The organism is Microbacterium sp. CFBP 13617, assembly GCF_014839445.1.
Taxonomy (GTDB): Bacteria; Actinomycetota; Actinomycetes; order Actinomycetales; family Microbacteriaceae; genus Microbacterium.
On sequence record NZ_JACYNW010000003.1, the window covers coordinates 392,001 to 730,211 of the forward strand.

General features: G+C 71.0%; 299 protein-coding genes, 1 tRNA gene, 1 pseudogene and 2 riboswitches (1 of these 303 cut by a window edge). Of the genes and pseudogenes, 141 read left to right on the forward strand and 160 right to left on the reverse strand.

The window, feature by feature from the left end; genetic code table 11:
* Nucleotides 1–1,221 carry the 3' portion of a bifunctional o-acetylhomoserine/o-acetylserine sulfhydrylase gene (locus tag IFU40_RS10390; RefSeq protein WP_055936764.1) on the forward strand. 102 nt of this gene lie to the left of the window's left edge, so 1,221 of the gene's 1,323 nt are visible here — the last part of the coding sequence; its start codon lies off the left edge, out of view; the stop codon is at nt 1,219–1,221.
* A 254-nt stretch (nt 1,222–1,475) separates the two neighbouring features.
* Here the strand turns inward: IFU40_RS10390 and IFU40_RS10395 are convergent, their stop codons facing one another.
* Both IFU40_RS10395 and IFU40_RS10400 read right to left on the reverse strand, forming a co-directional pair.
* The gene (locus IFU40_RS10395; protein WP_070408330.1) at nt 1,476–2,174 is read right to left on the reverse strand and encodes an SDR family NAD(P)-dependent oxidoreductase; all 699 of its coding nucleotides are present in this window, start codon (nt 2,172–2,174) and stop codon (nt 1,476–1,478) included.
* Nucleotides 2,175–2,226: 52 nt separating this feature from the next.
* The gene (locus IFU40_RS10400) at nt 2,227–2,625 is read right to left on the reverse strand and encodes a DUF4259 domain-containing protein (RefSeq protein ID WP_191926269.1); all 399 of its coding nucleotides are present in this window, start codon (nt 2,623–2,625) and stop codon (nt 2,227–2,229) included.
* A gap of 79 nt (nt 2,626–2,704) precedes the next feature.
* On the opposite strand from IFU40_RS10400, the gene metX reads away from it, so the two are divergent.
* A complete protein-coding gene (metX, locus tag IFU40_RS10405) occupies nt 2,705–3,910 on the forward strand; it encodes a homoserine O-acetyltransferase MetX (RefSeq protein ID WP_191926270.1) in 1,206 nt (401 codons plus the stop codon).
* A 277-nt stretch (nt 3,911–4,187) separates the two neighbouring features.
* Here the strand turns inward: metX and IFU40_RS10410 are convergent, their stop codons facing one another.
* Entirely contained in the window at nt 4,188–5,435 is a 1,248-nt protein-coding gene (locus IFU40_RS10410) for an MFS transporter (protein WP_055936752.1), read from the reverse strand.
* A 252-nt stretch (nt 5,436–5,687) separates the two neighbouring features.
* On the opposite strand from IFU40_RS10410, the gene IFU40_RS10415 reads away from it, so the two are divergent.
* Entirely contained in the window at nt 5,688–6,146 is a 459-nt protein-coding gene (locus tag IFU40_RS10415; protein WP_206754874.1) for a hypothetical protein, read from the forward strand.
* 67 nt (nt 6,147–6,213) lie between these two features.
* On the opposite strand, the gene IFU40_RS10420 is transcribed toward IFU40_RS10415, so the two are convergent.
* From IFU40_RS10420 to IFU40_RS10430, 3 genes are all read right to left on the reverse strand, one after another.
* Nucleotides 6,214–6,540, reverse strand: a complete 327-nt coding sequence (locus IFU40_RS10420; RefSeq protein ID WP_055936747.1) for a thiamine-binding protein — start codon at nt 6,538–6,540, stop codon at nt 6,214–6,216.
* Between the two features lie 188 nt (nt 6,541–6,728).
* Nucleotides 6,729–8,036 carry a glycosyltransferase family 87 protein gene (locus tag IFU40_RS10425; protein WP_055936744.1) on the reverse strand — a complete coding sequence of 436 codons (1,308 nt, stop codon included), beginning with the start codon at nt 8,034–8,036 and terminating at the stop codon, nt 6,729–6,731.
* Nucleotides 8,037–8,121: 85 nt separating this feature from the next.
* On the reverse strand, nt 8,122–8,979 hold the full coding sequence (locus tag IFU40_RS10430) for an ADP-dependent NAD(P)H-hydrate dehydratase (RefSeq protein WP_191926272.1): 858 nt from the start codon (nt 8,977–8,979) through the stop codon (nt 8,122–8,124).
* Nucleotides 8,980–9,008: 29 nt separating this feature from the next.
* Between IFU40_RS10430 and IFU40_RS10435 the strand changes: the two genes are divergently transcribed.
* On the forward strand, nt 9,009–10,067 hold the full coding sequence (locus IFU40_RS10435; RefSeq protein ID WP_191926273.1) for an NADH:flavin oxidoreductase/NADH oxidase: 1,059 nt from the start codon (nt 9,009–9,011) through the stop codon (nt 10,065–10,067).
* A gap of 122 nt (nt 10,068–10,189) precedes the next feature.
* Here the strand turns inward: IFU40_RS10435 and IFU40_RS10440 are convergent, their stop codons facing one another.
* Together IFU40_RS10440 and IFU40_RS10445 are read right to left on the reverse strand one after the other, a co-directional pair.
* On the reverse strand, nt 10,190–11,245 hold the full coding sequence (locus tag IFU40_RS10440; protein WP_055936734.1) for a hemolysin family protein: 1,056 nt from the start codon (nt 11,243–11,245) through the stop codon (nt 10,190–10,192).
* Nucleotides 11,242–12,585 (reverse strand): hemolysin family protein, encoded by a 1,344-nt coding sequence (locus tag IFU40_RS10445; RefSeq protein WP_191926274.1) that lies wholly within the window; start codon nt 12,583–12,585, stop codon nt 11,242–11,244. The genes IFU40_RS10440 and IFU40_RS10445 overlap by 4 nt, the downstream gene beginning before the upstream one ends.
* 162 nt (nt 12,586–12,747) lie before the next feature.
* On the opposite strand from IFU40_RS10445, the gene IFU40_RS10450 reads away from it, so the two are divergent.
* On the forward strand, nt 12,748–13,785 hold the full coding sequence (locus tag IFU40_RS10450) for a glycoside hydrolase family 76 protein (protein WP_191926275.1): 1,038 nt from the start codon (nt 12,748–12,750) through the stop codon (nt 13,783–13,785).
* Here the strand turns inward: IFU40_RS10450 and guaB1 are convergent.
* Entirely contained in the window at nt 13,775–15,229 is a 1,455-nt protein-coding gene (guaB1, locus tag IFU40_RS10455; RefSeq protein ID WP_191926276.1) for a GMP reductase, read from the reverse strand. The genes IFU40_RS10450 and guaB1 overlap by 11 nt on opposite strands.
* Nucleotides 15,230–15,368: 139 nt before the next feature.
* Between guaB1 and IFU40_RS10460 the strand changes: the two genes are divergently transcribed.
* Nucleotides 15,369–19,034 carry a multifunctional oxoglutarate decarboxylase/oxoglutarate dehydrogenase thiamine pyrophosphate-binding subunit/dihydrolipoyllysine-residue succinyltransferase subunit gene (locus tag IFU40_RS10460; protein WP_191926277.1) on the forward strand — a complete coding sequence of 1,222 codons (3,666 nt, stop codon included), beginning with the start codon at nt 15,369–15,371 and terminating at the stop codon, nt 19,032–19,034.
* A gap of 91 nt (nt 19,035–19,125) precedes the next feature.
* On the opposite strand, the gene IFU40_RS10465 is transcribed toward IFU40_RS10460, so the two are convergent.
* From IFU40_RS10465 to IFU40_RS10485, 5 genes are read right to left on the reverse strand one after another with little or no spacing between them, the layout of a single operon-like run.
* Nucleotides 19,126–20,427: an alpha/beta hydrolase gene (locus IFU40_RS10465; protein ID WP_191926278.1), complete on the reverse strand. Its 1,302-nt coding sequence runs from the start codon at nt 20,425–20,427 to the stop codon at nt 19,126–19,128.
* A complete protein-coding gene (locus IFU40_RS10470) occupies nt 20,424–22,946 on the reverse strand; it encodes a bifunctional lysylphosphatidylglycerol flippase/synthetase MprF (RefSeq protein ID WP_191926279.1) in 2,523 nt (840 codons plus the stop codon). Before IFU40_RS10470 ends, IFU40_RS10465 begins: the two co-directional genes overlap by 4 nt.
* A gap of 38 nt (nt 22,947–22,984) precedes the next feature.
* Nucleotides 22,985–24,292, reverse strand: a complete 1,308-nt coding sequence (locus IFU40_RS10475) for a GNAT family N-acetyltransferase (RefSeq protein ID WP_191926280.1) — start codon at nt 24,290–24,292, stop codon at nt 22,985–22,987.
* A 53-nt stretch (nt 24,293–24,345) separates the two neighbouring features.
* Nucleotides 24,346–24,588 (reverse strand): zf-HC2 domain-containing protein, encoded by a 243-nt coding sequence (locus tag IFU40_RS10480; protein ID WP_055834618.1) that lies wholly within the window; start codon nt 24,586–24,588, stop codon nt 24,346–24,348.
* The gene (locus tag IFU40_RS10485; protein ID WP_235560549.1) at nt 24,585–25,190 is read right to left on the reverse strand and encodes a sigma-70 family RNA polymerase sigma factor; all 606 of its coding nucleotides are present in this window, start codon (nt 25,188–25,190) and stop codon (nt 24,585–24,587) included. Before IFU40_RS10485 ends, IFU40_RS10480 begins: the two co-directional genes overlap by 4 nt.
* Nucleotides 25,191–25,302: 112 nt before the next feature.
* On the opposite strand from IFU40_RS10485, the gene aroA reads away from it, so the two are divergent.
* From aroA to bcp, 3 genes are read left to right on the forward strand one after another with little or no spacing between them, the layout of a single operon-like run.
* Complete coding sequence (gene aroA, locus IFU40_RS10490; protein ID WP_070408346.1) at nt 25,303–26,652, forward strand: 3-phosphoshikimate 1-carboxyvinyltransferase; 1,350 nt, start codon at nt 25,303–25,305, stop codon at nt 26,650–26,652.
* A gap of 3 nt (nt 26,653–26,655) precedes the next feature.
* Entirely contained in the window at nt 26,656–27,714 is a 1,059-nt protein-coding gene (gene rsgA / locus IFU40_RS10495; protein WP_191926281.1) for a ribosome small subunit-dependent GTPase A, read from the forward strand.
* Nucleotides 27,711–28,184, forward strand: coding sequence for a thioredoxin-dependent thiol peroxidase (bcp, locus tag IFU40_RS10500; protein WP_055936710.1), 474 nt, complete (start codon nt 27,711–27,713; stop codon nt 28,182–28,184). The genes rsgA and bcp overlap by 4 nt, the downstream gene beginning before the upstream one ends.
* A 69-nt stretch (nt 28,185–28,253) precedes the next feature.
* Here the strand turns inward: bcp and IFU40_RS10505 are convergent, their stop codons facing one another.
* Complete coding sequence (locus IFU40_RS10505) at nt 28,254–28,637, reverse strand: histidine kinase (RefSeq protein ID WP_191926282.1); 384 nt, start codon at nt 28,635–28,637, stop codon at nt 28,254–28,256.
* 211 nt (nt 28,638–28,848) lie between these two features.
* Between IFU40_RS10505 and IFU40_RS10510 the strand changes: the two genes are divergently transcribed.
* Entirely contained in the window at nt 28,849–29,097 is a 249-nt protein-coding gene (locus tag IFU40_RS10510) for a WhiB family transcriptional regulator (RefSeq protein WP_013583608.1), read from the forward strand.
* Between the two features lie 80 nt (nt 29,098–29,177).
* On the opposite strand, the gene IFU40_RS10515 is transcribed toward IFU40_RS10510, so the two are convergent.
* The gene (locus IFU40_RS10515) at nt 29,178–30,674 is read right to left on the reverse strand and encodes a sensor histidine kinase (protein WP_055834603.1); all 1,497 of its coding nucleotides are present in this window, start codon (nt 30,672–30,674) and stop codon (nt 29,178–29,180) included.
* A gap of 247 nt (nt 30,675–30,921) precedes the next feature.
* Between IFU40_RS10515 and IFU40_RS10520 the strand changes: the two genes are divergently transcribed.
* The 3 genes from IFU40_RS10520 (at nt 30,922) to rhuM (ending at nt 32,912) form a co-directional block, all read left to right on the forward strand.
* Nucleotides 30,922–31,203, forward strand: a complete 282-nt coding sequence (locus IFU40_RS10520; protein ID WP_055834600.1) for a helix-turn-helix domain-containing protein — start codon at nt 30,922–30,924, stop codon at nt 31,201–31,203.
* A 151-nt stretch (nt 31,204–31,354) separates the two neighbouring features.
* A complete protein-coding gene (locus IFU40_RS10525; protein WP_055834597.1) occupies nt 31,355–31,786 on the forward strand; it encodes an Rv3235 family protein in 432 nt (143 codons plus the stop codon).
* A 169-nt stretch (nt 31,787–31,955) separates the two neighbouring features.
* The gene (gene rhuM, locus IFU40_RS10530; RefSeq protein ID WP_070408352.1) at nt 31,956–32,912 is read left to right on the forward strand and encodes a RhuM family protein; all 957 of its coding nucleotides are present in this window, start codon (nt 31,956–31,958) and stop codon (nt 32,910–32,912) included.
* Between the two features lie 67 nt (nt 32,913–32,979).
* Here rhuM and IFU40_RS10535 read toward each other — a convergent pair whose 3' ends face one another.
* Nucleotides 32,980–34,206 carry a pyridoxal phosphate-dependent aminotransferase gene (locus tag IFU40_RS10535; RefSeq protein ID WP_055834591.1) on the reverse strand — a complete coding sequence of 409 codons (1,227 nt, stop codon included), beginning with the start codon at nt 34,204–34,206 and terminating at the stop codon, nt 32,980–32,982.
* A gap of 121 nt (nt 34,207–34,327) precedes the next feature.
* Complete coding sequence (secA, locus tag IFU40_RS10540; protein WP_070408354.1) at nt 34,328–37,126, reverse strand: preprotein translocase subunit SecA; 2,799 nt, start codon at nt 37,124–37,126, stop codon at nt 34,328–34,330.
* A 184-nt stretch (nt 37,127–37,310) separates the two neighbouring features.
* Between secA and IFU40_RS10545 the strand changes: the two genes are divergently transcribed.
* Both IFU40_RS10545 and IFU40_RS10550 read left to right on the forward strand, forming a co-directional pair.
* Entirely contained in the window at nt 37,311–38,621 is a 1,311-nt protein-coding gene (locus IFU40_RS10545) for a hypothetical protein (RefSeq protein ID WP_055834586.1), read from the forward strand.
* A gap of 309 nt (nt 38,622–38,930) precedes the next feature.
* A complete protein-coding gene (locus tag IFU40_RS10550) occupies nt 38,931–41,846 on the forward strand; it encodes an RCC1 domain-containing protein (protein ID WP_191926283.1) in 2,916 nt (971 codons plus the stop codon).
* Nucleotides 41,847–41,914: 68 nt separating this feature from the next.
* Here the strand turns inward: IFU40_RS10550 and hpf are convergent, their stop codons facing one another.
* From hpf to mtrA, 5 genes are all read right to left on the reverse strand, one after another.
* The gene (hpf, locus tag IFU40_RS10555) at nt 41,915–42,577 is read right to left on the reverse strand and encodes a ribosome hibernation-promoting factor, HPF/YfiA family (protein WP_055834583.1); all 663 of its coding nucleotides are present in this window, start codon (nt 42,575–42,577) and stop codon (nt 41,915–41,917) included.
* Nucleotides 42,578–42,670: 93 nt separating this feature from the next.
* On the reverse strand, nt 42,671–43,348 hold the full coding sequence (locus tag IFU40_RS10560; protein WP_191926284.1) for a ComF family protein: 678 nt from the start codon (nt 43,346–43,348) through the stop codon (nt 42,671–42,673).
* 100 nt (nt 43,349–43,448) lie between these two features.
* Nucleotides 43,449–45,107, reverse strand: a complete 1,659-nt coding sequence (locus IFU40_RS10565) for an LpqB family beta-propeller domain-containing protein (RefSeq protein ID WP_191926285.1) — start codon at nt 45,105–45,107, stop codon at nt 43,449–43,451.
* Complete coding sequence (mtrB, locus tag IFU40_RS10570; protein WP_191926286.1) at nt 45,104–46,789, reverse strand: MtrAB system histidine kinase MtrB; 1,686 nt, start codon at nt 46,787–46,789, stop codon at nt 45,104–45,106. The genes IFU40_RS10565 and mtrB overlap by 4 nt, the downstream gene beginning before the upstream one ends.
* Before the next feature lie 7 nt (nt 46,790–46,796).
* Complete coding sequence (mtrA, locus tag IFU40_RS10575) at nt 46,797–47,477, reverse strand: MtrAB system response regulator MtrA (protein ID WP_055834573.1); 681 nt, start codon at nt 47,475–47,477, stop codon at nt 46,797–46,799.
* 161 nt (nt 47,478–47,638) lie between these two features.
* Here mtrA and IFU40_RS10580 point away from each other — a divergent pair, with 161 nt between their 5' ends.
* The 8 genes from IFU40_RS10580 (at nt 47,639) to IFU40_RS10615 (ending at nt 57,975) form a co-directional block, all read left to right on the forward strand.
* A complete protein-coding gene (locus tag IFU40_RS10580) occupies nt 47,639–48,994 on the forward strand; it encodes a glycerophosphoryl diester phosphodiesterase membrane domain-containing protein (RefSeq protein ID WP_191926287.1) in 1,356 nt (451 codons plus the stop codon).
* Complete coding sequence (locus tag IFU40_RS10585) at nt 48,991–49,680, forward strand: DUF4129 domain-containing protein (protein ID WP_156784810.1); 690 nt, start codon at nt 48,991–48,993, stop codon at nt 49,678–49,680. Before IFU40_RS10580 ends, IFU40_RS10585 begins: the two co-directional genes overlap by 4 nt.
* Nucleotides 49,677–50,870: a DUF4350 domain-containing protein gene (locus IFU40_RS10590; RefSeq protein ID WP_191926288.1), complete on the forward strand. Its 1,194-nt coding sequence runs from the start codon at nt 49,677–49,679 to the stop codon at nt 50,868–50,870. Before IFU40_RS10585 ends, IFU40_RS10590 begins: the two co-directional genes overlap by 4 nt.
* Nucleotides 50,867–51,877 carry an AAA family ATPase gene (locus IFU40_RS10595; RefSeq protein WP_191926289.1) on the forward strand — a complete coding sequence of 337 codons (1,011 nt, stop codon included), beginning with the start codon at nt 50,867–50,869 and terminating at the stop codon, nt 51,875–51,877. The genes IFU40_RS10590 and IFU40_RS10595 overlap by 4 nt, the downstream gene beginning before the upstream one ends.
* A complete protein-coding gene (locus IFU40_RS10600) occupies nt 51,877–53,178 on the forward strand; it encodes a DUF58 domain-containing protein (RefSeq protein WP_191926290.1) in 1,302 nt (433 codons plus the stop codon). Before IFU40_RS10595 ends, IFU40_RS10600 begins: the two co-directional genes overlap by 1 nt.
* Nucleotides 53,179–53,303: 125 nt before the next feature.
* Nucleotides 53,304–54,326, forward strand: a complete 1,023-nt coding sequence (locus IFU40_RS10605) for a 3-oxoacyl-ACP synthase III (protein WP_055936675.1) — start codon at nt 53,304–53,306, stop codon at nt 54,324–54,326.
* A complete protein-coding gene (locus IFU40_RS10610; RefSeq protein ID WP_191926291.1) occupies nt 54,323–57,019 on the forward strand; it encodes an alpha/beta fold hydrolase in 2,697 nt (898 codons plus the stop codon). The genes IFU40_RS10605 and IFU40_RS10610 overlap by 4 nt, the downstream gene beginning before the upstream one ends.
* Nucleotides 57,016–57,975: an NAD-dependent epimerase/dehydratase family protein gene (locus tag IFU40_RS10615; RefSeq protein ID WP_191926292.1), complete on the forward strand. Its 960-nt coding sequence runs from the start codon at nt 57,016–57,018 to the stop codon at nt 57,973–57,975. The genes IFU40_RS10610 and IFU40_RS10615 overlap by 4 nt, the downstream gene beginning before the upstream one ends.
* A gap of 565 nt (nt 57,976–58,540) precedes the next feature.
* Here the strand turns inward: IFU40_RS10615 and katG are convergent.
* The 3 genes from katG to IFU40_RS10630 all read right to left on the reverse strand — a co-directional run bounded on the left by katG (nt 58,541) and on the right by IFU40_RS10630 (nt 62,326).
* Nucleotides 58,541–60,799 carry a catalase/peroxidase HPI gene (gene katG / locus IFU40_RS10620; protein WP_156784811.1) on the reverse strand — a complete coding sequence of 753 codons (2,259 nt, stop codon included), beginning with the start codon at nt 60,797–60,799 and terminating at the stop codon, nt 58,541–58,543.
* Complete coding sequence (locus tag IFU40_RS10625; protein WP_055834549.1) at nt 60,796–61,257, reverse strand: Fur family transcriptional regulator; 462 nt, start codon at nt 61,255–61,257, stop codon at nt 60,796–60,798. Before IFU40_RS10625 ends, katG begins: the two co-directional genes overlap by 4 nt.
* Before the next feature lie 73 nt (nt 61,258–61,330).
* Nucleotides 61,331–62,326 (reverse strand): stage II sporulation protein M, encoded by a 996-nt coding sequence (locus IFU40_RS10630; RefSeq protein WP_055834546.1) that lies wholly within the window; start codon nt 62,324–62,326, stop codon nt 61,331–61,333.
* Between the two features lie 16 nt (nt 62,327–62,342).
* Here IFU40_RS10630 and IFU40_RS10635 point away from each other — a divergent pair, with 16 nt between their 5' ends.
* Complete coding sequence (locus IFU40_RS10635) at nt 62,343–63,173, forward strand: RDD family protein (RefSeq protein ID WP_055834543.1); 831 nt, start codon at nt 62,343–62,345, stop codon at nt 63,171–63,173.
* Nucleotides 63,174–63,183: 10 nt separating this feature from the next.
* Here IFU40_RS10635 and IFU40_RS10640 read toward each other — a convergent pair whose 3' ends face one another.
* Nucleotides 63,184–63,390, reverse strand: a complete 207-nt coding sequence (locus IFU40_RS10640) for a DUF3499 family protein (protein ID WP_055834540.1) — start codon at nt 63,388–63,390, stop codon at nt 63,184–63,186.
* A gap of 301 nt (nt 63,391–63,691) precedes the next feature.
* On the opposite strand from IFU40_RS10640, the gene IFU40_RS10645 reads away from it, so the two are divergent.
* On the forward strand, nt 63,692–64,126 hold the full coding sequence (locus tag IFU40_RS10645; protein WP_191926293.1) for a hypothetical protein: 435 nt from the start codon (nt 63,692–63,694) through the stop codon (nt 64,124–64,126).
* Nucleotides 64,127–64,169: 43 nt separating this feature from the next.
* On the opposite strand, the gene IFU40_RS10650 is transcribed toward IFU40_RS10645, so the two are convergent.
* From IFU40_RS10650 to manA, 4 genes are all read right to left on the reverse strand, one after another.
* Nucleotides 64,170–65,561 (reverse strand): DUF5719 family protein, encoded by a 1,392-nt coding sequence (locus IFU40_RS10650; RefSeq protein ID WP_191926294.1) that lies wholly within the window; start codon nt 65,559–65,561, stop codon nt 64,170–64,172.
* A complete protein-coding gene (locus tag IFU40_RS10655) occupies nt 65,558–68,401 on the reverse strand; it encodes a glycosyltransferase (protein ID WP_191926295.1) in 2,844 nt (947 codons plus the stop codon). The genes IFU40_RS10650 and IFU40_RS10655 overlap by 4 nt, the downstream gene beginning before the upstream one ends.
* A gap of 93 nt (nt 68,402–68,494) precedes the next feature.
* The gene (locus tag IFU40_RS10660; RefSeq protein WP_083285701.1) at nt 68,495–68,818 is read right to left on the reverse strand and encodes a WhiB family transcriptional regulator; all 324 of its coding nucleotides are present in this window, start codon (nt 68,816–68,818) and stop codon (nt 68,495–68,497) included.
* Nucleotides 68,819–68,963: 145 nt separating this feature from the next.
* Nucleotides 68,964–70,124 (reverse strand): mannose-6-phosphate isomerase, class I, encoded by a 1,161-nt coding sequence (gene manA, locus IFU40_RS10665; RefSeq protein WP_191926296.1) that lies wholly within the window; start codon nt 70,122–70,124, stop codon nt 68,964–68,966.
* A gap of 62 nt (nt 70,125–70,186) precedes the next feature.
* Here manA and IFU40_RS10670 point away from each other — a divergent pair, with 62 nt between their 5' ends.
* Genes IFU40_RS10670 through IFU40_RS10685 form a run of 4 tightly spaced genes read left to right on the forward strand, consistent with a single transcriptional unit; the run spans nt 70,187 to nt 75,918 of the window.
* Nucleotides 70,187–71,587 carry an O-antigen ligase family protein gene (locus IFU40_RS10670; RefSeq protein ID WP_191926297.1) on the forward strand — a complete coding sequence of 467 codons (1,401 nt, stop codon included), beginning with the start codon at nt 70,187–70,189 and terminating at the stop codon, nt 71,585–71,587.
* On the forward strand, nt 71,584–72,984 hold the full coding sequence (locus IFU40_RS10675) for an O-antigen ligase family protein (RefSeq protein WP_191926298.1): 1,401 nt from the start codon (nt 71,584–71,586) through the stop codon (nt 72,982–72,984). Before IFU40_RS10670 ends, IFU40_RS10675 begins: the two co-directional genes overlap by 4 nt.
* A gap of 58 nt (nt 72,985–73,042) precedes the next feature.
* A complete protein-coding gene (locus IFU40_RS10680) occupies nt 73,043–74,956 on the forward strand; it encodes a glycosyltransferase (protein ID WP_191926299.1) in 1,914 nt (637 codons plus the stop codon).
* Nucleotides 74,953–75,918 carry a glycosyltransferase family 2 protein gene (locus tag IFU40_RS10685; protein ID WP_055936635.1) on the forward strand — a complete coding sequence of 322 codons (966 nt, stop codon included), beginning with the start codon at nt 74,953–74,955 and terminating at the stop codon, nt 75,916–75,918. Before IFU40_RS10680 ends, IFU40_RS10685 begins: the two co-directional genes overlap by 4 nt.
* Here the strand turns inward: IFU40_RS10685 and IFU40_RS10690 are convergent.
* The 4 genes from IFU40_RS10690 to glf are packed head-to-tail and all read right to left on the reverse strand — an operon-like array spanning nt 75,903 to nt 80,649.
* The gene (locus IFU40_RS10690; RefSeq protein ID WP_055834515.1) at nt 75,903–76,643 is read right to left on the reverse strand and encodes an ABC transporter ATP-binding protein; all 741 of its coding nucleotides are present in this window, start codon (nt 76,641–76,643) and stop codon (nt 75,903–75,905) included. The two genes, IFU40_RS10685 and IFU40_RS10690, sit on opposite strands and share 16 nt — an antisense overlap.
* Nucleotides 76,643–77,434, reverse strand: a complete 792-nt coding sequence (locus IFU40_RS10695; protein ID WP_055834512.1) for an ABC transporter permease — start codon at nt 77,432–77,434, stop codon at nt 76,643–76,645. The genes IFU40_RS10690 and IFU40_RS10695 overlap by 1 nt, the downstream gene beginning before the upstream one ends.
* A 22-nt stretch (nt 77,435–77,456) precedes the next feature.
* Nucleotides 77,457–79,505, reverse strand: coding sequence for an SGNH hydrolase domain-containing protein (locus IFU40_RS10700; protein WP_191926300.1), 2,049 nt, complete (start codon nt 79,503–79,505; stop codon nt 77,457–77,459).
* A 7-nt stretch (nt 79,506–79,512) separates the two neighbouring features.
* Nucleotides 79,513–80,649 (reverse strand): UDP-galactopyranose mutase, encoded by a 1,137-nt coding sequence (gene glf / locus IFU40_RS10705; RefSeq protein WP_055834508.1) that lies wholly within the window; start codon nt 80,647–80,649, stop codon nt 79,513–79,515.
* A 149-nt stretch (nt 80,650–80,798) separates the two neighbouring features.
* On the opposite strand from glf, the gene IFU40_RS10710 reads away from it, so the two are divergent.
* Genes IFU40_RS10710 through IFU40_RS10730 form a run of 5 tightly spaced genes read left to right on the forward strand, consistent with a single transcriptional unit; the run spans nt 80,799 to nt 87,471 of the window.
* Nucleotides 80,799–82,724 (forward strand): DUF6541 family protein, encoded by a 1,926-nt coding sequence (locus tag IFU40_RS10710; RefSeq protein ID WP_191926301.1) that lies wholly within the window; start codon nt 80,799–80,801, stop codon nt 82,722–82,724.
* Nucleotide 82,725: 1 nt separating this feature from the next.
* On the forward strand, nt 82,726–83,922 hold the full coding sequence (locus IFU40_RS17200; protein ID WP_070408375.1) for a glycosyltransferase family 4 protein: 1,197 nt from the start codon (nt 82,726–82,728) through the stop codon (nt 83,920–83,922).
* On the forward strand, nt 83,919–85,115 hold the full coding sequence (locus tag IFU40_RS10720) for a glycosyltransferase family 2 protein (RefSeq protein WP_082516491.1): 1,197 nt from the start codon (nt 83,919–83,921) through the stop codon (nt 85,113–85,115). The genes IFU40_RS17200 and IFU40_RS10720 overlap by 4 nt, the downstream gene beginning before the upstream one ends.
* On the forward strand, nt 85,115–86,242 hold the full coding sequence (locus tag IFU40_RS10725) for a glycosyltransferase family 4 protein (RefSeq protein WP_191926302.1): 1,128 nt from the start codon (nt 85,115–85,117) through the stop codon (nt 86,240–86,242). Before IFU40_RS10720 ends, IFU40_RS10725 begins: the two co-directional genes overlap by 1 nt.
* Nucleotides 86,239–87,471, forward strand: coding sequence for a lipopolysaccharide biosynthesis protein (locus tag IFU40_RS10730; protein ID WP_191926303.1), 1,233 nt, complete (start codon nt 86,239–86,241; stop codon nt 87,469–87,471). The genes IFU40_RS10725 and IFU40_RS10730 overlap by 4 nt, the downstream gene beginning before the upstream one ends.
* A 36-nt stretch (nt 87,472–87,507) precedes the next feature.
* Here the strand turns inward: IFU40_RS10730 and IFU40_RS10735 are convergent, their stop codons facing one another.
* A complete protein-coding gene (locus IFU40_RS10735; protein WP_191926304.1) occupies nt 87,508–88,515 on the reverse strand; it encodes a glycosyltransferase in 1,008 nt (335 codons plus the stop codon).
* A 130-nt stretch (nt 88,516–88,645) separates the two neighbouring features.
* On the opposite strand from IFU40_RS10735, the gene IFU40_RS10740 reads away from it, so the two are divergent.
* Nucleotides 88,646–89,608, forward strand: a complete 963-nt coding sequence (locus IFU40_RS10740) for a glycosyltransferase family 2 protein (RefSeq protein WP_191926305.1) — start codon at nt 88,646–88,648, stop codon at nt 89,606–89,608.
* A gap of 42 nt (nt 89,609–89,650) precedes the next feature.
* Nucleotides 89,651–91,939 carry a glycosyltransferase gene (locus IFU40_RS10745; protein ID WP_191926306.1) on the forward strand — a complete coding sequence of 763 codons (2,289 nt, stop codon included), beginning with the start codon at nt 89,651–89,653 and terminating at the stop codon, nt 91,937–91,939.
* A gap of 25 nt (nt 91,940–91,964) precedes the next feature.
* Here the strand turns inward: IFU40_RS10745 and IFU40_RS10750 are convergent, their stop codons facing one another.
* The 5 genes from IFU40_RS10750 to rfbA form a co-directional block, all read right to left on the reverse strand.
* Nucleotides 91,965–93,173, reverse strand: coding sequence for an ABC transporter ATP-binding protein (locus tag IFU40_RS10750; protein ID WP_070409845.1), 1,209 nt, complete (start codon nt 93,171–93,173; stop codon nt 91,965–91,967).
* A 5-nt stretch (nt 93,174–93,178) separates the two neighbouring features.
* Nucleotides 93,179–94,099: an ABC transporter permease gene (locus IFU40_RS10755; RefSeq protein ID WP_191926307.1), complete on the reverse strand. Its 921-nt coding sequence runs from the start codon at nt 94,097–94,099 to the stop codon at nt 93,179–93,181.
* A 42-nt stretch (nt 94,100–94,141) separates the two neighbouring features.
* On the reverse strand, nt 94,142–96,073 hold the full coding sequence (locus tag IFU40_RS10760; protein WP_191926308.1) for a rhamnan synthesis F family protein: 1,932 nt from the start codon (nt 96,071–96,073) through the stop codon (nt 94,142–94,144).
* Nucleotides 96,070–97,947, reverse strand: coding sequence for a rhamnan synthesis F family protein (locus IFU40_RS10765; protein ID WP_191926309.1), 1,878 nt, complete (start codon nt 97,945–97,947; stop codon nt 96,070–96,072). Before IFU40_RS10765 ends, IFU40_RS10760 begins: the two co-directional genes overlap by 4 nt.
* A 70-nt stretch (nt 97,948–98,017) precedes the next feature.
* A complete protein-coding gene (rfbA, locus tag IFU40_RS10770) occupies nt 98,018–98,893 on the reverse strand; it encodes a glucose-1-phosphate thymidylyltransferase RfbA (RefSeq protein WP_191926310.1) in 876 nt (291 codons plus the stop codon).
* Nucleotides 98,894–98,975: 82 nt separating this feature from the next.
* Between rfbA and rfbB the strand changes: the two genes are divergently transcribed.
* From rfbB to IFU40_RS10785, 3 genes are read left to right on the forward strand one after another with little or no spacing between them, the layout of a single operon-like run.
* The gene (gene rfbB, locus IFU40_RS10775) at nt 98,976–99,974 is read left to right on the forward strand and encodes a dTDP-glucose 4,6-dehydratase (RefSeq protein WP_191926311.1); all 999 of its coding nucleotides are present in this window, start codon (nt 98,976–98,978) and stop codon (nt 99,972–99,974) included.
* A gap of 5 nt (nt 99,975–99,979) precedes the next feature.
* Nucleotides 99,980–101,401, forward strand: a complete 1,422-nt coding sequence (locus IFU40_RS10780; RefSeq protein ID WP_191926452.1) for a sugar nucleotide-binding protein — start codon at nt 99,980–99,982, stop codon at nt 101,399–101,401.
* Nucleotides 101,398–101,856 carry a GtrA family protein gene (locus tag IFU40_RS10785; RefSeq protein WP_055834468.1) on the forward strand — a complete coding sequence of 153 codons (459 nt, stop codon included), beginning with the start codon at nt 101,398–101,400 and terminating at the stop codon, nt 101,854–101,856. Before IFU40_RS10780 ends, IFU40_RS10785 begins: the two co-directional genes overlap by 4 nt.
* Nucleotides 101,857–101,880: 24 nt before the next feature.
* On the opposite strand, the gene IFU40_RS10790 is transcribed toward IFU40_RS10785, so the two are convergent.
* Complete coding sequence (locus tag IFU40_RS10790; RefSeq protein ID WP_055834466.1) at nt 101,881–102,294, reverse strand: DUF2304 domain-containing protein; 414 nt, start codon at nt 102,292–102,294, stop codon at nt 101,881–101,883.
* Nucleotides 102,291–103,028, reverse strand: coding sequence for a glycosyltransferase family 2 protein (locus tag IFU40_RS10795; protein WP_055834463.1), 738 nt, complete (start codon nt 103,026–103,028; stop codon nt 102,291–102,293). Before IFU40_RS10795 ends, IFU40_RS10790 begins: the two co-directional genes overlap by 4 nt.
* Before the next feature lie 130 nt (nt 103,029–103,158).
* Here IFU40_RS10795 and IFU40_RS10800 point away from each other — a divergent pair, with 130 nt between their 5' ends.
* A complete protein-coding gene (locus IFU40_RS10800; protein ID WP_191926312.1) occupies nt 103,159–104,679 on the forward strand; it encodes a DUF2142 domain-containing protein in 1,521 nt (506 codons plus the stop codon).
* Nucleotides 104,680–104,816: 137 nt separating this feature from the next.
* Here the strand turns inward: IFU40_RS10800 and IFU40_RS10805 are convergent, their stop codons facing one another.
* The 9 genes from IFU40_RS10805 to IFU40_RS10845 form a co-directional block, all read right to left on the reverse strand.
* Entirely contained in the window at nt 104,817–107,534 is a 2,718-nt protein-coding gene (locus IFU40_RS10805) for a hypothetical protein (RefSeq protein ID WP_342343512.1), read from the reverse strand.
* Complete coding sequence (locus tag IFU40_RS10810) at nt 107,531–108,061, reverse strand: hypothetical protein (protein WP_055834456.1); 531 nt, start codon at nt 108,059–108,061, stop codon at nt 107,531–107,533. Before IFU40_RS10810 ends, IFU40_RS10805 begins: the two co-directional genes overlap by 4 nt.
* A 62-nt stretch (nt 108,062–108,123) precedes the next feature.
* Entirely contained in the window at nt 108,124–109,053 is a 930-nt protein-coding gene (locus IFU40_RS10815) for a glycosyltransferase family A protein (protein ID WP_191926313.1), read from the reverse strand.
* Between the two features lie 42 nt (nt 109,054–109,095).
* The gene (locus tag IFU40_RS10820) at nt 109,096–110,199 is read right to left on the reverse strand and encodes a glycosyltransferase (RefSeq protein ID WP_191926314.1); all 1,104 of its coding nucleotides are present in this window, start codon (nt 110,197–110,199) and stop codon (nt 109,096–109,098) included.
* The gene (locus tag IFU40_RS10825; RefSeq protein WP_191926315.1) at nt 110,196–111,662 is read right to left on the reverse strand and encodes an LCP family glycopolymer transferase; all 1,467 of its coding nucleotides are present in this window, start codon (nt 111,660–111,662) and stop codon (nt 110,196–110,198) included. Before IFU40_RS10825 ends, IFU40_RS10820 begins: the two co-directional genes overlap by 4 nt.
* On the reverse strand, nt 111,659–112,126 hold the full coding sequence (gene purE / locus IFU40_RS10830) for a 5-(carboxyamino)imidazole ribonucleotide mutase (protein ID WP_055835907.1): 468 nt from the start codon (nt 112,124–112,126) through the stop codon (nt 111,659–111,661). The genes IFU40_RS10825 and purE overlap by 4 nt, the downstream gene beginning before the upstream one ends.
* A gap of 104 nt (nt 112,127–112,230) precedes the next feature.
* Complete coding sequence (locus IFU40_RS10835) at nt 112,231–113,364, reverse strand: 5-(carboxyamino)imidazole ribonucleotide synthase (protein WP_055834445.1); 1,134 nt, start codon at nt 113,362–113,364, stop codon at nt 112,231–112,233.
* Nucleotides 113,365–113,451: 87 nt separating this feature from the next.
* A complete protein-coding gene (locus IFU40_RS10840) occupies nt 113,452–114,006 on the reverse strand; it encodes a PH domain-containing protein (protein WP_191926316.1) in 555 nt (184 codons plus the stop codon).
* Between the two features lie 116 nt (nt 114,007–114,122).
* A complete protein-coding gene (locus tag IFU40_RS10845) occupies nt 114,123–114,905 on the reverse strand; it encodes a biotin--[acetyl-CoA-carboxylase] ligase (protein ID WP_191926317.1) in 783 nt (260 codons plus the stop codon).
* Between the two features lie 159 nt (nt 114,906–115,064).
* Between IFU40_RS10845 and IFU40_RS10850 the strand changes: the two genes are divergently transcribed.
* Both IFU40_RS10850 and IFU40_RS16625 read left to right on the forward strand, forming a co-directional pair.
* A complete protein-coding gene (locus tag IFU40_RS10850) occupies nt 115,065–116,654 on the forward strand; it encodes an acyl-CoA carboxylase subunit beta (protein ID WP_191926318.1) in 1,590 nt (529 codons plus the stop codon).
* Complete coding sequence (locus IFU40_RS16625; RefSeq protein WP_055834433.1) at nt 116,651–116,899, forward strand: acyl-CoA carboxylase epsilon subunit; 249 nt, start codon at nt 116,651–116,653, stop codon at nt 116,897–116,899. Before IFU40_RS10850 ends, IFU40_RS16625 begins: the two co-directional genes overlap by 4 nt.
* Before the next feature lie 241 nt (nt 116,900–117,140).
* On the opposite strand, the gene IFU40_RS10860 is transcribed toward IFU40_RS16625, so the two are convergent.
* The 4 genes from IFU40_RS10860 to IFU40_RS10875 form a co-directional block, all read right to left on the reverse strand.
* Nucleotides 117,141–118,175: a hypothetical protein gene (locus IFU40_RS10860; RefSeq protein WP_082509295.1), complete on the reverse strand. Its 1,035-nt coding sequence runs from the start codon at nt 118,173–118,175 to the stop codon at nt 117,141–117,143.
* Nucleotides 118,172–119,428, reverse strand: a complete 1,257-nt coding sequence (locus tag IFU40_RS10865; protein WP_191926319.1) for a sensor histidine kinase — start codon at nt 119,426–119,428, stop codon at nt 118,172–118,174. Before IFU40_RS10865 ends, IFU40_RS10860 begins: the two co-directional genes overlap by 4 nt.
* Nucleotides 119,421–120,089: a response regulator transcription factor gene (locus IFU40_RS10870; RefSeq protein ID WP_055834424.1), complete on the reverse strand. Its 669-nt coding sequence runs from the start codon at nt 120,087–120,089 to the stop codon at nt 119,421–119,423. The genes IFU40_RS10865 and IFU40_RS10870 overlap by 8 nt, the downstream gene beginning before the upstream one ends.
* 61 nt (nt 120,090–120,150) lie before the next feature.
* On the reverse strand, nt 120,151–121,404 hold the full coding sequence (locus IFU40_RS10875; protein ID WP_191926320.1) for a class I SAM-dependent RNA methyltransferase: 1,254 nt from the start codon (nt 121,402–121,404) through the stop codon (nt 120,151–120,153).
* Between the two features lie 153 nt (nt 121,405–121,557).
* Here IFU40_RS10875 and IFU40_RS10880 point away from each other — a divergent pair, with 153 nt between their 5' ends.
* Nucleotides 121,558–122,205 (forward strand): Maf family protein, encoded by a 648-nt coding sequence (locus IFU40_RS10880; RefSeq protein WP_191926321.1) that lies wholly within the window; start codon nt 121,558–121,560, stop codon nt 122,203–122,205.
* A gap of 77 nt (nt 122,206–122,282) precedes the next feature.
* Nucleotides 122,283–124,049, forward strand: a complete 1,767-nt coding sequence (locus IFU40_RS10885; protein ID WP_191926322.1) for an ATP-binding protein — start codon at nt 122,283–122,285, stop codon at nt 124,047–124,049.
* Nucleotides 124,050–124,338: 289 nt separating this feature from the next.
* Here the strand turns inward: IFU40_RS10885 and IFU40_RS10890 are convergent, their stop codons facing one another.
* On the reverse strand, nt 124,339–125,799 hold the full coding sequence (locus IFU40_RS10890; RefSeq protein ID WP_055834414.1) for an NAD(P)H-quinone dehydrogenase: 1,461 nt from the start codon (nt 125,797–125,799) through the stop codon (nt 124,339–124,341).
* A 90-nt stretch (nt 125,800–125,889) separates the two neighbouring features.
* Here IFU40_RS10890 and IFU40_RS10895 point away from each other — a divergent pair, with 90 nt between their 5' ends.
* The 3 genes from IFU40_RS10895 to IFU40_RS10905 all read left to right on the forward strand — a co-directional run bounded on the left by IFU40_RS10895 (nt 125,890) and on the right by IFU40_RS10905 (nt 129,627).
* A complete protein-coding gene (locus IFU40_RS10895) occupies nt 125,890–126,723 on the forward strand; it encodes a purine-nucleoside phosphorylase (RefSeq protein ID WP_191926323.1) in 834 nt (277 codons plus the stop codon).
* Nucleotides 126,720–128,426, forward strand: a complete 1,707-nt coding sequence (locus tag IFU40_RS10900; protein WP_191926324.1) for a phospho-sugar mutase — start codon at nt 126,720–126,722, stop codon at nt 128,424–128,426. Before IFU40_RS10895 ends, IFU40_RS10900 begins: the two co-directional genes overlap by 4 nt.
* Before the next feature lie 211 nt (nt 128,427–128,637).
* Nucleotides 128,638–129,627 (forward strand): hypothetical protein, encoded by a 990-nt coding sequence (locus IFU40_RS10905; protein WP_191926325.1) that lies wholly within the window; start codon nt 128,638–128,640, stop codon nt 129,625–129,627.
* 135 nt (nt 129,628–129,762) lie between these two features.
* Here the strand turns inward: IFU40_RS10905 and IFU40_RS10910 are convergent, their stop codons facing one another.
* On the reverse strand, nt 129,763–131,691 hold the full coding sequence (locus tag IFU40_RS10910; RefSeq protein WP_191926326.1) for a PRD domain-containing protein: 1,929 nt from the start codon (nt 131,689–131,691) through the stop codon (nt 129,763–129,765).
* Between the two features lie 167 nt (nt 131,692–131,858).
* On the opposite strand from IFU40_RS10910, the gene IFU40_RS10915 reads away from it, so the two are divergent.
* The 8 genes from IFU40_RS10915 to IFU40_RS10950 all read left to right on the forward strand — a co-directional run bounded on the left by IFU40_RS10915 (nt 131,859) and on the right by IFU40_RS10950 (nt 139,608).
* Entirely contained in the window at nt 131,859–132,185 is a 327-nt protein-coding gene (locus IFU40_RS10915; RefSeq protein WP_055834402.1) for a PTS sugar transporter subunit IIB, read from the forward strand.
* Nucleotides 132,186–132,205: 20 nt separating this feature from the next.
* Complete coding sequence (locus tag IFU40_RS10920; RefSeq protein ID WP_055834397.1) at nt 132,206–132,481, forward strand: HPr family phosphocarrier protein; 276 nt, start codon at nt 132,206–132,208, stop codon at nt 132,479–132,481.
* Between the two features lie 13 nt (nt 132,482–132,494).
* Nucleotides 132,495–134,192 carry a phosphoenolpyruvate--protein phosphotransferase gene (gene ptsP / locus IFU40_RS10925; RefSeq protein WP_191926327.1) on the forward strand — a complete coding sequence of 566 codons (1,698 nt, stop codon included), beginning with the start codon at nt 132,495–132,497 and terminating at the stop codon, nt 134,190–134,192.
* 100 nt (nt 134,193–134,292) lie between these two features.
* A complete protein-coding gene (locus IFU40_RS10930; RefSeq protein WP_070408399.1) occupies nt 134,293–135,951 on the forward strand; it encodes a PTS mannitol transporter subunit IICB in 1,659 nt (552 codons plus the stop codon).
* A 103-nt stretch (nt 135,952–136,054) separates the two neighbouring features.
* Nucleotides 136,055–136,495: a PTS sugar transporter subunit IIA gene (locus tag IFU40_RS10935; RefSeq protein WP_055834388.1), complete on the forward strand. Its 441-nt coding sequence runs from the start codon at nt 136,055–136,057 to the stop codon at nt 136,493–136,495.
* Nucleotides 136,492–137,643 carry a mannitol-1-phosphate 5-dehydrogenase gene (locus IFU40_RS10940; protein ID WP_191926328.1) on the forward strand — a complete coding sequence of 384 codons (1,152 nt, stop codon included), beginning with the start codon at nt 136,492–136,494 and terminating at the stop codon, nt 137,641–137,643. The genes IFU40_RS10935 and IFU40_RS10940 overlap by 4 nt, the downstream gene beginning before the upstream one ends.
* A 42-nt stretch (nt 137,644–137,685) precedes the next feature.
* Nucleotides 137,686–138,468 (forward strand): alpha/beta hydrolase, encoded by a 783-nt coding sequence (locus IFU40_RS10945; RefSeq protein WP_191926329.1) that lies wholly within the window; start codon nt 137,686–137,688, stop codon nt 138,466–138,468.
* A gap of 291 nt (nt 138,469–138,759) precedes the next feature.
* On the forward strand, nt 138,760–139,608 hold the full coding sequence (locus tag IFU40_RS10950; RefSeq protein ID WP_342343513.1) for an endonuclease domain-containing protein: 849 nt from the start codon (nt 138,760–138,762) through the stop codon (nt 139,606–139,608).
* Nucleotides 139,609–139,933: 325 nt separating this feature from the next.
* On the opposite strand, the gene IFU40_RS10955 is transcribed toward IFU40_RS10950, so the two are convergent.
* The 8 genes from IFU40_RS10955 to IFU40_RS10990 all read right to left on the reverse strand — a co-directional run bounded on the left by IFU40_RS10955 (nt 139,934) and on the right by IFU40_RS10990 (nt 149,547).
* Nucleotides 139,934–141,040, reverse strand: a complete 1,107-nt coding sequence (locus IFU40_RS10955) for an adenosine deaminase (RefSeq protein ID WP_055834376.1) — start codon at nt 141,038–141,040, stop codon at nt 139,934–139,936.
* A gap of 26 nt (nt 141,041–141,066) precedes the next feature.
* Nucleotides 141,067–142,359 carry a thymidine phosphorylase gene (locus IFU40_RS10960; RefSeq protein ID WP_070408405.1) on the reverse strand — a complete coding sequence of 431 codons (1,293 nt, stop codon included), beginning with the start codon at nt 142,357–142,359 and terminating at the stop codon, nt 141,067–141,069.
* A complete protein-coding gene (locus tag IFU40_RS10965; protein ID WP_055834370.1) occupies nt 142,356–142,757 on the reverse strand; it encodes a cytidine deaminase in 402 nt (133 codons plus the stop codon). The genes IFU40_RS10960 and IFU40_RS10965 overlap by 4 nt, the downstream gene beginning before the upstream one ends.
* A gap of 42 nt (nt 142,758–142,799) precedes the next feature.
* On the reverse strand, nt 142,800–144,098 hold the full coding sequence (locus tag IFU40_RS10970; RefSeq protein ID WP_083285708.1) for an ABC transporter permease: 1,299 nt from the start codon (nt 144,096–144,098) through the stop codon (nt 142,800–142,802).
* A complete protein-coding gene (locus IFU40_RS10975; protein ID WP_191926330.1) occupies nt 144,095–145,459 on the reverse strand; it encodes an ABC transporter permease in 1,365 nt (454 codons plus the stop codon). Before IFU40_RS10975 ends, IFU40_RS10970 begins: the two co-directional genes overlap by 4 nt.
* Nucleotides 145,456–146,976, reverse strand: coding sequence for an ABC transporter ATP-binding protein (locus tag IFU40_RS10980; RefSeq protein ID WP_191926331.1), 1,521 nt, complete (start codon nt 146,974–146,976; stop codon nt 145,456–145,458). Before IFU40_RS10980 ends, IFU40_RS10975 begins: the two co-directional genes overlap by 4 nt.
* Nucleotides 146,977–147,127: 151 nt before the next feature.
* Nucleotides 147,128–148,195, reverse strand: coding sequence for a BMP family lipoprotein (locus IFU40_RS10985; RefSeq protein ID WP_055835885.1), 1,068 nt, complete (start codon nt 148,193–148,195; stop codon nt 147,128–147,130).
* Between the two features lie 233 nt (nt 148,196–148,428).
* Nucleotides 148,429–149,547, reverse strand: coding sequence for a mannose-1-phosphate guanylyltransferase (locus IFU40_RS10990; protein ID WP_055834364.1), 1,119 nt, complete (start codon nt 149,545–149,547; stop codon nt 148,429–148,431).
* 243 nt (nt 149,548–149,790) lie between these two features.
* On the opposite strand from IFU40_RS10990, the gene sdhC reads away from it, so the two are divergent.
* The 15 genes from sdhC to IFU40_RS11065 all read left to right on the forward strand — a co-directional run bounded on the left by sdhC (nt 149,791) and on the right by IFU40_RS11065 (nt 167,230).
* Nucleotides 149,791–150,225, forward strand: coding sequence for a succinate dehydrogenase, cytochrome b556 subunit (gene sdhC, locus IFU40_RS10995; RefSeq protein ID WP_082509292.1), 435 nt, complete (start codon nt 149,791–149,793; stop codon nt 150,223–150,225).
* Nucleotides 150,225–150,683 (forward strand): succinate dehydrogenase hydrophobic membrane anchor subunit, encoded by a 459-nt coding sequence (locus IFU40_RS11000; RefSeq protein ID WP_055834361.1) that lies wholly within the window; start codon nt 150,225–150,227, stop codon nt 150,681–150,683. The genes sdhC and IFU40_RS11000 overlap by 1 nt, the downstream gene beginning before the upstream one ends.
* A gap of 46 nt (nt 150,684–150,729) precedes the next feature.
* Nucleotides 150,730–152,559: a succinate dehydrogenase flavoprotein subunit gene (gene sdhA, locus IFU40_RS11005; protein ID WP_055834358.1), complete on the forward strand. Its 1,830-nt coding sequence runs from the start codon at nt 150,730–150,732 to the stop codon at nt 152,557–152,559.
* A gap of 1 nt (nt 152,560) precedes the next feature.
* On the forward strand, nt 152,561–153,346 hold the full coding sequence (locus tag IFU40_RS11010; RefSeq protein ID WP_055834355.1) for a succinate dehydrogenase iron-sulfur subunit: 786 nt from the start codon (nt 152,561–152,563) through the stop codon (nt 153,344–153,346).
* A 155-nt stretch (nt 153,347–153,501) separates the two neighbouring features.
* The gene (locus IFU40_RS11015; RefSeq protein ID WP_191926332.1) at nt 153,502–154,701 is read left to right on the forward strand and encodes a YhjD/YihY/BrkB family envelope integrity protein; all 1,200 of its coding nucleotides are present in this window, start codon (nt 153,502–153,504) and stop codon (nt 154,699–154,701) included.
* 80 nt (nt 154,702–154,781) lie between these two features.
* Nucleotides 154,782–155,630 carry an exodeoxyribonuclease III gene (locus IFU40_RS11020; RefSeq protein WP_191926333.1) on the forward strand — a complete coding sequence of 283 codons (849 nt, stop codon included), beginning with the start codon at nt 154,782–154,784 and terminating at the stop codon, nt 155,628–155,630.
* A gap of 138 nt (nt 155,631–155,768) precedes the next feature.
* A complete protein-coding gene (gene trpS, locus IFU40_RS11025) occupies nt 155,769–156,773 on the forward strand; it encodes a tryptophan--tRNA ligase (protein ID WP_082516487.1) in 1,005 nt (334 codons plus the stop codon).
* Between the two features lie 73 nt (nt 156,774–156,846).
* Entirely contained in the window at nt 156,847–158,625 is a 1,779-nt protein-coding gene (locus IFU40_RS11030) for a S8 family serine peptidase (protein ID WP_191926334.1), read from the forward strand.
* An 80-nt stretch (nt 158,626–158,705) separates the two neighbouring features.
* Entirely contained in the window at nt 158,706–159,569 is an 864-nt protein-coding gene (locus IFU40_RS11035) for an Fpg/Nei family DNA glycosylase (RefSeq protein ID WP_070408407.1), read from the forward strand.
* 85 nt (nt 159,570–159,654) lie between these two features.
* Nucleotides 159,655–159,803, forward strand: a riboswitch (FMN riboswitch).
* Nucleotides 159,804–159,859: 56 nt separating this feature from the next.
* Nucleotides 159,860–160,891 (forward strand): bifunctional diaminohydroxyphosphoribosylaminopyrimidine deaminase/5-amino-6-(5-phosphoribosylamino)uracil reductase RibD, encoded by a 1,032-nt coding sequence (ribD, locus tag IFU40_RS11040; protein WP_191926335.1) that lies wholly within the window; start codon nt 159,860–159,862, stop codon nt 160,889–160,891.
* Nucleotides 160,891–161,547 (forward strand): riboflavin synthase, encoded by a 657-nt coding sequence (locus IFU40_RS11045; protein ID WP_191926336.1) that lies wholly within the window; start codon nt 160,891–160,893, stop codon nt 161,545–161,547. The genes ribD and IFU40_RS11045 overlap by 1 nt, the downstream gene beginning before the upstream one ends.
* Nucleotides 161,544–162,812, forward strand: coding sequence for a bifunctional 3,4-dihydroxy-2-butanone-4-phosphate synthase/GTP cyclohydrolase II (locus IFU40_RS11050; protein ID WP_055834333.1), 1,269 nt, complete (start codon nt 161,544–161,546; stop codon nt 162,810–162,812). The genes IFU40_RS11045 and IFU40_RS11050 overlap by 4 nt, the downstream gene beginning before the upstream one ends.
* Nucleotides 162,812–163,285, forward strand: coding sequence for a 6,7-dimethyl-8-ribityllumazine synthase (gene ribH / locus IFU40_RS11055; protein ID WP_055834329.1), 474 nt, complete (start codon nt 162,812–162,814; stop codon nt 163,283–163,285). Before IFU40_RS11050 ends, ribH begins: the two co-directional genes overlap by 1 nt.
* A 341-nt stretch (nt 163,286–163,626) precedes the next feature.
* The gene (locus IFU40_RS11060) at nt 163,627–165,078 is read left to right on the forward strand and encodes an MFS transporter (RefSeq protein ID WP_070408410.1); all 1,452 of its coding nucleotides are present in this window, start codon (nt 163,627–163,629) and stop codon (nt 165,076–165,078) included.
* A 271-nt stretch (nt 165,079–165,349) separates the two neighbouring features.
* Nucleotides 165,350–167,230, forward strand: coding sequence for an ABC transporter ATP-binding protein (locus IFU40_RS11065; protein ID WP_191926337.1), 1,881 nt, complete (start codon nt 165,350–165,352; stop codon nt 167,228–167,230).
* A 199-nt stretch (nt 167,231–167,429) separates the two neighbouring features.
* On the opposite strand, the gene IFU40_RS11070 is transcribed toward IFU40_RS11065, so the two are convergent.
* Nucleotides 167,430–169,313, reverse strand: coding sequence for a phosphoenolpyruvate carboxykinase (GTP) (locus IFU40_RS11070; protein WP_191926338.1), 1,884 nt, complete (start codon nt 169,311–169,313; stop codon nt 167,430–167,432).
* A gap of 117 nt (nt 169,314–169,430) precedes the next feature.
* Here IFU40_RS11070 and IFU40_RS11075 point away from each other — a divergent pair, with 117 nt between their 5' ends.
* Nucleotides 169,431–170,870: a helix-turn-helix transcriptional regulator gene (locus IFU40_RS11075; protein ID WP_191915874.1), complete on the forward strand. Its 1,440-nt coding sequence runs from the start codon at nt 169,431–169,433 to the stop codon at nt 170,868–170,870.
* A gap of 173 nt (nt 170,871–171,043) precedes the next feature.
* Here the strand turns inward: IFU40_RS11075 and IFU40_RS11080 are convergent, their stop codons facing one another.
* On the reverse strand, nt 171,044–172,060 hold the full coding sequence (locus IFU40_RS11080) for a carbon-nitrogen hydrolase family protein (RefSeq protein WP_191926339.1): 1,017 nt from the start codon (nt 172,058–172,060) through the stop codon (nt 171,044–171,046).
* Between the two features lie 213 nt (nt 172,061–172,273).
* Here IFU40_RS11080 and IFU40_RS11085 point away from each other — a divergent pair, with 213 nt between their 5' ends.
* Nucleotides 172,274–173,197, forward strand: a complete 924-nt coding sequence (locus tag IFU40_RS11085; RefSeq protein WP_191926340.1) for a helix-turn-helix domain-containing protein — start codon at nt 172,274–172,276, stop codon at nt 173,195–173,197.
* Nucleotides 173,198–173,403: 206 nt separating this feature from the next.
* On the opposite strand, the gene IFU40_RS11090 is transcribed toward IFU40_RS11085, so the two are convergent.
* Entirely contained in the window at nt 173,404–174,876 is a 1,473-nt protein-coding gene (locus IFU40_RS11090) for an NAD-dependent succinate-semialdehyde dehydrogenase (protein WP_070408418.1), read from the reverse strand.
* A gap of 350 nt (nt 174,877–175,226) precedes the next feature.
* Nucleotides 175,227–177,086, reverse strand: coding sequence for an FAD-dependent monooxygenase (locus IFU40_RS11095; protein ID WP_191926341.1), 1,860 nt, complete (start codon nt 177,084–177,086; stop codon nt 175,227–175,229).
* A 117-nt stretch (nt 177,087–177,203) separates the two neighbouring features.
* Between IFU40_RS11095 and IFU40_RS11100 the strand changes: the two genes are divergently transcribed.
* The 4 genes from IFU40_RS11100 to IFU40_RS11115 all read left to right on the forward strand — a co-directional run bounded on the left by IFU40_RS11100 (nt 177,204) and on the right by IFU40_RS11115 (nt 182,012).
* Entirely contained in the window at nt 177,204–177,908 is a 705-nt protein-coding gene (locus tag IFU40_RS11100) for an IclR family transcriptional regulator (protein WP_191926342.1), read from the forward strand.
* Between the two features lie 248 nt (nt 177,909–178,156).
* Nucleotides 178,157–180,142, forward strand: coding sequence for a primary-amine oxidase (locus tag IFU40_RS11105; protein WP_191926455.1), 1,986 nt, complete (start codon nt 178,157–178,159; stop codon nt 180,140–180,142).
* 203 nt (nt 180,143–180,345) lie between these two features.
* Nucleotides 180,346–180,939 (forward strand): TetR/AcrR family transcriptional regulator, encoded by a 594-nt coding sequence (locus tag IFU40_RS17205; protein WP_070408421.1) that lies wholly within the window; start codon nt 180,346–180,348, stop codon nt 180,937–180,939.
* Nucleotides 180,940–181,055: 116 nt separating this feature from the next.
* A complete protein-coding gene (locus IFU40_RS11115) occupies nt 181,056–182,012 on the forward strand; it encodes an AraC-like ligand-binding domain-containing protein (RefSeq protein WP_070408422.1) in 957 nt (318 codons plus the stop codon).
* A 65-nt stretch (nt 182,013–182,077) separates the two neighbouring features.
* On the opposite strand, the gene IFU40_RS11120 is transcribed toward IFU40_RS11115, so the two are convergent.
* Both IFU40_RS11120 and IFU40_RS11125 read right to left on the reverse strand, forming a co-directional pair.
* Entirely contained in the window at nt 182,078–182,881 is an 804-nt protein-coding gene (locus IFU40_RS11120; protein ID WP_191926343.1) for an SDR family NAD(P)-dependent oxidoreductase, read from the reverse strand.
* 49 nt (nt 182,882–182,930) lie between these two features.
* Nucleotides 182,931–183,662, reverse strand: coding sequence for an SDR family NAD(P)-dependent oxidoreductase (locus IFU40_RS11125; protein WP_191926344.1), 732 nt, complete (start codon nt 183,660–183,662; stop codon nt 182,931–182,933).
* A 157-nt stretch (nt 183,663–183,819) separates the two neighbouring features.
* On the opposite strand from IFU40_RS11125, the gene IFU40_RS11130 reads away from it, so the two are divergent.
* Together IFU40_RS11130 and IFU40_RS11135 are read left to right on the forward strand one after the other, a co-directional pair.
* A complete protein-coding gene (locus IFU40_RS11130) occupies nt 183,820–185,301 on the forward strand; it encodes an APC family permease (protein ID WP_191926345.1) in 1,482 nt (493 codons plus the stop codon).
* A gap of 187 nt (nt 185,302–185,488) precedes the next feature.
* Nucleotides 185,489–186,304 (forward strand): molybdenum cofactor biosynthesis F family protein, encoded by an 816-nt coding sequence (locus IFU40_RS11135; protein WP_191926346.1) that lies wholly within the window; start codon nt 185,489–185,491, stop codon nt 186,302–186,304.
* A gap of 348 nt (nt 186,305–186,652) precedes the next feature.
* Here IFU40_RS11135 and IFU40_RS11140 read toward each other — a convergent pair whose 3' ends face one another.
* From IFU40_RS11140 to IFU40_RS11160, 5 genes are all read right to left on the reverse strand, one after another.
* The gene (locus tag IFU40_RS11140) at nt 186,653–187,657 is read right to left on the reverse strand and encodes an ABC transporter permease (RefSeq protein WP_070408427.1); all 1,005 of its coding nucleotides are present in this window, start codon (nt 187,655–187,657) and stop codon (nt 186,653–186,655) included.
* Nucleotides 187,654–189,180 carry a sugar ABC transporter ATP-binding protein gene (locus tag IFU40_RS11145; RefSeq protein WP_191926347.1) on the reverse strand — a complete coding sequence of 509 codons (1,527 nt, stop codon included), beginning with the start codon at nt 189,178–189,180 and terminating at the stop codon, nt 187,654–187,656. The genes IFU40_RS11140 and IFU40_RS11145 overlap by 4 nt, the downstream gene beginning before the upstream one ends.
* Nucleotides 189,181–189,239: 59 nt before the next feature.
* Nucleotides 189,240–190,244, reverse strand: a complete 1,005-nt coding sequence (locus tag IFU40_RS11150) for a sugar ABC transporter substrate-binding protein (protein WP_070408428.1) — start codon at nt 190,242–190,244, stop codon at nt 189,240–189,242.
* 109 nt (nt 190,245–190,353) lie between these two features.
* The gene (locus tag IFU40_RS11155; RefSeq protein ID WP_191926348.1) at nt 190,354–192,003 is read right to left on the reverse strand and encodes an amidohydrolase; all 1,650 of its coding nucleotides are present in this window, start codon (nt 192,001–192,003) and stop codon (nt 190,354–190,356) included.
* Between the two features lie 206 nt (nt 192,004–192,209).
* Nucleotides 192,210–193,685 carry an aldehyde dehydrogenase family protein gene (locus IFU40_RS11160; RefSeq protein WP_249404166.1) on the reverse strand — a complete coding sequence of 492 codons (1,476 nt, stop codon included), beginning with the start codon at nt 193,683–193,685 and terminating at the stop codon, nt 192,210–192,212.
* Between the two features lie 366 nt (nt 193,686–194,051).
* Between IFU40_RS11160 and IFU40_RS11165 the strand changes: the two genes are divergently transcribed.
* The 5 genes from IFU40_RS11165 (at nt 194,052) to IFU40_RS11185 (ending at nt 198,758) form a co-directional block, all read left to right on the forward strand.
* Nucleotides 194,052–195,704 (forward strand): thiamine pyrophosphate-binding protein, encoded by a 1,653-nt coding sequence (locus tag IFU40_RS11165; RefSeq protein ID WP_191926349.1) that lies wholly within the window; start codon nt 194,052–194,054, stop codon nt 195,702–195,704.
* On the forward strand, nt 195,701–197,134 hold the full coding sequence (locus tag IFU40_RS11170) for an FAD-binding oxidoreductase (protein ID WP_342343514.1): 1,434 nt from the start codon (nt 195,701–195,703) through the stop codon (nt 197,132–197,134). Before IFU40_RS11165 ends, IFU40_RS11170 begins: the two co-directional genes overlap by 4 nt.
* Nucleotides 197,135–197,212: 78 nt before the next feature.
* A complete protein-coding gene (locus tag IFU40_RS11175) occupies nt 197,213–197,446 on the forward strand; it encodes a hypothetical protein (RefSeq protein ID WP_191926350.1) in 234 nt (77 codons plus the stop codon).
* A 32-nt stretch (nt 197,447–197,478) separates the two neighbouring features.
* Nucleotides 197,479–198,027 (forward strand): hypothetical protein, encoded by a 549-nt coding sequence (locus IFU40_RS11180; RefSeq protein WP_191926351.1) that lies wholly within the window; start codon nt 197,479–197,481, stop codon nt 198,025–198,027.
* A 344-nt stretch (nt 198,028–198,371) separates the two neighbouring features.
* Nucleotides 198,372–198,758 carry a hypothetical protein gene (locus IFU40_RS11185; protein ID WP_191926352.1) on the forward strand — a complete coding sequence of 129 codons (387 nt, stop codon included), beginning with the start codon at nt 198,372–198,374 and terminating at the stop codon, nt 198,756–198,758.
* Nucleotides 198,759–198,853: 95 nt separating this feature from the next.
* Here IFU40_RS11185 and IFU40_RS11190 read toward each other — a convergent pair whose 3' ends face one another.
* Complete coding sequence (locus IFU40_RS11190) at nt 198,854–200,236, reverse strand: MFS transporter (RefSeq protein WP_191926353.1); 1,383 nt, start codon at nt 200,234–200,236, stop codon at nt 198,854–198,856.
* A gap of 118 nt (nt 200,237–200,354) precedes the next feature.
* Between IFU40_RS11190 and IFU40_RS11195 the strand changes: the two genes are divergently transcribed.
* The 6 genes from IFU40_RS11195 to IFU40_RS11220 all read left to right on the forward strand — a co-directional run bounded on the left by IFU40_RS11195 (nt 200,355) and on the right by IFU40_RS11220 (nt 207,008).
* Nucleotides 200,355–201,818, forward strand: coding sequence for a fumarylacetoacetate hydrolase family protein (locus tag IFU40_RS11195; RefSeq protein ID WP_191926354.1), 1,464 nt, complete (start codon nt 200,355–200,357; stop codon nt 201,816–201,818).
* The gene (locus tag IFU40_RS11200) at nt 201,815–202,507 is read left to right on the forward strand and encodes a GntR family transcriptional regulator (RefSeq protein ID WP_055936458.1); all 693 of its coding nucleotides are present in this window, start codon (nt 201,815–201,817) and stop codon (nt 202,505–202,507) included. Before IFU40_RS11195 ends, IFU40_RS11200 begins: the two co-directional genes overlap by 4 nt.
* 44 nt (nt 202,508–202,551) lie before the next feature.
* Entirely contained in the window at nt 202,552–204,048 is a 1,497-nt protein-coding gene (hpaE, locus tag IFU40_RS11205; RefSeq protein ID WP_191926355.1) for a 5-carboxymethyl-2-hydroxymuconate semialdehyde dehydrogenase, read from the forward strand.
* A 47-nt stretch (nt 204,049–204,095) separates the two neighbouring features.
* On the forward strand, nt 204,096–205,256 hold the full coding sequence (gene hpaD / locus IFU40_RS11210; protein WP_191926356.1) for a 3,4-dihydroxyphenylacetate 2,3-dioxygenase: 1,161 nt from the start codon (nt 204,096–204,098) through the stop codon (nt 205,254–205,256).
* A 181-nt stretch (nt 205,257–205,437) separates the two neighbouring features.
* Nucleotides 205,438–206,223, forward strand: coding sequence for a fumarylacetoacetate hydrolase family protein (locus IFU40_RS11215; RefSeq protein ID WP_191926357.1), 786 nt, complete (start codon nt 205,438–205,440; stop codon nt 206,221–206,223).
* Nucleotides 206,208–207,008: an aldolase/citrate lyase family protein gene (locus IFU40_RS11220; RefSeq protein ID WP_191926358.1), complete on the forward strand. Its 801-nt coding sequence runs from the start codon at nt 206,208–206,210 to the stop codon at nt 207,006–207,008. Before IFU40_RS11215 ends, IFU40_RS11220 begins: the two co-directional genes overlap by 16 nt.
* On the opposite strand, the gene IFU40_RS11225 is transcribed toward IFU40_RS11220, so the two are convergent.
* The gene (locus IFU40_RS11225; protein ID WP_055936443.1) at nt 207,002–207,841 is read right to left on the reverse strand and encodes a helix-turn-helix transcriptional regulator; all 840 of its coding nucleotides are present in this window, start codon (nt 207,839–207,841) and stop codon (nt 207,002–207,004) included. The genes IFU40_RS11220 and IFU40_RS11225 overlap by 7 nt on opposite strands.
* A 101-nt stretch (nt 207,842–207,942) precedes the next feature.
* Here IFU40_RS11225 and hxlB point away from each other — a divergent pair, with 101 nt between their 5' ends.
* Nucleotides 207,943–208,518 carry a 6-phospho-3-hexuloisomerase gene (hxlB, locus tag IFU40_RS11230; protein ID WP_191926359.1) on the forward strand — a complete coding sequence of 192 codons (576 nt, stop codon included), beginning with the start codon at nt 207,943–207,945 and terminating at the stop codon, nt 208,516–208,518.
* A 37-nt stretch (nt 208,519–208,555) separates the two neighbouring features.
* Complete coding sequence (gene hxlA / locus IFU40_RS11235; RefSeq protein WP_055834260.1) at nt 208,556–209,179, forward strand: 3-hexulose-6-phosphate synthase; 624 nt, start codon at nt 208,556–208,558, stop codon at nt 209,177–209,179.
* 67 nt (nt 209,180–209,246) lie between these two features.
* Here hxlA and IFU40_RS11240 read toward each other — a convergent pair whose 3' ends face one another.
* The 3 genes from IFU40_RS11240 to glyA all read right to left on the reverse strand — a co-directional run bounded on the left by IFU40_RS11240 (nt 209,247) and on the right by glyA (nt 212,263).
* The gene (locus IFU40_RS11240) at nt 209,247–209,735 is read right to left on the reverse strand and encodes a cytochrome C5 (protein ID WP_156458725.1); all 489 of its coding nucleotides are present in this window, start codon (nt 209,733–209,735) and stop codon (nt 209,247–209,249) included.
* 90 nt (nt 209,736–209,825) lie between these two features.
* Nucleotides 209,826–210,710 (reverse strand): bifunctional methylenetetrahydrofolate dehydrogenase/methenyltetrahydrofolate cyclohydrolase, encoded by an 885-nt coding sequence (locus tag IFU40_RS11245; protein ID WP_191926458.1) that lies wholly within the window; start codon nt 210,708–210,710, stop codon nt 209,826–209,828.
* 278 nt (nt 210,711–210,988) lie between these two features.
* On the reverse strand, nt 210,989–212,263 hold the full coding sequence (gene glyA / locus IFU40_RS11250) for a serine hydroxymethyltransferase (protein ID WP_070408444.1): 1,275 nt from the start codon (nt 212,261–212,263) through the stop codon (nt 210,989–210,991).
* A gap of 59 nt (nt 212,264–212,322) precedes the next feature.
* Nucleotides 212,323–212,408, reverse strand: a riboswitch (ZMP/ZTP riboswitch).
* A gap of 126 nt (nt 212,409–212,534) precedes the next feature.
* Between glyA and IFU40_RS11255 the strand changes: the two genes are divergently transcribed.
* The 3 genes from IFU40_RS11255 to IFU40_RS17060 all read left to right on the forward strand — a co-directional run bounded on the left by IFU40_RS11255 (nt 212,535) and on the right by IFU40_RS17060 (nt 215,789).
* The gene (locus tag IFU40_RS11255) at nt 212,535–212,921 is read left to right on the forward strand and encodes a YrdB family protein (protein WP_235560528.1); all 387 of its coding nucleotides are present in this window, start codon (nt 212,535–212,537) and stop codon (nt 212,919–212,921) included.
* Entirely contained in the window at nt 212,918–214,282 is a 1,365-nt protein-coding gene (locus tag IFU40_RS11260) for an FAD-binding oxidoreductase (RefSeq protein WP_191926360.1), read from the forward strand. The genes IFU40_RS11255 and IFU40_RS11260 overlap by 4 nt, the downstream gene beginning before the upstream one ends.
* 106 nt (nt 214,283–214,388) lie before the next feature.
* The gene (locus IFU40_RS17060) at nt 214,389–215,789 is read left to right on the forward strand and encodes a L,D-transpeptidase family protein (protein WP_191926361.1); all 1,401 of its coding nucleotides are present in this window, start codon (nt 214,389–214,391) and stop codon (nt 215,787–215,789) included.
* Between the two features lie 271 nt (nt 215,790–216,060).
* On the opposite strand, the gene IFU40_RS11270 is transcribed toward IFU40_RS17060, so the two are convergent.
* The 5 genes from IFU40_RS11270 to IFU40_RS11290 all read right to left on the reverse strand — a co-directional run bounded on the left by IFU40_RS11270 (nt 216,061) and on the right by IFU40_RS11290 (nt 220,824).
* Nucleotides 216,061–218,280 carry an NADP-dependent isocitrate dehydrogenase gene (locus tag IFU40_RS11270; protein WP_191926362.1) on the reverse strand — a complete coding sequence of 740 codons (2,220 nt, stop codon included), beginning with the start codon at nt 218,278–218,280 and terminating at the stop codon, nt 216,061–216,063.
* Nucleotides 218,281–218,400: 120 nt separating this feature from the next.
* Nucleotides 218,401–218,907: a hypothetical protein gene (locus tag IFU40_RS11275; RefSeq protein WP_191926363.1), complete on the reverse strand. Its 507-nt coding sequence runs from the start codon at nt 218,905–218,907 to the stop codon at nt 218,401–218,403.
* On the reverse strand, nt 218,907–219,194 hold the full coding sequence (locus IFU40_RS11280) for a WXG100 family type VII secretion target (RefSeq protein WP_191926364.1): 288 nt from the start codon (nt 219,192–219,194) through the stop codon (nt 218,907–218,909). Before IFU40_RS11280 ends, IFU40_RS11275 begins: the two co-directional genes overlap by 1 nt.
* Nucleotides 219,191–219,619 (reverse strand): hypothetical protein, encoded by a 429-nt coding sequence (locus IFU40_RS11285; protein ID WP_191926365.1) that lies wholly within the window; start codon nt 219,617–219,619, stop codon nt 219,191–219,193. Before IFU40_RS11285 ends, IFU40_RS11280 begins: the two co-directional genes overlap by 4 nt.
* Nucleotides 219,616–220,824 (reverse strand): hypothetical protein, encoded by a 1,209-nt coding sequence (locus tag IFU40_RS11290; RefSeq protein WP_191926366.1) that lies wholly within the window; start codon nt 220,822–220,824, stop codon nt 219,616–219,618. The genes IFU40_RS11285 and IFU40_RS11290 overlap by 4 nt, the downstream gene beginning before the upstream one ends.
* A 104-nt stretch (nt 220,825–220,928) precedes the next feature.
* Here IFU40_RS11290 and IFU40_RS11295 point away from each other — a divergent pair, with 104 nt between their 5' ends.
* Nucleotides 220,929–221,381, forward strand: a complete 453-nt coding sequence (locus tag IFU40_RS11295) for a GNAT family N-acetyltransferase (RefSeq protein ID WP_070408451.1) — start codon at nt 220,929–220,931, stop codon at nt 221,379–221,381.
* 100 nt (nt 221,382–221,481) lie between these two features.
* Here the strand turns inward: IFU40_RS11295 and IFU40_RS11300 are convergent, their stop codons facing one another.
* The 4 genes from IFU40_RS11300 to IFU40_RS11315 all read right to left on the reverse strand — a co-directional run bounded on the left by IFU40_RS11300 (nt 221,482) and on the right by IFU40_RS11315 (nt 227,573).
* Nucleotides 221,482–223,299 carry an ABC transporter ATP-binding protein gene (locus IFU40_RS11300; protein ID WP_055834224.1) on the reverse strand — a complete coding sequence of 606 codons (1,818 nt, stop codon included), beginning with the start codon at nt 223,297–223,299 and terminating at the stop codon, nt 221,482–221,484.
* Nucleotides 223,296–225,161 carry an ABC transporter ATP-binding protein gene (locus IFU40_RS11305; protein WP_191926367.1) on the reverse strand — a complete coding sequence of 622 codons (1,866 nt, stop codon included), beginning with the start codon at nt 225,159–225,161 and terminating at the stop codon, nt 223,296–223,298. The genes IFU40_RS11300 and IFU40_RS11305 overlap by 4 nt, the downstream gene beginning before the upstream one ends.
* 298 nt (nt 225,162–225,459) lie before the next feature.
* The gene (locus IFU40_RS11310) at nt 225,460–225,957 is read right to left on the reverse strand and encodes a methylated-DNA--[protein]-cysteine S-methyltransferase (RefSeq protein WP_191926368.1); all 498 of its coding nucleotides are present in this window, start codon (nt 225,955–225,957) and stop codon (nt 225,460–225,462) included.
* On the reverse strand, nt 225,954–227,573 hold the full coding sequence (locus tag IFU40_RS11315) for an AlkA N-terminal domain-containing protein (RefSeq protein ID WP_191926369.1): 1,620 nt from the start codon (nt 227,571–227,573) through the stop codon (nt 225,954–225,956). The genes IFU40_RS11310 and IFU40_RS11315 overlap by 4 nt, the downstream gene beginning before the upstream one ends.
* A gap of 255 nt (nt 227,574–227,828) precedes the next feature.
* On the opposite strand from IFU40_RS11315, the gene IFU40_RS11320 reads away from it, so the two are divergent.
* Both IFU40_RS11320 and IFU40_RS11325 read left to right on the forward strand, forming a co-directional pair.
* On the forward strand, nt 227,829–229,256 hold the full coding sequence (locus IFU40_RS11320; RefSeq protein WP_191926370.1) for a dihydrolipoyl dehydrogenase family protein: 1,428 nt from the start codon (nt 227,829–227,831) through the stop codon (nt 229,254–229,256).
* Between the two features lie 132 nt (nt 229,257–229,388).
* Nucleotides 229,389–229,904: a DUF1697 domain-containing protein gene (locus tag IFU40_RS11325; protein ID WP_191926371.1), complete on the forward strand. Its 516-nt coding sequence runs from the start codon at nt 229,389–229,391 to the stop codon at nt 229,902–229,904.
* 472 nt (nt 229,905–230,376) lie between these two features.
* Here IFU40_RS11325 and purH read toward each other — a convergent pair whose 3' ends face one another.
* The 9 genes from purH to IFU40_RS11370 form a co-directional block, all read right to left on the reverse strand.
* Complete coding sequence (gene purH, locus IFU40_RS11330; protein WP_055834207.1) at nt 230,377–231,987, reverse strand: bifunctional phosphoribosylaminoimidazolecarboxamide formyltransferase/IMP cyclohydrolase; 1,611 nt, start codon at nt 231,985–231,987, stop codon at nt 230,377–230,379.
* Between the two features lie 65 nt (nt 231,988–232,052).
* Nucleotides 232,053–232,652: a phosphoribosylglycinamide formyltransferase gene (gene purN, locus IFU40_RS11335; protein WP_191926372.1), complete on the reverse strand. Its 600-nt coding sequence runs from the start codon at nt 232,650–232,652 to the stop codon at nt 232,053–232,055.
* Between the two features lie 80 nt (nt 232,653–232,732).
* A complete protein-coding gene (locus IFU40_RS11340; RefSeq protein WP_191926373.1) occupies nt 232,733–234,232 on the reverse strand; it encodes a cell division protein PerM in 1,500 nt (499 codons plus the stop codon).
* 188 nt (nt 234,233–234,420) lie between these two features.
* Nucleotides 234,421–235,125 (reverse strand): sirohydrochlorin chelatase, encoded by a 705-nt coding sequence (locus IFU40_RS11345; protein WP_191926374.1) that lies wholly within the window; start codon nt 235,123–235,125, stop codon nt 234,421–234,423.
* Nucleotides 235,122–236,261 (reverse strand): uroporphyrinogen-III synthase, encoded by a 1,140-nt coding sequence (locus IFU40_RS11350; protein ID WP_055834194.1) that lies wholly within the window; start codon nt 236,259–236,261, stop codon nt 235,122–235,124. Before IFU40_RS11350 ends, IFU40_RS11345 begins: the two co-directional genes overlap by 4 nt.
* Nucleotides 236,258–237,502, reverse strand: coding sequence for a uroporphyrinogen-III C-methyltransferase (cobA, locus tag IFU40_RS11355; protein WP_191926375.1), 1,245 nt, complete (start codon nt 237,500–237,502; stop codon nt 236,258–236,260). Before cobA ends, IFU40_RS11350 begins: the two co-directional genes overlap by 4 nt.
* Nucleotides 237,499–237,969, reverse strand: coding sequence for a nitrite reductase small subunit NirD (nirD, locus tag IFU40_RS11360; RefSeq protein WP_191926376.1), 471 nt, complete (start codon nt 237,967–237,969; stop codon nt 237,499–237,501). The genes cobA and nirD overlap by 4 nt, the downstream gene beginning before the upstream one ends.
* Nucleotides 237,966–240,545: a nitrite reductase large subunit NirB gene (nirB, locus tag IFU40_RS11365; RefSeq protein ID WP_191926377.1), complete on the reverse strand. Its 2,580-nt coding sequence runs from the start codon at nt 240,543–240,545 to the stop codon at nt 237,966–237,968. Before nirB ends, nirD begins: the two co-directional genes overlap by 4 nt.
* A 435-nt stretch (nt 240,546–240,980) precedes the next feature.
* Nucleotides 240,981–241,418, reverse strand: coding sequence for a nitroreductase family deazaflavin-dependent oxidoreductase (locus tag IFU40_RS11370; RefSeq protein WP_055834185.1), 438 nt, complete (start codon nt 241,416–241,418; stop codon nt 240,981–240,983).
* Between the two features lie 66 nt (nt 241,419–241,484).
* Here IFU40_RS11370 and IFU40_RS11375 point away from each other — a divergent pair, with 66 nt between their 5' ends.
* On the forward strand, nt 241,485–242,936 hold the full coding sequence (locus tag IFU40_RS11375) for an NCS2 family permease (RefSeq protein ID WP_191926378.1): 1,452 nt from the start codon (nt 241,485–241,487) through the stop codon (nt 242,934–242,936).
* A 248-nt stretch (nt 242,937–243,184) separates the two neighbouring features.
* Here IFU40_RS11375 and sucD read toward each other — a convergent pair whose 3' ends face one another.
* The 6 genes from sucD to IFU40_RS11405 all read right to left on the reverse strand — a co-directional run bounded on the left by sucD (nt 243,185) and on the right by IFU40_RS11405 (nt 247,769).
* Nucleotides 243,185–244,087, reverse strand: coding sequence for a succinate--CoA ligase subunit alpha (gene sucD / locus IFU40_RS11380; RefSeq protein ID WP_055834180.1), 903 nt, complete (start codon nt 244,085–244,087; stop codon nt 243,185–243,187).
* A gap of 20 nt (nt 244,088–244,107) precedes the next feature.
* Nucleotides 244,108–245,271 (reverse strand): ADP-forming succinate--CoA ligase subunit beta, encoded by a 1,164-nt coding sequence (gene sucC, locus IFU40_RS11385; protein WP_191926379.1) that lies wholly within the window; start codon nt 245,269–245,271, stop codon nt 244,108–244,110.
* Nucleotides 245,272–245,428: 157 nt separating this feature from the next.
* Nucleotides 245,429–245,623, reverse strand: coding sequence for a hypothetical protein (locus IFU40_RS11390; protein WP_055834174.1), 195 nt, complete (start codon nt 245,621–245,623; stop codon nt 245,429–245,431).
* Nucleotides 245,624–245,712: 89 nt separating this feature from the next.
* Entirely contained in the window at nt 245,713–246,315 is a 603-nt protein-coding gene (locus tag IFU40_RS11395; RefSeq protein ID WP_055936389.1) for a response regulator transcription factor, read from the reverse strand.
* Nucleotides 246,312–247,487 (reverse strand): histidine kinase, encoded by a 1,176-nt coding sequence (locus IFU40_RS17210; RefSeq protein ID WP_191926380.1) that lies wholly within the window; start codon nt 247,485–247,487, stop codon nt 246,312–246,314. Before IFU40_RS17210 ends, IFU40_RS11395 begins: the two co-directional genes overlap by 4 nt.
* A 66-nt stretch (nt 247,488–247,553) precedes the next feature.
* Nucleotides 247,554–247,769 (reverse strand): hypothetical protein, encoded by a 216-nt coding sequence (locus IFU40_RS11405; protein ID WP_191926381.1) that lies wholly within the window; start codon nt 247,767–247,769, stop codon nt 247,554–247,556.
* A 220-nt stretch (nt 247,770–247,989) separates the two neighbouring features.
* On the opposite strand from IFU40_RS11405, the gene IFU40_RS11410 reads away from it, so the two are divergent.
* The 6 genes from IFU40_RS11410 to IFU40_RS11435 all read left to right on the forward strand — a co-directional run bounded on the left by IFU40_RS11410 (nt 247,990) and on the right by IFU40_RS11435 (nt 253,902).
* Nucleotides 247,990–248,490: a hypothetical protein gene (locus tag IFU40_RS11410; protein WP_055834165.1), complete on the forward strand. Its 501-nt coding sequence runs from the start codon at nt 247,990–247,992 to the stop codon at nt 248,488–248,490.
* Nucleotides 248,491–248,658: 168 nt separating this feature from the next.
* Entirely contained in the window at nt 248,659–249,705 is a 1,047-nt protein-coding gene (locus IFU40_RS11415) for a phosphodiester glycosidase family protein (RefSeq protein ID WP_191926382.1), read from the forward strand.
* Between the two features lie 9 nt (nt 249,706–249,714).
* Complete coding sequence (locus IFU40_RS11420) at nt 249,715–250,872, forward strand: bifunctional glycosyltransferase family 2/GtrA family protein (RefSeq protein ID WP_342343515.1); 1,158 nt, start codon at nt 249,715–249,717, stop codon at nt 250,870–250,872.
* Entirely contained in the window at nt 250,869–251,519 is a 651-nt protein-coding gene (locus tag IFU40_RS11425; RefSeq protein WP_191926383.1) for a DUF4956 domain-containing protein, read from the forward strand. Before IFU40_RS11420 ends, IFU40_RS11425 begins: the two co-directional genes overlap by 4 nt.
* A complete protein-coding gene (locus IFU40_RS11430) occupies nt 251,516–252,337 on the forward strand; it encodes a polyphosphate polymerase domain-containing protein (RefSeq protein WP_342343516.1) in 822 nt (273 codons plus the stop codon). Before IFU40_RS11425 ends, IFU40_RS11430 begins: the two co-directional genes overlap by 4 nt.
* Nucleotides 252,325–253,902 (forward strand): carbohydrate-binding domain-containing protein, encoded by a 1,578-nt coding sequence (locus IFU40_RS11435; RefSeq protein WP_194717002.1) that lies wholly within the window; start codon nt 252,325–252,327, stop codon nt 253,900–253,902. The genes IFU40_RS11430 and IFU40_RS11435 overlap by 13 nt, the downstream gene beginning before the upstream one ends.
* A 164-nt stretch (nt 253,903–254,066) precedes the next feature.
* On the opposite strand, the gene IFU40_RS11440 is transcribed toward IFU40_RS11435, so the two are convergent.
* Nucleotides 254,067–254,660 (reverse strand): DUF305 domain-containing protein, encoded by a 594-nt coding sequence (locus IFU40_RS11440; RefSeq protein WP_191926384.1) that lies wholly within the window; start codon nt 254,658–254,660, stop codon nt 254,067–254,069.
* Nucleotides 254,661–254,743: 83 nt separating this feature from the next.
* Nucleotides 254,744–255,223, reverse strand: coding sequence for a DUF6153 family protein (locus IFU40_RS11445; RefSeq protein WP_191926385.1), 480 nt, complete (start codon nt 255,221–255,223; stop codon nt 254,744–254,746).
* Nucleotides 255,224–255,462: 239 nt separating this feature from the next.
* Between IFU40_RS11445 and IFU40_RS16840 the strand changes: the two genes are divergently transcribed.
* Nucleotides 255,463–255,672, forward strand: a complete 210-nt coding sequence (locus IFU40_RS16840) for a DUF1653 domain-containing protein (protein WP_191926386.1) — start codon at nt 255,463–255,465, stop codon at nt 255,670–255,672.
* Nucleotides 255,673–255,739: 67 nt separating this feature from the next.
* Here IFU40_RS16840 and IFU40_RS11455 read toward each other — a convergent pair whose 3' ends face one another.
* Together IFU40_RS11455 and IFU40_RS17215 are read right to left on the reverse strand one after the other, a co-directional pair.
* Nucleotides 255,740–256,219 (reverse strand): hypothetical protein, encoded by a 480-nt coding sequence (locus tag IFU40_RS11455; RefSeq protein ID WP_191926387.1) that lies wholly within the window; start codon nt 256,217–256,219, stop codon nt 255,740–255,742.
* Nucleotides 256,220–256,326: 107 nt separating this feature from the next.
* Nucleotides 256,327–256,869, reverse strand: a complete 543-nt coding sequence (locus IFU40_RS17215; RefSeq protein WP_191915826.1) for a sigma factor-like helix-turn-helix DNA-binding protein — start codon at nt 256,867–256,869, stop codon at nt 256,327–256,329.
* A 370-nt stretch (nt 256,870–257,239) separates the two neighbouring features.
* On the opposite strand from IFU40_RS17215, the gene IFU40_RS11465 reads away from it, so the two are divergent.
* Nucleotides 257,240–257,641 carry an aldehyde dehydrogenase gene (locus tag IFU40_RS11465; RefSeq protein WP_244630664.1) on the forward strand — a complete coding sequence of 134 codons (402 nt, stop codon included), beginning with the start codon at nt 257,240–257,242 and terminating at the stop codon, nt 257,639–257,641.
* A gap of 146 nt (nt 257,642–257,787) precedes the next feature.
* Here the strand turns inward: IFU40_RS11465 and IFU40_RS11470 are convergent, their stop codons facing one another.
* A complete protein-coding gene (locus IFU40_RS11470; RefSeq protein ID WP_191926388.1) occupies nt 257,788–258,045 on the reverse strand; it encodes a nuclease in 258 nt (85 codons plus the stop codon).
* 474 nt (nt 258,046–258,519) lie between these two features.
* Here IFU40_RS11470 and IFU40_RS11475 point away from each other — a divergent pair, with 474 nt between their 5' ends.
* Nucleotides 258,520–258,825: a hypothetical protein gene (locus tag IFU40_RS11475; RefSeq protein WP_191926389.1), complete on the forward strand. Its 306-nt coding sequence runs from the start codon at nt 258,520–258,522 to the stop codon at nt 258,823–258,825.
* A 54-nt stretch (nt 258,826–258,879) separates the two neighbouring features.
* Here the strand turns inward: IFU40_RS11475 and IFU40_RS11480 are convergent, their stop codons facing one another.
* Nucleotides 258,880–259,524, reverse strand: coding sequence for a hypothetical protein (locus IFU40_RS11480; protein ID WP_191926390.1), 645 nt, complete (start codon nt 259,522–259,524; stop codon nt 258,880–258,882).
* A 103-nt stretch (nt 259,525–259,627) separates the two neighbouring features.
* Nucleotides 259,628–259,759, reverse strand: coding sequence for a hypothetical protein (locus IFU40_RS17075; RefSeq protein WP_274605352.1), 132 nt, complete (start codon nt 259,757–259,759; stop codon nt 259,628–259,630).
* A gap of 379 nt (nt 259,760–260,138) precedes the next feature.
* Here IFU40_RS17075 and IFU40_RS11485 point away from each other — a divergent pair, with 379 nt between their 5' ends.
* Nucleotides 260,139–260,927, forward strand: a complete 789-nt coding sequence (locus IFU40_RS11485; protein ID WP_191926391.1) for a GAF domain-containing protein — start codon at nt 260,139–260,141, stop codon at nt 260,925–260,927.
* A 45-nt stretch (nt 260,928–260,972) separates the two neighbouring features.
* Nucleotides 260,973–261,125 carry a hypothetical protein gene (locus tag IFU40_RS11490; protein WP_191926392.1) on the forward strand — a complete coding sequence of 51 codons (153 nt, stop codon included), beginning with the start codon at nt 260,973–260,975 and terminating at the stop codon, nt 261,123–261,125.
* Nucleotides 261,126–261,279: 154 nt separating this feature from the next.
* Here the strand turns inward: IFU40_RS11490 and IFU40_RS11495 are convergent, their stop codons facing one another.
* Both IFU40_RS11495 and IFU40_RS11500 read right to left on the reverse strand, forming a co-directional pair.
* A complete protein-coding gene (locus tag IFU40_RS11495; protein WP_191926393.1) occupies nt 261,280–261,750 on the reverse strand; it encodes a hypothetical protein in 471 nt (156 codons plus the stop codon).
* A gap of 108 nt (nt 261,751–261,858) precedes the next feature.
* Nucleotides 261,859–262,869: a hypothetical protein gene (locus IFU40_RS11500; RefSeq protein ID WP_191926394.1), complete on the reverse strand. Its 1,011-nt coding sequence runs from the start codon at nt 262,867–262,869 to the stop codon at nt 261,859–261,861.
* Between the two features lie 512 nt (nt 262,870–263,381).
* Between IFU40_RS11500 and IFU40_RS11505 the strand changes: the two genes are divergently transcribed.
* The 4 genes from IFU40_RS11505 to IFU40_RS11520 all read left to right on the forward strand — a co-directional run bounded on the left by IFU40_RS11505 (nt 263,382) and on the right by IFU40_RS11520 (nt 269,275).
* Nucleotides 263,382–264,776: an MFS transporter gene (locus tag IFU40_RS11505; protein WP_191926395.1), complete on the forward strand. Its 1,395-nt coding sequence runs from the start codon at nt 263,382–263,384 to the stop codon at nt 264,774–264,776.
* A 6-nt stretch (nt 264,777–264,782) separates the two neighbouring features.
* Nucleotides 264,783–266,969 (forward strand): molybdopterin oxidoreductase family protein, encoded by a 2,187-nt coding sequence (locus IFU40_RS11510; RefSeq protein ID WP_249404167.1) that lies wholly within the window; start codon nt 264,783–264,785, stop codon nt 266,967–266,969.
* Nucleotides 266,962–268,533, forward strand: a complete 1,572-nt coding sequence (locus tag IFU40_RS11515) for an FAD-dependent oxidoreductase (RefSeq protein WP_191926396.1) — start codon at nt 266,962–266,964, stop codon at nt 268,531–268,533. Before IFU40_RS11510 ends, IFU40_RS11515 begins: the two co-directional genes overlap by 8 nt.
* 109 nt (nt 268,534–268,642) lie before the next feature.
* Complete coding sequence (locus tag IFU40_RS11520) at nt 268,643–269,275, forward strand: LysE family translocator (RefSeq protein WP_191926397.1); 633 nt, start codon at nt 268,643–268,645, stop codon at nt 269,273–269,275.
* Nucleotides 269,276–269,356: 81 nt separating this feature from the next.
* On the opposite strand, the gene IFU40_RS11525 is transcribed toward IFU40_RS11520, so the two are convergent.
* On the reverse strand, nt 269,357–270,844 hold the full coding sequence (locus IFU40_RS11525) for an FAD-dependent oxidoreductase (RefSeq protein ID WP_191926398.1): 1,488 nt from the start codon (nt 270,842–270,844) through the stop codon (nt 269,357–269,359).
* Nucleotides 270,845–271,088: 244 nt separating this feature from the next.
* Here IFU40_RS11525 and IFU40_RS11530 point away from each other — a divergent pair, with 244 nt between their 5' ends.
* The 5 genes from IFU40_RS11530 to IFU40_RS11550 all read left to right on the forward strand — a co-directional run bounded on the left by IFU40_RS11530 (nt 271,089) and on the right by IFU40_RS11550 (nt 277,404).
* Nucleotides 271,089–272,921 carry a S8 family serine peptidase gene (locus IFU40_RS11530; RefSeq protein ID WP_191926399.1) on the forward strand — a complete coding sequence of 611 codons (1,833 nt, stop codon included), beginning with the start codon at nt 271,089–271,091 and terminating at the stop codon, nt 272,919–272,921.
* 25 nt (nt 272,922–272,946) lie between these two features.
* A complete protein-coding gene (locus IFU40_RS11535) occupies nt 272,947–273,615 on the forward strand; it encodes a TetR/AcrR family transcriptional regulator (protein ID WP_055936279.1) in 669 nt (222 codons plus the stop codon).
* Nucleotides 273,616–273,751: 136 nt separating this feature from the next.
* Nucleotides 273,752–274,999 carry an acyl-CoA dehydrogenase family protein gene (locus IFU40_RS11540; RefSeq protein ID WP_191926400.1) on the forward strand — a complete coding sequence of 416 codons (1,248 nt, stop codon included), beginning with the start codon at nt 273,752–273,754 and terminating at the stop codon, nt 274,997–274,999.
* A 179-nt stretch (nt 275,000–275,178) separates the two neighbouring features.
* On the forward strand, nt 275,179–276,357 hold the full coding sequence (locus IFU40_RS11545) for an AI-2E family transporter (protein ID WP_191926401.1): 1,179 nt from the start codon (nt 275,179–275,181) through the stop codon (nt 276,355–276,357).
* 3 nt (nt 276,358–276,360) lie between these two features.
* A complete protein-coding gene (locus IFU40_RS11550; RefSeq protein ID WP_191926402.1) occupies nt 276,361–277,404 on the forward strand; it encodes an ATP-dependent DNA ligase in 1,044 nt (347 codons plus the stop codon).
* A 26-nt stretch (nt 277,405–277,430) separates the two neighbouring features.
* Here IFU40_RS11550 and IFU40_RS17220 read toward each other — a convergent pair whose 3' ends face one another.
* Together IFU40_RS17220 and IFU40_RS11560 are read right to left on the reverse strand one after the other, a co-directional pair.
* A complete protein-coding gene (locus IFU40_RS17220) occupies nt 277,431–279,260 on the reverse strand; it encodes a S8 family serine peptidase (RefSeq protein WP_191926403.1) in 1,830 nt (609 codons plus the stop codon).
* 193 nt (nt 279,261–279,453) lie between these two features.
* Nucleotides 279,454–279,894 carry a DUF732 domain-containing protein gene (locus IFU40_RS11560; RefSeq protein WP_191926404.1) on the reverse strand — a complete coding sequence of 147 codons (441 nt, stop codon included), beginning with the start codon at nt 279,892–279,894 and terminating at the stop codon, nt 279,454–279,456.
* A gap of 98 nt (nt 279,895–279,992) precedes the next feature.
* Here IFU40_RS11560 and IFU40_RS11565 point away from each other — a divergent pair, with 98 nt between their 5' ends.
* A complete protein-coding gene (locus tag IFU40_RS11565; protein ID WP_191926405.1) occupies nt 279,993–280,358 on the forward strand; it encodes a bleomycin resistance protein in 366 nt (121 codons plus the stop codon).
* A gap of 267 nt (nt 280,359–280,625) precedes the next feature.
* On the opposite strand, the gene IFU40_RS11570 is transcribed toward IFU40_RS11565, so the two are convergent.
* Complete coding sequence (locus IFU40_RS11570) at nt 280,626–281,264, reverse strand: hypothetical protein (protein WP_191926406.1); 639 nt, start codon at nt 281,262–281,264, stop codon at nt 280,626–280,628.
* Nucleotides 281,265–281,370: 106 nt separating this feature from the next.
* Between IFU40_RS11570 and IFU40_RS11575 the strand changes: the two genes are divergently transcribed.
* The gene (locus IFU40_RS11575) at nt 281,371–283,623 is read left to right on the forward strand and encodes a S8 family serine peptidase (protein WP_191926407.1); all 2,253 of its coding nucleotides are present in this window, start codon (nt 281,371–281,373) and stop codon (nt 283,621–283,623) included.
* 24 nt (nt 283,624–283,647) lie between these two features.
* On the opposite strand, the gene ligD (IFU40_RS11580) is transcribed toward IFU40_RS11575, so the two are convergent.
* On the reverse strand, nt 283,648–284,679 hold the full coding sequence (ligD, locus tag IFU40_RS11580) for a non-homologous end-joining DNA ligase (RefSeq protein WP_191926408.1): 1,032 nt from the start codon (nt 284,677–284,679) through the stop codon (nt 283,648–283,650).
* 175 nt (nt 284,680–284,854) lie between these two features.
* Here ligD (IFU40_RS11580) and IFU40_RS11585 point away from each other — a divergent pair, with 175 nt between their 5' ends.
* Complete coding sequence (locus tag IFU40_RS11585) at nt 284,855–285,481, forward strand: DUF1684 domain-containing protein (RefSeq protein WP_191926409.1); 627 nt, start codon at nt 284,855–284,857, stop codon at nt 285,479–285,481.
* A gap of 173 nt (nt 285,482–285,654) precedes the next feature.
* On the opposite strand, the gene IFU40_RS11590 is transcribed toward IFU40_RS11585, so the two are convergent.
* The 3 genes from IFU40_RS11590 to IFU40_RS11600 all read right to left on the reverse strand — a co-directional run bounded on the left by IFU40_RS11590 (nt 285,655) and on the right by IFU40_RS11600 (nt 289,881).
* Nucleotides 285,655–286,755 carry an SseB family protein gene (locus IFU40_RS11590; RefSeq protein WP_191926410.1) on the reverse strand — a complete coding sequence of 367 codons (1,101 nt, stop codon included), beginning with the start codon at nt 286,753–286,755 and terminating at the stop codon, nt 285,655–285,657.
* 107 nt (nt 286,756–286,862) lie between these two features.
* Nucleotides 286,863–289,307, reverse strand: coding sequence for an ATP-dependent helicase (locus tag IFU40_RS11595; protein WP_055834088.1), 2,445 nt, complete (start codon nt 289,305–289,307; stop codon nt 286,863–286,865).
* A 97-nt stretch (nt 289,308–289,404) separates the two neighbouring features.
* Complete coding sequence (locus tag IFU40_RS11600) at nt 289,405–289,881, reverse strand: general stress protein (RefSeq protein ID WP_070408497.1); 477 nt, start codon at nt 289,879–289,881, stop codon at nt 289,405–289,407.
* Nucleotides 289,882–290,024: 143 nt separating this feature from the next.
* Here IFU40_RS11600 and IFU40_RS11605 point away from each other — a divergent pair, with 143 nt between their 5' ends.
* Nucleotides 290,025–290,420, forward strand: a complete 396-nt coding sequence (locus IFU40_RS11605) for a YccF domain-containing protein (RefSeq protein ID WP_055936254.1) — start codon at nt 290,025–290,027, stop codon at nt 290,418–290,420.
* A gap of 42 nt (nt 290,421–290,462) precedes the next feature.
* On the opposite strand, the gene IFU40_RS11610 is transcribed toward IFU40_RS11605, so the two are convergent.
* Both IFU40_RS11610 and IFU40_RS11615 read right to left on the reverse strand, forming a co-directional pair.
* Nucleotides 290,463–291,401 (reverse strand): hypothetical protein, encoded by a 939-nt coding sequence (locus IFU40_RS11610; protein ID WP_191926411.1) that lies wholly within the window; start codon nt 291,399–291,401, stop codon nt 290,463–290,465.
* 105 nt (nt 291,402–291,506) lie between these two features.
* Nucleotides 291,507–291,875 carry a VOC family protein gene (locus IFU40_RS11615; protein WP_191926412.1) on the reverse strand — a complete coding sequence of 123 codons (369 nt, stop codon included), beginning with the start codon at nt 291,873–291,875 and terminating at the stop codon, nt 291,507–291,509.
* Nucleotides 291,876–291,929: 54 nt separating this feature from the next.
* Here IFU40_RS11615 and IFU40_RS11620 point away from each other — a divergent pair, with 54 nt between their 5' ends.
* The 6 genes from IFU40_RS11620 to IFU40_RS11645 all read left to right on the forward strand — a co-directional run bounded on the left by IFU40_RS11620 (nt 291,930) and on the right by IFU40_RS11645 (nt 295,432).
* On the forward strand, nt 291,930–292,367 hold the full coding sequence (locus IFU40_RS11620; protein ID WP_191926413.1) for a MarR family winged helix-turn-helix transcriptional regulator: 438 nt from the start codon (nt 291,930–291,932) through the stop codon (nt 292,365–292,367).
* 29 nt (nt 292,368–292,396) lie between these two features.
* Nucleotides 292,397–293,311, forward strand: a complete 915-nt coding sequence (locus IFU40_RS11625) for a DMT family transporter (protein ID WP_191926414.1) — start codon at nt 292,397–292,399, stop codon at nt 293,309–293,311.
* A complete protein-coding gene (locus IFU40_RS11630) occupies nt 293,292–294,020 on the forward strand; it encodes a GntR family transcriptional regulator (RefSeq protein ID WP_191926415.1) in 729 nt (242 codons plus the stop codon). The genes IFU40_RS11625 and IFU40_RS11630 overlap by 20 nt, the downstream gene beginning before the upstream one ends.
* A 92-nt stretch (nt 294,021–294,112) precedes the next feature.
* Nucleotides 294,113–294,185: transfer RNA gene (locus IFU40_RS11635), tRNA-Met, on the forward strand.
* Nucleotides 294,186–294,254: 69 nt separating this feature from the next.
* Nucleotides 294,255–295,157 carry an HNH endonuclease gene (locus IFU40_RS16850; RefSeq protein WP_191926416.1) on the forward strand — a complete coding sequence of 301 codons (903 nt, stop codon included), beginning with the start codon at nt 294,255–294,257 and terminating at the stop codon, nt 295,155–295,157.
* 50 nt (nt 295,158–295,207) lie between these two features.
* Nucleotides 295,208–295,432, forward strand: coding sequence for an RNA-binding S4 domain-containing protein (locus IFU40_RS11645; protein ID WP_055834045.1), 225 nt, complete (start codon nt 295,208–295,210; stop codon nt 295,430–295,432).
* A 105-nt stretch (nt 295,433–295,537) separates the two neighbouring features.
* On the opposite strand, the gene IFU40_RS16855 is transcribed toward IFU40_RS11645, so the two are convergent.
* The 4 genes from IFU40_RS16855 to ykgO all read right to left on the reverse strand — a co-directional run bounded on the left by IFU40_RS16855 (nt 295,538) and on the right by ykgO (nt 296,555).
* Nucleotides 295,538–295,834, reverse strand: coding sequence for a hypothetical protein (locus IFU40_RS16855; protein WP_191926417.1), 297 nt, complete (start codon nt 295,832–295,834; stop codon nt 295,538–295,540).
* The gene (locus IFU40_RS11655) at nt 295,831–296,139 is read right to left on the reverse strand and encodes a metalloregulator ArsR/SmtB family transcription factor (protein ID WP_191926418.1); all 309 of its coding nucleotides are present in this window, start codon (nt 296,137–296,139) and stop codon (nt 295,831–295,833) included. Before IFU40_RS11655 ends, IFU40_RS16855 begins: the two co-directional genes overlap by 4 nt.
* Before the next feature lie 84 nt (nt 296,140–296,223).
* The gene (locus tag IFU40_RS11660; protein ID WP_191926419.1) at nt 296,224–296,412 is read right to left on the reverse strand and encodes a hypothetical protein; all 189 of its coding nucleotides are present in this window, start codon (nt 296,410–296,412) and stop codon (nt 296,224–296,226) included.
* 20 nt (nt 296,413–296,432) lie between these two features.
* Nucleotides 296,433–296,555 (reverse strand): type B 50S ribosomal protein L36, encoded by a 123-nt coding sequence (gene ykgO / locus IFU40_RS11665; RefSeq protein ID WP_055834032.1) that lies wholly within the window; start codon nt 296,553–296,555, stop codon nt 296,433–296,435.
* Nucleotides 296,556–296,635: 80 nt separating this feature from the next.
* Here ykgO and IFU40_RS11670 point away from each other — a divergent pair, with 80 nt between their 5' ends.
* Nucleotides 296,636–297,631: a GTP-binding protein gene (locus IFU40_RS11670; protein WP_191926420.1), complete on the forward strand. Its 996-nt coding sequence runs from the start codon at nt 296,636–296,638 to the stop codon at nt 297,629–297,631.
* Nucleotides 297,632–297,685: 54 nt separating this feature from the next.
* Nucleotides 297,686–297,892: a hypothetical protein gene (locus IFU40_RS11675; protein ID WP_191926464.1), complete on the forward strand. Its 207-nt coding sequence runs from the start codon at nt 297,686–297,688 to the stop codon at nt 297,890–297,892.
* A gap of 113 nt (nt 297,893–298,005) precedes the next feature.
* On the opposite strand, the gene IFU40_RS11680 is transcribed toward IFU40_RS11675, so the two are convergent.
* The 4 genes from IFU40_RS11680 to IFU40_RS11695 form a co-directional block, all read right to left on the reverse strand.
* Complete coding sequence (locus IFU40_RS11680) at nt 298,006–299,091, reverse strand: ABC transporter permease (protein WP_070408506.1); 1,086 nt, start codon at nt 299,089–299,091, stop codon at nt 298,006–298,008.
* The gene (locus IFU40_RS11685) at nt 299,088–300,113 is read right to left on the reverse strand and encodes an ABC transporter ATP-binding protein (protein WP_191926421.1); all 1,026 of its coding nucleotides are present in this window, start codon (nt 300,111–300,113) and stop codon (nt 299,088–299,090) included. Before IFU40_RS11685 ends, IFU40_RS11680 begins: the two co-directional genes overlap by 4 nt.
* A 61-nt stretch (nt 300,114–300,174) precedes the next feature.
* Nucleotides 300,175–301,104 carry an NAD(P)/FAD-dependent oxidoreductase gene (locus IFU40_RS11690; protein WP_191926422.1) on the reverse strand — a complete coding sequence of 310 codons (930 nt, stop codon included), beginning with the start codon at nt 301,102–301,104 and terminating at the stop codon, nt 300,175–300,177.
* Nucleotides 301,105–301,342: 238 nt separating this feature from the next.
* Nucleotides 301,343–302,323 (reverse strand): glycerophosphodiester phosphodiesterase family protein, encoded by a 981-nt coding sequence (locus tag IFU40_RS11695; protein WP_191926423.1) that lies wholly within the window; start codon nt 302,321–302,323, stop codon nt 301,343–301,345.
* Nucleotides 302,324–302,465: 142 nt separating this feature from the next.
* On the opposite strand from IFU40_RS11695, the gene IFU40_RS11700 reads away from it, so the two are divergent.
* Nucleotides 302,466–303,335 (forward strand): Bax inhibitor-1/YccA family protein, encoded by an 870-nt coding sequence (locus IFU40_RS11700; protein ID WP_055834018.1) that lies wholly within the window; start codon nt 302,466–302,468, stop codon nt 303,333–303,335.
* Nucleotides 303,336–303,525: 190 nt separating this feature from the next.
* Nucleotides 303,526–304,755, forward strand: a complete 1,230-nt coding sequence (gene ligD / locus IFU40_RS11705; RefSeq protein WP_191926424.1) for a non-homologous end-joining DNA ligase — start codon at nt 303,526–303,528, stop codon at nt 304,753–304,755.
* On the opposite strand, the gene IFU40_RS11710 is transcribed toward ligD (IFU40_RS11705), so the two are convergent.
* Nucleotides 304,722–305,279 carry a TetR/AcrR family transcriptional regulator gene (locus IFU40_RS11710; RefSeq protein WP_191926425.1) on the reverse strand — a complete coding sequence of 186 codons (558 nt, stop codon included), beginning with the start codon at nt 305,277–305,279 and terminating at the stop codon, nt 304,722–304,724. The two genes, ligD (IFU40_RS11705) and IFU40_RS11710, sit on opposite strands and share 34 nt — an antisense overlap.
* Nucleotides 305,280–305,347: 68 nt before the next feature.
* Here IFU40_RS11710 and IFU40_RS11715 point away from each other — a divergent pair, with 68 nt between their 5' ends.
* Entirely contained in the window at nt 305,348–306,061 is a 714-nt protein-coding gene (locus IFU40_RS11715) for an MBL fold metallo-hydrolase (protein WP_191926426.1), read from the forward strand.
* A 97-nt stretch (nt 306,062–306,158) separates the two neighbouring features.
* Here IFU40_RS11715 and IFU40_RS11720 read toward each other — a convergent pair whose 3' ends face one another.
* The 7 genes from IFU40_RS11720 to guaB form a co-directional block, all read right to left on the reverse strand.
* A complete protein-coding gene (locus IFU40_RS11720) occupies nt 306,159–307,526 on the reverse strand; it encodes a glycosyltransferase (protein ID WP_191926427.1) in 1,368 nt (455 codons plus the stop codon).
* A gap of 70 nt (nt 307,527–307,596) precedes the next feature.
* Nucleotides 307,597–309,177 (reverse strand): glutamine-hydrolyzing GMP synthase, encoded by a 1,581-nt coding sequence (guaA, locus tag IFU40_RS11725; RefSeq protein WP_191926428.1) that lies wholly within the window; start codon nt 309,175–309,177, stop codon nt 307,597–307,599.
* Nucleotides 309,174–309,695: a DUF3817 domain-containing protein gene (locus IFU40_RS11730; RefSeq protein WP_055834000.1), complete on the reverse strand. Its 522-nt coding sequence runs from the start codon at nt 309,693–309,695 to the stop codon at nt 309,174–309,176. Before IFU40_RS11730 ends, guaA begins: the two co-directional genes overlap by 4 nt.
* Before the next feature lie 10 nt (nt 309,696–309,705).
* On the reverse strand, nt 309,706–310,575 hold the full coding sequence (locus tag IFU40_RS11735) for an SURF1 family protein (RefSeq protein WP_070408514.1): 870 nt from the start codon (nt 310,573–310,575) through the stop codon (nt 309,706–309,708).
* A gap of 12 nt (nt 310,576–310,587) precedes the next feature.
* The gene (locus tag IFU40_RS11740) at nt 310,588–311,703 is read right to left on the reverse strand and encodes a GuaB3 family IMP dehydrogenase-related protein (RefSeq protein WP_055833994.1); all 1,116 of its coding nucleotides are present in this window, start codon (nt 311,701–311,703) and stop codon (nt 310,588–310,590) included.
* A 15-nt stretch (nt 311,704–311,718) separates the two neighbouring features.
* On the reverse strand, nt 311,719–312,399 hold the full coding sequence (locus tag IFU40_RS11745) for a TMEM175 family protein (RefSeq protein ID WP_191926429.1): 681 nt from the start codon (nt 312,397–312,399) through the stop codon (nt 311,719–311,721).
* Between the two features lie 74 nt (nt 312,400–312,473).
* On the reverse strand, nt 312,474–313,976 hold the full coding sequence (gene guaB / locus IFU40_RS11750) for an IMP dehydrogenase (protein ID WP_055833991.1): 1,503 nt from the start codon (nt 313,974–313,976) through the stop codon (nt 312,474–312,476).
* A gap of 300 nt (nt 313,977–314,276) precedes the next feature.
* Between guaB and IFU40_RS11755 the strand changes: the two genes are divergently transcribed.
* From IFU40_RS11755 to IFU40_RS11775, 5 genes are read left to right on the forward strand one after another with little or no spacing between them, the layout of a single operon-like run.
* The gene (locus IFU40_RS11755; protein WP_070408515.1) at nt 314,277–315,575 is read left to right on the forward strand and encodes a branched-chain amino acid ABC transporter permease; all 1,299 of its coding nucleotides are present in this window, start codon (nt 314,277–314,279) and stop codon (nt 315,573–315,575) included.
* 11 nt (nt 315,576–315,586) lie between these two features.
* Nucleotides 315,587–316,567, forward strand: a complete 981-nt coding sequence (locus tag IFU40_RS11760) for a branched-chain amino acid ABC transporter permease (protein WP_055833985.1) — start codon at nt 315,587–315,589, stop codon at nt 316,565–316,567.
* Nucleotides 316,560–317,492: an ABC transporter ATP-binding protein gene (locus IFU40_RS11765; protein WP_055833982.1), complete on the forward strand. Its 933-nt coding sequence runs from the start codon at nt 316,560–316,562 to the stop codon at nt 317,490–317,492. Before IFU40_RS11760 ends, IFU40_RS11765 begins: the two co-directional genes overlap by 8 nt.
* On the forward strand, nt 317,492–318,274 hold the full coding sequence (locus IFU40_RS11770) for an ABC transporter ATP-binding protein (RefSeq protein ID WP_055833979.1): 783 nt from the start codon (nt 317,492–317,494) through the stop codon (nt 318,272–318,274). The genes IFU40_RS11765 and IFU40_RS11770 overlap by 1 nt, the downstream gene beginning before the upstream one ends.
* Before the next feature lie 38 nt (nt 318,275–318,312).
* Nucleotides 318,313–319,116 (forward strand): hypothetical protein, encoded by an 804-nt coding sequence (locus IFU40_RS11775; protein ID WP_191926430.1) that lies wholly within the window; start codon nt 318,313–318,315, stop codon nt 319,114–319,116.
* A 168-nt stretch (nt 319,117–319,284) separates the two neighbouring features.
* On the opposite strand, the gene IFU40_RS11780 is transcribed toward IFU40_RS11775, so the two are convergent.
* The 3 genes from IFU40_RS11780 to groES form a co-directional block, all read right to left on the reverse strand.
* Nucleotides 319,285–320,568, reverse strand: coding sequence for an ABC transporter substrate-binding protein (locus IFU40_RS11780; protein ID WP_070408517.1), 1,284 nt, complete (start codon nt 320,566–320,568; stop codon nt 319,285–319,287).
* A 205-nt stretch (nt 320,569–320,773) separates the two neighbouring features.
* Nucleotides 320,774–321,715: an EamA family transporter RarD gene (gene rarD, locus IFU40_RS11785; RefSeq protein WP_191926431.1), complete on the reverse strand. Its 942-nt coding sequence runs from the start codon at nt 321,713–321,715 to the stop codon at nt 320,774–320,776.
* 138 nt (nt 321,716–321,853) lie between these two features.
* Nucleotides 321,854–322,150, reverse strand: coding sequence for a co-chaperone GroES (groES, locus tag IFU40_RS11790; RefSeq protein ID WP_039394204.1), 297 nt, complete (start codon nt 322,148–322,150; stop codon nt 321,854–321,856).
* A gap of 129 nt (nt 322,151–322,279) precedes the next feature.
* Between groES and IFU40_RS11795 the strand changes: the two genes are divergently transcribed.
* Complete coding sequence (locus IFU40_RS11795) at nt 322,280–323,467, forward strand: THUMP-like domain-containing protein (RefSeq protein WP_191926432.1); 1,188 nt, start codon at nt 322,280–322,282, stop codon at nt 323,465–323,467.
* Nucleotides 323,468–323,476: 9 nt separating this feature from the next.
* On the opposite strand, the gene IFU40_RS11800 is transcribed toward IFU40_RS11795, so the two are convergent.
* From IFU40_RS11800 to tsaB, 4 genes are read right to left on the reverse strand one after another with little or no spacing between them, the layout of a single operon-like run.
* Nucleotides 323,477–323,923, reverse strand: coding sequence for a hypothetical protein (locus tag IFU40_RS11800; protein ID WP_191926433.1), 447 nt, complete (start codon nt 323,921–323,923; stop codon nt 323,477–323,479).
* Nucleotides 323,920–325,020 carry a tRNA (adenosine(37)-N6)-threonylcarbamoyltransferase complex transferase subunit TsaD gene (gene tsaD, locus IFU40_RS11805; protein WP_191926434.1) on the reverse strand — a complete coding sequence of 367 codons (1,101 nt, stop codon included), beginning with the start codon at nt 325,018–325,020 and terminating at the stop codon, nt 323,920–323,922. The genes IFU40_RS11800 and tsaD overlap by 4 nt, the downstream gene beginning before the upstream one ends.
* Complete coding sequence (rimI, locus tag IFU40_RS11810) at nt 325,020–325,613, reverse strand: ribosomal protein S18-alanine N-acetyltransferase (RefSeq protein WP_070408521.1); 594 nt, start codon at nt 325,611–325,613, stop codon at nt 325,020–325,022. The genes tsaD and rimI overlap by 1 nt, the downstream gene beginning before the upstream one ends.
* Nucleotides 325,613–326,245 (reverse strand): tRNA (adenosine(37)-N6)-threonylcarbamoyltransferase complex dimerization subunit type 1 TsaB, encoded by a 633-nt coding sequence (gene tsaB / locus IFU40_RS11815; protein WP_191926435.1) that lies wholly within the window; start codon nt 326,243–326,245, stop codon nt 325,613–325,615. The genes rimI and tsaB overlap by 1 nt, the downstream gene beginning before the upstream one ends.
* Before the next feature lie 65 nt (nt 326,246–326,310).
* Here tsaB and IFU40_RS11820 point away from each other — a divergent pair, with 65 nt between their 5' ends.
* Nucleotides 326,311–327,231 (forward strand): alpha/beta fold hydrolase, encoded by a 921-nt coding sequence (locus IFU40_RS11820; protein WP_191926436.1) that lies wholly within the window; start codon nt 326,311–326,313, stop codon nt 327,229–327,231.
* 36 nt (nt 327,232–327,267) lie between these two features.
* Here IFU40_RS11820 and IFU40_RS11825 read toward each other — a convergent pair whose 3' ends face one another.
* The 12 genes and pseudogenes from IFU40_RS11825 to IFU40_RS11880 all read right to left on the reverse strand — a co-directional run bounded on the left by IFU40_RS11825 (nt 327,268) and on the right by IFU40_RS11880 (nt 337,289).
* Nucleotides 327,268–328,188: a sensor histidine kinase gene (locus IFU40_RS11825; RefSeq protein ID WP_342343517.1), complete on the reverse strand. Its 921-nt coding sequence runs from the start codon at nt 328,186–328,188 to the stop codon at nt 327,268–327,270.
* Complete coding sequence (locus IFU40_RS11830; RefSeq protein WP_055833950.1) at nt 328,185–328,904, reverse strand: response regulator transcription factor; 720 nt, start codon at nt 328,902–328,904, stop codon at nt 328,185–328,187. Before IFU40_RS11830 ends, IFU40_RS11825 begins: the two co-directional genes overlap by 4 nt.
* Nucleotides 328,901–329,179: a DUF4190 domain-containing protein gene (locus IFU40_RS11835; protein WP_055833947.1), complete on the reverse strand. Its 279-nt coding sequence runs from the start codon at nt 329,177–329,179 to the stop codon at nt 328,901–328,903. Before IFU40_RS11835 ends, IFU40_RS11830 begins: the two co-directional genes overlap by 4 nt.
* Nucleotides 329,176–329,706 (reverse strand): DUF3060 domain-containing protein, encoded by a 531-nt coding sequence (locus IFU40_RS11840; protein ID WP_191926437.1) that lies wholly within the window; start codon nt 329,704–329,706, stop codon nt 329,176–329,178. Before IFU40_RS11840 ends, IFU40_RS11835 begins: the two co-directional genes overlap by 4 nt.
* A gap of 2 nt (nt 329,707–329,708) precedes the next feature.
* Nucleotides 329,709–330,941, reverse strand: coding sequence for an OmpA family protein (locus IFU40_RS11845; protein ID WP_191926438.1), 1,233 nt, complete (start codon nt 330,939–330,941; stop codon nt 329,709–329,711).
* A gap of 80 nt (nt 330,942–331,021) precedes the next feature.
* Nucleotides 331,022–331,525 (reverse strand): tRNA (adenosine(37)-N6)-threonylcarbamoyltransferase complex ATPase subunit type 1 TsaE, encoded by a 504-nt coding sequence (tsaE, locus tag IFU40_RS11850; protein ID WP_342343518.1) that lies wholly within the window; start codon nt 331,523–331,525, stop codon nt 331,022–331,024.
* Nucleotides 331,522–332,643: an alanine racemase gene (alr, locus tag IFU40_RS11855; protein ID WP_191926439.1), complete on the reverse strand. Its 1,122-nt coding sequence runs from the start codon at nt 332,641–332,643 to the stop codon at nt 331,522–331,524. Before alr ends, tsaE begins: the two co-directional genes overlap by 4 nt.
* A gap of 128 nt (nt 332,644–332,771) precedes the next feature.
* Nucleotides 332,772–333,119 (reverse strand): annotated as a pseudogene (locus tag IFU40_RS11860) (holo-ACP synthase); the annotation flags it as partial.
* Nucleotides 333,120–333,358: 239 nt separating this feature from the next.
* Nucleotides 333,359–335,209: a glutamine--fructose-6-phosphate transaminase (isomerizing) gene (glmS, locus tag IFU40_RS11865; protein ID WP_055833929.1), complete on the reverse strand. Its 1,851-nt coding sequence runs from the start codon at nt 335,207–335,209 to the stop codon at nt 333,359–333,361.
* Between the two features lie 10 nt (nt 335,210–335,219).
* Nucleotides 335,220–336,233: an HTTM domain-containing protein gene (locus IFU40_RS11870; RefSeq protein WP_191926440.1), complete on the reverse strand. Its 1,014-nt coding sequence runs from the start codon at nt 336,231–336,233 to the stop codon at nt 335,220–335,222.
* A gap of 5 nt (nt 336,234–336,238) precedes the next feature.
* Nucleotides 336,239–337,051, reverse strand: a complete 813-nt coding sequence (locus IFU40_RS11875; RefSeq protein WP_191926441.1) for a DUF5819 family protein — start codon at nt 337,049–337,051, stop codon at nt 336,239–336,241.
* Nucleotides 337,044–337,289, reverse strand: coding sequence for an LPXTG cell wall anchor domain-containing protein (locus IFU40_RS11880; protein ID WP_191926442.1), 246 nt, complete (start codon nt 337,287–337,289; stop codon nt 337,044–337,046). The genes IFU40_RS11875 and IFU40_RS11880 overlap by 8 nt, the downstream gene beginning before the upstream one ends.
* Before the next feature lie 9 nt (nt 337,290–337,298).
* Between IFU40_RS11880 and IFU40_RS11885 the strand changes: the two genes are divergently transcribed.
* Nucleotides 337,299–338,211, forward strand: a 913-nt coding sequence (locus tag IFU40_RS11885; protein WP_191926443.1) for a hypothetical protein, incomplete at its 3' end; no start/stop codon positions are given.

Consider the following 338,211-nt stretch of genomic DNA (forward strand, 5'->3'; position numbering starts at 1 on the left):
ACCTCGTACGTGTTCGACAACGCCGACCACGCCGCGAACCTGTTCTCGCTGGCCGAGTTCGGCAACATCTACACGCGCATCCAGAACCCCACGCAAGACGTCGTCGAGCAGCGCGTCGCGGGGCTCGAGGGCGGCACGGGCGCTCTGCTCGTCGCCAGCGGCCAGGCGGCCGAGACCATCGCCGTGCTCAACATCGCGCAGGCCGGCGACCACATCGTGTCGTCGAGCTCGATCTACGGCGGCACCTACAACCTCTTCAAGTACACCCTCGCGAAGCTCGGCATCGAGACGACGTTCGTCGAGAACCAGGACGACCCCGCCGCCTGGCGTGCCGCCGTGCGTCCCAACACCAAGCTCTTCTTCGCCGAGACCATCGGAAACCCGAAGATCAACGTGCTCGACATCCGCACGGTCGCCGATGTCGCGCACGAGGCCGGCGTGCCGCTCATCGTCGACAACACGATCGCGACGCCCTACCTCATCCGTCCCTTCGAGCACGGCGCCGACATCATCGTGCACTCCGCGACCAAGTTCCTCGGCGGGCACGGCACCACGATCGGCGGCGTCATCGTCGACGGCGGCACCTTCCCCTGGTCGGAGCACTCCGACCGGTTCCCCGGCCTGACCACGCCCGATCCGTCGTACCACGGCGCCGTCTACACGCAGGCGGTCGGCGACGGTCTCGCGTACATCATCAAGGCGCGCGTGCAGCTGCTTCGCGACCTGGGTGCCTCCATCGCGCCGCAGAGCGCCTGGCAGCTCATCCAGGGCATCGAGACCCTGTCGCTGCGCATCGAGCGTCACGTGCAGAACGCTCAAGAGATCGCGGAGTGGCTCGAGTCGCACCCCGATGTCGCGACCGTGAACTACTCGGGCCTGCCCACCTCGCCCTGGTACGCCGCCGCCAACAACTACGCCCCCAAGGGCGTGGGTGCCGTGCTCTCGTTCGAGCTCAAGGGCGGTGTCGAGGCAGGTCGCGAATTCGTCAACTCGCTCAGCCTGTTCAGCCACCTCGCCAACATCGGCGATGTGCGCTCGCTCGTCATCCACCCGGCATCCACCACGCACTCCCAGCTCACGCCCGAGCAGCAGCTCACCGCCGGTGTCACGCCGGGCCTCGTGCGCCTGTCGGTGGGTCTCGAGAACATCGCCGACCTCAAGGCCGACCTCGACCAGGCCCTCGCCGCCGCGCGGCGACTGTCCGAGGCCTCGCGCGTCTGACCCCCTCTCACGAAACGCCCCGACCCGGACACCCGGGTCGGGGCGTTTCGCGGCGTCGAGGGACGTGTCGTCTTCGTGTCCGGCGCGTCGCGTCGCGCAGCGCGCGGGCAGCTCGGCGTCGCGCGGCGCGCGCAGCGCGGCGTCGGGTGACGAGCGGAGGACCAGGGATGCCAGGAGGACCCACGCCGCATGGCGACCCTCCCCCGTCCCTGACGCTCCGCTGATCACACGCCGCGCACCGCGCGACGCCCGCGTCAGACCTTCTGGCGCGGCCGCAGGCTCCCGAGGCCCCCGTCGACCCCGATGATCTGGCCCGTCATCCACGCGTTCTCGGGCGAGAGCAGGAACTCCACCGCGCGAGCCACGTCCTCGGGCTCGCCCAGGCGTCCGAGGGGGTGCATGGCCTCCGACACCTTCCGAGACATGTCGGTCGACGTGAGCTTCGCGGTCAGCCGAGTCTGAACCAGGCCCGGCGCGACGGCGTTCACCCGCAGCCCGTGCGATGCGTAGCTGGCGGCGGCCGACAGCGTCAGCCCGATGACTCCGGCCTTCGCGGCGGCGATGCCGTCGTGGTTCGGCAGTCCCGCCAGGGCCGCGGCCGAAGACACCAGCACCACCGAGCCACCGTCGCGCATGTGCGTCCCGGCTGCGCGCACGGCGGCGAACGACGTGGTCAGAGAGGCGGCGATGAGGCCGTCGTACTGCTCGCGCGAGGTCAGGTGCGCGGGCTTGAGCAGCATCGAGCCCGCGAACACCGCGATGCCGTCGAGCTCACCCACCTCGCCGACCACGCGGTCGACGGCGTCGAAGTCCGTGGCATCCAGAACGAAGTCGGGCTCGATGACCGAGGAATCCCGCGCCGTCGTGACAACGCGATGACCGGCGTCGCGCAGTCGGGTCGCGGTCGCCCCGCCGATGTCGCTCGAGGCCGCAATGAGAAGGAAGGTCGCCATGCGGCGATTCTGACGAGCCCTCCGCGCCGGAAGCGGGGGCTGGACAAGGAGGTCAGACGGTGGTCAGCGCTACGCGCAGGCGTTCGTTCTCGGCGTGCCAGTCGGGGTCGTCCTCCCAGAGCTCGGCCAGTTCACCGTCGTCAGAGGTCGCGTGGACGACCGCGGCGTCGGCCAACGACACCAACTCGGCGGACGGCGCCGACGCGCGCGCCACGAACGCCGTGACCGCGTCGGAGAAGGCCCGGCCGGGCACCCGCCCCAGCCCCCGCGCGACGACCTCGGCGGCTGCGATCGCCACCGTGGCGGCGTCGGAGTCGAGCTGCGAGCCCTCGGTATCGGCGGCGACGCGCAGTGCGTCGCGCACGACGTTCCAGTCGGTCTGCCCTTCGAGCTCGTACGCCCAGTCGGCGGCGGTGTCGTTCCCGAACGGTTCTGCGCTCCATGCACCCATGCGCCGAATCGTACGCGCGGTCTCCGACATCGACGTAACAGTCCGGTCGGGCCGCCGGCGACCGACGAGAATGGATGCCATGGACTGGCAGATCTCCGAAGACACGGTGCCCTCGGCCCCGGTGACGGAGGCCGATGCCCGATCGCTGCTCGGACGCCCCCCGGCGACCGGCGCGTGGCGCGACGGCGACCCCGCGGGGGACCGCCGATTCGCCTCGTTCGGCGCGTTCGCGACCGAGACCGGGCAGTCGCTGCCCCACGTGCGTCTCGCGTACGAGACGTGGGGACAGCTCTCCCCCGCCCGCGACAACGCCGTGCTGATCCTCCACGCGCTCACCGGCGACAGCCATGTGCGCGGTGCCGCCGGTCCGGGACACCCCACCGCCGGGTGGTGGAGCGACCTCGTGGGCCCCGGTGCGGCCATCGACACCGACCGCTGGTTCGTGGTCGCCCCCAACATGCTGGGCGGATGCCAGGGCTCGACGGGACCGGCGAGCATCGCCCCCGACGGCTACGAGTGGGCTTCGCGCTTCCCGTACCTCACGATCCGCGACCAGGTCGAGGCTCAGGCCCTGCTCGCCGACGAGCTCGGCGTCGAGCGGTGGTTCGCCGTGGTCGGCGGGTCGATGGGCGGAATGCACGCGATCGAGTGGGCCGTCGGCCACCCCGACCGCGTCGCCCGCGCCGCGATCCTCTCGGCCCCGCCGATCACGACCGCCGACCAGATCGCCCTGAACTCGGTGCAGCTCGACACCGTGCGCATCGACCCCCGCTTCGCCGGCGGCGAGTATTACGACGCCGGCGACGGCGACGGCCCGCACCGCGGACTCGCTCTCGCTCGGCGCATGGCACTGCTGAACTACCGCAGCCCGACCGAGCTCAACCAGCGATTCCAACGTTCATGGCAGTCGGGGGTGAGCCCGCTGGGCCGCGGCGGACGCTTCGCCGTCGAGTCGTACCTCGATTTCCACGGCAACAAGTTCACCCGCCGTTTCGACGCGAACAGCTACCTCACCCTCGTCGAGGCCATGAACTCGCACGACGTCGGCCGCGACCGCGACGGCGTCGAAGACGCCCTGGCACGCGTCACGGCGACGACCCTGGTGCTCGGCATCGACAGCGACCGCCTGTTCCCCATCGACGGGCAGCACCGCATCGCCCGCGGCATCCCGAACACGCTCGACGGAGACGACGCCGTCGTGCTCTCGAGCGACTTCGGCCACGACGGCTTCCTCATCGAGACCGCCGCCGTCGCCCTGCACCTGCGTCGTCTCTTCGCGACCTGACGATTCCGGATGCCGGGCACCGCGGCATCCGTTTCCTCCGGCCCCTCGTCGGTCGGGGACGAGGTCGCGCGTTTCGTGGTCTGGCCGCGCCGCCGCCGCGGCGAGCCGGCACCTGGACGCATACCCGAGCGGCGCGCCGTCGCCGCGACCGCCCGCACACACCGTCGAGTGTCCAGGACACTCCGCATCCCCGGACCCCAAGGCGGCGTGTCCGGGACACTCGCGCCAACGTTCAGCGCCGCGTCAGCCGCCGGCCCGTGGTCGACACGACGCGCGCTCAGCGCTGCGTCGGGATCGAACCGGTGATCGCGGTCTGCGCGGCTTCGGCCGCCGGCACCCGATGTTCGGGGTGGCGTCCGCTGCGGTCCTCGACGCGGTACGACACCACGGCGACGACCAGTCCGCCCAGGGCGAGCAACGCTCCGACCCACGCCGGGGCGACGAGTCCGAGGCCCGCGGCGATGGCGAGGCCGCCGAGGAAGGCGCCGAGGCTGTTGCCGATGTTGAGCGCCGAGTGGTTCAACGCCGCGGCGATGGACTGGTTGTCCTCGGCGACGTCCATGAGTCGCGTCTGGATCGCCGGGCTCAGGGCGGCACCGCAGAACGCCACCAGGAACGCGAACAGCACCAGCGCCACGATCCACCCGGCCGTGAGAGCCAGGCCCACCGATGCCGCACCGAGGGCGATGAGCCCGACGTACAACCAGAACCGCAGGTCTTTGTCGGCGAGCGCGCCGCCGACGATGTTGCCGATCGTCATGCCGATCCCCACGAGCACGAGTACGAGCGAGACGGCCCACTCAGGCTGGCCCGCGACATCGGTGATCATGGGCGCGATGTAGCTGTACATCGCAAAGAATCCGCCGAACCCGACGGCGCCGATGCCGAGGGCGAACCAGACCTGTCCGATGCGGAACACACGCAGTTCGTCACGCAATCGACGACCGGGCGAACCGGGGTGCTTCGGTACGAAGAGGGCGATGCAGATCGTAGCCAGCAGGAAGATCCCGGTCACCACGGCGAACGCCGCGCGCCAGCCGACCTGCTGGCCGAGCAGGGTGCCCAGCGGCACACCGACGACGTTGGCGATCGTGAGCCCGGTGAGTACGAACGCCACGCCCTTGGCGCGATTGCCCGGGCCGAGCGCATCGGCGGCCACCAGGGCGCCGATGCCGAAGTAGGCGCCGTGCGGAAGTCCGGCGAGGAATCGGGATGCCGCGACGAGCTCGAACGTGGGGGCGATGACGGTCAACAGGGTGAAGAACGCCAGCGCGGCGGCGAGCACGATCATCACGCGATGGCGCGGGAACCGTGCCACGGAGCCGGCGATCGTCGGCGCTCCGACGACGACGCCGAGGGCGTAGAGCGAGATGAGCCAGCCGGCCTGGGCGATGGCGTCGTCGGGCGAGGCCGCCCACGCGCCGGGGACGAGCTCGCGGGCGATGTTGGGCAGCAGGCCCATCACCACGAACTCGGTCATGCCGATGCCGAAGCTGCCGATGGCGAGAGAAAGGAGCGCCCGCATCGCCGCACCTCTCGAGGAAGTCGAAGAGGTCACCTTGCGATGGTAGTCCGCGCGGCCGCGAGCGTCGAATCGTTTCGAGGGCCGGCTGCGGCGGGTGAGGTCGGCGTCACGGTCGACCGTGCACCCCGCGGACCGCTCCTCCCCACCCGCACCGCGGGTGAACTTCTCCCGATCTCCGCGGTCGAGCGGTTCCACCCCCACGGAATGCTGACAGTCTGGATCCCCTCAGCGCGGATTGAAGGGATGCCGGACGTGACGGAACCGCAAGTATGGGTGCTCATCGGAACCTTCGCCGCGACTGTTCTGGGCGGCATGACGTTCAGCACGAACCTCATCATGGGGTCGCTCACGAAGGTGATCACGGCGAACACTGACCGGATCGAGGCACGCCTCGACGCCGTTCGCTACGAGACGGTGGCCGAGATCCACGTCACGAGGACCCGGGTCGACAGCGTCGAAGCCGGTCTGACCGCCAAGATCGACACCGTCGAGACCGGTCTCACCGCCAAGATCGACACCGTCGAAGCCGGTCTCACCGCCAAGATCGACACCGTCGAAGCCGGCCTGAGCGCCAAGATCGACACCGTCGAAGCCGGCCTGAGCGCCAAGATCGACAGCGTCGAGAGCAGCCTGCGCGGAGACCTCGCCCGCATCGACGCCGACGTCACCGCCATCACCAGGCGCATCTGGAACGACCCGCCCGCCGGGTGAACCCGCCGCAGCTGCACCCCTTCGCGCAACCGTCGACCGCTGTCCCGTCACGGCTCAGCCGATCGGCTCAGTCGACGTGACGCTCCAGCGCGTCCTCGAGTCGCTCGATCTTGCCGTCGATCTCGCCCGTGCGTCCGGGGCGGATGTCGGCTTTCAGCACCAGCGACACCCGCGATCCGTAGGGCAGCACGGCATCCGTCGCCCGTTTGACGACGTCGAACACCTCGTCCCACTCCCCCTCGACCTCGGTGAACATCGAGGTCGTGCGATGCGGCAGACCCGAGGCGCGCACGACGGCGACGGCTGCGGCGACGGCGTCGTGCACCGACGCGTCGGGGTTCTCCGAGGCGACGGTTCCGACACCCGAGGGAGCGACAGAGAAGGCGATGAGCATGATTCGAGACTAGGCCGCGGGCGGCCTCGGCGGAACGGGCCGCGTCGCCACCGCGCCGCACAGCGCTGCGCAGCGACGCGCCGCACCGCGAAGTGAAGCGCTGCGTGTCTCCGTCGGACGACGCCGCGTGCACTCCGGTCGCGGCGCACCGTCTCGCGGCAGCACCGCGCCCAGACGCGAACCCCGGGTCAGCCGCGCGGAGCGATCCGCGTTCGCGCCGGACGCCGCCCGGTCACGATCTCGTGCAGCCCGGCGGGAGGACGGACGCGGTCGATCGGCGCACGGACGACGCGCACGACGGCCCACACCAGCAGCACGAGGGCGAGCAGGTTCCGCGTTTCGAGCACGAAGACGGGGAACGGGTTCGGGTGCGTCGCCATGAGCCCGTCGTACAGCAGCGGGTACATCCACTGCGTGAGCGCCGCGATCACGAGCGTCATGCCCGCGAATCCGTACCAGCGACGGCGATCGATCATCAGCCCCAGCACGACGGGGGCGAAGAGCCACACGTAGTACTGCGGCGAGCCGACCTTGTTCAGCGCGATGAAGGCGGTGACGAGAGCGAGCGAGAGCGGCGGGAAGAGGCTCACGAAGGTCGCCCCGCGCCGCAGCTTCACGATGCCGACGATGGCGATCCCGACCATGACGAGCAGCATGATGGGCGTCATCGCGGCGATGAGGGGGTCGGCGCCGGGTCCCGTCACCTGGAAGGTGAGCACGCCGCCGTCGTAGTACACCTCGGAGCCGGGAACGTAGAAGGCGGCGAGGAACATGTACAACCCGCCGACGGGGGCCTCCATCTGGATGCCGCGGGTGGTCTGGTCGCCGACGAAGCCGAAGACGTAGGGCGCACCGCCCAGGGCGACGACCGCGATGACGGTGGTCACCGACACCGCAACGGCACCCCAGATGAGGGCCAGGCGACGGCGGGCGGCGATGAGACCGGCGGCCAGGATCGCCGCGGGCCACACCTTCATCCACACGGCGATCGACAGCAGCAGGGAGGCCACGAACGGGCGGCGCAGCAGCCAGATGCTGCCGAGGATCGCGAACGGCACCGTGATGCCGTCGATGCGGTACAGGCCGACCGGCCCGATGAGCAGGATGGCCGCGAGCCAGAACCAGGCGGCGATCACACGACCGCGCGAGCGCCCTTTGCCCACGAGCACGACGAAGGCGACCAGGTTGGCGAGCGCGACGGTGATGACCCAGGCGGGCGTGTACCCGACGGCCCAGGCGAACAGCCAGGCGAACGTCATGGGCAGGAACGCGAGCTGCGGATAGATCCACTTCTCAGTGATGCCCGGCCAGGCCCACGCGTCGGAGCGCGTGCACGAGGTGACGTCGATGCCGCCGAACAGCGCGCAGCGCGACCAGGGTTCGTACACCAGGTACACATCGCCCATCGGCTCGTTGGGCTGCTGATAGCCCAGGATGCCGACGACGACGTGTACGGCGACGAACGCGATCAACAAGGGAACGACACGCCTCACCACCGCATCATCCTAAGCGGGCGCCCCTGAGCGTCCCGGACGCGTGGCTCCGGCTCCCCCGCCGTCGCGCGGGTCGCGACGACAACCGTTACCCGATCGAGTCCGCCTGCAGCCCGGCCACGACCGAGGGCAGCTCCCCGGCGATGTCGAGCGCGGTGATCGGCCCGCCGAGGCCGCCGTAGGCCTGTGATGCCCGTGTGCCGGCCGTTCCGTGCAGCCACGCGGCGGTGGCCGCGCACGCGGCGAGGTGGTCGAGCGAGGTGCGATCGGCGGCGACCGACCCGGCGGTGACGGCGCCGAGCACGCCGGCGAGCACGTCGCCGGTACCGGCGGTGGCGAGCCACGGCGTGCCCGTCGTCACGCGGCGGGTCCATCCGCCCGCGGCGGCGACGATCGTGACGGCGCCCTTCAGCAGGACCACCGCGCCGATGGCCTCGGCGGTCTCGCGCGCGGCCGCCTCGCGGGCGTCGTCGTCTCGCGGATCGGCCGCTCCGAGGCCCAGGCTCTCGCGCAGTCGGTCGAGCTCTCGCGCGTGCGGCGTCACGATGACCTGTGCCGTGGCCCCGGCGACCAGGTCCAGGGCTCCCGCGTCGACGACGACCGGAACGTCGGCGCGCAGGATGCCGCGCAGCGCCGCGGTCTCGGCGGCGTCGCGCTCCGCGGCATCCGTTCCCGACCCCATCACCCACGCCTGCACCCGCCCATCGGCGGTGACCGTCTCGGGGCGACGCTGCAGCACGAGGTTCTGCGCGCGCTCGGGTCCGAGGTAGCGGACCATGCCCGTTCCGGTGCGCCACGCGGCCTCGACTCCCAGCATCGCCGCGCCCGGATAGCGGGTGGACCCCGTACGCATCCCCACGACCCCGCGGGAATACTTGTCGTCGTGGGCCGTTGGCCACCGCAGTGTGCGACCGGCATCGCGCCCGGTCCAGTCCTTCGCCGTCATGGCGTCACCCTAAAGCGCAAAGGTCTTCCATGAGTGCCCTCTTCACACCCCTGTCCATCCGCGGTATCGAGATGCGCAACCGGCTCTGGGTCTCGCCGATGTGCCAGTACAGCGCGGTCGACGGCGTGCCGAACGACTGGCACCACGTGCACCTCGCCCAGTTCGCCGCGGGCGGCGCCGGCCTCGTGATCGCCGAGGCCACGGCGGTGTCGCCCGAAGGCCGCATCTCGCCCGAAGACGCCGGCATCTGGACCGACGCGCAGGCCGAGGCCTGGGCCCCCATCGTCGCGGCGATCCGCGCGCGGGGCGCCGTCGCGGGCGTGCAGCTGGGCCACGCCGGCCGCAAGGCGTCGACCACCTCCCCGCTCACCGGCGGCCGCGGCACCGTCGCGCCCGAGGCCGGCGGCTGGACCACGCTCGCCCCCTCGGCGCTCGCGTACGACACGTTCGCCGAGCCCGTCGCCCTCGATGCCGCGGGCATCGAGAAGGTCGTCGAGGACTTCGCGGATGCCGCCCGCCGGGCCGTCGCGGCCGGGTTCGAGGTCGTCGAGCTGCACGCGGCCCACGGCTACCTGCTGCACCAGTTCCTGTCACCGCTCACGAACCACCGCGACGACGAGTACGGCGGCTCGTTCGAGAACCGGGTGCGCCTGCTCGTGCGCGTGACCGAGGCCGTGCGCGCGGCCATCCCCGACGTCGTCCTGTTCGTGCGCTTCTCGGCGACGGACGCCGCCGACGGCGGCTGGAGCGTCGCCGACACCGTCGCCGCCGCACGGCTGGTGGGTGCGGTCGGCGCCGACCTGATCGACGTTTCCAGCGGCGGCCTCGTGCCGCAGCAGCGCATCGTGACAGGCCCCGGCTACCAGGTCGAGTACGCCGCGACCGTGCGCCGCGAGACGGGACTGCGGGTCGCCGCCGTCGGCATGATCGACGACCCCTCCCTGGCCGAGAACATCGTCGCCGACGACCGGGCCGACGCCGTGCTGTCGGGCCGCGAGTGGCTCCGCGACCCGCACTACGGCCTGCGCGCCGCCGCCGCGCTCGGCGCTGACTCCCCCGCGCCGGCCCAGTACACCCGCGCGTACTGAGCCGCGCCGCGACGTCCTGACCCGGGTCCCGCCCGACGGCGGATCGGCGAGCACTCACCCCCGCGAATGAGAACACCGGATGCCACGACCCCTCGGGGCCGTGGCATCCGGTGTGTCAGGCCTCAGACGAAGCGACGGCGCTCGGTGGCGTCCTGCACCTCGCCGACGAGCTCCTCGATGATGTCCTCGAGGAACAGCACGGCCTTCACGTCGCCGCTCTCGTCGCGCACCTGCGCCAGGTGGCGACCCGAGCGGCGCATGAGCGCCAGGGCGTCTTCGAGATCGGTCGTCTCGAGCACCGACACCATCTGATGGATGCGCTTGGCGGGGATTGGACGCGCCATGTCGGCGGCCGTCCCGTCGGCCGCGCGCAGGACGTCCTTGAGGTGGACGTACCCGGTGGGGTTGCCGGTGTCATCGACGATCACGTACCGCGAATATCCGTGCTGCGCGACGGCACGCTCGATCTCGCCCGGAGTGGTCCGGGCGGGGAGCGTCACGAGGTCGCTCATGGGAACGGCGACGTCGGCGGCGGTCTTCTCGGTGAACTCCACCACCGCGCTGACGGTTCCCGACGCGTCGTCGAGCATGCCCTCTCGCCGTGACTGGCTCACGATCGTCGCGACCTCGTCGAGGGTGAAGGTCGAGGCGGCCTCGTCCTTCGGCTCGACGCGGAACAGGCGCAGCACGTGGTTCGCCGTCCAGTTGAGGGCGACGATGATCGGGTAGAACGCCTTCGACACGGCCACCAGGGGCGGCGCGAGCATGAGCACCGCGCGGTCGGGCAGCGAGAACGCCAGGTTCTTCGGAACCATCTCGCCGAACACGACGTGCAGGTACGACACGATCAGCAGCGCCACGATGAACGCCACCACGTCGACGGCCGCCTCGGGCAGACCGGTGAGGCCGAGGGGCCCCGCCAGCAGGTGGTGGATGGCGGGCTCGGACACGTTCAGGATCAGCAGCGAGCAGATCGTGATGCCGAGTTGGCACGTGGCCAACATGAGCGTGGCGTGCTCCATCGCGTACAGCGCGGTCTTCGCCGCCCGCGAGCCGCGGTCGGCGTGGGGTTCGATCTGCGATCGCCGCGCCGAGATCACCGCGAACTCCGCGCCGACGAAGAAGGCGTTGGCCACGAGCAGCACGACCAGCCAGGCGATTCCCGCCCAATCGTTCATCGCTGATCACCGCCCTTCGCCGCGCGCACGAGGTCGCCGACGTTCTGCTCCACCGGCTTCGGGGTGAACTGCACGCGGTCGACGCGACGGCCGTCCATGCGGTGCACGCTCAGGACCCCTTCGTCGGTCTCGACGGTGTCGCCCACCGCGGGGATCCGCTCGAGCTCGGCCATGATGAAGCCGCCCACGGTGTCGTAGACCTCTCCTTCGGGCACGCGCACGCCCGCGCGGTCGAGGGCTTCATCGGGTCGCAGGTCTCCGGGGAACATCACGGATGCCGCGGAGCGCACCACCCCGGCGCGGGAGCGGTCGTGCTCGTCGAGCACCTCGCCCACGATCTCTTCGACGAGGTCTTCGAGGGTGACCACGCCCGCGGTCCCGCCGTACTCGTCGACGACGATCGCCATCTGGTAGCCGCGCGAACGCAGCTCCGAGACGAGGGTGTCGAGGTGCACCGTCTCGGGGACGCGCAGCGGCTCCGTCGACAGCGCGGCCACGGGCACGTCGCCGCGCCTGTCGCGCGGCACGCCGATCGCGGCCTTGAGATGCACGACGCCGATGATGTCGTCCATCGACTCGCCGTATACGGGGAAGCGGCTGTGCCCGGTGCGCCGGGCCAACTGCACGACGTCGTCGGCGGGGTCGCCGGCGGCGAGCGCGTGCACGCTGGGACGCGGGGTCATCACGTCGGCGGCGCTGAGGCGGGCGAAGGTGAGGCTGCGATCGAGCAGCGAGGCGGTGTCCTTCTCGAGCATGCCGGCGCTGGCCGAGCGCTTGACGAGGCTCGAGAGCTCCTCGGCCGAACGGGCGCCCGAGAGCTCCTCTTTCGGCTCGACGCCGATGGAGCGGAGCACCCCGTTGGCGCTGCCGTTGAGCACGAGGATGGCGGGCTTGAACACGGCGGTGAACGCGATCTGGAAGGGCAGGACGAGCTTGGCCGTCTGCCGCGGGATCGCGAGGGCGAAGTTCTTGGGAACGAGCTCGCCCAGGATCATCGACAGCACGGTGGCGAAACCGACGCCGATGATCGCGGCGAGGGTGACGATGACCGCCTCGGGCAGTCCCCACGCCTGGAAGACCGGCCGCAGCAGGTTCGAGATGGCCGGTTCCATCGTGTAACCGGTGAGGAGCGTCGTCAGGGTGATGCCGAGCTGGGCGCTCGACAGGTGCGTCGATGTGATTCGCAGCGCATCGATCGTGAGCGAGAGCCGCGTCTCGCCCGCCTCGCGGCGGGCTTCGAGGTCGGCGCGGTCGAGGTTCACCAGGGCGAATTCACTGGCGACGAAGAGTCCCGTTCCGACGGTGAGGATGAGCCCCACGCCGAGCATGACGTAATCCATCAGGCATCACCTCCGCTCGACCGGGGGTCGGTGTCGAAGGGGCGGCGTCGGGGCCTGGGTCTACAACTGGGAGGGTCGTCCATCGTGCGCACGATTCTATTGCAGCCCCGGGCCCCTGGCATCCGGATTCTGCGCATCCCGGCACCTGGGGAGGATGGGTGCATGGATGCCGAGACCACGGCCGGCGAGCGCGCCGCCACCGCTGAACGTCAGGTGACGGACCGCTTCGTGCACCGCTACGGCCCGGTGGCCTGGGCGAGGGCGGCACTGCCCGGCGCCACCGGCGAGCGCACGTGGCATTACTGGTGGCACGCGCACGTGCTGCACGTGCTCGGCGACGCCGAGCGCAACCGGCCCGACGCGCGCCGTCGGCGGATGATGCGGCGCCTCGCCCGGGGGGTGACCCTGCGCACGATCGGCCGGTGGACGACCCCGTACTACGACGACATCGCCTGGATGGGCCTGGCGCTCGCGCGCACGCACCTGAACGCCCGCGCCCTGCGCCGCATCTCGCGGGTGCTGCACCGGGCGATCGATCCGCGCGTGGGCGCACTGCCCTGGTGCGTCGGCAGTGACCTCTTCAACGCTCCGGCGAACGCGCCCGGCGCCATGGTGCTCGCTCTGACCGGCCACCGGGCCGAGGCCGTCGCACTCGACGCGTGGATGGCATCCACCCTGGATCAGTCCGACACGGGCCTCGTCCGCGACGGCGTCGAGCACGGCGTCGTGCGGAGCGAACTGTGGACGTACAACCAGGGCGCGGCCCTGGGGCTCGCCCTGCTGCTGGGCGAGCGGGCCCTGGCCGACGACGCGCACCCGGCGTGGGCGCACGTGGAGCGTGCCCGGGCTCTCGTCGCCGCGGTCGAACGGTGGTGCGCCGCCGACGACGGACTGTTCCCCGCGGCGGGCGGGGGCGACGGCGGCCTGTTCGCCGGGATCCTGGCGCGTTATCTCGCCGAGGCGGCGATGGATCTCGCCGAGAGCGGCGACGCCGAGGGCGATGCCCTCTCGCGCACCGCGCGGCGCCTCGTCCAGCGCAACGCCGACGCGCTCTGGGACGCACGCCGCGGCGGGTTGTTCCCGGCCGATCCCCGCCGCCCCGCGCGCGCAGAGGGCGACGACCTCGATCTGTCGGTGCAGGTCGGGGCGTGGATCACGCTCGAGGCCGCGGCCGACCTCGAGCGGGTGTTCACCAGCTGACCGGAAGCGCCTTGCCCTCGTCGTACCCGGCCGCCGACTGCAGGCCCACACGAGCGCGCTCGTGGAACTCGGCGACGGTGGCGGCGCCGGCGTAGGTGAACGAGGAGCGCACGCCCGACGTGATCATGTCGAGCAGGTCCTCCAGGCCGGGGCGCTGCGGGTCGAGGTAGATGCGCGACGACGAGATGCCCTCGGCGAAGAGCTCCTTGCGGGCCCGCTCGAACGGGTCGAGTGCCCCGAAGCGCCCGTGCACGGCCTTGGTCGAGGCCATGCCCCACGACTCCTTGTACGTGCGGCCGTCGGCGTCGGCACGCAGGCGCCCGGGCGACTCGATCGTGCCGGCGAACCACGAACCGACCATGACCGATGCCGCACCCGCCGCCAGCGCCAGGGCGACGTCGCGCGGATATCGCACTCCGCCGTCGGCCCAGACGTGCGCCCCGACGCTGCGCGCGGCCTCCGCCGTCTCGAGCACGGCCGAGAACTGCGGCCGCCCCACGGCGGTCATCATGCGGGTCGTGCACATCGCCCCCGGCCCCACCCCGACCTTGAGAATCGTCGCACCCGCGTCGGTGAGGTCGCGCACGCCCTCGGCGGTGACGACGTTGCCGGCGGCGATCGGGATGCCGAGATCCAGCGCGGCGACCTCGCGCAGCGCCCGGAGCATCTGCGCCTGGTGACCGTGGGCGGTGTCGACGACGAGGACGTCGACGCCGGCGTCGGCGAGGGCGCGCGCCTTGCCGGCGACGTCACCGTTGACCCCCACCGCGGCCGCGACGATCAGGCGTCCCTCGGCGTCGACCGCCGGGCGGTACACCGAGTCGCGCACGGCGCTCCGCGCCGACAGCGTGCCCACCACGCGGTCCGCGTCGACGACGGCGACGATGTCGGCCTCCCCCACCAGCGCGAAGACGGCACGGGGATCCCCCAGCTGATCGACCGAGACCACCGGGGCATCGCCCCGCGCGATGTCGCCGAGCGTGGCATCCGGGAGCGCCGTCGCGAGGCGCGTGGCCGGAACGATCCCGCGGAAGGCCGAGAGGGCGACGACCCCGTCGTCGCGGGTCTCGGCGACGACGATGCCGCGCCCGGGCACCGGCGGGAGCACCAGACGCGCGTCGGCGACCGTCGCGGTCGGGGGCAGCACGAGCGGGGCGTCCCAGGCCGTCGGCTGCGCCTTGACCCAGGCGACGGCGTCGAGCAGGTCGGGCAGCGCGAGGTCCTGCGGGAGCACGCCGAGGCCGCCGCGACGCGCCAGGGTCGCCGCGAGTCGGGTTCCCGTGACGGAGTTCATGTTCGCCGACACGAGCGGAACGGTGGCACCGCTCCCGTCGCCGGGTGCCAGGTCCACGTCGAGGCGGCTGCGCACCTCGGAATGACGCGGGACCAGGAACACGTCCGAGTAGGTCAGATCGACATCGGGTTGAGCGCCGGAGAACTCCATGGCATCCACCTCACCACATCAAGGGAACGTAAAGACCCGCAGACCGCCCAGGAACCTCGGCTAGGCTTGACGACGCGCCGGACGGTGACGTTCGCGCGTATCCACAGGAATCTTCATCGAGGAAAGCAGGCGATCGACTGTGTCGAGCCAGGTGGCGGGCGTCGGTACTTCGAGCGAGGGCGAGTTCGGCGCGAACGAGTGGCTCGTAGACGAACTCTACGAGCAGTTCAAAGTCGACAAGCACTCCGTAGACAAGGCCTGGTGGCCGATCCTGGAGGCGTACCACCCGGTCGTCGACGGGTCCGCCGCGGCAGCGCCGCCCTCGGAGCCCAAGCCGGTCACCGCGCCGATCCCGGTGGTCGGTCAGGCCCCCGTCGCGCGCACCACCGCCAAGCCCGCGAAGCCGCAGCCGATCCCGGCGCAGGCCCCCGCCTCGACGCCCGCGGCCGCAGCCCCGAGCACCGAAGAGGACCGCGTCACCGTCCTCAAGGGGATGCCGAAGGCCCTGGCCTCCAACATGGACGACTCGCTCACGGTCCCCACCGCGACCAGCGTCCGCACCGTGCCCGCGAAGCTGATGATCGACAACCGCATCGTCATCAACAACCACATGTCGCGCACGCGCGGCGGCAAGATCAGCTTCACGCACCTCATCGGCTGGGCCCTCATCCAGGCGCTCAAAGAGTTCCCGAGCCAGAACGTCTACTACGCCGAGATCGACGGCAAGCCCTCGGTGGTGGCCCCCGCGCACATCAACCTGGGCATCGCGATCGACATGCCCAAGCCCGACGGCACCCGCGCGCTGCTGGTGCCCAGCATCAAGCGCGCCGACACCCTCAGCTTCAGCGAATTCCTCGACGCGTACGAAGACCTGGTGCGTCGCGCACGCGGCAACAAGCTCACGCCCGGCGATTTCCAGGGCACGACGCTGTCGCTGACGAACCCCGGCGGCATCGGCACCGTGCACTCGGTCCCCCGTCTCATGCGCGGTCAGGGCGCCATCATCGGCGCGGGTGCGCTGGACTACCCCGCCGAGTTCCAGGGCGCGAGCGACAAGACGCTCAACGAGCTGGCGATCGGCAAGACCATCACGCTCACCAGCACCTACGACCACCGGGTCATCCAGGGCGCGGGGTCGGGCGAGTTCCTCAAGAAAGTGCACGAGCTGCTCATCGGGCAGCGCGGCTTCTACGACGACATCTTCGCGGCGCTGCGCATCCCCTACGCGCCCATCCACTGGGCGGCCGACATCAGCGTCGACCTCTCGGAGCGCATCGACAAGAGCGCCCGCGTGCAGGAGCTCATCAACTCGTACCGCGTGCGCGGCCACCTCATGGCCGACATCGACCCGCTCGAATACGTGCAGCGCACCCACCCCGACCTCGAGATCGAGTCGCACGGTCTGACCTTCTGGGACCTCGACCGCGAGTTCGTCACCGGCGGTCTGGGCACGAAGCGCGTCGCCAAGCTCCGCGACATCCTCGGCGTGCTCCGCGACTCGTACTGCCGCACCATGGGTGTCGAGTACATGCACATCCAGGACCCGATCCAGCGTCAGTGGTTCCAGAGCAACATCGAGGTCAAGTACACCAAGCCCGGGCACGACGAGCAGCTGCGCATCCTGTCGAAGCTCAACCAGGCCGAGGCGTTCGAGACGTTCCTGCAGACCAAGTACGTCGGCCAGAAGCGCTTCAGCCTCGAGGGCGGCGAGTCGCTCATCCCGCTGCTCGACCAGATCCTCCAGGGCGCGGCGTCCAAGGGCCTCGACGGAGCCGCGATCGGCATGGCCCACCGCGGTCGCCTGAACGTGCTCACCAACATCGGTGGCAAGACGTACGGCCAGGTCTTCCGCGAGTTCGAGGGTGCGGTCGCCACCGGCAGCAAGCGCGGCTCGGGCGACGTGAAGTACCACCTCGGCACCGAGGGCACCTTCGTCGGCGACGAGGGCGATGAGCTCCCCGTCTACCTGGCGGCCAACCCCTCGCACCTCGAGACCGTCGACGGCGTGCTCGAGGGCATCGTCCGCGCCAAGCAGGACCGCAAGCCCATCGGCACGTTCTCGTGGCTGCCCATCCTCGTTCACGGCGACGCCGCGTTCGCGGGTCAGGGCGTCGTCGTCGAGACGCTGCAGATGTCGCAGCTGCGCGGATACCGCACCGGCGGCACGATCCACGTCGTGGTGAACAACCAGGTCGGCTTCACCACCACCCCCACCGACGCGCGCACCTCCGTGTACGCCACCGATGTGGCCAAGACCATCCAGGCCCCCGTGCTGCACGTGAACGGCGACGACCCCGAGGCCGTCGTCCGCGCGGCCGAGCTGGCGTTCCTGTACCGCGAAGAGTTCCACCGCGACATCATCATCGACCTGGTCTGCTACCGCCGACGCGGCCACAACGAGGGCGACGACCCCTCGATGACGCAGCCGCTGATGACCAACCTCATCGAGGCCAAGCGCTCGGTGCGCCGTCTGTACACGGAGTCGCTCGTCGGTCGCGGCGACATCACCGAAGACGAGTACGAGCAGGCCAAGCAGGACTTCCAGAACCGTCTCGAAGTCGCGTTCGCCGACACCCACGAAGCCGAGACCGGTACGACCCCCGTCGTCACGGCCGACGCGGTCGACGACGTGCCCACGGGCGCGCCCGAGACCACGGGCGTCTCGCGCGAGGTCGTGCAGCACATCGGCGACGCGTTCGTGAACAAGCCCGACGGCTTCACCGTGCACAACAAGCTGCAGCAGCTGCTCGACAAGCGTCTCGACATGAGCCGCAACGGCAACATCGACTGGGCCTTCGGCGAGCTCCTCGCCTTCGGCTCGGTGCTGATGGAGGGCACCCCGGTGCGCCTGGCCGGTCAGGACTCGCGCCGCGGCACGTTCGTCCAGCGCCACTCGGTGCTGCACGACCGCGACAACGGTCAGGAATGGCTGCCGCTGGCGAACCTCAGCGAGAACCAGGGACGTTTCTGGGTCTACGACTCGCTGCTGAGCGAATACGCGGCCATGGCGTTCGAGTACGGCTACTCGGTCGAGCGCGCCGACTCCCTGGTGCTGTGGGAGGCGCAGTTCGGCGACTTCGCCAACGGGGCGCAGTCGGTCATCGACGAGTTCATCTCGTCGGCCGATCAGAAGTGGGCTCAGCAGTCGAGTGTCGTGCTGCTGCTCCCCCACGGCTACGAGGGCCAGGGACCCGACCACTCGTCGGCCCGCATCGAGCGCTACCTGCAGATGTGCGCGCAGGACAATATGATCGTCGCGCGCCCGTCGACGCCGGCCTCGTATTTCCACCTGCTGCGCCGCCAGGCGTACCAGCGTCCGCGTCGTCCGCTCATCGTCTTCACCCCGAAGGCCATGCTGCGTCTACGCGGAGCCACGAGCCCGGTCGAGGACTTCCTCGAGGGTCGCTTCGAGCCGGTGCTCGACGACAACCGCGGTATCGACCGCGGCGCCGTCACGCGCGTGCTGCTGCACGCCGGAAAGATCCACTGGGATCTGCGCGCCGAGCTCGACAAGAACCCGAACCCGAACATCGCCCTCGTGCGCCTGGAGCAGTACTACCCGGCGCCGATCGAAGAGCTGACCCGCGTGCTCGATCAGTACCCGAACGCCGAACTGGTGTGGGTTCAGGACGAGCCCGAGAACCAGGGCGCGTGGCCGTTCATCGCGCTCGAGATCGCCGACCAGCTCGGTGGCCGCTCGATCCGCAACATCTCGCGTGCCTCCGCGGCGTCGACCGCGACCGGCTCGCCCAAGGTGCACGCCAACGAGCACGCCGCCATCATGGCGGAGGCGCTCGCGCGCTGATCCGTACGTTGAGGGGCCCGGTCGATATCGTCGACCGGGCCCTTTCGCGTGGGCGGATTCCTCGCGACAGGATGCCGAGACCGCCGACGCGTCAGGATGCCGGCGGCGCCAGCCCGAGGGCCGGAGCCAGCGCGGGGATGGCGAACTCGAGGCTCGCGTCGAGCGCCTCGCCGGTGTGGCCCGCGCCCTCGACGATGTGCGTCAGCACGGTGAACCCGGCGGCCTGCGCGGCCTCGGAGTTGGCCTGCTGTCCCGGACCGTACGTGGTGTCGGCGCTTCCCCACGTGAAGATCGCCAGGTGGCCGGTGTAGGTCCCCGCGGGGGCGTCCGCCATGATCACCGACGGCTTGTTGGCCTGGAACGCTCCCGCGTCGCCGTTGTACGTGTCGGCCACGGTCTCGGCGACGTGCTCGGATCCGGGGAACTCATTGCCCATGACGTCGAGCATCTGCCCCCACACGTCCGGGTACTTCGAGCCGTACATCGCGGCGCACGAGCCACCGTTCGAGAAGCCCCCGATGGTCCAGTACCGGTGGTCCTTCACGACGTTGAGGTTCTTCTCGGCCCACTGCGGCACGAGCTGATTGATGTAGGTCGACACGGCGCCGTACTTCGCGGAGTCGACGCACGCGGGATCACGGTCGGGAGCCCCCAGCTGGTCGACGACGACGGCGATCGGGGCGAGGCCCCTGTTCTTCGCCGCGAAAGCATCGAGCGCTTTGGCCAGCGCCGTCGGATCCGGTGAACCGGGCTGCCCCATCATGAAGACGAGCAGCGGGAGGGCCGGCGGGTTCGCGACCTGTGCTGCGGGCGGAAGGTACAGCGAGGCGTCTCGCGCCGCGAACTGCCCGGTGGGGATCTTCGCGTTCCCCGACAGAGCACTCAGCGCCCCCTGCGTCGGCATCCCCGCGGGGGGTTCCCAGGTCTCGTAGAGCGTCGCCGGATCCCCGGCGACGGCCGCCTGCGCGGGAAGAGACGCGGGATCGAGCGCCTGCACGCCGAGGATGGCGGCGAGGTTGTGCGTCACCCCGTAGGCGGTGTTGACGCCGAGCGCGGCGGCCAGGAGAGCCGCCACCACCGTCAACGAACCGGCGACCCGACGCCCCCACGGGCGGCGGCAGATGCCCACGACGCCCACCGCGGCCGCAGCGACGCCGCTCGCCGCCCAGACGGCGGCCCCGGCGGGCAGCGGACCCTGGAAGAGGTTCATGGCCTCGAGGATGTGGGCGACGATGTACATCACCACCCCCGCGGCGACGCCGATGACGAGCGTGCGGACCACGCGGCGCGGAGTCCACGACACCACGGCGAGCGCACCCACCCCGGCGACGATCGCGCACACGACCAGCAGCGGACTGTCGATCAGCTCGAAAGACAGCAGGAAACGGTTCATCGGCGGCCCTCCCACGCACTCCTCGCCAGAGCGACCATCTCATGACGGGAGGCGTCGGGAAGATAGGCGCGTCCGACGGCGGCCCCGATCGCGGGGAGCTGGAGCGGGTCGCGGTACGCCAGGGCGAGCGGACGGTACCGGGGGCGGAACTTGCCCTTGAAACGGAACAGCGAGGCGAAGCCGTACGCCGGCTCGAGCACCTCCGCCAGCCAGCGCAGCAATGCCCGCAGCGGGGCGGGGTCGCCGTCGACCGGCTCCGCCGGGTCGTCGGCGAGCGGAGCGCCCGAAAGGCTGAGCACCGTGGCACCCTCCTCCTGCAGCTGCAACGCGGCCTTCGCGATGAGGAACTCCATCATGCCGTTGGGTCCGTCGGTGCGACGGCGCATGAAGTCGAGGGTCCATCCGGTGATCTCACCGTCGGTCCAGCTCGGCATCCAGCTCGTCACCGCTTCGACACGGTCGTCGGGGCCGACAGCGAGGAGCAGGCGCACCTCGCGGTCGCGCAGCTCGTCGAGGGAGCCGAGCGTGAAACCCATCTCGGGCAGCGCGCGGTCGGCCACCCACTCCTCATCGATCGCGACGACCTGCGACGCCTGACCCACTGTCAGCTCGTGCCACCGCGTCCACACCGCGGTGTAGCCCTCGCGTTCGGCGCGGGTGAGCGGCTGGCGCACTTTCTGCCAGGTCTTGCCGGCGAAGGTCAGACCCGCGAGGTCCATGACCGTCTCGACTCCGACGGGCACGTGCCGCCACCCGAGGCTCACGAGGTCGTCGAGGGTGTCGCCGTGCACGCTGTAGAAGGCGGGGATCCAGCCGTGCTCGAGGCAGTAGTCGGTGAACCCGCGCAGCGCCTCGACCCGGCGCCCCGCGGGGGCCAGAGGATCGGCGACGGCCAGGGCGACGTCACCGGTCAGCCGGTACGCGACGGCGCACTCTCGGTCGTCCGAGTACCAGTGGCGGTTGCCCTCCCACGTGCCGAGGAAGCCGAGGGTGTCGCTCCCGCGCCGCAGCAGCTCGCGGTAGTGCGCGTGTCCCCCCGCGACGGGACGGCGGGCACGACGGTAGAGCCAGAGGATCGCGGCGACGACGACGGCCCAGAACAGCACCCCGATCCACTGGTAGACGAACAGCGCCGGACCCGGGTGCGGGAAGGCAGACGAGCCGCCGGGGTGGGTGAACGACGGCGGCAGGAAGCGCCGCAGGGTGAGGCCGAGCATCTCGGGAAGCGACAGGTCGCGGTTGAACGAGCGGCGGTTGAGCGACTCCACGACGAAGAACGTCGTCCCGCAGGCGACGAACGCGACGGCGACGACAGCGGCGACCACTGCGGCGGCCTTGCGCGTGGCGCGCACCGAGAAGCGCGCGCGGGTGACGACGAGAGCCGCCGCCAGAACGAGCGGGATGACGATGGTCGCGATCGCCCAGAGCACGTATTCGGCGCCGCTGCCGTCGACCCACGGGTCGATCTGCAGGCGGCCGTCGAGCAGCGAGATCACCGGCAGAACGGCGGATGCCACGAGCACCAGCATCGCGAGGACCCACGCCGCCCGCCGCCCTCGGCGCAAGCCCCACGCCGCGATCAGAAGGAGCACGAGGGGCACGATCGCCAGCAGAGCGGGGCCCGCGCCCCGGGTCATGAGGAGGGCGATCTGTTCGTCGCACACCGCCTCGGCGACCCGGCCGCATCGGCTGAGCATTGCATCGTCGTACTGGGTGTAGGCCTCGACGACGAGCGAGAGGGGTCCGCGACCACCGCCGCTGACGAGGGCCACGAGAGGGCCGCTGCCCACGACCGCGACGAGCATCGCGAACAGCGTGCGGGTCTCGCGTGTCGAGCTGCGATGCCACGAGCGGCGCTCTCGTCCCCGCGCGAGCACGGCGCCGACGCCGAGGCCGATGACCGCGGCGGTCAGGCGGTACCACGAGTCGGCGTCGCCCGCGTAGAGCGCGAACAACGCCAGCAGGGCGAAGCCCACCAGCCGCAGCCGTCGACGCCAGAGCGTCGGGGCGAAGGCGGATGCCGCCATGACCACCCCGGCGATGGGGGTCGTGGGATCGAGCACGGGAACCTCGGCGGCGACCACCGGACGCAGATCGGTCACCGTCCACGCCGCCGCGTGCAGGCCGATCCCGACCACGAGACCGCTCAGTCCCAGCACGACCAGCAGCAGACCGGCCCGGCGCGAGCCCAGCAGGCGCTCGGCGTACGCCAGCACCGTCAGCGCGAGCAGCACCGACGACACGGCGTCGATCGTCGAGTCGGGCACCACCAGCGCGGTGACCAGGGTCCACCACCGTCCGTTGGCGAAGGTGGCGAGCGGACCCGCCCCCCAGACGAGGGCGTCCTCGCCCCAGAGCGACCCGGTCGCGGCCGCGGTGGCGAGCACGGCCACCACCACGCAGAGCGACACGGAGTGGTCTCGCACGTACCGGCGGGACACCGCGCCGAGGGTGCGCAGCCGCGCGCGGAGGCGCGACGGCGCCCGCTCAGCGGACAGGGGTGGGGAGGGTTCGGACATCGCCCCGGATTTTACGGGGAAAGGCTATGGACGAGGGGTCAGTACCAGATGTCGAGGAGCGGGGTCGCTTCGGGGGTCAAAGCACCGTCGAGGGCGGCGAGGGCTTCTGCGTCGCCGAGCACCGTTCCCGCGGCCGCCAGCTCGGTCGCGCGCACGCCACCCAGGAGCAACGACGAGAGGGCCCCCACACTCAGCTCGATGTCGGGGGCGTCGTCGCCGGCCGGGGCGACCGTCGCTTCTCCGGACTCATCGATGCGCACGGCCCACGAACCGTCGGCGAAACCGAGCGGGTCGTGCACGGCGAGCACGAGATCGAGCGTTCCGGCGTAGCGGCGCGAGGTCAGCGCGCCGGCGACGTCGAGGATGCGGAGCCAATGATGGTCGGTGAGGGTGGCGGTGACAGCCCGACGATCGGACACCATCCACTGCACCGGAGGCACGACCGCCTGCAGCGATGCCGTCACGCGCGCGACGAGGTCGTGCTCGATCGCGTAACGCCAGAGCGCCGCGTACGCCTCGTCACCGTCTGCGAAGAGGGCGCGGATGCTGAGTTCGTGCGCCGTGTAGTCGTCGCCCGGATCCTCGCCGATCGTGTAGACCAGGATGCCGCGTTCCACGTCGTCGAGATCGCGATACGCGACCGCCCGCACCTTCTTGCCGTCTTTCGCATCGGGGGTGAGTCCCGCCATCCCCCGCCAGCGGCCCTCCCACCCGGCGACGGATCCGGGCCGACGCGTACGGATGCGCTCGTGCACCGCAGCCAACCGCTCGGGGAGGCTCTCGCGCGGGACGAAGTCGAGACGGCCGGGGGCCACGGGGCCGGTCCATCGCGCCCGCCGGGTGTCGACGACGACGTCGCTCGCCCAGGCGGCGGGCGAGAAGCCCCAGCGCCCGTAGATGGTCGCCTCGGTGACGGTGAGCCCCGCGATCGCGTACCCGGCCGACACCGCGGTGCGCAGCTCGCCGGTCAGCATGGCGCGCGCGATGCCGCGCCGGCGGTGGGTCGGCGCGACGGTGACGGCGCTGATCGAGTACAGCGGCGCGATGCGCCCCGGAGACACGGTCAACTCAGCCGGCCAGGAGTCCACCGTCGCCACCGGCGAGGCGGGCTCTGAGCCGGCGGGGTCGAACACGCCGACCAGTCGACGCGAACGCAGCGCGCGACGGGCGCTCTCGACCTCGTCGTCCGACGGCTCCTCACCGAGGAAACCGCGCGAGACCGATCTCAGGAAGTCGACGAACCCCGACCCGTCGGGGTCGACCACCGCGTAGTCGAAGCCGGAGTCGGACAGGGTCGCCGAGGACTCGGCATCCGCGGGAAGAGGGAGCGTGTCGATGATCGCCATGCCCCCAGCCTACGGACGGCCTCCGACACGCGCCGAGCCGGGGCCCGGAACGGTCAGTGCGTCGCCTGGATCGCCCGCAGGCGCGAGAGCACCTGGTCGCGCAGTTCGTCGGGCGCGGTCTCTTTGCACGCACGCGCGACCACGTCGGTCAGCGTGCGGGCCACGAGGGCCTCGTCCTGGCATCCCGGGCAACTCTCGAGGTGCTCGCGGATGTCTTTGTGCTGGGTCTTGCAGACCTCGTTGCGCAGGTACTCTTCGAGGTCGCGTCGTGCTTGGTCGCAGCCGCAGTCGCTCATTTCGTCTCTCCCGTGGCGGTCTGGATGCCGCGCTCTCTGGCGTAGTCCGACAGCAGGTCGCGCAGCAGCCGCCGGCCGCGGTGCAGACGGCTCATGACCGTGCCGATCGGAGTTTTCATGATGTCGGCGATCTCCTGGTAGGCGAAGCCCTCGACGTCGGCGAGGTACACCGCCATCCGGAAATCCTCGGGGATCGACTGCAACGCGTCCTTGACCACGGATGCCGGCATGTGGTCGATCGCTTCGGCTTCCGCCGAACGGGAACTGCTCGCGGTGGTCGACTCGGCACCGCCGAGCTGCCAGTCCTCCAGATCGTCGATGGCGCTCTGGTAGGGCTCGCGCTGCTTCTTGCGGTACGTGTTGATGTACGTGTTCGTCAGGATGCGGTAGAGCCACGCCTTCAGGTTCGTGCCCTGCGTGAACGACGCCCACGAGCCGAAGGCCTTCACGAAGGTCTCCTGCACGAGATCGGCCGCATCGGCGGGATTGCGCGTCATGCGCATCGCCGCCGCGTAGAGCTGATCCATGAAGGGCAGCGCCTGCTCTTCGAACTGTTCGCGAGGCTCCACGTGGAGTGGGCTCGCGTTCGCCGTGTCGTCCATTGCGCGCCAGTCTACGTCGGGCATCGCGAGGGTCACCGGAGTGGCCCCTGCCCTGCTCTCGCGCTCGAGAAGTGCGGTCACGTGTCGTCCCCTTTCACTAGGCTAGGAACCGATGACTCCCCTCGGGTATTCCCCTTCAACCGCCACTCCCCGCGGTGCGTGGAACGCGCCCACCGCCACCGATCCCGTGGATGCCACGGTCACGGTGCCCGGGTCGAAGTCCCTCACCAACCGCGAACTCGTGCTCGCCGCCATCGCCGACGGCCCGGGCACCCTGCACGCGCCCCTGCACTCCGACGACTCCGCGCGCATGATCGATGCGCTGCGGGCCCTCGGAGTCGGCATCGACGAGGTCGAGACCGACTCCCCGTTCGGGCCCGACCTGCTCATCACCCCGCCCGCGTCGTTCACGGGCGACTCGACCGTCGACTGCGGCCAAGCCGGAACCGTCATGCGGTTCGTCGCCCCCCTCGCGGGCCTCGCCCGCGGCGACGTGCACGTCACGGCGCACGAGAGCGCGCTGCACCGCCCCATGGGCGCGATGATCCGCGCCCTGCGCGAGGTGGGCGTCGACATCGACGACGGCGGGCACTGGGCGCTGCCGTTCTCGGTCCGCGGCCACGGCCACGTGCGCGGCGGCGAGGTCGAGATCGACGCGAGCCAGTCCAGCCAGTTCGTCTCGGGCCTGCTGCTGGCCGCCCCGCGCTTCGACGTCGGGCTGCACCTGCGTCACGTGGGCTCGCGGCTGCCCAGCATCCCGCACATCGACATGACGGTCGAGGCCCTCGCCCACCGGGGGATCCACGTCGAGCGCCCGGCGCCCGGCGAGTGGATCGTGCCCGCCGGACCCGTCCGCGCGAAAGACGTCGCGATCGAGCCCGACCTCTCCAACGCCGCACCGTTCCTCGCCGCCGCGATGGTCACCGGGGGCTCGGTCACCGTCACGGGCTGGCCTTTGCACAGCACCCAGCCGGGGGCCCTGCTGGGCGACATCCTCGCCGAGATGGGCGCGCGCGTCAGCCGCCGGGCGGGAGCGCTCACCGTCGCCGCGGGCGAGGGCATCAGCGGGGTCGAGCTCGACCTCTCGGCCGCGGGCGAGCTCGCGCCGACCCTCTTCGGTCTCGCGGCCTTCGCCGACGGTCCCACCACGCTGCACGGCATCGGGCACATCCGCGGTCACGAGACCGACCGCATCGCGGCGCTGGTCGGCAACCTGCGTTCGCTCGGGGGCGAGGCCCACGAGCTCGAAGACGGCATCCGCATCGTGCCGCAGACTTTGCGCGGCGGCGAGTGGAAGGCCCACCACGACCACCGCCTCGCGACGACCGGCGCGTTGCTCGGACTGCGCGTCGCCGGCGTGCAGGTCGACGACATCGGCACGACCGCCAAGACCCTCCCCCAGTTCGCCGCGCTCTGGCGCGCAATGCTCGATCCGGACGGATCGACGGATGCCGTGGGCTGACGCGTGAGCTGGCTCGACGACAGCGACGACGACGACCTGGAGTACGACGAGTCGTCGATCCGAACGCGCCCGAACCCGAAGGCCAACCGGCCGCGCACCAAGCGTCGACCCGCGCACGCCGACGCGCAGATCGCCCGGGTGCTCGGCGTCGACCGCGGCCGCTACACCGTGTTGATCGACGAAGACGGGCCCGACGAACGACGCGTGCTCGCCACGCGGGCGCGCGAGCTGCGCAAGCAGCCCATCGTCAACGGCGACCGGGCCCGCGTCGTCGGCGACCAGTCGGGTGACGAGGGCACCCTCGGGCGCATCATCGGTCTCGAGGAGCGCACGTCTCTGTTGCGCCGCAGTGCCGACGACACCGATCAGGTGGAGCGGGTGATCGTCGCCAACGCCGACCAGATGCTGATCGTCGTGGCCGCCGCCGACCCCGAGCCCCGCGAGCGCCTCGTCGACCGCTATCTCGTCGCGGCCCTCGACGCCGGCATCCGTCCCCTGCTCGTCGTCACCAAGACCGACCTCGCCGACCCCACCGAGTTCCTGTCGCACTTCGATGGCATCGACCTGCGCGTGTTCACGAGCGCGCAGGGGGCGATGCCCCTCGACGCCATCGGCGAAGCCATCGCGGGGCACTCCACCGTCTTCGTCGGACACTCCGGCGTCGGCAAGTCCACCCTCGTCAACGCGCTGACAGGTTCGGAGCGAGCCATCGGTCACGTCAACGTGGTCACCGGACGCGGGCGGCACACCTCGTCGTCGGCGGTGTCGCTGCGCTATCGCGGTCCCGCGGGGTCGGGGTGGGTCATCGACACCCCGGGCGTCCGCTCCTTCGGCCTCGGCCACGTCAACCCCGCGCACGTGCTGGGGGCCTTCACCGACCTCGCCGAAGTCGCCGAGGAGTGCCCGCGCGGCTGCACGCACCTTCCCGACGCGCCCGACTGCGCGATCGCCGATGCCGTGGCATCCGGTCGCCTGGGTCCCGGGGCTGCGGCGCGCCTCGACTCCCTGCATCGCCTGCTGACCACGTTCCAGGCCATCGAGCGTTCTAGGCTGGAGGGGTGACGAACCTCGCGAAGGGCGACACTGCGCCCGATTTCACCCTGCTTGATCAAGACGAGCACCCCGTCTCGCTGAGCGACTTCCGTGGCCGCCGCGTGATCTTGTACTTCTACCCCGCGGCCCAGACTCCCGGCTGCACGACGCAGGCCTGCGATTTCCGCGACAGCCTCGCATCGCTTCAGGGCGCCGGATACACCGTGCTCGGCCTCTCGCGCGACCTGCCCGAGAAGCTGCGGGCGTTCCGCGACAGCGACGGGCTGACCTTCCCGCTGCTGAGCGACGCCGACCACGCGGTGCACGAGGCCTACGGCGCGTGGGGCGAGAAGCAGAACTACGGCAAGACCGTCACCGGTGTGCTGCGCTCGACCTTCGTGATCGACGAAGAGGGCACCATCGCCGAGGCGCTCTACAACGTCAAGGCCACCGGGCACGTCGCACGTCTGCGCAAGACCCTCGGTCTCGCCGCCGCCTGACCCGCGCTGCCACGACCCCGTCCCGCTCCGGCGGCGGCGGGGTCTTCGCGTGGGTGCCGGGCGGAGCGCTCAGGACTCGTCGTCGCGCCGGCGCGGCGCCGAGGCCCGCACCGCGAGCACCAGCAGAACCAGGCCGACGACCCCGGGGACCGCGATGAGCAGGGCGATGCCCGGCGCCGCCCACTCCCCCGTGATCGCACCGATCGCGACCGACAGGATCAGCAGCTGGGTGACGATTCCGCCCGAGCGCCCGGCCGACACGTCGCGCGCGGTGGCGACGGCGAAGGCGCCGACGATGGCCGCGCCGATGACGGTGAGCACGATGAGCGCGAAGGAGCTGACGATCGAGTCGGTGTCACCCCCGAGCAACGCCACGATCTGCCAGCCGGCGAGGGCCAGGATGCCGACGGCCTCGAGAGCCAGAAGAGCGGCGGCCGTGAGACGAACAGGCATCGAACAGGCCCTCCCGACGGCGCAGCGGCGCCGTTACGTTCCGGAAACCTACCGGTTACCTCTTGATCAGGCGGAAACGCTATGGGAGCATGGAACAAGCCGTGTGCTCCCACAGCGAAGTGGGGCGAGCAATCGCTCGCGTTCCCACCAGGGTACCGGACCCGAATCTCGGTGCCGAATCGATCATTTTTCTGTTACAAGGAGCACCCCTATGGATTGGCGCGACAAAGCAGCCTGCCTGACCGTCGACCCCGAATTGTTCTTCCCGGTCGGCAACACCGGCCCCGCGGTCGACCAGATCGAGAAGGCCAAGTCGGTCTGCGCGCGCTGCACCGTCACCGAGGTCTGCCTGCAGTACGCCCTCGAGTCCGGTCAGGACTCGGGCGTGTGGGGTGGCCTCAGCGAAGACGAGCGTCGCGCCCTCAAGCGCCGCGCCGCGCGCGCCCGCCGCGCCTCCTGACGTCTTCACCGAGAAGGCCCATCCCTCTGGGGTGGGCCTTCTCGGCGTTCCGGTCCGCCCCGCGCGCCCTCGGCCTGCGCTCAGACCGACGAGCCACCGATGTAGCGCAGCGGGATCTCGATGGTCACCTCGGTGCCACTGCCCATGAGCGTGTGCCAGTCGATCGTGCCGCCGAGCTCTCCCTGGATGAGGGTGCGCACGATCTGCGTGCCGAGGCCGCGACCCACCTGGCCCTCGGGAAGCCCCACTCCGGTGTCGCGGACCTTCACCTCGAGCATCTCGTCGCCGCGCTCGGCGGCGATCTCGACGTCGCCCTCCTGCCCTGCGAGCCCGTGCTCGACGGCGTTGGTCACGAGTTCGGTGAGAGCGAGGGCGAGCGGCGTGGCGAACTGGCTCGGCAGCGTGCCGAACTTGCCGGTGCTGCGGGTGCGCGCGCGGGTGTTGGGCGCCGCCGCGACCTCGGCCACGAGCTTCAGCACCCGCGCGAAGACGTCGTCGAAGTCGACGTTCTGCGCCAGTCCCTCCGAGAGCGTGTCGTGCACGACGGCGATCGCCGAGACGCGACGCATCGCCTGGCTGAGGGCGTCCCGGGCCTCGTCGGAGTGGGTTCGACGAGCCTGGATGCGAAGAAGCGAGGCGACCGTCTGCAGGTTGTTCTTGACGCGATGGTGGATCTCGCGGATCGTGGCGTCCTTGGTGATGAGCTCCTGCTCCTGGTGGCGGATCTCGGTGACGTCGCGGCTGAGCACGATCGCGCCGATGCGCGTGCCGCGGTCGCGCAGCGGGATGGTGCGCAGCGACACCTGCACGCCGCGAGCTTCCATGTCGGCCCGCCACGGAGCCCGGCCGCTCACGACGACGGGGAGCGACTCGTCGACGTCTTGGCGCTTGGCGGGGAGGATGCGCGCGGTCACCTCGGCGAGGGACTCGCCCTCGAGCTCGTCGTCGAAGCCCATGCGGTTGAACGCCGACAGCGCGTTGGGGCTCGCGAAGGTCGTGATGCCGTCGACGTCGAGGCGGATGAGGCCGTCCGAGGCGCGGGGCGCTCCACGCCGCGGAGCGGTGGGGGCGGTCAGGTCGGGGAACTCGGCGGACGAGATCATTCCGAAGAGGTCGTCGGCGCAGTCGTTGAAGGTGATCTGCTGGCGGGAGGGGGTGCGCGTCTCGCCCAGGTTGGTGTGGCGCGTCAGCACGCCGACGGTGGTCACGGCGTGACCCTCGCGCGAGAGCTCGCGCACGATCGGCACGGCGCGGACGCGGGTGGGTGTCTCTTCGAACCAGTCGGGCGAGGCCGAATCCACGATGCGCCCGCTCTGGAACGCCTCGCGCACCTGCGTGCGCCACTGGGGACGTACGCGATCGCCGACGATGTCGCGGTAGAACAGCGTCGCCGCTCCCCCGGGACGCGTGTGCGCGACGGCGACGAACGAGTCGTCGGGGGTGGGTACCCAGATCACGATGTCGGCGAAGGCCAGGTCGGCGAGCAACTGTCCATCGCCGGCGAGGCGGTGCAGCCACTCCACATCGGCTTCGCTCGAGCGGCCCTGGGCGTAGACGAGTTCACTGAGTGTCGACACCCCTCCAGACTAGAGGGCTCGTCCGGCGGGACTCGCGGGGTCTTCACCGCGCCGGCGCGGGAACCCCGGGCGTGGGTGAACTCGAAGGTGAACTTCGCCAGGCCGTCTCCTTCGGGCGGGCGAAGCGACAGACCATCACCGACGCGCGGAAACGCCCGCACATCGCTGCACGGGTTACGCCGCACCTCTCGTTCGCGTCTCACGGGTGATTCTCGTGTGCCCACCGAAATGGGGACATACTGACCGGATGACGGACGCGTCCTCACCCCGCGAGCGATTCGTCCCGGCAGACCAGGTCGCTCGGACGCTGGGCTTAGGCGTCGCCGACGTCATCGCGCTCGCCCGCGAGGGGCAGCTGCGCGGCGTCGAGATCGGGGAACCGCCACGATGGCGGATCGCCCTCGACAGCGTCGACGCCTACCTCGACGAACGGAGCGAGACGGCTCGCCGGGCGGCTCTCTGGCGGCAGTCGCAGGCGGCGAGTTTCCCCGAACTGTGGGGACGCGGAGACATCCGCCACGACGACTGAACCCGCTCCGGATCCACTCCCCCTCCCCACCTCACCCTTCTCGCGTTTCGTCCACAGAGTCGACGAATGCCTCGGCGGGTGTTCCCCCGCTGGCTTACTCTCGGCCTCATCCCCCCGCTCGTTGGCGCCATTCATGACGACGGAGGGAAGCATGACGCTGCCGCTCACACGCTCGACCACGACCGGGGGCACCGCCGCCCGCCACGACGACTTCTTCAGCCCGCAGAAGACGTCGGCGGACGCCCTTCCCCCGCCCGAGACGTTCATCCGCAACATCGTGCGGGGCGTGCTCGAGGTGCTGGCCGGTGTTCGCGAGGTGGAACAACTCGCGCGCTGGCTGTCGGAGGAGGTCTACCGGTCCCTGTCGGTGCGAGCGAACCTCGCGGCCCGCGCCCGCAGCGCGCGGCGCGTAGCCGCCCTGCGCGATGTGCACGAGATCCGCAACGTCCATCTCTCGCAGCCCGCCGACGGGGTCGTCGAGGCCACCGTCACCGCGGCCGCCCGCGCTCGCACGCGCGCCATCGCCCTGCGCCTCGAGGGCCTCGACGGGCGATGGCGTGTGACGGCGTTGGCGCTGCTGTGACGAAGGTCGATGTTCCCCAGAGGTGCCCCGACATGGGCGCAATGTTCACGCCCATCACTCTTCCGCCGTGGGCACCGTCATCCCGGCGTCGGAACCATACGCTGCACTCTCGACGCATCGGGGAGATCTCAGGCCGAGATGATGACCTGCAAGGTCGCGAGCACACCGCATGACGGACGCGCAGCCGTCCGGCGAAGTGATCCTGTACCACCGTGAGGATGGTGCTCCGACCCTCCACGTCCGATTCGACGCGGAGACCGTCTGGTTGAGCCAGCAGCAGATCGCGGAACTTTTACAGACGTCACGTACGAACGTCGTCGAACACATCCAGCACGTCTACGACGAGGGTGAACTCGACGAGGCGGCAACCTGTCGGAAATTCCGACAGGTTCGCGTTGAGGGCCCACGCCGCGTAGCGCGCGAGCTTCCCTTCTACAATCTCGACGCCATCCTCTCCGTCGGCTACCGCGTGAAGAGCGCCACGGCCACGCAGTTCCGGATCTGGGCCACCCGACAGTTACGCGAATACCTGGTTCGCGGATACGTCGTCAACGAGCAGCGCCTCGAACAACTCGACGCGATCGTCCACATCCTGCACCGCTCAACGGATGAACTCCTGTCCGGAGTCGCTGACGTCCTCCAGAGCTACCTCCCCGGACTCACACTCCTCCGCGACTACGACGACGGAAAGATTGACGCCCAATCGTCCGTCATGCCCGCGTGGGAACTGACCCTCGATGACGCACACCACGTAGTCACGCAACTCCGCAAGGAGTTCCCCGCCGACACGCTACTCGGACGAGAACGCGGCGACAGACTCACCGGAATCATCGCAACGCTCTACCAGAGCTTCGACGGCCACGACCTCTACCCGACCGTCGAGGAAAAGGCAGCCAATCTGCTCTACCTCGTCGTGAAAGATCATCCGCTCGTGGACGGCAACAAACGCACCGCCGCTGCCCTGTTCGTCACCTTCCTCGCCAGGAACGGCATCCTGAACAAAGCGGGCGGCACAAGGCGGATATCAAACAATGCTCTGGCGGCGACCGCCCTACTCGTTGCAATGAGCGACCCGAAGGAAAAAGACGTCATGATCGCACTCGTGACGAGAATGATCACGGAGTAGTCGACGGCGAAGGCCGAGACCAGAATCTACGTAGAAACGTGCAGGAAACTTCCGCGCCCGGCCTCGATCACGGCCGCCAGGACGACAGGAAGTTCCCCAACCGCTCGATCGCATCCGAGATCACACGGGCCTCCGGCAGCGTGACGATGCGCACGTGGTCGGTGGCCGGCCAGTTGAAGCCCGACCCCTGCACCAGCAGCACGTGCTCGGCGATGAGGAAGTCGTGCACGAACTTGCCGTCGTCGGGGATCTCGTACACCTCGGGGTCGAACCGCGGGAAGGCGTACAGCGCCCCGCGGGGCAGCACGCACGAGACACCCGGGATCGCTTCGAGGCCCTGCCAGGCGGCATCCCTCTGCTCGTGCAGACGACCGCTCGGGGCGATGAGCGCGTCGATCGACTGTACGCCCGACAGCGCCGCCTGCACCGCGAACTGCGCCGGCACGTTGGGGCACAGACGCGTGGATGCCAGCAGGTTGATGCCCTGCAGGAAGCCCTGCGCGTGGTCCATCGGCCCGGTGATCGCCAACCACCCCGAGCGGTAGCCCGCGACGCGGTAGGTCTTCGACAGGCCGTTGAAGGTCAGGCACAGCAGGTCGGGTGCGACCGTGGCCATGGGGATGTGCACCGCATCGTCGAACAGGATGCGGTCGTAGATCTCGTCGGCAAGGAGCAGCAGCGAGTGCTCCCGGGCGATGTCGGCGATCCCCTCGAGCACCTCGCGCGAGTAGACCGCGCCCGTGGGGTTGTTGGGGTTGATGATGACGATCGCCTTGGTGCGGGGGGTCACCTTCGCACGGATGTCGTCGAGGTCGGGCTGCCATTCGCGCTGCTCGTCGCACAGGTAATGCACCGGGGTGCCGCCGCCGAGGCTCGTCATCGCCGTCCACAGCGGGTAGTCGGGCGCGGGGATGAGCACCTCGTCACCCTCGTCGAGCAGCGCCTGCATCGTCATGGTGATGAGTTCGGACACCCCGTTGCCGAGGTACACGTGGTCGGGGTCGAGGTGGGGGAACCCGGGCTCCTCCTCGTATCGCGAGACCACCGCGCGCCGCGCCGACAGGATGCCGCGGCTGTCGCTGTAGCCGTGCGCGTTGGGGATCGACTGGATCATGTCGCGCACGATCTGGTGCGGAGCCTCGAAACCGAACGTGGCGGGGTTGCCCGTGTTGAGCTTGAGGATCGAGTGCCCCTCGGCCTCGAGTCGGTCGGCCTCGACGAGGGCCTCGCCGCGGATCTCGTAGAGGACATCCTTCAGCTTCGAGGACTGGTCGAGGGGGCGTAGCGGGCTCATCGGTTCAGGATATCCCCGCCGGTATCCAGCCAATCGACACCCGGTGGACCGCTCCTGCACCTCTTTGGTGAAACGACGGATGCCGCGCCCCGACGTGGGGGCGCGCCATCCGGGGTCGTTCTTACTTCTTCTTTCCGGCGGCGCGGCGGTCGGCGCGGTTCCCGGATGCCGGCTCCTCGCCGTCGGTCCGCTGCCCGAACGCCCCGCGGGCCGCGGCCGGAGCCGTCTCGGTCGCGGGAGCGGCGGCCTGTCCGGACTGACGCAGGCGGTTGGTGGCTGCCTGCTGCACCTGTCCGCGGTCGTTGCGCACCTCGACCTCGCCCGCATCGTTCGCCGCGGAGTACTCGAGGCGCTGCGTCTCGACGGGGCTGACGGTGAGTCCCTTGGCCTCGACCTCGGCGTTGTCGCCCTCGACCTTCTTCACCTCGACTTCGAGGTTGTAGAGGTATCCGACCGACTCCTCCTTGATCTGCCCCATCATCGACTGGAACATCTGGTAGCCCTCGCGCTGGTACTCGATCAGCGGGTCGCGCTGAGCCATGGCACGCAGGCCGATGCCGTCTTTGAGGTAGTCCATCTCGTAGAGGTGCTCGCGCCAGCGGCGGTCGAGCACCTGCAGCACGACACGGCGCTCGAGCTCACGGATAGCCTGCTCACCGAGGCTCTTCTCGCGGTTCTCGTAGGCGATGCGGGCGTCGGAGATGATCTCGCGCTTGAGCCCCTCGGGGGTGATGCGCCCCTTGTTCCCGCCGGCCTCGGCCACGACCTCGTCGATCGACACGCTCACCGGGTACATGGTCTTCAGCTCGGTCCACAGGGCGTCGAAGTCCCACGACTCGGTGTGCCCCGAGCCGGTGTGGTCGTCGATCACCGCGGTGATGGCGTCTTCGATGAAGTGCTGCACGCGGTCGGCGATGTCGTCGCCCTGGAGCATGTGACGGCGGTCGGCGTAGATGGCCTCGCGCTGACGGTTGAGCACGTCGTCGTACTTGAGGACGTTCTTGCGCATCTCGGCGTTGCGCGCCTCGACCTGCGACTGCGCGCTCTTGATCGCGCGCGACACCAGCCCCGACTCGATGGCGACGTCGTCGGGGAAGTTGGTGCGCGCGAGGATCGCCTCGGCCGCACCCGACTGGAACAGCCGCATGAGGTCGTCGGTCAGCGACAGGTAGAAGCGGCTCTCGCCGGGGTCGCCCTGTCGACCCGAACGACCGCGCAGCTGGTTGTCGATGCGGCGCGACTCGTGACGCTCGGTGCCCAGCACGTAGAGCCCGCCGGCCTCGACGACCTTGGCGGCCTCTTCGGCGACGGTGTCGCGCGTGCCCTTGTAGACCGAGTCCCACTCCGACTCGTAGGCCTCGGGCGTCTCGACGGGGTCGAGGTTCTTCGCCTTCATCTCTTGCACGGCGAGGAACTCGGCGTTGCCGCCGAGCATGATGTCGGTCCCACGGCCGGCCATGTTGGTGGCGACCGTCACGGCCCCCAGGCGACCGGCGCGGGCGACGATCTCGGCCTCTCGCGCGTGGTTCTTGGCGTTGAGCACCTCGTGGCGCACGCCCTTCTTCGCCAGCAGGCGCGAAAGGTATTCGCTCTTCTCGACGCTGGTGGTGCCGACGAGGACCGGCTGGCCCTTCTCGTGGCGCTCGACGATGTCTTCGACGACCTGCGCGAACTTCGCCGTCTCGTTCTTGTAGACGAGGTCGGACTGGTCCTTGCGCACCATCGGACGGTTCGTGGGGATGGGCACGACACCGAGTTTGTAGGTCGACATGAACTCGGCGGCCTCGGTCTCGGCGGTACCGGTCATGCCCGCGAGCTTGTCGTACAGGCGGAAGTAGTTCTGCAGCGTGACGGTGGCGAGGGTCTGGTTCTCGGCCTTGACGGGCACGGCCTCTTTGGCCTCGATCGCCTGATGGATGCCCTCGTTGTAGCGGCGCCCGACGAGGATGCGACCGGTGTGCTCGTCGACGATCATCACCTCGTCGTTCATGACGACGTAGTCGGTGTCGCGCTTGAACAGCGCCATCGCCTTGATGGAGTTGTTGAGGAACGAGATCAGGGGCGTGTTCGCCGACTCGTACAGGTTGTCGATGCCGAGGTAGTCCTCGACCTTCTCGATACCGGGCTCGAGCACGCCGATCGTGCGCTTCTTCTCGTCGACCTCGTAGTCGACGCCGGCCTCGAGGGTGCGGGCGAGCTTCGCGAACTCGGCGAACCAGCGGTTGGCCTCGCCGGATGCCGGACCCGAGATGATCAGCGGGGTGCGCGCCTCGTCGATGAGGATCGAGTCGACCTCGTCGACGATCGCGTAGAAGTGACCGCGCTGCACGAGGTCTTCTTTGCGCCACGCCATGTTGTCGCGCAGGTAGTCGAATCCGAACTCGTTGTTCGTTCCGTAGCTGATGTCGGCCTCGTACTGCTCCCGACGCACCTCGGGGGTCTGTCCGGCCACGACCGTTCCGGTCGTCATGCCGAGAGCGCGGTAGACGCGGCCCATGAGCTCGGACTGGTAGCTCGCGAGGAAGTCGTTGACGGTGATGACGTGCACACCCTCGCCGGCGATGGCGTTGAGGTAGGCGGGGAGGGCCGCCGTCAGCGTCTTGCCCTCACCGGTCTTCATCTCGGCGATGTTGCCCAGGTGAAGGGCTGCGCCGCCCATGACCTGCACGTCGTAGGGACGCTGACCCAGCGTGCGCTTGGCCGCCTCGCGCACGGCGGCGAAGGCCTCGGGCATGAGCTGATCGAGCGTCTCGCCGGCCTTGTAGCGGGCGCGCAGCTCGACGGTCTCGTTGCGCAGCTCGTCGTCGGTGAGCTGCTCGTAGTCCTCCTCGAGCGCGCCGGTCGCTTTGACCACGCCCTGCAGACGGCGGAGGATGCGCCCCTCACCGGCGCGCAGCAGTTTCTCGAGCGGATTGGCCACGAAGCATCTCCATCTGTCGGGTGCGGCGCCCGCGTGGGCACCGGCCTGCGAACAGGCATACATCGCCCATGTTATCCGTGTTACCCGTTCGTGACCTGCGAGGCGGCCGCAATCCGAAAGTCGGCACTCGCGCCCAAAGCGAACACTCGGCGACGGCGCGCACCCCGCGGCCTAGGATCGACGCATGGCCGGTTTCTGGGGCAAGAGGAAGCGCGAAGAGCAAGACGCAGCGGACGCCGATCTCGCCCGCCGGGCGGAGCTCGCGATCGTCGCCGCCGATGAGCGCGTGCGCCTCACCTCCGACGAGCTGGACTTCGCCCGCGCCGAGCTCGGCGACAAGGCCACCGAAGATCTCGCGGCCGCCCTCGAGTCGGTGCGCACGCACCTCGCCGAGGCGTTCCGGCTGCACCAGCTGAACCACGACGAGATCCCCGACACCAAAGACGAGCTGCGCACGCGCAACGCGCGCATCATCCAGCTGTCGCAGTGGGCCGAAGACCTGCTCGAGGAGCGCACGCAGGTTCTCCAGCCCAAGATCGACGCCGTGCGCCGCGCACCCGAGACGATCGCTCGCGTACGCGCCGACCGCGACCGCCTCGCCGAGCGCGTCCCGAACGCCCGCGAGGTCGTCGAGCGGCTGTCGCGCCGTTACAGCGACTCCGCCCTGCAGCAGATCGGCGGAAATCCCGAAGAGATCGAGCAGCTGCTCGACTTCGCCGTGCACACCGCCGCGGTCTCGGAGCGTCGCCGCGAGGCCGGGCAGCGCGAGCAGGCTTCGGTCGCCCTCGAAGCCGCCACCGAATCGGCACGGCGCGCGGAGTCTCTGCTCGACGCGGTCGACATGTTCGAGATCGAAGCGCTCCGCGCGGAGTCCACCCTCGCCGCCGTCGTCGAGGACTCGCGCGGCGACCTCGCCGAAGCCCGTCGCGGCGCCCAGACCCCCGCCGTCACGCAGGCGATGGCCGACCTTGAACGTGCTCTGGCCGCACTACCGGCATCCGGAGCCCGCACCGACCCGTTCGCCGCGCTGTCGTCCCTGCGGCAGGCCAACGCCGCTCTCGACCACGCGCGCGAGCGCGCCTCACGTCCCGTCCCCTCTCAGGAACAGGTCGAGCATGCGATCGACGACGCCGACCGTCAGCTCGCCGTCGCCCGCGGCCTGATCACCGGCCACCGCGGGTGGATCGGAGCCGACGCGCGGACGCGCTTCGTCGAGGCCGAGCGGTTGCGCGCGGGACTCCCCCTGGGGCCCGTCGCCGAAGACGATCGCGAGACGGTGTTGGCCACCGCCCGCCGGGCCGGGTCGCTCGCGTCGGAATCGCTGCAGATCGCCCAGCGCGACATCGAGCAGTCCCGACCCAGTGAATGGGACGGCAGCGGGCGCGGCGGCGGTTACGGCCGCGGCGGCGGCGGAATGGGCGGCGGCAACATGGTCGGTGGCATGCTGGGCGGTCTCGTCATCGGCTCGCTGCTCGGCGACATCTTCGACGGCTGAGCGCGGCCGGATCCGCTTCGTGCGGCGGATGACGCAGCTGCCCCGCTGCGGGGTGCGGCTGTGCGAACCCGCGGGCGCCTCTGCGCGACAGCAGTTCCTCCCGAGATCACCCGCCGGGTGATCCCCGGCATGGCACGGTGGCGCCGCGCTCCCCCGCGACCGCTGACGTTCTGCCGGATCAAGGCGACTTCACCCGGTACCGGGATGATGTGCGGCATCCGATCTCGACGGGCGGCGACGTGAAGGGTGAAAATTCGACTCATCAGGGTCGCCCCGAACGAACCACCTTCCCGAGTGGAGCGCGCCAGCATGAACATCACCCCCTCAGATTCCGTCGCCCCCGTCACGGCGTCCGGACCGTCCCGCCGTGTACTCCTCGGTGGAGCGGCCTGGAGCGTTCCCGCGATCGTCGTGATGACCACTGCTCCCGCCTACGCGGCCGGTAGCGAGCTCGGCACGCTGGGCGTCACGACGCCGAACATGCAGGTGGTCGCCGCGGGCACGACCGCCGTCACCGCGCTCCTCCGCGACACCGCAAACCAGCCCCTCGCAGGAAGGGCCGTGACGTTCACCGGGCCGGCCGGCTCCAGCTTCTCGCCGGCCACCGCCACGACCAACGGTTCCGGCATCGCCACCACAACCCTCACCACCACCGACACCTGGGCCACGCCCGGCAGCTCCCTGACGCTCACCGCGACCAGCACCGGTATCACGGGCACAGCCACCCTCAGCGTGCTCGGTGCCAACGCCTACGCCACCGGCAACAACGCCAATTCCGCCCTCGGCACCGGCTCCTCGGCCACTGCGATCTCGACGCCCGCCCAGCTGTCGCTCGTCTTCCCCTCCCCGGTGAAGAGCCTCACCGGCGCGCCCGGCTTCTCCCTGGCCCTGCTCGAGGACGGCACCGTCTGGAGCATCGGAGACAACTCTCTCGGACAACTCGGCGACGGCACCACCACCACACGAACCACGTGGGCGAAGATTCCCAGCCTGTCGGGAGTCACACAGATCGCCGTCGCCGGGTCGAGGAGTGGGTACGCTCTGCTGTCCACCGGCCAGGTGCGCGCGTGGGGCTCCAACGTCAACGGCGAGCTCGGCAACGGCACCACCACGAACAGCACCACACCCGTCGCCGTCAGCACGCTGACCGACGCCACCCAGATCGCCGCAGGGACCTCGACCGCCTACGCGATGGTCGCCGGTGGACAGGTGCGCGCCTGGGGCCTCAACGATCAAGGCCAGCTCGGCAACGGCACCACCACGAACAGCACCACACCCGTCACCGTCCAGAACATCACCGGCGCCACCCAGATCGCCGCGGGCGCGTTCAGCGGATTCGCTCTCGTCGGCGGAACGGTCCGGGCATGGGGCTCCAACGCCGTCGGGACGCTCGGCAACGGGACGAACACGAGCAGCAGCATCCCGGTGACGGTGCAGAACATCACTGGCGCCACCCAGATCGCCGCAGGACTCTCCACCGGCTACGCGCTCGTCGGCGGACAGGTCCGCGCCTGGGGAAACAGCGGCAACGGGGCGCTCGGCAACGGCACGGGCAGCAGCACCAACACCCCTGTCACCGTCTGCCAACTCACCGGCACCAACCAGCTCGACCCACTCACCGGTATCACCCAGATCGACGCCGGCAACTTCAGCGGGTACGCCGTCAACAACACCGGCACCGTGTACGCCTGGGGAAACAACGCCCAGGGAGAACTGGGCATCGGCAGCACCCCCAGCACCACCAACACCGCCGTCACGGTCCCCGGCATCGGCGGCACCCCCACGATCGGCAAAGCCCGCATCAAAGGAGGAGCCAGGATGTTCTTCCTCCGCACCGGTAGCGACACCCTCAGCGTCACGACATCGAACATGCAGGTCGTCGCCGCGGGTACGACCGTCGTCACCGCGGTGCTTCGCGACAGCGCGAACCAGCCTCTCGTCGGAAAGGCCGTGACGTTCACGGGGCCGGCCGGCTCCAGCTTCTCGCCCGCCACCGCCACGACCAACGGTTCCGGCATCGCCATCACAACCCTCACCACCACCGACACCTGGGCCACACCCGGCAGCTCCTTGCAGCTCACCGCGGCCAGCACCGGCGTCACCGGCACGGCCACCCTCACGGTGCTGGGCGCCAACGCCTACGCCACCGGCAACAACGACAATTCCTCCCTCGGCACCGGCTCCTCGGCCACGACGATCTCGACACCCGCCCAGCTGTCGCTCGTCTTCCCCTCCCCCGTGAAGAGCCTCACCGCCGCGTCCGGCTTCTCTTTGGCCCTGCTCCATGACGGCACCGTCTGGAGCATCGGAGACAACTCCCTCGGACAACTCGGCGACGGCACGACCACCACCCGAACCACGTGGGCGAAGATTCCCAGCCTGTCGGGGGTCACACAGATCGCCGCCACCGCGTCGAGGAGCGGGTACGCCCTGCTATCCAACGGCCAGGTGCGCGCCTGGGGGTCCAACGTCAATGGCGAGCTCGGCAACGGCACCACCACGAACAGCACCACACCCGTCACCGTCAGCACCCTGACCGACGCCACTCAGATCGCCGCAGGCAGCGGGAGCGCCTACGCGATCGTCGCCGGCGGGCAGATGCGCGCCTGGGGCCTCAACGATCGAAACCAGCTCGGCAACGGCTCCTCCACGAACAGCACCACACCCGTCGCCGTCCAGAACATCACCGGCGCGACCCAGATCGCCGCGGGCTCGTTCAGCGGATTCGCCCTCGTCGGTGGCGGAGCGATTCGGGCATGGGGCTCCAACGCCGTCGGGGCGCTCGGCAACGGAACGAACACGAGCAGCTCCGTCCCCGTGACTGTGCAGAACATCACCGGCGCCACCCAGATCGCCGCAGGACTCTCCACCGGCTACGCGCTCGTCGGCGGACAGGTCCGCGCCTGGGGATACAACGCCAACGGAGGGCTCGGCAACGGGACGAACACGGACAGCAACACCCCCGTCACCGTCTACCAACGCACCGGCATCAACCAACTCGACCCACTCACCGGCATCACCCAGATCGACGCCGGTTACTTCAGCGGGTACGCCGTCAACAACACCGGCACCGTCTACGCCTGGGGAAACAACCCCCAGGGAGAACTGGGCATCGGCAACACCACCAACACCAACACCGCCGTCACGGTCCAAGGCCTCGGCGGCACCCCCACGATCGGCCAAGCCCGCAACAGGGGAGGCGCCAAGATGTTCTTCATCCGCTGATCCCCGGCAGATCGCATGACGGAGCCCCTGTCCTTCCGGACAGGGGCTCCGTCATGCGGCAGGGTGCGTCAGGACGCGATCTGCTCCGCCGGTGGGGCCTGCGCGGCGAGCGCGATCACGCCGTAGTCCCAGCCCTTGCGGCGGTAGACGACGCTGGGGTGGTCGGTGCGGGCGTCGATGAAGAGGAAGAAGTCGTGGCCGACGAGCTCCATGCGGTCTACGGCGTCCTCGACCGTCATCCACTCGGCGCCGAACTCCTTCTGGCGGATGACGACGGGCGAGTACTCCGCCTCGTCGACATCGGAATCCTGGACCGGCACCTCACCGGTGGCGACGGCGCGCAGCACCTCGACGGAAGCGGGCTCGACGTCGATGCCCGCCAGTTCGCCGGTGCCTTTCTCGAAGCGTGCCCCGCGGGGGTGGTTTCGGGCGTCGACGCGCTTGTCTTTCGCGCGCCGCACCTGCTCGGAGATCTTGTCGACCGCGAGGTCGAGAGCGGCGAACTTATCGGCATCGGTGGCCTCGGCTCGGACCACCGGGCCCTTGCCGTCGAGGGTCAGCTCGACGGTGTCGTCTTCCATGCGCCCGTTGCGGTACGAGCGGTGGGTGACCTTGACTTCGAGAGTCTGAGCGCGGGGCGCCAGGTGCTCGATGCGACTGACCTTCTCTTCAACCACGGTGCGGAAACGATCGGTGATACCGACTCCCACTCCGACGATGTTGGTGTCCATCAGTGACCTCCTTGTTCCGGGTTCCGCCCGGTCTAAGGGCGGAACATCCGTCGCCTTCAGTCATCCCCACGCTAGTCCGACGCCACCGCCCTGTCACGTAGCAATCACCTGCGATTCACCTTCTGATGCGCTGCGACGCGGCGTGTACGCGAGCGCGACGGCCCTCACCTCGGCGGCTTCCGCCGCTCGGAGGGCCCGCGTCGCCTCGAGCAGCGTGGCCCCGGTCGTCACCACGTCGTCGACGACGACCACCCTGCGCCCGACGACGGACCGCGCGGCGAAGGCTCCCCCGACGTTCTGCTGTCGGGCGATGCGATCCAGGCCGCGCTGATCGGCCGGCGTGCGCCGCACCCGCAGCACGCGCTCCGGATGAAACCCCGCCCGACGCACCAGCAGCTCGACCGGTCGATAGCCGCGGCGCCGGAAGGCCGCAGCCGACGAGGGCACCGGGACGACGAGGGCGCCGGAGACCGCCGCCGCACGCAAGACATCGGCGAGAGCGGGGGCGAGATCTCGGGCGAGGGAGGTGCGACCTTCTTCTTTGAGGGCGCGCAGGACCCGCGCCGGCACCCCCGAGAACTCGAGCGCGCACAGCACGGGCACCCCCGGCGCCACCTCGCGCGGGACGGGGACCGCGGCCAGAGCCCGGCGGCATCCGGAGCACAGGGACTCATCGAGCGCGCCGCAGCCGGCGCACGCCAGCGGAAGCCAGAAGGTCAGGGCATCGCAGAGGGCCGATGAGATCGTGTCGACGAGCGCAGGACGAGACATGCGGGCCATCGTTCCGGACGCCCCCGCTCGGGCGCAGGGCGAAATGCCCCAACCGTGGACGGATGCCGCACCGACCGGGCTGGGGAGAAGCCGCGCCCGCTCAGGACGTGGTGCCCTGCTGCGCCGCCAGCACCCGGATGTTGGAGGCCACCAGGGTCCACGAGCTTCCGCGCCGACTGTAGAGGCGCCCCTGGTCGTCGAGCACGCGGACGCTCGTGCTTCCCGCGGCGAGCGTGCGCGCCCCCTCGGGCGCCTGCGCCTCGGTGCCGCGCCCGCCCACGCTGAGCTCGCTCAAGCGGCTGACACCGTCGACCGACGAGAGGACGCCGATGGTGGTGTCGTCGAGCCATGCGATATCGAACGCCCCCTGCTGCGAGAACGACAGCACGTGCGGCGGGCCGAGGTCGATCTCGCCCGCCGAGCGCAGGATGCCGGCGACCCACACCTCGCGCGCACCCGACACGGTGACGATGGCCGCCACCCTCGTGCCGTCACGGGAGATCTGCATCGCGGTGATCTCGGAGGCATCGGGCCACGCATTGCCGACGTCGCGGGGAACCCCCTCGGGCGTGATGACGTGCAGCTGCGCGGGGGCCGCACTCGGCACGCTCCAGATCGCTCCCTCGGCGTCGATCGTGGGGGCGATGAGGCCCGGGCGGTCGTCGAGCAGGAACGTCCGACCGTCGGCGAGAGCGCTCGCCACCGTTCCCTGCTGCGTGCGCACCGCCGCCAGGCTGCGGTCGGCTTCGAGTTCCACCATCGTCGGCGCCAGGGACTCGATCGCGTCGGACAGACCCGGGATCGACTCGACCTGGTCGCCCGAGAGGGCACCGAACACACCGAGCGAGGTGAGCACCGCCGGCGAGGGATCGATGCGCGTCACACGCACGGCGACCTCGGAGGCGGTGACCGGGGTGCCCTCCACCGTCATCTGCACCTCGCTGATGCCGGCCGACGAGAGGCTGCGCGCCAGTTGGGTCTGCATGCGGTCGAGGGTCGTGCGGTCCAGGCTCAGAGCCGCCCGCGGCAGTTGCACCTGGGCGACTCCCCCCGACGACAGCGTCACCGAGCGCCCCACGAGCGACAGCTCTTCGGGGAAGGCGTTGCGCACGGCGCCCGACAGCCACGAGCTCGGCTGACCGTCGACCAGGGCGGTCGCGACGCGGCTGGCCACCAGCGCACGGGGGAACCATCGCACGTCGGGGACGATGAAGCTCCACGTCGGGTCGAAGTACGCGATGGATGCCGACTGGTAGACCGTCGGGAACACTTCCTCATACAGCACGACCCCGTCGGGGGCGGAGGTGATGCGCCACTGACCGTCGACCTGCGCGAGGGCGAAGGACAGGGTCTGGGCGCTGCCCGTGGCGGCCGGGGCGTAGGCGCCGTCGGCATCCACCCCCGCCACCGTCGACAGCGACACCGTCACCACCGAGCCGTCGGCGGAGGGCGCGGCGCGGCGGGCGGCGAGCGTGTCGATCGTCACGCGGGCGCGGGGGTCCCACGTGGCACCGGGCGACAGGAACAGCTTCGCGGTCGCCCAGTCGTCGGCCGGCCCCGAGCCCGCGCGCAGGAACCCCTCGACGATCTCGGCCGGCGACGCGTCGTCCTGCGGACCGTCGGGCACGAACGCGAACGCCTGCGCGTCGTCGCTCTGCGGGCCGCGGCCGGGGTTGACGTACCCGGTGGTCGGCAATCCGGTGCACGCCGTCAGGGCGAGCACGAGAGCGAGGCTGACGAGGGCCAGGGCGCGTCTCACGGCATCCTCCCGAAGCTCGAGCGGTTGAGCGAGATGGGCTGGGTGAGCCCCAGCGCCTCGAGGGCCCCGCCCTGCTCGTCGTCGGGGACGAGGGGCAGGGGCGAGGCGCCGACGGGTCGTCCGTCTCGGGGCAGGGTGAGCACGAAGTTGGATCCGCGGCCCGGTTCCGACCACACCGCCAGGGTGCCGCCGTGCAGCCGCGCGTCGCCCAGGGCGATCGACAGGCCCAGACCCGTGCCGCCGATCGTGCGCACCCGCGACGGGTCGGCCCGCCAGAACCGGTCGAACACGCGCTCGACGTCGTCGGCCTTCATACCCAGACCGAAGTCGCGCACGCCGAGCGCCACCGCGTCGCGGTTGCTGTCGACCGAGACGACGATCGGCCGCCCCTCGCCGTGCTCGATGGCGTTGCCGAGCAGGTTGCGCACCACGCGCCGCACGCGGCGGGCGTCCATGTCGACGGGGGTGTACCCGCCGGGTGCGACCAGGCGCACGTCGGAGCCGTGCCCTTCGGCGAGCTGCTCCATCGAGAGGATCACGTCTTCGGCGAGGTGGGCGAGGCTCGTCGCCTCGAGCTCGAGCTGCACGGAGCCGGCGTCGTACCGGCTGATCTCGAGCAGGTCGGTGAGCAGCACCTCGAAGCGCTGCACCTGCGCGTGCAGCAGCTCGGCCGCGCGCCCCGTCACCGGATCGAACTCCTCGCGCTGGTCGTTGATGATGTCGGCGGCGAGGCGGATCGTCGTCAGCGGCGTGCGCAGCTCGTGCGAGACGTCGGACACGAAGCGCTGCTGCACGAGCGAGAGGTCGGCCAGCTCCTTGATCTGCGACTCGATGCTGTCGGCCATGGCGTTGAACGACCGGTTCAGCGTCGCCAGCTCGTCTTCGCCGCGCACGGGAAGACGCACGCCCAGATCGCCCGCCGCGAGCTTCGCGCTGGTCTCGGCGGCATCCGCGATGGGCGTGGTGATCGAGCGCAGCACGAACCACGCGATCGAACCGATGAGCACCACCAGGATCAGACCCACCACCCACAGCAGCACCTGGACGAACGCGAGGGTCTGCGAGGCGCTGATGAGGTCGTACCCCATGTACAGCTCGTAGGAATCGACCCCGTCTTCGGCCGGGAAGCGCAGTTGATGACCGACCAGGATGCCGGGAACGTCACGGCCCCCGTCGGAAGGCAACGCCACCGACTGCCACCACTGCAGATCGGGACTCGACTGCACCTGTTTGCGCAGCGCGTCGGAGACGAGGCCCGACTCGAACGCGGGCGAGATGAACGGCTGCGGCGCCAGGGGCGAGGGCGGACCGATGCGGTACAGCGCGATCAGATCGCTCGAGGACTGCTGCGACAGCCGCGTCGCGATGCCGTTCATGAGCGTCTGCGCCGCGGCCGGATCGGTCGAGTCGACGGCCGCGTCGAGCGTGGCCTGCGCCGACGCGGTCGCGCGCTGGGCCTCGAGGAGCACCTGGTCCTTGCGGGCGGTGAACAGCTCGTTCTGGATGACGAGGGCCATCGCCACGCACGTGACGAGGATGGTCACGGCGGTGAGGGCCACCGTGATGAGGATCGTGCGGAAGCGCAGGGAGCGTCGCCACAGCGTCGCCAGGCGATCGCGGACCGCCCGCCAATCGCGCCAGCTGCTGACCCGCGGCGGGAGCGTCCGCACCGCGTCCGTCATCGCGCGCTCAGGCCACCGCGCCGGCGCGGTAGCCCACGCCGCGCACGGTGGTGACGATCCGCGGGTTGTCGGGGTCGGCCTCGATCTTGGCGCGCAGACGCTGCACGTGCACGTTCACCAGACGGGTGTCGGCCTTGTAGTGGTAGCCCCACACCTGCTCGAGCAGCATCTCGCGCGAGAACACCTGCTGCGGCTTCTCGGCCAGGGCGACGAGCAGTTCGAACTCGAGCGGCGTCAGCGCGATCGGGCTGTCGCCACGGCGCACCTCGTGCGCGGCGACGTCGACGACGAGGTCGCCGATGCGCAGCGTCTCGTCGACCGGAGCCTGGGACGGCCGCAGACGCGTGCGGATGCGAGCCACCAGCTCCTTCGGGTTGAACGGCTTCATGATGTAGTCGTCGGCGCCCGACTCGAGGCCCTTCACCAGGTCGGCGGTGTCGGTGCGCGCGGTGAGCATGATGATCGGCACGCCGGACTCGGCGCGCACGCGCGTGCAGATCTCGATGCCGTCGACCCCCGGCAGCATGAGGTCGAGCAAAATGAGGTCGGGTCGCTCGGTGCGCCACGCGTCGACGGCCTGGGCGCCGTCGGCGCAGAAGACCGTGTCGAATCCTTCGGTGCGCAGCACGATGCCGATCATCTCGGCCAGCGCGGTGTCGTCGTCGACCACCAGGATCCGTGAAGTCATTCGGGGGTACGTCTTCCGTCTCGAACCCGTGCGGCACGGGCACAACGCCCGGGGTGAGGGCGCGTTCCTCCGAGAGTAGTCGACGAGGGTGAGATGAGGCCGAGCGTGTCGGGGGTGTGTGACACGATGAAGACACTGCCGTGCAACGAGGAGGCGTCACCGTGACCGCGTATCCGAACTGGACCCCGGCCTCTCGACCCGGCATAGTGCCGCTGCACCCGTACGGCTTCGGCACGATCCTCGGCCGCTCGTTCGTCGCCCTACGGCACAACCCGAAGGTGCTGCTCGGCTTCGCGCTCGTCGTGCAGGCCGTCGCCTACATCGTGCTGGCCGCCGCGGTGGGCGCCATCGCCGTCGCCAGCTTCTCGCGCCTCGACACCGTTGCCTACGGCGGTGACGACTGGGGCGCGATCTTCGCCGGATCCACCGTCATCACGGGCGCCGCCGCCCTCGTGCTGAGCCTGCTGGTCGGGGCGCTCAGCGTGGTGGTGCAGGGCGTCGTCGTCTCCGAGGTCGCTCACGCGGTCGTGGCCGAGAAGCCGACCCTGAAGGCCGTCTGGGCCCGCGTGCGCCCGGTGATCTGGCGGCTCATCGGCTACAGCGCCCTGGTGGTTCTCGCCAGCCTGGTGGTCGTCGGCGTGCTCGCGGGCATCGTGACGCTGCTCGTGATCTCGGTGCTGTGGCTCGGCATCCTCGTCGGCGTGTTGTTCGTACTCGGGCTGATCCCGCTGTACGCCTGGCTGACGACGAAACTCTTCCTCGTGCCCTCGGCGATCATCCTCGAAGGCGCCGGAATCCGCGCGGGGATCGCCCGCTCGTGGCGGCTCACCCGCCGGCGGTTCTGGTCGACGTTCGGCGTGATCGTGATCATCTCGTTCGGCTTCAGCGTGCTCGCCCAGCTCATCTCGGTGCCCTTCAGCCTCATCGCGGGGATCGTTCCGGGCATCCTCGCCCCCACCGGCACCGACGAGGTCGGGGCGGTCGTGGGAATGATCGTGGTGCAGGTGATCGGCCAGTTCGGCATCCTGCTCGTGCAGTGCATCGCGCTGGTCGTGCAGTCGACCTCGGCCGCGCTGGTCTACGTCGACGCCCGCATGCGGGTCGAGGGTCTCGACCACGATCTGCACACCTACGTCGAGGCACGCGATGCCGGGGCCACCGACCTCGCCGATCCGTACCTCGTCGGCGTCGGTCGCGTCGTCGAGCGGCCCGCCCCCGCGCCCGTCGGGGCGGCACCGCCCTACGCCGGCTACGGCGCCCCGGCTGGATACGGCGCTCAGGCCGCGTACGGCGCCCCCGCCGGATACGGTGCCCCGGCGCCGTACGGTGCTCCCCCGGTCCCCGCTCCCGCCTCGGACGCACCCGCGCCCGGGTCGGCCACGCCCGCCGATCGGTCCGCCGACGAGGCGGTCTCGGGTCCGGCGACTCCCCCGCCGCCCGCCCCGCCAGGCCCCGACGCGGCCCCGCCCGCGGCACCCACCTCGTGGGCCGCGCCCGGGTCGCCGACCGATCGATGACGGCCGCCGCTCTCGCGACCGCCGCCGCCGCGGTGTTCCCGCTCCTCCCCGATCCCGACCAGGCGCGGGAGTGGGCGGAGCGCGAGCTCGAAGACCCGTCGTACCAGGCGTCCGAGCCGACCTTCATCGACCGCGTGGCGCAGGCCGTCGCCTCGTTCATCGGCGACCTGCTGCGGCCGTCGGGCAACGCCGACTGGGGGCCCTCGGCCCTCATCGTGCTGGCCGTGCTCTTGGCCGTCGGCATCATCGTCGCTCTGCTCATCTGGGGGCGCCCGCGCCGTCTCGTGCGCGCGCAGCCGGCGGCGCGCGCGCTCTTCGACGACGACGACGGGCGATCGGCCGACGAACTGCGGCGCGAGGCCGATGAAGCCGCCGCCCGCGGGGCATGGGACGCAGCGATCGTGCTGCGCTTCCGCGCCGTCGCGCGGGGTCTGTCGGAGCGCGGCCTCGTGGACCCGCCGCCGGGGGCGACGGCGCGCGCCTTCGGCCGTGCCGCGGGGGTCGCCCTGCCCGCACTCGCCGCCGCGATGGACACCGCCGCCGCGAGCTTCGACGACGTGCGCTATCTGCGCCGCCCCGGAACCGCGGACGGGTATCGCGCGATCGCCGATCTCGACGAGGCCGCCGTCCGAGCCCGCGCCGTCACCGACAGCGCCGTCACCGACCGCGCGGCGGCCCCTTCATGAGCGCCCCCTCGGGTGTCGCCAGCCCCGCATCGGCCTCGCGCTCCGCACACCCCCGCCGACGCGCCGCCCTGGGGTGGATCGCGCTGGTGGTGGCCCTGCTGCTCGTCGCGCTCGTCGGCGGCTCCCTCGTGTACGGCGGCTACCAGCAGCGCGCGGTGCTCGACCCCGAGTCGGCCGGCCCCGACGGCACCCGAGCGGTGGTGCGCATCCTCGAGCAGCAGGGCGTCCGCGTCACCGTCGCCCGCGACCGTCAGGCCGCCGAACGCGCGCTCGGCGGAGGCGACGCCACGCTCGTGCTGCGCGACGCCCCGATGCTCTCCGACGACGCACTGAGCGACCTCGCGGAACGGGCACGGCACACCGTGCTCGTCGAACCGCGCTCGCGGGCGCTGGGCGTGCTGCTGAACGGCTCGGCGCTGGGCGGTTTCGCCGACGACGCGACGACGGGTCCGGCGTGCGACGTGCCCGCGGCACGGGGCGCCGGAGACGCCCGCGTGGGCGAACTGCTCGTGCCGGGCGACGGCGTGCAGGGCTGCTACCCCGTCGGCGACGAATACGCCCTGCTGACCGACGAGCAGGGCGGACGCACGGTGACCGCCCTCGACGGCCTGTCGGTGCTCACCAACTCCACCCTCACGGCCGACGGCAACGCCGCGTTGGCGATCGGCGTCCTCGGACAGACCGACGCTCTCGTCTGGTACGTGCCCTCCCCCTCCGACGCCGACCAGGGCACCACCGCCCCCACCCTCGCCGACCTGACACCCCCCTGGGTGACACCGGCGATCCTGCTGCTGCTCGCCTCCGCGCTCACCGCCGCCGTCTGGCGGGGCCGTCGGTTCGGCCCGCTCGTCACCGAGCGCCTCCCCGTCACGGTGCGGGCGAACGAGACCACCGAGGGCCGCGCGCGACTGTATGCCGCCTCGGCCGACGCGGGGCACGCGCTCGACGAGCTGCGGCGCGCGAGCCGCGCCCGGCTCGGTCGGCTGCTGGGCCTCGCGGCGCGCACCTCCCCCGTCGACACCTCCGATGCCGTCGCCGAACGCCTGGGCGCCGACCGAGGCATGGTCCGCGGCATCCTCGTCGACGACTCACCCCGTACCGACCGTGACCTCGTCGCGGCCGCCGACCGACTCCGCGATCTCGAGGCGAGCGTGCGCGCCGCCGTCCGAACCGAAGGGACCACCCGATGACCGACAGCCCCGAGAACTCCGCAGCTCCCCACACCACGACCGCGAGCGCCGACGACCACGCGGCCCTCCGCGAGGCCATGCACCAGGTGCGCCTCGAAGTCGGCAAGGCCGTCGTCGGCCAGGACGGCACCGTGACAGGGCTGCTGATCGCCCTGCTCTCGCGGGGACACGTGCTGCTCGAGGGCGTTCCGGGCGTCGCCAAGACGCTGCTGGTGCGCTCCTTCAGCCGCGCGCTCGGTCTCGACACCCGCCGCGTGCAGTTCACCCCCGATCTCATGCCCGGAGATGTGACGGGTTCGCTGGTCTACGACGCGCGGGCCGGGGAGTTCGAGTTCCGCGCGGGCCCGGTGTTCACGCACGTGCTGCTCGCCGACGAGATCAACCGCACGCCCCCCAAGACGCAGGCGGCACTGCTCGAGGCCATGGAAGAACGCCAGGTGTCGTCCGATGGGGTGAGCCGTGCGCTTCCCGACCCGTTCCTCGTCGCCGCCACGCAGAACCCCGTCGAGCACGAGGGCACCTACACCCTGCCCGAGGCCCAGCTCGACCGCTTCCTGCTGAAGCTCGTCGTCGACCTGCCGGGCCGCGACGCCGAGGTCGACGTGCTCCGCCGGCACGCGGGAGGATTCGACCCTCGGCACCTCGACGAGGCCGGGGTGACGCCGGCGGTCACCGCGTCGCAGATCCTGGCGGCACAGCGCGCCGCGGCATCCGTGGCCGTCGACGACGACCTGCTCGGCTACGTGGTCGACCTCGCGCGCGCCACGCGTCAGAGCCCGTCGGTGCTGCTGGGCGTGAGCCCGCGCGCCAGCACGGGTCTGCTCGCCGCCGCGAAGGCGTGGGCCTGGCTCGGCGGTTACCCGGCGATCACGCCCGACCACGTGCAGACCATGCTCGTGCCCGTCTGGCGTCACCGCATCCGCCTGCGGCCCGAGGCCGAGATCGAGGGCGTCTCGGTCGACGCGATCCTCACGTCGGTCCTGCAGCAGACGCGCGTCCCCATCTGATGTTCGTTTCCGGCCGTCTCGCCCTGCTCGTCGCCCTCGGCGTCGGGCCCCTCGTGCTGCTCAGCACCGCGGGGGCTCCGGCGTGGGCGGTCGCGAGCGGATGGGTGGCTCTGTGCGTCGTGCTCGCGGCGATCGACATCGCCCTCGCCGCCGACCCGCGCCGGGTGGAGATCACTCGCACGCTGCCGGAGCGGGCGCTGCGCGACGAGCCGGTGACCGGCGAACTGCGGGTGCGCAACCTCGGTACCCGCCTGCTGCGCGCTGTCGTGCGCGACGCGTGGCAGCCGACGGCCGGGGCGCCCGACGAGCGGCAGCGTTTCACCGTGCCGCCCGGCGAGCGACGGGGAGCTGCGCTGTCGTTGCTCCCGCGGCGCCGGGGCGAGTTGCGCAGCGCCTTCGTCACCGTGCGCGCCGCGGGTCCCCTGGGGCTCGCCGGCCGACAGGCGGTGGTCGACGCCCCCGGGCGTCTGCGCGTCCTGCCCCCGTTCACTTCCCGGCGACACCTCCCCTCGCGACTCGCCCGCCTGCGCGAGCTCGACGGCAACACCTCGCTGCAGGTGCGCGGGCAGGGCACCGAGTTCGACAGCCTGCGCGAGTACGTGCGGGGCGACGACGTGCGCTCGATCGACTGGCGGGCGACGGCGCGCGCCGGAACGACCATGCTGCGCACCTGGCGTCCCGAGCGCGATCGGCACGTCGTCATCGTCATCGACACCGGACGCACGGCCGCCGCCCGCGTGGGTGACGGCGTGCGGCTGGATGCCGCGATGGAGGCCGCTCTGCTGCTGTCAGTGCTCGCGACGCGCGCCGGTGACCACGTGCACCTCCTCATGTTCGACCGCGTGACCCGCGCGCGCGTCACCCGCACCGATGGCGCGCAGCTGCTGCCCGCGCTGGTCGAGGCGATGGCGCCCGTCGACCCGCAACTCATCGACACCGACTGGGACGCCGCCTTCGCGCAGGTGCGGGGCCTCTCGGTGCGCCCCGCGCTGGTCGTGCTGCTGACGGCCGCCGACGACCCCGAAGCCGCACGCGCGTTCCTCGCGTCGCTCCCGGCGGTCGCGGCGCGATCGCGGCTGCTGGTGGCGACGGCGACCGACGGCCCGGGCGACGCCCCGGCCCACCGCGACGCCGCCGACGTGTACGCCGCCGCCGCGATCGAGCGCGCGCGGCATGACGCCGACCGGGTGCGGGCGGCCGTGGTCCGCGCCGGGGGCGACGCCGTCTCGGCGTCGGCCGACGATCTGCCGCCGCTCGTCGCCGACCGCTACCTCGCGCTGAAGGCGGCCGGGCGGCTGTAGCACACCCAGCCCCCATGCAGCCGGAGACATACGACGCGGCTTATCCTGGGGGGTACCCTTCGAGCCGTCGGCGCGTCCCCTCCGCGCCCGGCTGCGCCGTCTACGCACAGGATGCGGGAGAACTCTTGCCAGGAAACGCCACGACACGCTTCGACGATGTGGCCCTCGTATCGGTGGCGAGCGTTCTGCCCGGCCGGGTCACGACGTCGGACGACATCGAGGATCGGCTCGCTCCCGCGTTGCACCGGCTGAAGTTGAAGCCCGGTCTGCTCCGTCGCGTGGCCGGCGTCAACGAGCGTCGCAACTGGGCCGCGGGCGAGTCCTCCGACGAGGCGACCATCGCCGCGGGCAAGCAGGCACTGGCCGAGGCGGGCGTGGATCCGAGCGAGATCGGCCTGATCATCAACACCTCCGTCACCCGCAAGCACTTGGAGCCCTCGGTCGCCGTCCGCCTGCATCACGGCCTCGGTCTGCCCAGCTCCGCCATCAACTTCGACGTGGCCAACGCGTGCCTCGGCTTCATCAACGGTATGAGCCTCGCCGCGGGCATGATCCAGTCGGGCCAGGTGCGCTACGCGCTCATCGTCAACGGCGAGGACGCCGACGAGATCCAGGTCAACACGATCAACCGGCTCGTGCGCGAAGACCTCGATCGCGACGCGTTCATGCAGGAGTTCGCGTCGCTGACCCTCGGCTCCGGCGCGGCCGCCGCCGTGCTCGGACGCGCGAGCGACCATCCCGAGGGCCACCGCCTGGTCGGCGGCGTCACCCGCGCCGCGACCGAGTTCTACGACCTCTGCGTCGGCAGCGTCGACGGCATGTTCACCGACGCCAAAGCCCTGCTCAAGGGCGGACTCGACCTCGTCGTCTCGGCGTGGAAAGAAGCCAAGGGCGAGTTCTCGTGGACGGGGATGGACCGGTACATCACGCACCAGGTCTCGTCCGTGCACACCTCCGCGATCGTCCGCGCAGCGAAGCTCGACCGCACCCGCGTGCCCGTCACGTACCCCCACCTGGGCAACGTCGGTCCGGCATCCATCCCGATCACCCTCGCCGACGAGCAGCACACGCTCCGCCGGGGTGATCGCGTCCTGCTGATGGGGGTGGGCTCCGGGCTGAACACCGGCATGCTGGAGCTGGCCTGGTGAGGGTCACCGCCCCCGCCGCCACGCTTCCTCCGGCGGGACTGCCCGGGCTCGATCCGTCGCTCTCTCGACTGGTCGAGGTGCCCGGCGCCGCCGCCGACGCGGGGCGTACGCGCACCTGGCACGTGCTCGACACCGGCCCCGCCCTCGCGGAACGCGGCATCGAGCCCCGCGGCAACATCGTCGCCGTGCACGGCAACCCGACGTGGTCGTACCTCTGGCGTGCCCTGGTGAACGCCTCGCTCCACCGCGCCGAGACCGGGGCGACCCCGTGGCGCGTCGTCGCCGTCGACCAGCTCGAGATGGGCTTCTCGGAGCGCACGACACTCCGCCGCACGCTCGCGCAGCGCATCGCCGACCTCGACGCCCTTGTGACGGCGCTCGACCTCGCCGGTCCGGTCGTCACCATCGGCCACGACTGGGGCGGACCCGTCTCGCTCGGCTGGGCCGTCGAGCACCGCGATCGCCTCGCGGCCGTCATCGCGCTGAACACCGCCGTGCATCACCCCGACGGTGCCCCCCTGCCCTTCGCCCTGCGGGTGGCGACGGCGCGCGGAATGCTCGCCGCGGGCACCACCGGCACCACGGCGTTCCTCGACACCACCCTCGCGCTGGCCGATCTCGACCCGGCCGTGCGGGCGGCGTTCCGTTCCCCGTACGCCACCGTGGCCCGTCGCCGCGGCATCGGCGGGTTCGTGGCCGACATCCCGGCCACCGCGACCGACGAGAGCACTCCGGCGCTCCGTCGGATGTCGACGGGGCTCCGCGACCTCGACGTCCCCGCGCTCTTCCTGCGCGGACCGAAGGACCCCGTGTTCGGCGAAGGGCACCTCGACGACCTCACCGAGCGGATGCCGCACGCCGACGTGCACCGTTTCGAAGGCGCCGGGCACCTCATCGCCGAGGAGCGCCCCTACGCCGACGTCGTGCTCGACTGGCTCGACGAGAAGGTCGTCGCTCTCCCCGGCGCGACCCCCGCCGACGCGGCCCCCGCCGAGACCCGTGCGGGCCGCGCCAAGGCGGCACGCGCGCAGGAGCAGCTCGACGACGCGAGCGACACCGCCCCCGCCGGTCGACTGTGGGACGCCCTCGTCGCCCGCCGCGACGACGACGACACCGCCGTGATCGACATGAGCACCGCGCGCGACGGGGCGCCGCTGCGCGTGAGCTGGCGGCAGCTGTCGACCCGCGTCGACGAGCTCGCCGCCGGTCTCGACGCCTTCGGCGTGCGCGCGGGCGATCGCGTCTCGCTCCTGGTGCCACCCGGACCCACCCTGACCGCGGCGCTGTATGCGTGCCTGCGCATCGGCGCCGTCGTGGTCGTGGCTGACCGGGGTCTCGGCATCCGGGGTCTGTCGCGTGCCGTGCGCGGCGCCGTTCCCGACGTCGTCATCGGCGAGGTCGCCGGTCTCGCCGCCGCCCGCGCGCTCGGATGGCCGGGGCGCCGGGTGTCGGCCGCCTCTCTGCCGTCGGTGACCTCGCGCGCTCTCGGCGTCGAGGCGAGCCTGTCGGACCTCGCGCGCGCCGGCCGCGGACGCGCGCTGCCCGCCGCCCCCGACGCCGATGCCCTGGCGGCGATCCTGTTCACCTCGGGGTCCACGGGACCGGCGAAGGGCGTCGTGTACACGCACGCGCAACTCACCGCCCTGCGCGACACCCTGGCCGCGCACTTCGGCGTCACGGCCGACACCGGTCTGGTGACGGGCTTCGCGCCGTTCGCGCTGCTGGGCCCGGCGCTCGGTACGCGTTCGGCGACCCCCGACATGGATGTCTCGGCGCCGCGCACCCTCACCGCCACGGCGGTGGCCGCAGCCGTCCGCGCCTCCGACGCCCGCATCGTGTTCCTCTCGCCCGCCGCGGTGCACAACGTCGTCGCCACCTCGGATGCCCTCGACGCCGACGACCGCGCCGCCCTCGCCCGCGTCGACACCTTCCTCTCGACGGGTGCCCCCGTGGGCATCGACCTGCTGCGCCGTGCGCAGGAGCTCATGCCCCGGGCGACCGCGCATACCCCGTACGGCATGACCGAGTGCCTGCTCGTCGCCGATGTGACCCTGCCCGAGATCGAGCGCGCGGCAGTGACGGGCGACCGCGGCGTCTGCGTCGGCCGCCCCCTCGGCACGGGCCAGGTGCGCATCTCGGCGATCGGCCACGACGGCCGCGCCACGAGAGAGCCGTCGACCGACGCCGGAGTGACGGGCGAGGTCGTCATCTCGGCCCCGCACCTCAAGCGTGGGTACTTCCGCCTCTACCTCACCGACCGCGAGGCCCGCCGCGGGGTCGCCGACCGCTGGCACCGCACGGGCGACGTGGGTCACCTCGACGCCGACGGACGCCTGTGGATCGAGGGGCGACTCCCCCACGTCATCACGACCGCCGAGGGTCCCGTCACCCCGGTCGGCATCGAGCAGGATGCCGAGACCGTGCCCGCCGTCGAACGCGCGGCCGCGGTCGGGGTCGGCCCCGTCGGTCGACAGGTCGTCGTGGCCGTGGTCGAGGCCGGAGCGCGGCGCCCGGGGCTGGCGACGCCGGAACTGACCGAGGCCGTCCGCGCCTCCACGGCGCAGTCGCTGGCCGCGGTGCTGGTGGTGCCGGCGCTGCCCACCGACATCCGCCACAACTCCAAGATCGACCGCTCGCGCCTCGCCGCGTGGGCCGAGCGTCTGCTCGCCGGCGCGAAGCCGACGGCGCCGTGAGGGTCCTCGCCACCGGCGCGTCCGGCTTTCTCGGCGGCGCCGTCGTGCGTGCCCTGCACGATGCCGGTCATCAGGTGCGCACGCTCCAGCGGCGCCCCTCGCGCGTCGACGGCGCCGAGGATCGTCTCGGTTCCGTGACGGATCCGGATGCCGTGGCATCCGCCCTCGAGGGTGTCGACGGCGTGGTGCATCTGGCCGCGAAGGTGTCGCTGGCAGGAGACCCCGCGCAGTTCCGGGCCGTCAACGTCGAGGGCACGCGGACGCTCCTCGACGCCGCGTCGGCCGCCGGTGTCCGGCGCATCGTGCACGTGTCGTCGCCGTCGGTCGCACACGCCGGTCACGCCCTGGCCGGCGTCGGGGCCGAGCCCGCCGACCCCGAAGCCGCGCACGGCGAGTACGCCCGCACCAAGGCCGAGGCCGAGCTGATCGCCCTCTCGCGCGCGGGCGGCGACACCGCCCTGGTCGCGATCCGCCCGCACCTCGTGTGGGGGCCGGGCGACACCCAGCTGATCGCCCGCGTGATCGACCGCGCCCGCCGGGGTCGACTCCCGTTGCTCAACGGGGGAACCGCGCTCATCGATTCCACGTACGTCGACAATGCGGCATCCGGGATCGTCGCCGCGTTGGACCGTGTCGACGAGGTGAGCGGTCGCGCGTACGTGCTGACCAACGGCGAGCCGCGCCCGGTCGGCGACCTGCTCGCCGGGATCTGCCGCGCTTCGGGCGTCGAACCGCCGCGGTTCAGCGTGCCGGCGGGGCTGGCTCGCGCGGCCGGCGCCCTCGTCGAGCGCGTGTGGGCCGTGCGCCCGGGTGAGGACGAACCCCCCATGACGCGCTTCCTCGCCGAGCAACTGTCGACCGCGCACTGGTTCGACCAGACCGAGATCCGCCGCGACCTGCGCTGGACGCCCGCGGTCTCTCTCGACGAGGGTCTGCGCCGCCTGTCGCTCGCCTGAGCCCGGCCCCCTCTCCCGCACGCCCCTCGTGCGCCTCCCCCGCACGGCGGTCGCCCCTGCCCTGCATGTCCCACTTCGTGCAGCCCCAGTGCCGCAAACCCGCACAAAGTGGGACATCCCCCCGGCAGACACCGTCGCCACCTCGCGCATGTCCCACTTCGTGCAGCAACAGAGCCGCAAACCTGCACGAAGTGGGACATCCCCCGGCAGACACCGCCTCACGCGCCGCCTCTGCACGTCAGTCGCCCGCACCCTGCGTGTCCCAGTTCGTGCAGCCCCCGCACCGCAAACCCGCACAAACTGGGACATCCCCCCGGCAGACGCCGCCGCCGCCTCCGGCATGTCCCAGTTCGTGCAGCAACAGAGCCACAAACCTGCACGAAGTGGGACATCCCCCCGGCAGAGACGACGGTGACGACAGACGGCAGCGCGGGCGGCGGCGAGAAACCGGCGGACGCAGCAGCGCCGCGCGCACGACGGAAGGCCCGCCCCCGCGAGGGGACGGGCCTTCCGGATGCCGCGGGTACCGAGCCGCAGCGCGCCCCGCCGCAGCGGGGACGGGTGGTCAGACCAGGTCGAAGCGGTCGAGCTCGGTGACCTTCTGCCAGGCGGCGACGAAGTCGCGCACGAACTTCTGCTTCGCGTCGTCCGAGGCGTAGACCTCGGCGAGCGCGCGCAGCTCGGAGTTCGACGAGAACACCAGGTCGACGCGGGTGCCGATCCCGACCGTCTCGCCCGAGCCGTCCTTCGTGCCCTGGAACGCGTGCTTGCCGCTGTCGAGCGGCTTCCACGTCGTGCCGAGGTCGAGCAGGTTCGCGAACACGTCGTTCGTCAGCGCACCGGGGGTGTCCGTGAAGACGCCCCAGTCGGAGCCGTCCCAGTTCGCGCCGATGGCCCGGAGGCCTCCGACCAGCACGGTCATCTCGGGCGCGGTGAGCGTCAACAGGTTGGCCTTGTCGAGCAGCAGGAACTCCGCGGGCAGCCGCGCGTCGCGCGAGGCGTAGTTGCGGAAGCCGTCGGCGACCGGCTCGAGCCAGCGGAACGACTCGATCTCGGTCTGCTCCTGCGTCGCGTCGGTGCGGCCCGGGGTGAAGGGCACCTCGACCTCGACACCGCCCGCGCGAGCGGCCTGCTCGACACCGGCGTTACCGGCGAGCACGAGCAGGTCGGCGATCGAGACCTTCTTGCCGTCCGCCGCCTGCGCGTCGAAGTCGGCCTTGATGTTCTCGAGCACCGAGAGCACGGATGCCAGCTGCTCGGGGTTGTTGACCGTCCAGCTCTTCTGCGGCTCGAGGCGGATGCGCGCGCCGTTCACGCCACCGCGCTTGTCACTGCCGCGGAAGGTGGAGGCGGCGGCCCAGGTCGTGGTGACCAGCTGCGGCACCGTCAGGCCGCTGTCGAGGATCCGCTGCTTCAGCGCCGCCGCGTCGGCGGCGTCGATGAGCGCGTGGTCGACGGCGGGCACGGGGTCCTGCCAGACGAGCACCTCGGCGGGGACCTCGGAGCCGAGGTAACGCTCGCGCGGGCCCATGTCGCGGTGGGTCAGCTTGAACCAGGCGCGGGCGAAGGCGTCCTGGAAGGCGGCCGGGTCCTCGGCGAAGCGGCGCGAGATCTTCTCGTACGCCGGGTCGACGCGCAGCGCCAGGTCGCTCGTGAGCATGCGCGGCTCGCGGCGTCCGTCGGAGTGCGCCTCGGGCACCATGTCGGCGCCGCCACCGTTCTTCGGACGCCACTGGTGGGCGCCCGCCGGGCTCTGGAAGAGCTCCCACTCGTACGCGAAGAGGATGTGGAAGAACTCGTTGTCCCACCGGGTCGGGTGGTAGGTCCAGGTGACTTCGAGACCACTGGTGATGGTGTCGTCGCCCTTGCCCGTGCCGTGGCTGTTCTTCCAGCCGAGACCCTGGTCGTTGATGTCGGCGGCCTCGGGGTTCACGCCCACGTGCGAGTCGCTCGCGGCACCGTGCGTCTTGCCGAAGGTGTGACCACCGGCGATGAGGGCGACGGTCTCTTCGTCGTTCATAGCCATGCGGCCGAACGTCTCGCGGATGTCGTGGGCCGACAGCTGCGGGTCGGGGTTGCCGTTGGGGCCCTCGGGGTTGACGTAGATGAGGCCCATCTGCACGGCCGCGAGCGGGCGCTCCAGCTCGCGATTGCCCGTGTAGCGCTCGTCACCGAGCCACGTGGTCTCGGGGCCCCAGTACACGTCGTCGTCGGGCTCCCACACGTCGGTGCGGCCGCCGGCGAAACCGAAGGTCGGGAACCCCATGTCCTCGAGCGCGACGTTGCCGGCGAGGATCATGAGGTCGGCCCACGAGATCGACTGGCCGTACTTCTTCTTGATGGGCCAGAGCAGGCGGCGAGCCTTGTCGAGGTTGACGTTGTCGGGCCAGCTGTTCAGCGGCGCGAAGCGCTGCATGCCCGCGCCCGAGCCGCCACGACCGTCGGTCACGCGGTAGGTGCCGGCGCTGTGCCACGCCATGCGGATCATGAGGGGGCCGTAGTGCCCGAAGTCGGCCGGCCACCAGTCCTGCGAGGTCGTCATGACCTGCTGGATGTCGCTCTTGACGGCGGCGAGGTCGAGCGCCTCGAACGCGGCGCGGTAGTCGAAGTCCGTGCCGAGCGGGTCGCGCAGCGCGTTGTTCTTCGCGAGGATCTTCACGTTCAGCGACTCGGGCCACCACACGCGGTTGGCGGAGCCCTGGGTCGGATGGGGCAGGGCGCCGGCGGGCTCGCTGTCGGCGGGGGCTTCGCCCACGGGCAGTCGGTTGTCGTCGGGGGCGGCTCCATCGTGGAAGACGGGGCACCCGTTCAGAGCGTCGCTCATCGGGATCCTCTCGGTTTTTCGGCTTCGGACTTCGCTCGACAATCGGAGCACACGCCCCAGAACGTCACCTCGGCGGTTTCGATGAGAAAGCCGCTCTGCTCCGGCATGTGCAGACAGGGAGCCGCGCCGACGACGCAGTCCACGTCGTCGATGCGTCCGCACCCGGTGCACACCACGTGGTGGTGGTTGTCGCCCACGCGCAGTTCGAAGGTGCCGGCGTGGCCGGCGGGTTCGATGCGGCGGGCGAGTCCCGCGTCGGCGAAGTCGCCGAGCGCGTTGTACACGGACTGTTTGCTGGTTCCGGGGAGGGTGCCCCGGATCCCGTCGAACACCGCGTCGGCGGTGGCGTGCGGCCGGGCGCGGAGCGCCTCGAGCACGGCGACGCGTGTCGCCGTCACCCGCAGACCCGCGCCGCGGATGAGGGCATCCGCGGTGGCGTCCGGCTGACTGTCGAGCATGCCTCCACCCTAGCTATTTTTGAGTGAATCAAAAATGACACGCCGGGGAACGGTCGGGAACGACCGGATGCCGTCAGCCGGCGGTGAGGGTCGGAGTCCCCGCCTCGTACTCGGTGAGATCGCCCGTCTCGCCCGCGGCCGCAGCCCTCCGGCCCACCCACAGCATGTAGAACAGGAACACGCCCAGCGCGAGCGCGCCGATGGCGATCTTGATGGGCCACGGCCAGTCGCGGGGCGTGACGAAGCCCTCGACCAGACCCGACAGCGCCAGGGCGAACACGAGCCCCACCGCCACCGTGGCCAGCGATCGTCCGGCCGCCGCCAGAGCCGCGGCGCGCGTGCGTCGGCCGGGGGCGACCCAGGCCCAGAAGATCTGCAGACCCGCCGCTCCCGCGACGAAGATCGCGGTGAGCTCCAACAGGCCGTGCGGGAGGATGAACTGGAAGAACACGTCGGCGCGGTCGAAGGCGATCATGATCGCGGCCGACTGCCCCACGCCCACGGCGTTCTGCATGATCACCATCGCCGGCCAGAAGCCGGTCACCCCGAACAGCACGCACTGCGCCGCGATCCACGCGTTGTTGGTCCAGACCGTACCGGCGAAGATCGCGTTGGGATTCTCGCGGTAGTAGTCGACGAAGCGCTCGTCGGCGTAGTTCTGCAGCTCGCTCTGCGAGCCGAGCGCGGCCACCGCGGCGGGGTCGTTCGAGATCCAGAGGGCGACGAGGGTGGCGACGGCGACGAAGAACACCGTCACCGCCAGCGTCATCCACCGCACCCGGTACAGCGCCGCGGGCAGCTGCTGCAGGAAGAAGCGCGGGAACTGCTTCAGCACGTTCTCGCGCACGCCCGTCAGGCGCAGACGCGTGCGGGCGAGCAGCAGCGAGACGTAGTCGCCCTGCGGCGTGCGTCCGGCCGAGGTCTTGATGTCGGCCAGGTCGGCCGATGCCGCGCGGTAGCGCGTGACGAGCTCGTCGACCTCGGGGCCGCTCAACCGGCGCCGACGGCCGAGATCGTCGAGGCGGGACCACTCGTCTCGTCGGGCGGCCGTGAGGGCGTCGAGGTCCATGTGGTCAACTGTACGCATGGCATCGTCGTCGACCCCCGGACCTTCGGTCGCACTCGTGCACACGGGTGCGGACGAGACCCTCACCGGCGAGGCCGTCGCCCTCGACGTCCAACCCCTCGGGTTCTTCTTGCGGGCGGTCGGCTGCCTCATCGACATGGTGGTGGGCTTCGCGCTCCTGCTCGGTGGCGGCCTGCTGATCGCGACCATGGTCGTGGGAGCGACGCTGCCCGAGAGCGCGGTCGGGATCGCCGTGGTCACCCTGCTCGTCGTCGTCATGGTCGCGCTGCCCACGACGGTGGAGACCCTGTCGCGCGGACGCAGCCTCGGCCGCCTCGTGGTCGGTGGGCGCATCGTCCGCACCGACGGCGGCGCCGCGGGGTTCCGTCAGGCGTTCATCCGCTCCCTCGTCGGCGTGCTGGAGCTGTGGTTCACCCTCGGGGCGATCGCGGCGGTGGTGGGGATGTTCACGCCCCGCTCCCAGCGCCTGGGCGATCTGCTCGCGGGCACCTCGAGCGAGCGCACGCGCACGCGTCCTCTGCCGCCGCCGGCCCCCGGCATCCCTCCGGGACTCGAATCGTGGGCCGCGATCGCCGATGTCTCGCGCCTGCCCGACCGACTGGCGGCGCGCATGTCGACCTTCGTGCGCGGGGCCGACGCGCTCGACCCGGCCTCGCGCGCGCGGGTCGCCGCCGCGCTGGCCGAGGCGGTCCGCCCGTTCGTGTCGCCCCTGCCCCCGACCGACCCCGAGACGCTCGTGCGGGCCGTGTCGACGGTGCGGCGCGACCGGGAGTACCGGGCGCTGCTGCTCGAGAATCAGCGCGCCGCCGCACTCACCGAGCGGGTCTGACGCGGCGGGCTCAGGCGCGCAGCGTCTCGTGCCGCACGACGACCCACCCCTGCGGAACAGACAGGCGATCGGCGTGGATCGCGCACAGATCGTGCGCGTGGGGGTCTCCGACGGGACCGAGGGGGCCGAGGGCCGCCATCTGGTCGCCGTAGTCGTAGGTGAGGGTGCTCATCGCCTCGCGGGCGCACGCCACCTTCGAACAGAGTCTGTCGCGCATCGCGGGTCAGCCTACAGAGCCGGCGCCTGGCGACCGCCGCGCCGCGCCGTCGCCCCCGGATGCCGCGCCCGACAGCGGCGGTACAGCCGCACCATCGCGCCCTCTGCGCCGGGCCCGCATCGCCCCCACACGCATAAACGCTCATCCTGCGTATAAACGCGACGGCGGCGTGTTTATGCGCAGGATCCGCGTTTATGCGTCGACTTCATGCGTCGAAACGAACGGTGGCGGTGCCCGCGGATCATGCAGACGGTACCGACGGACCTGCCGACGTCGCGCACCGCAACCATAGGATGAACGCATGGTGCGTCGACGATCCCGCGAAGCCCGGCCGGTCGTCCGTCCGTCGCGGCACGGTCGCCACGGGCGCGAGAACCGCAGTCCCGTCGTACGTCCGCCGCTGCCGCCGGTCGACACGCGCGTCGAGCGCTTCGACGTCGCCGTGGGGGCCGCCGCGGAGTTCCTACGCTCGGCCTGGACCGAGCTGCGCGACGTGTCGTTCGAGATCGGCATCATGCCGCCGGCCGCGACCGATGGCATCCCCCGGTGGACGGTGCTGCGCGAAGAGAAACGCATCATCCTCTACCGCGTGCCCATTGAGCGCCTCGGGCATCCGCATCACGACGACGACCTGCACCGCCGCATGGTGATCGAGGGCGCCGTCTTCCGCGCTGCGGCCGAGTTCCTCGACCGTGACCCGTGGGACCTCGGCCCCGAGCGCTTCCGCTTCTTCTGATCGACGCGCGCACGCCGAACGAGCACGACGTCGCGGCGACGCGTCAGGGCAGGATCGTCAGCGCCGAGGCGGCGGCATCCGCCGGCCACAGCGGGTACGACGCGAGCGCGCCCGCTCCCGAGTAGGTCACCGCGGCGTGCACCGCGGCGCTCGTCTCGAGACGATAGGCACCCGCCGCCGCGGGGACCGCGACGCTCGTTCCCGCGGCGACCGTCGCCACGATCGGCGCTCCCCCGTCGGTCGGGGCGAGGGTCACCGTGACGTCTTGGGCTTCGGCGGTCAGCACGACCGCGGCGCCCACGCCGGGAGCCACGGCGATGGTGCTCGCCGAGATGAAGCGCGGTGCCGGGGAGTACCAGGCGAAGTCGGCACCCTCGCCGAATCCCGTGGTCGACCACGTCGCGCCCACGACCGGAGCCGAGGCGTCGACCTCGACGGTGTACGCGCCGGCGGCCAGACCCGACAGGTCGAGCGAGGTGGGTTTGCCGACGCTCAGCGGGACCTGACTCGGAGCGGGGGCGGCGACCGCGGCGTCCAGCGGCGACAGGGTCACCGTGGCGGTGGCGTCGGCGCCGGGCGACAGCAGACGCAGCACGGTGCCGGCCTGCCCCTGACCGGTGGTGAGCACCTCGACGCCCGGGATCACCAGCCGCGTGTCGGCCTGCGCGATCGGGGCGACCTGGTCGCTCCCGCCGGGCAGCAGCACGCGGGTCAGGGCGGACTGCAGCGACGCGTGCACCGGAGCGCCCGAGGCGACCACGCGCACGACCGGGCTCTCTTCGCCCAGCAGGAGCCCCGCCAGGGGCACCACGCGGCGACCGGCGGGGGGCACGACGAGGTTGCGCCCGCCGGGAGGCGTCGACACGCCCTGCGCTCCGTAGACCGACAGCTGCACCGTCGCGGGAACCTCGCCGGGGTTGGCGAGCACGACCAGGTCGTTCGCGCCGGTGGTCGTCGCGCCTCCGACCAGCCACGACTCCGCGAGGGGGGCGCGGCACGCGGATGCCGCGAACCCGGTCAGATCGTCCGACACGGCGGTCGCCGACCCCGCGGCGGCCAGAGGGGTCTGGGTCTCGTCGAGCGGTGCCGCGCGGAGGGCCTCGGCGTCGCCTGACGCGTCGGCCGTGGCGCCGGTGAGCGTGGTGACCGCCGCGGCACTGTCGGCGGGTCCGCTGACGACCTGCTGGGCGGCGGCGGCGCTGAGGTTGCCGGCGGCGTCGGCGCTGCGCCCCAGGGCGAGCAGGGGGCCGTCGCACGCGAGCGCGGTGTCGGAGGGAGCGGGCGTCGCCTCCACACGCACGGGAGTGGCCGTGTACTCGGGCCAGGGGGCGGCGATGCCGACCACGGTTCCCACCACCGCCGCCGTGGCGACGGCGGCGCCGGCCACGACGCGGGCGCTGGTGGCCGCCACGCGGGCCAAGCGACGGTTGCTCATCGGGATCCTCCCGGTGTCGGGCCGACGATGCGCGGCGTGCGGCGCGCGACGCGGCGCGACGCGGCGGTGGGAACGGCGAGCAGCAGGGCGACCAGCAGCACGCCGATCGATCCGAACGTCACCAGCCGTTGCAGGGCGACCTGGTGGGCGTCCATCTCGGCGCGCGGCTGCAGCGGGGCGTTGACGCGCCAGAGATCCCCCCGGGAGGTCGCCCCGACCGGGTCGAGCAGATCGCGCTGGTCGAGCGAGGTGGCAGCCCCCAGGCGCGCCCCGCGGATAACGTCGTCCTCCCCCGCGGGGGCGGATTCCAGCAGCACGAAGCCGATGCCGCGCGCGGCCAGGCGCGAGACGACGTCGTCGGCCGAGGGCGACACGAGATCCGCCGCGAGGGCGGCGAGCTCGACGTCGCCCGGACCGGGGGTCGTGCGCGTGGACTGCACGGTGCTCTGCCCCGACAGCGTCGCGCTTCCGCCCCAGACGACGTCGACCCGCAGCCCGTCGGCGCGCGGGTCGAGCACGATCGTCCCGACGTCGGTGGACCCGCGCCCCTCGGCGGCGACGAAGGCCGGCAGGGTCGAGACGGGACCGTTGGTGACGACCGAGCGCCCGGAGTCGCCGTTGCCCGTCTGCGCCGTCAGGGCGGGAGCGACGGCGACGAGCAGGGCGGCGAGCACCACGAGGGCGCCGATCGGGCGCAGCGCCGAGACGCGCGGCACGATGCCGGCGTCGAGAGCGACGACCGCCGCACCGACCACCCCCACCCACGCCAGGCTCAGGCCGGCGCCGGGCCAGAGCGGCACCGCGACGGCGTGATCGAACGAGACGGCCACGCCGACGGCGGCGAAGGCGGTGGCCAGCCCGGCGGCGGTGACGACGATGAGAGCGGAGCCGGTGACCCACCGCGGGGTGAGCACCGACAGCACGGCGAGGACCGCCAAGGGGGCCACGAGAAGACCCACCCACCAGACGGGACCGCCGGTGAGCGACGCCCACCCGCCGGGGTCGGAGGTGGGGAAGCCGACGGCCAGGAGCGCCCGCCCGAGGGGATCGGACGGGACCTCGGCGCCGGCGTAGGGCACGCCGGGGTCGGCGAGCAGGCCCCAGACATTGCCCGTGCGCACCTGCGTCCACACCAGCGGCGCGAACACGACGATCGAGGGCACCAGCAGCCAGACCACGCGCGCCACGCCGCGACCGGCGACGAGGGCCACGACGACCAGGGCCGCCGACCAGAGCACGACCACGGCCGGAGCGAGCGAGGGGGCGCACGCGAGCACGCCCACCAGCAGAACGGATGCCGCCCCGGCGGGCGCCCACGAACGGTGGGCGACGCTCGCGGCGTAGAACAGCCACGGCAGCAGCAGGTGCAGCAGCACCCCGGCCGGGCGACCCTCGACGAGCGAGGCGAGGAACGTCGGGGCGAGCGCCCACGCGAGGGCGGCCGTGATGCGCAGCAGCGACGACTCGGTCACGCGCGTGGCGGCGAACCACGCGCCGAGCACGGCGAGCGGCAGGGCCAGCACCCACAGCACCACGAAGGCCCGCGAGGGGTCGCCGGGCGACAGGGTGCCGATCAGCGCGACGAGGGCCGAGAACGGATCGGCGGGGCCCACGGCATCCAGGCCCAGGGGGCGCGCTCCCCAGGCGGCGTCCTGCCAGAGCTGGGCGATGTTGGCCCGCAGCGGCACGAGGGCGCCCCCGCCGAGCACGGGCCAGGCGAGGAGGGGGGCGAACAGCGCCGCCGACACCGCGAGGGCGCCGAGGACCGTCCACGCGCCCCCGCCGACGAAGAAGCGCAGCTCCGAGCGCACGGGGGCGTCGGGGTCGGCCCCGTCGCCCTCCCATCGCAGCCGCATCTCTGCCCGGGAGACCCGCAGGGGGGCGATGCGCGACCACCCCACCGTGCGGACGGCGCGGATGCGGCGGCGGGCGCGGGCGACCGCGGCCACCCGGGCCATGACCAGCAGGGTCGCGCCCCACTCGGGAAGGACCCGGTAGGGCATCTTCGTCACGAGGTGCAGCACTGTGCGCCAGAGCGCCAACGGCAGGAACGACAACCAGTGCAGGGGCACCGCGGGCGCCGGCGCGTAGGCGAGACGACGGTGCAACTGCGCGGTGCGCGTGGCGAAGGCGCGTCGTCGGGCCCGTCGACGGCCGCGGGCCATCGCCGCGACACCGTCACCGGCGACCGCGACGCGGGCCGCGGGCACGACCGAGACGAGGGTGCCGGCGAGGCGGGCGCGCACGCCCAGGTCGAGCCCCTCGTCGGCGCCGCCCAGGGCGGGATCCAGGCCCCCGAGCGAGGTCCACGCGTCGCGTCGGACGAGCACACCGCGCACGTCAGTGCCGAGCACGTCGGCGTCGCCGTCGTGCTGGCCCTGGTCGAGCTCGCCCGCGGCGAGCTCGACGGTGCTGCCGTAGTGGTTCATGCTGACGCCGAGCGACAGGATCATGTCGCGCTCGTCCCACGCCACGAGCTTGGGGGCGGCGACCACGAGCGAGGGCGACAGCTCGAGGGCACCGGCCAGTCGCACGAGGGCGTCGGGGTCGGGCGCGGTGTCCTGCGCGAGCAGCCACACCGTGTCACCGGTGAGGCGCGGGGTCGCGAGTGCGGTCGCTGCGGCGAAGGAGGTTCCCGCGGGGGCGGTGATCACGCCCTCGGCGCCCGAGGTGGCGGCGAGCTGGGTCAGTGCCGGATCGGCGCCGCACAGCACGATGGTGAGGGCGTCGACGGGGCGCGTCTGCGCGGCGAGCGCGGCGAGCGTCCGCTGCAGATGGTTCGCGGCGGGAGTGCGTCCTTCGGGGCGGACGACGAGGATGGCGTGTACACGAGCGGGCATGACGCGGATCAGCCTAAGCGCGGTCCTGCGCGATGACGCACGCCGCGCCGTCGGCGACAGGATCGCTCGGTTACGGGTGAAGCGGGCCGGAGATCAGGCGCGGCGCTTGAGTTTGCGGCGCTCGCGCTCGCTGAGACCGCCCCAGATGCCGAAGCGCTCGTCGTTCTGCAGCGCGTATTCGAGGCACTCGGACTTCACGTCGCACGAGGTGCAGATGCGCTTGGCGTCGCGCGTCGAGCCGCCCTTCTCGGGGAAGAACGCCTCGGGGTCGGTCTGCGAGCACAGCGCATCGGTCTGCCACGAGAGGGTGTTCTCTTCGGTGGAGTCGATGTCGCGACGGACTCCGGGAACACCGAGATCGACCGGATCGACGAACCAGTTGTCCGGGACACCGGACCGGTACTGCGATGTCGCCATATCGTCCTCCGCCTGGTTCGAACCCGTGACGCGCGGTGCCGCGCATAAGTAATTACACCCGTGTCATTCCATTTGGTCAAGTCGCGGATCGTAAACCCTCAAGGCAGAGATGAACCTTCACGACGCGCCACGGCGTGTCGGGTCGTCAGGCGCCGGGCATCGCGACGAAGACCTCGCCGCCGCCGTCGGTCGAGACCGGCGACTCGTCGGGCGTGATGAGCGCCGCCTGACCCGCCGTCAGGGTCACCGTGCCGCCGGCGGCGCCGGTGAGCACCGTCTCACCCGAGATACCCAGGGCGATCGCCACCCCGCGCAGCTCCAGCGCCGCCGCGGCGCCGGGCACGAGGTGTCCGAGGGCGAAGTCCGCGATCCCCGGGGCGAACACCTCGACACCGTCCGCGACGGTCGGGGACAGGAACGGCGGCTCGGCGGGACGGAAGTCGACGAGCGAGAGCAGCTCCGCGACGTCGATGTGCTTGGGGGTCAGCCCTCCGCGCAGCACGTTGTCGCTGGCGGCCATGATCTCCACGCCGAGACCCGCGACGTACGCGTGCAGCACGCCGGCGGGCACGAAGATCGCCTCGCCGCGGCGCAGTTCGACGAGGTTCATCAGCAGCGCCACCACGATGCCCGGGTCGGCCGGGTACGCCGAGTGGAGCGAGCCCGCCAACGCCAGCTCGGCGGCGAACTCGTCGGAGTGGGCCGAGGCCGCGGCGTCGACGATCTCGGCGATCTCCGCCGCATCGGCGTCTCCCAGCAGCCAGCCGATCGTCGAGCGCAGGGCCGCGCTCGCATCGTCGGCGGCCAGGCGCTCGCGCAGCGCCGTCACCGCGGGCGCGTCGCCGAGGGCGGCGACCAGGGCCCGGGTGCGCGCGATGTCGCGCAGGCCCGCCAGAGCGGTGAACGTGTCGCTGAGGGCGACGATGACCTCGGGCTTGTGGTTGTCGTCCTTGTAGTTGCGCGACCCCGCGTCGCGGGGAACACCGGCGGCCTCTTCGCGGGCGAAGCCCTCGACGGCCTGATCCTTCGAGGGGTGCACCTGGATCGACAGGGGCGCGCCGGCGGCGAGCAGCTTGAGCAGGTACGGGAGTTTCGCCGGGACACCGTGCGCCGCGGCCTCGGCCGGGAGCCAGGCGTCGAGCGTGCGGTCGGAGCCGTCGTGCACCTCGGCGGGCGAGCCGGGGTGGTCGCCGAACCACACCTCGGCCTCGGGGGCGCCGGTGGGCTCGCGGCCCTCGAGGTCGGCGATGAGCGTCGGGCTGCCCCAGGCGTAGTCGCGGGGCGTGTTCGAGATCGCAACAAGCACGGGCGTCAGCCTAGTGGCAGCACCCCGCGCCCCCGGATGCCGACCGGTACCCTGAACACACCATGGCGATGTACACGAATCACCCCGTGTCGGCGCTGCCGACGGCACCGCCGCGCGAGACGACCGGGCACCTGCTGCTGCGCGCCTGGTGCGTGCTCGTGCTCGTGCTCGCCCTGGGTGGCGTGGGGCTCGTCAACGCGGTCGGCCCGCTCATCGCCGCGATCGTCGTCGCCTGCTCCGCCGTGGTCTCGGCGATCGTGTGGATCGTGGTGCGTCCCCCGGTGGCGGTGCGCCGCCTGCCCTGGCTCGCCTTCGGATACGTCGCCTGGGCGGCGGCCTCGATCTCGTGGAGCGCATGGCCCGCGGCATCCGTGCTCACGTGGCTGCTGCTGGCCATCACGACCTTCCAGGCGCTCTTCATCGGCGCCGTGCTCACCTGGCGCGACGTCGTGCGCGCGGTCGCGTCGGCCGCCAAATGGATCGTGGGCCTGTCGCTGCTGTTCGAGGTCGTGGTCTCGGTGTTCGTGCGCGGCCCGCTGCTGCCCGGCTTCGTCGTCCCCTCGGAACGGGTCGATCCGATCGTCTACTGGTCGCGCGACAACCTCTTCGACGGCGGCCGCATCCAGGGCGTGTTCGGCAACGCCAACCTGCTGGCCGCGGTCATGCTCGTCGCCCTCATCGTCTTCGCGGTGCGCCTCGCCGCCGGAGCCCCCCGCCGCACGCTGCTCATCGGCTGGATGGCGGTCGCCGCCTTCCTCTTCGTCCGCGCCGGGTCGGCGACGGCCTTCATCGCGGCGGCCTTCGTCGCCCTCGTGCTCGGCACGGTGCTGGTGATGCGCACCGCCCGCCGCCCCGGCGAGCGCACGCGGTGGTACCTGCTGTACGCCGCCGTCGGGCTCGGCGCGGGGGCCGCGCTGTGGTTCGGCCGCGACGCCCTGTTCGGGCTTCTCGGCCGCGGCGCAGACCTCACGGGCCGCGAGGGCATCTGGGCCGACGTCGTGGCGCGCGCCGACCAGCACCCGATCATCGGGTGGGGCTTCTCGACGCCCTGGATCGCCTCGGAACCGCTCATCGACGGCTGGATCGTCGACCACGGGCAGACCGTCGTGCAGGCGCACAGCATGTGGTTCGACGCGTATCTGCAGCTGGGGGGAATCGGCGTCCTGCTGCTCGCGCTGGTGTACCTCGCGTACGTCTGGCGCTCGTGGTTCTTCGCCGTCGATCGACCGCGGTGGGACCTGCGCGCCGATCGCCCGCACTCGCCCCTCACACTGCTCCCGACCCTGATCGGAGCACTGCTGGTCGTGCTCGGCCTGACCGAATCCGGGCCGCTGCTGCTGTGGGGATGGATGTTCGTCGTGCTCTTCGGCGCGAAGATCAAGCAGACTCCGCTCGTGGGGGTCGGCCCCAGCGAGCAGAGCCTGTCGATCGAACGCGGCGAGCTGCAGAGACCCGCGCCGTGACCTCGGCGCCGGCCGCGCCGCTCCCCCTGCTCGCCTCCCCGGCCCTGGCCCGCGCCTTCACCCTCGCGGTGTTCGCCGCCGCCTTCGGCGGCTTCGCGATCGCGGCGGTCGCCGGGTCGGTGACGCTCGCGACGGTGTTCGCGGGGCTCTGCGCCCTCGGCGGCGCGATCCTGTGGGCTCGGCGCGACGAGATCGACCTCGTGCGCCTGGCCCCCACGACGCTCGTGCTGCTCGTGGCCTGGGCGGGGGCGAGCGTGTTCTGGAGCACGGCCCCCGCCGAGGCGCTCGGCGGATGGCTCTCCTTCGCCGCACTGGCGTTCCTCGCGGTGGTCATCGGGCTCGTGCGCGACGCGGTGCAGACGGTGCGGGCGCTCGGCGACGTGCTGCGGTGGCTGCTGGGCCTGTCGCTCGCGCTCGAGGTGCTCAGCGGCATCCTGCTGGATCTTCCGATCCCCTTCCTGCAGATCCAGGGGGCGATCGCCGACCTGGGCCCCGTGCAGGGCGTGTTCGGAACGCGCAACGCCCTCGGTTTCGTCACGGTCGTGGCCCTGATCACCTTCCTCGTGGAGTGGCGCACCCGCTCGGTCGGGACCGGGGTCGCGATCGGCTCGGTGCTGCTCGGCGGCGTGCTCGCGGCGCTCAGCGGCTCGCCCACCGTCATCGTCGTCGCCGCCGTGACCGGGCTGGCCGCGGGCGCCCTGTGGGCCGTGCGACGCGTTCCTGCCGCTCGCCGTCGCTCGGCGCAGACGCTGCTGGGCGCGATCGTCGTCGTCGCGACGGGGGCGGTCTTCGCGCTGCGCGCTCCCCTCGTCGCCGCGCTCGGCGCGAGCGCCGATCTCTCGCTCCGCACCGATCTGTGGGTGCGCGTGCTCGACGTGGCCGAGCTGCGTCCGGTGCAGGGGTTCGGCTGGTTCGGGGCGTGGGTACCCGGCATCGTGCCGTTCGACCTGATCACCCTGGCGCTCGGCGCGTGGCATGCCTCCGCGCTCAGCGCCTTCCTCGACGTGCTGCTGCAGCTCGGGTGGGTGGGGCTGCTGCTCTTCGGTGCGCTCGGCGGCCTCGGCCTGGCCCGCGGGTGGCTCGTCGCGGGCTCCCGCCGCGCGGTCGTGCACGCCTGGGCCCCGTTGACGCTGGTCGCGCTGCTCACCGTCTCGGTGTTCGAGAGCTTCACGCTGACGGGGGCCGGGTGGCTGCTGCTCGCGCTGTGCGCGGTGCGGGCGGGGCAGTCCCGCTCGTGGCGCGAGCAGCTCGACCAGCGCATGGCCGCCGCCGCACCGCCGGGCGCTGCGGCCGGCGAGAACCCCGCGGCGGGCCCGCGCACCCCCCGCACCGACGACCCCGGCGACGGGACCGACGGCGACGCCGACGCTCAGGACGGCCCGCGACGCGCCGGGTAGACTTCCCGCTGGCTGGCTGGCCGCCCGCGGCCGCGGCCCCTGAACGAAAGACCTCTTCGTGACGTACACCCTGCAGAACGCCGTGCTTCCGCTCGATCGCGACCCCGACCTTCTCCCGCTGTACGTCGACCCCGAGACCTGGTCGACGATCGACGAAGAGCCCGTGCGCGTCACGAACGTCGCCCAGCTCAGCAACATCCTCGACCGCCACCGCGCCCGCATCGTCGCGGGGCGCCGCGTGTCGTTCGGCACGTACTTCAACGCCTTCCCCGCCTCGTACTGGCAGCACTGGACGGCCGTCCGCCAGGTGCGCCTGACCGTTCACACCTCGGGCAACGCCACGATCCTGGTGTACCGCTCGAACGGCAGCGGCACGAAGCAGCGCATCGAGACCCGCGAGGTGAAGGGCGACGAGGTCGCGACCTCGTTCGACCTCGTGCTCGACCAGTACAGCGACGGCGGGTGGATCTGGTTCGACGTCGCCGCCGATCGCGCGGACGCGATGTTCGAGGGCGCCGAGTGGACCACCGAGCAGGAGCCGGCGCGCGGCGGCAAGGCCAGCATCGGCGTCACGACCTACAACAAGCCCGACTACTGCGTCGAGACGCTCCAGGCCCTCGCCGACGCCCCCGACGTGCTCGACGTCGTCGACCGCGTGTTCATCATCGACCAGGGCACTGACCTCGTCGAGGATCAGGACGCCTACCCCGCGGTGGCGGAACGCCTGGGTGAGACCTTGCAGGTGCTGCGTCAGCCCAACCTCGGCGGGTCGGGCGGGTTCGCCCGGGCGATGGTCGAGACCCTCGCCCGCTCGGGCAGCGACTTCGTGCAGCTGCTCGACGACGACGTGCGCATCGAGCCGGAATCCATCCGCCGCTCGGTGGTGTTCGGCCGCTACGCCTCGGTTCCCACGATCGTCGGAGCCCACATGTTCGATCTGCTCGACCGCCCGAAGCTGCACGCGTGGGCCGAGGTCGTCGACGACGCCCCCTTCATGTGGCGGGCGCTCTACCAGGAGCGCCTCCCCCACGACTTCAGCGTCGCCAACCTGCGCCAGAGCCCCATGCTGCACATGCGCCTCGACGCCGACTACAACGGCTGGTGGATGTGCCTCATCCCCACGAGCATCCTGCGCGACATCGGCCTGTCGCTGCCGGCGTTCATCAAGTGGGACGACGCCGAGTTCTGCGTGCGGGCTCGGGATGCCGGGTACCCGACCGTGTCGATGCCGGGTGTGGCGTTGTGGCACGTGTCGTGGATCGGCAAAGACGATTCCATCGACTGGCAGGCGTACTTCCATGCCCGCAACCGCATCGTCGCGGCCCTGCTGCACTCCCGCTCACCGCTGGGCGGAACCCTCATCCGCCACAGTCGACGTGTCGATCTGAAGCACCTCCTGATGATGCAGTACTACCCGGTGGAACTCCGGCACCGGGCACTGCGCGACATCCTGTCGGGCCCCGAGCACATGCGCGCGGGCCTGGCCACCGCCATGCCCGACGCGCGCGCCGTCGCCCGGAAGCACCCCGAGACCGTCGTTCACAAGGACTCGGGCGTTCCGCTGCGGGCCCGTCGCGGCCGGCAGGTGTTCAAGCGTCTGAAGAAGCACGAGTTCGACAGCCCGCGCGGCCTCGCCCTGCGCACCTTCACCGTGCGCACCCTGCTCTCGCACTGGTTCCACACCCCCGATCCGGCCAACGTCGACCAGCCCGAGGTCGAGTTCGGCAAGAACGACGCGCACTGGTGGCGCATCCCGACGTACGACAGCGCGCTCGTGAGCGCCGCCGACGGCTCGGGCAAGAACATCTACACCCGCGATCGCGCCCAGTTCCGCCGCATGCTCGTCGACAGCGTGCGCCTGCACCGACGCCTGCAGCGCGAGTGGCCCCGCCTGTCCGCCCAGTACCGCCGGGCTCTTCCCGACCTCGTCTCCGAGGCCCAGTGGCGCGCGACCTTCGAGGAGCGCTCGTGAACGCGTTCGACCCGGCCACGGCGACGATCGTCGTCGTCACCTACAACCGCACGCACCTGCTGACGCGCCTGCTCGAGAGCATCACGCAGATGGAGCCGGCGCCCGGCCACCTCGTCGTCATCGACAACGCCTCCACCGACGACACGACCGCCGTCGTCGAATCGTTCCGGGACCGCCTCCCCACCGAGCTGGTGTACCGGCGACTCGACACGAACACGGGCGGCTCCGGCGGCTTCAGCGAGGGCATGCGCGTCGCGTACGAGCTCGGATCCGAGTGGATCTGGCTCATGGACGACGACGTCGAGGTCGTCTCCGACGGTCTCGCCCGCATGGGCCGATGGGCACCGCGATTCCGCAGCATCCAGGGGCGGCGCTACGACTACGACGGCAGCGAGTTCTACTGGCAGTACCGCGTCGCCGAGTCGATGGCGATCCCCATCCCCTTCGCCCCCGCCGGCTTCGACGAGTCCGGCTTCAAGCCGATGAACTCGGGCTGTTTCGAGGGGATGTTCATCCACCGCGACATCGTGGCGAAGATCGGCCTGCCCGATCCCCGCTTCTTCATCTACTGGGACGACCAGCTCTACGGGTGGCTCGCCTCGCGTCAGACGCCCTCGGTGATCGTGAACGAGTTCGTGCTGCGCCGCACCCGCGAGATCAAGCAGTGGGACATGGGCATCCGCCACATGAACGCCTCCAGCGACGCGTACCGGTACTACATCATGCGCAACCGCGCGTATCTGCAGAAGTACTACCGCCAGCTCGGCGTCTACCGGGCCCTGCCGTTCAGCGCGGGGACCACCCTGACCTTCGTGAAGGAACTGATCCGCCTCGTGGTGGTGGAGCGCAAGCTCCGCGGCACGAGCCACCTGTTCCGCGGCCTCCGCGACGGGCGCCGCATCACCCGCGACGCGTCGTGGAAGCCGATGCCTCCCCTGGAGCCCGCTCAGCCCGTCGCGTAGTCGGCGTTGTACCGGTCGAGCACCTCGGCGATCGGGGCGTCGAGCTTCAGCTCGCCGCCGTCGAGGTAGAGCCCCCGCGTGCAGAACCGGCGCAGGTCCTTCTCGTTGTGGCTGACGAAGAACAGGGTGCGCCCCTCGGCGAGCAACTCGTCGATGCGGCGATAGCACTTCTCGCGGAACGACCGGTCGCCGACGGCGAGCACCTCGTCGACCAGCAGGATCGGCTCGTCGAGCTGCGAGACCACCGAGAACGCCAGGCGCACCTTCATCCCGTTCGACAGGTGCTTGTACGGGGTGTCGACGAAGTCGCCGATCTCGGCGAAAGCGATCATGTCGTCGAAGCGTCGGGAGACCTCGGCCCGTGGCATCCCGTGCAACCCGGCGGTCAACCGCACGTTCTCGCGCACGGTGAGGTCGCCGACGAAGCCCCCGGTGATCTCGATGAGCGGCGCGACCCCGCCGTCGACGGACACTCCTCCCTCGTCGGGGAGAAGGACGCCCGCGACGAGTTTGAGCAGCGTCGACTTGCCCTGGCCGTTGCGGCCGACCACGCCGATCGACTCCCCCGGCTGCACCCGGAACGACACGTCGCGCAGCGCCCAGAACTCGTCGGGCCGCGAACGGCGCGCGGTGCCGCCGAAGATGTCCTTGAGGCTGCGGCCACCCCGGCGGTTGCGGCGGAAGCGCACCCCCAACCCGTGGACGTCGATCGCGGGACCGGCCATCACAGCTCCTTCAACACCGGACGCTCGAGCCGCGGAAAGACCACCAGGCCAAGACCCAGGATGCCGAGGCTCACCGCCGCACCCACCACGACCGTGAGGGTGTCCCACTGGTCGGGGAAGAACCCGACGCGGTAGAGCGTGAAGATCCCCGCGAGCGGGTTGAACGCCGCGATGTCCGCGAAGACGCCGGGGAGGTTGCCGACGCCGTAGATGATGGGCGACGCGTAGAACAGGGCGCGCAGCACCAGACGAGTGGTGCGTTCGAGGTCGCCGAACATGACGCACAGCGGGGCGACGATCAGACCGAGCCCCACCAGGAGCGTCGTCTGCAGCAGCACGGCGAGCGGGAAGGCCAGCAGCGCCCACGAAACCTGCGCCCCGCCGAAGACCGCGAACAGCACGAGCACCGGGAGCGAGAAGAGGAACTCCACGCCCTTGCTCACAACGATGCGGTTCACCCAGATCCACCGCGGGATCGAGGTCGAGCGCACCAGGCGGGAGTCCTTCTTGAACGCCTTCGTGAAATCGGTCACGGCGGAGTTGAACCACACCCACGGCAACAGGGCCGTGATGAGGAAGACGATGTAGGGCTCCTCCCCCACCGAGCGGTGGAAGACCTGGGTGAAGACGAACCAGTAGATGCCACTCATCACGAGGGGATCCAGCACCGACCACAGGTATCCCAACGCGCTGGTCGAGTAGCGCACGCGCAGATCGCGCGCCGACAGCAGCCACAGCGAGTGGAGGGAGCGCCGCGCCGATCCGGGGGCGCCGACGGCGGCGGGGGTCACGGGGAAATCCTACGCGGGGCGTTCATCCGAGCCTGGCCGGGAGCTGCTCGGCCAGCGACGGGCCGAGCGATCGGGCGTACATGCGGGTCAGGTGGTTGTCGTCGCGGTACACCGCGACGTTGCCGATGACGCCGACGCAGAGGTCGTCGGGGCAGATCCACGGGGTGAGATCGACCAGGCTCAGCCCCGGTCGATCGAGGTCGTCGGCCGGGTTGCGGTCGGCGAGGGACGCCGAGCGGGGAACCGCGCACTCGAGCGGGTCGGCGGACTCGTTCACGCAGCCGAACATGTCGAAGGCGAACCGCGGGTTGTCACGGATGCCGAGAACCTCGATCCCGGCATCGCCCATGCGGTCGAGGAACCCCTCGATGCCGGCCCGCACCATCTCGTCGTCGTCGCCGGCGTCGGAGCGCGTGACCACCGTCATCACGGCGTCGGGCGCGATCCGCTCGACGTGCGCGATGGCGGCCTCGCGCCAGTCGTCGCAGGTCGGATCGAGCCCCGGCTCGTCGAGGCCCATCGAACATCCGCCCTTCACCAGCGACACCACTCCCCAGTGCTGCGCGTCGGCGACCGGCAGCAGCGCGGCCGTGATCTGCTGGGCGTGCGAGTCGCCGATGACGGCGACGGTCCGCGACGCGCGGGAGGTGCCCGCGGTCTCGAAGCACGTCCCCTCGAGGATCTGCTCGGTGACGAGCCGGTACGACGAGCACACCTGCTCGAGCTGGGTCCACTCGTCGTCGAGCAGGGTGGGAAGCGGCAGCAGCATCGCGTCGGCGGGCGTCCGGGGCAGGGTCGGGTCACGGAGCACGGCCGCGCCGGGGTTGGCGACCTCCGCGCGCACCGCGATCACGCGCTGCTCGCTCCACGATGCGATCTGCCAGCTCGCCACCGGCACCGCGACCACGGTGGTGGCCACCGCCAGCACGGCGATCGGAACGAGCGCCGAGGGATCGGAACGCCGCCACGCCCGGACCGGGCGGTCGACGGCCCAGGTGAGCGCGCGCGCCAGCAGCAGCGACAGCACGATGATGCCCGCACCACCGACCAGCCCGACATCGACGCGGTCGTTCACGACGAGGAAGGTCACCAGGATCGGCCAGTGCACGAGGTAGAGGGCATACGCGTCGCGTCCCACCGCCCGCAGCGGTCGGGATGCCAGCAGCCGCCCGGGCCCGAGGTCGCGTTCCCCGTCGGTGTCCGAGCCCGAGATCACGATCGCGGCGGCGCAGAGCACCGGCCAGAGCGCGAGGAAGCCCGGGAAACCGCCGCGGACATCGAGCACCATGCCGAGCACGAGCAGGCCCGCCAGCCCCGTCCACCCCACGACGGCGCGCGCCACCCGGCCCAGGCGCACGTGCGGCAGCACGAGCACGAGCAGGGAGCCCGCCGCGAACTCCCAGAGCCGAGCGCCGGTGTCGAAGTAGGCCGCCTCCTGCGCGGCCGCGGTGCGGATGACCGAGTAGACGAACGAGACGAGGAACACCGCGCCGAAGACCACCCCGACGACGCGGTCGGGCGACAGCCCCCGGCGGCGGACGAGCACCTGGCACAGCGCCAACAGTGCGACCCACAGCAGGAACGCCTGCCCCTGCACCGACAGCGACCAGAAGTGCTGCAGCGGGCTCGGGACCTCGGTGCGGGCGTAGTAGTCCACGGCATCCGCCGCGAGCACCCGGTTCTGCACGTAGGCGAGCGAGGCCCACGTCTGCTCCCACACCATGCGCCACGCGGTGGGCGGGTACAGCGTCCACACCAGCGCGACCACGCCGACGAGGGTCACCGCGGCGGCCGGCAGGAGCCGGCGGAAGGTTCCCAGCAGGTGGCGGATCGGGCGCACGGGGTGATCCCCGGCCATCCGCCGGACGAAACCGCGGGTGAGAAAGAACGCCGAGAGCATGAGGAAGACGTCGACGCCGCCCGAGACCCGTCCGAACCACACGTGGTACGAGACGACCAGCAGGATGGCCACGGCCCGCAGCCCGTCGATGTCGGGCCGATACGCCCAGCGCCCCTCGTCCGCCCGTCCGGCGCGTGCCGGGCGGGTGCGCGACCCGAGGGTCAGAGGCACGGCGACGTCACGCGAGCTGGTTGTTCCACATCGTCAGCGCCGAGCCGATCGCCATGTGCATGTCGAGGTACTGGTAGGTGCCCAGTCGTCCGCCGAAGTGCACGTCGCGCTCGCCCTTGGTCAGCTCGCGGTACGCGAGGAGTCCGGTGCGGTCGTCGGCCGTGTTGACCGGGTAGTACGGCTCGTCGGCGCGCGTGGCGAAGCGGGAGTACTCCCGCACGATGACGGTCTTGTCGGTCGGGTAGGTGTCGGCGCGCTCGGGGTGGAAGTGCTTGAACTCGTGGATGCGCGTGTACGGGGTGTCGGCGTCGGCGTAGTTCATGACGCTGGTGCCCTGGAAGTCGCCGATCGGCAGCACCTCCTGCTCGAAGTCGAGCGTGCGCCACGACAGCTCGCCCTCGGCGTAGTCGAAGTACCGGTCGACCGGGCCGGTGTAGACCACGGGCACCTGGCCGACGGTGGCCTTCTTGTTCAGCGGCTGCGACTCGTCGAAGTAGTCGGTCGACAGCTTCACGTCGATGTTCGGGTGATCGGCCATGCGCTCCAACCACGCGGTGTAGCCGTCGACCGGCAGACCCTCCCACGTGTCGTTGAAGTAGCGGTTGTCGTAGGTGTAGCGCACCGGGAGGCGCGAGATGACCTCGGCCGGCAGGTCTTTGGGGTCGGTCTGCCACTGCTTCGCGGTGTAGTCGCGGATGAACGCCTCGTACAGGGGGCGGCCGATCAGCGCGATCCCGCGCTCCTCGAGGTTCGTGGCGTCCTTGGCCTCGAACTCACCGGCGAGCTCGTGCACGAGCGCCCGCGCCTGATCGGGCGTGTACGCGGCCTGGAAGAACTGGTTGATCGTGCCGAGGTTGATCGGCAGCGGGAACACGACGCCCTTGTGGGTCGTGTACACGCGGTGCACGTAGTCGGTGAACCGCGTGAAGCGGTTGACGTACTCCCACACCGTCGGGTTCGACGTGTGGAAGAGGTGGGCACCGTAGCGGTGCACCTCGATGCCCGTCTCGGGCTCGTTCTCGGAGTAGGCGTTGCCGCCGATGTGGTGGCGGCGGTCGATGACCGTCACCTTGCGACCTGCGGCGGCCGCGCGCTCGGCGATGGTCAGGCCGTAGAAACCCGAGCCGACGATGAGAAGATCCATGCGGAGAAGCGTCTTTCGTGTCGACGGATGCGCGGAGACGGTGCCGCGACCCGTCCAGTCTAAACGGCGGCCTCGCCGACGCCTTCAGGGGCGGGTCAGGGACCGTCCGTTAGCATGACTGACTGTCATCCAGCGAGAAATGGGAGTGCATGAGCGATTCCTGGTCGGTGATCGTGATGCCCGTCATCGTCTCGATCCTCGCTCTCACCGTCCCCGGAATCGTCGTCCTCGCGGCCGGGTGGGGCGTGCGTCGCCTGCGCATCCTGGCTCTGGCCCCGGTCGTGTCGATCGCGATCCTGGCAGTCTCCGCCACCGTGGCGCCCTTCGTGGGTCTGGGGTGGTCGCCGCTGCCGGTGGTGATCCTCACGGTCGTCGCCGCCGCCGCCGCCTTCGGCCTGGGCCGCTGGGTCGGCCCCGAACGCGACGACCGCACCCCTCCGTCCACCGCGGTGTGGGGCGTGGTGGCGCTCGGCATCGCGGCCGTCGTGATCGCGCTGCAGCTCGCCGTCGTCTTCGGCGGGCCGGCGCACATCTCGCAGACCTTCGACGCGATCGTCCACCTCAACACCGTCGCCTTCGCCATCGACACCGACAACGCCTCGGCCTTCCACATCGGCGCGACATCCGACATCGGGTTCTACCCGAACGGCTGGCACACCGTCGCCGCCCTCGCGGCCAACGTCACGGGAGTCTCGGTCCCCCTCGCCGTCAACGCGGCCAACATCGCGCTGTCGGCCGTGGCCTGGCCGCTGTCGGTCGTCGCGCTCAGCACGGCCCTGCTGTCGGAGCGCACCGCGGTCGTGGTGAGCTCCGCGGCGCTGTCGACCGGATTCGGCGCCTTCCCGATCCTGCTGATGTTCTTCGGCGTGCTCTACCCCAACGCCATGGGCTACGCGGTGCTGCCCGGCGGCGTCGCCGTCGTGGTGCACCTGCTGCGCAGCCGCGGCCTGCCCGCCCGCGCCCGCGCCACCGTGCTGCTGCTCGTCGCCTCGGCGGGGGTCGGGTTGTCGCATCCGAACGCGTTCCTCGGCATGGTCGCCCTCGGCGCGGCGATCGTCGTCGTCGAGCTGCTGACCACGGCGATCTCGTTCCCCACCCGCCGCCGGTGGATGGCGACGGCGGCGATGCTGCTCGGACTGCTGCTCGTGCTCGCGGTGCTGTGGCGGGTCATGCGCACCAACGCCGAGATGTCGCGATGGCTGCCGTGGCAGACCACCGCGCAGGCCCTCGGCGAGGCACTGCTCTTGTCCCCCCACGGCTACACCGTCACCGTGACGATCTCGCTCCTGCTGCTCGTCGGCGTGGTCGCGATCGTCCGGCGCCCGCGCCGCCTGGTGATCGCCGGCCCCCTGGTGGTCGCCACCGTGCTGTTCGTGCTGGTGTCGGGCACCGCCGCGGGCAATCCGGTGCGCGAGCTGCTCACCAACCCCTGGTACAACGACTCCTTCCGCTTGGCCGCACTGCTCCCCGCCGCGGGGATCCCCGTCGCGGTGCTCGGCGCGATCACGCTGGTCGACCTCGCGGCGCGATCGCTCCAGCGCGCCCGCGCGGCACGCGGCCTGCGCGTGGCCATCGCCGCGGTCGCTGCCGTCGTCGTCTTCTCGGTCGGGGTGAGCCCCAACATCGTCCGCGCGGTGCAGGACGCCCGCGGCGCCTACGCGCTCGACGCGGGTTCGCCCCTGCTCACGGCCGATGAAGAGGCCCTGCTCGAGCGCCTGCCCGAGACCACCCCCGCCGACGCCGTCATCGCGGGCAGCCCCTGGACCGGCACGTCGCTCGCCTACGCGATCGGCGAGCGCGAGGTGCTGCGCAAGCACGTCTTCGGCGCGTTCGGGCCCGACGAGGAGCTCATCAACAACGCCCTGCGCGACATCGACAGCGACCCCCGGGTGTGCGAGGCGGTCGATCGCCTCGGCGTCGACTACGTCCTCGACTTCGGTGCGCAGAACGTGTGGAACAACCCCGGCGTCGGACTCGACCGCCAGGGACTGTACGGCCTCACCCCGTCGGAGCACCTCGTGCTCGTCGACCAGCAGGGGCCCGCCGCACGCCTGTTCCGCATCGAGGGCTGCTGAGGTGCCCCGCTCCTCGACGGTCGCCGTCGCCTACGACTGCCTCTTCCCGTACTCCACGGGCGGGGGCGAGCGGCAGTACCGCGCCTTCGCCGACGAGCTGGGGCGGCGGGGCCTCGAGGTCGACTACCTCACCGCCGTGCAGTGGGAGGGCGCGACCCCCGTCGAGGAGCGCTTCCGCATCCGTCCCGTCACCGGCCGCCTGTCGCTGTACTCCGCCGACGGCGTGCGCCGCATCCCGGCGGCCCTGCGCTACGCCGCCGCACTCTTCCGCGCCCTCGTGCGTCGGCGCCGGCGCTACGCCGCCGTCATCGTGAGCGGACTGCCGATCTTCAACGTCTTCGCCGCGCGCCTGGCGCTGCTCGGCTCCGGCACGCGCCTGGTGGTCGACTACCTCGAGGTGTGGCACCGCCGCCAGTGGGTCGAGTACTCCGGCGCCGTCACCGGCACGATCGCGTGGGTGCTGCAGCGCGCGGCGATCGCGATCACGCCCCTCGCGACCTGTCACTCGCAGCTCAGCGCCACGCGCCTCCGGCGCGAAGGGCTCCGCCGCCCGCCCGTGGTGAGCCCGGGCCTCATCGACGGCGCCGTCGACGTGGCGGCCCCCTCCCCCGCGACCACGCCGCCCTACGTGCTGTACGTCGGTCGTCACATCCCCGACAAGCGCGTCGAGGCCCTGCCCGCCGCCGTCGCCGCCGCCCGCGCGGGAATCCCCGACCTGCGCCTGGTCGTGCTGGGCACCGGACCCAGCTCCGACGCCGTCCGCGCCGAGGTGCACCGCGTCGGGGGCGACGAGTGGACCGACTTCCCCGGCTTCGTCTCGGATGCCGAGCTCGACACGCTCCTGCACGGCGCTCTGTGCCTCGCGAACCCGTCGCGTCGCGAGGGGTACGGGCTCGTCGTCGTCGAGGCCAACGCCCACGGCACGCCCGTCGTGCTCGTGGCCGACGAGGGAAACGCCGCCACCGAACTCATCGACGACGGCGTCAACGGCATCGTCGCCCCCTCCATCCGACCCGACGACCTCGCCCGGGCGATCCGGGCCGTCGCCGACGGGGGTGACGACCTGCGCCGCACCTCGCGCGCCTGGTACGACACCGCCGTGGGCACCCGCACCATCCGCCGCACCGTGGAAGGGATCCTCTCGGCACTGCCGCTGCCGACCCCCGCCGCGGTGAAGACGAAAGAAGACACCCCGTGACCACTCCCGACTCGACGGACGTCGAGCTGACGATCCTCATGCCGTGCCTCAACGAGGCCGAGACGCTGGAGGTCTGCATCCGCAAGGCGCAGGGCTTCCTCGCCCGCAGCGGCATCCGGGGCGAGGTGCTGATCTCCGACAACGGCAGCACCGACGGCTCGCAGGCCCTCGCCGAGCGCCTGGGCGCCCGCGTCTCGCACGCGCCGCGGCGCGGCTACGGTGCGGCCCTCATCAACGGTATCGAGACCGCGCGCGGGCAGTACGTCATCATGGCCGACGCCGACGACAGCTACGACTTCGAGAACCTCGAGCCGTTCGTCGAGCGCCTGCGCGCCGGAGCCGACCTCGTGATGGGCAACCGGTTCCTCGGCGGCATCGCCCCGGGCGCCATGCCGCCGCTGCACAAGTACCTCGGCAACCCGGTCCTGTCGTTCATCGGGCAGCTGTTCTTCCGACCGGGCATCCGCGACTTCCACTGCGGCCTGCGCGGCTTCAACCGCGCGCGCATCCGCGAGCTCGACCTGCAGACCACGGGGATGGAGTTCGCCTCCGAGATGGTCGTGCGCGCGTCGCTCGCGCGGTACCGCATCGAAGAGGTACCCACCACGCTGAAGAAGGACGGGCGTTCGCGTCCTCCCCACCTGCGCAGCTGGCACGACGGCTGGCGCCACTTGCGGTTCCTGCTGCTGTTCGCCCCGCGCTGGCTCTTCGTCTACCCGGGCCTGGTGGCGTTCTTCCTGGGTGCCATCACCGTCGGCGTCCTGTCGTTCGGCGGCATCGAGATCGCCGGGGTCGGGTTCGACGTGACGACCATGGTCTACGCGAGCGCGCTGTGCGTGACGGGGTTCCAATCGCTGCTGTTCTTCTGGCTGACCAAGCTCTACGCCACGCAAGAGGGCTTCCTCCCCACCAGTGAGCGGTATCGGCGGATCGTGGCGAGGTGGTCCGCCGAGCGCGGGCTCCTCATCGGCGTCGGCCTGTTCCTGCTCGGCATCGTGATCGCCATCGTGCAGGTCTCGCTGTGGGGCAGCCTCGACTTCGGCACCCAGAACGCCGCCCAGGCGGTGCGCATCGCCGTGCCCAGCGCGCTGACGATCGTCCTGGGCTTCCAGACGGTGATGATGAGCTTCTTCTCGGGCGTGCTCACCACGCCCCGGCGCGAGCAGCGCCCCGAAGCCGTCATCGAGAGCTGATGGCCGACCGACGCATCCTCGTCGATCTGCTCGGCTTCACCGGGTCGCGCGGAGGCACCGAGACGTATGTGCGCGAGCTTCTGCCGCGCCTGGCGGAGCGCCTGCCGCACGTGCGCTTCGCCGCCCTGACGGGCCGCGTCGGCGCCGAGCGCGTGTCGTCGTTCTTCCCGGGGCACGTGCAGACGGTGCCGTGGGTGGGCGCCGACCCCGCGACGTGGGCGCTGGGCGCCGTCGCCGTCACCGGCCCCGTCGCCCGTCGCGGCCGCGCCGACCTCGTGTGGGCGCCGGCGAACTTCGGGCCGGTGTTCCGCGGTGTCCCGCGCGTGGTGACCGTGCACGACGCCATCTACGACGAAGTGCCGGGCGGCCTGGCCCAGCGGACCCAGCGCGCGGTGACCTCCACGCTCATGCGCCGATCGGCCCGCACCGCCGACCGCGTCCTCACGGTCTCGCACGCGGCGGCGGCGAGCATCTCGGCGCACCTCGACGTCGACGCCACGCGCATCGACGTCGTGCACAACGGCAGCACCGCACCGCGACCGGTCGCCGATCCCGCCGGCATCCTGGCTCCGCTCGGCCTGCCCGATGACCGGCCGATCGTGCTGAGCGTCGGCAACCGCATGCCCCACAAGAACTTCCCCGGCCTGCTCGCCGCCTGCGCCACCATCGACCCGGCCGTGCGCCCCGTCGTGGTCGTCGCGGGCAGCCGCCTGCCCGACCCGCTCGCCGAAGACGTGCGGCGACTCGGCCTCGAGCGCGACGTGGCGCTGCCCGGGTGGGTGAGCGACGATCAGCTCGAGGCGCTGTTCCAGGTCGCCGACCTGTACGCCTGCCCCTCGCTGGTCGAGGGCTTCGGGCTGCCGGTGGTCGATGCGCTGCGGCGCGGCGTCGCCGTGCTCGCCCACGACGTGCCCGTGCTGCGCGAGGTCGGCGGCGACGCCGCCCGGTACGCCGATGCGACGGATGCCGCCGCCTTCGGCGCCGCGATCACCTCCGCGCTGGCGGCCCCGCCGGATGCCGCCACGCGGGCCGACGCACAGCGCTGGGCGTCGCGCTTCACATGGGACGACGCGGCCGACGCCACCGCCGAGGTGCTGGATCGCACGCGCGGGGAGCGACGACGGTGAAGGTCCTGCTCGCGCGCCTGATCGGCTTCGGCACCGCCCCGATGATCGTCGCGGTCGTACCGCTGCTCGTGCTGCCGATCGCGGCGCGCATCCAGGGCGCCGAGGGATGGGCGGCGATCGGAACGGGTCAGGCGCTCGGCAGCCTGTTGGCGATGATCTCGAGCTACGGCTGGAACGTCGCCGGCGGCGCCCGGATCGCGATGGCCGAGCACGACGAGGCGCGTCGCGACGTCTACGCGCACAGCTTCTGGTCGCGTCTGGCCGTCTTCGCCGTCGTCGGCGGCGTGACGGCCGCGATCGCCGCGGCCCTCGTCGGCGGGGCGTTCGGCGGGGTGGCCGCTCTCGTGGTGCTCGCGACGGGGCTCACCGGCCTGACGATGTCGTGGTACGCCGTCGGCACCGGCCGGGCGCGGATGGTGCTGTGGTTCGAGGCGATCCCCATGGCCGTGTTCACGGCCGCGAGCGCCGCGATCATGCAGCTCACCGGTCAGCTGGTGGCGTATCCGCTCATGATGATCGCGGGCGTGCTCGTCGGTCTCGCCGCGCTGCACGTGCACATGTACGGCCGCGTGGTCCCCCCGTTCCACGTCGGCGGCATCGGACGCAGCTTCCGCGAGAACCTGCCCCTCGCCAGCGCCGACGGCCTCGGCGGCAGCTACACCACCGCGCCGGTGCCGATCGCGCAGGGGGTCGTGGGCACGCAGGCCGCGGCCGAGCTCACCTCGGCCGACAAGCTGTACCGGGTCGGCCTCACGGCCATCCTCATCGTGGGCAACACCCTGCAGAAGTGGGTGCTCGAAGCCTCGTGGGAGGCCGGCCGCACCCGCCGCCACCTCGTCGCGCTCGCGCTGCACCTCGTGGTCGGCGTGATCGGCCTGCTGGTGCTCGTGCTGCTCGGACCCTGGCTCACGGCGGCGTTCCTCGGCGAGGCGGTGGCCCCTCCGGCATCCATGTTCCCCGCCTACGGCGTGACGTACCTGATCATCTCGCTGACGACGCCGCTCATCCGCAACGTCCTGGTGCCCGCGGGCCGCAACCGCGTCGTGCTGCTGGCGATCGTCGCTTCGGCGAGCGTCGGCCTTCCGGCCATGTTCGTGCTCGGCGCGACCCTCGGCGCGACAGCGATCGTCTGGGGTCTGGCCGTGTCGGAGGTCGTGGTGCTCACGGTCGTCGGCATCGCCGCGACCCGCGAGATCCAGGCGCAGCGCAGGCTCCTCTCCCGCGGCTGAGGGCACGGCCCGGGCAGACGCACCGACCGCGGCGGCTCAGCGCGCGGCGTTCCCGCGCCGACCGCCCGTGACGCTCCAGAGCGCCGCCCCGAGCAGATGAACGACGGCGGTGCGCGGGGTCGCCTCCGAGCGACGGACGGCCCCGAGAACGGCGCGCACCGTCGCCCCGGCCCGCCGGCGGCGGCCGAAAGCAGCGGCGAGCGCGCGCGCGACGGGGGTGTCGACCCGAGCGCGCAGAGCGTCGGTCATCGCGTCGGCCCAGCCGGCGTTGACGACGTAGAGCGAGCGGGCGAGGGCGCGCGGGCCTCCGCCCTCGGCGGCGAGCGCCGCGCGGCGTCGTCTCAGCGTCTCGCGCCAGCCGAGGCGCGCGGCATCGGCCTCGCCGAGCACGTTTGCGGTGTGCTGCACGTAGTCCTGCACGACCCGGTCGACCACGCTGGCGCCGTCGGTCGCGGCGGCGCACACGGCCAGCCAGTGATCGTGTACCTGCGCGGGCCCGGGGAGGGCGGGGAAGGGCAGGGCCACGTCGAGCAGCGAGCGGCGCAGAACGCACAAAGCGCCCGAGAACTGGTTCTCCAGCACCAGCGAGGCCGCGTCCACCTCGCGCCGCGCCGTGGATGCCGTGACCACCACGCCCTCCGGATACGTCACCACCCGCGCCTGCCCGCTGACGAGCGCCGCGTCCTGCAGCGCCGGCACGAGGGTGGCGAGCTTGTCCGGCATCCAGACGTCGTCCTGGTCGCTCAGGGCGACCCACGCGGCGTCGGCGGGCACGGCGGCCAGTCCGCGTTCGAAGTTGCGGTAGAAACCGACGCGCTCCTCGAACCCGATGACCTCGAACCTGTCGTCGTCGCCGACGGCGTCGACCAGCTGCGCGCGCACCGCGTCGGAGCCGCCGTCGGCGACCACGAGGCAGCGGAACGCGCCGAGCGTCTGCGCCTGGAGCGAGCGCAGCTGTCGGGCGAACAACTCCGCCGGGGGCCGGTACGCCGCCAGCACGATGTACCCCTCGGTCGGGGCGGCGGCGGGGTCGGTGGGGGTCATGGGCGGGTGCGCGGGGAGGCGGTCCCATCGTACCGACCCGGGTCGACGACGGGTGCGGCCGTACACTGGGGGCTCATCCCGCCCGTGCTGCCCTCCGGGTGCCGGTGTCCGAACGAAAGGCCGGTCGCGCATGAGTGCCGATCCCGAGATCGACATCGTGATCCCCGTGTACGGGGGCTGGGACTTCGTGCGCACGTGCGTGCGCGCGGCGCTGGACCAGAGCGTCGCGGCACGCGTCATCGTCGTCGACGACCGCTCGCCCGACGACACCGCCGACCGCATCGAGAAGGCCTTCCCCGAGGTCACGCTGCTGCGCAACGAGGTCAACCTCGGCTTCGCCCGCACGTGCAACGTGGGCATGGCGGCGGGAGACGCGCGCCTGGTCATGCTCGTCAACAGCGACGTCGTGCTCGAGCCCGGTGCGGTCGCTGCGGCGATCGCCGCGCTGCCCGACGACCCGGCATCCCGCATCGGCAGCGCCGCGACCCTGCTGCTCGCCCCCGACGGCTCCGTCGACTCGTACGGCATCGTCGCCGACGTCACCGGCGCCGGCTTCGTGCGCTTCCACGGTGCGCCCCTCTCGGCGGTGCACGCCAGCGTTCCGCCCGTGCTCGGTCCGTACGGCGCGGTCGCGGTCTACCGCCGCGCCGCGCTCGACGAGGTGGGCACGTTCGACACGAACATCTTCATGTACGGCGAAGAGCTCGACCTGGCCTTCCGCCTGCGCGCGGCGCGCTGGGGCTGCGTCGCGATCACCGAGCCGGTGGGCACGCACCTCGGCGGGGCGAGCGCGGGCACCGAGTCGGAGCGCCAGCGCCGGTTGTCGGGGTTCGCCCGCGGCTACCTGCTGCGCAAGTACGGCGTGCTGCGTTCGCGGTGGGGCCTGCGTGCCGTCGTCGTCGAAGCGGTGGTGTCGGTCGCGCGCCTCGTGCTGCGGCGCGACCTGGTGTCGCTGCGCGGCCGTATCGAGGGATGGCGTCGCGGTGCGCAGGCGCCCCGACTCCCCCTGCCGCTCGACGCCGTCGACGCCACGATCGATCTGCGCACCTCGCTGCGCATGCGCGGCGACGGCTACTGGGCCGAGCGCGCCTGACCCCGTCGGCCGCACCGCCGGTCGCTCCGTAAAATCGGACGCATGCTGTCCGCTCTCCGCTCGCGCGTGCGCGCCGCGCGCGACCTCGCCCCCCTGCGCCCCCTGGTCGCGCGCCTCGACCGCGTCTGGTGGGCGCGCGTCATCCGGCGGGCGGGCATCGTCGACCTCGACTACGTCCGCGCGCAGACGGGTTCGCCGCTCTCCGAGGCCGCCGCCGTGCGCCGCTACGTGAACGGCGGGTACCGCGACGGCCTGCGTCTGTCGCCGCTGTTCGTCGACACCGCCGTCGGCGACCACCTCCCCGAGGCGTGGCGCGTTCCCGCGCTGTACGCCTATCTCGTCGCCGATCCGCGAGGTCTGCAGGTGAGCCCCCTGTGGGATGCCGTCGCGTACGGCACCCGTCATCCCGACGCGTGGGACGCCCCGGGAGGACCGGTCGGACACGCGTGGCGCCGACGCGAGGCCCACTCGCTGCCCTACGGCCCCGCGGCGGAACCCGCGGTCGCGACGTGGTCCGAGCTGTCGCGCGCGATCACCGCGGCGGCGTCGCGCGCCCGTGTCGGCGGAGAGGTCGCCGCGACGGCGGGTCGCACTCCCCTCTCCCGAGAGCTGCTGCTCGCCCTCGGCCCCGAGGAGTGGGACTTCGACGAGTCGATCGCCGAGGCCGTGCGCTTCGCCGACGTCGACGGTCAGGGAGTGGCGATCGCCGTGCTCGACGACCGCCCCGAGGACTGGACGCTCGCGTCGATCATGGCCGCGTCGCACCCGCGCGTCCGCATCGGTCGGCGACGGCACGACGACGCCGCGCGCGCCCTCGACGAGCTCGTGCAGACCTCGACGGCCGAGGTGCTGGTGCTGCGCGGCCCGAACGAGACGCTGACCGCCGCCGATGCGGTCGTCCTGGCGGCGCGCGTCGCCGCGGAGCCGTCGGGAACCGCGGTCGCCCCGGTCTGGCGCGACGGCGACGGCACGATCGCCGCGGTCGGAGCGACCTCCGAGGGGCGGTTCCTCGCCGGGCACCCCGTCGAGGATCTCACCGCCCTCATCCCCGCCACGATGCTCGAGGTCCCGGCCCTGGCGGGCCTCACGGTCGCCGTCCGTCGCGCCGACATCGACACCGCGCTGCGGGGCCCGGATGCCGCGGGACGCCTCGGCACCCGCGCGCTCGTCGCCCTCGACCTCGAGACGCGTACGCGCTCGCGCGTCGCCGACCCCACCGCGCAGGCCCCGGATGCCGGCTCCCGCACTCCCGCATCCGCCGGCCGCGACGCGGTGTCTGCCGAGGCGCCGCGGCCCCTCGCCGGTGCCGACGACCTCCTCCGCCGCGCGGGGTGGGAACGCACGCTCTCCGGTCCGCTCCCCCGGGTGCGGCGCCCCGGGCGCACGATCGAGCTCGCCGACGGCACCGAGGTCCCCGTGCTGCGCTGGGCGCTGCGGACCGCGACGCCGGTCGGCGTCCGGGCCGAGGGATGGGGCGACACGCACTTCGCCCGCGCCCTGGCCGGGGCACTCCGCCGGCTGGGGCAGGAGGTCGTGATCGACTCCTACGCCGCTCGCACGCGCTCCACGCGGCACCTCGACGACGTCACGGTCGCCCTGCGGGGTCCCGAACCCCTCGAGGCCTCCCCCTTCGGCGTCTCCCTGCTGTGGGTCATCAGCCACCCCGACGAGATCACCGCGACGGACGTCGCGGGCTTCGACCGGGTCTTCGCGGCCTCCGCCCCCTGGGCCGCCGCCACCGGCACCGAGCTCGGCGTCGCCATCACGCCCCTGCTGCAGTGCACCGATGCGACGCGTTTCCGCCCCGAGGGGCGCGAGCGCGGCGACGACATCCTCTTCGTGGGCACGGCGCGCGGCATCCTTCGCCCCTCGATCGTCGAGCCCATCCGCGCCGGCATACCCGTCACCGTCATCGGTCCCGATTGGCGCGGCTGGATCCCGGCCTCGCACATCCGCGCGACCGGTGTGTCGAACGACGACCTGCCGGGCCTGTACGAGAGCGCCGGTGTGGTGCTGAACGACCACTGGCCCGCCATGCAGCAGCGGGGGTTCATCGGCAACCGCCTCTTCGACGTGGTCGCCGCGGGCGGCCGGGCCATCAGCGACCGGGTCGAGGGGATCGACGAGCTGTTCGGCGGCGCCGTCGCCACCTACGACGAGGTGCCCGAGCTCATCCGCATGCTCTCGGGAAACCTGGATGCCGTCTTCCCCGACGCCGACGCGCTGGCCGCGGCCGGCGCGCGGGTGCGCGCCGAGCACTCGTTCGACGCCCGGGCGCGCACCCTGCTCGACGCCGCCGTGCGCGCCTCGGAGGCGCAGCCGCGACGCTGACCGGCGGACGCGGGTCGGCGGGGGCTCAGCGGAAGCGCACCTCGGCGGGGACCGACCCCAGCGAGTCCGACCGGCCGTGCACCGTGAACTCCGCGCCCTGCATGAGGGCGTGCGAGGTCGACTCGCTGATGCCGTGCAGGTTCGCGTTGACCCAGTAGCTGCCCGGGTTGAAGCGGGCGCTGTCGACGTCGATCTCGACGGTCGTCGTCTCGCCCTCGTGGAGGGCCGGCAGCGAGGTGCCCAGCATGCTGGTGTTCGACGCCAGGGCCAGCAGACCCGACGAGGTGTCGATGCTGAAGCCGAGCGCCCACTCGTCGAGCGTGCGCAGGCCGCGCACGGTCACACCGACGCGGAAGGACTCGCCCGTCTGGAAGTCATTGGACCGGGTGCCGTCGGCCGCGCGCACGTCGACCGCGACGATCTCCGCCGCACGCAGTACCTGCTCGGGGCGCGCGGACACCTTGCCGGATCCTTCTTCGAGCAGCTCGCGGAAGCGCTCCACGGCGGCTTCGGCGAGGCCGTCGAACGCGACGCGGCCCTTGTCCATGAGGATCACCCGATCGCACAGCTCCTCGATCTGGTCGAGAGCGTGCGACACGATGATGATCGTGCGTCCCTGGCGCTGGAACTCCTTGATCTTGTCGAGGCATTTGCGCTGGAACTGCTCGTCGCCCACGGCGAGCACCTCGTCGACGAGCAGGATGTCGGGGTCGGTGTGCACGGCGATCGCGAACGCGAGACGCACGAACATCCCCGACGAGTAGAACTTGACCTGGGTGTCGATGAAGTCGCCGACGCCCGAGAAGTCGAGGATGTCGTCGAAGCTCGCCCGGGTCTCTTCCCGGCTGAGCCCGAGCACCGAGGCGTTCAGGTAGACGTTCTCGCGACCGGTGAGGTCGGGGTGGAACCCCGCGCCCAGCTCGATCAGAGCCGCCACGCGCCCGCGCTGCTTCACGTCGCCGGAGGTCGGCTGGATGATCCCGCCGATGACCTTCAGCAGCGTGCTCTTGCCCGAGCCGTTGTGCCCGATCAGACCGATGGTGTTGCCCGCGCGGATGTCGAGGCTCACGTCGCTGAGCGCCCAGAAGTCCTGGCGGTGGCGACGGCCGGCGCGGCCGAGCGTGACGAGGCGCTCCTTGATGGAGGTGTCCTTGCGCACGACAAACCGCTTCGACACGTCGGTGAGCACGACGACCTCGGGGCGCGCCAGGGCGGGGGTCACGTCAAACGACATATCGATCACAGTTCCTGGGCGAAATTGCCTTGAAGGCGCACGAAGACACGGTGGCTGAGCACGAGCAGAACGAGACCGATGAGCAGTGCGACGGCCATGCGCAGCACGAGGTGGGCGGGCTGCTCCAGACCGTCGCCCCCGAGCCAGAACGCTCGTTGGAATCCGAGCACGGCGAGAGTCAGCGGGTTGTTCGTGTAGATCTCCAGCAGCGTCGGGCTGGTGATGATCTGGCTCGCGAGGTGCCAGGCGTACAGCACCGGCGAGAGCCACATGAGGAGCATGGTGACGACCTCGACCAGGTACTGCACGTCGCGGAGGTACACGTTCACCGCCGAGAAGAAGAGCGAGAAGGCCAGACCGTAGACGAGGATGAGCAGCAGCGAGGGGACCGCGTAGACGATCTGCCAGTGCAGCGGCGGCTTGCCCGCGATCACCGTCGCGACCAGCAGCACGCCGAGCTGGATGAGGAAGTTGAACAGGGCCGATCCGGTCGCCGCGAGCGGGAAGATCTCGCGCGGCATGTACACCTTCTTCACGACACCGCCGTTGGCGATGATCGACCCGGTGCCGCCCACGGCGATCTCCTGGAACAGGCTCATCGCCGTCAGGCCGGTGAAGATGAAGATGGCGAAGTCCGGGATGCCGCGCGCCGCGCCCAGGAACTGGCCCAGCACGACGAAGTAGATGCCCAGCAGGATGAGGGGGCGGATGAGCGCCCACACGAATCCGAGCGCGGAATCCTTGTAGCGAGCCTTGATGTCGCGCTTGACGAGGAGGTCGAGCATCTCGCGGCGAGCGAAGATGTCGCGCAGCGTCGTCCAGAGTGATGCGAACCCCAAGCCGGGGGTGACGCCGACGGAGCGCATCGGCATCTCCGCGAGGCGTGCGAAGCGCGCGTTATCCGCGGAGGATGAGGAACTGGACATGGGGACCGATTCTACTGGTGGGTTCCTGCACGGGGTCTGAACTCACCGACGACGCAGTCGCTGTCGCGCGCGCCAGAGGCCCCCGCGGACACGCTCGGTGGAGGTGAATGCCCGATCGATGCGGTCGGCGGCCGAGGGACGGTGCAGCCGGACCCACATGTCGACGAAGTCACGGAACCGTCCCCACCCGATGTAGCCCGCGCGTCGGAGGAACTGCACCTGGTGCTGCGTGTCCTCGGGCATCGTGGCCGACATGTGGTCGAGGTTGTAGTCGAAGGCGGTGTAGCTCTTCGAGAGGTACTCGGGGGTGGCGATGGTCATCGAGTGGTACCCGAGCTCGCCGGCCGCGTAGACCGGCATCCGCTCGAGGATGTGCGCCAGTCCCCCGTCGACGTACGCCTCGGCACCGCCGAACTCGTCGTAGGTCCACTCCCGCTCCAGAAGCAGGCGCAGCGCCTGCGGACGGGCGAAGAACATCGACCCGAAGGGCGCGAGGGGCGAGACCTCGTCGAGCGGAACCCGGATGCCGAGCTCGGCGCACAACTCGGCCACCCCGGGCCGGTTCGCCCACCATCCGTGCCCCATGGTCGGGTGACCGAGGTGCACGGTGGGCGGGAACGCGAGCCCGAGCCCCGGCTGCTGCTGGAAGAGCGAGACGATGGTCGCTGCCTCGTGGGGGCCGCCGAGCAGGTTCTCGAACTGGTGGCGACGGAAGTGACGACCCATGTTCGCGCCGTCCTGCGGCGTCTTCTTCGAGTGGATCTTGACCACCAGGTCGTACCGGTCCGACAGCAGCACGTCGCGGCATCCGATGAGGAACGCCGCCTGGTCGCGGCCGTTGTTCGACGCGACCACCCGCACCTCGACGCGCCCGGGGAACCCCCGCGCGGCGATGATGCGCTCGATCTCGTCGGCGCGCTCGCGCTCGGGCGTCGTCACGATCAGGTCGACGTCGCCGGGCAGGTAACCCGCGCGATCGAGGATCTCGTCGGTCATCTCGACGTAGAAGATGTGCGCGAACACGGCCGTGCGCATCGGCTTCGACGGGTCGTAGCCGTCGTCGGTGGGCGAGAGCACGCGCAACAGGGCGGCATCGGCGTTCAGCACGCGCGGCTCGACGTTGCGTGCCAGGTCGTCGAAGATGAGCTCGACCGGGTAGCCGTTGCGCTCCACGGCCTCGAGGGTCCACTTGCCGACCACCGCGACGCGGTCGAGGAAGACCGGCCACTGGAAGAACGGCCGTCGCTTCAGCGTCGGGCACCCGGCGTCGATGAGCTGCTCGGCGTAGAGCACCGCGTGGTTCTCGATCTTGTCGGTCAGCGTCGGGAACGCGACCTCGCCCGAGAAACCCTGCTGGGTGAAGTGCTGGGTGAAGATCCCCTCGTGCTTGGTGACCGCGTCGGAGTACGTCGTCATCGCCGGGAGGTCGCGCCAGTAGGCGTCCCACTCGGGCGAGGTGAACATATTCCGACGCACGGCCACCCAGTACGACTGCAGGTGGTACGGCAGGTAGTCCTCGTCCTGCGTGAACGGGTGCGGTTCCACCCGCAGGTGGTCCGTCATGCCCCAGAAGTGCAGGGGGTGCGCGTTCATGCGCTCGAAGATCGGGCCGAACGGCCGGATGGGACCGAACCAGGTGTCGTTGACGAGCAGCAGCTCGTCGAACGACGACACGCGCTCCCCGACGGCGTCCAGACCGTGCTTGTAGCCCCAGATGTCGTAGCCCTCGTTGGGTCGCTCGAGGACCAGGTCGCCGACCGTCTCGAGCCGCGCGCGGCCCTGGGCGGTGAGCGGACCGTTCGAGACCACCACGATCTCGTCGCAGAACGCGCGCATGTGCTCGAGGGCGTAGAGCACGAAGTCGCCCACCTCGCCGCGACGGTCGAAGACGACGTAGATGAGCAGCCGCTTGCCGTCGGGAGGGAATGTGTCGGCCGGACGGGTCCAGTCTCCGATCAGCTCTGCGGTCTTCACGACGACACCTCTCGCTCCTTCTCGCCCCGTTCGCTGCGCAGACGCGAGGCGACACGGCGACCCGCCGACAGCACACGGTGGGCCCGCAGCGCCACGCGGTATGCGGGACGGAAGGCGTCCGCCACCCGCGGATGATTCGTGCGCACGTACATGCGCACGAGGGCGACGGTCCCGCCGTAGCCGGTGTAGCCGGCCCTGTGCAGGAACCCGATCTGCTCGACGGGCCACCCGCGGGTGGTCGAGAACATCTGGTCGACCTTGTACTCGAGCGCGGTGTAGCCGATCTCGGCGTGCGCGTAGTTCAGCACGGTGCGGCAGTAGTACCCGGCCTGCCCGGCCGCGGCGCTCACCAGGCGCTCCTGCAGGTGGGCGAGGTGACCGAAGCGCCGCTCGCCCTTCCAGCCGTAGTCGGCGAAGGTCCACCGACGCTGGGTCAGCACGCGGAAGGCCGCGGGACGCCCGACCCACATGCCCCCGTACGGCGCCAGCGGCGAGACGGCGTCGAGCGGCACGCGGATGCCGAGGCGCTTGCTCAGCCGTTCGGCGTGGGGTTCGAGCAGAGCCCAGCCGCGCCCCATCGTCGCGTAGCCGACGTGGATCATCGGCGGGAAGACGACGCCCAGTCGCTCTTCCTTCTCGAACAGCGACAACAGGTTGCGCACGTAGCCGGGGCTGCTGAGCAGGTTGTCGAACTGGTACCGGCGGAAGTACCGCAGCCGGTTCATCGTCTTCCAGGGTGCGCGGCGCATGTGCAGCTTGACGACCAGGTCGTACTGGTCGGACTGGATGACGTCGCGGCATCCGACGAAGTAGTCCGCCATGTCGCGGCCGGGGCTCTGGGGGGTCACGCGCAGCTCGTACGTGTGCGCGTTGGTCGTCGCCCACGCTTCGAGCAGACGCTCCAGGCGGGCCGCCGTGACGCCCTCGGTCGTCGTGATGAACACGGAGGCGCCCGACGGGAGGAACTGCAAGCGGCGCAGGACCTCGTCGATCTCGTCGACGTCGCTCACGTGCACGACCGCGGCGATCGACAGCGACGATCCCGCCTCGGGCTCGACCGCTTCGTCGGACAGCACCGAGAGCAGCCCCAGCGTGGTGTTCAGCGCCTTCGGAGCCACGCACGTCGCGAGGCTCGAGCGCAGCACGTCGAGCGGGTACCCGCGCTCGCCCATCATCGCGGCGATCTCGCTGCCGATGATCGCGAAACGATCGAGGAACGGCGGGTAGCTGGTGAACACCGCGCGGTCGACGAAGGGCACGTCGACGTCGAGCAAATCCTCGGGCGCGAACAGCCCGGGGTCGTGCGCGTGGAAGCGGGTGGTGTCGAAGGCCCGCTCGTGAGCGAAGCCCGCCGCGGTCATCTCCGCGACGAGCGAGCGTTCCCGTTCACTGGGGGCCGACGTCGGCCCCCACCACCGGTGCCACGCGGCGCTCTCGAACAGCGCGCGGCGGACCACGGTGAAGAACCAGGGCCGGTCGGCGATGGCGGGGAACCCCTCGCCCGGGAAGGCCTCGCGCGGCGGAGCCGCCGGCAGAACGTCCCAGACGTCGGCGGCGCTGTCGGCCATGCGCTCGAACAACGGAGCCAGGTCGGCCACGGGACCGAACCACGAGTCCCCGGTGAGCACGATCTCGTCGATCGCGGGCCACCGGCGGCGCAGACGTTCCATCGCGGGGGCGTACGCCTCCGAGTCGAACTCCTCGCCGTCGGTCTCGATGACGTCGTCGATCAGATCGTCGAGGCGGGCGCGGACCTCGGATGCCAGGGGCCCGGGGTGCACGAGGACGACCGCGGTCGACACGCGGCGCAACGCCTCGAGGGCGAGCACGCTGGTCTCTTCGATCCGGCCCGCCGCGCGCACGGCGTAGATCACGGCGCGCCCCGCGGAACCCGGACGCGCGGAAGCGGACGTCTCCTCGGTCAGAGGTGTCGTCCGCTCCGGCTCAGCGCTCGGCGCCATGTTCGAGAGCGCTGAGCAGATAGCGGCCGTAGCCGCTCTTCACCAGCGGCTCGGCGCGCTCGCGCAGCTCGTCGTCGGACAGGAAGCCCATGCGCCACGCCACCTCTTCGGGGCAGCCGATCGACAGCCCCTGACGCTTCTCGACCGTGCGGATGAACTCCGTCGCCTCGCTGAGCGAGTCGAAGGTGCCGGTGTCGAGCCACGCCGTGCCGCGCGGGAGCAGCTCGACGCTCAGGCGCCCCTGCTCGAGGTAGGTGCGGTTGACGTCGGTGATCTCGAGCTCACCGCGCGGCGACGGCCTGAGGGCCCGGGCGATCTCGATCACGTCGTTGTCGTAGAAGTACAGGCCCGGGACCGCGTAGTTGCTCTTGGGGTGCTCGGGCTTCTCTTCGAGCGAGACGACGCGCCCCTCGGCGTCGAACTCGACGACGCCGTAGGCCGTGGGGTCGGCCACGCGGTACCCGAAGACGACACCACCATCGAGGTCGCTGTACTGGCGCAAGCGCGTTCCCATGCCCTGGCCGTAGAAGATGTTGTCGCCGAGCACGAGGGCGACCGAGTCGGAGCCGATGTGCTCCTCGCCCAGGATGAAGGCCTGCGCGAGACCGTCCGGCGAGGGCTGCACCCGATAGGTGAGCGAGATCCCGAAGCGCGAACCGTCGCCCAGCAGCCGCTGGAACTGCTCGGAGTCCTGCGGCGTCGTGATGATGAGGATGTCGCGGATCCCGGCCAGGATGAGGGTCGACAGGGGGTAGTAGATCATCGGCTTGTCGTAGACCGGTACGAGCTGCTTCGAGATGCCCTGAGTGATGGGGTGCAGTCGGGAGCCCGTGCCGCCCGCCAGAATGATTCCGCGCATGAGGTCCAGTTTCCCCCATCCGGAGGCGCCTGCCAATCCGGGTGCCCCGCGATCGGCCCGGGCGCCCCGGTAACCTGTCGGTATGAGTCGTCTTCTCGTGACCGGTGGCGCCGGTTTCATCGGTTCCAACTTCGTGCACCACGTCATCGCGCACACCGACCACACGGTGACCGTGCTCGACAAGCTCACCTACGCGGGCAACCGCGCCTCTCTCGAGGGGCTGCCCGCCGACCGCGTGCGCCTGGTCGTGGGCGACATCGCCGACGCCGCCGTGGTCGACCCGCTCGTCGCCGAGGCCGACGCCGTGGTGCACTACGCCGCGGAGTCGCACAACGACAACTCGCTGCACGACCCGCGCCCCTTCCTCGACACCAACATCATCGGCACCTACACGCTGCTCGAGGCGGCGCGTCGTCACGACGTGCGCTTCCACCACATCTCGACCGACGAGGTGTACGGCGACCTCGAGCTCGACGACCCCGCGCGCTTCACCGAGAACACGCCGTACAACCCCTCGTCGCCGTACTCCTCGACGAAGGCCGGTTCCGACCTGCTCGTGCGCGCCTGGGTTCGCTCGTTCAGCGTGCGCGCGACCATCAGCAACTGCTCGAACAACTACGGCCCGTACCAGCACGTCGAGAAGTTCATCCCCCGCCAGATCACCAACGTGCTCCGCGGAATTCGCCCGAAGCTGTATGGCACGGGCGAGAACGTGCGCGACTGGATCCACGCCGACGACCACTCGTCCGCCGTGCTGACGATCCTCGACAAGGGCGAGATCGGCGAGACGTACCTCATCGGCGCCGACGGCGAGAAGGACAACAAGAGCGTCGTCGAACTGATCCTGCAGCTCGCGGGCCAGCCCACCGACGCCTACGACCTCGTCACCGACCGGCCCGGACACGACCTGCGCTACGCGATCGACTCCACCAAGCTGCGCACCGAGCTCGGCTGGAAGCCCACCTACGGCGACTTCGAGTCGGGGCTCGCCGCCACGGTCGACTGGTACCGCGACAACGAAGCCTGGTGGGCGCCCACCAAGGACGGCGTCGAAGCCTTCTACGCCAGCAAGGGACAGTGACCACGGTGTCCATCGAGTTCGGCAAGTCCCTGTCGGTGCGTGAGACCCCCATCCCGGGGCTCGTCGTGCTCGATCTGCCGGTCCACGGCGACGCCCGCGGCTGGTTCAAAGAGAACTGGCAGCGCGAGAAGATGACGGCCGCCGGGATCGAGCTGCCGGACTTCGGCCCGGTGCAGAACAACATCTCGTTCAACGACGCCGTCGGCACGACCCGTGGCATCCACGCCGAGCCGTGGGACAAGTACGTCTCGGTCGCCACCGGCCGGATCTTCGGCGCCTGGGTCGACCTGCGCGAGGGCGACAGCTTCGGCGCCGTGTTCACCACCGAGCTCGACCCGTCGACGGCGATCTTCGTGCCGCGCGGCGTCGGCAACTCGTACCAGACGCTCGAACCCGACACCGCGTACACGTATCTCGTCAACGACCACTGGTCGCCCGACGCCACGTACACCTTCCTCAACCTCGCCGACGAGACCGCGGCGATCGCGTGGCCCATCCCCCTCGACGAGGTCGAGATCAGCGCCAAGGACATCCAGCACCCGCGCCTCGCCGACGTGGTGCCCATGCCCCCGCAGAAGATCCTCGTGACCGGGGCGAACGGTCAGCTCGGCCTCGCGCTGCGCGCGGAGTTCGGCGACCACCCGTGGATCGAGTACGCCTCGCGCGCCGAGCTCGACCTCACCTCGCCCGAGCTCGACACCGCGCGCCGCTGGCGCGACTACGGCACGATCATCAACGCGGCCGCGTACACCAAGGTCGACGTGGCCGAGACGCCGGAGGGGCGCACCGAGGCGTGGGCCGCGAACGTCACCGCGGTGGCAGCGCTCGCCCGGATCGCCACCGCCAACGGCATCACCCTCGTACACGTCTCGAGCGACTACGTCTTCGACGGGACGAAGGACGGCGCCTACGCGACCGACGACTTCGTCTCACCGCTCGGCGTCTACGGCCAGACGAAGGCCGCGGGCGACGCCCTCGTGTCGGCGGTCCCCCGCCACTACATCCTGCGCACCAGCTGGGTGATCGGCGAGGGCAACAACTTCGTGCGCACCATGGCCTCCCTCGCCGAACGCGGTATCGATCCGCGCGTGGTCGACGACCAGGTGGGACGCCTGACGTTCACCGTCGACATCGCCGCCGCGATCCGCGCCCTGCTCGACACGCGCGCCCCCGCCGGCGTCTACAACGTCACCGGCCAGGGCGAACCGACCACCTGGTTCGACATCGCCCGCCGGGTGTTCGAGCTGACCGGTCACGACCCCGCGCGCGTCAGCGGCGTGAGCACCGACGAGTACTTCGCCGGCGCTCAGGGGCCGGTGGCGCCCCGTCCGCTGAACAGCGTGCTCGACGCGCGAGCGACAGAGGCCGCCGGTGTCCCGCTCGGCGACGCCGGCGTGCGACTGCGCGAGTACCTCGAACGCCCGTGAGCGACCGCGGGCGCCGGGGACCGGTCCACTCCGGTCCCCTCGCCCGCGCCGTGCGCCGCGTCTGGTCGCACAGCGCGGTGCGTTACCTCGTCGTGGGAGGAGGGGCGTTCCTCATCGACGTGGGCCTGCTGGCGCTGCTGCACGACGTGTTCGGGGTGGCCCTGGTCATCGCGACCCCCACGGCCTTCCTGCTCAGCTTCGCCGTCACCTTCGTACTGCAGCGGACCTTCACCTTCTCGTCCGACGCCGGCATGGCATCCAGCGCCCTGAAATACACCTCGCTCGTCGCCTTCAACACCGTCGCCACGACCGGCATCGTCGCGGGCATCGCGGCCCTGGGCTTGCCCTGGGTGGTCGGCAAGATCGTGGCGGTGGGCTCGACCACCGTCTGGAACTACTTCGCCTACCGGTACTGGATCTTTCCGGCGCGCCCGTCGGAGTCGCCCACGCCGTGAGTCGCGGCTGGCCCGCGCACCGCGTCAGGGGCGGTCGGGACCCTCGGTGGACGGCTGAGCGGGGCCCGGAACGGACCCGGCGCCCTCGAGCGCGTCGAGGCGTCGTGTCAGGGCCTCGATATCGGCCCGGTTGATCGCGGCGTCTTCGGCGAGCACGCGGATCTCTTCTTCGGCCTGCGACAGCTCCCACGACAGGTGCAGCGCCACGCCCACCAGCAGAACGATCGAGATCGCGAAGATCAGGTTGGCGGGAACTTCGACGCCCAGAAGGTGGGTGAGCTGAACAAGGAGCCCCGGGAAGATCGAGATCACCAGCAGGGCCAAACCGATCAGCAGCCACAGGGTGGCGTACTTCTCGCGGAGCTGCCGGCGCAGCAGCAGGACGACGATGATCGTCAGCACCACGACGGCGAACGCGATTCCCGCGATGACGATCATGCGCTCACTCCGGTCTTCGTTGCGGAACCCCGCATCATCGCGAGCGACAGGGCGAACACCGATCGCAGCAGGTACACGGCGGCGCCGAACGGGTTCTGACTCGGTCGCCCCGCGGCGCGCGGACGCATCGCCACGGGCACCTGCACGACGGTGAGACCGGCGTGCAGCGCGTTGACGAGGGAGTCCACCGTGTCGCCGAGGTACTCGGCCGGGTAGTAGACGACGTACTGGTCGATCGCGCGGACGTTGGCGGCGCGGAAGCCGCTCGTGACGTCGGTGAGGCGCGTGCCGGCGATGCGCGAGAGCACCGTTGCGAGCATGCGCATGGCCCACCAGCGCGGTCCTCGGGCGGCGTAGTCGCCGACGTCGGCGAACCGCGCCCCGATCGAGATGTCGGCGGACTCGAGACCGTCGAGCACCGCGGCGATGTCGCGCGGGTTGTGCTGGCCGTCGGCGTCGACCTGGATGGCCCGCGTATACCCGTGGCGCTGCGCGTAACGGAAGCCGGCACGCATGGCTCCGCCCACACCGAGGTTGAAGGGCAGCGAGAGGATCGTCGCCCCCGCCTCGCGGGCTCGCTGCGCCGTGTCGTCGTGGGACCCGTCGTCGACGACGAGGATGTCCCACCCCTCGGGCTGAGCGCGGATCTCCCGCACGGTGGGACCGACGCTCTCGCCCTCGTTCCAGGCGGGAACGATGACCAGAGTGCTCGATCGTGCCGCAGACATCGGCATCATCGTACCAGCGGGTCCGCCGTCGCCCGACGGACGCCGAGGGGGTGTGGAGGAGACGGCTTGTAAGATCGCACCGGCCGTCGCCGCCTTCACCATGCCGGTGAACGTCGGCCCCAGAGAGATCCACCCGATGCCTTCGTTCCCCCTCCGTCTGTCACTCCCCCGGCACCGTGTGCCCCACATCGCGGTCATCTTCGTCGCCCTGCTGGCGATGCTGCTGTCCGGCGCGGTCTTCCTGCCGATCGCCTCGGGTGCCGATGAGGCGGCGCACTACGTGTACGCCGCAGCCGTCGTGCGGGGGCAGGCGGGAATGCTCGAGCCCACCCTGCCGGCGCGGTTCGCGAACATGGACCTGCTCGCCGGCTGCATCGCCTTCCAGCCCGACGTGACCGCGGCCTGCCAGGGCCCGCTGCGCATCACCTCGACCGCCGAGGTGCTGGCACAGACCAACGCCGGGCTCTACAACCCGGTCTTCTACCTCTGGACGGGCCTGGGCACCCTGCTCGTTCCCACCGAATACGGTCTGTATCTGGCCCGCGGTCTGGCGGCGCTCGTCACGGCCCTCTTCCTCGCGTGGGGGCTGTCGCTGCTCGGACGCACCGCGCGCACCCCTCTGCCGTTGCTCGCGGCCTCGCTGCTGCTCACCCCGATGACGCTCTACGTCGGCATGGTGCTGAACCCCAGCGCCTGGGAGATCGCGACGCTCTTCGCCGCCACGGTCGCCGGCTTCGCCGTGGCCTGCGGTCCGCGAACCACCCGCTGGGGCGAGGAGCACACCCTTCTGCTCGCCGCGTCGTGCGTGCTCGTGGTCTCGCGCGGACTCTCGCCGCTGTTCCTCGCCGTCACCGCCGTGGCTCTGCTGCTGTTGGCCGGGGTGGCTCGCACACGCCGACTGCTGACCGATCGACGGGCCTGGATCGTGGCGGGCGGCATCGCCGTGGTCACCGGGTTCAGCGTCGCGTGGGTCGTCCTGCACGGAACGAACTACGTGGGCGTGCAGAAACCGGCGACCCTCGGCGACGGGCTCGCGGGGATCTCGGTGTTCTACTCGAACTACCACGAGCAGGTCACCCAGATGTACGGCAACCTCGGCTGGCTCGATCTGCGCAGCCCGAACATCCTGTCCACGTCGTGGATCCTGCTGCTCGGCGGTGTCGTCGTGCTCTGCTTCGGTCTCGCCTCCCGGCGGGCGCGGTGGGCGATCCTGCTCGCCTTCGCCTCGGCGACCCTCATCCCGGGCGTCCTGTCGGGCCTGCAGTGGTCGGGATACGGCTGGCAGGGGCGTTACACGATGCCGCTGGTCGCCGCCCTGCTGGTCATCGCGGCCCTCGCCGTCGATTCCGGGCCCGACCGCGTTCCGTTCGACGCGGGCGTGAACCGGCTCGTGGCGATGCTGCGGTGGCTGCTCCCCGCGTTCCTCGTGCTCGGGGTGACCGTCACGACCGTCCGCACGGCCCACCGCTACCTCGCCGGTGAGACCGCGGACTTCCTCGCCGCGTGGCAGTGGTCGCCCCCGCTGGCCGTGCCCCTGCTCGGCATCGCCTTCTTCGGCGGGCTGGCCGTGCTCACCCGCGCGCTCATCGTCCGCGGCGCCGACGAGAGCGAGCACGTGTCCGCCCTCCCCGATACGGCGAGCGCCACTCGAGGCTGACGCTCGCCCCCGCAGGGTCCCCGCTGCGCCGACGAGGCGAGGCCGCACGCACGCCGACAGAGCCGGCGAACGCGGAACGGGCCCGTCGATCGCGACGACGATCGACGGGCCCGTTCAGCGGTTCGGCTCGCCCTGCCTCAGCGGACCGTGACCGAGGTGCAGCCCAGCGACACGGGGGAGCCGCCCTTGTCGTCGACGACGCTCGCGCACACCCGCCGATTGCCCTTCGAGGCCGTCAGCCGCTGCTCGAAACCATGCGCCGACCCGGCGGCTGGGAAGGCCGCCCCCACGTCGGGCCGATTCTTGTCTGCCCGGACCTCGCGCGTCGTGCCGTCGATGGCGACCCGCACGGTCACGGGACCCTTCACGTCGGGGTCGAACGCCCAGCCCCGCACCGACACCGTGCCGGTCCCGCCGCTGGCCGCATCGAGACGGCCCACCGGGGCACCGGCCATGCCGGTCACGGTGCGGCAGCCCAGCAGAGGGTTGGCGCCGGCGGTGTTGATCGCGTAGATGCACACGCGCGAGGTGCCGACCGGGATCGGCACGTTCGTCTGATACCCGTGCGCCGAACCGTACGGCGGATACGCCGCGCCCACGTCGGGCCGGCTCCGGTCGGCGGTGAGCGCCGTGGCAGAACCCCCGACGTACACGTGGACGGCGATGGGACGCGCGGTGTCGGGATCGATCGCCCACCCGCGCACCGTGGCGGTCGTGCCCGAGACGCTCACCTCGTCGACGCTGCCGATCGGGGTGCGCCCCTCGTCGCGCGTGGTGATCGAACGGCATCCGAGATCGGTGTCGGGCCCACTGGTGTTGACGGCGGTGACGCACACCTTCGAGGGGCCGATGGGGATGTCCACCGCGCGCGAGAACCCGTGGGCCGCTCCGTACACGGGATAGGCGCCGGCCACGTCGGGGCGGTTGGCCTGGGCGGTGAGGCGGGTCACCTTGCCGTCGACCGAGATGCGCACCGCGATGGGACGCACGGTGTCGGGGTCGAGTGCCCAGCCGGTCACGGTGGCGCTGCGCCCCGAGACCGAGACCGACTCGAAGTTCCCGATGGGCGCGCGCCCCTGATCGGCCGCGGTGACGTCGCGGCACCCGAGGGTGGTGTTGGCGCCCGAGGTGTTGATGGCGTAGACGCAGACAGTGCTCTTGCCGGGCACCAGGTCGACGACCTCGGAGAAGCCGTGGGCGTTGCCGTACGCGGGGTAGGCCCCACCGACGTCGCGACGGGAGTCGTCGGCGGTGATGGCCCGACCGGCTCCGGCGACGTAGATGTGCACCGGGATGGACTTCTTCGTGTCGGGGTCGATCGCCCAGCCCGACACGCGGGCCGACGTGCCCGCCACGTCGACGGCATCGAGGCTGCCGATCGGCGCGCGACCGATGTCGCGCGAGGCCGGCGTCATGATGCTGCGACAGCCGAGGGTCGTGTTGTCGCCGCGACCCGTGTTGATCCCGTACAGACAGATCTGCTTCGCATCGAGCGGGACCTTCAGCGTCGCGCTGTAGCCGTGCTTCGTGCCGTGCACGGGGTAGTGCGTGGCGAGGTCGGTGCGCGAGCCGGAGGCGCGCAGGGCCGTCCCGACTCCGTCGACGTACGCGTGCACGTCGATCGACGAGGCCGTGTCGGGGTCGATGGCCCATCCCGAGACCGTGACCGAGCCCGACGAGACCTTGACCGCGTCGACCGCGCCCACCGGTGACCCGGTGTAGAACGGCATGTCGCGGCATCCGAGGGTCACGTTGGACCCGCGGGCGGTGTTGATGGCGTAGACGCACACCTGCCCACTACCCCCCTGGGTCACGGGAATGCGCGAATCGAAGCCGTGCCTGCTGCCGCTGCCGGGATAGGCCGAGCCCACATCGGGTCGGTCGCCGTCGGCGGTGAGCGCGGTGGCGTCGCCCGCGAGGTAGGCGTGCACCTGGATCGGGTCGGAGGTGTCGGGGTCGATCGCCCACCCCCGCACACGGATGCCGCCGGGGTACGCCTCGATGGCATCGAGGTTGCCGAAGGGGCGGCCGCCGGCCTGCGTCGAGCCGAACCAGTCGGAGTAGGTACGCCAGAAGTTGCGGTTGCCGTAGGCCGAGCAGCCGTCGCCCTCGCCGTAGAGATTGTTCAGCGCCGCCTGGTTGGGCACGTAGGGGGTGTAGATGTAGAGCCCCGCCGTGGCCTGGTTCTCGATGAAGACCCGCTCCGTGCCGCAGCTCGCGCTGGGGTTGTAGAGGATGTTGTTCCAGCGGCCCGCCTGGTAGCCCCACCAGCTGGGGTTCATGCGGTACACCTCGAACTGCCGGGCGCCGTAGTAGACCTGGTAGAAGAAGCCCTGGGTCGACGCGTCGCACGGCGCGGTGTCGGGGCAGCCCTGGCCGGTGGCCGCGGAGTAATTCCAGGCCGATGGGGCGGTCGAGGTGACCAGGCCCTGCTCCTTCTGCAGCAGGACGAGCAGCGCCTTCTGGCTGATCCCGCACGAGCGCGCGACCTTGTCGATGATGGTCGCGGCGCTCTCGTTGGCCGCGCCGGCGTACCCGTTGCAGTACTTGTCGGCGGGGCGGTCGTCGGTGTTCTGCCGGTAGTCCTTGAGGCAGGTGTAGCCCGACCGGCAGGTGGTGACCTTGCCGTTGAGGAAGCTCTGGATCTCGCCCGCGCCCATCGCCGAGCCGTCGTAGAAGACCGCGTCGTCGATGATGTTGCCCGGGTTGAAGTCGCGGGCGTCGGCCGCGGCGGCCGACTCGACCGGGGCGATCGTCGCGGGGAGGGTGACGGGCACCGCGGCCAGCAGCGCGATGGCGCAGGCCCACGTGGCGATGACCGCCGCAACGCTGCGGCGGCGCGACCGCTGCCTCACGGCGCGAGCTCGATCGTGGCCGTCTCGGACTGCGCGCGCAGGTTCGACGAGGAGTAGCCGACGTGGAACGCGACGTCGGCGGAGGTCGTGTCGACGGCGATCGACATCACGCCGCAGTAAGTGACGTCTTTCCCCTCGTTGGCGGAGACCGATACGGACGCCTGGGTGTCGTCGAGCGTCAGCGTGCAGGTTCCCCCCGATTCCGACACCCCGGGGACCATCGCGGTGACCTCGAGGTTGCCGTCGCGCACCTCGGACGTGATGACGAGCACCTCGCCGTTGTACGGGGCGTCGGCGGTGGCGCTCTCGGTGGGAGTCGGCTCGGGAGCCGCGGTCTCGGACGGCGACGCCGTCGGCGTCGGCGAGGCGGACGCCGTGGCCGACGCGGTCGGCGACGGGCTGGCCCCCGCCACCGGGGTGGCGCAGGCCGAGAGCGTCAGCACACCCGCCACGAGCAGGAGGCCGGGCAGCGCGACACGCGCGCGCCTCGAGCGAGACGGGCGGGCGGCGTCGAAAGCGTGCTTCACGCGTTCATTATGCGTGGCTTGAGTGACGGATGGGAATATTGCGTGGAATCGGTAAGCGGCCGTTATCGACGCCCGAGGCGGCGGCGCCACCCCCGCAGGCGCGAGAGAACCGGCTGGTGCGCGTCGATCTCGCGCCGCAGATCGTCGCGGATCTCGGCCCGCAGACGCTCTGCGACGCCGTCGAGCTGAGCGCTGAGTTGAGCCTGCAGGGACGCCATGTACAGCGGCAGACCGGCCCCCTCCCGCTGCACCCACTCGGCGAGGGCGCGGTCGCGCACGACGGCGTCGTCGCGGGCGTGCTCGGCGGCCAGGCCGAACATGCTGTTGGCGTCGAGCCCGACGGAGTCGGGGCGCTGCGTCCAGAAGGCCAGGGGCTCCCCGCCGAGGAAGCCGATGTCGTGCGCGCGCAGGATGCGCAGGTAGAAGTCCCAGTCCTCGACGGCGTCGAGGGTCTCGTCGTACCCACCGACCTCGTCGTGCAGCGCCCGGCGGTAGACGAACGAGATGGGCACCGCGCGGTTCACCGACATCATCTCGCCGAGTGAGATGCGGGCCATGCCCGCCCAGAAGGGGACCCGGCCGACCTCGACCCACGCGCCGCCGCGGTTCTCTTCGTAGACGATCTCGGTCGCCGTCGACACGGCCGCCTGGTCGGGGTGCGCGTCGAGCCACGCGCCGGTGCGGGCGAGGAACTCCGGATGCCACCGGTCGTCGTCGTCGTGCAGCACGACGTAGTCGGTGCGCAGGGAGCGGATGCCGGCGTTCGCCGCCGCGCAGCGCCCTCCGTCTCCCGGGGCGATGTGGACGACGTCGACGCGCTCGCCGAGCTCCGCGGCGGCGACGATCGCGTCGACCTCGGCGGGGTCTCCCCCGTCGTTGACGACGACGAGACGCCACTCGGTCTCGGTCTGGGCAGCGATGTCGGTCAACGCCCGTCGGAGGAATCCGGGACGGTGACGGGTGCGGACGACGATCCCGACGGGTGCAGGCATGCGTCCGAGCTTAGGGGGCCGTCGCGCTGTGGTCCGCTGCGGTCACAGCTCGGCGTGCAGGGCCCAGACCCGGTCGGCGCAGGCCTCCCAGGCGAAGCCCTTCGCCCGGTCGCCGGCGAGGACCCGCAGTCTGTCGGCGTCTTCGTCGATGGCCCGTGCCACGGCCGCGCCCAGCTCGTCGGCGGCCGCGAAGACCGCGGCGTCGGCGAGCACCTCTCGATGCACGGGGGTGTCGAGGGCGACGATGGGGACGCCCACGGCGAGCGCGTCGACCGTGCGCCACGGCCAATCGGTGCGTCCGCACGCGGTGACGAAGGCCGCGGCGTGCGAGAGCACCGCCGCGCGGTCCCACCGGTCGAGGGAGCCGCGCGCGTGCACGCGGGCCTCGGCGAGACCCGCCGCCGCCGCGATGTCGGCGATCGCCGGTTCCTCCCCCTCGGGGACGTCCAACACCACGACGTCGCCCTCCCAGCCCGAGGCGACGACGGCCGAGAACACCTCGGCGAGTCCGTCCGAGGCGGCGGCACCTCCGGCGGCGGCGAGGAACGACAGGGGCAGATCGAGCGCGCGCAGGCGTCCCACGGCATCCGAGGGAACGCGCAGGCCCGCGGCGGGGGCGCCGCCGATGACGCGCACCTTCTGCACGAGCTTGGATTTGGCGACCTCGGCGAGACGCTCGGCCATCGCGTGGGTGGGAACGATGACGGCGTCGGCGTGCTTGGCGACGCGCGAGAGCAGGGCGCGGCTCGCGAGGATCTCGGCCTTGGGCAGCTCGTCGGGCGTCTCCCAGGCGCGCAGATCCCACAGGGTCACCACGATCTGGTGCGTCTCGTTGACGCGGTCGTGGCGCACGAGGGGGGCGAGGGCGGTCGGCGAGTGGATGAGGCCCTTGCCGATCCCGGGGGCGACCCCGAGCTGCCACGAGGTCGCGAGCTCGCGACGGCGCACGGCCAGGCGCGTCTCGGAGGTGAGCCCGGTCACGCCGGCGTCGTCGGGCAGCCCGGGCGCGGGGACGATCGCCGCCACGTCGCAGCCGCGCGGGGCGGTGTCGACGAGCGCCTGGGTGAGAGACGCCGAGGCCTCGGCGAGGTCGCGCGAGGTCGGCGAGACGAGTTGGTCGAGGACGACGCGCAGGGTGACGGTCATGGGGTGGGGCTTTCCGTCTCGGTCGGCGGGTGCAGTCTGTCGCGCACCATCTGCTGCACCTGGGCGTAGTCGGGGTCGAACTCGTCGACGCCGCCCTCGGGGGTCAGCTCCAGCGTGCCGACGGGCTGTCCCTTTGCCTTCAGCGCGAGGTCGACGAGCGTGGGGGCGATGAGGCCCTGCGGAAGGTCGGTCTCGACGACGTTCGTTCCCGCCTTCGCGACCTCCTGGAAATGCGAGAGCACGTTCTGCGGCGTGAACTGGGCGAGGATCGCCTCTTGCAGCTGCCGCTGGCGACCCATGCGGTCGAAGTCGCTGGTCGTGTAGCGCGAACGGGCGAACCACTGGGCGGTGTCGCCGTCCATGTGCTGCGCGCCCGCTTCGACCCAGCCGAACGCCCAGTCGTCGACGGGCTGCCCGTCGTAGGCGGGGCCGCCCTTGGGCAGGCGCTCGTTGACGGTGATGTCGATTCCGCCGAGCGCGTCGATCACGTCGGCGAAGCCCTTCATGTCGATGAGCACGTAGTACGGGATCTGGATGCCGAGGATGCCCTCCGCCGCGTCCTTCGTGGCCTCGATGCCGGGCTCGGAGCCCTGCGACACGGCGTTCGGGTACAGCGCGTTGCCGTCCTGGCACACCTCGACCTCGGTGCGCAGCTGATTGATGCCGCTCCCCCACCCGCAGGTCGGGTCGAACTTGCCCTCGTGGCCGTTGGGGTACTCGTCCTGCATCGGGCCCGGAGCGAAGGGGAAGCCCGGCATGTCGCGCGGGATGCCCGTGATGGTCGTCGCGCCGGTGGTGGCGTTGACCGAGACCACCGAGATGCTGTCGAAGCGCATGGAGTCGCGACCCTCGCCGGAGTCGGCGCCGAGGAGGAGGATGTTGTAGTACCCGTCGGAGGGCGGCACGACGGGCGCCGACTGCGAGAAGATGTCGGCGAACGCGTCGCGCGTGGCGCCCGCGGTCTGCGCGGCCCACGCCGCCCCCGAGCCCGAGAGCACGAGCAGGCCGACCGAGACGATCGTCATGCCGATCCTCGCCACGGGCCCGACCTTGACCAGGCGCACCAGACGCAGGGTGTCGATCGTGAGCACGACCCACAGCACGACGTAGGCCACCAGGGCGATCTGCACGAGGGTGAGCGGCAGCGGGCGGAACCACGACAGGAACTCGGGGATGAACGAGCCCGTCGCCAGGGCGAAGAATCCGCTCGGCCAGAGCGCTGCACCGATGGCGGTGAGCACGAGGATCGCCCACATCGCGAGGGTCGCGCCGAGGCCGATGCGCCCCAGCCGGCGGGTGCCGGCGAGCACTTGGGCCGACCCCGGCACGAGGAAGTTCATCACGACGAGCCACCAGCCGCGGCGGGTCATCACCGCGGGATCGGAGGCATCGGGGTTACGCAGCGGGCGCGATTCGATGAGCGGCGCCTGCCGGCGGGGGCGCGGCGGGGCCGCCACGCTCACAGGGAGTCCTTCAAGCGGCGGTTCTTCTCTTCGACCTGGGCCTCGAGGTCGCGGGCGTACGACTCGATCCGATCGGCCACCGCGTCGTCGGAGGTTCCCAGGATGCGCGCGGCGAGCAGTCCCGCGTTCTTCGCCCCGTTGATCGAGACCGTCGCCACCGGGATGCCGGCGGGCATCTGCACGATGCTCAGCAGGGAGTCGAGACCGTCGAGGGTCGCCAGCTGCACCGGGACGCCGATGACCGGCAGGGCGGTGACCGACGCCAGCATCCCCGGCAGGTGCGCGGCGCCTCCGGCCCCCGCGATGATCGCGCGCAGCCCCCGGCCGCGGGCCTCGCGGCCGTAGCGCATGAGCTTGTCAGGCGTGCGGTGCGCTGAGACGACCTCCACCTCGTGGGGGATGCCGAACTCGGTGAGCATCTGAGAGGCGTCGCTCATCACGCGCCAGTCGGAGTCGGAGCCCATGACGACGCCGACCACGGGCGTCTCGGAGGAATGCAGCGGCCGGGTCACCGGTCCAGGGTAGGGCGGCTCGCTGGAAGAAGCCGGAACGGCGCGCGAGCGCGGGCTCAGTCGAAGAACGCCGCGGCGCCGCGCGCCTCGTAGACCACATCGTCGAGGTCGTCGCCGATGACGGTGACGTGCCCCACCTTGCGACCCGGCCGGGGGGCCTTGCCGTAGGTGTGGATCTTCGCCGACGGGTGGGCGGCCATGGCCGGCGCGAAGCGCTCCTCGAGGGTGCCGTCGACGGGACCGCCGAGCACGTTGATCATGACGGACCACGGGGCGATGGCATCCGTCGACCCCAGCGGCAGGTCGAGAACCGCGCGCAGGTGCTGCTCGAACTGGCTCGTCACCGCTCCGTCCTGGGTCCAGTGCCCGCTGTTGTGCGGGCGCATCGCGAGCTCGTTGATGAGGATGCGCTCGTCGGTGGTCTCGAACAGCTCGACCGCGAGCATGCCCGTGACCCCCAGCCCCTCGGCCACAGCGACGCCGATCTCGGCCGCAACGCGCTGCACTCGGTCGGCCGCGCGGGGGGCCGGGGCGAGCACCTCGGCGCAGACGCCGCCGCGCTGCACGGTCTCGACGATCGGGTAGGCGCGCACCTCGCCCGACGGACGCCGCGCCACCTGCTGCGCGAGCTCGCGGGTGAAGTCGACGAGTTCCTCGACCAGGAGCGAGCCCCCGTTGCCGTCCTCGGCCAGGGCGGCGAACCAGTCGTCGGCCTCGGTCGCGGCCGACACGACGCGCACGCCCTTGCCGTCATACCCGCCGCGCGGGGTCTTCACCACCGCGCGACCGCCGTGGTCGTCGAGGAAGGACTGCAGGTCGGCGGCGTCGGAGACGGCCGCCCACTCGGGCTGCGGGAGGCCGAGCTCGGCCATGCGTCGACGCATGACGAGCTTGTCCTGCGCCACCCCCAGGGGGGCGGGACCCGGGTGCACGGCGACACCGGCATCGACGAGGGCGGCCAGGACGTCCTGCGGCACGTGCTCGTGGTCGAAGGTGATCACGTCGACGTCGCGCGCGAACGCCAGCACGGTGTCGACGTCGCGGTAGTCGCCCACGGCGGTCGCCGCCAGCGCCGCGGACATCCCCTCGTCTTCGGCGAGAACGCGGATCTCGAGCCCCAGCTCCACGGCGGGCGCGATCATCATCCGCGCCAGCTGTCCGCCACCGACCACTCCGACTCGCAGCACCATGCCGCTCCTTCCGTCGGCATCCATTCTGTCGGGCCCGTCACGGGGGCGCGAGCCGGGTGCCGCCCACTCCGGGAGGCGCCGCTCGGGTCAGACGTCGACCGAGCCCGAGCCGAACGTCTGCGAATCGCGGTGCGCCAGGATCTGGTTGACCTCGACCTGGTCGACGAGGGTCTCGTGCACGAGCACCGCGTTCGGGATGTTCTTCATGCGCAGCGCCGGCTCCACGCCGTTCGACAGCGACAGGGTGCCCGCGCCCCACAGGCGCTGCAGGATGCCGCGCCGCATCTGGATCGCATAGCCCCGCACGTGCGAGATCTCGCGGTGGTTCGCCCCGAACGGCCCCGAGCGTTCGATCACCCGGCGCGTCGTGATGGTCCAGGTGTGCGAGAGCCAGACGAGGAACGGGATGACCACGAGAAGCAGCACGAGCGCACCGGCCGTCGTCAGCAGCATCCAGTTCTCGTACGGCGCCGGGAGGTTGTCGTAGAAGTAGGCCGTCGCCCCCGCGACCGCGATCAGGACGATGCCCGACCACGTCAGACGCCGCGCGTGGGCCCGCAATCGCGCGATGCGCAGTTCCGGCGCAGCGGTGCCCGGCGCCGGCGTGCGCGGGCGCCCGATCGAGCTGGTCGGCTGGGTCACGTTCTCATTGTGCGGCGTGAGCCGCGTCAGACCCGTCGCACACGCGGAACGGCGGCGGGGTCATCGCCCGTGCGCCCTCGCGCCCGTCGGCGCGCGTGCCCGTCAGCGCGTGCCCGTCAGCGCACGTGGACGACGTCGCCGGCCGAGACGATCGTCTCGATCGTTCCGGATTCGACGACCAGGCGACCATCCGCGTCGAGGCGCGACGCGCGCCCCCGCACGCTCGTTCCGTCGGGAAGCGAGACCGTGACCTCGCGCCCGATCGTCGTGCACAGCTTCTCGATGTCGCGGTGCACGCGCTCGGCTCCTCCCGACGACAGGTGCGACAGCAGCTCGTCGAAGTGCCCGACATAGTCGGAGAGCAGCCGGTCGTCGTCGCACTCGGCACCGATCGCGGCGAACGAGGTGGCCGTGGTCACCGGCAGGTCGGCGCGGCTCATGCGCGTGTTGATCCCCGCGCCGACCACCACCGTGTCGAAGGTCCCCGGCACGGCCTCGGCCAGGATGCCGCAGATCTTGCCGCCGTCGACGAGCACGTCGTTCGGCCACTTGAGCTCGGCGGTGCCCCCGTGACCGGTCAGCTGGGTACGGATCGCCCGCGTCATCGCGGCGCCCGCCGCAAGGGGCACCCAGCCGCGCAGCGCGAGGGGGATGGTCGAGGCGTCGACCACCAGCGACACCGCGAGCGCGGTCCCCGCCGGCGCCGTCCACGACCGGTCGAGCCGCCCGCGCCCCGCGCGCTGGTCGTCGGTCACCAGCAGCGACAGGTGGGGCCACCCGGCCGGATCGTGCGTGACCGCGGCGACGACGTCGGCGTTCGTGGAGTCGGTGGTCTCGACCACCTGGACACGGGGGCTCCGGGCCGCGGTACGCGGGTAACCGTCTGAGGGAATCGCCATGCACCACACCCTAGGGATCCCGCCGGATCGGGGCACCCGTCTTGCGCCTCGGCGCGTCACCGGGCAGGGACGGCGGTGGACGGATGCCACAGCACCCCGCGGTTTCGCTTGTGCGTACCCTCCAACGCCGGTGCCGTCACGGTCGCTAGGGTGGACAGCGTGACCGACCAGCCCGATCTCTTCACCACCGCCGGCAAGATCGCGGACCTGCGCACCAGGTTCCAGGAGGCGGTCGTCGACGCCGAAGCCGCCGCCCGCGACAAGCAGCACGCGAAGGGCAAGCTCACCGCGCGCGAGCGCCTCGAGATGCTGGTCGACCCCGGCTCGTTCGTCGAACTCGACGAGTACGTCCGCCACCGCACCACCGCCTTCGGCATGGACAAGTCCCGCCCCTACGGCGACTCGGTCGTCACCGGCACCGGCACCATCCACGGCCGCACCGTCGCGGTGTATGCGCAGGACTTCTCGACCTTCGGCGGGTCGCTCGGCGAGGTCGCCGGCGACAAGATCATCAAGGTGATGGAGCTGGCGCTGCGCAGCGGCATCCCGATCATCGGCATCCTGGACTCCGGTGGAGCGCGCATCCAGGAGGGCGTCGTGGCCCTCGGTAAGTACGGCGAGATCTTCCGCCTGAACACCGCGGCCTCGGGCGTCATCCCGCAGATCTCGCTCATCATGGGCCCCGCCGCAGGAGGGGCCGTCTACTCCCCCGCCCTCACCGACTTCGTCATCATGGTCGACAAGACCAGCCAGATGTTCGTCACCGGGCCCGACGTGATCAAGACCGTCACCGGCGAGGACGTCGGGATGGAAGAGCTCGGCGGCGCGCACACGCACAACACCCGCTCGGGCGTCGCGCACTACCTCGCCGACGACGAGGACGACGCGATCGACTACGCGCGGAGCCTCATCGGCTACCTCCCCGACAACAACCTCGCCGAGATCCCGGTGTACGACACCCCGTTCGAGTTCGAGACGACCGATGCCGATCGCTCGCTCAACACGGTGATCCCCGACTCCCCCAACCAGCCGTACGACATCCACACGGTCATCTCCGGGCTCGTCGACGGCGCCGACTTCCTCGAGGTGCAGCCGCTGTTCGCCCCGAACATCGTGATCGGCTTCGGCCGCATCGAGGGACGCACGGTCGGCATCATCGCCAACCAGCCGTCGCAGATGGCGGGCACCCTGAACATCGACGCCGGCGAGAAGGCCAGCCGGTTCGTGCGCTTCTGCGACGCGTTCTCGATCCCCATCGTCACCCTCGTCGACGTCCCCGGCTACCTCCCCGGCACCGACCAGGAGTGGACCGGCGTCATCCGCCGCGGCGCGAAGCTGCTGTACGCCTACGCCGAGGCCACCGTGCCGCTGGTGACGGTGATCCTGCGCAAGGCCTACGGCGGCGCCTACATCGTTATGGGCTCGAAGCAGCTCGGCGCCGACATCAACCTCGCCTGGCCCACCGCCGAGATCGCCGTCATGGGCGGTCAGGGCGCGGTCAACATCCTGTACCGCGGCGAGATCAAACGCGCCGAAGAGGCCGGCGAAGACGTTGCCGCCGTGCGCACGCGCCTGGCCAACGAGTACACGTACAACGTGGCATCGCCGTTCCTCGCCGCCGAACGCGGTGAACTCGACGGGATCATCGAACCGGCGCAGACGCGCGTGTCGATCGCCAAGGCCCTGCGGGCCCTGCGCAACAAGCGCGCGAGCCTGCCCGCCAAGAAGCACGGGAACATCCCGCTGTGAGCCGGCCGAGCACCGACGCCGGGATCGATCCCGGCGCACCGCGCGCCGTTGCCGAGGTCGTCCGCGGCACCCCCACCGAAGAGGAGCTGGCTGCGGCGGTCGTCGTGGTCAGCGAGGCCTACCTGCGCGAGGTGGCCGACGCCACGGTGCCCGAGACCGCGACGCGCTCGCGGTGGGAGCTCTCGGCGCGCGGGCTGCGCCGGCCGCTCGACCGCATCGCCGGCTGGAACGGATTCACCGCCTAAACCTCGGAGGTGTCCCCCGAAATGCCTACAGACGACGGTGGGACAGCTGTCGAATACTGGAGGAGCTGGAACGCATCATGCGTTCGGTCGGACCGCTCTGAGAGCCGGTTCCGGCTTTGCGGGCAGTTTTCGGGTAACTGTCCGCCCGGGTGAGGGGTCGGCGATCACGCCGCCCCTCACCCCTCGGTCTTCTCGGTGCACGTGCGTCGGTGGTTCCCCCCTCCGCCCCCGGCCCCGGCTGTCAGCGGGGTCGGCGGATCTCCCGCCAGAGGTCGACCTCATCGTCGTCGCCGGAGCCGCCCTCGCCGCGGGAGCGCCCGACGACCGTCACCGCCACCTCGTGGTGCGGCGACGTGCGGATGATCAGGCGCTCCGAGACGGCATCGCTGAGGACGGATGCCAGTTCCGTGCGGATGTCGTCGAGGTCGGCCGCGCCGAGCCCCGCGAGCCCACCCTCGTCGAAGAGGTTCACCACGGCCCCGCGCCGGCGCGCAGCGTCGATCTCGGCGCGGACGCCGTCGTCGAGCAGGCGTGTGCCGCGCAGCTCGTCGCGGAGACTGGCCTCGGCGCGGCGCGCGGCGGCCTTGTCGGACGGCCGGAGGTTGCCCCCTGACTCGATGGTGCGGGCCAGCACGGGGCCGGCCGCCTGCAACGCCCGCTGCACGTGGATACGACGTTCCCGCTGCCGGCCGCTCTGCGAAGCCTGCCAGGCCGACGCGGCCTGCTGCAGCTCCGCGAGATGGTCGGCGTCGCGGGCTGTGCGATCCAGAGCAATCATCACGAGCTGGGCGGCGGCGACCCAGACCAGCGAGCCGACGAGACCCAGGCTGAAGGCGGCGAGGGGTCCGAGCCAGAACGACGCCGACAGGGTGAGTACCGCCATGCCGACCCACGCGACGATCGGACGCCGACGGATCATGATGATGGTCATCAACGCGCCGATGGCGCCGATCACCCAGGTCACGAACGGTTGCGTCCGGCCCGCCTCGGTCACCGCGAAGAAGGTCGCGTTGGGGACGACGACGGCCGCCAGCATCGCCAGCGCCACGCCCCAGTTGGGCACGCGCCGCGCCACCCGCGGTTCGGCGGACTGCTCGGGGGTGCCCGTCCCGATCGCGAAGACCCACAGCCACGTCACCGGCAGGTACAGCACGAGCGCGGCCACGATCAGCCACCCGCGTTCGACGGTGTCGGGCTCGGTCCACAGCAGACCGCGCGCCGCGAGATAGGCGGTGAAGGCGAGGGCGATCCCCGAGAGGATGGAACGGACGGTCACCAGCGGTCACCGCTCTCCCACTCGAGCGTGACGGTGGTGCCCGTCGGACCCGACTCGATGTCGCTGCGTCCCCCGACCGCCGTCAGACGGGCGATGATCGAGCCCCGGATGCCGAGACGATCGGGCGGGATCGAGTCGAGCGCGAATCCGCCTCCGGAGTCGCGCACGCGCACGGCGACGCCTCCGGGCGCGGCATCACCGGTGAGCTGGACGGTCAGCCCCTGCGCGTCGGCGTGCTGCACGGCGTTCGCGACGGCCTGCATCGCCGCGAGCACGAGCGCACGGGCCACGCGTCCGGGCACGCGGGGAGTGCCCTCCTCGACGCGGCGCGCCACCTCGATCTCCACGCCCAGGTCGCGCGCAGCGATCTCGATGTCGTCGGCGAGCCTCGAGGCGGGGACCGGCTCGTCGCTGCCCTCGAGGGCGTCCTTCTCGGCGTTGGCCAGACGCGTGAGAGCCTCACGCGCCATGCTGACCGCGAGGGTCCGCTCCCGCGGGGTGCCGGCGCGCTCCGCGGCCAGCAGAGCCCCCAGCACGCTGTCGTGCATCAGGGCCGCCACCGCGATGCGCTCGTGCTCGCTGGCGGCGGTGGCCGCCGCGGTCGCGTAGCTCGACACCGCGAGCGTGCGAGCCTGGTCGACGTTGGCCGCGATCGAGCGGTACATCCACGCCAGGGTGAGCAGCACGCTGCCGAGGATCAGCGCGAACGACACGTCGAGCAGGATCGGCACGATGAACTCGGGCCGCCCGCCGGCCTGCACCAGCCGGACGACGCCGAACAGCAGAGGTGCGGCGATCGTCCAGGCGATCTGGAACGGCAGCGGGAAGGCCACGACCGCGGCGACCGTCGCGACGTTGACGAGGTAGAAGATCCACGGGTTCTCGGTGGGCACGGGGGTCGGACCGCCGGCCGTGGCCACCGGCCAGAGCGCCAGCGCGACCAGGAAGAGAACGGCGAAGACCCCCGAGAAGATGCGGGCGAAACGCCCCACCGCGCACGCCACGATCATGGCGACGAGCGGCACGAACACGCCTACGACGAGGGGCAGATGCCATCCCGCGGCCTCGTCGCCCGGGACGAACGCGGCGACGAACGCCTGCGCCCCCAGGACGAGGGACGCCGGTCCCACGATGATCGTGAGCACCCGCTCGATGCGGGTCTGCGTGAAGGAACCCGTGTCGGCTTGGACCTCACGAGTGTGGGGGATGCGCCCCCACGCTTCGTCCAGGACCGACCGGTCGTTCTCACCCATGGCCCGCGGGGGCGTCGGGCGCGTCGTGCAGGATGCCGTCTTCCATGGCGCGCCGCAGCAGGTCGACCTTGGTCGGCGCCGGGCGTCCGACCTCGACGTACTTCACCCGCACGCGCGTGATGTTCTCTTTCGCTGTCGAGTACGCCACCCCGAGCCGCTCCGCGACGGCTTTGAGCGGCAATCCGGCCGCGTACAGCCGCAGGACCTCGCGCTCGCGCGCCGACAACTGGGCATCGGCGAACTCGCGGTCGCCCTCGACCGCGCTGGCCCACTCGACGTTGTCGAGCAGTTCTCCGCGGGCGACCACGGCGATGGCGCCCAGGACCTCGTGCGTCGGAGACGACTTGCTCACGATGCCGGCCGCTCCCGCGGCGAGCGCCTCGCGCACCGCGGCGGCACGATCGGCGACGCTGTGGATGATGACGCTGGAGCCGTCGCGCACGACGCGGTCGACGTTCTCGGACACCGTGGTGCCGTCGCCGAGGGTGAGGTCGAGCACGACGACATCGGCCGGCGACGTGGCCGAAGCGCGACGCCAGGCGAGGTAGGACGAGACGTTCGCGCCGGAGAAGACCACATCGGTGGCTTCGGTGCGCGTCAGTGCGGCTTCGAGTCCGAGCCGGACCGACTCGTGATCATCGATGAGGGCGACGCGCGTCATTGGTTCATCGTATCCATGCGGAGTCGTCGTGCGAGGGCTTGCAGACCCGCCGATCGGCGGGTCATCGGCGAAGAACGGCCACGGCTTCGACGTGATGCGAGTGGGGGAACAGGTCGACGCCGCGGATTCCGCGATCGGCGCGGTACCCCAGGTCGGCGAACGTCGACAGGTCGCGGGCCAGCGCCACCGGGTCGCACGCGACGTAGACCACCGTCGAGGGGGCCAGTGCGGCGATGCCCTCGACGACCTCGCGGCCCGCCCCCGCGCGCGGCGGGTCGAGCAGCACCACCCCGCGCCCGAGGCGCTCGCGTTCGCGCTCCGAGGCGTCGGCGGCGAGCTTCGCGACGAAGCGGTCGGCGCGAGCCGTCTCGGCGCGCGCACCGATCCACTCGGCCAGGTTCTCGCCCGCGTGCTCGGTGGCGCGCGGGTCGGACTCCACGCTGACGACACGCGTCGAGGGGCCACCGAGATCGCCGAGGGTGGCGGCGAACAGACCGACCCCGCCGTACAGGTCGAGGTGCAGTGCCTCGGGATCGAGCCCGCCGATGGCCGCGATCTCTTCGGAGACCAGCGAGGTGAGGGTGCGCGCCGCGAGGCGATGCACCTGCCAGAAGCCGCCGGCGTCGACGCGGAACACGCGATCCCCCACGCGCTCCTCGACGACCTCGGGCGCGGGACGCGATTTCACGCCGTCGGGACGCACGAGCACGCGGACGCGGCCGTCGGCCGGCTGGACGAGATCGATGCGACCCGGCTCGCTGCCCCGCAGCGCGGCGGCGGCGCGGGCGACCTCGGCGGTGGCGAGGGGCAGGTCGGGCGTCTCGATCACGCGATGCGAACGGGCGGCGTACGCGCCGACGCGGCCGCTCTCGTCGACGTGCAGGCTCACGCGGGTGCGCCACCCCGTGCCGTCGGCGGACTCGGGGTCGGCGTCATCGCCGGCGGAACGCACCTCGACCGGCAGGTCGAGGCGACCCACGCGCTCCAGGGACTCGCGGACGACCCGCTCCTTCAACGCGCGCTGGTGCTCGAGGGCGATGTGCCCGAACTCCGCACCGCCGGGACGCTCTGCCGGATCGACGTCGATGTCGGCCGCCGCCCACACGTGCGGTCGCCGGTCGGCGGCGGCGTCGAGCACCTCGACGGCCTCGGCACGCCAGAACGCCTTCTTGCGCGTGTCGGTGACGCGCGCGCGCACGCGCTCGCCGGGCAGGGTGTCGGAGACGAACACCACGCGCCCCTCGTGCCGCCCGACGAAGACGCCGCCGTGCGCGATACCGGTGATGTCGAGATCGATGAGGTCGCCGTCGTGCATCCTCCGAGCCTTTCACATGCCGCCGGGACACCGCGCGGCGCCGGCACCGCGGACGGAGCACCGGGAGCCTGTCGAACGGCCGGGGCGGTTGCGACGGCCCCGACGGGTCGGGTGCCGCCCGGCGGTGGGCCCGCACGTGGGTAGCGTGGACGCATGCGCGTGTGCCTGGCATCCACTTCCCCCGCCCGACTGATGCTGCTGCGCCAAGCGGGGATCGAACCCGAGGCGCGCGCGCCGCAGGTCGACGAGGAGGCCGTGATCGCCGAGGTGGAAGCTGCCGAGGGGCGACGCCTGCCCGCCGCCGAGCACGTGCTGCTGCTCGCGCGGCGCAAGGCCGCCGACGTCGCTCAGCGCCTGAGGGCCGACGACCCGGACTTCGAGGGCTTCGTCATCGGGGGCGACTCGATGTTCGAGCTCGGCGACGAGATCCTCGGCAAGCCCTACACGCCCGAGGCGGCGACCGCGCGCTGGCGGGCGATGCGCGGACGCACCGGGGTGCTGCACTCGGGGCACAGCGTGTTCCGCCTCTCCCCCGGCGCCGCGCCCACCGAGGCGTCCGCCGTCGCCGAGGCCTCGGTCACCTTCGCCGACGACGTCGACGACGACGAGATCGCGGCCTACGTCGCCAGCGGCGAACCCCTGTTGGTGGCCGGGGCGTTCACCGTCGACAGCCTGGGGGGCGCGTTCATCCGGGAGGTGCAGGGCGACCCGTCGACCGTCGTCGGGATGTCACTGTCGACCGTGCGCCGACTGGTACGCGAACTCGGCGGCTCGTGGACGGACCTCTGGAACCGTTCGTAGACTCCCGCACACGTTTTTCGGCGTTTCTTGTCGAGGAGGGTCAAAAGGGAGGGGGGACCCCTCGCTAGGCTGGGAGGATGCCGAAGATCGCCAAGGTCCTTGTCGCCAACCGCGGCGAGATCGCCGTCCGAATCATCCGTGCCGCCCGGGATTCGGGCAAGGCGTCCGTCGCCGTCTACGCCGACCAGGACCGCGACGCCCTGCACACCCGCCTCGCCGATGAGGCCTACGCCCTCGACGGCGCCACCAGCGCCGACACCTACCTCTCCATCGACAAGATCCTCTCGATCGCCCGGCGCTCCGGCGCCGACGCCGTGCACCCCGGCTACGGCTTCCTCGCCGAGAACGCCGACTTCGCCCGCGCCGTGATCGCGGCGGGGCTCGTGTGGATCGGTCCGTCGCCGGATGCCATCGAGGCCCTGGGCGACAAGGTCACCGCCCGCCACGTCGCCGAGAAGGTGGGCGCCCCGCTCGCCCCCGGCACGCCCGGTCCCGTCTCAGGCGCCGACGAGGTCATCGCCTTCGCCGAGCAGGTGGGACTCCCCATCGCCATCAAGGCCGCCTACGGCGGCGGCGGACGCGGGCTCAAGGTCGCGCGCGAACTCGACGAAGTGGCCGAGATGTTCGAGTCGGCCACGCGCGAGGCCGTCGCCGCCTTCGGCCGCGGCGAGTGCTTCGTCGAGAAGTACCTCGACAAGCCGCGCCACGTCGAGACCCAATGCCTGGCCGACGCGCGCGGCAACGTCGTCGTCGTGTCGACGCGCGACTGCTCGCTGCAGCGTCGCCACCAGAAGCTCGTCGAAGAGGCGCCGGCGCCGTTCCTCACCGACGCGCAGAACGAGATCCTCTACACGGCATCCAAGGCGATCCTGCGCGAGGTCGGCTACGTCGGTGCCGGAACCTGCGAGTTCCTGATCGGCGCCGACGGCACCATCTCGTTCCTCGAGGTCAACACGCGCCTGCAGGTCGAGCACCCCGTCTCAGAAGAGGTCACCGGCCTCGACCTCGTGCGCGAGCAGTTCCGCCTCGCCGAGGGCGAGGAGCTCGGCTACGACGACCCCGCCCCGGTCGGACACTCGATCGAGTTCCGCATCAACGGAGAAGACCCGGGCCGCGGGTTCCTGCCCCAGCCCGGTCCGATCCACGTCTTCAAGACGTTCGGCGGCCCCGGCATCCGCCTCGATTCGGGCGTGACCGCGGGCGACAGCGTCTCGGGCGCGTTCGACTCGCTGCTGGCGAAGATCATCGTGACCGGCCGCGACCGCGCCGAGGCGCTCGAGCGTTCGCGCCGCGCGCTCGACGAGTTCGAGGTCGCCGGCATGCCCACCGTGCTCCCCTTCCACCGCAAGGTGGTCCGCGACCCCGCCTTCACCGCCGAGGACGGCACGTTCGGCGTCTTCACGCGGTGGATCGAGACCGAGTTCGACAACGACATCCCCGCGTGGGACGGCGAGCTCGAGGCTCCCGCCACCGCCGCCGGCCGACACACCGTCGTCGTCGAGGTCGCGGGCAAGCGCCTCGAGGTGAGCCTGCCCGACCGCATCTCGGCCGCCGCCCCGCAGGTGGGCCGCCCGGCCGCGGCCCCGCCGTCTCGACGCTCGCACGCCGCCTCGCCCGCCGCCGGCGCCACGGGCGACGCGGTGAAGTCGCCCATGCAGGCCACGATCGTCAAGGTCGCCGTCGAAGAGGGCCAGCAGGTCGTCAAGGGCGACCTGGTCGTCGTTCTCGAGGCGATGAAGATGGAGCAGCCCCTGCAGGCCCACAAAGACGGAACCGTGACCGGCATCGACGCGACCGCCGGCACCACGGTGTCGGCCGGGCATCAGCTGCTGCTGATCAGCTGACACGCACCGCATCCGTTCGACGCCGCATCCCTCTCGGGGTGCGGCGTCGTCGTTCCTCGCGGGGTCGGTTGGTGCGCGGGGGTGCGCCCCGCCGCGACGTACGCGGAGCGAGTGACGCGAGGGTCCCCCATCCGCATAAACGGTGATCCTGCGGAGAAACGCTCACGCACCCCGTTTATGCGCAGGAACGGCGTTTATCCGTGTCTGCGCGCGGCACGAGCGCGGGCTCGGGCGGGGCGCGCGGCGCGCAGCGAGGGACGGATGCCGCGGAGCGCGGCATCCGGAAGGCTCAGTCCTCGCCGGGATCGTCGCGGTCGACGATGTGCATCGCGCGCGCGGCGTCGGTGATGCTCGAGGTCAGGGACGGGTACACCGCGAAGACGCGAGCGACCTGGTCGACGGTGAGACGGCGCTCCACGGCGATCGCCAGCGGGTAGATCAGCTCCGACGCCTTGGGCCCGACGATGACGCCGCCCATGACCGTTCCACTGCCCTGCCGGGCGATGATCTTGACGAAGCCGTCGGTGATGCCCTGCATCTTCGCGCGCGGGTTGGCCGAGAGGGGGAGCTTCTTCACGACGCCCTTGAAGCGCCCCTCGGTCACGTCCTGCTCGCTGAAGCCGACGGTGGCGATCTCGGGGGCGGTGAAGATGTTGGCCGTGATGCGGCGGGTCTCGAGCGGGATGACGATGTCGCCGAGCGCGTGGAAGATGGCCTGACGCCCCTGCATCGACGCGACGGATGCCAGGGGCACGAAGTTCGTGCAGTCACCGGCCGCGTAGATGTTCGGCACCGAGGTGCGCGCGACGCGGTTGACGCGGATGTTGCCCCCGGGGGTCATCTGCACACCGGCCTGCTCGAGACCGATGCCGGCGGTGTTGGGGATCGAGCCGACCGCCATCAGACAGTGGCTGCCCTCGATCGTGCGTCCATCGGCGAGGGTGACGAGCACGCCGTCGCCGGTGTTGACGACCGACTCGGCCCGCGCCTTCGCCAACAGCGTCATGCCGCCGCGCTGGAACACACGCTCCAGCACGGCCGCGGCATCCTGGTCCTCACCGGGCAGCACCTGATCGCGGCTCGAGACGAGCGTGACCTTGGCACCGAGGTTCATGTACGCCGACGCGAACTCGGCGCCCGTGACGCCCGAGCCCACCACGATGAGGTGCGCGGGCACGGACTTCATGTTGTACAGCTGCGTCCACGTCAGGATGCGCTCGCCGTCGGGCTGCGCCGAGGGGAGCTCGCGCGGAGAAGCGCCCACCGAGACGACGAGCGTCTCGGCCTCGATGCGGTCGAAGTCGGTGCCGCCGGCCTCGGTCGAGACCACCACCGCGGAACCGCCGTCGAGCCGGCCGTGACCCGAGATGATGCGCACGCCCGCCTCGAGGAGCGAGCTGCGCATGTCGTCGGACTGCTGACGGGCCAGCGAGAGCAAGCGCTGGTTGACGGCGGCGAGGTTGATGGCCACCTCGGGGGTGAGGGGCTTGCCGCGGTCGTCGCGGGCGAACAGCTGCACGCCGAGGTCGCTCGCCCCGCGGATCGCGACGGCCGCATCGGCGGTGGCGATGAGGGTCTTCGAGGGGACGACGTCGGTGATGACGGCCGAACCGCCCACGCCCGCGCGCTCCACCAGGGTCACGTCGGCGCCCAGCTGCGCGGCGGACAGGGCCGCCTCGTAGCCGCCGGGGCCGCCCCCGACGATCGCGACGGACTGCTTGCGCTCGAAGCTCTGCACCATGGCATCCATTGTGTCAGCGTCGTCCGCGTCGGCGACACGCGAACGACCCGTTGTGCCCGCGTCTGGCCCCGGAGCCTCCGCGCTTTCTAGAGTGGAGGCATGTCCAACAGCACTTCTCACCCGCTCGTTGACCCGGCGGTCGACCCGTTCGAGGTCGCCGCGGCCGCAGCGGCCGACATCGCCCGCCTCTCCGGGGTCGAGCACCACGACATCGCCGTGACCCTCGGGTCGGGGTGGGGACGCGCCGCCGAGCTCATCGGCGAGGAGACGGCGTCGTTCCCCGCCACCGAGGTCGTCGGTTTCTCGAAGCCCGCCCTCGAGGGGCACGTCGGCACGCTCCGCAGCGTCCGCACTCCCGGCGGCAAGAACGTCCTGGTCATCGGCGCGCGGACGCACTACTACGAGGGTCACGGCGTACGCCGGGTCGTCCACAGCGTGCGCACGGCCGCCGCCACGGGGGCGACCACGATGATCCTCACCAACGGCGCGGGCGGCATCCGCGAGACGTGGACGCCCGGGCAGCCCGTGCTCATCAGCGACCACATCAACCTCACCGCCGACTCCCCGCTCGAGGGCGCGACTTTCATCGACCTCACCGACCTGTACTCGGCGCGGCTGCGCGCCATCGCGCGCGAGATCGACCCCACGCTCGACGAGGGCGTATACACGCAGTTCCGCGGTCCGCACTACGAGACCCCGGCCGAGGTGCAGATGGCGAAGACTATCGGCGGACACATCGTCGGCATGTCGACGGCCCTCGAAGCGATCGCCGCGCGTCAGGCCGGCATGGAGATCCTGGGCTTCTCGCTCATCACGAACCTGGCCGCCGGCATCCAGCAGACCCCGCTGAGCCACGCCGAGGTGCTCGAGGCCGGTCGCGAGGCCGAGCCCGTGATCTCGGCGCTGCTCGCGCGCGTGATCGGCGCGCTGTGAGCGCGTACCTCGACGCGGCCCGCGCGTGGCTCGCGCAGGATCCGGATGCCGTGACCCGCGACGAGCTGTCGGAGCTCATCGCCCGGGTGGAGACGGGGGATGCCGAGGCCGAGGCCGATCTGGACGACCGCTTCTCGACCCGCCTGGCGTTCGGCACGGCGGGCCTGCGCGGAACCCTCGGCGCCGGCTCCAACCGCATGAACCGCGTGCTCGTCGCGCAGGCCGCGGCCGGGTTCGCCGCGTACCTGCTCGAGCATCGCCCCGGAACGCCGACCGTCGTGGTCGGTTACGACGGGCGTCGCAACTCCGACGTCTTCGCGCGCGACTCGGTCGAGATCTTCACGGGAGCGGGGCTGAACGCCATCCTGCTCCCCCGCATGCTACCCACCCCCGTGCTCGCGTTCGCGGTGCGTCACCTAGGCGCCGACGCCGGCGTCATGGTGACCGCCAGCCACAACCCGCCCGACGACAACGGGTACAAGGTGTACCTCGGCGGCGTCGACCAGGGTGCGCAGATCGTGTCGCCCGCCGACGCCGAGATCGCCGCCCACATCCAGCGGATCGCCGACGAGGGCAACGTCACCGTGCTCCCCCGGTCGGTGGGCTACGGCAACGCCCCCGAGTCGGTCGTCGACGCCTACGTCGCGGCCACCGCAGCCGTCGCCCCCGCCCCCGCGGGGGCCGCGGGCCTGCGGTGGGTCTACACCGCGATGCACGGCGTCGGGTGGGAGACCGTCTCGCGCGTGCTCACCGAGGCGGGGTACCCGCAGCCCACGGTCGTCGAGGCGCAGATCCACCCCGACGGGCGGTTCCCGACGGTGGCGTTCCCCAACCCCGAGGAGCCGGGCGCGATGGACCTCGCGTTCGAGACCGCGCGCGAGGCGGACGCCGAGCTCGTCATCGCGAACGACCCCGATGCCGACCGCCTCGCCGTCGCGATCCCCGACCCCGACGCCGAGGCCGGCTGGCGCCGCCTGACCGGCAACGAGATCGGGCTGCTGTTGGGCTGGCGCGCGGCGCGGGCCGCAGCTGCCGCGCGCGACGGCGCGGCGCACGACGCCCGAGACGCGGACGCCGGGGCCCCGGCATCCCTCGCCTGTTCGCTCGTGTCGTCGCCGGGCCTGCAGGCGGTCGCCGAGCACTACGGACTCGACTTCCACTCCACGCTCACCGGCTTCAAGTGGATCTCGCGGGCACCGGGCATCGTGTTCGGCTTCGAAGAGGCCCTGGGGTACCTCGTGAACCCCGGCACCGTGCGCGACAAGGACGGCATCTCCGCCGCCGTCGCGCTGCTCGAGATGGCGGCCGATGCCCGCGGCCAGGGCCGCACCGTCGCCGACCTGCTGCAGGAGTTCCGCGACACGTTCGGCGCGTTCGCGAGCGATCAGATCTCGATCCGCGTCAGCGACGTGAGCGAGATCGGCGGGATCATGGCATCCCTCCGCGCCCAGCCGCCGTCCGCGATCGGCGAGACCGCGGTGACGCGCATCGACGACCTGCTCGACGGCGTCGACGGCTTCCCGCCGGGCGACGTGCTGCGCCTGTGGCTCGACGACGGCTCGCGCCTGATCGTGCGTCCCAGCGGCACCGAGCCCAAGCTCAAGCTGTACCTCGATGTGCGCGGCACGTCGGCCAAGAAGGCGACCCGCCGCCTCGCCGCGCTGCGCGCGGGGGCGGAGGCGTTGTTGGTGTCGATGCGCTGAGGGGCGCGGGGCCGGGCCGGCGCGGCGCGACGGCGCAGCGCGAACGGGGCGCGATCGGGGCAACGGGGCGGTCGATGATCGCCCCATTGCACTGATCGCGCCCCTATCCCGAGCTCCGCACGGTTCCTCCCCCGCGGGCAGGTTTGCGGCCCCGTCCCCAGACGGCCCGATCTGTGCGAGAGCAGCCCCGCGCAGAAGACACAGTGGGTCGATGGACCCCCACGCCGTGCCGCTTCTTCGACGTGCCGATCTCGTCGAGCGCGGATGGCACTCCCGCCGCGTCCGACGTGAACTCGACGTCGGGTTCCTGCGCTCCATCCGCCCGGGGATGTACGCCCGGGCGGCCGACGTGGATGGGCTCAGCCGCGAAGAGAAGATCGTCGTGAAGGCTCGTGCGCTGGCCCGCACGAGCGGGTCCCCGCCGGTGTTCTGCGGACTCACCGCCGCGGCTCTGCTGGGGCTGCCCTGCCTGCGAGACGACGGCGGTCTGCACGTCCTCACGGCCGAATCTCGCCCGAGCTCCGGCGCGGGGGTGGTGCGCCATCGCTCCCTCGCCGAGGGGACCGAGCTGGTGGAGGTGGCGGGGCTGCGCTGCACGCCTCTCGCACGAACGATGGCGGATGTCGCGCGCGCGGAGACGCGGGAGGTCTCGGTCAGCATCGCCGATGCGGCACTCCGAGCTCGGGCGTTCCCCTCACCCGGCCGCTACGACGTCGAGGACGCGGAGCGCCTCCGCGAAGAGGCGTTGAGCTGGGCGCGCACGTCGCCCCGGGGTCGTCGCGCCGCCGAGAAGGTCCTGCTCTTCGCCGACGGGCGCGCCCAGCTGCCCGGTGAAAGCGTGAGCCGTCTGCGGCTGCACGACCTCGGCTTCGCACCGCCGTCCCTCCAAGTCGGGGTTCCCGGGCCGCACGGCAACACGTATTGGGTCGACTTCGGCCTCGACGATGTCGCCGCGTGGGGCGAGTTCGACGGTCGCGTGAAGTACCGGGGTATCGCGGCGGCCGAAGGCAAGACCGCTCAGCGCGTCATCGAAGAAGAGAAACGCAGGGAGGACTGGATCCGCGGGACCACGCGGCGCCACGTCGTCCGGTGGGGCTGGGAGGATCTCGGCGACGCGGCCACGCTCGGCCTCCGCCTCGCCGCCTTCGGCATCACTCCTCCGCGCGGCGGGGCGCGATCGGTGCACCGGGGCGCGCAATGACCGCCCCGTTGCACCGAACCCGCCCCACACCAGGCGACGCCGCGCGGCACGGCGGCACGGCACGGCACGGCGCGGCACGGCGCGGCGCGGCGGCACGGCACCGCACGGCACGGCATGGCCGAAGGGGCCGACGTGTCAGCCGTCGATCACCGCGACCAGCTCGTCGAGGAACGCGGGGAAGCTCGTCGCCTTGCGCACGATCCGCTGCACGCTGTCGCGCTCGCTGAAGACCTCGACGAACTGCTCGAACACCGTCTGGAACGCCTCGCGGTCGGTCTCGCTGAACGCCACCAGCGCCACGACCTGCACGCGGCCCTCTCCCCACGTGATCGAGGGGTCGGCGATGCCGATCGCGATGCGCGTCTGCGTCGCCGTCATGCCCATCGCGTGCGGCACGGCGAGGGCGTCGGTGAACGCGGTCGACGAGATCGCCTCGCGCTCCACGGCACGCACGACGTAGGCGTCGTCGATCACCCCCTGCTCCACCAGCAGCCCGCCGAGGAGCCGGATGACGCCGGCCTCGCCGTCGGTGGCATCCAGGCCCCGCACGAACGCCCCGGGCGCGAAATACCGCTCGAGCTCGGCGCGCAACCGCGCCAGGCGACGCCCACGGCGGATGCGACCGGCCGCGGCCTGCACGCGCTCGACGTCGGCGTCGGTGAGGAAGGGCTGGATCCGCACGAAGCGGTCACCGGGGCGCGGCGGGTCGATCGTGGTGAGCACCAGGTCGGTGTCGATCGCGTCCCAGGCCGGGTCGATGCGCGTCTCGACGCCGACGACCTCGATGGCCTGCCCGAGCGAGCGGTCGACGCTGGAGCGCAGCAGCTCGTGCAGCTCGTAGTACCCGGGGCACACGATCGTCGCCGTCAGCAGTTGGTCGGCGCGACGGCTGCGCTCGAGGCGCCCGCCCACGTGCATCGCGATGTAGGCGATCTCGTCGTCGAGGATCGGAATGCCCAGGCCGTCCTGCAGTCCCTTGGCGATGTAGACGGCGACCTCGAAGATCATCGGGTACGTCGACTTCAGCGAACGGGTCAGGGGGTTGCGCGACCAGGCCTGCTCGCGCGAGCGGTGCAGCAGGTTCTGCACGTGCAGCGCCAGGCGCAGGATGAAATCGTCGTGCGCGATGTCGACGAGGAACTCGGATGCCGCGTTCTCGACGACCCGCCGCACGGCCACCTCCACCGCGGGGTCGAGGCGCGAGCGCACGTCGTCGACGGCCGGCGATCCGGGGGCGACGATGCGCGTGAGCACGAGGGTCGCGAGATGGCGCAGGTCGCCGGAGCCCAGTTGCACGCCGATGTGCTTGAGCGTCAACCGGTCGAGCAGCGCCGCCACGGCGGCGGCGGCGTCCGACGAATCGCCGCCGGGAGATCCCAGCGCGCGGTCGCGGGTGGTGCGGTCGGCGGCGATGGCGATGTGCATGACGACGTCGCCGATGCCGATCTCGTTGACGTAGTACCCGAGGGATCCGAGTTCCGACACCAGCTCGGCCTTGAAGGGTCCGAAGGCGCGCGCACCCACCGAACGCTCCCCGAGCGTGCGCCGCAGGGCGTCGAGGTCGAAGTGCCCGGCATCCATCTCGTCGTGCGCGAGCTTCGAGAGCAGTCGGCGCTGGGCGACCTCGGTGCCGCGGAGGCGGGCGGTGGATGCCGAGCGCTCCAGGGTCAGTTCGGTGCCGCCGAGCAGGCCGCGCACGCGCGACAGATCGGCTTCGAGGGTCGCGGCGCTCACGTGCAGCGCATCGGCGGTCGCGTAGACGTCGATGCCGTCGGCGGAGTCGAGCAGGCGCCGCACGAGGGTGTGGAGGCGGTCGCGGGGGGTTCCGGCATCCGATCCCGAGATCGCCCGCAGCGCAGCGGCCGCGTCGGCTCCCGCGCGGTACCCGAGCGGGCCCGATTCGATGGCGGCGCCTCCCGCCACGCGCGCGTTGACGGCCGTCACGTACGACCGGACGCTGCGCGGGGTGACGCCCAACGCATCGGCCAAGGACGCGGCGGTCGACCATTCCCCGTCCCGCAGCAACAGGGCCAGCAGGCGGTCTTGGCGAGCTTTCGTCGTCACGATCCGTCCTCCGCGCCGCACCGAGTGTGGCAGCGCTCCCTCCATCCAACCACGCACCCCCTCCCCCGGCGCGGGTGGGCGGCATCCATGTTCCGGGGGGTGGGAAACGAACCTGGTTGTCTGCTGGGAGCGCGGTGCGGACAATCGAGAGGAAGAAAGGCCGGTCGATGAGGATCCTCGTGGTGTGCGGAGCGGGTGCGTCGAGCACGTTCGTCGCGCAACGCGTTCGTCATGCTGCGCAAGACAAGGGCCTCGCCTACTCCGCCTCGGCGGGAACCGTCCGCTCGTTGCCGATCGACCTCGATCAGGCCGACATCGTGCTCGTCGGACCCCACCTGGCCGCAGACCTGGAGCGCATCCGGCAGGACGCCGCCGCACGGGACGTCCTGGTCGCCCTGCTCCCCGACGACGTCTTCACCGACCGCAGCGGCATCCGCACGCTCGCGCTCGTCGAAGAGGCCCTGCGCGCCCGCCCGGGCGCGGACACGATCTGAGACCGACGGAAAGGATCCCCATGCCCCACCTCACCCGCACCGTCCGCATCGGATCGACGCACGGGCTGCACGCGCGCCCCGCGAAGCTCTTCGCCCAGGCCGCGAAGGACTCCGGCATCCCCGTGACGATCGCCAAGGACGCGGGCGCCGCGGTCAACGCCGCCAGCATCCTCGGCATCATCGCGCTGGGTCTCGAGTACGGCGACTACGTAACGCTCACCGCCGACGGCGACAGCGCCGAGGCCGTCATCGACCGCCTCAGCGAACTGCTGACCACCGACCACGACACCGAGTAAAGGAAACAGCACCATGACGGAACTCCGTGGAGTCGGAATCGGACTGGGCGTCGCCCAGGGACCCGTGGCGCGCATGGCCGAGCCCCTGCCCGCCCCGAAGGACGAGAAGAGCGCGCAGTCGGTCGAGGCCGAGACCACACGCGTGCGCGAGGCCATCGCGGCCGTCGCCCGCGAGCTCGAAGCCCGAGGAGCGCAGGCCGGCGGCGCCGCCCGCGACGTGCTCGAAGCGCAGGCGATGATCGCCGAAGACCCCACCCTCGAGGCCGAGGTCGACAGCCGTCTCGCGACCGGCAAGACCGGCGAGTTCGCCGTGCACGACGCTTTCGCCTCGTTCCGTGAGCAGCTCGTCGCCCTCGGCGGCTACCTCGGCGAGCGCGCCGCCGACCTCGACGACGTCGCCCAGCGGGTCATCGCCCGCCTCCGCGGCGTCCCCGCCCCCGGCATCCCCGACCCCGGCCACCCGTTCGTGCTCGTCGCCAAGGACCTCGCCCCCGCCGACACCGCGCTGCTCGACCTCGACAAGGTGCTGGCCCTGGTCACCACCGAGGGCGGGCCCACCTCGCACACGGCGATCCTCGCCCGTGAGAAGTCGATCGTCGCCGTCGTCGGCGCGGCCGGCGCCAAAGACCTCGTCGACGGCCAGTCCGTGATCGTCGACGCCGCCGCCGGTGTCGTGACCCTCGACCCGACCGACGACGAGAAGGCGCGCGCCCTCACCCGCGCAGCCTCCCGTGCCGCCGCGGCATCCGCCCCCATCACCGACGGCGCGCTCGCCGACGGCACCAAGGTGCCCCTGCTGGCCAACCTCGGAAAGCCCGGCGGAGCCGCCGAAGCCGTCGAGCTGGGCGCCGAGGGCGTGGGCCTGTTCCGCACCGAGTTCCTCTTCCTGAGCTCCAGCTCCGCCCCCACCGTCGAGGAGCAGCGCGCCGCGTACACCGAGCTGCTCGGGGCGTTCCCCGGCAAGAAGGTCGTCGTGCGCGTGCTCGACGCCGGCGCCGACAAGCCCCTGCCCTTCCTCAACGACGCCCACGAAGAGAACCCGGCGCTGGGCCTTCGGGGCCTGCGCGCCCTGCGCGCGAGCGAGGACATCCTGCGCGAGCAGCTCACGGCCCTGGCCGAAGCGGATGCCGCGACCCGCAAGACCGAGGCGGGCCCCGCCGACCTGTGGGTCATGGCCCCCATGGTCTCGACGGTCGAAGAGACCCGGTACTTCACCGCGCTCGCCAAGGACTACGGCCTGAAGACCACCGGCGTCATGGTCGAGGTCCCCTCCTCGGCGCTGCTGGCCGACCGCATCCTGCAGATCGCCGACTTCGCCTCCATCGGCACCAACGACCTGACGCAGTACACCCTCGCCGCCGACCGGCTGCTCGGCTCGGTCGCGTCGTTCCAGGACCCGTGGCATCCGGCCGTCCTGCGCCTCATCCGCGAGGTCGGCGCCGCCGGACGCACCTACGACAAGCCCGTGGGCATCTGCGGCGAGGCCGCGGCCGACCCGCTGCTCGCCGTCGTGCTCGTCGGTCTCGGCGCCACCACGCTGTCGATGGCCCCCACCGCCCTCGCCGACGTGCGCGCCACCCTGCTCACCCACACTCTCGACGATGCGCTCCGCATCGCCGAGGCCGCCCTGGCCGCCGATGACGCGGCCTCCGCCCGAGAGGCGGCCCAGGCCGTCTCGGCAGCCCGGGAAGCGGCTCCCGCCTCGTCCTGACCACGTGAAGCGACCCCGGTCGCTTCCTCGAACACCGGCGGCACCAGCCGCTTCCCCACTGCGTGGCCCCCGCTGCGCACCACACCAAGGAGACACAGCAATGACGACGACGTCACCCACCAAGAAGCCGGGAGGGGCACGGGTCGCGGTACAGCGATTCGGCACGTTCCTCTCCGGCATGATCATGCCGAACATCGCGGCCTTCATCGCATGGGGCTTCATCACCATGCTCTTCATCCCCGACGGCTTCTTCGGGGCGCGCAGCCCGTTCGGCTGGCACTGGGAGCCGGTCGCCGAGATCCTCGGCGGCGGCGGTGACGCCGCCACGATCGGCTGGCCCGGCGCCATGACCGCCCTCACCGAGGGCGACGCCGGCACCTACCAGGGCTACGTCGGCCTGGTCAGCGTCATGATCACCTACCTGCTGCCCCTGCTCATCGCCAACACCGGTGGACGCATCGTCTACGGTGCGCGCGGTGGCGTGGTCGCCACGATCGCGGTCATGGGCGTCATCGCCGGCACCAACATCCCGATGTTCCTCGGCGCGATGATCATGGGCCCGCTCGCGGCCTACGTCACCAAGCAGATGGACAAGCTGTGGGACGGCAAGATCCGCCCCGGCTTCGAGATGCTCGTGAACAACTTCTCGGCCGGCATCCTCGGCATGATCCTCGCGATCGTCGGCTTCTTCGCCTTCGGTCCGGTGTTCCTCGGCATCAGCGCCTTCCTCGGCGGCATCGTCGCCTTCCTCGTGCAGTTCAACCTGCTGCCGGTGCTGTCGATCATCGTCGAGCCCGCGAAGGTGCTGTTCCTCAACAACGCCATCAACCACGGCGTCTTCACCCCGCTCGGCATCGAGCAGGCGGCGGAGTCGGGCAAGTCGATCCTGTTCCTCATCGAGGCGAACCCCGGCCCCGGCCTCGGCCTGCTGCTCGCGTTCACCTTCTTCGGTGTCGGCGCGGCGAAGGCTTCGGCTCCCGGTGCGATCATCATCCAGTTCTTCGGCGGCATCCACGAGATCTACTTCCCGTACGCCCTCGCGAAGCCGATGACGATCCTCGCCCTGATCGCCGGTGGCGCTGCCGGTGTCGCCACGAACATGATCTTCGGCGGTGGCCTGCTCTTCCCGGCCGCTCCCGGCAGCATCATCGCCGTGACGGCCGCGGCCGCCGGTGGCGGCATCGCGAACGTGCTCGTGGTCTACCTCTCGGTGATCATCGCCGCCGCCGTGACCTTCCTTGTCGCGGGCGTCATCCTGCGGGCCTCGCGCAAGCGCGACCTGGCCGCCGAGGGGGGCGACGACAAGTTCGCCGCCGCCATCGACCAGACCCAGGCCAACAAGGGCAAGGAGTCCTCGACGCTCGGGGCCCTGCGCACCCGCACCTCGAACGACGTCAACGCCTCGGCGGACCGCGACGTCGAGGGCGCCCTGGGCGGCCTCGAGGGCGGCGCTGTCGCGACCAAGCAGCTGAACAACATCGTGTTCGCGTGCGACGCGGGCATGGGCTCGTCGGCGATGGGCGCGAGCGTCCTGCGCAACAAGATCAAGAAGGCGGGCATCGACGGCATCACGGTCACCAACCAGGCGATCGCGAACCTCGACGGCTCGGCCGACCTGGTCATCACGCAGAACCAGCTCACCGACCGCGCCAAGTCGCAGTCGCCCGACTCGATCCACGTCTCGGTCGACAACTTCATGAACTCGCCGAAGTACGACGAGGTCGTGGAGATGGTGCGCGCCCAGCACGACGCGAAGTAATCCACTATCACGGAGGGGCCGGAGCACATGCGCCGGCCCCTCCGCCTTCCCGTCCGGCCCGATCTTTGCGAGGCTGGACAGCACGACGAGAAAGGCGAGAACCATGTCACACGACGTCCTCCGCATCGAATCCGTCCGCATCCACCCCGGGAGCGCCACCCGCGAGGAGGCGATGAAAGAGGCGGCCGACCTGCTGCAGGCCACGGGCTCGGTCACGGGCGAGTACTTCGCCGCCATGCAGCAGCGCGAAGAGACCGTCTCGACCTACATGGGCAACGAGCTCGCCATCCCCCACGGCACCAACGAGACCAAGCAGGCCATCCTCGAGTCGGGTCTGTCGGTCGTGCGCTACGACGGCGGCGTCGACTGGGGCGGAGAGCCCGTCAGCTTCGTCATCGGCATCGCCGGCAAGGGCGACGAGCACCTCGAGATCCTGTCGCAGATCGCCATCCTCTTCTCCGAGGACGATGACGTCGCGCGTCTGAAGGCGGCTTCCTCGCCCGAGGAGCTCTTCCAGGCCCTGTCCGGGTCCGTCAACGCATGAAGGCCGTCCACTTCGGCGCGGGCAACATCGGTCGCGGCTTCGTCGGACTGCTGCTGCACGAGGGCGGCTACGAGCTCGTCTTCTCCGACGTCTCGGCGGCTCTGGTCGCGGCCATCAACGACGCCTCGTCGTACACCGTCCACGAGGTGGGAGACGGCGGCGTCGACAAGACGGTCACCGGTTTCCGTGCCATCGACAGCTCGGTGGATGCCGAGTCCCTCGTCGACGAGATCGCCACGGCCGACGTGGTCACCACCGCCGTCGGTCCCACCATCTTGAAGTTCGTGGCTCCGCACATTGTCGCGGGGCTCGCGCTGCGCGACCCCTCGCTCGCCCCGCTGCAGATCATGGCGTGCGAGAACGCGATCGGCGCGACCGACCAGCTACGCGAGCACATCGTCGAGCTGGCCGGCGAATCGTGGGACGCCCTGGCCGCCCGCGCGGTGTTCGCCAACACGGCGGTCGACCGCATCGTTCCCGCCCAGGCGCAGGGCGGTGTCGACGTCACCGTCGAGCCGTTCTACGAGTGGGCGATCGAGCGCGGGCCCTTCGGCGACACCCCTCCGCACATCCCCGGTGCGCACTTCGTCGACGACCTCGAGCCCTACATCGAGCGCAAGCTCTTCACGGTGAACACGGGCCACGCCACGACGGCGTACTTCGGCGCGCGCGCCGGCATCGACCGCATCTCCGACGCGCTGGCAGACCCTGCGATCTCGGCACGGGTCGAGGCCGCGCTGGAAGAGACCAGCGCCCTGCTGGTCCAGAAGCACGAGCTCGACCCCGACGTGCAGGGCGAGTACCGCGCGACGATCCTGCGCCGCTTCCGCAACGCGGCCCTTCCCGACACCGTCTGGCGGGTGGGTCGCCAGCCGCTGCGCAAGCTCTCGCGGCACGAGCGCTTCGTCGGGCCCGCCGCCGAGGCGATCGAGCGGGGTCTCCCGGTCGACGCGCTGGTCGCGGCCATGTCCGCCGCCCTCGACTTCTCGGATACCGAGGACACCCAGGCCGTCGACCTGCAGCGTCTGCTGCGCGAGCTCGACGCCGAGGCCTTCACGGCAGAGGTGACGGGGCTCACTCCCGAGCACCCGCTGCACGCCCGGATCGTCGAGATCGTCGCCGCACGGCAGGCAGCCCTGGCCGCGTGACAACCCCGGTCTCCTCACGACACGCAGCGTTACGCTCGTGAGGTGACCGACACCACCCCGTCCGACGCCGGCGGAGCGCCCCGAGCGCCCCGCCGGCGTCGTCGTGTTCTGCGCTGGGCCCTCGGCGGCATCGGCGCTCTCGTGGTGCTGCTGATCGCCGGGATCCTGATCTACACCCAGGTCGGCGTCATGGGCGCCGAGCCCGGCCCCCTCGCCGAGACCGAGGCGGACCCCGCGCTGACGATCACCGACGACGGTGCGGGGATCGTGCTCTCGCCCACCGCCGGCGGCACGGGCCAGGGGCTGGTCTTCATCCCGGGCGCCAAGGTCGAGGCCGAGGGATATATCGCCACGTTCGCCGACACCGTCGTCGACGACGGCATCACCGTCGTCATCACCCGGCCGTGGCTGAACCTCGCGTTCTTCGACCCGCGGCCGCTGTCGACCTTCACCGACCTCGCCCCGGGGGTGTCGACCTGGGCGGTCGGCGGCCATTCCCTCGGCGGTGTCCGTGCCTGTCAGCTGGCACCCGACGCCGACGCACTCGTGCTCTTCGCCTCGTACTGCGCGAACGACCTCACGGCATCCGGACTCCCCGTCCTCAGCCTCTCGGGATCGGAAGACGGTCTGAGCACCCCGCAGAAGATCGCGGATGCCGAGAAGGAGCTCCCCGCGAACGCCACGTTCGTCGAGATCCCCGGCGCATCGCATGCCTCGTTCGGCGCGTACGGCCCCCAGCCGGGCGATGGCACGCCCACGGCTGATCCCGCCGACGTCGACCGGGTGATCGCCGAGCAGCTGGCCGGCTTCCTTCCTCGGCCCTGAGCCGCGGCCCCGCCGCGCGCTGGTTCCCCGCCGCGCGTGGCCCGACGCCGCGCGTGGCCTGGCGCCGCGCGTGGCCCGGCGCCGCGCGCGTACCGGGCCAAACTCCTGAGAAGTCGGCGGCCCGACGGCTTCTACCGCGCCACCGGACGTGAGACGGGGAGGAAGTCAGGAGTTCGGCACGGGCCGCGGCGGGCACCCACGCCTCCTCCACAGCCGGTCGGCACGGGGAGCCCCCTCACAGATCGGCTGGCTGTCGTCCCGGCGTCTGCGAGAAGCCGCGAGGGTGGGCCGGTGGCATCCATCCTTTCGCGGCTCGAACAGCCACACCCCGTCGTCTGGACCACTCACGCCCTGCGCGGCGAGGGGCTCTCGAGGCGCGCCCTCGCTCGCGCGGTCGAGGACGGGAGTCTCCTGCGCGTGCGCCAAGGGAAGTTCCTCGTCGCCGGTGCCCACCCCGACGTCGTCGAGGCGGCCCGCGGGGGCGGAAGGCTCGACTGCGTCAGTCTGCTCGCGCTGCTCGGCGTCTTCGTGCACCATCGCTCGGGACTGCACGTACAGCAGGACCCGCTCGCCAGCCGCAGACCGGTCGCACCGCGCGACGTCCGCTATCACTGGCGGCCGTCGGCGTCGCCCCGCGACAGCGCCGTCGTCGACGTCGTCGAGGCGCTCGCTCGGGCGGTGCGATGTCAGGCACCTCGATCGGCTGTCGCCACGCTCGACAGCGCCTGGCATCTCGGCCTGGTCGACGAGGCGGGGATCGGGGAGGTCTTCGCGAGGCTGCCGGAACGGTATCGCGTACTGCGCGGGCTGCTCGACCGACGAAGCGAAGCGGGGACCGAAACCCTCGTGCGACTGCTGCTGAGAAGCCTGGGCGGCCGCGTCGACCTGCAGGTCCGGATCGACGGGGTGGGGCGCGTCGACCTCCTCGTCGACGGGTGGCTCATCGTCGAGTGCGACAGCGCGCAGTTCCACGGCACCTGGGAGGTGCACAAGAACGACAGGCGGCGGGATCTGGCCGCCCTCGAGCGCGGCTACACGACCATCCGCCTGCTCGCGGAAGACGTTCTTTATCACCCGGAGCGGGTCCGATCCGCGCTCGAGCGCATCCTCGTCGGCGGCGCGCCCGGGCCGAACTCCTGAGAAACCTCGCCATCCGCGCCGCACGACGGCGTGGGATCGGCCACACCGGCAGAAACTCAGGAGTTCGGCCCGCAGATGCCGCGGGCGCGGGGGCGAGTGCGACCCCCGCGGCCCGGCGGCGCGCCCGGACACGCCGGATCAGTCCCGGGACGACCCCGGGCCAAACTCCTGAGGAATCGGCGCCACCGGGCCGCCGTGGCGGAAATTCAGGCCTCGCGCGCGAAAAAATCAGGAGTTTGGCCCGACACACGGTCCCGAGCGCCTGCCAACGGGCCCGGGAACGACGACGGGCGCACGCCGGCATCGACGCGCGCCCGAGGTCGGGTCAGGGCTGGAAGCCCTCCGAGATGATCTCGATGAGCTCCTCGCGCTCCTCCACCGGCAGGAACGCGCCGGCGGCGGCGTTGAGCTGGAACGCCTCGAGGTCACCCAGGTCGTAGTCGAACGCCTGGGCCAGCAGTCCCAGCTCACGGGTGAGCGTCGTCGCGCTCATGAGGCGGTTGTCGACGTTCACCGTCACCGAGAAGTCGAGCTGGTACAGCAGGTCGAACGGGTGGGCGTCCATCGTGTCGCCCCAGGCCGTCACGGCGCCGCTCTGCAGGTTCGAGGTCGGCGACAGTTCGAGCGTGATCTCGCGGTCGCGCACCCAGCGCGCCAGGTCGCCGAAGGTGACCTGCACCTCTTCGCCCTCGCGCGAGACGACGTCGAGGTCGTTGGCGATGCGCACACCGTGGCCGAGGCGCAAGGCGCGTCCGTCGATGAGTGCGGAACGAATGGATGCCAGCCCCGCCCCCTCACCGGCGTGCACCGTGGTGGGGAAGAACTGCTCGGCCAGATAGTCGAACGCCTCGCGGTGACGCGACGGCAGGAACCCGTCTTCGGGACCGGCGATGTCGAAGCCGACGACGCCACGACCGCGCCACGAGACGGCGAGTTCGGCGATGTCTCGGGAGTTGTCGTTGTGGCGCAGCGCCGTGAGCAGCTGACCCACGCGGATGTCCTGTCCGCGGGCGTCGGCGGCGTCTTCCCCCGCTTCGATGCCCTCCTGCACCGCATCCACGACGTCGTCGAGGCTGAGACCGCGGGTGAGGTGCTGTTCCGGCGCCCACCGCACCTCGCCGTAGACGACGCCGTCGGCGGCGAGATCCTCGACGAACTCCTTCGCGGTGCGCACGAGACCCTCGCGGGTCTGCATCACCCCGACCGTCGCCGAGAACTTCTCGAGGTAGTCCTCGAGCGATCCGCCGTCGATGTGGTCCGAGAACCAGGCCTCGAGGCCCTTCGCGTCGTCGGCGGGGAGGTCGAGGTCGATCTCATCGGCCAGTTCGAGGACGGTCTGCGGGCGCAGTCCCCCGTCGAGGTGATCGTGCAGCGACACCTTGGGCAGGCTCTGCACCTTCACACCCTCGATGCGCACGTCGTCGGTGGCCATGGTGCTGCTCCTTCGGTCGGATGCCATCACGCGGTGATGCGCTCGCGCACGAGCGGGGATGCCGCAGGCGCCGTGTCGCCGATCTCCCACGCTCCATCGACCGAGGCGAGTGCCCGCTCGAAGCGGGCCCCGTCATCGGCCGACAGCGTGAACAGGGGCTGACCGGCCGTGATCGGCTGGCCGACGGCGACGTGCAGGTCGATGCCCGCGGCGTGCACGACCGCGTCTTCGGCACGGGCGCGACCGGCGCCCAGGCGCCAGGCGCCGATTCCGAACGGCAACGCCTCGATGCGCGTGACGATGCCCGAGCGGTCGGCGACGACCGTGTGGGTCTCGCGGGGCGTGGGCAGGGCGGCATCCGGATCGCCGTCCTGCGCGCGGATCATGCGCTTCCAGACGTCCATCGCGCGGCCGTCGTTCAACGCCGCCTCGACGTCGGCGTCGGGCTGGCCGGCGAGCGTCAGCATCTCGCGGGCGAGCGAAACCGTGAGCTCCACGACGTCGGCGGGGCCGCCGCCGGCGAGCACCTCGACCGATTCGCGCACTTCGTTGGCGTTGCCGATGGCGAGGCCGAGCGGGGTGTTCATGTCGGTGAGGAGCGCGGTGGTGTTGACGCCGGAATCGGTGCCCAGGGCCACCATGGTGCGGGCCAGCTCGCGTGCGCGGTCGATGTCCTGCATGAAGGCGCCGGAGCCGAACTTCACGTCGAGCACGAGCGAGTCGGTGCCCTCGGCGATCTTCTTCGACATGATGCTCGACGCGATCAGCGGGATCGCCTCAACCGTTCCGGTGACGTCGCGGAGGGCGTAGAGCTTCTTGTCGGCCGGGGCGAGCCCGGTGCCCGCGGCGCAGATGACCGCGCCGACGTCGGCGAGCTGCGCCATGATCTCGTCGTTCGACAGCGCTGCGCGCCAGCCGGGGATCGACTCGAGCTTGTCGAGCGTGCCGCCGGTGTGCCCGAGGCCGCGACCCGAGAGCTGCGGCACGGCGACGCCGAACGCGGCCACGAGGGGCGCCAGCGGAAGCGTGATCTTGTCGCCGACCCCGCCCGTGGAGTGCTTGTCGACCGTCGGCTTGCCGAGCGATGAGAAGTCCATGCGCTCGCCCGAGGCGATCATGGCATCGGTCATCACGCGGATCTCGTCGCGTTCCATCCCCCGCAGCAGCACGGCCATGGCGAACGAGGCCATCTGCGCGTCGGAGACGTAGCCCTTGGTGTAGTGCTCGATGAGCCAGCGCAACGCGGACTCCGAGATCGCGCCGCCGTCGCGCTTGGTGCGGATGACTTCGACCGCGTCGTGCGGGTGAACGGTGGTCATCGTGCCGCCTCCTCGAGCTCGCGGGGTCCGAAGGCGTCGGGCAGCACTTCGTCGATCGTGCGGATGCCGCTGACGGTCTCGAGCAGCATCCCGGGGATGGCGTGCTCGAACAGCAGCTGGCGGCAGCGACCGCACGGCATGAGCGTGCGGCCCTCGCCGTCGACGCACACGAACGCGACGAGCTGGCCGCCACCGCTCATGTGCAGTTCGGAGACGAGCCCGCACTCGGCGCACAGCGTCACCCCGTACGAGGCGTTCTCGACGTTGCATCCCGAGACGATGCGGCCGTCGGCGACGAGCGCCGCGGCGCCCACCTTGAAGCGGGAGTAGGGCGCGTAGGCGCGGTGCATGGCGTCGGTCGCGGCGGAGCGCAACTCATCCCAGTCGATGTCGGTCATCGTGGAGTGCAGGGTCCTCTCGTGAAGGCGAAGTGGGCGGGTTCAGCCCTTGATATACGGTTTGCCGGCGGCCGCGGGGCCGCGGACCTTCCCGACGAGACCGGCGACGGCGAAGATCGTCACGACGTACGGCAGCATCAGCATGAACTCGCTCGGCACGGGCGACCCGATGACGCCGAGAGTGTTCTGCAGGTTCGAGGCGAAGCCGAACAGCAGGGCCGCCAGCGTCGCTCGGATCGGGTCCCACTGGCCGAAGATGACCGCCGCCAGAGCGATGTACCCGGCACCGGCCGTCATCTCTTTGTTGAAGGCTCCGACCGAACCGAGCGTGAAGAACGCGCCACCGACGCCCGCGATCGCGCCGCCCAGCGCCACATTCCAGAAGCGGGTCTTGGCGATGTTGATGCCCACCGTGTCGGCGGCTTGCGGGTGCTCGCCGACCGCGCGCAGACGCAGACCCCAGCGCGTGTGGAAGAGGCCCACGTACACCAGCGCCACCGTGACGTACATCAGGTACACGATGATCGTCTGGTTGAACAGCATCGGCCCGAGGAGGGGGATGTCGGCGAGGAACGGGATCGGCAGGCGCGGGAAGCGCGGCGGCGCGTTCAACGTCGCCGCGTTCGGGGCGAGGAGCTGAGAGAAGAGGAAGCTCGTGAGCCCCACCACGAGCACGTTCAAGACGACACCGACGATCACCTGGTCGACGAAGTACTTGATCGCGAACGCCGCGAGCACGAACGACACGAGCACGCCCGAGACGCCGGCCGCGAGCAGCCCGATGAACGGGTTTCCGGTCGCGGTGGCGACGATCGCCGAGGTGAACGCGCCCGCGAGGAGCTGGCCCTCGATCGCGATGTTCACCACGCCCACGCGCTCGCTCAGGACACCGGCCATCGCCCCGAAGATCAGCGGGACCGACAGGCTGAGGCCACCGGCGAGCAGGCCCGTCAATGGGATCACCGAGGTGGTGGCTCCGGCGGCGGCCCAGGTGAGGAAGCCGACCATGAAGACCAGCGCGAAGATGACGGCCAGCCACAGCGGCGGCCGACGGTGCGCGCGCACCAGCAGGACGCTGGCGACGGTGACGAGCGCGAGCAGGACGGTGCAGACGGCGCCGGTCACGACCCCTCCGAGCACCACCTCGGGCAGTTGCAGGAACTCCCCCGGGCTCGAGATGCGGAACACCGCGTCGCCGTCCTGGCGGGCCACGACGAAGAGCACCGCGGCGAGCACGGTGATGACGCCGTAGACGATCGGCGCCTTCCAGCTGATGACGACGGCCGTGTCGAGCGCCTCCGGCTGCGGTGACACCCCGTGGTGCTGTGCGGTGGTGCTCACTTGACCGCCTCCTTCTTCTTGGCGGCGCGGGTCTTCGACGCGCGCGCACCGGGCGCGGGCAGACGGAAGATGGCGCGCACGAGCGGGGGTGCGGCGATGAACAGCACGATGAGGGACTGCACGACGAGCACGATGTCGATCGGCACACCGTTCGCGGCCTGCATGGCGAAGCCGCCGGCCTTGAACGCGCCGAACAGGATGCCGGCGACGAGCACGCCGACCGGAGTGGATCGGCCCAGCAGGGCCACCGTGATGGCGTCGAACCCGATGCCGGCGTCGATGCCGCTCGAGAAGCCCGTCGTCACGGTGCCGAGCACCTGGTCCACGCCGGCGAGGCCGATGAGGCCGCCGGAGATCAGCATCGCGACCACGTACATCGACTTGACGTTGATGCCGGCCACGCGCGCGGCGTTCGGGTTGAGCCCGACCGCGCGGAAACGGAAGCCCAGCGACGAGCGCTCGAGGATCCACCACACCAGGACGACGGCGGCGAGGGAGAGGAGGAACCCGAAGTGCAGGTTGTACGCGGGGCCGAACAGGTCGGGGAAGACCGCGGTCTCTTTCATGGCCGGCGTGGTGGGGTTGCTGGATCCCGGAGCCTGCAGCAGGCCGGGGGTGCGCAGCAGGTAGTAGACGAGGTAGAACGCGACGTAGTTGAGCATGATCGTGACGATCACCTCGTGCGCTCCGGTGCGGGCCTTGAGGAGCCCCGCGATTCCGGCCCACAGGGCACCCGCTACGACGCCCGCGACGAGCGCGACGAGCGCGTGCAGGCCCCAGGGGAGGTCGAAGGCGAACGCGACGTAGCCGCCGGCCGCCGCGGCCACGAGCATCTGTCCCCGACCACCGATGTTGAACATGCCGACGCGGAACGCGAGCGCGACGCCGAGGCCCGCGGCGATGAGCGGCGTCGCGAAGGTCAGGGTCTCGGTCAGAGGACGGATCCCGGTCGCGAACTCGGGGCGGCGGAAGTTGTAGATCGCGCCCTGGAAGAACGACGCGTAGGCACCCGACACGGACTGCCAGATCGCGACGAGGGTGTCGCCCGGGCGCGCGAAGAAGTAGACAGCGGACGCCTGGACGTTCTCGTCGGTCGCCGCGATCATCACCGCTCCGACGAGGAGGGCGAGGATGACGGCGAGGACCGAGATGATGGCGTTGCCGGTGGCGACCTCGCGCAACGCGCGGCGCCAACGGTTCTCTTCGGTGGCGGGCTCGGGGGCGACCACGCGCGCGCCGGCGGCCGAGTCGACCTCGGCAGCGCCCTCGAGGGCAGCACCGGCGGAGGTCTGATCGGCGACCTCGGCGGCGCGGTCCGCGTGCGTGGCATTCGGGTCGTGCGGGCTATGCGGATCGCTCACGCCGCGACTCCTTCGTTCTGGGGTGTTTCGCCGGCCATCATCAGGCCCAGCACGTCGCGGGTGGTGTCGCCGGGCACGATGCCGACCACGCGGCCCCGATACATGACCATGATCCGATCAGCGAGCGCGGTCACCTCGTCGAGCTCGGTGGAGACCACGATCACCGGCACGCCCGTGTCGCGCGTCTCGATGATGCGCTTGTGGATGAACTCGATCGAGCCCACGTCGACGCCGCGGGTGGGCTGTGCCGCCACGAACAGTCGCAGTTCGCGGCTGAGCTCGCGAGCGAGGACGACCTTCTGCTGGTTTCCGCCGGACAGCTTTCCGACGGGCGTCTCGATCGAGGGCGTGCGCACATCGAACTCCGCCACCTTCTCGCGGGCGAAGCCCGCCAGCGTCGACAGCTGCAGCGCTCCCCCCTTGACGAAGGGGGCTCCGTCGGCACGATCGAGCATGAGGTTCTCGGCGATCGAGAACTCCCCCACGAGGCCGTCTTCTTTGCGGTCCTCGGGGACGAAGCCGACACCGGCATCGAGCACCGCGCGGACGGTCGAACCGGCGAGTTCTTTGCCGTCGAGCGTGATGGAGCCTTCGACCCGGTCCTGCAGCCCGACGAGTGCCTCGGTGAGCTCGGTCTGGCCGTTGCCCTGCACGCCCGCGATGGCGAGGACCTCGCCGCGGCGCACCTCGAAGCTCACGTCGTTGACGACGACCTGTCCGATCGCGTCGACCACGGTCAGGCCCTTCACCGACAGCCCGACCTCGCCGAGGGTGGGCGCGTCCTTCTGCACGGTGAGCTCGACCGCGCGGCCGACCATGAGCGAGGCGAGTTCGGCGTTGGAGGCGGTGGGTTCGGCCTCGCCGACCACCTTGCCCAGGCGGATGACGGTGATGCGATCCGCGACCTCGCGGACCTCACGCAGCTTGTGGGTGATGAAGACGATCGAGGTGCCCGCGGCCTTGAGCTGCCGCATGATCGACATGAGTTCGTCGGTCTCTTGCGGCGTGAGCACGGCGGTGGGCTCATCGAACACGAGCACCTTCGCGTCGCGCGAGAGCGCCTTGACGATCTCGACGCGCTGCTGCACGCCGACCGGCAGGTCGTCGACGAGAGCATCGGGATCGACGTCGAACCCGAAGCGGTCGGAAATCTCCTTCACCTTGGCGCGCGCGGCCGCGATGTCGAGGCGACCGCCGGCTTTCGTCGGCTCGTGCCCGAGCATGACGTTCTCGGCCACGGTGAAGACGGGGACGAGCATGAAGTGCTGGTGCACCATGCCGATGCCGGCGCGCATCGCGTCGCCGGGGCCGGAGAAGTGCTGGACGGCGTCGTCGAGCAGGATCTCTCCGCCGTCGGCCTGGTAGAGGCCGTAGAGGACGTTCATCAGGGTGGACTTGCCGGCGCCGTTCTCACCGAGCAGGCAGTGGATCTCTCCGGCCTCGACAGTGAGGTCGATGTGGTCGTTCGCCACGAGGGACCCGAAGGTTTTCGTGATCCCGCGGAGTTCGAGCTTCATGTTCCCGATCCTAAGTTCTCGACGCCGCGCGACGCAGGCGTTCGACAGGAGGGCCGCGTCGCGCGCGACCCGAGCAGGGGGCGGCCGTCACTGCGGCCATAAAGGGAGGGGAGGCCGGCATGCGCCGGCCTCCCCGAGACAGTACGTGATCTCAGCCGGCGAGGTACGACTCGACGGTGATCGAACCGTCGACGATCTGGGCCTTGAGGTCGTCGATCTTGGTCGTGAGGTCGGCGGGGACCCGGTCGGACCAGTCGTGGTAGTCCGCGATGCCCACGCCCTCGTTCTCGAGCGTGCCGACGAACGGAGCCGCGTCGAACGAGCCGTTGCCGGCGGCGACGATGGCGTCCTTCGTACCGACGTCGATGCCCTTGAGGATCGAGGTCAGCAGCAGGTCGCCGACGGTGGGGTCGGTCTCGTACACGTCGGCGTCGACGCCGACCAGGGCGATCTCGCGACCGGCGTCGCGGATGGCGACGGCAGCCGACTGGTAGATCGGGCCGCCGACGGGCAGGAGCACGTCGACGTTCTGGTCGATGATCGCCTGCGCGGTCTGGCGAGCGGTGTCGTTCGCCTCGAAGCCACCGGTGAACGAGCCGTCCTGGGCGGCGCGGTCCCAGCCGACGACGCGGACGCTGGTGCCGTTGTCGGTGTTGTACTTGTCGACGCCCTGGGCGAAGCCGTCCATGAAGATGCTCACGGTCGGGATGTTGAGGCCACCGAAGGTGCCGACGACGCCGGTCTTCGAGGTGCCCGCCGCGAGGTAACCGGCGAGGTAGGCCGCCTGCGCGGTGTCGAAGATGATCGGCTTGATGTTGGGCGCGTCGGTCTGGCCGTCGAAGTCGCTGTCGACGGTGTCGTCGATCGAGACGTACTGCAGGTCGGGGTTGGCCTTCGCCGACTCGAGCGCCGCGGGGGCGAGGAGGAAGCCGACCGTGACGATCGTGTTGCACCCCTGGTCGACCAGGTTCTGCAGGTTGGACGCGTAGTCGGTCTCGGCCTGCGACTCGACCTCGATGGGGGTCTTCGAGCCGAGCTCGGTGGCGGCCGCGTCGACGCCCTCTTTACCGAGCTGGTTGAACGACTTGTCGTCGAAGCCGCCGGCGTCCGACACCATGCAGGGCAGGTAGTCGCTGGCGCCGGAACCGGCACCGCCCGACGCGCCGTTGCTCTCGGGCGCTGCGCCGCAACCGGCGAGCAGCACGGCAGCGCCGATCATGGCGAGGCCGCTGACGACGGCCTTCTTCGTGGTCTTCACGAATGGTCCTCCAAGACGGATGCCCCCAACGGGTTCGGGGGACGATCCCGTCACGTTACCTACTGTGTCGTCGTGCCCACGCACCGGGAGCCGCCGTGCGCGCCAATGGTTACAAAGACGCAATCTCGCGTCACGCGACCGCCACACGAGCAACGGGGACCGGAACCGGATGCCACGAGCAGTGGCATCCGGTTTCAGAGCACGTCGCCGCGGCCCGTGAGCTTGAGGGCGTCGACGACGCCCTTGACCCGCTGCGCGTTCTCGCTGGTGGTGACCAGGAGGGCGTCGGGGGTGTCGACGACGACGATGTCGCGCACGCCGATGAGGCTGATCACGCGCTTGGTCTGCGAGACGACGATGCCGCTCGAGGCGTCGGAGAGCACGCGGGCGTCCTCACCGAGGATGGCGAGCTCGTTGCGGCCACCGTGCGAGTTGAGCTTGGACAGGCTGGCGAAGTCGCCCACGTCGTCCCAGTCGAAGTGGCCGGGGATCACGGCGAGGCGCCCCTTTTCGGCGGCCGGCTCGGCGACCGAGTAGTCGATGGCGATCTTCTTCAGGCTCGGCCACAGGCGGTCGACCGCGGGACCCCGGCGATCGCGGTCGTCCCAGGCGTCGGCGAGTTCGATCAACGACGCGTGCAGTTCGGGCTCGTTGACGGCGAGCTCCGCCAGCAGCACGTCGGCGCGGGTGATGAACATGCCGGCGTTCCAGAGGTACGCGCGGTCTTCGAAGTACTGCTTCGCCGTGTCGAGGTCGGGCTTCTCGACGAAGCGTTCCACCATGTAGGCCTCGGGGGCGCCGTCGACGATGAGCTCACCGGCCTGCTTGATGTAGCCGAAGCCCACCGAGGCCTCGCTGGGCTGGATGCCGATGGTGCAGATGTACCCCTCGCGCGCGACGGCGACGGCCTGGCGCACGGCGAACTCGAACTGCCGGGTCTGGCGGATGACGTGGTCGGCGGCGAACGATCCGATGATGACGTCGGGTTCGCGGCGCACGAGGATCGCGGCGGCGAGGCCGATGGCGGCCGACGAGTCGCGGGGCTCCGACTCGAGGAACACGTTGTGGTCGGGGACGCCCGGGAGCTCCCGCTCGACGGCGGCGCGGTGGGCGCGGCCCGTCACGACGGCGATGCGGTCCTCGCCGGCGAGCGGCGCGAGCCGGTCCCACGTGTCGCGCAACAGCGTCTGCCCCGACCCGGTGAGGTCGTGCAGGAACTTGGGTGCGTCGGCGCGCGAGAGCGGCCAGAGGCGACTGCCGATGCCTCCGGCGGGGATCACGGCGTAGAAGTCTTCGATAGCGGGGTCAGCCATGGCCCCGACCCTAGCGGTCGGGGGCCCGCACCCCCGAGAAGCGGTGCGCAGCGCCACCCGGGTGAGGTGGGCGCAGGTCTCGTCCGGGCGCGCGGCGCAGCACCGGAGATATCTCGACATCGAGAGAGTGTTAGGCGCCCCTAATCCCCGCCGTTCATAGCCCGGACGTAGTATTCAATGGCGCCCGTGTGACGCTCGAGGCCTGTGTCGGCCTCACCTCGTGTTCGATCAGGGAGGACGACCGTGTCAGCACCAGCACGTGCCACGCCGTCAGTGAAAGCGACCACCTCGAAGAGGCCGCGCGGAACGCTGTACCGCGGCCGCGAAGGCATGTGGTCGTGGGTTCTGCACCGCATCACCGGTGTGGCGATCTTCTTCTTCCTGCTCGTGCACATCCTCGACACGGCGCTCATCCGCGTGTCCCCCGAGGCGTACGACGCGGTGATCGGCACGTACAAGAACCCCATCATGGGTCTCGGCGAGGTCGCCCTCGTCGGTGCGATCGCCTACCACGCCTTCAACGGCCTGCGCATCATCCTGGTCGACTTCTGGCCCTGGGCCACGCGCCACCAGCGCCAGCTGTGGTGGGGCGTGCTCGGCCTCTGGGTCGTCACGATGCTCGGCTTCACGCCGCGCCACCTGATCAACGTCTTCAGCGCCGTCACCGGGAGCCACTGATGTCCGTCGCCCAAGAAGCCGCCACGATCCCCGCTCCGCGCACGCCCAGTGTGCGCAAGAAGGGCGCCAACCTCGAGAAGTGGGGTTGGCTCTACATGCGCGCCTCCGGCGTGCTGCTGATCGTCCTGATCTTCGGCCACCTGTTCGTCAACCTCATGACGGGCGACGGCATCCACCAGATCGACTTCGCGTTCGTCGCGGGCAAGCTCGCCTCGCCGTTCTGGCAGTGGTGGGACGTCCTGATGCTGTGGCTGGCCCTCATCCACGGCGCCAACGGCATGCGCACGATCGTCAACGACTACGTCACCCACGCCACGGTCCGCAAGATCCTCGTGTGGTCGCTGTGGCTGTCGGCGGGCTTCCTGATCGTGCTCGGCACGCTCGTGGTCTTCACCTTCGACCCCTGCCTCGGCGTGACCGAGAGCAGCTCCCTGTGGGACGTGTGCCAGGCGGCGTGAGCCGACGGCATCCCTTCTTTCGACCGACAGCAGAGGTATTGCACACGTGAGCACTCAGACCACCGCGGACTCCACCGTCAAAGACGGCGTCCACTACCACCAGTTCGACGTCATCATCGTCGGCGCCGGCGGCGCAGGCATGCGCGCGGCGATCGAGGCCGGACCCGGTGCGAAGACCGCGGTCATCTCGAAGCTCTACCCCACCCGCTCCCACACGGGCGCAGCACAGGGCGGCATGGCCGCAGCGCTGGCGAACGTCGAAGAGGACTCCTGGGAGTGGCACACCTTCGACACCATCAAGGGCGGCGACTACCTGGTCGACCAGGATGCCGCCGAGATCCTCGCCAAAGAGGCCATCGACGCCGTCATCGACCTCGAGAACATGGGCCTGCCGTTCAACCGCACGCCCGAGGGCAAGATCGACCAGCGGCGCTTCGGCGGTCACACCGCCGACCACGGCAAGACGCCCGTGCGCCGCGCCTGCTACGCCGCCGACCGCACCGGCCACATGATCCTTCAGACGCTGTTCCAGAACTGCGTCAAGCTCGGCATCAACTTCTTCAACGAGTTCTACGTGCTCGACCTGATCACGGTCAAGGACGCGGCGGGCGCGACCCAGGTCGCCGGCGTCGTCGCCTACGACCTGGCCACCGGCGAGCTGCACGTCTTCCAGTCCAAGGCCGTCGTCTTCGCCACCGGCGGTTTCGGCAAGATCTTCAAGACCACGTCCAACGCGCACACCCTCACCGGTGACGGCGTCGGCATCGTCTGGCGCAAGGGCCTGCCGCTCGAGGACATGGAGTTCTTCCAGTTCCACCCGACCGGCCTCGCCGGTCTCGGCATCCTGCTCACCGAGGGCGCCCGCGGCGAGGGAGCGATCCTGCGCAACGCCAGCGGTGAGCGCTTCATGGAGCGCTACGCCCCGACCATCAAGGACCTCGCGCCCCGCGACATCGTCGCGCGCTGCATGGTGCAGGAGGTCTCGGAGGGCCGCGGCGCCGGTCCCCACCGCGACTACGTGCTGCTGGACTGCACCCACCTGGGCGCCGAGGTGCTCGAGACCAAGCTCCCCGACATCACCGAGTTCGCCCGCACGTACCTGGGCGTCGACCCGGTCGTCGAGCCGGTCCCCGTCATGCCGACCGCGCACTACGCGATGGGCGGCATCCCGACCAACATCAAGGCCGAGGTGCTCGCCGACAACGACACCGTCGTGCCCGGCCTCTACGCCGCCGGCGAGTGCGCCTGCGTCTCGGTGCACGGCTCGAACCGCCTCGGCACCAACTCGCTGCTCGACATCAACGTGTTCGGCAAGCGCGCCGGACGCAACGCGGTCGAGTACGTCAAGACGGCCGACTTCGTGCCCCTGCCCGAAGACCCCGCCGCCGAGGTGCGCGGACTCATCGAGGGCCTTCGCAACAACAGCGGCACCGAGCGCATCGCCGTCCTGCGCAAGACGCTGCAGGACGAGATGGACAAGGGCGCGCAGGTGTTCCGAACCCACGACTCGCTCTCGAAGGTGCTCGACGTGATCGCCGACCTGCGCGAGCGCTACAAGAACATCCACGTCGACGACAAGGGCAAGCGCTTCAACACCGACCTGCTCGAAGCGGTCGAGCTGGGCTTCCTGCTCGACCTCGCCGAGGTCGTCGTCTACTCGGCTCAGAACCGCGAAGAGAGCCGTGGCGGTCACATGCGCGACGACTTCCCCACGCGCGACGACGAGAAGTACATGCAGCACACCATGGCGTACCTGTCGGGCGACCCCCACTCGTCGCACCCGGCCGATCACATCGAGCTGGGCTGGAAGCCCGTGGTGTTCACCAAGAACGAGGCGGGCGAGTTGCGTTACCCGCCGCTTGAGAGGAAGTACTGAGATGGCATCCACCGTCATCGAGAGCGTCGACACCTCCGACAAGGTCGAGCAGACCCCGGAGGACACCGGGATCCAGTCGTTCCTCGTCACCTTCAACATCCGTCGCTTCGACCCCGAGGTCGACGACGAGCCGCGTTGGGTCGACTACGACGTGGAGCTCTACTCCACCGACCGCGTGCTCGACGCGCTGCACAAGATCAAGTGGGAGACCGACGGCTCGCTGTCGTTCCGCCGCTCGTGCGCGCACGGCATCTGCGGATCGGATGCCATGCGCATCAACGGCCGCAACCGCCTGGCCTGCAAGACGCTGATCAAGGATCTCGACATCTCGCAGCCCATCTACGTCGAGGCGATCAAGGGCCTGCCCCTCGAGAAGGACCTCATCGTCGACATGGAGCCGTTCTTCGCCTCCTACCGCGAGGTGCAGCCCTTCCTCATCTCGAGCTCGAAGCCCGAGGCCGGCAAGGAGCGCGTGCAGTCGATCGTCGACCGCGAGGTCTTCGACGACACCACCAAGTGCATCCTGTGCGCCGCGTGCACCTCGTCGTGCCCCGTGTTCTGGACCGACGGGCAGTACTTCGGCCCCGCCGCGATCGTCAACGCGCACCGCTTCATCTTCGACTCGCGCGACGACGCCGGCGACGTGCGTCTCGACATCCTGAACGACAAAGAGGGCGTGTGGCGTTGCCGCACCACCTTCAACTGCACCGAGGCGTGCCCCCGCGGCATCGAGGTCACCAAGGCCATCGCCGAGGTCAAGCAGGCCGTCCTCCGCGGCGGTCGCTGACCCCTCCCCCTCGAACGGCGGGTGCGCTTCGGCGCCCCGCCGTTCGGCGTTCGACCCCGGATCCCGGCTCCGCCCGGCGTCGACGGAGGTGGCCGTCACGGGCGTGCGTCCCCGCGCGCGGCGAGGCCACGGCATCCATTCATTAGGCTCGACGGGTGACCGAGACCCACTCCGATCCGCGGCCGCTGCCCGCGGTCCGTGAGGATGACACGTCGCTGCGCGATCGGCTCGAGGCCGCGCAGAGCGCCGTGCGCAGCCGCCTCGATCAGCCCATCGCCCGCGCCGCCCGAATCGCGCGCTGGTTCCCAATCCGGGTGTGGCGGCACTTCCTGCAGCACAACGGCTTTCTGCTCGCCGCGGGTATGAGCTACCAGGGGATCTTCGCCGTCTTCTCGGCGCTGTACCTCGCCTTCGCCGGGGTGGGCATCTGGCTCGGCGGCAGCAAGAGCGCCATCGACGGGCTCATCGGGATCATCAACAGCTACATCCCCGGCATCATCAGCAAGAACGGCCTCGTCGATCGCGAGCAGGTCGAATCCGTCGCCCAGGAGAGCGGACGGCTTCTCACCATCACCGGCATCGTCGCCGTGGTCGTCGTCGTCTGGACGGCCATCGGCTTCGTCACGTTCACACGCCGCGCGGTGCGCGACACCTTCGGCCTTCCCTTCGACATGCGCAACTACGTGCTGCTCAAGGCCCGCGACTTCGTCGCCTCGATCCTCTTCGGGCTGGCGCTGCTCGTGGGCGCCCTGCTCGGCTCGGTCACGACCGGTGCCGTCGACCTGGTGTTCGGGTTCATCGGGTGGGACCGGGAGACACTCGGATGGTCCGTCGGCGCGCGGGTCGTCTCGCTGCTCGTCGCGTTCGCCGTGAACACCGTCGCCCTCGCCGCGCTGTTCCGGTTCCTCACCGGCACGACCCTCACGTGGCGCCGCGCCTGGCCCGGAGCCCTGGTCGGGGCGACCGGCATGGTGCTGCTGCAGGTCGGGGCGGGATTCCTCGTCGTGTACTCCCCCACGAACCCGCTGCTCGGCACGTTCGCGGTCCTGATCGGCTTCCTTCTGTGGTTCCGCCTGATCGGGATCGTCATCCTGGTCTCGGCGGCGTGGATCGCGGTGGCGGCGGGCGACCGCGACGTTCCCCTGCGCTCGCCCGAGGACCGTCGCGCCATGGAGCAGGCGGCCCTCGTGATCGCGGCGCAGGTGGGCGTGCGCGAGGCCGAGAGGACCCTGGCACTCACCCGGTGGCCGTGGCGCTGGCGCGCGAAGCGGGCGCTGTCCGCGGCCGAGAAGACCCTCGCCCGGGCCGAGGCGGACGTTCCCGCGCCCCGCCGCATGTCGCTGATCCCCGACTGACGCAGAGCGGCGAGATGGCGGCCTTCCGGCGCGGCGTCGAGACCCGCGGCGATGTCGGACCCCGCGGCTAGGCTCGACGGGTGGCTCGTTCCGTACGTATCGTCTCCGTCAACGTCAATGGCATCCGTGCCGCCGTCCGCAAGGGCATGACCGAATGGCTCGACGCCTCCGGCGCCGACATCGTCACCCTTCAAGAGGTGCGGGCGACCGCCGAACAGCTGGCCGAGGCGCTCCCCGGCTGGCAGATCGTCAACGACGAGGCCCTGCACAAGGGCCGCGCCGGTGTCGCGATCATCAGTCGACTGCCCGGTATCGCGACGCGCACCCACCTCGGGCCCGAGCCGCTCGACGCCTCGGGCCGCTGGATCGAGACCGACTTCGACATCGACGGCGAAACCGTCACCATCGTCAGCGCGTACGTGCACAGCGGCGAGGTCGACACCCCCAAGCAAGACGCGAAGTGGGTGTTCCTCGATGCCATGGAGCAGCGGTTGGCCGATCTGGCGTCGGAGCGCGAGCTGGCTCTCGTCACGGGTGACCTCAACGTCGGCCATCGCGAGCTCGATATCAAGAACTGGCGCGGCAACCGCAAGAACGCCGGCTTCCTCCCGCGTGAGCGCGCGTACTTCGACCGGTTCTTCGGACCGGCCGGCGAGCAGGTCGGGGGCGTCGACGGTTCCACCGGCGCGGGCCTCGGCTGGGTCGATGTGGGTCGTCGCGCCGTCGGCGAGGTCGACGGCCCGTACACGTTCTGGTCGATGCGCGGAAAGGCGTTCGACACCGACAGCGGCTGGCGCATCGACTACCACGTCGCCACTCCGGCCCTGGCGGAGCGCGTCACGAGCTATCACGTGGAGCGCGCCGCCTCGTACGACACCCGCTGGAGCGACCACGCTCCGGTGATCGTCGACTACACGCTCGGCGCCTGAGGCCCGGCGCCTGAGCGGCGCCGGTCCCACCGGCATCCGGATGCCGTCGCGTCGTCGCCGCGTGGCGCTCGGGGCATCACCTGCCGCCGACACCGTCCCGCGAACGGTGCTCCCCGCACCGACGCCTAGGATCGAGGGGTGACTCAGCAGCGCCTCTACTCCGGAATGCAGCCTTCCGCCGACAGCCTCCAGATCGGCAACTACATCGGTGCGCTGCTGCAGTGGCGCGAGCTGCAGGACGAATACGACGCGTTCTTCTCGGTCGTCGACCTGCACGCGCTCACGCAGCCCGGCGACCCCGCCGAGCGCCGAGAGAAGACCCGCCGCACCGCGGCCCAGTACATCGCCGCCGGCATCGAGCCCTCGCGCTCGACTCTCTACGTGCAGTCGCACGTCCCCGCCCACGCCGAGCTGCAGTGGGTGCTGTCGACCCTCACCGGCTTCGGCGAGGCCGGGCGCATGACGCAGTTCAAGGACAAGTCGGCCCGCTACGGCACGGATGCCACGAACGTCGGCCTCTTCACCTACCCGGTGCTCATGGCCGCCGACATCCTGCTGTACCAGACCGATGTCGTTCCCGTCGGCGACGACCAGAAGCAGCACATCGAGCTCACCCGCGATCTGGCTGAGCGCTTCAACCAGCGCTTCGGCCAGACGTTCACCATGCCGAAGCCGATGATCCAGCGCGAGACCGCCCGCATCTTCGACCTGCAGAACCCGACCTCGAAGATGTCGAAGTCGGCCGAGTCCGACGCGGGCGTGCTGTGGATGCTCGACGAGCCGAAGGTGAGCGCCAAGAAGATCATGCGCGCGGTCACCGACTCCGAGGGAGCCGTGCGCTTCGACCGCGACGAGAAGCCCGGCGTCTCGAACCTCCTCGTGATCTACTCGGCCCTCACCGGTCGCGAGATCACCTCGATCGAAGACGAGTACTCCGGTCGCGGCTATGGCGACTTCAAGAAGGGGCTCGCCGAGGTCGTGGTGAACGAGTTCGAGCCGGTGCGCGAGCGCGCCCTCGAGCTGCTGTCCGACCCCGCCGAGCTCGACCGCGTACTCGCCACGAACGCCGAGCGGGCGGCATCCGTCGCCGAGAAGACCCTCACCGACGTGTACGACAAGATCGGGCTGCTGCGGCGCGGCTGAGCCGGCGCGTTCGAGCCGCCACGCCGACGGTACGATGGCGCGACGGCAGGACGCCGTCCCGACAGGAGTCCCCGTGCCCTCGCCGACGTCCTCGCGCCGCGCCGCTCTCATCGCACTGATCGCGCTGGTCGGCCTGAGCGTCCCGACCACCGCTCAGGCGGCCGCCCGCACCGACTGTCGCCCCGTGCCGACGCCCGCGGCCGACATCTTGCGTGCCAGTGACGTCTGGAGCACGTTCGGGGTCGACGGCAGCGGCGTGCGAGTGGGCGTCATCTCGGACTCGTTCGGCACGGCCGGCGAGGACGTGGTCGCCGCCGACGTCGCAGCGGGATGGCTTCCCGGGCCGGGCAACCCCTGCGGATGGACCACGCCCACGCGGGTGGTGCTCGAGAATTCCACGAGCGCGAGCGACGAGGGCCGGGCGATGGCCCAGCTCGTCCACGGCATCGCGCCGGGGGCCGAACTGATGTTCGCCGCTCCCCCCACGAGCGACAACGCGGGCCTCGCCGTGGCCATCGACGCCCTTCGCGACGCGGGCGCCGACATCATCGTCGACGACCTCGCCGCCGACGACGACCTCGCGTACGAGCGTCTCGCGGCGGGATACGCCGTCCAGCGAGCCGTGGACGCCGGCGTCCTGTACGTCTCCGCCGCGGGGAACTTCGGCCGTCCCGGCGCGGAGGGATACCCCAGCGCGGGCTACCCGGTCTCGGGATGGTCGTCGAGCCGGTACCGCCCGATGCCCTGCGCCGCCGATGTCGAGCAGTCCGCCCTCGCTTCGACCCCGGAGATCACCGCGGTGGACTGCATGGATGTCGACCCCGGCCCCGGGAGCGATCCGGGCCTGGGGGTGACGCTCTTGCCGGGCTTCGCCACCCTGTCCAACCTGCACTGGGCGCAGAAAGCGGGTTCCGTGACGACGCACCTGGGGTTGGGCGTCAAGAACCTCTCGACCGGAGAGCTGAAGGTCGTCTGGGCCTCCGATCCGGAGCGGCCGCTCGTTCCCTCGGCGTTGTCCGGCCTCGGATCGGCGGATCCGACCGAATGGGAGGTGTCGATCGTGCGTCGGGTGACACCCGAGGCGTCGACGCCGGCGGTCAGCATCGTGATGCCGAACGTCGTGAGGTTCCTCGCGGTCGCCGCTCTGGAGTATTTCCACTCCACCGAGACCGACGACATCGGGGCGAGCCTGATCGGCCACGAGGCCGACCCCGCGACGTTGGCCGTGGCCGCGGTCAACGCCTCCGACCTCACGCTCGGCACCTATTCGTCGGCCGGCCCGGCCACCACCCTGTTCGGCGTGCCGACGGCGACGACGGTGCCCGGTCCCGCGCTCGCGGGAGTCGACGGACTGCCCGTGAGTCTGCCGATGGACGGTGAGGAGAACCTCTTCTTCGGCACGTCTGCCGCCGCTCCCACGGTCGCCGCCGTCGCCGCTCTCGCTGTGCAGGCGGCACCCGGCACGACGCCGGCTGCCTTGCGCGCCGCGCTCGTCGACGGTGCCCGCGCCGACGCGTTCGCCTCGCCGTGGCCGTCGACGCTCGAGGCGTCGCGCTTCTCGGGGGCCGGCTTGGCCGACGCGGTCGCGACGGTCGCGGCCGTCCTGCCGCCCGCGCCGACGCCGACGCCCGTGCCGACGTCCGTGCCCACACCGACGGCCGTGCCCGCGCCCGACCCGACCGCCGCGCCGGCCGCGGCGCCTCCCCCGGGCCGGCTCGCCGAGAGCGGGACGTCGATCGACGGCGTCGCCCTCGGCGCCGGCGTGCTGAGCCTGGTCGCGGGACTCGTCGTCGTGCGCGCCCGCACGCGTCGGCGAGACGGCAGCGACGCGGCGGTCACCGGACGCCGGTGACCGCGGGGAGCGGCCGCACGGCATCCTGCCCGCGCGCAAGACCCGCCCGCGATGTCGGGGCTGCGTGACACGATGGCCCCATGCCGGAGATGCCAGAGGTCGAAGGACTCGTCGAGTTCCTGCGCGGACGCATCACGGGGCTGCGCGTCGACAAAGCCACCGTGTCGGCGATCAACGCGCTGAAGACCTACGACCCGCCGCTCACCGCGCTGGTGGGGTCCACGGTCACCGCCGTCGATCGTCACGGCAAGTTCCTCGACGTCACGACCGATGCCGGGCTCCATCTCGTGTTCCATCTCGCCAAGGCCGGGTGGCTGCGGTGGTACGACGCCCTGCCGACGACGATCATCAAGCCCGGCAAGACGCCGATCGCGCTGCGCGTGGGCTTCGACGACGGCTCGGGGTTCGATCTCACCGAGGCCGGCACCAAGAAGTCGCTGGCCGTGTACGCGGTGCGCACGCCCGACGAGGTGCCGGGCATCGCACGGCTCGGCCCCGACCCCCTCGGCGAGGGCTTCGACCGCGCCGCCTTCGGCGCGCTGATCGCCGGGCGACGCACGCAGATCAAGGGCGTGCTGCGCGACCAGTCGATCATCGCCGGCGTCGGCAACGCGTACTCCGACGAGATCCTCCACGCCGCGAGAATGTCTCCCTATGCTCTGGCGGCGACCCTCACCGACGACGAGGTCGACCGCCTCTTCACCGCGATGACCGAGACCCTGGCCGAGGCGATCCACGAAGCTCGGGGCAAACCGCCCGCCCAGCTGAAGGATGCGAAGCGCCGCGGCATGCGCGTGCACGGCCGGCGCGGCGAAGAATGCCCGGTCTGCGGCGACGAGGTGCGCAGTGTGTTCTTCGCCGACAACTCGCTCGAGTACTGCCCCACGTGCCAGACCGGCGGCAAGCTCCTCGCCGACCGGCGCCTGTCGCGACTGCTCAAGTAGAGGCACGGAGGAGCCCCCGTCGCGTGTCCCTGCGTTTCGGGAATGAACCTCGAAACGCTGCGTTGACTAGACTTCGAAGAGCAACAACGTGCTCCGGGGTCGGTGAGAATCCGAACCGGCGGTGACAGTCCGCGAACCCCTCCACCTCGGTGGTGGGGCCGATCCGGTGGAATTCCGGGACCGACGGTGATGCGACGGGTATCCGTCGCTAGTCCGGATAGGAGGCAGCACGGACGGCGTGACACGCCTTCCCGCTGGCCCTGCCCCGACTTCGCGGGAAGGACAAGGGAATGGCATCCGCCGTCGAGATCGACGCCATGAGGCGAGCGCTGCAGCTCGCCCGGCGCGGCCCGCGCGGGCTGAACCCCCAGGTGGGTGCCGTGATCCTCTCCCCCGCCGGCGAGGTGCTGGCGGAGGGCTTCCACCGTGGCGCGGGAACCCCGCACGCCGAGGTCGACGCGCTCTCGCAGCTCGCCCCGGGCGCGGCCCGCGGCGCGACCGCCGTGGTGACCCTCGAGCCGTGCAATCACACCGGCCGCACCGGGCCGTGCGCGCTCGCCCTCATCGACGCCGGTGTGACCCGCGTCGTCTACGCGCTCGACGACCCCACCGACGCGGCTTCGGGCGGAGCCGATCGCCTGCGCCGGGCGGGCGTCGACGTCGAGTCCGGGATCGAGCGCGATGCCGCCGAATCCGTCGTGCACGACTGGATCTCGCTCACGCGCACCGGTCGCCCGCACGTCACGGTGAAGTGGGCGCAGAGCCTCGACGGTCGTGCCGCCGCCGACGACGGCACGAGCCAGTGGATCACCGGCCCCGCCGCCCGGAGAGACGTGCACGCGCGACGCGCGGCCGCCGACGCGATCGTCGCCGGAACCGGCACCGTGCACGCCGACGATCCCGCCCTCACCGCCCGCGCCGACGACGGCTCGCTGCTCGACGCGCAGCCCACGCCCGTGATCGTCGGACGACGCGACACGGCCCCGGATGCCGCGGTGCGCCGCCACCCGCGGGAGCCCCTGTTCTACGCCACCCACGATGTGACCGCCGTGATGGCCGACCTCGGAGCGCGAGGCGTCCAGCGCGTGTTCGTCGAGGGCGGTCCGACGCTCGCGAGCGCGATCGTCGGCGCGGGCCTCGCCGACGAGCTGCTCGTCTACGTCGCCCCCGTGCTGCTCGGCGGATCGCGCCTCGCGCTCGGCGACGTGGGCGTGCCGACCATCGCCGACGCCCGTCGGTTGAGCGTGGCATCCATCCAGAACCTCGGCGACGACCTGCTGATCGTCGCCCACCCCAGCTCTGATCGAGAGGGACAATCCTGATGTTCACCGGAATCGTGGAAGAGATCGGCGCCGTCACCGCCGTGGAGCCCTCGGGCGACGGGGTGCGGCTGACGCTGCGCGCGCCGCTGTCGGTATCGGATGCCGGCCACGGCGACTCGATCTCGGTCAGCGGCGTGTGCCTCACCGTCGTCGACCAGGGCGACGACTGGTTCACCGCCGACGTCATGAAGCAGACGCTCGACATGTCGACGCTGGCCGGCGTCGCCCCCGGTCTCGCCGTCAACCTCGAGCGCGCCACCGCCGCGCACGGGCGCCTGGGCGGTCACATCGTGCAGGGCCACATCGACGGCACCGGGGTGGTGCGCGAGGTGCGTCCGGGCGCGCAGTGGAGCGTCGTGCGGGTCGGCATCCCGGCTCCCCTCGCCCCCCTGGTCGTCGACAAGGGCTCCATCGCGATCGACGGCGTCTCGCTCACCGTCAGCGCGGTCAGCGACGCCGCGGAGTCCGACCCGTGGCTCGAGGTCTCGCTCATCCCCGAGACGCTCGAGGCGACGACCCTGGGCCGCGCCCAGGCCGGCACCCCCGTCAACCTCGAGACCGACATCCTCGCGCGCCACGTGCAGCGCATGCTCGCCTTCCGTACGACCGAGAATCCCGCGGCTGCGGCCGCATCGACCGAGAGGGGCTCCGCATGAGCCTGTCCACCATCCCCGAGGCCCTGGAGGCCCTGCGTCAGGGCCGACCGATCCTGGTCGCCGACGATGAGGACCGCGAGAACGAGGGCGACGTGATCCTGTCGGCCCAGCTCGCGACCCCCGAGGCCCTCGCCTGGACCGTCCGCTGGTCGAGCGGCTACGTCTGCGCCCCCATGCCGGGCGAGTGGGCCGACCGCCTGGATCTGCCGCCCATGGTGGCGGTGAACGAAGACGCCCGGGGCACCGCGTACACGGTGAGCGTCGACGCCGCCTCCGGCGTGACCACCGGCATCAGCGCCTCGGACCGCGCGCGCACGCTCAACGTGCTCGCCGACCCCGCGTCGGTGCCGACCAGCGTCATCCGTCCGGGGCACGTGCTGCCGCTGCGGGCCGTCGACGGCGGTGTGCGTGAGCGCGCCGGTCACACCGAGGCCGCCGTCGACCTCATGCGTCTCGCGGGCCTCGAGCCGGTCGGCGCGATCGCCGAGGTCGTCGCCGAGGACGGCAGCATGATGCGCCTGCCCGGACTCTTCGAGCTCGGCGAGCGCGACGGCATCCCGGTCATCACCATCGAGCAGCTCATCGGCTACCTGAACGAGACCGACCCGCTGCCGGTCACGGCTCCCGCGCGGCGCCGGGTGAGCCTGCGGGCGGAGTCGAACGTGCCCACCTCGCACGGCACGTTCCGCTTCCTCGCCTACAAGGACCGCGTCACCGGGACCGACCACCTCGCGGTCGTCTCGGGCGATCTGACCGAGCAGGCCCCGCTGGTGCGGGTGCACTCCGAGTGCCTGACCGGTGAGGCCTTCGGTTCGCTGAAGTGCGAGTGCGGCCCGCAGCTCGACGCCGCCCTCGACACGATCGACCGCGACGGCGGCATCGTCATCTACATGCGCGGCCACGAGGGGCGCGGGATCGGCCTCATCAACAAGTTGCGCGCGTACAACCTGCAGGAGCGCGGCCTCGACACCGTCGACGCCAACCTCGCGCTCGGCCTGCCCGCCGACGCCCGCGATTACGCCGCCGCCGCCGGCATCCTCACCGACCTCGGTGTCGACAAGGTGCGCCTGCTGACGAACAACACCGACAAGGTGTCGCAGTTGCGCGCCCTCGGCCTCGACGTCGTCGAGCAGGTCCCCCTGCTCGTGGGCGTCGGTCCCAACAACCACCAGTACCTCGAGACCAAGCGCGATCGCATGGGCCACATCATCGCCGAGGACGACCTGCGCGACGCCCTCGCGCACATGAAGGAAGAGAGCGCCTGATGGCCGGCAGTGGAGCACCCGAGACCGGCGGCATCGACGCGTCGGACCTGAACGTCGTCGTCATCGCCGGCACCTGGCACGAGGTCATCACGAACGGCCTGATCGCGGGCGCGAAGCGCGTTCTGGATGCCACCGGTGCGACGTACCGCGTCGTGCGGGTTCCGGGCTCCTTCGAGCTGCCGGTCGCCGCCCGGGCCGCCTTCGAGGGGGGCGCGGACGCCGTGGTCGCCCTCGGCGTGATCATCCGGGGCGGCACGCCGCACTTCGAGTTCGTGTCGTCGGCGGCGACCGACGGCCTCACCCGCGTCGCCCTCGACGCGGGCAAGCCCGTCGGCTTCGGCGTGCTGACCCTGGACGACGAGCAGCAGGGTCTGGATCGGGCCGGGCTCGAGGGTTCGAAGGAGGACAAGGGCGAAGAGGCCGCCGACGCGGCGATCCGCACCGCCCTGGTTCTGAGGGAGCTGCGCGGCTGACGCGGTGCGGCGGGCCGGCGCGGCGGGCGCGGCGGGCGCGGGTTCGGGGCGCGAAACGTGCACCGGGGCGGTCAACGGACGCCCCGGTGCACATTCTCCGCCCCGGTGTGAGCCGGTGACGGTGTCATCCGGCGCTGAGCGCGCGACGGGCGGGACGCATTGCCAGGCGAAACCCGACGAACGCTCAGCGCACGCATAGACTGGTTCGCCTCACGCCCCTCACACGGGGACGTTCCCGGTGCCCCCGCCGCGCGCTCGATCTCGCACACCCCCGCGATCGTTCCGCGCCACCGCTGCGCCCCACCTCGGACGCGAACGATCGACCCTCCCGTCAGGCTGTCATGACCACCTCTTCCCCCTCCACTCGTTCCTCCTCGACTCCGGCGAACCCGCGCTCGCGGGTCATCACCGCGAGCCTCATCGGAACGACGATCGAGTTCTACGACTTCTACGCGTATGCCACCGCGGCGGTGCTCGTCTTCCCGATCCTCTTCTTCCCCACCGGCAACGAGACCACGTCGCTCCTGCTGTCGTTCAGCGTCTTCGGCGCGGCCATGGTCGCGCGTCCCCTCGGCGCGGTGGTGTTCGGCCACTTCGGCGACCGGTTCGGCCGCAAGGCCACCCTCGTGGCATCCCTGCTGACGATGGGTGTCGCGACCTTCCTCATCGGCCTGCTCCCCACGTTCAACGACATCGGCGTGTGGGCGGCCATCCTGCTGCTGGTGATGCGCCTCGCCCAGGGCTTCGCCCTCGGCGGCGAGTGGTCGGGTGCGGCGCTGGTCGCGACCGAGAACGCCCCGAAGGGCAAGCGCGCGCTGTTCGGCACCTTCCCGCAGCTGGGCGCCCCGATCGGCTTCATCATCGCCAACGGCGTGTTCCTCTTCATCAACTTCGCCCTGCCGCACCCCGACGGCACCGCGCAGCGCTCGGCCGAGTTCCTCGCGTGGGGCTGGCGCGTGCCGTTCCTCTTCTCGGCCGTCATGGTGATCGTGGGCCTGTGGGTGCGTCTGCGCCTCGTCGAGAGCGAGTCGTTCGCCAAGGCCGAGAAGACCGGCGCGATCAAGAAGTTCCCGCTCGGCGAAGCGCTGCGCCGCAACTGGAAGCAGCTCATCCTCGGCACGTTCATCATGCTGGCGACGTATGTGCTGTTCTACCTGATGACGAGCTTCACGCTGTCGTACGGCACCAAGGCGACCCTCGAGGGCGCGCAGGCCGCGGCCGAGAAGGCCGGCACGCCGTTCGATGCCGCCGCCTACGTTCCCGGGTTGGGCTTCGGCTACACCGACTTCGTGATCATGCAGATCATCGGCGTGGTGTTCTTCGGCATCTTCACGATGCTCTCGGGCCCGATCGCCGACCGCATCGGACGCAAGCGCCTGCTGATCGGCGTGACGCTCGCGATCATCGTGTTCGGCCTGACGTTCTCGTTCTTCCTCGTGCCGCACGCCGACCCCGCGTTCACCCGCGTGCTCGTGCAGTCGTTCCTCATCGTCGGATTCCTGCTCATGGGCGCGACCTTCGGTCCGATGGGCGCCGTGCTCCCCGAGCTGTTCCCGACGAACGTGCGGTACACGGGATCGGCGATCTCGTACAACGTCTCGTCGATCCTCGGCGCGGCCCTGGCACCGATCGTGGCCGTCGCCCTGTGGGCGGCCGGCGACGGAAACCCGTGGCTCGTCGGCGTCTACCTCTCGGCCATGGGTGTGCTGACGCTCATCGCGCTCGTGCTCTCGCCCGAGACCAAGGACGTCGACTACGACGACAACATCGCCGCCGGAGCGACCGCGCCGTAATCGCCGGTTCTTCGCACAGCGGATGCCACGGGGCCTGGGCCTCGTGGCATCCGTCGTCGCTGCGCGGGGCGGGCGGCGGGGCGGCGGGCCGGCGAGCGGGCCGGGCGGGCCGTACTCCTGAGTTTCCGGCTCCTCGGGACCTGGAAGCACCCGTGCGCGGGGGGAGCGGCCGATATCTCAGGAGTTTGGTACACCGGCGAGACCAGGTGCCGAGCGGTGTCGGTGGCGCGAGGTACGGTCGAAGCATCCCTTTCTTCTTCCCGAGGTGAGCATGTCCGTTCCCGCTCCCGCGCGCGGTCGGCGCGGCCGCCGCGTGCCCCAGGGCCCGCGCGCGTCGTTCCGGCAGCTGCTGCCCTTCCTTCTCGAGCACAAGCGCACCCTCGTGGTCGTCGCCGTCTTGAGCGTGCTCGGCGCCGCCACCACCCTGGTGCAGCCGCTGCTGGTGGGCGAGGTCATCCAACGCGTGCAGAACACCGTGCCCCTCGGGGCGCTGGTCTGGCTGCTCATCGGCTTCGTGGTGCTGTCGTCGCTCATCTCGGGCTACCAGCACTACCTGCTGCAGCGCACCGGCACCGCCGTGGTCTACTCGAGCCGTCGGCGCCTGATCGCCCGCATCCTGCGCCTTCCGATCAGCGAGTTCGACGCGCGCCGCACGGGCGACCTCGTCTCGCGCGTGGGCACCGACACCACGCTGCTGTACGCGGTGCTCACGCAGGGACTCGCGGATGCCGTGGGCAACGCCCTCATCCTGGTCGGCGCCGTCATCGCCATGGCCTTCATCGACCCGCTGCTGCTCGGACTCATCGTCGTCGTGATCGGCGCCTCGATCGCGGTGGTCGTCGGGCTGAGCACGCGCATCCGCGCGGCATCGGCGGTGCAGCAAGAGAAGGTCGGCGAGCTGTCGTCGGGCGTCGAGCGCGCGGTCGGGTCGATCCGCACCATCCGCGCGGCGGGCGCCACCGAGCGCGAGACCGCCACCGTCACCGAGACCGCCACCGAGGCCTACGCCGCGGGCGTGCGCATTGCCAAGGTTTCTGCCCTCATCGTGCCCGTCGCGGGGATCGCCCTGCAGGTGTCGCTGCTCGTCGTGCTCGGTGTCGGCGGGTTCCGCGTGGCATCCGGAGCCATCGACGTGGCAGCCCTCGTGACGTTCGTCATCTTCCTGTTCCTGCTCGTGCAGCCCCTCGCCTCGGCGATCGGGGCCATCACGTCGGTCAATCAGGCGCTCGGGGCGCTCGGACGCATCCAAGAGGTGCTCGACCTGCCTCTCGAGGACGACGGCGACCGCGCCGCCGGGGCGTCGCCGGTGGCGGATGCCGCGGCGATCGAGTTCCGCGACGTGCGGTTCCGCTACCCCGACCACGTCGTCAAGGCCCGCGAGGCCGCGGCGAGAGAAGCGCGCTCGGTGCTCGCCGAGGTGCATCTCGACTCCGCCACCGCCGACGCCGGCACCGAGGTCGACGACACCGACCGCGAGGTGCTGCGAGGCGTGTCGTTCACCGTGCCCCGCGGGGCACGCGTCGCCCTGGTGGGCCCGTCGGGCGCGGGCAAGAGCACGATCCTCTCGCTCGTCGAGCGCTTCTACGACCCCACCGGCGGAGCGATCCTCGTCGACGGCGTGGACGCCCGCGACCTGGGACGCGACGCGCTGCGCGCCCGCTTCGGCTACGTCGAGCAGGACGCCCCGACGCTCGCCGGCACCATCGCCGACAACCTGCGCCTCGCCTCGCCGTCGGCCTCCGACGCCGACTGCGAGCGCGTGCTGCACGCCGTGAACCTCGGCGACGTGCTCGAGCGCAATCCGCTGGGCGTCGACGCGCCCGTCGGCGAGGACGGCGTCATGCTCTCGGGCGGCGAGCGTCAGCGCCTCGCGATCGCGCGAGCGCTGCTGGCGGCTCCCCCGGTGCTGCTGCTCGACGAATCGACCTCGTCGCTCGACGGCGTCAACGAGCAGCGCATGCGCGAAGCCATCGACGCCGTCGCCACCGACCGCACGCTGCTGGTCATCGCGCACCGTCTGTCGACGGTCGTCGACAGCGACGTGATCGTGGTGCTCGAGAACGGCCGGGTCGTCGGACAGGGCACGCACAGCGAGCTGGTGGCCTCCACCCCGCTCTACCGCGATCTGGCGAAACACCAGCTGCTGGTGTGAGGGCGGCGGCTCGGCCGGAAGCGGAGTCGCCCTCCGCGCGGTGGCGCGGTGCGCGCGCGCTCCGCCGGCGCCGACACCCGGGCCTCTACCCGCATCCCCGGCACGTGGCACGCGCACATGCCGATGCCCCTCGCGCGCGCCAAGAGCGGGAGGGGCATCGGAGTCGGGGCTCGTCTCGCGGCGCGGGACGAGCGGGGGCTCAGGCGCGCTGCAAGCGGTAGCGGAGCGCGGCGAGCTCGGCGCGCAGGGCGGCCGGAAGGTGACTGCCGAACGTGTCGTAGAACTCCTCGGTGAGGTCGGCCTCGGCGAGCCACGAAGCGCGGTCGATCGAGAACAGCTCGTCGAGGTCGGCGGCCGGCAGGTCGAGACCCGACAGCTGCAGATCCTCGATGCGCGGGAGGCGACCGATGGGGCTCTCGACGGCATCGACCTGACCGTCGACGCGGCGGATGATCCAGTCGATCACGCGGGCGTTGTCTCCGAAGCCGGGCCAGAGGAAGCGTCCGTCGTCGCCCTTGCGGAACCAGTTGACCTGGAAGATGCGCGGTGCGCGGTCGAAACGCAGCTTCTGGCCGACGGAGAGCCAGTGGCCGAAGTAGTCGCCCATGTTGTAGCCGCAGAACGGGAGCATGGCGAAGGGGTCGCGACGCAGCTCGCCGACCGTGCCCTCCTGCGCGGCCGTCTTCTCGGACGACACCGTCGAGCCGATGAAGACGCCGTGCGACCAGTCGGTGGCCTCGACCACGAGGGGCACGTTCGTGGCGCGTCGGCCGCCGAACAGGATGACGTCGAGCGGCACGCCCTGGGGGGCCTCCCAGTCCTCGGCGATCTGCGGGCACTGGGCGGCACCGACGGTGAAGCGCGAGTTGGGATGCGCGGCGGGTCGACCCGACGCGGGCGTCCAGGCGTTGCCCTCCCAGTCGGTGAGGTGCGGGGGCGCCTCGTCGGTCAGTCCCTCCCACCAGACGTCGCCGTCGGGGCGGAGCGCAACGTTGGTGAAGATCGTGTTGCCCCAGAGCGTCTCGATGGCGGTGACGTTGGTCGACTCGCCCGTGCCCGGTGCGACGCCGAAGAAGCCGGCCTCGGGGTTGATGGCCCAGAGGCGCCCGTCTTCTCCCGGACGGATCCAGGTGATGTCGTCACCGAGGGTCTCGACGCGCCAGCCGGGGATGGTGGGGCGGAGCATGGCGAGGTTGGTCTTGCCGCAGGCCGAGGGGAAAGCGGCGGCCACGTGGTACGCCTTGCCCTTCGGGTCGATCACGCGGATGAGCAGCATGTGCTCGGCGAGCCAGCCCTCGTCGCGGCCGATGACCGACGCGATGCGCAGGGCGAAGCACTTCTTCGCCAGGATCGCGTTCCCGCCGTAGCCCGAGCCGAACGACCACACCTCGAGGGTGTCGGGGAAGTGCACGATGTACTTCTCGTCGTTGCAGGGCCACGAGACGTCGTCCTGACCGGCGGCGAGCGGCGCTCCGACCGAGTGCACGGTCTTGACCCACGGGGCCCCGGCGGCGATCTGCTCGGTGACGGCCGTGCCGACGCGCGTCATCACACCGATGGATGCCACGGCGTAGGCGCTGTCGGTGATCTGCACGCCGATGTGGCTGAGGGGGCCGCCGACCGCGCCCATCGAGAAGGGCACGACGTACATCGTGCGCCCGCGCATCGAACCCTCGAAGACGCCGTTCAACGTCTCGCGGATCTCGGCCGGGGCGATCCAGTTGTTGGTGGGCCCGGCATCCTCTTCGCTCTCGGAGGCGATGTAGGTGCGCGACTCGAGACGGGCGACGTCGCCGGGGTGCGAGCGGGCCAGGTACGAACCCGGACGCCACTCGGGGTTGAGCTTGATGAGCTTGCCCTCGTCGACCATCTCGCGCAGCAGGGCGTCGTTCTCGGCGGCGGAGCCGTCGACCCAGTGGATGCGGTCGGGCTGCGTGAGGGCGGCGACCTGGTCGACCCACGCGGTCAGCGCGGCGAGACCCGGGCCCTCGACGGCCGGACGCACGCCGTGACCGGCACGAGGGGCGCGGGTGGGGGACGCGGCGTTGCGCGGGGTGGAGCTGAAGATGTCGGCGAGTGCCATGTCGTTCTCCTCGGTTGAGAGCGAAATCGGTGGTCTTCCTCCATGGTGCGGGTGCGTGCGGGTTCTTTCCGGCGAAATCAGCAGCAAGAATCGGCATTCTTTCGATATGGTCAAGGAATGGCATCGTCGTTCGAACTCACCACCCTGGGGCATCGCATCCGGCACCACCGCCTCGCCCGGGGATACACGCTCGACGAGCTCGGCGCGATGGTCGGAGTCGCCGGCAGCCAGCTGAGTCTCATCGAGAACGGCAAACGCGAACCCAAGCTCTCTCTGCTGCAGCAGATCGCGGGCGCGACCGAGACCGACGTCGCCGAGCTGCTGTCGAACGAGCCGCCGAACCGGCGGGCCGCCCTCGAGATCGAGCTCGACCGGGCGCAGACCAGTCCGTTCTTCCGACAGCTCGGCATCCCCCCGATGAAGGTCACCAAGGGCACCAGCGACGACACGATCGAGGCCGTGCTGGGCCTGCACCGGGAACTCCAGCGCCGCGAGCGCGAGACGATCGCGAGCCCCGAAGAGGCCCGGCGCGCCAACACCGAGCTGCGCCTGCGCATGCGCTCCACCGACAACCACCTGCCGGAGATCGAGCGCCTCGCCGAGAAGCAGCTCAAGGCCGCCGGACACACCACGGGGGCCCTCACGCACCGCACGGTCAGCATCATGGCCGAGCAGCTGGGCTTCGAGCTCATCTACGTCAGCGACCTGCCGCACTCGGCCCGTTCGGTCACCGACCTCGAGAACGGCCGCGTGTACCTGCCGCCGGCCTCGATCCCCGGCGGCCACGGCCTGCGCTCGATGGCTCTGCAGGCGATGGCGCACCGCCTGCTGGGGCACCGCCCACCCACCGATTACGCCGACTTCCTGCAGCAGCGTCTCGAGATCAACTACTACGCCGCGTGCTGCCTCATGCCCGAGACGAGCGCGGTCGCCTTCCTCTCGCAGGCGAAGCGCGACCGCAACCTCGCCGTCGAGGACTTCCGCGACGCGTTCGGGGTGACCCACGAGGCGGCGGCCATGCGCATGACGAACCTCATGACGGCGCACCTCGGCATTCGGCTGCACTTCATGCGCGTCGACGGCGACGGGGCGATCTCGCGCGTGTACGAGAACGACGGCCTCCCCCTTCCCACCGACGTCACCGGGTCGGTCGAGGGGCAGATCGTGTGCAAGAAGTTCTCGGCGCGCTCGGCCTTCGACGAGCACAACCGCACCACCGAGCACTACCAGTACACCGACACCCCGGCCGGAACTTTCTGGTGCTCGACCCAGACCGGCAGCACCTCGGCCGGCGACTTCTCGATCACCGTGGGCGTGCCGTTCGACGACGCCCGGTGGTTCCGCGGACGCGAGACCAGCACGCGCGGCATCTCACGCTGCCCCGACGAATCGTGCTGCCGCCGCCCCGACGCCGAGGCCGCCGAGCGGTGGCAGGGCAAGGCCTGGCCGAGCGCCCGAGTGCACCAGTACATGTTCTCGCCGCTCCCCCGCGGCATGTTCCCGGGCGTCGACGATGCCGAGGTCTTCGCGTTCCTCGACCGTCACGCCGACGGCTGAGGCGGGTCTTCGCGCGGCCGTCGGCACGACTCCGGCAACGGCGAGCGAGCGGTACGCGTGAGGACCGGGTCGTCGGTTCTGCCGGAGTCGTGCATCGGCGCCGGCCGACGGCGGATGCCACGACCCCGGGCCCTCACGGGGCGCCGGGGTCGTGGCATCCGGTGCTCAGGTGTTCACTCCACGCCGACGAGGTCGTCGGCCTCGACCGACGCCGCGGGCGGGATGTCGCGACCGGATGCCGAGACCTTGGGCAGCCGGCCCGTGTCGCGGTGGTGGAGGGTGAAGACGTCGGGCCGGGAGTAGTGCCCCACCGGGTCGGCGGCGTTCTTGGCGGCGAGGATGGCGGCGTAGTCGATGTCGGCGAAGAGGATGCCCTCCTCGTCGGGCGCGAGCGGGTCGGCGAGCGAGCTGCCGTCGGGACCGAAGATGCGGGCGTAGCCGCCGCCGAGCGGGAGCATGGCGCGCTTGGCGTCGGTGTCGGCGAACAGCTCCTGAGCCGCCGGACCGACCGTGGCACAGGGGGCGAGGACGAACGCCTGCCCCTCGACGGCGTACTGCCGCGATGCGCCGATGTTCACCTCGGGTCCGAGGGCGTTGACCGCACCGCCGAAGATCGAGAAGCTCGGCCACGCGGCGACGTGCAACTGCTCGTCCTGCGAGAACATCGCGTACTTGGTCAGGGGCTGCAGGTGCTCCCAGCAGTTGAGCGAACCGACGCGGCCGACGGGGGTGTCGACCACCACGACGTCGGAGCCGTCGCCGTCGCCGAACTGCGTGCGCTCGACGTGCGTCGGCTTGAGCTTGCGCCGGGTGTTGAGGGTGCGGCCGTCGGCGCCGATCACCGCCTGCCCCATGTACAGCGAACCGCCCGCGCGCTCGCTGAAGCCGAACGCGAGGGAGATGCCCACCGAACGGGCGATGCCCTCGAGCCGCTGCCACTCGGGGCTGCCGATCTCGATCGAGTTGGCGGCGTACGGCACGACGAACTGCGACTGCCACGCCACGGAGTCCAACCACAGGAACCACGGGTAGCCGGGGATCCACACCTCGGGGAACGCGACGATGTCGGCTCCGCCGGCCCGGGCGTCGCGGGCGTAGGACTCCAGTTTGTCGATGCCCCCGTCGACGTCGTTCCAGACGGGTTCGGCCTGGACGGCGGCGGCGCGGAAGCTCTTGCGGTAGTCGGGCATGACGACTCCTTCGGGTGAGCGGGGTCGGATACCCCGCGGTGCCCACACGTTAGGAGGGGGTGCCGCGCGCGCACCCGGCTTCGCGCGCACACCGCCCGGCGTTGCACGCCCCGGTGCCGGGGCGGGTGGCGGCATCCGGCGATCCGCGCACGATGTCCGGCGCCCGCACCCGACGGCGCGCGGGCGAGGCGGCCCCGGGCGTATCATCCCCGCATGTCGCCTGTGGCCGTCTCCTCCGTCGCGGAGTGGACGCGCGCGTGCAGCGGGGCCTTCGTCCCCCTGCGGGTGCACACGGCGGCACCGGCCTTCCGCGCCAGCCTCTCGCAGGTCAGGCTCGGACCCGCCGTGCGGGTGACCCGGGTGGTCAGCGAGGCATCGACGGTGTTCCGCGATCAGGACCTCATCCGCAGCCAGCCTCGCGACGACGTGCTCATCTCGTTGCACCGCCGCGGGCGGGGATCGATCCGTCAGCACGAGCGCACCGCCGAGCTCGGGTGCGGATCGGCAGTGATGTACGACGCGGCTTCGCCCTACGCCCTGTCGTTCCCCGGGGCGATGAGCGAAGTGGTGCTGCAGCTCCCCCGTCGCACGCTCACCCGCACCGGGCACACCTTCGCGGGGCTGACCGCCGTGGAGCTGCCGGACTCGGCGCAGCTGCGCTCCCTCACGATGCTCGCCGCGTCCATCGAGCAGCCCGGAGACGATGAGGCGGAGGAGATCGGCGAGGCGCTCGTCGGGCTCCTCCGCGCGGTCGTCCGCGGGCGCGACACCCGCACGCCCGCAACCGACCCCCGGCTCCTGGCCGAGGGGATCCGACTCTGGATCGACGAGAACGCGGCCGATCCCGATCTCACGCCCGAACGGGTGGCCGCCCACTTCCACATCGCCGTGCGCACGTTGCAGAAACTGTTCGCCACCGAGGGCGAGTCCCCGGCGGCGTTCATCCGCAGCTGCCGCCTGCGGCGCAGCCGGTCGCTGTTGGCCGGTGGCGCGAGCGTGAGCGAGGCCGCGCGGCGCAGCGGCTTCCTCGACATCGACAGCTTCACCCGCGCGTTCAAGCGCGAGTTCGCACAGACGCCGTCATCTGTCCGCGCCGCCGGCGTCCGCGCCGCCGGTGTCCGCGCCGCCGGCGCCTGACGCGCGCGCCCGGCGGTCCGGGCCGAACTCCTGAGAAATCGACGCCCGCCCGCCTCACAACGCGCCCACGACTGGTCCGCCCGGCCGACGCCGGCAGAAACTCAGGAGTTCGGCCCGCGTCGGGGAGGGGCAGGACGACGGATGCCACGAACCGGGGCCCTCACGGGGCGCCGGGTCGTGGCATCCGGGGTTCTCGGCTCGGCCGATCAGGCGTAGGGGTTCGCCGTCAGCGTGTACTTCGTCTGCAGGTACTCGTGGATGCCCTCGTCGCCGCCCTCGCGGCCGAGGCCCGACTGCTTCCACCCGCCGAAGGGGGCGGCGGCGTTGGAGACGACGCCGACGTTGAGGCCCATCATTCCGGTCTCGAGGCGGTCGATCATGCGCTGGCCGCGCGCGAGCGACTCGGTGAAGACGTACGAGACGAGGCCGTACTCGGTGTCGTTGGCGATGCGCACCGCGTCGTCCTCGTCGTCGAAGGGGACGATCGCGAGCACGGGGCCGAAGATCTCCTCGCGCAGGATGTCGCTGCCCGGCTGCACGTCGGTGACCACGGTGGGCTCGAAGAACGTGCCGGGGCCGTCGATGGGCGACCCGCCCGTGGTGACCGTGGCGCCGCGCTCGACGGCATCGCCCACCAGGGTGCGCGCCTTGTCGACGGCGCGGTCGTCGATCAGGGGTCCGATCTGCACTCCCTCGTCGGTGCCGCGGCCGATCGTGAGGCCCTGCACGCGCTCGGTCACGCGGCGCGAGAACTCCTCGACCACGCTGCGCTGCACGATGAAGCGGTTGGCGGCCGTGCACGCCTGACCGATGTTGCGGAACTTCGCGAGCATCGCCCCCTCGACCGCCTTGTCGAGGTCGGCGTCGTCGAAGACGACGAAGGGCGCGTTGCCGCCGAGCTCCATCGAGGTGCGGAGCACACCGGGAGCAGCCTGCTGCAGCAGCTTCACTCCGACGGGCGTGGAGCCGGTGAACGAGAGCTTGCGCAGGCGCGGGTCCGAGATGATGCGCTCCGAGACCGGGCCGGTGTTCGTCGTGGTGATCACGTTGACCACGCCCGCCGGCAGTCCGGCATCCTGCAGGATCTGCGCGAAGAAGAGCGTCGTGAGCGGCGTGAGGGTCGCCGGCTTGATTACGACCGTGCAGCCGGCGGCGAGCGCGGGCGCGATCTTGCGGGTCGCCATCGCGAGGGGGAAGTTCCAGGGGGTGATCAGGTAGCAGGGGCCCACGGGGTGCTGCGACACGATCATGCGGCCGGTGCCCTCGGGGTTGGCGCCGTAGCGGCCCTGCGTGTGCGCGGTGACCTCGCTGAACCAGCGCAGGAACTCCCCGCCGTAGGCGACCTCGCCGCGCGCCTCGGCGAGGGGCTTGCCCATCTCGAGCGTCATCAGCAGCGCGATGTCTTCCTTGCGCTCCTGCAGCAGGTCGAAGGCGCGGCGCAGGATCTCGGCCCGCTCGCGCGCGGGGGTCGCCGCCCAGGACGGGAAGGCGTCGGCCGCGGCATCCATCGCCGCGATCCCGTCGTCGACGGTGGCGTCGGCGATCTCGCGGATGACCTCGCCCGTGGCGGGGTCGTTCACGGCGACGGTCTCGCCGCCGGTGGCCGCGCGCCATTCGCCGCCGATCAGCAGACCGGTGGGTACGGATGCCAGCAGCTCGCTCTCGCGTGAATCGGTCATGGGTCCTCCTGGATCGGGGCGGGGTTCCCCGCCATTCTGCTCAGCCCGCGGGGCGGGGCCGATATACGTCGTGTACAAACAGGGTGTTGCCATGGCCGCGGTGGAGGCTCCGTGTCGTCGGGCGGTCGGCCGCCGACCACCGCCGGGGAGGTGCGGCTCCGGTGGGTTCGGCGCCGGGAGCGGGCCGCGGCGCCGGCCCCGGCGTTTCGCGCCGGGAGCGGCGCGGGCACGGGCACCGGCTCCGGCGTTCGGCGCCGTGAGCGGCACGGGCCGCGACGCCGGCCGCCACGCATAAACGCCGTTCGTGCGCAGAAACGCTCAGCCGACGCGTTTACGCGCAGGAACAGCGTTTATGCGAGAGGGGGTGCAGACGCGGGGCCCGACGACAGGAGCGCCCGCTCGAGGAACCGCTCCAGCCCCTCGGGCGCCGACAGCGGCAGCACGTGCGCCACGTACTGGTCGGGGCGCACGAGCACCACGGCTCCCTCGGCCCCGATTCCCCGCTCGGCGAAGATGTCGGCGCTCGTCCACGCCGAGGGCGCGGCGGCGAACACCTTCTCGAGGTCGGTCAGGCCCAGCGGCCCGGACTGCGGGCGGAACAGCGAGGGCACCTCGGTCACGTCCTCCCAGCGGCCGGGGTAGACGACCTTCACGTCGAACACCGCGTCCAGGTCGGCGCCGTCGGGCGTGAAGCGCTCCACGATCGGGCGCGCGGCCTCGGCCCAGTCGCGCAGCGCCGCGCCGTCGGCATCCGCGAAGGCGTAGATGCGCCACCGCCCGTCGGCGCGCGCGTGGTGCCCGAGGTGCACGGCGTTGCCGTCGCACACCCGCACGACCTCGACGCTGTGGAAGCGCCTGCCGACGGGGAATCCGGATGCCAGCTCCTGCGCCGGCGCGTCGGACACCAGCGCCGACGGGGCGTAGCGCGTGCCGAAACCGGAGGGGAACTCCGCCGTCGCCAGGTAGTAGGTCGCGAGCTCGTCGGGGTCGGTGATCTCGCCGGGCTTGCGCGCCATGAGCGAGGACCACTCGCGGTCGAAGTCGATGAGCTGCTGGGCGACGGGGTGCCGCTCGTCGTTGTAGGTGCGCAGCAGCTCCACCGGGGCGAGGCCGGTGAGCACGTGCCCGAGCTTCCATCCGAGGTTGAAGCCGTCCTGCATCGAGACGTTCATGCCCTGGCCGGCCTTGGCGCTGTGCGTGTGACAGGCGTCGCCGGTGAGGAACACGCGGGGGCTCTCGGCGTCGTCGACGAAGCGGTCGGTCACCCGGTGCCCCACCTCGTAGACGCTGCTCCACGCGACCTGTTTCACGTCGATCGTGTACGGGTGCAGGATGTCGTTCGCTCGCGCGATCACCTCGTCGATCGGCGTCTGGCGCACCCGGTGGTCGTCGTCGGCGGCGACCTCGCCGAGGTCGATGTACATGCGGCTGAGGTATCCGCCCTCGCGCGGGATGTGCAGGATGTTGCCCGCGGCGGCGTTGATCGCGCACTTGATGCGCCAGTCGGGGAAGTCGGTCTCGACCAGCACGTCCATGACACCCCAGGCGTGCTTCGCCGCCGCGCCCACGTGCGGACGGCCGATGGCCTGGCGCACGCCGCTGCGGGCACCGTCGCACCCGGCGACGTACTTGGCGTGGATGGTGCGCTCCCCCGTGGCGTCTCGCACCGTGACCTCGACCGGGTACGCGCCCTCGCCGACCGTGAGGCCGACGAACTCCACGCCGTAGTCGGGCGCGATGCGCGCGGGGCCCTGGGCGGCGGCCTCGGCGAAGTAGTCCAGCACGCGCGCCTGGTTGACGATGAGGTGGGGGAACTCGCTGATCTTGAGCCCGTAGTCCTCGGTGCGGGTCGTGCGCACGATCCGGTCGGGGTCCTCGGGGTCGGGCGCCCAGAAGTTCATCCAGCCGATGTTGTACGCCTCAGCGGTGATGCGGTCGGCGAAGCCGAACGCCTGGAACGTCTCGACGCTGCGGGGTTGGATGCCGTCGGCCTGGCCGAGCGGCAGGCGCCCCTCGCGCTTCTCGATGAGGCGCGTCGTGACCTGGGGGAACTGCGACATCTGGGCCGCGAGCAGCATGCCGGCGGGACCCGAGCCGACGATGAGCACGTCGACCTCGTCGGGGAGCTCCGCCGGGCGGTCGAGGCCCGTGCCGGTGGCGTTCTGCACGCGAGGGTCGCCCGAGACGTAACCGTGGTGGTGGAACTGCATGAGACTCCTGACGTCGGTGTCGGGGGCACCGCGACCTCGCGATGCTTGCGGGCAGATCCATTTGTGTTCTATATTCGAACGCAGCGTTCTGCTATCGAACGAGAGGCTAGCCGCTCCATGCCCCCACGGCAAGACTCCTCCCCCGCCTCGCAGACACTGAGTCGCGGCATCCGCCTGCTCGAAGAGCTCGCCGATGCTCGGAGCCCCCTCACCATCGACGAGCTCGCGGAGCGCGTCGATCTGCACCGCTCGGTGACCTACCGGCTGCTGCGCACGCTCGAAGACCACGGGCTCGTCTCTCGGGATGCCGCGGGCGCGGTGCGCCTGGGAACGGGCCTGGCGGCCCTCGCCGCGGGCGTCGCCGCCGACCTGCAGGCCGAGGCCCTGCCCGAACTCACCGCCGCCGCGAACGACCTGGGCATGACGTGCTTCCTCGTCGTGCTCGACCACGACGAATGCGTGACCCTCGTCAGCGTCGAGCCCCGGCACACGGTCACCGCCGTGGCGCAGCGGCCCGGGTCGCGACATCCGGTCACCCGGGGCGCCCCCGGCCGCGCGATCCTCGCGCAGCTCCCCCCGCGCCGGTGGCCCGACGACGTCGACGCGCGGCTCGCGGCGGAGGTCGCCGACGCCGCGGAGCGCGGGTGGGCGACGAGCCACGACGAGGTGATCCCCACGTTCCGCGCCGTGGCGGTGCCCCTCGCCGTGCAGGGGCGCGAGCCCGCCGCCGTCGCCGCCGTGCACGTGGCGACCGACCTCGACGACGCGGCGATCGCGGCGCGGCTGACGGCCGCGGCCGACGCGATCCGCTCGGCGCTGTAGTCCAGCCCGACACCGGGCCCCGCGTGGCGGGCCGAGCGGCCGCGCCGACGCGGCCGAGCGGGCCCGCACGCGATGTCACGGGTCGGCATCGTCGCTCCCTCCCCGGAGCCGGCGACCCCGGCACGGAAGCGCACGCTCAGGCATCCGGTGTGCACGGGCAGACAACGCCCCACCGCGCGCGCCGGGTGAGAGTGGATGCCGGAGGCCACACCATGCACGAACACGCCCACGCCGTCCCCGACCAGGCGATGGAGAACCCCGACCTCGAGACCGCGGGCGACACCCCGCCGGCGACGCATCCCCTCGATCCGCTGAGCGCCGAAGAGATCGAGCGCGCCCGCGACGCCCTCGTCGCGGCGGGGCTGCTCGGCGAGAGCGTGCGCGTGCCGATGCTGCTGCCGGCCGAACCCGACAAGAAGACCGTGGCGACCTGGCATCCGGGAGACCCCCTCGACCGTCGCGCCGACGTGACCCTGCTCGACACCGCGACCGGAGAGGTGACCGAGGCGATCGTGGCGATCACCGCGGGCGAGGTGGTGAGCAGCCGCCGGTACGCCGCCGACGCCCCTCCCTACGGTCAGCCGCAGTACCTGTTCGAGGAGTACGAGCGGGCCGCCGAGCTCGTCAAGGCCTCGCCCGAGTGGCGGGCCGCGATGCAGCGACGGGGCCTCGCCGACCGCATCGACCTGGCGTTCTGCACACCACTCGCCCCCGGCTTCGTCGGGCGCGAGAACGAGGTCGGACGCCGCGTCATCCGCTCGCTCACCTTCCTGCGTGACAGTGACGACGACATCGCGTGGGCGCACCCCGTCGAGGGGCTCATCGTGCACATCGACCTCACCGCGAACCGCGTGATCGGCATCGAGGACGAGGGCGACGTGCCCGTTCCCGCGGGCAGCGGCCGCTACGACCCGCAGGCCACCGGCCCCGCCCGCGAGACGCTGAAGCCGATCGAGATCACACAGCCCGAGGGACCCAGCTTCCACGTGTCGGGCTCGCACGTGCAGTGGGAGAACTGGTCGCTGCGCGTCGACTTCAACGCCCGCGAGGGTCTGGTGCTGCACGACGTGCGCTTCGACGACCGCCCGGTGCTCTCGCGCGCGAGCGTGCCCGAGATGGTCGTCCCCTACGGCGACACCAGCAACACGCGCTTCTGGATCAGCTACTTCGACGCCGGCGAGTACCTGCTCGGCAAGAACGCGAACCACCTCGAACTCGGATGCGACTGCCTCGGCGTCATCCACTACTTCGACGGGCACGTCGCCGACGACCACGGACACGCGATGCGCATCCCGAACGCGGTGTGCATGCACGAGGAGGACTACGGCGTGCTGTGGAAGCACACCGAGCCCGGCCCGGTCGGCTCGCACGTGCGCCGCTCGCGCCGCCTGGTGGTGTCGTACTTCGCCACCATCGGCAACTACGACTACGGCTTCTTCTGGTACTTCTACCTCGACGGCTCGATCCAGGTCGAGGCCAAGGCCACCGGCATCGTGTTCGTCGGCGGCGGGGAGCCCGGCTCGACCAACCGCCACGCCCCCGAGATCGCGCCCGGCGTCTTCGCCCCGGTGCACCAGCACCTGTTCTCGGCGCGGCTCGACATGGCGATCGACGGCGATGAGAACCGGCTGTTCGAAGTGGATGCCGTGCGCATTCCGATGGGCGACGACAACCCCTTCGGCAACGCCTTCACCTGGTCGCACACGCCGCTGCGCACCGAGCTCGAGGCGCAGCGCGAGGCCGACACCTCGGTCGCCCGAGTCTGGGAGGTGCAGTCGACCAGCCGCACCAATCACGTCGGAAAGCCGACCGCCTACCACCTCATCCCCGAGCCGACGGCACTGCTCATGGCGGATCCGGCCTCGACCGTCGCCGCCCGCGCCGCCTTCGCCACCAAGCATCTCTGGGGCACCGCGTACGACCCCGAGGAGCGCTGGCCCGCCGGCCGCTACCCCAACGCCCACGCCGGAGGCGCGGGGCTTCCGGCGTACACCGCCGACGACCGCTCGATCGACGGCGCAGACCTCGTGCTCTGGCACACGTTCGGTCTCACGCACGTGCCGAGGCCCGAGGACTGGCCGATCATGCCGGTCGACTACGCCGGGTTCTGGTTGAAGCCCTACGGCTTCCTCGACCGCAACCCCGCGCTCGACCTGCCCGAGGCGACGCAGGCTCACGCGCCGGGCGGCGACGGGTGCTGCGGCGGGGGTGACGCCTGCCACTGCGGGCACTGACGGAGAGCGGTTCCGGCGTCGGGGAGCGCGATGGCGCCGTCATGACCTCCGCGATGTGCACGACCTCAGCCCCAGGGCCCCGGATGCCACGGAGATTGCGCGCATCGCGGAGGTTATGCCCGCGCGAGGCGGCGGCGGCCAGGCGACGCGGGCCCGCCGGATAAAATGGGCCGATCCCCGGCGACCCGAGAAGAAGGACGTCCGTGCCCCGACTCGTCGACCACGAAGCCCGCCGACGTGAGATCGTGCAGGCCACCTGGCGCCTCATCGCGGAGCGCGGGATCGAGGCCACGACCATGCGCGGACTCGCTCGCGAGCTGGGACTGGCCAACGGCAGCGTCACGCACTACTTCCCCGACAAGAGCGCGATCCTCACCGCCGCGTTCGCGCACGTGTTCGCCGCGACCACGGCGCGCTTCGCGCAGGAGCGCGCCCGCACCGGCGTCGTGGGACTCGCAGCCCTGCGCGCCTTCCTCTTGGAGGCGGCTCCGATCGACGAGGAGCGCTCCCTCGAGGCGCGCATCGTCATCGCCTTCCTCGAGTACGCCGCCGCAGACCCGGCGCTCGCCGAGATGTTCCGCGGCCTCATGCGGCAGTGGCAGGAAGCCTTCGTCGCGATGGTGGCCGAGGCGCAGGACCGCGGCGAGGTCCGCGCGGGGCTCGACGTGCAGGCCGTGAGCGATGCGATCCTGCACGCGGTGAACGGGATGCAGGCCAATGGCGTGCTGTTTCCCGAGACGGCGCGCGAAGAGCGCATGCTCGCCACCGTCGATGCCCTCGTCGACATGCTCCGTTGACGGCTCTCTCGCGACAACTGGTCGCCAGGTGTAACATTCGGGAAACTTTGGCTCTACAAGCGTCGGATAAAAATGACGTGGGAGCTCAGGAGTCGAGGGAAACGAGGAGGTCTCCCATGTCGATCACCACCACCCGCCCGCAACCGGGCGTCACCGCCATCCACGCCGCCGATCTCACCGCGTTCCGCGCGGCCGTCGACGACAGCTTCGTTCCTCTGCACGTCACCGCCGCCGACCCCGACCGCTTCCGCGGCACCATTCGGGCGGCCTGCGCCGACGGCATCCACGTCAGTACCGTCGCCGCCTCCGCCCACGTGGTCGAACGCACCCCCGACCTGATCGCTCGCGCCGACGGCCCGGCCGTGAAGATGAGCCTGATGCTCGCGGGCACGGGCCTGCTGATCCAGGACGGCCGCGAGGCGCTCCTGCGTCCGGGCGACTTCGCCGTCTACGACACCTCCCGGCCGTACTCGCTGTGCTTCAGCGGCGAGTTCCGCACCATCGTGACGATGTTCGCGCCCAGCGCGCTGCCCCTGCCGCCGTCGGCACTCGCGCAGCTCACCGCCGTGCGCGTGCCCGGCGACGGGGGTCTCGGCGGGGTCGTGGCGCCCTTCCTCGCCCAGTTGGGCACGCACCTCGACCAGGTGGCGAGCCCGTCGGGATCGCGCCTGGTGCACACCGCGCTCGACCTGCTGGCCACCGTCTACGCCCACGAGCTGGGCAGCGACGTGTCGGCGGGCGATCCGCACGCCGCCCTCCGGCGCCGCGTCGAGGAGCACATCGACACGCACCTGGCCTCGGCCGAGCTGTCGCCCGGGGCGATCGCCGCCGCGCACTACATCTCGACCCGGCACCTGCACACGCTGTTCCAGGGCGGGGGGACGACGGTGGCCGCGCTCATCCGCACGCGACGCCTGGAGCGCTGCCGCCGCGACCTGACCGACCCGCTGCTCGCCGACCAGTCGGTGTCGGCGATCGGCGCGCGGTGGGGGTTCCCGGATGCCGCGCACTTCAGTCGCACGTTCAAGTCGGCGTTCGGCTTCTCGCCGAGCGAGTGCCGCGCCGCGCACTGATCGGCCCGGGTCGCGGCCCTCTCGTCGCCCGCTCCGGCGAGCCGCACGCTCGCGCGGGGCAGCCCTCACATGCCCGCGTGATCGAACGCGATCGTGGGCACGTCGACCACGTGCGCCCCGCCGTCCGCCACGATCGTCGCCCCCGTGATGTACGACGACTCCGGCGAGGCGAGGAAGCGCACGACCGCGGCGATCTCGTCGGGCTGCGCGGGGCGCCGGAGCGGCACGTCGGCGGTGACGGCGGCGTACGCCGCGGCGCGGTCGTCGAGGCCCGCCGCCGCGGCGAAGGCGTCCATCTCGTCATCGGCCATGGGGGTGGCCACCCACCCGGGGCAAACGGTGTTGACCCGCACGCCGTGGCGTCCGTAGTCGCGCGCGAGCGAGCGGGTGAGCCCGATGAGCGCGTGCTTGCCGACGGTGTAGCCGGCCACCGAGGGGCCCGCCGCCAACCCCGCGATCGACGACATCACCACCACCCGCCCCCGGGCCGCGATCAACGCGGGAAGCGCCGCCCGGACGATCACGAACGCCGTGGTGACGTTGGCGCGCAGCGCCGTCTCCCACGCCACGTCGTCGGTGTCGGCGACGGTCGCGAAGCCGTGTCCGCCGGCATTGGCGACGACGATGTCGAGTCGCCCGTGCGCCTCCACGACGCCGCCGATGAGGGCGGCGGCGGCCGCGGAGTCCGCCGCGTCCGCGGCGACAGCGGTACCGCCGATCTCGGCGGCGACGCGTTCGAGAGGCTCGCGCCGGCGCCCGGTCACGACGACGTGCGCGCCCGCGCGCGCGAGGCGCCGGGCGACCGCCTCGCCGATGCCAGTGCCTCCCCCGGTGACCAGGGCCACCTGACCGTGCAATTCCGCATCCATTCGTCCTTCTTTCCGCCCGTGCGCACGCACGGGGCTCTCGTTCGTCCGCTCAGGCCGGAAACCCGGACCGGGCGCTGACGCCGAAATCCGACACCCACGTGGCCGCCGACACCGGTCGCAGGCGCGGGGATGCCAGGAGCACGACCTGGTCGGCCACCTCGGCCGCCGTCTGCACCGGGTACTCCGCGTCGGCGAAACCGTCCGGCATCCCGAGGTCGCCCCGACTCATCGGGGTGTCGACGATCGAGGGGCACACGGCGTTGACGCGGATCCCCTCGGGCGCCAGCTCGACGGCGGCGGCACGGGCCAGCTGCAGCACCGCGGCCTTCGACGCGCCGTACGGCGCCATGCCGGGGCTCGCGACGAGGGCCGAGTCGCTCGCGACCACGACCACCGCGGGGGCCTCGGACGCGCGCAGCCACGGCAGCGCCGCGCGCAGCGTCACGAAGGCACCCGTGACGTTCACGGCGAGCACCCGCTCCCACGCCCCGATCGACGTCTCCCCCAGCGGCGTGCCCACCGGCCCCGAGATCCCGGCGGCCAGCACGAGCACGTCGATCCCGCCGAGCTCCCGCGCGCACGCGTCGACCGCGGCGGCGGCCGCGTCGGCATCCGCGAGATCGACGACGAAGGCCGGACCCCCGAGCTCGCGCACGCGCGGGTCGAGGTCGACCGCTCCCACCCGCGCGCCTTCCGCGGCGAGCGCGCGCACCGCCGCGCGGCCGATTCCGCCGGCGGCTCCCGTGACGAGGGCGCGGCGCGAGGTGAGCTGAAGGTCCATGCGGCCCATCCTGGACGCGGCGGCGCGAGAGGCGAGCCGTCCCTGCACGGACGCAACAGGCCCTCTCGCCCGCGGTCAAGTCGGGCGGGTGAGGGCGGAGCAAGATCGCTGCAACGGGCGCCGACGTGCGCTCGGAACCCGACCCGAAGGATTCGCCATGACCGACTCGACCTCCCCCGGCTCGTCCACGGCGCTGCAGCGCGGCGCCCTGGGGGTCGCGGGCATCGTCTTCCTCGTGCTCGCCGCCGTCGCCCCGCTGACCGGCATCGTCGTGGTCGCCTCTCTCGCGATCGCGCTCGGCAACGGCGGAGGCACGCCCGCGTCGTTCCTGATCATCGCCGTCATCCTGCTGCTGTTCGCCGTGGGGTACGCGCAGATGTCGAAGCAGCTCGTCAACGCGGGCGGGTTCTACGCGTTCGTGGTCAAGGGCCTCGGACGCACGGGCGGACTGATCGCGGGGCTCATCGCCACCCTCGGCTACAACTTCTTCGTCGTGGGCACGATCGGCACCAGCGGCTTCTTCATGCAGTCGATCATCGCCGGGCTCACCGGCTTCGACGTGCACTGGTACGTGTGGGGCCTGCTCTCGATCATCGTGTGCTTCGTCCTGGCCCGCACGGGCGTCGACTTCTCGTCGAAAGTGCTCGGCGTCGCCCTGGTGCTCGAGGTGCTGATGCTCGTCGTGTTCGACGTGTCGGTGCTCGTGCAGACCGGGTACGACCTGGGAGCCTTCTCACCCGAGGCCGTGTTCTCGGGATCGCTGCCCATCGGCCTGCTGCTCGCGGCGACCGGGTTCCTCGGGTTCGAGGCCACCGCCCTGTTCGGCGAAGAGGCGCGCAACCCGCTCAAGACCATCCCCCGGGCGACCTACACCGCCATCATCGCGATCGGCGTCATCCTCGGAGTCACCACCTGGGCCGTGGTCAGCGCCACGGGGGTCGCGCGGGCGCAGGCGACCGCGCAGGAGCACCTGGCCACCGGCGACCTCATCTTCAGCATCTCGGCCACCTACCTCGGCCCGCAGCTGACGGTCGTGATGCAGGTGCTGCTGCTGGTGAGCCTGTTCGCCGCCATGCTCGCCTTCCACAACTCGGCGACCCGCTACCTCTACGCGCTCGGGCGCGCCCGCGTGCTGCCCTTCGCGCTCGCCCGCACCCGCTCCTCGGGTGCTCCGCAGCTCGCCGGGATCGTGCAGGCCGCGTTCGCCGCCGTCGTCGCGGGCCTGTTCGCCCTCGCGGGCCTCGACCCGATCCTGAACCTCGTCCCCGCCATGCTCGGCTTCGGCACGCTCGCCGTGATCGTGCTGCAGGCGCTGGCCGCGCTGTCGATCGTCGTGTTCTTCCGCCGTCGCGGTGACCGCCGCTGGTGGAGCACGCTGATCGCGCCGGGCATCGGCTTCCTCGCGCTGTCGATCATCGTGGTCCTGGCCGTCGTCAACTTCGACATCGTCGCCGGATCCAGCGAACCCGCCATCCGCCTGATGCCGCTGCTGCTCGTGGCGGCCGTCATCGGCGGCATCGGGTACGGCGCCTACCTGCGCCGCCGCAAGCCCGCGATCTACTCCGGCTTGTCCGACGACCTCGAGGCGTTCAACGTCGCCCCGGCCGAGCAGGGGAAAGACCCGGTTCCCGGACTCTGAACGACGATCCCGGATGCCGGGACCCCGGCCCCGCTCGCCGGCCTCACCCCCGCTCGCCAGGCCCCGCCCCCGCTCGCCGGGCCCCGCCCCCGCTCGCCCGCCCCAGCCGCACTCCCCGGCCTCACCCCCGCACGGGCCCGGGGTCCGGCATCCGCCCCCTTCCGTTTCCACCCAGCAAGGAGATCGCATGACCGACACCCTCAACCTGTCCGACACCCGTACCTGGCTGCCCCTCGACGGGCTCGCTCCCGGCTTCGACGCCGCCAAGGCCGAGCTCACCGACGACCTCGCGGGCCGCACGTTCACCACCGTCGACGAGCACGGCGCGCGCACCGCGTACCGGTTCGACGCGGATGCCGTGGTGTGGGAGTCGGGGGCCGAGAGCGGCCGCGACGACGTCGAGGTCATCGAGGTCGACGAGGCGCTGTACTACGCGCAGTACACGCCCGCCGCGCACCCCGACACCGCCGTGACGCTCATCCTCGACCTGCGCAGCGGATACGCGCTGACGGTCGTGAGCGCGCTGGGCAGCGCTGCCCCCGGACGCACCGCGGTGCAGATGAGCTTCACGCCCGCGCGCATCGCCGAGCTCGAGGCGCACGGGGAGGCACCCGCGCCCACCGACGAGCTCATCGGTCGCCGCGTGCTGTGGGTGTACTCGACCGTGCACGCGTACGAGCACGTGTACCTCTCGCCGCACTGGTACTCGTGGCACTGCCTCGCCGGCCCCGAGCAGGGCCTCGCCGACACCGACGAGAACACGGTGTGGCGCGTGCGTCCGGGTATCTACGTCTTCACGTGGCGCGAGAAGGTCATCCCGTGCGGGTCGGTGACGATCGCCGACCACCGCGACCAGAAGGCCCTGCGCGCCCACGGCGTGCTCTTCGGCGCCGACGAGTCGAACAGCGGCGCCACGCACTTCACGTTCGGCGCGCACGGCCGCCTGCTGTCGAACACCGTGCACCCGCTCGAGTACGACCCGGCGCGTCCGCTGGAGCGCTGAGGCCGGTCCCTCTCGAGAGCCGCGTCCCCTCGGGGGCGCGGCTCTTCGGCGTGCGGGCGGGGGGGCGTTTGCGTGAGGGGCGGTGTGGCGAGCGGAGGGCCAGGGGCGAGCGGAGGATGCCACCGCCGCGAGGGTCCTCCCTTCACCCCACGCCCTCCGCCCGCCACGCCCCGGCGGCCCCAGCGCGGCGAGCGGATGGCCAGGGACCAGCGGAGGACCCCACCCCCGCGAGGACCCTCCCCACGCCCCACGCCCTCCGCCCGTCACCAGGCAACCGGCGCCAGCACCCCGCACACGCGCGAAAGCCGCGCCCCCTCGGGAGCGCGGCTTTCCGAGCGAGCGGAAGCGTCAGGCGGCCAGCGCCACCAACCTGCGCGCCCGAGCGGTCGCGAGGCGGACGCGCAGCACGTGTGTGAGGGCGCTGAGCCCGATCGCGGCCACCAGGGCCAGGCCGCTGGCGACCGCCTGCCAGAAGGTGGTGACGCCCAGCAGCACGAGCGAGTTGTTCAGCGCCCCGTAGAAGAGCACGCCCACCACGACGCCGAAGATCGTTCCCTCGCCGCCGGTCAGGGCCACGCCCCCGAGCAGCACCGCGGTGAGCACGACGAGTTCGAAGCCCGCGCCGATCTGCCCGGCGGGGGCGCTGTTGAGCCGCGCGACGACGATGGTTCCGGCGAAGCCCGACATCGCGCCCGAGAGCACGAAGAGCGAGAACGGCAGGCGCCGCACGGGGACGCCCGAGAGGTACGCGGCCTGACGGTTCACTCCGACCGCGTACACGTGCCGGCCGGTCGGGGTGAACGCGAGGAAGACGCCCGCCACGATGAGCAGCACCGCGGCGATCCACACCGACAGCGGCACACCCGCGACGGTGCCCACGCCCAGCAGGCCGAACTCCGGGCCGAAGTTGTTGCGCGGGGTCGGGCTGATCAGCTGCGCGACCCCGCGCACCGCGGTGAGCGTGCCGAGCGTGGTGATGAAGGAGTTGAGCCCGAGCACCGTGACGATCACCGCGTTGACCAGCCCGACCGCCGCCCCGGCGAGGATCGCGAGCACGATCGCGACGGCGGGTTGACCGGCGCCCTTGTCCATGACGAGGGATGCCACGACCCCGCCGAGCGCGAGGCTCGAGCCCACCGAGAGGTCGATGTACCCCGCGATGAGCAGCATCGCCACGGGGATCGCGACGATGGCGATCACCGCGCTGTCCTGCAGGATGCCGCGGATGTTCTGCCACCCGAAGAACGAGTCGGTGGCCAGGTGCACGCCGATGACCATCACGATCAGCACGACGAGCAGCGGCGTGCGCACGACGCCCTCGACGATGGCGCGGAGGAAGCGGTTCTCGGTCACGGGCGGATTCCTTCGGTGGGGGCGGTCAGGGCGGTGGGGGCGGTGTGCACGGCCGAGAGCAGGCCGTCGGCCGTGGTCTCGGCGACGTCGAGCTCGTCGACCACGCTCCCCCGCGAAAAGACGAGGCAGCGGTGCGCGAGGTCGATGACCTCTTCGGGTTCGTTGGTGGCGACGATCACGCCCACGCCCTTCTCGGCGGCGAGGGCCTTCACGGCGTCGTAGATGTCTTTGCGGGCGCCGACGTCGACACCTTGGGTGGGGTCGTCGAGCAGGATCACCCGCGTGCGGGCGGCGTCGTTGACCCAGCGGCCGAGCAGGATCTTCTGCTGATTGCCGCCGCTGAAGCGTCCGGCGGGCAGATCCGCCGCGCGGGGGCGCAGGGCGAGCCCGTCGGCGATGCGATCGAACACCCCGCGTTCAGCGGGGAGCGAGCGCATTCCCCACGATCCGAGCCGGCGCATCGCGTCGATCACGATGTTGTCCTGGGCGGGGAGGGCGGCGAACAGTCCCTCGCGCGCGCGGTCGGCGGGAACGAGGGCGATGCCGGCACGAAGACCCTGCGCCGGGGAGCGGGTCTCGCGCGGGACGCCGTCGATCAGGAGCGTGCCGCCGGTGCGCGGGATGCGCCCGAACACGGTGCCGAGGAAGCGCGTCCGCCCCGAGCCGACGAGCCCGTAGCAGGCGACGATCTCACCCGGAGCGACGGAGAGGTCGATCGGTCCGAGGCCGGGCGCGGTGAGTCCGCGCACCTCGAGCACCGGCGTCTCGCCCTGGCGGGGAGCCGCGGGGCGGTCGTTCGTGGCGCCGTGGCCGTCGCTGATGGCGGCGACCAGCGTCTCGCGCGTGATCCCGGCGCCCTCGGCCGACCAGACGGCCCGTCCGTTGCGCATGACGGTGGCGGCATCGGCGAGCGCGAGCACCTCGCCCAACAGGTGGGTGACGTACAGGATCGCGATACCCCGACCGGCGAGGTCGCGCACGAGCGCACCCAGACGGGTGGCCTCGGCGCGCGAGAGCGCGGCCGTGGGCTCGTCGAAGACGATGAGCTTCGCATCGCGGCGCACCACCTTGGCGATCTCGACCAGCTGGCGCTGTCCGATGGGCAGGGTCGCCACCCGCACGTCGGGGTCGATGCCCCCGGCGCCCACGGCGTCGAGCGCCTCGCGGGCGAGGCGACGCTGTTCCCCGCGGCGGATGAGCCCCGCGGTGGTGCGCTCCTGCCCGATGAAGAGGTTTTCGGCGACGGTCATGTTCTCGAGCAGGCTGAGGTGCTGGTAGATCACGGCGACGCCGGCGGCGATCGAGGTGCGCGGGGTGAGGGAGTCGTGGGTGGTGCCGTCGATCTCGATCGTGCCGGCGGTGGGCGCCACCCCGCCGCCGAGGCAGGCGATGAGCGTGGACTTGCCCGCGCCGTTGTGTCCGAGCAGCGCGTGGATGCGCCCGCCGGGGATGTCGAGGGTGACGTCGTCGAGCGCGAGGGTGGCCCCGTACCGCTTCGTCAGACCGCGCACGGTGACAGTCATGTCTTCTCCGTTCTCGTCGGATGGAGGCGGGAGCGGGTCACCCCGCTCCCGCCGGGCGATCAGCCGCCGAGCTCGGTGATGTAGCTCGAGAGGTCGGGATCGTCGACCGTGACGACGGTCACGGGCAGGTCGACGCTGGCATCCGTCTTGCCCTCGCCGAGCGCGATCGGGATGTCGATGACGTTGTCGACGAGGTCCTTCAGCGAGAAGTAGGTGGCGGCGCGGAAGAAGTTGCCGTCCTTCATCTTCTGCAGGAGGAACAGGTTGGGGTCGAGCCCGCCGACGTACGTCTTCGCGTCGTTCTCGGCGCGGCCCGAGGCGACGAGCGCCTGGTACGCACCTTGAGCGGCGTCACCGACCGCCGAGACGACGACGTTGACGTCCGGGTTCTGCGCGAGCAGCGTGGTGGTGACCGACAGACCGTCATCGGGGGTGACGGCCTGCTGCTGGCCGACGATCTGCAGGTCGGGACCGGCTTCCTTCAGACCGTCGAGCAGGCCCTGCGTGCGCTCCTGACCGATCTGCCGCTCGGTCTCGCTGAGCACGATCACCTTCGCGTCGGGGCCGACGTTCTTCAGGGCCCACTCCGCGGCATCCTTCCCGAGGTCGTACCCCGACTGGTAGAAGCTGAACTGCAGCGTCGCGTCCTGATTGGTCATGTCGCCGCCGTAGGTCACCCAGTACTTCCCGCCGTCGCGGTACTGCTGCGCGACCGACTCCAGGCTCGCGGGGTCGACGGGGAACGACACGACGGCATCGACGTCGCTGGTGAGGTTCGAGGTGAGCTGGCTGACCTGCTTCTGCAGGTCCATCTCGTCGTTGGTGAAGGTGACCTCCACGCCCTTCTCGGCCGCGCGCTGCTCGACGATGTTGACGATGGCGCCGTAGACGGGCAGGGCGGTGAAGGGGTAGTCGAACAGGATCTTCGTGACCGGGCCGCGGTCGGACGGGGCCGCGCTGGGCCCCGATCCGGCGTCGTCGGCGGCGGTGGTGCTGCAGGCGGAGAGGGCGAGGCCGGCGATGACGACCGAGGCCATCGCGGTCAGGCGGAGGCGGCGCTTCATGATGCTCCTTGCGGGTCAGGGATGTGTGCAGTTGCTGCGGTGCGGGTGGTGCGAGGGGTTGCTGGATGCCGCCCCCGGGGATCCGGGGGCGGAGTGCGTCGGCGCGCGGTCAGGCGGTGAACACCCGGCGTCCCGCGAACCACGTCTCGATCGCGCGCGTGTGCACGACGCGGTCGATCTCGACGGCGAAGGGGTCTTGGTCGAGGACGACGAAGTCGGCCGACTTGCCGACGACGAGCGAGCCGGTCACGTCCCCGAGGCCCATCGCCGTGGCGGCGTTGACGGTGAAGACCTCGAACGCCTCGGCGAGGGTGAGCGCCTGCTCGGGCCAGAGCGTGCCGGGCGCGCGCCCGAGCGGGTCGGCTCGGGTGACGAGGCCCTGGATCCCCTCCCACGGGTTCGGCGAGACGCTGACGGGCCAGTCCGACCCGCCCGCCACCAGCACTCCCCGATCGACGAGGTCGCGATTGGGCTGCAGGTGAGCGGCCTCGGGCTGAGGACGCACCTGCGCGATGGCATCCGGGATGACCCCCGGGAACCAGAGGAAGGGCGAGATGTCGGCCGACACGTCGAGGTCGACGAAACGCTGCCGGTCGTCGGGGTGCACGAACTGCCCGTGGGCGATCTGGTAACGGCTGGTCGTGTCGCCGCCGGCGCGGACGGCCGCGATCGCGTCGAGCGCGATGCGCACCGCGGCGTCGCCCGTGCAGTGGATCTTGGCGCCCAGTCCCTGCGCCGCGGTGCGGGTGAGCCAGTCGGTCAGGTGAGCGGGGTCCATGGTGGTCACGCCGCAGTGCGCGTGCCCGTGGTCGGGGCTCGGCAGGTAGGGGGTGAGGAACGCACCCGTGTAGGTGGGCGGAACGCCGTCGAGCGCGACCTTGACGAAGTCGGGGCGGTGATGCGGGGTTCGGAACTCCTCGCGCCGAGCGACGAGCTCGTCGCCCACGGGGGTGTTCGCGAAGAGGAACTCGCTCGACAGCAGCGACGACACCACCCAGGCGTGCAGGTCGCCGTCGACGTCGAGATCACGCAGCGCGCCCATGATCTCGACGGTGGCGGCGGCATCCTGGAACGCCGTGATGCCGAAGGAGTGCAGGATCTCGATCGCCCGGGCACTCGCCCGGCGGTAGCGCTCAGGGGTGCGTGCGAGGTTGCGGTCGAGCGCCTCGGTGACGGCGAGGGTCGCCGCCTCCATGAGCAGGCCGGTCGGCTCGCCCGTCTCGGCGTCGCGCACGATGCGTCCCTGCGCGGGATCCGGGGTGTCCGAGTGGATGCCGGCGGCCTCGAGCGCCGCGGAGTTGGCGAACCGGTTGTGGTGACTGTCGTCGGTGAGGACGACGGGGCGTCCGCCCGCGGCCTCGTCGAAGCGCGCGCGGGTCTCGGCGTGCGAGAACTCGTCGAGCAGGACGCTGCCGAACGCCTCGCCCACGACCCACTCGTCGGGGCCGAGCCCGGCGGCGCAGGTGCGCACGGCCTCGAGCACCTCGTCGAGGCTCGCGGTGGGCGGGAACGCGAGCTGGAAGAGGTCGGCCTCGCCGGCCATGAGGTGGTGGTTGTGCACGTCGACCAGTCCCGGCACGACCGTTGCTCCGGCGAGGTCGCGCACCTCGGAGTCGGGGCCGGCCGTGGCGAGCACCTCGTCGTCGCTGCCGACGGCGATGAGACGCCCCTGGGCGACGGCGAGCGCGGTGGCGAGCGGGCGGGAGCGGTCGGCCGTGCGCACCACGGCGCCGTGCAGGATGAGGTCGGCGACGGTCATGAGGCTCCCGGTGTTCGGCGGCGTCGAGGGCGACGACGGTGAGGGTGGAACGGGTCCGGCGGGTGGATGCCACGGTGCCGGGGTGGAGCGAGTGAGTACATCCTGCGCGCCCCGGGCCCGCTGTGCTTGACCGCGGATGCCCCCGGGTTGACGCAGGACGCACAACCCGGGGACCGGGTGCGGAACCGGCCCCGCCCGGGTGGGGCTCAGCCGTTGATGACCTGCGGCACGCCCAGGGCCTTGAGCCCTTCGACGCCGAACTCGAGACCGTAGCCCGAGCCCTTCACCCCGCCGAAGGGGATGAGCGGGTGCACCCCGCCGTGCGAGTTGATCCACACGGTGCCCGCCTGCAGGCGCGCGGCCACGCGTCGCGCGGCATCGCGGTCGCTCGACCACACCGAGGCGCCGAGGCCGACGTCGAGGCCGTTCGCGCTGGCGATGGCGTCTTCCACGTCGGTGTACCGGATGACGGGCAGGACGGGTCCGAACTGCTCCTCGTCGACGAGGGCCACGCCGTCGGCCACATCGGCCACGATCGTCGTGCGGTAGAACAGCTCGCCGAGGTCGGTGGCGGGCTCGCCGCCCAGCACGATGCGACCGCCGGCGGCCCGGGCGTCGTCGACGAGACGGGCGACGATGTCGAACTGCTGCGTGTTCTGCAGCGGCCCGAGGACCGTCCCCTCGTCGAGCCCCCGTCCCATCGGCACGTTCGCGGCGTAGCCGGCGAGCGCCTCGACGACGTCGTCGTAGACCTCGTCGTGCACGTAGAGGCGCTTCAGCGCCGCACAGGTCTGACCGGTGTTGATGAAGGCTCCCCAGAACAGCCCCTCGGCGATGGCCGCGGGGTCGACGTCGGGCAGCACGATGCCGGCGTCGTTGCCGCCGAGCTCGAGGGTGAGGCGGGCGAGGTTGCCGGCCGAGCTCTCGATGATCTTGCGCCCCGTGGCGGTCGAGCCCGTGAACATCACCTTGTCCACCTCGGGGTGGGCGACGAGCCGGGCACCGGCATCGCGGTCGCCCGCGACGGCGATGAGCACGTCGTCGGGCAGCACCTCGTTGATCACGTCGACCAGTGCCAACACGCTCAGCGGCGTGTACTCGCTGGGCTTGACCACCACGGAGTTGCCCATCCGCAGGGCGGGGGCGATCTGCCAGACGGTGATCATCATGGGCCAGTTCCACGGGCCGACTGCGGCGACCACACCGAGCGCGCGATAGTGGAGTTCCGCGTACACCTGCCCGTCGTCGACGACGACCTCGGGCTCGAGCGCGGTGCTCGCGGCGGTGCGCAGCCACGCCGCGCACGCGCCGACCTCGAACCGGGCGTTGGGGCCGTCGAGCGGTTTGCCCTGCTCGCGCGAGAGCAGGCGCGCGAGCTCTTCGGCGTGGGCCTCGATGTGTTCGGCTGCGGCCATCAGCAGGCCGCTGCGCTCCTCGTGTCCGAGGGCGTCCCACCCGGGCTGGGCGGCGCGGGCGCGGGCCACGGCGTCGTCGACATCGGCCACCGTGTGCACCGGGGCTCGTCCGATCACCTCGCGCGTGGCGGCATCCGGGATCTCCCGCCCCTGGCCCTCGGGAGCCTGCACGCGCGCGAGCAGGGCGGTGTCGTCGGCCGTCGGATCCGAGGCAGGCACGGCGGCGTCGACCTCGGGATCGGCCAGGGCGGGGGTGGGGTCGGACATCTCGGCTCCTTCGGTTCGTGTCCCGGGCCGTGGTGCGAGGGGCCCGTCTTCCGTCAGCCTCCGCCGCGGGCCCGCACCGCGCTTGTCCGCGCGTGCGCGGGCCATGACCGGGCGCGCCCGCTTGCCCGATCTTCTGTCGCCCCGCAACGTGCGGCGACCGGACACGACCCTCGCGCGGAGGGTCACGGGACGCGTCCGCCCGAGGCGCATGCACGCCCCCGTCGCCCCGCGCCCGCGGATCGTATATGATCACTCCCGTCAGGCGCACGAGGTCGTGCGTCGCTGCTCGAAAAAAGGGCACGTAGCGCGAGAACCGCGCGAGACACATACGGCTCATTCCCGTTCCTGTTTCGCGAAAGGCTCGTCATGCCCATCGTCTCCGCGCACGTCGCCCACACCCTTGGCCGCCACCTCGACCACGTCTTCGGCGTGATGGGCAACGGCAACGCGTACTTCCTCGACGCTCTGCACCGCCACACCGACGCGACCTTCACCGCGATGCGGCACGAGGCCGGCGGAGTTGTCGCCGCCGACGCGCACTATCGCGCCTCGGGGCGCATCGCCGCCGCCACCGCCACCTACGGCGCCGGCTTCACCAACACCCTCACCGCTCTGGCCGAGTCGGCCCAGGCGCGCATCCCCCTGCTCCTCGTCGTCGGCGACGAGCCCACGTCGGGCCCGCGCCCGTGGGGTGTCGACCAGGTCGCGCTCGCGTCGGCGGTCGGGGTCCGCACGTACACCGTCGGCGATCGCGACGCCTCGGCCACCGTGCTCATCGCCCTCGAGCACGCCCTCACGTACCGCGTCCCCGTCGTGCTGGCGATCCCGTACGACGTGGTCATGCGCGAAGCGGGGCCGCTGACGGATGCCGGCACCGTGACGATCCCCGCCCCCCTGCCCCCGCAGGGACCCGCGGCCTCCGCCGCACTCGACCGGATCGCCGACGCCCTCGCCGGCGCCGCGCGCCCCTTCCTGCTGGCCGGACGGGGAGCCTGGCTCGCCGACGCCGGCCCCGCGCTCGGTCGGCTCGCCGAGCTGACCGGGGCGATCACGGCATCCACCGCCCTCGGCCGCGGCATCTTCCCCGACACCGCCCACGACCTCGGCGTCACGGGGGGCTTCGGCGCCGAGGGCGCGATGGAGCTCGTGCGCGAGGCCGACGTGGCCGTGGTCTTCGGCGCGGGGCTGAACCAGTTCACGATGCGCTTCGGCGAGCTCTTCGCCCCCGGCACGCGGGTCTTCCAGGTCGACGTGGCGCCGACGGCGACGCACGCGCAGGTGGGCGGGTTCGTGCGGGCGGATGCCGCCCTGGCGGCCGACGAGATCGGGAACCGCCTGCGCTCCCGCGGTGCGGTGTCGTCGGGCTGGCGCGACCGCGTCGACGTGGCGCCGCTGCGCGAGCAGGAGACCGGCGAGGGCCTTGCCCCCGACGGCCGGCTCGACCCGCGCTCCGCCGCCGCCCGGATCGGCGAGCTGCTCCCCGAGGATCGCGTCGTGGTGTCGGACGGCGGCCACTTCCTCGGCTGGTCGAACATGTACTGGCCCGTCTCCTCACCCGACCGCGTCATGATGATCGGCACCGCATACCAGTCGATCGGCCTCGGCTTCCCCTCGGTCGCCGGGGCGATCGCGGCCCGTCCCGACACCACCGTCGTGCTGACGACCGGCGACGGCGGCGGACTCATGGCCATCGCCGACCTCGAGAGCGCGGTACGCACGGCCGCCGGCCACGGCATCGCCGTCGTGTGGAACGACGCCGCCTACGGCGCCGAGATCAACCTGTACGGCCTCAAGGGCCTCGCCCGCGAGCCGATGCTCATCCCCGAGGTCGACTTCGCGGCCGTCGCGCGCGGCTTCGGCGCCGAGGGAGTGGTGGTGCGCGAGGTCGCCGACCTCGAGGCGTTGGCCGAGTGGACTCGGCGCGACCCCGCCGAGCGGCCGTTCCTGCTGCTCGACCTGCGCATCAGCGGCACCGTGATCGCGCCGTACCAGCGCGAGATCATCCGGGTGAACTCGTGAGCATCGTCGGGCTGGCCGCTCCGGGAGGCTCCGGCGACCCGGGCGACGGCCCCGACGCGCCGAGCGGCGGCACGGGCGAGTCGGGCGACGTCCTCGACGAGCTGCGCGCCGCCCTCGGCGCCCGCCTGCTCGACGACCCCGCGAGTCTCGCCGCCTACGCTGTCGACAGCTCGCGCGCACAGCCCGAGGGCCTGCCGATCGCCGTGGTCCGGGCGACCTCGACCGGCGACGTCTCGACCGCCCTGGCGTGGGCGCACGCCCGCGGCATCCGGGTCTCCGTCCGCGGCGCGGGCACCGGGCTCTCCGGCGGGGCCGTGGCCTACGCGGGCGGGCTCGTGGTGTCGTTGGAGGCGATGGACCGCATCGTCTCGATCGACGCCGACAACCGTCTCGCCGACGTCGAGGCGGGCGTCGTCACGGCCGACCTGGATGCCGCCGCCCACGCGCACGGCCTCTTCTTCCCGCCCGATCCGGCGAGCGCGCAGTGGTCGACGATCGGCGGCAACATCGCAACCAACGCCGGAGGCCTGCGCTGCGTCGCCCACGGCGTGACCACCGACGTCGTCGCCGCCCTCGAGGTGGTGCTCGCCGACGGGCGGATCATGCGCACCGGCGCCCGCACCCGCAAGAACACCACCGGCTACGACCTCACGAGCCTGTTCTGCGGCTCGGAGGGCACCCTCGGCGTGATCACGGCGGCGACCGTGCGCCTCAAGCCCGTGCCGCCGGGGCAGCCCCGCACCTTCCGCGCGAGCTTCGACGACATCGAAGACGCCGGCCGCGCGGTCACCGCGATCGTGTCGGGCCCCGCCGCCCCCGAGGTGCTCGAGCTGATCGACGCGCGCAGCGTCGAGATCATCGAGGCGTTCCACCCGAGCGGCCTCCCCTCCCCCGGCGCGGCCATGCTGGTCGGTCAGACCGTCGGGCTCACCGCCCTCGACGCCGCCGAGGCGATCACCGCGATCTGTCGCGCGCACGGCGCCGTCGAGACCGAGGTCTCCGACTCCGACAGCCTGCTCGAGGCCCGGCGCCTCGCCAACCCGGCGCTCACCGCGCAGGGGCTGCGGGTGTCGTGCGACGTCGGCGTCCCGGTCTCGCAGCTGGCGACGGTGTTCCGCGGAATCGGCGAACTGGCACAGCGCCACGGTCGGCGCATCGCGATCGTCGCGCACGCCGGCGACGGCAACCTGCATCCGACGGTCGAGGCGGGAGACAGCCCCGCCGAGTACGCCGCCGCGGAGCTGGTGATCGACGACATCACTCACCTGGCGCTCTCGCTCGGCGGCACCATCTCGGGCGAGCACGGCATCGGCTCGGTCAAGCGTCACGAGCTCCCCTGGCAGCAGGATGCCGTGGCCCTCGACGTGCAGCGCGCGGTCAAGGCCGCGCTGGACCCGAGCGGCATCCTGACGCCGAGGCGGGCGATCTAGCGACCGGACGGCCCGGAGCCGACCGCCCGTGGCGGACCGGCCCGCCGGCGTCGCGGGCCGCCGGTACGGTGGTGACGCATGGGGACCAGAACGCGCCTGATCGCCTCGGGCACCGCGATCGCGATGATCAGCGGCGCCGTGGTGGTGCTGTACTTCTTCCAGCCGTGGCGGAGCTGCGAGTACGAAGACACCTCCGCGGGCTGCTCGATGCTCCCGAACGACGCCGCCGCGATGGGTGTGGCGGCGTTGGCCTTCGTCGTGGGGATCGTCGTTCTCGCGGCGGGCCTGCTGATGCGCCGGGTGCCCACGTGATCGAACCGCGCACCCTCGAGACGAGGGGAAGGTTGCCTCGCGTCTGGTGGATCACGGTGGTGTGCGGTGTCCTGATCATGGGCCCCGTCGTCTTGGCCGGCTCATACCTCTGGGCTCGGCACCAGTACGAGAACGGCCCCGACGTGGACGGCGTCCTCTGGCGCCAGGTGGCATCGGTCGAGGACCCCTTCGACAGGGCGCTGTACTCACCGACGGCCGGCTCAGTCACGGCCCTTCTCGACGCGCTCGAAGGCGACCGATGGGATGGCAGCCCGGAGGGGGCGGACGCCCTGGACTTCTCCCGACCCACTCTGGTCATCCACGACATCGAGGAGCACACGAACGCGGTCGCCTTCCGGGTCTTCCTCTCGTCGGGAGAGCGCCCCGGTCCCCCCGGCCAGCGAGCCCGGCTGCCGTGGGAGTCCTCGGCGTACTTCACCTGTTACGGAGTGACCGTGACGTTCACGGGTTCCTCCCCGCCCTCCGTCGCCGGAGCCGACGAGCGCGCGTGTCCGAGCCTCCTGGTCTCACGGATGCCATCCGACTCGGTGTACATGGTTCCCTCGACCTTTTACGGATGAGGCAGATGCGCTCTCGACGCGTCGGCGGTCGCTGACGTCGCGACCCCTCGCCCACCCGTGCACGCGAATGTGCTGTGCGCGCACGATCGATCCTCATCCCTGTCGCGGGGGCGCCCCTCTTCCTACGCTCGCGTCATGCGCAGAATCCGACGGCACGGGACCCCGGTCCTGCCGTCGGGCGCGCGGGTCGGGGCCGCGCGGGTCGGGGTCGGGCGATAACGATGGAGCTCCTGACGCACGGCGCAGCCCTCCTCTGCTCGGGGATCGCTGCGTGCTGCGCGAGATCGGGTCCCCCGGCGGAGCGTCGCGAGCGGGTCGCCACGTCGGCGCTCATGACCGCCGCGATGATCGATTCCGCCGTCCTGCACGTGGCCCCTCCCATCGTCTGGGCGGCCGTCCTCCTCGGGGTCGCACTCGTCGTGAGCGCGGGGCGCCGGCTGCGCTCGGGGCGCGGCGGTCACGGCATCCACACCCCCGCGGGGCTCGTCGTCATGGCCGCCCTGATCGCGTCGACCACGCACGGCGACCCGGGCGCAGCCCCCGCCGCCGCCCACGCCCACGGCGGGATGGCTGTCGGCTCCGCGACCCTGGCGTGGCTCTGCGTGGCCCTCGCCGTCGCGCACGTCGTCGCTTCGGCGCACCGGGCGCTGAGCGGATCACGCGCGGATCGCGCGCACCATGCCGCGATGGGTGGATCGACCGCGATGATGGCCCTGGCGGCGCTGCTGTGAGCCGCACCCTGCGCGATCCGGTGACCGTTCCCCCGCACCCGCACGACGAACGGCCCCGCCGCGGCTGTGCGCGACGAGGCCGTTCTCTCACCGGGTCAGACGCGCGAGAGCCCGCGGATCGGGCTGACCTCCTGCTCGGCCTCGTGGTCGGGGCCGAGGGGGATGCCGCTGCGGTCGCGCAGCAGCAGCGTCGCGACGAGGCCCAGCACCGCCATGATCGCGAGGTAGACCGTCACCGACACGGTCGTGCCCGTGGCATCCACCAGTGCCGTCGCGATGGTCGGGGCGAACGCTCCGCCGAGGATGGCGCCGAGGGCGTAGGCGATCGAGACGCCCGAGAAGCGGATGGATGCCGGGAACAGCTCGGCGTACAGCGCGGCCTGGGGGCCGTAGGTCAGGCCGAGGCCGACCGTGAGCAGCATGAGGCCGACCGTCAGCAGCACGATGCTGCCGGAGTTGACGAGCGGGAACAGCGCCACGATCGCCACGAGCATCGAGATCCATCCGATGATGTACGTGTTGCGGCGGCCGATCTTGTCGCCCAGCCACCCACCGAGCCACGTGAAGATGAGCCAGGTCACCGCCGACAGGGTCACCGCGCCGAGCACGTCGGCGGTGGCGAGACCGAGGGGACCGTCGGGGTTGGTCGCGTAGCGCTGGATGTACCCACCGGTGGTCATGTAGCCCACGGCGTTGTTGCCGGCGAAGACGAACGCCGCGATGACCACGAGCAGCGAGTGCTTGCGGAACAGCTGCACGATCGGCATGCGGGTCTGCTCCTTGCGCTCGGCGAGTTCGACGAACACCGGGCTCTCCTCGACCTTCCGGCGCACGTAGTAGCCGACGAGGATCAGCACGAACGACAGCAGGAACGGCACGCGCCATCCCCACGCGAAGAAGGCGTCGCCGGGGGCGATCAGGGCCATCAGCCCGAGCATGCCGCTCGCGAGCAGCAGGCCGAGGGGCACGCCGAGCTGCGGCGAGGCGCCGAACAGGCTGCGCTTGGTCTTGGGGGCGTGCTCGACGGCCATGAGCACCGCGCCACCCCACTCGCCACCGGCCGAGATGCCCTGCAGCACGCGCAGCAGGATCAGCAGCACGGGGGCGGCGACGCCGATCACCTCGTAGGTGGGCAGCACGCCGATGAGCGTGGTCGAGGCGCCCATCATGATCAGGGTCAGCATGAGCACGACTCGGCGACCGTACTTGTCGCCGAGGTGGCCGGCGAGGAAGGCGCCGAGGGGCCGGAACAGGAAGCTCAGACCCACGGTGAGGAACGCCAGGATCTGCGCGATGCCGGGGCCGGCGGGCGCGAAGAACAGCTGACCGAAGACCAGGCCCGCGGCCGAGGCGTAGAGGAAGAAGTCGTACCACTCGACGGTGGTGCCGACAACGGTGGCGAAGACCACGCGGCGGCGGTCCTTCGTGGTGGAGATCGTGCCGGTGGGCGTGAAGCCCTGCGGCTGAGAGCGGGACATGGGGACTCCTTCGAGACGTCATCGTCGGGCCCCGGGACGTCGTCGTCGGTGACGAGGCGTGGTGTTGCTGGGGCGTTCGTCATCGTATACGATTTCGGATACGACGCAAGGGAGCTCCATGAACGACACCGCTGACCCCCGGTTCACCGCCCTCGGCGGCCGCCCGGGAAAGATCGTGGCCGTCCACCTCTCGTACGCCTCCCGCGCTGACCAGCGCGGCCGCCGCCCGGCCGCCCCGTCGTACTTCTTCAAGCCGTCGAGCTCGCTCGCGGCCTCCGGATCCGAGATCGTGCGCCCCGCCGGCACCGAACTCCTCGCCTTCGAGGGCGAGATCGCGCTCGTGATCGGCGAGCCCGCGCGATGGGTGACTCCGGATGCCGCGTGGGCGCACGTGGCATCCGTCACCGCCGCGAACGACTTCGGTCTGTACGACCTGCGCGCGAACGACAAGGGGTCGAACGTCCGCTCCAAGGGCGGCGACGGCTACACCCCCCTCGGTCCCGCGCTGATCGACGCCCGCGACGTCGATCCCGCCGCCCTGCGCCTGCGCACCTGGGTCGACGGCGACCTCGTGCAAGACGACTCGACCGCGGGACTGCTCTTCCCCCTCGCCCAGATCGTCGCCGACCTGTCTCAGCACTTCACCCTCGAAACGGGCGACGTCATCCTCACCGGCACCCCCGCGGGCTCGTCGGTGGTCACGCCGGGCCAGGTCGTCGAGGTGCAGGTGGATGCCGGCTCCCTGTCGACCGGCCGACTCCGCACCGCGGTGGTCCAGGGCGACCGCGCCTTCGACGCCGCCCTCGGCTCACTGCCGGCGGTGGACGACACCCAGCGCACCGAGGCGTGGGGTTCGGCCGAGGCCGCCGGGCTCGTCCCCGCCGCCCCCGTCCTCACCGCCGCCCTCCGCGACAAGCTCTCGCGCGTTCCCGTCGCGGCCCTCAGCGGACAGCTGCGCAGGCGCGGCCTCAACGACGTCACGATCGACGGCGTCCACGCGCTGACCCCGGGCAGCCGGTTCGTGGGCACCGCCCGCACCCTGCGCTTCGTCCCCCACCGCGAAGACCTCTTCGCCGCGCACGGCGGCGGCCAGAACGCCCAGAAGCGCGCGTTCGACGCGGTGGAAGAGGGCGAGGTCATCGTCATCGAGGCGCGCGGAGAAACCGGTTCCGGCACCCTCGGCGACATCCTCGCGATCCGCGCGCACGCCCGCAAGGCCGCCGCGATCGTCACCGACGGCGGCGTCCGCGACGCCGAGGCCGTGGCCGCGGTCGGCATCCCCGTGTTCACCGCCGGCCCCCACCCCGCGGTCCTCGGCCGGCGGCACGTGCCGTGGGAGACCGACGTCGCCGTCGGCTGCGGCGGCACCACCGTCGAACCCGGCGACATCCTCGTCGGCGACGGCGACGGCGTCATCGTCGTCCCTCCCGCCCTCGCCGAAGAGGTGGTCGACGCCGCCCTCGCGCAAGAGGCCGAAGATGCGTGGGTCGCCCGGCAGGTGGCATCCGGTCATCCCGTGAACGGGCTCTTCCCGATGAACGCCGAATGGCGCGCGCGCTACGAGAGCGAGGGGCGCTCATGAGAGACGTCACGACCCCGGCGACGAAGAGCAAGTCGCAGCAGGCCTACCAGTGGATCAAGCAGCGCATCGCGTCGCAGGAGTTCACCCCCGGGTACCGCCTGGTCCTCGGCTCGATCGCCGGCGAGCTCGACATGAGCGTCGTGCCGGTGCGCGAGGCGATCCGTCAGCTCGAGGCCGAGGGACTGGTGATGTTCGAGCGCAACGTCGGCGCCCGCGTCTCGATGGTCGACGACACGGCGTACCGCTTCAGCATGCAGGCGCTGAGCCTGCTCGAGGGGGCGGCGACCGCCCTGTCGGCCCGGGCGCTCACCACCGAGGACGTGCGTCGCGCGCGGCAGGTCAACGAGCTCATGGTCGAGACCCTCGAGCACTTCGATCCCCGCGCCTTCACCGCATTGAACCAGGAGTTCCACGCCATCCTGTTCGAGAAATGCGCCAACCCGCGCATGCTCGAGCTGGTGCAGGCCGAGTGGGCGCGGCTCGGGCACCTGCGCGACTCGACGTTCAGCTTCGTGCCCGGACGCGCCGCCGAATCGGTGCGCGAGCACGAGAACATCCTCGTTCTCATCGAGACCGGCGCCCCGCTCGCCGAGATCGAGAAGGCGTCGCGGCGCCATCGCTCGGCCACCCTCGACGCGTACATGATCCACGAGCACCCCGACCAGGTGCTCGGCCTTCCCGCTTTCTGATTCCGGATGCCACCGGCATCCGCCCCTCCAACGAAGGAGCATCCATGACCCGCCGCATCCCGGCCGACCTGCCCGAGCGCATCCAGCACTACATCGGGGGCGCCTTCGTCGACTCGGTCGACGGCGACACCTTCGACGTGCTCGACCCGGTGACGAACCAGACCTACGTCTCGGCCGCCGCCGGCAAGAAGGCCGATATCGACCTCGCCGTCGCCGCCGCGCGCACGGCCTTCACCGAGGGCCCGTGGCCGCGCATGCTGCCCCGCGAGCGTTCGCGCGTGCTGCACCGCATCGCCGACCTCGTCGAGTCGCGCGACGAGCGCCTCGCCGAACTCGAGAGCTTCGACTCGGGCCTGCCCATCACCCAGGCCCTCGGCCAGGCGCGGCGGGCGGCCGAGAACTTCCGCTTCTTCGCCGACCTGATCGTGGCGCAGACCGACGACGCGTTCAAGGTGCCCGGTCGCCAGCTCAACTACGTCAACCGCAAGCCGATCGGCGTCGCGGGGCTCATCACCCCGTGGAACACCCCGTTCATGCTCGAGTCCTGGAAGCTGGGCCCCGCCCTCGCGACCGGCAACACCGTGGTGCTCAAGCCCGCGGAGTTCACGCCCCTGTCAGCGTCGCTGTGGGCGGGGATCTTCGAGGAGGCGGGCCTTCCCGAGGGCGTGTTCAACCTCGTCAACGGGCTCGGCGAAGACGCCGGCGATGCGCTCGTGAAGCACCCCGACGTGCCGCTCATCTCGTTCACCGGCGAGAGCAGCACCGGGCAGCTGATCTTCGCCAACGCCGCCCCCTTCCTCAAGGGCCTGTCGATGGAGCTCGGCGGCAAGAGCCCGGCGATCGTGTTCGCCGACGCCGACCTCGACGCCGCCATCGACGCCACGATCTTCGGCGTCTTCTCGCTCAACGGCGAGCGCTGCACCGCGGGCAGCCGCATCCTCGTCGAGCGCTCCGTGTACGACGAGTTCGTCGAGCGCTACGCCGCGCAGGCCGACCGGGTGACCGTCGGCTACCCCGACGATCCCGCGACCGAGGTCGGGGCGCTGGTGCACCCCGAGCACTACGCCAAGGTCATGTCGTACGTCGAGCTCGGCAAGACCGAGGGGCGCCTGGTCGCCGGCGGCGGCCGCCCCGAGGGGTTCGACGAGGGTAACTTCGTGCGACCCACGGTGTTCGCCGACGTCGCCCCCGATGCGCGGATCTTCCAGGAGGAGATCTTCGGCCCGGTCGTGGCGATCACGCCCTTCGACACCGATGCCGAGGCTCTCGCGCTCGCGAACGACACCCGCTACGGACTGGCCGCCTACGTGTGGACGAACGACCTGAAGCGCGCGCACCTGTTCGCGCAGAACGTCGAGGCGGGCATGGTGTGGCTCAACAGCAATAACGTGCGCGACCTCCGCACCCCCTTCGGCGGGGTGAAGGCCTCCGGCCTCGGACACGAGGGCGGCTACCGCTCGATCGACTTCTACACCGACCAGCAGGCCGTGCACATCACGCTCGGCGGTGCCCACAACCCCACCTTCGGCAAGGCGCACTGACCCCGCCCCGCCCCATCCCCCACTCGTCATACGCAAGGACGCGCACCATGGCAAAGCACACCGAAGAACAGAAGACCTCCTCGGGGTTCTGGGTGACCCAGGAAGCCCCCATCGTCTCCGAGAACCCCATTCCCACGCCCTCCTCCCCCGCGCCCGACATCCTGCGGTGCGCCTACATGGAGCTCGTGGTCACCGACCTCGCGGCATCCCGGGTCTTCTACGTCGACGTGCTGGGCCTGCACGTCACCGAAGAAGACGACGAGGCGATCTACCTGCGCTCGACCGAGGAGTTCATCCACCACAACCTGGTGCTGCGGCGGGGCGAGGTCGCCGCGGTCGCCGCGTTCTCGTACCGCGTGCGCTCGTCCGACGACCTCGACGCGGCCGTCGCCTTCTACGAGGAGCTCGGCTGCGACGTACGCCGGGAGCCCGGCGGCTTCACGAAGGGCATCGGCGACTCGGTGCGGGTCGTCGACCCGCTCGGCTTCCCCTACGAGTTCTTCTTCGACACCGAGCACCAGGAACGCCTCTCGTGGCGCTACGACCTGCACTCCCCCGGCGAGCTCGTGCGCCTCGACCACTTCAACCAGATCACCCCCGACGTGCCCCGCGCGGTGAACTTCATGCAGTCGCTCGGCTTCCGCGTGACAGAGGACATCCAAGACGAAGAGGGTGTCGTCTACGCCGCCTGGATGCGCCGCAAGCCCACCGTGCACGACACCGCCATGACCGGCGGCGACGGCCCTCGTATGCACCACGTGTGCTTCGCGACGCACGAGAAGCACAACATCCTCGCCATCTGCGACAAGCTCGGGGCCCTCCGCCGATCGGATGCCATCGAGCGCGGCCCCGGCCGCCACGGCGTCTCGAACGCGTTCTACCTGTACCTGCGCGACCCCGACGGCCACCGCGTCGAGATCTACACGCAGGACTACTACACCGGCGACCCCGACAACCCCGTCATCACGTGGGACGTGCACGACAACCAGCGCCGCGACTGGTGGGGGAACCCCGTCGTGCCGTCGTGGTACACCGAGGGCTCGCTCGTGCTCGACCTGGACGGCCATCCGCAGCCGGTCCGCGCCCGCGAGGACTCGTCCGAGATGGCCGTGACGATCGGCGCCGACGGCTTCAGCTACACCCGCGCGCCCGAGGACACGGCATCCACCACCCCCTCCGCCGAGTTCAAGCTCGGCAACCAGCTCTAGCCCGCCGGGCATGTCCCACTTCGTGCAGAAATCACCGCCGAACGTCGCACCAAGTGGGACACGCACCGCCCGCCCCACGCCTCCCCGCCAGGCATGTCCCACTTCGTGCGGAAATCACGGCAGAAACTCGCACGAAATGGGACACGCACCGTCCGACCGTGCCCCATCGACAGGAGACAGCATGCTCACCGACGCACAGATCGACGCCATCGCGGCCGAGCTCGCCGAGGCCGACCGCGCCCACGCGGTGATCCCGCGCATCACGGCGAGGTACCCGGATGCCACGGTCGACGACTCGTATCGGATCCAGGGCCGCTGGCGCGATACGCAGATCGCCGCGGGTCGCACGCTCGTGGGGCGCAAGATCGGCCTGACGTCCAAAGCGATGCAGCAGGCGACGGGCATCACCGAGCCCGACTACGGCGTGATGTTCGACGACACCGTCTACCGCTCCGGCGCGGCGATCCCCGTCGACCACTTCTCGAACGTGCGCATCGAGGTCGAGCTCGCCTTCGTGCTGAAGGCGCCGCTCGAAGGCCCCGACTGCACGCTCGACGACGCCCTCGCCGCGATCGACTACGCCGTGCCCGCGCTCGAGGTGCTGAACTCGCACATCGAGCTCGAGGGCCGCACGATCGTCGACACGATCAGCGACAACGCCGCGTACGGCGCGATGGTGCTCGGCGAAGTGCACAGACGCCCCGACGAGATCGACCTGCGCTGGGTCCCCGGCGTGCTGAGCCGCAACGGCGAGATCGAAGAGACGGGGGTCGCCGCCGGCGTCCTCGGTCACCCGGCGACCGGCGTCGCGTGGCTCGCCAACAAGTTCCACCAGCACGGCGCGCGCCTGGAGGCGGGCGAGATCATCCTGGCAGGATCGTTCACGCGCCCGATGTGGGTGTCGCGCGGCGACGACGTGCTGTGCGATTACGGACCGATGGGAACGATCTCGTGCCGCTTCGTCTGACCCCCACCTTCCGGGCCGCGTTGGCGGCGTCCGATCGTCCGCTCGCCGGTATGTGGCTCTGCACGGGCAATCCCGTCGTCGCCGAGGTGGCCGCCGGCTCCGGCCTCGACTGGCTGCTCATCGACATGGAGCACTCGGCGACGTCGATCGAGCAGGTGCTCGTGCAGCTGCAGGTCGTCGCCGCCTACCCGATCACCCCCGTGGTGCGCGTGCCCGCGAACGACGTCGTCACCATCAAGCGCGTCCTCGACGTGGGCGCGCAGAACCTCATCGTGCCCATGGTCTCGTCGGCCGACGAGGCCCGGGCCGCCGTCGCGGCGACCCGGTATCCGCCGCAGGGCGTGCGCGGGGTGGGCAGCGCCCTGGCCCGCAGCGCCCGCTGGAACCGCATCGACGGCTACCTCGCCGAGGCCGCCGAGCACGTGTCGCTGACGGTGCAGATCGAGACCACCGCGGGTGTCGCCGCCGCGGCCGAGATCGCCGCCGTCGAGGGGGTGGATGCCGTCTTCGTCGGCCCCTCCGACCTGTCGGCGTCGATGGGGCTCCTGGGGCAGCAGTCGCACCCCGAGGTCGTGGCGGCGGTGCATGCGGTGTTCGCCGCGGCGCGGGATGCCGGTACCCCGGTCGGAGTGAACGCGTTCGACCCGGCGGTGGCCGAGGCCTACCTCGACGCGGGCGCCGACTTCGTCGCGGTGGGGGCCGATGTGGCGCTGCTGGCGCGGGCGTCGGAAGCCCTGGCCGCGCGCTTCGTCAGCGCGCGCGGGGGTCTGCGCGAGAGCTACTGAGCGCGCGCCGTCCCCAGCGCTGCCAGCTCCGCACGCGTGGAGACGCCGGCCTTCCGCAGCAGGTTCGACACGTGGAACTTGGCCGTGTTCTCGCTGATCCCCAGACGTTCGGCGATCGCGCGGTTGCGCGAACCCGCGACGACCAGGCTGAGCACCTCGCTCTCGCGGGGGCTGAGGTCGACGGCCTCGTCGAGGAAATCGGGCCGCGGCGGCGGATCCAGCGGCAGCACGACCGACAGCTCGGAGCCCCACCCGGGCGTCGACGCGACGTCGAACGCCCCGTTGAGGGCGCTCACCCGCTCGACGATCGGTCCGAGCGAATCGTCGTGGGCGGTGAGCGTGCCCGCGCCGTCGTCGCGGATGCCGATCAGCAGGTTGAGTCCGTCGCAGTCCCACTGGATGCGCACGCGGTGGGGCGTCCCCCGGTCGAGCAGGGCCAGCACGGCGCTGCGCACGATGGCCCGCGCCTCGTGGGCGACCTCGCCGGGCAGGGCGCGTCCGGTTGCGGGCGGCTCGACGAACTGCACGTCGAGGTCGCCGTGTCGCACGAGCGGGCGCAGGTCGGTGCGCAGCCGCGCGAACGCGCCGGTCACGGGTTCGAGCAGGGCGCTGCGCTGCTGGTCGGTCGAGGTGCGCAGAACGACGAGGGCGGCGGCCGCGGTCTCGACGGCCAGGGCACGGGCGGCGCGATCGTCGAGCCGCGCCGACCGCAGGATCGCCAGGATCGACTCGAGGGTCACCGCGTGACGGTCGGCCTGTTCGGCGACGATGCGCTCGTGTTCGATGACGAGCGCGCGCGACGCGGTCGACGACAGTTCGGGTGACTCACTCACGCGCCTAACCTAGCCCACCGGCAGGCACCTACCCGTTCGGGTAGGTAGACCCGTGCCATCGACCGGCGACGGTCACGCCCGGCGAGGCGGAGCATGGAGGCATGACCTCTTCCGACGCCCGCATCGCGGACTCCCTCGCCCGGATCTCCGGCGAGCTGACCGCGGTCGTCGACCGTCTCGTCACCGAGCCCGCCGGTCTCGACGGCGTCCTCGACGTGCTGACCGACGCCGACCGCGTCTTCGTCTTCGGCGCCGGTCGCTCGGGCCTGGCGCTGCGCATGACCGCGATGCGCCTCATGCACCTCGGCCTCGACGTGCACGTCGTCGGCGAGACCACCACCCCGGCCATCGGCCCCGGCGACGCGCTCCTGACCGCGAGCGGCTCGGGCACGACGGCGGGGATCGTCCGCGCGGCCGACACCGCGACCGAGGTCGGCGCGCGCATCGTCGCGATCACCACGGCCGCCGATTCGCCGCTCGGCCGCGCCTCCGACGCGCTCGTCGTGGTGCCCGCCGCGGCGAAGCTCGACCGCTCGGGAGCCGCCTCGACGCAGTACGCGGGCGGTCTCTTCGAGCAGGCCGTCGTGCTCGTCGGCGATGCGATCTTCGACGCGCTGTGGCAGCGCTCGGGACTCTCGGCCGACGACCTCTGGCCGCGCCACGCGAACCTCGAATGATTCCTCCCTCCCCACCGCAGAAAGTAAGGACACCCGCATGAAGCTGCAGTTCGCCATGGACACCCTCACGACCGAGGCCGCCCTCGACCTCGCCGCCGCCGCGGCGCCCCACGTCGACATCCTCGAGCTGGGCACGCCGCTCATCAAGAGCGAAGGCCTCTCGGCCATCACCGCGATCAAGAAGGCGCACCCCGACAAGATCGTCTTCGCCGACCTGAAGACGATGGATGCCGGTGAGCTCGAAGCCGACATCGCCTTCGGCGCCGGTGCCGACCTCGTCACCGTGCTCGGCTCGGCCGGTGACAGCACGATCGTCGGCGCGGTCACCGCGGCCAAGAAGCACGGCAAGGGCGTCGTCGTCGACCTGATCGGGGTTGCCGACAAGCCCGCCCGCGCCCGGGAGGTCATCGCCCTCGGCGCCGAGTTCGTCGAGATGCACGCCGGCCTCGACGAGCAGGCCGAAGAGGGCTTCACCTTCGGCACGCTGCTGCGCGACGGCGAGGCGGCCGGGGTACCGTTCTCGGTCGCGGGCGGCGTCACCGTCGCGAGCATCGCCGACGTGCAGAAGTCGGGCGCGCAGGTCGCCGTCGCCGGCAGCGCCATCTACAGCGCTCCCGACGTGGGCGCCGCCGCGGCCGCGCTCCGCGCCGCGATCGTCTGACCGCAGCCCGAGCAGAACGAAAGAGGGACCGAGCCGCGCGGCTCGGTCCCTCTTCTCGTCGCGAGGATCAGCCCTCGGTGGTCTCTTCGTCGTCTTCTTCGTCGTCGCCGATGATCTCGATGTCTTCGACCTCGAGCTCGGGGGTCAGCTGCACGTGCACGAGCGCGTCGGGGAACGACGTCTGGCCGGCGAACACGACGATGATGGCGTCGGCGAACACACCCACCCCGATCGCTTCGAGGTCGGTGCGCAGGTCGATGTCGGCGCTGAGCTCGTCATCGTCGAGGGCGTCCTCGATGTCGCTCGCGACCTCTTCGACGATCGCGCGCCAGCGGTCCTCGCTCACCGACAGCACGTCCTTGAGCGCGACCATGATCGCGTCGAGGTCGGAGTCGCTCTCGTCGTCGAGCTCGGGGTCGAGGTCGACCTCAACCTCGACGCCGGCGGCATCCAGGTGCCCCACGCCGATGACGCTGTCTTCGTCGATCTGGGCGTCGTCGAGCAGACCGCTCTCGGTGACGCGGCGGAGGAGGTCGTTCAGCACTGACTCAGTCATGTCTCTACGATCCCACGTCGCCGGGTTTCGCGCCCGCCTCTTGCGCACGCCGCGCCGTGTGTTCAACCGGCGGCACCGAGCGGTTCACCGTCAGAGGGCGGTGGCACGCTCCGCGGCCTCGACGACGTTCGTCATGAGCAGCGCCACGGTCATCGGACCGACGCCTCCGGGGTTCGGCGAGACGAACCCGGCGACCTCGGCCACGTCGGGGTGCACGTCACCGAAGACGCGCGACTTGCCCGTCTCGGGGTCGGTCTCGCGGGTGACGCCCACGTCGAGCACCGCAGCGCCCGGCTTGACGTCTTCGGCGCGCACGATGTGTTTCACGCCGGCGGCGGCGACGATCACATCGGCCTGACGCAGGTGCTTCGCCAGGTCGGCTGTTCCCGTGTGGGTGAGGGTGACGGTCGCGTTGATCTCGCGGCGGGTCAGCAGCAGCCCGATCGAGCGGCCAATGGTGACGCCGCGGCCGACGACGACGACCTCTTTGCCCTTCAGGTCGTAGTCGTTGCGCAGCAGCAGCTCGATGACCCCGCGCGGCGTGCACGGCAGCGGAGTGGTGATCGGCGCGTTGACGTTCAGCACCAGGCGACCGAGGTTGGTGGGGTGCAGGCCGTCGGCGTCCTTGGCCGGGTCGATGCGCTCGAGGATCGCGTCGGTGTCGATGTGCTTCGGCAGGGGCAGCTGCACGATGTACCCGTGGCAGGCGGGGTCGGCATTGAGCCGGTCGATGACGGCCTCGACCTCGGCCTGCGTGGCCTCGGCGGGCAGCTCCACCTGGATCGAGTTCATGCCGATCGCCTCGGACTGCCGGTGCTTCATCCCCACGTACAGCTGCGAGGCCGGGTCGGCGCCGACGAGCACCGTCGCGATACCCGGCACGACCCCGCGCTCGCGCAGGGCCGCGACCCGCTCGGCGAGCTCGTCCTTGATCGCCGCCGAAGCGGCCTTGCCGTCGAGAATCGTCGCCGTCATGGCATCCCTCTTCCTGGTGTCGGTCATCGTCATGCGGGGGTGTTCGAGGACGCATAAACGGCATTGCTGCGCAGAAACACTCCCTCTGCGCGTTTATGCGCACGGACAGCGTTTATGCGTGGGGGTCGGTGGTCGAGGCATCGGGATGCCGGACCCGCGACGTCGCGACACACCCGGCGCAGGAACGCGGCAGCGGATGCCGCGACCCCGCCGCCGTGCGTCGCGGGGCGAGTGCCGGGACGAACCGCCGCGCGAAACGGCGGCCGTCCCGGCCGGGCTCACTGCTTCAGGTCGGGGTACAGCGGGAAGGCGTCGGCCAGCACGGCCACGCGCGCGCGCAGGGCCTCGAGCTCGGCGCCGGGCTGCAGGGCCAGGGCGATGATGTCGGCCACCTCGGTGAACTCGGCGTCGCCGAAGCCGCGGGTCGCGAGCGCGGGGGTGCCGATGCGCAGGCCCGAGGTCACCATCGGCGGACGCGGGTCGTTCGGAACCGCGTTGCGGTTGACCGTGATGTGGATCTCGTGCAGCAGGTCTTCGGCCTGCTTGCCGTCGATCTCGGCGTCGCGCAGGTCGACGAGCACGAGGTGCACGTCGGTGCCGCCCGAGCGCACGGCGATGCCGGCGTTCGTGACGTCGTCCTGCGTGAGGCGGTCGGCGATGATCGACGCGCCGCGCAGGGTGCGCTCCTGGCGCTCCTTGAACTCGGGGGTCATCGCGAGCTTGAACGCGGTCGCCTTGGCGGCGATCACGTGCATGAGCGGACCACCCTGCTGGCCGGGGAAGACCGCGGTGTTGATCTTCTTGGCGAGATCGGCGTCGTTGGTGAGGATGAGGCCCGAGCGGGGGCCGCCGATCGTCTTGTGCACCGTGGTCGACACGACGTGCGCGTGCGGCACGGGGTTCGGGTGCACGCCCGCGGCGACGAGACCGGCGAAGTGCGCCATGTCGACCCACAGGTACGCGCCCACCTCGTCGGCGATCGCGCGGAACGCCTCGAAGTCGAGCTGACGGGGGTAGGCCGACCAGCCGGCGATGATGACCTTGGGCTTGTGCTCGACGGCGAGGCGGCGCACCTCGTCCATGTCGATGAGCGAGGTCTCGGGGTCGACGCCGTAGGCGACGATGTCGTACAGACGGCCCGAGAAGTTGATCTTCATGCCGTGGGTCAGGTGGCCGCCCTGGTCGAGCGAGAGGCCGAGCAGCGTGTCGCCGGGGCGGGCGATCGCGTGCAGCACGGCGGCGTTCGCGGTGGCACCGGAGTGGGGCTGCACGTTGGCGAACTCGGAGCCGAAGAGGGCCTTGGCGCGCTCGATGGCGAGCGACTCGGCGACGTCGACCTCTTCGCAGCCGCCGTAGTACCGGCGACCCGGGTAGCCCTCGGCGTACTTGTTCGTGAGCACCGAGCCCTGCGACTGCAGCACCGACACGGGCACGAAGTTCTCGGAGGCGATCATCTCGAGGAAGCTGCGCTGGCGGTCGAGCTCACGCTCGAGCACCTGGGCGATCTCGGGGTCGACCTCGGAGAGGGGGGCGTTGAAGTACTGATCGGTCATGCGATCTCCTTGACGATGGCTTCCGGATGCCGCGGGCTCGGTCGAGTCCGCGTGAATACCGCATCGACCCAGGCGTACGGTCGAATACCGCCAAGCGGTCGCTCCCCGGTGGTGGCCCACCTCAACGCCAGTCGCGACGGTGCCACTTTAGCGGGTAAAGCGTCCGCTCCCCCGCGTGTCCCGGCATCCACCGGTCCTCCACAGGGTCGTTCTCCGCTCGATGCCGAGAGACCCCGGATGCCGCGGCCCGGCGCCCACGTAAAATGACGGGGTGACCGACTCATCGAACGTCCGCGCCCAGGCGCCTCTCGCTCCCGGCATGCGTCCGCGGCCGTCGGCGCTCGAGATCGTCGGAGTGCTCTGCGGGCTGTTCGCCTTCGTCACCCTGGCCGTCTGGGGTTTCCTCGCGTGGCCGTTCCCGTGGAACATCGTCGTCGGCATCGGCGCACCCGCCCTTGCCGTGCTCGTGTGGGCCCTCTTCGTCTCGCCGCGCGCCGTGCTCGCCGTGCACCCGTTCATCCGCGCGCTGGTCGAACTGTTCGTCTACGCCGCGGCGACCGTGGCGTGGTGGAGCATGGGCCAGGCCGCGATCGGCCTCGTCTTCGCCATCGTCGCCGTCGTGGTGGGCGCGCTGAACGGTCGCCGGCGCCTGGCATGACCGCCGACGTCGTCGCGCAGCTCCGTGCCGAGCTCGGCGCGCGCGTCGACACCTCGCCCGCCGCCCTCGAGGCCGCCCGGGCCGACAAGTCCGGCCACGCGGCCGAGGGCGTCCCCCTCGCCGTCGTGCGGGCAACCTCCGTCGCCGACGTGCAAGCGGTGATGCGCATCGCCTCGGCCACCGGCACCCCGGTCGTCCCGCGGGGCGCCGGCACGGGTCTCGCCGGCGGCGCCAACACCGGGGGCGGCGAGATCTCGCTGTCGCTGCGCGCCATGGACCGACTGATCGAGGTGCGCCCCGACGACCTTCTCGCCGTCGTCGAACCCGGCATCCTCAACGCCGAACTCAATGCGCTGCTCGAACCGCACGGCGTGTGGTGGGCGCCCGACCCGGCCAGTCGGGCGATCTCGACCGTCGGCGGCAACATCGCCACGGGCGCGGGCGGCCTGCTGTGCGCCAAGTACGGGGTCGTGCGCGACGCCGTCCTGGGGGTCGACCTCGTGCTCGCCGACGGGCGTCTGATGCACCTGGGGCACCGCAGCGTGAAGGGCGTCACCGGGCTCGACCTCACCTCGCTCGTGATCGGGTCCGAGGGCACGCTCGGCATCGTGGTGGGCGCCACGCTCAAGCTCCGCCGCCTCATCGCGGGCGAGCGTGTCACCCTCACCGCCCTCTTCGACGGCGTGCGCGCCGCCGCGGTCGCCTCGGCCGCGGTCACGGCATCCGCACTCCAGCCCGCGATCATGGAGCTGATGGATGCCACGAGCCTCGCCGCCGTGCACCGCCTGCTGTCGCTGCCGTCCCCGCCGGCGGGCGCGGCACAGCTGACGATCCAGACCGACGGACCGGTCGCGGCCGACGAGGCCCGCGCGATCGCCGACGTGCTGACGGCCGCGGGTGGGCGCGTGTCCGTCGCCGCCGACGACGCGGAGGGCGAGGAGCTGCTGGCCGTCCGGCGCGCGATGCACCCCGCGATGGAGACCCTCGGCACCGCCCTCATCGAAGACGTCTCGGTGCCGCGCAGCGCCCTGCCCGACATGTTCGACGAGATCGCCCGGATCGAGCGCCGGTTCGACCTAGTCATCCCGACCGTCGCGCACGCGGGCGACGGCAACCTGCACCCCAACTTCGTCTTCGAGGGGCCCGAGGTGCCGCCCGTGGTGTGGCAGGCCGCCGAAGAGCTGTTCCACGCTGCCCTGCGCCTGGGCGGAACGCTCACCGGCGAGCACGGCATCGGCGTGCTCAAGCGCCGCTGGCTGGCCGACGAGCTCGGCGACGACCAGTGGCGGCTGCAGCGCGACATCGCCCGGGTGTTCGACCCGCTCGGCATCCTGAACCCGGGCAAGGTCTTCGCGCCGTGATCGCCCCCTGCATTTCTGCGGCGTGACCAGACCGTGATAATGCTCCCGGCGATTGCGCAGCAGACCCACTTACCATGGGAAGACTGACTACTGGGGGGTTTGACACATGACCGACGGCGCAAACGGCACCGACGGCGCGATCTACGCCTGGGCTCCGCCCGAGCCCACGAAGCGCAAGAACCGCTCCGGCCTGTGGATCGGCATTCCCGCCGGCGCGACGGCCGTGGCCCTCATCGCGGCCTCGCTCGTGCTCATCGCTCCCGGGGCCTCGGTCGCCGGCGTGCAGATCGGCGGTCTGACCGCCGGCGCCGCCGCGCAGGCCATCTCGACGCGACTGGCGCAGACGGCCATCACGGTCGAGAGCCCCGCCGGAGAAGTCACCGTCACCGGCGCCGATCTGGGTGCCTCGGTCGACGCGGCCGCCCTGGCCGACAAGGCGTTCTCCGAGAACCCGATGTGGAAGCCCTCGTCGTGGTTCCCGCAGGGCACCGGAGTCACCGTCGCCGTCGACCCGTCGGCCGCCGCCGTGGCCCTGCGCGACCGTGCCCCCGGCACCTACCGCGCGCCCGTCGACGCCACCGTCGCCTATGACGCCGGCTCGCAGACGTACGTCACCTCCCCCGCCGAGGCGGGCGAGGGCATCGACGTCGCCGCCGTCACCGCCGCCCTGCAGTCGGCCTTCGACTCCGGCACCCCCGCGACCACGGTCGACGCGGCGCTCGTGCCGGTCGAAGCCCCCGTCAGCACCGAAGAGGCCGACGCGGCCGTCGCCACGCTCAACGGCGTGCTCGACACCGCCGGCTTCTACGTCGGCGACGAGCGCACCGTCACCGTCGATCGCGCCACCGCCGCCTCGTGGCTCACCGTCACCCCCGACGGCAAGGGCGACTTCGCCATCTCGGCCGACACCTCCGCCATCGAGCAGGCCGTCGCCGGTCTTCCCGGCGCCGTCGACCGCGGAGCCGTGAACGCCGACGTGATCGTCGACAGCGGTGGAGAGGTCATCAAGACGCTCACCGAGGGTCAGACCGGTCGTGCCCTGGGCGACACCGCCGGCGTGGCCGCAGCTTTCGCCGCTCAGCTCGCCGACGGCAACGCCAAGTACTCCCTCGCCGTCTCCGAGACGCCGTTCGAGACCGCGAAGACCGAGCGTCGTATCGACGTCAACCTCAGCGCGCAGACGGTCACCCTGTACGAGAACGGTCAGGTCTACCGCAACTGGTCGATGTCGTCGGGCAAGAGCGGGTGGGAGACCCACACGGGCACCTACCGCATCGGCTGGAAGACCACCATGCAGGACATGGGCTGCGCTCCCGGCTACGACTGGTGCACGAAGGACGTCCCCTGGGTCGCGTACTTCAACGGCGACGAGGCGTTCCACGGCACGTACTGGCACAACAACTTCGGCACCCCCATGAGCCACGGCTGCGTCAACCTCACGGTGAACAACGCCAAGGAGCTCTACGACTGGGCGTACAAGGGCACCGAGGTCTCGGTCCACTACTGAGCCCGCAACGACGAAGGGGCGGATGCCGATGGCATCCGCCCCTTCGTCGTTCCTAGCACCGCGTCACCGCCGCGGCGCGAGCGCACGTGTCCGCGCACGCTCCTGCAGAACAGCGCCGAACCGCGACACAGCCCGCGGCCCACGCCGGTGTGCCGGGGGCGTGCACGAGGCACACGCGGCGTGGCCGGTCAGACCCCGGTCCCGCGCCGAGAAACGGAAGAGGGGTGGATGCCCGTGGCATCCACCCCTCTTCCGTCAGCGTGTCAGCGACTCAGCGCAGAGCGTCGACCACCGCGTTCAGCGTGGCCGAGGGACGCATGATCTTCTCGACGAGGGCGGTGTCGGGGCGGTAGTAGCCGCCGATCTCGGCCGTGTGACCCTGCACCGCGTTGAGCTCCGCGACGATGGTCTCTTCCTCGGCGGCCAGCTTCTCGGCCACCGGGGCGAAGACCCCGGCCAGTTCGGCGTCGGTCGACTGCTGGGCCAGCTCCTGCGCCCAGTACAGGGCGAGATAGAAGTGGCTGCCGCGGTTGTCGATAGTGCCGAGGGCGCGGCCGGGCGACTTGTCGTTCTCGAGGAACGTGCCGGTCGCGGCGTCGAGCGTCTGCGCGAGCACGCGGGCCTTCTCGTTGCCCGTCGTGTCGGCGAGGTGCTCCAGCGAGGCGGCCAGTGCGAAGAACTCGCCCAGCGAGTCCCAGCGCAGGTAGTCCTCTTCGAGCAGCTGCTGCACGTGCTTCGGGGCCGAACCGCCGGCGCCCGTCTCGAACAGTCCGCCGCCGGCGAGCAGCGGCACGATCGAGAGCATCTTGGCGCTGGTTCCGACCTCGAGGATCGGGAACAGGTCGGTGAGGTAGTCGCGCAGCACGTTGCCGGTCACCGAGATGGTGTCCTCGCCGCGGCGGATGCGCTCGAGCGAGTAGCGCGTGGCCTCGGCCGGCTCGAGGATCTCGATGGTGAGGCCCTCGGTGTCGTGGTCGGCGAGGTACTCGTGCACCTTGGCGATGAGGTTCTTGTCGTGCGCGCGGCTCTCGTCGAGCCAGAACACGGCCGGAACACCCGCGGCGCGGGCACGGGTGACGGCGAGCTTCACCCAGTCGCGCACGGCGACGTCTTTGGTCTGGGTCGCGCGCCAGATGTCGCCCGTCTCGACCTCGTGTTCGAGCAGCACGTCGCCGTTCGAGGCGACGACCTGCACGCGGCCGGGGGCCGCGATCTCGAACGTCTTGTCGTGGCTGCCGTACTCTTCTGCGGCCTGGGCCATGAGACCCACGTTGGGCACCGAGCCGATGGTGGCGGGATCCAGCGGGCCGTTCGCGATGACGTCCTCGATGGTCGCCTGGTACACACCGGCGTAGGACGAGTCGGGGATGACGGCGAGGGTGTCGTCTTCTCCCCCGTCGACGCCCCACAGCTTGCCGCCGTTGCGCACGAGCGCCGGCATCGAGGCATCCACGATGACGTCGGAGGGCACGTGCAGGTTGGTGGTGCCCTTGTCGCTGTTGACGTACGACAGGCGCGGGCCGTTCGCGAGCGCGTCGCGGATCTCGGCCGCGATGGCGTCGCCGCCGTCGACGTTCGACAGACCGGCGAGGATCGAGCCCAGGCCGTCGTTCGGCGTGAGACCGGCGGCCGCGAGGGCGTCGCCGTGGCGGTCGAACACGTCGGCGAAGAAGGCCTTCACGACGTGACCGAAGATGATCGGGTCGCTGACCTTCATCATCGTGGCCTTGAGGTGCACCGAGTAGAGCACGTCGTCGGCCTTCGCCTCGGCCAACGTGTCGGCGAGGAACGCGTCGAGGGCCGCGGCCGAGAGAAACGTGGAATCCACGATCTCGCCCTGGAGGACCTTGAGGCCCTCCTTCAACGTGGTGGTGGTGCCGTCGGCCGCGACGTGCTGGATCGTCAGCACGTCGTCGTCGGCCAGCACGACCGACTTCTCGTTCGAGCGGAAGTCGTCGTGCCCGAGGGTGGCGACGCGCGTCTTCGAGCCCGCGCTGAACGCCTTGTTGCGGTGCGGGTGCTTCTTGGCGTAGTTCTTCACCGCGAGCGGAGCACGGCGGTCGCTGTTGCCCTCGCGCAGCACGGGGTTCACTGCGGAGCCCTTGATGCGGTCGTAGCGGGCGCGCACGTCTTTGTCTTCGACGCTCGACGCCTCGTCGGGGTAGTCGGGGATGTCGTATCCCTGCGCCTGCAGCTCGGCGATGGCCGCTTTCAACTGCGGGATGGATGCCGAGATGTTCGGCAGCTTGATGATGTTCGCCTCGGGCAGCGTGGCGAGTCCGCCGAGCTCGGCGAGGGCGTCGCCCACCTGCTGCTCGGGGGTCAGGCGCTGCGGGAAGGCGGCGAGGATGCGGCCGGCGAGCGAGATGTCGCGGGTCTCGACGTCGACGCCCGCCTGCTTCGTGACGGCCTGCACGATGGGCAGGAAAGACGCCGTGGCAAGAGCCGGCGCCTCGTCGGTGTACGTGTAAATGATGGTGGAATCGGGCACGTCAGATCTCTCCGTAGAGGCGGCCAGGGTTGTGTTTCAGCCTATCGCACCGCGGCAAAGTCTCTTGATGTCGAGATAGTTCTCGGCATCCACGCCCTGCCCCGACCCGCGCTGCGCCGGTCAGCGGCGCAGGCCGTGCTCGCGAGCGGTCTTCGGATTGCCCAGACTCTCGGCGGGCAGATCCACCGCCCTGCCCCAGCCGGCGCCGCCGACGGCGACGCCGCGGGCGACCAGGCCGTCGATGACCGCGTCGACGGCCTCGGCCACGGTCGGAGCCAACTCGTCGCCGAGGACCATCGACACCACGATCTCGGTGAGATCGTCGCGCGGCGTCGCCTCGACGACGACCACGGCTTCCAGCGACAGCGGGCCGAGACGGGAGGTGAGGAGCGACAGTCCCGTGCCGTTGAGGATCGTGTCGCCCACGGCACTCCCCCGGCGGAAGACGATGACGCCGTCGGGCGCATCGGCGCGGGTGAAACCCGCCCGGCCGAGAAGCTCGCCCACCGCGACGGTGCCGGCCGTCGCCTCGGAGGGCGGGACCGTGAAACGGCACGCGGCGCGGATCTTGTGGCCCCCGACGAGCGACTCGCGCCAGAGCGGGACCGCGCGCGCGGCGGCGCTCATCAGGGCCACCCGGTGGCCAGGTCGGCCTCGAGCTGCTCCACCTCGCCCACCCAGTCGTCGAGCGCCTGTCGCGTCCCGTCGAGCAGGGTGTTCATGCGGACCATTCCGGCGGACCACTCGGCCTGAGCCGACGCGTAGGCGGCCTGTGCGTCACCCGACCACCCGCCCGACAGCGTGGCGGCCGCGGATTCGAGCGCGCTCAGACGCTCGGCGATGCCCGACTGCGCCGCCGCGATCCGCGCGGCCGCCTCGTGCGCGGCACTGAACTCGAGTCGCATCCCGCTCATCGCGGCATCCCTTCGGTCGGGCCGATCAGATCGGACAGACGGGCACGGAGCGCCGCCCCGCGGGCGAGGAGCCGCTCCCTCTCGAGCTCGAGCTCGGCGACGGGGTCGGGCTCTCCCTCGGCGTCGGCGATCGCCCGCGCCTCCTCGCCGAAGAGACCGACACCCGCGTTCGCCGCCTCCCGGACGCTGAGAGCGGCGACGCTGTCGTCGGTGCCGTCGAAGATGGCGGTGCGGCTGGTCTCGCCCAGGTCGATGCGCCCCTGCAGCACCTGCCAATCGATGCCGAGCTCCCCGGCGCGTGCGCGGCGGGCGAACTCCTCTTCGGCGTCGAGTTCTTCGTCGTCGTCGAGGGCGCGTGCCTCCGCGACGAGGGCTTCGATGCGGGCGATGCGCTGCCGGGTGAGGTCGAAGAGATCGTCGTTCATGCTGCCGCCCGCCTTCCGGTGTCGACGAGGAATCTCAGCAGGTCGTCGACCAACAGGGCCGTCTCGACCAGTTGGGCCTTCGCCTCCACGGCACCCTCGATCGCATCGAAGATGGTGTCGACGATCGTGTAGATGAGGCGGACGAGCGAGAAGATCTTGGTCGCCAGGTGCGCACCCTCGGCCGCCGCCACGATCCAGCCCGCCACGGGAACCGTCGCCTCGGCCGCCATGCGCAGCAGCTTCTGCGAGATCTGGTTGAGGATGAGGCCGATGGCCGCGGCCGCCGACTTCGACACCAGCACCAACGTGCCGACCTTCGCCGAGACGATGTCGCACGCCGCGCCGACGCCGAACATCGTTCCGCCGATCGCCGTCATCCCCCCGCGGAACGCCAGGCCGGCCTCGCCGTCCCAGAACTCGCCCTGCTGAACGAGGCCCGCCGTGTTGTCGGCGACGGCACGGCTCGCCTGCCCCAGGTACTGCCAGGCGATCGAGACCTCTTCGATCCCCGTCCAGTCGCCGGCGAACGGCTTCATGATGACGTCTTCGAGAAGGCTGAACCCGGCGATCTTCTCGAAGACCCAGTCGACGCCTCCGAGGAGCGGACCCGCGCCCCAGCGCATCGATTCGACCTCGCTCTTCGTGGCATTCGGCGCGACCAGGAAGCTCGAGGGATCCTGCCGCTCCACGACGCCCGTGGCCCCGACCGACCAGGAGTCCACGGCGCCCGAGATGTCGTCGACCATGCCGCGGCCCCCGCTGACGAGAGACTGACCGGCGTCGTAGGCCTGCTCGAACAACCACGGCTCCGGATCGCCGTGCCCCGCCGGCGCCCCGCCCTGCGCGGCCGGGAGGGTCGGCGGGTTCGAACGCGGATCGACGAACGGCGTCCCCCCGCCCAGCGGCGCGAGGATCCGGTTCATCCGGTCGTGCAGAGCCTTCTCCTGCTCCGCATAGGCGGCCGCGGCGCCGTCGACCTTGTCGGCCGCGGAGTTCATCACCTGCGCCAGTCCATCGGCGATCTGAACACCCACCACGGCGATCGCGAGCGAGAGCGCCGTGAACGGCATCATGATCATCCCCGTATCAGCGGGGGTCAGGATGCCGCGGTCCTGCACGTACCGCGACATCGCGGGGAGGTGCTGCTCACCTTGGCGGCGAAGCGTCTGCGAGCACAGGGCCAACTGTCCGTAATCCACACGCATTCGACAAGCCTAATCCGGGGCTGCGCGCACTTCGCAAGCCCCCTGCGTGCTCGTTGGTTCACCCCGGCCTTGGGGCTGAGGGATCGGGCCGCTAGCCTGGTCGCATGGCTGACCTGCGTCTCGTCGAACTGTCCGCCGCCACGATCGTGGCCGTGAACACCCTGTCGCTCAAGCCCGGGCAGGAGCAGTTCCTCGCTCCCGTCAGCTACGGCATCGCCGCGACGGTGAGCAATCCCCAGACGTCGTGGCAGCGCGTGGTGCTCGACGGCGACGAGGTCGTCGGCTTCGTCAGCGCCAACTTCGACCCCGAGGCCCACGAGGAGCATTTCCGCTCCGTGCTGTGGCGCATCAACGTCGACGCCGATGAGCAGGGCCGCGGCGTCGGCAGCTACGCGATCGCCGCCGTCCTCGAAGAGGCACGCGGCCGCGGGATGGATCACGTCGACGTCATCTACGAACCCGGCGTCGGCGGCCCCGAGGCCTTCTTCGAGCGCGTCGGCTTCGAGGCGGTCGGCGAGACCGAGTACGGCGAGGTCATCGCACGCACCAGCGTCTGACGCCTGCGGCACCGCCTGCACCTCGAACCACGGATGCCACGCTCCCCGCGACGCGGGAGGCGTGGCATCCGTCATTTCAACGTGCCCCGAGGGCTCTGCCTCACACCAGCGACTGGCGCCAGGCGGCGTGCAGCTGGGCGAACTTGCCCGTGCCCGCGATGAGGGCCGCGGGGGCGTCGTCTTCGATGATGCGGCCGTGCTCCATGACCAGGACGCGATCGGCGATCGCCACGGTCGAGAGGCGGTGGGCGATGATGATCGCGGTGCGGTCGGCCAGCAGGGTCTGCAGCGCGTCCTGGATCTGGCGTTCGCTCGGAATGTCGAGCGACGCCGTCGCCTCGTCGAGGATCAGCACCGCGGGATCGGCGAGGAACGCGCGCGCGAACGAGATCAGCTGACGCTGACCCGCCGAGACGCGCCCGCCGCGCTTGTTGACGTCGGTCTCGTAGCCGTCGGGCAGCTTCTCGATGAAGCCGTCGGCGCCCACGGCGCGCGCCGCCGCGCGGATCTCGTCCATCGTGGCGTCGGGCTTGCCCAGTGCGATGTTGTCGGCCACGGTCCCGCTGAACAGGTAGGCCTCTTGCGTGACCATGACGATCGCGCGGCGAAGGTCCTTCGGGTGCAACCGACGCAGGTCGACGTCGTCGAGGGTGACCGCCCCCTGCGAGGGGTCGTAGAAACGCGAGATGAGCTTCGCGAGCGTCGTCTTGCCGGCGCCCGTGGTGCCGACCAGGGCGATCGTCTGCCCCGCGGGGATGTCGAGCGAGAAGTTCGGCAGGATGACGCGACCTTCGGCGTAGCCGAAGGTGACCTCGTCGAAGCGCACGTGCCCCCGGGCGTTCCACAGGTCGACCGGGTCGCTGGGGTCGGGAACCGTCGGCTCCTCCTCGAGCACGCCCGACACCTTCTCGAGGGCGGCCGTAGCCGACTGGTAGGAGTTCAAGAAGAACGCCACCTCTTGCAGGGGCGAGAAGAAGTTACGCACGTAAAGCACCGCCGCCGTCAGCGCACCGATCTCGAGCGGACCCGCGATGACACGGCCGCCGCCCCAGAGCAGCACCAGGGCGACCGACACCGCGGCCACGGCCATGATGCCGGGCTCGAAGGTGCCGAAGAGGCGGATCGAGCGCATGTTGACGTCGCGGTACGCGCCAGACAGGGCGCCGAAGTCCTCGTCGTTGCGGGGTTCCTTTCGGAAGGCCTTCACGGCGCGGATGCCGGTCATGGTCTCGACGAACTTCACGATGACCTGGGCGCTGATGACGCGCGACTCGCGGTAGATCACCTGCGACCGCCGGTAGAACCACCGCATGAGCAGGTACATCGGAATGCCCATGACGGTCAGGATCAAGCCCGACTGCCAATCGATGAGGAAGAGCGCCGCGAGCGTGAACAACCCGTACAGCACCCCCGACACCAGCTCGTTCAGACCGCCGTCGAGCAGTTCGCGGATCGTGTCGAGATCGCTCGTCTGACGCGAGATGATGCGGCCCGACGTGTACGACTCGTGGAACTCGAGGCTCAGCTTCTGCGTGTGCAGGAAGATGCGTTTGCGCAGATCCAGCATCACGGCCTGGGTGAGGCGTGCGGCGACGACGACGTACCACCCGATCAGCACGGCCCCGCCGATACCGGCGAGCAGGTACACCCCGACGACGCCGATGGTCGGCATCCAATCGCTCTGCTCGATGACGGCGGGCAGGGCGTTGTCGATGCCGTAGGCGATGAGCGCGGGGCCGGCGACGCGCAGCGCCGTCGACACGACGAGCACGGCCGCCGCGAGGATCAGCTGCCCGCGCAGGGGCGACACGAGAGAGCCCAGCAGGCGGAGCGAGCGCTGCCGGATCGAGCGGCTCTCGGCGCTCGTGTAGTCGGAGCGGTCTTCGCCGCTGGTGCCGGAGACGGTCGCGGTGCTCATCGGGTCGCCTCCTTCTCGGTGAGGGCGTCGTCGTCGGACGTGGTGATGACGGGAATGGCGCCGGTGCGGGCTTCGCGTTCGGCCTCTTCGAGGCTCGAGATGACGTACCGGTAGTGGTCGCTCTCGCGCAGCAGATCGGAGTGCACTCCGACGGCGGTGACGCGGCCGTCTTCGAGCAATGCCACGCGATCGGCGAGCGTCACGGTCGACGGGCGGTGAGCCACCACCAGGGCGGTCGTGGAGCTGAGTACCTCGCGGAGCGCGTCTTCGACGAGCGCCTCGGTGTCGACGTCGAGCGCCGACAGCGGGTCGTCGAGCACGAGCACGGCGGGCCGCGCCGCGACCGCGCGGGCGAGGGCCAGACGCTGGCGCTGGCCGCCCGACAGGCTGAGACCCTCTTCGCCGATCACGGTGTCGAGGCCGTCGGGCAGCTCGTAGACGAAGTGCGCCTGGGCGACCTGCAGGGCTTCGCGCAGGATCTCCTCGGACTCGTCGGACCCCGGAGTGAGGTCTTCTCGACCGAGCAGGATGTTGTCGCGCACGGTCTGCGAGAACAGCGTCGCGTCTTCGAAGGCCATGCCCACGTGACGGCGCAGTTCGGCGAGCGTCAGGTCGCGCACGTCGACGCCGTCGATCAGCACGCGGCCGCCGGTGACGTCGTACAGGCGCCCCGGCAGGGTGGTCAGCGTGGTCTTGCCCGAACCGGTGAGTCCGACCAGGGCCATGGTCTCGCCGGGCCGCAGCACCAGGTCGATGCCGTCGAGAAGATCGGGCTCGGTGGCCGCCGCATCCTGGTAGCGGAAGTGCACGTCCTCGAACGTGAGCTCTCCGCGGGGTGCGGTCAGGGTGCGCGGGTTCTCGGGATCGACGATGGTGTTCTGCTCGTCGAACACCTCGAAGATGCGGTCGGTCGCCGTGCGGGCGTCGAGCAGGAACGAGAAGAGGAAGCCGATGGACTCCATCGGCCACCGCAGCACGGTCGCCATCGCGAAGAACGCGACGAGCTCGGCGACCTGCAGCTGTCCCAGCTGCGTCAGTACGATGCCGGCGCCCAGGCACACGGCGAAGGCGATGTCGGGCAGCAGCACCAGGAAGAACCAGATCCAGCCGACGGCGCGTGCCTTGTCGATCTCGGTCTCGCGCAGCGACTCGGCCTGGCGGGTGAACTTCTGCAGGGCGTGCCGACCCCGGCCGAAGGCCTTGAGGACCCGGATCCCGTGGACGCTCTCTTCCACGGCGGTGGCGAGGTCGCCGGCCTGATCCTGGCTCTGACGGGTCAGCGCGCCGTACCGCTTCTCGAACCGGAAACCGACGTAGATGACGGGCGCGGAGGTGACGAGGAACAGCGCGCCGAGCAGCCAGTGCCACCGGAACAGCAGGACGGCGCCGATGACGATGGTCAGCATGTTGACCACGAGCAGGATGACGCCGAAGGCGAGCCAGCGGCGAAGCATGCTGATGTCCTGCATCATGCGCGAGAGCAGCTGGCCCGACTGCCACCGGTCGTGGAACGCCACCGGAAGACGCTGCAGCCGCGAGTAGAACGATTGGCGCAGGTCGTACTCGACCTTGGTGGCCGGTCCGAGCACGAACCAGCGACGCAGCCACACCATCGCGGCTTCGGCGAGGCCGAGGCCGAGCACGGCCAGCGAGCCCCACACGAGCGCGGTCGGGTCGAGCGAGGCGATGGGACCGGCGACGATCTGTTCGAGAACGAGGGGGATCGCCAGGGCCAGCAGGCTCGCGACGAGCGCGGTGCCGGCACCGGCGATGAGGCGCGGCAGCACCGGGCGAGCGATGGGGAGAAGGCGCGCGAGGGCGCGCGGCGTGGAGAGGTGCGGGCGGGGCGTGGAGGTGGTCATGATCCTCGAGGAGTCGAAGCGGGCGCCGGGATCGGGCGCGGAGGGGGAAGCCGTGAAGCGGCGCGACGAAGATCGTCGCGCGGGGCGGAACGGACGCGCCGGAGCGCGGAACGCGGGGCCCTAGGCGGGTCGGCCGGGGCGCGCGACGACGAAGGGCGCGGCAACCGGGGCGACGGGGGCGTCGATTCGGTACATGGCATCCTCCTTGGTCGGCGTGAGCCACCGCGGGGGGACGGCAGCCCTCCAGAGTATCCCTGAGCGAAGCTCGGGGGCAAGAGTGTCTTCCGGGCCTCGATCGTCAGGCCGCCGATTCGCGCGCCAGCAGGCTCTCTTTCACCGGCGTGCCCCACGCGAAGCCGCCCATCGTTCCGTCACCGCGGAGCACCCGGTGACAGGGCACGAAGAGCGCGACGGCGTTGCGCGCGCAGATGGATGCCGCGGCGCGCACCGCCGACGGCGCCCCCAGGGCGGCGGCGAAGCCGGTGTAGGTGAGCGGGGTCCCGGCCGGAATGCGCCGAAGGGCCTCCCACCCGGTCCGCTGCAGCGCGGTGCCCCACTGGGCGACGGCGACGGAGTCGATGGCGGCGATGTCTCCGTCGTAGTACGCGCGCACCGCCTCGGCCGCCGCGGTCTCGCCGGCGACGATGTCGGCCGGCCGACGTTCGGGGCGGAGCCGCGCGAGCACGGCGTCGGTGTCGGCGGTCCAGCCCGAGACGATCACCCGATCGGCGTCGTCGGCGAGGATCGCGAACGACCCGTCGGGGGTGTCCAGGAACTGGAGGGTGGCGGTGCTCATTCGGATCGCTCGCTTTCAGGCGCGGGAGGGGAAGAAGGAAGGACCACATCGACAACCCCGACGTCGGCGCGGGTGCTCGTCGTCCGCCGACGCGGGCGCGTCACGGCGGCCGCCGCGGCCGTCTCGGCCGGGGAGCGCCACGCCTGGGTCACCGGGGCGGCGTACCAGTAGTGCGCCATCGCGTAGCTGCGCCAGGGCGCCAGGCGCTCCGACCACGCGGTGAAGCCCGCGGGGTCCGACGGCAGCCCCAGCGCCGCCGCGCCGGCCCGGGCGGCCACGTCGCCGGGGAGCAGCACGTCGGGGTCGCCGAGCACGCGCATGCGCACGTAGTCGGCGGTCCACGGCCCGATCCCGCGCCGGGCGAGGAGCCTGGCGCGCTGCTCCGTGGCGTCATCGCCGGCACTGAGTTCGAGGGTGCCGTCGCTGAGTGCCGCGGCGGCCTCGACGATGGCGCGCATGCGCGCGGCGGGTCCGCGCAGCACCTCGAGACCCCGTTCCGCGATCGCCGACGGCGTCGGGAAGAGGGTCATCGCCTCGGGGCCGACGGCGACCCGCTCACCGAGTTCGGCCGACAGACGGCCCTGCATCGTGCGGGCGGCGGCGACGCTGATCTGCTGCCCGATCATGGCGCGCAGCAGCATCTCGTCGGCGTCGACCGCCCCGGGCACCCGGACACCGGGGATGGCGGCCACGGCGGGGGCGAGCTCGGGATGCCGGGCCAGGGCCTCATCGATCGCGAGCGGATCGGCGTCGAGGTCGAACAGTCGCCGGACGCGGGAGATGAGGGTGCCGAGATCGGCCAGGGCCGACAGCCGGGCTCGCAGACGCAGCCGCCCGTCTTCGGCGAGGCGCACCTCGAACCAGGCCGGACCGCCGGGCAGCCGCACGACCCGCGCGAACGACCGGTCATCGCCCTGCTCGACGCCGGGGATGGCGTGCGCCCTCATCCACCCGAAGAGACCGGTCGTGTCGATCGGTCCTCGCACGGGCAAGGCGAGGTCGATCTCGCCCGCCGACGCCTCGATGCCGGACGCGTGCGAGCGTCGAGCGCGCAGATCGCGCGGAGGCATGCCGAACACCTCGCCGATCGTCTCGGTGAACTGCCGGATGCTCGTGAACCCCGCCGAGAACGCGACATCGGCCGACGACAGGTCGGTGCCCACGAGCAGAGTGCGAGCCGTATGTGCGCGGTGCGCGCGGGCGAGGGCCAGGGGCCCGGCGCCGAGCTCCGCGGCGAGCAGACGCGTGAGATGGCGCGACGAATAGCCGAGGCGCCGGGCCAGACCGGGGACACCCTCGCGATCGACGACGCCGTCGGCGATGAGACGCATCGCGCGCGCCACGACGTCTCCGCGCACGTCCCACTGGGGCGAGCCGGGAGCGGCCTCGGGCAGACATCTCTTGCACGCGCGGTAGCCCGCCTCGTGGGCTGCGGCCGACGTGGCGTAGAAGGTGACGTTCTCTTCGTTCGGCGTGCGTGCGGGGCAGCTCGGGCGGCAGTAGATGCGGGTGGACCGCACGGCCGTGACGAACTGCCCGTCGAAGCGTCGGTCGCGCGACTGGATGACGCGATAGCGCTCGGCGAAGCCCGGAGCGTCGGCCACGGTGGGGGTCATGGCATCCACCCTGCCACCGACCTCCGACATCGGCTGGCGGAAATCGGACACGGCCGTGAGGCGCGCCCGCCGCCCCCACGCGCCCCCGTCGCGAGACGCCGTCTCGCGCAGGACGACCGCCCCGGCCCCGCACCCGCACGAGCACGAACGCCCGAGCTGGCGAGGCGCTGCGCGCGGCCTGTCGACGTTAAGCGGAGGCCTGCCGCTCCGCGCAACCCCTGCGCGATGTCGGTGGCCGTCGATAGCGTGAGGATCATGAGCGAACGCGAATACGACCTCATCGTCATCGGTGCCGGCCCCGTCGGCGAGAACGTGGCCGACCGTGCCGTGCAGGCCGGTCTCACCGCCGCGATCGTCGAGTCCGAACTCGTCGGCGGCGAGTGCTCGTACTGGGCGTGCATGCCCTCGAAGGCCCTGCTGCGCAGCGCCGCTGCCCTGCGCGCGGCCCGCGACGTCGACGGAGCCCGCCAGGCCGTCACCGGCGACCTCGACGTCGCCGCCGTGCTGCGCCGCCGCGACACCATGACCAGCGGATACGACGACTCCGGTCAGGTCGAATGGTTGCAGGGCGCGGGGATCGACCTCGTGCGCGGACACGGCCGCCTCTCCGGCGAGAAGACCGTTCGCGTCACCGCCGAAGACGGCTCCACGACCGATCTCGTCGCGCGTCACGCCGTCGCCGTCTGCACCGGTACCGCCGCACTCCTGCCCGACATCCCGGGCCTCGCCGACATCTCGCCCTGGACCAGCCGCGAAGCCACCGCCGTGCAGCAGGTGCCCGGCTCGCTCGCGATCATCGGCGGAGGCGTGGTCGGCGCCGAGATGGCGACCGCGTTCCAGAGCCTCGGCACCGACGTCACGATCATCGCCCGCTCCGGCCTGCTCGGTGGCAACGAGCCGTTCGCCGGAGAGCTGGTCGCATCGTCGCTCCGAGACCGCGGCGTGACCGTCAAGAACGGAGCGGATGCCACGGCAGCCCGCCGCGACGGCGACGGACGCGCGGTGCTCGATCTCTCCGACGGCACCACCGTCACGGCCGACGAGGTCCTCGTCGCGGTCGGTCGCACTCCGCGCACCGGCGACCTCGGACTGGATGCCGTGGGCCTCGAGGCCGACACCTGGCTCGACGTCGACGACACCCTGCTCGTACGCGGGTTCGATTGGCTCTACGCCGTGGGCGACGTCAACCACCGCGCTCTCCTCACCCACCAGGGCAAGTACCAGGCGCGGGCGGCGGGCGACGTGATCGCGGCGCGGGCGCAGGGCGGCGAGGTCGACGACGCCCCATGGGGTGCCCACGTCGCCACGGCCGATCACGACGCCGTCCCCCAGGTGACCTTCACCGACCCCGAGGTCGCCTCGGTCGGTCTCACCGCCAAGAAGGCCGAGCAGAAGGGCCTGAACGTGAAGGTGCTCGACTACGACCTCGCGAGCATCGCCGGGTCGAGCGAGCAGTCCGACTCCTACGTGGGCCAGGCCCGCGCGATCGTCGATCTCGACCGGGGCGTGCTCGTGGGCGCCACGTTCGTCGGGCCCGACATCGCCGAGCTGCTGCACTCCGCCACGATCGCGATCGTCGGCGAAGTACCGGTGAAGCGTCTCTGGCACGCGGTGCCGTCGTACCCGACGGTCAGCGAGGTCTGGCTGCGGCTGCTCGAGACGCTCGGGCGCGACTCGGCCTGACGCCGACCCGCGCGGGTGGGGCTTCGCGTGCACTGGGCCTCGCGTGCGCCGGGCTTCCCGCGAGCCGGGCTTCGCGTGCACCGGGCTCCACGCGCACTGATGAGCTCACGCGCGTCGCGCTAGGGTCGCTGCATGTCCCGCAGCGTCGCCCTCATCCGCGGTGTCGGCGGTCCCACGGCGCTGAAGATGGCCGCGCTGCGCGAGGTGTTGGCATCCGCGGGTCTCGGTGAGGTCGAGACGCTGCAGGTCGCGGGGAACGTCGTGCTCGACGACGCCGGACGCTCCCCCGCCGACATCGCCTCGGTGGTGCGTCAGGCGGTGCGCGGGGCGTTCGGATTCGATCTGCCGGTCATCGTGCGCACGCACGCCGAGCTGGCCGCCAGCCGCGCCCGCAACCCCTACGCCGATGCCCCGGAGGGCCGCTGGGTGCAGACGGTGTTCCTCGACGCGAGACCCGCCGCCCGGCTCGAGCTGCCGGTCGGCGTGCCCGAAGAGGCGGTGCTCGACGGCCGAGAGGTCTTCGTGCGCTATCCCGAGGGCATCGGCGGGTCGAAGCTGCAAGCGGGCTGGTTCGAGAGACGCCTCGGCGTCACCGGCACCGCACGCAACGCCAACACCGTCGCGAAGCTCATCGCGGTGAGCGCCTGACGAGCGCCCGCAGCCCCGCGTCTGCCGCGCGCATCCGCGCCACCCCGGCCGCGCACATAAACGCTCTTCCTGCGCATAAACGCCGCGACAGCGCGTTTATGCGCAGAATCAGCGTTTATGCCTCAGCCCGCGCGCACACCGCGTCCCGAGCGCGCGACCGCGCCGCGCCCGGCACGCGTCCCGCACCACACCGGCCCCGCGCATAAACGCTGTTCCTGCGGATAAACGCGGCGACGGCGCGTTTATGCGCACAAATAGCGTTTATGCGTCGGGGGCGCCTACCCGCCGCCCGACACCCACGCCGCGCCCACGCCGCGCCGCCCACGCCACCCCGCCCACGCCACGCCACCCCGCCCACGCCCCACACCCACACCCACACCCACGCCGCGCCGCCGCCCCACCGCCACCGCCCCCACACGCCACAACGCCGCCGCAACCGAAGCTGCGACGGCGTGGACCGTGAGGCGAGGGCTCAGTGGAAGAAGTGACGCTCCCCCGTGAAGAACATCGTCACGCCGGCCGCGCGGGCGGCGTCGACGACCTCCGCGTCGCGCACCGAGCCGCCGGGCTGGATGATCGCCGAGATGCCGGCGTCGATCAGCACCTGGGGGCCGTCGGCGAAGGGGAAGAAGGCGTCGGATGCCGCGATGGAACCGGCTGCGCGGTCACCGGCGCGCTCGACGGCGAGACGGCACGAATCCACGCGGTTGACCTGGCCCATGCCGATCCCGACGGTGGCCGACCCCTGGGCGAGCACGATCGCGTTCGACTTGACGGCGCGGCACGACTTCCACGCGAAGATCAGGCTCTCCATGTCGGCCTCGGCGGGACGCTCTCCCGAGACGAGCTCCCAGTTCTTCGCGACCGATTCGATGTCGTCGGGGAAGCGGTCGGCGTCCTGCAGCAGCAGGCCGCCCGACACGAGCCGCACGTCCATGCGCTCCTGCTGCCAGTCGGCGGGCAGGCTCAGCACGCGCAGGTTCTTCTTGAGCTTGAACACCTCGAGCGCTTCGGGTTCGAAGTCGGGGGCGATGATGACCTCGGTGAAGATGTCGCGCAGGTTCTCGGCCATCTTCAGCGTGACCGTGCGGTTCGCGGCGATGACGCCGCCGAAGGCCGAGACCGGGTCGCACTCGTGGGCGCGCAGGTGTGCCGAGGCGATGGGGTCGAGGGCGTTGGGCGCGGCGACGGCGATCCCGCACGGGTTGGCGTGCTTGATGATCGCGACGGCCGGCTTCACCATGTCGAAGGCGGCGCGGAGCGCGGCGTCGGCGTCGACGTAGTTGTTGTACGACATCTCTTTGCCCTGCAGCTGCGTGGCCTGGGCGATGCCGTGACCACCGACGCGCGAGTAGATCGCGGCGCGCTGGTGCGAGTTCTCGCCGTAGCGCAGCGTCGACAGGCGCTCGGCCTGGATGGTCAGGTGCGCGGGCAGGTCGATGTCGTCGGCGAGGGTGCCTTCGGCGAACCAGGTCGACACGGCGGTGTCGTACGCGGCGGTGTGCGAGAACGCGCGGGCGGCGAGCTCGCGGCGCTGCACGAGGTTGGTGCCGCCCTGGGACTGCAGGGCGTCGATGATCGCGGGGTACGACTCGGGCGAGACGACGATGGCGACGTTGGCGTGGTTCTTGGCCGCGGCGCGCACCATGGCGGGACCGCCGATGTCGATCTGCTCCACGACGTCGTCGCCCTCGGCACCGGATGCCACGGTCTCGACGAACGGGTACAGGTTGACCACGACCAGCTCGAACGGGCGGATGTCGAGCTCCTCCAACTGCGCCTCGTGCGAGGCCAGACGCAGATCGGCGAGCAGTCCGGCGTGCACCTTGGGGTGCAGCGTCTTCACGCGGCCGTCGAGCGATTCGGGGAACCCGGTGACGGCGGCGACGTCGACGACGTCGTAGCCGGCGTCGCGGATGGTCGAGGCGGTCGACCCGGTCGAGACGATCTCGACGCCGGCGGCGGCGAGGGCTTCGGCCAGCACCAGCAGGTGGGTCTTGTCGCTCACCGAGACCAGCGCCCGGCGAATGGGGACGACGTCGCGGGGACGGTAGTCGGCGGGGTCGTGGCGGGGTCCGGCCATGGCTTTCGGCTCCTGTGTCTCGAGTCGGATTCGGGTGCACGACGGGCCGGGGCCCGGCGGGCGGGTCAGGCGGTTCGGGATGCCGGGGCGGCGAGGTCGAGGTCGCCCTCGGCGATGCGACGGACGACGTCGATGAGCAGACGTCGTTCGACGGGCTTGATGCGTTCGTGCAGGGCGTCTTCGTCGTCGCCGGCCAGCACGGGGATGCGCTCCTGGGCGAGGATCGGTCCCGTGTCGACGCCGGAGTCGACGACGATGACGCTGGCTCCGGTCTGCGTCACGCCGGCGGCCAGCGCGTCGCGCACACCGTGCGCGCCGGGGAACTCGGGCAGGTACGCGGGGTGCGTGTTGATGATGCGGGGTTCCCACTCGGCGACGAGGTCGGCCGGCAGGAGCCGCATCATGCCGCTCAGCACGACGAGGTCGGGCTGCCAGACGGCGAGCTGGGCTCCGAGTTCGGCGCCCCATTCCTCGCGCGAGGCGAAGGCGCTGTAGGGAACCAGGAAGGTGGGGATGCCGAAGTGCTCGGCGTGCGCGAAGCCGTCGGCCTCGCGATCAGCGCCGACCGCGACCACGCGCGCCGGGAAGTCGGGGGCGGCAGCCGCCTCGAGCAGGGCGCGGAGGTTGGAGCCGGTGCCGGAGATGAGGACGGCGACCGTGAGCACGCGCTCAGTCTACGCAGGTGCGTCGGAGCCCGTGGAGCCGCGGGGCGGGCGACGCGAGGCGACCGGCGCGGGCCGCTCCGTCAGCGTCGACCCGCGGGACCCTTGTCGCCGTCGTCGGGATTCGCCCAGGCGGCGCGGATGCGCGCGCGTACCTCGTCGTCGTCGAGCGCGGCCGACGGTGCGTGATCGGCGTCTTCGGGGCCGCGGTACGCGCTGGGCCAGACGTCGGAGGCGATGCCGGTTCCGGGCGCAGACACGAGGGGCGCGGGTCCGGTCGCGTGCTCGTCGCGGTCGAAGGGAACGTGGGCGCGGGGCGCGAACGACGATTCCGGAGTCTCGTCGCGCTCGTCTCGGACGCGCGGGGGAAGGTCGTCGGCGGCGGCACCGAAGCGGGGGCTCAAGAGCAGGATCGCCAGCCCCAGCAGCACCTCGAGACCGAGGGCGAGGGCGAGGGGGCCGGGCTGCGGGCCCGTGTCGGCGAGGCGACCGGGTCCGAGCGAACCGGCCGAGACGATCGCGGCGAGCGCGCCCGCACCACCGGTGAGCGCGGCGACGACGACCGTGAGCGTCAGCCGGGGGCCGATCGGTTCGGGGTCGGTGGTCACCGGCATCCGGGAGCGCAGGATCCAGCCGGTGAGGGCTCCGACGCCGATCGGCAGCAGCACGAGCAGCAGCAGCCACGACGAGGTCGAGTCCGGCACCGCGCCGAGCACGGGGATGCCGGGGAGGGCACCGACCTGCGTGGCGGCCGGGGTGATGGCGGTGTCGGTGCCCAGCGCGAACCCGGGGCCGGCGACGAACGACACCGCCCACAGCACCAGGGTCGGCAGGTACATGAGCTGGCCGAGGGCGATGACGGTGGCGCCGATGGCGTCTGCGTTGCTGGCCTGGTAGATGCCGATCACCTGCGTCGAGCGGGCGATGAGCCCCACCACCACGACGATCCCGCCGACTCCCACGAGGCCCAGCGTCGTGAGTGCGAGACCGCGCAGCGCCAGCGCGGGCACCGTCGCCCAGGCGCCGGGCAAGCGCTCGACCCGTTCCCGCAGGGCGTCGATGGGTCCGTCGTCGCCGACCCGCCACGCTCCGACGATCGCGCCGACGAACGACGGCACCAGGAACAGCAGCGACGGCAGCAGGATGGCCAGCCAGGTCTCGGATGCCACGAGCGCGGCGTTTCCGGTCAGGGCGACGAGGGTCGCGATTCCGGCGAAGACGACGGAGCCCGAGAGCCAACCGGTGAGCGCGGCGCCGGCCTCTCCCGCGCGGGCGCCCGAGCGGGCGGCGAACAGGGCCGTGAACGCGGCGAACGCCAGGGGGGCGAGCGACAGGGTGAAGCTCGCGAACGAGGGATCGATGCCGGTGGCGGCGAGGTAGGTGTCGGGCAGGGTCACCGTGATCGGCACGAGATGGCCGAGGTGCCAGACCGCGGCGGTCGTGGGCCACAGGGCGCCCCAGTCGGGGCTTCCCACGCCGACCACCCACAGCAGCGCGAGGGGGGCGAGGACCACGGCGATACCGCCCGCGGCGGCCAGGATGGCGTCGAGAGCGGCCAGGAGGGCGACGAGAAGGCGATGCATGGGCGACTGTGAGCGTACCCGCGTCGGCTCGGCGCACCTTTCAGGCGCGGCGGCGAGGGCGCACTCCGCGCGGCGTCGTCGCGCGTCGACGCCTCCGCGGGCGACCGTCCGCACGCATTCCGGAACCGCGGCGCGGCGGCGTCCCGTGCACGCTCACCGACGGCACGACCGGCGTGCCTCCTGCGCCGTCACCCGCGGGCGAGCGTCTCCCCCGCGCGCGCCGCACGCGCCGAGGCCCACCGCTCCCACACGACCCGCGCCAGCCGCGGATCCGCTCCGATGGGTGCGCTCGTCAGGTCGGCGCCGGCGTTCTCGATCACGCGCGAAAAGTGTCCCGGCGCGAGCACGTAGCTCGCCGCCACCGTCGGCCGTCCGGCGGCACGCGCCGTGTGCACGGCATCCGGGATGCGGGGTTCGGATGCCGCGGCGTACGCGGTCACGACGGGCCCGGCGATACCGGCCTCCGTCATCAGCTCGGCCATGCGCTCCACGTCGACGACCGCCCCGGGGCGCGTGGAGCCGGCCGCGGCCAGCACGACGGTGTCGTCGACGCCCGCTCCGGTGGCGCGCACGCGGTCGACGAGGATCTCGGCCAGCACCGGGTGCGGACCGAGCGCGGGGGCGATGGGCAGGCCGTCGGCGGCGTCGACGAGGTCGACCTCGGTGTGGTACCCCGTCGACAGCAGCAGCGGCACGATGACGATGTCGGAGGTGCGCTCGCGCGCGGCGGCGACGACGTCGGTGACGTAGGGCGCGTGCACGTCGACGTAGGCCTCGTGCACCTCGACGCCCTCGGGAGCGGTCTCGCGCAGCACGTCGAGCAGGGCGCGCACGACGACGCGGCCCTCGTCGAAGCGGGTGCCGTGGGCGCAGGCGATGAGAACGGCGGTCATCGATCCTCCTCGTCGATCACGTCGATGCGGTAGCCGCGCTTGTAGACGGTGCGGATCAGGTCGAGGTCGCCGAGCGCGTCGCGCGTGCGAGCGACGGCGACTTCGACCGCGTGCCCGCTGGATTCGGCGCTCGAGAGCGCGGCGACGAGGTCGGCCCGCGACACCACGGCGCCCGGCACGCGGGCCAGGGCCCGGAAGATCTCGACGCCGGTGCGCGGAAGCGGGGTCAGGACCCCGTCGACCACGATCCCCGACGAGCGGATGCCGAGCTGCCCCGACGTCGTGGGGATGACCCGCGCGTCGACGCCGCCGTAGTGCGTGACGACGGCGCGCACGAGGGCGCCCAGGCGTCCGCGGTCGGGCACGAGGGGGTCGATCCCCGCCTCGATCAGCGGGGCGGCGGTGATGGGACCGACGGCCGCCACCAGCACGTGGCCGTTGCGGGCCCGGGATGCCACTCCCTCGAGCGCCTCGGCACGCTCGGCGGCGAGCAGCCACTCGCGTGCCGCGGGAGCCGAGGTGAAGAGCACGGCGTCGATCTCGCCGCGCGCGACCTGGCGGGTCGATGCCGCGACGACCTCGGGGTCGGGGGGTGGGCCCCAGCGGTAGATGGTGAGGCTCGTGACGCGGGCACCGGCCGCCTCGAAGGCTTCGTCGAGGCCGTCGGCGCCGGAGCCGTGGTGCTGCACGGCGATGTGCAGCCCGTCGAGGCCTTCGGCGACGAGGAAGTCGCGCAGTTCGGCCGCCGTCTCGCTCTCGGCGACCCAGTCGGCCTCGAATCCGGCCTGCTGGATGGCGCCGCGGGCCTTGGGTCCGCGCGCCACTATGCGGGCGCGGTGCAGCACCGTGGCCAGCTCGTCGTGCACGCCCGCCTCGTCGGCGGTCTCCATCCAGGCGCGGAAGCCCACGCCCGTGGTGGCGACGACCACGTCGGGCGGGTCGGCGACCAGCTGTCGCGTCTGGGCGATGAGCTCGTCGTCGTCGACGTGCGGCACGATCGTGAGCGCCGGGGCCACGCGCACGCGGGCCCCGTGCCGTTCGAGCGCGGCCGACAGCTCCCCCGACCGCCGGTCGACGGGAAGCAGCACCGTGCACCCCTGGAGCACCGTGCTGATCGTCCGCGCGGGTGTGGTCACCCGATGCCCTCGCCGTGCGCCGCGGCGACGGGCCCCGCCGCCGGCAGCAGCAGGTCGGCGCGGGCGACCTCGCCGAACACGAGCACCGCGGGGTTGGCGAGGCGGTGGGTCTCGGCATCCTGGATCGCGGTGCCGAGGGTCGTGCGGATGGTGCGCTGCTGGGGCGTGTGGCCGTTCTCGACGAAGGCGACGGGGCGGGTGTCGGGAGCACCGGCGGCGCGGGCCGCCGACACGAAGCGCGCCAGCGCGCTCACACCCATGAGGGCGACGACCGTCGCGGTGTCCTCACGGAGCGCGGCGAGGGTGGCCTCGCTCGGGGCATCCTGACCGTTCACGACGTGAAGCGTACCGGCCACACCGCGGTGCGTCACGGGGACCCCCGCCGCCGCGGGAACAGCGATGGCACTGGAGATGCCCGGAATGACCTCGACCGGAATGCCGGCGGCCCGGCACGCGATGACCTCTTCGCCGCCGCGACCGTAGACGAACGGGTCGCCGCCCTTGAGCCGCACGACCCGCAGGCCCTTCGCCGCGCGGTCGACGATGATCGCGTTGATCTCGTCCTGCGGCACGGGGTGATGCTGCGGGCGCTTGCCCACGTCGACCAGCTCGACGTCGTCGCCGAGCTCGGCGAGCACGCCGGTGGGCCCGAGCCGGTCGTGCACGACGACGTCGGCCTCGGCCAGCAGCGCACGGGCGCGCACCGTCATCAGGTCGATGGGGCCGGGGCCGCCGCCGACGAGCGCCACGCTCCCCACGAGCGGGCGACGTCGACGGCGGAGCGGAAGGGCGCCCTCGGCGAGGCGCTGGGCGATCGCGTCGCGGACGGCGACGGTGCGACGCGGGTCGGCGCCGGCGGTCGAGACCACGCCGACCATCACGTCGCCGCTGGTGGTCTCGGCCGCCAGGCGCGCCGTGCCCCGGCCCCCGTGCCCGGCGTTGACGCACCACACGCGTCGCTCTTCGGCGGCGTCGACGACGACGGCGTCGATGGCCGCGTCGCCGGTGGCGGTGTGGCAGAACCAGGCGTCGTCGAGGTCGGAGGCCGCGAAGGGGCGCGCGTGCCACTCGATCGCACCCGACGCCGCGAGGGCGCTCAACCGCTCGGTGGCGACCGGGGCGACGAGCCGCACCCGCGCTCCGGCGGCGCGGAGCCGGGCGATGCGCCGCTCCGCGACGCTCCCCGCCCCCACGCACACCACGAGACGGTCGGTGAGGTCAAGTCCTGCGAGAGCGATCATCGGGGATCTCCTTCTGCGGCGGGGACGGCGGGGACGATTCTGACGAGCACGTAGCCGTCGCTGACGGCGACGGGGTGCACGCGCACGGTCAGCGGGGCCTTGCCCTGCGTGTCGAGGCAGGCGCCGGTGCGCAGGTCGAACACCTGCTTGTACATCGGCGATGCCACGGTGGGAACCCCCGCGCGGTCGCCGACGATGCCGCGCGCCAACACGGCGGCACCGCTGAACGGATCGATCTGGTCGGTGGCGTAGATGCGGCCGTCGAAGGTGCGGAACAGCGCGATCTGGTGGCCGTCGACAAGGGCGGCGACACCGCGCTCGACGAGCAGATCATCGACGCGGCAGATGCGTGTCCAGCCGGGCGCGGGCGCCGGAGCAGTGGACAGCGCAGCGGTGGGCAGCGCAGCGGCGGGGGTCTCGGCATCCGGGGTCATGGCATCCGTTTCCGCGGTCTCGACGATCGTCATGCGCGCACCGCCAGCGTCGTCCCGCCGATGAAGACCGCCCCCGACGAGCGCTCCTCGTCGGTGGCGGGGCGGGGCTGTCCGCGCTCCGCGACGTACGCGAGCGAGGGGTCGGCGACCTCGGGGGCGTTGACGAAGCTCTGGAACCGCTTGAGCCTCTCGGGGTCGGCGAGGGTCGCCGCCCACTCGTCCTCGTAGTTGTCGATGTGCGCGGCCATGGCGCGGTCGAGGTCTTCACCGATGCCGAGCGTGTCGTCGAACACGACGCCCTTCAGCGCGTCGAGGCCCCCCTCGTAATCCTCCATCCACGGCGCGGTGCGCTGCAGCCGGTCGGCCGTGCGGATGTAGAACATGAGGAACCGGTCGATGGCCTGCAGCAGAGCGTCGTCGTCGAGTCCCTCGGCGAACAGCACCGCGTGCCGCGGGGTGAAGCCTCCGTTGCCGCCGACGTACATGTTCCAGCCGGCCTCGGTGGCGATGATCCCGACGTCCTTGCCGCGGGCCTCGGCGCACTCGCGCGCGCAGCCCGAGACGCCGAACTTGATCTTGTGCGGCGAGCGCAGGCCGCGGTAGCGCAACTCGAGCTGCACGGCCATGCCCACCGAGTCCTGCACGCCGTAGCGGCACCACGTCTGTCCGACGCACGACTTCACCGTGCGCAGCGACTTGCCGTAGGCCTGCCCCGACTCGAAGCCCGCGTCGACCAGGCGGCGCCAGATGTCGGGCAGCTGATCGAGGCGGGCGCCGAACATGTCGATGCGCTGGCCACCGGTGATCTTCGTGTACAGCCCGAAGTCGCGCGCGACCTCGCCGATCACCACGAGCCCCTCGGGCGTGATCTCGCCGCCCGCGATGCGCGGGACGACGCTGTAGCTGCCGTCGCGCTGGATGTTCGCCATCACGTGGTCGTTGGTGTCCTGCATGGTCGCGAGCTCGCCGTCGAGCACGTGACCGGAGTACAGACTCGCCAGGATGCTCGCGAGCGCCGGCTTGCAGATGTCGCAGCCGCGGCCGGTGCCGAAGCGCTCGACGATCGACGTGAAGGTGCGCAGCTCCGACACCCGCACGGCGTCGAAGAGCTGCGCGCGGGTGAACGAGAAGTGCTCGCACAGGCCGGTCGACACTTCTTTTCCGGATGCCGCCAGCTCGGTCGCCACGAGCTTCTTCACGAGCGTGAAGCACGAGCCGCACGCCGCCCCCGCCCTCGTGCAGGCCTTGACCTCGGCGGCATCCGCGCAGTCGTGCTCGGTGACGGCGTCGCGCACGGTGCCGGCGGTGACGCCGTTGCACGAGCAGACGATGGCGTCGGCGGGCAGGTCGCCCTGCGGGGCGGGCGCGAGATCCGACGGCATGAGGTACGCGGCCGGATCGCCGCCCAGAGCGCGACCGACCAGCGGACGCAGCGACGTGTACGCCGAGGCGTCGCCGACCAGGATGCCGCCGAGCAGCGTCTGCGCGTCGTCGCTCAGCACGAGCTTCTTGTACACGCCCGACACCGGGTCGGCGTAGGTGACGTCGAGGGCGTTCGGCGTCTCGGCGAACGCGTCGCCGAAGCTGGCGACCTCGACGCCCGAGAGCTTGAGCTTGGCCGAGGTGTCGAAGCCGTCGAACTGGGCCTCGCCGCCGAGCAGGCGGGTCGCGGCGACCTCGGCCATGGCGTAACCCGGGGCGACGAGGCCGATGCACTGGCCGTCGAAGCTGGCGACCTCGCCGATCGCCAGGATTGAGGGGTCGGAGGTGTCGCAGCCCGCATCGATCACGACGCCGCCCCGGGCATCGACCCGCAGTTCCGCGACGCGGGCGAGTTCGTCACGCGGGCGCACGCCGACCGTGAACACGACGATGTCGACGGCCTCCCACGATCCGTCGCGCAGCTCCACTCCGCACACGGCGCCGGAGGCATCGGCATCCACCCGGGTCGTCACCGAGCTCGTGCGCACCTCGATGCCGCGGGCCTCGATGAGCCGCTGCAACGCCTTCGCGCCACCCAGGTCGAGCTGCGCCGACATGAGCCGCTCGTTCGACTGCAGCACGAACGGCGACACTCCCTCGGCCTGCAGGGCACCGGCGGCCTCGAGGCCGAGAAGGGCGCCGCCGACGACGGCGCCGCGCAGGGGACGGCCGAGCTGCGCCGAACGCCGCGCGACCCAGTCGCGCATCGCGACGACGTCGTCGAGCGTGCGGTAGACGAAGCAGCCACGGTGGTCGAAGCCGTCGAGCGCGAGGCGGGCGGCGTACGAGCCGGTGGCGAGCACGAGACGGTCGTAGTCGTAGGTCGACCCGCCCGCGGTGGTGACGGTGCGCTTCGCACGGTCGATGGCGGTGACACGTGCGTCGGTGTCGACCCGGACCCGCTCGTGGTCGAGCACGGCCGGATCGAGCGAGAGCTGCTCGGGGCTCTTGCCGGTGAAGTACCCGGTCAACCCCACGCGATCGTAGGGCCCGCGGGCCTCGTCGCCGAGGACGGTGACCGACCAGCGTCCGTCGGTGTCGCGCCGGGTGAGACTCTCGACGAAGCGGTGCGCCACCATGCCCGCCCCCACGACGACGACCGAACCGGATGTCGCGGGGTGGAGCATGTCGTCACCGTACGCGGCGGACTTTGCGCGGCGGTCAGCGGCGTGTTTCGCGCCGGTTGCGGTGTGTGAGCGGGCCATGCCCCGACGCTAAGCAGCGGACGTTTCCCCCGCCGTCGCACGGGCGTTACCCCCGGCGAACGTTTCTCTCACGCGGCGGCGGTGTTCGTGTGAGGTTTGGCTCCCCGGCATCCGTCGCCCCTCCCCCTCTCCTCCCCCCGTTGAGTGTCCAAGACACGCCGCATCCCCTCGGGGCGCAGCGGCGTGTCTTGGACACTCAAGGTTCCGGGGCGGCGGCGCCGGGCGCACCGTCCCGGCGCGGCGGCGCGGGCGCACCGTCCCGGCGCGGCGGCGCGGGCGCACCGTTCCGGGGCGGCGGCGCGGGCGGAACGTTCCGGGGCGGCGGGGGCCACCCGAGCGGGCGTCAGCCGACGGGCGTCAATCGACGGGCGTCAGCACGAACAGCTCGATGCGCCGCTCGGTCTTCTTCTGGTACTCGTCGTAATCGGGCCAGACCTCGGTCGCGTAGCCCCACCACTCGTCGCGCTCGGCTCCCTCGGCCTGGTGCGCGTCGTACTCCTTCTTCACGTCGCCGTCCTGCAGGGCGACGCGGGGGTTCTTCACGAGGTTGTAGAACCACGCGGGGTGTTCCGGGGCCCCACCCTTGGATGCCACGACCGCGTACTTGCCGTCGTGCTCGACGCGCATGAGGGCGGTCTTGCGCAGGCCCCCGGTTTTGGCGCCGACGGTGGTGAGGACGATGATGGGTACGCCCCGCATGTCGGCGGACTCCTGGCCTCCCGAGGCCTCGAACGTCTCGGCCTGCTGGCGGGCCCATTCGCTGGTGCTGGGTAGATACTCTCCTGAGAGTGACATAGCTCACACGATACGTCGGCGTCTTCCCCTCCGGTCTAGTCCCTCCCCCTTTTTTCTGGAGCCTTCATGAGCGATTCCGCTCCCGAGACCATTGCTGCCACCGCACCGAAGAACCGCCTCGACCGGTTCTTCGAGATCACCGCCCGCGGCTCGACCGTCGGCAGCGAGATCCGCGGAGGCGTGGTCACCTTCGTCACGATGGCGTACATCGTCATCCTGAACCCGATCATCCTGTCGGGAACCCCCGACGTCGCCGGCAACGCCCTGGGCTTCCCGCAGGTCGCCGCGGTCACCGCCCTCACGGCCGGTGTCATGACGATGCTGTTCGGGCTCGTCACGCGCCTGCCGTTCGCGTTCGCGGCGGGTCTGGGCATCAACTCGTTCCTGGCCGTCGGCATCGTCGGTCAGGTCACCTGGCCCGAGGCCATGGGCCTCGTCGTCATCAACGGCCTGATCATCGTGCTGCTGGCCGTCACCGGACTCCGCCGCATGATCTTCGAGGCGGTTCCCCTCGCGCTCAAGACCGCGATCACCGTCGGCATCGGCCTGTTCATCGCGTTCATCGGCTTCGTCGACAGCGGCCTGGTCACCTCGACCGGCCTGAGCTCGCCGCCTGTGGGCCTGGGTGTCGGCGGCTCGATCACCACGGTCCCCACCGCGCTGTTCGTGCTGACCCTCGTCATCACCGCCGTGCTGCTCGTGCGCAAGGTCAAAGCCGCGCTGCTGATCGGCCTGCTCTCGGGCACGGTCATCGCCGTGATCGTCGAGGCCGTCTTCGGCCTCGGCGCCCGCGCCGACGGCAACCCCGGCGGCTGGGGTCTGAGCGTTCCGACGCTCCCCGCGCAGTGGGTGAGCCTTCCCGACCTCGCGCTCGTCGGCCAGGTCGACCTGGTCGGATCCTTCGGCCGCATCGGCGTGCTGGCCGCCCTCATGCTGGTCTTCACCCTCGTGTTCACGAACTTCTTCGACGCGATGGGCACGATGACCGGCCTGTCGCGCGAGGCGGGCCTCGCGGCCCCCGACGGCACGTTCCCGCGCCTGCGTTCGGCGCTGGTCATCGAAGGCATCGGTGCGGTTGCGGGAGGCGCGACCTCGTCGTCGTCGAACACCGTGTTCATCGAGTCGGGCTCGGGCATCGGCGAGGGCGCGCGCACGGGCCTGGCCAACGTCGTCACCGGCGGCCTGTTCCTGCTCGCGATGTTCTTCACGCCGCTGACGAGCATCGTGCCCACCGAGATCGCGGCCGCGGCCCTGGTCATCGTCGGCGCGCTCATGATGGGGCAGATCCGCCACGTCGACCTCAGCGACATGTCGGTGCTGATCCCGGTCTTCCTCACCGTGACCGTCATGCCCCTGACGTACTCGATCGCGAACGGCATCGGCGCGGGCTTCGTCAGCTGGGTGCTGATCCAGGCCCTGTCGGGCCGTGCCCGCCGGGTGAGCCCACTGCTGTGGATCGTCGCCGCCGGCTTCGTCGTCTTCTTCGCCCGCGGCCCGGTCGAAGCGCTGCTGGGCTGAGCCCCGCGCTCGTGAGGGGCCCGGATGCCACGGCATCCGGGTCCCTTTTTTGTCGCCACCGCGCCGTCGGACGTATCCGCGGCATCGAAACCGCACGCGTTTGCCGAGGACGCACCCGTTCGGCGCCCATCCGATGCGGTCTCGGCAATCGCGTGCGGTCTCGCGAGGTGCGTGTTCCGCGGCAGGCCCCGCCGGACACGAGAAAGGGCCCGGATGCCATGGCATCCGGGCCCTCGAGAGAGTGCTGCTTACAGGCTCTCGATGATCTCGCGCATCAGCGAAGCGGTCTCGGACGGCGTCTTGCCGACCTTGACGCCGGCGGCCTCGAGGGCCTCCTTCTTCGCCTGTGCCGTGCCGGCCGAGCCCGAGACGATGGCGCCGGCGTGGCCCATGGTCTTGCCCTCGGGGGCGGTGAAGCCGGCGACGTAACCGACGACGGGCTTGGTGACGTGCTCGGCGATGTAGGCGGCGGCGCGCTCTTCGGCGTCTCCGCCGATCTCACCGATCATGACGATGGCCTTGGTCTCGGGGTCGGCCTCGAACGCCGCGAGGGCGTCGATGTGCGTGGTGCCGATGACCGGGTCGCCACCGATGCCGATGGCGGTCGAGAAGCCGAGGTCGCGCAGCTCGAACATCATCTGGTACGTCAGGGTGCCCGACTTCGACACGAGCCCGATGGGTCCCTTGCCGGTGATGTTCGCGGGGGTGATGCCCACGAGCGCCTCGCCGGGCGTGATGATGCCGGGGCAGTTCGGCCCGATGATGCGGGTCTTCTCGCCCTTGCTCTTCGCGTAGGCCCACGCCTCGGCGGTGTCGCCGACGGGCACGCCCTCGGTGATCACGACGAGCAGCGGGATCTCGGCGTCGATGGCCTCGACCATCGCGTCCTTCGTGAAGGCCGGGGGCACGAACGCGATCGACACGTCGGCGCCGGTCTCGCGGATGGCCTCTTCGACCGAGGCGAAGACGGGCAGCTCGACGTCGTTGCCTGCGGCGTCCTTGTGCGAGACGGTGGTTCCGGCCTTGCGGGCGTTCACTCCGCCGACGACCTGGGTGCCGGCCTTGAGCATGAGGGCGGTGTGCTTGGTGCCCTCGCCGCCGGTGATGCCCTGGACGATGACCTTGGAGTCTTTGTTGAGGTAGATCGACATGTCTGGTGTTTCCCTATCCCTTACGCGTTGGCCAGTTCGGCGGCCTTGTCGGCGCCCTCGTCCATACCGGCGGCGAGGGTGACGAGCGGGTGGTTGGCGGCGGCGAGGATCTCGCGGCCTTCCTCGACCTGGTTGCCGTCGAGGCGCACGACGAGCGGCTTGGTCGCGGTGTCGCCCAGGATCTCGAGGGCCTTGACGATGCCCTCGGCCACGGCGACGCACGACGTGATGCCGCCGAAGACGTTGACGAAGACGCTCTTGACCTGCTCGTCGCCGAGGATGACGTCGAGGCCGGCGGCCATGACGGTCGCCGAGGCGCCGCCACCGATGTCGAGGAAGTTGGCGGGCTTGACGCCCCCGTGGTTCTCACCGGCGTAGGCGACGACGTCGAGGGTCGACATGACCAGGCCCGCGCCGTTGCCGATGATGCCGACCTGACCGTCGAGCTTGACGTAGTTGAGGTCGTGCTGCTTGGCCTTGGCCTCGAGCGGGTCGGCCGCGTCCTTGTCTTCCAGCGCCTCGTGGTCGGGGTGGCGGAAGCCGGCGTTCTCGTCGAGCGAGACCTTGCCGTCGAGGGCGATGATGTCGCCGTCTTCGCTCTGGATCAGGGGGTTCACCTCGACGAGCGTGGCGTCCTCGCCCTTGTAGACGTTGAAGAGCTTGACGAACACGTCGGCCACCTTGGGGGCCAGCTCGGCGTCGAACTTCGCAGCCTTCGCGATCTCGAGCGCCTTCTCGGGCGTGATGCCCTCGATCGGGTCGACCTCGATGCGCGCGAGCGCCTCGGGACGCTCGACGGCGAGCTCTTCGATCTCCATTCCACCCTCGACGCTCGAGAGCGACAGGTAGGAGCGGTTGGAGCGGTCGAGCAGCACCGAGAAGTAGAACTCCTTGGCGATGCGGGCGCCCGCTGCGACCATGACGCGCTTGACGACGTGGCCCTTGATGTCGAGGCCGAGGATGGCCTGGGCCGCCTCGAATGCCTCTTCGGGGTTCTTGGCGACCTTCACGCCGCCGGCCTTGCCGCGGCCTCCGGTTTTGACCTGAGCCTTGACGACGACCACACCGCCGAGCTTCTCGGCAGCCGCCTTCGCCTCCTCAGGGGTGTCGGCGATGATGCCGGCGAGTACCGGCACCTCGTACTTTTCGAACAGGTCACGTGCCTGGTACTCGTAGAGATCCACGGACAATCCTTCGCTGGGCGATCGGTGGTGGGAGAAGACGAAGTCTCTCGATATCAAGAGATCTCGCCAGTCGACAACCCTACTAGACGGGGGTGAAGGGGCCCGACCCTTGCACCTCCGAAGGGAGGGGGCAGAGGTGACCCGACCGCTCACCGCCTCACTTTCGCGGACGCACCACGAGCCACGCGATCACGGCCCCGACGATTCCGACGACGAGGCCGAACGAGATCCCGAACCCGACCCCCACCGAGGGCACGAGCAGGCCGACGATCGGTCCCGCGATCATGCCGACGACGACTCCGATGATGACGTAGCGGGCCAGACCCGCGTCTCGCGATGCGCGCTCACTCATGCGCCGAAGCTACCGACGGTCCTCGCCGTGCGGCAGTGCTTGACGCGCCGCGCCGTCCTGTGGGTGGGCGCCCTCTCGCCGGTCGTCGTCTAGATCCAGCCCCGCTCGCGCGCGTGGATCGTCGCCTGCTGCCGGCTGGCCAGCCCGAGCTTGCCCAGTACCGACGAGACGTGGTTGCGCACCGTCCCCGCCGACAGGTGCAGGGATGCCGCGATCTCGGCGATCGTCTCACCGCGGGCGCCCGCCCGCAGCACGTCGAGCTCGCGGTCGGTGAGGGGGCTGCGTTCGTCGCTCAGGGCGTCGGCGGCGATCTCGGGGTCGACGTAGCGTCGCCCCGCCGCGACCTCGCGGATCACCGCGGCCACGTCATCCGCGGGACGGGATTTGGGCAGGAACCCGTCGACGCCCGCGCCGAGCGCCCGCCGCAGCACGCCGGGACGGGCGTGCCGCGTGACGATCACGCAGCGCGAGGGCACGCGCCGCAGAATGCGCGCGGCCGTGTCGACGCCATCGAGTCCCGGCATCTCGAGGTCGAGAAGGCACACGTCGGGCCGCAGCCGGTCGGCTTCGGCGATCGCGCTCTCGCCGTCGCGGCACTCCGCGACCACGTCGAGGTCGGGCTCGAGGCGCAGCAGGGCGGCGAGCGCCGTGCGGATCATGTCCTCGTCGTCGGCGATGAGCACGCGGATCACGCCATCACCCCCTCGGGCACCCGGACGGTGACCCTGAATCGATCGCCGGAGTGCCCGGCATCCACTGTTCCTCGCACCCGACCGACGCGGTCGGCGATACCGTCCAGACCGCTGCCGCCCGTGCCACGCACCTCGCGCACGTCGTTGTCGATGGTGAAGACCCATTCGCCGTCGTGGTGCATCAGAGCGAGGGATGCCGAGACCCCACCGCCGTGCTTCAGCACGTTCGTCGTGCACTCGCGGATCACCGGGCCGAGCACGTCGGCCGGAGCGTCGGCGGCATCGGGGGCGACCGACAACTCGACGCGCAGCCCTGCGGCGCGCAGCAGGTCGGCGGCGTTGGCGAGTTCGTCGGGCAGCGGCACACCCCGGAAGCGCGTGGCGAGCTCGCGGGTGCCGCGGCGGGCTTCGTCGACGCTGGTGCGTGCGAGGCGCACCTGTTCGACGGCGGCCGCGGGGTCGCGGGCGAGCATCTTCTCGGCGAGTTCGAGCTGCAGCGCGATCACCTGCAGGTGGTGGCCCTGAAGATCGTGCAGGTCGCTGGCGAGACGCAGGCGCTCCTGGGCGGCGGCGAGACGCCCCTCGGCGCGGCGAGCGCGGTCGAGTTCGCGCACGATGTCCCACCACCACAGCGACGTCGCCGTGAGCGGGGGCAACATCGCGAGGAACAGGCCCACGCCGAAGGCATCGGCGACGTATCCGGCGGGGTTGAGCCGGGTGACCTCGATCACCCACGCCGCGACGATGACGACGATCAGCAGCACCACGAGACGCATCCGGATGCCGACACGCCAGCGCACCAGACACAGTGTCTGCGCTCCGAGGACGACGGCGAGCAGCAGCGACCCGGCCGCCGCTCCCGTGACACCGCCGAATGCGATGCCGGCGATGACCAGCGGCCAGACGGGCCGGTGGCCCGAGACGTCGCCGATGTCGAGCGGTTCGCGGCGGTAGCGCGCCATCAGCAGCAGCGAGACGGCGACCGACCCGAGGCCGCCGACGACGAAGAGCACGATGGCGGGCGTCGACGCTCTCAGCACCATGAGCAGGGTCCAGATGAACAGCCCGAACACCTGGAACCCGGCGATGGAGGCGGCGGTGTACCACCACGTGACCCGCACGTCGCGGGCGAACGTCGACGCGGGCGGGGGCGCGGGGAGGGGGCTCGTCACACCGGCCACAGTACGTCCATGACATTCGTCACGGGTGGAGCGCCCGGCGCCCCACCCGCCCTTCGATCAGCGTTTCGGTGTCCGACGGCTGCTGTGGCGGTTGATCGCGTAGAAGATCGGTGTGAGGACGACGAGGATGCCGAGAGCGCCGGCCAAAATGTAGGTCGTGTCGTGCTGGAAGATCAGTTCGACGATCACGTATCCGAGCGCCGCGGCGAGCGCGCTGTAGAAAGCCTTGAGCCACTGACGCGGTGCGGACGGGGCGGCGGGGTTGTCGGTCATGGTGCACTCTCCTTGGGGTTTGTCCGAACGTATCGAGAATTCCGCCGCCGCCCCAACGCCCGCGCTCCCGCCGCGCCGCCGGGCGCATGACATTCGTCACGGGTCGATCGGCGCATCCTCCCGCCCGGCCATGACACCGCGACACTGCCGCGGAGACGCCGCTCCCGATGGGATGGAATCACCGCGGAACACGCCGCGGACTCATCCCCCAGGAGTCCTCATGTCGAACCCCGTCTCGGATCTCATCCTCGGCTTCCAGGGCCTCGTCGCCGACGTGCCCGACCTCGTGCAGCCGCTGATCGTCGCCCTCGCCGGTGCCGTGCCGTTCATCGAAGGAGAGGGTGCCGCCGCGATCGGCATCGTCGGTGGCATCCACCCGGCCGTCGCGGCCATCGCCGGCGCGATCGGCAACCTTATCTGCGTCGCCGTCGTCGTGTTCGCGACCTCGCGCGTGCGTACGGCCGTCACCACCCGTCGCGGAGCCGTCGAGAAGCCCCTGACCGCGCGCCGCCAGAAGTTCGAGAAGGCCTACCACCGCTACGGGACCCCCGGCGTGAGCCTGCTCGGCCCCCTGCTGCTGCCCACGCAGTTCACCGCCGCCGCCCTCACCTCGACCGGCGTCTCGCCCCTGCGCGTGCTCGCCTGGCAGGCCGCGGCGATCGTGCTGTGGACCACGGTCATCACGCTGATCCTCACGGGCGTTCTGCGGGCGGTCGCGTGACGGAGGCTCCGGATGCCACTCCCCCGGCGCCCTGGACGCGGCAGGGCGGCCGCGGGCCCGCAGCTCGAGTGCACATGCACACGTCCACATAGCGTTTCCATAGCTCTTCTTGGCTCCGCGTAGGCCTGGATTAGGGCGCGAGAAGGGCGCGGCACCTTTCCTGGTGCCATGGACCCCGCAGCCCCCACCCCCGACACCGCCCCCGACGGTGCACCGACCTCGGCCTCTCGCCGCGGCCGGGCGACGCCGTCCGACGGACCCCGCCGCCCGAAGCGGCCCGTCGCCCGCCGCGCCTTCCTCGCCGGCGGTTTGGCCGTCGCGCTCACCGTCGGCGGCTCCGCAGCGTGGGCCGCGAATCGCTTCCTCATCCCCCACGTCGAGATCACCGACGTCGCCGCGTACGAAGCCGCGCACGCCACGGCATCCGCCACGGCATCTGCCACCGCCGAGCCCACGGCCACCGCAGCGACCGAGACGAGCCTGACCGACACCAGCTTCAGCGACGGCTCCACCTCGGTCACCGTCTCGACGGTGACCACCGACACCCTCACCTATTACGTCGCCGACGTCGTGCTCGGAGACGCCACCGACCTGCGGTCCGCCTTCGCCAACAACCAGTTCGGCGAGAACATCACGCAGACCACCAGCGAGATCGCCGCCGCCAACGACGCGGTCTTCGCCATCAACGGCGACTACTACGGCTTCCGCTCCACGGGCATCGAGATCCGCAACGGCGTCGTCTACCGCGACGAGGGCGCTCGTCAGGGACTCGCCTTCTACACCGACGGCCACGTCGAGGTGTACGACGAGACGCAGACCACGGCGGCTGAGCTGCTGGCATCCGGGGTCTGGAACACGCTCAGCTTCGGTCCCGCGATCGTCGAGAACGGCGAGGTCGTCGACGGCATCGACAGCGTCGAGGTCGACACGAACGTCGGCAACCACTCGATCCAGGGCGACCAGCCGCGCACCGCCGTCGGCGTGATCGACGACAACCACCTCGTCTTCGTCGTGGTCGACGGCCGTCAAGAGGGCTACAGCGAGGGCGTGACGCTGCCCGGGCTCGCCGACATCCTGCTCTCGCTCGGCGCGACGACCGCCTACAACCTCGACGGCGGCGGCTCGTCGACGATGTACTTCAACGGGCAGGTGATCAACTCGCCCTCGAACGGCGGCGAGCGCGGCACCAGCGACATCCTCTACGTGGCGGGCTGAGCGGTGTTCGTGCTCATCCCCGCCTTCGAGCCCGGTCCGCGGATGCCGGCCCTCGTCGCCGATCTGCTCCGCACCGACCCCGACCTCGACGTGCTCGTCGTCGACGACGGCAGCGGTCCCGCGTTCGCGTCGGTGTTCGACGCCGCCCGCGAGGCCGGCGCCCACGTCCTCACGCACTCGGCCAACCGCGGCAAGGGCGCGGCGCTGAAGACGGGCTTCGCCCACATCGCCGCACACGATCCGGATGCCGACGTGGTCACCGCCGACGCCGACGGGCAGCACACGCCCGCCGACGTCTGCCGCGTGGCCGACGCTCTGCGCACCGACGCGGCCGAGGGCCGCAGCGCTCTCGTACTGGGGGTCCGCGGCTTCGACGGCGCCGTGCCGCTGCGCAGCCGCCTGGGCAATGCGGCCTCGCGCGGGCTGTTCCGCCTCGCCACCGGGCGGCGGGTGACCGACACGCAGACCGGGCTCCGCGGCATCCCCGCCGATCGCCTGGGCTGGGCCCTCGGCATCCCGGGCGACGGGTTCGAGTACGAACAGCGGATGCTGTTGCGCCTCGGCCCCGACCAGGTCTCCGCGCACGAGGTGCCCGTCGACACCGTGTACCTCGACCGCAACTCGTCGAGTCACTTCCGTCCGGTGCGCGACTCGCTGCGCGTGCTGCTGCCGGTGCTGCTGTTCGCGTCGTCGTCTCTCGCGGCGTTCGTCGTCGACACCGTCGCGTTGCTCGTCCTGCAGGCGCTGACCGGATGGCTCGTGCCCTCGATCATCGCGGCGCGGGTGCTGTCGGCCACCGCGAACTTCGTCGTCAACCGCCGTGTGGTCTTCCGCGCGCGGGGCGGATCGATGCTTCCGCAGGCCCTGCGCTACGGCGTGCTCGCCCTCGCGCTGCTCGCCTCGAACATCGCCTGGATGTCCTTCCTCACCGACAACGGCCTGGCCCTGCTGCCCGCGAAGGTCGTGACCGAGGGCGTGCTGTTCGTCCTCAGCTACGGCGTGCAGCGCTCGCTCGTCTTCCCCCGAACGGATGCCGAGACCCCGGCGCGCGTGCCCATCTCACGCCCCGGGCCGCCCGGCGCGACAGCCCGCGAGCCCGACGCCCGCGACACGGCATCCGGATCCCCCGACACCTCTCCCCTCATCCCCGCAAGGAGCACCTCATGACCACCACCGCCCTGATCCTGGCCGCGACCGACCTCGTCGCCGCCGTCCTGCTGAGCGCCATCTACTTCCAGCGCCACCGCCGACGAGACCTCGTCGTCGCCTTCCTCGGCGTCAACGTGGGCGTGCTCGCCGTCGCGACCGTCCTCGGCACCGCCGAAGTCGCTCTGGGCCTCGGTCTCGGACTGTTCGGGGTGCTGTCGATCATCCGGCTGCGCTCGAGCGAGATCACTCAGCGCGAGGTGGCGTACTACTTCGCGGCTCTGGCGATCGGCCTGATCTGCGGCCTGCCGCCCGTCGACCTCTCCATTCCCCTTCTGCTGGTCGGGCTCATCGTGGCCGTGCTCGCCGTCGCCGATCACCCGCGGCTGCTGTCGCGGGCCCGTCACCAGACCGTGCACCTCGATCGCGCCATCGCCGACGAGACCGAGCTGCGGGCCGAGCTCGGGCGCCTGCTCGGCGGCGAGGTGACCGGCGTCACCGTGCAGCAGCTCGACCTGGTCGACGACACGACGCTGGTCGATGTGCGGTACCGGGTCCTGGCCGCGCCCGCTGCACGCGATGTCGCTCGCGAAGCCCTCGACGCCACCCCCGGCCGACGCCGAACCGCCGACGCGAGCTTCGCCGACCTGATCGGCGGCACCCGGTGACCGCCCGCGACCGCGCGGCGACCGCCATCGCAGCCCTCCCCGCGATCGGGCTCGACGCTCTCACGACCGACGCCGCCCTGCTCACCCGCGTCGACCGCAAGTACGTCGTGCCGATGGACGCCGCGGCATCCCTGCTCGAGAACCTGCAGCGCTCCGACGATGCTCCGGCCGCCCTCGAGATCGCCGGCGAGCGCGAGCTCGCCTACCGCTCGGTGTACTTCGACACCCCCGACCTGCTGAGCTTCCGCCTCGCCGCTCACGGGCGCCGCCGCCGGTTCAAGCTGCGCACCCGCACCTACGTCGACACCGGGGCCGCCTACCTCGAGATGAAGACCCGCGGAGCGCGCGGTCTCACCCGCAAAGACAGGGATGCCTACGACCTCGACGCGGCCGACCGGCTCACCACCGAAGCGCGCGACGACGTCGCCGAGGCCCTCGGCGCGATCGGCGTCGAGCCGGGTCGCGCCGACGACCTCGACGCGCGGCTGCAGACGCTCTATCGACGCACGACGCTGCTGCTCGCGGGCGACGTGCCCTCCCGCGCCACGATCGACCTCGACCTGCGGTGGATCGACGCCGACGGCGCAGGCTTCACCCTCCCCCGCTACGCGATCGTCGAGACCAAATCGCCCGGGCAGGCGGGCGCCCTCGACCGCGCGCTCTGGCGAGCCGGGCACCGCCCGCAGCGCATCAGCAAGTACGCCACCGGCATGGCAGCCCTGCGCGCAGACCTCCCCCGCAACCGCTGGACCCGCGTGCTCGCGGGCCCCTTCGCCTCATCCCAGAACACCCGAAAGGACGCATCATGCGCCGCCTGATCCCCCTCGCCCTTCCCCTCGCCCTCGCGGGCCTCGTGCTCGCCGGGTGCGCCGTCACCGCTCAGCCGGTCGCGACATCGGCGCCGGCCACCACGGCATCCAGCGTCGAGTCGAGCGTGCAGACCACCTCCGACATCGACTCCACCATCCCCGCGGCCGCCGCCGAACTGCTCGCGGCCAACGCCGACGGCACCGTCGTGAGAGACGACGAGTGGAGCATCGCGGATGCCGAGACCATCACGCTCGCGGGCTCCACCGCGTCGAGCGACTCGGCGGGAGTCCGCATCGACGGCTCGACCGTCACCATCACCGCCGCCGGCGTCTACACGCTGACCGGAACGCTCGACGGGAACGTGGTCGTCGCCGTCCCCGACGACGCGCAGGTGGTCCTCGTGCTCGACGACGCGACCATCGAGAGCACCTCGGGCGCGGCCATCCAGGTCGTGACCGCCGACGACGTGGCGATCAACCTCGCGGCGGGCTCCACCAACACGGTCACCGCGGCGAGCTCCGCCGACGCCGACGCGAGCGCCGCCATCTACGCCGACAGCGACCTCACCGTCTCGGGCTCGGGGGCCCTCACCGTCACCGACACGGGCAACGACGGCATCTCGTCCACCGACGACCTCGCGATCATCGGCGGCACGATCACGGTGACCGCCGCCGACGATGCCCTGCGCGGCAAGGACTCGCTCGCCGTGAAAGACGGCACGCTCACCCTCACCGCCGGGGGCGACGCCCTCAAGAGCGACCAGACGGATGACGCCACCCAGGGCTACGTCTGGATCGCCGGCGGCACGATCGACGCCACCGCGACCGACGACGGCATCGATGCGTGGACCGACGCGCTGATCACCGGCGGCACCGTGTCGATCGCGGCCGAGGACGATGGCATCCATTCCGAGATCGCTCTGGCGATCTCGGGCGGAGACGTCACCATCAGCCAGTCGTACGAGGGCATCGAGTCGGGCGACATCCGCATCGCCGGCGGCATCACCTCGGTCATCTCGTCGGATGACGGTGTGAACGCCTCGGGCGGCACCACGACGAGCTCGAGCGGTGGGATGGGCGGCGGCATGCAGGACACCGGCGAGACCCTCACCATCTCGGGCGGCACCCTGGTGGTCGACGCTCAAGGCGACGGCCTCGACTCCAACGGCAGCATCACCATGACCGGCGGAGACGTCACCGTCCACGGGCCCACCCAGCAGGGCAACGGCGCGCTCGACTCGAACGGCGGCATCGACGTCTCGGGCGGCACGCTCGCCGCTCTCGGCAGCACCGGAATGGCCGAATCGCCCGACGAGTCGTCGGCACAGGGGTGGCTCGCGGCGACGGCCTCGGGCAGCGCGGGCTCAACGGTGCAGATCACGGATGCCAGTGGCACGGTCATCGCGCAGTACACGGCCGAGAAGACCTTCGGATCGGTCGTGTTCACGTCGTCGGCGATCACCGACGGGCAGTCGTACACGGTGACCGTCGACGGGGTCGCGACCTCGGTCACAGCCGGCGTCGCGGCGGCCGGCGGGATGGGAGGTGGGGGCATGGGTGGCGGACGCCCCTGAGCGTCGAGAGTGCGGGGGCCGCGGGCCGGGGTTGCTCCCCTCGGGTCGCGGCGTTCGCGCGAGTGCCAGCGCGAGCGGCAGAGCTTCTGCGGATGCCGATCCACCGGGCACGAGAGAGGGAGGATGGGGCGCGGGCCCAAGGGATCCGCGCCCCACCCCTGTCGTCAGAGCGAGCCCTGCAGCTGCTCCATCTGCGCGATCTCGGCCATCTGCGCCTCGACGATGGTCTTCGCGAGCGCGATGGCGGCGGCGTTCGAGCCGTTGTCGATCTCGGCCTGGGCCATGTCCACGGCGCCGCGGTGATGCTGAATCATCTGCGAGAGGAACAGCTGCTCAGCCTCGGCGCCCGAGGCGTTCGCGAGCATCTGCATATCGTCTTCGCTCATCATGCCGTCGCCGTGCTGCATGGCATCCCCGTCCGAAGAATCAGCTCCCCAGTCCTCGAGCCACTGCTGCATCCTGTCGATCTCGGGTTGCTGAGCGGCCTTGATCCCCTGGGCCAGCTCGGTGACGCGCTCGTCGATATCGCCCTTCGCCAGCAGAACGTCGGACATCTCGATCGCCTGCGCATGGTGGGGGATCATCATGCTCGCGAACATCACATCGGCGTCGGTGGCGCTGGTCGTCGCCGGCGGGGCGGAGCTGCCGCCGCCGTGATCCATGCCGGGCATGGTCTCTTGAGCGCCGCCGGTGCAACCGGTCACGAGCAGCAGGGCGGCGAGGGTGAATGCGGCGGTCGCCGCGGATCGGTTCTTCATAGTGGAGTTCTCCAGGGTCGTCGATGACGCCCGACGGTCGTCGAGCTGGGTGCGTTGCCCGCGCGAAGCGGGCCGACGCGTCATCACGTGCGACGTATGCAGAGAACGGTGAGAGAGGGCGGCGGCAACGCGTGCGCGACCACCGACCATCGGGCGAGTGCCGCCGCGAGCAGCCGCGCCCGCGCGCCCGGGAGGCGGAGCCCGACCCCGGCGATGAAGACGATGACCGCACCGAGAAGGGCCAGCACGCATGCCATCCAGGCCTTCGAGTGGTCGACGGACGAGGCTGCTGCGTCGGTCGCGGACGCGGTCATCGCGTCGTGGGGGCGCTCGTCTTCGGACGGCGATGCCATGACCGCAGTGCTGTGCCCGGTCGCCGCGCCGTGGCCGGCCGGGGTCGAGGTGGCGTGGAACGCGTGCATCGCGAGAAGTCCGGCGACGATGGCGACCGTCAGAAGGATGACGTGGGCGAGCGCGCGAGGACCGCGGGCGTACTCAGCGACACCGACGAGCGACATGCTCACCCCCTTCGAGAACAGCAGACTACCGAGGACGTGCGACACGCGACTCTCAGACCTGCGGTGAGGGCGCGCCTTGTCGCTGAGCGAGGCACCCCACCCACGGATGCCGTGAAGCACGCGTGCGGACGTACCTAGACTTTCGTCGTGTTGACCGTCACGGATGGTGGGCGCAACGTCGCGCTCGGGTGTCGACCAGGGAGGCGTTCGCGCCCACTGCCGAGTCGATCCACGCACGACTCCCGCTGCCCGTTCGCAGCTGACGAGAAAGAGGGACAGTCCGAGTGACAATCGAACCCGGCATTTACGAACACTTCAAAGGCCAGCGGTACGAGGTGTTCGGAACGGCGAGGCATTCCGAGACCGAGGAGCTCTTCGTCTCGTACCGCAAGCTCTACGACGACTACTCGTTCTGGGTCCGCCCGGTGGAGATGTTCACCGAGACCGTCGACCGCGACGGCTACTCGGGACCCCGGTTCCGCCGCGTCGCCTAGGGCTCGGTCGCTCCGCCGGCCCGATCCCTAGGGCCGGCGAGTGCGGTCGCCGATGCGCCGCGATTGCTCATTTGAACGCCGCGTCGTACACGGCGGTCAGCCCCGCATCGGCGACTCCGCTCACACCGCACGTGATGATGACGCCATCGGTGCTCGCGCTGATCAGATAGGTCTCACCCTCGACGAACACGATCGGTTCGCCGTCGATACCTGCCCCAACGCCCTGGGCGACGGTCACCGTGTCACCGACCTCGCCGTCGAACCGCTCGTCGACGGAGAGCGTGACGGTGCCGTCTGCGATGCTCCGCACGTGGGCGCGAAACGACGTACCTGCGGCCGCGACCGCCTCGGGGGTCACCTGGGCGCACATCGCCGCCGGCCCACCCGCACCCGGCTGCGTCAAAGCGGTCGCAGCGACCGAGGTGCCGACGATCGCAGGAACGGCGAGTGCCACGGCCGCGATCGCCGCCGCACCCGCGCCGATGGCGCCGAGAAGAAGTCCTGGCCGGTTGACACGGCTTCGGGGCGAGGCGTTCTGGGGGTTCATGGTGTCCTCCGCGAGTCGACTGATCTGGTCGCTCCGCAAAGGCGGGAGCGACGAAGCAGGGTCGCCCGCTCGGAGCAGTCGGCGCAGTGCGTCGTGGTGTGCGTCGTTCACGGTTCGTCCCCTTCTCTTGTCTCGATATGTCCGGAGCCTGGGTGGGTCTTACGCCATTCGCCCTCGAAGCGCCGTCGCGCGCGGTGCAGCCTCACCGTCGCGGCATTGACCGTGGTGCCGAGGACGATCGCGATCTCCCGCGGAGCGAGCTCGTCCCACGCCCACAGCCGCAGCACCTCTGCATCCGCTGTCCGCAGGCCCGCGAGGGTGACGCGCACCTCTTCGTCGACGGGTCCGCTGTGCTCGGCGACGAACGCGGCGGGCGGGTCGAGGACGGTGATCTTGGCGACCAATCTGTCGCGACGCCGCTGGGCGCGGTTCGCGTTCGCGAGTTGCAGCCGAGCCACACCGATCGCCCAGGCGACGGCCTCGGCATCGGCGGGCATGCGCTCATGACGTCGCCACAGCACGATGAGGGTTTCTGCGAGCACATCCTCCGCGGTGGCGGGGTCAGCGCGTCGCCACAGGTAGCGGCGTACGGGGTCGGCCACGAGCCGCACCGTCTCCTCGAAACGCGCGCGGGCGGATGGGGATGACACATCTTCCACGCTTACCCATGTTCGCCATCGACGCGACTCTTACACGCGGTGCGAAATGAGTGGCTTGCCCCGCAGGGACGCTTTCCGCGCTTCGCGTCGACAGACGTGCTCGATACACGCGGGAGAGCGACGACGTGAAACTGTCTTCGGACTTCGTCGCGCAACACGCGCGCCGGATGACGCCCGACACCGTCGCCCTCGCGCTCATCGCGGTGAGCATTGCGACGGGCACCGTCGTCTTCACCATGAACTGATCAACCTCCTCCGAGCCCTGTCGAAGATCGCGGCCCCCGGCGTAGCATCGCCGGTACGTCGGAGTCCCTCCGCGGCCTCCGGTCCCTCCGAACCGACGAGAACACGGGAGATCCAGATGGACACGATGGCAATGATGAAGTCGATGGACATGGGCGAGATGACCATGAACATGGATGCCATGCAGGAGTGCATGCAGTCACTGAACGCGTGCGCGATGGCCGCGGCGATGTGCGCCGGCAGCGACATGATGCACGGCCCCGAGATGGCCACGTGCTGCGCGATGTGCTCGAACATGGTCGAGATGGCGCAGGCGACGATGCACATGATGATGCGCCCGGCGGGGATGAACATGGACGTGATGAGCGCCATGATGACCGCCTGCATGACCATGGGCAAGGCCTGCGCCGCAGAGTGCCGCGCGCACGCCGATATGGACGAGATGTGCCGCTACTGCGCGATGGCCTGCGACGACATGGTGATGAAGTGCGAAGCGATGATGGCCTCGATGTCTGTCTGATCCACTTCGGGATCGAAGAACGTCGCCAGGAGCCCGGACGTCAACAGGAAGAAGACCGCAAGAACGGCGAGGACGAGAACGGCGACCAGGACAACGGGAGAACCCTCTCGCTCGCCCTGAGTCATGCGTCTGCTTCCCCTGCGGGGCTAAGCCAAGCGCGCGGTCGTGAGGATCGCCGACGCGCTGAGCAGTTCCGCGACCGGATGGTAGGCCACCGGCTCCCCCGCCGCGATGGCGACAGCCGGGCCGACGACCCGCAGGTCAACCGTTGCGCCATTGAGCAGCGCGACCGTCGCCGTCGTGCCATCGGCGTCGATCACGAGTCCGTCCCACCACGCTGACGGGTTCGAGGCCGCCATGCAGCGCTGGATCGGGTGGACTGTCGACGAGATCGTGCGGGACATGGCTTCACCTGCCTTCGGAGGGGTTGGTGAGATGAAGCTACGGGATGCCGTGGGGGTGGGCGATCTGCGGCGTAGTAAGGCGTAACGACGCGGACTCGCTCGACATCGATGCACCGCGCGTTCGGAGCCTTCGGCGCCCCAGAGACGGGGAAGCGGAGCAGACCAGTCAAACTGATAGTCAACGATATGTCAGCTTGGCAGAGCATGAGCTGCGCAGCGGCTCGTGTGGCTACGGGGATGGTAGAGCTGGAAGGGTGCGTGGCACCCATGCTGGCCGGGCGGCCTCAAAATGGGCAATCTCGTTCTCAAGTGGGTGCCGACGCCACGCCGCACCCACAACCTTTCGGGCGCGTGATCGGACGCCCCCCTCGCAGCGCTTAGACGTGCGATGAAACAATCCTTAGACCGCACCCCGCCGACATCGCTGGATACTGAAGCGGACTCGGATGTGTCCGCTCTGCCATGCTGATCGTCATGAGTGACGTGACCGAGGTGCGGTGCTACATCGAGGAGTACCGGAATCCGCAGGGCCAGCGTGCTGGTCGTCTTCGGGAGAAAGGAAGCGGCCGAAAGGTCGATCTAGGGTCCGCTCCCGAGACCGAGACGCAGAAGTTCCTCCTCTTCCTTAGCGCCGCGGCCGCTAATCGATCCGTCATGCCCGACGTGTTCTCCCGCGACCGTGACGATGACGCCATTGCAGTGTCTGGGGAGGTTGATTTCGACGCACCGGACGAGCTCCGGTTCGTCTTCAACGACAGACTGTCCTACGTCTTCGTATAGCCGAGGGGAAAAGAACCGGGGAGGGCCCGTCGTGGCGCCCTCCCCAATGGCGCGTCAGGCCGCGACGTCCCACTCTGCCCGGTATGCCGCGGACGCCGCGCGAAGGAATGCGATGCGATCGGGTGACAGAGCGTCCGTCACGTCGATGATGGCGAGCTTGCCTTCGCGCACGAGGGCGATTGCGGGGGTAGCGGACGGGTTCGCCTGTCGCGCAGCGAGGGCGACAGCAGTTTCCATGATTGACATCTCCGCCTTTACGAGAGCGCCGGGGGAGAAGTGCAGGTAGGTGATGAGGTGGCTGCCGTCCGCGAGGCGCAGCTCGACGTGTGTGCGGATGCTGACGAGTTCGTACCCATCGGCATCGCGCACGACCGTGCTGCGCTGACGGCGGATACCGTCGCGGGCAGGGTGAGCGGCGAGGATCTTCTTCAGACCGTGCACGGCCTGGTTGTAGCTCGGCTGCTTCGCCGGCACCGCGGCATGCACGGCATCGTCGAGGGTGCTCCCGCGTGAGCCCCGGCTGATGTGCAGCAGCAGCGCGGTGATGAGCTTCTCGTAGTAGTGCGCGAAGACCCGCCCATCGGAGGGAGCTTCGACCTGCTGACGGTCAGCGGCGACGTGAGTCTTGCGCCCAGCGGCCTTGTCTGCCACGAAAGTACGCAGATGGTTGAACGACGGAATGTGATCTGCAGAAGGCATAGTGCCCCCTTCTCGCCCAGGCGGGGCGATGTGCAGAGACGAATCACCGATGAAGGGTCAGGGGACGAAGGGGCTGACACTTCCGTGTCAGCCCCTTCGGCTGTTATCCCTTGCCGAGAGTCGAGCCGGCCTTCGACTTGGCCGGCTTGCTCGACGAGTTGGACGCGAGCGTCTTCCCCGCCTTGCTCAGCGTGGCCTTCGAGGGCTTGGACGACCGCGACGATCCCTTCGCCATAGTGGTTCCTCTCTGACTGGAGTGGAGCAGATCACCCGGTCAAGACCACCTGGCCTCGGTCGCGTAGAGGCTATTGAGCCTCTAGAGTCGAGAAGTCCGTCCAAAGACACCCCGGCCCCGATCTGCTATGTGCTCGAGAAGTTCTTCTCGGCCAGAGCCGATCGGGGCTTCTTCGTGCACCACCATTCTAGAGAGGGTCTCCGACATCACCCACGAGCCAGGATCGCTCGTGGGGATAAATTGCGGACGCGTTGAGGGTTCTAGGGGTTATACGCCCTTTTTGGGCGCCCTGGGGCACTCCAGGACTGTTTAAACGGCACTCGCGGCGCGGAGACGTCCCTCGTTATCCACAGGCTCACCCTCGCCCTACGATGCTGGAATGAGCAAACGACGTGGGGGGATGGTCTGGACCGTTATATCAGCGGCTGTCCCCGTCGTCGGCAGCTTTGTGGGAGCACAACTCATCGCATGGGCGCTCAGGGATACGACGGGCATTCACGGTTTGCTCTGGGCGGGTGGCCTGGCGTGCGTTGCCGCAGCAGTCGGAGTGACCATCGCGGTGAAGGTCATCGAGCACCGCCGCGGAACCTCCATCGAAAAAGCCAAGCGCAACCAGCTCGTGAAGCTCCGCGACGAACTAATGCCTTTTGCCTCAACCGCCGCCGACATGGCACGACAGCCACACAGCGTTCGGGCGGCATACCTCAAGAACGCCGCCCAGGCAGCAGCGACGGCGCTGAGATCGATCGTGGGTGACCGTGGTGCGGCAAGGCCCCGCGCTGTCGTCTACCTCCTGAACGCTGACAACAACCCAGTAAGCATGGATTCCATCGCACACGGCGGCCGAGGCGAACGCCCTGGCCCCTTCATCGCGGGTACAGCGCGCGGCGACGCCGCGCTCTCGTTCATCGACAAGAAAGCCGTTGCCTTCTACCCAGACCTACCTAAGAAACGACCCTCAGGTTACGACGGAACCATGTCGGGATACGACACCTTCATAGCGGCACCCATCTGGACGGATACGGGGGTCTACGGGATGGTCACGCTCGACGCGCCCAAGGCGCACTCATTCGATGACGGCGACGTCGCCCTCGTTGAGCTGATCGCGGAGATGATGTCAATCCCGTTCGAGGTTGGGCAGGACGGCGACGTGAGAACAAGCATCTGACAACCCTCCCAGCCGATGTCGCACCCCGCCCCTACACTGATGCACATGGCGAAGCAGCAGGGATGGCGGGTCGTCAAGACATCAGGTGGATACGGGGTGCTCAAAAGCAGCGCCGGGACCAAGATCACGAAGTCCACCGTCGTACGCCCCACGACCGCCACCAAGAAGACTCAAGGTACTAACAAGCTCGGGCGCTAGCCCTTTCGCGTTGCGGAGGAACCGGAGTCCGTCACCCCGCTACGGACAGGGCGCGGCTAATAAGGTTGCCTCACGTATGTGATTGAGGTGCATCGATACTGGCAGCCCAAACTACGAGACGCACGTCTCGGAAATCTGACCGGCAGCCAGACAGTTACCGCGGCGGGTTAGCCCCGAGCCACGCCGCCGCACGTTCGAACGGATCGGGCAACGACTTCCACAGCACCTGCTCGTCGTATAGAGCCTGGCTTTCGCCGTAGGACGGACGGCTAGCCGGGCACTCACTCCACAGCCACCCACCCCCGAAGGGACCGAGGCCAAACGGCGCCTCGCCGAACCCGGCCGCCATCGCAAGGTGCCTCTGTTGGTGCTCCGCCTCGCCGCGCGCATACACGAGGCCAACGACGTTACGACGCTCCGCGTCCTCTCCGGCCCATGCCACCTGGCGACCACCCGAGACGCCCTGAAACAGCCACAGCGCGTACAGCGCTGATCCAGCCGAATTGACGCGACTGAGTATTGAAGCTTCGTCGTCACCGACGATCGATGCTGCAAGCTCGTCCACCGCCAGTCGAAAACGCGCGTGAGCGACGTCTATTGGGGAAACCGCAGGTTCGGGGCTCATGCGAGAACGATAGAGAGAACCCGTCTCCGCACGCCACAGTTTCTGTATCCGCGGGTGGACACTCGCTGACGCCCTGGCGACCGGTTAGAAACGGCGCGCGCATGAAGGTCACCTCTCGCGCCAGAGCTCTTCCTGCCGGTCGATCTCCTCAATGAAGGGCTCGACCTGCTCTTCGAACTGCGCGAGGACAGACTCAATTCGAGCGAACGATCTGAGCCCGTCGTGGGCGTGGGCGGCCTCCGCGATTCGGTGCGCACTCGACTGCCAGTCTTCCAGGGTGGCTTCCGTCACCTGCAGTTTTCGTGTCCAGAAATCTGCTGGAAGGGGGTCAGCTGCGGAATCCGGACCGAACTGGATGATTCGCAGCACGGTCGAGCGTCGAGGCGGGCGTTCGAAGAAGTCCGTGATGGTTTCGAGGCGACGGTCGAGGACGGACAGTCGGCCGTTTAGATGTTGTGAGAGCGCGCGGGTAACGGCGGCATGGTCGAGGCTCAGATCCTGACGCAGCCGCGCGGCGATCAGCGTTCGCAGCTCCATGGTGTCGTAGGCGAATCCGGAGCGGCTTTTGGCGGGGTCGAGATCGCCGAGGATCGCGGCGATGACCGGCCCGGGTGTTCCGAGCTGATGCGCGGGGTGTCGCTCATCTGCGAGTAGCTCACAGCAGAGAAAGAAGTAGATGAGCACAGCAGAGTGGATGATGTCCGCACGTATGTCTTCGCGATGATAGGCACCGTTTCGGAAGCGGTGGAGGATCTTCAAGCAGTCGGCGACCTCCGGTGCAAGCTCTGTTCGGCCGCGCTCGGCGACGAAGTCGACCAGCGCATCGAACTCACGCTCGATCTTCTTTCGCCGACGCGCCGACACATTCCCCAGACGAATGGTCGCTTGCAGAGACTCGCTCAACCCGCCGAGTCCGGCTTCATCGAGTCGGCCGCCCATCTCGGCGTACTGATCCGCGAGTAGCAACGCTGACCTGGCCGTTCGGAGGAGCGAGAGTTCAGCCGCGTTGTCGAGAAGCAGGAGGGCGAGTCGGCTGTACGAAGGATCGCCATGTGCGGCGAATCGCTTCGCTTCGACCAACTGCACTGTGCTTCGCTCAAGCGCAGCGAACGTTGACATGGTGGCTCCTCCGACAGCAACATTTCTCGCGCACAACTGTTCCTCATGACCGTGCCCAGCGTGCTCGGGCTAGCGACGGTTGCGCTAGCGGCCTCCTCGGTATATCCCGTTGCCATCGCGACACGGGCGGCGGCTGTTGGTGCTGAGATTTGCAGGTGGGCGACGCTCTGCGAGCCCGATGAGATCGGAGCAATGTCCGCGGCGCTAGCTCCGCATCCGGCGTTCTGGCTCCGCTCACATAAAGCCTTTATAGCGCATGTGCACATGCTGATAATGGATCGTATGTCAGGCGCACAGCCGTGATGCAATCTGGAATCACCCACCCGACCTGACCCCGCCCATGTAACGCCCACGTAAACTCCCCCTCTCCCACCCCCTCCGCCCGGGTGAGACAACCGTTACCTCCCCGCCCCCAGCGGCGCGGTCCCGGGAAACCCCTCCTCCCTACGCTGACGGCACGCCCCACCCATGCGGGGCGCTGCACCTCCCCGCATCGTCCACCGGAGGACCCCGTGACCGTCACCGACCCGCGCCCCGAAGCGGCCACCGCGCCGCCCGCAACGCTCGAGGCAGCAGCACAAGAACTCACTCACCGCCCCGGCCGCTGGATCGACAACTGGAACCCCGAGAACCCCGAGCAGTGGAACAGCGTCGGCAAGGCCATCGCATCCCGCAACCTGCGGTGGTCGATCTTCGCCGAGTTCCTGGGCTTCGTGGTCTGGCAGCTGTGGTCGGTCGTGGTCGTCTCTCTCCCGGCGGCGGGCTTCCAGCTGTCGACGGGTGAGATCTTCTGGCTCATCTCGATGCCGAGCCTGGTGGGCGCGACGCTGCGCATCCCCTACACGTTCATGGTTCCGCGCTTCGGCGGTCGCAACTGGACGATCGTCTCGGCCGCCCTGCTGCTCATCCCCAGCATCGGCCTCGCCATCGCGGTGTCGAACCCCGCAACTCCGTTCGGCGTGCTTCTGCTCATCGCCGCCCTCGCCGGCTTCGGCGGCGGCAACTTCGCCAGCTCGATGTCGAACATCACGTTCTTCTACCCGGCCGCGCAGAAGGGGTACGCGCTCGGACTCAACGCCGCGGGCGGCAACCTCGGCGCCTCGGTCGCGCAGTTCGTCGTGCCGATCGTCATCACCATCGGCGCCGCGGCCACCCTCAACCTCCCCCTCGCGGGCCTCATCTGGGTGCCGCTCATCCTCGTGGCGATGGTCGGTGCGTACTTCCGCATGGACAACCTCAGCGCTGCCAAGGCCGACGTCGCGGCATCCCTCGCCGCCCTGAAAGAACCGCACCTGTGGATCCTCGCGACCCTCTACATCGGCACCTTCGGCTCGTTCATCGGCTTCACGGGTGTCTTCCCGAAGCTCCTCGCCGACACCTTCCCCGACTTCAAAGGCATCGCGATCGGCACGGCCACCGTCACCCTCGCCTTCCTGGGCGCCCTGGTCGGCTCTCTCGCCCGCCCCTACGGCGGCAAGCTCGCCGACCGGTTCGGCGGAACCGTCATCACGATCGGCGCCTTCACGGTGATGGGTCTCGGCATCCTGAGTGTGATCCTCACCCTGCCGATGCAGAACTTCGCCGTGTTCCTGCTCTGCTTCCTGGTGCTGTTCGCCGCCGCCGGCATGGGCAACGGCTCGACGTACCGCATGATCCCGACGATCTTCGCCCTGCGCTCGAACAACGGCATCGGCGCTCAGCGCAAGGCCGCGGCGGCCCTCGGCCTCATCTCGGCGATCGGCGCGTACGGCGGCTTCTTCATCCCGCAGCTGCTCGGCTTCTCGAAGACGACGTTCGGCTCGTACACCCCGGCCCTCGGCTGGTTCGTCGGCGCCTACGTGGTCTTCCTCGCCCTCACCGCCGGCGTCTACCTGCGCATGTCGAAGCGCTCCGGCGTGCGGATCTGACAGCCCATGAGCTCCGCCGACACCCACTGCCCCTACTGCGCGCTGCAATGCGCCATGACCGTGCGCCACGACGGCACCACCACGGTCACCGGCCGCGACTTCCCCACCAACCGGGGAGGACTCTGCGCCAAGGGCTGGACGTCGGCGGAGCTCCTGGCATCCCCGCACAGACTCCGGATGCCACTGACCCGACGCTCCGACGGCACCCTCGCCGAGACCACCTGGCACGAGGCTCTGGATGCCGTCGCGGCGGCGTTCCGCAAGACGAAAGCGAACCACGGCGCCGACGCCAACGCCATCTTCGGCGGCGGCGGACTCACCAACGAGAAGGCGTACCAGCTGGGCAAGTTCGCCCGCGTCGCCCTCGGCACCTCGCGCATCGACTACAACGGTCGCTTCTGCATGTCGTCGGCGGCCGCCGCCGCCAATCGAGCGTTCGGCATGGACCGCGGCCTTCCGTTCCCGGTGACCGACCTCGACGACGCCGAGACGATCCTGCTGCTCGGCTCGAACGTCGCCGCGACCATGCCGCCGTTCCTCGCGCACCTCGCCGGTGCCCGCGCAGCGGGCGGCCTGATCGTCGTCGACCCGCGCCGCTCGGCGACCGCGCGCCTCACCGAAGAGGGCGCCGGCACCCACCTGCAGGCAGCCCCCGGCACCGACCTGCCCCTCCTCCTCGGTCTCACGCACATCGCCCTCGCCGAGGGCCTCGCCGACCGGGCATACATAGAGGAGCGCACGTCGGGGTTCGACACGGTCCGACGCAGCGTCGCGCAGTGGTGGCCGGAGCGGACTTCTGCGACGACCGGCGTCCCGGTTGCCGACCTGAGAGCGACCGCCCGCCGCCTCGCCGCGGGACGCGCGTACATCCTCACCGGACGCGGCGTCGAACAGCACGTCGACGGCACCGCCACCGCGACCGCCGCGATCAACCTCGCCCTCGTGCTCGGCCTCGTCGGCCGCGAGGGCTCGGGCTACGGCACCCTCACCGGCCAGGGCAACGGCCAGGGCGGACGCGAGCACGGCCAGAAGGCCGACCAACTGCCCGGCTACCGTTCCATCCGCGACCCCGAAGCCCGCCGGCACGTCGCCGGGGTCTGGGGCGTCGATCCCGACACGCTTCCGGATGCCGGCATCCCTGCCACCGCGCTGCTCGCAGAGCTCGGCGGTCCGGTGAAGACGCTGCTGGTCGCGGGCTCCAACGTCGTCGTCTCCGCGCCCGACGTCGAGGCCGTGCGCGCGAACCTCACCGCCCTCGACACCCTCATCGTGTGCGACTTCTTCCTCTCCGAGACCGCGGAGCTGGCCGACATCGTGCTGCCCGTGCTGCAGTGGGCCGAAGAGGAGGGCACGATGACCTCTCTCGAGGGCCGGGTCATCCGCCGCCGACAGGCGCTACCCGGGCCGGACGGTGCCCGCAGCGAGCTGTGGATCATGTCCGAGATCGCGCGGCGCCTGGGCGCGGCATCCACCTGGTCCACCGATCCGGCCGAGGTCTTCGACGAACTCGCCCGCGCCTCGGAGGGCGGTATCGCCGACTACTCGGGCCTCTCGCACGCGCTGCTCGACACCGGCGTCGAGGCGTACTGGCCGTACCGCGACCGCAGCACTCCCCGTCCGTTCACGCAGCGCTTCGCCCACGCCGACGGGCGCGCAAAGCTCGTGCCGGTGTCCGCCACTCCCCCGGCGCCCACCGACCGCGGAGGCGAGCTGACCCTCGTCACCGGCCGCTACCTGCAGCAATACCAGTCGGGCACGCAGACCCGCCGCGTCGCCGAGCTGCACGGCGCCCGCCCCGAGGCACGGCTCGAGATCCATCCGGCGACGGCTTCCCGCCTCGGCATCCGCGAGAATGCGCTCGTCGCCGTATCGAACGAGCGCGGCACCGTGCGGGCGCGGGCGACGGTCACCACCGACATCCGCCACGACACGGTCTTCCTACCATTCCACTACGCGGGAGACGAGTGCGCCAACCGCCTCACCGAGGCCATCGTCGACCCGACCTCGGCCATGCCCGAGTTCAAACGCACGCGGGTGCGGGTGGCTCCGGATGCCGCTGCCCCCGGCGCCCCCACCACGACCGGTGCCGCGACGGCCGACGCGCGAGCCGCAGCGCCCCACGTCGTCGAGCGCCCCGGCGTTCTAGTGGCGGGCCATGCGGATCACCGCCCCCAGGAGGAGATGCATGTCTGAGCGCGTGGTGCTGGTGGGCTACGGTCCCGTCGGGGCGCGACTGGTCGACGGGCTGCTACCCGCCGTGCGCGCGGGGCGCATCGACCTCACCGTCGTCGGGGCCGAGACCCACGACGTGTACAACCGCGTGCTGCTCGCCGAGTACGCCGTGGGCCGCGCCGACCGCGCGGGCCTCGACATGGACGACCGCCGCGTCGCCGAAGACGCGGGCGTGCGCTTCGCGCTCGGCGCGACGGTGGTCGGCATCGACCGTGATCGGCGGGTGGTGCGCCTGCACGATGGCATCCGGATCGACTACGACCGACTCGTGCTCGCCACCGGTGCCCGCGCCAACGTCCCGACACTGGCCGGCCTGGAGCGGGCTCGGCGCGACCGGTCGGCCCGACCCGGGGCGCCCGACGACCTCGACCGGGGCGGGGCGCCGCTCCCCCGCGGCGTCGTCGCGCTGCGCGATCTCGCCGACGCCGAACTCGTGCGCGCGGCCGTCTCGGCCGGGCAGCGCATCGTCGTGCTGGGCGCCGGCGTGCTGGGGATGGAACTCGCCCTGGCCGCCGCCGAAGCGGGCGCCGAGGTCATCGTCGCGTACCACTCGGCCGCGCCCATGAACCGCACGCTCGACGAGAACGGCGGGCGCGTGCTGGCCGCCGCCGCGCACGCGGCCGGCGTCGAGATGGTGCACCACGCCCGTGCCGAGAGCATCGTGCAGCGCTACGACGACCACGGCCACGCCTGGTTCGATGGCCTGGCCTGCGCCGACGGCAAGGTGCTCGCCGGCGATCTGCTCGTGCTGTCGTGCGGGGTCGGGGCGCGGACCGAGTTGGCATCGCTCAGCGGCCTCGCCACCTCGGCGGGCGTGCTCGTCGACGGCTCGTCGCGCTCGTGGACCGACCCGGCCGTGTACGCGATCGGCGACTGCGCACACGTCGCCGATCCCGCCGCCGCCGACACCGACGGCCGGGTGCCGGGCGGGCCGACCGGACTCATCGGACCGGGCTGGCACCAGGCCGACCGCCTCGCGGCGCTGCTGTCATCGGGCGTCTCGTCGCCCGTGGTCGCCGAGCGTCCGGGGGTCGTCATGCTCAAGGCCGAGGGCATCGATGTCGTCGCCGGCGGCGAGGTCGACGCCGACCCCTTCGCGCCCGTGCATGCGTCCGGATGCCATGGCCCCCAGGTCACCCTCTGGGCCGACCCCGCGCGCGGGGCCTACGTGAAGCTCGCCACCGTCGAGGGCGTGCTCACCGGGTTCGTCGCGGTCGGGATGCCGCGCACCGGCGCCGAGCTCACGTTGCTGTTCGAGCGGGGCTCGGAGCTGCCCGCCGACCGCTCCTCCCTGCTGCGGCTCGATGCGCCCGACGTCGGCATGGCCGTCGTCGCCGACCCCTTCGCGGCCGACGCGACCGTCTGCTGGTGCAACGGAGTGAGCGCGGGAGCCATCCGCGACGCCGTTTCGGCCGGGGAGCCGACGGTGGCGTGCGTGAAGGCCTCGACCCGCGCCGGCACCGGCTGCGGCGGCTGCGTCGGTCGGATCACCGAGCTGATCGCGCGCGAGGCGGTGCCGGCGTAGTGCGCCCGCCGCCCCGGCATCCCGCCACTCCACGCCCTCTCGCGCACGAAGAGATCGCCCGGAGCGCCCGCGACGTCTGCGCGTAACGCAGCCGCACTACCCTTCACTCATGCCTCCGCTCGAGAACCTCGTGGCCTTCGTCGCCGCGTCGGTCGTGATCATCGTCATCCCCGGCCCGAGCGTGCTGTTCGTCATCGGCCGCTCGATCGCCCTGGGTCGTCGGGCGGGCGTGCTCAGCGTCGTCGGCAACGCCCTCGGCACGGTGCCCGCGGTGCTCGCCGTGTCGTTCGGGGTCGGAGCAATTGTGGCGTCGTCGGTGGTCGCCTTCACCGTGCTCAAGGTCGTCGGGGCGATCTATCTCGTGTGGCTCGGCATCCAGGCCATCCGTCACCGCCGCGACCACGTCGCCGGTGCGTCCCGCGCCCCCGCTTCGTCGTGGATGCTGCTGCGCCAGGGCTTCGTCGTGGGGATCACGAACCCCAAGACCATTGCCTTCTTCGTCGCCGTGCTGCCGCAGTTCGTCGCCCCGCAGGCCGGTGCCGTGTGGCTGCAGCTGCTGTTGCTCGGCCTGGTCTTCCAGGTGCTCGCGCTCACGTGCGACAGCGCCTGGGCCCTGGCCGCCGGCACCGCGCGCGCGTGGTTCGCCCGCTCGCCGCAGCGCATTTCGACGCTCTCGGCGACGGGTGGCGTCATGATGGTCGGCCTGGGCGGTGCCCTCGCCTTCACCGGTGCGAAGAGCTGAGGCGCCGCACAGTTCCTCCGTCAGCGCCGGCGAAGCCGCGGCGTCTCGCGTGCAGCGCCGGTGTGCGCGGCGCCCGCGACCTCAGCCCACCGCACCCCGCACGTCGAGATCCGCCGAGGCCGCGCCCTCGAGCCGCGTCCCGTCGGGCGCGAAGCGCGAGCCGTCGACGGGGCTGTCCCACGACCGCTCGGCGTCGTTCCAGGTGAGCGGAACCGGGGCGACGACCGCGCGGGTGCGCCCCTCGACGGTCGACACCGCCGCCGTGCGAAGGCCCCGGCGCGCCACCACCCCGGCCCCTTCGGCGGGGCGCTTCGCCGGGGCCGAGACGGCCGAGGTCAGGGCCCCCGCCACCACGCCGACGCGCCGGGTCGCCTCGCCGATCCCCCGACCGAGGTCGGCGGGCACCGTCATGCGCGTGCCGATCGTGCGCATCCAGTGCGGCCGATCGCCGCGCGAGACACCGCGGATCTCGTCGCTCAACCGCATCGCCGCGGCGGGGGCGTTCGTGAGACCCCATCCCGCGTATCCGGTGGCGAAACGCAGGCGGCCGAGGCCGCGCGGCATCCCCCCGACGAACGGTACGAGGTTGTGCGACTGGTAGTCCTGACCCGACCAGCGGGCGATCTCGGCCCCCACCGGCAGGGTGCGCCGAGCCCAGGCGGCCAGTTCTTCGGCGAGCGCGACCTCCGACCGCGCTGAGCCGACCGGATGCCGTGCCCCGGTGACGATGAGCGCGGAACGCCCGAGCGACGACGGTGCCGCCACGACGCTGCGCCCGTCGACGCCGACCTCGCTCCACATGCCGCCGGGGGCCGCGGCATCCCCCTCCATCTCGAAGGCGATCGCCCACGAGCGCAGCGCCCGCGTCTTGAAGTCGTACAACCCGCGGCGGGTGATGGGCGTGCCCGTGGCGAGCACGACGGTGTCACCGAGGAGCGGACCGTGAACGGTGTCGACGCGTCCGGTGGGGAGCGCGTGCACGTCGGTGACGCGCGCCCCGGTGTGCAGCGCCGCCCCGGCGTCGACGGCCGCGCGGGCCAGCGAATCGACGAGCTGCACGGGGTCGAGGGCGAGCTGGTCATCCAGGGCGAGGGCGCGCACGGGAGTGCGCCCGCCGAGCTCGTCGGGGGCGTCCTCGCGCACGTCGAGGCCCGCCTCGCGCGCGGCATCGCGGACGGCGTCGAGCGCGGTGTCGGTGGCGAGACCGCGGCCGAAGGTGAACGCCGTCCGCCGGTCGGCCGCAGCACCCACCCGCTCGGCGAGCCACTCCTGGCCCGCGCGGTTGGACTCGACGTAGGCGCGCACGAGACTCGCGGGGTGGTGCTGGCGCAGGGTCGCGAGCGTCGTGCCCTGCAGCAGCGACGCCATTCCGACCGACGCCCCGGTCGCGCCCCCGCCCACGTCGCCGGAGTCCACCACGGCGACGTCGACGCCGGCTTCCGCGAGCAGCACGGCGGTGGAGAGGCCCGTGATCCCGGCGCCGACGACGATCACGTCGTGGTGCGTCCCGGGCTCGATCGAGGTCGTGTCGGCGGGCGTGCGGTCTCGGGTCCACAGCGGGGAGGTCATGGTCCCATCGAACTCTCGGTGACGGCCTCCGCGCAGCGGGTTGCCGACGCCGGTCCCGTCGTCTACGTGGATGGGTCCGGCGTCCGCGCAGCGGGTTGCCGACGCCGGTCCCGTCGTCTACGTGGATGGGTCCGCGAAGGCTGTGATTGCGCTGAGTACGGCCCCTAGGATGAAGCTCGTCGGCTCCCTGAGCCACCGCCGAGCTGACCAGTCGACGGCGTCACCGACCCTGGGAGTCGTTCGCGTGCGGACCTCAGTGGGCTTCGCCCTCGCTTTCATCCTCGTCACCGCCGGTATCGCCCCCGCTGCGTGGGCGGTTCCGGCCGAGGCGGCGGATTCCTGCCGGTCGATCCCGGTCGACGCCGACGCGCCGCTCAAGGCCGACCTCGCGCGGGAGCGCTTCGGCGTCGACGGCACGGGGGTCACCGTCGGCGTGCTCTCGGATTCGTTCGGCCTGGCCTCCGCCGAAGGTGCCACCGTGGCCGACGACATCGCCCACGGTCTGCTGCCGGGCCCCGGCAACCCCTGCGGGCGCACCACCCCCGTCGACGTCGTCCGCGAGACGACCGGGGGCAAGGACGAGGGACGCGCGATGCTGCAGCTCGTGCACGGCATCGCCCCGGGCGCGACGCTGATGTTCGCGGGAGTGGATGCCGATCGCGCGGCCTCATTGCGCGAATCCATCGACCTGTTGGTCGCCGCGGGCGCGGACGTCATCGTCGACGACATCGGCATGGAAGACGACTCGATCTTCCAGCGCTCCCTCTCGGGCGAGGCGATCGTGCGCGCAACCGCGGCCGGCGTCGCCTACTTCACGGCCGCGGGCAACGGCAACAAGATCTCCGTCGCCCCACGGCCGGGTCAGTCGAAGGGACCGGTCAACGGCTGGGAGACGACCGCGTACCGGCCGGCCGCCTGCCCCGACGGGGTGACCACGGCGGTTCTCGCGCAGGGACGCACCGCTCCCCTCGACTGCCTCGACGTCGACCCCGCAGAGGGCACCGACACGACCCTGAACTACGTGATCGGCGTGCAGAACGACGGCGAGGTGATCTTCCAGTGGGGCGAGCCGGCTGACCGGGTGAGCGGCCTCTTCGTGCCCGTCGTCATGATCGACGGAGAGCCCTTGTCGACCGCCCTCACACCACTGCAGGACGCCACCCCCGGCTTCACCGTCGCCCTGCCCGCCCGCGACAAGCCGTTCGAGATCGACATCACCGTCGCGCGCCTCGCGATCCCGGATGCCGCGACCTCACTGCCCCTGCCGCCGGTCTTCGTCTCGTTCGACCAGAGCGTGCAGGTCGGATCCGCCGAGTACTGGCGCTCGCGCGGCGACGACACCGTGGGCCGCACGATCATGGGCCACAACGGCGATCCGGCCGCGATCTCGGTCGCCGCAGCTCCCGCCGCCACTCCGCTGCAGGTCGAGGACTTCAGCAGCATCGGACCGGTCACCTGGGCGTTCGGCTCGCGCTTCGCGGCCGATCCGTCGGCGGTGATCGACCCTCGCCCGGTGGTGTCGAAGCCCGATCTGCTCTCGGTCGACGGGGTCCGCACCTCGGTGCTCGGCGCCGACACCGACGAACCCGGCGTCAAGATCTTCTCGGGCACGTCGGCGGCCGCCCCCAACGCCGCCGCCGTCGCCGCGCTGATCCGCTCCCTGGCCCCCGACACCGACCAGGAGCAGATCCGCGCCCTGCTCACCTCGACGGCGACCCGCGCTCCCTCCCCCTGGGATTCGGTCCCCGCCGAGAACATCGTGGGCGCCGGCCTGATCGACGCCGAAGCGGCGCTGGCCGCCCTGCCTCCCCGCCCCGGCCCCACCCCCGAACCGACACCGACGCCGGACCCGACGCCGACGCCGGAACCCACGCCGACGCCTTCGCCGACGGCGACGGCGGGCCCGATCGCCTCGCCCAGCGCGTCTCCGGCCCCGGCCGCCGCTCCCGATGGGGGTCGCCTCGCGTCGACGGGAATGGATGCCACCGCCCTCGCACCCCTGGCGATCGCTGCGGGGGTGGTCGTGATCGGCGGCGTGATCCTGCTGGTGGTGCGTTCGCGCGCGCGGCGGCGGTGAGCGGCGCCCCGGTTAGGCTTCCCGTGTGAGCGACACCCCTGCCCCCTCGAGCCGCACGGCGGTCGTGGCGGCCGCGATCGACCTGTTCGCCGCGCACGGGTACGACCAGACGTCGGTGGAGCAGATCGCCCAGGCCGCCGGGGTCTCGCGCTCGACGTTCTTCCGCCAGTTCGGCGGCAAAGAAGACGTCGTCTTCGCCGACCACGAAGTGCTGATCGGCGAGACCCGCGCGTACCTCGCCCAGCCGCACGCCGACCCGTGGGCGGCCGTCTGCGACGCGTCGATGCGCGTGTTCCGCCACTTCGCCGCCGACCCCGAGCTGGCCCGCCGTCGCTATGCGATCGTGCGCGAGATCCCGGGGCTGCGCGACCGCGAGATCGTCACCGTCTTCCGGTACGAGCGCCTCTTCGACGAGTACCTGCGCGACGCCCTCCCCGGCCTCGATCCGCTGGATGCCGTCGGCTTCGCCGCCCTCGTCACCGCCGTGCACAACCACGTGCTGCGTCGACTCATGCGCGGCGCCCGGGTTCCGGCATCCACTCTGCGCCGCGCGCTCGACGACGTGCTGCGTCGATACGGCGTGCATCCCGACGGCGAAGACCCGGCCGGCGACGACGTGATCGTCGCCGCCTTCCCCCGGCGCATGCCCACCGCCGAGATGTCGCGCCGCCTGCGCGCGTCGCTCGAGGACTGAGCGCGGGCGTCGCAACCACCTCGTCGAGTGTCCCGAACACGCCGCTCCCGCACGGGGTGTGCGGCGTGTCGGGGACACTCAACGCTCTGCCCGCAGACCATGACACCCGGTCCCAAGATGAGCGATACTGGGAACCATGACCATCGATGCCGATGCCGAGACCCCCACGCTCCCCGGTGAGCGGATCGCCCACTATGACCTGCTCGGGCGCCGCGACACCGATTACTACGCCGTCTTCGCCGACATCCCCGAGGCCGACCGCGCCGCGTGGGAGCGCGCGAAGCAGTTCGCCGACGAGGTCGGCACGCGCATGCAGGGCGAATGGGATGCCGCGACCTACCCCGTCGAGCTCGTCCGCCGCATGGGCGAACTCGAACTCTTCACCGACGGCATCGAGCACCCCGACCTTCCCGCGACCTCTCCCCTGGCCGCGGGCCTGGTCAACATGGAGATCTCGCGGCACGACGGGTCGCTGGCCACCGCCCTCGCCGTGCAGGGCGGACTCGCTCTGCGCACCCTGGCGCTCTTCGGCTCCCCCGAGCAGCAGCAGCGCTGGCTGCAGCCCCTCGCCGACGGGTCGGTGCTGGGCGCCTTCGCGCTGACCGAGCCCGACCACGGGTCCGACTCCGTCTCGCTCGAGACCACCGCCACCCGCTCGGCCGAGGGATGGTCGCTCCGCGGCACGAAGAAGTGGATCGGCAACGGTGCATCGGGCGGCATCACGTTCGTGTGGGCGCGGGTCGAGAACGAGGGCGGCGACGATCACGGGGCCGTGCGCTGCTTCCTCGTCGAGCAGGACACCCCGGGGTACACCGGAACGGTCATCACCGGAAAGGTGTCGCTCCGCGGCATCCATCAGGCCCACATCGCGCTCGAAGACGTCCGCCTACCCGAGGATGCCGTGCTCCCGGGCACGCACACGTTCAAGGACGCATCGATCGTGCTCTTCGCGACCCGCTCGGGCGTCGCCTGGTCGGCGCTGGGTCACGCCACCGCCTGTTACGAGATCGCACGGACGTATGCCACGGAGCGCATGCAGTTCGGCAAGCCCCTCGCGAAGTTCCAGATGGTGCAGGAACGCCTGGCGCAGATGCTCGACGAGGTCACCGCCATGCAGCTCTACTGCCGCCGCCTGGCCGACCTCGAGACCACCGGCGGCCTGCGCCCGACGCAGGCGTCGCTGGCGAAGTACCACAACACCCGCGCCGCCCGTCGGGTCGCCTCGGTCGCCCGCGACCTGCTCGGCGGCAATGGCATCCTGCTCGAGAACGGCGTCATGCAGCACCTGGCCGACATCGAGGCGATCCACACGTACGAGGGCACCGAGAGCGTCCAAGCCCTCCTGCTCGGTCGCGACATCACCGGGATGAGCGCGTTCGTCTGATCCCGGATGCCACGGCCCCGGCGCCCTCCTCGGCGTCGGGGCTGCGGTCACCGGCCCTCGGCGACCGCCCGGGGGCCCGCGGAACGCCCCGGCTTCCGGCATCCCCGCGGCCCTATCCGGCGCCACGACACCGCGCAACCCGCGCCTGCCATGTCGGAGGCCCCCGCTACCTTGTGAGCATGGGCCTGTTCTCTCGTCATCCCGCGCCGCGCGACGCGATCACCTCCGTCGCCCAGGCGGTCCAGACGCCTCCCAAGAGCCTCTGGGCCGACGGGTTCGGGCGCCTCGCCGTCCGTGCGCTGCAGATCATCGTCGTGGTCATCCTCGTCGCCGGTCTCATCTGGGGCATCCAGCAGGTGACGCTCGTCATCATCCCGCTGATCCTCGCGCTCATCTTCGCCTCGGCATTCGGCCCGGTGACGATGTGGATGAGGCGCAAGGGAGTGCCGGCGGTCCTGGCGACCCTCCTCACGCTGCTCGCCGTCGTCGTCGTGCTGGGCGCCCTCGGCTGGCTGGTCGTCAACGCCGTCGTCGACCAGTGGCCGAAGCTCAGTTCGCAAGCCGTGCAGGGCTTCCAGCAGGCACAGGACTGGTACCACACGCTGCCCTTCGCGATCTCGCAGGACCAGGTCAACGGCCTCATCCAGGGCGTTCAGGACTTCGTCACCAGCTCGCAGTTCGGCAGCGGCGCCCTGGCGGGGGTCAGCGCCGTGGCGTCGTTCGTCACCGGCTTCGTGCTCATGGTCGTCATCCTGTTCTTCTTCCTCAAAGACGGCCCGCGCATGTGGGAGTTCGTCCTGCGTCCATTCCGCGGCGACCACTACGACCGTGCCCGCCGCATCGGCGACAAGACGGTGACCGTGCTCGGGTCGTACATGCGCGGCACCGCCTCGGTCGCCGCCGTCGATGCGATCGGCATCTACATCGGTCTGCTCATCCTGCAGGTGCCGCTCGCGCTGCCCCTCGCGGTGCTTGTCTTCCTGCTCGCGTTCATCCCCATCGTCGGTGCGGTCACCGCCGGCATCCTCGCGGCTCTCGTCGCCCTCGTCACGAACGGCCCCATCGTGGCGCTGATCGTCGTCGGCGTCGTCGTGCTCGTCAACCAGCTCGAGGGCAACTTCCTGCAGCCGGTGCTCATGGGCCGCACCATGAAGCTGCACTCCTTCGTCGTGCTGGTGGTGCTCGCCGGCGGCACCGCGATCGGCGGCATCCTCGGCACCCTGCTGGCCGTTCCCCTCACCGCCGTGGTCTGGGGCATCGTCAGCGTCTGGAACGGCACCGATGCGCCCGCCGAGTGGGCGCGCCGCAAGAAGCGCAAGAACCCCGTGCCGCTCGCCGGGGGCGAGAGCAAAGGCTGAGCCATGGCCTACGACATCCCGGCACCGATGCTGGCGAAGTCCGTTCCCGCGGTGCCCGAGCACGCCAAGGTCGAGGGAGGGTTCAGCTATGAACCCAAGTGGGACGGCTTTCGCGCGCTCGTGTCGTGGGACGGCACCGATGTCGAGATCGGCAGCCGCGGAGCGAAGCCCCTCACCCGCTACTTCCCCGAGCTGGTCGCCGCGTTCGCCGAGATCCTGCCGGAGCCGTGCCTGATCGACGGTGAGGTCGTGGTGGCCCGCGGGCAGCGCGGTGAGCAGCGACTCGACTGGGAGGCCCTGTCGCAGCGCATCCACCCCGCCGCGTCGCGCGTGACGATGCTGTCGCACGAGACGCCGGCGATGTTCATCGCGTTCGACCTGCTCGCGCGCGGCGACCGTGACCTGCAAGCCGAGCCCTTCTCGGAACGCCGCGCCCAGCTCGAGAACCTGCTCGGCGCCGTGCCGCACCCCGTTCACGTCACCCGCACGACCGACGACCCCGACCTCGCGCGCCGGTGGCTCGCCGAGTTCGAGGGCGCCGGCCTCGACGGCGTGATCGCCAAGCCCCTCGCCCAGCCGTACGCGCCGAACAAGCGCACGATGTTCAAGATCAAGCACGCCCGCACCGCCGACGTCGTGGCGCTCGGGTACCGCATCCACAAGTCTGGCGAGGGCGTCGGGTCACTGCTCGTCGGCCTCTACGACGACGAGGGCACCCTGCACGGCGTCGGCGGGGTATCGGCGTGGACCGACGCCCGCCGCCGCGAACTCATCGACGAGCTCACGCCGCTCGTCGAGCGCGACGCCGAGGGCGAAGCGGTCGTCGGAGAGACCGACCGTTCGCGCTTCTCGGCATCCAAAGACGTGTCGTTCGTGCGCCTGCGCCCCGAGCGCGTGCTCGAGGTGCGCTATGACCAGCTCGAGGGCATGCGCTTTCGCCACACCGTGCAGTTCGACCGGTGGCGCCCCGACCGCGACGCCCGCTCGTGCACCTTCGCGCAGCTCGAGACGGTGACGTCGTACGACCTGGGCGACGTGCTGGACTAAGGGGTGGCGCACGGTCGTGCGCTGCGTCAGACCCGCTGCCGACGACCGACCACGACGGCGGCTCCGACCGCGAGTAGCCCGATCCCGAGCACTCCCGCTCCCCACGCTGTCTCGACGGACGCCGCTCCCGTCACGGGGAGCATGCGAACCGGCGGCGCTCCCGCGGGAAGGGGCGGCAGCCCCTCCGCCACCCGGGTGAGAAGTGCGCGCGCGTCGATGATGCCCGCGCCAACCGAGTCGTCGTCGGCGATCGAGACGTAGGGCGACGCCACCGGCGAGGCCGTCTCGGTCAGCAGGGTCTCCACCTCGTCGGGCGTGAGGTCGGGATCCAGCTGCAGAGCGAGCGCCACGACTCCTCCCGCCACCGGGGTCGCCGACGAGGTTCCGTAGAACCGCCAGACGCCGGGGGCGGTCTCGGGGCCCTGCGGGTACACCGTCTGCTGTGATCCGTCGACCGAGAGGATGGTGGGCTTCACGATCTTCCGGGGTTCGGCGAGACGTTCGGCCGTTCCCGTCGCATCGTCCTCGGGCCCGAGGAAGTATCGGACGGGTCCGATGGAGCTGAACATCTCGAGGCGTTCGTCGGTGGTGGCACCGGTCGCCGCCACCGTGATCGCCGCCGGGGCACCGTTGTGCCCGACGATGGACCGGCCGACCTCGTCCGGGCCCTCTGATCGCCAATACTCCGCCGATACGGCCCACTGCAGGCCGTCAGTGGGGACGATGTAGCCGAGCGCCGGCGCGAGGTCGGACTCGGGCGTGCCGTCGAGATACCGCACGATCGTGATGTCCATGTCGAGCTCGTCGGCGGTGAGGTCGGTCGGGTCGAGAAGGTTCGTGATGTCTACCGTCGGGGACGAGGAGCGCAGCGGCGAGTCCGGGATCAGTGTCTCGATCACCTGCGTGCCCTGCCCCGCGAAGGTGACGAACATCTCGAAACGTGCCTTGGCCGTCCCGGTCCCCTCCGGTCCACCGAAAGGCTCCGCCCACTGGAAAACGATCGGCAGCCGGGCTTCTTTGTCGCTGACTGCCACGACCGCGGGCAGCGTCGTGATGTTCGAGACGACGTCGACGGCCTCGCCGGGATCGAAGTCGAGGCAGTCGAACGACACGGCATCCTGGCGGAGGGCGTCGCTCGTGATGGCATCCAGAACGGACTTCTGGTCGGGATCCTTCGCGTCGAGGTCGCACGCGACGGGGCGGTACTGCTCGGTCCGCCAGCCGCCGATGGGCGTGACGTCCTGCTTCGGGCGAGGCGTTCGCGCCAGGGCCGTGTCGTTCCCCGCCGCCGAGAGGTAGGTGATGCCCGCCGCGCGCACCGCGGCGATCTGCTGGGTGATCGTTGACTCCTGGAAGAACGGCTCCCCGGGCAAAATGACGTCGTCCACGATGACGTCGACCCCCGCCTTCTGCAGCTCCGTGATCGCCGTGCCCATCTCACCGAGCTGCGGCCCCGCGCTGGCCCAGAACAGTTCCGCACCGGGGGCGATCCCGTGCACGAGTTGCGCCATCGAGCGGCCCTCGTCGTCTTGGATGCCGGGCGGGTCGGCCACCACGATCTGCACGGGGGTGGTGTACCCGCACGGGTTGCCGGGGCCGGGCAGCAGGCCGTCGGCGATGTTGTCGTCGACGGAGCTGTACTCCGGCGAGGGCAGTGTCGAGAAGGAGTTGGAGATGATCCCCACCTTCACCCCCGACCCGTCCACGCCGAACTCACTGCGCGCCGCGTCGGAATGAAGGATCGGGTCCGCGTCGACGGGTACCGTTCGACAACTCGTCGGCGCCGCGGACGCCGCCGCGGGAACCCCGGCGAAGACCATCACCGCCACCGCAGCCATCGTCGTCACCACGGTCACAGGCGCCTTCGTGCGCACGGCATCCTCCCCAGGATTCGCGTTCGGCCGTCTCCGATCAGTGGTGCGATGCGGGCCGGATCGGAACGATTGCGTTCAGCATGGCAGAACGCTGAGTGCGTATCCGCACGGCGGCGCGGCGACGGCGCACGAGACGTATCGTGAGCCGACCGTGAGCCCATCGACCCGGTGAGGGCTACGCGCAGAGGAAGGTCTGAGCCAGAACCGTCATCGCCACGGAGGGGCCGAACGAGAGCTTCGTCCCGTCGACGGTGACCTTCACATCGTCGTCGGCGACGCCGTTCTCGATCTGGGTGCACACCGACTGCCCGGCCGTGACGAGAGCCTCGTCCGAGGCTTTGGCGACGGTGGCCTCCTGCCCGAGCTGGTTGCGCACCTGCGCGACGAACGTCTCGGGGCCCGGCGTGACATCGCTGTGGGTGATCTCGGCGGTGGAGTCGCCGAGTTCGATGGTGGAGTCGCCGTTCGTGATGGTGCCTCCGGTTATCGGCGTCGAGGATGCCGTCTGACCGGGGGTGGTGGAGTCCACGGTCGTCTCTTGTGTGCTGGTGCTCGTGCACCCGCTGAGAAGCACGATGCTGGCCGCGACCGCGAGGACGCCTGCGTAACGGTTCATATCCAGAGATTAGCGAGGTGGCATTCCGGTCGACCCACCTTCCTCGCCCCCTGACACGTGTCTGAGTCGTTCCTTCGGGGTGCCAGTAGGCTTCCGGCATGACCGACCGCGCGGTGCCGAATCTGCCGTCTCGTGACTTCGATGAGACGATCGCGTTCTATGAACCGTTCGGATTCGGACTGGCTCATCGGGATGATGGCTGGCTGATTCTCTGCCGTGGGGAACTCCAATTGGAGTTCTTCCCGTTTCCCGATCTCGTGCCCGAGAAGAGTTCCTTCATGTGCAGCGTCCGCGTCGATGACGTTGACGAGCTGTACCGGCAAATCACAGAGGCCGGCGTGGCCGAGGGGACCTCGGGGCGTCCGCGGCTGCTTCCCGTGCAGGTGCAGCCCTGGGGGCAACGAGCCGGATTTCTCATCGACCCCGATGGGACGCAGCTGCATCTCATCGAGAACATCGCTTAGCGCTGTTCCGCGCCCTGGGTGTTGCCGGCCGCGTGGTTGTCGACTCCTCCGGGAATGAGGCAATCCTCTCCGGTCACGCGGAGCGTCGATGTGACCTCATTCGTCTGTGATGCGAGCTGCAAGTACGACCTGGGCGACGTGCTGGACTGAGGGGTGGTCTTCCTGCCCTCGGTGTCGAGCACGACGGAGCGTCGCCCCCGGGCTGCCCACCTCGGTCGTCCACTCGTTCCGCCCGCGCGAGGAGAGACCGACCGGTCGGGGCCGCAGCTATGCGAGTTCTCGTACGAAATCCTGAGTAAGCGTCGCCAGGAACGCATGGTGGTCGAGGCCGGGTGTCGGTGACACGTTCGGAGGCAGCGAAGTGAGGAAATCGAGATGGCCGACACCGGGGTAGGTTCGCACGCTGATGGTGGCGGGGGCAGCGCGCAGGACATCCACGGTTGACGGAGGCGTCACCCTGTCTGCCGCTCCCGTCATGACGACGACCGGAACACGGAGTCGATCGAGCGCACCCGGCGCGCGAAACCAGCCGAGCGTGGGGGCTAACGCGATCACCTTCGAGACGCGAGCTTCGACGGGCACCGAGAGGCGATGCCCGTCTCTGCTCCACGGTTGCGCTCCGGCCAGGCAGAGTGCGGCCCATCCTCCTACCGAGTGCCCGGTGGCGACGACGGGCACATCCTCGCGGCCGGTTTCCCTCAGCACTTCGGCGAGGCTGATCGCGCGTTCTCGAACCTGGCCATCTGTCACGGTCCTGACGTCGAAGCGTTCATGCACGGGGGCGGCGACGATGAACCCGGCATCCCTCGCTGCGGTGATGAGCGCCCCGTAACGAGCGGGGTCTCCACCGGCACCCGGGGCGAACAGGACGACTCCACGCGGGTCTCGATCGGGAGCGATGATCACGACAGGAGCGTAGCTTCTGGCCGCGAAATCGGGGGCTGCTATTGTGAGCCCGGCTCTGCTCGGGGCCGCTGGCTCTTGGGGGATAAGCGTGCACCGTCTGGGCAGAATGACCGTTGTCGGCGCCGTGATCACTGGCTCGCTGGTCACCACCCTTCTCGCAGGTACCGCGGCATCGGCGGCACCGGGACCGGACGACGATGGGTCCGACACGCTCTCGGGACGCCTGCTGCAGGTCACTCAGCTCGACCTGTCGGACGACCCCGCAGAAGCATCGCGGCAGATCGACGAGCAGTCGGTGACCCTCGGCACCGTCGACGGCGGGCCGGCGAGTCTGCAGGTCTCCCCCGGCGGTATCGCCGTGACGATCTATTACACGACACCGCCCACCGACGGCGATCTCGCTGCCATCCGCGAGCTCGGCACCGTCGACGACGTGGCGGCGAAGTACCTCGTCGTCGACGCGACGATCCCGGCCGCAGCGCTGGCGACGGTCGCCGCCCTTCCGAACATCGCCTATGTCCTCGAGAACATCGCCCCGACGACATCGGGGGTGAGCCGCGACATCGTGGGCGCCCGAGCAGAAACGACCTCGGCCGCGCGTCCGACCGACTCCTGCCGCACCATCGAAGCCAACCTGGCCGAGCCCCTGAACGTTCCCTTCGCGCGCGAGCTTTACGGCGTCGACGGCACGGGGGTGAAGATCGGGATCATCTCGGACTCCTACGCGACACGGACAGACCCCCTGAGCACGCCGGAACAGGACATCGCCGCCGGGCTCCTTCCCGGTGACAGCAACCCGTGCGGTTACGCACAGCCGGTGCAGGTCGTCAAAGAGAGCCGTCAGGCCGGATCCGACGAGGGGCGTGCCATGGCCCAGCTCGTGCACAGCATCGCGCCGGGGTCGACCCTTCTGTTCGCCAGCGGATCCGGTGGGCAGGCGGGGTTCGTCGACGCCGTGGACGCGTTGACACACGCAGGCGCCGACGTCATCGTCGATGACCTCGGGTACTCGGGCGAACTGATGTTCCAAGACGGCCCGGCCTCGAACGCCCTCTCAGACGCCGTCGCCGACGGCATCCCCTTCTTCACCGCCGCCGGCAATGACACGTCGTTCGCCAGTGTGGGACCGAGTACCGGTCACGTCATCTCGTCGTGGGAGACACCTGAGTACCGTCCCACAGACTGCCCCCCGTCCGTGGCGGCCTACCTTCGCGACAATGAGATGACCGGGGACTGCCTCGACTTCAGCCCCTCCGAACAGGCAGACCCGACCGACACCCTGACGTACCCGAACCTGCATAACCAGGCGAACCCGTCGGCGACCATCATGCTGCAGTGGGCGCAGGCCATCAGGGCGTCCGACACCCAGTTGATGGCAGCCGTGCTCGATTCCGACGGGAAGATCCTTCGCATCACTCCGTCGCAGCCTCTCGGACTGCCCCTGCAGACGCTGGCTTTCGAACCCGATCAGGGCGACCTCCGCTCCGGGGGCGAATACGACTTCGTCGTCGTTCGCAACACCACCGACGGCATCCCGGCATCTCTTCCGCGTGTGAAGGCCATCTTCACCGGAAGCTACCTTCGCGGCGCCGAGTACTTCGAGAACACGGGGGGAGACATCGTCGGCCCCTCCATCTACGGGCACGCGGGCACGCCGTCGGGCGTCAGCGTGGTGGCGGCCAACGCCGCCGACCCCTCCGTCATCGAGCTTTTCAGCGGCACCGGGCCGCTGACCCTGTACTTCGAGCCCTTCCCCAGCACGAAGGCCCTGCCGCAGCCGATCGCCGGGGCGCCCACCCTGACGGGCCTCGATGGTGTCTGGACCAACTTCTTCGGCACTCCGGTGCCGGACGAGCCGGGAACCTACTCCTTCACCGGTACCTCAGCGGCGGCTCCGTCCGCCGCGGCAGTCGCGGCCCTGGGGCTGCAGAAGAACCCCGACCTCACCCCCGCTCAGGTGACCGCGGCCCTCACCTCGACCTCTCGAGAAGTTCCGTTCATCTTTCCGGGTGTCGAGCGCAAAGACGTGACGGGATCCGGTCTCGTGGATGCCGCGGGGTTCCTTTCCGTGCTCCCCGCGCCGACTCCCACTCCCACCCCGGTTCCCCCGACGCCCGTCCCCCCGACACCGGTACCGACACCGACACCTGTGCCGACACCCACCGACACGCCCCTCCCCCAGCCCACGTCGACGGCCGTTCCCGTGCCGAACGACGCCGGGGGAACACGCGAACTCGGACGCACCGGCACGTCGGCAGACGGCGCCCTCACCGGCGGCGTTCTCGGCGCGCTGCTCGTCGTCGGCGGACTCGGGGTGGTTCTCCTGCGTCGCGGCCGCACGGGCCGTCCCCGTCTGTGACGCCCCTCGCGTCGGTCGGGTCGCTCAGCCGTCCGACGCGGGACTCTTCGCACGAGACGGCTGCACGCGCGGCGGCTCCCCCGGCATCTTGGGGAACTCCGGCGGGAAGGGCAGTTCGCCGAGGCCGTCGTCGAGGTCGCGCTGCCACCACTCCAGAAGCGTGTCGATGCGCCCGGGCTTCTCGGCGAACCCGGCCCACGGATCGCCGACGGATGCCAACCGCTCGGGGATGCTGCGCACGGTGAACGCGAGCGGGTCGAGCCCGTCGAGCTCGTCCCACTCGACCGGCGTGGACACGGTGGCCGTCGGCAGAGCGCGGGGCGAGTAGGCGCCGGCCATCGTGCGGTCGCGGTTCGCCTGGTTGAAGTCGACGAAGATGCGCTGGCCGCGCTCCTCTTTCCACCAGCTCGTGGTCACGGCATCCGGCATCCGTCGCTCGAGTTCCCGGGCCGCGGCGATGACCGCGTGTCGCACGTCGAGGAACTCGTGGGTGGGCTCGATCGGGCAGAACACGTGCAGACCACGGTTGCCGCTCGTCTTGATCCACGCCTCGAGCCCCGCCTCGCGCAGCACCGTGCGCAATTCGTGCGCCGCGGTGACCGCTTCGGCGATCCCCGTGCCCGGCTGCGGGTCGAGGTCGATGCGCAGTTCGACGGGATGGTCGGCGTCGCTCGCGAGCGAGGCCCACGGGTGGAACACGATCGTGTTCATCTGCGCCGCCCACACGGCCGAGCCGATCTCACCGAGGAAGAGCTGCGGATGCCGCCGCCCACTGTTGTAGGTCACCGTCACGGCCTCGACGAACGCCGGCGCCCCCTTGGGCGGGTTCTTCGAGAAGAACGCCTCGCCCCCGACGCCCTCGGGAAAGCGTTCGAGCGACACCGGCCGATGCCCGTTCGCCGCGATGAAGGGGTCGGCGACGGCGATGAGGTACTCGGCGAGTTCCCGCTTGGTGATGCCCACCTCGGGCCAGAGCACGCGATCGGGGTTCGAGATGCCGATCTCGCGGTCGCCCTCGGGACCCGGCACGGTCAGCGTGATGCGGGGGGATGCCATGCCCCGACGTTAGTGCGCCGGAGCCGTCGGCGTCTCCCCCGTTGCGCTCCGCGTGAGCCGCCAGAAGTTGTCGCTTACCGAGATGGTCGAGCGACAATTCGTGCCGCCTCACGCGGCTCGCGGGCCCGTGTCCAGCCCGGGGTCTCGGCATCCGGTCTCGGTTTACGCTCGGATCATGACTTCCGCCGCCGCCCGTAAGGCCCTCGACATCGCCGACTGGCGCCGCCGCGTGTTCGCTCTGTACGACGCCGTGCGGCAAGCCGAGGATCCCGAAGAGGCGCACGAGCTCTGGCGCATCGAGCGCGACGCGCTGTTGGCCGATCACCCCGCCACTCCCCTGCTACCGGAGCAGCGCGAGGGCTTCGTCGGCCTGCCGATCGCCCCGTACGACGCCGCCTGGCGGTTCGAGGTTCCGCTGCTCGACGCCGATGAGGCGTCGTTCGTCGCCACCACCGGCACCGACGGCGAGGTCGAGTTCGAGCGCATCGGCCGCGTCGAGCTGCCCGACACCGGCTCTCTCGACGTGTGGCGACTGACCTCGTACGCCGGAGGGCTGTTCATCCCCGTCCGCGACGGCTCCGCCGGGCGCCCGGGCGGAACGTACGGCGGCGGTCGCTACCTGCTCGACACCGTCAAGGGCGCCGACCTCGGCCAAGGCGCCGCGCCCGACAGCCTCGTCATCGACTTCAACTTCGCGTACAACCCCTCGTGCGCCTACGACCCGATGTGGGCCTGTCCTCTGGCCCCGGCGGGCAACGTGCTCCCGGTCGCCGTGCCGGTGGGCGAGCTGTACGGGGTCTGAGCCGCGCAGGCGCGTTGCCCGGTGGCCGTGCACGGTCGCTCGGCCATCGCGGGGAGATGGATGCCAGAGCCCGGCGCCGCTGAAGCGATAGGCGGTCCACTGCACCAGGGAACCCCGACAGCAACGACGACGGGCCGCCTCCGAAAAGGAAGCGGCCCGCCGTGGTCGAGAGATCAGGAGGTCGGCGCGGCGTCTTCCGCCGCCAGGGCGATCACGGGAGCGAGCTCGTCGCGCGTGAGGCGGATCCAGGGGCCGGCCGGGTCGATCAGCACGCCGGTGAGCTCCGCGTCGCCGGCGAGGGCCTTCGCCAACTGCAGCGGCTTGACCGGCAGGGGCTGGTCGCCGCGGCCGAGTGCGAGCAGCTCGAGCGGGTGCGTGAACACCTCGAGATAGCGCTCGCCACCGGCCGAACGCGACTCGGCGACACCGACGGGTCCGCCCTCTTCGGTCTGGGCGACGGCGATCCACATCGGCGCCTCGGCCACCATGGCGTCGACGATGGTGGATGCCGTGGTCTCATCGCGCGTCTCGCACAGGGCCGTCTTGATCCGCAGTTCGGGGTCAACCTCGGCGACCATGCGCTCGAGCAGCGCCTTGGGCAGCACGGCGCGGTTGTCGCCCGAGGCGGGGTCGAGCACGATGCCGGCGTACGAGCCGCCGAGCACGTGCTGCAGCAGCGCCATCACGGGCTGGCCCATCGCCGAGGTGTCGTGGTCGCCGTCGGCCTCGACGCTCGCGCGCAGGGCCATGCCGCCGCTGTAGGCGAGCACGAGCTGCTCGTCGCCGCGGTTGGCGACGGCCAGCGGAAGGTCTTTGCCCTCGGCGAGCAGGGCACGCGCGTCACCCTTCACCCGCAGGAAGACATGCCCCTGCAGGAGCTGACGGGCGACGTTGAGCAGCTGCGCGGGCTCGGGCTGGTCCTTGATCTCGGCGAGGGCGATCCCCAGCAGAGCGTTGTCGCGCAGACCCTGCACCGTCTCGGGAGCCTCGGGGGCTTCCATCGGTCCGGGCTGGCGGGCGGACGGCCGCGCCGAGAGGGGAGGCGCCGAGGGGTTTTCGGGACCGGCACCCACACCACGGAACGACGACATCGAAATGCCGACCGTGGGGGCGGCGGGGGCCTGCTGGGCGGCGGGGGCCTGCTCTGCGGCGGGGGTGGCGTCGCTCGGACCGGCGGGGTCGACGGGCTGCTCGCCCGGTTCGATGGTGCTGTCGGGCCGGTCGGCCGATGCGTCGTCGGAATCGGACTTGTTGCGGCGCGAGAAGAGGGCCATTGTTCCAGCCTATCCGGGCGGTCCCTGTCGCGGGCCCGGCCGGCCCGACCGCGACCTCGCCCCGTGGTGGTCTGAGATGGCGCGGCGTGGTCCGACGCCGCGCCGGTTCACACCTTCGCGATCGGCGCGATCTTCACCAGCAGCTTCTTCGGTCCCACCGTGTCGAAGCGCACGTGCGCCACGCGCTTCGCACCCTCGCCGGTGACGGCGTCGACACGCCCCTCGCCGAAGTCGTCGTGACGGATGCGATCTCCCGCGGCCAGCACCAGGTCGCCGTTGTCGCGCACCTTCGCCGGAATGCGGTTGGGGAACTTGCTCGGGTCGGCCGGCGCACGCTTGGGCAGCGGTACGAGGTCGTCGCCGTAGCGGTTGCCGCCCGAGCCGCCCTGACCGGCCCATCGGCCGCCGCGGGCGTTGAGCGCGCGCGACTGCGAGCCACCTCGACCGTTGACGTCGCCCGGCGACTGACGCCAGTCGATGAGGTCGGCCGGGATCTCTTGCAGGAACCGGCTCGGCATGGCCACGGTGACCTCGCCGAACTGGGCGCGGGTCATCGCGAGCGAGACGTGCAGGCGCTTGCGGGCGCGGGTGATGCCGACGTAGAAGAGGCGGCGTTCCTCTTGCGGACCGCCCGGCTCGTTGGCCGAGATGCGGTGCGGCAACAGGTCTTCTTCGACGCCGGTGAGGAACACCGCGTCGTACTCGAGGCCCTTCGCGGTGTGCAGGGTCATGAGCGAGACCGAGCCCGACGCGTCGTCGAGGTCATCGGCATCCGCCACCAGAGTGACCTCGGTGAGGAAGTCGATGATCGTGCCCTCGGGGTTGTTGCGGGCGAACTCGCGCGTCACCGCGACGAGCTCGTCGAGGTTCTCGAGGCGCGCTTCGTCTTGCGGGTCGCGGCTGGCGCGCAGGGCGTCGAAGTAGCCGCTCTTGTTGAGGAGCAGCGTGAGTCCCTCGGTGACCGACGTAGAGGGGGCGAGCTCTCCCGATGCCGGCAGCATGATCGCCGTGGCCTCGGTGAGCACCGCATCGAGCTGGTCGATGGCCTTCTGCAGCTTGGGTCCGACGCCGATCTGCGCCGAGTTGGCCAGCGCATCGCGGAAGGTGATGCCGTGCTCGGCGGCATAGCGGGCGATCGCGGTCTCGGTGACATCTCCGATGCCGCGGCGCGGACGGTTGAGGATTCGGCGCACGGCCATGCCGTCGGCGGGGTTGGCGACGGCGACGAGGTACGCGAGGGCGTCCTTGATCTCGGCGCGCTCGTAGAACTTGGTGCCGCCCATGATCTTGTACGGCACGGCCGAGCGGATGAAGATCTCTTCCAGCGCACGCGACTGCGAGTTGGTGCGGTAGAACACCGCGACACCGGAGTAGTCGACGCCCTTCTTGTGCAGGGATTCGATCTCGTCGGCGACGAACTGCGCCTCGTCGTGCTGCGAGTACCCGGTGAAGCCGATGATGGGGTCGCCCGCGCCGACGTCGGTCCAGAGTTTCTTCTCTTTGCGGTCGAAGTTGTTCGAGATGACCGCGTTGGCCGCCGACAGGATGTTCTGCGTCGAGCGGTAGTTCTGCTCGAGCAACACCACCTTGGCGCCCGGGTAGTCGCGCTCGAACTCGCTGATGTTGCGGATGTCGGCGCCGCGGAAGGCGTAGATCGACTGATCGGAGTCACCGACGACGGTGAGGGACGCCGCATCTTCGCCGACGGGTTCGGCCTCGAAGATCATCATTCCGCCGCCGGCCGACATCGGCTCGGCGTCGGATCCCGGGGGCCGCGTCAGTTCGTGAATGAGGGCGTACTGCGCGTGGTTGGTGTCTTGGTACTCGTCGACCAGGATGTGCCGGAACCGCTTGCGGTACACGTCGGCGACCTGCGGGAAGGCGCGGAAGAGGTAGACCGTCTGCGCGATGAGGTCGTCGAAGTCGAAGGCGTTGGACCGCTGCAGTTCGCGCTGGTACGAGCCGAAGATCTCGACGAAGACGCGCTCGGCCGGGTCGCTCATGTTGGCCGAGCGGGCGTACGACTCGGCGTCGGCGAGCTCGTTCTTGAGCTTCGAGATACGGCTCTGCGTACCGGCGGGAGTCAGGCCGAACGAGTCGCCCTCGTGCTCTTTGACCAGTCGCTTGATGAGAGCGCGCGAGTCGCCCGAGTCGTAGATGGTGAACGCCTTGGTGAAGCCGAACTGCTCGGCCTCGCGCCGGAGGATGCGCACGCACGCCGAGTGGAACGTCGAGATCCACATGCCGTCGGACTTCTGCCCGATGAGCTGGTGCACGCGCTCGCGCATCTCACCCGCGGCCTTGTTCGTGAACGTGATGGCGAGGATCTGACTCGGATACGCCTCGCGCGTGCGCAGCAACGAGGCGATGCGCCGGGTGAGCACGCTGGTCTTGCCCGATCCGGCGCCGGCGACGATGAGCAGCGCCTGACCCCGGTAGGTGACGGCATCGCGCTGGGGACCGTTGAGTCCCTCGAGCAGGTCGGCGTCGGGGCGGGCGTCCGACGGCGCGGACCCGCCGACGATGAGGGGCGTGGTGGAGGCGTCGGTCATGGCGGGTCAAGTCTAGGCGGGGCCTCCGACATCGGCCCTCCGCGCCGGCAGCGGGGCTCCCGCGATGTCGCGAGCCCCCCCCCGCCCCGGCGAAACGTTACGCTCGCGCCTCGCCCGCCGCCCCCGACGACAGCAGCGACTGCGCGCGCGAGTAGTGCTCGGCATCCACCGTCACGTCCCACCGCTCGGCTTCGAGTCCCTGCACCGACGAGAAATCGCGGCGGCCGCCGGTGAACGCGTGACCGGCGAAGCCGAACACCGCGCCCCACACGGCGCCGAGAACGAGGCCCCAGACCAGCAGGCCGAGGAATCCTCCGGGGGTGAGCAGCCCCAGCAGCACGCCGATCATCAGACCGAACCAGGCACCGGAGGCTGCGCCCAGACCCGCCGCGCGTCCGCGGGTCAGGCGGCCGGTCACCTGCTCGACGATGCGCACGCCGTGCCCGACGATCGCGGTGTGCTCGACGGGGAAGCCGGCGTCGGAGAGGCGGTCGACGGCCGCCTGCGCTCCGGTGTAGTCGCTGAAGCTCGAGAGTGTGCGGCGCTCGGGGGTGGCGCGGGTGACGTCGGTCATGGGGGTTCCTCTCCCTCGGATGGGCCTCACGCTAGCCCTCCGCCTCTCGACGGGCGGGGCGCTTGCGCGTCGTCCTGCCCCTGGATAGGCCCGGGGCTGTCAAACCCCGGATGCCACACAGCCCGGCCGGTCATGATGGGGACATGCGCCTCATCCTCAACGTCCTCTGGCTCGTGCTCTCGGGCTTCTGGCTCTTCCTGGGCTACTTCGCCGCGGGGATCGTGCTGTGCATCTTCATCGTCACGATCCCATGGGGCATCGCGGCGTTCCGGATCGGCCTGTACGCGCTGTGGCCGTTCGGCCGCGAGATCGTCTCCAAGCCCACCGCCGGTGTGGGCTCGTTCCTGGGCAACGTCGTATGGGTCATCCTCGCCGGGTGGTGGCTGGCGCTGGAGCACGTCGTCACCGGCCTGCTGCTCTGCGTCACGATCATCGGCATCCCGCTCGGGATCGCCAACTTCAAGCTCGTGCCGGTCTCGCTCATGCCCCTCGGCAAAGAGGTGCGCGAGCTCCGTCGCGGGGGTCCGTTCGACCGGTGATCCGCGCGTGGGCCGGCGCGCACGGCGGCTCACCCCGGCGCGTCAGCGTGCGGTGCGCTCGTACACCCGTCGGGGAAGGGCGAGCAGGATGCCGACGAGCGTGACGACCGCCCCGATCACCGCGGTGGCGATGACGAGCTCGACCGGGAAGGCTCCGTCCCGCGCGCCGGCGAAGCGCGCGAGGTCCCAGGGAAGCACGCCCACCTGCTCGTTCCACGACCGCAGCGCAGCGCCGGCTCCCATGAACGCCACCGTGACCGCGGGGACCGCGCACCCCACGCCCATGCCGGCCAGGGCGATACCGGTCGCGCGACGGCGTCCGAGTTGGGGGCGGAGCGACCATCCGGCGGCGACGAACACCCAGGCGAGCAGGGCGAACGCCCCCGTCAGGTAGAGCACCCGCACCGCGGGGATGGTCCACAACGCCGACCAGATGCCCTCGGAGCCCGACAGCGCCACCGCCGTCAGGGCGACGACGCAGCGAAGCACGAGCGCGCCGCCGACGGCCGCGATGATGGGCCACGGCGAGCGCTTGCCGAGCAGCAGCCGCACGACGATCGCGAAGACGAGCCAGCTGGCGATGGCCACGGCCGCGCCCCACAGGCCGTCGCGGGGCGTCTGCACGATGCGGGTCGCCACGAGCAGGCCGCCCGGAATGAGGATCATCAACCACCGGTCGAGCGGCAGCAGTCCGAGGCTGGACTCGCGGGCCCGCCAGGGTCGCGTCGACGCGATCCAGGTCGCACGCGCGGCGGCCGCGCCGGGGCGGCGCACCAGGCTGGTGCGGGCGGCGACCATGCCGATGACGACCCAGACGACCCCGAGCAGCAGCAGACCGCGGCCGAACCATTCGGTCGTCGCGTCCACGACGACGGGAGCGCGGGTGAAGGGATCGACCACGAACGAGAGGATGAGGCCGAGCACGAGGAGTCCGCCGGCGGTGCTCAGCGCCAGAACGCCTCGCCCCGTCGTCGTCGCCATGCACCTACGTTAGCGGGCACACCCGCGCGCTCCGACCGCGAAGGCGGGCCACCCGGGCCGCCCCTCGCGACCGCGGCACGCGAGCGCGGCCGGGCGGACCGACGGTCAGGCCCGGTCGTGCAGAGTGACGTGGTATCCGTCGGGATCGGCGAAAGTGAACGTGCGGCCGAAGGGTCCGTCGATGGGGTCCATGACGATGCGGTGACCGTCGGCGACGAGTGCGTCGTGGATCTGCTGCACATCGGTGGCGTGCAGCCAGACGGCCGCGCCGATCCCGGGCTGCGCGACACCGCTCAGGTCCGTCCCCGGCGCGAGGTCGCGCAGGGCGAAGGCGATCGGCGTCGTGGTGAAGACCACGGCGTGCGGGGGGCCCGCGGGTGAGCGTTCGAGTCCGAGGTACCGCGCGTAGAACGCGTGCGAGGCGTCGAGATCGCGCACCTGCAGGGAAAGGAAGTCGGGGCCGGTGACGGGCATGGAATCTCCTCGTGTGTCAGTTATCTGACATCGACTGTATGTCAGAATACTGACATGACGCAAGAGCGCATCGATCTGGATACCTCGCTGGGGTACCTGCTCAAAGAGGCGGCGAGCGCGCTGCGCTCCGCGATGGAGGACGTCCTGCGCCCCCTCGGCATGACGATCACGCACTACTCCTGCCTCGAGCTCCTCGCCCAGCGTCCGGGGTTGTCGAACTCCGACCTCGCCCGCGGGGCATTCGTCACGCGGCAGTCGATGAACGTGCTGCTCCAGGCACTGGAGCGCGACGGCATCGTCGAGCGCCCGGACGCCGCTCCCGTCGGCAAGGCACTGCCCACGCGTCTCACCGCGCGCGGCCTCCGTTCCCTCGAGGCGGCGAGCGCCGCCGTGCGCTCGGTGGAACGTCGCATGCTCAGCGGAATGTCCGACGCCGAGCGGGCCGCCGCCCTGCACGCGCTGCGTTCGATGGTGCACGCGCTGCGCAGGTAGATCCGCGCAGATTGTGTAACAATCTGTGCATGCTTCCCGCTCTCGCGGTCCTCGCCGCGGCCCTGTGCTTCTCGACCACGGGCACCGCGCAAGCGCTCGCGGGCGTCGACGCCTCTCCCCTCGCGGTCGGTGCCGCGCGGATCGTCGTGGGCGGCGGCATTCTGGGCCTGCTGGCACTGCTGCGCCGCCGATCACCCGAGGCGCAGCAAGCACCCACGGCGTCGTCGACCAAGACGGCCACCCTCGTCGCCCTCGCCGCAATCGGCGTGCTCGCCTACCAACCCCTCTTCTTCCTCGGCACGCGAGAGAACGGCGTGGCCATCGGCACGGTCGTCGCGCTGGGTTCCGCGCCGATCGCAACCGGAATCGTGGATGCCGTGCGCCTGCGTCGCGCCCCCTCGCCGCGCTGGATGCTCGCCACCGCCATCGCCCTCGCCGGTGTCGTGCTGGTGTCGGGAGTCACCGGCGGCTCGATCGCGCTCGCTCCGAGCGGTCTCCTCGCCTCGGCGGGCGCAGGAATGTCGTATGCCCTCTATACGGTGTGCGGAAAGGCGCTGATCGAGAGGGGGTGGGACTCCACCCGCGTTATGGGCACGGTCTTCGGTGTCGCCGCGGTGGCGAGCCTGCCGGTGCTGCTGGTAGCCGGGTCCTCTTGGCTGCTCACTCCCAACGGCCTCGCGCTCGCGCTCTGGCTCGGAGTGATCACGACGACGATCGCCTACCTGCTGTTCGGCTGGGGGCTCGCCCGGCTGACCGCCGTCACGGTCTCGACCCTCACGCTCGCCGAGCCCCTCGCGGCGACACTGCTCGGGCTGTTCGTGCTGCACGAGCAGCTCACCCCGATGGGAGCCGTCGGCCTCGCACTCATCGCGGTGGGCCTCGCCGTGGTGTCCGTTCCGTCACGTCGTCGCGAGGAGGTCCCGGATGCCACGGCCCGCGCGTGACGCCTCCGCGCGCGCCGCGGCTGGACGCGGTGGTGCCGGGCGGTACACCCGCACCTCGGCGGCACCCGGCCGCGCCATCGCGGACTCCCCCGGCCCCCGCGCCGCCGACCTCGTCGCCGACGCCGTGCGCTCCGGCATCCTGTCGGGCGAGCTCGCCCCCGGAACCCCTCTGCGCGAAGAGGAGCTGAGCGCGACGCACGGCGTCTCGCGTCACACCGCTCGCACCGCACTCACCCGTCTGGCCGGAGAACGCCTCGTCACCGCCGAGCCCTATCGAGGCGTGCGGGTCTCGCTGCTCGACGACGACGCACTCATCGCGTTGCAGCAGCTGCGCTGCGCCCTCGAGACCGAGGCGTTGCGGATCGTGCGGGATCGCGGCATCCATCCTCCCGACGTCGACGCGGCGCTCGACGCCCTCGCCGACGCCGAGGCCTCGGGCGACTGGCCCGCCACCCTCGACGCGCACGCCCGCGTGCACCTCGCCCTGGTCGATGCCGCGGGCAGCCCGCGGATCGCCGAGGAGTACCGGCGCCTCGACTCCGAGATGCACCTGCTGCTCACCCATGTGCGCCCGGCGTATGCGCCGGGGACGCTGACGGCCGAGCATCGCGCCTACGTGCGGGCGGCACTGGACGAGCCCGAGCGGGCCGTGCGCGCGCACCTCGACCACTCGACGTGGGCGATCATCGAGGGGCGGCGCACGCGCTGACGCGGGGCCGGGCGCCACACGGCGACATCTGTCGTCACTTCTCGCAACGCCCGCGCCGCGCGTCTGCGGTCCGGGTTAGCGTGAGGGCACATCGCGGCGATCCGGGCGGTCCCGGGCCTCGGCTCATAACCGAAGGCGTGGCGGGTTCGACTCCCGCCGTCGCGTCGACGTCTTCAGCACTGCGGCAAAGCAGAAGCCATCGCCACTGACACGCTCCGCTATCGTGAAAGTTCAATGAGCATTCACGCGCCGCTTTATAGTCTTTTGGCCTCCCCCGCATCGACCTCGCCAAGCGGAATCACCACGCTGTCGCTCCCGATCGTGATCGCGGTCGCAATCATGATCGCAGCGGCCATCTGCGCATCGTTCCTCGCTTACTTCGCGCGTGCGAGGCGGATTGTGCGGGAGACCAGTGCGGCGCTCTCTGCGATCGGCGATCTGAACGCGAGATTCATCGAGCGAGTCACGCCCCTTCCCGTTCTTGCGGCGAACTTCACCTACCGAGCGTCGTCGAAAGCGAACTTCGACAGGTTCGATCTCAACGAATACGCGCGGTCGTGTGTTCTGGAACGCGAGTATTGGTTTGCGAGCGAGATCGAAGCGCGCAAACTACGCGCTGGCGAGTACGCAAGTTATTCGAATGAACTGATGGCAGCGGGGGAACGGACGATAGGCCGGAGCAGCGACGATCGGGTAAAGCCGAGCCGCTACAAAAAGATCGAGCAGCGCCTTTTCTACCGGAGCATCCTCGCCCGTCCGACACCCATCGCACAGGTTGTCACGACAGTGACATACACGAGTCCGCAGGGTCGCAACTCGTACCGCAAACACACCGAATGGGGTTTCGCCGCTTTGCAGTCCCACTTGCAGACGGCGCAGGCCGTGCGTGCCCAGCGCTCCACCACGACCTATCTGCGAGCGCAGGAGCGTCGCCTCCTGACCCCCAGCCTCCGAGCGGACATTCTTCGACGAGATGCGTCACGTTGTCGAATGTGCGGCGCGTCGGCCTCTGACGGAGTGGTCCTGCACATCGACCATGTCGTCCCAGTCAGCCATGGCGGGCGAACTGTCAGCAGTAATCTCCAGACGCTCTGCCAGTCGTGCAACCTCGGGAAGAGCAATCGTTTCAGCGGCTGACGGGCAAGCGAACTCCCTCCCCACCCGGTGAGAACTGCCATGCTGGAGCGATGACCAGCCCCGCACCCCAGGACGTCCTCATCGGCAGCGAGAGCATTCGTCTGAGCGCGTTCCTCAAGTTCGCCGGCATCGTCGATTCCGGCGGAGACGCCAAAGAGGCGATCATCGACGGGTACGTCAAGGTGAACGGCGAAGTCGAACGCCAGCGCGGGCGACAGCTGCAGGTCGGCGATGTCGTGACGTTCGAGGGGCAGTCGCTCCGCGTCCAGCCGTGACGTCACCGCACCCCCTCTGACACGGGAAAGGCCCGCTCCCCCCGAAGAAGGAAGCGGGCCCTCGACACGGCATCCCGCGCTCGTGACACGGGATGCCGTCGCACCTCAGTGCTCGTCGTAGTGATCGGTGTGCAGCGCGTGGCGGTGGCCGTCGTGCACATAGTCGGCGTGGTCGTCGTGCACGACCTTCTCGTGGCCGCAGTCGTCGCCGTGGCGATGCTCGTCGACCCCGTGCTCGGCCTTTGACTCGTGCTCGTCGTAGTGGTCGCCGTGCAGGGCGTGGTGGTGGGTGCCGTGCACGTAGTCGATGTGGTCGCCGTGCTCGATCTTCTGGTGGCCGCAGTCGTCGCCGTGGGCGTGCTCGTCGACGGAGTGCTCGGCGTGGGTCTCAGCGGTGCTCATTGTTCGTTCCCCTGGTCGTTCGGTTCCTGGACGTGGGCGATCGCATCGAGCACGACGTGCGCGACATGCTGGTCGGCGAGGGCGTATCGAATCTCTTTCCCCTCGCGCTCCGAGCTCACCAAGCCCGCCTGGCGCAGTGTCCGCAGGTGTTGAGACACCAGCGGCTGCGACAGGCCCGCCTGCTCGGCGAGCACGCTGACCGTGAGCCGTTCGCGGCTCAGGAGCCACACGAGCGCGAGACGCGACTCGTTGCCGAGAACCTTGAACAGCTCCGCGGCTTCGTCGAGTCCCGCGATCTTGTCCACGGCATCCACTCGACCACACACATGCACGAATTGCAATGTGTTCACGTTATTGGGAGCGATTCTCGTTCGCGTACCGACGGTGATTCACGGCAGGTCGTCGCGACCTCGACTCGGCCGCCCCTCACCGAACGCGGCCCGCATCCACGCCGTTTCGGCCGCCGCGCGAATGTCTTCGTCGTCGCGTCGCCGTTGGGCGCGGCGCCCGATCCCGAGCCCCGCGCCCGCCACCGCGACACCGATGGCGATCCCCACAGCGAGCGCCCCGAGTTCCATGGGGCGATTCTACGAAGGCATCACCCCTGACGCCCCTTGAAGCGCGGGTTCTGCTTGTTGATCACGAACACCCGACCGCGGCGGCGAACGACCTGCGCACCGGGCTGCTTCTTGAGCGACGCGAGCGAAGCGCGAACTTTCATGGGGATCCTCCTTGTTGATAACCGTTCTCACTAACACGGTAGGGTGTCGGAAGCCCCCTGACAAACGAGAGGTGGATGCCATGCCCCGCACGATCGCCATCCTCGGCGTCTGCGCACCGGAACGCCGGGCCTACGCCGAACGCACCGCTGTCGCGCTCGATCGTCCGCTGCACCTGTTGCGTTTCGCCGACCTCCGGTCCTCCCACGCCCTGCCCCACCCGCGGTCACGCCCGAGCACCGCGGACGCCGTCGTCGACCTAGGCACCGACGTCGACCTCATCCACGCGATCGCCTCGCGCGGCGGCGCCGAGGTCGAAGCGGTCTGCGTCGTCGACGCCCGGCACATGGTGGGCGACCTGCTCGACGAGGCGCCCCTCGTGGCATCCGCTCGTCCCGGCGACACCCGCGCCGACGTCGGTGCGCGCGCACGGCAGGCGGCCCTGGCCCTGGAGCTGGCGACGCGCATCGTCTGGATCAACTGGGAGCAGGTGCCCACCGCGGCCCTCTCCGTGCAGATGGCCCTCGCTTCGCACCTGAACCCCGCCGCCGTGGTGCGCCTGTCGCGCGATCCGCTCAGCGACCTCCGATCCGAGGCTTCCCGCGACGGCGAGATCCTCGAACGAGCCGGCTGGGTGCACGCCCTCAACGCCGAGCACGATCCCTACATGCGCGACAACCGCGTCATGACGGTGCGCTACGAGCAGCTCCGGCCGTTCCATCCGGCCCGCCTCTCCGCCGCGCTCGACCGGCTCGACGACGGCGCCGCCGGACGCCTCGTGCGCTCCGCCGGATTCTGTCGCCTGGCCTCACGCCCCGGCATCCTGGCGCGGTGGGAGCACGTCGGCTCGGCGATGTGGCTCGAACCGATCGGTGCCGACGACGGACTCATGGGCATGGGCCAAGAGATCGCCTTCACCGGCCTCGACCTCTCGGCGCCGAAGCTCGCGCACGTTCTCGACCGGGCCGCGCTCACCGACGATGAACTCGCCGGCGGCCCCGCGGCCTGGGCACTGTTCGACGACCCGCTGCCGGCCTGGCCCGCGGTGGAGTCGTCGATCCCGGATGCCACCGACTGACGACCACCTGTCAAGCCGGTTCACCGGCACGGCGGCGTGGGGCAACGTGGCGGCATGAGCACTCCTGAGATCCCCTCCCGCCACTCCGACGACGCCCACGCCGACTCCGCCGCCCCCACCGACGCCGTGACCGACGAGGTGCGCGAAGACGCCGCCGAGTCCGAGGAACACGTAGAGCTCGACAACCACACGGGCGACGCGATCGACGGCGACGCCCCCGCAGACGACCCCGGGTTCCCCGCCGCCGAGGGTCACGCCTGAACCCGCGGTGATCGGAGCGCCCGGCGAGCACCTGCCCGGGTGCTCCTCCTGCACCGACCGGTGATGCCCGTCCCGTCGACGGCAGCGGCTTCGGAGCGGGTTCCGCTCGGCCGCTACGCGATCCGCGTCCCCGGCGGCAGGCGCTTCGCCGGCGTCCGGGTGCGCGAGATTCCCCACCACAGCAGCCCACCCGCGACCACCGCCTGCAGCAGCAGCCCCACGAACCAGCTCGGCGCGGTGCCCGCGAGCTGCTCCTCGGTGGTCGGGTAGTCGTATGCGCTGCCCGCGGGGTCGGCGCAGGCGTCGTAGCGCGGCGCCGGGTCGGGCTCGATCTGCGCGAGGCGCACACCCGAGGCGATCTGCGAGAACAGGTCGGACGGGTAGCCGTCGCGATACGTCGGCGGCGTGGCATCCGCGAGGATCACGAAGGGGTTGGCCGCGAGCAGCCACCACACGCGGTCGAAGCGCGGGGTCTCGCCGTACGACCTCGATTCGACGCACTCGAGCTCGTCGTAGGTGGGGCACCCCGCCCCGGGACTCGGCGCGCCCGGGTCGCAGCCGGTGGGCACCGCGTTCCAGTCGACGTCGCGACTCACCGTCACCTGCGGCGTGCGCAGCGCGGCGCCACCCAGTCCGAAGGCGAGCAGCGTGCCGATGGTGAGCGCGGCGACCACCAGGTACGTGCTGGCCACCGAGAAGATGGGCCGCGCGACCACCGCACTGAAACCCACCCCGATCGCCGCGACGATGCCCACCTCGAGGATCAGGATGCCGAGCGAGCTCACGATCACGCCCGGATTCAGCGCCCCGGCGAACGTCGACACGATGAGGAAGGGCACGGCCACGACGAGGAAGGCGAGACCGGAGATCCAGGCGGCCAGGAACTTGCCGATCACGATCTCGGTCGTGGTGGCGAGCGTCACCTGCACGGGAGCCAGCGTCGCGCCGTCGCGGTCGCCGTTGACCGCGCTGCCGCTGAGCGTGGGCGACACCAGCAGCACGAGCAGGAGCACGAGCATGATGACGAGCGAGAAGAACCACTCGTTGCCGCCGCTCCACAGCGAGAACGCGGCGAGCGAGAGCACCATGATGCCGAGCAGGATCGCGGCGAAGATCCCGAGCAGCACGTACCAGCCCACCGAGCGGACGCGCTGACGCAGCTCGATCCCGATGATCGTGCGCAAGCGGTGCGGGTTCATGCGCGGCTCCCCTCGTCGTCGCGGGCATCGGGCACGGCGGGCGCCGTCGGCCCCTGCACGGCGGCACCCGGCGGGGGCGGGGGCGGCACCGACTCGGACCGCAAGTCGAGGAAGGCGTGCTCGAGATCACCCACGGCGGGAGCGAACTCCACCACCGGCAGGCCCGCACCGACGAGGGCGCGCAGCCCCGCGACGGCACCCGCGTCGTCGGCGAACGGCACGAGAGCATCGCGCCGGTCGAGACCGATCTCGTCGCCGGAGCGGCCGAGGGCCGCCGCGATATCTCCGCGCGCCGCCTCGACCGACCTCGAGGAATCGGCCGCCAGTCGCACGCGCCACACCCGCACGCGCGTCGCCGCCGCCGCGATGCGATCGCCCGCGACGGTGCGGCCGTCGACGAGGAACACGGCGTCGTCGACGACCTCTTCGAGCTCGGACAGCACGTGACTCGACATCAGGATCGTGCGGCCCTCGGCGGCCAAGCGTCGCAGCAGCACGCGCAGCGCGATGCGCGCCTGCGGGTCGAGGCCCGACGCCGGCTCGTCGAGCAGCAGCACGCGCGGGTCGTGCACGAGCGCGCGGGCCAGAGCGAGACGCTGCTTCTGGCCACGCGACAAGACGCGGGCGGGTGCCGCGGCGAGCGCGGTCAGGTCGACGAGCTCGAGCAGTTCGTCGGCGCGGGAACGCGCGGCGTCACGCGACAGGTCGTAGAGCTGCGCGGTCGCCACCAGCACCTCTCGCGCCGTCAGGCTGGGCCACGCGCCCAGGGAGTCCGGCATCCATCCGAGCACGCGTCGCACACCGGCCGGGTCGGCGACCGGGTCGATGCCGCCGATGCGCAGCTCACCGTCGTCGGGCCGCAGCAGAGACGCCAGCATGAGCATGAGCGTGGTCTTGCCCGAGCCGTTGGGTCCGACCAGGCCCGTGACGCGGCCCGCGGCGGCGGTGAACGTCACCTGCCGCACGGCGTGCACCGAACCGAATGACCGTCTCACTCCCGCGACTTCGATACCGGCTTCCATGGCCCCCACCCTAGAGGGGAGCTCCGACGTGCCTCGTCTCGCGATTCGCGGATGCCAGGACTCAGGATGCCGCCAGAGCCCGGCCGAGGGCGTCGCCCGACGACCACGCGGTGCGTACCGCCGCGCTCTCTCCCCACGCATCGCCGCAGGCCGAGAGCCCGGGCGAGCGGAAGAACGGCTCCCCGGTCGCCTCGACGGGTCGGGCGAAGGTCCAGCGGTGGGCGCGCGCGGCGACGGGATCGGCATCGATCCGCAGGAGTCGGCGGGTCGCCGCGACGACGGGCGCGATCGCCGCGTCGGGGTCGTCGAGGTGCCGTCGGGCGCGGTCGGCGGTGGTGTGCACCACGAGCACGGGAGCACCGTCGCCGCGACGGTCGCCGTCGTCGGCGAGGAACGACACGTCGGCGTCGCCGTCGGCGAAGGCACCGTGCAGGTCGGCATCCCACTGCCTGTCGTCCCACCGGAGCACCACGGCGATGACCGGCTCCCAGTCCTGAGCGCCACCCGGAGCCTCGCCCGTCAACCGCGCAGCCTGAGGGGCGGGCATCGCGAGCACCACCTCGCCGGCATCGCGACCGTCGACGCGAAAGGGCTCGACGCGCTCGACGGCGTGCTCCGACACCACGTCGAGCCCCTCGGCCAGGTCGAGCGTCAGCGAACGCGAGCCCAGCGGAGCCGCCCATCTCATCGGACCGGGCTTGGGCGTCTGCCCGCCGTCGGCGTCGATGACGGAGAAGGCGTCGGTCCAGGGACGGGCGAGTCCCCGTTCCTCCCAGTCGGCGACGAGATGGCCGAAGCGCTCTGCCTCGCCCACGACGAAGTACGACGCGCCGAGGTCGACCGCGCGCCCGTCGATCGTGCGGCTCGCCAGGCGCCCACCCACGCGGCGCCCCCGATCGAGCACGCGCACCGACCTCCCGGCATCCTGCACCGCTCGCGCGCACGCGAGCCCGGAGATCCCGCCGCCGACGACCGTCACATCCACTGTCATGCGGTCATCCTCCCGCGTGATGCGAGGCGGAGGGGCGGGGTTGCGTCGCGGCACCCCCGGACTCGCGACCGCCGAGGGGCCGGCCCAAACTCCTGAGAAACCTCGACACGGCCGACGAGCACCGCCGAAGACGATGCCCGCCGACCGAAACTCAGGAGTTTCGCCCGCGCGTACGCGGGCGCACGCCCCGATTCCGCTCCGCGGGGCGCTCGGCCGCCGTCCCGCACACGGGCGCAACTCAGCTCCGGAAGAACTCGACCCCCAGGTCGGGATGATCCACGAACACCCCGTCGAGTCCCGCGTCGCGCAGCACCGACCATTCCGCGCGGTGGTCGCCGAACGCCGCGGCGCCGCCGGGCCGCCGATACGCGCGCAGCAGGAACATATTCTCGGGACGGCATGTCCAGGTGAAGACGCGCAGACCGCGTTGCTGCGCCTCGGTCAGGAGCGGAGCCGGACCACGCGCACGGCCCCAGCGGTCGGGGGCGAGGATGAGGCGCTTGTCGGGGCTGATGCCGTCGACCTCGGCGGCGAGCCCGTCGAGCCCCCGGGGGGTCAGCATGGCGGCGTACCCCGTGGCATCGGCGCCGTCGCGTTCCCGCAGGTCCCACGGCGTCCCCTCGGCCTCGATCAGCTGCACCAGCGGAACACGGATGCCGAGGTCACGCAGCCGCGTGAGCACCAGCGGCTCGAACGACTCGATGACGAGGGAGTCGACGGCATCCGTCCATCCCGCCGTGCGCAGCTCGTCGCGTACGAGCTCGGCCATGTCGAAGCCGAGGCGGGCGAACGCGGCCGCGTGCTTGATCTCGAGCACCACCCCGACTCCCCCCTCGCGGGCGAGATCGAGCACGTCGCGCAGGCGCAGCACGGGCTCGGTGTCGTCGTGGGCGGCGCTGGCGGGACGGATCGCGGGGATGCGCTCCCGGCACCGGAGGGTCTGCAGCTCCGCCCAGGTGAAGTCCTCGGTGAACCACCCCTCGAGCCGCCCGCCATCGATCGTCTTCGACGTGCGCCGGTCGGCGAACTCGCGACGCGTCGCGACATCGGTCGTGGCACTGATCTCGTTCTCGTGACGCACGACGAGCACGCCGTCTTTCGAGGGGACGACGTCGGGCTCGACGGCATCCACTCCCGCGGCGATCGCTCGCGCGTACGAGCTGCGGGAGTGCTCGGGGAGGTACCCGGGGGCGCCGCGATGGCCGATCACGAGGGGCATTCCGTCACGCTAACGACGCCGGGTGAACAACGGGTCCGCTCAAAGCAGAATCCCAGTCAGCACAAGGAATCCCGCGGCCCCCTCGGCTAGTGTTGTCTGACAGCACGGTGCTGTGATCACCATCTTTGGAGTGTGAGTTCCCGTGGCCCTCAACAACCCGGCATTCAGCAACCCGGCGTTCCAGGACCCTCGAGCCGGTGGCGCCCAGACGCGCTACAGCCCGCCCCCGGCCGTCGATCCCGCCGCAGACGCGTCGATCGAAGGGGCGTACGCCGCCCCCGCGGCGAGCGCAGCCCAGACCGGTCGCATGACCGTCGAAGACACCGTCTTCAAGACCCTCGCCCTCTTCGGCATCCTCGTCGTCACCGCCGTCGTCGGCTGGATCTGGACGATGAGCGGCGTCAGCGTCGCCAACCCCAACCCGAGCGTTGCTCCGATGATCATCGGCGGCCTGGGCGGCTTCGTGCTCGCCATGGTCGCGATCTTCAAGAAGAAGCCGTCGGTCCCCGTGTTCATCGCCTACGCGGCGTTCGAGGGTCTGTTCATCGGTGGAATCTCGGCGTTCTTCGAGTTCATGCTGCCCGGCATCGTCGTGCAGGCGACCCTCGCGACCCTCTCGGTCGTCGGTGTGACCCTCGCCCTCTTCGCCAGCGGCAAGATCCGCGCCTCGAAGCGTGCCACCAAGATCTTCATGATCGCGATGGTCGGCTACCTCGTCTTCAGCCTGCTGAACGTCGGCCTCATGCTCTTCGGCGTGCTGCCCGACGGAATGGCGTTCGGTCTGCGCAGCGCCACCATCGCCGGCATCCCGATCGGTCTGATCCTGGGTGTGCTCGTGGTCATCATGGCCGCGTACTCGTTGGTGCTCGACTTCGACCAGATCCAGCGCGGCGTCCGCAACGGCGCCCCGCGCGTCTACGCGTGGGTCGGCGCCTTCGGCATCATGGTCACCGTCGTGTGGCTGTACGTCGAGATCCTGCGCATGATCGCGATCATCCGCGGCAACAACTGACGCACCGATTCACGCGAAGGGCCGTCCCGTTCGGGGCGGCCCTTCGTCGTCGCCGCTCCTCTTTCCCATTCAGTGTCCAGGACACGCCGCGAGACCAGGTCGACGTACGGCGTGTCCTGGACACTCAACGCCGGGGCGGAGCGCCCGCAAGGGGTGCCGCGGCCGAGCGTCCCGACGCTAGCGTCGCGTCATGAGCCCCGCGAAGACGCCCGCCGAGATCCTCGACATCGACGGACACGAGGTGCGCGTCACCAGCCCCGATCGCGTCGTGTTCGCCGAGCCCGGCCTCACCAAGCTCGACCTCGTGCGCTACTACCTCGCCGTCGCCGAGGGGGCGCTCCGGGGCGCCGGTGGGCGGCCGATGGTGCTGAAGCGCTTCTCGAAGGGCCTCGACCAGGAGCCGTTCTTCCAGAAACGCGTGCCCGAGAACCACCCCGCCTTCATCGACACCGCGACCCTGCGCTACGCCTCGGGCACGTCCGCGGAAGAGACGGTGATCCGGGATGCCGCGGGGCTGGCGTGGGTCGTCAACCTCGGCTGCCTCGACCTCAACCCGCATCCCGTGCGAGCCGAAGACCTCGATCATCCCGACGAGCTGCGCGTGGACCTCGACCCGATGCCGGGGGTCGACTGGTCGCAGATCGTCGACGTGGCCTTCATCGCCCGCGACGTCCTGGAAGACCACGGGCTCGTCGGCTGGCCCAAGACCTCGGGGTCGCGCGGTCTGCACATCCTCGTGCGCCTCCGCCCCGAGTGGAACTTCGCCGACGTGCGTCTCGCGGCCGAGACCCTGGCCCGCGAGGTCGAGAATCGCGCGCCCGGGCTCGCCACCGCCCGCTGGTGGAAGGAGGAGCGGGGCGAGAGCGTCTTCGTGGACTTCAACCAGAACGCCAAGGACCGCACGGTCGCGTCGGCCTACTCCGTGCGCGCGCTCCCCGACGCGCGCGTCTCGACGCCGCTGACGTGGGACGAGGTGCGAAGCCGCCGCCCCGACGAGTTCACCGTGCTCACCGTGCCCGAGCGTTTCGCGACGCTCGGTGACCCGCACGCCGGGATCGACGACGCGGCGGGGTCTCTCGACGCGCTCCTCGCCCTCGCGAAGGAGCTCGGGCCGGCCGAGAAGCCCCCGCGCGGCGGCGACGGTTCGGGCCGCCGAGCGTCGACCATGCCGCTCATCGAGGTCGCGCGCACCAAGACCAAGCCCGAGGCGCTGGAGGCACTCGAGACGTGGAAGCAGCGGCATCCCGAAGCCACCTCCGCCCTGCACCCGGCCGACGTGCTCGTCGACGGCATGCGCGGCTCGAGCTCGCTCTGGTACCGCGTGCGGGTGAATCTGCAGCACGTTCCGGATGCCGAGCGCCCGGCGCAGGAAGACCTGATCGCCGACTACGACCCCTGGGCCGGCCGATCCCCGTCGTGAGCGGTCAAGAGCGAGGCGACGAGGTGGGCGCGACCGTAGTCGTACGCCTGATCGAGGTCGCCGCCGAGCCGGAAGGCCCCGCCGAGCTCCATGGTCACGAAGCCCGTGGCCCAGGCCGTCAGCAGTCGCGCGGCGTCGAGCGCGTGCTTCTCGCCCACCGCCGACGTGGTCGCCCGCAGCACCGGCGCGCTCGTGGCCGCGAGGCGCTCGGCATCCACCACCGTCGTGAACAGCAGACGGAACGCCTCGGGACGATCGTGGCCGAAGCGACGGAACGCGATCAACAGGGCGTCGAGATCGTCGGATGCCGCCGTCAGCCGAGCGGTGAGCTCGTCGGCGGCCCGCTCCCCGACGCGCGCGAGCAGAGTCTCGCGGTCGCGCACCCTCTTGTAGAGCGAGGGCGCCTTCACCCCCACCGCCTGCGCGACGGCCTGCATCGTGACGGCGCTCGGTCCGCCCTCGTCGAGCAGTCGCGCTGCCGCATCGACGATCTCGTCGAGGCTCGTTCTCTCCGGAGTCGGCATGATTCCTCCCATGGCTACGGATATAAGCTATCATGGCTAACGTTCGTAGCCATTCAGGAAGGCCCCTCATGAGACTCGCTCCGTCGCTCCACCGCATCGGCAACGACATCGTCGCGTCGTACCTCATCGTCACCCCCGAGGGCATCACCCTCGTCGACGCCGGACTCCCCGGCATGCACGCCGATCTGCTTCGAGAACTGGATGCCATCGGCCGCACCGCCGACGACATCCGGGGCGTCGTGCTCACCCACGGCGACAGCGACCACGTGGGCTTCGCCGAGCGCCTGCGCCGCGAGCACGGCGTCCCCGTCTACGTGCACACCGCCGACGCCGACCGCGCCCGCGGGGGCTCGAAGCCGAAGGCGGCCATGGGCCCGATGCGCCTCGGCCCACTGCTCAGCTTCGCCGCCTACGGGATCCGCAAGGGCGTGCGCCCCCAGTGGCTGACCGAGGTGAACGAGGTCTCCGACGGCGACGTGCTCGAGCTCCCGGGCAGCCCCCGCGTGGTCGGCATGCCCGGACACTCCCCGGGCAGCATCGCCGTGCACTCCCCCGCCGTGCGCGCGGTGTTCGTCGGCGACGCGCTCACCACGCGCCACGTGCTCACCGGCCGCATGGGCGCCGCCCCCGCACCGTTCACCGACGACCCCGCCGAGGCGATGGCCTCCCTCGACCGCATCGCCGGGCTGGATGCCGAGTGGGTCCTGCCCGGGCACGGTCCCGCCTTCCACGGCTCACCGGCCGCCGCCGCCGACGCCGTGAGGGCTGCCGCGCGCGGCTGAGCGGGGCTCGCGGGGTTCGCGCGCGGCAGTGGCTCCGCCCCCGCCGGGGCTGAGGGTCCGAGCCGTGGTCGCCGCAGCGCCCCGTCCGCGCCGGGGCTCAGCGCCGCCGGTCGCGCGACAGCGCCTCTGCGCACGCTGCGGCCAGCGTCTGCATCGCCCGCGCGGGACTCAGCGTCGTCGCCGCATCGAGGGCCTCGGTCGAGAGGCGTTCGCGCAGCGCGGCATCCGTCAACACGCGCCGCAGTGCGTCGACGAGCGCATCTTCATCGCCGTCGGGCACCAGGATGCCGCCTCCCCCGGCCAGCATGTCGCGCGGGCCGTAGCGGATGTCGTAGGCGACCACCGGGGTGCCGTGCGCGAGGGCCTCGGCCAGCGCCAGCCCCTGCCCCTCGAAGGCCGAGGTCGTGAGGTACACCGCGGCCCGATCGAGCACCGCGCCGGGATCGGTGGTGAGTCCGGGGAGCGTCACGACCTGGTCGAGGCCGAGCTCAGCGACGAGGGCTTCGAGGTCGGCGCGCTGCGCCCCTTCTCCCCACAGTTCCAGACGCGCCCCGGGCACCTCGGCCGAGACGCGCGCGAAGGCACGGATGACGTGCCCGAGCCGCTTACCGGGCGCGAGGCGACCGAGCACGACCACCCGGCCCGCGTCGCGATCGATCGACGGGACGCTGACCTCCGGACCCACCACGGCGTGCGGGGCGACGAGGTCGTTCGCCACCGCCCCGAAGCGGTCGCGCACGTCGTCACGCTGGAACGCCGTCGGCCAGAGCACCGCGTCGAAGCGCGGCGAGATCTCGAACCACCGTCTCCACAGGGCGTTCAGGTCGGAGTCGGCCTGGTACGGCGGTTCGAGATGGATGGTGTGCACGGTGTGGACGATCCGCACTCGATCGTCGCCCCAGCCCACGATGAGCTCGCCGAGCTGACGCGACTCGCAGATGACGACGATCGGGCGGTCGTTCTCGGCGCGCAAGCCCGACGCGAGCGAGGTCAGCCACGCGCGGTACAGGGCGCCGAATCCGTCGATGACCCCGACGGGCTCGCCCGCGGCATCCCGGATCACGATGGGTGCGGTGGTGAGGTGCCAATCGGGGTCGGCGACCTGGGGCAGCTCGATGGCTCCCCCGGCGACGCTCCGGTACGCGAACGCCGGGTCGGCCCCACCCTCGCGTGCCGCCTGCCGCACCCACGCTGCCGCTCCTCCGTCGGGTGCCACGGCCTCGTCGAAGAGGTTCCGGAACATCCCGGATGCCGCCGCCACCCCGCGTTCGACGAAGGTCGCCCGATGCGCCGCGTGGGCGTCGACGGTGCCGGGGTCGACCGTCAACAGCAGCGGAGCCGCTCCCGCCTCGGCCATCTGCCCGGCGCGCGCGAGGGTGGAGATCGTGTACCCCCCGTCGAGATCGGGGATGAGCCGGCTCGACAGGATGAGGTACCACGCGTCGGGGAAGTCGCCGAGAGTCACGCCCCCATCCTCTCCCACGCGCCGCCGATTCACCGGCCGGCACCGCTGCGCGTCAGGAGTCAGCCGAAGCTCACTCCCACTCGATCGTCCCCGGCGGCTTCGACGTCACGTCGAGCAAGACACGGTTGACGTCGCGCACCTCGTTGGTGATGCGGTTGCTGATCTTCGACAGCACGTCGTAGGGCAGCCGCGTCCAGTCGGCGGTCATGGCGTCTTCGCTCGAGACGGGCCGCAGCACGATCGGGTGACCGTAGGTGCGGCCGTCGCCCTGCACGCCGACCGAGCGCACGTCGGCGAGGAGCACGACGGGGCACTGCCAGATCTCGTCGTCGAGTCCGGCTTTGGTCAGCTCGGCGCGGGCGATGGCGTCGGCCGCACGCAGGATCTCGAGACGGTCAGCGGTGACCTCGCCCACGATGCGGATGCCAAGACCGGGCCCCGGAAAGGGCTGACGGCCGACGATGGCCTCGGGAAGCCCGAGCTCCCGGCCGATCGCGCGTACCTCGTCTTTGAACAGGGTGCGCAGCGGCTCGACGAGCTCGAACTGCAGGTCTTCGGGAAGACCGCCGACGTTGTGGTGGCTCTTGATGTTGGCCGTGCCCGCACCGCCGCCCGACTCCACGACGTCGGGGTAGAGCGTTCCCTGCACGAGGAAGCGCACCTGCTCCCCCTCGGCTGCGGCTTCGGCGACGAGGTCGGCCTGCACCTTCTCGAACGCGCGGATGAACTCGCGGCCGATGATCTTGCGCTTCTGCTCGGGGTCGCTGACACCGGCGAGGGCGTCGAGGAACGTCTCGCGCGCGTCGACGGTGATGAGGCGGACGCCGGTCGATGCGACGTAGTCGTTCTCGACCTGCTCGCGCTCACCCTGGCGGAGGAGTCCGTGGTCGACGAATACGGCGATGAGCTGGTCGCCGACGGCCTCGTGCACGAGGGCGGTCGAGACGGCCGAGTCGACGCCGCCGGAGAGGGCCGAGATGACGCGGCCGGTGCCGACCTGCTGGCGGATGCGCTCCACCTGCTCGGCGATGACGTTGCCGCTGTTCCAGTCCGCGGGGAGCCCCGCGGCCTTGTGCAGGAAGTTCTCGATCACGCGCTGTCCGTGGTCGGAGTGCTTGACCTCGGGGTGCCACTGCACGCCGTACATGCGACGGGCGTCGTTCGCGAAGGCCGCGACGGGGGTGTGCGCGGTGCGGGCGAGCACCTCGAAGCCCTCGGGTGCGCGCGAGACCTGGTCGCCGTGGCTCATCCAGACGTTCTGCTCGGCGGGCTGCCCCTCGAGCAGCGTGCCCTCGGTCACGACGGTGGCGTCGGTCGCGCCGTACTCGCGGAGCCCGGTGTTGGCGACCTCGCCGCCGAGGGCTTTCGCCATGACCTGGAAGCCGTAGCAGATACCCAGCGTCGGCACGTCGAGGTCGAAGACGTCCTCGTCGAGGCGGGGGGCGCCTTCTTCGTACACCGACGACGGGCCACCCGACAGGATGATGCCGACGGGATTCTTCGCGGCGATGTCGGCGGCGGTCGCGGTGTGCGGCACGATCTCGCTGTACACGCCCGCTTCGCGGACGCGACGGGCGATGAGCTGCGCGTACTGGGCGCCGAAGTCGACGACGAGGACGGGGCGCTGGGACGTTTCGGTCTGTTCGGTCACCGCTGGCCTTCCGGGGCAGAGACGGGAGCGGATGCCAGGGCGGCCTCGCGCTCGGCGAGATAGGCGCGCACGCCGTGGGCGGTGCGCACCTCGAGGATGAAGGAGAGGAACGGCACCACGCCACCGAGGGCGAGGAACACGAACCGACGGAACGGCCAGCGCATGAGGCTCCACACGCGGAAGCACGAGATCAGGTACACGACGTAGAACCAGCCGTGCGCGACGAGGATCGCGAGAGAGACGTTGACGCCGTCACCCGTGGAGAGGATGCTGCACTCGTTGGTCCAGGGCACGAAGAGCGAGAACCACTGGCAATCGGGGCCGGGGATGGCATCCGCGAACCACAGGAAGCCACCCGATCCGCCGAGGAACAGCTCCATGTGCAGGGGCGTGTACTTCAGGATCATCTCGGCGACCAGCAGCAGCAGGCCGATACCGGTGATGACCGAGCAGATCTGGTAGAACTTCAGGGCTCCGCGAATCGCCGGGAACGAGGCGAGCTTCGGGGCACGGGGCATGGATGCCAGTCTAGTCGCGGGTTGCCGAGGCCCCCGCCGCGAGCGCGTCGGCGTACTCGTCTTCGAGGTCTTCGACCTCTTTCTCCCACGCGTCACGTGCGAGGCGGTACCAGAGGTACAGCGCGAAGCCGGCGAAGATCGCCCACTCCGCCGCGTAGAAGATGTTCAGCCAGTTCACGCGCGAACCCTCGTCGGGCGCCGGTGACGAGATCGGCTCGAGGGGCCCGATGACGCTCTGCGAGGCGATGTACTGGCGGTACACCCGCAGGTCGTCGACGTCGTGCCACCGGCCGAGGAGCATCGCCGGGGACATGCGGGTGAGGGTCTGGGTGTCGGCCCCGCGGGGCGGGACGGACGGGCCTTCGTCGGAGATGAGACGACCCGTGACCTCGACGGTCGCGGTGGGGTCGGCGTCGACGGCGGCCTGGAGCTCGTCGACAGCGGCGTCGGCCTGCTCGCGCGAGGCGGTCCAGCCCGTGGCGACGGCGACCGACGTGGGCTCAGCGGTACCCGTGATGCGCAGCTGGCCCGTGACCCAGTACCCCTCGACGTCGTCGTTGAAACGAGACGACACGACGATGAAGTCGGATGCCACCCACTGGCCGCTCACCTCGACGCGCTGCCCGACCTGCGGCTCGGGCAGGTACGCGCCGGGCTGCACGACGTCGGCGAGCGGCTGGACGTTCTCGGTCAGGCCGGGCTCGGGCGGCGAGGTGTCGATCGCGCGGCCCAGCTGCCACTGCCCCAGCCACGCGAGGGCACCGGCGACGACGAGCGAGAACGCCAGCAGCGCGATCCACCGGGGTCGCAGCATGACTTCCCGCAGGGTGGGCGGGAAGATCTGCGGCGGCTCCGGTCGGGTCGCGGGGGTGACGGTCACTCGGTCTCCGTATCAGTGCCCGTAGGGGGCGACGACGACCTCGACCCGCTGGAACTCCTTGAGGTCGGAGTACCCGGTGGTCGCCATCGACTTCTTCAGGGCTCCGATGAGGTTCGCGGTGCCGTCGGCGACGGGCGCCGGCCCGAAGAGCACCTGCTCGAGCGGTCCGACGCGGTCGACCGCGACGCGGTGGCCGCGCGGCAGCTTGGGGTGGTGCGCTTCGGGACCCCAGTGGAATCCGCGGCCCGGGGCGTCGGTGGCGCGGGCGAGCGCCACGCCGAGCATGACCGCATCGGCACCCATGGCGAGGGCCTTCACGATGTCGCCCGAGGTGCCCACGCCTCCGTCGGCGATGACGTGCACGTAACGTCCGCCCGACTCGTCGAGGTAGTCGCGGCGGGCGCCGGCGACGTCGGCGACGGCGGTGGCCATCGGCGCGTGCAGGCCGAGCGTGGCGCGGGTGGTCGAGGCGGCACCGCCGCCGAAGCCGACGAGGACGCCGGCGGCGCCCGTGCGCATGAGGTGCAGCGCCGCCGTGTAGGTGGCCGCTCCGCCCACGATGACGGGGACGTCGAGGTCGTAGATGAACTTCTTGAGGTTCAGCGGCTCGACGCCGCTCGAGACGTGCTCGGCCGAGACCGTGGTGCCGCGGATGACGAACAGGTCGACGCCCGCGGCGACGACGGTCTCGTACAGGTCGTGCGTGCGCTGCGGGGTGAGGGCGCCGGCGACGGTGACCCCCGCGGCGCGCACCTCGGCGAGGCGATCGCGCACGAGCTCGGGCTTGATGGGCTCGGCGTACAGCTGCTGCATACGCCGCGTGGCGTCGGCGTCGGCCAGCGTCGCAATCTCGGCCAGCAGGGGCTCGGGGTCGTCGTAGCGCGTCCAGAGGCCTTCGAGGTCGAGCACGCCGAGGCCGCCGAGACGACCGAGCTCGATGGCGGTGCGCGGGCTCACCACGGAGTCCATCGGCGCACCGAGCACGGGGATCTCGAACGGGAACGCGTCGATGGTCCACGCCGTCGAGACGTCTTCGGGGTTGCGCGTGCGCCGCGACGGCACGACGGCGATGTCGTCGAAGGTGTAGGCGCGGCGGGCGCGCTTGGCGCGGCCGAGGTCGATCTCCATGGTCACCCCTCCAGCCTACCCGCGCCCTTCGACATCGCCGCCGGGGTCGGGAGCGCGGGCGGCATCGACGGGCGCGGCGAGGTCGTTGCCGCCGCGGAGGATTCGCGTGAGGAGTCCGTCGAAGAGGAACACCAGGAACGCCATCGACCCGATCACCGGGCTCAGCGCCATCGCGACGAGACCCAGCACCACGGCGCTGAATCCCGCACGCCCCATCCGACGGGCGTCGACGCGCGAGAGGTCGGGGATCGCACCGGACCGCGCCGCCCACACCCACTGGATCCAGCCGAGCAGGATCGCGAGGAAGAAGTTGACGGGCAGCAGCACCCGCCCCAGGAGCAGATCGTCGTAGGTGGTGTTCAGCGACGAGGTGAAAGGCACCAGGACCACGAGCAGCAGGCGGAAGCTGTTGATCCACATGCCGAGCGCGTCGATCCGCGCGATGTACTCGAACTGCCGTACGTGCGTCATCCACATGAGGCACAGGAGAAGGAAACTGATGACGAACGAGAAGACGGGGTGCGCGAGACCCACGAGACCGGCCGCGAGGTCGTCGTTCGTGCGGATCGTCCCCAGCGACTGATCGGTGAGACCCAGCACGAGCAGGGTCGCGGCGATCGCGAACACGCCATCGGTGAACGCCTCGGTCCGCCGCGCCGAGAGCGACGCCTCGGGGTGGCTCCTGCGTCGGATCATGCGCACAGCGTAGTCGCGAGAGCGGAACGACGAGGGGCCGGGCAGTCGCCTGCCCGGCCCCTCGTAAAACCGCGTTACTTCTTGTAGTTCGGCGCCTCGACGACGATCTGCACGTCGTGCGGGTGGGATTCCTTCAGACCCGCCGACGTGATGCGCACGAAGCGTCCCTTGCTCTTGAGCTCCTCGACGGTGCGGGCGCCGACGTAGAACATCGACTGACGCAGGCCGCCGATGAGCTGGTACGCCACCGCGGCGACGGGGCCGCGGTAGGGGACCTGGCCCTCGATGCCCTCGGGGATGAGCTTGTCGTCGCTGGGCACGTCGGCCTGGAAGTAGCGGTCCTTCGAGTACGACGTCTTCTTGCCGCGGGTCTGCAGCGCACCGAGCGAGCCCATGCCGCGGTACTGCTTGAACTGCTTGCCGCCCTGGAAGACGATCTCGCCCGGCGACTCGTCGGTGCCGGCGAGGAGCGAACCGAGCATGACGGTGTCGGCACCGGCGACGAGCGCCTTGGCGATGTCACCCGAGTACTGCAGACCACCGTCGGCGATGACCGGCACGCCCGCGGGGATCGCGGCCTGTGCGGCCTCGTAGATCGCGGTGACCTGCGGCACGCCCACGCCGGCCACGACGCGGGTGGTGCAGATCGACCCCGGTCCGACGCCGACCTTCACGGCATCCACTCCCGCGTCGATGAGCGCCTGAGCGCCCTCGCGCGTCGCGACGTTGCCGCCGATGACGTCGATGTGCGCGAAAGACGCGTCGGCCTTGAGGCGGGTGACGATGTCGATGACGCCGGCCGACTGGCCGTTGGCGGTGTCGACGACGAGGACGTCGACACCGGCGTCGCGCAGCGCCTCGGCGCGCTGCCAGGCGTCGCCGAAGAAACCGATGGCGGCGCCGACGCGCAGCCGACCCTGGTCGTCCTTGGTGGCGAGGGGGTACTTCTCGCTCTTGTCGAAGTCCTTGATGGTGATGAGGCCGGCGAGCTTTCCGTCTTCGTCGACGAGGGGGAGCTTCTCGACCCGGTGCTTCGCGAAGGTCGCGATGACGTCGTTGGCGTGGATGCCGACGTGGCCCGTGATGAGCCCGTCTTTGGTCATCACGTCCTTCACCAGCGTCGTCTGACGCTCGAAGCCGGAGACGAAACGCATGTCGCGGTTGGTGATGATGCCCACGAGCACGCCGTCGGGGTCGACCACCGGCAGACCCGAGATGCGGTACTGGGCGCACATCGCGTCGACCTCGGCCACCGTGGCATCCGGGGTCGTGGTGATGGGGTTCGAGACCATGCCCGACTCGCTGCGCTTGACCTGGTCGACGATCGACGACTGGTCCTCGATCGAGAGGTTCCGGTGCACGATGCCGATGCCGCCCTGCCGGGCGATCGCGATGGCCATGCGGGCCTCGGTGACGGTGTCCATCGCACTCGAGAGCAGAGGCGTCGCCACGGTGATGCGACGGGTGAGACGCGACGACGTATCGGCCTCGCTCGGGATGACGTCGGTGTGCCCGGGAAGGAGCAACACGTCGTCATAGGTCAGTCCGATGAAACCGAAGGGGTCGTGCTGCTCCATGGATCCTCCTGCGCGCGCGGCGCCTGTTCGAAAAAAGGACGACGTCGGCCGGGGCGCGCGAAGCGCTCCGCCCGTAATTCTAAGCGTCGGGACCCTGGGAATTGTTCCCGTGCAGGTGGCCGCGACGCGCAATCCTCATGACACGGTTCGCTAACGACGCGGTCGGCGAAACACCCTCGACACATTACGCTCGTAGCGTCGACCGTCGAAGCTGACGGACGACTTCGTCAGCGCTGCCGAACTGGAGACTCCGTGGGTCATTCCTCCCCCACCGCGACACGATCGCGATCCCTATCCCGCATGGCTGCCGTCGTCTCGCTCCTCGCGAGTGCGATAGCCGTCCTGAGCCTGCTCTTCGCGTCACCTGCGAGCGCAGCCGCCACCACCGCACCAACACCCGCCGCCACGACCGGAACGGGCGACGTCTCATCGCAGTACACGATCGGCGGCATCATCCGCGCCGAGGATGAACCGCTCGAGGGCGTCGAGATCTCGGTCGAGGGCTCCGGCTTCTCGGAGGTCGGCACGACCGGTGCCGACGGTCGCTGGTCGGTCGCGGTTCCCGGGCCCGGCAGCTACACCGCCGAGCTCCAGGTCGACACGCTGCCCGACGGTGTCGCACCCCGCGACCCCGACAACGTCACGCGTGACGTCACGGTGGGAACGACGAACACGGTCAACGTGCTCTTCCCCACCGGTGAGGGAACGGCGGCGAGCGGCTCGATCTGGGACACGTTGTTCTCGCGCTTCTTCTACGGCCTCAACTTCGGCCTGCTGCTCGCCCTGGCCGCCATCGGCATCTCGCTGATCTTCGGCACGACGGGCGTCAACAACTTCGCGCACGGCGAGATGCTCACCTTCGGCGCGATCATCTTCTACATGTTCACGGCCATGGGCTGGAACATCATCCTGGCGGTGCTGCTCACCGTGGCGCTCTCGGTCGCGCTGGGCTGGACACAGGATGCCGTGCTGTTCAAACCTCTGCGCAAACGCGGGGTGGGGCTGGTCCAAGTGCTGATCGTCACGATCGGTCTGTCGATCGTGCTGCGCTACCTGTACCTCTACTTCTTCGACGGCGGCACGCGCAACATCGACACCGGCATCACCGACAACGTCACGATCGGCCCGGTGACGGTCACGCTCACCTCGATCATCAGCATGGGTGTCAGCGTCGTCATGCTCGGCGCGGTGGCCTACTTCCTGACCCGCACCCGCATCGGCAAGGCCACCCGCGCTGTCAGCGACAACGCGTCGCTCGCCGCGGCGTCCGGCATCAACGTCGACCGCGTCATCCGCATCGTCTGGATGCTGGCCGGTGGCCTGACGGGCCTCTCGGGCGTCCTCTACGGCCTGTACCGCGGCGTCACCTGGGACATGGGCTTCGCGATCCTGCTGCTGCTGTTCGCCGCCGTCACCCTCGGCGGCCTGGGCAGTGCCTTCGGCGCCCTGGTCGGTTCGCTGATCATCGGCATCATCACGGAACTGTCCACCATCGTCATCCCACCCGACCTCCGGTACGCGGTGGCCCTGATCGTGCTCATCGGCGTGCTGCTCTTCCGGCCGCAAGGTGTGCTCGGTCGTAAAGAGCGGATCGGTTGAGGAACGACGACATGGACTGGCTTTCAATCTTCAACAACGCCGCGGGCGAGCTCATCAGCCCGACCACCGCGGCCTACGCCCTCGCCGCGATCGGCCTGAGCGTCCACTTCGGCTACGCAGGTCTGCTGAACTTCGGACAGGCGGGCTTCATGGCCGTCGGCGCGTACGCCTTCGCGATCGCGACGCTGTCGTTCTCGGCCCCCGTGTGGCTCGCGATCCTGGTCGCGATCGTCGCGTCGGTGCTGTTCGCGTTCCTTCTCGGCATCCCGACCCTGCGACTGCGCGCGGACTATCTCGCAATCGTCACCATCGCGGCCGCCGAGATCGTGCGCTACGTCGTCTCGACCGTCGGCCTGACCAACGTCACGGGCGGCTCGCAGGGCCTCAACGGGTACAACCGCGAGTTCCAGGCGATGAACCCGCTGCCGGCCGGTACCTACGGCATCGGGCCGTGGACCTACTCGGCGAACGACTGGTGGGTCCGCATCTTCGGCTGGGGACTCGTCATCATCGCGACCCTGCTCGTCTACGTGCTCATGCGCAGCCCCTGGGGCCGCGTGGTCAAGGGCATCCGTGAAGACGAAGACGCGGTGCGCAGCCTCGGCAAGAACGTCTACTCGTACAAGATGCAGGCGCTGGTGCTCGGCGGTGTCATGGGCGGCCTCGCGGGAGTGATCTTCATCCTGCCCCGCGCCGTGCAGCCCGGAAACTACGGCACCGCGCTCACCTTCTTCGTCTGGACCGCACTGCTGCTCGGTGGCGCCGCCACCCTGCTCGGACCGATCGTGGGAGCAGCCCTGTTCTGGGTGCTGCTGTCGCTGTCGAACGGCATCATCGTGGGGCTCCGCGATGTCGGCATCCTGGGCTTCATGTCCACCACCCAGGCGGGCCAGGTGCGCTTCATCCTCGTCGGCATCGGACTGATGCTCCTCGTGATCTTCCGACCACAGGGCATCTTCGGCAACAAGAAGGAGCTGTCGTTCAATGTCTGACACCACCGTCACCCATCCGCTCGTCAAGGGCGAGGTCGGACCCGGCTGCGCCAAGGTCGACCCGATCGTCGTCGCCGACGGCGTCACCCGCCAGTTCGGCGGCCTGAAAGCCGTCGACGTCGAGCACCTCGAGATCCCCCGCGGGCAGATCACCGCGCTGATCGGCCCCAACGGTGCCGGCAAGACCACTCTGTTCAACCTGCTGACGGGCTTCGACAAGCCCAACACCGGCCGGTGGAGCTTCGAGGGGTCGAACCTGGCCGGGGTGCCCGCGTTCAAGGTCTCGCGGCAGGGCATGGTGCGCACGTTCCAGCTCACCAAGTCGCTCGGGCGCCTCTCGGTGCTGCAGAACATGCTGCTGGGCGCCCGTGGGCAGAAGGGCGAGAACATCTTCCGCGCCCTGATCCCCTCGATCTGGCGCTCGCAAGAGAAGGCCAACACCGAACGGGCCGACGACCTGCTGCGCCGCTTCAAGCTCGACGCCAAGCGCGAGGACTTCGCCGCGTCGCTCTCGGGCGGCCAGCGCAAGCTCCTCGAGATGGCCCGCGCGCTCATGAGCGACCCCAAGCTCGTCATGCTCGACGAGCCCATGGCGGGCGTCAACCCGGCGCTCACGCAGAGCTTGCTGGGTCACATCCTCAACCTCAAGAGCGAGGGGATGAGCGTGCTGTTCGTCGAGCACGACATGCACATGGTGCGTCACATCTCGGACTGGGTCATCGTCATGGCGGAGGGTCGCGTGGTGGCCGAGGGGCCGCCCGAGACCGTCATGACCGACCAGGCCGTCATCGACGCCTACCTGGGCGCGCACCACGACACCGATCTCGGCGACATGACCACGTCGCAGCTCGAGACCATCCAAGCCGAAGCCGCCGCCGAGGCGGAGGCGGAGCTCATCGCCGACGAGAAGGACGGGAAGCTCTGATGTCCGACACCGCAACCGCCACGCGCACCGCGGTGCTGCGCACCGACGACCTGGTCGCCGGGTACCTGCCCGGGGTCAACATCCTCAACGGCTGCACGGTCGACGCCTACCAGGGCGACCTGATCGGCATCATCGGCCCGAACGGCGCCGGCAAGTCGACGCTGCTGAAGGCCATCTTCGGCCAGGTGAAGATCCGTGGCGGCTCCGTGCTGCTCAACGGCGAAGACATCACCACGCTGAAGGCCGACAAGCTCGTGGGCAAGGGCGTCGGGATGGTGCCGCAGAACAACAACGTGTTCCCGAGCCTGTCGATCGAAGAGAACCTGCAGATGGGTCTCTTCCAACGTCCCAAGGCCTTCGCGGAGCGCTTCGAGTTCGTCACGGGGCTCTTCCCCGAACTCGGCAAGCGTCGCCGTCAGCGGGCGGGGTCGCTGTCGGGCGGTGAGCGGCAGATGGTGGCCATGGGCCGCGCGCTCATGATGGACCCGTCGGTGCTGCTGCTCGACGAGCCCTCGGCCGGCCTGTCGCCCGTGCGTCAGGACGAGACGTTCCTGCGCGTCGCCGAGATCAACCGCGCCGGCGTGACCATCATCATGGTCGAGCAGAACGCCCGCCGCTGCCTGCAGATCTGCCACCGGGCGTACGTGCTCGACCAGGGCAAGGACGCGTACACCGGCACCGGCCGCGAGCTGCTCACCGATCCCCGCGTCATCGAGCTGTACCTCGGAACGCTGGCCGCCGACGAGGACGCCAAGCGCGACCACCAGGAGCCCCCGGCCTGATCCCACGTCGATACACCGCGAGCGCGGCGCTCACCCTGGTGGGCGTCGCGCTCGCGGCATGCGCGGGCGCACCTCCCGCGCCTCCCCCGCTGTCGGTCACGCTCGTGCAGCAGCGGGGCGACATCGTCTCGGGGCGCGTGCAGCTCCGCATCACGAACACCTCGAATGCCGCGGTCACCGTGACCTCGGCGGTGCTGCGCTCGCCCCTGCTCGCCGCGACGGGCGGCGGAGACACGAAACGCCCCGAGACGCTGCACCCGGGGCGCACGATCGATCTTCCCGTCGCACTCCCCGATTCGCGCTGCGATCCGGAGGCCGCCGACGCCGCCCCGGAAGCCGTGCTCGACGTGAGCGACGACCGGGGAACGCTCGAGCAGACCGTGGCGGTCGACGACGCCCTCGGGGTGCTCCCCCGCCTGAGCGCGACGCAATGCGACCGCGAGGCCCTGGCATCCGTCGCCCGCGTCTCGGCCATCGCGGTGTCGGTGTCCGGCGACGGGACCGCCGCTCTGCTGCTGTCGGTCGAGCCGACCCCGGATGCCACCGCGGGCAGCGTCGAGCTCGTCTCCCTGCGCGGGACCCCGCTGCTGCGCTTCCCGCAGGGCACGGAGGCGCCTCTCGGCCTCACCGTCGCCGCCGGCGACGCCCCCACGACCACCGCGGTGCCGGTCACGCCGATCCGCTGCGACGCCCACGCCATCGCCGAAGACAAGGTGGGCACCCTGTTCGACCTCGTGGCGCGGGTCGACGGCCGGGACGTCGTCGTTCCGCTCGACCGGCCGCAGGCGGTCGCCGATGCCCTGCTCGCCTTCACCGCCTCCGTCTGCGGTCTGACGCCCTGACGCCGGGGCCGAGGCCGTGGAGGGCTGCCGCCGGCCGCGCCGGGCCCTCCGAGGCCCCGGGAGCCGGCGGCACGCCGGGACGCGGATGCCGGCACGGCACCGATCCGGCCTGCACGAACGCCGAAGGGCCCGGATCCTGGCGGATCCGGGCCCTCGTGCGGTGTCAGGTCACTCGTTGAGCGAGCCGAACTCCGTGTTCAGCAGGGTGTACTTGTTGTCGGCACCGTACTGGTAGATGCCGATGTACGCCTCGGTCGGGTCACCGTTCTCGTCGAAGGTGATCGGGCCGGAGACGCCGTCGTAGTCGACGTCCGTGCCCTCGTTGATGAGCGCGAGGCAGTCGGCGAACGTCGTGCACTTCTCGCCCCCCTCGGAGACGGACTGCATGTTGTCGCGGATGGCCGTACCCGAGTCGTCCTTCGCCTGCGCCGCAGCGAGGGCGGCGACGATGACGGCGTCGTAGGACTCCGGCGCGTAGCTGAAGTCGGTGAGGGCGGGGTCGACCTCTTTCAGGCGCGACTGGAACGACGTGTCGGCCGGGTTTCCGGGGAGCGTTCCCTTGGCGCCCTGCAGCGTGCCGGCGGCGAACTCGTACGAGTTCGACAGGTTGCCGTCGACGAAGTAGACCTTCGACGCCGGGAAGCCCTGCGTGCTGACGAGCTGCGGGATGATCGACGACGTCTCTTCGAACGCGATGATCGCGACGGCGTCGGGCTGCGACGCGAGCACCTGGTCGACCTGCGACGTGAAGACCGTGTCACCCGGGTTGTAGGGAACCGCGACCGAGACCTCGCCACCGGCGGCCTCGATGGCCTTGGTCGCGTTGTCCTTGAGGCCGATGCCGTAGGGGTCGTTGATGTAGATGACGCCGACGTTGGCCGCGCCGTCACCGACCATCAGGTTGCCGAGCACGCGGCCCTGCAGCACGTCGGACGGGGCGGTACGCCAGTAGTACCCGTCGTCGGCGTAGGTGGTGAAGTCCGGCGACGTGTTCGCCGGCGAGATCTGCACGACGCCCGCGTCGACCAGCTGGTCGACGAAGGTGAAGGACACACCCGACGAAGCCGCACCGATGACGACATCGGCGCCGGCGTCGACCAGCTCGGTGGCGGACTGGGTCGCGATGTCGGTCGTGGTGTCACCCGAGTCGCGCTCGGTCAGCTCGGTCGTGAACGGGAACGCGTCGCCGGTGGCTTCGATGTCCTGGATCGCGAGCTTGACACCCGCGACCTCGGGCGGGCCGAGGAAGGCGAGGTTACCCGTGGCCGGGAGGATGGTGCCGACGTGGAAAGTCCCGTCTGCAGTTGACACGGCGCCGCCGCCGGACGATGCACTGGGGGCAGCGGCGTCGTTGCCGCCACCGGCGCAACCGGCGAGGACGAGCGCGCTGGCACCGATCAGGGCGATGCCGCCGATGACCTTGCCAGTGCGCGTACGTGTGATGACGCTCATAGTGCTCCTTGCTGTGAATGAACGTTGGGCAGCCCACGAGGACCGCCTGGTGTCCTAAACCTAAGCCGCCGCGCGTTTTCTGCGTGTTGCCGTTCGTTAACGATGTGAGTCGTCGCGATCACGGCCGCATAACGGTTTCACACGGCGTCGTCGCGGTGCACTAAGAGATATGTCGGCAGGGACGACAAACGCATGATCTGGCCGGTCAGACGGGCTCCGTCACGTCGACGACGACGCGGCGGTGTCGGCGCGACGCGACGACCGAATCGACGCTCAGCATGATCAACGCCACCCAGACCAGGGCGAAACCGATCCACCGCTCGAGGGTCATGGCCTCGCCGAGCACCCACACCCCGATCGCGAATTGGATGATCGGCGCCACGAACTGCAGCAACCCGATGACCGTGAGGGGCACGCGACGGGCGCCCGAGGCGAACAGCAGCAGCGGCACGGCCGTGACCGCCCCCGCAGCCAACAGCAGCACCGTGTGCAGCGTGCCCGCCGTGCCGAGGGTGAGACCGCCGAACGCCGCGACGACGGCCAGCTGCACACCGGCGACGGGCAGCAGCCACATCGACTCCAGCGTCAGGCCGCTCACCGCATCGACCGAGGGCCCGATCTGCTTCTTGACCAGACCGTAGAAGCCGAACGAGAAGGCCAGCGTCAGCGCGATCCACGGGAAGGTGCCGTAGCCCACCACGATGACGACGACCGCGGCGACGGCGATGCCGATCGCGATCCACGGCAGCACCCGCAGTCGCTCGCGCAGCACCAGCACCCCCAGCAACACCGTCACGATCGGGTTGATGAAGTAGCCGAGGCTCGTCTCGATGACGTGGTTCGTGAGGGCACCGTAGAGGTACGTCTGCCAGTTGACGTAGATGAGCACGCCGGCCACCGCGGTGAGCGCCATGAGCCGCGGTTGCCGCACGATCGCCAGGAACGGGCGCCAGGCGCGCAGCACGGTGAGCAGCACCAGGCAGAAGACGAAGGCGAGAAGGATCCGCCACGCCACGACCTCGAACGGGCCGGTGGGCTTGAGCTGCAGGAAGTAGAGCGGCAGGACGCCCCACAACAGGTAGGCACCGAGGGCGTAGAGGGCGCCGCGGGTACTGCCGCCGGAGACAGGAGGGGCGGCGGGGGTCACCGATTCAGCCTACGCGCGGGCCGACGCCGCGAGCCGCCGTTCCCCACCGCTTTCCTGCCACCTCGCGACGCGGGGCTGACGGAACGACGAAGGCCCCGCATGCCGGAGCATGCGGGGCCTTCGTGCAGGACTGCGCGATCAGCGGACGACGACCGCCAGCACGTCGCGAGCCGAGAGCACCAGGTACTCGTCGGCGCCGAACTTGACCTCGGTGCCGCCGTACTTGCTGTAGAGCACGCGGTCGCCGACGGCGACGTCGAGGGGGACGCGGTTGCCGTTGTCGTCGATACGGCCGGGTCCGACGGCGACGACCTCGCCCTCCTGCGGCTTCTCTTTGGCGGTGTCAGGGATGACGAGACCACTCGCGGTGGTCTGCTCAGCCTCGACCTGCTTGATGACGATGCGGTCCTCGAGCGGCTTGATGGAAACCGACACGGTCTACCTCTTTCTCGTTACAGAAGACTTGTCAGCACTCACACGGGGAGAGTGCTAATTCGAGTCTAGGGAAGCACTGGCACTCACGCAACGCGAGTGCCAACACAATCGCCCGCTTAGGCTGAATCGGTGGATACCCGCGAGCTCACCGCCCTGCTGACGCCCGACGGCCTCCGCCTGCTCGACGAGGTGGGCGGCATCGAGTCCACCGACGACGCGGCCCGAGCCGTCTCTCGACTCCGCGCGGCCGGGCACTCCCCCGATCTCGTGTCGGCCGTCGTCGGTCAGGCACGTCTGCGGGTGCGCGGAGCGGCCAAGTTCGGCCCGTTCGCCGAGCGCATGCTTTTCACCCGCGCCGGCCTCGAGCAGGCGACGCGCCTGTCGATCGCCGCCCGCCACGCCGGACGCTTCCGCGCGGCCGGTCTCGACCGCGTCGCCGACCTCGGCTGCGGCATCGGCGGCGACGCCCTCGGACTGGCGGGGCTCGGCATCCGGGTGCACGCCGTCGACGCCGACGAGGTGACGGCCGCGATCGCCGCGTACAACCTCGCCCCCTTCGGCGAGACCGTGACCGTCGCGCACGGCCGCGCCGAAGACACCGACCTCGATCAGACGGATGCCGTCTGGCTCGACCCGGCACGCCGCACGGCCGGGCACTCCGAGACGCGGCAGGTGTCGTCGAACGAATGGTCGCCCTCGCTCGAGTGGGTCTTCGCTCTGCTCGAGAGCACGCCCGGGGGTGTGAAGCTCGGCCCGGGTTTCGATCGCGAGCGGATTCCCGACGACGTCGAAGCGCAGTGGATCAGCGCCGACGGGTCGACCATCGAACTGGTGCTGTGGTCGGGAGTGCTGGCCCGCGAGAACGTGCGCCGGGCGGCCCTCGTCGTGCGCGGCACCGACGCCTGGGAGCTCACCGCCCCCGCCGACTCCCCCGACGTCGAGCAGCGCGAGCTGGGCGCCTTCGTGCACGAACCCGACGGGGCGATCATCCGCGCCCGGCTGATCGGCGAGGTCGCGCGCGCGCTGCAGGCGGGCATGCTCGCGCCCGGCATCGCCTACCTCACGTCGGACGCCGCGCTCACGAGTCCGTTCGTATCGTCGTTCCGCGTGCGGGAAGAGCTCCCGGCCGACCCGAAGAAGCTCGCCCAGGCCCTGCGTGCGCGCGGCATCGGCACCCTGGAGATCAAGAAGCGCGGCGTCGACGTCGACCCCGCCGTGCTGCGCAAGAAGCTGTCGCTGCGCGGCGACGCGTCGGCGACCCTGCTGCTCACCCGCATCGGCTCGAAGCGGCTCGCGCTGCTGGCCGATCGGGTGTGAGCCCGGTCGTCACACGACAGCGAGCTGCGAGAACCCCCAGATCAACCACCCGGCGCTGAACGCCACCGACGTCAGCGCCAGCGCGAGGGCCCACACCGCGACGCGACGGCTGTCGTGCTCGCGGCGCAGCGACACGATGGCGATGATCGCCGCGAGCGCTCCGAGCGGGAGGAGCCAGCCGGTGAACAGGGCCGCCCCGAGGGCGAGGATCGAGACGCCGAGGGACCACGGCGCCAGGGACCGCGGGGTGGGCGGCGCCGGCGGGACGTAGGGGATGACGTGATCGCCGAAGGCGGCCATCTCGAGCTGCGCCGTGGGGAGGCGCTCGGGGTCGCCCTCGTCGTCGCGCCGAGCGGACGCCGCCGCCTGGGTGATGGCGGCGCGCAGGTCGTCGGCGGGCTCGACGCTCTCGGCGACCTTGCGCGCGCGCCGCGTCGGCGGAGCCGCCTCGCTCATGCGACGCGTCCGGAGCCCGGCCCGGGGGCCTCGGCATCGGGATCCTCGGCGACCTGGATCTCGGTCACCGGCAGCGTGGAGTCGGCGCCGAACGCCAGGGTCGAGGGCCGGCGCCCCGATGAGATGAGCTCGGCGGCGAGGGCGGCGATCATCGCGCCGTTGTCGGTGCACAGGCTCAACGGCGGGATGCGCACGGCCACGCCCGCCGCCGCCGCGCGCTCGAGGGCGACGTCGCGCAGGCGCTTGTTGGCGATGACCCCGCCGCCCAGCAGCAGGCGCGGGACGTCGTGGCGCGCACACGCGTCGAGGGCCTTGGTCACCAGCACGTCGACGACGGCTTCGCGGAACGACGCCGCGACGTCGGCGACAGGCACCGGCTGCCCCGCGGCCTCGTGCTGTTCGACCCAGCGGGCGACGGCGGTCTTGAGGCCCGAGAACGAGAAGTCGTAGCGGTGGGATGCCATGTCGGAGGCGCGCGACATTCCCCGGGGGAACCGGATCGCGGTGGGATCGCCCGAGGCTGCCGCCCTGTCGATCTCGGGGCCGCCGGGGTAGGGCAGCTTCAGTAGTCGGGCGACCTTGTCGAACGCCTCGCCCGCGGCGTCGTCCATGGTCTCGCCGAGCAGTTCGACGTCGCTGGTGAGGTCGCGCACGAGCAGCAGCGAGGTGTGCCCCCCGCTCACGAGCAGGGCGACGGTGGGGTATTCGAGTTCGGCGGCGTCGTCGTCGAGGATGTCGGCGGCGATGTGACCGACCAGGTGGTTCACGGCGTAGAGCGGCTTGTCGAGGGCGACGGCGAGGCCCTTCGCGGCCCCCACCCCGACCATCAACGCACCCGCGAGGCCGGGACCGCTCGTGACGGCGACGGCGTCGAGGTCGGCGAGCGTCACGCCCGCCTCGGCGAGCGCGGCGTCGATCGAGGGCTGCAGCGCCTCGAGGTGCGCGCGGGCGGCGACCTCGGGGACGACGCCGCCGTAGCGGGCGTGCTCGTCCATGCTCGAGGCGATGGTGTTGCTCAGCAGCGTGCGACCGCGGACGATGCCGATGCCGGTCTCATCGCAGCTGGTCTCGATGCCGAGCACGAGGGGCGCGTCCATCAGCACCAGCCCTTTCCGGTGGCGGGGGGAGCGGGGGTTCCGGCTCCGTCGGCGGGCTCGGGCGCCGGGGTGGCCGAGACGGCGGCGGATCGATCGGATCCCTCGGCGGGCTCACCGCCCCGGGTCTCGGCGCGGCGGGTGGCCCACCCGCGCAGGTCGAGCTGCATCACGAGGGCGTCGACGTCGTCGGGCTGGTAGTAGCGCGGACGCCGGCCGACCTCGGCGAAACCCTCCGAGGCGTACAGGGTCTGGGCGACGGGGTTGTCGGCGCGCACCTCGAGGAACACCTCGTGCACGTCCCGCCGCACGGCCTCGTCGAGCAGCGCCGTCAACAGGGCCCGGCCGCGACCTCGGCCCCGCGCCGTCTCGGCGATCGTGATGGTCTGGATATCGGCATCCCGCGCGCCCCGCGCGGCGCGCAGGCCGGCGTAGCCGACGAGGCGGCCGGCCTCTTCGACGACGACGTACCACCCGTGCGGTGAGACGAGCTCCTCGCGCATCATGGCGGGACTCCACGCGTCGGTGGGGAACGACGCGTGCTCCAGTGCCATGATCGCGTCGAGGTCGGCCGAGGTGGCGGCGCGCGTGGGCATCAGCTCACCCGCTTGGGCGCGTGGGCGGCGACGACGTCGGGGCTGCGCAGGTACAGCGGCTCGCCGTCGGCGAGGGTGCGGCCGGCGTCGAGCGCCCGCGCGGCGGCGAGCGCGATCATGGCGGCCGACACCGCGGTGGCGTCGTAGCGGCGTGCCCCGGCGGCGGCGAGGCGTTCGTCGAGCTCGTCGCGCGGGCTGAGAGCGGCATCCGTGACGCGCACCGGCAGCCCGTCGTCGTCGAGGCCGTCGTAGATGCTGAAGGCGAACTCCTTGCGGCGCGCGTCGGTCACCACGGCGAAGCGGCCGGTGTCGGTGCCCGTGAGGGCGTCGGTCAGCAGAACGCCCAGCGCGACGCCGTCGTGGCTGGGGACGGGGACGGCGGGGATGCCGCGCCCCAACGCGTACACCCGCGCGGTCGCGATGCCCACGCGCAGGCCCGTGAAGGGGCCGGGACCCATGCCGATGGCGACGTGCGTCGGCGCGGGGGCGACCGCGCTGGCCCGCCGTAGGAGGTCGCCGATGACCTCGGCGTGTCCGAGCGGATTGCTGCTCTGCTCGTCGACGAGCACCTCGCCGTCGCGCGAGATCGCGGCCACGGCGGTGCCGAGCGAGGTGTCGATGCCGAGAATCACCGTTCCAGCGTATCCGGCACCTCCCCTGTGCCATCCGACTTCGCCGTCCGCTCCGAAGAGAGGGCATGGATGCCATCGACCTCGGCCTGCGCCGCGTCGTCGTCCCCACGGGGGTGGGGCCGATCGTGGCGCACGCCGGGCGTGGTTCGGGCAGTCCGGTCGCGACCGTGCTGCTGCACGGTGCCGCCGGATCGTGGCGCACCTGGGAGCCGATGATCGCGGCCTCCGATGCTCTCGGACTCCCGCTGTCGGATATCGTCGCGCTCGACCTGCCCGGCTGGGGCGAGTCACCGGGACCCGTCCCCGATCCGGCCGAGCTGGCGGTCGCCATCGCGGCGGTCGCCCGCGCGCTGGGGTATCCCCGGTGGCGGGTGGTCGGGCACTCGCTCGGCGGGGTGATCTCCCTCGACATCGCCGCACGCTTCCCGCGCGAGACGGTGGCCGTCGGTGTCGTGTCGCCCAGCGGGGCGGGCGCACGCGCGGTGACGCGGCGCCCGGTCTCCGGCGCCGTACGGCTCCCCTGGCTGGCCGGCATGGTGGTCGCGATGCGGGTGCTGCGAGGTCTCGGGCCGCTCGCTGGGCCCCTGCTGCGCCTGCTCCGCCGCACGGGGGCGCTGCGCACGCTGTCGCGGCCGCTGTTCCGGCATCCGGAGCACGTCGACCGCGAAGTCACCGATGCCCTGGCGACCGAGATCCGCCCCGCGGCCTTCCTCGCCGCCGCGCGCCTGTCACGCACGCACGACGACGGGGTGTGGCGCCGCATCGCGTGCCCCGTGAGGTCGGTGCGCGGATCGCACGACGTCTTCGTCGCCGCGCGCGATGCGCGCACCTGGGGGCGACTGATGCGCGACTACGACGACCGTGTGCTCGACGACAGCGGGCACTTCGCCCACGTCGAACAGCCCGTCCCCACCCTGCGCGCCCTGCGCGAGGTGTGGGCCGCCGACCGCGCTCCGGCGCGACGCCGCTCCGACGCGCGCGCCTGAGCCTGGTCGGCGGATGGGCGAGGGGTCGCACCGCCGCTATCGCGCGATCGGCAATCGCAGCGTGACGACGGTTCCGGCTCCCTCTCGCGAGCGCAGGTCGACATCGCCCCCGTGACGGCGCAGGATCGTGCGCACCAGCGACAGGCCGATCCCCGATCCGGCGACGTCGCGGGCGTTGGCCGCCCGGGCGAGGTCGTCGAAGACGTGCTCCTGCGCGTCGGCCGGGATTCCGCGACCCGTGTCGGCCACCTCGACCACCACCGCGCCGGCGTCTTCGCGCAGGCGGACCTCGATCGGTCCGTCGGTCGAGAACTTCACGGCATTGGCGAGCACGTTGTCGACCGCGAGGGCGAGAAGGTCGGGGTCGGCCGGCAGGGGCGGCACGGCCCACGGCACCCGCTCGGCGACGATGCGGATGCGCCCCCGCGTCTCGGGACGCTGGTCGTGCACGGCGTCGACGGCATCGCGCACGAGCATCTCGAGGTCGACCGGCTCGGTCTCGAGCGGGCGGGTCTCGATCTCGGCCAGTTTGCGCAGATCGCCGACGAGGGCCGCGAGTCGCCGCGCCTGCCCGTCGATCACCGCCACGTGAGCGGGCGCGGTGGCGGGATCGACGCCGGCGAGGGTGGCGCGGATGGCCGTGATGGGGTTCTTCAGCTCGTGGTCGAGGCGGGCGAGGAACCGGCGGTGCTCCTCACGCTCGGTGGCCCGGCCCGCCGCCCACGCCTCGGCGCTCTGACGCGCGCGCGACGCGGCGACGCACCGACGCCGCGCGCCGATGAGCAGCACGACACCGATCACGGCCGAGACCACGACACCGAGCAGCAGGACCACCGCCGGAAGGGCGGTCGCCACCGTCACGACCCGGCGCTCGCCCGCCAAGGCCATCACTCCCGCGGTGAGGGCAGCGAGGAGCACGGGGGCGCAGACGGCACCGATCCGCACCGCGCGGCTCACGGGGTCACCACCGCGTGCACGAAGCGGTACCCCGCGTTCTGCACCGTCTCGATGAAGCGCGGCGCGCCGGGGTCGTCGTCGAGCACCCGGCGCAGCTCGGCGACCCGGTGGTCGACGGCGCGCGTGCTCGTGGCGACCTCGAACCCCCACAACGCCGAGAGCAGCCGGTCGCGCGTGTGCACCTCGCCGGGGTGCGTCATGAGATAGTCCAGCAGCATCACGGCCTTGGGGGTGAGGGAGAGCTCCGCCCCGCCCAGCCACACCCGCCGAGCGGACCGGTCGAGCTCGAGCGCACCCGCGCGCACCCGCGACGACGCGCTCAGGGGACGCTCGCCGGGAACCGTGCGCCGAAGCACGGCGCGCACGCGCGAGAGCAGCTCCTGGGGATCGAAGGGCTTGTTGAGGTAGTCGTCGGCCCCCTCGTCGAGGGCGGCGCTGCGCTCGTACGACTCCCCCACCTGCGTCAGCAGGATGATCGGCAGCCAGCGCCCCTCGGCACGAACGCGTCGCACGAACGCGCGTCCGTCGACCCGCGGCATGATGACATCGCACACCGCGAGCGAGACATCGGCATCCGCCAGCAGGTCCAGCGCCTCCTGCCCGTCGGCGGCGACGATCACCCGGTACCCGCTGCGTTCGAGGAACGCGCCCAGGCCCGCGCGGATGGTCTCGTCATCGTCGACGAGCAGGATGCCGGGACGCTCGTCGCCCGTCATGAGGTACGCGTCGCCAGCAGAGGGATGCCGACCGACACGGCGACGACGAAGACGACGCCGATCACCGCGGCGGCGATGGCTAGGTACCCCAGCACGAGTCCCGCGATCGCGAGGGCACCGCCGCCGTCGCCGGTGCGGCGGATCTGCGACAGCGCGATGTGGCCGAAGATCACCGGCAGCAGACCGAAGCCGCAGAGGCCCAGCACGAGGGCGGCGATCGCCAGGCCGTTCGTGCGACGCGCGGGCGGCGCCCATGCGGCCTGCGGGGCGCTCATCGCTCGTCCCGCAGCACGGTCGTCGCGACGCCGGTGTCGTCGACCCGCGGCGCACTGCCGCGCCAGACGACCGTGTTCACGTCTCCGCTGACGGAGAGATCGGTCAGGGCCTTCGCGTACACGACCAACCCGTCACCCGTGACGCTGAGCGTCGACACGTCGTCGAGGATCACGACCGCCGCGAAGCCCGACACGGTGACGTCGTCGCAGGCCCCCTCGACCCGCACGACCCTGCCGTCGTCGGGGATGACGAGACCGGGGGTGCACGCGATGGTCGTGTCGGCCAGGGCGATCGCTTCGTCGCGGGTGCGCAGGTTCGAGGTGCTGTCGACGCCGGCAGTCGGGGCCGTCGACGTCGGAGCGGCGGGCGGTGCCGCGGGCGCGGGCGCGGCGGGTGCGGCGGTGGTCGCCGCCGGCACGGGCGTCGAGATCACGGCATCCTGGCCCTCGTCGACGCGGATGGAGCAGCCGGCGAGCAGCCCGGCGACGAGCCCCGCGGCGAGCAGGGAGAGGGCGGTTCTGCGCATGTTCAGCCTCCGAATGAGGGGACGAGGATCTCGACCCGGCGATTGAGTTGCCGACCCGCGGGGTTGTCGACCCCGTCGAGCTCGTTGGCGGCGACCGGACGCGACTCACCGTAGCCCTCGGCCGTCCAGGCCACGGGCGTGGCGCGTTCGGTCAAGGCGGCGACGACGGCTTGCGCGCGCCGCTCCGACAGGTCCTGGTTCTCGGCGTCGGTGCCGATCGCATCCGTGTGCCCCGAGACGGTCGCCGCCGGCACCCGGCCGTCGATCAGCACGGCCGCGAGCGCGTCGAGCACGGCGGCGGCATCGGCGCGCAACTCGGCCGAGTCGAAGTCGAACAGCACGGCGTCCGAGAGCGTCAGGGTCGTGCCGCAGCTCGCGACCGGGGCGAGGGCCGCCAGAGGCGGGAACACACCCAACCGCGGCACCGGGGGCAGCGGGTCGACCGTCACGGGCTCGCCGTCGACGCGGCCGGTGCCGTCGCCGAAGTTCTGCACCGTGAGGGTGCCGTCGGTGTACGTCCCCGCTCCGTCGCCGAAGTTCTGGATCGCGACCTCGCCCGACCGGTACGTCCCCGACCCGTCGCCGAAGTTCTGGATGCTCTCGTCGCCGTGCGTGGACGTTCCCGACCCGTCACCGAAGATCTGCACCTGACGCGACGCGTCGACGTACGTGCCCGAACCGTCGCCGAAGTTCTGGATCGCGACCTCGCCCGACCGGTACGTCCCCGACCCGTCACCGAAGTTCTGGATCTCGACACCGTCGATCGTCGTGGTCCCCGAGCCGTCGCCGAAGTTCTGGACGGCGCCGTCGGCGCCGGTGTACGAGCCGGAACCGTCGCCGTAGAGCACGGCCGTGCCGGCCGACGTGGACACCTGGCCGGGGGTCCCGCACGCCGCCGAGGCCACCGTCACGCCCGGCGCTCTCGACAGCGTCGACGCCGCCGAGATCGTGAACGCCGACGCCGAGCCGCTCAGCAGCGACAGGTCGGGCAGCACGAACAGGGGCACGGGCGGGATCTCGCCGACGTCGTAGCCGGGCACGCGAGCGGCTGAGGCCGCGGCCGCCGTCGGCGTGGACACGGGGGTCTCGGCGGCCGCCGACGACCTCGCGGTCGAGGGCACCGGCTCCGAGACGCAGCCGGCCAGGCTCATCGCGACGACGGAGGCCGAGACGGCCGCGGCCAGGCGAACCGCCGTGGGGCGGAGCGCGGCGGGGCGGCGAGGGGATCGACTCATGGCATCCACCGTATTGAAGCGCCGCGCCGCCGTGGTCGCGGGGGTGTCGCAACCGTGTCGCGATTCCGCGACACGTCCCGTCAGGGTCGGCGCGAGATGGTCACGGTGCGCGGGGCGTCGGCGTCGAGCTCGACGGTGTGCACCGCGATCTCACCGCAGGCGTTGTCGACCCCGCGGCCGCCGGTCTGACGGTCGATCTCGATCTCCCACCACGTGTCGGCGAGGTACTCGGCCACCCCGCTCCCCCACTCGACGACGACGGCGGAACCCGCCACGTCGATGTCGAGGTCGTCGAGCTCGACCGCGGCTCCCAAGCGATAGGCGTCCACGTGCACGAGCGGCGTGCCGCCCCCGAGCGAGGGATGCGTGCGCGCGATCACGAACGTCGGGCTCTGCACCGGACCCCGGATGCCGAGTCCCTCACCGATCCCGCGGGTGAGGGTCGTCTTGCCGGCGCCGAGCGGGCCGGTCAGCACCACGACGTCGCCGGGAGCGAGCGCGCGCCCGATGGCGCGGCCCAGGTCGTGCATGTCGGCCGGCCCCGCGACCTCGCGCACGCCCAGCAGCTCGTCGGGAAGGCTCACGCGCCCACCTCCCGACGGGGGACCCGGACCCCCACGCGCGTGACGATCTCGTAGTCGATGGTGTCGGCGGCATCCGCCCAGTCCCGCGCCGACGACACGCCCAGCGTCGGGTCGCCGAACAGCACGACCTCGTCGCCCACCGCGACGGGGTGATCGCCGACGTCGACGACGAACTGGTCCATCGCGATGCGACCGGCCACTGTGAAGCGTCGCCCGTTGATCGACACCGACCCCCGACCCGACGCCTGGCGGGGCACGCCGTCGGCGTAGCCGAGCGGGACGAGCGCCAGCGTCGTGTCGCTCTCGGTGCGGTAGTCGTACCCGTACGACACCCCGGTGCCCGCGGGCACGCGCCGTACCGCCGCGACGGCGCCGCGCAGCGTCATCGCCGGGCGCAGCCCCAGGTCGGCGGGCGTCCGGTCGTCGAACGGCGAGACCCCGTACAGACCGATACCGATGCGCACGCATCCGAGTCGCGCCTCGGGCAGGGCGATCGCGGCGTTGGTCGCCGCGATGTGGCGAAGCGGAGGGTGAAGACCGGCGGATGCCGCCAGGATGACGCCCTCTTCGAATCGGGCGAGCGCGGCACGATCGTCGGCCTCGCTCGTGTTGGACAGGTGCGAGAACAGCCCCACGACGCGCAGCCGCCCGATGCGCTCCAGACGGGCGGCCTCGGAGAACACCACGCGCCAGTCGGCCGGTGCGATGCCGTTGCGCGACAGGCCCGTCTCGATCTTGAGGTGCACGGCCGCCGGGCGATCGCCCTGCGCCGCCTCGCCCGCGCGCAGAAGCTGGTCGATGTCGGAGATGCCGAGCTCGATGTCGTTTCGCACGGCCTCGCCGAACGCTGCGCCGGGCGCGTGGAGCCACGCGAACAGCGGAGCGCGGATGCCCGCTCGCCGCAGCGCCAGCGCCTCGTCGATGTCGGAGACGCCGATGCGGGCCGCTCCCCCGCGGAGCGCGGCGACCGCGGCACGGTAGGCGCCGTGCCCGTACCCCTCGGCCTTGACGACCGCGATGATCTCGGAGTCGGTGAGCTTTCGCAGGTGACGCACGTTCTCGGTGATCGCGTCGACATCGATGAGCGCTTCGCGCAGCACGCCGGGTGCCATTCTCATGCGGTGTCCTCTCGGGTGGTCTCGGGAACGGATGCCGGGGGCCCGTCGATCGCGCCGGGCTCGACGCCCGCGCTCGTCGGCGCGGGCTGCCGGGCCGCGATCGCACCGGGCGCCGGAGCGACCTCGCTCGCTTCGGCGATGACGTACGCCGTCGCGAGGCCCGCATCGTGCGACATCGACAGGTGCAGCGCGGTGATCCCCCGCTCGGCGACGGTCGCGGCGGTCTCACCGCGGAGCGCGAACACGGGCCGGCCCGAGGGCTCGGACGCCACCTCGATGTCGGTCCAGTGCACACCGTCCGACCCGCCGAGCGCCTTGATCAGGGCCTCCTTCGCGGCGTACCGGGCGGCGAGCGAGCGCGGCTTGAGCACGCGCTCGGCCGGGGCGAACAGGCGGGGAAGCAGGCGCGGGGTGCGTGCGAGCGTCGCGGTGAAGCGCGGAACGTCGACCACGTCGACGCCGATTCCGACGATCATGCGCCCTCCCCTCGTGGCATCCTCTCCATTCTGCCGGTGCCGGCCGACATCGGCCGCGGCGGGCCGATCCGACGCGGGCCGAACTCCGGAGAAAAGGCGTCCAGGGCCGCTCTCGAGGTCGCTTCACCCTCAATCGAGCGAGAACTCAGGAGTTCGGCCCGGCTCGATCGGCGCTCCGCGATGCGAGGAACGACGAAGGGGCCGGATGCCACGGCATCCCGCCCCTTCGCACGAGACGACTACTCGACCGTCACCGACTTCGCCAGGTTGCGCGGCTGGTCGACGTCGAGACCCTTGGCCTCGGCCAGGCTCATCGCGAAGATGTGCAGCGGCACGACCGCCAGCAGCGGCTCGAAGAGCGGGGCCGCCAGCGGAATGCGCAGCACCTCGTCGGCCGCGGGCAGCACGGCGACGTCGCCCTCTTCGGCGATCGCGATGACGCGGGCGCCGCGGGCGCGGATCTCCTGGATGTTCGAGACGACCTTCTTGTGCATCTCGCCCGAGCCGCGCGGCGAGGGCACGACGACGAAGACGGGCTGGCCGGGCTCGATCAGCGCGATGGGGCCGTGCTTGAGCTCACCGGCGGCGAAGCCCTCGGCGTGGATGTACGCCAGCTCCTTGAGCTTGAGAGCACCCTCGAGCGCGATGGGGTACCCCACGTTGCGGCCGAGGAACAGCACCGAGCGGGTGTCGGCCATCCAGTGCGCCAGCTGCTCGATGCGCGCCTGCTCGGTCTCGAGCACGCGGGCGATCTTGCCCGGAACGGCCTCGAGCTCGGTGACGGCCTCGACGGCGACGACCGGGTCGATGGCTCCGCGGACACGACCCACGTGCAGAGCGAGAAGATACAGCGCGGTGATCTGCGCGACGAAGGCCTTCGTCGAGGCCACGGCGACCTCGGGTCCCGCGTGCGTGTAGACGATGGCATCCGACTCACGCGGGATGGTGGCACCCTGCGTGTTGCAGATCGACAGCGTCTTGGCCCCCCGCGAGCGGGCGTACTTCACGGCCATGAGCGTGTCCATCGTCTCGCCCGACTGGCTGATCGAGACGACCAGCGTGCGCGCGGACAGCACCGGGTCGCGGTAGCGGAACTCGTGGGCGAGCTCGACGTCGACGGGAACGCGGGTCCACGTCTCGAGCGCGTACTTGCCGACCATGCCGGCGTAGGCGGCCGTTCCGCACGCGATCACGAGGATGCGGTCGATGTCGGCGAGGAAGTCGTCGAGCCCCTCGAGCTCGGGGATCTCGACGCGGCCCTCGTGGATGCGACCGCGGATGGTGTTCGCGACGGCCTCGGGCTCCTCCGAGACCTCCTTGGCCATGAACGACGACCAGCCGCCCTTCTCGGCGGCCGACGCGTCCCACGTGACCTCGAAGGCCTCGACCTCGACGGGGGCGCCCGAGAAGTCGGTGACCTCGACGCCGTCGGGCGTGATCGCGACGATCTCGTCCTGGCCGATGGCGAGCGCGTTGCGGGTGTGCTCGACGAAGGCGGCGACGTCGGAGCCGAGGAAGTTCTCTCCCTCACCGAGCCCGATGACCAAGGGCGAGTTGCGGCGAGCGCCGACGACCAGGCCCGGGTGATCCTCGTGCATGGCGAGCAGCGTGTACGCGCCCTCGAGACGGGAGACGACAGCGCGGAACGCCTGCACCAGGTCTTTGGTACGGGCGTACTCGCGGCCGATCATGACCGCGGCGACCTCGGTGTCGGTCTCGCTGCGGAAGGCGAAGCCCTCGCCGACGAGCTCGCTCTTCAGCTCGGCGAAGTTCTCGATGATGCCGTTGTGGATGACGGCGAGCTTGTCGTCGTCGGCCAGGTGGGGGTGGGCGTTGGCGTCGGTCGGGCCGCCGTGCGTCGCCCATCGCGTGTGGCCGATGCCGGTGGTGCCGTTCGGCATGGGCGAGGACTCGAGGTCGTCGCGCAGCACCGCGAGCTTGCCCGCGCGCTTACGCATGCCGAGCCCGCCCTCACCGTCGATGACGGCGATCCCAGCGGAGTCGTAACCCCGGTATTCCAGCCGCGACAGACCCGCCAGAAGAATGTCCTGGCTCTGCCGGGGACCCACGTAACCGATGATTCCGCACATGGGTCCGAGTCTACGTGGCGGGACTGAGCGAACCCCGTCGAAGCCCTCGCGCGCGCGCGGCGAGCCGCTCCCATGAACCGTCGCGAACGAGCAGCAGGTCGAGCGCGATCATCGTCAGCGAGAACGGCCACAGTCCCAGCAGCACCGCGATGCTCAGGTGCATGCCCGTGATGAGCACGACCGCGGCGTAGCGCGTGGGCTTCCAGAGGATCAGCACGGGGAACAGCAGCTGCACCCAGAGCGCGAGCCCGGTCGCCAGAGCCACCACGGGCGCCGACTGCCACGCCAGCTGGCTGAGCGCCGGCAGAACGTGGAACTGCTCGATGCTCAAGGCGTAGTAGATGGCGGTGCCGTTCAGCCACTCCTCCCCCTCGAGCTTCAGCACGCTCGACACGAGGTAGACGAGCAGGATCTGGAACAGGCAGAGGATCAGAACCGTGTTGTGCAGCCAGGGGCCGATCCAGGTCGGCAGCCATGCCGGTCGACGCGAGGCCCAGCGCGACACTCGATCGCCCCGGCGTCGACGCACCCACGCGTCGACCGAGAAATGACGGCTCAGGTCGGCGAAGACCGCGAAGAGCAGCACGATGCGCATCAACGTGTCGCCGCCGTTGCCGAGCAGCGTCGTGTTCGTCGACAGGCCCACCCACAGCAACAGCACGACGGGCGTCACCCACCGGGTCTTCCAGCCCGCGATGAACAGCACGGCGAGGACGATCAGCAGGTGGAAGGAGATCTCGAAGACGACCGCGTTGTCCTTCGGGAAGAACACGCGCAGCGGCTCCCACCATCCGCGTCGACTCGCCTCGGGGTCGACCCACCACGCCCCGGCTCCCCAGAGGTAGCGCCGGTCGGCGTAGCTGGGGATCAGCACGATGAGCATCGAGACGCCCAGCAAAATGCGCAGGATCGAGAACCCGATCGTCGCGTGCGGACGTTCGGTGAGCCACCCGACGAAGCGCGACCACAGGTGCGACGGTGCCAAGCGCTCGCGCACGACGGCCGGGCGGGGAAGGGATGCCAACACGCTCATCGTCCCGTATACCTCTCGATGACCTCGTCGTAAATGGCGACGACCTCGTCGGTCGGCGCGGTGCCCGGTTGCCGCCACCCGAACGTCGTGTACGACAGCTCGGTCTGGCGCTCCTCATCGAAACGGTGCAGGAAGTCGTTCGGGCGGTCGTGCTGCAGGCGCCACCGCACGCGTTCGACATCACGGTCGAAGTAGGCGGTGCCGAAGGCGGCGGCGAAGCGCACGAGCATGTAGTCGTAGCGCAGGTACCGCACCGCCGCGGCGCGGCTGCCGCCGACCTCGTCGAGCTGCTCGAGCAGTTCGTCGACGCCGATGGGCGAATACGCTCCCCCGCCGAGACCTCGGATGAAGGTGTCGCGCACACGCTCGCGCTGCGCGTCATCCAGAGCCTGGTATCTCGTCAGGAAGGCCTGCGCGGCGTTGAAACTGTTCTTCGAGATGCGCGAGGGCATCGGGATGCCGCGAGCCGAGGTGAATTCGAGGTCGGTGACGTCGACCCACTCGCTGCGCACGAGCTCGTCTCCCTCGCGCCACTGCACCTGGATCTGCAGGTTGCGGTTGACCTTCATGATGTTCGGCGCGAACACGTTCCACCGCTGCGAGAAGTACGGCGAGAACGCCTCCGACACGATCGGGCGGGTGGGGCTGGTCGGCACGGTGAAGGATCCGGCGACGAGGGCGTAGCCCGCGACGATCGCGAGGGTCACGATGGCGGCGACCGCCGCGACCCTGCTCGGCCGCGCGGCGGGAGGACGCCCCTCTCCGAGCCCCGCCGTGGGGGCGTCCTCCACCAGTGTCGTCTCACTCACCGTCGTCCACCTTCACGACCTCGCGGCGACGCAGTGCCCACAGGCCCGCTCCGAGGAAGAGCAGGATCGCCGCTCCTCCAGCCATCAGCGGCGCCTGGACCTCGACACCCGTGCGGGCCAGCCCGCCATTACCGCCGCCGTTTCCGTTGCCGGCCGGCCCGCTCCGCTCGGAGTCCACCACCACGAAGTCGGTGTTCTCACGCTCGGCCGGCAGGTCACCCGTGATCGATCCGCGCACATCGACCCGGTGAGCACCGAGTTCGAAGTCGGGACCGACCGCGAACGACATCCGCGCCATTCCGGTTGCGTCGGCGGTCACCGGCGTCAGCTCGAAGGGCGTCGAGTTGACCGTCGCAAAGACGGTCTCGCCGGGCTGGAAGCCCGAGACGGCGACGTTCTGTCGAGCATCGGGTCCGCGAACGATCCGCTCGACCACCACGTCGGCCCGGGCGGTGTCCGTCGGGTCGGCGTCGGTCGCGTCCGCGTCGGTCGCGTCGGCGTCCGCCACGTCGGCGTCAGCCACATCAGCATCAGCGTCGGCATCCGCAACGTCAGCGTCAGCGTCAGCAACATCGGCGTCGGTCGCATCCGCGTCGGCCACATCGGCATCGACTGCGTCAGCATCGGCCACGTCAGCATCAGCAACATCGGCGTCAGCGTCAGCCACATCAGCATCCGCGTCAGCGTCAGCGTCAGCGTCAGCAACGTCAGCGTCAGCGTCAGCGTCAGCAACATCGGCGTCAACATCAGCGTCCGCAACATCAACATCAACATCAACATCAACATCAACATCAGCGTCAGCGTCAGCGTCAGCGTCAGCGTCAGCGTCAGCGTCAGCGTCAGCGTCAGCGACAGCGTCAGCGTCAGCGTCAGCGTCAGCGTCAGCGTCAGCGTCAGCGTCAGCGTCAGCAACATCGGCGTCGGTCGCATCCGCGTCGGCCACGTCGGCATCGACTGCGTCAGCATCGGCCACGTCAGCGTCAGCTACATCGGCGTCAGCCACATCGGCGTCAGCCACATCAGCGTCAGCCACATCAGCGTCAGCCACATCGGCGTCAACATCAGCGTCCGCAACATCAACATCAACATCAACATCAACATCAACATCAGCGTCAGCGTCAGCGTCAGCGTCAGCGTCAGCGTCAGCGTCAGCGTCAGCG

Bases quoted from the DNA above. Each gene is read 5' to 3' on its own strand.
- IFU40_RS10395 (WP_070408330.1), bottom strand. From the start codon at position 2,174: ATGGCGACCTTCCTTCTCATTGCGGCCTCGAGCGACATCGGCGGGGCG.
- IFU40_RS10400 (WP_191926269.1), bottom strand. From the start codon at position 2,625: ATGGGTGCATGGAGCGCAGAACCGTTCGGGAACGACACCGCCGCCGAC.
- metX (WP_191926270.1), top strand. From the start codon at position 2,705: ATGGACTGGCAGATCTCCGAAGACACGGTGCCCTCGGCCCCGGTGACG.
- IFU40_RS10410 (WP_055936752.1), bottom strand. From the start codon at position 5,435: ATGCGGGCGCTCCTTTCTCTCGCCATCGGCAGCTTCGGCATCGGCATG.
- IFU40_RS10420 (WP_055936747.1), bottom strand. From the start codon at position 6,540: ATGCTCATCGCCTTCTCTGTCGCTCCCTCGGGTGTCGGAACCGTCGCC.
- IFU40_RS10430 (WP_191926272.1), bottom strand. From the start codon at position 8,979: ATGACGGCGAAGGACTGGACCGGGCGCGATGCCGGTCGCACACTGCGG.
- IFU40_RS10435 (WP_191926273.1), top strand. From the start codon at position 9,009: ATGAGTGCCCTCTTCACACCCCTGTCCATCCGCGGTATCGAGATGCGC.
- IFU40_RS10440 (WP_055936734.1), bottom strand. From the start codon at position 11,245: ATGAACGATTGGGCGGGAATCGCCTGGCTGGTCGTGCTGCTCGTGGCC.
- IFU40_RS10445 (WP_191926274.1), bottom strand. From the start codon at position 12,585: ATGGATTACGTCATGCTCGGCGTGGGGCTCATCCTCACCGTCGGAACG.
- IFU40_RS10450 (WP_191926275.1), top strand. From the start codon at position 12,748: ATGGATGCCGAGACCACGGCCGGCGAGCGCGCCGCCACCGCTGAACGT.
- guaB1 (WP_191926276.1), bottom strand. From the start codon at position 15,229: ATGGAGTTCTCCGGCGCTCAACCCGATGTCGATCTGACCTACTCGGAC.
- IFU40_RS10465 (WP_191926278.1), bottom strand. From the start codon at position 20,427: ATGAACCGTTTCCTGCTGTCTTTCGAGCTGATCGACAGTCCGCTGCTG.
- IFU40_RS10470 (WP_191926279.1), bottom strand. From the start codon at position 22,946: ATGTCCGAACCCTCCCCACCCCTGTCCGCTGAGCGGGCGCCGTCGCGC.
- IFU40_RS10475 (WP_191926280.1), bottom strand. From the start codon at position 24,292: ATGGCGATCATCGACACGCTCCCTCTTCCCGCGGATGCCGAGTCCTCG.
- IFU40_RS10480 (WP_055834618.1), bottom strand. From the start codon at position 24,588: ATGAGCGACTGCGGCTGCGACCAAGCACGACGCGACCTCGAAGAGTAC.
- IFU40_RS10485 (WP_235560549.1), bottom strand. From the start codon at position 25,190: ATGGACGACACGGCGAACGCGAGCCCACTCCACGTGGAGCCTCGCGAA.
- aroA (WP_070408346.1), top strand. From the start codon at position 25,303: ATGACTCCCCTCGGGTATTCCCCTTCAACCGCCACTCCCCGCGGTGCG.
- IFU40_RS10505 (WP_191926282.1), bottom strand. From the start codon at position 28,637: ATGCCTGTTCGTCTCACGGCCGCCGCTCTTCTGGCTCTCGAGGCCGTC.
- IFU40_RS10510 (WP_013583608.1), top strand. From the start codon at position 28,849: ATGGATTGGCGCGACAAAGCAGCCTGCCTGACCGTCGACCCCGAATTG.
- IFU40_RS10520 (WP_055834600.1), top strand. From the start codon at position 30,922: ATGACGGACGCGTCCTCACCCCGCGAGCGATTCGTCCCGGCAGACCAG.
- IFU40_RS10525 (WP_055834597.1), top strand. From the start codon at position 31,355: ATGACGCTGCCGCTCACACGCTCGACCACGACCGGGGGCACCGCCGCC.
- rhuM (WP_070408352.1), top strand. From the start codon at position 31,956: ATGACGGACGCGCAGCCGTCCGGCGAAGTGATCCTGTACCACCGTGAG.
- IFU40_RS10535 (WP_055834591.1), bottom strand. From the start codon at position 34,206: ATGAGCCCGCTACGCCCCCTCGACCAGTCCTCGAAGCTGAAGGATGTC.
- IFU40_RS10545 (WP_055834586.1), top strand. From the start codon at position 37,311: ATGGCCGGTTTCTGGGGCAAGAGGAAGCGCGAAGAGCAAGACGCAGCG.
- IFU40_RS10550 (WP_191926283.1), top strand. From the start codon at position 38,931: ATGAACATCACCCCCTCAGATTCCGTCGCCCCCGTCACGGCGTCCGGA.
- hpf (WP_055834583.1), bottom strand. From the start codon at position 42,577: ATGGACACCAACATCGTCGGAGTGGGAGTCGGTATCACCGATCGTTTC.
- IFU40_RS10560 (WP_191926284.1), bottom strand. From the start codon at position 43,348: ATGTCTCGTCCTGCGCTCGTCGACACGATCTCATCGGCCCTCTGCGAT.
- mtrB (WP_191926286.1), bottom strand. From the start codon at position 46,789: ATGACGGACGCGGTGCGGACGCTCCCGCCGCGGGTCAGCAGCTGGCGC.
- mtrA (WP_055834573.1), bottom strand. From the start codon at position 47,477: ATGACTTCACGGATCCTGGTGGTCGACGACGACACCGCGCTGGCCGAG.
- IFU40_RS10585 (WP_156784810.1), top strand. From the start codon at position 48,991: ATGACGGCCGCCGCTCTCGCGACCGCCGCCGCCGCGGTGTTCCCGCTC.
- IFU40_RS10590 (WP_191926288.1), top strand. From the start codon at position 49,677: ATGAGCGCCCCCTCGGGTGTCGCCAGCCCCGCATCGGCCTCGCGCTCC.
- IFU40_RS10595 (WP_191926289.1), top strand. From the start codon at position 50,867: ATGACCGACAGCCCCGAGAACTCCGCAGCTCCCCACACCACGACCGCG.
- IFU40_RS10600 (WP_191926290.1), top strand. From the start codon at position 51,877: ATGTTCGTTTCCGGCCGTCTCGCCCTGCTCGTCGCCCTCGGCGTCGGG.
- katG (WP_156784811.1), bottom strand. From the start codon at position 60,799: ATGAGCGACGCTCTGAACGGGTGCCCCGTCTTCCACGATGGAGCCGCC.
- IFU40_RS10625 (WP_055834549.1), bottom strand. From the start codon at position 61,257: ATGCTCGACAGTCAGCCGGACGCCACCGCGGATGCCCTCATCCGCGGC.
- IFU40_RS10630 (WP_055834546.1), bottom strand. From the start codon at position 62,326: ATGGACCTCGACGCCCTCACGGCCGCCCGACGAGACGAGTGGTCCCGC.
- IFU40_RS10635 (WP_055834543.1), top strand. From the start codon at position 62,343: ATGGCATCGTCGTCGACCCCCGGACCTTCGGTCGCACTCGTGCACACG.
- IFU40_RS10640 (WP_055834540.1), bottom strand. From the start codon at position 63,390: ATGCGCGACAGACTCTGTTCGAAGGTGGCGTGCGCCCGCGAGGCGATG.
- IFU40_RS10645 (WP_191926293.1), top strand. From the start codon at position 63,692: ATGGTGCGTCGACGATCCCGCGAAGCCCGGCCGGTCGTCCGTCCGTCG.
- IFU40_RS10650 (WP_191926294.1), bottom strand. From the start codon at position 65,561: ATGAGCAACCGTCGCTTGGCCCGCGTGGCGGCCACCAGCGCCCGCGTC.
- IFU40_RS10655 (WP_191926295.1), bottom strand. From the start codon at position 68,401: ATGCCCGCTCGTGTACACGCCATCCTCGTCGTCCGCCCCGAAGGACGC.
- IFU40_RS10660 (WP_083285701.1), bottom strand. From the start codon at position 68,818: ATGGCGACATCGCAGTACCGGTCCGGTGTCCCGGACAACTGGTTCGTC.
- IFU40_RS10670 (WP_191926297.1), top strand. From the start codon at position 70,187: ATGGCGATGTACACGAATCACCCCGTGTCGGCGCTGCCGACGGCACCG.
- IFU40_RS10690 (WP_055834515.1), bottom strand. From the start codon at position 76,643: ATGGCCGGTCCCGCGATCGACGTCCACGGGTTGGGGGTGCGCTTCCGC.
- glf (WP_055834508.1), bottom strand. From the start codon at position 80,649: ATGGATCTTCTCATCGTCGGCTCGGGTTTCTACGGCCTGACCATCGCC.
- IFU40_RS10710 (WP_191926301.1), top strand. From the start codon at position 80,799: ATGAGCGATTCCTGGTCGGTGATCGTGATGCCCGTCATCGTCTCGATC.
- IFU40_RS10725 (WP_191926302.1), top strand. From the start codon at position 85,115: ATGGCCGACCGACGCATCCTCGTCGATCTGCTCGGCTTCACCGGGTCG.
- IFU40_RS10735 (WP_191926304.1), bottom strand. From the start codon at position 88,515: ATGACCCCCACCGACCCCGCCGCCGCCCCGACCGAGGGGTACATCGTG.
- IFU40_RS10740 (WP_191926305.1), top strand. From the start codon at position 88,646: ATGAGTGCCGATCCCGAGATCGACATCGTGATCCCCGTGTACGGGGGC.
- IFU40_RS10745 (WP_191926306.1), top strand. From the start codon at position 89,651: ATGCTGTCCGCTCTCCGCTCGCGCGTGCGCGCCGCGCGCGACCTCGCC.
- IFU40_RS10750 (WP_070409845.1), bottom strand. From the start codon at position 93,173: ATGTCGTTTGACGTGACCCCCGCCCTGGCGCGCCCCGAGGTCGTCGTG.
- IFU40_RS10755 (WP_191926307.1), bottom strand. From the start codon at position 94,099: ATGTCCAGTTCCTCATCCTCCGCGGATAACGCGCGCTTCGCACGCCTC.
- rfbA (WP_191926310.1), bottom strand. From the start codon at position 98,893: ATGCGCGGAATCATTCTGGCGGGCGGCACGGGCTCCCGACTGCACCCC.
- rfbB (WP_191926311.1), top strand. From the start codon at position 98,976: ATGAGTCGTCTTCTCGTGACCGGTGGCGCCGGTTTCATCGGTTCCAAC.
- IFU40_RS10790 (WP_055834466.1), bottom strand. From the start codon at position 102,294: ATGATCGTCATCGCGGGAATCGCGTTCGCCGTCGTGGTGCTGACGATC.
- IFU40_RS10795 (WP_055834463.1), bottom strand. From the start codon at position 103,028: ATGCCGATGTCTGCGGCACGATCGAGCACTCTGGTCATCGTTCCCGCC.
- IFU40_RS10800 (WP_191926312.1), top strand. From the start codon at position 103,159: ATGCCTTCGTTCCCCCTCCGTCTGTCACTCCCCCGGCACCGTGTGCCC.
- IFU40_RS10815 (WP_191926313.1), bottom strand. From the start codon at position 109,053: ATGCCTGCACCCGTCGGGATCGTCGTCCGCACCCGTCACCGTCCCGGA.
- IFU40_RS10820 (WP_191926314.1), bottom strand. From the start codon at position 110,199: ATGACCGTCACCCTGCGCGTCGTCCTCGACCAACTCGTCTCGCCGACC.
- purE (WP_055835907.1), bottom strand. From the start codon at position 112,126: ATGGGCTCCGACTCCGACTGGCGCGTGATGAGCGACGCCTCTCAGATG.
- IFU40_RS10835 (WP_055834445.1), bottom strand. From the start codon at position 113,364: ATGGTGCTGCGAGTCGGAGTGGTCGGTGGCGGACAGCTGGCGCGGATG.
- IFU40_RS10845 (WP_191926317.1), bottom strand. From the start codon at position 114,905: ATGGCGATTCCCTCAGACGGTTACCCGCGTACCGCGGCCCGGAGCCCC.
- IFU40_RS10865 (WP_191926319.1), bottom strand. From the start codon at position 119,428: ATGGGTGAGAACGACCGGTCGGTCCTGGACGAAGCGTGGGGGCGCATC.
- IFU40_RS10870 (WP_055834424.1), bottom strand. From the start codon at position 120,089: ATGACGCGCGTCGCCCTCATCGATGATCACGAGTCGGTCCGGCTCGGA.
- IFU40_RS10875 (WP_191926320.1), bottom strand. From the start codon at position 121,404: ATGCACGACGGCGACCTCATCGATCTCGACATCACCGGTATCGCGCAC.
- IFU40_RS10880 (WP_191926321.1), top strand. From the start codon at position 121,558: ATGCGCGTGTGCCTGGCATCCACTTCCCCCGCCCGACTGATGCTGCTG.
- IFU40_RS10885 (WP_191926322.1), top strand. From the start codon at position 122,283: ATGCCGAAGATCGCCAAGGTCCTTGTCGCCAACCGCGGCGAGATCGCC.
- IFU40_RS10890 (WP_055834414.1), bottom strand. From the start codon at position 125,799: ATGGATGCCATGGTGCAGAGCTTCGAGCGCAAGCAGTCCGTCGCGATC.
- IFU40_RS10895 (WP_191926323.1), top strand. From the start codon at position 125,890: ATGTCCAACAGCACTTCTCACCCGCTCGTTGACCCGGCGGTCGACCCG.
- IFU40_RS10905 (WP_191926325.1), top strand. From the start codon at position 128,638: ATGGACCCCCACGCCGTGCCGCTTCTTCGACGTGCCGATCTCGTCGAG.
- IFU40_RS10915 (WP_055834402.1), top strand. From the start codon at position 131,859: ATGAGGATCCTCGTGGTGTGCGGAGCGGGTGCGTCGAGCACGTTCGTC.
- IFU40_RS10920 (WP_055834397.1), top strand. From the start codon at position 132,206: ATGCCCCACCTCACCCGCACCGTCCGCATCGGATCGACGCACGGGCTG.
- ptsP (WP_191926327.1), top strand. From the start codon at position 132,495: ATGACGGAACTCCGTGGAGTCGGAATCGGACTGGGCGTCGCCCAGGGA.
- IFU40_RS10930 (WP_070408399.1), top strand. From the start codon at position 134,293: ATGACGACGACGTCACCCACCAAGAAGCCGGGAGGGGCACGGGTCGCG.
- IFU40_RS10935 (WP_055834388.1), top strand. From the start codon at position 136,055: ATGTCACACGACGTCCTCCGCATCGAATCCGTCCGCATCCACCCCGGG.
- IFU40_RS10940 (WP_191926328.1), top strand. From the start codon at position 136,492: ATGAAGGCCGTCCACTTCGGCGCGGGCAACATCGGTCGCGGCTTCGTC.
- IFU40_RS10955 (WP_055834376.1), bottom strand. From the start codon at position 141,040: ATGGCCACCGACGACGTGCGCATCGAGGGTGTGAAGGTGCAGAGCCTG.
- IFU40_RS10960 (WP_070408405.1), bottom strand. From the start codon at position 142,359: ATGACCACCGTTCACCCGCACGACGCGGTCGAAGTCATCCGCACCAAG.
- IFU40_RS10965 (WP_055834370.1), bottom strand. From the start codon at position 142,757: ATGACCGACATCGACTGGGATGAGTTGCGCTCCGCCGCGACCGACGCC.
- IFU40_RS10980 (WP_191926331.1), bottom strand. From the start codon at position 146,976: ATGAAGCTCGAACTCCGCGGGATCACGAAAACCTTCGGGTCCCTCGTG.
- IFU40_RS10985 (WP_055835885.1), bottom strand. From the start codon at position 148,195: ATGATCGGCGCTGCCGTGCTGCTCGCCGGTTGCGGCGCAGCGCCCGAG.
- IFU40_RS10990 (WP_055834364.1), bottom strand. From the start codon at position 149,547: ATGGCTGACCCCGCTATCGAAGACTTCTACGCCGTGATCCCCGCCGGA.
- IFU40_RS11000 (WP_055834361.1), top strand. From the start codon at position 150,225: ATGTCCGTCGCCCAAGAAGCCGCCACGATCCCCGCTCCGCGCACGCCC.
- IFU40_RS11010 (WP_055834355.1), top strand. From the start codon at position 152,561: ATGGCATCCACCGTCATCGAGAGCGTCGACACCTCCGACAAGGTCGAG.
- IFU40_RS11035 (WP_070408407.1), top strand. From the start codon at position 158,706: ATGCCGGAGATGCCAGAGGTCGAAGGACTCGTCGAGTTCCTGCGCGGA.
- ribD (WP_191926335.1), top strand. From the start codon at position 159,860: ATGGCATCCGCCGTCGAGATCGACGCCATGAGGCGAGCGCTGCAGCTC.
- IFU40_RS11045 (WP_191926336.1), top strand. From the start codon at position 160,891: ATGTTCACCGGAATCGTGGAAGAGATCGGCGCCGTCACCGCCGTGGAG.
- IFU40_RS11050 (WP_055834333.1), top strand. From the start codon at position 161,544: ATGAGCCTGTCCACCATCCCCGAGGCCCTGGAGGCCCTGCGTCAGGGC.
- ribH (WP_055834329.1), top strand. From the start codon at position 162,812: ATGGCCGGCAGTGGAGCACCCGAGACCGGCGGCATCGACGCGTCGGAC.
- IFU40_RS11060 (WP_070408410.1), top strand. From the start codon at position 163,627: ATGACCACCTCTTCCCCCTCCACTCGTTCCTCCTCGACTCCGGCGAAC.
- IFU40_RS11065 (WP_191926337.1), top strand. From the start codon at position 165,350: ATGTCCGTTCCCGCTCCCGCGCGCGGTCGGCGCGGCCGCCGCGTGCCC.
- IFU40_RS11070 (WP_191926338.1), bottom strand. From the start codon at position 169,313: ATGGCACTCGCCGACATCTTCAGCTCCACCCCGCGCAACGCCGCGTCC.
- IFU40_RS11075 (WP_191915874.1), top strand. From the start codon at position 169,431: ATGGCATCGTCGTTCGAACTCACCACCCTGGGGCATCGCATCCGGCAC.
- IFU40_RS11080 (WP_191926339.1), bottom strand. From the start codon at position 172,060: ATGCCCGACTACCGCAAGAGCTTCCGCGCCGCCGCCGTCCAGGCCGAA.
- IFU40_RS11085 (WP_191926340.1), top strand. From the start codon at position 172,274: ATGTCGCCTGTGGCCGTCTCCTCCGTCGCGGAGTGGACGCGCGCGTGC.
- IFU40_RS11090 (WP_070408418.1), bottom strand. From the start codon at position 174,876: ATGACCGATTCACGCGAGAGCGAGCTGCTGGCATCCGTACCCACCGGT.
- IFU40_RS11095 (WP_191926341.1), bottom strand. From the start codon at position 177,086: ATGCAGTTCCACCACCACGGTTACGTCTCGGGCGACCCTCGCGTGCAG.
- IFU40_RS11100 (WP_191926342.1), top strand. From the start codon at position 177,204: ATGCCCCCACGGCAAGACTCCTCCCCCGCCTCGCAGACACTGAGTCGC.
- IFU40_RS11105 (WP_191926455.1), top strand. From the start codon at position 178,157: ATGGAGAACCCCGACCTCGAGACCGCGGGCGACACCCCGCCGGCGACG.
- IFU40_RS11115 (WP_070408422.1), top strand. From the start codon at position 181,056: ATGTCGATCACCACCACCCGCCCGCAACCGGGCGTCACCGCCATCCAC.
- IFU40_RS11120 (WP_191926343.1), bottom strand. From the start codon at position 182,881: ATGGATGCGGAATTGCACGGTCAGGTGGCCCTGGTCACCGGGGGAGGC.
- IFU40_RS11125 (WP_191926344.1), bottom strand. From the start codon at position 183,662: ATGGACCTTCAGCTCACCTCGCGCCGCGCCCTCGTCACGGGAGCCGCC.
- IFU40_RS11130 (WP_191926345.1), top strand. From the start codon at position 183,820: ATGACCGACTCGACCTCCCCCGGCTCGTCCACGGCGCTGCAGCGCGGC.
- IFU40_RS11135 (WP_191926346.1), top strand. From the start codon at position 185,489: ATGACCGACACCCTCAACCTGTCCGACACCCGTACCTGGCTGCCCCTC.
- IFU40_RS11145 (WP_191926347.1), bottom strand. From the start codon at position 189,180: ATGACTGTCACCGTGCGCGGTCTGACGAAGCGGTACGGGGCCACCCTC.
- IFU40_RS11150 (WP_070408428.1), bottom strand. From the start codon at position 190,244: ATGAAGCGCCGCCTCCGCCTGACCGCGATGGCCTCGGTCGTCATCGCC.
- IFU40_RS11155 (WP_191926348.1), bottom strand. From the start codon at position 192,003: ATGACCGTCGCCGACCTCATCCTGCACGGCGCCGTGGTGCGCACGGCC.
- IFU40_RS11160 (WP_249404166.1), bottom strand. From the start codon at position 193,685: ATGTCCGACCCCACCCCCGCCCTGGCCGATCCCGAGGTCGACGCCGCC.
- IFU40_RS11165 (WP_191926349.1), top strand. From the start codon at position 194,052: ATGCCCATCGTCTCCGCGCACGTCGCCCACACCCTTGGCCGCCACCTC.
- IFU40_RS11175 (WP_191926350.1), top strand. From the start codon at position 197,213: ATGGGGACCAGAACGCGCCTGATCGCCTCGGGCACCGCGATCGCGATG.
- IFU40_RS11185 (WP_191926352.1), top strand. From the start codon at position 198,372: ATGATCGATTCCGCCGTCCTGCACGTGGCCCCTCCCATCGTCTGGGCG.
- IFU40_RS11190 (WP_191926353.1), bottom strand. From the start codon at position 200,236: ATGTCCCGCTCTCAGCCGCAGGGCTTCACGCCCACCGGCACGATCTCC.
- IFU40_RS11195 (WP_191926354.1), top strand. From the start codon at position 200,355: ATGAACGACACCGCTGACCCCCGGTTCACCGCCCTCGGCGGCCGCCCG.
- IFU40_RS11200 (WP_055936458.1), top strand. From the start codon at position 201,815: ATGAGAGACGTCACGACCCCGGCGACGAAGAGCAAGTCGCAGCAGGCC.
- hpaE (WP_191926355.1), top strand. From the start codon at position 202,552: ATGACCCGCCGCATCCCGGCCGACCTGCCCGAGCGCATCCAGCACTAC.
- hpaD (WP_191926356.1), top strand. From the start codon at position 204,096: ATGGCAAAGCACACCGAAGAACAGAAGACCTCCTCGGGGTTCTGGGTG.
- IFU40_RS11215 (WP_191926357.1), top strand. From the start codon at position 205,438: ATGCTCACCGACGCACAGATCGACGCCATCGCGGCCGAGCTCGCCGAG.
- hxlB (WP_191926359.1), top strand. From the start codon at position 207,943: ATGACCTCTTCCGACGCCCGCATCGCGGACTCCCTCGCCCGGATCTCC.
- hxlA (WP_055834260.1), top strand. From the start codon at position 208,556: ATGAAGCTGCAGTTCGCCATGGACACCCTCACGACCGAGGCCGCCCTC.
- IFU40_RS11240 (WP_156458725.1), bottom strand. From the start codon at position 209,735: ATGACTGAGTCAGTGCTGAACGACCTCCTCCGCCGCGTCACCGAGAGC.
- IFU40_RS11245 (WP_191926458.1), bottom strand. From the start codon at position 210,710: ATGACGGCGACGATTCTCGACGGCAAGGCCGCTTCGGCGGCGATCAAG.
- glyA (WP_070408444.1), bottom strand. From the start codon at position 212,263: ATGACCGATCAGTACTTCAACGCCCCCCTCTCCGAGGTCGACCCCGAG.
- IFU40_RS11260 (WP_191926360.1), top strand. From the start codon at position 212,918: ATGACCGCCGACGTCGTCGCGCAGCTCCGTGCCGAGCTCGGCGCGCGC.
- IFU40_RS17060 (WP_191926361.1), top strand. From the start codon at position 214,389: ATGACCGACGGCGCAAACGGCACCGACGGCGCGATCTACGCCTGGGCT.
- IFU40_RS11275 (WP_191926363.1), bottom strand. From the start codon at position 218,907: ATGAGCGCCGCCGCGCGCGCGGTCCCGCTCTGGCGCGAGTCGCTCGTC.
- IFU40_RS11280 (WP_191926364.1), bottom strand. From the start codon at position 219,194: ATGAGCGGGATGCGACTCGAGTTCAGTGCCGCGCACGAGGCGGCCGCG.
- IFU40_RS11285 (WP_191926365.1), bottom strand. From the start codon at position 219,619: ATGAACGACGATCTCTTCGACCTCACCCGGCAGCGCATCGCCCGCATC.
- IFU40_RS11290 (WP_191926366.1), bottom strand. From the start codon at position 220,824: ATGCGTGTGGATTACGGACAGTTGGCCCTGTGCTCGCAGACGCTTCGC.
- IFU40_RS11295 (WP_070408451.1), top strand. From the start codon at position 220,929: ATGGCTGACCTGCGTCTCGTCGAACTGTCCGCCGCCACGATCGTGGCC.
- IFU40_RS11300 (WP_055834224.1), bottom strand. From the start codon at position 223,299: ATGAGCACCGCGACCGTCTCCGGCACCAGCGGCGAAGACCGCTCCGAC.
- IFU40_RS11305 (WP_191926367.1), bottom strand. From the start codon at position 225,161: ATGACCACCTCCACGCCCCGCCCGCACCTCTCCACGCCGCGCGCCCTC.
- IFU40_RS11310 (WP_191926368.1), bottom strand. From the start codon at position 225,957: ATGAGCACCGCCACCCTCCAGTTCCTGGACACCCCCGACGGGTCGTTC.
- IFU40_RS11315 (WP_191926369.1), bottom strand. From the start codon at position 227,573: ATGACCCCCACCGTGGCCGACGCTCCGGGCTTCGCCGAGCGCTATCGC.
- IFU40_RS11320 (WP_191926370.1), top strand. From the start codon at position 227,829: ATGAGCGAACGCGAATACGACCTCATCGTCATCGGTGCCGGCCCCGTC.
- IFU40_RS11325 (WP_191926371.1), top strand. From the start codon at position 229,389: ATGTCCCGCAGCGTCGCCCTCATCCGCGGTGTCGGCGGTCCCACGGCG.
- purH (WP_055834207.1), bottom strand. From the start codon at position 231,987: ATGGCCGGACCCCGCCACGACCCCGCCGACTACCGTCCCCGCGACGTC.
- IFU40_RS11340 (WP_191926373.1), bottom strand. From the start codon at position 234,232: ATGCATCGCCTTCTCGTCGCCCTCCTGGCCGCTCTCGACGCCATCCTG.
- IFU40_RS11345 (WP_191926374.1), bottom strand. From the start codon at position 235,125: ATGACCGCCGTTCTCATCGCCTGCGCCCACGGCACCCGCTTCGACGAG.
- cobA (WP_191926375.1), bottom strand. From the start codon at position 237,502: ATGATCGCTCTCGCAGGACTTGACCTCACCGACCGTCTCGTGGTGTGC.
- nirD (WP_191926376.1), bottom strand. From the start codon at position 237,969: ATGACGATCGTCGAGACCGCGGAAACGGATGCCATGACCCCGGATGCC.
- nirB (WP_191926377.1), bottom strand. From the start codon at position 240,545: ATGCTCCACCCCGCGACATCCGGTTCGGTCGTCGTCGTGGGGGCGGGC.
- IFU40_RS11370 (WP_055834185.1), bottom strand. From the start codon at position 241,418: ATGTCACTCTCAGGAGAGTATCTACCCAGCACCAGCGAATGGGCCCGC.
- IFU40_RS11375 (WP_191926378.1), top strand. From the start codon at position 241,485: ATGAGCGATTCCGCTCCCGAGACCATTGCTGCCACCGCACCGAAGAAC.
- sucD (WP_055834180.1), bottom strand. From the start codon at position 244,087: ATGTCGATCTACCTCAACAAAGACTCCAAGGTCATCGTCCAGGGCATC.
- IFU40_RS11390 (WP_055834174.1), bottom strand. From the start codon at position 245,623: ATGAGTGAGCGCGCATCGCGAGACGCGGGTCTGGCCCGCTACGTCATC.
- IFU40_RS11405 (WP_191926381.1), bottom strand. From the start codon at position 247,769: ATGACCGACAACCCCGCCGCCCCGTCCGCACCGCGTCAGTGGCTCAAG.
- IFU40_RS11410 (WP_055834165.1), top strand. From the start codon at position 247,990: ATGTCGAACCCCGTCTCGGATCTCATCCTCGGCTTCCAGGGCCTCGTC.
- IFU40_RS11415 (WP_191926382.1), top strand. From the start codon at position 248,659: ATGGACCCCGCAGCCCCCACCCCCGACACCGCCCCCGACGGTGCACCG.
- IFU40_RS11425 (WP_191926383.1), top strand. From the start codon at position 250,869: ATGACCACCACCGCCCTGATCCTGGCCGCGACCGACCTCGTCGCCGCC.
- IFU40_RS11435 (WP_194717002.1), top strand. From the start codon at position 252,325: ATGCGCCGCCTGATCCCCCTCGCCCTTCCCCTCGCCCTCGCGGGCCTC.
- IFU40_RS11440 (WP_191926384.1), bottom strand. From the start codon at position 254,660: ATGAAGAACCGATCCGCGGCGACCGCCGCATTCACCCTCGCCGCCCTG.
- IFU40_RS11455 (WP_191926387.1), bottom strand. From the start codon at position 256,219: ATGAACCCCCAGAACGCCTCGCCCCGAAGCCGTGTCAACCGGCCAGGA.
- IFU40_RS11465 (WP_244630664.1), top strand. From the start codon at position 257,240: ATGGACACGATGGCAATGATGAAGTCGATGGACATGGGCGAGATGACC.
- IFU40_RS11470 (WP_191926388.1), bottom strand. From the start codon at position 258,045: ATGTCCCGCACGATCTCGTCGACAGTCCACCCGATCCAGCGCTGCATG.
- IFU40_RS11475 (WP_191926389.1), top strand. From the start codon at position 258,520: ATGAGTGACGTGACCGAGGTGCGGTGCTACATCGAGGAGTACCGGAAT.
- IFU40_RS11480 (WP_191926390.1), bottom strand. From the start codon at position 259,524: ATGCCTTCTGCAGATCACATTCCGTCGTTCAACCATCTGCGTACTTTC.
- IFU40_RS17075 (WP_274605352.1), bottom strand. From the start codon at position 259,759: ATGGCGAAGGGATCGTCGCGGTCGTCCAAGCCCTCGAAGGCCACGCTG.
- IFU40_RS11485 (WP_191926391.1), top strand. From the start codon at position 260,139: ATGAGCAAACGACGTGGGGGGATGGTCTGGACCGTTATATCAGCGGCT.
- IFU40_RS11490 (WP_191926392.1), top strand. From the start codon at position 260,973: ATGGCGAAGCAGCAGGGATGGCGGGTCGTCAAGACATCAGGTGGATAC.
- IFU40_RS11495 (WP_191926393.1), bottom strand. From the start codon at position 261,750: ATGAGCCCCGAACCTGCGGTTTCCCCAATAGACGTCGCTCACGCGCGT.
- IFU40_RS11500 (WP_191926394.1), bottom strand. From the start codon at position 262,869: ATGTCAACGTTCGCTGCGCTTGAGCGAAGCACAGTGCAGTTGGTCGAA.
- IFU40_RS11510 (WP_249404167.1), top strand. From the start codon at position 264,783: ATGAGCTCCGCCGACACCCACTGCCCCTACTGCGCGCTGCAATGCGCC.
- IFU40_RS11515 (WP_191926396.1), top strand. From the start codon at position 266,962: ATGTCTGAGCGCGTGGTGCTGGTGGGCTACGGTCCCGTCGGGGCGCGA.
- IFU40_RS11520 (WP_191926397.1), top strand. From the start codon at position 268,643: ATGCCTCCGCTCGAGAACCTCGTGGCCTTCGTCGCCGCGTCGGTCGTG.
- IFU40_RS11525 (WP_191926398.1), bottom strand. From the start codon at position 270,844: ATGACCTCCCCGCTGTGGACCCGAGACCGCACGCCCGCCGACACGACC.
- IFU40_RS11540 (WP_191926400.1), top strand. From the start codon at position 273,752: ATGACCATCGATGCCGATGCCGAGACCCCCACGCTCCCCGGTGAGCGG.
- IFU40_RS11545 (WP_191926401.1), top strand. From the start codon at position 275,179: ATGGGCCTGTTCTCTCGTCATCCCGCGCCGCGCGACGCGATCACCTCC.
- IFU40_RS11550 (WP_191926402.1), top strand. From the start codon at position 276,361: ATGGCCTACGACATCCCGGCACCGATGCTGGCGAAGTCCGTTCCCGCG.
- IFU40_RS11560 (WP_191926404.1), bottom strand. From the start codon at position 279,894: ATGAACCGTTACGCAGGCGTCCTCGCGGTCGCGGCCAGCATCGTGCTT.
- IFU40_RS11565 (WP_191926405.1), top strand. From the start codon at position 279,993: ATGACCGACCGCGCGGTGCCGAATCTGCCGTCTCGTGACTTCGATGAG.
- IFU40_RS11575 (WP_191926407.1), top strand. From the start codon at position 281,371: ATGACCGTTGTCGGCGCCGTGATCACTGGCTCGCTGGTCACCACCCTT.
- ligD (WP_191926408.1), bottom strand. From the start codon at position 284,679: ATGGCATCCCCCCGCATCACGCTGACCGTGCCGGGTCCCGAGGGCGAC.
- IFU40_RS11585 (WP_191926409.1), top strand. From the start codon at position 284,855: ATGACTTCCGCCGCCGCCCGTAAGGCCCTCGACATCGCCGACTGGCGC.
- IFU40_RS11590 (WP_191926410.1), bottom strand. From the start codon at position 286,755: ATGGCCCTCTTCTCGCGCCGCAACAAGTCCGATTCCGACGACGCATCG.
- IFU40_RS11595 (WP_055834088.1), bottom strand. From the start codon at position 289,307: ATGACCGACGCCTCCACCACGCCCCTCATCGTCGGCGGGTCCGCGCCG.
- IFU40_RS11600 (WP_070408497.1), bottom strand. From the start codon at position 289,881: ATGACCGACGTCACCCGCGCCACCCCCGAGCGCCGCACACTCTCGAGC.
- IFU40_RS11605 (WP_055936254.1), top strand. From the start codon at position 290,025: ATGCGCCTCATCCTCAACGTCCTCTGGCTCGTGCTCTCGGGCTTCTGG.
- IFU40_RS11610 (WP_191926411.1), bottom strand. From the start codon at position 291,401: ATGGCGACGACGACGGGGCGAGGCGTTCTGGCGCTGAGCACCGCCGGC.
- IFU40_RS11615 (WP_191926412.1), bottom strand. From the start codon at position 291,875: ATGCCCGTCACCGGCCCCGACTTCCTTTCCCTGCAGGTGCGCGATCTC.
- IFU40_RS11620 (WP_191926413.1), top strand. From the start codon at position 291,930: ATGACGCAAGAGCGCATCGATCTGGATACCTCGCTGGGGTACCTGCTC.
- IFU40_RS11625 (WP_191926414.1), top strand. From the start codon at position 292,397: ATGCTTCCCGCTCTCGCGGTCCTCGCCGCGGCCCTGTGCTTCTCGACC.
- IFU40_RS11630 (WP_191926415.1), top strand. From the start codon at position 293,292: ATGCCACGGCCCGCGCGTGACGCCTCCGCGCGCGCCGCGGCTGGACGC.
- IFU40_RS16850 (WP_191926416.1), top strand. From the start codon at position 294,255: ATGAGCATTCACGCGCCGCTTTATAGTCTTTTGGCCTCCCCCGCATCG.
- IFU40_RS11645 (WP_055834045.1), top strand. From the start codon at position 295,208: ATGACCAGCCCCGCACCCCAGGACGTCCTCATCGGCAGCGAGAGCATT.
- IFU40_RS16855 (WP_191926417.1), bottom strand. From the start codon at position 295,834: ATGAGCACCGCTGAGACCCACGCCGAGCACTCCGTCGACGAGCACGCC.
- IFU40_RS11660 (WP_191926419.1), bottom strand. From the start codon at position 296,412: ATGGAACTCGGGGCGCTCGCTGTGGGGATCGCCATCGGTGTCGCGGTG.
- ykgO (WP_055834032.1), bottom strand. From the start codon at position 296,555: ATGAAAGTTCGCGCTTCGCTCGCGTCGCTCAAGAAGCAGCCCGGTGCG.
- IFU40_RS11670 (WP_191926420.1), top strand. From the start codon at position 296,636: ATGCCCCGCACGATCGCCATCCTCGGCGTCTGCGCACCGGAACGCCGG.
- IFU40_RS11675 (WP_191926464.1), top strand. From the start codon at position 297,686: ATGAGCACTCCTGAGATCCCCTCCCGCCACTCCGACGACGCCCACGCC.
- IFU40_RS11680 (WP_070408506.1), bottom strand. From the start codon at position 299,091: ATGAACCCGCACCGCTTGCGCACGATCATCGGGATCGAGCTGCGTCAG.
- IFU40_RS11685 (WP_191926421.1), bottom strand. From the start codon at position 300,113: ATGGAAGCCGGTATCGAAGTCGCGGGAGTGAGACGGTCATTCGGTTCG.
- IFU40_RS11690 (WP_191926422.1), bottom strand. From the start codon at position 301,104: ATGACAGTGGATGTGACGGTCGTCGGCGGCGGGATCTCCGGGCTCGCG.
- IFU40_RS11695 (WP_191926423.1), bottom strand. From the start codon at position 302,323: ATGCCCCTCGTGATCGGCCATCGCGGCGCCCCCGGGTACCTCCCCGAG.
- ligD (WP_191926424.1), top strand. From the start codon at position 303,526: ATGAGCCCCGCGAAGACGCCCGCCGAGATCCTCGACATCGACGGACAC.
- IFU40_RS11710 (WP_191926425.1), bottom strand. From the start codon at position 305,279: ATGCCGACTCCGGAGAGAACGAGCCTCGACGAGATCGTCGATGCGGCA.
- IFU40_RS11715 (WP_191926426.1), top strand. From the start codon at position 305,348: ATGAGACTCGCTCCGTCGCTCCACCGCATCGGCAACGACATCGTCGCG.
- IFU40_RS11730 (WP_055834000.1), bottom strand. From the start codon at position 309,695: ATGCCCCGTGCCCCGAAGCTCGCCTCGTTCCCGGCGATTCGCGGAGCC.
- IFU40_RS11740 (WP_055833994.1), bottom strand. From the start codon at position 311,703: ATGGAGATCGACCTCGGCCGCGCCAAGCGCGCCCGCCGCGCCTACACC.
- IFU40_RS11745 (WP_191926429.1), bottom strand. From the start codon at position 312,399: ATGATCCGACGCAGGAGCCACCCCGAGGCGTCGCTCTCGGCGCGGCGG.
- guaB (WP_055833991.1), bottom strand. From the start codon at position 313,976: ATGGAGCAGCACGACCCCTTCGGTTTCATCGGACTGACCTATGACGAC.
- IFU40_RS11755 (WP_070408515.1), top strand. From the start codon at position 314,277: ATGGCTGCCGTCGTCTCGCTCCTCGCGAGTGCGATAGCCGTCCTGAGC.
- IFU40_RS11760 (WP_055833985.1), top strand. From the start codon at position 315,587: ATGGACTGGCTTTCAATCTTCAACAACGCCGCGGGCGAGCTCATCAGC.
- IFU40_RS11765 (WP_055833982.1), top strand. From the start codon at position 316,560: ATGTCTGACACCACCGTCACCCATCCGCTCGTCAAGGGCGAGGTCGGA.
- IFU40_RS11770 (WP_055833979.1), top strand. From the start codon at position 317,492: ATGTCCGACACCGCAACCGCCACGCGCACCGCGGTGCTGCGCACCGAC.
- IFU40_RS11780 (WP_070408517.1), bottom strand. From the start codon at position 320,568: ATGAGCGTCATCACACGTACGCGCACTGGCAAGGTCATCGGCGGCATC.
- IFU40_RS11800 (WP_191926433.1), bottom strand. From the start codon at position 323,923: ATGAGCGAGGCGGCTCCGCCGACGCGGCGCGCGCGCAAGGTCGCCGAG.
- tsaD (WP_191926434.1), bottom strand. From the start codon at position 325,020: ATGGACGCGCCCCTCGTGCTCGGCATCGAGACCAGCTGCGATGAGACC.
- rimI (WP_070408521.1), bottom strand. From the start codon at position 325,613: ATGCCCACGCGCGCCGCCACCTCGGCCGACCTCGACGCGATCATGGCA.
- IFU40_RS11820 (WP_191926436.1), top strand. From the start codon at position 326,311: ATGGATGCCATCGACCTCGGCCTGCGCCGCGTCGTCGTCCCCACGGGG.
- IFU40_RS11830 (WP_055833950.1), bottom strand. From the start codon at position 328,904: ATGACGGGCGACGAGCGTCCCGGCATCCTGCTCGTCGACGATGACGAG.
- IFU40_RS11835 (WP_055833947.1), bottom strand. From the start codon at position 329,179: ATGAGCGCCCCGCAGGCCGCATGGGCGCCGCCCGCGCGTCGCACGAAC.
- IFU40_RS11840 (WP_191926437.1), bottom strand. From the start codon at position 329,706: ATGCGCAGAACCGCCCTCTCCCTGCTCGCCGCGGGGCTCGTCGCCGGG.
- IFU40_RS11845 (WP_191926438.1), bottom strand. From the start codon at position 330,941: ATGAGTCGATCCCCTCGCCGCCCCGCCGCGCTCCGCCCCACGGCGGTT.
- alr (WP_191926439.1), bottom strand. From the start codon at position 332,643: ATGAGAATGGCACCCGGCGTGCTGCGCGAAGCGCTCATCGATGTCGAC.
- glmS (WP_055833929.1), bottom strand. From the start codon at position 335,209: ATGTGCGGAATCATCGGTTACGTGGGTCCCCGGCAGAGCCAGGACATT.